440 protein-coding genes, 6 tRNA genes, 2 pseudogenes and 4 riboswitches (2 of these 452 cut by a window edge) are annotated in these 454,181 nt (G+C 61.7%); of the genes and pseudogenes, 248 read left to right on the top strand and 200 right to left on the bottom strand.

Annotation, left to right across the window (positions count from 1 at the left end):
* The 3 genes from FEZ60_RS07445 to FEZ60_RS07435 form a co-directional block, all read right to left on the bottom strand.
* Window positions 1–11 carry the 5' portion of an FAD-binding oxidoreductase gene (locus FEZ60_RS07445; protein ID WP_172935811.1) on the bottom strand. It extends 1,195 nt beyond the left edge of the window, so 11 of the gene's 1,206 nt are visible here — the first part of the coding sequence; the start codon lies at window positions 9–11; its stop codon lies off the left edge, out of view.
* Window positions 8–940, bottom strand: coding sequence for a dihydrodipicolinate synthase family protein (locus FEZ60_RS07440; protein WP_095888266.1), 933 nt, complete (start codon window positions 938–940; stop codon window positions 8–10). The genes FEZ60_RS07445 and FEZ60_RS07440 overlap by 4 nt, the downstream gene beginning before the upstream one ends.
* Before the next feature lie 82 nt (window positions 941–1,022).
* Window positions 1,023–2,492, bottom strand: coding sequence for a Na+/H+ antiporter NhaC family protein (locus FEZ60_RS07435; RefSeq protein ID WP_172935810.1), 1,470 nt, complete (start codon window positions 2,490–2,492; stop codon window positions 1,023–1,025).
* 293 nt (window positions 2,493–2,785) lie between these two features.
* On the opposite strand from FEZ60_RS07435, the gene FEZ60_RS33075 reads away from it, so the two are divergent.
* Complete coding sequence (locus tag FEZ60_RS33075; protein WP_095888268.1) at window positions 2,786–3,322, top strand: cupin domain-containing protein; 537 nt, start codon at window positions 2,786–2,788, stop codon at window positions 3,320–3,322.
* A 117-nt stretch (window positions 3,323–3,439) separates the two neighbouring features.
* On the opposite strand, the gene FEZ60_RS07425 is transcribed toward FEZ60_RS33075, so the two are convergent.
* Window positions 3,440–4,264: a crotonase/enoyl-CoA hydratase family protein gene (locus FEZ60_RS07425; protein ID WP_045068666.1), complete on the bottom strand. Its 825-nt coding sequence runs from the start codon at window positions 4,262–4,264 to the stop codon at window positions 3,440–3,442.
* Window positions 4,265–4,344: 80 nt separating this feature from the next.
* Between FEZ60_RS07425 and FEZ60_RS07420 the strand changes: the two genes are divergently transcribed.
* Window positions 4,345–6,018 carry an AMP-binding protein gene (locus FEZ60_RS07420; protein WP_172935809.1) on the top strand — a complete coding sequence of 558 codons (1,674 nt, stop codon included), beginning with the start codon at window positions 4,345–4,347 and terminating at the stop codon, window positions 6,016–6,018.
* Window positions 6,018–7,133 carry a nitronate monooxygenase family protein gene (locus FEZ60_RS07415; protein ID WP_172935808.1) on the top strand — a complete coding sequence of 372 codons (1,116 nt, stop codon included), beginning with the start codon at window positions 6,018–6,020 and terminating at the stop codon, window positions 7,131–7,133. The genes FEZ60_RS07420 and FEZ60_RS07415 overlap by 1 nt, the downstream gene beginning before the upstream one ends.
* A gap of 51 nt (window positions 7,134–7,184) precedes the next feature.
* Here the strand turns inward: FEZ60_RS07415 and FEZ60_RS07410 are convergent, their stop codons facing one another.
* The 6 genes from FEZ60_RS07410 to FEZ60_RS07385 form a co-directional block, all read right to left on the bottom strand.
* A complete protein-coding gene (locus FEZ60_RS07410) occupies window positions 7,185–7,343 on the bottom strand; it encodes a hypothetical protein (protein WP_165826328.1) in 159 nt (52 codons plus the stop codon).
* Window positions 7,344–7,415: 72 nt separating this feature from the next.
* Complete coding sequence (locus FEZ60_RS07405) at window positions 7,416–8,153, bottom strand: FCD domain-containing protein (RefSeq protein ID WP_033232618.1); 738 nt, start codon at window positions 8,151–8,153, stop codon at window positions 7,416–7,418.
* Window positions 8,154–8,216: 63 nt separating this feature from the next.
* Window positions 8,217–9,032, bottom strand: coding sequence for an ATP-binding cassette domain-containing protein (locus FEZ60_RS07400; RefSeq protein WP_033232312.1), 816 nt, complete (start codon window positions 9,030–9,032; stop codon window positions 8,217–8,219).
* A complete protein-coding gene (locus FEZ60_RS07395; RefSeq protein ID WP_172935985.1) occupies window positions 9,029–11,104 on the bottom strand; it encodes a dipeptide/oligopeptide/nickel ABC transporter permease/ATP-binding protein in 2,076 nt (691 codons plus the stop codon). The genes FEZ60_RS07400 and FEZ60_RS07395 overlap by 4 nt, the downstream gene beginning before the upstream one ends.
* Entirely contained in the window at window positions 11,104–12,063 is a 960-nt protein-coding gene (locus FEZ60_RS07390) for an ABC transporter permease (protein WP_033232310.1), read from the bottom strand. Before FEZ60_RS07390 ends, FEZ60_RS07395 begins: the two co-directional genes overlap by 1 nt.
* Before the next feature lie 43 nt (window positions 12,064–12,106).
* Window positions 12,107–13,732 (bottom strand): ABC transporter substrate-binding protein, encoded by a 1,626-nt coding sequence (locus tag FEZ60_RS07385; protein WP_051730369.1) that lies wholly within the window; start codon window positions 13,730–13,732, stop codon window positions 12,107–12,109.
* A gap of 273 nt (window positions 13,733–14,005) precedes the next feature.
* On the opposite strand from FEZ60_RS07385, the gene FEZ60_RS07380 reads away from it, so the two are divergent.
* Genes FEZ60_RS07380 through nagB form a run of 9 tightly spaced genes read left to right on the top strand, consistent with a single transcriptional unit; the run spans window position 14,006 to window position 22,339 of the window.
* Complete coding sequence (locus FEZ60_RS07380; RefSeq protein ID WP_092806296.1) at window positions 14,006–15,055, top strand: Gfo/Idh/MocA family oxidoreductase; 1,050 nt, start codon at window positions 14,006–14,008, stop codon at window positions 15,053–15,055.
* Window positions 15,052–16,047 (top strand): Gfo/Idh/MocA family oxidoreductase, encoded by a 996-nt coding sequence (locus FEZ60_RS07375; protein ID WP_045068674.1) that lies wholly within the window; start codon window positions 15,052–15,054, stop codon window positions 16,045–16,047. The genes FEZ60_RS07380 and FEZ60_RS07375 overlap by 4 nt, the downstream gene beginning before the upstream one ends.
* Window positions 16,044–17,096, top strand: coding sequence for a Gfo/Idh/MocA family oxidoreductase (locus tag FEZ60_RS07370; protein WP_172935807.1), 1,053 nt, complete (start codon window positions 16,044–16,046; stop codon window positions 17,094–17,096). The genes FEZ60_RS07375 and FEZ60_RS07370 overlap by 4 nt, the downstream gene beginning before the upstream one ends.
* A gap of 58 nt (window positions 17,097–17,154) precedes the next feature.
* Complete coding sequence (locus tag FEZ60_RS07365) at window positions 17,155–18,084, top strand: dihydrodipicolinate synthase family protein (protein ID WP_033232306.1); 930 nt, start codon at window positions 17,155–17,157, stop codon at window positions 18,082–18,084.
* Between the two features lie 2 nt (window positions 18,085–18,086).
* A complete protein-coding gene (locus tag FEZ60_RS07360) occupies window positions 18,087–19,016 on the top strand; it encodes an ROK family protein (protein ID WP_172935806.1) in 930 nt (309 codons plus the stop codon).
* Entirely contained in the window at window positions 19,013–19,720 is a 708-nt protein-coding gene (locus tag FEZ60_RS07355) for an N-acetylmannosamine-6-phosphate 2-epimerase (RefSeq protein ID WP_172935805.1), read from the top strand. The genes FEZ60_RS07360 and FEZ60_RS07355 overlap by 4 nt, the downstream gene beginning before the upstream one ends.
* Window positions 19,717–20,379 carry a GDSL-type esterase/lipase family protein gene (locus tag FEZ60_RS07350; RefSeq protein ID WP_172935804.1) on the top strand — a complete coding sequence of 221 codons (663 nt, stop codon included), beginning with the start codon at window positions 19,717–19,719 and terminating at the stop codon, window positions 20,377–20,379. Before FEZ60_RS07355 ends, FEZ60_RS07350 begins: the two co-directional genes overlap by 4 nt.
* Window positions 20,376–21,545, top strand: a complete 1,170-nt coding sequence (locus tag FEZ60_RS07345; RefSeq protein ID WP_033232301.1) for an amidohydrolase family protein — start codon at window positions 20,376–20,378, stop codon at window positions 21,543–21,545. The genes FEZ60_RS07350 and FEZ60_RS07345 overlap by 4 nt, the downstream gene beginning before the upstream one ends.
* Before the next feature lie 14 nt (window positions 21,546–21,559).
* Window positions 21,560–22,339 (top strand): glucosamine-6-phosphate deaminase, encoded by a 780-nt coding sequence (gene nagB / locus FEZ60_RS07340; RefSeq protein ID WP_033232300.1) that lies wholly within the window; start codon window positions 21,560–21,562, stop codon window positions 22,337–22,339.
* Window positions 22,340–22,354: 15 nt separating this feature from the next.
* Here nagB and FEZ60_RS07335 read toward each other — a convergent pair whose 3' ends face one another.
* The 3 genes from FEZ60_RS07335 to FEZ60_RS07325 form a co-directional block, all read right to left on the bottom strand.
* Entirely contained in the window at window positions 22,355–23,989 is a 1,635-nt protein-coding gene (locus FEZ60_RS07335; protein WP_045068692.1) for a long-chain-fatty-acid--CoA ligase, read from the bottom strand.
* A 76-nt stretch (window positions 23,990–24,065) separates the two neighbouring features.
* Window positions 24,066–25,187 carry an acyl-CoA dehydrogenase family protein gene (locus FEZ60_RS07330; protein ID WP_172935803.1) on the bottom strand — a complete coding sequence of 374 codons (1,122 nt, stop codon included), beginning with the start codon at window positions 25,185–25,187 and terminating at the stop codon, window positions 24,066–24,068.
* Between the two features lie 14 nt (window positions 25,188–25,201).
* Complete coding sequence (locus tag FEZ60_RS07325; protein ID WP_045068700.1) at window positions 25,202–26,383, bottom strand: acyl-CoA dehydrogenase family protein; 1,182 nt, start codon at window positions 26,381–26,383, stop codon at window positions 25,202–25,204.
* Window positions 26,384–26,628: 245 nt separating this feature from the next.
* Here FEZ60_RS07325 and FEZ60_RS07320 point away from each other — a divergent pair, with 245 nt between their 5' ends.
* The 12 genes from FEZ60_RS07320 (at window position 26,629) to FEZ60_RS07265 (ending at window position 38,510) form a co-directional block, all read left to right on the top strand.
* Window positions 26,629–26,820, top strand: a complete 192-nt coding sequence (locus FEZ60_RS07320) for a ferredoxin (protein WP_033232296.1) — start codon at window positions 26,629–26,631, stop codon at window positions 26,818–26,820.
* Between the two features lie 111 nt (window positions 26,821–26,931).
* Window positions 26,932–27,849, top strand: coding sequence for a 3-oxoacyl-ACP reductase (locus tag FEZ60_RS07315; protein ID WP_045068701.1), 918 nt, complete (start codon window positions 26,932–26,934; stop codon window positions 27,847–27,849).
* A 479-nt stretch (window positions 27,850–28,328) separates the two neighbouring features.
* The gene (locus tag FEZ60_RS07310) at window positions 28,329–29,093 is read left to right on the top strand and encodes an ABC transporter permease (RefSeq protein WP_033232294.1); all 765 of its coding nucleotides are present in this window, start codon (window positions 28,329–28,331) and stop codon (window positions 29,091–29,093) included.
* 55 nt (window positions 29,094–29,148) lie between these two features.
* Window positions 29,149–30,000 carry an ABC transporter permease gene (locus tag FEZ60_RS07305; RefSeq protein ID WP_033232293.1) on the top strand — a complete coding sequence of 284 codons (852 nt, stop codon included), beginning with the start codon at window positions 29,149–29,151 and terminating at the stop codon, window positions 29,998–30,000.
* A 12-nt stretch (window positions 30,001–30,012) separates the two neighbouring features.
* Window positions 30,013–31,194 (top strand): MCE family protein, encoded by a 1,182-nt coding sequence (locus FEZ60_RS07300; protein WP_033232292.1) that lies wholly within the window; start codon window positions 30,013–30,015, stop codon window positions 31,192–31,194.
* Entirely contained in the window at window positions 31,194–32,213 is a 1,020-nt protein-coding gene (locus FEZ60_RS07295; protein WP_033232291.1) for an MCE family protein, read from the top strand. Before FEZ60_RS07300 ends, FEZ60_RS07295 begins: the two co-directional genes overlap by 1 nt.
* Complete coding sequence (locus FEZ60_RS07290; RefSeq protein WP_033232289.1) at window positions 32,210–33,268, top strand: MCE family protein; 1,059 nt, start codon at window positions 32,210–32,212, stop codon at window positions 33,266–33,268. Before FEZ60_RS07295 ends, FEZ60_RS07290 begins: the two co-directional genes overlap by 4 nt.
* A complete protein-coding gene (locus FEZ60_RS07285; RefSeq protein ID WP_033232287.1) occupies window positions 33,265–34,566 on the top strand; it encodes an MCE family protein in 1,302 nt (433 codons plus the stop codon). The genes FEZ60_RS07290 and FEZ60_RS07285 overlap by 4 nt, the downstream gene beginning before the upstream one ends.
* Window positions 34,566–35,807 carry an MCE family protein gene (locus FEZ60_RS07280; RefSeq protein WP_116102279.1) on the top strand — a complete coding sequence of 414 codons (1,242 nt, stop codon included), beginning with the start codon at window positions 34,566–34,568 and terminating at the stop codon, window positions 35,805–35,807. Before FEZ60_RS07285 ends, FEZ60_RS07280 begins: the two co-directional genes overlap by 1 nt.
* The gene (locus tag FEZ60_RS07275) at window positions 35,804–37,201 is read left to right on the top strand and encodes an MlaD family protein (RefSeq protein ID WP_116102277.1); all 1,398 of its coding nucleotides are present in this window, start codon (window positions 35,804–35,806) and stop codon (window positions 37,199–37,201) included. The genes FEZ60_RS07280 and FEZ60_RS07275 overlap by 4 nt, the downstream gene beginning before the upstream one ends.
* The gene (locus tag FEZ60_RS07270; RefSeq protein ID WP_052683577.1) at window positions 37,201–37,965 is read left to right on the top strand and encodes a hypothetical protein; all 765 of its coding nucleotides are present in this window, start codon (window positions 37,201–37,203) and stop codon (window positions 37,963–37,965) included. The genes FEZ60_RS07275 and FEZ60_RS07270 overlap by 1 nt, the downstream gene beginning before the upstream one ends.
* Window positions 37,962–38,510, top strand: a complete 549-nt coding sequence (locus FEZ60_RS07265; RefSeq protein ID WP_033232284.1) for a twin-arginine translocation pathway signal — start codon at window positions 37,962–37,964, stop codon at window positions 38,508–38,510. The genes FEZ60_RS07270 and FEZ60_RS07265 overlap by 4 nt, the downstream gene beginning before the upstream one ends.
* Before the next feature lie 72 nt (window positions 38,511–38,582).
* Here FEZ60_RS07265 and FEZ60_RS07260 read toward each other — a convergent pair whose 3' ends face one another.
* Window positions 38,583–40,058 carry a trehalose-6-phosphate synthase gene (locus FEZ60_RS07260; protein WP_275586642.1) on the bottom strand — a complete coding sequence of 492 codons (1,476 nt, stop codon included), beginning with the start codon at window positions 40,056–40,058 and terminating at the stop codon, window positions 38,583–38,585.
* A gap of 116 nt (window positions 40,059–40,174) precedes the next feature.
* A complete protein-coding gene (locus FEZ60_RS07255) occupies window positions 40,175–40,357 on the bottom strand; it encodes a hypothetical protein (protein ID WP_033232282.1) in 183 nt (60 codons plus the stop codon).
* A 166-nt stretch (window positions 40,358–40,523) separates the two neighbouring features.
* Between FEZ60_RS07255 and FEZ60_RS07250 the strand changes: the two genes are divergently transcribed.
* The 3 genes from FEZ60_RS07250 (at window position 40,524) to FEZ60_RS07240 (ending at window position 44,918) form a co-directional block, all read left to right on the top strand.
* Entirely contained in the window at window positions 40,524–42,275 is a 1,752-nt protein-coding gene (locus FEZ60_RS07250) for an ABC transporter ATP-binding protein (RefSeq protein WP_172935802.1), read from the top strand.
* Entirely contained in the window at window positions 42,272–44,032 is a 1,761-nt protein-coding gene (locus tag FEZ60_RS07245; RefSeq protein ID WP_172935801.1) for an ABC transporter ATP-binding protein, read from the top strand. The genes FEZ60_RS07250 and FEZ60_RS07245 overlap by 4 nt, the downstream gene beginning before the upstream one ends.
* A gap of 82 nt (window positions 44,033–44,114) precedes the next feature.
* Complete coding sequence (locus FEZ60_RS07240) at window positions 44,115–44,918, top strand: alpha/beta hydrolase (RefSeq protein WP_172935800.1); 804 nt, start codon at window positions 44,115–44,117, stop codon at window positions 44,916–44,918.
* A gap of 4 nt (window positions 44,919–44,922) precedes the next feature.
* Here FEZ60_RS07240 and FEZ60_RS07235 read toward each other — a convergent pair whose 3' ends face one another.
* From FEZ60_RS07235 to FEZ60_RS07225, 3 genes are all read right to left on the bottom strand, one after another.
* Window positions 44,923–45,186 carry a metal-sensitive transcriptional regulator gene (locus FEZ60_RS07235; protein WP_033232278.1) on the bottom strand — a complete coding sequence of 88 codons (264 nt, stop codon included), beginning with the start codon at window positions 45,184–45,186 and terminating at the stop codon, window positions 44,923–44,925.
* Window positions 45,187–45,298: 112 nt separating this feature from the next.
* The gene (locus FEZ60_RS07230) at window positions 45,299–45,691 is read right to left on the bottom strand and encodes a DUF302 domain-containing protein (protein ID WP_095888281.1); all 393 of its coding nucleotides are present in this window, start codon (window positions 45,689–45,691) and stop codon (window positions 45,299–45,301) included.
* Between the two features lie 77 nt (window positions 45,692–45,768).
* The gene (locus FEZ60_RS07225; protein ID WP_172935799.1) at window positions 45,769–47,922 is read right to left on the bottom strand and encodes an MMPL family transporter; all 2,154 of its coding nucleotides are present in this window, start codon (window positions 47,920–47,922) and stop codon (window positions 45,769–45,771) included.
* A gap of 191 nt (window positions 47,923–48,113) precedes the next feature.
* Between FEZ60_RS07225 and FEZ60_RS07220 the strand changes: the two genes are divergently transcribed.
* From FEZ60_RS07220 to FEZ60_RS07210, 3 genes are all read left to right on the top strand, one after another.
* On the top strand, window positions 48,114–48,698 hold the full coding sequence (locus tag FEZ60_RS07220) for a class I SAM-dependent methyltransferase (protein WP_172935798.1): 585 nt from the start codon (window positions 48,114–48,116) through the stop codon (window positions 48,696–48,698).
* Between the two features lie 178 nt (window positions 48,699–48,876).
* The gene (locus FEZ60_RS07215) at window positions 48,877–50,223 is read left to right on the top strand and encodes a SidA/IucD/PvdA family monooxygenase (protein WP_172935797.1); all 1,347 of its coding nucleotides are present in this window, start codon (window positions 48,877–48,879) and stop codon (window positions 50,221–50,223) included.
* Window positions 50,220–50,465: an MbtH family protein gene (locus FEZ60_RS07210; RefSeq protein WP_033232272.1), complete on the top strand. Its 246-nt coding sequence runs from the start codon at window positions 50,220–50,222 to the stop codon at window positions 50,463–50,465. Before FEZ60_RS07215 ends, FEZ60_RS07210 begins: the two co-directional genes overlap by 4 nt.
* A 70-nt stretch (window positions 50,466–50,535) precedes the next feature.
* On the opposite strand, the gene FEZ60_RS07205 is transcribed toward FEZ60_RS07210, so the two are convergent.
* Entirely contained in the window at window positions 50,536–51,963 is a 1,428-nt protein-coding gene (locus FEZ60_RS07205) for a threonine/serine exporter family protein (RefSeq protein ID WP_033232271.1), read from the bottom strand.
* A 138-nt stretch (window positions 51,964–52,101) separates the two neighbouring features.
* On the opposite strand from FEZ60_RS07205, the gene FEZ60_RS07200 reads away from it, so the two are divergent.
* Window positions 52,102–52,176 (top strand) — tRNA-Thr (locus FEZ60_RS07200).
* A gap of 56 nt (window positions 52,177–52,232) precedes the next feature.
* Here FEZ60_RS07200 and FEZ60_RS07195 read toward each other — a convergent pair.
* From FEZ60_RS07195 to FEZ60_RS07185, 3 genes are all read right to left on the bottom strand, one after another.
* Window positions 52,233–53,045 (bottom strand): GAF and ANTAR domain-containing protein, encoded by an 813-nt coding sequence (locus tag FEZ60_RS07195; protein ID WP_052683578.1) that lies wholly within the window; start codon window positions 53,043–53,045, stop codon window positions 52,233–52,235.
* 501 nt (window positions 53,046–53,546) lie between these two features.
* Window positions 53,547–54,362, bottom strand: a complete 816-nt coding sequence (locus FEZ60_RS07190; protein WP_033232269.1) for an ABC transporter — start codon at window positions 54,360–54,362, stop codon at window positions 53,547–53,549.
* Window positions 54,363–54,429: 67 nt separating this feature from the next.
* Window positions 54,430–54,744, bottom strand: a complete 315-nt coding sequence (locus tag FEZ60_RS07185) for a multidrug efflux SMR transporter (RefSeq protein WP_033232602.1) — start codon at window positions 54,742–54,744, stop codon at window positions 54,430–54,432.
* An 11-nt stretch (window positions 54,745–54,755) separates the two neighbouring features.
* A riboswitch (guanidine-III (ykkC-III) riboswitch) is annotated at window positions 54,756–54,818 on the bottom strand.
* A gap of 130 nt (window positions 54,819–54,948) precedes the next feature.
* Between FEZ60_RS07185 and FEZ60_RS07175 the strand changes: the two genes are divergently transcribed.
* Entirely contained in the window at window positions 54,949–55,656 is a 708-nt protein-coding gene (locus FEZ60_RS07175; protein WP_033232268.1) for a response regulator transcription factor, read from the top strand.
* Entirely contained in the window at window positions 55,653–57,104 is a 1,452-nt protein-coding gene (locus FEZ60_RS07170; protein ID WP_172935796.1) for a HAMP domain-containing sensor histidine kinase, read from the top strand. The genes FEZ60_RS07175 and FEZ60_RS07170 overlap by 4 nt, the downstream gene beginning before the upstream one ends.
* Before the next feature lie 284 nt (window positions 57,105–57,388).
* Here the strand turns inward: FEZ60_RS07170 and FEZ60_RS07165 are convergent, their stop codons facing one another.
* Window positions 57,389–58,024 carry a ScbR family autoregulator-binding transcription factor gene (locus tag FEZ60_RS07165; protein ID WP_172935795.1) on the bottom strand — a complete coding sequence of 212 codons (636 nt, stop codon included), beginning with the start codon at window positions 58,022–58,024 and terminating at the stop codon, window positions 57,389–57,391.
* A gap of 212 nt (window positions 58,025–58,236) precedes the next feature.
* Window positions 58,237–58,665 (bottom strand): HIT family protein, encoded by a 429-nt coding sequence (locus tag FEZ60_RS07160; RefSeq protein WP_033232265.1) that lies wholly within the window; start codon window positions 58,663–58,665, stop codon window positions 58,237–58,239.
* Window positions 58,666–58,805: 140 nt separating this feature from the next.
* Here FEZ60_RS07160 and FEZ60_RS07155 point away from each other — a divergent pair, with 140 nt between their 5' ends.
* The 4 genes from FEZ60_RS07155 (at window position 58,806) to FEZ60_RS07140 (ending at window position 65,329) form a co-directional block, all read left to right on the top strand.
* Window positions 58,806–60,047, top strand: a complete 1,242-nt coding sequence (locus tag FEZ60_RS07155) for a bifunctional glycosyltransferase family 2/GtrA family protein (RefSeq protein ID WP_172935794.1) — start codon at window positions 58,806–58,808, stop codon at window positions 60,045–60,047.
* Entirely contained in the window at window positions 60,044–62,122 is a 2,079-nt protein-coding gene (locus FEZ60_RS07150; RefSeq protein WP_172935793.1) for a glycosyltransferase family 39 protein, read from the top strand. Before FEZ60_RS07155 ends, FEZ60_RS07150 begins: the two co-directional genes overlap by 4 nt.
* 134 nt (window positions 62,123–62,256) lie before the next feature.
* Entirely contained in the window at window positions 62,257–63,513 is a 1,257-nt protein-coding gene (gene purD / locus FEZ60_RS07145) for a phosphoribosylamine--glycine ligase (RefSeq protein WP_095888285.1), read from the top strand.
* Window positions 63,514–63,670: 157 nt separating this feature from the next.
* Window positions 63,671–65,329 (top strand): GMC oxidoreductase, encoded by a 1,659-nt coding sequence (locus FEZ60_RS07140; protein WP_033232261.1) that lies wholly within the window; start codon window positions 63,671–63,673, stop codon window positions 65,327–65,329.
* Between the two features lie 55 nt (window positions 65,330–65,384).
* Here the strand turns inward: FEZ60_RS07140 and FEZ60_RS07135 are convergent, their stop codons facing one another.
* The 3 genes from FEZ60_RS07135 to FEZ60_RS07125 all read right to left on the bottom strand — a co-directional run bounded on the left by FEZ60_RS07135 (window position 65,385) and on the right by FEZ60_RS07125 (window position 68,569).
* Window positions 65,385–66,623, bottom strand: a complete 1,239-nt coding sequence (locus FEZ60_RS07135; RefSeq protein WP_172935792.1) for an HNH endonuclease signature motif containing protein — start codon at window positions 66,621–66,623, stop codon at window positions 65,385–65,387.
* 167 nt (window positions 66,624–66,790) lie between these two features.
* Complete coding sequence (locus FEZ60_RS07130) at window positions 66,791–67,747, bottom strand: alpha/beta fold hydrolase (protein WP_080711701.1); 957 nt, start codon at window positions 67,745–67,747, stop codon at window positions 66,791–66,793.
* Between the two features lie 210 nt (window positions 67,748–67,957).
* Window positions 67,958–68,569 (bottom strand): TetR/AcrR family transcriptional regulator, encoded by a 612-nt coding sequence (locus tag FEZ60_RS07125; protein ID WP_162487754.1) that lies wholly within the window; start codon window positions 68,567–68,569, stop codon window positions 67,958–67,960.
* A gap of 118 nt (window positions 68,570–68,687) precedes the next feature.
* On the opposite strand from FEZ60_RS07125, the gene FEZ60_RS07120 reads away from it, so the two are divergent.
* From FEZ60_RS07120 to FEZ60_RS07100, 5 genes are all read left to right on the top strand, one after another.
* Window positions 68,688–69,653 carry a CoA transferase gene (locus FEZ60_RS07120; RefSeq protein ID WP_172935791.1) on the top strand — a complete coding sequence of 322 codons (966 nt, stop codon included), beginning with the start codon at window positions 68,688–68,690 and terminating at the stop codon, window positions 69,651–69,653.
* The gene (locus tag FEZ60_RS07115; protein ID WP_242484463.1) at window positions 69,650–69,892 is read left to right on the top strand and encodes a CoA transferase; all 243 of its coding nucleotides are present in this window, start codon (window positions 69,650–69,652) and stop codon (window positions 69,890–69,892) included. Before FEZ60_RS07120 ends, FEZ60_RS07115 begins: the two co-directional genes overlap by 4 nt.
* Window positions 69,893–69,947: 55 nt before the next feature.
* Window positions 69,948–71,408 (top strand): aldehyde dehydrogenase family protein, encoded by a 1,461-nt coding sequence (locus tag FEZ60_RS07110; protein ID WP_051730454.1) that lies wholly within the window; start codon window positions 69,948–69,950, stop codon window positions 71,406–71,408.
* Between the two features lie 35 nt (window positions 71,409–71,443).
* Complete coding sequence (locus FEZ60_RS07105) at window positions 71,444–72,490, top strand: zinc-binding dehydrogenase (protein ID WP_095888289.1); 1,047 nt, start codon at window positions 71,444–71,446, stop codon at window positions 72,488–72,490.
* Window positions 72,491–72,567: 77 nt separating this feature from the next.
* Window positions 72,568–74,178 (top strand): ABC transporter substrate-binding protein, encoded by a 1,611-nt coding sequence (locus tag FEZ60_RS07100; RefSeq protein ID WP_141486488.1) that lies wholly within the window; start codon window positions 72,568–72,570, stop codon window positions 74,176–74,178.
* Window positions 74,179–74,401: 223 nt separating this feature from the next.
* On the opposite strand, the gene FEZ60_RS07095 is transcribed toward FEZ60_RS07100, so the two are convergent.
* Window positions 74,402–75,235 (bottom strand): phosphatase PAP2 family protein, encoded by an 834-nt coding sequence (locus FEZ60_RS07095; protein WP_072782646.1) that lies wholly within the window; start codon window positions 75,233–75,235, stop codon window positions 74,402–74,404.
* Window positions 75,236–75,341: 106 nt separating this feature from the next.
* Here FEZ60_RS07095 and FEZ60_RS07090 point away from each other — a divergent pair, with 106 nt between their 5' ends.
* Window positions 75,342–76,019 (top strand): response regulator transcription factor, encoded by a 678-nt coding sequence (locus FEZ60_RS07090; protein ID WP_033234324.1) that lies wholly within the window; start codon window positions 75,342–75,344, stop codon window positions 76,017–76,019.
* A 3-nt stretch (window positions 76,020–76,022) separates the two neighbouring features.
* On the opposite strand, the gene FEZ60_RS07085 is transcribed toward FEZ60_RS07090, so the two are convergent.
* Window positions 76,023–77,408: a HAMP domain-containing sensor histidine kinase gene (locus FEZ60_RS07085; RefSeq protein ID WP_045068756.1), complete on the bottom strand. Its 1,386-nt coding sequence runs from the start codon at window positions 77,406–77,408 to the stop codon at window positions 76,023–76,025.
* 112 nt (window positions 77,409–77,520) lie between these two features.
* On the opposite strand from FEZ60_RS07085, the gene FEZ60_RS07080 reads away from it, so the two are divergent.
* Window positions 77,521–78,057 (top strand): hypothetical protein, encoded by a 537-nt coding sequence (locus FEZ60_RS07080; RefSeq protein WP_116102245.1) that lies wholly within the window; start codon window positions 77,521–77,523, stop codon window positions 78,055–78,057.
* 43 nt (window positions 78,058–78,100) lie between these two features.
* Here the strand turns inward: FEZ60_RS07080 and FEZ60_RS07075 are convergent, their stop codons facing one another.
* Window positions 78,101–78,643 carry a putative immunity protein gene (locus FEZ60_RS07075; protein ID WP_095888291.1) on the bottom strand — a complete coding sequence of 181 codons (543 nt, stop codon included), beginning with the start codon at window positions 78,641–78,643 and terminating at the stop codon, window positions 78,101–78,103.
* Window positions 78,644–78,736: 93 nt separating this feature from the next.
* Here FEZ60_RS07075 and FEZ60_RS07070 point away from each other — a divergent pair, with 93 nt between their 5' ends.
* The 5 genes from FEZ60_RS07070 to FEZ60_RS07050 all read left to right on the top strand — a co-directional run bounded on the left by FEZ60_RS07070 (window position 78,737) and on the right by FEZ60_RS07050 (window position 83,467).
* Entirely contained in the window at window positions 78,737–79,897 is a 1,161-nt protein-coding gene (locus FEZ60_RS07070) for a pyridoxal phosphate-dependent aminotransferase (RefSeq protein WP_033233918.1), read from the top strand.
* Window positions 79,898–79,961: 64 nt separating this feature from the next.
* On the top strand, window positions 79,962–80,567 hold the full coding sequence (locus tag FEZ60_RS07065; protein ID WP_033233919.1) for a TetR family transcriptional regulator: 606 nt from the start codon (window positions 79,962–79,964) through the stop codon (window positions 80,565–80,567).
* Between the two features lie 40 nt (window positions 80,568–80,607).
* The gene (gene purB / locus FEZ60_RS07060; RefSeq protein ID WP_172935789.1) at window positions 80,608–82,029 is read left to right on the top strand and encodes an adenylosuccinate lyase; all 1,422 of its coding nucleotides are present in this window, start codon (window positions 80,608–80,610) and stop codon (window positions 82,027–82,029) included.
* Between the two features lie 65 nt (window positions 82,030–82,094).
* Complete coding sequence (locus tag FEZ60_RS07055; RefSeq protein ID WP_033233921.1) at window positions 82,095–82,511, top strand: HIT family protein; 417 nt, start codon at window positions 82,095–82,097, stop codon at window positions 82,509–82,511.
* A 296-nt stretch (window positions 82,512–82,807) separates the two neighbouring features.
* The gene (locus tag FEZ60_RS07050; RefSeq protein WP_033233922.1) at window positions 82,808–83,467 is read left to right on the top strand and encodes a response regulator transcription factor; all 660 of its coding nucleotides are present in this window, start codon (window positions 82,808–82,810) and stop codon (window positions 83,465–83,467) included.
* A gap of 55 nt (window positions 83,468–83,522) precedes the next feature.
* Here the strand turns inward: FEZ60_RS07050 and FEZ60_RS07045 are convergent, their stop codons facing one another.
* Window positions 83,523–84,440 carry a tyrosine-protein phosphatase gene (locus FEZ60_RS07045; RefSeq protein WP_092806376.1) on the bottom strand — a complete coding sequence of 306 codons (918 nt, stop codon included), beginning with the start codon at window positions 84,438–84,440 and terminating at the stop codon, window positions 83,523–83,525.
* A gap of 294 nt (window positions 84,441–84,734) precedes the next feature.
* Between FEZ60_RS07045 and FEZ60_RS07040 the strand changes: the two genes are divergently transcribed.
* Window positions 84,735–85,628, top strand: coding sequence for a phosphoribosylaminoimidazolesuccinocarboxamide synthase (locus FEZ60_RS07040; protein WP_045068766.1), 894 nt, complete (start codon window positions 84,735–84,737; stop codon window positions 85,626–85,628).
* Complete coding sequence (locus tag FEZ60_RS07035) at window positions 85,625–87,742, top strand: S9 family peptidase (protein WP_033233925.1); 2,118 nt, start codon at window positions 85,625–85,627, stop codon at window positions 87,740–87,742. The genes FEZ60_RS07040 and FEZ60_RS07035 overlap by 4 nt, the downstream gene beginning before the upstream one ends.
* Here the strand turns inward: FEZ60_RS07035 and FEZ60_RS07030 are convergent.
* A complete protein-coding gene (locus FEZ60_RS07030) occupies window positions 87,739–88,428 on the bottom strand; it encodes a response regulator (protein WP_033233926.1) in 690 nt (229 codons plus the stop codon). The two genes, FEZ60_RS07035 and FEZ60_RS07030, sit on opposite strands and share 4 nt — an antisense overlap.
* Window positions 88,425–90,005, bottom strand: a complete 1,581-nt coding sequence (locus FEZ60_RS07025) for a sensor histidine kinase (protein WP_095888292.1) — start codon at window positions 90,003–90,005, stop codon at window positions 88,425–88,427. The genes FEZ60_RS07030 and FEZ60_RS07025 overlap by 4 nt, the downstream gene beginning before the upstream one ends.
* A 117-nt stretch (window positions 90,006–90,122) precedes the next feature.
* Between FEZ60_RS07025 and FEZ60_RS07020 the strand changes: the two genes are divergently transcribed.
* Both FEZ60_RS07020 and FEZ60_RS07015 read left to right on the top strand, forming a co-directional pair.
* Window positions 90,123–91,535 (top strand): cation:dicarboxylase symporter family transporter, encoded by a 1,413-nt coding sequence (locus FEZ60_RS07020; protein ID WP_033233928.1) that lies wholly within the window; start codon window positions 90,123–90,125, stop codon window positions 91,533–91,535.
* A gap of 272 nt (window positions 91,536–91,807) precedes the next feature.
* Window positions 91,808–92,347 (top strand): hypothetical protein, encoded by a 540-nt coding sequence (locus tag FEZ60_RS07015; protein ID WP_172935788.1) that lies wholly within the window; start codon window positions 91,808–91,810, stop codon window positions 92,345–92,347.
* A 191-nt stretch (window positions 92,348–92,538) separates the two neighbouring features.
* Here FEZ60_RS07015 and FEZ60_RS07010 read toward each other — a convergent pair whose 3' ends face one another.
* Window positions 92,539–93,411: a pentapeptide repeat-containing protein gene (locus FEZ60_RS07010; RefSeq protein WP_172935787.1), complete on the bottom strand. Its 873-nt coding sequence runs from the start codon at window positions 93,409–93,411 to the stop codon at window positions 92,539–92,541.
* Window positions 93,412–93,692: 281 nt separating this feature from the next.
* On the opposite strand from FEZ60_RS07010, the gene FEZ60_RS07005 reads away from it, so the two are divergent.
* The 3 genes from FEZ60_RS07005 (at window position 93,693) to FEZ60_RS06995 (ending at window position 96,562) form a co-directional block, all read left to right on the top strand.
* A complete protein-coding gene (locus FEZ60_RS07005) occupies window positions 93,693–94,190 on the top strand; it encodes a glutathione peroxidase (RefSeq protein ID WP_033234327.1) in 498 nt (165 codons plus the stop codon).
* A 70-nt stretch (window positions 94,191–94,260) separates the two neighbouring features.
* The gene (locus FEZ60_RS07000; protein WP_172935786.1) at window positions 94,261–94,965 is read left to right on the top strand and encodes a DUF2334 domain-containing protein; all 705 of its coding nucleotides are present in this window, start codon (window positions 94,261–94,263) and stop codon (window positions 94,963–94,965) included.
* Window positions 94,966–95,194: 229 nt separating this feature from the next.
* The gene (locus FEZ60_RS06995) at window positions 95,195–96,562 is read left to right on the top strand and encodes an Ig-like domain-containing protein (RefSeq protein WP_172935785.1); all 1,368 of its coding nucleotides are present in this window, start codon (window positions 95,195–95,197) and stop codon (window positions 96,560–96,562) included.
* 26 nt (window positions 96,563–96,588) lie between these two features.
* On the opposite strand, the gene FEZ60_RS06990 is transcribed toward FEZ60_RS06995, so the two are convergent.
* Window positions 96,589–97,236, bottom strand: a complete 648-nt coding sequence (locus FEZ60_RS06990; protein ID WP_033233931.1) for an MBL fold metallo-hydrolase — start codon at window positions 97,234–97,236, stop codon at window positions 96,589–96,591.
* 139 nt (window positions 97,237–97,375) lie between these two features.
* Between FEZ60_RS06990 and purS the strand changes: the two genes are divergently transcribed.
* Together purS and purQ are read left to right on the top strand one after the other, a co-directional pair.
* Window positions 97,376–97,615 carry a phosphoribosylformylglycinamidine synthase subunit PurS gene (gene purS / locus FEZ60_RS06985; RefSeq protein WP_003945817.1) on the top strand — a complete coding sequence of 80 codons (240 nt, stop codon included), beginning with the start codon at window positions 97,376–97,378 and terminating at the stop codon, window positions 97,613–97,615.
* Entirely contained in the window at window positions 97,612–98,289 is a 678-nt protein-coding gene (gene purQ, locus FEZ60_RS06980) for a phosphoribosylformylglycinamidine synthase subunit PurQ (protein WP_033233932.1), read from the top strand. The genes purS and purQ overlap by 4 nt, the downstream gene beginning before the upstream one ends.
* A gap of 56 nt (window positions 98,290–98,345) precedes the next feature.
* On the opposite strand, the gene FEZ60_RS06975 is transcribed toward purQ, so the two are convergent.
* Complete coding sequence (locus tag FEZ60_RS06975; protein WP_045068779.1) at window positions 98,346–99,434, bottom strand: ATP-binding protein; 1,089 nt, start codon at window positions 99,432–99,434, stop codon at window positions 98,346–98,348.
* A complete protein-coding gene (locus tag FEZ60_RS06970; RefSeq protein ID WP_033233934.1) occupies window positions 99,431–100,150 on the bottom strand; it encodes a response regulator transcription factor in 720 nt (239 codons plus the stop codon). Before FEZ60_RS06970 ends, FEZ60_RS06975 begins: the two co-directional genes overlap by 4 nt.
* Window positions 100,151–100,362: 212 nt before the next feature.
* Here FEZ60_RS06970 and FEZ60_RS06965 point away from each other — a divergent pair, with 212 nt between their 5' ends.
* Window positions 100,363–101,001, top strand: a complete 639-nt coding sequence (locus FEZ60_RS06965; protein ID WP_045069717.1) for a DUF305 domain-containing protein — start codon at window positions 100,363–100,365, stop codon at window positions 100,999–101,001.
* A gap of 364 nt (window positions 101,002–101,365) precedes the next feature.
* Window positions 101,366–101,734 (top strand): annotated as a pseudogene (locus FEZ60_RS06960) (heavy metal translocating P-type ATPase); the annotation flags it as partial.
* On the opposite strand, the gene FEZ60_RS06955 reads toward FEZ60_RS06960, so the two are convergent.
* A complete protein-coding gene (locus tag FEZ60_RS06955) occupies window positions 101,718–102,008 on the bottom strand; it encodes a YiaA/YiaB family inner membrane protein (RefSeq protein WP_033233936.1) in 291 nt (96 codons plus the stop codon). The pseudogene FEZ60_RS06960 and the gene FEZ60_RS06955 overlap by 17 nt on opposite strands.
* A 320-nt stretch (window positions 102,009–102,328) precedes the next feature.
* Here FEZ60_RS06955 and FEZ60_RS06950 point away from each other — a divergent pair, with 320 nt between their 5' ends.
* Window positions 102,329–102,751, top strand: coding sequence for a hypothetical protein (locus FEZ60_RS06950; RefSeq protein ID WP_146153469.1), 423 nt, complete (start codon window positions 102,329–102,331; stop codon window positions 102,749–102,751).
* 10 nt (window positions 102,752–102,761) lie between these two features.
* On the opposite strand, the gene FEZ60_RS06945 is transcribed toward FEZ60_RS06950, so the two are convergent.
* The 4 genes from FEZ60_RS06945 to FEZ60_RS06930 form a co-directional block, all read right to left on the bottom strand.
* Complete coding sequence (locus FEZ60_RS06945; protein ID WP_172935784.1) at window positions 102,762–103,172, bottom strand: arsenate reductase ArsC; 411 nt, start codon at window positions 103,170–103,172, stop codon at window positions 102,762–102,764.
* A 29-nt stretch (window positions 103,173–103,201) separates the two neighbouring features.
* Window positions 103,202–104,311 (bottom strand): ACR3 family arsenite efflux transporter, encoded by a 1,110-nt coding sequence (arsB, locus tag FEZ60_RS06940; protein WP_033233939.1) that lies wholly within the window; start codon window positions 104,309–104,311, stop codon window positions 103,202–103,204.
* On the bottom strand, window positions 104,308–104,685 hold the full coding sequence (locus FEZ60_RS06935; protein WP_033233940.1) for a metalloregulator ArsR/SmtB family transcription factor: 378 nt from the start codon (window positions 104,683–104,685) through the stop codon (window positions 104,308–104,310). Before FEZ60_RS06935 ends, arsB begins: the two co-directional genes overlap by 4 nt.
* A 67-nt stretch (window positions 104,686–104,752) precedes the next feature.
* The gene (locus FEZ60_RS06930) at window positions 104,753–105,637 is read right to left on the bottom strand and encodes a metalloregulator ArsR/SmtB family transcription factor (RefSeq protein ID WP_033234329.1); all 885 of its coding nucleotides are present in this window, start codon (window positions 105,635–105,637) and stop codon (window positions 104,753–104,755) included.
* Between the two features lie 99 nt (window positions 105,638–105,736).
* Here FEZ60_RS06930 and FEZ60_RS06925 point away from each other — a divergent pair, with 99 nt between their 5' ends.
* The 4 genes from FEZ60_RS06925 to FEZ60_RS06910 are packed head-to-tail and all read left to right on the top strand — an operon-like array spanning window position 105,737 to window position 110,025.
* Complete coding sequence (locus tag FEZ60_RS06925; RefSeq protein WP_172935984.1) at window positions 105,737–107,083, top strand: NAD(P)-binding domain-containing protein; 1,347 nt, start codon at window positions 105,737–105,739, stop codon at window positions 107,081–107,083.
* 10 nt (window positions 107,084–107,093) lie between these two features.
* Complete coding sequence (locus FEZ60_RS06920) at window positions 107,094–108,305, top strand: MFS transporter (protein ID WP_045068787.1); 1,212 nt, start codon at window positions 107,094–107,096, stop codon at window positions 108,303–108,305.
* Window positions 108,306–108,349: 44 nt separating this feature from the next.
* Complete coding sequence (locus FEZ60_RS06915) at window positions 108,350–108,703, top strand: VOC family protein (protein ID WP_045068789.1); 354 nt, start codon at window positions 108,350–108,352, stop codon at window positions 108,701–108,703.
* A gap of 29 nt (window positions 108,704–108,732) precedes the next feature.
* Window positions 108,733–110,025 carry a M18 family aminopeptidase gene (locus FEZ60_RS06910; RefSeq protein ID WP_033234332.1) on the top strand — a complete coding sequence of 431 codons (1,293 nt, stop codon included), beginning with the start codon at window positions 108,733–108,735 and terminating at the stop codon, window positions 110,023–110,025.
* Here the strand turns inward: FEZ60_RS06910 and FEZ60_RS06905 are convergent.
* Window positions 110,009–110,998 carry a Dyp-type peroxidase gene (locus tag FEZ60_RS06905; RefSeq protein WP_172935782.1) on the bottom strand — a complete coding sequence of 330 codons (990 nt, stop codon included), beginning with the start codon at window positions 110,996–110,998 and terminating at the stop codon, window positions 110,009–110,011. The two genes, FEZ60_RS06910 and FEZ60_RS06905, sit on opposite strands and share 17 nt — an antisense overlap.
* A gap of 252 nt (window positions 110,999–111,250) precedes the next feature.
* On the opposite strand from FEZ60_RS06905, the gene purL reads away from it, so the two are divergent.
* From purL to purM, 9 genes are all read left to right on the top strand, one after another.
* Window positions 111,251–113,530 (top strand): phosphoribosylformylglycinamidine synthase subunit PurL, encoded by a 2,280-nt coding sequence (purL, locus tag FEZ60_RS06900; protein ID WP_172935781.1) that lies wholly within the window; start codon window positions 111,251–111,253, stop codon window positions 113,528–113,530.
* Window positions 113,531–113,533: 3 nt separating this feature from the next.
* Entirely contained in the window at window positions 113,534–115,318 is a 1,785-nt protein-coding gene (locus tag FEZ60_RS06895) for an alpha/beta hydrolase (RefSeq protein WP_095888303.1), read from the top strand.
* Window positions 115,315–115,971: a CPBP family intramembrane glutamic endopeptidase gene (locus FEZ60_RS06890; RefSeq protein ID WP_033233944.1), complete on the top strand. Its 657-nt coding sequence runs from the start codon at window positions 115,315–115,317 to the stop codon at window positions 115,969–115,971. Before FEZ60_RS06895 ends, FEZ60_RS06890 begins: the two co-directional genes overlap by 4 nt.
* Window positions 115,971–116,357, top strand: a complete 387-nt coding sequence (locus FEZ60_RS06885; protein WP_045068792.1) for a sterol carrier family protein — start codon at window positions 115,971–115,973, stop codon at window positions 116,355–116,357. Before FEZ60_RS06890 ends, FEZ60_RS06885 begins: the two co-directional genes overlap by 1 nt.
* 386 nt (window positions 116,358–116,743) lie before the next feature.
* Complete coding sequence (gene purF / locus FEZ60_RS06880) at window positions 116,744–118,321, top strand: amidophosphoribosyltransferase (RefSeq protein ID WP_116102222.1); 1,578 nt, start codon at window positions 116,744–116,746, stop codon at window positions 118,319–118,321.
* Window positions 118,322–118,437: 116 nt separating this feature from the next.
* A complete protein-coding gene (locus FEZ60_RS06875) occupies window positions 118,438–119,049 on the top strand; it encodes an AIM24 family protein (protein WP_172935983.1) in 612 nt (203 codons plus the stop codon).
* Window positions 119,050–119,052: 3 nt separating this feature from the next.
* The gene (locus tag FEZ60_RS06870) at window positions 119,053–119,730 is read left to right on the top strand and encodes an AIM24 family protein (protein ID WP_033233947.1); all 678 of its coding nucleotides are present in this window, start codon (window positions 119,053–119,055) and stop codon (window positions 119,728–119,730) included.
* Window positions 119,731–119,742: 12 nt separating this feature from the next.
* Window positions 119,743–120,489, top strand: coding sequence for an AIM24 family protein (locus tag FEZ60_RS06865; protein WP_033233948.1), 747 nt, complete (start codon window positions 119,743–119,745; stop codon window positions 120,487–120,489).
* 193 nt (window positions 120,490–120,682) lie between these two features.
* Window positions 120,683–121,762 (top strand): phosphoribosylformylglycinamidine cyclo-ligase, encoded by a 1,080-nt coding sequence (gene purM / locus FEZ60_RS06860; RefSeq protein ID WP_033233949.1) that lies wholly within the window; start codon window positions 120,683–120,685, stop codon window positions 121,760–121,762.
* Window positions 121,763–121,910: 148 nt separating this feature from the next.
* On the opposite strand, the gene FEZ60_RS06855 is transcribed toward purM, so the two are convergent.
* From FEZ60_RS06855 to FEZ60_RS06840, 4 genes are all read right to left on the bottom strand, one after another.
* On the bottom strand, window positions 121,911–122,114 hold the full coding sequence (locus tag FEZ60_RS06855) for a DUF3073 domain-containing protein (protein ID WP_033233950.1): 204 nt from the start codon (window positions 122,112–122,114) through the stop codon (window positions 121,911–121,913).
* Between the two features lie 224 nt (window positions 122,115–122,338).
* A complete protein-coding gene (locus tag FEZ60_RS06850; protein ID WP_033233951.1) occupies window positions 122,339–123,292 on the bottom strand; it encodes an asparaginase in 954 nt (317 codons plus the stop codon).
* Entirely contained in the window at window positions 123,289–123,957 is a 669-nt protein-coding gene (locus FEZ60_RS06845) for an MOSC domain-containing protein (RefSeq protein WP_172935780.1), read from the bottom strand. The genes FEZ60_RS06850 and FEZ60_RS06845 overlap by 4 nt, the downstream gene beginning before the upstream one ends.
* Window positions 123,954–125,039 (bottom strand): folate-binding protein YgfZ, encoded by a 1,086-nt coding sequence (locus FEZ60_RS06840; protein WP_092806874.1) that lies wholly within the window; start codon window positions 125,037–125,039, stop codon window positions 123,954–123,956. Before FEZ60_RS06840 ends, FEZ60_RS06845 begins: the two co-directional genes overlap by 4 nt.
* Before the next feature lie 116 nt (window positions 125,040–125,155).
* Between FEZ60_RS06840 and FEZ60_RS06835 the strand changes: the two genes are divergently transcribed.
* From FEZ60_RS06835 to cydC, 5 genes are all read left to right on the top strand, one after another.
* A complete protein-coding gene (locus FEZ60_RS06835; RefSeq protein ID WP_045068801.1) occupies window positions 125,156–126,001 on the top strand; it encodes an aminodeoxychorismate lyase in 846 nt (281 codons plus the stop codon).
* 172 nt (window positions 126,002–126,173) lie between these two features.
* Entirely contained in the window at window positions 126,174–127,673 is a 1,500-nt protein-coding gene (locus FEZ60_RS06830) for a cytochrome ubiquinol oxidase subunit I (RefSeq protein ID WP_033233955.1), read from the top strand.
* 9 nt (window positions 127,674–127,682) lie between these two features.
* Window positions 127,683–128,726 carry a cytochrome d ubiquinol oxidase subunit II gene (gene cydB, locus FEZ60_RS06825; protein WP_033233956.1) on the top strand — a complete coding sequence of 348 codons (1,044 nt, stop codon included), beginning with the start codon at window positions 127,683–127,685 and terminating at the stop codon, window positions 128,724–128,726.
* Between the two features lie 42 nt (window positions 128,727–128,768).
* Window positions 128,769–130,457 (top strand): thiol reductant ABC exporter subunit CydD, encoded by a 1,689-nt coding sequence (gene cydD / locus FEZ60_RS06820; protein ID WP_172935779.1) that lies wholly within the window; start codon window positions 128,769–128,771, stop codon window positions 130,455–130,457.
* Complete coding sequence (cydC, locus tag FEZ60_RS06815) at window positions 130,447–132,135, top strand: thiol reductant ABC exporter subunit CydC (RefSeq protein ID WP_172935778.1); 1,689 nt, start codon at window positions 130,447–130,449, stop codon at window positions 132,133–132,135. The genes cydD and cydC overlap by 11 nt, the downstream gene beginning before the upstream one ends.
* Before the next feature lie 233 nt (window positions 132,136–132,368).
* Here cydC and FEZ60_RS06810 read toward each other — a convergent pair whose 3' ends face one another.
* The 6 genes from FEZ60_RS06810 to FEZ60_RS06785 all read right to left on the bottom strand — a co-directional run bounded on the left by FEZ60_RS06810 (window position 132,369) and on the right by FEZ60_RS06785 (window position 136,480).
* Entirely contained in the window at window positions 132,369–133,010 is a 642-nt protein-coding gene (locus FEZ60_RS06810) for an FABP family protein (protein WP_172935982.1), read from the bottom strand.
* 277 nt (window positions 133,011–133,287) lie between these two features.
* Window positions 133,288–133,593: a DUF1416 domain-containing protein gene (locus FEZ60_RS06805; RefSeq protein ID WP_033233959.1), complete on the bottom strand. Its 306-nt coding sequence runs from the start codon at window positions 133,591–133,593 to the stop codon at window positions 133,288–133,290.
* 3 nt (window positions 133,594–133,596) lie between these two features.
* Window positions 133,597–134,430 carry a sulfurtransferase gene (locus FEZ60_RS06800; protein ID WP_045068818.1) on the bottom strand — a complete coding sequence of 278 codons (834 nt, stop codon included), beginning with the start codon at window positions 134,428–134,430 and terminating at the stop codon, window positions 133,597–133,599.
* Window positions 134,431–134,508: 78 nt separating this feature from the next.
* Window positions 134,509–134,979 carry a DUF4395 domain-containing protein gene (locus tag FEZ60_RS06795; protein WP_033233961.1) on the bottom strand — a complete coding sequence of 157 codons (471 nt, stop codon included), beginning with the start codon at window positions 134,977–134,979 and terminating at the stop codon, window positions 134,509–134,511.
* Between the two features lie 251 nt (window positions 134,980–135,230).
* Window positions 135,231–135,704: a thioredoxin family protein gene (locus FEZ60_RS06790; RefSeq protein WP_033233962.1), complete on the bottom strand. Its 474-nt coding sequence runs from the start codon at window positions 135,702–135,704 to the stop codon at window positions 135,231–135,233.
* Window positions 135,701–136,480, bottom strand: a complete 780-nt coding sequence (locus FEZ60_RS06785) for an LmeA family phospholipid-binding protein (RefSeq protein WP_045068822.1) — start codon at window positions 136,478–136,480, stop codon at window positions 135,701–135,703. The genes FEZ60_RS06790 and FEZ60_RS06785 overlap by 4 nt, the downstream gene beginning before the upstream one ends.
* A gap of 142 nt (window positions 136,481–136,622) precedes the next feature.
* On the opposite strand from FEZ60_RS06785, the gene FEZ60_RS06780 reads away from it, so the two are divergent.
* The 13 genes from FEZ60_RS06780 (at window position 136,623) to FEZ60_RS06720 (ending at window position 148,319) form a co-directional block, all read left to right on the top strand.
* Window positions 136,623–137,372: a response regulator transcription factor gene (locus FEZ60_RS06780; protein WP_033233964.1), complete on the top strand. Its 750-nt coding sequence runs from the start codon at window positions 136,623–136,625 to the stop codon at window positions 137,370–137,372.
* Window position 137,373: 1 nt separating this feature from the next.
* On the top strand, window positions 137,374–138,273 hold the full coding sequence (mshD, locus tag FEZ60_RS06775; RefSeq protein WP_172935777.1) for a mycothiol synthase: 900 nt from the start codon (window positions 137,374–137,376) through the stop codon (window positions 138,271–138,273).
* 189 nt (window positions 138,274–138,462) lie between these two features.
* On the top strand, window positions 138,463–139,581 hold the full coding sequence (gene pstS / locus FEZ60_RS06770; protein ID WP_033233966.1) for a phosphate ABC transporter substrate-binding protein PstS: 1,119 nt from the start codon (window positions 138,463–138,465) through the stop codon (window positions 139,579–139,581).
* Window positions 139,582–139,648: 67 nt separating this feature from the next.
* Window positions 139,649–140,740: a phosphate ABC transporter permease subunit PstC gene (pstC, locus tag FEZ60_RS06765; protein ID WP_033233967.1), complete on the top strand. Its 1,092-nt coding sequence runs from the start codon at window positions 139,649–139,651 to the stop codon at window positions 140,738–140,740.
* Window positions 140,741–140,743: 3 nt separating this feature from the next.
* Window positions 140,744–141,652, top strand: coding sequence for a phosphate ABC transporter permease PstA (gene pstA, locus FEZ60_RS06760; RefSeq protein ID WP_033233968.1), 909 nt, complete (start codon window positions 140,744–140,746; stop codon window positions 141,650–141,652).
* A gap of 58 nt (window positions 141,653–141,710) precedes the next feature.
* Window positions 141,711–142,487 (top strand): phosphate ABC transporter ATP-binding protein PstB, encoded by a 777-nt coding sequence (gene pstB / locus FEZ60_RS06755; protein WP_033233969.1) that lies wholly within the window; start codon window positions 141,711–141,713, stop codon window positions 142,485–142,487.
* A 308-nt stretch (window positions 142,488–142,795) separates the two neighbouring features.
* Complete coding sequence (locus FEZ60_RS06750) at window positions 142,796–143,098, top strand: urease subunit gamma (RefSeq protein WP_033233970.1); 303 nt, start codon at window positions 142,796–142,798, stop codon at window positions 143,096–143,098.
* The gene (gene ureB, locus FEZ60_RS33070; RefSeq protein WP_092806423.1) at window positions 143,095–143,577 is read left to right on the top strand and encodes an urease subunit beta; all 483 of its coding nucleotides are present in this window, start codon (window positions 143,095–143,097) and stop codon (window positions 143,575–143,577) included. The genes FEZ60_RS06750 and ureB overlap by 4 nt, the downstream gene beginning before the upstream one ends.
* Window positions 143,577–145,286 carry an urease subunit alpha gene (locus FEZ60_RS06740; RefSeq protein ID WP_033233971.1) on the top strand — a complete coding sequence of 570 codons (1,710 nt, stop codon included), beginning with the start codon at window positions 143,577–143,579 and terminating at the stop codon, window positions 145,284–145,286. Before ureB ends, FEZ60_RS06740 begins: the two co-directional genes overlap by 1 nt.
* A gap of 21 nt (window positions 145,287–145,307) precedes the next feature.
* A complete protein-coding gene (locus tag FEZ60_RS06735) occupies window positions 145,308–145,982 on the top strand; it encodes an urease accessory UreF family protein (RefSeq protein WP_033234337.1) in 675 nt (224 codons plus the stop codon).
* Window positions 145,975–146,739 carry an urease accessory protein UreG gene (gene ureG, locus FEZ60_RS06730; protein WP_045068829.1) on the top strand — a complete coding sequence of 255 codons (765 nt, stop codon included), beginning with the start codon at window positions 145,975–145,977 and terminating at the stop codon, window positions 146,737–146,739. Before FEZ60_RS06735 ends, ureG begins: the two co-directional genes overlap by 8 nt.
* Window positions 146,739–147,479: an urease accessory protein UreD gene (locus FEZ60_RS06725; protein ID WP_202025770.1), complete on the top strand. Its 741-nt coding sequence runs from the start codon at window positions 146,739–146,741 to the stop codon at window positions 147,477–147,479. Before ureG ends, FEZ60_RS06725 begins: the two co-directional genes overlap by 1 nt.
* A 93-nt stretch (window positions 147,480–147,572) precedes the next feature.
* Window positions 147,573–148,319, top strand: coding sequence for an SDR family oxidoreductase (locus FEZ60_RS06720; RefSeq protein ID WP_172935776.1), 747 nt, complete (start codon window positions 147,573–147,575; stop codon window positions 148,317–148,319).
* 64 nt (window positions 148,320–148,383) lie between these two features.
* Here FEZ60_RS06720 and phoU read toward each other — a convergent pair whose 3' ends face one another.
* The 5 genes from phoU to FEZ60_RS06695 form a co-directional block, all read right to left on the bottom strand.
* Window positions 148,384–149,079: a phosphate signaling complex protein PhoU gene (gene phoU, locus FEZ60_RS06715; RefSeq protein ID WP_033233978.1), complete on the bottom strand. Its 696-nt coding sequence runs from the start codon at window positions 149,077–149,079 to the stop codon at window positions 148,384–148,386.
* Window positions 149,080–149,204: 125 nt separating this feature from the next.
* Window positions 149,205–151,226 carry an LCP family protein gene (locus tag FEZ60_RS06710; RefSeq protein WP_033233979.1) on the bottom strand — a complete coding sequence of 674 codons (2,022 nt, stop codon included), beginning with the start codon at window positions 151,224–151,226 and terminating at the stop codon, window positions 149,205–149,207.
* Window positions 151,227–151,383: 157 nt separating this feature from the next.
* Window positions 151,384–152,526 (bottom strand): tRNA dihydrouridine synthase DusB, encoded by a 1,143-nt coding sequence (gene dusB / locus FEZ60_RS06705; protein ID WP_033233980.1) that lies wholly within the window; start codon window positions 152,524–152,526, stop codon window positions 151,384–151,386.
* A gap of 81 nt (window positions 152,527–152,607) precedes the next feature.
* A complete protein-coding gene (locus FEZ60_RS06700; RefSeq protein WP_033233981.1) occupies window positions 152,608–153,567 on the bottom strand; it encodes an acyl-ACP desaturase in 960 nt (319 codons plus the stop codon).
* Between the two features lie 215 nt (window positions 153,568–153,782).
* The gene (locus FEZ60_RS06695; protein ID WP_172935980.1) at window positions 153,783–154,658 is read right to left on the bottom strand and encodes a LysR family transcriptional regulator; all 876 of its coding nucleotides are present in this window, start codon (window positions 154,656–154,658) and stop codon (window positions 153,783–153,785) included.
* Window positions 154,659–154,767: 109 nt separating this feature from the next.
* Here FEZ60_RS06695 and FEZ60_RS06690 point away from each other — a divergent pair, with 109 nt between their 5' ends.
* Complete coding sequence (locus FEZ60_RS06690; RefSeq protein WP_242484499.1) at window positions 154,768–155,997, top strand: MFS transporter; 1,230 nt, start codon at window positions 154,768–154,770, stop codon at window positions 155,995–155,997.
* Between the two features lie 45 nt (window positions 155,998–156,042).
* Here FEZ60_RS06690 and FEZ60_RS06685 read toward each other — a convergent pair whose 3' ends face one another.
* The gene (locus FEZ60_RS06685; RefSeq protein ID WP_172935774.1) at window positions 156,043–156,624 is read right to left on the bottom strand and encodes a DUF937 domain-containing protein; all 582 of its coding nucleotides are present in this window, start codon (window positions 156,622–156,624) and stop codon (window positions 156,043–156,045) included.
* A gap of 100 nt (window positions 156,625–156,724) precedes the next feature.
* Window positions 156,725–157,171 carry a hypothetical protein gene (locus FEZ60_RS06680; RefSeq protein ID WP_172935773.1) on the bottom strand — a complete coding sequence of 149 codons (447 nt, stop codon included), beginning with the start codon at window positions 157,169–157,171 and terminating at the stop codon, window positions 156,725–156,727.
* A 120-nt stretch (window positions 157,172–157,291) separates the two neighbouring features.
* Between FEZ60_RS06680 and FEZ60_RS06675 the strand changes: the two genes are divergently transcribed.
* Window positions 157,292–157,684, top strand: a complete 393-nt coding sequence (locus tag FEZ60_RS06675) for an MmcQ/YjbR family DNA-binding protein (RefSeq protein WP_045069738.1) — start codon at window positions 157,292–157,294, stop codon at window positions 157,682–157,684.
* A 32-nt stretch (window positions 157,685–157,716) separates the two neighbouring features.
* Window positions 157,717–158,301 carry a hypothetical protein gene (locus FEZ60_RS06670; RefSeq protein WP_172935772.1) on the top strand — a complete coding sequence of 195 codons (585 nt, stop codon included), beginning with the start codon at window positions 157,717–157,719 and terminating at the stop codon, window positions 158,299–158,301.
* A 1-nt stretch (window position 158,302) separates the two neighbouring features.
* Here the strand turns inward: FEZ60_RS06670 and FEZ60_RS06665 are convergent, their stop codons facing one another.
* Both FEZ60_RS06665 and FEZ60_RS06660 read right to left on the bottom strand, forming a co-directional pair.
* A complete protein-coding gene (locus tag FEZ60_RS06665; protein ID WP_172935771.1) occupies window positions 158,303–159,400 on the bottom strand; it encodes an NAD(P)-dependent alcohol dehydrogenase in 1,098 nt (365 codons plus the stop codon).
* Window positions 159,401–159,420: 20 nt separating this feature from the next.
* Window positions 159,421–159,894 (bottom strand): DUF4334 domain-containing protein, encoded by a 474-nt coding sequence (locus FEZ60_RS06660; RefSeq protein ID WP_045068844.1) that lies wholly within the window; start codon window positions 159,892–159,894, stop codon window positions 159,421–159,423.
* A 117-nt stretch (window positions 159,895–160,011) separates the two neighbouring features.
* Here FEZ60_RS06660 and FEZ60_RS06655 point away from each other — a divergent pair, with 117 nt between their 5' ends.
* The gene (locus FEZ60_RS06655; protein WP_172935770.1) at window positions 160,012–160,584 is read left to right on the top strand and encodes a TetR family transcriptional regulator; all 573 of its coding nucleotides are present in this window, start codon (window positions 160,012–160,014) and stop codon (window positions 160,582–160,584) included.
* A gap of 11 nt (window positions 160,585–160,595) precedes the next feature.
* On the opposite strand, the gene FEZ60_RS06650 is transcribed toward FEZ60_RS06655, so the two are convergent.
* From FEZ60_RS06650 to FEZ60_RS06635, 4 genes are all read right to left on the bottom strand, one after another.
* Window positions 160,596–161,789, bottom strand: coding sequence for a PrsW family intramembrane metalloprotease (locus FEZ60_RS06650; RefSeq protein WP_172935769.1), 1,194 nt, complete (start codon window positions 161,787–161,789; stop codon window positions 160,596–160,598).
* The gene (locus FEZ60_RS06645) at window positions 161,789–162,460 is read right to left on the bottom strand and encodes a hypothetical protein (RefSeq protein WP_116102211.1); all 672 of its coding nucleotides are present in this window, start codon (window positions 162,458–162,460) and stop codon (window positions 161,789–161,791) included. The genes FEZ60_RS06650 and FEZ60_RS06645 overlap by 1 nt, the downstream gene beginning before the upstream one ends.
* Window positions 162,461–162,695: 235 nt before the next feature.
* Window positions 162,696–162,771: transfer RNA gene (locus tag FEZ60_RS06640), tRNA-Lys, on the bottom strand.
* 137 nt (window positions 162,772–162,908) lie between these two features.
* A complete protein-coding gene (locus FEZ60_RS06635; RefSeq protein ID WP_033233991.1) occupies window positions 162,909–163,355 on the bottom strand; it encodes a MarR family transcriptional regulator in 447 nt (148 codons plus the stop codon).
* A 432-nt stretch (window positions 163,356–163,787) separates the two neighbouring features.
* Between FEZ60_RS06635 and FEZ60_RS06630 the strand changes: the two genes are divergently transcribed.
* From FEZ60_RS06630 to FEZ60_RS06610, 5 genes are all read left to right on the top strand, one after another.
* Window positions 163,788–164,441 (top strand): TetR/AcrR family transcriptional regulator, encoded by a 654-nt coding sequence (locus tag FEZ60_RS06630; RefSeq protein ID WP_172935768.1) that lies wholly within the window; start codon window positions 163,788–163,790, stop codon window positions 164,439–164,441.
* A 113-nt stretch (window positions 164,442–164,554) separates the two neighbouring features.
* Window positions 164,555–164,627 (top strand) — tRNA-Glu (locus FEZ60_RS06625).
* Window positions 164,628–164,762: 135 nt separating this feature from the next.
* Window positions 164,763–164,836, top strand: a tRNA-Asp gene (locus tag FEZ60_RS06620).
* A gap of 70 nt (window positions 164,837–164,906) precedes the next feature.
* Window positions 164,907–164,983: transfer RNA gene (locus tag FEZ60_RS06615), tRNA-Phe, on the top strand.
* Between the two features lie 133 nt (window positions 164,984–165,116).
* Entirely contained in the window at window positions 165,117–166,871 is a 1,755-nt protein-coding gene (locus FEZ60_RS06610; RefSeq protein WP_239654766.1) for an ABC transporter substrate-binding protein, read from the top strand.
* A 115-nt stretch (window positions 166,872–166,986) separates the two neighbouring features.
* On the opposite strand, the gene FEZ60_RS06605 is transcribed toward FEZ60_RS06610, so the two are convergent.
* On the bottom strand, window positions 166,987–167,202 hold the full coding sequence (locus FEZ60_RS06605) for a hypothetical protein (protein WP_172935767.1): 216 nt from the start codon (window positions 167,200–167,202) through the stop codon (window positions 166,987–166,989).
* Between FEZ60_RS06605 and FEZ60_RS06600 the strand changes: the two genes are divergently transcribed.
* The 4 genes from FEZ60_RS06600 to FEZ60_RS06585 all read left to right on the top strand — a co-directional run bounded on the left by FEZ60_RS06600 (window position 167,193) and on the right by FEZ60_RS06585 (window position 172,278).
* Window positions 167,193–168,557: an 8-oxoguanine deaminase gene (locus tag FEZ60_RS06600; RefSeq protein WP_172935766.1), complete on the top strand. Its 1,365-nt coding sequence runs from the start codon at window positions 167,193–167,195 to the stop codon at window positions 168,555–168,557. The two genes, FEZ60_RS06605 and FEZ60_RS06600, sit on opposite strands and share 10 nt — an antisense overlap.
* 65 nt (window positions 168,558–168,622) lie before the next feature.
* The gene (locus tag FEZ60_RS06595; RefSeq protein WP_172935765.1) at window positions 168,623–169,993 is read left to right on the top strand and encodes a solute carrier family 23 protein; all 1,371 of its coding nucleotides are present in this window, start codon (window positions 168,623–168,625) and stop codon (window positions 169,991–169,993) included.
* 65 nt (window positions 169,994–170,058) lie between these two features.
* On the top strand, window positions 170,059–171,570 hold the full coding sequence (gene ftsW, locus FEZ60_RS06590) for a putative lipid II flippase FtsW (RefSeq protein WP_230590114.1): 1,512 nt from the start codon (window positions 170,059–170,061) through the stop codon (window positions 171,568–171,570).
* 75 nt (window positions 171,571–171,645) lie between these two features.
* Entirely contained in the window at window positions 171,646–172,278 is a 633-nt protein-coding gene (locus tag FEZ60_RS06585; RefSeq protein ID WP_033233996.1) for a TetR family transcriptional regulator, read from the top strand.
* A 4-nt stretch (window positions 172,279–172,282) separates the two neighbouring features.
* On the opposite strand, the gene FEZ60_RS06580 is transcribed toward FEZ60_RS06585, so the two are convergent.
* A complete protein-coding gene (locus FEZ60_RS06580; RefSeq protein WP_033233997.1) occupies window positions 172,283–173,041 on the bottom strand; it encodes an SDR family oxidoreductase in 759 nt (252 codons plus the stop codon).
* 123 nt (window positions 173,042–173,164) lie between these two features.
* Here FEZ60_RS06580 and FEZ60_RS06575 point away from each other — a divergent pair, with 123 nt between their 5' ends.
* A complete protein-coding gene (locus FEZ60_RS06575) occupies window positions 173,165–173,902 on the top strand; it encodes a VIT family protein (protein ID WP_172935764.1) in 738 nt (245 codons plus the stop codon).
* A gap of 48 nt (window positions 173,903–173,950) precedes the next feature.
* Here FEZ60_RS06575 and FEZ60_RS06570 read toward each other — a convergent pair whose 3' ends face one another.
* The 3 genes from FEZ60_RS06570 to FEZ60_RS06560 all read right to left on the bottom strand — a co-directional run bounded on the left by FEZ60_RS06570 (window position 173,951) and on the right by FEZ60_RS06560 (window position 177,402).
* A complete protein-coding gene (locus FEZ60_RS06570; protein ID WP_172935763.1) occupies window positions 173,951–174,841 on the bottom strand; it encodes a universal stress protein in 891 nt (296 codons plus the stop codon).
* Between the two features lie 49 nt (window positions 174,842–174,890).
* Complete coding sequence (locus FEZ60_RS06565; RefSeq protein ID WP_172935762.1) at window positions 174,891–176,426, bottom strand: CYTH and CHAD domain-containing protein; 1,536 nt, start codon at window positions 176,424–176,426, stop codon at window positions 174,891–174,893.
* Window positions 176,427–176,502: 76 nt separating this feature from the next.
* The gene (locus tag FEZ60_RS06560; protein WP_172935761.1) at window positions 176,503–177,402 is read right to left on the bottom strand and encodes a pseudouridine synthase; all 900 of its coding nucleotides are present in this window, start codon (window positions 177,400–177,402) and stop codon (window positions 176,503–176,505) included.
* Window positions 177,403–177,599: 197 nt separating this feature from the next.
* Here FEZ60_RS06560 and FEZ60_RS06555 point away from each other — a divergent pair, with 197 nt between their 5' ends.
* The 9 genes from FEZ60_RS06555 (at window position 177,600) to FEZ60_RS06515 (ending at window position 184,749) form a co-directional block, all read left to right on the top strand.
* Window positions 177,600–178,844: an aldolase/citrate lyase family protein gene (locus FEZ60_RS06555; protein ID WP_172935760.1), complete on the top strand. Its 1,245-nt coding sequence runs from the start codon at window positions 177,600–177,602 to the stop codon at window positions 178,842–178,844.
* A 4-nt stretch (window positions 178,845–178,848) separates the two neighbouring features.
* Window positions 178,849–179,835, top strand: coding sequence for an allantoicase (gene alc, locus FEZ60_RS06550; protein ID WP_141486460.1), 987 nt, complete (start codon window positions 178,849–178,851; stop codon window positions 179,833–179,835).
* Window positions 179,836–179,851: 16 nt separating this feature from the next.
* Window positions 179,852–180,766: an allantoinase PuuE gene (gene puuE, locus FEZ60_RS06545; RefSeq protein WP_172935759.1), complete on the top strand. Its 915-nt coding sequence runs from the start codon at window positions 179,852–179,854 to the stop codon at window positions 180,764–180,766.
* Between the two features lie 135 nt (window positions 180,767–180,901).
* Window positions 180,902–181,435: a LuxR family transcriptional regulator gene (locus FEZ60_RS06540; RefSeq protein WP_202025767.1), complete on the top strand. Its 534-nt coding sequence runs from the start codon at window positions 180,902–180,904 to the stop codon at window positions 181,433–181,435.
* A gap of 168 nt (window positions 181,436–181,603) precedes the next feature.
* On the top strand, window positions 181,604–181,900 hold the full coding sequence (locus tag FEZ60_RS32860; RefSeq protein WP_172935757.1) for an alpha/beta fold hydrolase: 297 nt from the start codon (window positions 181,604–181,606) through the stop codon (window positions 181,898–181,900).
* Window positions 181,867–182,451 (top strand): alpha/beta fold hydrolase, encoded by a 585-nt coding sequence (locus FEZ60_RS32855; RefSeq protein ID WP_172935756.1) that lies wholly within the window; start codon window positions 181,867–181,869, stop codon window positions 182,449–182,451. The genes FEZ60_RS32860 and FEZ60_RS32855 overlap by 34 nt, the downstream gene beginning before the upstream one ends.
* 28 nt (window positions 182,452–182,479) lie before the next feature.
* Window positions 182,480–182,779, top strand: coding sequence for a DUF6412 domain-containing protein (locus tag FEZ60_RS06525; RefSeq protein WP_033234006.1), 300 nt, complete (start codon window positions 182,480–182,482; stop codon window positions 182,777–182,779).
* Between the two features lie 115 nt (window positions 182,780–182,894).
* Window positions 182,895–183,824 (top strand): membrane protein insertase YidC, encoded by a 930-nt coding sequence (gene yidC / locus FEZ60_RS06520; RefSeq protein WP_172935755.1) that lies wholly within the window; start codon window positions 182,895–182,897, stop codon window positions 183,822–183,824.
* 49 nt (window positions 183,825–183,873) lie between these two features.
* Window positions 183,874–184,749 carry an oxidoreductase gene (locus tag FEZ60_RS06515; protein ID WP_045068879.1) on the top strand — a complete coding sequence of 292 codons (876 nt, stop codon included), beginning with the start codon at window positions 183,874–183,876 and terminating at the stop codon, window positions 184,747–184,749.
* A 71-nt stretch (window positions 184,750–184,820) separates the two neighbouring features.
* Here FEZ60_RS06515 and FEZ60_RS06510 read toward each other — a convergent pair whose 3' ends face one another.
* The 3 genes from FEZ60_RS06510 to FEZ60_RS06500 are packed head-to-tail and all read right to left on the bottom strand — an operon-like array spanning window position 184,821 to window position 186,711.
* A complete protein-coding gene (locus FEZ60_RS06510) occupies window positions 184,821–185,831 on the bottom strand; it encodes an NADP-dependent oxidoreductase (RefSeq protein ID WP_045068881.1) in 1,011 nt (336 codons plus the stop codon).
* On the bottom strand, window positions 185,831–186,256 hold the full coding sequence (locus FEZ60_RS06505) for an organic hydroperoxide resistance protein (protein WP_033234010.1): 426 nt from the start codon (window positions 186,254–186,256) through the stop codon (window positions 185,831–185,833). Before FEZ60_RS06505 ends, FEZ60_RS06510 begins: the two co-directional genes overlap by 1 nt.
* Window positions 186,253–186,711 carry a MarR family transcriptional regulator gene (locus FEZ60_RS06500; protein ID WP_045068883.1) on the bottom strand — a complete coding sequence of 153 codons (459 nt, stop codon included), beginning with the start codon at window positions 186,709–186,711 and terminating at the stop codon, window positions 186,253–186,255. Before FEZ60_RS06500 ends, FEZ60_RS06505 begins: the two co-directional genes overlap by 4 nt.
* Before the next feature lie 134 nt (window positions 186,712–186,845).
* On the opposite strand from FEZ60_RS06500, the gene sthA reads away from it, so the two are divergent.
* Entirely contained in the window at window positions 186,846–188,258 is a 1,413-nt protein-coding gene (gene sthA / locus FEZ60_RS06495) for a Si-specific NAD(P)(+) transhydrogenase (protein WP_172935754.1), read from the top strand.
* On the opposite strand, the gene FEZ60_RS06490 is transcribed toward sthA, so the two are convergent.
* Window positions 188,242–189,261, bottom strand: a complete 1,020-nt coding sequence (locus tag FEZ60_RS06490) for a helix-turn-helix domain-containing protein (RefSeq protein ID WP_095888324.1) — start codon at window positions 189,259–189,261, stop codon at window positions 188,242–188,244. The two genes, sthA and FEZ60_RS06490, sit on opposite strands and share 17 nt — an antisense overlap.
* Window positions 189,262–189,503: 242 nt before the next feature.
* Here FEZ60_RS06490 and FEZ60_RS06485 point away from each other — a divergent pair, with 242 nt between their 5' ends.
* Window positions 189,504–192,149 carry a LuxR C-terminal-related transcriptional regulator gene (locus tag FEZ60_RS06485; RefSeq protein ID WP_346343337.1) on the top strand — a complete coding sequence of 882 codons (2,646 nt, stop codon included), beginning with the start codon at window positions 189,504–189,506 and terminating at the stop codon, window positions 192,147–192,149.
* On the opposite strand, the gene FEZ60_RS06480 is transcribed toward FEZ60_RS06485, so the two are convergent.
* On the bottom strand, window positions 192,141–192,896 hold the full coding sequence (locus FEZ60_RS06480; protein WP_033234014.1) for a MerR family transcriptional regulator: 756 nt from the start codon (window positions 192,894–192,896) through the stop codon (window positions 192,141–192,143). The two genes, FEZ60_RS06485 and FEZ60_RS06480, sit on opposite strands and share 9 nt — an antisense overlap.
* A 267-nt stretch (window positions 192,897–193,163) precedes the next feature.
* Between FEZ60_RS06480 and FEZ60_RS06475 the strand changes: the two genes are divergently transcribed.
* The 3 genes from FEZ60_RS06475 to FEZ60_RS06465 all read left to right on the top strand — a co-directional run bounded on the left by FEZ60_RS06475 (window position 193,164) and on the right by FEZ60_RS06465 (window position 198,108).
* Window positions 193,164–196,619 (top strand): indolepyruvate ferredoxin oxidoreductase family protein, encoded by a 3,456-nt coding sequence (locus FEZ60_RS06475; RefSeq protein ID WP_116102355.1) that lies wholly within the window; start codon window positions 193,164–193,166, stop codon window positions 196,617–196,619.
* A 116-nt stretch (window positions 196,620–196,735) separates the two neighbouring features.
* Window positions 196,736–197,539, top strand: coding sequence for a MerR family transcriptional regulator (locus FEZ60_RS06470; protein ID WP_239654769.1), 804 nt, complete (start codon window positions 196,736–196,738; stop codon window positions 197,537–197,539).
* Window positions 197,536–198,108: a hypothetical protein gene (locus tag FEZ60_RS06465; RefSeq protein ID WP_052683586.1), complete on the top strand. Its 573-nt coding sequence runs from the start codon at window positions 197,536–197,538 to the stop codon at window positions 198,106–198,108. Before FEZ60_RS06470 ends, FEZ60_RS06465 begins: the two co-directional genes overlap by 4 nt.
* An 11-nt stretch (window positions 198,109–198,119) precedes the next feature.
* On the opposite strand, the gene FEZ60_RS06460 is transcribed toward FEZ60_RS06465, so the two are convergent.
* Window positions 198,120–199,760 (bottom strand): amidohydrolase, encoded by a 1,641-nt coding sequence (locus tag FEZ60_RS06460; RefSeq protein WP_045068891.1) that lies wholly within the window; start codon window positions 199,758–199,760, stop codon window positions 198,120–198,122.
* Window positions 199,761–200,018: 258 nt separating this feature from the next.
* On the opposite strand from FEZ60_RS06460, the gene FEZ60_RS06455 reads away from it, so the two are divergent.
* The 3 genes from FEZ60_RS06455 (at window position 200,019) to FEZ60_RS06445 (ending at window position 204,104) form a co-directional block, all read left to right on the top strand.
* Window positions 200,019–200,630, top strand: coding sequence for a TMEM175 family protein (locus FEZ60_RS06455; RefSeq protein ID WP_033234016.1), 612 nt, complete (start codon window positions 200,019–200,021; stop codon window positions 200,628–200,630).
* Between the two features lie 10 nt (window positions 200,631–200,640).
* On the top strand, window positions 200,641–201,465 hold the full coding sequence (locus FEZ60_RS06450) for a transglutaminase-like domain-containing protein (protein ID WP_106939826.1): 825 nt from the start codon (window positions 200,641–200,643) through the stop codon (window positions 201,463–201,465).
* Window positions 201,466–201,677: 212 nt separating this feature from the next.
* Entirely contained in the window at window positions 201,678–204,104 is a 2,427-nt protein-coding gene (locus tag FEZ60_RS06445) for an ATP-dependent Clp protease ATP-binding subunit (RefSeq protein WP_033234017.1), read from the top strand.
* On the opposite strand, the gene FEZ60_RS06440 is transcribed toward FEZ60_RS06445, so the two are convergent.
* Window positions 204,097–206,019 (bottom strand): FAD/NAD(P)-binding protein, encoded by a 1,923-nt coding sequence (locus tag FEZ60_RS06440; protein WP_045069756.1) that lies wholly within the window; start codon window positions 206,017–206,019, stop codon window positions 204,097–204,099. The genes FEZ60_RS06445 and FEZ60_RS06440 overlap by 8 nt on opposite strands.
* Window positions 206,020–206,224: 205 nt before the next feature.
* Window positions 206,225–207,646, bottom strand: a complete 1,422-nt coding sequence (locus FEZ60_RS06435; protein ID WP_045068895.1) for a short-chain fatty acyl-CoA regulator family protein — start codon at window positions 207,644–207,646, stop codon at window positions 206,225–206,227.
* 167 nt (window positions 207,647–207,813) lie between these two features.
* On the opposite strand from FEZ60_RS06435, the gene prpD reads away from it, so the two are divergent.
* From prpD to FEZ60_RS06415, 4 genes are all read left to right on the top strand, one after another.
* Window positions 207,814–209,316: a 2-methylcitrate dehydratase PrpD gene (gene prpD / locus FEZ60_RS06430; protein ID WP_045068897.1), complete on the top strand. Its 1,503-nt coding sequence runs from the start codon at window positions 207,814–207,816 to the stop codon at window positions 209,314–209,316.
* Window positions 209,316–210,233 (top strand): methylisocitrate lyase, encoded by a 918-nt coding sequence (gene prpB / locus FEZ60_RS06425; RefSeq protein ID WP_045068899.1) that lies wholly within the window; start codon window positions 209,316–209,318, stop codon window positions 210,231–210,233. The genes prpD and prpB overlap by 1 nt, the downstream gene beginning before the upstream one ends.
* Entirely contained in the window at window positions 210,230–211,351 is a 1,122-nt protein-coding gene (locus FEZ60_RS06420) for a bifunctional 2-methylcitrate synthase/citrate synthase (RefSeq protein ID WP_033234020.1), read from the top strand. The genes prpB and FEZ60_RS06420 overlap by 4 nt, the downstream gene beginning before the upstream one ends.
* Window positions 211,352–211,501: 150 nt before the next feature.
* Window positions 211,502–214,888, top strand: a complete 3,387-nt coding sequence (locus FEZ60_RS06415; protein WP_045069758.1) for a pyruvate carboxylase — start codon at window positions 211,502–211,504, stop codon at window positions 214,886–214,888.
* 25 nt (window positions 214,889–214,913) lie between these two features.
* Here the strand turns inward: FEZ60_RS06415 and FEZ60_RS06410 are convergent, their stop codons facing one another.
* The 13 genes from FEZ60_RS06410 to FEZ60_RS06350 form a co-directional block, all read right to left on the bottom strand.
* Window positions 214,914–215,951 (bottom strand): polysaccharide deacetylase family protein, encoded by a 1,038-nt coding sequence (locus FEZ60_RS06410; protein WP_242484461.1) that lies wholly within the window; start codon window positions 215,949–215,951, stop codon window positions 214,914–214,916.
* Window positions 215,938–216,741, bottom strand: coding sequence for a methyltransferase domain-containing protein (locus FEZ60_RS06405; RefSeq protein WP_287160513.1), 804 nt, complete (start codon window positions 216,739–216,741; stop codon window positions 215,938–215,940). The genes FEZ60_RS06410 and FEZ60_RS06405 overlap by 14 nt, the downstream gene beginning before the upstream one ends.
* A gap of 221 nt (window positions 216,742–216,962) precedes the next feature.
* Entirely contained in the window at window positions 216,963–218,147 is a 1,185-nt protein-coding gene (gene fahA, locus FEZ60_RS06400; RefSeq protein ID WP_116102352.1) for a fumarylacetoacetase, read from the bottom strand.
* Between the two features lie 2 nt (window positions 218,148–218,149).
* Window positions 218,150–219,010: a hypothetical protein gene (locus FEZ60_RS06395; RefSeq protein WP_116102192.1), complete on the bottom strand. Its 861-nt coding sequence runs from the start codon at window positions 219,008–219,010 to the stop codon at window positions 218,150–218,152.
* Window positions 219,007–220,206 carry a cupin domain-containing protein gene (locus FEZ60_RS06390; protein WP_033234024.1) on the bottom strand — a complete coding sequence of 400 codons (1,200 nt, stop codon included), beginning with the start codon at window positions 220,204–220,206 and terminating at the stop codon, window positions 219,007–219,009. The genes FEZ60_RS06395 and FEZ60_RS06390 overlap by 4 nt, the downstream gene beginning before the upstream one ends.
* 111 nt (window positions 220,207–220,317) lie before the next feature.
* Window positions 220,318–220,869 (bottom strand): MarR family transcriptional regulator, encoded by a 552-nt coding sequence (locus FEZ60_RS06385; RefSeq protein WP_033234025.1) that lies wholly within the window; start codon window positions 220,867–220,869, stop codon window positions 220,318–220,320.
* A gap of 123 nt (window positions 220,870–220,992) precedes the next feature.
* Window positions 220,993–223,257, bottom strand: coding sequence for a 5-methyltetrahydropteroyltriglutamate--homocysteine S-methyltransferase (gene metE, locus FEZ60_RS06380; protein WP_045069768.1), 2,265 nt, complete (start codon window positions 223,255–223,257; stop codon window positions 220,993–220,995).
* A 135-nt stretch (window positions 223,258–223,392) separates the two neighbouring features.
* Window positions 223,393–223,594: riboswitch (cobalamin riboswitch) on the bottom strand.
* Between the two features lie 116 nt (window positions 223,595–223,710).
* Window positions 223,711–224,142 carry a helix-turn-helix transcriptional regulator gene (locus FEZ60_RS06375; protein ID WP_045068905.1) on the bottom strand — a complete coding sequence of 144 codons (432 nt, stop codon included), beginning with the start codon at window positions 224,140–224,142 and terminating at the stop codon, window positions 223,711–223,713.
* A gap of 216 nt (window positions 224,143–224,358) precedes the next feature.
* Window positions 224,359–224,967, bottom strand: a complete 609-nt coding sequence (locus FEZ60_RS06370) for a response regulator transcription factor (protein WP_033234027.1) — start codon at window positions 224,965–224,967, stop codon at window positions 224,359–224,361.
* Window positions 224,964–226,052, bottom strand: a complete 1,089-nt coding sequence (locus FEZ60_RS06365; protein ID WP_045069770.1) for a histidine kinase — start codon at window positions 226,050–226,052, stop codon at window positions 224,964–224,966. The genes FEZ60_RS06370 and FEZ60_RS06365 overlap by 4 nt, the downstream gene beginning before the upstream one ends.
* A 36-nt stretch (window positions 226,053–226,088) precedes the next feature.
* On the bottom strand, window positions 226,089–226,862 hold the full coding sequence (locus tag FEZ60_RS06360) for an ABC transporter permease (RefSeq protein ID WP_092806503.1): 774 nt from the start codon (window positions 226,860–226,862) through the stop codon (window positions 226,089–226,091).
* On the bottom strand, window positions 226,862–227,800 hold the full coding sequence (locus FEZ60_RS06355; protein ID WP_045068910.1) for an ABC transporter ATP-binding protein: 939 nt from the start codon (window positions 227,798–227,800) through the stop codon (window positions 226,862–226,864). Before FEZ60_RS06355 ends, FEZ60_RS06360 begins: the two co-directional genes overlap by 1 nt.
* 45 nt (window positions 227,801–227,845) lie before the next feature.
* Window positions 227,846–228,793: an EamA family transporter gene (locus tag FEZ60_RS06350; RefSeq protein ID WP_033234031.1), complete on the bottom strand. Its 948-nt coding sequence runs from the start codon at window positions 228,791–228,793 to the stop codon at window positions 227,846–227,848.
* Window positions 228,794–228,861: 68 nt separating this feature from the next.
* Between FEZ60_RS06350 and FEZ60_RS06345 the strand changes: the two genes are divergently transcribed.
* Complete coding sequence (locus tag FEZ60_RS06345; RefSeq protein WP_045068912.1) at window positions 228,862–229,407, top strand: CGNR zinc finger domain-containing protein; 546 nt, start codon at window positions 228,862–228,864, stop codon at window positions 229,405–229,407.
* Window positions 229,408–229,454: 47 nt separating this feature from the next.
* On the top strand, window positions 229,455–230,543 hold the full coding sequence (locus tag FEZ60_RS06340) for an FAD-dependent oxidoreductase (RefSeq protein WP_045068914.1): 1,089 nt from the start codon (window positions 229,455–229,457) through the stop codon (window positions 230,541–230,543).
* A gap of 190 nt (window positions 230,544–230,733) precedes the next feature.
* Here the strand turns inward: FEZ60_RS06340 and FEZ60_RS06335 are convergent, their stop codons facing one another.
* Complete coding sequence (locus FEZ60_RS06335; protein WP_033234034.1) at window positions 230,734–231,351, bottom strand: XRE family transcriptional regulator; 618 nt, start codon at window positions 231,349–231,351, stop codon at window positions 230,734–230,736.
* A gap of 105 nt (window positions 231,352–231,456) precedes the next feature.
* On the opposite strand from FEZ60_RS06335, the gene FEZ60_RS06330 reads away from it, so the two are divergent.
* From FEZ60_RS06330 to FEZ60_RS06310, 5 genes are all read left to right on the top strand, one after another.
* Window positions 231,457–232,899 carry a cytosine permease gene (locus FEZ60_RS06330; protein ID WP_045068916.1) on the top strand — a complete coding sequence of 481 codons (1,443 nt, stop codon included), beginning with the start codon at window positions 231,457–231,459 and terminating at the stop codon, window positions 232,897–232,899.
* The gene (locus FEZ60_RS06325) at window positions 232,896–233,858 is read left to right on the top strand and encodes a 2-oxoglutarate and iron-dependent oxygenase domain-containing protein (RefSeq protein ID WP_033234036.1); all 963 of its coding nucleotides are present in this window, start codon (window positions 232,896–232,898) and stop codon (window positions 233,856–233,858) included. Before FEZ60_RS06330 ends, FEZ60_RS06325 begins: the two co-directional genes overlap by 4 nt.
* A gap of 41 nt (window positions 233,859–233,899) precedes the next feature.
* Complete coding sequence (locus FEZ60_RS06320; RefSeq protein ID WP_033234037.1) at window positions 233,900–234,952, top strand: 2-oxoglutarate and iron-dependent oxygenase domain-containing protein; 1,053 nt, start codon at window positions 233,900–233,902, stop codon at window positions 234,950–234,952.
* Window positions 234,949–235,932, top strand: a complete 984-nt coding sequence (locus FEZ60_RS06315) for a hypothetical protein (RefSeq protein ID WP_045068918.1) — start codon at window positions 234,949–234,951, stop codon at window positions 235,930–235,932. The genes FEZ60_RS06320 and FEZ60_RS06315 overlap by 4 nt, the downstream gene beginning before the upstream one ends.
* Window positions 235,933–236,036: 104 nt before the next feature.
* Window positions 236,037–237,152, top strand: a complete 1,116-nt coding sequence (locus FEZ60_RS06310; protein WP_045068920.1) for a DNA alkylation repair protein — start codon at window positions 236,037–236,039, stop codon at window positions 237,150–237,152.
* Here FEZ60_RS06310 and FEZ60_RS06305 read toward each other — a convergent pair.
* The 3 genes from FEZ60_RS06305 to FEZ60_RS06295 are packed head-to-tail and all read right to left on the bottom strand — an operon-like array spanning window position 237,100 to window position 239,968.
* Entirely contained in the window at window positions 237,100–237,897 is a 798-nt protein-coding gene (locus FEZ60_RS06305; protein ID WP_033234040.1) for an ABC transporter ATP-binding protein, read from the bottom strand. The two genes, FEZ60_RS06310 and FEZ60_RS06305, sit on opposite strands and share 53 nt — an antisense overlap.
* Entirely contained in the window at window positions 237,894–238,934 is a 1,041-nt protein-coding gene (locus FEZ60_RS06300; protein ID WP_172935753.1) for an iron chelate uptake ABC transporter family permease subunit, read from the bottom strand. The genes FEZ60_RS06305 and FEZ60_RS06300 overlap by 4 nt, the downstream gene beginning before the upstream one ends.
* Complete coding sequence (locus FEZ60_RS06295; protein ID WP_172935978.1) at window positions 238,931–239,968, bottom strand: ABC transporter substrate-binding protein; 1,038 nt, start codon at window positions 239,966–239,968, stop codon at window positions 238,931–238,933. The genes FEZ60_RS06300 and FEZ60_RS06295 overlap by 4 nt, the downstream gene beginning before the upstream one ends.
* 51 nt (window positions 239,969–240,019) lie before the next feature.
* Window positions 240,020–240,156: riboswitch (cobalamin riboswitch) on the bottom strand.
* A 230-nt stretch (window positions 240,157–240,386) separates the two neighbouring features.
* Between FEZ60_RS06295 and FEZ60_RS06290 the strand changes: the two genes are divergently transcribed.
* Window positions 240,387–241,475, top strand: coding sequence for a 3-deoxy-7-phosphoheptulonate synthase (locus FEZ60_RS06290; protein WP_095888343.1), 1,089 nt, complete (start codon window positions 240,387–240,389; stop codon window positions 241,473–241,475).
* Between the two features lie 54 nt (window positions 241,476–241,529).
* On the opposite strand, the gene FEZ60_RS06285 is transcribed toward FEZ60_RS06290, so the two are convergent.
* The 8 genes from FEZ60_RS06285 to FEZ60_RS06250 all read right to left on the bottom strand — a co-directional run bounded on the left by FEZ60_RS06285 (window position 241,530) and on the right by FEZ60_RS06250 (window position 251,348).
* The gene (locus tag FEZ60_RS06285) at window positions 241,530–242,333 is read right to left on the bottom strand and encodes a TIM barrel protein (protein ID WP_020970535.1); all 804 of its coding nucleotides are present in this window, start codon (window positions 242,331–242,333) and stop codon (window positions 241,530–241,532) included.
* A complete protein-coding gene (locus tag FEZ60_RS06280; RefSeq protein ID WP_045068924.1) occupies window positions 242,330–244,057 on the bottom strand; it encodes an FAD-dependent oxidoreductase in 1,728 nt (575 codons plus the stop codon). The genes FEZ60_RS06285 and FEZ60_RS06280 overlap by 4 nt, the downstream gene beginning before the upstream one ends.
* Entirely contained in the window at window positions 244,054–245,148 is a 1,095-nt protein-coding gene (locus tag FEZ60_RS06275; protein WP_045068926.1) for a Gfo/Idh/MocA family oxidoreductase, read from the bottom strand. The genes FEZ60_RS06280 and FEZ60_RS06275 overlap by 4 nt, the downstream gene beginning before the upstream one ends.
* Window positions 245,148–245,972: an aldo/keto reductase gene (locus tag FEZ60_RS06270; RefSeq protein ID WP_045068929.1), complete on the bottom strand. Its 825-nt coding sequence runs from the start codon at window positions 245,970–245,972 to the stop codon at window positions 245,148–245,150. The genes FEZ60_RS06275 and FEZ60_RS06270 overlap by 1 nt, the downstream gene beginning before the upstream one ends.
* Window positions 245,969–247,921 carry an FAD-dependent oxidoreductase gene (locus FEZ60_RS06265; protein WP_045069773.1) on the bottom strand — a complete coding sequence of 651 codons (1,953 nt, stop codon included), beginning with the start codon at window positions 247,919–247,921 and terminating at the stop codon, window positions 245,969–245,971. The genes FEZ60_RS06270 and FEZ60_RS06265 overlap by 4 nt, the downstream gene beginning before the upstream one ends.
* A gap of 44 nt (window positions 247,922–247,965) precedes the next feature.
* Window positions 247,966–248,847 carry a shikimate dehydrogenase gene (locus tag FEZ60_RS06260; protein WP_045068932.1) on the bottom strand — a complete coding sequence of 294 codons (882 nt, stop codon included), beginning with the start codon at window positions 248,845–248,847 and terminating at the stop codon, window positions 247,966–247,968.
* Window positions 248,848–248,914: 67 nt separating this feature from the next.
* Complete coding sequence (locus tag FEZ60_RS06255; protein ID WP_033234049.1) at window positions 248,915–250,291, bottom strand: MFS transporter; 1,377 nt, start codon at window positions 250,289–250,291, stop codon at window positions 248,915–248,917.
* 154 nt (window positions 250,292–250,445) lie between these two features.
* A complete protein-coding gene (locus FEZ60_RS06250) occupies window positions 250,446–251,348 on the bottom strand; it encodes a LysR family transcriptional regulator (protein WP_033234050.1) in 903 nt (300 codons plus the stop codon).
* Between the two features lie 149 nt (window positions 251,349–251,497).
* On the opposite strand from FEZ60_RS06250, the gene FEZ60_RS06245 reads away from it, so the two are divergent.
* From FEZ60_RS06245 to FEZ60_RS06230, 4 genes are all read left to right on the top strand, one after another.
* Window positions 251,498–252,190 carry an SDR family NAD(P)-dependent oxidoreductase gene (locus FEZ60_RS06245; RefSeq protein ID WP_033234051.1) on the top strand — a complete coding sequence of 231 codons (693 nt, stop codon included), beginning with the start codon at window positions 251,498–251,500 and terminating at the stop codon, window positions 252,188–252,190.
* A gap of 44 nt (window positions 252,191–252,234) precedes the next feature.
* On the top strand, window positions 252,235–253,086 hold the full coding sequence (locus tag FEZ60_RS06240) for a hypothetical protein (protein ID WP_045068935.1): 852 nt from the start codon (window positions 252,235–252,237) through the stop codon (window positions 253,084–253,086).
* A gap of 138 nt (window positions 253,087–253,224) precedes the next feature.
* On the top strand, window positions 253,225–254,595 hold the full coding sequence (locus FEZ60_RS06235; RefSeq protein WP_045068938.1) for an HNH endonuclease signature motif containing protein: 1,371 nt from the start codon (window positions 253,225–253,227) through the stop codon (window positions 254,593–254,595).
* Between the two features lie 229 nt (window positions 254,596–254,824).
* Window positions 254,825–255,649, top strand: a complete 825-nt coding sequence (locus FEZ60_RS06230) for a crotonase/enoyl-CoA hydratase family protein (protein ID WP_045068940.1) — start codon at window positions 254,825–254,827, stop codon at window positions 255,647–255,649.
* 14 nt (window positions 255,650–255,663) lie between these two features.
* Here the strand turns inward: FEZ60_RS06230 and FEZ60_RS06225 are convergent, their stop codons facing one another.
* From FEZ60_RS06225 to pcaH, 6 genes are read right to left on the bottom strand one after another with little or no spacing between them, the layout of a single operon-like run.
* Window positions 255,664–256,875, bottom strand: a complete 1,212-nt coding sequence (locus FEZ60_RS06225) for an acetyl-CoA C-acetyltransferase (RefSeq protein WP_045068942.1) — start codon at window positions 256,873–256,875, stop codon at window positions 255,664–255,666.
* 25 nt (window positions 256,876–256,900) lie between these two features.
* Window positions 256,901–257,725, bottom strand: coding sequence for an IclR family transcriptional regulator C-terminal domain-containing protein (locus tag FEZ60_RS06220; protein ID WP_045068945.1), 825 nt, complete (start codon window positions 257,723–257,725; stop codon window positions 256,901–256,903).
* Window positions 257,722–258,903, bottom strand: a complete 1,182-nt coding sequence (gene pcaD / locus FEZ60_RS06215) for a 3-oxoadipate enol-lactonase (protein ID WP_045068948.1) — start codon at window positions 258,901–258,903, stop codon at window positions 257,722–257,724. The genes FEZ60_RS06220 and pcaD overlap by 4 nt, the downstream gene beginning before the upstream one ends.
* Complete coding sequence (gene pcaB, locus FEZ60_RS06210) at window positions 258,900–260,228, bottom strand: 3-carboxy-cis,cis-muconate cycloisomerase (protein WP_045068951.1); 1,329 nt, start codon at window positions 260,226–260,228, stop codon at window positions 258,900–258,902. The genes pcaD and pcaB overlap by 4 nt, the downstream gene beginning before the upstream one ends.
* 12 nt (window positions 260,229–260,240) lie before the next feature.
* The gene (gene pcaG / locus FEZ60_RS06205) at window positions 260,241–260,912 is read right to left on the bottom strand and encodes a protocatechuate 3,4-dioxygenase subunit alpha (RefSeq protein ID WP_045068953.1); all 672 of its coding nucleotides are present in this window, start codon (window positions 260,910–260,912) and stop codon (window positions 260,241–260,243) included.
* Window positions 260,905–261,624, bottom strand: a complete 720-nt coding sequence (gene pcaH / locus FEZ60_RS06200; protein WP_116102191.1) for a protocatechuate 3,4-dioxygenase subunit beta — start codon at window positions 261,622–261,624, stop codon at window positions 260,905–260,907. The genes pcaG and pcaH overlap by 8 nt, the downstream gene beginning before the upstream one ends.
* Before the next feature lie 165 nt (window positions 261,625–261,789).
* Here pcaH and FEZ60_RS06195 point away from each other — a divergent pair, with 165 nt between their 5' ends.
* Together FEZ60_RS06195 and FEZ60_RS06190 are read left to right on the top strand one after the other, a co-directional pair.
* Window positions 261,790–262,536, top strand: a complete 747-nt coding sequence (locus FEZ60_RS06195) for a CoA transferase subunit A (RefSeq protein ID WP_033234061.1) — start codon at window positions 261,790–261,792, stop codon at window positions 262,534–262,536.
* Complete coding sequence (locus FEZ60_RS06190) at window positions 262,533–263,195, top strand: CoA transferase subunit B (RefSeq protein WP_033234062.1); 663 nt, start codon at window positions 262,533–262,535, stop codon at window positions 263,193–263,195. The genes FEZ60_RS06195 and FEZ60_RS06190 overlap by 4 nt, the downstream gene beginning before the upstream one ends.
* Before the next feature lie 4 nt (window positions 263,196–263,199).
* On the opposite strand, the gene FEZ60_RS06185 is transcribed toward FEZ60_RS06190, so the two are convergent.
* From FEZ60_RS06185 to FEZ60_RS06170, 4 genes are all read right to left on the bottom strand, one after another.
* Window positions 263,200–263,832: an alpha-ketoglutarate-dependent dioxygenase AlkB gene (locus FEZ60_RS06185; RefSeq protein WP_045068958.1), complete on the bottom strand. Its 633-nt coding sequence runs from the start codon at window positions 263,830–263,832 to the stop codon at window positions 263,200–263,202.
* 186 nt (window positions 263,833–264,018) lie between these two features.
* On the bottom strand, window positions 264,019–265,149 hold the full coding sequence (locus FEZ60_RS06180; RefSeq protein ID WP_033234064.1) for a HoxN/HupN/NixA family nickel/cobalt transporter: 1,131 nt from the start codon (window positions 265,147–265,149) through the stop codon (window positions 264,019–264,021).
* 153 nt (window positions 265,150–265,302) lie between these two features.
* The gene (locus FEZ60_RS06175; RefSeq protein ID WP_045068960.1) at window positions 265,303–265,632 is read right to left on the bottom strand and encodes an AzlD domain-containing protein; all 330 of its coding nucleotides are present in this window, start codon (window positions 265,630–265,632) and stop codon (window positions 265,303–265,305) included.
* Window positions 265,625–266,362 carry an AzlC family ABC transporter permease gene (locus FEZ60_RS06170; RefSeq protein WP_084702972.1) on the bottom strand — a complete coding sequence of 246 codons (738 nt, stop codon included), beginning with the start codon at window positions 266,360–266,362 and terminating at the stop codon, window positions 265,625–265,627. Before FEZ60_RS06170 ends, FEZ60_RS06175 begins: the two co-directional genes overlap by 8 nt.
* Before the next feature lie 79 nt (window positions 266,363–266,441).
* On the opposite strand from FEZ60_RS06170, the gene FEZ60_RS06165 reads away from it, so the two are divergent.
* Window positions 266,442–266,882: an Lrp/AsnC family transcriptional regulator gene (locus FEZ60_RS06165; RefSeq protein WP_033234066.1), complete on the top strand. Its 441-nt coding sequence runs from the start codon at window positions 266,442–266,444 to the stop codon at window positions 266,880–266,882.
* Between the two features lie 34 nt (window positions 266,883–266,916).
* A complete protein-coding gene (locus FEZ60_RS06160) occupies window positions 266,917–267,342 on the top strand; it encodes a VOC family protein (RefSeq protein ID WP_033234067.1) in 426 nt (141 codons plus the stop codon).
* Here the strand turns inward: FEZ60_RS06160 and FEZ60_RS06155 are convergent.
* Together FEZ60_RS06155 and FEZ60_RS06150 are read right to left on the bottom strand one after the other, a co-directional pair.
* Window positions 267,339–268,349 carry an AraC family transcriptional regulator gene (locus tag FEZ60_RS06155; RefSeq protein ID WP_045068965.1) on the bottom strand — a complete coding sequence of 337 codons (1,011 nt, stop codon included), beginning with the start codon at window positions 268,347–268,349 and terminating at the stop codon, window positions 267,339–267,341. The two genes, FEZ60_RS06160 and FEZ60_RS06155, sit on opposite strands and share 4 nt — an antisense overlap.
* Window positions 268,346–269,536 (bottom strand): pyridoxal phosphate-dependent aminotransferase, encoded by a 1,191-nt coding sequence (locus FEZ60_RS06150; RefSeq protein ID WP_045068967.1) that lies wholly within the window; start codon window positions 269,534–269,536, stop codon window positions 268,346–268,348. The genes FEZ60_RS06155 and FEZ60_RS06150 overlap by 4 nt, the downstream gene beginning before the upstream one ends.
* Before the next feature lie 304 nt (window positions 269,537–269,840).
* Here FEZ60_RS06150 and FEZ60_RS06145 point away from each other — a divergent pair, with 304 nt between their 5' ends.
* From FEZ60_RS06145 to FEZ60_RS33065, 22 genes are all read left to right on the top strand, one after another.
* Window positions 269,841–270,716, top strand: a complete 876-nt coding sequence (locus FEZ60_RS06145; RefSeq protein ID WP_172935752.1) for an SDR family NAD(P)-dependent oxidoreductase — start codon at window positions 269,841–269,843, stop codon at window positions 270,714–270,716.
* Between the two features lie 59 nt (window positions 270,717–270,775).
* Entirely contained in the window at window positions 270,776–270,991 is a 216-nt protein-coding gene (locus FEZ60_RS06140) for a ferredoxin (RefSeq protein WP_172935751.1), read from the top strand.
* 78 nt (window positions 270,992–271,069) lie between these two features.
* A complete protein-coding gene (locus FEZ60_RS06135) occupies window positions 271,070–272,302 on the top strand; it encodes a cytochrome P450 (RefSeq protein WP_172935750.1) in 1,233 nt (410 codons plus the stop codon).
* Between the two features lies 1 nt (window position 272,303).
* Complete coding sequence (locus tag FEZ60_RS06130; RefSeq protein WP_172935749.1) at window positions 272,304–273,821, top strand: AMP-binding protein; 1,518 nt, start codon at window positions 272,304–272,306, stop codon at window positions 273,819–273,821.
* Between the two features lie 165 nt (window positions 273,822–273,986).
* Window positions 273,987–274,625: a TetR/AcrR family transcriptional regulator gene (locus tag FEZ60_RS06125; protein WP_172935748.1), complete on the top strand. Its 639-nt coding sequence runs from the start codon at window positions 273,987–273,989 to the stop codon at window positions 274,623–274,625.
* 251 nt (window positions 274,626–274,876) lie between these two features.
* Complete coding sequence (locus FEZ60_RS06120) at window positions 274,877–276,553, top strand: FAD-dependent oxidoreductase (protein ID WP_172935747.1); 1,677 nt, start codon at window positions 274,877–274,879, stop codon at window positions 276,551–276,553.
* A 325-nt stretch (window positions 276,554–276,878) separates the two neighbouring features.
* Window positions 276,879–277,949, top strand: coding sequence for an ABC transporter ATP-binding protein (locus FEZ60_RS06115; RefSeq protein ID WP_172935746.1), 1,071 nt, complete (start codon window positions 276,879–276,881; stop codon window positions 277,947–277,949).
* 74 nt (window positions 277,950–278,023) lie between these two features.
* Entirely contained in the window at window positions 278,024–278,833 is an 810-nt protein-coding gene (locus tag FEZ60_RS06110; RefSeq protein WP_242484460.1) for an ABC transporter permease, read from the top strand.
* On the top strand, window positions 278,830–279,678 hold the full coding sequence (locus FEZ60_RS06105) for an ABC transporter permease (protein ID WP_172935744.1): 849 nt from the start codon (window positions 278,830–278,832) through the stop codon (window positions 279,676–279,678). Before FEZ60_RS06110 ends, FEZ60_RS06105 begins: the two co-directional genes overlap by 4 nt.
* A 4-nt stretch (window positions 279,679–279,682) precedes the next feature.
* Complete coding sequence (locus tag FEZ60_RS06100; protein WP_172935743.1) at window positions 279,683–280,771, top strand: Mce family protein; 1,089 nt, start codon at window positions 279,683–279,685, stop codon at window positions 280,769–280,771.
* Window positions 280,768–281,781, top strand: coding sequence for an MlaD family protein (locus FEZ60_RS06095; protein WP_346343336.1), 1,014 nt, complete (start codon window positions 280,768–280,770; stop codon window positions 281,779–281,781). Before FEZ60_RS06100 ends, FEZ60_RS06095 begins: the two co-directional genes overlap by 4 nt.
* A gap of 41 nt (window positions 281,782–281,822) precedes the next feature.
* Complete coding sequence (locus FEZ60_RS06090; protein ID WP_317540733.1) at window positions 281,823–282,782, top strand: MlaD family protein; 960 nt, start codon at window positions 281,823–281,825, stop codon at window positions 282,780–282,782.
* 1 nt (window position 282,783) lies between these two features.
* Window positions 282,784–283,809 (top strand): MlaD family protein, encoded by a 1,026-nt coding sequence (locus FEZ60_RS06085; RefSeq protein WP_172935742.1) that lies wholly within the window; start codon window positions 282,784–282,786, stop codon window positions 283,807–283,809.
* 4 nt (window positions 283,810–283,813) lie between these two features.
* Window positions 283,814–284,812 carry an MlaD family protein gene (locus FEZ60_RS06080; protein ID WP_172935741.1) on the top strand — a complete coding sequence of 333 codons (999 nt, stop codon included), beginning with the start codon at window positions 283,814–283,816 and terminating at the stop codon, window positions 284,810–284,812.
* On the top strand, window positions 284,809–285,783 hold the full coding sequence (locus FEZ60_RS06075; RefSeq protein WP_242484459.1) for an MlaD family protein: 975 nt from the start codon (window positions 284,809–284,811) through the stop codon (window positions 285,781–285,783). The genes FEZ60_RS06080 and FEZ60_RS06075 overlap by 4 nt, the downstream gene beginning before the upstream one ends.
* Window positions 285,784–285,824: 41 nt before the next feature.
* Window positions 285,825–286,445, top strand: a complete 621-nt coding sequence (locus tag FEZ60_RS06070) for a hypothetical protein (protein ID WP_242484458.1) — start codon at window positions 285,825–285,827, stop codon at window positions 286,443–286,445.
* Window positions 286,446–286,526: 81 nt separating this feature from the next.
* A complete protein-coding gene (locus FEZ60_RS06065; protein WP_033234070.1) occupies window positions 286,527–287,105 on the top strand; it encodes a carboxymuconolactone decarboxylase family protein in 579 nt (192 codons plus the stop codon).
* Window positions 287,106–287,197: 92 nt separating this feature from the next.
* The gene (locus tag FEZ60_RS06060) at window positions 287,198–287,611 is read left to right on the top strand and encodes a TOBE domain-containing protein (protein ID WP_033234071.1); all 414 of its coding nucleotides are present in this window, start codon (window positions 287,198–287,200) and stop codon (window positions 287,609–287,611) included.
* A gap of 8 nt (window positions 287,612–287,619) precedes the next feature.
* Window positions 287,620–288,420, top strand: a complete 801-nt coding sequence (gene modA, locus FEZ60_RS06055) for a molybdate ABC transporter substrate-binding protein (RefSeq protein WP_172935739.1) — start codon at window positions 287,620–287,622, stop codon at window positions 288,418–288,420.
* On the top strand, window positions 288,420–289,226 hold the full coding sequence (locus tag FEZ60_RS06050) for an ABC transporter permease (protein WP_045068977.1): 807 nt from the start codon (window positions 288,420–288,422) through the stop codon (window positions 289,224–289,226). The genes modA and FEZ60_RS06050 overlap by 1 nt, the downstream gene beginning before the upstream one ends.
* Window positions 289,223–290,296: an ABC transporter ATP-binding protein gene (locus tag FEZ60_RS06045; RefSeq protein ID WP_095888359.1), complete on the top strand. Its 1,074-nt coding sequence runs from the start codon at window positions 289,223–289,225 to the stop codon at window positions 290,294–290,296. The genes FEZ60_RS06050 and FEZ60_RS06045 overlap by 4 nt, the downstream gene beginning before the upstream one ends.
* A 34-nt stretch (window positions 290,297–290,330) precedes the next feature.
* Window positions 290,331–292,010, top strand: coding sequence for an FUSC family protein (locus tag FEZ60_RS33065; protein WP_172935738.1), 1,680 nt, complete (start codon window positions 290,331–290,333; stop codon window positions 292,008–292,010).
* An 18-nt stretch (window positions 292,011–292,028) separates the two neighbouring features.
* Here the strand turns inward: FEZ60_RS33065 and FEZ60_RS06035 are convergent, their stop codons facing one another.
* Both FEZ60_RS06035 and FEZ60_RS06030 read right to left on the bottom strand, forming a co-directional pair.
* On the bottom strand, window positions 292,029–292,517 hold the full coding sequence (locus FEZ60_RS06035; RefSeq protein ID WP_141486417.1) for a DUF1269 domain-containing protein: 489 nt from the start codon (window positions 292,515–292,517) through the stop codon (window positions 292,029–292,031).
* A 4-nt stretch (window positions 292,518–292,521) separates the two neighbouring features.
* Window positions 292,522–293,805, bottom strand: coding sequence for an AI-2E family transporter (locus FEZ60_RS06030; RefSeq protein WP_172935737.1), 1,284 nt, complete (start codon window positions 293,803–293,805; stop codon window positions 292,522–292,524).
* 308 nt (window positions 293,806–294,113) lie between these two features.
* Here FEZ60_RS06030 and FEZ60_RS06025 point away from each other — a divergent pair, with 308 nt between their 5' ends.
* The 7 genes from FEZ60_RS06025 to FEZ60_RS05995 all read left to right on the top strand — a co-directional run bounded on the left by FEZ60_RS06025 (window position 294,114) and on the right by FEZ60_RS05995 (window position 301,105).
* Window positions 294,114–294,323: a hypothetical protein gene (locus tag FEZ60_RS06025; protein WP_172935736.1), complete on the top strand. Its 210-nt coding sequence runs from the start codon at window positions 294,114–294,116 to the stop codon at window positions 294,321–294,323.
* A gap of 406 nt (window positions 294,324–294,729) precedes the next feature.
* Entirely contained in the window at window positions 294,730–295,809 is a 1,080-nt protein-coding gene (locus FEZ60_RS06020; protein WP_045068991.1) for an ABC transporter substrate-binding protein, read from the top strand.
* Window positions 295,806–296,627 (top strand): ABC transporter ATP-binding protein, encoded by an 822-nt coding sequence (locus tag FEZ60_RS06015; protein WP_172935735.1) that lies wholly within the window; start codon window positions 295,806–295,808, stop codon window positions 296,625–296,627. The genes FEZ60_RS06020 and FEZ60_RS06015 overlap by 4 nt, the downstream gene beginning before the upstream one ends.
* Entirely contained in the window at window positions 296,620–297,498 is an 879-nt protein-coding gene (locus FEZ60_RS06010; RefSeq protein WP_033234079.1) for an ABC transporter permease, read from the top strand. Before FEZ60_RS06015 ends, FEZ60_RS06010 begins: the two co-directional genes overlap by 8 nt.
* A 32-nt stretch (window positions 297,499–297,530) precedes the next feature.
* Complete coding sequence (locus FEZ60_RS06005; RefSeq protein ID WP_045068998.1) at window positions 297,531–298,877, top strand: LLM class flavin-dependent oxidoreductase; 1,347 nt, start codon at window positions 297,531–297,533, stop codon at window positions 298,875–298,877.
* Window positions 298,874–300,109: an MFS transporter gene (locus FEZ60_RS06000; protein ID WP_172935734.1), complete on the top strand. Its 1,236-nt coding sequence runs from the start codon at window positions 298,874–298,876 to the stop codon at window positions 300,107–300,109. The genes FEZ60_RS06005 and FEZ60_RS06000 overlap by 4 nt, the downstream gene beginning before the upstream one ends.
* Before the next feature lie 9 nt (window positions 300,110–300,118).
* A complete protein-coding gene (locus tag FEZ60_RS05995) occupies window positions 300,119–301,105 on the top strand; it encodes an LLM class F420-dependent oxidoreductase (RefSeq protein ID WP_141486413.1) in 987 nt (328 codons plus the stop codon).
* A 23-nt stretch (window positions 301,106–301,128) separates the two neighbouring features.
* On the opposite strand, the gene FEZ60_RS05990 is transcribed toward FEZ60_RS05995, so the two are convergent.
* The 6 genes from FEZ60_RS05990 to FEZ60_RS05970 all read right to left on the bottom strand — a co-directional run bounded on the left by FEZ60_RS05990 (window position 301,129) and on the right by FEZ60_RS05970 (window position 308,873).
* Window positions 301,129–301,791 carry a DUF3239 domain-containing protein gene (locus FEZ60_RS05990; RefSeq protein WP_033234082.1) on the bottom strand — a complete coding sequence of 221 codons (663 nt, stop codon included), beginning with the start codon at window positions 301,789–301,791 and terminating at the stop codon, window positions 301,129–301,131.
* An 82-nt stretch (window positions 301,792–301,873) separates the two neighbouring features.
* Window positions 301,874–303,964 carry a dipeptidase gene (locus tag FEZ60_RS05985; RefSeq protein ID WP_242484457.1) on the bottom strand — a complete coding sequence of 697 codons (2,091 nt, stop codon included), beginning with the start codon at window positions 303,962–303,964 and terminating at the stop codon, window positions 301,874–301,876.
* 97 nt (window positions 303,965–304,061) lie between these two features.
* Entirely contained in the window at window positions 304,062–305,720 is a 1,659-nt protein-coding gene (locus tag FEZ60_RS05980; protein ID WP_033234083.1) for a DNA repair helicase XPB, read from the bottom strand.
* A gap of 216 nt (window positions 305,721–305,936) precedes the next feature.
* Window positions 305,937–306,101 carry a hypothetical protein gene (locus FEZ60_RS05975; protein WP_165826323.1) on the bottom strand — a complete coding sequence of 55 codons (165 nt, stop codon included), beginning with the start codon at window positions 306,099–306,101 and terminating at the stop codon, window positions 305,937–305,939.
* A 234-nt stretch (window positions 306,102–306,335) separates the two neighbouring features.
* Window positions 306,336–306,461 carry a hypothetical protein gene (locus FEZ60_RS32850; RefSeq protein ID WP_254922770.1) on the bottom strand — a complete coding sequence of 42 codons (126 nt, stop codon included), beginning with the start codon at window positions 306,459–306,461 and terminating at the stop codon, window positions 306,336–306,338.
* A gap of 87 nt (window positions 306,462–306,548) precedes the next feature.
* Window positions 306,549–308,873, bottom strand: coding sequence for a helicase-associated domain-containing protein (locus FEZ60_RS05970; protein WP_033234085.1), 2,325 nt, complete (start codon window positions 308,871–308,873; stop codon window positions 306,549–306,551).
* A 60-nt stretch (window positions 308,874–308,933) separates the two neighbouring features.
* On the opposite strand from FEZ60_RS05970, the gene FEZ60_RS05965 reads away from it, so the two are divergent.
* Window positions 308,934–309,122, top strand: coding sequence for a hypothetical protein (locus FEZ60_RS05965; protein ID WP_033234086.1), 189 nt, complete (start codon window positions 308,934–308,936; stop codon window positions 309,120–309,122).
* An 88-nt stretch (window positions 309,123–309,210) separates the two neighbouring features.
* Here FEZ60_RS05965 and FEZ60_RS05960 read toward each other — a convergent pair whose 3' ends face one another.
* The 3 genes from FEZ60_RS05960 to FEZ60_RS05950 form a co-directional block, all read right to left on the bottom strand.
* The gene (locus FEZ60_RS05960; protein WP_033234087.1) at window positions 309,211–309,771 is read right to left on the bottom strand and encodes a transglycosylase family protein; all 561 of its coding nucleotides are present in this window, start codon (window positions 309,769–309,771) and stop codon (window positions 309,211–309,213) included.
* 8 nt (window positions 309,772–309,779) lie between these two features.
* Window positions 309,780–309,998: riboswitch (cyclic di-AMP (ydaO/yuaA leader) on the bottom strand.
* 255 nt (window positions 309,999–310,253) lie between these two features.
* Entirely contained in the window at window positions 310,254–310,643 is a 390-nt protein-coding gene (locus FEZ60_RS05955) for a YccF domain-containing protein (protein WP_045069009.1), read from the bottom strand.
* Window positions 310,644–310,676: 33 nt separating this feature from the next.
* Entirely contained in the window at window positions 310,677–310,904 is a 228-nt protein-coding gene (locus FEZ60_RS05950) for a membrane protein (RefSeq protein ID WP_033234089.1), read from the bottom strand.
* Between the two features lie 234 nt (window positions 310,905–311,138).
* Here FEZ60_RS05950 and FEZ60_RS05945 point away from each other — a divergent pair, with 234 nt between their 5' ends.
* Window positions 311,139–311,552 (top strand): cold-shock protein, encoded by a 414-nt coding sequence (locus FEZ60_RS05945; protein ID WP_165826321.1) that lies wholly within the window; start codon window positions 311,139–311,141, stop codon window positions 311,550–311,552.
* A gap of 67 nt (window positions 311,553–311,619) precedes the next feature.
* Here FEZ60_RS05945 and FEZ60_RS05940 read toward each other — a convergent pair whose 3' ends face one another.
* The 3 genes from FEZ60_RS05940 to FEZ60_RS05930 all read right to left on the bottom strand — a co-directional run bounded on the left by FEZ60_RS05940 (window position 311,620) and on the right by FEZ60_RS05930 (window position 314,689).
* The gene (locus tag FEZ60_RS05940) at window positions 311,620–312,105 is read right to left on the bottom strand and encodes a DUF2771 domain-containing protein (RefSeq protein ID WP_033234362.1); all 486 of its coding nucleotides are present in this window, start codon (window positions 312,103–312,105) and stop codon (window positions 311,620–311,622) included.
* A gap of 2 nt (window positions 312,106–312,107) precedes the next feature.
* A complete protein-coding gene (locus FEZ60_RS05935; protein WP_172935733.1) occupies window positions 312,108–313,781 on the bottom strand; it encodes an MFS transporter in 1,674 nt (557 codons plus the stop codon).
* Window positions 313,782–313,852: 71 nt separating this feature from the next.
* On the bottom strand, window positions 313,853–314,689 hold the full coding sequence (locus FEZ60_RS05930) for a glutaminyl-peptide cyclotransferase (protein ID WP_172935732.1): 837 nt from the start codon (window positions 314,687–314,689) through the stop codon (window positions 313,853–313,855).
* 38 nt (window positions 314,690–314,727) lie between these two features.
* On the opposite strand from FEZ60_RS05930, the gene FEZ60_RS05925 reads away from it, so the two are divergent.
* The 3 genes from FEZ60_RS05925 (at window position 314,728) to FEZ60_RS05915 (ending at window position 318,846) form a co-directional block, all read left to right on the top strand.
* A complete protein-coding gene (locus FEZ60_RS05925) occupies window positions 314,728–315,540 on the top strand; it encodes a DUF3027 domain-containing protein (RefSeq protein ID WP_033234092.1) in 813 nt (270 codons plus the stop codon).
* A 68-nt stretch (window positions 315,541–315,608) separates the two neighbouring features.
* The gene (locus FEZ60_RS05920; RefSeq protein ID WP_172935973.1) at window positions 315,609–318,281 is read left to right on the top strand and encodes an ATP-binding protein; all 2,673 of its coding nucleotides are present in this window, start codon (window positions 315,609–315,611) and stop codon (window positions 318,279–318,281) included.
* A 10-nt stretch (window positions 318,282–318,291) separates the two neighbouring features.
* Window positions 318,292–318,846, top strand: coding sequence for a phosphatase PAP2 family protein (locus FEZ60_RS05915; protein WP_033234094.1), 555 nt, complete (start codon window positions 318,292–318,294; stop codon window positions 318,844–318,846).
* A 7-nt stretch (window positions 318,847–318,853) separates the two neighbouring features.
* Here FEZ60_RS05915 and FEZ60_RS05910 read toward each other — a convergent pair whose 3' ends face one another.
* Complete coding sequence (locus tag FEZ60_RS05910) at window positions 318,854–319,108, bottom strand: DUF2530 domain-containing protein (protein WP_033234095.1); 255 nt, start codon at window positions 319,106–319,108, stop codon at window positions 318,854–318,856.
* A gap of 115 nt (window positions 319,109–319,223) precedes the next feature.
* Between FEZ60_RS05910 and FEZ60_RS05905 the strand changes: the two genes are divergently transcribed.
* The 3 genes from FEZ60_RS05905 to FEZ60_RS05895 all read left to right on the top strand — a co-directional run bounded on the left by FEZ60_RS05905 (window position 319,224) and on the right by FEZ60_RS05895 (window position 322,571).
* Window positions 319,224–320,678: an NCS2 family permease gene (locus tag FEZ60_RS05905; RefSeq protein ID WP_033234096.1), complete on the top strand. Its 1,455-nt coding sequence runs from the start codon at window positions 319,224–319,226 to the stop codon at window positions 320,676–320,678.
* Between the two features lie 63 nt (window positions 320,679–320,741).
* Entirely contained in the window at window positions 320,742–321,173 is a 432-nt protein-coding gene (locus tag FEZ60_RS05900; RefSeq protein WP_033234097.1) for a MarR family transcriptional regulator, read from the top strand.
* Window positions 321,174–321,263: 90 nt separating this feature from the next.
* A complete protein-coding gene (locus FEZ60_RS05895) occupies window positions 321,264–322,571 on the top strand; it encodes an MFS transporter (RefSeq protein WP_095888700.1) in 1,308 nt (435 codons plus the stop codon).
* On the opposite strand, the gene FEZ60_RS05890 is transcribed toward FEZ60_RS05895, so the two are convergent.
* The gene (locus tag FEZ60_RS05890; RefSeq protein ID WP_033234098.1) at window positions 322,555–323,103 is read right to left on the bottom strand and encodes a hypothetical protein; all 549 of its coding nucleotides are present in this window, start codon (window positions 323,101–323,103) and stop codon (window positions 322,555–322,557) included. The genes FEZ60_RS05895 and FEZ60_RS05890 overlap by 17 nt on opposite strands.
* A 70-nt stretch (window positions 323,104–323,173) precedes the next feature.
* Here FEZ60_RS05890 and FEZ60_RS05885 point away from each other — a divergent pair, with 70 nt between their 5' ends.
* From FEZ60_RS05885 to FEZ60_RS05875, 3 genes are read left to right on the top strand one after another with little or no spacing between them, the layout of a single operon-like run.
* Complete coding sequence (locus FEZ60_RS05885) at window positions 323,174–323,779, top strand: TetR/AcrR family transcriptional regulator (RefSeq protein WP_080711726.1); 606 nt, start codon at window positions 323,174–323,176, stop codon at window positions 323,777–323,779.
* Window positions 323,780–323,810: 31 nt separating this feature from the next.
* The gene (locus FEZ60_RS05880) at window positions 323,811–324,617 is read left to right on the top strand and encodes an RNA methyltransferase (protein WP_045069787.1); all 807 of its coding nucleotides are present in this window, start codon (window positions 323,811–323,813) and stop codon (window positions 324,615–324,617) included.
* On the top strand, window positions 324,617–324,871 hold the full coding sequence (locus FEZ60_RS05875) for a DUF2537 domain-containing protein (RefSeq protein ID WP_172935731.1): 255 nt from the start codon (window positions 324,617–324,619) through the stop codon (window positions 324,869–324,871). Before FEZ60_RS05880 ends, FEZ60_RS05875 begins: the two co-directional genes overlap by 1 nt.
* 4 nt (window positions 324,872–324,875) lie before the next feature.
* Here the strand turns inward: FEZ60_RS05875 and FEZ60_RS05870 are convergent, their stop codons facing one another.
* The 7 genes and pseudogenes from FEZ60_RS05870 to FEZ60_RS32400 form a co-directional block, all read right to left on the bottom strand.
* Window positions 324,876–325,868 (bottom strand): hypothetical protein, encoded by a 993-nt coding sequence (locus FEZ60_RS05870; protein ID WP_072782607.1) that lies wholly within the window; start codon window positions 325,866–325,868, stop codon window positions 324,876–324,878.
* Between the two features lie 90 nt (window positions 325,869–325,958).
* Window positions 325,959–326,933 carry a septation protein SepH gene (gene sepH, locus FEZ60_RS05865; protein WP_095888373.1) on the bottom strand — a complete coding sequence of 325 codons (975 nt, stop codon included), beginning with the start codon at window positions 326,931–326,933 and terminating at the stop codon, window positions 325,959–325,961.
* 190 nt (window positions 326,934–327,123) lie between these two features.
* Window positions 327,124–328,251 carry a phosphoserine transaminase gene (gene serC, locus FEZ60_RS05860; protein ID WP_033234102.1) on the bottom strand — a complete coding sequence of 376 codons (1,128 nt, stop codon included), beginning with the start codon at window positions 328,249–328,251 and terminating at the stop codon, window positions 327,124–327,126.
* Window positions 328,252–328,548: 297 nt separating this feature from the next.
* A complete protein-coding gene (locus FEZ60_RS05855; protein ID WP_172935730.1) occupies window positions 328,549–328,851 on the bottom strand; it encodes a VOC family protein in 303 nt (100 codons plus the stop codon).
* Window positions 328,848–329,060, bottom strand: a complete 213-nt coding sequence (locus FEZ60_RS05850) for a VOC family protein (RefSeq protein WP_172935729.1) — start codon at window positions 329,058–329,060, stop codon at window positions 328,848–328,850. The genes FEZ60_RS05855 and FEZ60_RS05850 overlap by 4 nt, the downstream gene beginning before the upstream one ends.
* The gene (locus FEZ60_RS05845; protein WP_172935728.1) at window positions 329,057–329,527 is read right to left on the bottom strand and encodes a nuclear transport factor 2 family protein; all 471 of its coding nucleotides are present in this window, start codon (window positions 329,525–329,527) and stop codon (window positions 329,057–329,059) included. Before FEZ60_RS05845 ends, FEZ60_RS05850 begins: the two co-directional genes overlap by 4 nt.
* 41 nt (window positions 329,528–329,568) lie before the next feature.
* A pseudogene (locus FEZ60_RS32400) lies at window positions 329,569–329,732 on the bottom strand (SDR family mycofactocin-dependent oxidoreductase); the annotation flags it as partial.
* Between the two features lie 310 nt (window positions 329,733–330,042).
* Between FEZ60_RS32400 and FEZ60_RS05840 the strand changes: the two are divergent.
* Together FEZ60_RS05840 and FEZ60_RS05835 are read left to right on the top strand one after the other, a co-directional pair.
* Window positions 330,043–330,819, top strand: coding sequence for an SDR family NAD(P)-dependent oxidoreductase (locus FEZ60_RS05840; RefSeq protein ID WP_045069028.1), 777 nt, complete (start codon window positions 330,043–330,045; stop codon window positions 330,817–330,819).
* Entirely contained in the window at window positions 330,807–331,619 is an 813-nt protein-coding gene (locus tag FEZ60_RS05835; RefSeq protein WP_172935971.1) for an amino acid ABC transporter ATP-binding protein, read from the top strand. The genes FEZ60_RS05840 and FEZ60_RS05835 overlap by 13 nt, the downstream gene beginning before the upstream one ends.
* A 179-nt stretch (window positions 331,620–331,798) precedes the next feature.
* On the opposite strand, the gene FEZ60_RS05830 is transcribed toward FEZ60_RS05835, so the two are convergent.
* A complete protein-coding gene (locus FEZ60_RS05830; protein ID WP_033234104.1) occupies window positions 331,799–332,926 on the bottom strand; it encodes a citrate synthase 2 in 1,128 nt (375 codons plus the stop codon).
* Window positions 332,927–333,171: 245 nt separating this feature from the next.
* Here FEZ60_RS05830 and pdxH point away from each other — a divergent pair, with 245 nt between their 5' ends.
* From pdxH to FEZ60_RS05805, 5 genes are all read left to right on the top strand, one after another.
* Window positions 333,172–333,885, top strand: coding sequence for a pyridoxamine 5'-phosphate oxidase (pdxH, locus tag FEZ60_RS05825; RefSeq protein ID WP_045069790.1), 714 nt, complete (start codon window positions 333,172–333,174; stop codon window positions 333,883–333,885).
* On the top strand, window positions 333,882–335,147 hold the full coding sequence (locus FEZ60_RS05820; protein ID WP_033234105.1) for an MFS transporter: 1,266 nt from the start codon (window positions 333,882–333,884) through the stop codon (window positions 335,145–335,147). Before pdxH ends, FEZ60_RS05820 begins: the two co-directional genes overlap by 4 nt.
* A gap of 40 nt (window positions 335,148–335,187) precedes the next feature.
* Complete coding sequence (locus FEZ60_RS05815; protein WP_172935727.1) at window positions 335,188–336,135, top strand: aldose 1-epimerase family protein; 948 nt, start codon at window positions 335,188–335,190, stop codon at window positions 336,133–336,135.
* A 405-nt stretch (window positions 336,136–336,540) separates the two neighbouring features.
* The gene (locus FEZ60_RS05810; protein ID WP_033234107.1) at window positions 336,541–337,839 is read left to right on the top strand and encodes a citrate synthase; all 1,299 of its coding nucleotides are present in this window, start codon (window positions 336,541–336,543) and stop codon (window positions 337,837–337,839) included.
* Window positions 337,840–337,876: 37 nt separating this feature from the next.
* Window positions 337,877–338,239, top strand: coding sequence for an FKBP-type peptidyl-prolyl cis-trans isomerase (locus tag FEZ60_RS05805; protein WP_003940440.1), 363 nt, complete (start codon window positions 337,877–337,879; stop codon window positions 338,237–338,239).
* Window positions 338,240–338,330: 91 nt separating this feature from the next.
* On the opposite strand, the gene FEZ60_RS05800 is transcribed toward FEZ60_RS05805, so the two are convergent.
* Together FEZ60_RS05800 and FEZ60_RS05795 are read right to left on the bottom strand one after the other, a co-directional pair.
* Complete coding sequence (locus FEZ60_RS05800) at window positions 338,331–339,092, bottom strand: ABC transporter permease (protein WP_095888383.1); 762 nt, start codon at window positions 339,090–339,092, stop codon at window positions 338,331–338,333.
* Window positions 339,089–340,042, bottom strand: coding sequence for an ATP-binding cassette domain-containing protein (locus FEZ60_RS05795; protein WP_172935726.1), 954 nt, complete (start codon window positions 340,040–340,042; stop codon window positions 339,089–339,091). Before FEZ60_RS05795 ends, FEZ60_RS05800 begins: the two co-directional genes overlap by 4 nt.
* A gap of 94 nt (window positions 340,043–340,136) precedes the next feature.
* Between FEZ60_RS05795 and FEZ60_RS05790 the strand changes: the two genes are divergently transcribed.
* Window positions 340,137–340,940: a TetR/AcrR family transcriptional regulator gene (locus FEZ60_RS05790; RefSeq protein WP_095888385.1), complete on the top strand. Its 804-nt coding sequence runs from the start codon at window positions 340,137–340,139 to the stop codon at window positions 340,938–340,940.
* Here FEZ60_RS05790 and FEZ60_RS05785 read toward each other — a convergent pair.
* On the bottom strand, window positions 340,875–341,858 hold the full coding sequence (locus tag FEZ60_RS05785) for a sugar-binding domain-containing protein (RefSeq protein WP_172935725.1): 984 nt from the start codon (window positions 341,856–341,858) through the stop codon (window positions 340,875–340,877). The genes FEZ60_RS05790 and FEZ60_RS05785 overlap by 66 nt on opposite strands.
* A gap of 238 nt (window positions 341,859–342,096) precedes the next feature.
* On the opposite strand from FEZ60_RS05785, the gene FEZ60_RS05780 reads away from it, so the two are divergent.
* The 3 genes from FEZ60_RS05780 (at window position 342,097) to FEZ60_RS05770 (ending at window position 346,257) form a co-directional block, all read left to right on the top strand.
* On the top strand, window positions 342,097–342,927 hold the full coding sequence (locus FEZ60_RS05780; RefSeq protein WP_045069052.1) for an MIP/aquaporin family protein: 831 nt from the start codon (window positions 342,097–342,099) through the stop codon (window positions 342,925–342,927).
* 63 nt (window positions 342,928–342,990) lie between these two features.
* A complete protein-coding gene (gene glpK / locus FEZ60_RS05775) occupies window positions 342,991–344,499 on the top strand; it encodes a glycerol kinase GlpK (RefSeq protein ID WP_033234112.1) in 1,509 nt (502 codons plus the stop codon).
* Between the two features lie 48 nt (window positions 344,500–344,547).
* A complete protein-coding gene (locus FEZ60_RS05770; RefSeq protein ID WP_045069054.1) occupies window positions 344,548–346,257 on the top strand; it encodes a glycerol-3-phosphate dehydrogenase/oxidase in 1,710 nt (569 codons plus the stop codon).
* A gap of 34 nt (window positions 346,258–346,291) precedes the next feature.
* Here the strand turns inward: FEZ60_RS05770 and FEZ60_RS05765 are convergent, their stop codons facing one another.
* Window positions 346,292–347,503 carry a low temperature requirement protein A gene (locus FEZ60_RS05765; protein ID WP_033234114.1) on the bottom strand — a complete coding sequence of 404 codons (1,212 nt, stop codon included), beginning with the start codon at window positions 347,501–347,503 and terminating at the stop codon, window positions 346,292–346,294.
* 124 nt (window positions 347,504–347,627) lie between these two features.
* Between FEZ60_RS05765 and FEZ60_RS05760 the strand changes: the two genes are divergently transcribed.
* The 3 genes from FEZ60_RS05760 to FEZ60_RS05750 all read left to right on the top strand — a co-directional run bounded on the left by FEZ60_RS05760 (window position 347,628) and on the right by FEZ60_RS05750 (window position 349,939).
* Window positions 347,628–348,398, top strand: coding sequence for a helix-turn-helix transcriptional regulator (locus tag FEZ60_RS05760; RefSeq protein WP_230590122.1), 771 nt, complete (start codon window positions 347,628–347,630; stop codon window positions 348,396–348,398).
* A gap of 94 nt (window positions 348,399–348,492) precedes the next feature.
* Window positions 348,493–349,659, top strand: a complete 1,167-nt coding sequence (locus FEZ60_RS05755; protein WP_045069061.1) for an LLM class flavin-dependent oxidoreductase — start codon at window positions 348,493–348,495, stop codon at window positions 349,657–349,659.
* Between the two features lies 1 nt (window position 349,660).
* Window positions 349,661–349,939 carry a hypothetical protein gene (locus FEZ60_RS05750; protein WP_033234117.1) on the top strand — a complete coding sequence of 93 codons (279 nt, stop codon included), beginning with the start codon at window positions 349,661–349,663 and terminating at the stop codon, window positions 349,937–349,939.
* Between the two features lie 9 nt (window positions 349,940–349,948).
* Here FEZ60_RS05750 and FEZ60_RS05745 read toward each other — a convergent pair whose 3' ends face one another.
* The gene (locus FEZ60_RS05745; RefSeq protein WP_033234118.1) at window positions 349,949–352,381 is read right to left on the bottom strand and encodes a lysylphosphatidylglycerol synthase transmembrane domain-containing protein; all 2,433 of its coding nucleotides are present in this window, start codon (window positions 352,379–352,381) and stop codon (window positions 349,949–349,951) included.
* A gap of 225 nt (window positions 352,382–352,606) precedes the next feature.
* On the opposite strand from FEZ60_RS05745, the gene ppk2 reads away from it, so the two are divergent.
* Window positions 352,607–353,575, top strand: coding sequence for a polyphosphate kinase 2 (gene ppk2 / locus FEZ60_RS05740; RefSeq protein WP_162487757.1), 969 nt, complete (start codon window positions 352,607–352,609; stop codon window positions 353,573–353,575).
* 10 nt (window positions 353,576–353,585) lie between these two features.
* Here the strand turns inward: ppk2 and mgrA are convergent, their stop codons facing one another.
* Genes mgrA through FEZ60_RS05720 form a run of 4 tightly spaced genes read right to left on the bottom strand, consistent with a single transcriptional unit; the run spans window position 353,586 to window position 357,291 of the window.
* Complete coding sequence (mgrA, locus tag FEZ60_RS05735; protein ID WP_172935724.1) at window positions 353,586–354,617, bottom strand: L-glyceraldehyde 3-phosphate reductase; 1,032 nt, start codon at window positions 354,615–354,617, stop codon at window positions 353,586–353,588.
* Between the two features lie 16 nt (window positions 354,618–354,633).
* Window positions 354,634–355,977, bottom strand: coding sequence for a HAMP domain-containing sensor histidine kinase (locus FEZ60_RS05730; RefSeq protein WP_033234119.1), 1,344 nt, complete (start codon window positions 355,975–355,977; stop codon window positions 354,634–354,636).
* Window positions 355,974–356,678: a response regulator transcription factor gene (locus FEZ60_RS05725; protein WP_033234120.1), complete on the bottom strand. Its 705-nt coding sequence runs from the start codon at window positions 356,676–356,678 to the stop codon at window positions 355,974–355,976. The genes FEZ60_RS05730 and FEZ60_RS05725 overlap by 4 nt, the downstream gene beginning before the upstream one ends.
* Window positions 356,679–356,715: 37 nt before the next feature.
* A complete protein-coding gene (locus FEZ60_RS05720) occupies window positions 356,716–357,291 on the bottom strand; it encodes a TetR/AcrR family transcriptional regulator (protein WP_033234121.1) in 576 nt (191 codons plus the stop codon).
* A gap of 89 nt (window positions 357,292–357,380) precedes the next feature.
* On the opposite strand from FEZ60_RS05720, the gene FEZ60_RS05715 reads away from it, so the two are divergent.
* A complete protein-coding gene (locus FEZ60_RS05715; RefSeq protein ID WP_172935723.1) occupies window positions 357,381–358,376 on the top strand; it encodes an ABC transporter permease in 996 nt (331 codons plus the stop codon).
* Here the strand turns inward: FEZ60_RS05715 and FEZ60_RS05710 are convergent.
* The gene (locus FEZ60_RS05710) at window positions 358,373–358,750 is read right to left on the bottom strand and encodes a DUF952 domain-containing protein (protein ID WP_033234122.1); all 378 of its coding nucleotides are present in this window, start codon (window positions 358,748–358,750) and stop codon (window positions 358,373–358,375) included. The two genes, FEZ60_RS05715 and FEZ60_RS05710, sit on opposite strands and share 4 nt — an antisense overlap.
* Before the next feature lie 76 nt (window positions 358,751–358,826).
* Between FEZ60_RS05710 and FEZ60_RS05705 the strand changes: the two genes are divergently transcribed.
* Entirely contained in the window at window positions 358,827–359,414 is a 588-nt protein-coding gene (locus tag FEZ60_RS05705) for a TetR/AcrR family transcriptional regulator (RefSeq protein WP_172935722.1), read from the top strand.
* Between the two features lie 10 nt (window positions 359,415–359,424).
* Window positions 359,425–360,774, top strand: a complete 1,350-nt coding sequence (locus tag FEZ60_RS05700) for an FAD-binding domain-containing protein (RefSeq protein ID WP_172935721.1) — start codon at window positions 359,425–359,427, stop codon at window positions 360,772–360,774.
* 44 nt (window positions 360,775–360,818) lie between these two features.
* Here the strand turns inward: FEZ60_RS05700 and FEZ60_RS05695 are convergent, their stop codons facing one another.
* Window positions 360,819–362,057: an MFS transporter gene (locus FEZ60_RS05695; RefSeq protein ID WP_172935720.1), complete on the bottom strand. Its 1,239-nt coding sequence runs from the start codon at window positions 362,055–362,057 to the stop codon at window positions 360,819–360,821.
* Between the two features lie 105 nt (window positions 362,058–362,162).
* Here FEZ60_RS05695 and FEZ60_RS05690 point away from each other — a divergent pair, with 105 nt between their 5' ends.
* Entirely contained in the window at window positions 362,163–362,750 is a 588-nt protein-coding gene (locus FEZ60_RS05690; RefSeq protein ID WP_172935719.1) for a TetR/AcrR family transcriptional regulator, read from the top strand.
* Window positions 362,751–362,779: 29 nt separating this feature from the next.
* Here FEZ60_RS05690 and FEZ60_RS05685 read toward each other — a convergent pair whose 3' ends face one another.
* A complete protein-coding gene (locus tag FEZ60_RS05685) occupies window positions 362,780–363,361 on the bottom strand; it encodes a TetR/AcrR family transcriptional regulator (protein WP_172935718.1) in 582 nt (193 codons plus the stop codon).
* Window positions 363,362–363,446: 85 nt separating this feature from the next.
* On the opposite strand from FEZ60_RS05685, the gene FEZ60_RS05680 reads away from it, so the two are divergent.
* Window positions 363,447–363,833 (top strand): DUF1304 domain-containing protein, encoded by a 387-nt coding sequence (locus FEZ60_RS05680; RefSeq protein WP_033234126.1) that lies wholly within the window; start codon window positions 363,447–363,449, stop codon window positions 363,831–363,833.
* A 308-nt stretch (window positions 363,834–364,141) separates the two neighbouring features.
* On the opposite strand, the gene FEZ60_RS05675 is transcribed toward FEZ60_RS05680, so the two are convergent.
* The 8 genes from FEZ60_RS05675 to FEZ60_RS05640 all read right to left on the bottom strand — a co-directional run bounded on the left by FEZ60_RS05675 (window position 364,142) and on the right by FEZ60_RS05640 (window position 372,710).
* The gene (locus tag FEZ60_RS05675; protein ID WP_033234127.1) at window positions 364,142–364,987 is read right to left on the bottom strand and encodes a mycofactocin-coupled SDR family oxidoreductase; all 846 of its coding nucleotides are present in this window, start codon (window positions 364,985–364,987) and stop codon (window positions 364,142–364,144) included.
* 92 nt (window positions 364,988–365,079) lie between these two features.
* Complete coding sequence (locus FEZ60_RS05670) at window positions 365,080–366,996, bottom strand: propionyl-CoA synthetase (protein WP_033234128.1); 1,917 nt, start codon at window positions 366,994–366,996, stop codon at window positions 365,080–365,082.
* A gap of 127 nt (window positions 366,997–367,123) precedes the next feature.
* A complete protein-coding gene (locus FEZ60_RS05665; RefSeq protein ID WP_095888394.1) occupies window positions 367,124–368,188 on the bottom strand; it encodes a hypothetical protein in 1,065 nt (354 codons plus the stop codon).
* Complete coding sequence (locus tag FEZ60_RS05660; protein WP_033234129.1) at window positions 368,185–369,672, bottom strand: carboxyl transferase domain-containing protein; 1,488 nt, start codon at window positions 369,670–369,672, stop codon at window positions 368,185–368,187. Before FEZ60_RS05660 ends, FEZ60_RS05665 begins: the two co-directional genes overlap by 4 nt.
* 75 nt (window positions 369,673–369,747) lie before the next feature.
* Window positions 369,748–370,941, bottom strand: a complete 1,194-nt coding sequence (locus FEZ60_RS05655; RefSeq protein WP_092806647.1) for an ABC transporter permease — start codon at window positions 370,939–370,941, stop codon at window positions 369,748–369,750.
* Window positions 370,938–371,834, bottom strand: a complete 897-nt coding sequence (locus FEZ60_RS05650) for an ATP-binding cassette domain-containing protein (protein WP_033234131.1) — start codon at window positions 371,832–371,834, stop codon at window positions 370,938–370,940. The genes FEZ60_RS05655 and FEZ60_RS05650 overlap by 4 nt, the downstream gene beginning before the upstream one ends.
* Before the next feature lie 35 nt (window positions 371,835–371,869).
* Window positions 371,870–372,406 carry a hypothetical protein gene (locus FEZ60_RS05645; protein WP_033234373.1) on the bottom strand — a complete coding sequence of 179 codons (537 nt, stop codon included), beginning with the start codon at window positions 372,404–372,406 and terminating at the stop codon, window positions 371,870–371,872.
* Complete coding sequence (locus FEZ60_RS05640; RefSeq protein WP_033234132.1) at window positions 372,399–372,710, bottom strand: helix-turn-helix transcriptional regulator; 312 nt, start codon at window positions 372,708–372,710, stop codon at window positions 372,399–372,401. The genes FEZ60_RS05645 and FEZ60_RS05640 overlap by 8 nt, the downstream gene beginning before the upstream one ends.
* A 92-nt stretch (window positions 372,711–372,802) precedes the next feature.
* Here FEZ60_RS05640 and FEZ60_RS05635 point away from each other — a divergent pair, with 92 nt between their 5' ends.
* Genes FEZ60_RS05635 through FEZ60_RS05625 form a run of 3 tightly spaced genes read left to right on the top strand, consistent with a single transcriptional unit; the run spans window position 372,803 to window position 374,244 of the window.
* Complete coding sequence (locus FEZ60_RS05635) at window positions 372,803–373,222, top strand: hypothetical protein (RefSeq protein ID WP_033234133.1); 420 nt, start codon at window positions 372,803–372,805, stop codon at window positions 373,220–373,222.
* 32 nt (window positions 373,223–373,254) lie between these two features.
* Window positions 373,255–373,668: a VOC family protein gene (locus FEZ60_RS05630; RefSeq protein ID WP_033234134.1), complete on the top strand. Its 414-nt coding sequence runs from the start codon at window positions 373,255–373,257 to the stop codon at window positions 373,666–373,668.
* Entirely contained in the window at window positions 373,669–374,244 is a 576-nt protein-coding gene (locus FEZ60_RS05625) for a TetR/AcrR family transcriptional regulator (RefSeq protein WP_033234135.1), read from the top strand. It abuts the gene before it with no gap.
* Window positions 374,245–374,257: 13 nt separating this feature from the next.
* On the opposite strand, the gene FEZ60_RS05620 is transcribed toward FEZ60_RS05625, so the two are convergent.
* From FEZ60_RS05620 to FEZ60_RS05610, 3 genes are all read right to left on the bottom strand, one after another.
* Window positions 374,258–375,097: an aldo/keto reductase gene (locus tag FEZ60_RS05620; RefSeq protein ID WP_033234136.1), complete on the bottom strand. Its 840-nt coding sequence runs from the start codon at window positions 375,095–375,097 to the stop codon at window positions 374,258–374,260.
* A 132-nt stretch (window positions 375,098–375,229) separates the two neighbouring features.
* Entirely contained in the window at window positions 375,230–376,861 is a 1,632-nt protein-coding gene (locus FEZ60_RS05615) for an ABC-F family ATP-binding cassette domain-containing protein (protein ID WP_033234137.1), read from the bottom strand.
* A gap of 31 nt (window positions 376,862–376,892) precedes the next feature.
* Complete coding sequence (locus tag FEZ60_RS05610) at window positions 376,893–377,489, bottom strand: class I SAM-dependent methyltransferase (RefSeq protein ID WP_033234138.1); 597 nt, start codon at window positions 377,487–377,489, stop codon at window positions 376,893–376,895.
* 118 nt (window positions 377,490–377,607) lie between these two features.
* Here FEZ60_RS05610 and FEZ60_RS05605 point away from each other — a divergent pair, with 118 nt between their 5' ends.
* Entirely contained in the window at window positions 377,608–378,456 is an 849-nt protein-coding gene (locus FEZ60_RS05605; RefSeq protein WP_092806665.1) for an aldo/keto reductase, read from the top strand.
* A gap of 69 nt (window positions 378,457–378,525) precedes the next feature.
* Here the strand turns inward: FEZ60_RS05605 and FEZ60_RS05600 are convergent, their stop codons facing one another.
* Window positions 378,526–379,677, bottom strand: coding sequence for an NADH:flavin oxidoreductase (locus FEZ60_RS05600; RefSeq protein ID WP_051730468.1), 1,152 nt, complete (start codon window positions 379,675–379,677; stop codon window positions 378,526–378,528).
* A 106-nt stretch (window positions 379,678–379,783) separates the two neighbouring features.
* Between FEZ60_RS05600 and FEZ60_RS05595 the strand changes: the two genes are divergently transcribed.
* Together FEZ60_RS05595 and FEZ60_RS05590 are read left to right on the top strand one after the other, a co-directional pair.
* Complete coding sequence (locus FEZ60_RS05595; RefSeq protein ID WP_033234140.1) at window positions 379,784–380,248, top strand: MarR family transcriptional regulator; 465 nt, start codon at window positions 379,784–379,786, stop codon at window positions 380,246–380,248.
* 11 nt (window positions 380,249–380,259) lie between these two features.
* Window positions 380,260–380,658 (top strand): DUF5313 family protein, encoded by a 399-nt coding sequence (locus FEZ60_RS05590; protein WP_242484456.1) that lies wholly within the window; start codon window positions 380,260–380,262, stop codon window positions 380,656–380,658.
* Between the two features lie 17 nt (window positions 380,659–380,675).
* Here the strand turns inward: FEZ60_RS05590 and FEZ60_RS05585 are convergent, their stop codons facing one another.
* The 6 genes from FEZ60_RS05585 to FEZ60_RS05560 all read right to left on the bottom strand — a co-directional run bounded on the left by FEZ60_RS05585 (window position 380,676) and on the right by FEZ60_RS05560 (window position 387,028).
* Entirely contained in the window at window positions 380,676–381,470 is a 795-nt protein-coding gene (locus FEZ60_RS05585; RefSeq protein WP_092806673.1) for an MHYT domain-containing protein, read from the bottom strand.
* Window positions 381,471–381,503: 33 nt separating this feature from the next.
* Window positions 381,504–382,091, bottom strand: a complete 588-nt coding sequence (locus FEZ60_RS05580) for an ATP/GTP-binding protein (protein ID WP_033234142.1) — start codon at window positions 382,089–382,091, stop codon at window positions 381,504–381,506.
* Window positions 382,072–382,443 (bottom strand): DUF742 domain-containing protein, encoded by a 372-nt coding sequence (locus tag FEZ60_RS05575; RefSeq protein ID WP_033234143.1) that lies wholly within the window; start codon window positions 382,441–382,443, stop codon window positions 382,072–382,074. The genes FEZ60_RS05580 and FEZ60_RS05575 overlap by 20 nt, the downstream gene beginning before the upstream one ends.
* A 5-nt stretch (window positions 382,444–382,448) precedes the next feature.
* On the bottom strand, window positions 382,449–382,865 hold the full coding sequence (locus FEZ60_RS05570) for a roadblock/LC7 domain-containing protein (RefSeq protein WP_033234144.1): 417 nt from the start codon (window positions 382,863–382,865) through the stop codon (window positions 382,449–382,451).
* Window positions 382,862–385,699: an ATP-binding protein gene (locus FEZ60_RS05565; RefSeq protein WP_172935716.1), complete on the bottom strand. Its 2,838-nt coding sequence runs from the start codon at window positions 385,697–385,699 to the stop codon at window positions 382,862–382,864. Before FEZ60_RS05565 ends, FEZ60_RS05570 begins: the two co-directional genes overlap by 4 nt.
* Window positions 385,700–385,921: 222 nt before the next feature.
* Complete coding sequence (locus FEZ60_RS05560; RefSeq protein ID WP_172935715.1) at window positions 385,922–387,028, bottom strand: NAD(P)-binding domain-containing protein; 1,107 nt, start codon at window positions 387,026–387,028, stop codon at window positions 385,922–385,924.
* 115 nt (window positions 387,029–387,143) lie between these two features.
* On the opposite strand from FEZ60_RS05560, the gene FEZ60_RS05555 reads away from it, so the two are divergent.
* The 14 genes from FEZ60_RS05555 to FEZ60_RS05490 all read left to right on the top strand — a co-directional run bounded on the left by FEZ60_RS05555 (window position 387,144) and on the right by FEZ60_RS05490 (window position 403,478).
* A complete protein-coding gene (locus FEZ60_RS05555; protein ID WP_045069110.1) occupies window positions 387,144–387,875 on the top strand; it encodes an enoyl-CoA hydratase in 732 nt (243 codons plus the stop codon).
* A 43-nt stretch (window positions 387,876–387,918) separates the two neighbouring features.
* Complete coding sequence (locus tag FEZ60_RS05550) at window positions 387,919–389,034, top strand: MBL fold metallo-hydrolase (RefSeq protein ID WP_172935714.1); 1,116 nt, start codon at window positions 387,919–387,921, stop codon at window positions 389,032–389,034.
* A 68-nt stretch (window positions 389,035–389,102) separates the two neighbouring features.
* On the top strand, window positions 389,103–391,601 hold the full coding sequence (locus tag FEZ60_RS05545) for an HAD-IC family P-type ATPase (protein WP_242484455.1): 2,499 nt from the start codon (window positions 389,103–389,105) through the stop codon (window positions 391,599–391,601).
* 115 nt (window positions 391,602–391,716) lie between these two features.
* Window positions 391,717–391,908 (top strand): antitoxin, encoded by a 192-nt coding sequence (locus FEZ60_RS05540; RefSeq protein ID WP_033234149.1) that lies wholly within the window; start codon window positions 391,717–391,719, stop codon window positions 391,906–391,908.
* A gap of 94 nt (window positions 391,909–392,002) precedes the next feature.
* The gene (locus FEZ60_RS05535) at window positions 392,003–393,664 is read left to right on the top strand and encodes a Na+/H+ antiporter (protein ID WP_033234150.1); all 1,662 of its coding nucleotides are present in this window, start codon (window positions 392,003–392,005) and stop codon (window positions 393,662–393,664) included.
* On the top strand, window positions 393,661–394,875 hold the full coding sequence (locus FEZ60_RS05530; RefSeq protein ID WP_095888404.1) for a lipase family protein: 1,215 nt from the start codon (window positions 393,661–393,663) through the stop codon (window positions 394,873–394,875). Before FEZ60_RS05535 ends, FEZ60_RS05530 begins: the two co-directional genes overlap by 4 nt.
* Window positions 394,876–396,093, top strand: coding sequence for a histidine kinase (locus FEZ60_RS05525; protein ID WP_116102162.1), 1,218 nt, complete (start codon window positions 394,876–394,878; stop codon window positions 396,091–396,093).
* Window positions 396,094–396,144: 51 nt separating this feature from the next.
* Window positions 396,145–396,936 (top strand): LytTR family DNA-binding domain-containing protein, encoded by a 792-nt coding sequence (locus FEZ60_RS05520; protein ID WP_045069117.1) that lies wholly within the window; start codon window positions 396,145–396,147, stop codon window positions 396,934–396,936.
* Window positions 396,933–397,304, top strand: coding sequence for a hypothetical protein (locus FEZ60_RS05515; RefSeq protein WP_033234377.1), 372 nt, complete (start codon window positions 396,933–396,935; stop codon window positions 397,302–397,304). The genes FEZ60_RS05520 and FEZ60_RS05515 overlap by 4 nt, the downstream gene beginning before the upstream one ends.
* 11 nt (window positions 397,305–397,315) lie before the next feature.
* On the top strand, window positions 397,316–399,067 hold the full coding sequence (locus FEZ60_RS05510; RefSeq protein WP_033234154.1) for a cation acetate symporter: 1,752 nt from the start codon (window positions 397,316–397,318) through the stop codon (window positions 399,065–399,067).
* Window positions 399,068–399,217: 150 nt separating this feature from the next.
* Window positions 399,218–399,580 (top strand): DUF485 domain-containing protein, encoded by a 363-nt coding sequence (locus FEZ60_RS05505; RefSeq protein WP_033234155.1) that lies wholly within the window; start codon window positions 399,218–399,220, stop codon window positions 399,578–399,580.
* The gene (locus tag FEZ60_RS05500) at window positions 399,577–401,214 is read left to right on the top strand and encodes a cation acetate symporter (protein ID WP_033234156.1); all 1,638 of its coding nucleotides are present in this window, start codon (window positions 399,577–399,579) and stop codon (window positions 401,212–401,214) included. The genes FEZ60_RS05505 and FEZ60_RS05500 overlap by 4 nt, the downstream gene beginning before the upstream one ends.
* Before the next feature lie 70 nt (window positions 401,215–401,284).
* Window positions 401,285–401,716 (top strand): SRPBCC family protein, encoded by a 432-nt coding sequence (locus FEZ60_RS05495; protein ID WP_033234157.1) that lies wholly within the window; start codon window positions 401,285–401,287, stop codon window positions 401,714–401,716.
* Between the two features lie 166 nt (window positions 401,717–401,882).
* Complete coding sequence (locus tag FEZ60_RS05490) at window positions 401,883–403,478, top strand: substrate-binding domain-containing protein (RefSeq protein WP_346343335.1); 1,596 nt, start codon at window positions 401,883–401,885, stop codon at window positions 403,476–403,478.
* 6 nt (window positions 403,479–403,484) lie between these two features.
* On the opposite strand, the gene FEZ60_RS05485 is transcribed toward FEZ60_RS05490, so the two are convergent.
* Both FEZ60_RS05485 and FEZ60_RS05480 read right to left on the bottom strand, forming a co-directional pair.
* Entirely contained in the window at window positions 403,485–404,393 is a 909-nt protein-coding gene (locus tag FEZ60_RS05485) for a transporter substrate-binding domain-containing protein (RefSeq protein WP_172935969.1), read from the bottom strand.
* Between the two features lie 67 nt (window positions 404,394–404,460).
* A complete protein-coding gene (locus tag FEZ60_RS05480; protein ID WP_172935712.1) occupies window positions 404,461–404,733 on the bottom strand; it encodes a WhiB family transcriptional regulator in 273 nt (90 codons plus the stop codon).
* Window positions 404,734–404,849: 116 nt separating this feature from the next.
* Here FEZ60_RS05480 and FEZ60_RS05475 point away from each other — a divergent pair, with 116 nt between their 5' ends.
* The gene (locus FEZ60_RS05475) at window positions 404,850–407,120 is read left to right on the top strand and encodes an ATP-dependent DNA ligase (protein ID WP_172935711.1); all 2,271 of its coding nucleotides are present in this window, start codon (window positions 404,850–404,852) and stop codon (window positions 407,118–407,120) included.
* A 9-nt stretch (window positions 407,121–407,129) separates the two neighbouring features.
* On the opposite strand, the gene FEZ60_RS05470 is transcribed toward FEZ60_RS05475, so the two are convergent.
* The 4 genes from FEZ60_RS05470 to FEZ60_RS05455 form a co-directional block, all read right to left on the bottom strand.
* A complete protein-coding gene (locus FEZ60_RS05470) occupies window positions 407,130–407,591 on the bottom strand; it encodes a flavin reductase family protein (RefSeq protein ID WP_345770112.1) in 462 nt (153 codons plus the stop codon).
* Between the two features lie 74 nt (window positions 407,592–407,665).
* Window positions 407,666–407,959 (bottom strand): hypothetical protein, encoded by a 294-nt coding sequence (locus FEZ60_RS05465; protein WP_033234161.1) that lies wholly within the window; start codon window positions 407,957–407,959, stop codon window positions 407,666–407,668.
* Between the two features lie 63 nt (window positions 407,960–408,022).
* Window positions 408,023–408,205 (bottom strand): hypothetical protein, encoded by a 183-nt coding sequence (locus FEZ60_RS05460; RefSeq protein WP_033234380.1) that lies wholly within the window; start codon window positions 408,203–408,205, stop codon window positions 408,023–408,025.
* 131 nt (window positions 408,206–408,336) lie between these two features.
* The gene (locus tag FEZ60_RS05455) at window positions 408,337–409,419 is read right to left on the bottom strand and encodes an iron-containing redox enzyme family protein (RefSeq protein ID WP_045069130.1); all 1,083 of its coding nucleotides are present in this window, start codon (window positions 409,417–409,419) and stop codon (window positions 408,337–408,339) included.
* Between FEZ60_RS05455 and FEZ60_RS05450 the strand changes: the two genes are divergently transcribed.
* On the top strand, window positions 409,420–409,641 hold the full coding sequence (locus FEZ60_RS05450) for a CDGSH iron-sulfur domain-containing protein (protein ID WP_033234163.1): 222 nt from the start codon (window positions 409,420–409,422) through the stop codon (window positions 409,639–409,641).
* 95 nt (window positions 409,642–409,736) lie between these two features.
* On the opposite strand, the gene FEZ60_RS05445 is transcribed toward FEZ60_RS05450, so the two are convergent.
* The 5 genes from FEZ60_RS05445 to FEZ60_RS05425 form a co-directional block, all read right to left on the bottom strand.
* The gene (locus tag FEZ60_RS05445) at window positions 409,737–409,892 is read right to left on the bottom strand and encodes a DUF6131 family protein (protein ID WP_092806704.1); all 156 of its coding nucleotides are present in this window, start codon (window positions 409,890–409,892) and stop codon (window positions 409,737–409,739) included.
* Window positions 409,893–409,981: 89 nt separating this feature from the next.
* Window positions 409,982–410,179: a CsbD family protein gene (locus tag FEZ60_RS05440; protein WP_033234164.1), complete on the bottom strand. Its 198-nt coding sequence runs from the start codon at window positions 410,177–410,179 to the stop codon at window positions 409,982–409,984.
* A gap of 57 nt (window positions 410,180–410,236) precedes the next feature.
* Window positions 410,237–410,500 carry a GlsB/YeaQ/YmgE family stress response membrane protein gene (locus FEZ60_RS05435; RefSeq protein WP_045069132.1) on the bottom strand — a complete coding sequence of 88 codons (264 nt, stop codon included), beginning with the start codon at window positions 410,498–410,500 and terminating at the stop codon, window positions 410,237–410,239.
* A 207-nt stretch (window positions 410,501–410,707) separates the two neighbouring features.
* A complete protein-coding gene (locus FEZ60_RS05430) occupies window positions 410,708–411,253 on the bottom strand; it encodes a DNA starvation/stationary phase protection protein (RefSeq protein ID WP_045069134.1) in 546 nt (181 codons plus the stop codon).
* A gap of 85 nt (window positions 411,254–411,338) precedes the next feature.
* Window positions 411,339–411,482 (bottom strand): hypothetical protein, encoded by a 144-nt coding sequence (locus FEZ60_RS05425; RefSeq protein ID WP_165826319.1) that lies wholly within the window; start codon window positions 411,480–411,482, stop codon window positions 411,339–411,341.
* Between the two features lie 367 nt (window positions 411,483–411,849).
* Between FEZ60_RS05425 and FEZ60_RS05420 the strand changes: the two genes are divergently transcribed.
* Window positions 411,850–412,161 carry a MerR family transcriptional regulator gene (locus tag FEZ60_RS05420; protein ID WP_033234167.1) on the top strand — a complete coding sequence of 104 codons (312 nt, stop codon included), beginning with the start codon at window positions 411,850–411,852 and terminating at the stop codon, window positions 412,159–412,161.
* Here the strand turns inward: FEZ60_RS05420 and FEZ60_RS05415 are convergent.
* Window positions 412,152–412,571 carry a hypothetical protein gene (locus tag FEZ60_RS05415; protein ID WP_230590124.1) on the bottom strand — a complete coding sequence of 140 codons (420 nt, stop codon included), beginning with the start codon at window positions 412,569–412,571 and terminating at the stop codon, window positions 412,152–412,154. The two genes, FEZ60_RS05420 and FEZ60_RS05415, sit on opposite strands and share 10 nt — an antisense overlap.
* 173 nt (window positions 412,572–412,744) lie before the next feature.
* Window positions 412,745–413,824, bottom strand: a complete 1,080-nt coding sequence (locus FEZ60_RS05410) for a serine hydrolase domain-containing protein (RefSeq protein WP_141486369.1) — start codon at window positions 413,822–413,824, stop codon at window positions 412,745–412,747.
* Window positions 413,825–414,089: 265 nt separating this feature from the next.
* Here FEZ60_RS05410 and FEZ60_RS05405 point away from each other — a divergent pair, with 265 nt between their 5' ends.
* From FEZ60_RS05405 to FEZ60_RS05390, 4 genes are all read left to right on the top strand, one after another.
* On the top strand, window positions 414,090–414,614 hold the full coding sequence (locus FEZ60_RS05405; RefSeq protein ID WP_052683592.1) for an NlpC/P60 family protein: 525 nt from the start codon (window positions 414,090–414,092) through the stop codon (window positions 414,612–414,614).
* Between the two features lie 63 nt (window positions 414,615–414,677).
* Window positions 414,678–415,355: a response regulator transcription factor gene (locus tag FEZ60_RS05400; RefSeq protein ID WP_033234170.1), complete on the top strand. Its 678-nt coding sequence runs from the start codon at window positions 414,678–414,680 to the stop codon at window positions 415,353–415,355.
* Window positions 415,352–416,347, top strand: coding sequence for a HAMP domain-containing sensor histidine kinase (locus tag FEZ60_RS05395; protein ID WP_141486368.1), 996 nt, complete (start codon window positions 415,352–415,354; stop codon window positions 416,345–416,347). The genes FEZ60_RS05400 and FEZ60_RS05395 overlap by 4 nt, the downstream gene beginning before the upstream one ends.
* A gap of 74 nt (window positions 416,348–416,421) precedes the next feature.
* Window positions 416,422–417,879: a DUF4173 domain-containing protein gene (locus FEZ60_RS05390; protein WP_172935710.1), complete on the top strand. Its 1,458-nt coding sequence runs from the start codon at window positions 416,422–416,424 to the stop codon at window positions 417,877–417,879.
* A gap of 63 nt (window positions 417,880–417,942) precedes the next feature.
* On the opposite strand, the gene FEZ60_RS05385 is transcribed toward FEZ60_RS05390, so the two are convergent.
* The gene (locus tag FEZ60_RS05385) at window positions 417,943–420,279 is read right to left on the bottom strand and encodes an arylsulfatase (protein WP_092806714.1); all 2,337 of its coding nucleotides are present in this window, start codon (window positions 420,277–420,279) and stop codon (window positions 417,943–417,945) included.
* A gap of 206 nt (window positions 420,280–420,485) precedes the next feature.
* Here FEZ60_RS05385 and FEZ60_RS05380 point away from each other — a divergent pair, with 206 nt between their 5' ends.
* Both FEZ60_RS05380 and FEZ60_RS05375 read left to right on the top strand, forming a co-directional pair.
* A complete protein-coding gene (locus FEZ60_RS05380; protein WP_033234383.1) occupies window positions 420,486–421,163 on the top strand; it encodes a TetR family transcriptional regulator in 678 nt (225 codons plus the stop codon).
* Window positions 421,164–421,183: 20 nt separating this feature from the next.
* On the top strand, window positions 421,184–422,101 hold the full coding sequence (locus FEZ60_RS05375; RefSeq protein ID WP_033234173.1) for a TauD/TfdA family dioxygenase: 918 nt from the start codon (window positions 421,184–421,186) through the stop codon (window positions 422,099–422,101).
* 1 nt (window position 422,102) lies between these two features.
* On the opposite strand, the gene FEZ60_RS05370 is transcribed toward FEZ60_RS05375, so the two are convergent.
* From FEZ60_RS05370 to FEZ60_RS05360, 3 genes are all read right to left on the bottom strand, one after another.
* Window positions 422,103–423,065 (bottom strand): formylglycine-generating enzyme family protein, encoded by a 963-nt coding sequence (locus tag FEZ60_RS05370; protein WP_172935709.1) that lies wholly within the window; start codon window positions 423,063–423,065, stop codon window positions 422,103–422,105.
* A 49-nt stretch (window positions 423,066–423,114) separates the two neighbouring features.
* Window positions 423,115–423,190, bottom strand: a tRNA-Arg gene (locus FEZ60_RS05365).
* 197 nt (window positions 423,191–423,387) lie between these two features.
* Window positions 423,388–424,572: an ROK family protein gene (locus tag FEZ60_RS05360; RefSeq protein WP_095888413.1), complete on the bottom strand. Its 1,185-nt coding sequence runs from the start codon at window positions 424,570–424,572 to the stop codon at window positions 423,388–423,390.
* 194 nt (window positions 424,573–424,766) lie between these two features.
* On the opposite strand from FEZ60_RS05360, the gene FEZ60_RS05355 reads away from it, so the two are divergent.
* The 4 genes from FEZ60_RS05355 to FEZ60_RS05340 all read left to right on the top strand — a co-directional run bounded on the left by FEZ60_RS05355 (window position 424,767) and on the right by FEZ60_RS05340 (window position 428,318).
* The gene (locus tag FEZ60_RS05355) at window positions 424,767–425,009 is read left to right on the top strand and encodes a DUF3263 domain-containing protein (protein WP_045069145.1); all 243 of its coding nucleotides are present in this window, start codon (window positions 424,767–424,769) and stop codon (window positions 425,007–425,009) included.
* A gap of 63 nt (window positions 425,010–425,072) precedes the next feature.
* Window positions 425,073–425,390, top strand: coding sequence for a WhiB family transcriptional regulator (locus FEZ60_RS05350; RefSeq protein WP_033234177.1), 318 nt, complete (start codon window positions 425,073–425,075; stop codon window positions 425,388–425,390).
* Window positions 425,391–425,413: 23 nt separating this feature from the next.
* Window positions 425,414–426,811, top strand: a complete 1,398-nt coding sequence (gene xylB / locus FEZ60_RS05345; protein WP_095888414.1) for a xylulokinase — start codon at window positions 425,414–425,416, stop codon at window positions 426,809–426,811.
* 25 nt (window positions 426,812–426,836) lie between these two features.
* Window positions 426,837–428,318 carry an FGGY family carbohydrate kinase gene (locus FEZ60_RS05340; RefSeq protein WP_172935708.1) on the top strand — a complete coding sequence of 494 codons (1,482 nt, stop codon included), beginning with the start codon at window positions 426,837–426,839 and terminating at the stop codon, window positions 428,316–428,318.
* 4 nt (window positions 428,319–428,322) lie between these two features.
* Here the strand turns inward: FEZ60_RS05340 and FEZ60_RS05335 are convergent, their stop codons facing one another.
* A complete protein-coding gene (locus FEZ60_RS05335; RefSeq protein ID WP_033234180.1) occupies window positions 428,323–429,039 on the bottom strand; it encodes an HAD-IA family hydrolase in 717 nt (238 codons plus the stop codon).
* Window positions 429,040–429,183: 144 nt separating this feature from the next.
* Between FEZ60_RS05335 and cycA the strand changes: the two genes are divergently transcribed.
* The 7 genes from cycA (at window position 429,184) to FEZ60_RS05300 (ending at window position 437,233) form a co-directional block, all read left to right on the top strand.
* On the top strand, window positions 429,184–430,647 hold the full coding sequence (cycA, locus tag FEZ60_RS05330; RefSeq protein ID WP_033234181.1) for a D-serine/D-alanine/glycine transporter: 1,464 nt from the start codon (window positions 429,184–429,186) through the stop codon (window positions 430,645–430,647).
* A 122-nt stretch (window positions 430,648–430,769) separates the two neighbouring features.
* Window positions 430,770–431,558, top strand: a complete 789-nt coding sequence (locus tag FEZ60_RS05325; protein WP_033234182.1) for a M23 family metallopeptidase — start codon at window positions 430,770–430,772, stop codon at window positions 431,556–431,558.
* Window positions 431,559–431,708: 150 nt separating this feature from the next.
* Window positions 431,709–433,214 (top strand): glutamate-cysteine ligase family protein, encoded by a 1,506-nt coding sequence (locus FEZ60_RS05320; protein ID WP_033234183.1) that lies wholly within the window; start codon window positions 431,709–431,711, stop codon window positions 433,212–433,214.
* Window positions 433,215–433,358: 144 nt separating this feature from the next.
* On the top strand, window positions 433,359–434,252 hold the full coding sequence (locus FEZ60_RS05315; RefSeq protein WP_033234184.1) for a universal stress protein: 894 nt from the start codon (window positions 433,359–433,361) through the stop codon (window positions 434,250–434,252).
* 170 nt (window positions 434,253–434,422) lie between these two features.
* The gene (locus FEZ60_RS05310) at window positions 434,423–435,463 is read left to right on the top strand and encodes an LLM class F420-dependent oxidoreductase (protein WP_033234185.1); all 1,041 of its coding nucleotides are present in this window, start codon (window positions 434,423–434,425) and stop codon (window positions 435,461–435,463) included.
* 168 nt (window positions 435,464–435,631) lie between these two features.
* On the top strand, window positions 435,632–436,525 hold the full coding sequence (locus FEZ60_RS05305) for a universal stress protein (RefSeq protein ID WP_033234186.1): 894 nt from the start codon (window positions 435,632–435,634) through the stop codon (window positions 436,523–436,525).
* Between the two features lie 75 nt (window positions 436,526–436,600).
* Window positions 436,601–437,233, top strand: a complete 633-nt coding sequence (locus FEZ60_RS05300; RefSeq protein WP_033234187.1) for a response regulator transcription factor — start codon at window positions 436,601–436,603, stop codon at window positions 437,231–437,233.
* A 1-nt stretch (window position 437,234) separates the two neighbouring features.
* Here FEZ60_RS05300 and FEZ60_RS05295 read toward each other — a convergent pair whose 3' ends face one another.
* The 5 genes from FEZ60_RS05295 to FEZ60_RS05275 form a co-directional block, all read right to left on the bottom strand.
* Entirely contained in the window at window positions 437,235–438,902 is a 1,668-nt protein-coding gene (locus tag FEZ60_RS05295) for a GAF domain-containing protein (protein WP_116102154.1), read from the bottom strand.
* 27 nt (window positions 438,903–438,929) lie between these two features.
* Complete coding sequence (locus FEZ60_RS05290; RefSeq protein WP_095888418.1) at window positions 438,930–439,625, bottom strand: hypothetical protein; 696 nt, start codon at window positions 439,623–439,625, stop codon at window positions 438,930–438,932.
* 30 nt (window positions 439,626–439,655) lie between these two features.
* On the bottom strand, window positions 439,656–439,988 hold the full coding sequence (locus tag FEZ60_RS05285) for a cupin domain-containing protein (protein ID WP_033234188.1): 333 nt from the start codon (window positions 439,986–439,988) through the stop codon (window positions 439,656–439,658).
* Window positions 439,989–440,074: 86 nt separating this feature from the next.
* On the bottom strand, window positions 440,075–440,566 hold the full coding sequence (locus FEZ60_RS05280; RefSeq protein ID WP_172935707.1) for a dihydrofolate reductase: 492 nt from the start codon (window positions 440,564–440,566) through the stop codon (window positions 440,075–440,077).
* 2 nt (window positions 440,567–440,568) lie between these two features.
* Entirely contained in the window at window positions 440,569–441,369 is an 801-nt protein-coding gene (locus tag FEZ60_RS05275; protein ID WP_261984623.1) for a thymidylate synthase, read from the bottom strand.
* A gap of 37 nt (window positions 441,370–441,406) precedes the next feature.
* On the opposite strand from FEZ60_RS05275, the gene cobF reads away from it, so the two are divergent.
* From cobF to FEZ60_RS05255, 4 genes are all read left to right on the top strand, one after another.
* On the top strand, window positions 441,407–442,147 hold the full coding sequence (gene cobF, locus FEZ60_RS05270; RefSeq protein WP_033234191.1) for a precorrin-6A synthase (deacetylating): 741 nt from the start codon (window positions 441,407–441,409) through the stop codon (window positions 442,145–442,147).
* Between the two features lie 77 nt (window positions 442,148–442,224).
* Complete coding sequence (locus FEZ60_RS05265; RefSeq protein WP_051730470.1) at window positions 442,225–443,391, top strand: GGDEF domain-containing protein; 1,167 nt, start codon at window positions 442,225–442,227, stop codon at window positions 443,389–443,391.
* A 44-nt stretch (window positions 443,392–443,435) separates the two neighbouring features.
* A complete protein-coding gene (locus FEZ60_RS33060; protein WP_033234193.1) occupies window positions 443,436–444,611 on the top strand; it encodes a GGDEF domain-containing protein in 1,176 nt (391 codons plus the stop codon).
* A gap of 31 nt (window positions 444,612–444,642) precedes the next feature.
* Entirely contained in the window at window positions 444,643–445,509 is an 867-nt protein-coding gene (locus FEZ60_RS05255; RefSeq protein ID WP_172935706.1) for an Fpg/Nei family DNA glycosylase, read from the top strand.
* Here the strand turns inward: FEZ60_RS05255 and FEZ60_RS05250 are convergent.
* Entirely contained in the window at window positions 445,502–446,377 is an 876-nt protein-coding gene (locus tag FEZ60_RS05250) for a LysR family transcriptional regulator (protein WP_116102153.1), read from the bottom strand. The two genes, FEZ60_RS05255 and FEZ60_RS05250, sit on opposite strands and share 8 nt — an antisense overlap.
* 82 nt (window positions 446,378–446,459) lie before the next feature.
* On the opposite strand from FEZ60_RS05250, the gene FEZ60_RS05245 reads away from it, so the two are divergent.
* Window positions 446,460–447,698 carry an MFS transporter gene (locus FEZ60_RS05245; protein ID WP_141486357.1) on the top strand — a complete coding sequence of 413 codons (1,239 nt, stop codon included), beginning with the start codon at window positions 446,460–446,462 and terminating at the stop codon, window positions 447,696–447,698.
* Here the strand turns inward: FEZ60_RS05245 and FEZ60_RS05240 are convergent.
* From FEZ60_RS05240 to FEZ60_RS05215, 6 genes are all read right to left on the bottom strand, one after another.
* Entirely contained in the window at window positions 447,695–448,033 is a 339-nt protein-coding gene (locus FEZ60_RS05240; protein WP_033234195.1) for a YciI family protein, read from the bottom strand. The two genes, FEZ60_RS05245 and FEZ60_RS05240, sit on opposite strands and share 4 nt — an antisense overlap.
* Before the next feature lie 63 nt (window positions 448,034–448,096).
* Complete coding sequence (locus FEZ60_RS05235; protein WP_172935705.1) at window positions 448,097–449,842, bottom strand: DEAD/DEAH box helicase; 1,746 nt, start codon at window positions 449,840–449,842, stop codon at window positions 448,097–448,099.
* A complete protein-coding gene (locus tag FEZ60_RS05230) occupies window positions 449,842–450,732 on the bottom strand; it encodes an SDR family oxidoreductase (RefSeq protein ID WP_172935704.1) in 891 nt (296 codons plus the stop codon). The genes FEZ60_RS05235 and FEZ60_RS05230 overlap by 1 nt, the downstream gene beginning before the upstream one ends.
* Window positions 450,733–450,776: 44 nt before the next feature.
* Window positions 450,777–452,261, bottom strand: coding sequence for a carboxylesterase family protein (locus FEZ60_RS05225; protein WP_172935703.1), 1,485 nt, complete (start codon window positions 452,259–452,261; stop codon window positions 450,777–450,779).
* Window positions 452,258–453,802 (bottom strand): carboxylesterase/lipase family protein, encoded by a 1,545-nt coding sequence (locus FEZ60_RS05220; protein ID WP_172935702.1) that lies wholly within the window; start codon window positions 453,800–453,802, stop codon window positions 452,258–452,260. The genes FEZ60_RS05225 and FEZ60_RS05220 overlap by 4 nt, the downstream gene beginning before the upstream one ends.
* A gap of 31 nt (window positions 453,803–453,833) precedes the next feature.
* Window positions 453,834–454,181: the 3' end of an NAD(P)/FAD-dependent oxidoreductase gene (locus FEZ60_RS05215; protein ID WP_033234199.1), read on the bottom strand. 1,062 nt of this gene lie beyond the right edge of the window; 348 of the gene's 1,410 nt are visible here — the last part of the coding sequence; its start codon lies beyond the right edge, outside the window — the gene reads right to left on this strand; it ends in the stop codon at window positions 453,834–453,836.

Raw genomic sequence — 454,181 nt, 5'->3', positions numbered from 1 at the left:
GTGCCGCTCACGTCAGCGGTTTCGTCTCGATGCCCAACGATTCGAGCGTTGTGGCGATGATCGTGACTTCGTCAGGTGTCAGTTCGAGCAACGGATCTCGGACGTAACCCGCTGGCACGCCTTGGAGTCGAAGTGCGGTTTTCATGATGGCCTGTTGGTTACCGAATCTGACACCGTAGTCCGGGGTGAACCAGCTGTCCATGATGACCCGGTCGCGAGCGCCCAGTTCGAGTGCTCGTGTGCGGTCGCCGGCGGCAATCGCACGCCAGAAGTTCGGGTGGTCGGAGCCCAGGACACCGCCGGAGCCCATCAGACCGTCGCCGTGGCCGAGCATCGCGAGGTCTGCGCCCAGGGCGTTGGTCGGCAGTCCGAAATAACGTACCGAACCCTCCAGTGCGTACATGCTGGTGAGGAAGCTTGCGAAGTTTCCCGTCGAGTTCTTCACCGCGACAACATTTTCGATCTCGGCAAGCTCGGTCAGTGTGTCGGTGTCCAGATCGACGATGCACCCACGAGGCCAGTTGTAGACGCAGATCGGAAGGTCGGTGGCGTCCGAGACATCCGTGTAGAACTTCACGATTTCGCGGCGATTGGGGACGATGTAAGGAGGCGGCGTGAGAAGGATGCCGTCCAAGCCGGCATTCTCGGCTGCGCGGGCGTGAGTAATCGCCTCCTGAGGGGTGAACGCATTGCAGGCGCCGATGACGACGAGGTCGTCACTGCGGTGTTTTCCACCTTCCATGAATAGCGCCTTGCGTTCCTCAGCCTGCATGGAAAACCACTCGCCGCTGGTTCCAGCCAGGATGACGCCATGCATCTGTTGCTCTGCCAGCCAGCCCATCTGCTGGGACAGGGACGCAAGATCGAGTTCGCCGTCGCGGGTGAACGGGGTGGTGATGGCGGGGATGTAACCGGTCCAGCCGACCGTGTTTCTGTTCATAACTGACCCTCTTGGCTTCGAAGCTGAATTGCGATGTGAATTGACGAGGACGAATGGATCTGCCCAGGCCGGAAAGACCAGCTCACGCCAACGAAGCGTCGGAACTGGAAGCTGGTTCGGGTTGCTTCGACACGGCACCGCCGGGGCCTTCGAAACGACGTCCCCAGCCCGTCGAGACCGAGATGAACATGACGACGGTCATGAACAGGGGATACAGCATTGCAACAAATATCTGCGTCGTGGACAGGGCCGGCGCAGTGTCGTACCCCGAGGTGAGAAGTGCCCCGATGAACAGGTAGGCGCTCAGAACCGGGACGATGCACGCGATACCCATCGCGAAGCAGTCCATGACCACTGCCCTGCGGTAGGGGTGCAATCCGACGCGTGAACCGATCTCGTCCGCAACAGGACCGAATGTCAGCATGGCGGCGGAGTTGACGCCACCGAAAAGCAATGTGGTGACCGAGACTCCGAGGCCGATCGCGATTTCTGCGCCGCGCGGTGTGTCCGACAGACGCCCGCGGCTGATTCCCTCGACGAGGCGTTCGAGAACTCCCGCGGCTGTCAGGACTCCCATGATTCCGAATACCGCGAAGACCAACGCCACGGTGCCGAGCATATTTGTGACTCCGGCAGCGAGGAATCCGGTGGGTACTCCATCGGTGACTCCGACGATGTCCGTCGGGACGATGAGTCCGGCGAGCAGTCCCGTCAGGATTCCGGTAGCCAGACCGACTGTGACGGCCTTGAAGATGTTTCGTGTGCGCAGGGCGACCACGAGCATGAGGGCGACCGGCACCAGCATGACGAGGGCTTTCGGAGACATCGTGCTTTCGAGGAGTTCCGCGGCGCCGTCTTGAACGTCGTGTGTGCGGCTCGATGCAAGGACGAGGAACCCGATGGCGCTCAGCGCCGCGGCCGTGAGTGCAAATCGTGCTCGGCTCGAGACGACTCCGCCGATGTCGGCCGACCCTTCCTTGCGCCTGAAACGCTGCGTTGATGCCGAGATGATCGTTGTATCCGAAATGGGTGCGATGTTGTCACCGAAGATGGCACCGGACACTATCGCGCCGGCCAAGATCGCCGGGTCGGCACCCAGCAGCACACCGGCGGGGTAGAAGATGGGGAACGCGGTGAACATGGTGCCGATCGACGAGCCTGTTGACATGGAGATGACGCCGACGGAGATGAAAGCGAAGAGCGTAAAGCTTCCGCCCCCGATGCCGAGCGTATCTGCGATCCAGACGAATCCACCCGAGACGTTTGTTGCCTTGATCAGGGACGACATCATGCCGACGGTGAACAAGATGAGAACGATCGACACCGATGTCGGACTGCCGACACCTCTCATCACCGCATCCCAGTAGCTGCCGTAAGGCTTGGCGAAGAGGGCGCCCACCAGAAGTGACACAAAACCGCCCATCGCAAGGGCGGTCATGTCGAATGCCTTGAAGACGACGAAGAAGAGTATGCAGAACGCAAGGAAGGAGGCGATGGGGACAAACGCCATCGTCCATCCTCCCCGGAAATGCAAGCGGGTGTCTTCGTTCATGGGGGTCCCTCTCATCGCGGCATGGCCGAGTGGATCGTTGACGATGGTAGTTGTGCACAAAATTACACAAATAGTGCAGACATATTTACTCTTTTGCGGAACAGCGTCAGCAATATCAGGAAGGCATGCGAGCGAGAGACTGTTCAGTACGCACCATCTATGCAGATGGGCGAGGTGTTCGATGCTTTTCCGTCGCAGTCAGGGAAGAGTAGCCAGACTGCACAGGGTGCGTCAAGATGTGCAGTGAAAATGTACAAATTTAGAGCATGAGGGTGCTGTTATAGGGTGCGAATGTGATTGGTGCGAAGCTTCGAGAACTGAGATCTGCGCAAGGTATGACGCTTCGGGGCCTAGCCTCCGAGACCGGTTTGTCGCCTACGTTGCTCAGTCAAGTGGAGCGCGGGGTCACCGAGCCGAGTCTGAAGACCTTGCGCGCACTGGCGACCGTGTTCGGGCAGTCCGTTTCCACGCTGTTCGAAGAGCCGATCCCCATGTTGGTGCACGTCAGCCGCCCTGGCCAACGTTCGAGGATCAGTAGTCCGGCGGGACATATTCAGTACGAACGTCTGACTCCGGGGAACGGGCAACTCGAGGTGCTGCGCGGCACGCTGAAGCCTGGGGAGTGCTCGAGTGATGAACCGTGGTCACATGAGGCGGTCGAGTGCGTGTATGTGTTGTTCGGCGAGCTCACTGTCACCGTGGGTAAACAAACCCTGCCCGTGGTTAGTGGGGAAGCGATCACGATCGACTCGAGTCAACCCCATAAGTACAGCAACAACACGGTGGAGAAAGTGGAATTTCTCGTGTCCGTGACTCCGCCGACCCCGTGACGCCGTGACCCCGTGACTCTGTGGCGGGGCTAGTCATGAAAATGGCCGCGACCGATGTCTTATCGCGGTCGCGGCCACCCTGGTCTTGCTCGTTCGGGTTGTCGGAAGGATCTAGCCTCAGACTCCCTTGAACTTGGGCGCCCGCTTCTCGCCGAAGGCTCGGGGGCCTTCCTTTGCGTCCGCGCTCATGAAGACCTTCATGCCCAGCTCCGCGTCGATGCGGAAGGCTTCTTCCTCGTGCATGCCCTCGGTGTCGCGGATGGTCTTGAGGATCGCCTGGACTGCGAGAGGTCCGTTGGCGCTGATGAGTTCGGCAAGTTCGAGTGCCTTGTCGAGAGCCTGACCGTCCGGGACGACGTGGCCGATGAGACCGATTTCCTTGGCTTCCGGGGCTTTGATGTGGCGTCCGGTGAGCAGAATATCCGCGGCGATGGTGTACGGAATCTGTCGGACCAGGCGCACTGCTGAACCGCCGAGCGGAAAGAGTCCCCACTTGGCTTCGGACACTCCGAATTTGGCGCTTTCGCCGGCAACGCGGATGTCGGTGCCTTGCAGGATTTCGGTTCCGCCGGCAATGGCGGCGCCTTCGACGGCTGCGATCAGCGGCTTGGTGAGCCGTCGGCCTTTGAGGAGACCTTCGATTTTGGACATGTCGACGCCGCCGCCGGCAAAGGCGTCTCCCGGGGGTTTGGCGGACATGTTCTTGAGGTCGGCGCCGGCGCAGAAATCGCCCCCGGCTCCGGTGAGGACGGCGACGCGGATGTCTGGGTCGTTGTCGACCTGATCCCAGGCGTCGACCATGATCGCCATCATGTCGCCGGTGATGGCGTTCTTCCGCTCGGGGCGATTCATGGTGATGATCAGGACGTGACCGCGTTTCTCCACGAGGCAGTGCGGTGCAGTTTCCGAAGTGTCGGATTTTTCGGTCGTCGTAGAGGACACTGATGGCTCCTGGGGCGTCTGTGAGCTGGCTCTCAAATTGGGTCTTGCCAGAAAAGGTAACACGTTCTACTTTGAAGGGCGTGGCCCTTAACATCGCAGACTTCGTAGAGCACTCGATCGACCTCGTTCCGGACCGGGTTGCACTGGTCTCCGATGATCGGGAGGTGACGTACGCGCAACTCGAGGACCGCGCCAACAGGCTCGGTCACTACCTGCGCGAACATGGCGTGAAGCCGGGTGACAAGGTCGGCATCTACTGCCGCAATGTCATCGAGGCAATCGAGGCCATGGTCGCGATCTTCAAGATCCGGGCGGTGATGGTCAACATCAACTACCGCTATGTCGAGAACGAGTTGCAATACATCTTCGACAATTCGGACATGGTTGCGCTGGTCGCCGAGCGTCGATACGCAGACAAGATCAAGAAGGTTCTCCCGAACGCGCCCCTCGTCAAGTCGGTTGTCGTCATCGAAGACGGCACCGACGGCGACTACTCGTCGTTCGGCATCGAGTACGAAGCCGCACTGGCGCAGAGTTCGGGCGAGCGCGATTTCGAGGATCGCAGCAACGACGACATCTTCATGCTCTACACCGGCGGCACGACGGGTAGCCCGAAGGGCGTCATGTGGCGCCACGAAGACTGGTGGCGCGTGCTCGGTGGTGGCATCAACTTCGTCACCGGAGTTGCGGTCGAGGACGAGTACGAGATGGCGAAGGTCGGCGCCGCCAACCCGAGCATGGTTCGCTATCCGATTCCTCCGATGATCCACGGCGGCTCGCAGTCGGCGGTGTTCCACAGTCTCTTCGGCGGCGGAACCTGTTTGATGCACCCTGAGTTCGACGCCCACGAGGTGTGGCAGAACATCGACAAGCACAAGGTCAACCTCATCTTCATCACCGGCGACGCGATGGCTCGACCGATGCTCGACGCGTTGATTGCCGGAAACCCGGAAACGGGTGAGCCTTACGATCTTTCGTCGCTGTACGTCATGGCAAGCAGCGCGGCGCTCTTCTCGCCGAGCATTCAGGAGCAGTTCCTGGAGCTGCTGCCCAACCGTCTGCTCACAGACTCCATCGGAGCGTCGGAGACCGGCTTCGGCGGCTTGGCGGTTCTCTCCAAGGGGCAGAAGCACACTGGCGGTCCGACGGTCAAGATCGACGCCTCCACAACGGTTCTCGGCGACGACGGCAACGAGGTCGAACCGGGATCGGGTCAGCGCGGCATGCTTGCGCGCAGGGGCAACATCCCGCTCGGTTACTACAAGGACGAGGTCAAGACGGCCGAGACGTTCCGCACCATCAATGGTGTTCGGTACTCGATTCCCGGCGACTACGCGCAGGTCGAAGCCGACGGCACGGTCACGATGCTCGGACGCGGTTCGGTATCCATCAACAGCGGCGGCGAGAAGGTGTACCCGGAAGAGGTCGAAGGCGCGTTGAAGGCGCACCCCGACATCTTCGACGTGCTGGTGGTCGGTGTCCCGGACGAGCGTTTCGGGCAACGAGTTGCCGCGGTGGTTCAGGTTCGTGAAGGTACGTCTCCGACGCTGCACGACATCGCCACAGCAGCACGCAAAGAGATTGCCGGATACAAGGTTCCGCGCAGCGTGTGGTTTGTCGACCAGATCAAGCGCAACCCGGCAGGCAAGCCGGACTATCGGTGGGCGAAGGCCGAAACAGAATCCCGTGAGGCCGACGACCACAACGGCAACGGTGCTCCCGAGGCAAACAGTACAGAGAGCGTGGAAGCCTGATGAGATCCGATCTTGCCGACAAGTTCGGCATCGAATACCCGATCTTCGGATTCACGCCGTCGGAGCACGTAGCGGCCGCGATCTCTCGCGCCGGCGGACTCGGAGTCCTGGGGTGCGTGCGATTCAACGACCCCGAAGAACTCGAAGCTGCCCTGACCTGGATGGACGAGAACACCGACGGTAAACCGTACGGCGTCGACATCGTCATGCCCGCAAAGGTTCCCACCGAGGGCGGCGCGATCGATCTCGACAAGTTGATCCCGGCCGAGCACCGCGCGTTTGTCGATCGCACCCTCGACGAGCTCGGTGTGCCGCCGTTGTCCGACGACGTCGAACATGCCACTGGTGTGTTGGGCTGGCTGCACTCCGTTGCCCGCTCGCACGTCGATGTTGCTCTGGGGCATCGAATTGCCTTGATCGCCAATGCTCTTGGTTCACCGCCGAAAGATGTCATCGATCAGGCTCATACGAAGGGGGTCCCGGTCGCGGCGCTGGCCGGTGCTGTCGAACATGCCCGTCGTCATGTGGAGAACGGCGTCGACATCGTGATCGCGCAGGGCTACGAAGCCGGCGGGCATACCGGTGAGATCGCCTCCATGGTGCTGGTTCCCGAAATCGTCGACGCCCTCGGTGACTCTGCGGCCGTGTTGGCTGCCGGTGGAATCGGAAGCGGTCGACAGGTGGCTGCAGCTCTTGCGCTCGGTGCGTCCGGAGTGTGGATGGGTTCGTACTGGCTCACCACGTCGGAGTACAAACTGGGCAGCGCGTCAGGGGAGGGGCCGTCGGCAATTCAACGTGCATTGCTGAAAGCGACGTCGGCGGACACCGTTCGGTCCCGGATCTACTCGGGCAAGCCGGCGCGGTTGCTCAAGACGAAGTGGACCGAAGCGTGGTCGAAGCCCGGCGCACCGGACGCGTTGCCAATGCCGTTGCAGAATCTTCTGGTCAGTGATGCGCACCAACGTATTTCGGCGTCGGAGAATCCTGACGTCGTGGCAATGCCGGTCGGTCAGATCGTGGGGCGGATGAACGAGATCCGTCCGGTCGCCGAGGTTATGGCGGAGTTGGTTTCCGGATTCGAAGATGCGCGTGCGCGTCTCGACTCCATGAAATAGCAGACAGAGCAAAAGGCTCTCGGCCACAGTGGCCGAGAGCCTTTTGTTGTTTCAGCCGGCCAAGTCGTCCGGTCCGACGTTGTCGGCCAGCCATTCTCCGCGACTGAGCACGCCGCCGTCGTCTCGACGACGGGCGATCACGAAAATGACCAGGGCAGCGGCGGCGACCAACGCGAGGATGCGCGATGGCGTCAGGTTCGGATTCTTCATACTTGTAATTTTGCCGCAAGATCTGTCGGCATGGGAGATACCGTGTCGAAGATCAATGCTGCCTTGAATGTCCTAGGTCGATGTGTCCGCGTGCAGGTTTCCGATCCGCTGTCGTAGACCACCGAAATGCACGTCGAGAGTGTGCGCAGCTTCGATGGCATCGCCGGTACGAATAGCGTCGAGAATTGCGCGATGCTTCGACGCTATATCGACGAGCGGTGTATCCGAATGCCCGATTGCCTGCTGGATTTCGCTGTACACCTGCCAGAAGACATCCATCAATTGTGCAAGCACCTGATTGTCGAGCGGTGAATACAACCGGCTGTGGAAAGTCGCATCGATATCGGAGAAATTCTTTCCGGCTGCTGCGCGGACTTCCATCCCTGTGACGAGTTCGTCGAGAGCGTCGTGGTCCTCGGTGGTCATCTCTGCCATTGCGGCGCCGATCAGACCGGTTTCGAGAGCCTGACGGATATCGACCAATTCCATCGCTTCGTGGCCGGTGCCCTGAAGTGACAATCTGCCCCGGAACGTCAGGCCGTCGGCCAGCGCGTCGAAGTTACTCGGGGCGACAAACATTCCGAAACCGTGCCGGATTTCGACGACGCCCAAGGCCTGCAGAACCTTGAGAGCCTCGCGCAGAGTGTTCCTGCCGATTCCCAGTTCTTCGGAGAGTTCCGCCTCGGTGGGCATCGGATCACCGGGAGAGAGTCGACGATCCAGGATCAGGTTCATGATGTCTGATTGAAGTGCGCGCATACGGTTCTGCGCGCTGAAACGAGCACGCGGTGTGCCACTCCGAACAGACATCGATTCCCCTTTTCCGAATTGAACGTCCTTCATCCTATGTCCGCTTGTCGACTCCATCGGTTATCACGCATCCACGGTGCGTTGCAGCAGGCTTGGGGCCGCGCCGAGCAGTTTTGCGGTGTAGGCGTCGGACGGGTTGTCGAACACTTCCTGCGCTGTTCCCTGTTCGACGATCCGCCCGGCATTCATCACGACAATGCTGTCGGAGACGTAGCGAACGGTCTGGATATCGTGCGAGATGAAGACCATTCCCAGCCCGAGTCGTGCCTTGATGTCGCTGAGCAAATTCAGGATCTGCGCGCGCACCGACACGTCGAGTGCGGATGTCGGCTCGTCGGCGACGATCACGTCCGGTTCGAGTGCCAGCGCACGGGCGATGGCAACGCGCTGGCGCTGTCCGCCCGAGATCTGACTCGGGATGACTTCGAGCGCGGATTGGGGAAGCCCGACCAGTCCGACCAGTTCGCGGACCCGAGCAGAGCGGGTGGAACGATTCCCGATGCCGTGTACGTCGAGTGGATCGGTGAGGATGTCGGCCACCGTCATTCGCGCATTGAGCGCGGTGGCCGGGTCCTGGAACACGATGGAGATAGCGCGCCCGAATTCCTTGCGGACCGACGCCGATCGGGTCAGAGCACTCTGTCCACGAAAGACGACGTCGCCCGACGTCGGCTTCTGCAGTCCGACCATGACCTTCGCGAGCGTCGACTTGCCGCAACCGGACTCGCCCACGATGCCGATCGTCGTCCCTCGTCGCACGGCGATACTGACATCGTTGACGGCGTGCACGGTTCCGGGTTTGAACAACGATCCCGAACGAGTCTTGTGGACGACGTGAATGTTCTTCAGTTCCAGGATGGGTGTTTCGGCTGTGGTCATCGCACGCTCTCCAATTCCGATTCTGCGGATACGGGTGCCGCGGACTGGTTGGCGAACCAGTGCTCGGTCCCGCCGATCCGAACCATCTCGGGCTTTCGGTGGGGATCGGAATCCGGACGCAGGGAACGTTCGGCAAAACGGTCACCGGTGGCGAAGCTGCCGGGCGACGGCACGGTTCCCTGGATCTGGTGGAGCCGCGGAGCCTCGTCCTCGATGGAGAGAACGGCGCCGAGGAGGCCCTGGGTGTATTCGTGACGCGGATCGATGAGCAGATCGCTGGTGGGCGCAGACTCGACGACCTGACCGGCGTACATCACCGTGATCTTGTGGGCGAGCGAAGCAACGAGTGCAAGATCGTGGCTCACGAAAACCATCGCAAAGCCGAGCTTTTCCCGCAGATCGTTGAGCAGGTCCACAACCTGAGCCTGGACGGTGACGTCGAGAGCAGTGGTGGGCTCGTCGGCGACGATCAGGCGCGGGCTACGCGTGAGCGACATCGCGATGAGGACGCGCTGGCGTTGACCACCCGACAACTCGTGCGGGTAGCTGGCAAGCGTGCGAACCGGGTCGAGTCCGACAAGTTCGAGAAGCTCCTCGGCGGTACGTGTTCCGCCTCTTTTGGTGAGCTGCTTGAACTGGGCGCGGATCAACATTGCCGGGTTCAGGGAGCTGAGTGCGTCCTGGTAGATCATGGCCATGTCGTGTCCGCGAAGCTTGTTTCGTTCCCGGTTGTTCAGTTCGAGGACGTTGACGCCGTCGAAGAGGATCTCACCGGTCACCACTGCGGTCTTGGGCAGCAGGCCCATGATCGCCAGTGACGTCAGCGACTTGCCACAGCCTGATTCGCCGACCAGAGCCATCGTCTCGTTCGGACGGACCGTGAAGCTGACGTTGTCGACGATTGCGGTGTCGCCGTAGCGTTCCGGGAAACGGATCGTCAGATTGCGTACCTCGAGCAGTGGAGCGGCGTCGCCTTCGTAGACAAGACGATCGGTGCGTGTCCGTTCGGTTTCCGCCAGGATCTTCAGGTGCGTTTCGAGTGGCGTCGGCGCGACGACCGGTTTCAGCGCATTGGTGACTATGACACTCGAGTCGGCGAAGTCATCACTGATAACAAGCGATTCGGCGTCTCGCGCGGCCTCTTCTTCCAGGATGAGCTCGTTGGACGTTTCCTCAGCAGCGGCGGTGCGGGCTGATTCGAGAGCCGTCTTCTTGGTCTTCTTCAGGCTCGGATCAGCCATCGCGTCGGTGAGACCCTCGGCGAGGACGTTCAGGGAGAGCACGGTCAGAAGAATCAGCAGACCGGGGAACACCGTTGCCCACCAACCGCCGAGCAGGACCATGTTCTTGCCGTCGGCGATTACCGATCCCCACGACGGGTCCGGTGGTCGCACGCCCGCGCCGATGAACGACAGGCTGGCTTCGAGCACGATGGCGTCGGCAACCATGACCGTGCAGAACACGAGAACAGGGGCAGCGCAGTTGGTGACGACGTGCTTGACGACGATGTGGGAAGTGCTTGCCCCGATGACTTTTTCAGCGGCGACGTAATCCTCGCCGTACTGGGCGAGCACGTTGGCGCGAACGACACGCGCAACCATCGGGGTGTAGAGGAAGGCGATGGTGACGATGAGGACGGGGATCGAACCGCCGAACGCTGCAACGAGGACGGCTGCGAGCGCGATGCCCGGGAACGCCATGACGACGTCGAGCACACGCATGATGGTCTCGTCGACGGACTTTCGGCTGGTTGCGGCCACCGAACCGATGAGGGCGCCGGCGCACAGTGCCAGGAAGGTGGACCCGAGGCCGATAGTCAGTGACCAGCGTCCGCCGTACAGCAAGCGGCTGAACAGATCTCGGCCGAGACTGTCCTGGCCGAACCAGTGTTCCGCGCTGGGTCCGGACGTACCCACAGCTTGTTCGAGCGGGCTGTACTGCGTGATGAGCGGTGCGAACAGGCAGGCGAGGACGATGATCGCGAGGACGGCCATCGAGAGCCAGGCGGAGAGGGGAAACCGTGAAAAGGTGATACCGGGACGCGAAAGCTTCTCGGTGAGTTTTCTTCTCATCATGCTGCGCTCCGAAGTCGTGGATTGACAAGCAGGTAGAGGATGTCGACCGCGAGGTTGACGACGACGAAACCGACTGCGATGACGATGACAACACCCTGGACAACTGCGGGGTCGCCGTTGGTGACGCCGTTGATCATGAGCTGACCCATGCCGGGAAGGCCGAAGATTTGCTCGATGACAACGGCGCCACCCAAGAGATACCCGACGCGCAGACCCAGAACGGTGAGCGGGTTGATCAGCGCGTTACGCAACACGTTTCGCCCGATCACCACGGGGTAGGGCAGGCCGCTTCCGATGGCCGTGCGGACGTAATCCTTGTCCAATTCCTCGACCATGGACGTGCGGATGATGCGGGTGAGTTGAGCCGCGACGGGGAGTGACAGAGACAAAGCGGGGAGCGCCATGTACCACAGCCAGTCCGTGACCGAGTCGGCCGGATTGACGTAGCCGCCGGTGGGGAACCACCCGAGTTTGACAGCCAGATACTGAATCATGAGCAGCGCCAACCAGAATGACGGTGCGGCGACGCCGGCGAGTGAAACCACCCGGATGACCTGATCTGGCCAACGATCACGGAACAGGGCGCTGGTGACACCGAAGATCAGTGAGAGCACGATGGCGATCACCAGGCCCAGAACAGTGAGTTGAATCGTCAGCGGCAGTGCCGTGGAGATCGAATCCAGCACCGGGGTACCGGAAATCAGGCTGTCACCCATGTTCCCACTGAGGAGATCGGTGACGAAGTGGACGTACTGCAGCGGCAGTGGGTCGAGCAGTCCGTTCTCTTCCTTGAACTGCTGCAACTGTTCTGCCGTCGGGTTACCACCGTTGAACGCCGCCGTTGCGGGATCGGTGGGCGCGAACTGCATCACGATGAAAACAAACGCGATGATGCCGAGGATCAGGGGGATCAGTATCAGTAATCGCCTGATCAGCATGGGGAGGACTCTGGCCATCGGGGGATCTCTCAGTTGACGGGAAATTGCCGCGCGCGGGCGATCAGGCCGGCTTTGCCGCAAGCAGGTTGACGCCGGGGTACGGCAGCGGGGTGACGTCGGTGATCTTCTGCGGATCCCACGCGGTCAGCAGTTCCTGATGCAGAACCGGGTAGTAGACAGCGTTTTCGGCGATCTGGTTCAGGTACGACTGCACGAGGGTGCTGCGCTTGGCGGGGTCCGTCTCGCGAGTTGCCTCGTCCATCGTGGCGTAGATTCTCTGAGCCTGCGGCGTGTCGTCCCACTTGGCGTACGTCTTGGTCCACAGGCCGCCCTTGCTGTACGTGTAGCGAACGAGAAGGTCGACGTCGGATCCGAAAGCCTGCGGGTTCGACGTGCCGGCCGCGATCTGGAACTTCTGGCCACTGTTGAGCTTGCTGACCATCGCACTGGTGTCCTGCGGCTCGAGCGTGGTGTTGAATCCGACTGCGTCCCAGGACTCTTTGATAGTGGGGAGGCAATCGGCGAGCCAACTGACGTTGGTGGAGAGCAACGTGAGGTCGAGTCCGCTGACGCCGGCGGCAGCGAGGAGCGAGCGTGCCTTGTCCGGATCGTACGAGTAGACGGTGGACGCGCGCGAGTAGTCGGGATTGCGCTCGTACAGGTAGCTCGTGGCCGGAGCGGCCTTGCCGCCCAGGGCGATCTCGATCATCTTCGGAGTGTTGAGAGCGTAGAACATAGCCTGGCGAACACGAACGTCGTCGAACGGTGCCTGCGTCGTGTCGAAGAGCAGGTACATCAGGTTCATGCCCGGATTGCCCTCGACGGTACGTCCACCGGACGTCAGCGTCGGGACGTTCGCGACGGGGATGTTGTCGGCGAGCTGAGCGCCGGCATTGTTGCCCGATACTCGTGCGATACGCGAGGACGTGTCGACGATGGACAGCCAGTTCATGGTCGTGAAGTTGGCCGGACGCGGGCCGTTGTACGCGGGGAAGGCTTCGAATGCCGTGTTGCTCTTGGGAGTATGGCTGGTCACCTTGTACGGACCGGAGCCGACCACGAGCGCGCCGGACTTGGCTTCGTCCCAATGGCCGTCGAAGACATGCTTGGGCATGATCTTGGCAATCGAAAGGCGTTGAGCGGCAGCGCTGAACGGGTAGTTGAAGTTGAGTGTCACGGTCTGGTCGTCGACCTTGGTGACGGACTGCAACCAGGAAGAGAAGAAGGCGCGGATCAGCACGTTCTGCTGGGGATCGAGAATGCGCTCGAAGCTGAAGACAACGTCGTCCGAGGTGACCGGGGTGCCGTCGTGCCAGGTGGCGCCGTCGCGGATCTGCATGGTCCAGCTCGACGCGGTGGCGTCGGTGGGAACAGTCTTCGCCAGCGCGGCATACGTCTCGCCGGTGGCCGGATCGTTCTCGAGCAGGCCTTCGTACACGTGGTTGACCGCGGCCATCAGGAAGCCGGATGCGGTCTGCATCGGATCGAAACTCTGGTCGTTTCCGTAACCGATGGCGGTGGTGAGGTCGCCCGTGGACGAGGAGCCGCCCACGGCCGAGGTCGACGAGGGGCCGCCGCCGCACGCTGCGAGTGTTGCGGTGATACCTGCAGCTGCTCCGAGCAGGCCGGTGTACCGGAACAGGTCCCGGCGGGTGATGGCGGAGCTCAGCGGTCGTTGGTTCTTCAAGGCGGCCTCCAAGGCGGGGAGCGGGACATCTCGAGTGGGATAGGGGATGTCCTATGTTCGACGTCCGATGTTGCGTAACCTACATTGTGGATCAGAACGCGTCTAGAGAGTCGTGAGAACTCGCGGGGAGAAATTTCGTATTTCGGCGAGTTTCATTCACGATTTAGTGCTCTCACCTGCATAGATGAAGACTGTGTTACCGACCTCGAATTGACGGTCGATCTCACTGGCCGTATAACATAGGACATCCCTTATCCAATCTTTGGAGACTTCATGACCCGATACAAAGTCGGCGTGGTCGGTTGCGGATTCTTCGGTAGTTCACTCGCACGCGAGTTTGCTGCCCATCCACGTTTCGAACTCACGATGCTCTGCGACCGAGATATAGAGCGGGCGACGGAAGCCGCGGGAGAATTCGGTGCGACCCCCACCAACGATCACGGTGCGGTGGCGGCTGAAGCGACGATCGACCTTGTTGTAGTCGCGACGCCCAATCACACCCATGCGGAACCGGCACTTGCCGCACTGACACAGGGCAAGGCAGTGTTCGTGGAGAAGCCACTCGCAGTCGAGCTCTCCGAAGCTCGCGGCATGATCGAGTGCGCCGACACCAACGGTTCGACGCTCATGGTCGGACACATCATGCGGATGATGCCGGGTGTGCGAGCCCTGGCCGCGTCGGTCCGGTCCGGAGACATCGGTGACGTCAACGCCATCGAGACATCGAGGTCCCGGTGGATAGACACCGCCGGCGCGGACCCACAGTGGTGGAAGCTCGACAAGAGTCAGACCGGCGGCGAACTCACTCACGAGATTCACGAACTGGATTTGATGTGCTGGCTCGGCGGTGACGTCGACGGCGTGTCGAGCATCGCGACACCGGACGACGGATTCCGGACGACGGTCGTGAAGTTCGCCAACGGCGCGGTAGGCACCCACACGATCTCGACCCGCTCGCACACGTCGTCGTGGGATCTGACGGTCAACGGATCGGACGGCGCGCTTCGGGCGGATTTCCGTACCGGACTTGTGCAGCGCTTCACCGGAGGTCAGGTTGTCGAATCCTGGCCCATCTTCGACGACGCGGACGAGAATCAGTCCTTGATCGACTCGGCAACCAAGACGCAGAAGTACAACTCCGGCGGCGGGGCGTCGTCGGTGTGGATGCAGGCCGCAATCCGCCACGAAATCGACGAGATCGCACGGGTTCTCGATTCCGGCGCCGAATCGCCCCTCACGGCGGACACCGACCGAGCACTGGTCGTGGCGCAGCAGGTGCGTCTCGGACAGGCCGAGCCCGCGGACATTCGAGCTGCGCGATGAGCGTCCGCGTTGCCGTGATCGGCAGCGGCGGAATCGCGCGGGACCACGTACGTTCGCTCGCCGGCCTGCCGACAGTGGAGGTCGCCTACGTAGTCGGTAGTGACTTGAACCGGGCTGCATCGGTGGCCGCCCTCGCACCGGGCGCGCAGGCGAGCACCGACCTGGACCGAGTTCTGGCAGATCCGTCGATCACGGCTGTCAACGTCGTCGGGGCAACTCCGGATCATGCGCCGGTGACGATTGCAGCCGGCCGTGCGGGAAAGCATGTCCACGTGGAGAAGCCGGCCGCGCTGAGCGTCGCCGACTTCGACGCCATGGTTGCAGCGACCGAAGGCAACGGTACGTCGTTGATGGTCGGTCAGACCGTGCGGTTCCAGCCGTCGATCACCTCGATCGGCGCTTCCGTCGCGCAGGGCGCTATCGGTGATCCCCGCTTGATCCATTTGAGTTGGTACACCGGCCACGTCTGGCCGGGCGGCTGGCGCGGGTGGCAACACGACAAGGAACGCTCCGGTGGGCATCCCGTTCACAACGGAACGCACGCACTCGATCTGGTGACCTGGCTGATCGACCGCAAGCCGATTCGCGTGTTCGCGCGCAGCTTTCCGACGTTTGCCGCCGGCATGCCCGTTCATGACAGCTTCCATCTGACCGTCCGCTTCGAGGACGGTTCCTTGGCGCTGATCGAGTTGGCGTACGCGCTGCCACAATCGGGAAAGATGGTGCGTCGCATCGTCGTCTCGGGCACGCAGGGCACTCTCGCGCACGACACGGGCGATGATCCGGGGCTCATGTCCGACACCACCAACGCGCCGCCGTCGTCTATCGAAGACGCCATGACGCATCAGATGCGCCACTGGATCGGCACTCTTGACGGTTCTCAGACGCCGTTGGTCAAGAACTGGCAGGTGCGCGCGGCGCTCGCCACAGCCGTCGCCGCGCAACAATCGCTTGATACCGGGCGCGCCGTTGCAATCGGAGGGCAGCAATGACCAGCACTGGTTCGATCCGTGTCGGATTCATCAGCGGCGTAAGGCATGCCGGGTCCTACGCGGACTTGTTGCGAGCCGACCCCCGCGTGCACCTGGTCGGTGTCGCCGACGAATCATCGGTGCCCGACTGGATCCGCGAAGACGGAATGAAGATGGCTGCCGGCGCCGACATCGCGTGGATCGACGACCTCGGTGAGCTTCTCGACCCCGACCGGATCGATCTGGCAGTGATCTGCAGCGAACCGACTCGGCATGCGAGGCTCGCTATAGCTGCCTTGAACGCGGGACTTGATGTCCTCGTGGACAAGCCGGTGGGAATCGACGAGACAGAAGCCGCGGCGGTTCAGGAAGCAGCTGAGGCAAACGGGCGCATCTGCACCGTAGTAAACCGCACGCATTCACCCGCCCTGCGGAGACTGCGCCGCTGGATCGACGCGGGAAACCTCGGACTTCCACGCCACGTGGACATCGAGTTCCTCGCCAGCGGAACACATTTTGCGACATCCGTGGAACGGCCGGAGTTGGTTGTCGACCCAGCAATGTCCGGCGGGGGAGAAGTTGTGAACTTCCTTGGATACGCCGCCGACTACCTCCGTTACCTCACCGGACTCGACGTCACCGAGGTGTACGCGGAGACAAGCACGTTGTACGGCGGCGCACACGAGAAGTTCGGTGTGGAAGACACCGCGCTCATTTCACTCGCGCTGGCACACGGCGTCACTGCGACCGTCACAGTCGGAAGAATCCCCGCAGCACCAGGTTTCGGTGCCAATACCGCAACGGTTCGAGTCCTCGGATCGCACGGTTACGCCAGTTCGGACGACGACAAACCAGCGCTCATGCAGTTCGGTGCTTCCGGTGATGTCACCGCACTACCCATCGGGGGTTTCGGATCCGACAATGCGGTGTCGAGCTTCCTCGCTCACCTACTCGATCGACTGCCGAACCGGATCAACCCCGATTACTCGGTTGCCGACGCTCGCGCATCGATGCGCGTGATCGACGCCGCCTACCGGTCCGCCGCGTGCGGGCAGCCGGTTTCCGTGTGATCAACCTTCAAGTGTTTTGCCCCGCAATTTAATCCGATAATCAACGTACGGAGACCCCATGAGCACGGACACCACGACCTTCAGCGGAATTGTTCCTCCGATCGTCACACCCTTGACCATTGACGGTGACGTCGACACGAAGTCGCTCGAGCGCCTCCTGTCGATGCAGATCGAGGCGGGCGTCGACGGCCTGTTCATCCTCGGTTCCTCGGGCGAGGTCGGCTACCTGACCGACGCTCAGCGCGCCCAGGTTGTGCAGACGGCCATCGGACATGTCGGCGGCCAGTTGCCGGTGTTGGTCGGTGTCAACGACATGACGACGAACCGCGTCATCGCCGTTGCCGAGCAGGCACGTGAGGCCGGTGCCGACGCCATCGTCGCGACGGCTCCCTTCTACGCGATCACCAACGCCGAAGAGACGGCTACTCACTTCCGCTCTATCCATGCGGCAGTGGACCTTCCACTGTTTGCCTACGACGTTCCGGTCCGTGTTCACAGCAAGCTTTCCACCGCAATGCTGGTCGAACTCGGCCGCGAAGGTGTCATTGCCGGTGTCAAGGATTCGAGCGGCGACGACGTCAGCTTCCGCATGCTGCTGCGTCAGTCCGTCGGCCTGGAGAACTTTGCCGTCTTCACCGGCCACGAGGTTGTAGTCGACGGCTGCCTGCTCATGGGTGCATCAGGTGCGGTGCCGGGCCTGGCAAACGTCGATCCCCACGGCTACGTCCGGTTGTGGCGCGCCGCGCAGGCCGGCGACTGGGCTGCCGCCAAGGTCGAGCAGGACCGGCTCACGGATCTCTTCTCCATCGTCGACGCGCCGACGCCGGGCCGCGTCAGTGCAGGTGCTGCCGGATTGGGCGCCTTCAAGACTGCACTGGCTCTGCGCGGTGTCATCTCGAGCAACACGATGTGCGCTCCGATGCTGTCTCTCGACGAGTCCGAGGCGGCAACCATCAAGGTCATTCTCGAACGCGCCGGACTGATCTGACGATGACGCACGGGCAGGAGCGTTGGATCGGTGTCGACATCGGGGGCACCAAAGTAGCTGCAGCCGTGGTTACCTCCTCAGGTGAAGTACTGGAATCCGTTCGCGCAGCAACACCGGCGGCGGGCCGAGATGCGGTGCTCGACACTACAGCTGCACTGATCGACCAGTTACGCGTCACACACACCGTTGACGGAATCGGTGTTGGTGCACCGGGAATCGTCGATCGGTCCAGTGGTCGAGTGGTGTTCGCTTCCGACATCCTGCCCGGGTGGATGGGCGCAGAGGTGCGCAGTGAGCTCGAAGCGCGTACGTCGCTGCCGGTGACCGTGGACAACGACGTGCGAGTTATGGCGCACGGGGAGAACATGATCGGTGCCGGCCACGGTCGGAGTTCCGTGTTGTTCGTCTCGATCGGCACCGGCATCGGTGGCGCGCTGTCCATCGGCGGTGAACTCCGTCATGGCGCTCACGGCACCGCCGGTGAACTGGCACATCTGCTCGTTCCCGCGGCCGGTGCCATCGGCTGTGGCTGCGGCCGCACCGATCACCTCGAAGCGGTTGCCTCCGGACCCGCCATGGCTGCCGAGTATGCCGCCAGGGCTGGTGTTCCCATGCAGCCTCTGCAGAAGGTGGTTGCACTGATGCACTCGGGTGACCCGATTGCCCGCGCAGTGATCACGGATGCGGGTGAACTACTCGGCCGGGTTCTGGCCGGAGTGGCAACGGCCTTCGATCCCGAGGTGATCGTGATCGGCGGCGGCGCCGCCCAGATCGGAGCAGATCTGCTGTCGCCCTTGATGTCGGCATTCCGAGTCGAAGCGATGAAGCCGATCGCCAAGACCGCCATTCTCCCGGCACGGTTGGGCACCGACGCGCCATTGGTGGGCGCCGGACTGCTTGCCGCCGCAACACGAACAGAGGTTTCACGATGACACTCGACGAGTTACTGAAGATCATCAGCGGAAAGCTGGTCGTCTCGTGCCAGGCTGGGCACGGGCACGCGCTGCGTGACACGGCAACAATCAAGCGGATGGCCAGGGCTGCCGTCGACGGCGGCGCTGCCGCGATTCGCTGCGGCGGAGTGGGCGGAACACCCGACGTCGCCGCTGTCGCCGCTGCTGTGACGGTGCCGGTGATCGGTCTGACGAAGATCGGATCCTCCGGGGTGTTCATCACTCCGACACGAGAATCCGCGTTGGACGTTGTCGACGCCGGTGCACAGATCGTTGCAGCCGACGCGACATTGCGCGAACGCCCGGACGGATTGACATTCGCGGATACCGTCGAGGCAGTCCATGCGCGAGGCGCTCTGGTGATGGCTGATTGTGGAACGCTCGAAGATGGCATTGCGGCCGCAGAGGCCGGCGCCGACATCATCTCGAGTACCCTTGCCGGTTACACCGAGAACAGTCGACGGCTCAGTGGTCCCGATCTGGAGCTGATCTCGGAACTGAGGAACGCACTTCCCGATGCAGTGCTGATTGCGGAAGGTCGCTACCACAGCCCGGAGCATGCAGCGCAGGCGATTGCGCTTGGTGCGGATTCGGTAGTGGTGGGTACCGCGATCACCGATCCAGCCTTCATTACCGCGACGTTCGCCAAGGCGATCGCGGGCGCGCGGAGCGATGGTCGATGACGGCTGAGCGTCGCAGAGTCGAAGCACTGCTGAAAGATTCGTCCACACCGATCCGGTGGGTGTTCACCGGCGACAGCATCACGCAGGGTTTGGCTCACACAAACGGGCAGCGCAGCTACGTCGAACACTTTGCGGAACGCATCCGTGGCGAGATGTCGTTGTTCAATCACATTGTGATCAACACCGGCGTGAGCGGTAACCGCTCGTCCGACGTCCGTGACGGATTTGCCCATCGCATCGAGATCTTCGAGCCGTCGGTGGTGTTGATCATGCTCGGCACCAACGACGCTCTCGGCGGCGGCGTCGATCTCGAACGATTCCGGGAAGACCTGTCCGACATCATCTTCCGCTCACGTGCGCTCGGTGCCGTTCCGATTCTGCAGACGCCGCCGCCCATCGACGTCCCGAACGCGCCGACGCGATCCGCGCTGATCGACTACGTCGAGATGACCCGCCGGGTTGCCGCGTCGACGCGCGCGATCTTCATCGATCACTACGAGCAGTGGTTCGCGGATTCACCTGAGGGTCCGCCGCCGTCACTCTTGGCTGATGCGTTCCATCCGAACGAGAACGGGCACTATGTGCTCGCGGACGCGGTACTTCGCGAGTTGGGGATCGCCGACATGGACAGTTCTGTTGCAACACAGGTGATGTCGTGATCCTGCGTGGAAAGCTGATCACCGGAGGCCGCATGCTGGCCGACGGAGTTGTCGAGACGTCCGGTGATCGAGTGGTGTGGGCCGGACCCGCGTCGGAGCGGACGGACCAGCTCCCGGAACCTGCTGATCCGGGCACGACGATCATTCCCGGTCTCGTGGACGTGCACTGCCATGGGGCCGGCGGATTCGGTTTCCCGGAAGCCGATCGCGACGGTTCCACCGCAGCGGCGGATCACCACCGACACAACGGAACGACCTCGGTGATCGGGTCGTTGGTGTCGGCGCCGCCGAATGTCTTGCATGGCCGCATCGAATTGCTGGCGTCGCTTGTGGAGCGCGGCACGCTCGCCGGAATCCATCTGGAAGGTCCGTTCCTGTCGGTACTGCGTTGTGGTGCACAGGATCCTGCAAGCATTCTCGACGGCGATCCAGCCCTGCTCGAGTCGCTGTTGGCTGCCGGGCGCGGTCACATCCGCTCGATGACCATCGCACCCGAGACCGCGCATTTTGCCGAACTGTCGACCATGCTGACCGAGAACGGCGTGGTGGTCAGCATCGGTCACACCGACGCGTCCAATCCGACCGCCACCCGATCGATCGCACATTCGGCTCACGCACCGCTCAGTGCCACACACCTTTTCAACGGAATGGCGCCTATGCACCACCGTGAGCCTGGCGCAGTGGCTGCCTGCCTGGCGGCCGCAGCCCGTGGCCAGATGGTGGTCGAGTTGGTCGGCGACGGTGTCCATCTGGCCGATGAAACTGTCTCCACGGTGTTCGATCTTGTCGGCCCACATCAGATTGCTCTGGTCTCCGACGCCATGGCGGCAGCAGGTATGCCGGATGGGCGGTACCCGCTCGGTCCACTCGACGTGGACGTTGTCGACGGAGTGGCCCGACTTGCCGGACAAGGCGACACCGCAATAGCCGGCGGTACCAGCAGGCTGATGGACATCGTGCGTCGGACGGTGCTCGATGCCGGGGTGGATCTGCTCGCGGCGGTCACCGCCGCAACTGCAACTCCCGCCGCGCTGTTGGGATTGACCGGGATTGTCGGTGACCTCGTCCCGGGATGCCGCGCCGATCTTGTCGTTACCGACAAAAAACTTTTGCCCCGAGCAGTCATGGCTTCGGGAAACTGGCTTACGAACACCATGGAAAGCTGAGAGGAAGAACTCCGATGGAAATTGTCATCGTCAACGACGCGGATACAGCCGGCACGGTTGTCGCCGATATCTTCGACCACGCAGTACGCTCCGGCGCACGAACTTTGGGCTTGGCAACTGGATCGTCGCCGCTCTCCGTCTACCGCGAACTTGCGAGGCGCCACCGCGAGGAAGGCTTGAGTTTTGCCGGCCTGCAGGCTTTTCTGCTCGACGAGTACGTCGGCCTCCCAGATGGACACCCCGAGTCCTATGCGCAGGTAATCCGGACCGAGCTGGTCAATCACCTTGACCTCGACAGTGCTCGCGTGTTCAGTCCGAACGGAACTACCGGAGACCCGTTCGGCGCTGCCGCAGCCTACGATCGCGCGATCGCCGCCAACGGTCCGGTGGATGTACAACTCCTCGGCATCGGGGCAAACGGCCACATCGGATTCAACGAGCCGACGTCGTCGCTGACCTCACGCACACGGGTGAAAACGTTGACCGAACAGACCCGGATAGACAACGCACGATTCTTCGAGAGCCTCGACGACGTTCCGCGCCACGTCATCACACAGGGTCTCGGAACGATCTGCGACGCAGGGCATCTTGTGATGATCGCAACCGGAGAACACAAGGCAGACGCGATCGCCGCCGCGGTCGAAGGACCCCTCGCCGCGGTCTGTCCCGCATCGGTTCTTCAATTGCACCCACACGCAACAGTTGTCGTCGACGAAGCCGCGGCGTCGAAGCTTCAGCTCACCGAGTTCTACAAGACGGTGTCAGCGCACAAGCCGCTCGCGCAACACTACTGAGCCGACGCCGCACCTTCACTGTGCTCCGACCGTGACTTTCTCGAGAGTGAGCGCCCGCTCAGGCGTGAGCAACTGGAATTCGGCCTCGCCGCGTTGACGGATCCAGACCGGATCGCTGGTATTCCAGCGCTCCGCGCTCTGGGTTCGGGTGACAACTTTGAAGGTTGCGGTCCGCGGAAATTCGCTGCAGACCCGGATGAGTGTGGGCTTCTGCTTCGGGCCCAGCTCAGGACGTGAATCTATGTATGCGGCAACCGCTTCGGGATCGAAGTTGCTGACATCACCTACCGGGATGACCGACGCCATCACTCGGTCGCCGACATCGCTGTCCGGGACTGCGTAGACGGACACCTGCGCAAAGCCGGGGTAGGCGGTCAGCGCGCGTTCGATGGGGGCGGCGCCGATGTTCTCGCCGTCGACGCGCAGCCACCCGGAACTGCGCCCCGCGAAGTAGACGTATCCGTCGGCGTCGGCGTACGCGAGGTCGCCGGTCCAGTACTGACCGTTGCGCATACGTTCGGCGTCGGCTTCGGGGTTCTTGTAGTACCCGGCGAAGGCTCCCGGACCGGTCACGTTGACCATTTCGCCGGTTGCCTCGTCTGCGTTGACGATCCGGCCATCCGCGTCGAATTCTGCAGGTGGGCAGGGAACTCCGGTTTCGGGGTGAAGAATCTTCACGCCTTCGGGGAGCAGTCCCAGAGTGCCGGCACGGGGGACAGGCGCTGCGCCGATCGACACTCCACCCTCGGTGGAACCGAATCCGTCGATGACGCGCGCGCCGAAGCGACGGACAAACGTGGCGACTGCGGGAGCGGCACCCTCGTTGCCGTACATGATCTTCAGAGTGTTGTCGTGATCGTCGGGCTGCTCGGGTGTCGCGGCGATGAAGGAAAGCGGTTTGCCGACGTAGTTGGAGTAGGTGATGCCGTACTTGCGGACGTCAGGGAGGAATCCCGAAGCGGAGAACTTGCGACGCATGGCAATTGCGCACTTGCGGTGCAACGCGATTGCCCACGCTGCCATGATCGCGTTGGAATGGAACATCGGCATTGCCATGTAGATGACATCGCTCGGCCCGAGTTCGAATCGATCACCGAGCATGATCGCGGGATCTGCGATCTTGGAGTGCGTGCAACGAACAGCCTTGGGATCGCCGCTGGTCCCGGAGGTGAAGATGAGCATCATCAGGTCGTCGGCAGAGACTGCGCAGGCGTTGTGCGGGGAATGGGCGAAGGGCGCCAACAGTTCCGTCCACTCCGGCGAGTCGACGTTGATCACCCGAACATCGCCGAGGTCGACACCGTCGAGAAGATGCGCCTGACTGTTCTCGGTGAAGATGATCTGGCAGTCGGCCAATGCGACATCTCGAGCCAGCGCCGGCCCCCGCCTCGTCGTGTTCAGTCCGGCCAGCACCGTGCCGGAGAAGGCCGCTGCGCCCAGTAGCAGCGAGAACTCCGGAATGTTCTCCATCAACAAACCGAAGTGTCGTGGACGCTCGTGGTCGAGCACAGCATCGAGCATCGCGGCGCGGTCGAACGAGGCCTGGATATGCTCGCGCCAGGTGATGACCTGGTCCTCGAATCGGATGCCGTACGAGTCGATCTCACTGACTCCGAGGAGCAGATCTGAAACGGTGGGGCTCTCACTCATAATTGCATCATTACCGATTCGTCGAGGACCAGGTCCGGGTATTCCGCTTGGTGGGACTCCGCTCAATGAGACAAGCTCATGCGGGCTCGTCAGCGAGTTCCTTACCGAGACTGCGCAGCAGATCGGTGGTGTTGCCGAGCAGGAATTCGTGACGCTTGGCAGCGAGGAAGTACCGGTGGATCGGGTGATCCTCGTCCAATCCGACGCCGCCGTGGACGTGGACGGCGGTGTGTGCGACGCGGTGGCCGGCGTCGGCTGCCCAGAACTTCGCGGTCTTGACGGACTCGGTGGCAGGGAGAGATTCGCTCAGTTGCCAGGCCGCTGCCCAGAGAGTCAGACGCACTCCCTTGACGTCGATGTACCCGTCGGCCAGTCGTTGAGCCACAGCCTGGAAGCTGCCGATCGGGCGACCGAACTGGACTCGCTCGCGCGCGTATTCCGCGGTCAATTTCAGGGCCTGATCGAGTACACCGTATTGGTATGCGCTGGAACCGAGTCGGGCACGTTCGACGATCCATTCGCTGATCTCGGAGCCCCGAGCCACCGAGCCGAGCACCCGGTCGTCCGGTAGTTGGACCGCATCGAGATCGACCTGGCCTGCGCTGCCGAAGTCGACTATCGACTGCCTTGTGACACTGACACCGACGTCGCCCGGCTGCACCAGGAACACGACAACACCGTCGTCGGTGCTTGCGGGGACCAGGAAGAGGTCGGCTATCGGTGCGCTGTCGACCACGATCTTCGTGCCGGTCAGCTCCCAACCGGTTTCCGTTCGGTTCGCACGCGTGAACGGGAGAGCCGGATTGTCGCCCCATTCTTCGGACAGCGCTGCTGTCAGGATCTTCTCGCCGCGTGCTGCGGGCGCAGCCCAGTCGGCGCGCTGGGTGTCGTCGCCGAATTCCGCGATCGCGGCGGCGGACGACACGATGGACGTCAGATACGGCACCGGCGCAACAGCCCGGCCCAATTCGACAAGAATGCTGCACTGCTCGAGCACGCCAAATCCGTCTCCGCCCACCGATTCCGGCAAGGCTGCGCTGAGAACGCCGGACGATGCGAGCGCCGCCCACAGCGTACGGTCGGTGCGGTCCTGCGCTGCGTCGAGTTCACGGAGGCGGTCGTTGGTGACCAGTTCGTTGACAATTCCGCGGGTGAGGCCGGCCAGATCGTTCTGGGCCTCGGTGAAGGTGAAATCCATGTCGCGAGGTGTCCTTATCGCTTTGAGGGCGGCAAGCCCAGGGCCGTCATACCGATGATGTCGCGCTGCACTTCGTTTGTGCCGCCGCCGAACGTCAGGATCAACGAGGAACGGTGCATCCGTTCGATTCGTCCACGTAGGACCGCGCCGGGGGAGTTCTGCCGGATGACGGCCGACGTTCCGAGGATTTCCATCAGCAATCGGTAAGCCTCGGTGGCGAATTCGGTGCCGAACACCTTATTGGCCGACGCCGCTTCCGGGCCAGGAGCGTGATCGGTGGTCGACGCGATTTCCCAGTTCATCAGTTTCAGGTACTCGGCCTTGGCATGAACCCGCGCCAGGTTGATCTGCACCCATTCCTGATCGATCATGCGTCGGCCGTCGGGAAGCTTGGTGTTCTGGGCCCACTCGCGGACCTCGCGCTGCGCCGTCAGAATCGGACCGGCCGAGGTAAGCGCAACACGTTCGTGATTGAGCTGATTGGTGATCAGGCCCCAGCCGCCGTGTTCCTCACCGACGATCGACGACGCCGGAACACGCACATCCTGGTAGTAGGTGGCGCTGGTGTCCGGTCCGGCCATGGTGTGCACCGGTGTGTAGGAGAATCCTTCGGCGGTGGTGGGGACGATCAGCATGCTGATTCCCTTGTGCTTCTTGGCTTCCGGATCGGTGCGGCAGGCGAGCCAGATGTAGTCCGCGTACTGGATGAGGCTTGTCCACATCTTCTGACCGTTGATGATGTAGTCGTCGCCGTCCTTGACGGCGGATGTGCGCAGCGATGCCAGGTCGGTTCCGGCTCCGGGCTCGGAATACCCGATGGCAAAATGCAGTTCGCCGCGCGAGATCTTCGGCAAGAAGAATGCCTTCTGCTCCTCGGTGCCGAAATGCATGATTGTCGGGGCCACGGAGTTGATGGTCAGGAAGGGCACCGGCGCTCCGGCGATCGCAGCTTCGTCGGTGAAGATCAGCTGGTCCATGGCGGATCGTTCCTGCCCGCCGTACTCCTTGGGCCAGCCGAGCGTGAGCCAGCCGTCCTGGCCCATCTGTGCCACAACCTCGCGGTACACGTTTCCTTCGCCGTACTCGCCGGTGGTGGCTGCGAGGGCTTCGCGGCGAGCCGGGGTCATCAGTTGAGCAAAGTACGCGCGCAACTCCTCCTGAAGCGCTTGTTGCTCAGGTGTGTAGGTGATGTGCATGGTTGCCTCTCGAAGTAGAGATACAAATCGACTATCTGGCACAGGTTCTATAGGCAGGTTCTCCGGGCGTGGCACGCACGTGGGCGAATCCAGGCACTCGTTTCTGCTACTTTTCCGAATCATTGCACACGAGGTGGAACAGGTTCTAGTGTTATGGCAGGAACGGTGCGGAGCGCAGCCCTGCGATGCCCGTTTCTCCACTAGTCTGTGGCGCCCAAATGTGTGAGTAGAGAAGAGGAATACCCATGGAGGTCAGGGTTGATCTGGACCGTTGTGAGGCCAACGGAGTCTGCGTCGGTATCGCCCCCGATATTTTCGACCTCGACGACAACGAGGAGTTGGTGATCAGTTCGGCGCGTCCACCGGAGGATCGCTGGGAGGATGTTCGTTCCGCGATCGCCCAGTGCCCACGCGCCGCATTGACGGAACATCCGTGAGGGCTATTGCCCAAAACAGGAACACGTTCTAAAGTTGCGAAGTCGTGAGGCCCGACAGGCTCCGCCGAGACGGTCGGGTTCACGATCGCACAGAACTGGGAGAACGCGTCGATGAATGCTGTGAAGAGCGAGGACACCAGTCTCGAAGGCAAGGTCGCCATCGTGACCGGTGCCGGATCGGGACTCGGAAAGTTCGAGGCCATCGCCCTGGCGAAAGCCGGCGCGTCGGTGGTTGTCAACGATCTGGCGCCGAACGAGGCCGTCGAAGCAACTCTCGACGAGATTCGTAGCCTGGGCGCCAAGGTCGAATTTGTAGCCGGCAATGTCGGCGAACGTTCCACGGCGGACGCGCTCATGGAGAAGGCGCAAGGCCAGTTCGGCAGTGTCGACATCGTAGTCAACAACGCCGGAGTCGTCCGCGATCGGATGCTGTTCAACATGTCCGACGAAGACTGGGATCTGGTACTCGAAGTCCATCTGCGTGGGCATTTTCTGTTGTGCCGCAACGCCGCTGCGTATTGGCGCACAAAGTCGAAGGAAGCCGGCGCGCCGGTGTACGGGCGCATAGTCAATACGTCGTCCGAAGCGGGATTGCTGGGGCCGGAAGGTCAGCCGAATTACGGTGCCGCCAAAGCGGGCATCACGGCGCTGACTCTCTCCGCCGCTCGCGGGTTGTCTCGATACGGGGTGCGCGCCAATGCCATCTGCCCACGGGCACGGACGTCGATGACCGAGGGTGTTTTCGGTGACGCGCCGGACGAGGGCATCGATCCGCTCTCACCCGAGCATGTGGCGTCGTTGGTGTCGTATCTGGCATCGCCGGCAGCAGACGCAGTCAACGGTCAGGTCTTTATCGTCTACGGCCCCATGGTCGCGCTGATGGCGGCGCCCGTGGTGGAGCGGCGGTTCGACGCCGACGGGGCGGCCTGGTCGCCCGAGTCGTTGTCCGTCGCGATCGGTGATTACTTTGCCGACCGGGATCCCGCCACGATGTTCTCGGCTTCTGCAGCTCTTCGGGAGTTGGGCTGACGCGAGTTGCTGCCGGCTTGCCCACGACACGAAACTCGAATTCACAGATATCGCCGTTGTCGTCGTGTTTTTTGGTAGAAAGAGCATGGTCACATGTCCGAATGACTGATTTGTCGCGAATGCGAGACTGTCGGTCTTCAAAAAAGTGGACTGTGTTCTAATTTCGCGCGTCATGGACAGGGTGGTAGAACCCGCGAACGGAGCGCGCGTTTTCTGATTGTTGACGGCATCGCCGATGTTGATCATCCACCAAAAGTATTAACTTGCATGATATTTCGATCATTTGGCCGCAAATGGCGGACAGTATGAGGTGTGTTCGATGCAGGGTTTCCCGGTCGTGAAATTTGGCTATTCCCGGTGATATGCGCCCGTTTTTGACAGGTGAACACGTTCTAGTTAATATGACCTGAGTCACAAGCTGTCGGGGGCTGGACTATGCAAACAGACAGTGTTGCGGCAACAAGAGACGAGGAGGACGGATGGTAGACCTCGTCGAGGTGCCATTACGGGCGGTCGGTGGCTTCTTTCAGATGTCAGCGGAAACCTTGCGGGCAGTCTTTTCTCGTCCCTTCCAGCGTCAGGAATTCATCGATCAGGCCTGGTTCGTAGCCCGGGTCTCGATGGTCCCCACCGTGCTGGTCGCCATCCCGTTCACCGTGCTCGTCAGCTTCACCATCAACATCCTGTTGCGGGAGATCGGCGCTGCCGACCTCAGCGGTGCGGGAGCCGCGCTCGGCACCGTCACACAGGTCGGCCCCATCGTGACAGTCCTCATCGTCGCCGGCGCCGGCGCCACCGCAATCTGCGCGGACCTCTCCGCCCGTACCATCCGCGAAGAAATCGACGCGATGAGAGTGCTCGGCATCAATCCGATCCAGCGGCTTGTTGTGCCTCGGGTGCTTGCGTCCACCGGAGTGGCCCTGCTGCTCAACGGCCTGGTCATTACCATCGGTATCCTCGGCGGTTTTGTGTTCTCGGTATTCATCCAGGACGTCAACCCCGGAGCATTTGTCAACGGCATCACCTTGCTGACCGGATTCGGCGAGCTGATGCTCTCGATGGTCAAGGCTGGACTCTTCGGCATGATCGCCGGACTTGTCGCCTCGTATCTCGGGCTCAACGTCAAGGGCGGCGCCAAGAGCGTCGGCGACGCCGTCAACCAGACCGTCGTGTTCGCCTTCATGGCGCTGTTCGTCGTCAATGTGCTCATCACCACCATCGGTATCAAGTTGACGGCCGGATGAGGCGCACGGCGAGCAGGAGAACTGTGACACACCACGACGGACGGGAGGCGTACTGATGGCATTGGCAGCAGCAGGGCGTTTCCCGCGAACTCGGCGGCAGATTCGATCCGTCTCTCGCGGCGTCGACAGCATCGGTGATCAGGCACTGTTCTTCGCGAAAGCAATCGGACACGCACCAAAGGCTTTGATGCGCTATCCACGCGAGACACTTCGCTTGATCGCCGAGATCAGCATGGGAACCGGAGCACTGGCCGTCATCGGTGGCACCGTCGTGATCGTCGGCTTCCTGACTCTCTTCACCGGAGCCACCATCGCCGTGCAGGGCTACAGCTCGCTCGGAAACATCGGCGTCGAGGCACTGACGGGATTCTTCGCAGCGTTCATCAACGTTCGTATCGCCGCACCCGTCATCGCGGGAATCGGTTTGGCCGCCACCATCGGTGCCGGCTCCACCGCGCAACTCGGAGCGATGCGTGTGTCGGAGGAGATCGACGCCCTGGAGACGATGGCCATCCCGTCCATCCCGTATCTGGTCAGCACCCGTGTCATGGCCGGTATGATCGCCATCATCCCGTTGTACTCGCTGGCAGTGATTGCGTCGTTCATGGCCAGCCGTTTTGCGACGGTGTACCTGTACAACCAGTCCGGCGGTGTGTACGACCATTACTTCACAACCTTTCTGATACCCACGGACATATTGTGGTCGTTTGCGCAAGCGATAGTCATGGCCCTAGCGGTCATGTTGATTCACACCTACTACGGCTTCAACGCGACCGGTGGCCCGGTCGGCGTCGGCGTCGCCGTGGGTAATGCGGTGCGCGCCTCACTGATTGCGGTTGTCACCGTCACCCTGCTCATCTCACTCGCCATTTACGGTGGGTCCGGCAACTTCAACTTGTCGGGATAGGGGACGGAGAGAATGACAGTTCCCAGGTGGCACAAGAAACTTGCCGCGGCCGGTTTGATCCTCGGACTCGCGGCAATCGTGGCCGTCGCACTCACCATGTTTGCGGGCGGCTTCACCGAGAGCACCCCCATCACCGTGATGTCCGCTCGCGCCGGTCTTGTCATGGAACCGGACGCCAAGGTGAAATTGCGCGGCGTGCAGGTGGGCAGCGTCGAATCGATTTCCCTCGACGGAGATCAAGCGAGTCTGCAACTGGCGATGTATCCCGACCAGATGTCGAAGATTCCGTCCAACGCCGGCGTGGAGATCAAGTCCACCACCGTCTTCGGAGCCAAGTACGTCAACATCGTCATCCCGGACGATCCGTCGACACAGCCCATTCAAGAAGGTGCGGTCATTACCTCCGACAGCGTGACCGTCGAGTTCAACAGTGTGTTCGAACATCTTTCGGAGGTACTGGCCCAGGTCGAGCCGGAAAAGCTGAACGCAACACTCGGTGCTATTTCGACGGCACTCAACGGCCGCGGCGAAGCACTCGGCGAGGTTCTCGAATTGGGCGACACCTACTTGCAGAAGATGAATCCCACGCTGCCGCAACTGCAAGAGGATCTGGCGAGCGCGGCCACGGTCACCAACCTGTACGCGGACGTGGCACCGGACCTACTGCGCATCCTCGACAACGCAACCACTACAAGTGGTTCCATCGTGGCCGAGCAGGCCAACCTGGATCTGCTGTTGCTCAACATCACCGGCCTCGCCAACACCGGTAACGCCTTGCTGACCGACAACGAGCAGGACCTCACCACGTCCCTGGACACCCTGACGGCAACCACGACGCTGCTCGAGGAATACTCACCCGGTCTGACGTGCTTCCTCGTCGGATTGAACGACGGGCGCATCAAATTCGAGCCGATGGCCGGCACCGGTGACAAAGCGGCCTTGATGCTCAGTGCGAGCTTCATGTGGGGTGCAAAGGCGTACACCAATCCGGAGTCCCTTCCCAAGGTTGCCGCATCGGGCGGCCCGAATTGTTACGGCTTCCCCACCTTCGATCCGAAGGTCGACGGTAAGGCCCCGTTTGCGGTCACCAACACCGGAAACGTGCCGTTCGTACCCAACACGGAGTTCGAGGTGACGGTTCCGACGATCTTCCAGTTCCTCTTCGGGGACTCTTACGAACAGGACGGGGAGTGATGAGACCGACAACGGTAAAGCTCTTGATCTTCACACTCGTCATGTCGGTGATTTTTGCCGGACTGGCCATCGTGTTCAGTCAGGTGCGATTCAGCAGTAGCAACGGTTTTCACGCCACGTTCGCCGATGTTTCCGGTCTGAAGTCCGGCGACAAGGTGCGGATCGCCGGTGTTCCGGTCGGATCCGTGACGGGCGTGTCCATCGATGATTCCAACCAGGCTGAAGTCAGCTTCGACGTCGATACCCAGTACTCGTTGATGAAGAGCACCAAAGCGACGGTCCGCTACGAGAACCTGGTCGGCGATCGCTACATGGAGCTACTGGAAGGCACCGGTTCGACCGAATCTTTGTCGTCCGGCGGTTCGATTCCGGTTGATCAGACATCGCCCGCTCTGGACCTGGATCTGTTGCTCGGTGGTTTCAAGCCGCTCCTGCGCGCGCTGGATCCTCAGCAAGTCAACGATCTGTCAGGAGCGCTGCTTCATGTCCTGCAAGGCCAGGGCGGAACTCTGGTTTCTCTTCTGGGAAACACCAATTCGTTCACCAATACGCTCGCGGATCGCGACCAGTTGATCGGTGACGTGATCACCAATCTCAACGACGTTCTCGGGACGATCAATGACAAGGGCGATCAGTTCTCCACCACGATCGATCAACTCCAGCAGTTGGTGAGTGGTCTGGCGCAGGACAGCGGTCCGATCGCAAATTCGATCACCGAAATCGCGGGTGCAACAGGGGATCTTGCGGCGCTACTGGGAGCTACCCGTCCGGACATTCAGACGTTGATCGGTGAAACCAACCGCACGATGACACAACTCGATCTGGGCAAGGAAGACATCAACACCGCACTCGCGCGTCTGCCCTCGGACTACCAGAAGCTGATCCGCGTCGGAACCTACGGTTCGTTCTTCCAGTTCTATCTGTGCGCCAACACCTTCAAATTCTCCGGCCCTGACGGAACCACGATCGTCCTGCCCACGGCAGTACAGACCACGGGAAGGTGCGCGAAGACACAATGAGTCCTGCCCGTGAACGAAATCCCGTACAGATCGGCGTCGTCGGTCTGGTCCTGGCTGTCGCGACGGTCGGTGCCACACTGCAATACGATCAGCTCCAGTTCCTGTCCGGCGGTATCCGCCACTCCGCTTACTTCGCCGACGCAGGCGGTTTGGTTGCCGGTGACAACGTGACGCTGGCAGGCGTCAACGTCGGCAAGGTCAGCGAGGTCGAACTCGACGATCAAAGCGTGCTGGTCACCTTCACCGTCCAGGACGGCATTGCACTCGGAGAACAGACGTCAGCCGACATCAAGACGAATACCGTGCTTGGCCGCAAGTCGCTGGCCGTTCGGTCCGAGGGGCCGGGGCTGTTGCGCACCGGTACGCCGATCCCCTTGGAACGCACCAACTCTCCGTACTCACTCAACGAAGCACTCGGGGATCTCGGTACCACCGCGGCGGAACTCGACACAGAACAGATCAACGATTCTCTCAACGCGATCTCGGATACGCTTGCCGACACCCCGCCGGAGTTGCGGGGAGCCCTCGACGGCATGACTCGGCTCTCGCAGAGCATCAACGCGCGAGACGAAAGTTTGCTCCAATTGCTCTCGCGCGCTGAGGACGTCACCAAGATTCTCGCGGATCGCAGCGGGCAGATCGACTCTCTGCTGGTGGACGGAAACAAGCTGTTCGGTGAGCTGAGCTTGCGTCGTGACGCGATCAGTGAGCTGATCGTCAACACCTCAGCGGTATCACGTCAGCTCTCGGGGTTGGTTGTGGAGAACGAGGCCCAGATGGGTCCCACCCTCGAGAAGCTGAATTCTGTTGCCGAGGTTCTTCAGAACAACAAGGACAACATCTCCGGCGCGCTCGACGGCCTCGGCCCGTACATCACGGCACTCGGCGAGACCGTGGCAAGCGGACCGTTCTTCGACGCCTTCATCATCAACATTCTTCCCAGTAACTGGTGGAAGACCCTGGTGGACAGCAGCGTTGATCCCGAACAAATTCCGTCGGACCTCGAGGACTTCTTTCCCGGGATTCCGCCGACGATCAGGGGGCCAGGAGAATGACCGACACAACAGCCTCCACCGGCTCGCGTAAGAAGTGGGTACTGATCGGCGCTGCGGCGCTGGTCGTCCTACTCGTCGCGGCCGCGGCTTACCTTCTGATTCCGGGACTGGGCAAGACCAAGATCTCCGCCCACTTCGTGTCCACGACGGGACTGTACGAAGGCGACGTCGTCCGCGTACTCGGCGTCAACGTCGGCAAGGTCACGAAGATCGAGCCTCGAGATCAGGACACCTATGTCGAGATGGCTGTCGACCGCGGCGTCGACGTACCAGCGGATGCTCAGGCACTCATCGTCGCGCAGAGCCTCGTTTCTGCGCGGTTCGTTCAGCTGACCCCGGTCTATTCCGGTGGTGACCAGATGCCAGACGGTGGCGTTATTCCGATCGAACGCACCGCGGTCCCGGTCGAGTGGGACGAGATCAAAACGGAACTTGCCAAACTCTCCGAGGCACTAGGCCCGGAAGGTATCGACGACGAAGGTTCATTGGGACGCTTCATCAATACGCTCGGCGACAACCTCGAGGGCAACGGAGAATCCATTCGGATGACGTTGCGCGAGTTGTCCGCCACCATGCACACACTGTCGGAAGGCCGGACGGATCTCTTCTCCACCATCCGTAACCTGCAGGCGTTTGTCACCGCGCTGTCCTCGAGTAACGAGCAGATCGTGCAATTCAGCGGACATCTCGCTTCGGTCAGCAGTGTTCTCGCAAGCAGCTCCGACGAATTGGGCACGGCCCTCAGCGATCTCGACCTCGCGGTGGGCGACGTCCAGCGGTTTGTCAACGACAATCAGGCAGCTCTGAGTGAATCGGTGGCGCGGTTGGCCGACGCAACCCAGGTACTGACCGACAAGCGCCCCGAGATCGAACAGGTACTCCACTCGGGCCCGACGTCGCTGGCCAACTTCTACCAGATCTACAAGCCGGCGCAGGGCAGCATGACCGGTGCAATTGCACTGAGTAACTTCAAGAATCCGATTCAGTGGATCTGCGGATCCATTCAAGCCATCGATACCGGTCCAGCTGAGAGAAGTGCCGACCTGTGTAAGGAGTATCTCGGCCCGGTGCTCAGCACGCTCATCATGAATTACCCGGGATTCCTCTTCAACCCGGTTTCCGGAGTTCAGGCCTTCCCGGACCAGATCGTGTACACGGAGCCCGGTTTGGAAGCGGCGGCAAGTCCGGGTCAGGCCGCGTCGGCCCCGCAGGCGGCAGCAGATCCGTTGAACGGCGTGCCGATGCCGTCCGTGCCCAAGGACCTCACCGAACTCTTCAACATGGGGGGAGGCAACTGATGCGCGCGAGAGGTAAAGCAGTAGTGGTGACGTTGGCCGTCGGCGTCGCTCTCGGCGCCAGTGGTTGTGAATGGAACGGGCTGAACTCCGTGCCCATGCCCGGCACCCAGGGCCGAGGCGAGGGGTCGTACGAGGTTCAGATCGAGATGCCCAATGTGACTACCCTGTCGCAGAATTCACCCGTTCGGGTGGACGACGTGGCGGTGGGGAGCGTCTCGAATATCGAGGTCCAGGGCTGGCATGCTCTGGTGACGGTGTCGCTCAACCCCGAGGTCGAGTTGCCCGCCAACGCGACCGCGAAGATCGGGCAGACCAGTTTGCTCGGATCGCAGCACATCGAACTGGCTCCGCCGGTCGAGGAGGCGCCGGAGGGGCGTCTCGAGGCCGGCGACGTCATTCCCCTCGAACGAGCGGGTGCCTACCCGACCACCGAGCAGACGCTGTCTTCGTTGTCCGTCGTACTGAACGGTGGCGGACTAGCACAGGTGCAGGACATCACCACGGAATTGAACGCGGCACTCATCGGGCGAGAGGATGCTGTTCGCGACTTGCTCCCGCAACTCGACCAGCTCGTCGGAAGCCTCGACAAGCAACGCGGAGACATCATTTCGGCGATGGAAGGTATCGACCGGCTGTCGTACACCGTCGAGGCGCAACGTGACACTCTGAACAAGGCGCTCGACGGAATCCCCCCGGCACTGGACATCCTGGTGGCACAACGTCAGGACATCACCAACGCGTTGACGTCCCTCGGCGGCCTGAGTGAGGTGGCCAGTCGCGTCATCAACGAAAGCGGCGAGGATTTTGCCACCAATGTTCGGTCGCTGTCTCCAACTCTGAAAGCGCTGGCCGATTCCGGTAATGCGCTGACGCAGGTGCTCGGGGTTCTGCTCACGTTCCCGTTCCCGCAAAACGGAATCGACAACGTCATTCGAGGCGATTACGCCAACCTGGCCATGACCATCGACTTGACGCTGCCGCGACTCGACGCGAACTTCCTCACCGGTACACCGCTTGCAGGTTCCCTGGGCGGCCCGGAAGGTGTTCTCGGCACGCAAGCAGGGCTGGGCGGGCAGGCAGGCAACCCGTTGAGTGATCCACTCAGGCCGGCCGCAGTTCCGGCTCCCGCAGCCCCGGCTCCGGCAGCAGAGGCTCCCGCGGCGGACCCGAACACCATCACGATCCCGGGACTTCCGCCGATCACCATTCCAGGACTTCCTCAGGGGGCACCAGCACCATGATGCTCACAAAGTTCGTCCGCATCCAGCTTGTCATCTTCGCGGTATTGACCGTCATCGGTCTGGTCGTGATGGCAACACAATACGTACGTGTTCCGGCGATGATCGGGATCGGACGCTACGCCGTCACCGTCGAATTACCCTCCACCGGTGGGTTGTACAAGAACTCCAACGTGACGTACCGCGGCCAGAGCGTCGGCGTAGTGAAGGCCGTCGAGTTGTCACAAACCGGTGTGAACGCCCAGTTGTCCATGGACAGCGGAGTCGAGATTCCGGCCGACGTCGACGCCGTGGTCAAAAGCGTGTCCGCGATCGGCGAGCAGTTTGTCGATCTGATCCCGCACACCGACTCCTCCGGTGCCATCGTCGTATCCGGTCATTTGGAGAACGGCTCCGTCATACCGGTTGACCGCAGTTCCGTACCCCAGGATGTCGGCGCGCTACTCGATCAGGCAGATCTGTTGCTGCAGAGCATCTCCGACACGAAACTCAAGACCGTCATCGACGAATCCTTCAAGGCGTTCAACGGTGCGGGACCGGATCTGCAGAAGCTGATCGACTCGGCTCGCCTGTTCGTCGAAGAAGCGAACAACAACTCCGACGCCACCAAGACACTGATCGAGCAGGCCGGACCGCTGCTCGACACCCAGATTGTCAGCAGCGACGCCATCCGTTCGTGGACAAGCGATCTGGTGACCTTCACAGACCAGTTGCGGGCCAGTGACCCGGATCTGCGGGCGATTATCCAGAAGGGCCCGGCAGCGGCGTCCGAGGCCAATGCACTTCTCCAGGATCTTCAACCCACGTTGCCGATTCTCTTGGCGAACCTGGTGTCCGTCGGTGAGGTCGGGGTGTTGTACAACAACGCAATCGAGCAGATCCTTGTGATCTACCCGCCGCTGTCGGCAGCGCTCGTTACGGTCGCCGGCTCCGGAAACCCCGCGGATGGCGCCTTGGTCGACTTCCACCTCGAAGTCAACGATCCGCCGCCGTGCACCACAGGATTCCTCCCCGCCGAGCAGTGGCGCAGTCCCGCGGACGAATCACCGATCGCAACTCCGTCGGATCTGTTCTGCCGCATAGCCCAGGACTCGCCGATCGCCGTGCGCGGTGCACGCAACCTGCCGTGCGCGGAATTCCCGGGGCGCCGCGCCGCGACAGTGGAACAGTGCAGGACCGGTTACGAGCCCCTGGGCACCAATCCGCAGACCGGGCCGCCGCAACCGATCACCGCGACCCCCAGTTCCTATGCGTCGGAGCCTGGCGTCACCGCACGTCGGTACGATCCGACTACAGGCACGTACATAGGACCCGACGGGAGGACGTACTCGCAGCCGAAACTCGGTGCCGGCGGAGACATCAGTCTCGAAGAGTTCATGAAGGGTCAGCAAGGTTGATGAACGAAGAAGAACCCAAGCAGCGGGTGCGCCGTCGCGCGTCCCGGAGCGCCGGACCCACCGGCGCAGATACAGACGCAGCGTCGACGGTAGTTCCCAGTGAAACGGCAGTGCCCAGTGAAAAGGCAGTGCCCAGTGAGAAACCGGCTGAACAACCTGTCGCACTGACCAAAACCGAAGCGAGTGTCAGTGCACCGAAGTCGCACGCTGAAGAGCCGAAGGCGCCTGCGGCGGTGTCACCGGATTCCGAACCTCCGGTTCCGGCAACAACGCCACCGAAGTCCGGGAAGTTGGTCGGCGGGATAGTCCTGGCATCCATTGTCGCGCTGGTGTTTGCGGTGGTGTCTGTACTGCTGTTGGTGGATCGCAGCAAGGCTTCCAGCGCTGAGGAAGAACGGTCCGCATATATCGCCGGTGCGCGGACCACAGCGCTCAACCTGACGACTCTGCATTCGGAGACTGCGGGCGCCGATCTCGACAAGTTCTTGGCCGGCACCACCGAGGAATTTCAATCGCAACTCGACGGACGTAAGGACTCGTTTGTCGACGTTCTCGGACAGGTAGGCGTCCAGACGGACGGCGAGATCCTCGAAGCCGGGTTGGAAAAGATCGACGGCGATTGTGGAACCTCGCTCGTCGCGGTGCGTGCAATGCAGAAAAACGCGGAGCAACCCGAGCCCGAGGAACGCAACTATCGCCTGCGAATCACCATGTGCGATACCGACGGGCAGCTCCTTGCCTCGAATGTGGAGTTTGTGCCATGACCCCGGAGACGACAGACCCAGCAACTACAGCTACAGGCGCGACGTCCGCGCGCGTGTCACCATTGACCATCGTCTTGTGCGTGATCAGCGCGCTGGCGATTGCACTGGCAGGCTTGTCGGCGTATCTGTACTTCGGTCCGGACGGAACTCGGGATCTGGCGGCCACGGACAACACCAGAGAAGAAGTGGTGCAAGTGTCCTCGGACCAGGCAGTCGCGATGTTCCAGTACGACCACAACAATGTCGATCAGCAATTGCACTCGGCAACAGAAGGATTGACCGGCGATTTCCAGAATCAGTTCACCGAGTTGATCGAGTCGGTCATCATTCCCGGCGCGCAGGAGAAGGCGCTGACCGTCCAGGTTGTCGTACAGGGCGCGGCAGTTCTCGATGCCGCACCGGATACCGCCACCACGATGCTCTTCCTCAATCAGATTACGACGTCGAAGGATTCGCCGGAGGCAGTCGCCAGTGGCAGCCGCGTCAAGATGGGGCTGGAGAAGCAGGATGGTCGCTGGTTGGTGAATAGCGTTCAGCCGTTCTGATCGACACATGCTCGACATGAAACAACCCGGCCGAGGGAGTCCCCTCGGCCGGGTTGTTTCATGCCGGCGTACTCAGTTGTTGTCGTCGATTTCGTGGTTCTCGTCCGGTGCGATCAGTGCCGGCCCCGCAGCGCCGCCGTGCGCGAGAGCGTCGAGGAACGAGTGAGCCCAACGGTCCACGTCATGAGTGAGTACCTGACGGCGCAGGGCGCGCATGTGGCGTCGTCCGTCTTCCTTCGGCTGGTTCAGTGCTTCCACCATGGAGTCCTTGACGTCGTCGAGGTCATGGGGGTTGCACAGGAATGCCTGACGCAATTCTGCTGCCGCACCGGTGAATTCGCTGAGCAGTAGAGCGCCGCCCAGGTCGCTGCGGCACGCTACGTATTCCTTGGCAACCAGGTTCATGCCGTCGCGAAGTGGGGTGACCAACATGAGGTCGGCGGCAACAAAAAACGCAATGAGTTCGTCGCGGTCGACCGGTCGGTGGATGTAGTGGACAACAGGGCGGCCGACTTCACTGAACTCGCCGTTGATGCGGGAGACCATCTGCTCGATGTCGCCGCGCATCTGGACGTAGCTTTCGACGCGCTCGCGGCTGGGAGTTGCCAACTGGATCATGACGGTATCGGCGGGATCTATCCGTCCGTCGATGAGTAGTTCGTGCAGTGCGTTCAACCGGACGTCGATGCCCTTGGTGTAATCGAGGCGGTCGACGCCGAGCATGATCTTCTTGGGGTTGCCGATTTCTTTGCGAATCTGCTTGGCGCGGTCGCGAATTGCCTTGGAGCGTGATCGCTCGTCGAGCTTGCCGGAGTCGATGGAGATGGGGAACGCGCCGACGCGGACGGTGCGGAAACCCACCTGCACAACACCAAGTTTGGAGCGGACGCCGACGTTGCCGCGTGAAGTTTGTTGTCCCGCAAGCCGCCTGGCGAGGAAGAGGAAGTTCTGTGCGCCGCCGGGAAGGTGGAAACCGATGAGGTCGGCGCCGAGGAGGCCTTCGATGATCTCGGTTCGCCACGGCATCTGCATGAACAGTTCGACCGGCGGGAACGGAATGTGCAGGAAGAACCCGATGGTGAGGTCGGGGCGCAGCATCCGCAGCATCTTCGGTACGAGTTGAAGTTGGTAGTCCTGGATCCAGACCGTCGCGCCGTGGGCCGCAGCCTTGGCGGTGGCTTCGGCGAAGCGGCGGTTGATCTCGACGTACGCGTTCCACCATTCGCGGTGGTACTCGGGCTTGACGATGACGTCGTGATAGAGCGGCCAGAGCGTGGCGTTGGAGAAGCCTTCGTAGTATTCGTTGATCTCGGTGGCGCTGAGCGGTACCGGGTACAGCTCCAGTCCGTCTTCGACGATGGGGTCCATGTCGGCGTCGGCAACACCGGCCCAGCCGACCCACGCACCTTGCTTGCTACGCAAGATCGGTTCGAGAGCGGTGACCAAACCACCGGGACTGCGCTTCCATCTTGTGGAACCGTCTGGCAACCGCTCCAGGTCGACGGGCAGGCGGTTCGCTACTACGACGAACTCGGCCTGCCCGGACACGGTCTTCTCTGCGGAGAGAGCAACTGCGTCGTCAGAGGGGATTGAGCTGGCCGATTCCGGACTGACAGACACGTGGTTCCTTCTCGTTAGGTATAGGTGAGAGACTCGATCGAGATTCAGTCGAGCTTGCTGACGGGGCTGATTCCGAGCATCGAGAGCAGCATCCTGCACTCGTCGGCGTCTTCCGCGTACGCAGCGACAACGCGCTGTGCCATACGGGCGGTTTCCTCGGCTACGGTCTCGATTTCCTCGTCCGGGATCTCGACTTCGGCTTCGACGGTCGTCTTCTCAGACATCATGTTCCTCTCGTGCTTGCCTGCACGGCGCAAGCAATGGTTCCGCAAGCAATGGTTCTACAGCGACTCTATGAGAACTGGGCACGTCAACGCTAGTTGCTCATGCATTAGGGTCGACTTACTTCTGTGTCTACCGGACATTCTCGTCCCTATCAATGCTTGGAGTTCCATGAGCACGACCCAGGTGAGTGAAGCCGTCGATTCGGGTGAATCAGGCGCAGGTAAAAGCAGTGGGGCTGCGATTTTGCGTCGAGTTCTCGTGCGTAATCGGGGACCGCTGGCCATCGGCACCGTTCTGGTGTGCCTGCATCAACTCGCCGAAACCGCGGTGCCGATTTCGATCGGTGTCATCATCGATCGGGCAATCGAGACTTCGGACACCACCACGCTCGTCGTGTCGATCTGTGCGCTCGGTGCGTTGTTTCTCGTGCTCACCGCAGCCTGGCGGTTCGGTGCTCGGTTCATCGTGACGGCGATGCAGCAGGAGGCACACAGATTGCGCCTCGAAGTGGCACACCGCGTTCTCGACCCGCGAGGTGTACACACGAACCTGCGATCCGGCGAATTGCTCACGGTATCGACGTCCGACGCGGAACAGGCGTCCTGGATAGCCGACATCGTGCCGCGGGCAGCAGCGGCACTGACCGCCGCGGTGGCGTCGGCTGTCGCGTTGCTGTGGATCGACGTCACGCTGGGGCTGGCGGTGTTGATCGGCACCCCGGTCATTCTCGGTCTACTGCAACTGTCGGCGCCGCTGATCACGTCCCGCGCGACGGGGAAGCAGGCGTCGATCGCCCGGGCATCGGCAATGGCAACGGACTTGGTGAGTGGACTGCGGCCGCTCCGCGGCATCGGCGCGGAGAAGTCGGCGTCCGATCGCTATCGCGGTGCAAGTCGCGAAGCCCTCGCATCTGCGGTCCACACGGCAAAGGCCACTGCGATCTACACCGGTGTGTCGGCGACGGTCAGCGCTTTGCTTGCTGTGGGGATCGCCGGTTGTGCCGGCTACTTCGCATTGCAGGGCCGAATCTCGGTGGGGGAGTTGATCACCGTGGTCGGACTGGCGCAGTTCTTTCTCGAACCGCTCGGCCTGCTTGCTTCTCTCCCCGGATATTTTGCGGTTGCTCGCGCGTCGTCCGATCGGTTGGCGTTGGTGCTCGACGCCGATCCGATCCTGACCCCGGGCTCGGTGACCGAGACACCGGGCTACGATCTGACTCTCGAAGGGCTGCAATTCCGTTCACTCGGCGGCGTCGATCTGCACTGCGACGCCGGCGAATTGTTGGGGGTCGTGGCGTACCAACCGCAGGACGCCGAGGCGCTGGCCACGGTGCTGTCCGGGCAACCGGGCGCACACGAGTACCGAGGTTCTGTGCGGATCGGCGGAATTTCGCTGCAGGACATGGACTTGGCACTGGCCAGGCGCACCGTGCTGGTGGAACCGCACCTGACCGATCTGTTCGGGGGTTCGCTTGGCTCCAATCTCGCAGCTGGCGCAGGCGATGCGCAGTCCTCGGATCTGGGGGAGGTGCTGGCTGCCTCGGCCGTCGCCGATGTCGTCGACTCCCATCCCCATGGACTCGACCTCGAGGTCACCGACCGCGGAGCCAGCCTGTCCGGCGGTCAACGGCAACGGGTCGCGCTGGCACGCGCGTTGCTCACGAAGGCGCCCGTGCTGGTGCTGCATGATCCGACAACCGCGGTGGACGCGGTAACGGAAGCGTCGATTGCGGCAGGCATCGCGGAATTGCGCCACAGCGGAACAGCGCTGCACACCACGATCCTGATCACGAGCAGCCCGGCGTTGCTGGCGGCAACGGATCGTGTGGTCGTTCTGGATGGGGGAGTAGTAGTGGCACAGGGGACGCATGCCGAACTCGCTCACCACGACACCGACTATCGAGGGGCGGTTCTGCGATGACCGGGAAAGAGACACGCGAACTGCTGCCGATCGCGGGCGGGCGCGAAACCTGGCAGTGGTTGAGGTCGGAGTTGGCGCAGCGGAAGCTGCAGAGTTTTCTTGTTGTGGCGGTGTCGGCCGCAGCGGCCGCGATGGCGTTGGTACCGATCTACGTGTTCGGTGTCCTGGTCGATCGGGTTCGTGAGGGTGCCCCCACGTCGACGATTCTGACAGTGGTGGCGATCATCGCGTCGGCGGCCGTCGTTGGCGGTGTTTTCACGGGATACGCGTCGTATCTGGTCAAGAGGCTGGGTGAGAACATCCTCGCGGATCTACGCGAGCGCACCGTCGACCGGGCACTGCGGTTGCCTGTGCCGACGCTGGAGAAGGTCGGCAAGGGTGATCTGCTTTCTCGCGTCGGCGATGACGTTGCCGTGATCGCCAAGGCAGTCTCCGAGGTGATTCCGAACCTGATCGGAGCCGTTCTGCTGGTCGCGCTCAGCATGGTGACCATGCTCGGTCTGGACTGGCGTCTGGGACTGGCCGGTCTGGTGGCGCTCCCGATGTACGCGATGGCGCTGAAGTGGTACCTGCCACGATCGGCGCCGATCTATGCGGCCGAGCGCGTGGCGATGGGTGCACGTTCGCAGGCATTGATCAGTAGCGTGCAAGGTGTTCGGACGGTGCGGGCCTACAGCCTGGAGAAGGAGCACCTCGGACGAATCGACGACGCGTCGGCGAAGGCCCGCGATCTTGCGGTGGGAGTGTTCGGCCTGTTCACCAGGTTCGCCGGGCGCGGGAACCGGGCCGAGTTCGTGGGCCTGTCCATGATCCTTGTTGTCGGGTTCCTGCTGGTGCGCGACGACATCGTGACGGTCGGCCAGACCACAACGGCAGCATTGCTGTTCCACCGCCTGTTCAATCCGATCGGTTCGCTTCTCTACACCTTCGACGAAGTGCAGTCGGCGGGCGCGAGCCTCGCACGCCTTGTGGGTGTCGTGGATATCCCGGAATCCGACCGCGCCGACATCGACGTGGCCGAACCTCACGATCGCTCACTGACATTGCGGGACATCAGGCACAGCTACGACGGCCGCGAGGTTCTCCACGGCGTCAGTCTCACTCTGGCCGCGGGGGAGCGGGTGGCGCTGGTCGGCTCGACCGGTGCCGGGAAGTCGACGGTGGCGGCGATCGCCGCCGGATCGTGGGCACCGACGTCGGGAAGCGTGCTGATCGGTGGTGTTGCGTTGGCCGGCGTCGCTGACCTACGACGCCACATCGGCATTGTCAGTCAGGAAGTGCACGTATTTGCCGGCTCGCTGATCGAGGACCTGCGTCTCGCAGCGCCCGAAGCGTCCGAGGAGGACGTGATGTCGGCGCTGAAGACCGTCGGGGCGTCTGCGTGGGTGGCGGCCTTGAGTGACGGTCTTGCAACCGCTGTCGGCGAAGGTGGGCACGAGATGACGGCGTCGCAGGCACAACAGTTGGCGTTGGCCCGGTTGGTTTTGGCCGACCCGGCTGTTGCGGTGCTGGACGAGGCGACGGCGGAGGCCGGAAGTGCTGGTGCCCGCGAATTGGAGGCAGCTGCTGATGCGGCGACGGCCGGGCGGACCACTCTTGTTGTCGCTCACCGACTTACGCAAGCGGCGGCAGCGGACCGGGTGATCGTGCTCGAGCACGGACGGATCGTGGAGGAGGGGCCGCACCTCGAGCTGGTGGCTGCGGGCGGGCGGTACGCGCACCTGTGGACAGCATGGGAAGGTCGCGAGACGCGATAGTGTTGCCGCAAGCGGGGGAGCTTCGGTCAACCCGAAATCAGGCTGAGAAATGCAGCGGCAGAACACGAGGAGGAAGGCAGCTATGACGGTCGCCACTATCAACGGAATCCCGATCAATTACCAGGTCAAAGGTGATGGGGATCTGGTGGTGCTCATCATGGGTACTGGAAGTCCTGGGCGGGTGTGGGATCTTCACCAGACCCCCGCACTCGTTGCGGTGGGGTACCGCGTCTGCACCTTCGACAACCGTGGAATCGCGCCGTCCGGTGAGAGTGTCAGCGGTATCACGATGCCGGACATGGTTGCCGACACCGCAGGATTGATCGAGCATCTCGGTGGCGGCCCTGCGTACGTGATCGGAACGTCGATGGGTGCCCGAGTGGCTCAGGAACTCACGTTGGCCCGTCCGGACCTGGTCCGCAAGGCAGTGTTCCTCGCCGGCCATGCTCGGATGGATCACTTCCAGCAGACGCTGTCCGAGGGGGAGCGCGAGTTGGTCGACAGTGGCGTCGAGTTGCCCGCAAAGTATCGAGCGGCAGTAACAGCAGTGATGAACCTGTCGCCCACTACTTTGGCTGACGAGCGCTCAGCCCGGGACTGGCTGGACATTTTCGAATTCTCCGGTGGCACAACAGCACCCGGCGTTCGAGCTCAGCTGAACATGGATCGCTCGTTCGATCGCCGTAGTGAGTACCGGGCGATCATGCGTCCCTGCCTGTCCGTTGCCTTCGCCGATGACCGGATGATTCCGCCCTTCCTTTCCCGCGAGGTTGCAGACTGCATCGCTACCGCGACGTACGAAGAGATCCCGGACACCGGTCACTACGGTTACCTCGAGCGACCGGATGCCGTGAACAAGGTGCTGATCGACTTCCTGGCCGGATAACCGCTCAGGCCAGTGCGAGGAACAGTTTCTCGAGTTCGGCTTCGGTAAGAGGGTCCTTGCCTTCGGCGCCGGTCATGCATTCACGCAGGCCGGAGGCAACGATCTTGAAGCCTGCCCGGTCGAGTGCCTTCGAGACCGCGGCCAATTGGGTGACTACGTCCTTGCAATCACGGCCGCTCTCGATCATCGTGATCACTCCGGCGAGCTGGCCGTGAGCGCGGCGCAGTCTGTTCAATACGAGCGCAATGCTCTCTTCGTCGCCGGTCATCGTGGCCCTTTCTCGAATGTTCGTACTCGGACGAGAGTACCCCGGGGGGCATGGCGGCTGATCGTGAAGGATTCTGCTCGCGCAGCGAACAGAATCCTTCACGATCGAAGCCTCAGAGTGCGCTGATGGCGGCGCGTAGTTTGGTGGCCGCCTCGGTCGCGACCGCCTCGAGTCCGCTTTCGTCGGAAACCTGCACCATCACATCCGGATTCATGGCCTCGACATAAAACGAATCTTCGGCCGACGTGTCTTCGCGAACCACGACATTGCACGGCAGCAGTAGACCGATTTGGCGATCGACCCCAACGGCGCGGTGCGCGAGCTGTGGATTGCAGGCACCCAGGATCAGGTACTTCTCCATGTCTTCACCGAGTTTGGCCTTGAGGGTTGCTTGCATGTCGATTTCGGTGAGGATGCCGAAACCTTGATCCGATAGGGCTCCGCGAGTGCGGGCCACGACGTCGTCGAATGTTCCGCTGACCTTGGTGCCAAGAGCGATATCCATGGGAGTTCTCCTTCTGTCGTCTTCAATTCAGCATACCCCTAGGGGTATCTGGTAAACAGTGATGTCGGGTACATGATCTAGCCGTGCGAGAAGCTGATCTTCGGCAGAACCCGGCGCAGCCACGTGGGTGACCACCACGCCGCCTTGCCGGTCAGGCGCAGCGCAACCGGAAGAAGAACCAGGCGGACGAGGACGGCGTCGAGTACGACCGCGACGCCGAGGATGATTCCCATCTCCTTCGGCGGCAAGGGGTCTGCCAACGCGAAGGTGAAGAATACGGCCACCATCACGGCAGCCGCTGCTGCGATCACTCGGCCGGAGTGTGCCAGTCCGTCGATATGAGCGATCTTGGGATCGCCGGTTCGCTCGTAGTGTTCCTTGGCGCTCGAGAGGAGGAAGACGGTGTAGTCCATCGCAATCGCAAAGATCATCGCGAAGAAGAACACCGGACCCCACCCGTTCAAGAAGCCTTGAGGTTCGAAGCCGAGCAGGCCGGATCCGTGGCCGTCCTGAAATATCAGCTTCGCGACACCGAATGCCGCGCCGGTGGACAGCAGACTCACCAGCGTGCCGATGACGGCGATGAGCGGTGCCTGCAGTGCGATCAGCAGTAGGGCGAATCCGAGTGTCAGAATCACGGCAATCACGATCGGCAGGTAGTCGTTCAATGCTTGCTGAAGATCGAGATTCTCGGCTGGGGCGCCCCCGACACGCGCAGATTCGGGTAGTCGCTCTCGCAGGTCGGCGAGGATGCTCTCCATCGCGGGATCTGACGGGTCGACGCTCGGAATCGCCTGCAGCATAACCAGATCAGAACCATCTGCCGAGGGTTGTGCCGGAGTGAGCATCGCTATGCCGTCGATGGATTCGGCAACGCGTGCTGTCCCTTCTGCGTCCTCGGCGGTCGTGACAATTTGCAGCATTCCGGGAGCGCCGTCACCGAACTGCTGCTGTACCAATTCGTATCCCTGGCGGACCGGAGCGTCCTCGGGAACCATCGCGATGGACGGCATGGCCACTTTCAGTCCGAAGACGGGGATGATGAGCGCAATCAGAATCAGTAGTGCACCGATGCCGAACGGCCAGGGATGCCGGTGCAGCAGTGACGCCCACGACGCGAACAGTGGGGAACGGTGTTGCTGGCGCCGCGCGTACGGGAGTGAGCCGGCGTTGACCTTTGCACCGATTGTGCCGAGCACTGCAGGGAGCAGGGTCAGCGTTGCAGCGAGAACGAAGATCACTGCGAGCATGATTCCCACCGCCATCGTGCGCACTGCGGGTGCGGGAACGATCAGAACCGCCGTGAGGCTGACGAGGACTGTCAGGCCGGAGAGAACGACGGCTTTGCCTGCGGTGTCCATTGTTTCGGCAACAGCCGCTCGGGGGTCGGGGTTCTTTCGTAGCGCGTCGCGGAATCTGGCCACGAGGAACAGGGCGTAGTCGATGCCGAGTGCAAGTGCAAACATCATCGCGAAGTTCATGGCCCACACCGAGATCGGCGTGATCTCGTTGAGAATCACCAGTCCGCCGGCCGACGCGACGAGACCTGCGAGGGTCAAAAGCAGTGGCAATCCGGCTGCGACCAGGGAACCGAAAGCCAGCACCATGATCGCGAGAGTGACTGGCCACGACATCATTTCGGCCTTGATCATGGCTTCGTGATTGGCCTTGTTGAAATCGCTCCACAACGCCGACGCGCCGGTCGGGTACACCTCGATCTCGTTGGTCGAGAGGTCGGAGAGTTTTCCTCCGAGTTGGTCGATGGCGCTCACCATGTCGTCTGTACTCGCGTTGGCGCCGGCAATCAGGATGCCGGTGTGTCCGTCGGGGCTGATCGTCATGCCGGGTTGTGGTGCCACAACGTCACCGAATCGACTGTCTTCGGCGAACAGTGCCGTTGCGCGGGCGAGGGTGTCCTGCAACTCCGGATCGCTGATCTGCTGTGAATCCGAATGCACGACAACCTGGACTGCAGCCGAGGAATTTCCGCCGAAATGCTGCTCTGCCAACTCCCGGACCTGTACCGATTCCGACCCGTTCGCTTGCCAACCTGCGCCGGCCAATGACGTGAAGACACTTGGTGCTGCGGCGCCAAGTGCCACGAGGGCGATCAACCAGATGCCGATAACCCAGCGAGTGTGCGTGGCCATCGTGCGTCCGAGTTGGGCGAGTGCTCCGTCGCGTGCGCCCTGGTCGGGTGGCGCCGAATCGGCGCTTGTTGCGGTCGTCATTCCAACTCCTGATACGGGTGGGGGTATTTACGATTTGCTGACATGTATACCCCTGGGGGTATCTTGTTGTCACATCTCGGACCATGAGAAGTGCGGTAGCGATGTCGGCTTAGGCTGTCGGCGGAGAGCGGCTGAGGCGTCGATTTCGGTCGGAAGATGAAGACATTCGTTCGGAAAGTCAGGAGAGGTGCATGGACGCATCGGATTGGGACGAGCGGTACAGAGCAGTGACGCAGCCGTGGGGGATCGACCCGGCCGGAACGGTGGCTACGCGTGTGGCCGAGCTGGAGCCGGGAACTGCCGTCGACCTGGCATGCGGCGACGGGCGTCATGCCCGCTGGCTGGCGGAGCACGGTTGGTCGGTGACCGGTGTCGACTACTCGTCGGTGGCGATCGACCGGGCGCGGTCGGCGGACGTGGACAGTGCCGTCAAATGGGAGGTTGGTGATGCGACGTCATGGACAACGGAAAGTGACGTTGACCTGGTTCTGGTGAGCTTTCTGCATCTTCCGCTCGCTGAACTTGTCGACACTTTGCGACGCGTCGCCGGGTGGGTCGCGCCGGGTGGGCGAGTGATGTACCTCGGGCATTCGATCGAGAACTATCACCGGGGCGTCGGCGGTCCGCCTGAGCCGGACATCTTGCCGGCCATTTCCGATCTTGCGCGAGCTGCCGAAGGCTTCCGCGTCTATGCGCTCGAACATGTGGTGCGTGCCCAAGATGACGGCTTTGCGATAGATATTCTGCTCGAGTTCGGTCCGTGGGACCGGCGCTGAACAGGCGATTCGTGCCATGGCCGACAAACTATGACGTGCGTCGCATCGTGGCCGGGCGCCAAGCGCTATGCGATGGGTCGCCATGTTGATACCCTCGCCTAATTAAGGATAGCCTTTGCTTCTGACTTGGGATCGATGATCGGCCGCCTGGTCGTGATGTCGGGGATGGACAACCTGTATGAGTGAATCACCGAGTGACTTCAGTGCTGCATCTCTCACTGTCGATATTGTCGGAATCGGGTTCGGCCCCGCCAACCTCGCCTTGGCAATCGCAATCGAGGAACACAACGCAAACTGTGCAGCAGTTGATCGTGTCACCGCACGATTCTTCGAGAAGCAGGACGAGTTCGCCTGGCACCCGGGAATGCTCCTCGACGGAGCCACTATGCAGATTGCCTTCCCCAAGGATTTGGTGACGTTCCGCAATCCTCAGAGCGGATACAGCTTCTTCTCTTACCTTCACGAGCACGGGCGCCTCGTCGATTTTGTCAATCACCAGACTTTCTTCCCGACGCGTCACGAGTTCAACGATTACCTGTGCTGGGCCGCTCGTCGGGTTGATGCAGACGTGAGTTTCGGAACCGCGGTCGAAGCAGTCGACGGAAATCGAAACGGCGACGGCATTGTCGACCGTTTCGACGTTCGGCTAGACGATGGGACCGTGGTCACCGCGCGAAACGTCGTGGTCGCTGCTGGTCTGGTGGAGCGGATTCCCGAGTGGGCGCAACTGTCCTCCCGCTGTTTCCACAACCATCAGTTCCTGTTCCATCTCGACGCGATGCCGGCGCCGACACACAACCGGTTTGTTGTCCTCGGCGCAGGCCAGAGTGCCGCGGAGATCGTCGACTACCTGCATTCCCACTACCCGAACGCAGAAGTGCACAGTGTCTTTTCTCGCTACGGATACAGCCCCGCCGACGACAGCCCGTATGCCAACCGCATCTTCGATCCGGAAGCCGTCGACGCTCTGCACGGTGCAAGTGCCGCCGAGCGTGAGCGGATTCTGGCGCTGCACCGCAGTACCAATTACTCGGTTGTCGACATCGAATTGATCAACAGCCTCTATGCCACCGAGTATCAGGAAATGGTCCGCGGTCCGCGCCGGTTGTTCATGCGCAAGGCGTCGGAGATCACGAGTGCCACCGAATCCGAATCCGGCATCGAACTGACCGTTCGTAGCAATCTCGACGGACTCACCGAGACACTCGAGTGCGACGCACTGGTCCTCGCTACCGGCTTCACTGCGGCCCCGCTGGATACGTTGTTGGGCGATCTCGTGTCTGATTCGTCCGTTCCGCGTACCGTAAGTCGGGACTATCGTATGGCTGTAACGGATGACGTGACGGGCGGTATCTACCTGCAGGGTGGTACGGAACGGACACACGGACTGACGTCGTCGCTGTTGTCGAACGTCGCGGTACGTGCAGGCGAGATTCTGGCGTCCGTTCTGAGCAACCAGAAGACGACCGGTGCGCTTGCTAGTCTGAGCGCACAAGAAACGTACGTAACAAGTGAGGCGAGATGAGCACTAATCCTTTCGATGACGAAGACGGACGCTTCTACGTGCTGGTGAACGACGAGGACCAGCATTCGCTGTGGCCCACGTTCTCCGAGGTCCCTGCGGGCTGGCGTGTGGTGTTCGGCGAAGAGAGCCGGGCAGCGTGCCTCGAGTACGTGGAGAAGAACTGGACCGACATGCGTCCCAAGAGTCTGCGCGAGGCGATGGAAGCAGACCAGGCTGCAGCAGGACGCAGCTCGGAGAGCTGATCCGTTCCTGGAACACGCGACAAAAGCTGGGCACCGACATAGGTGCCCAGCTTTTCGCGTTCGGCTAGTTCTACCTGCTGGCTGCCGGCGTGCGGCGTTTCCGCTTTCGGACCATGGGACGACGCAGTGAGTCCACACGCATGAGAATCCGGGGGCGTCGTAGCGTACGGGCCACCCACTCGCCGAGTGTGACGCCCGCGGCCAATGCGCAACCGATACCGAAGGCCGACAACAGGGCAGTCAACCCGACCAGCACCTGATCGTTGAGCAACGAATAGAGCCCCTTGTACAGCGAGAGACCGGGAAGCAGTGGCGTAATGCCTGCGACGGCCACGACAAGCGGCGGAGTCAGTGCCCGGCGCGCCATCAAACCACCGGCGAGGCCGACGACCGTCGCTGCGATTGCAGCCGCGATGACTGGCCCGACGTCGAGTGTCTGCACGTAGATCGAGACACCACTGCCCGCCGCGCCGCCGAGGAAGGCGGCTGTCAACGCTCGCCTTTCCGCATAACAGGCAAGTGCGTAGAACACCGACGCGAATGCGCCGGAGAGCATCAGCACCGGAAGCTGGGTGATCGGGGAGGCTTCGACGTTGATCGGTGGCAACGTCGAGCCCAACATTCCGGTGACGCGCAACGAGATCGCGACGCCGGCGATGATGCCGCCCGTCATCATCACGACTTCGAAGAAACGTGCCACTGCGGTGATGGGCGCGCCCATGATTGCGTCCTGCACCGAGCCGACCAACGACAGCCCCGAGAGCAGAACCACCACCCCGGCCGCGATGATCAGCGACGGTCTGATGCTGATCCCCAACTGTTCCTGAAAGGTGTACAGGGTTGCGGCCGGGGCAGCGGCGATCAGGCCGCCCATCACCTGCTGGAAGAAGAACGGCAATCCGAAACGGTTGAGAACCCGGTTAACTCGGTCGATCACCATCGTCGTCAGGAATGACACCGTGGCAACCAGGAGTCCGCCGCCGAGGAGCACGGACACCGACGCGGCCATCGCAGACCACGCCAGAGTTGCGGTCCAGCGACTGTACGGATGGGGCGCGGTTGTGATCGTCGTCAGTGCCTCGTGGGCCTGATTCGGGGTGATGGCCTCGCGTCTGATGCGACGCGTCAGACGGTCCACCGCAGCGAGGCGGGTGAAGTCCATCGAGCGGTAGTGGACGATACGCATCGTGCTGGCCGGCGGGCGGGTCGGTCCTCGATACGCGGACAGAACGATCGAGTTGTACGTGACATCGACATCGCACTGAGCCAAACCGTAGGTCGCTGCGATGAACTGAACCTGTTCGGCGGTGTCCATCGCCGCCGTTCCCGATGCGAGGAGCACCTCGCCGACCCGAACTGCCAGGTCGAGGACTTCGGCCACCACTGCGTCGTCGGTCAGGTCGATCGGTTGTAGAGGCGCGGGTGCCGACGTGACCGTGTCCAGCGTGGCCTGGCGGTGGCCGGTCAAACGGTCGAGGGCCTCGGCGAGTTTCGACATCAAGGGCGGCGCGTCGGTGGTCGACTCTGCGGGGTGCTCATGGGGCCCACGGTATCTAATGTGACCCGCGCGCGGCCACCGTGACGGCTTGGATATGATGGCTCCGCAAAGATCGTTCGCGGCGACGCGTGCGACTTCGCCTCCTTAGCTCAGTGGTAGAGCACTCGCCTTGTAAGCGAAAGGTCGTCGGTTCAATCCCGACAGGAGGCTCCAATACAGAGGGCGTCCACCCGGCAATCAGCCGAGGGGCGCCCTTTTTGGTGGTGGACCTAGTTGGCGGACGGCCTGGTGTCGTGGGTATCCGCGTTGGCCTGGCTCGGGTTGATCGCAGCGGCGATGTGTTGTTGCGCGACTACACGAAGTTTGATGTTGCTCGTCTGGGATTCTTGGATGAGGAGCGAGAAGGCGTCGTCGGCGGTGACGTGTCTGGTGCCCATGATGATGCCTTTTGCCTGCTCGATCACGCCTCGGGATTCGAGGGCGAGTTCGAGGTCCCTCGTGCGTGCTCGGGCAAGCTCGAGTCGATGCGAACTGCGCAACGCGAAGTACGCCGTGAGGGCAAAGAGTTCGATGATTGCAGCGTCGGCATCGGTGAATCCGTACTGGTCGCGGCTGTACAGATTCAGTGTCCCGAGCGGCTGCCCCTGTCCGGGGAGTGGTGCGGAGAGGAAGCTCGATACTCCGGCACGCCGCGCCTCACCGGCAAATTGCGGCCAGCGACGGTTGGCTTCGCTGGAGTGTGCGTGCACGACACATGAGGCGTGGGCGGATTCCACGGCGGGCCCGACTCCGAGCTGAAATTGCAGCTCGTCGACCGAGTGGACGAGATCGTCGGTCGCGGCGACGGTGCGATGGGTGGAGTCGGACTCGGCGACGGTGATGCCGGCATGGTGGGCGCTGTCGATAATGTCCACGGCATGGTTGCAGATTTGCTCGAGGAAGTGCCCGTCATCTGTGTGCTTATCGGGTTGCGCATAGAGTGAGCGCAGGGCGTCGGTGGTTGCCCTCAATCGGGCTGGAAGTACGAAAGTGCCTGCACTGTAACCGGTTCCATGGCAAATATCGGCGTGTGGCGGCGTCATAACTTGCACACCCTTCTTCCAGGCCCGCAAATTCGGGTGATTTGTCCCATTCTCGCACCTGGATACCTGGTCTGCAGTCTGTTTAGTCGCGGAACGAGTGGATTGCCGTCGGATTCGTTACCTTTGTCACGAATCAGACATCGAGCATATTGGCTGGTGACGTTTGGCGACGCGCAGAAATGGGTATGCGCCAGTTCGCTCTAAATCTGTTGTGCTGCAACACATCCGTAAGAAGTTGCGACTGTAGTACAAGATTCTTCGTCAAGTCCCCGGATGCTCCGTGCATGGCCTATTCTCAGCGCCAGCGCACAAACTTGTACGTGTAACCCGAAGACAGTGAAGGGGATACGACAATGAATGGACTTATTGCCGCATTGAACAGCGGATTCACCCTCGGCCTGGCGAACACGATCCTGACTTTCGGCGGAATTATCGTCAATCTCAATATCGTGATCAATAACTGACTCCGCGAAACTACTCTGTTATGCAGGTAAGAACCCGTTATGCGGGTTCGATGCCTACATCGGATATCGGCCGCTCGCTCTTGCCTTTGAGCCATCGGTTGGGGAGCTTTCCGGCAAGTTCTCCGAGTGGGCCCACCGCAGCACTCAGTACCGCGACGGTGTCCTGAAGTATTTCGATGCTCGCACTCATGCGTTCGAGGTTGGGGGCCAATGACGTCAGAGTGTCGGAAAGGGCAACAATCTGATCGAGTGGACCACCCTCGGCGATAAGTCTTTCGAATGCGCCGTTCTCTGCGAGCAGCGTTTCGAGGATTCCGTTTTCTGCCAGTGCGCGATCGATGACGCCGTTCTTTGCGGTGAGGCGCTCCACCGCGCCGTCCTGGGCCGTCAATCTTTCCAATGGGCCGTCTTCGGCCGTCATCCGGTCGAGTAGCCCACCGGGTGCAAGCAGTCGCTCCAACGCGCCGTCCTCGGCGAGCACTCGGTCCAGCGGGCCGCCCGGCGCGAGCACGCGTTCGAGCGGGCCACCTGGAGCTAGAAGGCGTTCGAGTGTTCCGTCCGGTGCAGTCAACTTGTCGACCGGTCCGCCGGGGGCCAACAGTCGATCGAGTGGCCCGCCGGCGGCGAGAGCCTGCCCGATGGGACGGTCGTCCGCTGTCAGTGACGACAACTGTTGAATCATCTGCAACGGCCCGCGCGGATTTGCCAGGGATGCCGCGCCGACCGTCGTGGCGCCTGGGTTCGAGATGACAACTCGTACGGTTGTCACCGTCAGTTCGGCAATACCCAGGCTGATTTCTGCGGCGGCGATGCCCGCGCGCACGGGTAGCGTGAGTATCTCGACCAGTCTCATTGAATAACTGTAACCGGTCACACACAAATACTCGCCCGGATAATACGAGCGTCAGTGCAGAAGAACGTCAGTGCAGAACCTTGAGGCCGACCACTGCTCCGATGATGACCAGAATCAACAGGACTTTGACGATCGACGAGGACTCGGTACCCGTGATCATGGCGTATCCGACGGTCAGCGCGGCGCCGATGCCGACCCAGATTGCGTACGCAGTGCCGATCGGAAGCGTCCGCATTGCGTACGCAAGACCGGCCATGCTGACGATCAGACCGAGTATGAACACGATGGTGGGTGACAGCTTGCTGAATCCATCGGATTTGCCCAGTGCGGTGGCCCACACAGCTTCGAAGATTCCGGAAATTACGAGCACGATCCATGCCATGACGAACACTCCTAACACCGTCTTGTCGCTGGCCGGGTACGGTGTGCTCGTCCGGATGTCGTTACCGACTCACTTCACGATAGCAACGGAACGCAGGTCGAAGGCTGATTCGGGCGGTCAGACCAGTCACATCCGAAACGGTTCACAGGAACTTCCCAGGGAACACGCAGCGTGAATCCAGTAGGAGGGGAGAAGATCGTTTTTGTGACCGACAAGCCAAGTGAAGCCCGCATCCTCGTAGTCGACGACGAGCCAACCATCGTGGAGTTGCTCTCCGTGAGCCTCCGTTTTCAAGGTTTTGAGGTTGCCACCGCATCCAGTGGCGCCGAAGGACTCGACGTGGCGCGGACATTCCGTCCCGACGCGATCATCTTGGACGTCATGATGCCCGGAATGGATGGCTTCGGACTGCTGCGACGGTTGCGTGCGGACGGCGTCGACGCCCCGGTGCTTTTTCTGACGGCGAAGGACGCGTTGGACGACAAGATTACCGGCCTCACGTTGGGTGCTGATGATTACGTGACCAAGCCGTTCAGCCTCGAGGAAGTGGTGACGCGGTTGCGCGTCATACTGCGCCGAGCAGGGCGCGGAGTTGCGCCGGAGCAGTCCCCTCGGGTTACGTTCGCGGACATCGAACTTGACGACGACACGCGTGAAGTGTGGAAGAACGGAGAGCTGGTATCGCTGTCTCCGACGGAGTTCACTCTGCTGCGGTACTTCATGGTCAATGCCGGCACTGTCCTGAGCAAGCCGCGCATCCTCGATCACGTCTGGAACTACGACTTCGGCGGCGAGGTGGGTGTGGTCGAGTCCTATGTTTCCTACCTTCGACGCAAAGTCGACACGGGTGAGACTCCGTTGATCCACACGTTGCGTGGCGTCGGGTACGTGATGCGCGAACCTCGGCGATGACTTCGCAGTTGCAGACCGAAAAGCCTTCCTCGGGAGGGCGATTCCGTGTGCATGCGCTTCCGCTCCGATTCACGCTTGTGGCCGCACTACTCATTCTGGCTGGAATGGGTTTGCTCGCATCCGGAGTGGCGGTGACGTCTGCGCTCGAGAACTCGCTGACGCAACGTACCGATCGGACTCTGTACGAGGCCATCGACGGTTGGGCAAAGCCGCATTCGCGAGATGTCCAGCCGCCCAGCGCCGTCGGCCCGAATACCCGTCCGCCGAGCCCGTTCTTCGTGCGCACGGTGACTGCGGACGGAAAAATCATCACCCTGAACGACCAATCGTCGTCGACAACGCCGGACCTGTCTGTCGACGCGACGAACGGGCCGGTCACGACAGGTTCGACGGACGGTTCGGATGTGAAGTGGCGTGTGCTCTCCACTGTTCGAGACGGAACAACCACCACAATCGGCGTCCGCATGACGGATATCGAGCAGACTGTCGACGACCTGATCGGTCTCCAGTTCGGGATCGGTGTGGTGGTGTTACTCGTACTCGGCGGTGCGGCCTACTTCGTCGTCCGTCGTAGTCTTCGGCCTTTGGTAGAAGTTGAGGAAACTGCAGCAGCCATTGCCGCGGGCGATCTCCACCGACGTGTTCCAGAAAGGGACGATCGTACCGAAATCGGTCGATTGTCGGTGGCGCTCAACGGAATGCTGGCCCAGATTCAGCGGGCCTTTGCTGCAACGGAGGCGTCGGAAGAATCGGCACGCCGCTCGGAAGAGCGTATGCGACGTTTTGTCGGCGATGCGAGCCATGAATTGCGCACTCCGCTGACTACCATCCGCGGGTTCTCGGAACTGTATCGCCAAGGTGCCATGACGGATACGGCCACACTGATGAATCGCATCGAAGGGGAAGCGTCGAGGATGGGCTTGCTGGTCGAAGACCTCCTGATGCTCGCGCGACTCGACGAGCAACGTCCGCTGGACAACAAGACGGTGGATCTCCTTGCCGTTGTGGCAGATTCGATTCAAGCGGCGCGGGCCATCGCGCCCGGTCGGAGCGTCACGCTGGCGATGACGGGTGGGCCGGGGACCCCCGAGGTTGTCGGGGATCAGGCCCGCCTGCGCCAAGTAGTCGCGAACCTGGTCGGAAATGCAGTCAAGCACACTCCGCCGGACGCTGAGATCGTCATTCGATTGGGGACTACCGAAGAGACTGTGGTCATCGAGGTTTCGGATACCGGCCAAGGGCTCAGTGAGGAAGACGCGGCACGAATTTTCGAAAGGTTCTATCGCGCGGACACGTCCCGCACGAGGGAAACCGGCGGTGCGGGTCTCGGTCTGTCGATCGTGTCCGCGTTGGTGGAAGCACACCATGGAACCGTCTCGGTGACCAGCGCGCCCGGCGAGGGTGCGACCTTCCGGGTCGAACTGCCTCGCGAGCCCCACGAAGACTGACCTGGAGAGAAAACTGTGTAGCATCCACTGCGCAACACCACTCGAACGTCGTTGGCGCCAGATCGGTCATGAGGTAGTTCCGGGGCGACAAGATCGTGAAAACTGCTGCCGCCGAAGGTGAAAAAAAGAACGATTACCTGCGTTATCTTCGAACAAGTCCAGCGACAGGCACTTCTCGACGAAGTTGCACGCTTGTACGAGACAAGTGGTAATCGACGTTCGGCGTGTCGAGTGCCACACGCGGAGTGCGCGACCCACCGCTGCCGAGTTCGCGGAAAGTCCGGTCAGGCGACGTAGGACTCGAGGCGGGTTCTCACCAGGGTGTCGATGTCACTGCGACGCTTCTCCGAGACCACACCGGCAAGGAGCAGTACGAACAACTCGTCGATGCGCTCCGAGAGATCCGCTCGACGCGTCAGCACGTTCGAGACCATTTGCACGCCCGTGAATGTCGCCGTGACAACACGACCTACGGATTCGGGTGTGACGTCTTGGCGGATATCGCCTTCTTGCTGTGCGATGTCGGCCAGCCTTTGAAGTTCTCGAATCCAGGTGAGATAGGGCTCGAAGGGGCCGTCGGCAGTATTGAGCTCCAAGGTGAGTCGGATGCCGGCGCGAACGACTGGATCGGAGATCAATTGTCGAGCGATCTCGTTGCAGACCATGATGACCTGCTCCAATGCCGGGGCGCCGGTAGACGCAGCTGCAGAGAACGATGCCAGGGAAATGCGATGCTGCTCGTCGATGACGGCCTGGGCAAGTTCGTCTTTGGAGGAGAAGTGAAAGTAAACCGCGCCCTTGGTCATCCGTGACGCGGACACGATGTCATTCATGCTGGTGCTGCCGTACCCAGAGATTTCGAAACGGTCAGCCGCGCCGCGGAGAATCTGCTGGCGACTGATTTTGGCGCGTTCCTGCATTGCTTCCGTTCCTCCGAATGGTCCCAACTGGTGTGTCCCGTTGGGCGCTGGTCCTGCGACCAGCGCTCAACGGTAGCAGCGAAACTCGTTGTTGTGCGACAACGTAAACGGACTGTTCGGAATGTGGAAGTGCAGGTCACCGTCAATAAACGGAATAAAGTGGACGGCCGCAACACTGGATCGGACATTGCGGCAACTCTCACAGTTAACCGTCAGCGCGCTGAAACGTTGCTCGTATGTCCGATTTCGCGAAGTGCTGCCTTCAGACGTGCTTGGGCGTCTTCGAGAGATTCAGGCGACGGCGACGGATCGGCGCCACTGATGTCGAAATTTCCCATTGTGTATGCGGGAAAAACATGGACGTGCAGATGCGGCACTTCCAAACCGGCGATCAGGAGCCCGGCGCGCGGCGCGTCGAACGCTTTGCGCACGGCCTGTCCCATCGTGCGTGCAACTGTGGTCACTTTGGCAAAAAGTTCGGGATCGACGTCCTGCCACTGATCTACCTCGGTACGAGGAACTACCAGTACATGGCCCTGTGTCACCGGCGCGATAGTAAGGAAGGCAACGACGTCGTCGTCCTCCCACACAAAACGGCCAGGTAGGTCCCCGTTGATGATGGCGCTGAATACTGAAGGCATAGGTCAAAGGCTATCCCGCACAGTGTTTGGCAGGAAACCCGTCGGTTGGCAGGAAAGCTCGTCGTCTGGGAATCTGGTTGCCAGGAAACTCCCAGCCCGTGTCCAGAGTGATCACGGCGTAGCGGGCGATTCTGAGACGCATGACGACAGAAGCCATGCAGACCGTGGGCACCACGGACGCTGGGGGACGTTCCACGACGGCGGTAGTGCTGGACGTGGTGGTCCCGGTGTACAACGAGGAAGCCGGCCTCGCCACGTGCGTTCGGCGGTTGCGCCACCACCTACGAACCCACGTTCCCTATCCGGCGCGGATAACGATCGCCGACAACGCCAGTGTCGACGGTACATTGGCAATCGGACACTCTCTCGCCGAGGAATTCGACGACGTCCGAGTTGTGCACCTGGACGAGAAGGGGCGGGGTCGGGCGCTGCGGCAGGTATGGAGTGCGTCCGACGCCGACATTGTCGCGTACATGGACGTGGATCTCTCCACCGATCTCAATGCATTGATGCCGCTGATCGCACCGTTGGTGTCCGGGCATTCGGATATCGCGATCGGATCCCGGTTGGCACGTTCGTCGCGGGTCGTTCGCGGCCCCAAACGTGAGTTCATCTCACGCAGTTACAACCTCATTCTCCGCAGCGCACTGCACGCCCGGTTCTCCGACGCCCAGTGCGGATTCAAGGCGATGCGCCTCGATGTTGCGCGCCAACTGCTTCCGTTGGTGGAGGACACAGGATGGTTCTTCGACACGGAACTGCTCGTATTGGCCGAGCGGTCCGGGATGCGAATCCACGAGGTACCGGTGGACTGGGTCGACGACCCCGACAGCCGAGTCGACATCGTTGCCACCGCAGTTGCCGATATCAAAGGAGTAGTGCGCGTGGGCCGAGCACTGTCGAGCGGATCTCTGCCGCTGGCGGACCTTCGGGCAAGCTTCGGACGGGAGCCGCTGGTTCCCGGTGTGCCACGCGGGATGGTCGGGCAGTTGGCCAGGTTTGCCGTTGTCGGTGTTGTCTCGACCCTGGCCTACGCACTCCTGTACCTCGCACTGCACTCCGTGATGGGTGCCCAGTGGGCCAACGCAGTTGCACTGCTGGTGACTGCGGTCTTCAACACCACGGCCAATCGTGCCTTCACCTTCGGTATTCGAGGTTCGGAAGGTTCCGGGCGCCATCAGGCACAAGGTCTGCTGGTATTCGCGTTCGGGCTCCTTCTCACCAGTGGATCGTTGTTCGTGCTGCATTCCGCGGCCCCTGACGCATCCAAACATATCGAGCTGGCCGTCCTGGTCATCGCCAATCTTGTTGCCACAGTGAGTCGATTTATTGCACTTCGCTGGGTATTCCGTTCCGCACAACCTGTAGGAGTTACTCGATGACCGCCACTGTCGAACAGGAGAGTGTCGTCGCGCCGCTTCCCGAACCGCCACGTTCCGTGCGCTGGGAGCCGTGGGCTTTGGGTGCGCTTCTTGTGGGTACCGGTGTTGCCTACATCTGGGGGTTGGGAGCTTCCGGTTGGGCGAACTCGTTCTATGCCGCTGCGGTGCAAGCTGGTTCGGTGTCGTGGAAGGCTTTCTTCTTCGGCTCTTCGGACGCGGCCAACTCGATTACCGTCGACAAGCCGCCGATGTCGCTGTGGCTCATGTCGTTGTCCGTGCGCATCTTCGGGCTCAGTTCGTGGGCGATGTTGGTGCCGCAGGCGTTGCTCGGTGTCGGTTCGGTCGCGCTGTTGTGGGCTACCGTTCGCCGGTACTTCGGCGCCGCCGCGGGACTCCTCGCTGGGCTGGTTCTGGCGCTCACTCCTGTTGCCGCACTGATGTTCCGGTTCAACAACCCCGACGCGCTGCTGGTTCTCCTCATGATCGCGGCAGTATGGGCGATGATGAGAGCCGTCGAAGACGGCCGAACCCGGTGGCTCGTGCTGGTCGGTGTGTTCTGTGGCTTAGGCTTCCTGACCAAGCAGTTGCAAGTCATGCTTGTCGTCCCGCCGTTGGCGTCGACCTACCTGATCGCGGGTCCTCCGAAGTTGGGCAGGCGGGTTCTGCAACTGTTTGCCGCACTCGGCGGTCTGATCGTTTCTGCCGGTTGGTGGTTGGCGATCGTGGAACTGTGGCCGGTTGATTCGCGTCCGTGGATCGGCGGTTCGCAAAACAACTCCATTCTCGAATTGACGCTCGGCTACAACGGATTGGGCCGATTGAGCGGCAACGAGACCGGCAGCGTCGGCGGGGGTGGAGCGGCACCGGGTGGCGCAGGCGGCGGTGGCGGCATGTGGGGTACCACTGGCATCACGCGGCTTTTCGAATCGGCCCAGGGCGGCCAGATAGCCTGGCTGATTCCGGCAGCACTCATTTTGCTTGTTGCCGGAATCGTAGTGCGGGGTAAGGCACCTCGTGTCGACACGCAGCGCGCGTCGTTCATCGTGTGGGGTCTCTGGTTGCTGGTAACCGGACTGACCTTCAGCTTCATGGCCGGAATTTTCCACGCCTACTACACGGTCGCGCTGGCCCCGGCGATTGCCGCGCTGGTCGGATCGGGCTCCGTGCTCTTGTGGCGTCGCCGCGAAACTGTGTGGGTTCGTATCGTCCTGGCTGTTTCACTGGCGGCAACTGTGGCGATGGCATGGGTATTGCTGGGACGCGCACCGTCGTTTGTCCCGTGGCTGCGGTGGACCATTCTTGCGGTCGGCATTGTTGCCGCGGCGGCGATGCTGATTCCCGCGATCACTCGGGGACGACTGGCAGTAGCGGTGGTACTCGCGGCGCTGTTCACGGGACTCGCCGGGCCGAGCGCCTATGCGATCGACACGATCAACACTCCGCACACCGGTTCGATAGTCTCCGCCGGCCCCAGTGTTCAAGGTGGAATGGGTGGACCGGGTGATGGTCGCGGGGGATTTGGTGGAGCAGGCGACGGTGGCACCCGACCTACTGGCGGCGCGGGCGCCACCCGACCTACTGGCGGCGCGGGCGCCGCAATGGGTACACCGCCCACCGGAATGGGTCAGGCCCCAGGTGCCGGCGCAACCCCGGGAGTTGCTGTCACGCCGGGGACTGCAATCGACGGCGCTCGAGGTGGCATGGGCGGTTCGGCAGGTGGGCTCCTGCGGGGCAGCACCCCCGGTGCGGCTGTGGTGGAGAAGCTCGAGGAGAACGCCGACCAGTTCACCTGGGTAGCGGCGGCAATCGGGTCGAACAGTGCGTCGGGATACCAACTCGCGACGGAGTCTCCGGTCATGGCGATCGGCGGCTTCAACGGTAGCGATCCGTCGCCGACGCTCGAGCAGTTCCAGCAGTACGTGGCGGACGGGAAGATTCACTTCTTCATCGCAGGCGGCGGAATGGGCGGCGGTATGAACGCCGAAGGAACGGCCACCGCGATCTCGACATGGGTGACCGAGAACTTCACGGCGACCACAGTGGATGGAGTGACTCTCTACGACCTGACGGTCTGACACGCGCCGTCGGCAGGGTCGCGCAGTCCGGTCAACCCGATCGGACTGCGCGACCTTGTTCTGTCTTGTGTACCGGGAACCCCCAGGTGGCACACGCTGCGAGACGCACCGGTGTGGGGCCGTAGTCTGTTCACGTGCGCGTACTCGTAATCGGCTCCGGAGCCCGTGAACATGCCCTCCTTCTCTCTCTTGCTCGCGATCCAGGTGTCACGGCCCTGATCTGCGCGCCCGGTAATGCCGGTATCGCCAAGATCGCCGAGCAACACCCGGTCGACGTCGCGTCGGGCGAGGCTGTCACTGCGTTGGCGAAAAAGGTCGAGGCAGACCTCGTTGTCATCGGTCCTGAGGTTCCGCTGGTGCTCGGTGTCGCCGATGCGGTGCGAGCAGCCGGTATCGCCTGCTTCGGGCCTTCTGCCGACGCAGCCCGCATCGAAGGTTCCAAGGCTTTTGCCAAGGACGTCATGGCTGTTGCCGGTGTCAAGACCGCTCACAGTGAGATCGTCGACAATCCCGCCAAGCTCGACGAGGCCCTCGATCGTTTCGGCCCCAACTGGGTGGTCAAGGACGACGGACTGGCCGCTGGCAAGGGCGTCGTAGTTACGACCGACCGCGGCGCAGCGCGTGACCACGCTGCCGAACTGCTCGAGAGTGGCCACCCGGTCTTGCTCGAATCATTCCTCGACGGACCCGAGGTGTCGCTCTTCTGCCTCGTCGACGGAGAGACGGTTGTTCCATTGCTGCCCGCGCAGGATCACAAGCGCGTCGGCGACGGTGACAGCGGACCCAACACCGGCGGCATGGGTGCGTACACCCCGTTGCCGTGGTTGCCGGACGAGATGGTCACGCAGATCGTCGACGACGTCGTGAAGCCTGTCGCCGCGGAGTTGGTTGCACGTGGCAGCGGTTTCACCGGCCTCCTCTACGCCGGCCTCGCGATGGGTGTCAACGGACCGGCCGTTGTCGAGTTCAACTGCCGATTCGGTGACCCGGAAACGCAGGCAGTTCTGGCGCTGCTCGAAACGCCGCTGGGCGGATTGCTCAACGCCGCGTCCACCGGCACGCTTGATTCCGTTGGTCCGTTGCAGTGGCGCGACGGCAGTGCCGTCACAGTCGTGATTGCCGCAGAGAACTACCCGGCGACGCCGCGCACAGGTGACGTGATCACCGGAGCGGACGCCGAGGGCGTTCTCCACGCCGGCACCAAAAAGCGTGAGGACGGCGCCGTGGTGTCGGCCGGCGGTCGTGTGCTGAGTGTTGTCGGAGTGGGTAAGGATCTTGCCGAAGCCCGCGACGACGCCTACGCGAAGATTGCACTCGTGAAGCTTCCCGGTGGGCATTTCCGAACCGATATCGGCCTCGGTGCCGTCGAGGGGCGTATCGCTCTTCCCTGATCCACATCTTCCTTAAGTGACCGGTGAACCGTGTGTTCACCGGTCACTTTTGTTTGAAATGAACGACTGCTCGATGTTACCGACGGGTATTGCTCATCGGAGTTGTTCGGGAACGGTATATCTCTGCGCGGGGGCCAACCGAACAAGAAGGAGTCACTTGAGCATTCGAGCTGGATCCAAGGACCGATACGCGCGTACCACTTCCGGGCTGACGCGTAGAAACTTCCTTGCCGCAACAGGATTAGCTGTAGGCGCTGCCGCATTGTCTTCGTCGTGGACGACGGCAGCGGCCTCGCCCCGACGGGCGCTGAGTGACGGTGACCGCGTTCCGGCCCTGGTGATAGGTAGTGGCTACGGCGGAGCAGTCGCCGCACTGCGATTGACGCAGGCCGGTATCGACACGCACATGGTCGAGATGGGCCGATCCTGGACCACCCCGGGATCCGACGGTAAGATCTTCTGCCCGACGCTCTCGCCGGATGGTCGTTCGTTCTGGCTCAGAGATCGCACAGTACAACCGGTTTCGCACTTCTCGGGCGGTTCGATCGACAAGAACATCAGCCGATACGTCGGCGTTCTCGACGCCGAGGACTTCGGTGGGATCAAGGTCTACCAGGGTCGCGGGGTGGGCGGCGGATCGCTTGTCAACGGCGGAATGGCGGTGACGCCGAAGCGCAACTACTTCGAGGAAATCCTTCCCGGTGTCGATTCCGAAGAGATGTACTCGACCTACTTCCCGCGGGCCAACGCTGCGCTGGGTGTGAACAATATCGATCCTGCCTGGTTCGAGTCGACCGAGTATTACGCATTCGCGAGAACCGGCCGGAAGACCGCCGAGAGATCAGGTTACACAACAACATTCGTTCCTAACGTCTACGACTTCAACTACATGAAGCAGGAGGCTTCGGGGGCGGTTGCCAAGTCCGCCCTGGCGTCCGAGGTCATTTTCGGAAACAACGCGGGCAAGAAGTCCCTCGACAAGACCTACCTCGCGGCGGCGTCGGCAACCGGACGCCTGACGATTTCCGCACTGCACGTCGTGACCAGTGTGTCGCCGGCAGCAACCGGCGGTGGGTATCAGGTAGTGATGAACCAGATCAACGAGCAGGGAAACACCGTCGGAACCAAGACGGTTGTTGCCGACAAGGTCTTCTTTGCAGCGGGAAGCATCGGAACCAGCAAGTTGCTCGTGTCGATGAAAGCGCAAGGGCAACTTGCGAACCTACCGGGAGCCGTCGGCCAGGAATGGGGCCACAACGGTAACGTGATGGTGGCCCGCGCCAATCACATGTGGGACGCGACAGGGGCAAAGCAAGCGTCGATACCGGTGATGGGTATCGACAACTGGGCCGATTCCACAGCACCTGTATTCGCGGAGATTGCACCGTTCCCGGCCGGGACCGAGCTATGGGTGAGCCTGTACCTGGCAATTGCCAAGAATCCCGAACGTGCGCAATTCCAGTTCAACTCCACCACCGGCAAGGTTGGACTGAATTGGCAACGCTCCCAGAATCAACCGTCGATCACCATGGCCAAGAAGGTGTTCGACAAGATCAACAAGAAGGAAGGCACTATCTATCGCACCGATCTTTTCGGTCCGGTCCAGACGTGGGGCGATCAACTGACCTACCACCCGCTCGGCGGGTGCGTGCTGGGTAAGGCGACCGACAATTACGGCCGGCTTCCCGAGTATCCGGGACTCTATGTCATGGATGGCTCCCTGGTTCCAGGCAACGTCGGTGTGAATCCGTTTGTCACCATTACCGCTCTGGCGGAACGGAATATCGAGAACATCATCGCGAACGACATGCACTAGCTCAGCAGCAATGTGCACCGGGGCATGTTTCTGCCCCGGTGCACACGTTGGTTTTTCAGGCCGCTGTTGGCGGTGTGTTCCCGGGAACGGGAACTTGATACGGATCCACGGACATTGGCGGATAGAACCGGGTTTTTCGGTCGTCTCCGATGTCGACTCGCCACTCGGTGTGATGCATCATCCGATGGTGGTGACCGCACAGCAGGATCAGGTTGTCGAGGTCCGTTGGGCCGTCATCGAGCCAGTGGATCAGATGGTGGGCGTCGCACCAGCCCGGTGGAGTGCCGCAACCGGGGAAGGCACATCCGCCGTCCCGAACTGTCAGGGCCCGCCGCTGCGGGACGCTGGCAAGGCGTGCCTTCATGCCGTGATTGAGCGGAACACCGTTGCCGTCGAGGAGGATTCGGGTGACCTCGCAGTCGCAGGCCAGCATTCGGGCGGTGTCGAGGCTGATGGGGCCGGCCCAGTTGGTGATCGCGTACCCGAGTTCCTCGGTGGAAGGCAACATGTCTTTGAGGGCCTGAAGATCGGTCATGTCTTTTGCGGTGGCGGTGATCGTCAGGTGCGGTTTCACGCCGCCTTCGACGGGACCGAGGCCCGCGGCTTCGTAGCGGCGCAGCATTTCGCAGAATCCGTCGACGCGTCGAAGTGCCGGGGTGCGTTCGTCTTTCACGCCGTCCTTCTCCGGGGTGGGCGCCGAGAGGGCGGACAGTAGTGCGATGAGACGGGCGCCGTTGACGGCGTCGAGGTCACCTTTCACGCTGACTCGCCCGTACAGTCCGCGGGAGGCGTAGAACTCGTTGAGCTCGGAATCTTCACCGGCCGGCACTCCGTCGGCACGGTTGCCGTACTGCTTCTGAATCCGCCGGATCGCGGCGCGGACGGAATCGCAGTCGGTGACCTTTTTCGAGGCGAGGGTCAGGAGGATCTCGCGGGCTTTCTCGACGTCGGCGAGGCTCATGTTCTTGGGCGGGTGCTGGCAGAAGTGGGCGACCTGCCGCGCTTTCAACGCGTCGATGTCGCCGTCGTGAAAAGATTGTCCGACAACAGGTTCGAGCATGAACAACCGCGCCAGGCCGACAAGTTGGCTGCATTCACCGATCTCGAGATTCGTGGACAGGTGCAGCCACTGCGCGATGGCCCGGAATCCTTTGCCGCCGAGTGTGTCGCGGGTGAACATTTCCGTGATCATCACGACCATGCGGGACTGCATCTGGTGCCGGGCGCGCGCGAGGTCGAGTACCTCGGTCTTGAGGCCCTCGCCGTCGTATTGCCACGCCTCCCGACTGTCCATGAACTAATTTTAGTCGAACATAATTTCGATTCCTAGGGGCATATCGGACAGGTTTGACGGAGATTTGATCGAAAACCATGTATTTGCACTGCTATTCAGCTCTTCGGCGGGAATCGATAAGTTCAAAAGCTTGATCGGACAATGTTGTCGGTGAATCCGCGAGCGAATCAACCCCCGTGAAACGGAGTCACCAATACGCAGGGCACGGCGCGGGTGCTCTCCGAGTCCAAGGCATTGAGCACGTGCCCTGTCGCAACCCGTGATGCCGCAATGGCAAGATGGTCCGAGAAGTCCAGCGAACATTCATCCTGCACAAAGATATTCGTAGCATTAGGAGCCTCGGCATATCCACTGGTGTACGGGATCACCAGTTGGTCGTACCGGGTCATGATGTTGGTGTACGTCACGCTTGGCGCGTAGAGGCCTGCATAACTCCCTGCGTCACTCGCCCACAGTTTCGCCAGGAAATCTGACGCCGGAAGCCCTTGTGGGCAACCAGCGCAGAACGGAATCAAAGTCCGTGCGTCGTCGGGAGCCAGATCAAGGATCCACTGGCCGTCGCCGTTCGGACCAGTACCCAGAGTTCCCCTCCAGGCTGGACCCAGTGATACAAATTTATCCACAACGTGCGCTCCGCCAAAGTATTTGACGTAATAGTTGCCAACGAGGGTGCCCTCGGAAACGCCAACAATGCTGACCTTCTGCGCGCCTGTGGCAGTGCGAACACGCTCGACGAATTCCCCAACCTCTGCGGCGCTGTCCTCGAGTCGTCCCAGGCCGCCCACCGAATCGAACGGCGCCGGTAGGCTCGCGTTTTCCCCGAACGTCGGCGCAAAAACGCAGTATCCCTCGTTGGCTAGCAACGGTGAGATTGTGGTGAACATATTGAACCGGTTGGCACCCAATCCGTGTAGAAGAACCACAGGCTCTGGATGTGCGGCCGAAGGTACACAGTTCCAATCATTCGAGCCCGCCGCGGATCCGTATGGATCGCGGACCGAGTCCTGAACGAAGAGGTCATAGGGAACGGGATACTGAGGATCAGCTGTCGCAGTGGCACGGGATGAGCCGATCAGTAGTGCCAGGCCGGCCACCACAACCAGCATGGATCGAAACGCCGACATGCTCACCTCCGGCAATAGCGGACAATTGAATTCACGCTAACTGCCTTTGGTTGACAATGCGGAGGAATGATCAATACCTCTGGGTTATGGAATGACCTTGGCTTCAAAGGGGGTACGTGGCGTTTGCGACCCTCGCGTCATCGGTGGCGGGGGAGGGTCTGTCGTGTCGATGTCTTCCGGGGCGAGATGCGACAGTTCTCCGGCGATACGTTATTGATGGCCGCCGCGTAGCCCGTCGAGCATCAGGTCGAACACCGCGGAAGCGCGGCTGTCGAGCTCGACAGCGTCGATCCCGAGGTCGCGGGCGATACTCTCACGAAATATGCCGTATCCGAGATACGTTGCAGCACTGAGCGCGTGCATCACATCGCCGTCCGCGTCGGCAGGGAGTTCGCCCGTCTTCTTGTCCCGTTCGAGCGCAATACGAGTGGCGTCGAGACCCGGGAAGATCTGAAAGTCAGGATCCTCGTCGAGGGCGAGGAGCGCCTCGAGCTTGACGAAATCGCGCTTGGACAGGGCGATCTGCCACATGGCCCGGCGACGGTCTGCAAATGGTTGGTCCCAGTGCGTTTTCGGGTCCGGGCGATTGCCTTCGAGTAGTCGCATAATCGCGGCGCGCAGCAGTCCTCGGCGGGTGCCGAAGTAGTGATAGATCTGCCCGTGGTTGACCCCGGCCTCTTTAGCGACCTCGCGCAGCGTGATTCCTGCCAGAACACCATCGCGCTTGAGCAGTCGCAGCACTGCGTCGATCAGCTCGTTCTCGGTTTCTTCTCTGGTGCCTCGCGGGCGCCGGATGGGGGTCGAAGCATCTCTTTCGGACATGTTCTCCATGCTCCCAGCCTTCCTCGAAGCGTTCACGAGCACCGCTTGCCGTGACTCACTTCACAAGATACAGTCCACACCTACCAAACGTTAATAACGAACCGTTAATAGGTGGAACATGACCGAAACTGCGCTACCCCTCAAGGGAATCCGCGTCCTGGATATGGCAACGGTCCTGGCTGCGCCAGTGACCGCCACGTACCTCGGCGACTTCGGCGCCGAGGTCGTCAAGATCGAGGAACCCGGCACAGGTGACTTCATTCGTGGAGGCGGCGAGAGTAATTCCCTGCGATCACTGCAGTGGGTGCAAGAAGGACGAAACAAGAAATCGGTGACCGTCGACCTGCGCACCGAGCGGGGTCGTCAGCTGATCCGTGGGATGCTCCCGCATTTCGACGTGATCGTGACGAACTACCGTCCCCCCACACTGGAAAAGTGGGGATTGAGTCCCGAGACGATGGCCGAGATCAACCCCCGCGCAATCATTGTGTGCATCACCGGCTACGGCCTGACCGGCCCATATCGTGAGCGGGGCGCATTCGATCGCATCGCGAGCGCATTCTCCGGACTGACCTACGTCACCGGAGAACCCGAGCGAGACCCGGTGCGGTCCGGCTACTCGGTGATCGATTACATGTCCGCATATCTCGCCGCGTTCGCCGCCGTAACCGCCCTGTATCACCGCGACCAGCACGGTGGCCCCGGACAGATCATCGACCTAGGCCTGTACGAAGCAGGGTTCCGCGCGTGCGAGAACGCACTGCTGACCTACGGCGCTGAAGGACACGTACGTGAACGCGCCGGCAACCGCAATCTCGGCATCGTGCCGGCCAGTGACTTCGACACGGCCGACGGTCGCCGCATATCACTGCACGCCGGCACTGACGCCCTCTTTCGCAAGTTCGCCACGGTGATCGGCCAACCCCACCTCGCGACCGATCGACGGTTTGCCACGAGAGCGGACCGAGTCGCGAACCAACAGCACTTGTATCCGATCATCGCCGAATGGGTCGCTGGCCACAGACTGCCGACGGCGCAGTCAAGTTACTCAGCGACGCCGACGTCCCTGCGGCGCCGCTCATGAGCATCGCCGATATCGCGGCCGACCCGCACTATCGCGAACGCGGCACCATCGTGACCGTCGACGACATCGAATACGGCGAGCTGCCGATGGCCGCTCCCTTTCCCAAAATGAGCGCTACCCCGGGCACGATTCGCACTCTGGGGCCAGGCCTCGGGGAACACACCGACGAGATTCTGGCCCAGCTTCTACACCTGGACGACAGTGAGCTCGTTGGCTTGCGCGCCGACGGAGTCATCTGACGTCTGCGTCGAATTCTCGTAACCCACTGCCTTACAAGCTTATTCGATCACCGAAATGAACGACGCACAGAAAGTTGGTTCGATGTCCCCCATCTCCACCGTCCCTGACACCCTGAGGGTGATCAATCCGGCCACCGAGGAGGTTGCGGCCGAGCTCACAATTGACGGCGCGGACGAATGCGCTGCCGCCGTCGACCGCGCAACCGAGGCGCAGCGGGTGTGGGCTGCGATGGCCGGTGAACAGCGCAGCGAGCTGTTGTGGCGCTGGGCCCAACTGGTCGAGGACGACTGCGCCGAGCTCGGACGGCTCGATACCGAGGACACCGGCAAAGTGCTCTCCGATGCACGTGCTCAGGCCCGCCGTGGCGCCCGCCACGCCCGGTACTGGGCAGGCAAGGCAGACAAGCTTGTCGGTCAGCAGTTCGGCGATGTGCCCGGCCAGTTCTCCTACACGCGGCTCGAGGCCCTCGGTACCTATGTGGTGGTGCTGCCGTGGAACGCGCCGGCTCATTCGTTCATGGCGCGGGCCTGTCCACCTCTTGCCTGCGGTAACTCCGTCATTGTCAAGCCGTCAGAGCTCTCCCCGCGCTCAGCGATCCGGTTGGCCGAACTTGCCGTACAGGCGGGCATACCGACCGGCGTTCTCCAGGTGGTCGTCGGAGGCGGCGCCACCGGCGGCGCCCTGTGCTCGCACCCGGACGTGGCCGGGATTTCGTTCACAGGGTCCGTCCCGACCGGACAGCACATCGCCCGCGCGGCCGCCGATACATTCAAAAAGCTCACCCTCGAGATGGGCGGAAAATCGCCGATCATCGTATTCGACGACGCAGACCTCGACTCGGCTGCTCGCGCAACGGTCCTCGGCATCTTGAACAACGCAGGCCAGGTGTGCGCCGCCGGCAGTCGGCTCCTCGTCCATGCTTCTATCGCGAAGGATTTCGTGGCAGAAGTGGCCGCGCGTATGAGCAAGGTGCGTGTCGGTGATCCACTCGATCCGCAAACACAGGTCGGCCCCGTCGTCAGCAGCGGTCAGCACGAAAAGATCCTCGGATTCCTTGACACCGCGCGCAGCGAAGGAGCGCGGATCGTGCTCGGCGGCGACCGGGTGACAACACAGCAACGTGGGTTCTACATCGCCCCGACGCTGATCGACCAAGTCGACCCTGCGATGACAGTCGCGAGCCAAGAGATCTTCGGTCCGGTGCTCAGCGTGCTGACCTTCGAGACCGAGGCGCAGGCACTCGAACTCGCGAACGCCACAGAATTCGGGCTCTCGTCCTATGTGTGGACCCGCGACCTGGGTCGGATGATCCGGATGAGCGAGGGAATCGAAGCCGGTGTCGTGCACGGTAATTCGAATCTCATGCTGGACTCGGGGCTGCCGTTCGGCGGTTTCAAACAGAGCGGTCTCGGTGGCGCCTATGGCGATGATGCGGTCTCTGGCTGCACCCGAACAAAACGCGTCACGCTTCGTACCGCCAATACCCCCCTGCCCGGGCCGTGGCCGGGAATCTGACGTCATCCCTCCCACCCCAACTTTGGAGACCACTCATGCCAATGAACACCCGCATCATCGTCCAAGACGCGACCGACGGCCCCCTCGCTCTACGCGAGGTGACGCTGCCCGACCCCGGCCCGCATGACGTTCTCGTGCAGATCCATGCCACCGGCGTGTGCCAAAGCCAGCTGTTCTGGATGCACGCCGATCACGCCGAACCGATGTTGTTCGGACATGAGGGGTACGGCACCGTCCTCGCCACCGGATCCGCCGTCACCCACATCGCGGCCGGCGAGGCCGCGATGATCACGTGGGTGCCCCGCACCGACGACCGCATTCCCACCCGCGCTTCGATCGATCTTCCCGACGGACGCACAGCTCACTCACCCAACGTCTACACCTGGGCCGAACACGCACTGGTCGACGAACTGTATGTAATGCCGTTACCTCCCGAATCGCGTGAGGACGTCGTCTCGGTTGTCGGCTGTGCGGTTGTCACCGGTGCGGGCGCCCTCTGCAATGCTGCCCCCGTCGAACCCGGCAACACGGTCGCGGTGTTCGGCGCCGGTGGAGTCGGCCTGTCCGCCGTCGCCGCTGCATCGATCCGTGGCGCGTCACGCATCGTTGCAGTCGATCTCGATGCCGAAAAGCTCGCCTTCGCCAAACAATTCGGAGCCACCGACACCATCGATGCTTCGGTGACGGACAACCCCGCCGCAGCTATCGTCGAACTGACGGGAGGGGTCGACATCGCCGTGGACTGCGTCGGGCTCACCTCCACCACCGTGCAAGCCCTCGACAGTGTGCGCGCCGGTCGAGTCGGCGGTCGGCGAGGTGGCACGGTAGTCCTCGTCGGACTCCCCAAGGGCCTCACCGAACTCAACCTCGCCGGTCTCATCGGCGGTCAGAAGCAACTTGTCGGAACCACCGCAGGCGGCTGCGGCCAAGACGACATCGGGACGTTCCTCGACTGGCACACCGAAGGCCTGCTCGATCTCAACACGCTCGTCACCAACCGCTACATCCTCGAGGACATCGACCGAGCTGTCAGTGACCTCGCAGCCGGCAGAGTTCTCGGCCGCGCAATAGTCACGATGTGACGGGCGTTCAGAACCAGGTGTCATCACCGCCAAATTCCCTGTCGCTCCGCGACTTTCGAAAAGAAGGTTAGAAAAAGATGAGACGACCGTCTCTTGCACGTGCAGGCACCATGTTCACTGCGTTGGCAGCTACCGTGGTGCTGCTTTCCGGATGTGCCGCTACCACTGATTCGGCGACCGATGCGTCCGGTGTGACGTCCGGCCTGGTCGGCAAACAACCAGACGGCGGCGAACCTACCTCCGGTGGCACGCTGTCCTATGCCACGCTCTCCGGAATCAGCAGCCTGGACCCGGTCAACCGCCAGGACAGCGGGGCAACCGGAGGTAGTGAGATGGCCGCCATCTACGACCTGTTGATTCGCTACGACACGGACGCCAAGGAATACAAGCCCCAGTTGGCGCAGTCTCTGGCAGTGAATGGCGACAACACCGTCTGGACATTGAAGCTGCGACCCGATGCGAAATTCAGCGACGGTACCCCTCTCGATGCGGACGCGGTGCAATGGAGCATCAATCGCTACCTGGAGAAGAACGGTCTGCAGACACAGGTATGGAAGGCTTCCGTCGCAGACATGACATCACCGGACCCGGCGACGGTGGTCTTCACCCTGAAGCAGCCCTGGAACGAGTTCCCGATCATGTTCACCACCGGACCGGGCATGATCGTCGCGCCCTCGTCCATGGCGACCGGGACGTTCACCCCTGTCGGTGCAGGGCCGTTCACCGTGGAAAAGTTTGCATCCCAGGAAGAATTGGTTCTCGCGGCGAGTTCGACTTACTGGAACGGACAACCTCGCCTGGCGAAGTTGCGCTTCCCGGTTATCCAGGGCGAACAAGCCAAACTCGAAGCGCTCCACAGTGGCGGCATCGACGCAGCGTACGTTCGACGATCAGAGGCCGTCCACAACGCACTGGCTGCCGGCGACATCGGCTACATCCACACCGTCAGTCTGGGAACCATCGGTCTGATCAACCAGCGAGAGGGCCGCGCAGCATCCGACGAGCGAGTGCGCAAGGCGATCGTTGCCGCGATCAACCCCGCCGTCTACAACGAGCGGGCCGAGGACGGCTACGGCATGCCCGGTAGCGACATGTTCCAGTCGTGGTCCCAGTGGCACGGCACGGTTGCAGCTGCCGGCTACGATCCCGAAGCCGCGAAGAAATACCTCGCCGAGGCCAAAGCCGACGGCTACGACGGCAAGCTCACTTACGTCGGATCGAACAGTGCCGAGACCCAGCGAAATGCCCTCGCCTACCAGTCCATGTTGCAGGCCGTCGGGTTCACCGTCGAAATCTCTTACAGCCCAAGCATTACCGACCTGGTCAAGAGACTGTATGCCGACCACGACTTCGATGTCGCTCACGGGGGATTCAGTGTTCTCGAGGAGTCGCCGTTCGTGAGAATGTACGGCAATTTCCACAGCGAGTCCCCGTCGAACGTACTCGGCTACAAGAACGCGGAGATGGACCAGCTGCTCGCCCAACTGCAGACTGCGCCCAACGACGCCGACCGACTCGCCGTTCTCGAGAAGGTCCAAACCCTCGTCAACGACACGGCGCCCTTGGCCACTATCGGTGCCGGTAAGGTCCTCGTCACGTGGAGAAAGAACGTGCACGAGATCACGCCGAGCGCGGACGGAATCATGCTCTTCGGGAACGCCTGGCTCGCTGCCGATTCCGGGTCGTGAGCATGCCGCCACTTCACCCTTTACCCGCAGTCCGTCGGTTGCCCCCGGACAGGGAACGCCTGAAAGACACACCGCAAGAAATGAACTGGTTCCTGATTGGGATTATCCGAATAGGAACCTGAGCGGCAAGAGCTTGGACCCGGTGTTGCATCGGGTCCAAGCCTCTGGGGCGGTGCCTGAACCTGCTGGTGGCACATCGTCGACATGATTCTTCATGCCGTGTTCACAACGTGCGATATTCCGCAGCAGCAATTCTCGGGTCCGCCGAAGTCGACGGTGTGAGGGCGTCGTGTTTCGGGCGTGATCGGTTGTCGAGATACCGGAACGCCGCGCCGCCGATCGTGACGGCGAAAGTCGCGAGAGCTGCGCCGGCAACAACATCGGTGAGCCAGTGCACGCCCAGGTACAACCGAGTGAGCGCCACGACAAGAGTGACAACGACAGCCACGAGCATCAACAGCCGTTTGACTGAAGGTGTGTGCTGCATCGCAACAAGTAGAACAACGATGCCGATCAATGCCCCAGTGCCCGTTACATGTCCGGAGGGAAAGGAATGATCGGTCTCGAGGAGAACCTGAGAAGCTGTCGGGGGTCGCTCGCGAGCGACTACGGCCTTCATCACGGTGCTCGCCACCGCGGCCGAACCGACGGTGCCGACTACGACGATCCCGGGAATCACCGAGCGGGCCTGCCACGAAAGAACGGCGCCGGCTCCGATCCCGAGAATTGCTGTCGCAACTGGACTTCCGAGATCGGTCACGGCCACTGCAATCTGGTTGAGTCCGTGGCTTCGATGCGCGATCATCCATTCCGTCACAGGGCCGTCGAATCGGGACAACCACCCGTTGTGCATCACGGCAACGGAGAGGGTTACCAGAGCGACGATCAATCCGGTTGCGCGAATGACGCTCGATCGCAGCGTCGACGCCTGGTAGATCGAACCGAAAGCGAACAGAGCGGAAGCCAAGACGACAGCAGTCACAGCAATTTCTGCGCTGGAGCTTTCGGTCAGCACTTCGGTGACCGCGGTTCGCACGGCCGAGACAGTTGCAGGCATAGCCCGAAGTCTGCCGAGACGATGCTGAAGAAACGCTGAATGCACATTCGGTAACAGTGCGGGATCTGGTCTACTGGTTTCGGTATCGACGGAAATGGAGCCTGTGGTGCGAGTGCTGGTGGTCGAGGACGAGGTGCGCCTGGCTGAGACGATTCGGCGGGGGCTAGTGGCCGAAGGCTTTGTGACCACTGTCGAACACAATGGTGACGACGGGTTTGTCACTGCGTGTAGCAACGAGTTCGACGTGATAGTTCTCGACATCATGCTCCCCGGGAAACACGGTTACGACATTGTGCGTGACCTGCGCGCGCGTGCGGTCTGGACTCCGATCCTCATGTTGTCGGCGAAAGACGGGGAATACGACCTGGCCGACGCATTCGACCTCGGTGCCGACGACTACCTGGTCAAACCTTTTTCCTTTGTCGTGCTTCTCGCGCGCCTGCGCGCTCTGGTACGGCGCGGTGCTCCACAACGCCCGACGGTACTGACCGTTGGCGACCTTGCGCTCGATCCAGCTCGCCACCAAGTGAGCCGGGGTGCAACCGAATTGACGCTCACACCACGCGAGTACAGCGTTCTCGAATTCCTGATGCGGAACAGCGGAGTTGTCGTGACGAAGCGCGAGATCGTCAGATCCGTCTGGGATATCAATTACGAAGGCGACGAAAACATCGTCGAGGTCTACATCGGATACTTGCGTAAGAAGGTTGACGTACCGTTCGGGAAACACAGTATCGAGACGGTGCGAGGTGTCGGGTACCGATTTGTGAGCGAATCGGACTGAAGGTCAGTCTTCGGTCTTCGGGATCACAATCTCGAATCTACTTCCACCACCGAACCTTTCACTCATTGTGATAGTTCCACCATGCGCGGCGGTGATATCCGACGCGATGGCCAATCCCAGGCCGGTGCCGCCACCCTGCCGCGAGCGCGGGGAATCGAGCCTGACGAACCGGTCGAATATTCGCAGACGTTCGGCCTCGGGTATGCCCGGTCCGTCGTCCTCGATCACGATGTGTGCGCCGTCCTTGCTGTGGAAGCAGTGCAGCCACACCTGCGACCCAGCATGTCTGATGGCATTGTCGACGAGGTTGCGCACCAACCGGGTCAGCGAACGTGGGTCACCGCTGACTCGAACCGGCGCAATCTCCACTGTCACTGTGAGGCTCGAGATCCCGGCGATTCGGGTCTTTTCGGTGAGAAGGATGTCATCCAAATCGACATCGACTACGGCCCATGGGTGTTCGGCGTTGCTCTCGTCGGAACGGGCAAGTGTCAGAAGGTCGTCGATGAGTTGGCGCATTCGACGGGCCTCGGGCAGCAATGCATCTTCGATCAAGGCATCGTCGAGTAGTTCGGGGCGTCGATGTGCAAGTTCGAGAGCAGTTGTGATGGTGGACAACGGGCTTCGAAGTTCGTGGGAGGCGTCGCTGACAAACCGTTGCTGTGCTTGTGCGCCTTCGTCGAGGCGGGCCAACATGTCGTTCATTGTCCTTGCGAGGCGGGCAATCTCGTCGTTTCCCGACGGAACTGGCACTCGTTCGCCGCGGCTTCCGCTCGAGATCGACGCCACCCTGGATCGAATACGTTCCACGGGGGCCAGTGCTGAACCCACGAGGCGGTACGTCGCGAAAGCGGCCAACCCGAGAACAAACGGTCCCACCACCGCCAAAAGTATTGCCACAGCGGTCACTACGGATTCGACGGGTTCTCGGTCCGCCCCGACAAAGACGGTGACAGGCCCGGTAGGTGTCGCGACGCCGCGGCCGATAAGCCAGTAGTCGCCGTTGTCGTCCACTTCGACGCGACCGAGCGACGCAGCGTCTCCGGGTTCGAGCGTCTTTTGGGAAAGTCGTTGGTTTCCGGTACCGGGGGACTGCACCAGAACTCGATGATCCGGACCGACGATCTGAACGATCCCGACCTGGCTGTCCGTCGAGAGCAAGGACGGATCGAGATCGGCTGCGCTTTCCGCTGTGAGTTCCTGTACGAGTTGAGTGGCGCGAGTGTCCGCGGTGTCCTGCGCCGACAGTTGAAGCGAGTGTGCGAGAAGAAGTATGAGCGCGCACCCCGCTGCTACCAGGCAGAACGCTATGACCAGCGTCGACGCCACAGTCGAGCGGATACGAACACTCCACTGTGAGGGATGGAGAATCGACGACGCGAAGTTCATGCCGTCCAGTCTCGCCCAGGGAAGGAAGTATGCAAGATCCTTCTCAGCATCCTTTCAACTGAGGATCACTTATCGTGTGGTGTCGTTGGTGTCCGATAGTCGGGGGATTGCAATGGGAAACGTGCCAAGTGGTTCGCAAGACCTTCGTGTGGTCGGTGAGATTCAGGTGGACGAAGACGGCTTCTTCGCGTTGGTGAACGCTTCGACCTACGAGGGTTTTGTGGACGAGGACTGGAGCCTGCCGCAACTGTTGGAGCATTTTGCGGCCGCGCGTCGGCTCGCGTCGGCATTTGTTGTATTCGTGGGCCCGGAGGCCGATGGCACAGCGGTGAATGTCAGGCTCGGTCACCCGAAACGTGTTCCCGACGACGGCGCATCTGCCCGGATCGATGTTACCGATGGAGTGCTTTTTGTCCCGTCGTTCACGGATCTGACGATGGCGGCCCAGTTCGCGGACAGCGCTGTCGTCGAGCATCCGGAGCGCACCACTCGGGTACACGTTCCGGGTGGAACTTACGAGATCCTTGCTTGGCGAACTGGGGAGTCGTTGCATGTCTCGCTGGAGCGGGTGGGTGAGCAGCCTCTTGCTGTACCGACAGATCAGTGGGATGGCACGATTGCGTGGTTTTCCGCACAACTCGGAAATTAGCGTGGTTGAATCGAAAAATGTTTTAGGAGAGAGTGATTCGTCGCTAGGTTTCGAGGTGGCGTAGGGAGCTGTCGAGCGTGCTCATGAGTTGGGCAAGCCTGTTCTTCCCTATCGGGGCAGTCGGGTATCGCCCGAGGACGTCGACCAGCACAGAGGTCGCGCGATCGCAGGTCGACTTTATGGACTGTGCTGCGGCGGCTTCATCGCCGCCCGCCTCGAGTTCGGCTACTCGGGCGGCACACGCCGCCGCTCGCAAGATGTGGCCGACTTGCGTCGCTCTCGCGATGGGGTGCAGGTAGGCAGCAGCTGCGGCGTCACCGCAGGCCCGTGCCGCGAGCTGCCCGGCCTCGCTCGTGATCTCCTGTGCAGCCCGGTGTGCATCGAGGGCGGCGACGCGCTGCAAGATCGTTCTCGGCGCTCCGTCGGCGAAAGCCCGTGCGGCGTCGAGTGCAGCTCGCGGGCGTGGGTCGTCGGGTGCTTCGGCCTCGAAATAGGGCAGTAGCTGCTGAGCGCTTTCGGCGGCGAAGCTTGCGACTGTGCGTAACTCGTCTGCCGTCAATGGGAAGTCGCTGTGTGCCTGTGTCATCGCTTCGATTCTCTCAGGTGGCTTTCCGGACCGTAATGCTACTGATCGAGAACCCGCTGACACCCGATTGCCTGTACCGACTACCGTCGAGGTGTGCGCTCAGAATCTCGTCGATCGAACATCCAGACTTTCCACGTCATGGACGTGTGGAAAGCCGCCACCGAACGTCAGCGGACTCATGGTGACGTCCTGACGCTGGCGGCCGGCCAGCCGTCGACGCCCGCGCCCACCCCGGTGCTGGCCGCAACGCGCGAGATCCTCGGCACAGAACTGTTGGGATACACCGAGACGTTCGGCATTCTTCCGCTTCGTGAGGCCATCGCCCGGTACCACGCGCAGAGTTCGGGAATCACCGTCGACGCCGATGACGTCGTTGTCACCACCGGATCTTCGGGTGCATTCACCTTGCTGTTCCTGGCGGCGTTCGACGAGGGCGATACCGTCGTCGTGGCGCGTCCAGGCTACCCGGCCTACCGCAATACGCTTGCGGCGCTGGGATGTAACGTCGTGGAACTCGATTGTGGCCCAGCTACCAGGTACCAGCCGACCGTCGAGATGCTCGACGCGCTGCCGACGCCGCCGGCCGGACTGATCGTTGCCAGCCCCGCCAACCCGACGGGTACCGTCATCGCACCCGAAGAGCTTGCCGCGCTGGCGAAGTGGTGCGACAAGAACGGAACATTGCTGATTTCCGACGAGATCTATCACGGCATCGGCTACGGAGACCAGCAGACGTCGAGTGCCTGGGAAACGTCCCGCGAATCCGTGGTCATCGGCTCGGTGTCCAAGTACTTCTCCATGACCGGGTGGCGTCTCGGCTGGATGCTGGTGCCCACTTACCTGCGTCGCCCGCTACAGAGACTGGCGTCGAACATGACCGTGTGCCCGCCCGCAATTTCGCAGTACGCCGCAATCGAAGCGTTCTCGGCGGAAGCGAAGATCGAGCTGGACGGCCACGTCGAGCGGTACGCGCTCAACCGTGAACTTCTGCTGACAGGCCTGCCGAAACTCGGCATCACCGAACTTGCTCCTGCGGACGGCGCTTTCTACGTGTACGCCGATATCGGACATCTGTGCGGCGACGAGGGCGCAACTGCCTGGTGCTCGCGGTTGCTGACAGATACCGGAGTCGCGCTTGCGCCCGGAATCGACTTCGACACTGTGCACGGAGATCGGATGGTTCGCCTCTCGTTTGCCGGTGCCACTGCGGATATCGAAGAGGCGCTGCGACGCCTCGAAACGTGGCTCACGTAACAATCAACAGGACGTTCGGGCTGTTTTCCGGTGCCGACACTGCTGAAACTGGCACGATGGAAACGTGTCGGGAGCCGCAACACCCAAGGGAGCAAAACGCCGCCAAGCGTTGGTGGCGTCTGCTGCTGAACTTTTGCTGGAAGGTGGATTCGACGCGGTTCGTCATCGCGCGGTCGCTACCAGGGCCGGTCTTCCGCTGGCCTCGACAACCTATTACTTCGACTCGCTCGACGATCTCATTGCGTGTGCCGTCGAGTTGAACGGTAATGCCGACATGGATGCGGTTCGGGCCCGTGTTGCGGCGGTGACTCAGCGTCGCCGGGGCCCGGAGTCCACCGTCGACCTGCTGGTGGAGGTTCTGCTCGGCGAAGACGAGAAGCGGCCGGAGAGCCGAGAACGATTGATCGCGCGGTACGAGAGATTTGTGGCGTGCGCCCGCCACCCGGCACTGCGTGAAGTCCAGTTGCGATTGCGCGCGCAACTGGACGAGGCGCTCACCGAGGCGTTGGCACGGTCGGGTCGCACCAGCTCGGAAGGGCAGTTGCGACGCCTTGTTGCGATGGTCGACGGCGCCATGATCTCGGCCCTGGGGGAGTACGACCCCGATCCACGTGGATTGGCGCGCGGAATGCTCCTCGAATCCATCGACGTGATGGCCCCACCTGCGTAGGGGTAACAGCACTGTTCACGCACCGTTAGACTGAGGCCTCGTGAGCCGCATCCCGAATGTCCTTGCCAACCGTTACGCCAGCCCGGAGCTTGCAGCTCTGTGGTCTCCCGAGCACAAGATTGTGCTCGAACGACAGTTGTGGGTGGCGGTGTTGCGGGCACAGGCTGAGCTGGGCATCGACATTCCGGCCGACGCTATTGCCGATTACGAGCGAGTCATCGACAACGTCGATCTTGCGTCCATCGCGGATCGTGAGCGCGTCACCCGCCACGACGTGAAGGCACGTATCGAGGAGTTCAACGCTCTTGCCGGTCACGAGCAGGTTCACAAGGGCATGACCAGCCGCGACCTCACCGAGAACGTCGAGCAGTTGCAGATCGTCCGCTCACTCGAGCACGTCTACAGCCACGGCATCGCCGTCGCCGCCCGTCTGGGTGAGCGCGCTGCCGAGTACTCGTCCATCGTGATGGCCGGACGCTCGCACAACGTCGCAGCTCAGGCGACGACATTGGGCAAGCGTTTTGCTTCCGCAGCCGACGAACTGCTGGTCGGTTTGACCCGGCTCCGTGAGCTGATCGACCGTTACCCGCTGCGCGGAATCAAGGGCCCGATGGGCACCGCTCAGGACATGCTCGACCTTCTGGACGGTGATGCGGCGAAGCTCGAGCAGCTCGAGACTAAGGTTGCCCAGCACCTCGGGTTCACCAACGTTCTCACCAGCGTCGGCCAGATCTACCCGCGCTCGCTCGATCACGACGTCATCTCCGCGCTCGTTCAGGTGGGCGCAGCGCCGTCGTCGTTCGCTCACACCATCCGTTTGATGGCCGGCCACGAACTGGTGACCGAAGGCTTCCAGCCGGGCCAGGTCGGCAGCTCCGCGATGCCGCACAAGATGAACACCCGCTCGTGCGAGCGCGTCAACGGCCTACAGGTCATCCTGCGCGGCTACGGGTCCATGGCTGCCGAGATGGCGGGCGCTCAGTGGAACGAAGGCGACGTCTTCTGCTCCGTCATTCGCCGAGTCGCATTGCCTGACGCATTCTTTGCCATCGACGGCATGTTCGAGACGTTCCTGACCGTGCTCGCCGAAATGGGCGCGTACCCGGCCGTCATCGAGAAGGAACTGACCCGCTACCTGCCGTTCCTCGCAACGACGCGCGTGCTCATGGCAGCAGTTCGCGCCGGTGTCGGACGTGAGACCGCGCACGAAGCCATCAAGGAAAATGCTGTCGCCGTGGCACTCGCGATGCGTGAAGAGGGCAAGGAACCCGATCTGCTCGATCGCCTGGCTGCGGACGACCGTCTTCCCCTGGATCGCGCTGCCCTCGACGAGGCACTCGCGGACAAGGCGGCCTTCATCGGTGCTGCGTCGGCTCAGGTCGACGCCGTAGTGGCCGAGGTACAGAAGCTTGTCGACGCCAATCCTGAAGCTGCGGCATACGCGCCGTCGCCGATTCTGTAGGGGCTACCCCCCGTGCGCCTTTCTGGTAGTGGCCACTGCCGAAAAGGCGCACAGGGTCGAAGACCATGAACTGCATCTTCTGCTCCATCATCGCCGGCGAAGCCGAGGCAAGTGTTGTCTACGACGACGCGAATGTACTTGCCTTCATGGATATTCGGCCGTTCACGTCGGGGCATCTGCTGGTGGTGCCGAAGCGTCATGCCAGCGGATTGTCGACCCTCGATTTCGACGAAGGTGCCAGGATATTTGCAGTCGCGCAAAAGATCGCCACAGCGATGCGTACCGGACATCTGCCCGTCGACGGGGTGAACCTGCATCTCTCTGACGGAGCCGTTGCAGGGCAGGAAGTTTTCCATGTTCATCTGCACGTCATTCCGCGCAATCGGGGCGACGGTTTCGGGCTTCGTGCAATTCCGCGCACACCCACCAGGTCAGTTCTCGACAGTACGGCTGCTGTCATCCGAGACGCCCTGATCCAGTAGTTCACCCGACGTGGGTGCTTCGGGGACTTTGGTTATCGAGCTACCGTGGGGCCGACTGCTGGTGGTATCGCCGTTGATGCACATCATGGTTCTCGTATTTCCGCTTCTACGGTCCGCTGGAACCCTATTTCGATCGAAGTCGGAAACTGGGAGATATCACTCTGGTCCGGTGAGGCCGAAATATACCGCGGTTATCGAACGTAAACGGGCAATCCGGCAAATCGGTGTAACTGTGCGTCTGTCATCATCGAGATCGATAACGTGGTTTAAATACCACCGAGCTGGAGGATGATCGCGTGATTACAGTTCTCATCGCCGACGATCAGCAGGTTGTCCGTCAAGGGTTCGAGCTTTTCCTCACCGATCACCCTCGCATCGAGGTCGTCGGCCATGCGGCATCGGGATTCGAAGCACTTCAGCAAGTCCGATTGCTTCAACCGGACGTGGTTCTCATGGATATCCGCATGCCGCACGGTGACGGGCTGACTGCGACTTTCGAGGTTCTGAAGGAATTCCCGAAAACTCGCATTATCGTCGTAACGACGTTCGACCTCGACGAGTACGTTTTTGGTGCGCTCGACCTAGGCGCGGTCGGGTTCCTGCTCAAAGACACCGACCCGGACGATTTGGTGGACGCGGTCATTGCCGCTGCAGACGGTGGCTCGGTATTGTCGCCGAAGCTCACCCGCAGAATGGTCGCCGAATTCGCGCGTCGTAAACCGTCTGCCCCAGTCGAATTTCCCGACCACGGATTGAGCGTTCGGGAAATGGAAGTGGTCCAGCTACTTTCGAGTGGGTTGGGTAACGGTGAGGTGGCCGACGCGATGAAACTCGAACTGAGCACGGTGAAATCGCATATCGGCAATATCTGCCGGAAACTCGATGTCCGCACGCGGGTGCAGATTGTCATCTGGGCGTATCGGAACAATATGGTGAGAGATTCACGGGTTCGATAAGAGCACGTGGTGTCCGCCTCCGCGAAGCGGCGACGAACACCACGTGAGAGTGCACTTATCCGAGCAGCTTTGCCTTCAGCGTTGCGATAGTCGACCGACTGAGTCCGAGGCCCTCGGTCAGGTAGCGGTCGATGGTTCCGTACGAGGATTCCACTTGATCGAGTCCGGCTTCGATGTAACCGGCCTCGACTCCGAGGAGAGGCTCCATATTGGTTGCCACTGCCGGACCAGCCACGCTGGAGATGTACGCGAGTGTTGCCTTGATGCTTTCGGTCGAGTACTCGTTGGTCAGCATGTAATCACTCATGATCGTGGCGCGGTCGACGCCGGCGATGCTCAGAAGCAACATCGAGGCCCAGCCGGTGCGGTCCTTACCGGCGGTGCAGTGAAAGACCTGTGGCCCATCAGTTTCCGCGAGCGACGTGAGCAGTTGAGTGAATCCGGCCCGTTCTGCGGTGCCCGTGACAAACGCGCGGTTTGCATCCTGCATCAACGACCGGGCTTCTTCGGGCGACTTGATCTGGAATGCCATCTGGTAGATGTCGCCGGCCAGGACCGGGATGTTCTCGTAAGCGACCCCGGCAGGCAGAACATCCGGCTTGTCGGCGATTTCGGCTGCGGTGCGCAGATCGTAGACCTTGGTCAATCCGAGTGACTCCAAGGCAGCCATGTCGGCGCCTTTCGGTGTGATGGCATTGGCGCGGTAGAAAACACCCTTGTTGACGTGTTGGCCGAAGGAGCCCGAGTACCCGGATCCGGTCCCGGCGACGTCGCGGAAGTTGTCGATGCCCACCAGACGCGGAGCATCGGCAACCTGCTGTGAGCTGCCGAAATCCAAAGAGCCGAAGTCGAGCGAGCCGACGGGCGGCTGGGGAGCAGCCTGGGCAAGTGCAGCGCCGCCGATCAGGAGACTGCTCGAGATCGCCAGTGCTGCGACGGCACGGACGCCGGTGTTGCGTGAAGTTCGTGACATGTGAAAGTCCTTCGTGGAGAGGGAATCTGAATTCGCGAGAGGCTCTGAATCGAGTGTGGACCCGCGAAACCCGCAAATTCGATGGGCCTCCCACCCAATGGGAGATCTGCTTCGGCGGGGTTGTCTGCAAACTGGCAGTTCATCAACTGTGACGGCGGCCTCTCGCGCACCGGGCCTGGCTAGTTGCATTATCCGGTTAAGCAGGGCAGACGGCTCCCCGGACGGGGAGTCTCTGTACCCGTCCTGGCTACCAGGGTTCTGTACGAACTGCGAACGCCCGATAGGGTGATAAGCGTGCGTCCTACACTTGATTCCTACACTCATCTGGCCGGTGGCAAGGTCCGTGACCTTTACACGATCGACGACGAGCACTTGCTGCTGGTCGCGAGTGATCGGATCTCGGCCTACGATCACGTGCTCAGCACGCCGATTCCGGACAAAGGCCGCGTCCTCACCGCGATGAGCGTGTTCTTCTTCAACGTCCTCGGCGGCAACAATCACCTCGCAGGTGAGCCGGACGACGACCGCATCCCCGAAGAGGTTCTCGGGCGTGCGCTGGTTGTGCGCTCGCTCGACATGATTCCCGTCGAATGTGTGGTCCGAGGATTCCTCACGGGTTCCGGTCTGGTCGATTACCAGAAGACCGGCGCGGTGTGCGGCGTCAACCTTCCGGAGGGCCTCGTGGAAGCGTCACGCTTGCCCGATCCGATCTTCACCCCGGCGTCCAAGGCTGCTCTCGGAGATCACGACGAGAACATCAGCTTTGATCAGGTAGTGGAGAAGGTCGGTCAGACGCTCGCGATTCAGCTTCGTGAGGACACCCTCGACGTGTATGCGCGAGCATCCAATTTTGCCGCTGATCGCGGAATCATCCTCGCCGACACCAAGCTCGAGTTCGGTCTCGACGGGGGCGGCAATCTCGTGCTGGCCGACGAGGTGCTGACACCTGATTCCTCGCGGTACTGGCCACTCGAAGGCTACGAGCCTGGCAAGGTTCAGCCGAGCTTCGACAAGCAGTTCGTTCGCGACTGGCTGACCGGCCCCGAATCCGGATGGGATCGGGCGTCCGATACCCCGCCGCCGGCTTTGCCGCAGGAGATTGTCGACGCGACCCGTGCGCGCTACATCGAAGCGTACGAACGTATTTCCGGATTGTCCTTCGCAGATTGGGTCGGTCCCAGCGCATGAGCCTCGTCCCGCCGGTCGCGAAGAAGGTTCCCACCGAACGCACCCATCACGGACACACGTTCGTCGACGAGTACGAGTGGCTGCGGGACAAGGACAACGCCGAGGTAGTGGCGTATCTCGAAGCCGAGAATGCGTATACCGAGGAGCAGACGGCGCATCTGGAGCCGTTGCGCGAGAAGATCTTCCAGGAGATCAAATCGCGCACCCAGGAAACGGATATGTCGGTACCCACCCGGATGGGTAAGTGGTGGTACTACGCCCGTAGCGTCGAAGGTAAGTCGTACAACGTTCACTGCCGTTGCCCGATCGCCGACGACGGTGACTGGACGCCGCCCAACTTGACCCCCGGGGTTGAACTGGACGGCGAACAGATCCTCATGGACGGCAACCTCGAGGCAGAAGGGCACGACTTCTTCTCTCTCGGCGCGTTTTCCATCAGCGAGGACGGCACCCTGCTGGCGTACTCCGTGGACGTCGTCGGTGACGAGCGGTACACGCTGCGGTTCAAGAACCTCGAGACCGGGGAAATCCTCGGTGACGAGATTCCCGACACCGCTCCCGGCGCAACCTGGGCACTTGATCACAGCCATGTCTTCTACATGACTGTCGACGAATCCTGGCGTCCGGACACCGTGTGGCGCCACAAGCTGGGAACGCCGCAGAGCCAAGATGTTTCGGTGTTCCACGAACCGGATGAGCGGTACTGGGTGTCGGTCGGTTCGACGCGCAGCGAGAAGTACCTGGTGATCTGGGTCGGTTCCAAGGTGACCAGCGAGGGCTGGATCCTCGAATCGGCCAACCCGGAAGGTGACTTCCGTGTGATCATTCCGCGTCGTGAAGGCGTCGAATACGGCGCGGAGCATGCCGTGATCGGGGGAGAAGACCGCTTCCTCATCCTCCACAACGACGTAGTGGACGGTGTGAAGGCCGAGAACTTCGTGCTGGTGGAGGCTCCGGTATCGGATCCGACGAACATGACGACGTTGATCGCGCACAGCGACGACGTGCGGCTGGAAGAAGCCGAGGCTTTTGCCGGCCACATCGTGCTGAGTTACCGCCGCGAGGCGTTGACCCGAGTTGCCGTGTGGCCGTTGACAGCCGACGGCTACGGCGAGCGTCACGAGATCGATTTCGACGAAGAGCTCTTCAGTATCGGAATGGGATCGAATCCGGAATGGGCGCAGCCCACCATCCGGTTGGGCTTCACGTCTTTCATCACTCCCGGTCAGGTGTACGACTACTACGTCGCCAGCGGTGAACTGGCGCTGCGGAAGTCGCAGCCCGTGCTCGGCGATTTCGACGCGAAGAACTACGTGCAGCGACGCGATTGGGCAGTGGCCGAGGACGGTACCCGCATTCCGCTCTCGATCGTTCGCAAGGCCGGCGCCCCCGAAGGTCCGGCGCCGTTGCTGTTGTACGGCTACGGTTCCTACGAGGCCAGCATCGACCCGTCGTTCTCGGTTGCGCGGTTGTCGCTACTCGATCGCGGTGTTGTGTTTGTTGTCGCGCATGTACGCGGCGGCGGTGAGATGGGCCGGCATTGGTACGAGAACGGCAAGACTCTCACCAAGAAGAACACGTTTACCGACTTCGTCTCCTGTGCACGGCATTTGATCGATACCGGCGTCACCGCCGCCGATCGTATGGTTGCCGACGGTGGTAGCGCGGGTGGCCTACTCATGGGTGCTGTAGCCAACCTCGCACCGGAACTCTTTGCCGGCATTCTTGCGAATGTGCCGTTTGTGGATCCGCTGACGTCCATCCTCGACCCGTCGCTGCCGCTGACGGTCATCGAGTGGGACGAGTGGGGAAATCCCTTGCACAACAAGGCTGTCTACGAGTACATGCACTCGTACAGTCCATACGAGAACGTGGAAGCCAAGGACTACCCGGCGATTCTGGCGATCACCAGTATCAACGACACCCGAGTGCTGTACGTCGAACCGGCGAAGTGGGTCGCGAAACTGCGTGCCACCAAGACCGGCGACGCTCCACTACTTCTCAAGACCGAGATGAGCGCAGGACACGGTGGTGTCAGCGGTCGTTACGAGAAGTGGAAGGAAGTTGCCTTCGAGTTCGCGTGGGTCCTCGACACTGTCGGGGCGGCGAACTAGCTTCTGCGGTAACGGACCTGGGGGCGCCCAGCACGTCCGTATTCGGTTTCCCGGGTGAGCAGACCGTCGTCTGCCAGTTTTTCGAGGTAGCGCCACGCTGTCACCCGGGATACGCCGACGGAAGCGGCAACTTCTGCTGCGGTGAGCGGAGTGTCGGTATCCCGAACGCACGCCGATACGAGTCCGAGCGTCTGGGAGGCAAAGCCCTTCGCCGACGCGGCCCGATCGTCGGAGGTGCGTAGTGCGGCCATCGCGCGATCGATGTCGTATTGACTCGCTGCGGATTCGCCGGCGGGCAGCGCTGCGCGGTACTCCACGTACCGTTCGAGCTTGTCGCGGAATGCCGCAAACGTGAACGGTTTGAGCAGGTAGAGAACAATTCCGCGGGCAACGGCGGTTCGCACCACGTCGAGGTCGCGAGCGGAGGTCACCGCAATGATGTCGGGGCTCGGACGCAACCCACCGAGCGCCGATGCAACATCGAGTCCGCTTGCGTCCGGTAGGCCGATGTCGAGGAGCACCAGATCGATGGACTCACCGGCGGCGTGCGCTTCCGTGACCGCTCGCAGAGTGGCCTGACCGCTGTGAACCACACCGTGCACGACAAACCCCGGCACTCGCTCCACATAGGATCGGTGCGCCTGCGCGATCAGTGGTTCGTCGTCCACCACGAGTACCCGGATCACTGCTGTGCCTGCCGTAGCGGGATGCGCACGACCAGCATGGAACCCAGCCCAGGCTCGCTCACGAAGGTGCCGCCGTGGCGTTTCACGATCTGCGAAACCAACGCGAGGCCGATGCCGCGGGATCCGGATTTGGTGGAATATCCACGCTCCTTGGCCCTTTCGAGGGCATCGGGCGTCATGCCTGGCCCACTGTCGGCCACCGCAACCACCATTGTCGAATCCTCTTCCATGACCGTCACTTCCACCCACGGCTGCTCGCTGGTCCGCGAGGCGTCAATGGCATTGTCCACCAGATTGCCGACCAGTGTGACCAACTCACGGGACGTGAGCGGCGTGACCGCACCGAGTGCGGTGTCCTCGGTGACGGTCAACTCCACTCCGCGTTCGGTCGCCTCACTGAGTTTTCCGAGCAACAGAGCGGCCAGAGCCGGTTCCTGAACGGCATTGACGAGACGATCGATCAACTGCTGAGACAGCCGTAATTCGTTGGTGGCAAAGGAAACCGCCTCGTCGTATTTTCCGAGCTCCACCATCGTGATGATGGTGTGCAGGCGGTTGGCGCTCTCGTGGGCCTGCGAGCGCAGCGATTCTGCAAAATCGCGAACCGAATCGAGTTCGCCGAGAACATTCTGCAATTCGGTGTGATCGCGAATAGTCAGAACTGTGCCAATTCGCTTGCCCTCCCACTCAACCGGGTGCTGATTGACCACGAGTATTCGTTGATCGGTGAGATGGACCTGATCAGTGGCCGAACTTGCGTCGACATCCCGCAACGTGGCCGGAATCGAGGACAGATCGACTCGGCCTTCCGGTAGATCGAGAAGGCGACGCGCTTCGTCGTTGACTATGTCCACCTGAGCCGTCCCGCCCCGTCCCCGACCGATGACCACCAGTCCCTCACCGATGCTGTGGAGAACGGCGTCGTGATGCTCGTACATCGTGAGCAGTTCGTCGGGTGCCAGACCCAGGGTCTGACGTCTGATTCGCCTACTTACCAACAACGAACTCAAAACAGCTGCAATCAATCCCGCGGCAGCAATTGTCAGGATGGTCGGAATGCTCTGGGCGAATTGCTTGCTGATCTCCTCTCGGGTGACGCCGACAGCCACCAAACCGACAAGCGTCCCACTCGCGTCGTACACCGGTGTGACCGCGCGAATCGACGGGCCCAACGAACCTGCGTATGTCTCGGTGAACGTCTCACCTGCCAGCGCCCGGTCGATGTTGCCGGTGAACAATTCGCCGATCAGTTCGGGACTGGTATGGGTGTACCGGGTCCGATCGGGCGCCATCACCACGATGAAGTCGACGCCGGTGGCCATGCGAATTTTCTCGGTCTGCGGTTGCAGAATCGCGGTCGGGTCGTCGCTGGAGAGCGCCTGCGCGGTGGAGTCCGTCAAGGCCAGTGTCTCGGCGATCGAGCTCACCTGCCGACTAATGGCGTCGTCGCTGTCACCTCGCTCGTCCACTACGGCCAGTGCCGCTCCCGCACCGATGACCAGCGACAACAGTGCAAGCTGCAGCAGCAGGATCTGCCGGGCGACGCTCATGCGTCGGCGACTGCGTCGTTGGACCATCGGTTACTCCTGAACGTTATGAACACAAACTTCACGCCCTACACATTTCCAACAAGAATTCTCCACGAACTCGAGTGATCCCCATCACTTCACTGATTTCCATCAAAGGACATCCCCATGAGCGTCACGGCAACAGGGACAGTAAACGATTCACCCCAGCCGAAGGGCACTCCGGCGAAGCGCGACAAGACGCATTGGCTCTACATGAGCGTCATCGTCGCCGTCATCGGAGGCATTCTCGTCGGTTGGCTCGCGCCCGAATTCGGCAAGTCGGTCGCCGTGTTGGGCACATTGTTCGTTAGCTTGATCAAGATGATGATCAGCCCGGTCATCTTCTGCACCATTGTGCTCGGCATCGGCTCGGTGCGCGCAGCAGCCAAGGTGGGCAAGGTCGGCGGACTGGCGCTCGCCTACTTCATCGGTATGTCCACTGTTGCCCTGGCGATCGGCCTGGGTGTCGGTAATCTTCTCAACCCGGGCAGCGGCCTGAACATCGAGCCGAACCCGGCGTCCGTCGAGAAGCTCACCACGGCAGCGCACAGTGCCGGTGGAACGTGGGACTTCGTCGCGTCGATCATCCCGACGTCGTTGCTGTCGTCCCTGACCGCGGGCAGCGTGCTGCAGACACTGTTTGTCGCCCTGCTCGTCGGCTTCGCGATCCAGTCGCTCGGCAAGTCCGGTGAACCGATCCTCAAGGGCATCGGTCACCTGCAGAAGCTGGTCTTCAAGATCCTGACCATGATCCTGTGGCTCGCCCCGATCGGTGCCTTCGGTGCCATCGCCGGCGTGGTCGGCCAGACCGGACTGAATGCAGTGGTCCAGCTCGGAACACTGATGATCGGCTTCTACCTGACCTGCTTGATCTTCATCTTCGGTGTCCTCGGCACCCTGCTGCGCGCCGTCACCGGATTCAACATCTTCAAGCTGGTCAAGTACTTGGCCCGCGAATACCTGCTCATCTTCGCGACGTCGTCCTCCGAGTCGGCACTCCCGCGTTTGATCGCCAAGATGGAGCACGTGGGCGTCGAACGCTCCACCGTCGGCATCGTCGTCCCGACCGGCTACTCCTTCAACCTCGACGGCACCGCGATCTACCTGACCATGGCCTCCATCTTCATCGCCGACGCGATGGGTCAGCCACTCGCGTTCGGTGAGCAGCTCTCGCTGCTGGTGTTCATGATCATCGCGTCGAAGGGCGCAGCCGGAGTCAGTGGCGCCGGACTCGCGACCCTCGCAGGCGGCCTGCAAAGTCACCGTCCCGAACTACTCGACGGGGTCGGCCTGATTGTCGGTATCGACCGCTTCATGTCCGAGGCTCGCGCTCTCACCAACTTCTCGGGCAACGCAGTCGCCACGCTGCTCGTCGGCTCCTGGACGAAGACCATCGACAAGGAACGCGTCGTCGATGTTCTGGACGGCAAGATTCCGTTCAACGAGGCGACCATGCTGGACGACGAGGACGAAGCCGAACAGCACAAACTGGAAACCGCGCCGACTGGCACCCAGCAGTCCTTCGTGAGCCACCACTAGAGGTTTGACCCCTCCGCTGGAGCGGAACCCGTACTTCAGATCAGTGATCCTGGTCGGAGAATGACGAACGAGACCGTTGCACTCACCGTGCGGCGGTCTCGTTCCTCGTTCGTGGCAGGCTTTCCGTCATATCGATTCGCATTCCCGACATCAGTGGGTGCTGAAATCGCGATGCCGGAGCGGAGCACGGCTCATTCCCACAGACCGCCGTCCAGAATCGAACGTTTCCGACCGGCGCTAATGGTGCGAGACGCCTGACCTACCGTGGGGCCATGTGCCTTCACCTCGACGCAACCGCCGCGCTGTCGATCGCAGGCTGGGTTCGCGAAGAACCTACTCGATCGGCCTCTGCCCCCGTTCCGCAACCGCTGGTCGGCGCTTGTGATCAACTCATCGTGTGGGCGAGTTCGTTCTCCGTACTTGCCAGTTCCGACGACCAGGTGTGGTTTCTCTCGGCGGAGAACTATGCCGGCGGAGTTGGCATCAGCGATGAGGCCTTTCCCTGGGATGCGTTCCCGCACGAGAGTCTGGCGGTTGCTTCCGGGCCGGCTGAGCGCGCGGCGATCAACGCCTTCTGGTCCACTCACCTCCCGGTCCTGCTGTCGACACGCAATGGGTACGAGTACCTGGCGCTCGCACCGGACGGTCAGGTTGTCCGTGGGGGAGAGCCGGAGTTCGAGGAGGTCACCATCGTCGCCGCTGATTTCGACGCTCTGCTTCGGGGTGTAGCCGCAGGCGTCAGCACGGCAGACCCCCTCGCCGATGCACTGCTTGGAACAGTGGGTACTGCCCGGCCGGGCAGTGACCGGTAGCTCTAGCGGAGGCTGAGTTGATTGCTCGACTGTGTTCCTATCGAAGCCGCTGTGTCCGTCAACCGATCTTTTCTCGGACACTGAACGGTGAGAGAAGCCCGAACGGTAGTCCTCCACCCCTACGGAAGGGTTTGGAGGACAATGTTTTTGAGGGGTAGCCTGCACTGATGACGCGTGCACTGTCGGGAAGGTCAGCTGCCGAAGAACGAGTTCAGAGAGCCAAGGGATCCGGTGACGGGTGGTTCGCCCCAGTTCGGTCCGGGGATGACGTAGACGGTGAAGTAGCCATAACTGCCGCTGGAGGAAGTGGCGACGTCGCATTTCACGACCGTGAGCTCGGTGGGAAACTTTGTCCCGGAGGGATAGTCACAGGCGCCGAATTCCACTCCGGTGGGCATACTGGGAGTGGCCCATGTTACGTAGGCCCCGTCGTACGACCATCCGGCATCCATAACGTCCACAGTGATGTCGGCAGGCACTAGAGCTGAGCCGGTCAGGTTCAGGTCGGTCAGGTTCGCGCCGGTCAGGTTCGCGCCGGTGAGGTTCGCGCGGGTCAGGTTCGCTTCGGTGAGGTTCGCGCCGGTGAGGTCAGCGTCGGTGAGGTTCGCGCTGGTCAGGTCAGCGTCGGTGAGGTTCGCGTTGGCCAGGTTCGCGCCGGTCAGGTTCGCTTGACCCAGGTACGCGGAGTCCATGTTCGCGCCGGTCAGGGTTGCGTTGGCCAGGTTCGCGTCAGCCATGTAGGCGCCGTGCAGGTCAGTGCCGGTGAGGTCAGTGTCGGCGAGGTTCGCTTCGGTCAGGAACGCCCAGGACAGGTCCACGCCGGACAGGTCTACGCCGGACAGGTCCGCCCCATCACAATGGCTTCTGGCGGCCTCGTAGGGTTGGGGGTTGGCGATGTAATTTGCGCACCGACTGGCGAGGAATTCGGCGGCGGTTTCTGCTGACGCAGGTCCGACCGCGGTACCGAACGTCATGGAAGCGGCAAGCGTGATCCCGCCGACTAGGGCGGCGAGGCGGGCGCTACCAAGGCGAGTCCACCCAGAGCGAGAATCAAGAGTCGTCATCTATTTGGCCTTCACAATTTGGTCCCCGCGTGCGGCATGGCACCAGAAAGTAACCACTTCGCGAACATAACGGACATTTGGGCATCAAACACCCCGAAGCGGTGGCCCCTTTAGGTCACTCTTCGGCAATGGACTTACGTGGCCGGAAGTGCCCTGGTCGACATGTCGTACTGGATCACCGGCGTCGGATCGTTCGGTGGGCTCACCGTTCTGGACGACCTCGATCGAATTCTCGGAGCATCGACGTAGCGGTGGGCGAGATAGTCGCTAAGTTGGACATCATGACAACTCCAGTACAGAACATCGTGATCAACACACTCGGCGGTGTACCCACCTCGCTGGGCGAATACGGTGGCCGGGCCGTGCTCGTGGTCAACGTCGCGTCCAAGTGCGGTCTCACCCCGCAGTACGCGACGCTCGAGAAGCTGGCGAGTGAGTACGCAGATCGCGGCCTGACCGTGATCGGTATCCCATGCAACCAGTTCATGGGCCAAGAACCCGGCACCGCCGAAGAGATCGAATCCTTCTGCTCCACCACTTACGGAGTCACGTTCCCGATGATGGAGAAGATCGAGGTCAACGGCGAGAACCGTCACCCGCTGTACGCAGAACTCACCAAGACTCCCGATGCAGACGGCGAAGCCGGCGACATTCAGTGGAACTTCGAAAAGTTCCTCATCGCGCCGGACGGAACCGTCGTCAACCGTTTCCGTCCGCGCACCGAGCCGGACGCTCCCGAGGTCATTGCCGCCATCGAAGCGGTTCTGCCGCACAACTGACCACCACCTGCCGCCGGATGATCATCCGGCGGCAGTGTGTTGTTCACCCGGAGCTGCCACCATCAGAGGTATGTCTGCTGAACTGATCGTGTCAGTGTCCGGAATCAGAGACGAGACATGTTATCTCGCTGCGGGATTCGCAGACGAGATGGATGCAAGGGGAGTGCGGCTTTCCCTCCTCGTGGCACCCAGGCTCAAAGACAAATACCGACTCGCCGACGACGCCGTCACCGCTGCCTGGCTGCGTGAACGCCGCGAGCACGGGGATGCCGTCGTATTGCACGGTTACGATCAGGCGGCGACCAAGCGTCGGCGCGCGGAGTTCGCGACGCTGTCCAGGCATGAGGCAAAACTCCGTCTGCTGGCAGCAGATCGAGTGTTGGAGCAGGCAGGATTGCGCACCAGAGTGTTCGCTCCGCCCCGCTGGGTGGCCTCCACCGGAGCGATGTCGGTGTTGCCGGAGGCCGGATTTCGCTCGATGGCCGGACTCGGCGCCGTGCACGACCTTGCGCGAGGAACATCGCAGCGAGGTCGTGTTCTCGGAATCGGTGAGGGTTTCAAAGTCGAACCGTGGTGGTGCCGGGCCCTGATCCTCGGGGCCGGCCGTACCGCAAAGCGCGGCGGCCTTGTCCGACTGTCGATTTCGGCCAAGCAGTTGGGGAACGAAGGGCCGCGTCGGGCGATGCTCGACGCGATCGACCTTGCGCTCTTCCATGAAGCGGCATCGAATGTGTACCGGTGGAACTCATCGGCGTCGGAACTGGGCGCGGCGTAGATTGCCTTCATGGCAACTATTGAGTAGCTGGATTGGTCAGTTGAGTTCTCGGTCGCGCGCCGGAATGTACGTTCAATACCTTTTATGTGATCAGCGACGGTATTTTCGGACTCTCAACAATTTGCGGGCAAAGTGGACAATCATCCTCGGGGGTGTGGTCGACGCCTCGGTTCGGTGCTACGGTGCTTCCAGTTAATTTACCGCTAGTAGATCGGGCTGGGATACAACCATGCGCGCACGAGTGTTCTCGAAGTCGACTAATCGACGTATTGTCGCGGCAGTGGGCGCACTCGCCTGCGCGGCACTGGTACCCACTGTGGCAACTGCGGCACCGGTCGACCTGGGTTCGCTGTCCACTGGCAGCCTGGATGGCGGATCGAGCGACTCGGGCCAGGGCGCCCTCGTTGCAACCGTCGATGATCAGGGCTCGTCCTTGACGTTGCGGTTGGACAAGGTAGATCTGCGCGGCAAGGATTTTCGTATGGCCGTGCAGAAATCCGGTGGCGCCCTTGTTGATTCGGAGTTGCCTGCACCACGTTCGTATCTCGGAAGCGTCGACGGTCATCCAGACGCAGTTGTTGCCGCCATCGTCGACTCCACCGGAACCCTTCGTGGACAGGTGATCTTCGATCGAGGCGCCTCTATCGATTTTGTCGGCTCGTCGGTAGTGGGCCGTACCTCCGCGCCGACCGACGCGGCCCCCACATGGCCAACCGCTGCTATCGCGCCCGCGTCGGCTGCATCAGTGGGAAAAACCATGAAGCAGTTCGACATCGGATTGGATCTGAGCGGGGAGTGGTACTCCGCGCACGGCAACGGCAGTCCTGCAGTTGCATTGGATCGCGTCGAGGAATCCATCGCGCGAACTGCGGTGATCTGGATGAGGGACGTGGGAATTCGGCCGGTCGTCGGTCAAGTCGTGCTGCGGGCCGATGCAGCCAGTGATCCGTACAAGACCTCCTGCGAAAACTTTGATGCTCTCGAGAGCGAGTGGTCCGACAAAGTCGGCACCACCGTGGATCAGGCGACAGTAGTGTGCAAGTCCGGTGGCGGAAACGCCTACTACTCCAAGTTCCTCATCGATCACAGCTACGCGCACGTCGGCGCGGAAGGCGACGGTAACTTCTCCCGGGTACTCCGTCACGAACTGGGACACAATTTTTACGCCGATGACTACCACGGAGGTAGCGCGGAGGGCCGCACGATCATGAACGGCAATGATCTGGCCCGCTTCGACGGAACAGAATTTGCTGCCATCGTCGATGCCGCCGAGGTCGCGTCGGCTCGACTCGATGACCTGGGCCGGTACACCGCGACCGCGTTGCCGCCTTACGCAGCACTCGACACCGCAGAAGTTCGATCCGGTGCTACGGCCACGATCGACGCAGTCGCGAATGATCATGACAGCAACGGAGATTCGATCTCCGTGACCGGTGTCGAGGCAACGTCACTGCTCGGTGGCACCGTGAAGCTCGAAAACGGCAAAGTGGTGTTCAAAGCCGGAACGAAGACGGGCACCGACAAGATTCTCTACACCCTTACCGACGCGAATGGTGGGACAAGCACCGGCTGGATCATCGTCAAGGTGAAGGCATAGAAGAAACTCGCCTCGGAAAACTCCAGCTACGCAATCTCGACGTCGGACTCCTCGTCGAGCACCCGGAACTCGGTGCCGGCGGGGGCCATGTCGGAGTAACGACCGTAGAAGATGCCAGATGCCTCCTCGCGGAGTATGCCCTGATGAATAGGCACCGCGACACGAGGAGCTACCGCTCGGAGATAGTCGACGGCTTCCCAGATCTTCAACCACGGCGCAGCGGCAGGCAAAGCAAGAACATCAACGGACTGCTCGGGCACGACCAACGAGTCACCCGGGTGCATGAACTGTGCCGGATTGACGGCATCGCCGAGTAGGAAAGCAGTGTTGTCGATCATCGGCAGATCGGGATGAATGATCGCGTGCTCGCCGCCTGCGCCGGTCACCTGAACCTCACCGATGCTGAAGTGCTCACCCGCCCGAACGGCATTCCACCGGCCACCGAGCTTGGCCGCAGTTTGCGGATCGCTGTACAAAGCCGCGTCGGGATTCGCGTCGACGAGAGCGGGCAGACGCTCTGGATCCGCGTGATCCGGGTGCTGATGCGTTACGAGAATGGCGTCGAGGCCGGTCACGCCCTCGAAACCGTGCGAGAAATTGCCCGGATCGAAGAGGATTTTCGAACCGTTCAATTCGACAAGTACACAGGAATGGCCAAAATGTGTCAGTCGCATGATTTCGAGTATGCCTTTTACAGGTGGTGGGCGTCACCCCAGCTCTCACTCGATGCGAAGGTTCCAGACTGCGCCCGGTAAACTCGTCGATACCCGGTGTTTCACTCTGGGTTCGCGCACTAGTACCGAGGAGCAGCACGTGGCCCGTGTCGTCGTCGAAGTCATGCCCAAGGCCGAGATTCTCGACCCCCAGGGACAGGCCATTGTCGGGGCACTGTCTCGCCTGGGCTTTGCAGGAGTATCCGATGTCCGTCAGGGCAAGCGGTTCGAGTTGGAAATCGACGGCAGCGTCGAAGATGCCGAGCTCGAGAAGATCGCCGAAGGCCTACTGGCCAACACGGTGATCGAGGATTGGACCGTCAGGCGAGTCGAGGCATGAGCGCACGAATCGGAGTCATCACCTTCCCGGGCACACTCGACGACGTCGACGCAGCTCGCGCGGTGAACTTGGCCGGCGGTGAAGCTGTGGCACTGTGGCACGGCGACGCCGACCTCAAGGGCGTCGACGCAGTCATCGTCCCCGGTGGATTCTCCTACGGCGATTACCTTCGCTGTGGTGCGATCGCACGGTTCGCTCCGGCCATGGGCAAGGTTGTCGAAGCAGCCAAGGGCGGCATGCCCGTCCTCGGCATCTGCAACGGCTTCCAGATCCTCTGCGAAGCTGGTTTGCTCCCCGGAGCCCTCACCCGCAACCAGGGTCTGCACTTCATCTGCCGCGACGAGTGGCTGACCGTCGAAGCCACCAACACGGCCTGGTCTTCACGTTACGAGGCCGGCGCGCAGATCCTCATCCCCCTCAAGTCGGGTGAAGGTCGCTTCCAGGCATCCGAGAACGTTCTCGACGAACTCGAAGGCGAAGGCCGCGTCGTATTCCGTTACTCGGAAGAGAACCCCAACGGCTCACAGCGTCGTATTGCGGGTATTTCCTCCGCCAACGGTCGCGTCGTCGGACTCATGCCGCACCCCGAGCACGCCACCGAGGCTCTTACCGGCCCCAGCGACGACGGACTCGGCTTGTTCTACTCGGCATTGGATTCCATCGTCAACGCCTGATACATCTTTTCGGCAGCGCCCGCCCACCAGTTCACCTGGTTGGCGGGCGCTGTTTTTCATGTGTCTGATGCGAGTTGCCCGGGCAGTGCAAGTTCGAGGATGGTGCCGCCGAGCGGATTCGGCCGAGCCGTCAACGAGCCGCCGTGGGCGCGTGCGAGACTCCGCGCAATGGTAAGCCCCAATCCGGAACCGTCGGAACTCTCGCCGCGATGAAACCTGTCGAACACAGACTCGAGTTGATCCTCCGAGATGCCCTCACCGGTGTCGCTGACAGCTACCGAAACGTGGTCGGGCGATTCTGTGACGGCTACGGCGACGCTTCCCCCGCCTGGCGTGTGCCGCAATGCATTCTCGAGAAGGTTGGACAGAATTTGTTCGATCCGCTGGCGATCGACGCGAACTCTCACCGGGTGCGCAGGTGTTGCCGTAGACAGCGTCACGGCGCGTTCCTCGAACCGTGGTGCGACCGCAGTTGTTGTGCTGCAGACGATATCGCTGAGGTCGTCGGCTGCGAGAATGAGATCCAGGGCGTGCTCGTCGGCCGCCGAAACATCGGAGAGATCATGAGCGAGCCGTCGCAGTCGTTCCAGTTGATCGCGCATCACTGCCCATGACGTGCCATCGGCCTCGAGCACACCATCCTCGAGGCCGTCCACGTAAGCTGCCAAAGTTGATACCGGAGTGCGTAATTCGTGGGCCAGATCCGCCAACAGGCGCTTACGGACGCGATCGGAATGATCCAGTCGCTCGGCCATGTCGGAGAATGCGCCTTCCAGGCGCGTGAAATCCGAGTCGACATCCGATTGCTCGATGTGGACGTCGTACTTGCCTTCGGCGACGCTCTGCGCCGCGACCGCGAGTCGACTGATAGGTGCGGTAATCCGCCGAACGACGTACACCGCAGCGATACTCGCGCCGACGAGTGCAACCGCTATGCCACTCAACAGTGCCACGAATATTGTTTGGCTGAAGGCTTCTTCGGTGTGCAGGCGGACGTTGTCGTCTTCGATCCCGGCCATCGCGAGGTGATTGTGGAACAGAGGAGCCGCAATTGCGACAGCGACCGCAGCGATCGTCACGCAACACACCAGTAGAACGACAATCTGAGCGACCAGCAACCTGCCGCGCAGGCCGAGGCGGTTCATGACGACCTCAATGCATAACCCATACCGCGCACGGTCCGGATGAAACGGGGATCTGCTGCGTCGTCGCCGAGTTTGCGTCGGAGCGCGCGGATGTGGACGTCGACGATGTGCTGATCGCCGAACCACGAGGAACCCCAGACTGCCGTGATGATGTCGCTTCGGCTCAGGGCGGCGTCGGGTCTTGTCGCCAGGGCAGTGAGAAGTTCGAACTCGGTGGGGGTGAGTTCTACGGGCGCTCCGTCGACGCGCACGGTCCGCGCGATGAGGTCGATATCGAGGCCGTCCGGCGTCGGCAACGGTTCGGACATCAGGCTCGACGCCCGGGGTCTACGCAGAAGCGCTTTGACGCGCGCGACAAGTTCGCGCGGTCCGAAGGGTTTGACCACGTAGTCGTCCGCACCGGCTGCGAGTCCCGCGACCTTGTCGGACTCGTCGCCGCGGGCCGACAACATCAGAATGTAGGCATCGGAGAAACTGCGGATTCGTCGGCAGACTTCCATGCCGTCGAATCCGGGAAGCATCAGATCCAGAACGACAAGCGAAGGTTCGAAATCATGGGCAGCCGCGACGGCGGTCGGACCGTCATGCGCGATGCGAACGTGAAAACCTTCGCGTGCAAGGTAATTGGCTACCACCTTGGCGAGTGCCGGTTCGTCCTCGACCACCAGGACGCGGTCGGCTCCCTCGGCGCGTGAGTGTCCGGATTCGGAGTTCATGTTGTCAGGTTAGCCCAGCAGCGAGGCGATATCGGCGCCTTCCGGTGGACTGTGAAGATTCGATGAAGGTGCTCCGTTTCGATCGCTTATCACGGGCTTCGGCGCACTCTCGCCGGTAGGGTGGTGGACGCACGCTTCGAAGATTTCAATTTCGAAGCCGTTGCACAGTAATAAGTTTCGTGTGAAGTCGGATTTTCAGGAGTGTTGTCGTGGTGTTCTCTCTCAAGAGTGGTTATGTGAAGTTTGTTCCCGTCTTGGCAGCAGGTGCGTTGGTGATCGCCGGTTGTTCGGACGGCGGTGATTCGGCGCCCACAACTGCAGCGGAGACATCGATATCCGCCACCCAGACTGCGGTCCCGCAGGGAGTTAACGCAGCGGACATCGAGTTCTTGGAGGGGATGTACCCGCACCACGCCCAGGCGCTCGACATGGCAAAAATGGTTGAGGGGCGGACGGATAACGCTGAACTGATCGCGCTGGCAGCGCAGATCGAAGCTGCTCAGGACCCGGAAATGCAGCAAATGTCGGAAATGCTGACACAGTGGGGGCGCCCCGACCCGGCGTCCAACCCCACAGGCGGCATGGACCATTCCGGTCACGGAGTAGGAATGGCGGACATGCCGGGCATGATGTCGGATGACGACATGGCCGAGATGATGGATGCCCAGGGTGTCGAGTTCGACAAGATGTGGCTGACCATGATGATCGAACATCACACCGGCGCGATCACCATGTCGCAGACCGAACTCGACTCCGGGTTGGATCCAACTGCCGAGAAGCTGGCAGAAGAGATCATCGCTGCTCAGCAGGCCGAGATTGTGCAGATGCAAGCGATGCTGGCCGCCTTGTAGCGGTGCCCGCGATTGTCGAGGTGTTGATTCGGGCATTCGTTCAGGACATGGACGAGTCCATGATCACCGGTGAGTTGAAAACGGTGCGGCGCACAATCGGTGATCAGGTGGTTGCGGGCACTGTGGCCTGCGCATGTTCTCGAGCGCCATGCGGTCGGTAATCAGAATCCCCGCTCGCGCAGCATGTTCCGTGGCAATCGACCCTACCAACGGGATTGCCAGCCCCAGCGCGTGCGGACACGCAATCACCAGCACGGTGATGGTGCGGGTCGGAATCCGTGGCTGAGGTGATTTCAGGTAGCGATCACTGGTTGGGTGAAGGCTCGACGGTGCTGCATGTATTGAGGGACAACGTCGTGATGGGGCGTTGGCCCAGGCCGATGTCGGTATCGCCAGTGGCGCCGGCACTGACGTGGCGATCGCGTCGGCGGGAGTTGTTCTGGCCAGCGATGATCCGCGAGCGGTAGCCTCGGTTATCGAGCTGTCGCACGCAACCTACCGGAAAATGGTTCAGAACTTGTGGTGGGCAGCGGGTTACAACGCGATTTCGGTTCCCTTGGCTGCGGGTGTGCTGGCGCCTGCCGGGTTTGTGCTGCCCATGGAAGTGGGGGCAATCCTGATGTCGGTATCGACCGTGGTGGTTGCGGTCAACGCTCAATTGCTTCGACGGTTGGATCTGCGGCAACCACCCGTCCCCGCGGGGGAGTCGAAAGTCCTCACGCCGCAGCTTTGAATGGATCGTGTTCCGCGATCAGTTTGTCGAGCCTGGCTTCATCCATACGAACCCGGACGGTGGAGGCTTCCTGCTGATCGCGAATCACCTTTGCCAAGGTGAATGTGCTGGTCACCAGAAACAGTAGAGACATGCCGAGGAATCCGCGCTGCCAGGCGTCGATCGGTAGGTAGGCGATGCCCACGAGGGTGCCTACGAAGCTCACGGCAAACGCTATTCCGGCCTGTGCAAAAAATGCGGCGGTGCTCTTCGAGGGTGTTGTCGGTGTGCTCATGACAATAAGTCTGCAGGTCCGAGCGCCTTGGCTGGATGCGTAGTCCTACTCGAGTTCTCACGGTACTTACCCGGCAGGTACCGGGCATAGTTGTATACATACCAACCGGTACTTTGTTGTATGTAGATAGTTCACTACAAAAGAAGTTTTCGGGCGAATGTAACAAAACACTTGCCGTTTCTTTACAGATCTGGGTAACCTGTAACGGTAAGCCTGGTGGACAGGCTGAATGTCTACGGCATCCGATGGCGTATGGATGACCGTTGTGACAAGACCGTTATTGCGAAATCGGTGGAGGTAGCATCATGGAAGGCGTTCCCATGTCTCGTCAGGCAATCAGTCTCGGCAGCTTGAATGGGTTGTCCGACAATGACAATCGGCAATACGGCGGCGGGGGTTTAGCAGATCGCCTTGGTGTCCTGTTCCAATCGGCGGCCGAATCGGGGACGGTACTCACTCGTGGGCACCTTGCGGCAGTGTTGTCCTGCTCGGATGCTCAGTGGGAGATGGCTGGTGGAGTGCTGACCGATGGTCGCGAACTCCTGGGGCAAGACCCCCGGAAGATCGTCCTGGAATGGTTGGGCGAGATGGGTGGCAGCAACGAGGTCGAGGTATCGGACGTCTGGGCGCTGCGATTCATGCGTGTCGCGGAGGGGTTGTCCAGTGAGTCACTTGCACTGTTGGTGCAGGCGTGTGCTCACTTGGCGCAGTCGGAACGCAGCGAGAACCACACTGCAGTTTAGGTAGTAGCAGCTAGACCGGTTGGGCCGTGAGTTCGTCGACAAGTGCCTGTACATGGGCCTTGATCTTGTCCCGGATAGGTCGGACGGCGTCGATGCCCGCTCCAGTCGGATCATCGAGAACCCAGTCTCGGTAGCTTGTACCCGGGAAGACCGGGCAAGTATCACCGCAACCCATCGTGATGACAACGTCCGAATTCTGCACTGCATCGGCGGTGAGAATCTTCGGAGTTTGGTCGGAGATATCGATACCTAGCTCCGCCATCGCTTCGACCGCAGCGGAATTGACGCTCTCGGCCGGCGCGGATCCGGCTGAGCGAACCTCGATGGCATCGGCGGCGAAATGATTCAGGAATCCGGCCGCCATCTGTGACCGGCCGGCATTGTGGACGCACACGAACAGAACGCTGGGCTTGTCGGACATGAGTTTCGGGTTCCTTTCACGAAGCAACTCTAGGACGATGCGTTTGTAGAGTCGGCAGATTCGAGTGAAATATCCTGGGTGGCAAAGCGTTTACGTAGAGCGAGTGAGACGTAGACCAAGCCGACCAGCACCGGTACCTCGATCAGTGGGCCGACAACACCGGCGAGTGCTTGGCCGGACGTGGCGCCGTACGTGGCGATGGCAACGGCGATTGCCAATTCGAAGTTGTTGCCGGCTGCGGTGAACGCGAGTGTTGTGGTGCGTTTGTATCCCAATCCCATTGTGGCACCGAGGATGTAGCCTCCGCCCCACATCAGAGCGAAGTAAGCCAGCAGGGGAAGCGCTATGCGGACGACGTCCCACGGCTGCGAAGTGATCTGCTCGCCTTGCAGCGAAAACAGGACAACGATAGTGAACAGCAGACCGTAGAGCGCCCACGGGCTGATCTTGGGAATGAACGTGTTGTCGTACCAGTCTCGGCCTTTCGACCGCTCACCGAAAAAGCGGGACAGGAAGCCGGCGAGCAACGGGATGCCGAGAAAGATCAGCACGGATTTGGCGATCTGCCACGGTGACGTATCGATCGTTGTCTGCTCGAGGCCGAGCCACCCGGGCAGAACCGAGAGGTAGAACCAGCCGAGCACGGCGAACATGACTACCTGGAACACCGAGTTGATGGCTACCAATACCGCGGCGGCTTCGCGGTCTCCGCAGGCCAGGTCGTTCCAGATGATGACCATTGCGATACAGCGGGCCAGACCGACGATGATCAGACCCGTCCGGTATTCGGGGAGGTCGGGCAGGAAAAGCCAGGCAAGGGCGAACATCAGTGCCGGTCCGAGGATCCAGTTCAGGAACAGCGATCCGGCAAGGAGTTTCTTGTCGCCGGTGACGGTGTCGAGGCGGTCGTATCGGACTTTCGCGAGTACGGGATACATCATGATCAGCAAGCCCAGCGCGATCGGCAGCGAGATACCGTCGATCTGCACCTTTTCGATTGCTGTGTTCAAGCCTGGAACCCAACGGCCCAGGAGCAGTCCGGCAACCATCGCGACACCGATCCACGCCGGAAGAAATCGGTCGAGAGTGGAGAGTTTGCCGACAACGGCTGGATTCTTGGTTGTGGCAGCGTTGCTCATGCCGTGACCTCGGCGCATTCGTCTGCGGCGGATCCTTCGACCAGGAGAACCGCTGAAAGCTGTCGTAGTGCAGCAGGAACAACCCAGTAGTACACCCAGGTGCCACGTCGTTCGCAGTCGAGCAGTCCGGCCTGGCGCAGCACCTTGAGGTGATGCGAGATTGTCGGCTGAGACAGATCGAACGTGTCGGAAATGTCGCAGACGCAGGCTTCTCCACCCTTGTGGCTGGCCACCAGGCTCAACAGGCGCAGTCGCACGGGGTCGCCGAGTGCCTTGAACATCCGGGCCAAGTCACCGGCCCAGTCCTCGGTCAACGGTTCGCGGACAAGTGGGGTGCAGCACGCGTCGGATTCCGGCACGTCTTGATTCGACATTCGTCAATATTGACAGATGTCGAAATAGGGCGCAATTCGGCGATGGCCGAACCGTCGCTCGAAGACCTCAGGCGGACTCGGCCGCTGATCTCCGTTCGAGAAGAACGGTGTCGCGCCAGATGCCGTCGAGTTGGGCGATCTTCTCGCGGATGCCGACGGTGCGGAACCCGGCGGAGTGATGCAGTGAGATCGAAGCGCGGTTTTCGGGGAAGATCGAGGTCTGCAAGGTCCAGAAGCCGTCATCGTCGGCGGACATAACCTGCTTGCGTAGCAGTGCTTTTCCGACGCCTCGGCCACGCATCCCGTCGGCTACATAGACGGAATTCTCGGCAACCCCGCGGTAGCAGTCTCTCCCGGAGGCTTGGCTCAGAGTCGCCCATCCCACGACGAGATCGTCGATGGTCGCGACCCAGCGGTGTTTTGGCAGCCACTGCACATCGAGTTGCTCGCGGGTAGGAACCTCGACGGCGAAGGTGGCGTTGCGGGTGTCGATCCCTTCGCCGTAGATCCGTAGGACCGCGTCCCAGTCTTTGTCGGCCATCGCCCGCACGGTGACGTCGTCGGGCAGATCGGTCGGGCAGCAGGGCCGCGGCGCGAGAACTCCCATGACGATGTCGGCCGGCTGCGGCAAGGCAACGCAGCACGTCGGACTCATCGCAACAACGGTGCTGGTTCCATCCTTGCGCAGATCTACGAATCCCACGTCGGCGAGCTTGCGTAGATGGTGGGAAACGGTTGGTTGTCCGATTCCCAGAGCTTCTGCGAGTGCGCCGACGGTAATCCCGCCGGAAGCGCTCGCGACCCGGTGCAGGAGTCGGACCCGCATCGGCTCGGCCAGGCAAGCGAACCACTGTGCATACGTGTCGGCGTCACTCTGTTCGATCAGGTTCGAACCGATCTGGCCCTGAGCCGAATCGCCGATGCGAACGGCCGGAGTCTGCAGCGATGTCATATTCACACTATATCGATAACGGTCGATGGTTGCATTCATCGACGTTCGTCAATATAGTCGGATTAAATATTGATGACTGTCGATGAAGGAGTGTTGGTGATGGATGAACTACCTGTTGTGGTGATCGGAGCCGGACCGATCGGTCTCGCTGCCGCTGCGCAGTTGCGCGAGCGCGGCCTCGCGCCGCTGGTGTTCGAGCGCGGCGAGGTGGCGGGCGCAGCGATATCCGAATGGAATCACGTGCGGCTGTTTTCGCGTTGGTCCGAACTTGTCGACCCGGCGGCTCGGCGCCTGCTCGAGCAGAAGGGATGGAACTCGCCCGACGCCGATACTTACCCGACTGGGCAACAATGGCGACGGCTCTACCTCGAGCCGCTCGCCAAAGCCCTCGGCGATGTGGTCCAGTTTGGCACCGAGGTGGTCGGCGTTGCCCGGCGCGGCCGCGACCTGGTCGTTGACGACGGCCGGGACTCGGAACCCCTCTCGATTCATATTCGTCGTACCGACGGGACCGAGGATCGAGTCTTCGCTCAAGGTGTTGTCGATGCGTCAGGGACCTGGGGAGAACCCAATCCTCTTGGCGGGGAAGGTTTGCCGGCGCTCGGGGAGAATGCAGCCAGGGATGTGATCACGTACCGTGTCCCCGATCTCGACGACGAGGTCGTGCGCGCACGTTTCGCAGGAAAGCACACCGTCATCGCGGGCAGCGGTCATTCGGCGCTGACGGCGATGGTCGCCCTGGCAGCACTTGAAGCGGAGGGCACCCGAATCACCTGGGTGGTCCGGCGGGGGAATGTCGGTTCCGCGTTCGGCGGCGGCGAGTCTGACGAGCTGCCCGCTCGCGGTGCGCTCGGACTGCGCGCGAAGAAGGCCGTCGACGACGGGCTCCTCACTGTGGTCGCCGGATTCCGCACCGCAAGTGTCGAATCCGCGGGGGACGGCCAGGTGTCGCTGATCTCCGATGGCGGTCACCGGGTCGAGAACGTCGACAATGTCGTCGCATTGACCGGCTTCCGTCCTGATTTGTCCTGGCTCTCGGAAATCCGCCTCGGTCTCGACCCCGTATTGCAGGCACCGACACAGCTCGCGCCGCTGATCGACCCGAACGTCCACTCCTGCGGCACGGTGTATCCCCATGGCGCGAAGGAACTTCGACACCCCGAACCGGGTGTGTACCTGGCGGGGATGAAGAGCTACGGCCGCGCGCCGACGTTCTTGGCCATGACCGGATACGAGCAGGTTCGCAGCATCGCCGCCGAACTTGCCGGTGATCACGAAGCTGCTGCCCGGGTGGAGTTGATTCTCCCGGAAACCGGAGTCTGCGGTGGGGCAGGAGTTTTCGACGAACCCGATACAGCGGAAAGTGAAGGTGGTTGCTGCGCTACACCGGCTCCGCAACTGATTTCACTCTCCGGCCGCGCCGGTAGTGCCAACTCCTGCGGATAGAACCCAACCGATGACCACCGTCGAGGATCCGTCCGTTGCCCTCGCTCCTTCGGGTCTGCGGCGGGTCCTGGCGGCGTTGTGCCTGACAGAAATTACCAGTTGGGGAATCCTGTACTACGCGTTTCCTGTTCTGTCGGTGTCGATCTCACGCGACACCGGATGGTCGATCACGGTGATCGTGGCTGCGTTTTCCGTCAGTCAGCTGATTGCTGCCGCAGTCGGGATTCCGGTCGGGCGAGTCCTTGACCGACACGGGCCCCGCTGGGTCATGACCACGGGTTCGGTGCTTGCGGTCCCTGCGGTTGTCGCCATTGCGACAGCGCCTACGATCCCTGTCTTTTTTGCCGGGTGGGTACTCGCAGGAGTCGCAATGGGGGCGGTGCTGTATCCACCGGCATTCGCCGCGTTGACGCGTTGGTACGGTGACGGCCACGTCAAAGCGCTGATGATTCTCACACTTGCCGCCGGTTTGGCCAGCACGGTATTCGCGCCGATTTCCGCTGCTCTTGACGATCGATTCGATTGGCGCACAACGTACTTGGTTCTCGCGCTCATTTTGGCTGCAGTTACTATCCCCGGGCATATCTGGGGTTTGCGAGGTTCGTGGCCCGAACCGGTCCGCCTTGCCGGGGCGCACCCAGGCGATTTCCGAAACGCCGTCCGCAGTCCTGCCTTTCTGGCACTCGCCATTGCTCTCGCAGCCGGGGCGTTCGCCGCGTCGGCGGGAGTGTTCAATCTTGTGCTGCTGTTGATCGAGCGAGGTTTCAGTCCCGGTCTTGCCGCTCTGACGCTCGGGTTGGGCGGCGCCGGCCAGGTTGTCGGCCGACTCTTCTATCTGCCGTTTGCGGCACGAACGACCGTTCGTATGCGCACCGTATCCGTTATTGCAGTCGCCGGACTGAGCACCGCCGGGCTAGGTCTCACTGGCGTAGCCACCGTATTGATCGGTCTGGCAATCGGCGCGGGATTGGTCCGCGGAATCTTCACCCTCATCCAGGCCACTGCGATTACCGATCGATGGGGAAGAGAGCACTACGGCCGTCTGAGCGGAATCATGTCGGCGCCGATCGTCATTGCCATGGCGCTCGGGCCGTGGGCCGGCAGCGTGCTCTCGATGTGGTCCGGGAGTTATGCCCACGCCTACCTGATTCTCGGAGCGGTCGCCGTCGTTGCCGCCGCGATCGGTGCCGCAAGCATTCCCGCTGCGGTCTCTCCGAAGTGAGAGAATTTTCCTCAATTGTCGGTGCCTTCCTTTACCGTTGGCCCATGACACTGACTCTGGGAATGATCACATTCGACAGCCTTGATCCAGGTCCACTCGCGCGATGGTGGGCTGAGCAGTTGGGCGGCAGCGTCACACAGGAGAACGACGGATGGTTCTACGTCGTCGAGGTTCCCGGCGCCTCCGCCAATTTTGCCTTCCAGAAAGTCCCGGATCCCACGGCCGGAAAGAACCGAATCCACCTCGATCTGTCCAGCGAGGATCTCGACGCTGAAGTGTCGCGGCTGATCGAGGCCGGCGCCTCTGAGCATCACCGCGAGAACATGGACGGATTCCGCTGGGTGACACTGACAGACCCAGACGGCAATCAGTTCTGTGTGTCCGGCGCCCACAGCTGAGTGGTGGCTAGTCGGGCATGATGAAGGACATGACTTCCCACCCTTCTCTGACCGGGGCCGACGCTACTGGCCTGTGCAGTTTCGTTGATTCGTCGCCGTCACCGTTCCACGTGTGTGCAACAGTGGCGTCGCAGCTCACAGCCAGCGGATTTGTGGAACTGCAGGAGACCCAGCCGTGGCCGTCGGAGCCGGGACGGTATTTCCTGGTGCGGGGCGGTTCACTGATCGCGTGGAGTACCGACGGAGTCAGCGATTCCGCGCCGTTCCGCATCGTCGGCGGTCATACCGACAGCCCGAACTTGCGGGTGAAGCAGCATCCGGATCTGACGTCGGCGGGCTGGCAGATGGTAGGCCTCGAGCCGTATGGCGGAGCTTTGCTGAACTCGTGGCTTGACCGCGATCTCGGTATTTCCGGCCGTGTGAGTGTCCGGGTGGGAAACACGGTGGAGCAGAAGCTGGTTCGCATCGACGACCCGATTCTTCGTGTCCCGCAATTGGCGATCCATCTGTCCGAGGACCGCAAGGGCGTCACACTGGATCCGCAGCGGCATGTCAACGGAATCTGGGGTGTGGGCAACAAGCCCAAGTCCTTCATCGGATTTGTCGCCGGTCGGGCCGGAGTTGCCGAATCATCCGTTCTGGGTTGGGAGTTGATGACTCACGACCTGGCGCCGAGCGCTGTCGTTGGCCTGGGCAAAGAACTCGTCAGTGCGCCGCGGCTCGACAACCAGGGCACGTGTTATGCCGGGACACAAGCACTTCTAGCCGCCGCCGAATCCCCGGGGAACCATGTCCCGGTGCTTGCGCTCTTCGATCACGAAGAGGTAGGCAGCATGTCCGACCGCGGTGCGTTCTCGGATCTGCTCAACACGGTCCTCGAACGAATAGTGTTGGGCCGCGGCGGTGGCCGCGGTGAATTCCTTCAGGCAATGGCAGGTTCGGTGTGCGCGTCCGGCGACATGGCGCACGCGACGCATCCCAACTACCCAGAACGTCACGAACCCGCGCACCGCATCGAGATCAACGGTGGGCCGGTGCTCAAGGTCAACCAGAATCTGCGATACGCGACGGACGCTGCCGGTGCCGGTGAGTTCGCACTTGCCTGCGACCAAGCGGGAGTTCCGTTGCAGCGCTACGTGCATCGGGCTGATCTGCCGTGCGGTTCTACCATCGGACCGATCACCGCATCGCGTACCGGGCTGTCCACCGTGGACGTCGGGGCGCCTCAGCTCGCGATGCACTCGGCTCGCGAGCTGATGGGCGCCGCCGACATCACGATGTATGCGGACGCTCTCGGCGCGTTTCTTACACCAAGGAGTTAGAAGCCGAGGAGTTAGAGGCCATAGCGGGGAGTTTCTCGAAGAATTCCGTGGTCGGGGTGAAGAACATCGAACCCGTCACGGCTGTCGAGAAGTCGAGAAGGCGGTCGTAGTTACCGCGCGGTGAGCCGAGGAACATGTTCTCCAACATGCGCTCGGTGATGGCGGGAGTGGCGCAGTACCCGATGAAGAATGTGCCGATCTCGTCATCACCGAGGCGTCCGTAGGGCATGTTGGCGCGCAGAATTTCGAGGGAGTTGCCGTCGTCGTCCTTGATCGCGTTGAGCGCGACGTGTGAGTTGGCCGGCATGACGTCCTTGGACATCTCGATGTCCTCGAGTTTGGTACGGCCGATGACGCGTTCCTGTTCGTCGACTGTGATCGCTTCCCACTCACGCATGTTGTGGATGTATCGCTGGATATGGACGTAACTGCCGCCCGAGAAATCGGGATCTTCGTCGCCGACGGTCACGGCAGCGATCGCGGCGCGGCCCGACGGGTTCTCGGTTCCGTCCACGAAGCCGATGAGGTCGCGGTTCTCGAAATACTGGAAACCGTGAATCTCGTCGACAACAGTTGCCGCGCCGTGCAGGCGCTTCGTGATCTGACGAGCTACCTCGAAGCACGCGTCCATGCTCATCGCACGAATGTGGAAGAGCAGATCTCCGGGCGTCGACGGCGCGTGATGGACGTCTCCCTGCAGAGCAGTGAACGGTCGTAGCAAGGCGGGCCGCGGACCGGCGAACAAACGATCCCAGACGTCCGAACCGATGCTGGTCACCACGTCCAAACCGGAACCGGGAACGCGCAGACCCACCGACCGCTGCAGGCCGGCCACATCGGCGAGCAATGCGCGCGTTGTGTCCTCCCCAGCAGGGTTCACCGTCGCAACCAGGAAAATCGCCGCGGGAGTCAGGGGGGTCGTCACCGACTGGGATTGAGCCGTGACGTCCGACTGACGCACATCCTGTGGCATGGGGAAACCTTCCGTTCGAGTACCAAGCGACACCGGACCGAAAATAAAAACCGACCGGTTACCGAAACCGTAAAGGAGTGTGACGGGGACGACTTCGAAGACCCGCTGCTCGCGTCGGTGCCGCCGTCTGCGGAAGTCGTCGGCCCACCCCGATAGACTGTCTCCCGGCACGTTCTTTCGTTGGGCACATTTGTGGTGTCCCGCTCCGCGCCGGCTCGCTCTTGACTCCCGTAGGGAAGGGACCCCTCTCCAGTGTCTGCTCATCAGGTCGATACCGTCACGCACGCATCGGCTGATCCCGATGCCGCTCAGCCGTTCAAGGAGCTAGGTCTCAAGGACGACGAATATGCCCGCATCAAGGAGATCCTGGGTCGCCGTCCCACGGACGCCGAACTGGCGATGTACTCGGTGATGTGGAGCGAGCACTGCTCGTACAAGTCCTCCAAGGTCCACCTCGGCTACTTCGGCAAGACCACCACCGACGAGATGCGCGCCAACATGCTGGCCGGTATCGGTGAGAACGCCGGCGTCGTCGACATCGGCGACGGTTGGGCAGTCACGTTCAAGGTCGAGAGCCACAACCACCCGTCCTACGTCGAGCCATACCAGGGTGCGGCAACCGGCGTCGGCGGCATCGTCCGCGACATCATGGCAATGGGCGCCCGGCCGATCGCCGTCATGGATCAGCTGCGTTTCGGCGCTGCTGACGCCCCGGATACCCGTCGAGTCGTCGACGGTGTCGTGCGCGGCGTCGGTGGATACGGCAACTCCCTCGGCCTCCCCAACATCGGCGGCGAGACCGTCTTCGACGAGTCCTATGCCGGCAACCCGCTGGTCAACGCCCTCGCTGCCGGCGTCATGCGCGTCGAGGATCTGCACCTTGCCTTTGCTTCGGGTGCAGGCAACAAGATCATCCTGTTCGGCGCTCGTACCGGTCTCGACGGCATCGGCGGCGTCTCGGTTCTCGCGTCGGCAACGTTCGACGGTGACGGTGGCGGTCGTAAGAAGCTCCCTGCGGTTCAGGTGGGCGACCCCTTCACCGAGAAGGTGCTCATCGAGTGCTGCCTCGACCTTTACAAGGCCGGACTCGTAGTCGGTATCCAGGACCTCGGCGGCGCCGGACTGTCCTGCGCCACCTCCGAGCTGGCTGCAGCCGGTGACGGCGGTATGCACATCAACCTCGAAAAGGTTCCGATGCGTGCCACCGGAATGACCCCGGCCGAGGTTCTCTCCAGCGAATCGCAGGAGCGCATGTGCGCCGTGGTGACGCCCGAGAACGTCGACGCGTTCATGGAGGTCTGCAAGAAGTGGGACGTCCTGGCCACCGACATCGGCGAGGTCACCGACGGTGAGCACCTCACCATCTCCTGGCACGGCGAGACCGTCGTCGACGTCCCCCCGCGCACCGTCGCTCACGAGGGCCCGGTCTACCACCGTCCCGTCGAGCGTCCGGCCACCCAGGACGCGTTGATCGCGAACACCACCGCAGGACTCAAGCGCCCCGAGACGGATGAAGAACTCGAAGCCACCCTGCTGAAGATGATTGCTTCGCCTGCCCTGTGCAGTCGCAAGTGGATCACCGAGCAGTACGACCGCTACGTCCGCGGCAACACCGTTCTGGCCGAGAACGCCGACGGCGGCGTCATCCGCATCGACGAGAAGACCGGCCGCGGAATCGCGCTGTCCACCGACGCCTCGGGCCGCTACACCGCGCTCGACCCGTACACCGGTGCGCAGCTCGCTCTCGCAGAGGCATTCCGCAACGTGGCAGTCACGGGCGCAACGCCCAAGGCCGTCTCCAACTGCCTCAACTTCGGTTCCCCCGAAGACCCGGGCGTCATGTGGCAGTTCCAGCAGGCCGTTCGCGGCCTCGCAGATGGTTGCGCCACACTCGGAATCCCGGTAACCGGCGGCAACGTCAGCTTCTACAACCAGACCGGATCCACGGCCATCCTGCCGACGCCGGTGGTTGCCGTCCTCGGTGTGATCGACGACGTTCACCGCCGTATCCCGACGGGCCTCGGACTCGAGCCTGGCGAGACGCTGATCCTGCTCGGCGACACCCACGACGAGTTCGACGGCTCCATCTGGTCGCAGGTCGAGCACGGTCACCTCGGTGGCGTGCCGCCGAAGGTCGACCTCGCCCGTGAGCAGCTTCTCGCCGACATCCTGCTCGCCTCCTCGCGTGACGGACTGGTCACCGCAGCTCACGACCTCTCCGAGGGTGGACTGGCCCAGGCTGTCGTCGAAGCCGCGCTGGCCGGCGAAACCGGTTGCCGCATCCTGATTCCCGAGGGCGCAGATCCGTTCGTGACCCTGTTCTCGGAATCGTCCGGACGCGTCCTGGTTGCGGTTCCTCGCACCGAGGAGACCCGCTTCACCGGTATGTGCACCGCTCGCGGCTTGCCGTGGACGCGTATCGGGGTCGTCGACGAGGGCAGCGACTCCGTCGAGGTCCAGGGACACTTCTCCGTCACGATGGCCAAGCTCCGTGAGGCCTTCGAGGGAACGCTGCCCGCACTGTTCGGGTGATAGATGGTCGATTCCGGAGAACTGACTTCTTCTGACAGCCAGCCGCAGGAACACCACCTGCGGCTGGCTGTTCCCGCATCTCTCGAGAGGCTCGACAATCCCTTCACCGAGTGGGCGTGGGGGCTCCTCAAACTCGACTTCACCGGCATTGCGTTTGCCGCGTTCTTCTTCTGCTGGTCGCTGACTCCTTCGCTGTTGCCGCGTGATTGGCTGTTCCAAGGTTTGATCGGCGGTATCAACTCGGCCATCGGTTACGGTGTCGGAACGGCAATCGGGTGGGCCGTGGAGCGGTATTTGCTCAGTGGCCGTCGCTGGTGGCCTCTTCCCGAACCGGTGCCGAGCGCGATCAAGATCTTTGTTCCGGTCGCGTCGATCGTTGCCTCGATCATCATGCTCGTCTACGCCGCGGGGTGGCAGCGCGAAATCGCCGCGCTGACCGACGCGGAAGGCACCACCACCAGCGGATACATTCGCACTCTCGGCCTGAGCGTGCTCATCGGTGGTTCACTGATCGCGTTGTGGCGGTTGCTTCACGATCTGGTGAAACTCATTGCGCGCGTGCTGATGCGACGCTTCCGCTGGTCGCGGTCGGTTGCCAACGGCGTCGGCGTTGTGGTTGTGACGGTTCTGTTCTTCATGTTGGTCGACGGCGTACTGGTGCGCGGAATCTACGCCGCGACCAACTCGATTTTCAGTCTGCAGAACTCCACCACGCGCGACGGCGTCGTAGAACCACAGGATCCGATGAAATCGGGCAGCCCCGAATCTGCCGCGCCCTGGGACACATTGGGGTTCGAGGGACGGAACTTCGTCTCACGCGGTTTGAACGCACAGGAACTCGAAGCGGCCAACGGCAAGCCCGCGACGGACCCCATCCGCGTGTATGCGGGCTTGGAAAGTGCCGAAGATCCGGATGAGCGCATGGATCTGGTCATCAAGGAACTCGAGCGGACCGGCGCTTTCCAGCGCAAGGTGCTCGTTGTCATTCCGACGACCGGTACCGGTTGGGTGAATCCCACCGCCGCGCAAGCGATCGAGTTGGTCGGAAACGGCGATACGGCGCTGGTCGCCAGCCAGTACTCGTATCTGCCGAGCTGGATCTCTTTCCTCGCAGATCAGGAAAAGGCGCAAGCTGCCGGACGCCTCTTGATCGAGCGGGTTCACGAAAGATGGCTCCAGGAACCGGAAGCCACCAGACCCAAGTTCATGGTCTACGGCGAAAGCCTCGGCGTCATGGCCGGCGCTGGAGCTTTCGACACTCTTCAAGCCGCCCGCGAGACCGCTGACGGAATCTTGTGGGTGGGCCCGCCAAATGCCACGTCGCTGTGGCGTTCGATTGTGCAACGACGCGACCCCGGCACAACCGAAGTGGCTCCCGTCTACGCTGACGGTCTGGCTGGGGTCCGGTTTGCGGATCGAGCCGAAGACATTCCGACCGCCGCAATGGTGTGGCCGGACCCCCATGTGCTGTTCATCCAGCACCCATCGGATCCGGTGGTGTGGTGGTCGCCCGACCTCATGTTCAACCGGCCACCGTGGTTGAAGGAGATTCCTGGATTCGACCGGTCACCGTCGATGAAATGGTTCCCGATCGTCACGTTCTGGCAGGTCTCTGCAGATCTCGGTAATGCTGCGGGTGTTCCGGACGGGCACGGCCACAACTACGGAACCACCGTGCTCGACGGCTGGGTCAGCGTCGCTCAACCAGAAGGCTGGACGGCGGCAGACACCGAGCGAGTGCGGGCGTCACTGGTTGCCGCGTTGCAGTCTCAAGGCCCGGAGAAATGAGGGGAGTAGCGTCGATTGCGCTCTCGGTAGCTGCGATCACGTGGAGCAATGCGGTGCTCCCGGCGTTCGGACTTTCACCCCGCGCGCGGGCAGTGGTCAACACCGTGGTGGGGTGCTCGGCCATCGGAGTCCTTCGGGCGCGCGGTTACAGCCGTGAGGAATTGGGTTTGGCCCACACCGGTATTCGTGGCGGTGCGCAGTTCGGGGGAGCTGCGGCCGGGGCAGTCCTTACCGGTTACAGCGTTGCCTTGGCCGTTCCGTCGTTGCGCGCGACCCTCGCTGCCGACGAGCGCGCGGACGGTCGCGAAGACTTCCTCGAATGGATCATCCTGCATATCCCGTTCGGTACGGTGTTGTCCGAAGAATTGTTGTTCCGCAGCGCTATGTCCGCAGTCTGGAATCGTGAACTGAACCGCCCAACAGCGCAGGCCGTGCATGCTCTCACCTTCGGGTTGTGGCACGTCGCGCCGGCGCGCGGCGCCGGCGACAATGTCCCTGCCGCAGTGGCCTTTACGGGCGCGTCGGCGTTGCTGTTCGAGTGGCTGCACCGCCGAGGTGGCAGCGTCCTCGCGCCGGCGTTACTGCACCTGGCGACCAATGCTGGTGGAGCACTTGCCGTTCGAATCGCCACCAATGGACAGGGAGTGAACTGATGCCACCGCGCCGCGCGGTCGACCCCGCAGAATTTCGTGCCGCGATTCTTGCTGTCGGACCTTGGCTTCGAGATCCGGAGCTTCCGAAGCCTTCTCGTGCTGAACTCGGTGCGGCAGTGAAGATGAGTGCGCGCACTCTCGAACAGATTGCTCCTGGATCGAGCGTTGAGGTGCGGGTCCCACCCTTTGTCGCGGTGCAATGCATCGAAGGTCCGCGTCACACTCGCGGAACCCCACCCAACGTCGTCGAAACCGATACTCGTACATGGTTGTTGATGGTGACCGGCCTGCTCGAGTTCGGTGAAGCTGCCGCTGACGGCCGGGTTGATGCATCCGGCAGTCGGGCTCCCGAAATTGCGCACTGGTTGCCGCTACTGCGATTGTGACATCAAGCTACGAACGGTTAGCTGACGAAACACTCAGTAGGGGGTTGACGTCGTAGTGGGGTCCGAATCTCTCGCGAGCGACTGATGCAGCCCTGACATGGTGCAGGTGGATCGACCGGGCGATCACGACGCTCAATTCGAGAATGAGAACGGTCGGCTCATCAGTGGAGATCCTTCCAGGCGATATCTTTTTCGGCGAATACGGAGTAGTCGGTTGCGGGGCTCCGAACTGAGTGGCGCGCCGTGCGCCATCGCTGAAATTCGCCGCGGCGACTGCAGAGACTGATCGGTCCGATTCAAGGCAAGGTTGCCCTGGGCAAGGCACGAGGAGAATTGGCCGTAGACTGTGTATGCCCCCCAACCCCTGCCCACAAAGGGAGCGCCACGTGACTCGTGCCGATCTGTCGGTCAACAGTCCAAATCTCCTCGCTACGAACCCGTCCGACGAGGACGAGAACGAGCCCCGCGAAGAATGCGGTGTATTCGGCGTCTGGGCGCCGGGAGAGGATGTGGCGAAGCTCACGTATTACGGACTGTATGCGCTACAACACCGTGGTCAGGAAGCTGCCGGCATTGCGGTGGCCGACGGCTCCCAGGTGCTGGTGTTCAAGGATCTCGGCCTGGTCAGCCAGGTGTTCGACGAGCAGACCCTCGCAGCGATGCCAGGTCACGTCGCCGTCGGACATTGCCGCTACTCCACGACCGGGTCCACGACGTGGGAGAACGCGCAGCCCATCTTCCGCACCACGGCGGCGGGCACGGGCATCGCCCTCGGCCACAACGGCAACCTGGTGAACACCGCTGAACTCGCGAGCCGCACTCGCGCAGCCGGCCTGGTCAACGACAAGCGCCCAAACGCTGCGACTTCCGACTCCGACCTCATCGGTGGTCTGCTGGCACACGCTGCCGGCGACAGCACCATCGAGCAGGCCGCCATGGAACTGCTTCCCACTCTGGAAGGCGCGTTCTGCCTCACCTTCATGGACGAGCACACGCTCTACGCAGCGCGTGATCCGCACGGAATTCGTCCGCTCTGCCTCGGTCGCCTGGATCGCGGTTGGGTGGTTGCCAGCGAAACTGCAGCCCTCGACATCGTGGGCGCGTCGTTCGTCCGCGACATCGAACCCGGTGAGCTGCTCGCGATCGACGCCGACGGCGTCCGCTCCTCCCGTTTCGCGAACCCGACGCCCAAGGGTTGCGTCTTCGAATACGTCTACCTCGCCCGTCCCGACAGCGTGATCGGTGGCCGTTCGGTCCACTCGACCCGCGTCGAAATCGGCCGCCTGCTCGCCAGCGAGCATCCTGCCGAGGGTGACTTGGTCATTCCCGTTCCCGAGTCCGGCACTCCCGCAGCAGTCGGGTACGCACAGGGTTCAGGCATCCCCTACGGCCAGGGACTGATGAAGAACGCCTACGTCGGCCGTACCTTCATCCAGCCGTCGCAGACCATTCGTCAGCTCGGCATCAGGCTCAAGCTCAACCCGCTCAAGGAAGTTATCCGCGGCAAACGGCTTGTTGTGGTGGATGATTCGATCGTCCGCGGAAACACGCAGCGTGCGCTCATCCGGATGCTCCGCGAAGCCGGCGCCCTCGAAATTCACGTCCGCATCGCTTCGCCGCCGGTCAAGTGGCCATGCTTCTACGGCATCGACTTCGCCTCACCGGCCGAACTGATCGCCAACGGAGCGGGCGGACAGGATGCCACGTTCGAGGAGATGCTCGACGGTGTGCGTCGTTCCATCGGAGCGGACAGCCTCGGCTACATCTCCACCGAAGGCATGATCGCGGCTACCGAGCAGCCCGCAAGCCGTCTCTGTGCTGCCTGCTTCGACGGCACCTACCCGATTGCGCTCCCGAAGGAGACGTCGATGGGTAAGAACGTCCTCGAAGGCATGCTCGAGAGTGCAGCCGGTTCGGCTGCCACGCGCGACAACGACAACGCGAGCGCTCTCAGCCGCCCGTAATCTGCCGAAACGGATAATTTGCCGCCCCGCTTGTCGGGGCGGCAAATTTTTTTATGTTTCCGGTCACGTCAAGTGTCGCGGCTATCTGGCATAGTGCCCTCGTGGCGCAACTGAGAATGGATGGGCATCGAGTCCTGGTCGCGGACTTGATGGGGGACACCATCAAAGCGATCAGCGGATCTATGGTGGCGTACGAGGGTGCGGTCACCTTCAAGAACGCCGGAATGGGCGGCGGCGGCGGCGGAATCCGCGCTGCGCTCAAACAGAAGGCAGCCGGAGAGTCGCTGTCCTTGATGGAAGTCAGTGGTCAAGGCACCGTTTACTTCGCCGTGGACGCCCAGGACATCACGATCATCGAACTCAACAACGACGCTCTCCACGTAGAAGCGTCACAGCTGTTGGCAATCGTGGGACAGCTACGCACCGACGTGAAATTTGCCGGCCTCCGCGGCGCCGGCTCCGGCCAGGGATTGTTCACGACAGTTGTCAGCGGCACCGGTCTGGTGGCCGTGCTGTCGAAGGGCGGGCCGATCATCGCCCTCGAAGTCAGCCCGCAGTACCCGCTTGTTGCCGACCCCGACGCCTTTGTCGCCCACCGCGGACAACTGAATCAGAGCTTCGTCACCGACGTCACCTGGCGGTCCGCGATCGGCGGTGGCAGCGGTGAGGCGTTCTCGCTGCGCTTCGACGGATCCGGCGTCGTCTACATCCAGCCCGAGGAGCGCTGAACCATGCCGTTGGAAAAGGTGAACAGCAAGGTCGTCAAGTCGACTCTCGTTCCAGGGCAGAACGTGCTGGCCCGAACCGGATCGATGCTCTACTACACCGGCGACGTCAGATTCGTCCCGCACAGCATGGGCGGCGGTCCTGGTGCGATGCCGAATATGGGTGGCATCGCGGGCATGGCCGGCCGGATGATGTCGGGCGAACATGCACGCATGATGGCGGCAGAAGGACAGGGCGAGGTCCACTACGGTCACGCCGGACTGTACGTCGACGTCATCCATCTGGACGGCTCGTCCATGCTCACCGTGGAAGCAGATCGTCTTCTAGCGCATGACGCCTACCTGCAAAGTTCGATCGTGGCCTTGACGTCGCAAGGTGGTGTTCGCGGCGCCGTCCGCGGTGCGATGACAGGGCAAGGACTGTTCACGACACAACTGCACGGGCAGGGAAGCGTCGCGGTGCTCTCGCACGGCGGGGCAATTCCTCTGCAGGTCGGTCCGAACAATCCCCAAGTTGTGGTGGACCCACAGGCGTATGTGTGCCACCTCGGGCAGATCACCGTCGACATCTCCGCCAACGTCGGCTGGCGTGAAGCCGTCGGCAAGGGCTCGGGGGAGTCGATTCAGCTGAAGATGACCGGTATGGGCACCGTCTGGGTTCAGGCGTCCGAGCAGAAGTTCTGAGGGAGAAATCGAATGAGTATCGAAATTCACACTCCGGCATCTCTGCCTGCGAACGACAACGTCCCGGGGAATGACTACGCCTTCTGCATCGAGCTGACCGGGCAGCCCTGGTTCACGTCCAAAGGCGCAATGATCGCGTACTACGGCATGGTCAATTTCGAGCCGCTCGGACGCACGAGCATGTCGGCGATGGTGGCGGCCAGATTCTCGTCGCCGCTGTACGCGGACGACTGGGTAATCGCCCAGGGCCAAGGCAAGCTGATTCTGGGCGACCGGGGATTCAACATCAATTCCTACGATCTCGACGACGGCAACCTCACGATCCGCGCTGCCAACCTGCTTGCCTTCGAGAACGGGCTCGAACTCAAACAGTCAATCGTGCCAGGCTTTTTGACGTTGCTCGGTACCGGGAAGTTTCTGGCGTCGTCCAACGGTCCGGTCATGTTTGCCGAACCTCCGTTGCGGATCGATCCACAGGCTCTCGTCGGCTGGGCTGACTGCCCGTCGCCGTCCCACCACTTCGATGCCGACTGGATGCAGAGCTTCCTCGGTTCGGTGCGGGGAACCATGTTCGGTGCGAATACGGGTGAAGAGAAACAGTTCGATTTCACCGGCGCCGGAACGGTGCTGATCCAGTCGAGCGAGAAGGTTCTCAACGACGGACACCTCCTGCGGCACATCCAGTCGGAGACTGTTGCACTCGGGCAGAACAGTCTGCGGGCGCTGCACACCTCGATCGGTTCGCAGCTCCAGAACTGAGCGCGAACGGTACGCGAGGTCTCGTCAGCTGCCTGTGTCCGGTAGCGTAAGGGCGTAATCGTCGGTATTTGTGTGCGCTGAGGGTCTTGTTCGCTCGAGTCGACCGCCTCGGCACGTCGCGAGGATTACACAACACATACCTGTGCACGGAGAAAACGTGCGCGAGAAATACTAGGGCTGGAGTAGTAATCCGATGACCGAGGACAGTCACCGCACAGCAGGCGCCTCCTACGCAGCAGCAGGAGTCGATATCGCCGCCGGCGACCGGGCGGTGGAACTCTTCGCCCCCATGGCCAAGAAGGCCAGCCGCCCCGAGGTCATGGGCGGCCTCGGCGGATTCGCCGGATTGTTCTCGCTCAAGGGTGACTACAAGGAGCCTGTCCTCGCTGCTTCCACCGACGGCGTCGGAACCAAGCTGGCCGTCGCTCAGGCGATGGACAAGCACGACACCGTCGGCCTCGACCTCGTCGCGATGGTTGTCGACGACCTCGTCGTCTGTGGCGCCGAGCCGCTCTTCCTTCAGGACTACATCGCCGTCGGACGCGTGATCCCCGAGCGAGTTGCCGAGATCGTGGGCGGCATCGCCGAGGGCTGCATCCAGGCCGGCTGCGCGCTGCTGGGCGGCGAGACCGCCGAGCACCCCGGCATCATGGCCGATGGTGACTACGACCTCTCCGCCACCGGCGTAGGCGTCGTCGAAGCGGAGAAGCTGCTCGGACCGGACCGCGTCCGTCCCGGCGACGTTGTCATCGCCATGGGATCCTCGGGTCTGCACTCCAACGGTTACTCACTGGCCCGCAAGGTGCTTCTCGAGATCGACCGCATGAACCTGAACGCACACGTCGACGAGTTCGGCCGCACCCTCGGTGAGGAGCTCCTCGAGCCCACCAAGATCTACGCCAAGGACTGCCTGGCCCTCGCTGCCGAGACCGACGTCCGCACCTTCTGCCACGTCACCGGTGGCGGCCTCGCGAACAACCTCGGACGCGTCATGCCCAAGGGACTCGTTGCCGAACTCGATCGTGGAACGTGGAGCCCCGCGGCAGTCTTCGCGATGATCGCGCAGCGCGGACGCGTCGAGCGCGCCGAGATGGAGCAGACCTTCAACATGGGTGTCGGCATGGTTGCCGTCGTCGCTCCTGAGGACGTCGATCGTGCGCTGGCCGTGCTCACCGCACGCCACATCGACTGCTGGACGCTGGGAAGCATCAAGAAGGCCTCGGACGCCGCAGCAGAGCGTGCGTTCCTGGCTGGAGATCACCCGCGCTTCTAAGCCGGTAAGACCACAAAGCTGCCCCACCGATTCAGTTCGGTGGGGCAGCTTTTTTGTGCGGATCGAGCACCTGGAAGAAGCACGCAAAAATGAGGAAGAGCGATCAGCTCTTCCTCATTTCACAGTCTGCGCAGATGGCAGTGCGCGGTCAACGCCGCCAGTCGTCGTAGTCGTCCTCTCGCGAATGCCCTTCCCTATCGGAAGTCTGGTCCGATCGGACACTGCTCCGATGCGAGTTGGTCGATCCACCTGCGAGCTCTCGTTGCAGGCTATCGAAATCCGTGGTCGGTACGCTGTACTTCAATTCGCGTGCAACCTTGGTCTGCTTTGCCTTAGCCCGGCCGCGGCCCATGGCTGACCCCCTCGCGCTTTCGCGGGGCGGCCTGGGGAATTTGGCGGCCCCGTTTGAGTGTGTAAGTTTCCTGACACACACTCTAGCCTGGAAAAGTCGCTTCCGCTTCCACGTGGCCCTCGTCGCCGTGTCTGTTTGCTCTCACTATGGCCGCGAGCTGCCAGGATGCTGTCAGAACTGCTCAGAACTTTGTTAGAACTGCGCAAAAGTTTTCCCGGAACTACTCAGAAGTTCCCCGGAATCGCTCGAATCGTGCCTACGCGGGCATCCCCGCCGAACACCGGAGCCGACGCCAGAGCGGCCAATTCTTCGGTCCATTCGGTATTCATCCGCTTGAGTAGTGCGGCGGCCAACGGAAGCAGCGCCCGCTCGTGCCCGTCGTCGATCTTGAGAGCAAACGCCGAACCGTCGGGGAGGGCTCCCGCGTAGATACCGTCGTATCCGGTCTTGGTGAACAGGCCGCGCACCGCGGACATCAGACGCTGATCGTTGCGCCCGGTTCCGGAGACGAGGAACGGGTTGGCTCGCACGGCGTCGGCGACAGCGCGTTCCGGGGAATCAGGCGTCGCCGACGGCAGTCGACCGAAAGCTCGAGCCAGATTCGAGAGCGAGAGTGGCACGATCGGCAGGCCGCAGCCGTCGATTCCCAACTCCTGCTCCTCCTCGCCGCTGAGATCGAAGATCGTCTCCGCGATGGCGAGTTGCAGGGGATGTGTCGGTTCCATGTACGTCTCGAGCGGCCAGTCGTTCACCACGCACGTGGCGAGCATCGCGGAGTGCTTGCCCGAACAGGTCATGTAGATCGGGCTGGGGAGCTGGCCTGCGGCAATCAGCTCGGCGCGGGCAAGCTCGTTGCCTGGCAGATCTGCAGGGCACTGCAATTGATCTACGCGGAGGTCGTAACGTTCGAGTAGGCCCTCGACGAGTTCGATGTGGTCGGCCTCACCGGCATGCGACGACGCCGCGACGGCCAGTTCCTCCGGGCTGCTTGGTTCGAAGCCGTTGCGGAGCGCTGCGACGGCCTGCAGCGGCTTGTTTGCCGAGCGGGGATAGATGGGTGTGTGGATTTCGCCCACCCCCACAACCAGGTCGCCGTTGGCGTCGAGGATGACGGCCGATCCGCGGTGTACACACTCGCGGAATCCGGAGCGGACAACTTCGACCAGTTCAATGCTCACGAATGCACCTGTGTTTCCGCTCGTTCGACGAATGTGCTGATCCGCTCGAGGACGTTCGGCGCAAGATCGTGGTGACCGTTCAACAGTTGCCGCAGATGTTCGGGATCTGCGCCTGTGAATACTTGTCGAACCGTGACGCCGTGATCGGGGACGTGCACTCGCGTGACCGTATCGCCGGCTGCGAGTGTGCCCGTTCGGTTCACTCGCAGATACGCGCCGACATCGGCTCGGTGGGTGAACCGCTTGACCCAGCCCTTCTCGCCCGACCAGAGTCCGAAGGTGCCACACGGCACGCGGGGCCCGGTGACTTCGAGTTCCACTACATCGGACGAGTCCGCTCCGGTGATGTGCCAACGTTCGCCGATGACCGCGTCGGTCACGGCGATACCGCTGAGGCGAAGGTTCTCACCGAACCAACCGGGATGGAGAGGTCGGCCCAACTCCGTCGACCAACGCTGCGCTTCGGCATGGTCGTACGCGTAGACGGCTTGATACGCGCCGCCGTGGAATTCGGTGTCGCAGACATAGTCGCCGCCGAGGCCGAGTCGGCCCAAGGGGACCCGGCCGTCGACGGATCGTTTGTCGATTGCGGTTCGAGTCACGCGTTTGACGCCGCTGTCGCGTTCGGCATGTACGACGCACACGGCGTCCACGATGCCGGTCACTTCCCGCGCAATCGGTTGACGGCTTCACGTCCGGCCTGAGGTGCGTTGTCGTCGACTATCGAGTCCGGATCGATCGACGCGGCGCTGGGACCGGCAACTAATTCGGTCCCAGCGGGGACGTTGCGCTTGACCAGTGCGAGCGCGATAGGCCCGAGCTCGTGATGATTGACGACGGTTCCGACGCGGCCCACTGCGCGGCCACCGGCTGTGACGGGGTCGCCCGGTTCGGGGAGGGCTTCGGCGCTTCCGTCGAGGTGCAGGAGAACGAGGTGACGCGGCGGCTTGCCGAGGTTGTGCACGCGCGCGACGGTTTCCTGACCGCGGTAGCAGCCCTTCTCGAGGTGGACCGCGCCGTGTTCGTCTGGGCCGCCGATCCACCGAACCTCGTGCGGGATGGTCTTCTCGTCGGTGTCGAGCCCGATTCGGGGGCGGACGGCTTCCACACGAAGGGCCTCGAAGGCCCAGGTTCCGGCGGGTGTGGCGCCGGCGTCGGTGAGCTTGGTCCACCAGGCTGCCAAGTGCTCGCGGGGTACGAGGAGATCGAAGGAGTCTTCGGTCGGCCACGGCATCCGACGGACGAAGCCGCCGCCTGGCAGGGCATGCGCGTCGTACACGTCGACGGGCGCACTCGTGCCGACGGCGTCGAGGACCGAGGCGGCTTTCGGCCCGAGAATGCTGAGAACGGCAAGTTCGTTGCCGTCGCGGGGTTCGGCCTTGGACCAGAACACCATCTTCTTCAGGAAGGCGAGGAGTGCGGGGCCTCGATCGGCCTCGGTGTCGATCCAGGTGACGCCGCCGAGGTCCGTCTGGACAAAGTGGTGCTCGACGCGGCCGTTGATGTCGAGGCTGAGATTCTCGGCGCTCTTCCCGTCGGGGAGCGCGGCAACGTGCTGGCTCGAAATGGTGTGCAGCCAGGTGAGTCGCTCGTCGCCGGGAATGGCGATGACAAATCGGTGGCTGCGATCGACGACGATCGCGTCGCGCTGCGCAGTCCGTTGCTCACCGAGTGGATCGCCGTGATGCCACGCGACACCGATGTCGACCGATCCGTCCGGGGCTGCGACCGCACCGGGGGCAGTCATGAGTGGGCTGTTGGGCACAAGAGCGTTGTCGACCACGTCACCAGTCTAGGAGTGTGGTCCGCGCGTTGGTCGAGTGCGGGGCGTGAGCGGTGTTTTCCGTCGCTAGTGTTGAGGGTATGGCTGATCGCGTATTGGTAACTCTCGACCATGAGGTGCTCGATGCTGACGCACCCTTTCTCCATGCTGACGACTTGGCTGTCGTGCGGGGCGACGGGGTATTCGAGACGTTGTTGGTTCGGGGTGGCCGAGCGCGGGTAGTCGAAGCTCACCTGAGCCGACTGGTTCTCAGCGCCGAGGCATTGGGTTTGCCTGCCCCGATACTGGACGACTGGCGTCTGGCGATCGAGATGGCCGTCGAGGAGTGGGGCAGCGAGAAGGAAGGCGCGTTGCGTCTCGTCCTGACGCGCGGGCGCGAGAGTGGGGACAAGCCGACGGCTTTCGTGATGGTCGGACCGGTGGCGGATCGGGTGCGGCAGGTGCGAGAAGCGGGTTTGTCGGTGATCACGCTCGAACGCGGATTCTCGGTGGATTTGTCGGCACGCGCGCCGTGGCAGTTGCTGGGAGCGAAGACGTTGTCCTACGCAACCAACATGGCTGCACTGCGCTACGCCGGCACTTTGGGGGCCGATGATGTGATCTTCGTCAGTTCGGAGGGCAATGTGTTGGAAGGGCCGCGTTCGACGGTGGTGGTCGTGCGGGACAGGACTTTGATCACACCGCCGCCCGCTCAGGGCATTTTGATGGGCACAACACAGCGTGCTCTGTTCGACGTCGCCAAGGGAGCGGGCTTCGACAGTCGTTACGAAACCCTGCGACCTGCGGACTTGATCGCAGCGGACGGTGTGTGGATGGTTTCGAGCGTCACGCTGGCGGCGCGCGTCACTACACTGGACGGCTTTGCTTTACCAGAGCCTAAAGTCGCTGCCGAATTCACGAAGTTGGTCGAACGGGCCGTCGACTAGAGAGCGGGGCCGAAATGGGCGAATAGGAATCCTCGACGGTCTCTACTACCTTGAGTAGTAGCAAAGTCCTGCGGTCCAAACCGGACAGCAGTACCGTGTCCGCAGGGGCCGAGCGAACGCCCGCGTCTCGAACCCCGAAGCCTGTCCCAGGGCCCTACTCTCGGAGTAGCCAATGGATACTTTGGACGTCTCCAGGTGGCAGTTCGGTATAACTACCGTCTACCACTTCATCTTTGTTCCGCTGACCATCGGATTGGCTCCGATGATCGCGATCATGCAAACCATGTGGGTCGTGACCAAAAAAGATCATTGGTACCGACTCACCAAGTTCTTCGGCAAGCTGTTCCTCATCAACTTTGCCATCGGCGTAGCTACCGGCATCGTGCAGGAATTCCAGTTCGGTATGAACTGGAGTGAGTACTCACGATTTGTCGGCGACGTCTTCGGTGCACCACTGGCTCTCGAAGGTCTTGTGGCCTTCTTCATGGAGTCCGTATTCATCGGGCTGTGGATTTTCGGTTGGGGCAGGCTACCCAAACTTGTTCACCTGGCATGTATTTGGCTCGTGGCGATCGGCGTCAACGCGTCGGCGTTCTTCATCATCGCAGCCAACTCGTTCATGCAGCACCCCGTCGGAGCGGTGTACAACCCGGAGACGGGTCGTGCTGAGCTCACCAGCATCTGGGAGTTGTTGACCAACAACACCGCTCTTGCCGCATTCCCGCACGCAGTAGCAGGTGCCTTCTTGACTGCGGGAACCTTCGTCGCCGGCATCTGTGGTTGGTGGATGGTGCGAAACATGCGCCGCACCAAGACCGTCGGCCCAGCGGAGGCGACAAAGCTCGAAACCGATGCCAGGACGATGTACCGTCCCGGTGCCCGATTCGCGTTGCTGGTGATCATCATTGCCGGCATCGGCGTCATCTACACCGGCGACGTCCAAGGCAAGCTCATGTTCCAACAACAACCCATGAAGATGGCGTCGGCAGAGTCGCTGTGTGAGACCGAGATGGATCCGGATTTCTCACTCTTGACCATCGGAACTCACAACAACTGCGACAGCGTGACTCACGTAATCAAGGTGCCGTTCGTTCTTCCGTGGCTGGCCGAGGGCAAGTTCACCGGTGTCGAGCTTCAAGGCGTCAACCAGCTGCAGGAGCAGGCCGAGCAGGACTTCGGCCCCGGCAACTACCGTCCGAATCTCTTTGTCACGTACTGGTCATTCCGCGCGATGATCGGCCTCGCCGCCGGTTCCGCAGCCTTGGCACTTGCCGGTCTGTGGGTAACCCGCAGGGGTCGGGTACCGGACCAGAAGTGGTTCGGAATCCTGAGCCTCGTCGCGATTCCCATGCCGTTCCTCGCCAACAGTGCGGGCTGGATCTTCACCGAGATGGGCCGCCAGCCCTGGGTGGTGCATCCCAACCCGACCGGCGTGGACATGATCAGACTCACTGTCGACCAAGGTGTTTCGGACCACGCGTCGGCAACGGTCTGGGTCTCGTTGATCACCTTCACCCTCCTGTACGGCGCTTTGGGTGTCGTCTGGTTCAAGCTGATCGTGCGATACGCGAAGGAAGGCCCGTTGGAACACGACATGCATCCGCCGGGAGATACCGACCACGAAGAGCCGGAAGATCCGGACAAGCCCAAACAACTGTCGTTCGCGTACTAGGAGGCGATCATGGGACTTCAAGAAGTATGGTTCGTGCTCGTCGCAGTACTGTTCGTCGGCTACTTCGTCCTCGAAGGCTTCGATTTCGGTGTCGGAATGCTCATGCCGATTGTCGGCAGAGGCAGTGGCCTACCGGCAGATACGCGTAGACGCGTTGCGCTCAACACCATCGGCCCGGTCTGGGACGGCAACGAAGTGTGGCTCATCACGGCCGGTGGTGCGCTGTTCGCCGCGTTCCCCGAGTGGTACGCGACGTTGTTCTCCGGCTTCTACCTACCGCTGCTGATCATCCTGGTGGCCTTGATCGTTCGCATCGTTGCCATCGAATGGCGAAGCAAGATCGACGACGACAAATGGCGTCAGCGTTGCGACTGGGGCATCATTTTCGGCTCCTGGGTTCCCGCAGTTCTGTGGGGCGTGGCATTCGCGAACATCGTTCGGGGCGTGGAGATCAATGCCGACAAGCAGGTCGTTTCAGGATTCTTCGATCTGCTCAACCCGTACGCATTGCTCGGCGGCCTGACCACTGCTCTGGTGTTCGCGCTGCACGGCGCGGTGTTCCTGGCACTCAAGAGCGCCGACGAGGTTCGCGAAGATGCGGTGAAAATTGCTGCCCGACTCGCGATTCCGGCGGTTCCGGTGGCCGGCGCATTTGTACTGTGGACCCAGCTTGCATACGGCAAGGGATGGACGTGGATTCTGGTTGCCGCTGCGGCAGCAGCATTGATCGGCGTTATCTTCCTGACCCGCGCTGAAATGGAAGGGTGGGCGTTCGTGCTCACCACGGTGGCCGTCATCGCGACCGTCGTGCTGCTGTTCGGCTCCCTGTTCCCGAATGTCATGCCGTCGACGCTGGATCCGGCGTACAGCTTGACCATCGAGAACGCGTCGTCGAGTCCGTACACGCTCAAGGTGATGACATGGGCCGCGGCGTTCATGACGCCGATCGTGATCATCTACCAGGGCTGGACGTACTGGGTATTCCGTCAACGCATCTCCACCAAGCAGATTCCACCGTCGATCGGGCTGAAGTTCAAAGCCAAGACGTGGTAAATCCGGCATCAGTGCCTCGAAAGAAGTGACGGTCGAATTCAAGTGACAATCGAGGTAGGCGACGTTCCCACCACTCGGGAGCGTCGCCGCGGACCGATCGATCCGCGCCTGTGGCGGCATTCCGCCTCTGCGCGTGGATATCTGATTCTGACAGTCGCCCTGTCGATGATCAACGTCGTGATGGTCATAGTCTCGGCGCTCATGATCGGCCGGGTGCTGGCCGGAGTCATCACCACCCGAACCGTCGATATTTCTTCGTGGACAACCGAACTCGGCGTCCTCGCAGGCGCTGTCGGGATTCGGATACTGGGAACCTGGCTGCAAGCGCGGTTTGCTCACCGCGCGTCGACCCGTGTGGTGGCCGAGATCAAGGAGGGTGTGCTCACGTCGGCGACGGCGATGAGTCCCCGCGATCTCGACCCACGTCGAGATGAAATCGCTACGGTTCTCACCCGTGGTGTCGACGGTCTGGCTCCGTATCTGACGGGTTATCTACCGTCGTTGATCCTGTCGGTGACTCTGACCCCGATCACGCTGATAGTTATTGCCCTGCAAGATATGACGTCGGCAGTGATCATCTTGATCACGTTGCCTTTGATTCCGATCTTCATGATCCTGATCGGATTGCTGACAAAGGGTAAGTCCGAGAAGACCCTGGCTGCGATGACAACGTTGTCGTCGCAATTGCTCGATCTCCTCTCGGGTTTACCCACGTTGCGAGCGCTGGGTCGCCAAGACGGTCCGGCCGAGCGGGTTCGGGAACTGGGCGATTCGCATCGCCGCACCACGATGTCCGCGCTGCGGGTCGCCTTCCTGTCGTCGATGGTGTTGGAATTCCTTGCAACGCTGAGTGTTGCGTTGGTCGCAGTCAGTATCGGCTTGCGGCTCGTGTACGGGGACATGTCGCTGGAGCCGGGCGTCGTTGCGTTGATTCTTGCCCCGGAGGTGTATCTGCCGTTGCGGATGGTGGGAATGCAATTTCACGCGGCCGAGGACGGAATGGCGGCTGCGGACAAAGCTTTCAGTGTCATCGAAGCGGACACCTCTGCACCCGTCGGCGGCGCAGTCGTGGTTGATGCGCGCGGCACGGACATCGTTTTCGACACGCTGAGCGTGAATTCGCGTGGTGGTGTTGCGCCGTACGAGCTTTCGGGAGTGATGCGACCCGGTGCGATCACCGTGCTCACCGGAGCAAATGGTTCCGGCAAGTCGAGCGCGGCGCAGGCCCTGCTCGGGTTGATCGAACCCAGCGGTGGTTTTGTGAGCGTCGGCGGAACGGACGTTCGACAACTCGACGAGAATACGTGGTGGGCGCAGATCGCTTGGCTGCCGCAACATCCGGTCATGGTGCCGGGAACCATTCGGGAAAACCTCGAACTCACCGGACCCATCGACTCCGATGCGCTGCACAATTCTTCTGTGGCCACAGGGTTCGACGGAGTTCTTGCCGAACTGTCGTCAGGTCTCGATACCGTGGTGGGGGCCGGGGGTGTCGGTCTCTCGCTCGGGCAGCGGCAGCGGCTGGCACTGACACGTGTGCTGTCGTCCGATCGGCCCGTCCTTGTGCTGGACGAACCCACCGCCCACCTGGACGCGGATTCGGAAACTACGGTCCTGGATGCATTGCGAGCGCGAGCGAAGGGCGGCGACACCGTCATAGTCATCGGACATCGCCCCAGCGTGCTTGCCGTCGCAGATCAGATCATCGAGGTGCACGCACATGAGAACTGACCACCGCGATCCGTTGCTGCGCGCACTGGGTCTCCTCGAACTGCAACCACGACGCGTACTCATCGCTGTCGCGGCCGGAGTGGCGACGCTCGGCAGTGCTCTGGCGTTGGCGGCGCTGTCGGCCTGGTTGATCACCAGGGCCTGGGAAATGCCGCCGGTACTGGATCTCAGCGTTGCTGTTGTCGCCGTGCGTGCTCTGGGTATCTCCCGGGGTGTATTCCGCTACTTGGAGCGTCTCACGACGCACGATGTTGCGCTGCGCGGGACAACGTCCGCGCGGGCCCAGATATACGCGCGTCTTGCAGCGGGTAACCCGGCTGCGGCCGCCGGCCTGCGCCGTGGCGACTTGCTTGCGCGTACCGGAGCCGACGTCGATGCAGTTGGTGATGTGGTGGTGAAAGCACTTGTCCCCATAGCTGTATCGGCTATTCTTGCCGTTTCCGCCGTGGGCATCTTGATGTTCATCTCCGTGCCGGCGGCAATGGTCTTGGCGATCGCGCTCGCGGTCTCCGGAATCCTGGCTCCCTGGCTGTCGGCCCGCGCTGCTCGAATTGCTGAATCCGACAGCTCTTCTGCTGCTGTGCGATTCAGTGCGTCAGCGGTCACCGCGCTCGATCATTCTGCCGAGCTTCGAGTGGCGGGACGTTTGGACGCTGCCGTGTCCGACGCGGTGTCGGCCGAAGGCGACGTAGTCGATGCTACCGACCGCGCTGCGGTGCCGAGCGCATTTGCCGCTGCCGCAACACCTCTCGCAGTGGGAGTCAGCGTCCTGGCGTCGCTGCTCATCGGCATCGTGCTTTACGGGAATACCGACATGACACCGATGGCACTGGGCATCCTGGTATTGCTCCCGCTCTCGGCGTTCGAGGGAACTGCGGCTCTGCCCACTGCTGCAGTGGCATTGACCAAAGCCCGGTTGGCGTCGGCGCGAATCATGGCGGTACTCGACCGCGCAGACGAGGAGATCGCAGAGGGCGACAACGCGTGGCCTGAGTCGGATGTCCTGACAGTCGACGGACTCTGCGCTGGGTGGCCTGGAGGCAACGTCACCGCGCCACTCACGTTCGACGTGCGTCCCGGCGCGCGGATCGCGTTGATCGGCCAAAGCGGATCAGGAAAGACAACGGCCCTGATGACGATGGCGGGGCTCCTCCCACCGGTATCGGGGACAATTTCCGCTGGCGGCGTTCCGATTTCAGAGATCGAACCAGCAGAGCTTCGCCGACACATCGGGTTCTTCGCAGAAGACGCACATCTCTTCGAGACCTCCGTGCTCGAAAATCTGCGAGTAGCGCGCGGCGATCTCACGCCTACCGCCGCGGCGACAGTACTCGGTGACGTCGGCCTGGGGGAGTGGCTCGCTCACCTGCCCGACGGACTCGACACCGTTCTCGTCGGCGGCATGCGAGCAGTCTCAGGCGGCGAGCGTCGGCGTTTGCTGCTGGCCCGGGCGGTCGTCTCACCCGCGCAAATCCTGCTGCTCGACGAACCAACCGAACACATGGATGCCGAAGCCGGCGCGGAGGTGCTGCGTGAATTGCTCGGACGAGACGGCACTCTGCTGGCTCCGCATCGGACCGTCGTGGTCGTCACCCATCAACTTCCGGAACACACTGCAGCTGACCAGGTGATATGCGTCGGAAAAGTTTCGGCGGAAAATAGATTGCCGTCGCGGTGAAGTGGGCGTACTTTCTCCTGTACACAAGGAAGGAGGTGGTCTGAAATTGAAGTACAGACGGACGCGTGAGGTGGCTGCCAGCTAGCCGCAATCGCTGACGGAATTCACTTACCGCAGGAGCGGCCGGCGAATCCCGGGCAGCCACCCGACCCCCGAGCCCCCGATCAGTCCGACCGGGACCCACGCGAAAGCGTGGGTATGGCTCGGGGGTCGCTTCGTGCGGTGGGCAGCAGTTAGCCGATGTAGCGGGTGAGCCGCGCCGAGTAGCGCGGTTCGAGCGCGCCGTCCGCGAGGATTCGCTCCTCGACGTATGCGAGGTCGCCACCTTCGACGATGCCGTAAAGGCGCTTTGCGCCGCCGTACAGTGCACCGGACTGGCTGCGGATCACGACGTCGGTCGCGAGCTCCCACGAGGACTGGGTGAGCGCGGTTCCGTAGTACATTTCGACGACGCCTGAGCTGTGGGTGAGGAGTAGTTCGACTACTTCCTCGTTCACGCTGCCGGGGATGCCGTCGCCGCCCATGCGCCAGTAGCCGCTTTCGCGCGTGTCTGGCTTGGTGTAGTTGCCCTCGGCATCGAGAACCCAGGATCGGGATTCCCAGCACAGGTAGGGGCCACCGTCGTGGGAGATGACGATTTGTTGTCCGAAGGGGTAGTCGCCCGTTTCCGGGTCGTGCCCTTCGCCTTCGCCGCGCCAGACGCCGACAAGCGGCAGCAGGGCGAGAAGGGCGGGATTGATGTCCGGGCCGAGTCGCAGATTTGCGGTGTCCTCGGGGACCGGGAGATCCGGGAGAGTGGGAATGTTGAGTGAAGCTGTCGACTTGGAACGTTCGACAGCTATTGCGACTGCCTCATCCCCGCTTCCGCGCCTGATGGCACCTGAAGCGGTGGAATCGTCAGCTGTCGCGTCAGACCCTGATCCCGGAGCTTGACTCACGATTCGTCGGTGACCAAACGGTAAACGACGTACACGGAGAACCAAGCGATCATGACGGATGCGAGTGCGAGAAGTACCTCGAAGAAAATGACCACGTGCCTATCTTAGACGGCCTCGACCTGCCGGAAAAATCGGGAGGCTGTGACAAATCAAACGACAAGAAAAGGTCCCGCATCCTCCTGGGATGCGGGACCTTTGCCGGTGAGTCCGGAACTTACTTGCTGACCGTGACATCCACGTTGTGGACGCCCGATGTTTCGGGGTTCACGGCGCTTGTGCCGTTGCCGGAGCTGGAGAGTGCACGCACAGTCCAGGATCCGGGGGCGGCGAAGAAACGGAAGTCGCCGGTAGCGGACGCGACGACCTCGGCGGTGAATTCGTCGGAGCCGTCGAGCAAGCGCACGAATGCGCCGCCGATGGGCTGGCCGTCAGCCGCGAGGACACGGCCGGTGATGACGGTTTCCTTCTCGACGTCGACGCCGGCAGGCAGGGTCTGACCCTGAGTAGGTGCTCCGCACATGTTCTATGCTCCCAATTCGATCGGTGCGCCGACGAGTGAGCCGTATTCGACCCAGCTGCCGTCGTAGTTCTTGACGTTGCTCTTGCCGAGGATTTCCTGCAGTACGAACCAGGTGTGGCTCGAACGCTCACCGATGCGGCAGTAGGCAATGGTGTTCTTGGTGTCGTCGAAGCCCTTGTCCGCGTAGAGCTTTGCAAGGTCGTCGTCGGACTTGAAGGTGCCGTCTTCGTTAGCGGTGGTGCTCCACGGGATGTTGATCGCTGTGGGGACATGGCCACGCTGCTGAGCCTGCTCCTGCGGAAGGTGCGCGGGTGCGAGGATCTTGCCGGAGAACTCGTCGGGGCTGCGGACGTCGACGAGGTTGACGGAGCCGATGGAGGAGATGACCTCGTCGCGGAATGCGCGGATCGAGAAGTCGGGTGCCTCGGCCTTGTACTGCGTTGCGGGACGGGTTACTTCGTCCTTGGACAGCTCGCGCCCGTCGAGTTCCCACTTCTTGCGGCCACCGTCGATGAGCTTGATGTCCTTGTGGCCGTACAGCTTGAAGTACCAGTAGGCGTAAGCGGCGAACCAGTTGTTGTTGCCACCGTAGAGGACAACGGTGTCGTCGTTGGCGATTCCCTTGGCCGAGAGGAGGTCTGAGAACTGCTCCTGGTTCAGGAAGTCACGGCGGACGCTGTCCTGGAGGTCCTTGCGCCAGTCGAGCCGGACTGCACCTTCGATGTGGCCGCCGTCGTATGCACTGGTGTCCTCGTCCACCTCGACAAAAACGGTCTTGGGGGCGTTGAGGTTCTGCTGCGCCCAGTCGGCGGAGACTAGGACGTCGGAGCGAGCCATGGTGTTCCTTTCGATGTGGTCGTGCTCGATATGGTCTTGCGGGGGTATGTGTCCGGTGGGGTTACCGGTGATGCGCTTTCACGCGGTGGTTGCTCTTCCGATTGTGCGGAATCGCGTTACGAGTGGGTAGATCTGGCAGCCGAGGCAGATGCCGAAGGCTGCGTTCAGAAGAGCAGCGAACAGGGCAAATCCTGTGGCGACTGTGCCGACGACGGTGGATCCGGCAAGGAATCCGACGGTCCCGGCGAGCGCGAAGACAAAGCCGACGAACTGTGCGAAGCGCAACGGCGCAACAGGTTCACGTTCGCGCACGGGTGAGATGCGAGGGGCGACGAGTTTGCCGAAGATCAGTCCGTACGGGCTGCGCTTGGGTCCGGTGACGGCGCCGATCGCGAAGACTATTGCCTGCAGTGCCAACAGTGCGGTGGCGGCGGGCAGAGAGAATGCTGAAAGGATCAGTGTCAGAACAAGTATCGCGGTGGTGATCCACGCGGCGAACCGCGGACCGCGCACGTCGACCTGCTCGGATTGCGAAGTGGTGGTGGACATCGGGTGTGCTCCTGCGTTGGTTGCATGGTGCCTGCCTGGGCCGAGAATCTCAGACTTCAGGCTCGGAGATATGTGGGCTGGAAGGCCCGTTATCGGCGAGAGTGATCGCGTGAGCGAAAGGCTCGAATCTCAGCGAAGGCTGAGCGCTGGGTGATCAGCAACAAGAACAGCAACAACCACCGAGGCGGCACAGGTCTACTGCGCGGCGTCGGGTGAGCATGAGCTCGTGGCGGGTTTGCACGGTTGGGAGTTTACCCTGCAGACGGCGAATTTGGGGTACCGGGTGTTGAGAAGGGCGCGAGCGCGCTTGTGAGGTCCGCGGTGGACGGCACCCCGGACACTCGGAATCGTTCCACCAGGTCTCGGTCGAGGATAAAGGTGGTCGGCAACGACAGGACGCTCATCTCACGCGCAAGCGCCGGGTTCTTGTCGATGTCGAGTTCAACGTCGACGGGTGGATGAGGGGCGTTTGCCATTGTGGTCACCACCTGATCGACGACGCGGCGGACGGCGCTGCACGGACCACACCAGTCTGCGGAGAAATGCAGGACGACTGGTCCGGAGCCGGGCGCTATACCTGCTGCGGCGAGGAGTTCGATGCGGCTGCCGACGGCTTCGGAGGTACCCGAGCCGCTGGCTCGAACGGCTCCGCTGCGTGATTTGAGGAGCAGTCCGACCGCGACAACGGCGACGAGGGCGATGAGTAGAACTGTGATACCGGTCATTGGTTCTGCAGATCTGCGAGGTTGATGACTGTGTTTTCCGTGCTGCCTTCGATCACTATGCGACCGCCTTCCGCGTAGACGAGGCTCGGCTTCAGATTGAAGGGAAGTGACTGTGGATCGATGGTGTAGCTGAACATGCCGAGGACGATCGGCTCGAGAACCGCCGGGATCGAGAAGTTCGCTTCGCCTTCGGGGCCGAAGTAGAGATTGCTTGCCACGATCTTGACCTGATCTCCCTCGAGCACGAGGTTGGCCTGAACACTGACCGCGGTGTCGATGGGGCCGACGGGGACGGTTCCGCTCAGAACGATCGCGCCCGCGGTGCTCGCCCCGGTACCGCCGCTGCCGCCCGTACCGTCGGACTTGTCGGCAGGAGGAGAGGAAACCTGCAGGTCAGGTATATCGAGGAGCTTGCCGAGGTCCGTGGCGTTGATGCCCATTCTGCCGTCGAGCTTGTCGACGGGAAGTTCGGTCACCCTGCCGTTGACCAGGTCCGAGAACGGGACGGTGACGCCCCGCAGATCCGCTTCGACGGTGACTTCGCCGACGATGTTGCTCTGGACTCCGGTTGCCCGGATGTAGACGTCTTCGTACTTGCCGCCCAGCGCTTGCGTGAGGAACGGGAAGCCGTTGAACGTGACTTCGGGGTCTGCATCGAGTGATGCGCCGGCTCGTAGCTCGCGGGAAACTCGGTATTCCGCGTACGCGGCGGCACCGAAATCGGCGACCAGTCCGAGGCCGAGGAGGAAGACGATGCCGATGATCAGTTTGCGCACAGCACCATTGTGACGGACTCCCTCGTAGGTTCGGTGCGACGGTCCCAACGGCGCGCACGCTAATGTAGGGACCGACCAAAAGGGTCGAACTACCAGAGCGTCGCCCTGTCCGGGGTGCGCGGGCTACTAGATAGGAGGCCGTGTGGAGCTGCTTCTCCTCACCTCCGACCCCAACCCGGATGCAGTTCTTCCGGCGTTGGCGCTGCTGGCGCACTCGGTTAGGCCTGCTCCCACTGAGGTTTCGTCGCTGCTCGAGGCAAGTTCGGCCGACATCGCGTTGGTCGACGCACGCACCGATCTGGCTGCCGCACGAGGGTTGTGTCGATTGCTGGGAAGTACGGGATCTGCCGTGCCGGTCGTGGCTGTCCTGACCGAGGGCGGGCTTGTTGCCGTCAACGCGGACTGGGGGTTGGACGACATTCTCCTGCCCGGTACGGGACCCGCTGAGGTGGACGCCCGATTGCGGTTGTTGCTCGCCCGCAGTGGCGGCGTTGCCAGTCCCGAAGCGTCAGGAAAGATCACGCTGGGCGAATTGGTTATCGACGAGGGGACGTACACGGCACGACTGCGTGGACGGCCCCTTGATTTGACTTACAAGGAATTCGAACTGCTCAAGTACCTCGCGCAGCATGCGGGACGGGTGTTCACTCGTGCGCAGTTGTTGCAAGAGGTGTGGGGTTACGACTTCTTCGGTGGCACTCGGACCGTGGATGTTCACGTGCGTCGGTTGCGGGCCAAGCTCGGCACCGAATACGAATCCTTGATCGGTACAGTCCGAAATGTCGGGTACAAGGCAGTTCGCCCGACGCGTTCCAAGAACGGGGCCGCTGCGCCGATTCGATTCGAGGACGACGATGTCGATTACGAGGCTGCGGACGGATCGGTGTTGTGACATGAGTTGGAGCGATGTGCTGACGCCGGATCAGGCTCGGCAGGTGTCGGAACTTGTCGACCGTGCAACGGAGTTCGACGGCAAGGCGCCAGTCTCCGAGCAAGGACGGCACGCGATTGCCGGCCGTGGTCTGGCCGGGCACCTCGTGATCCTCGACGACGGTGTCGTCGTCGGATACGCCCAACTGCAAGCCGGTTCGGACGAGCACCCGGACATGGCGGAACTCGTCGTGGATCCTGCTCGCAGGCGGCAAGGTATCGGAACTGGCCTTGCCGCTTCGGTTTTCGACGAAGGTCGACCGGGAACCCGAGTCTGGGCGCATGGAAACATCGATGCGGCAGTGGAGTTCGCCAAGAGCCTGGATCTGGTCAGCGTTCGTGAACTCCTCCAGTTGCGTCGACCACTCGGTGCTCCTCAGCTTCCGGAAATTGTTGTTCCGGAAGGCGTTTCGTTGAGGACGTACTGCGGCAGCGAAGACGACTCCGAGATCTTGCGGGTCAACAACGCCGCGTTCTCGTGGCATCCCGAGCAGGGTGGTTGGACCCAGGCGGAGATCGACGAGCGAACCGCCGAGGGGTGGTTCGATCCCGCCGGGTTGTTCCTGGCGTTTGCGGACACCGATCCGAACACGCTGCTGGGGTTTCACTGGACCAAGGTTCATCCACCCGAGGGCGACGAACCGGAGCTCGGTGAGGTGTACATCGTCGGTATCGATCCGGCGGCACAGGGACGCGGACTCGGTCGGGTTCTGACGCTCGCCGGCATGCACTACCTGCGTGATCGGGGTCTCGACACGGTTCTCCTGTACGTCGAGGGTGACAACACGGCAGCCCTCAACACGTACGAGAAATTGGGCTTCGGCAGGTTCCACACCGACATGGCCTATGCCCGAAATTCCTGACTTTCTCGGACGACTCGAATAAATCTCCGGTCTGTTCATGCTCCGTTCACTTTGTGTGGTCCAGCCGGACACCGCGCCCCCCTACTTTTCTCTATGGGCAGCGCCGCGCTGCCTGATGCAGTAATGCGCTGCATCTCATGTCGCCGCCTGATCGTGGGCCCGGCGGTAGCTATTTCCGGAGGACCGAAGGTGAATTTCAAGCGCAGTGGTGCTCTGCTCGGCGTAGTGGCCGTGGGTGCTATGACCTTGGCAGCATGTGGCAGCGACAACAACGCATCGTCGAGTGGTGTGGACACATCCGCTTCGACTGCAACATGTGAAGGCAAGGAAAAGATCTCTGCGGCTGGTTCATCGGCGCAGAAGAACGCGATGGATCAGTTCGTCGCCACGTACATCGCTGTCTGCCAGGAAAAGGGCAAGACAGTCAACGTTGCTTACAACCCCAGTGGTTCGGGTGACGGCCGCACCCAGTTCATCGCCGGCCAGATCGACTTCGCCGGCTCCGACTCGGCGATCAAGGACGAGCAGGCGGACAAGGCCAAGGAGCGTTGCGTCGGCGGCGAAGCCTGGAACCTTCCCCTCGTTTTCGGTCCGATCGCGGTGGCCTTCAACCTCGACGGCGTCGACAACCTCGTGCTCAATGCCGAGGTTCTTGCCAAGATCTTCAACGGCGGCATCACCAACTGGAACGATCCGGCCATCGCTGCCCTCAATCCGGACGCGAAGCTTCCCGATCTGAAGGTCACACCCGTGATCCGCTCCGATTCCTCGGGAACCACGGACAACTTCCAGAAGTACCTCGAGGCAGCATCGAACGGTGCCTGGACCTCGGGTGCCGGTTCTGACTTCACCGGTGGCGTCGGTGAGGGCGCCAAGGGTTCGGCCGGAGTCGCTCAGGCAGTTTCGACGGCACCGGGCTCCATCACCTACGTCGAGAAGTCGTTTGCCGATCAGAACAAGCTGTCGATGGCCGAGATCAACACGGGCACCGAAGCTGTTGCACTGACCAATGACACTGCTGCCGCGTCGATCTCCGGCGCGAAGTTCAAGTCGGACGCAACCGGCGACCTGACGCTCGACCTCGCGTCGATCTTCAAGACCAACGAAGCCGGCGCCTACCCGCTGGTTCTCGCGACGTACTCCATCGTCTGCTCCAAGGGCTACGACGCTGATACGTCTGCCGCTGTGAAGTCGTTCCTGACGAGTGCCGCGAACGAGGGACAGGCCAACCTTGCCGAGCAGGGTTACGTCCCGCTGCCGGCAAACGTGCAGGACCGTCTGAACGCGTCGATCTCAGCCATCGGCTGATTCGACCGCGGACTCGTACGGACAAGCCCATGGATCTACATTCAAACGTGAAGGAATGTGAGCGCACATGAGCGACGCGCCCATCACATCAGCATCTCGTTCCTCCGGCTCCGCAACCAGCGGAGCCGGGGTGGGCGGTCCGAACGGCATCACGGAGGACACGATTACTTCCATCAAGGCTTCAGAAGTCGAGCAGCCACCGAAGGACGACGGTCCGGCCGGCGGTAGCAGCAAGACCGTGACCCGACCGGGTGACCGCATCTTCAGTTCGCTGGCTTCGGGTTCGGCCATCTTCATCACCGTAGTCATCGCGGCGATCGGTGCCTTCCTGATCTGGCGCGCCGTCCCTGCGTTGAGCCGCAACCAGGTCAACTTCCTGACCAGCCGTGAATGGGTCACGCAGGACATCAACGCGATGGCGTTCGGTGTTCTCGACCTCTTCCAGGTCACGGTCCTGGTGTCGCTGTTCGCTCTGGTGCTGGCGATGCCGATCGCGCTCGGTATCGCGATCTTCCTGACGTCGTACTCGCCTAAGTGGCTCACGCGTCCGCTGTCCTACACGATCGACCTGCTCGCGGCAGTCCCGTCCATCGTCTACGGACTGTGGGGCCTGCTCGTGTTCGCTCCGGCGATCACTCCGGTTGCCGTGTGGCTCAACGACACTCTCGGCTGGTTCCCCCTCTTCGCCGACGGCAGCGGTTCCATCACCGGCGGCGGCACCATCTTCACCGCCGGCATCGTGCTGGCCGTCATGATTCTTCCCGTCATCACCGCGGTGACCCGCGAGGTGTTCATCCAGACCCCGCGCTCGCAGATCGAAGCCGCACTCGCGCTCGGTGCGACCCGTTGGGAAGTTGTGCGCACCACCGTCATTCCGTTCGGTAAGTCCGGCTACATCAGCGGATCGATGCTCGGTCTCGGCCGCGCACTCGGTGAGACCATGGCCCTGTACCTGATCCTGCGCACCACCTCGCAGGCATTCGGCTGGTCTCTGTTCGACGGCGGATCGACCATCGCCTCCAAGATTGCCCTCGGTTACGCGGAGTTCAACAACGACATCCAAGCGGGTGCGTACATCGCAGCCGGTCTGGTGCTGTTCGTCCTGACCTTCGTGGTCAACGCTGCTGCCCGCGCCGTGATCGCCGGAAAGAAGGACTGACCCATGAGCACCACTCTGGACCGCCCGGTCAAGGCGCCCACCTTCCAAGGCGTCGGAGCAAAGCGTCGGGCCACGGACGTCACTGCGACGATCCTGGTCAGCCTCGCCGTTCTGGTTGCCCTCATTCCGTTGGTCTGGGTGCTCTACACGGTGATCGCAAAGGGCCTGCCCGCGTTGACGTCTGCGACCTGGTTCACGAACTCGATGAGCGGCCTGACAGCGTCGGCGTCCGGTGGCGGTGTCTATCACGCACTGGTCGGCACCTTGATGCAAGGCGTTGTGTGCGCGGTCTTCTCGATCCCGCTCGGAATCTTTGTTGCCATCTACCTGGTGGAGTACGCGGACCGTAAGTCCAAGCTCGGCAAGCTCACGACCTTCATGGTCGACATCCTCAGCGGTGTTCCGTCCATCGTGGCCGCGCTGTTCATCTACGCACTGTGGATCGCGACGTTCGGATTCCCCAAGTCGGCATTTGCCGTCTCGCTCGCGCTGGTGCTGCTGATGGTCCCGGTCGTCATCCGATCCACCGAGGAAATGCTTCGCATCGTCCCCATGGACCTGCGTGAGGCGTCGTACGCACTCGGTGTTCCCAAGTGGAAGACCATCTCGAAAATCGTTCTGCCGACGGCACTTCCCGGCATCATCACCGGCGTCATGCTGGCCCTGGCCCGCGTACTCGGTGAGACCGCGCCGCTGCTGATCCTCGTCGGCTATGCACCGTTCATCAACTTCGACCTGTTCAACGGCGAAATGGGCACGCTGCCTTCGCTCATGGTCGCCGAGATGAACAACCCGACCGACGCCGGCACCAACCGCATCTGGGGTGCCGCCCTGACTTTGATCCTGCTGATCGCGATTCTCAACATCGTCGCCAAGCTGATCGGTCACTTCTCACAGGTCCGCAGCAAGTGACGCGGCCACAGAACATGTTTGTACTCGACAGCGTTAACAACTCAGTAGGGAGCCGGTAATGGCCAAGCGTCTGGATCTCAAGGACGTCAACATCTACTACGGCAAGTTCCACGCCGTTGCCGATGTCGGCCTCTCCGTCCCACCCCGGAGCGTCACCGCGTTCATCGGTCCGTCCGGTTGCGGTAAGTCGACCGTGCTCCGGTCCCTCAATCGCATGCACGAGGTCATTCCCGGTGCGCGCGTCGAAGGTTCCGTGTTGCTCGACGGTGAGGACATCTACGGCTCCAACGTCGATCCGGTGGGCGTTCGCAAGACCATCGGCATGGTGTTCCAGCGACCCAACCCGTTCCCGACCATGTCCATCAAGGACAACGTCGTCGCCGGGTTGAAGTTGCAGGGTGAGCGCAACAAGAAGCGCCTCGACGAGGTTGCCGAGCGGTCCCTGCGCGGAGCCAACCTGTGGAACGAGGTCAAGGATCGCCTCGACAAGCCCGGTGGAGGACTCTCAGGCGGCCAGCAGCAGCGTCTGTGCATCGCGCGGGCCATCGCGGTCTCGCCCGACGTCCTGCTCATGGACGAGCCGTGCTCGGCTCTCGACCCCATCTCGACTTTGGCGATCGAAGACTTGATCACCGAACTCAAGAAGGACTTCACCATCGTCATCGTCACGCACAACATGCAGCAAGCTGCTCGCGTGAGTGATCAGACCGCGTTCTTCAACCTAGAGGCAACCGGCAAGCCGGGTCAGCTCGTCGAGATCGACGACACCGAGAAGATCTTCTCCAACCCGACGCAGAAGGCCACTGAGGACTACATCTCGGGCCGCTTCGGATAAACCGCTTCGGATAAACACTGCACGACCATGTTTCACCCCCGTTTCCAACAGGAGACGGGGGTGAAACTTTTTGGTGGTGGTGATAGTTCCCACTTCGGCCCGCAGCGCCGAGCATCGTTGGGCGCGCGAATAATTCGATGAGCAGCGCAAGTGCGTCCATCGGGCGGCGGAGTGGCCGACAGTGTGAATCTCGTAGATACTGGCGACGCTTCGGGCAATGCTAATCTCGCCCAACAGTGTGCTGTCGAATCTGCGTCGTCAGCACAGTGCCAGATCATTTTTCGTTCCACAACCGGAAGGGCTAGTCAGTGCACCTCACCCCTTCAGATACCGAAAAGCTGCTGTTGAGCGTTGCGGGCATGGTCGCTCGCGATCGACGCGAGCGCGGGGTACTTCTGAATTACCCCGAAGCGATGGCGCTGATCTCGTGTTGGATTCTCGAGCGGGCGCGTGACGGTATGACGGTTGCGGAACTGATGAACGCCGGTCGCCAGGTGCTCACGCGCGACGACGTCATGGAAGGGGTACCCGAGATGATTGCAAATATCCAGGTGGAGGCCACTTTCCCGGATGGTCGCAAGCTGGTCACCGTGACGGAGCCCATCCGATGATTCCCGGCGAAGTGCGGGTGTCTTCCGAACCGCTCGAGTTCGGCGCAGATGCTCACAGGATCACGCTTGTTGTCGTCAACGACGGCGATCGACCTATCCAGATCGGATCGCATCTGCACCTCCCGGCGGCCAACCCGGCGCTGACATTCGATCGCAAAGCGGCCGACGGGTTTCGGCTCGATATTCCGTCCGGGACCTCGGTGCGTTTCGAGCCCGGCGTCTCTCGCACGGTGACGCTGATCGAACTCGGTGGACTCAAGCGAGTTCCCGGCCTGCAGATCGGATCCGGCGACCAACTGCCCACCCATGCGCGCGAACCCAAACCGGTGTTGCCGTTCGGGACACCGGGCGTCGAGGTGGAGGAACCGCTTCGGGCGTCGTCGGTGAATGTTCGCATCAGTGACATCGCGGCCACGGATGGCGCAGTAGCGACAGACGACGCAGCGCAGAGTGACGACACAGACGAGGTGACCGCGTAGTGAGCACGATGGATCGGCGTGGATACGCGTCGCTGTTCGGCCCCACCGCGGGCGACCAGATCCGGTTGGCAGATACCGACATCTGGATCGAGATCGAACATGACTACACCGCAACCGGCGACGAAATGGTGTTCGGCGGTGGCAAGAGCATCCGTGAATCCATGGGGCAGGGCACAACCACCCGGGATCAGGGCGCACTCGACGTGGTTATCACCAATGCGGTGATTCTCGATCACTGGGGAATTGTCCGGGCAGACGTCGGAATTCGTGACGGCCGCATCGTGGCGATCGGGAAGTCGGGTAACCCCGACATCATGAACGGCGTGCATCCCAAGCTGCTCATCGGACCGAGCACCGACGTGATCGCCGGGGAGGGAAGGATTCTCACCGCTGGGGCGATCGATACGCACGTTCATATTCTCAGTGAGATCGAGATGCTGGAAGCGCTCGCCACCGGCACGACAACAATTGCCGGCGGTGGAACCGGACCGACCGAGGCCACCAAGGCCACCACGGTCACCCCCGGTGCGTGGTCGCTCACGATGATGCACCGCGCGCTCGACCACATTCCGCTCAACGTGTTGCTCCTGGGCAAGGGCAGCACCGTCAGCCACGAGGCGCTTCGTCAGGAAGCGCTCGCCGGGGCCGGTGGATTCAAGGTGCACGAGGACTGGGGTTCCACCCCCGCCGCGATCGACGCAGCCTTGCGCGCTGCCGACGAATTCGGTCTCCAGGTGGCACTCCATGCCGACAGCCTCAACGAAACCGGCTACGTACAGCACACTTTGGACGCTATCGCCGGTCGAGGCATTCACGTATTCCACGCTGAAGGCGCAGGCGGTGGGCACGCTCCCGACATTATCGTGACGGCCGGTGAAGCGAATGTTCTTCCGGCATCGACCAATCCGACGTTGCCGCACACCGTCAACACGGTTGCCGAGCATCTCGACATGCTCATCGTGTGCCACGCGCTCAACCCCCGGGTGCCGGAGGATCTTGCGTTCGCAGAGTCTCGTATCCGCCCGACAACCATTGCGGCAGAGGATTTCCTGCACGATATCGGCGCAATCTCCATCACGTCGTCCGACGCTCAGGCCATGGGCCGGATCGGTGAGGTAACCCTGCGAACCTGGCAGGTAGCGCACGTGATGAAGGCGCAGCACGGCAAGCTGGGCTCGTCGATGCCCGCCGACAACGAGCGTGCCCGTCGATACGTCGCGAAATACACGATCTGCCCCGCAGTGGCGCACGGTATCGATCACGAAATCGGCTCGGTCGAGGCCGGAAAAATGGCCGACCTGGTCCTGTGGGATCCCGCATTCTTCGGGGTGCGTCCGGCCGCGGTCATCAAGGGTGGCGCGATAGTCGCTGCGCCGCTGGGAGATCCCAATGCCGCGATTCCGACGCCTCAGCCGGTGTTCGTGCGTCCCGCGATGGCGTCCGCACCGGGCTCGGCTCCACACCTGTCCACAACCTTCGTCTCCCCGATGGCAATCGAGGACGGGTTGGCAGGCCGACTCGGGCTCACTCGCACGCTCACCGCGATCCGCCCGACGCGTCACCTCACCAAAGCCGACATGCCGAACAACACGGCACTACCGTCCATCGACGTCGACCCGGAGACCTTTGCCATCAAGGTCGACGGTGATCTGATTCAACCCAATCCCGTCGATGTAGTGCCGATGGCTCAGCGCTACATGCTGTTCTGATGCCCGGTGCGAGTTGAGATGATGTCCGCCGAGATAGCGTCGATGCTCCTGGCAGACGGGCGTCTGCCTACCGGTGGGCACGCGCACTCGTCCGGGCTGGAACCGGCATTGGCGGCCGGCCTGCACCAAAGTCAGGTTCCGGATTTCATTCGAGGTCGACTCGAGACGGTCGGGCTGGTCGAAGCCGCCGCAACGGTGATCACGCGGCGCTGGGCCGTAAGTGAGGGTAGTGCAGGTGAACTCGAGGCCATCTCGAACGAATTGCTCGCTCGCACGCCCAGCGCGCCGCTGCGTGAGGCGTCCATCCAGCTCGGACGTGGGCTGGCCAGGTTGGCGTCGCGGTTGTGGCCGGGGCACCCCGCGGTGCAACTCCTCATGGCGCTACCGGGACATCCGATGCGGCCGTTGGCATTGGGAGTGTTCACCGCCGTCTCCGGCATGGACGATCTGGCGGCGGCGCGATCATGCCTGTACGACGACGCGCAAACCGTCGCGTCGGCGGCACTGAAACTACTGCCGGTAGATCCGGCAGAACCGGTCGAATGGCTGCTGCGGGCAGCCCCGACCATCGAGACCGTCGCCGCGGCAGCCGTCGCGGTCGAGAGTGCCTCGGCTATACCTGCAACAACAGGACCGTTGGTCGAACAATGGTCACTCGAACACCACGCTCGATCCAGGAGGATTTTCCGTGCTTGACAATCTGAACACAACCACCGATACCGCAACTGCCGCAAGAGGTTTGAGGCTCGGTGTTGCCGGCCCGGTCGGCACTGGCAAAAGCACCCTGATCGCCACCATCTGCCGCGAGCTCGCGTCGGAGTTCGAGATCGCGGTTGTCACCAACGACATCTACACCGATGAGGACGCGCGACTGTTGCGCGCCGCAAACGTCCTGCCGATCGAGCGCATCGTCGCAGTCGAGACCGGGGCGTGCCCGCACACGGCGATCCGTGACGACGTGACACCCAATCTGATTGCGGTGGAAGACCTCGAGCGCGAATTTCATCCCCTCGACATGGTGATCGTGGAGAGCGGCGGCGACAACCTCACTGCGACGTTCAGTCCCGCACTCGTCGATGCGCAGATCTTCTGCATCGATGTTGCCGGCGGCGGCGATGTCGCGCGTAAGGGTGGACCCGGAATCGAGCGCGCAGATCTGTTGGTGGTCAACAAGATCGACCTGGCTCCGTATGTCGACGTCGATGCCGTTCAAATGGTTGCCGATGCAACAGCAGCACGCGACGGACTGCCCGTCCTCGCGCTCAGCCAGAAGGACCACGCCACGATCGATCAGCTCAGCGCGTGGCTGCGCAAGGTCATCGCCGCTCACCGCGAGGGCAATCATGTGCCCCAGGACCCGGGACCGATGGCACCGCACTTCCACGCCGATGAAGAAGACCACGACCACGACCACGGACACGGTCACGGGCACAGTCACTCTCACGCTCACTGATGACTGCGGGAGCTACGCGGGTCGTCGTCGAGCGAGTGGGCGGCACCGCTGTTGCCAAAGAGTTGATCTCCGGGGATTTCCTGGCGCCACGCCTGGTGAGTGCTCACGGGTTGCACGTGCGCGTTGCCCTGGTAGGACACAGCGCGACACTGTTGGCCGGCGACGACCTACGCATCGAGTTCGACGTGGCGCCGGGAGCGTTCCTCGAGGTGCTCGAGCCGTCCGGCACCGTGGCGTACAACGCCCGCGGCGGTCACGCATCGTGGACGGCTTCGGCGACGGTGGGTGCCGGCGGCGCTTTGGTATGGCGAGCGGCGCCCTTCGTGGTAGCCGGCGGCGCGGATGTCGCTCGGCGAATTGACATTTCGCTGCAGCCGGACGCGGTTGCCCTGCTCGACGAGATGGTGGTGTTCGGCCGTACCGGTGAGATCGGTGGCGCACTGCGTTCGGATCAGCGCATCACCGTCGACGGGACGCCGCTTCTGGTGGAGACTCTGGACTTGCGAAGTGTTCCCGATCGTTCCCGTCCCGGTGTTCTGGGAGGACATCGGGTTATCGGCACCACCATGTTGCTGGGGATGAAGACCTCGGACGCGGCCGAGGGGCATGTGAGCCCCCTGGCCGGTCCGGGCATGCTGGCCCGGGCTGTTGCAGACCAGGCGCATGAGGTGTCTGCGGCCTTGGACCACATCAGCTTGGATTGGCGTGCACGCGTGGCGAGTCGGTTCACGGAGGACTAGATTCCTGCCGTGACGTAAGACTCCGCGCGAGACTCTCACACCTGGAGGCCGTTGTCGTCCAAGATGAGGAGAGGCGAACGTCGAGGAGACATCATGCGGATAGCAGTGCTCGGTGGGACAGGTTTGATGGGCAAGCTCGTAGTTGCGGAAGCCGAGGCGGCGGGCCACGACGTGGTGATCGCGGCCCGCTCGACCGGCGTCGATATCAGCACTGGTGCCGGGCTGGCCGGAGCTCTCGCGGGTGTCGACGCGGTTGTCGATGTCAGTGACCACGTCACCAACAGTGCAAAGAAGGCCGTCGCATTCTTCGAGGCCGCGGCGCAGAACATTGCCGCAGCAGAGAATGCGGCAGGAGTAAAGCACCATGTTGTGCTCTCGATCGTCAACTGTGACGATCCGCGATTGAAGGCATTCGGGTACTACCAGGGTAAGGCTGCGCAGGAACGCGCAGTCAGCGCGTCGGGCATCCCGTTCACGATTCTGCGATCCACGCAGTGGTTCGAGTTCGGCGAGAAGACGGTGTCGCTCATGGGTTTCGGCCCGTTGGCCCTCGTACCGCGAATGAGATCGAAGCCCGTCGCTGCCAAGACCGTTGCGAAGGCGTTGGTGCAGGCAGCGGAGAAGGGGCCGTCGGGTCGCACTGCTGATCTCGCCGGTCCGGAAGTCCTCGAGATCCCGGAGATGACGAGGAAAATACTGCGTCGTCGAGGCACGCGGAAGTTGCTGATCCCGGTATCCATGCCAGGAGCAGGCAAGGCAATGCGCAGCGGTGCTCTCCTGCCGGGAGCGGACTCGATCAGCGCCGGGCCGACGTTGGACGAATGGCTGGGTTCTAACTGAAGGGACACAACAGAAAGGCGGCCACGCACATGCGCGGCCGCCTTCTGCTCGTGACGGGGAGTGGTTACAGATCCGGGTAGGCGGTCAGTTTGTCGACCTTTTCGGTGGATTCGGGCTCTTCGGGCAGCTTGCCGGTAACGAGGAAGATCACTCGGCGTCCGACCTCGACAGCGTGGTCTGCAAAGCGCTCGTAGAAGCGACCGAGCAACGTGATGTCGACTGCCGCTGCAACTCCGTACTTCCAGTCGCGATCCATGAGGACCGTGAACAGGTGACGGTGCAGGTCGTCCATCGCCTCGTCCTCTTCGCGCAGACGGGCTGCACGCTCGGGATCACGGGTCTCGAGGACTTCCTTTGCCGCGGCACCGATACTGACGGCGATGCGGCCCATCTCGGCGAAGTAGCCGTTGACGACCTCGGGGAGGACGTGGTTCGGATGGCGACGACGCGCAATCTTGGCGACGTGCAGGGCAAGGGCGCCCATGCGGTCGATGTCGGCGACGATCTGGATTCCGCTGACGACGGAGCGGAGATCGCCGGCAACGGGAGCCTGCAAGGCGAGCAGCGCGAAGGCACGCTCCTCGCAAAGTGTGCTGAGTTCGGTGATCCGGTCGTGTTCGCCGATCACCTGCTCGGCCAGGGTCAGGTCTGCTTGGAGCAGTGACTGGGTGGCTCGCTCCATGGCGGTGCCTGCCAGTCCTGCCATCTCGCCGAGCAAGTCTGCAAGCTCGGTCATCTGTTCGTTGTAAGCCACGCGCATGAGGTGAGAGCCTACGTGCAGTGAAAGACCAAGTCACAAGCGACAGGTGAACGCAAGGTGAATGATCACCGCAGCGTCGTGCGAAATGATTACCGCAGCGTCAGATGCAGATGATCACTGCAGCGTCAGATGCAGGCTGTGTCTCCGGCGTTGACTGAGGCAATGTCGGAGGGCAGTGACGTCGACACACTGGTGTCCACCGATGACGGTTCTGCGGACAACGACGTTCCCGGATCTGCCGGCGCTACGACTGTGCCGGAAAAATCGCTGCCGATGACAAGTTCGACCATGTCGCCCATGCTCGGGGTGAGAACGAGTACGGCTCCGGGAATTGCGGATGCGACGGTGGCGGCCTCGGCTTCGTAACCGGCCGCATACCGCACCACAGTCGCCGAGGCCTGGACATTGGCCAGTCCCGTCGCTGCACTGAAATTCCCGATCGTGGAGATCTGGAATCCGTATGCAGCAAGTTGGTCGGCAGCGGTCGCGGCCTGGCCCGAAACGCCTGACGCGTTCGAAACGTCGATGTAGATGTTGTACGGACTCATTGCCGACACGAGTGTTGCCTCGGGCACCGGCGTCGTGGCGGTGGAGGGCGCTGAGCTGGTCGATGTCTTGTCGGTATCTGTGTCACGCTCTTCGCCCGGAAGCGGCTCGTCGTCGATGATTGCCTGGAACAGGGCTTTGATCTCGTCGGTCCGGGGGATTTCATTGCCCCAGTCGTTGGTGCCGTCGGTGGGCACGGTCAGGAAGGTGACGGCGCCCGCATCGACGTTCTGCAATGATCGACCCAGCGTGACCAGGGATTTTGTATCGATGTTCTCGACAAACGTGTCCTGCGTGAATGCGTTGATGAACCCGTTGAGCTTGCTGGGATTGAGCAGCACATTGTTGGACAGTGCCGAGCGCAGCAGCGCGGACAGGAACTTCTGTTGCCGCGTGATGCGCCCGTAGTCGCCGTTGCCCTCGGCTTCGACATGCCTGGCGCGGACGTAGTTCAGCGCGGTCCGGCCGTCGAGTACCTGGTTTCCGCTGTTTGCGAGGACAGTGCCCAGAATGCCGTCTTCGATGGGAACCGGGGTGCAGATGTTGACCCCGCCAACTGTGTCGACCATGCTCTCGAATCCGGCGAAGTCCATGCCGACGAAGTGGCCGATCTTGAGTCCGGACATTTTCTGGATGACCTTGACCAGACACTTCGGGCCACCCAGGGCGTAGGTCGCGTTGAGTTTGTCGCCAGAGGCGGCGGGGAAGGACTCGCTGGTGTACGTCCCGGAACTGTTGTCCCAGCCCTGGCAGACCGGCCGGTCGACGTCGAGGTCGCGGGGAAACGAGACGGCGACGACGCGGCTGCGGTCGGCGGGGATGTTGACCAGCATCACGGTGTCGGCCCGGGCGCCTTCGGCGTCCTCGACGGTGCCGGCGCCGATCTCACCACTTGCGCCGGCCCTGGTATCGGTGCCGACGATCAGATAGGTTTCGTCGCCGAGCTGGCCGCCCGCGTCGACGATGTCGTCGGAGTTGGTGTCGAGCGCAGCGATCTGCTCGAACTTTCCTTCGGTGGTGCGAAGGTAGCCCCAGACGACGCCGGTCATGGTCAGTGACATCACGGCAAGAAATGCGACCGCGGATCGGCTGATCGTCTTCATACGCTGGCGGCGTCGAATCTTGTTCAGCGCAAGCCGACTACCACCGGTTTCGCTGACGACACGCGGAGAAGCGGAGGATGGCGGGTCGCTGCTGATCCATTCGGCCGCGGCCGGTGCGATCGGTGGGGGAGGCAGCGGCTTTTCGGGGGGCAGCGGTTTGTCGGGGGGCCTGATGGGAGGCCTCGAGTCAACAGGTGGCGCTGCCGGGCTGCTCTTTTTCGGGGCCGGCGGTTCGACTACACGCTGGCCGGCTGTATCGCCGACTCGTTGGACGAGTTCTGCGACGGAGATGCTGTCGCTCGGTGGTGCGTCACGTCGACCGAATCGGCCGAAGCGTTCACTGCTCCGACGCTCTGACGGCGGGGCGTCGGACTGTGTCGCGCCAGTGGGTTCGGGTTTAGACGAACGACGATTGCGGTATCGCTGATCTGCGAGGGGGCGCTCCCACGGGGCGCGGCTTTCGGGCGAAGGCGGGCCCGAGTCGTGATCATCACCCACCGATGCAACCTGTCTCGTCGTTGACTGCCGATACGGACAGTGCGTCTCTTGTCGTGCGCCGTCCAACTGCTGTTGACGAAGCTGGAGCCATATTACTGGTGGATCCTGAGTTATTCACTCAGAAACTTGGCGAATTGCCCGAATTCACAGCAATGCGTTATCCGCCCGAATGCATGATGTCCGCTCCGACCGGCACCAGATCGTCCTCGGGATCGTCGAGCCAGCCCTCGGGCAGGGCAACCTGACCGGGGGAACCCTGCCGGCCGCGGGGACCTTCGGCGTCCTTCGGGAATGGAACGGAGCTGTCCAGCTGGGCCAGCAGTTCGTCGAGTTCGGTCAGGGTGCTGACCAGTGCCATCGACACGCGCAGGTCCGACCCGACCGGGAATCCGCGCAGATACCAGGACACGTGCTTGCGGAGTTCGCGTAAGCCCTTCATCTCACCGTGGTGTGCGGCGAGGAGCTGGGCGTGGCGGGCGATGATCGTGGTGACCTCGCCGAGCGTCGGAGGCGTTGCGATGGGCTGACCGTTGAGAGCCGCGCTGAGCTCTGCAAACAGCCACGGGCGGCCCAGGCATCCGCGTCCGACGACAACGCCGTCACAGCCGGTCTCGTCCATCATGCGGGCGGCGTCGGACGCGTCGAAGATGTCGCCGTTTCCGAGAATCGGAACGTCGGGAACGTGTTCCTTCAGGCGGGCGATCTCGTTCCAGTCCGCCGTTCCGGAGTAGCGCTGCGACGCGGTGCGCGCGTGCAAGGCAATTGCGGCGGCGCCCTCGGCAGCGGCGATGCGTCCGGCGTCGAGGTGCGTGTGATGGTCCGCGTCGATACCGACGCGCATCTTCACCGTGACAGGAATGTCGGTGCCCTCGGTGGCGCGAACGGCAGCTGCGACGATCTGTCCGAACAGTCGACGCTTGTAGGGGAGCGCGGAGCCGCCACCTTTTCGAGTGACTTTCGGCACTGGGCAGCCGAAGTTCATGTCGATGTGGTCGGCCATGTTCTCGTCGACGATCATTTTGGCCGCAGCGTAGGTCGTGTCTGGGTCGACGGTGTAGAGCTGCAGGGACCGCGGAGTCTCGGTGGGGCCGAAGGTGGTCATGTGCATGGTGGCCGGCTGGCGCTCTACGAGCGCGCGGGCAGTGACCATCTCACACACGTAGAGCCCGGAGGTGCTGCCTGCACGTTCGAGTTCGAGTTCACGACAGAGCGTGCGGAAAGCGACATTGGTGACGCCGGCCATGGGCGCGAGGACCACGGGGCTGTGCAGCTCGAGTGAACCGATACGAAGGGAAGACATGACTACCTCTGAACAAATATTTCTGACAAGTGAAAGTGCCCGGTACCGAATCCGGTACCGGGCACAGAATAGCTGGTGAAACTAAGAGGCCTGCTGTTCACGCTTGGCGGCTTCGCGGGCGAGCATGCGATCGCGCTGCTCCTCGAACTTTGTCGCCTGGGCGGCAAGTGTCTCGAGGAAGGCAGCCAGTTCTTCGCGAGTGTTCTCGCCTTCGGCGCTGAAGTCGTTGCGCTCGAAGATGTTCCACTTGCGCAGAACGGGCCAGATGACCTCGTCGAGGTGCTGACGGAGATCGTAGATTCCGTGCTTGGCCATCAAAACGCCGTTGCGACGGAAGTTGGGCATCCCAGCACCGGGCATCTGGAAATTCTGCACGATGTTCGACACGGACTTCAGTGTCTGATCAGGTGCAAGATCGAGAGCGGCGGCACAGATGTTGCGGTAGAAGATCATGTGCAGGTTCTCGTCGGCGGCGATGCGCTGAAGCATCTTGTCGGCGATCGGCTCGTTGCAGGCCTTGCCGGTGTTGCGGTGGCTGACGCGAGTCGCGAGTTCCTGGAAGGTGACGTACGCGACAGAGTGGAGAACGCCGGCTCCGTCGTCCGGGATGGGCGGGTTGTAGCCGGTGATCATGTGTTCCATGCGGTAGCGCTCGAGCTCGACGGGATCGACGGCGCGCGTGACAACCAGGTAGTCGCGCATCACGATTCCGTGGCGATTCTCCTCGGCGGTCCAGCGGCCGACCCAGGTGCCCCAGGCTCCGTCCTGCGAGAAGTTCTCGGCGATCTCGCGGTGGTACGACGGCAGGTTGTCCTCGGTGAGGAGATTGGTGATCATCGCAGCTCGGGCGACCTCGCCGAGCCGGGATTGTTCGAGACTCCAGTCTTCGCCGCCCATGGCTGCGAAGTTGCGACCCTCGTCCCACGGGACGTAGTCGTGCGGGTGCCATTCCTTTGCCATGGAGATGTGCCGGTTGACGTTCTCTTCGGCAACCGGCTGCAGTTCTGTCAGCAGTTCGAGCTGCGTCAGAATCCTCGTCATTTATTTGCCTCCGTGTTGAGTGAATGCCCGACTTCGCTCCAGCCTACGGTACCGTAGGTTTGGCCTGATCGACATGAACTGATCCCCCTGCGCGAATGTTACCGAGTCGTAGCCAGCGTACGTGGACGGAAGATGGACGCAGTCTGAATTGTCCGATGCGTTCCATTCGCTTGTTGCCGAGATCATACCTGCCGGTTTGGCTGTACGTGTGAGTTTCAGGACCACATATTTTCGCGGACAAAATCACGGAAATCGCGCGCTGGCCTCGACAATTCCCGATTCTCGGTCCAGACAAGCCCGATCTTGCGTGTTGCGCCGGCAAGGGGAACGAACACGATTCCCTCTGCCCAGATGGGCGGATCCTGAATCGGCATGACGGCCACGCCCAGGGATGCGGACACCAACCCGCCCACAGTTGCCAGCTCACTGCTCTCGAAGACGAAATCCGGGGTGAATCCGGCCGCGGCACACATCTCGTCGAGAATTCGCCGCATGCCGAAGTCCAGCTGCATTCCGATGAATTGCTCGCCCGCAGCGTCGGCCAGATCGACCTCGGGCAGGTCCGCGAAACGATGTCCGAGCGGAACGGCGAGGGCAAGTTTTTGCTGCGCTATCTGAGTCCATGCGAGTCGAGGGTTGTCCGGCTGCGGCGACACAAGCGCCAAATCGGCGTCGCCGGTGATAACGCGATCACTCAGGAACTGCGCTCGATCCTGATGGAGTTCGAAGCGAACACCCGGATGTTCGGTTCGATATGCCCGAATCATGCGCGGAATCAACCAGGTTCCGAACGAATGGAGGAAGTCGAGTCGCACCGTTCCGGTGTCTGGCCCGGCCAGGGCGTCGATCTGGCGCAACGCGGAATGGAGTGTGTTCAGGGCGCTGGTTGCATGTTCGTAGAGGATGCGGCCGTACCGATTGAGTGTGAGCCGACGGCCGTGTCGGTCGAAGAGCGGCACACCAACGGATCGTTCGAGCCGTGCGAGTTTGCGAGAGAGCGTGGGCTGCGACAGGTGAGTGATATCCGCCGTCGCCGTGACCTGTTGGGTTTCAGCCAGCACGACAAACCACTCGAGATCGTCCGACAACATCACAGGTGGAAGCCTATATGTCTCGGAGGTATGTAGAACAGCAAATTAATGCATTTTCTTTTGTTGTCATGGGCGCGGAAGATTCGTGCCGGAGGTCGTGACGATGAGCATGTCGGTAGAAATCAGCGCAGGAACAGAAGTCGGCGCAGGAATCGCGTCGTACCGCCGGGGATCCGCCGGATACCGCGCGGTGACGCTTGCATTGTTTGCAGCGGGATTGACGACGTTTGTGTCGATGTACTCGGCTCAGGCACTGCTGCCTGCGTTTTCGCACTCTTTCGGAGTCTCGCCCGCGGTTTCGGCCCTGTCCGTTTCGGTGACGACGGGCATGGTGGCATTGGCGATCATTCCGGCGAGTGCATTGTCCGAACGCTTCGGCCGGACCCGCGTCATGATCTTCTCGGCAATCACGTCGTGCGTGATCGGTCTCCTGCTGCCGCTGAGTCCGACAATCGAGGTTCTGCTGGTGGGCCGAGCGTTCCAAGGCGCTGCGCTGGCGGGAATTCCGGCGGTTGCCATGGCGTATCTCGCGGAGGAGATCGACCCGAAGGATTTAGGCGCAGCGATGGGGCGCTACGTTGCGGGCACCACCGTCGGCGGATTGATCGGACGGTTGATCCCGGCTGCAGTGGTCGACGTAAGTTCTTGGCACTGGGCGCTTTTTGCGGTCGCGCTGCTCTCGACGGTCTTTGCGATCGTCATGACCAGGACCCTGCCGGGGTCGCAATTCTTCCAGCCACAGCCGATATCTGTGCGACGGCTAATGTCGAATCTGCGCGTTCACCTTGCGAACTCGGCGCTGCGGACGCTTTTCGCGCTGGGTTTCATTGTCATGGGCGCATTTGTTTCCGTCTACAACTTCCTCGGGTTTCGTCTCGCTGCAGCACCTTTCGGCCTATCCGAGGCGGTGGTGGGGCTGGTATTTCTGTTCTATCTCGCGGGAACCGTGACATCGACTGCGGCCGGCGCTGCCGCGGACAGAGTTGGGCAGCGGTGGGTGTTGCTTGGCTCCGTATCGGTGACAGCGCTTGGCCTTGCGTTGACCGTCCCCGACAACCTCGCGCTGACGTTGGTGGGGATGTTGCTCTTCACCGGAGGGTTCTTTGCCGCGCATTCCGTAGCCAGTGGGTGGGTCGGCCGGCTTGCCCGAGTCCATCGGGCGGAAGCGTCGGCGCTCTACCTGTTTGCCTACTATGCCGGTTCGTCCGTGGCCGGCGTTCTGGCAGGCTCAGCTTTTGCAGTAGGTGGCTGGAATGGCGTCAGCATCTTTGTCGCCTGTTTGCTTGTGGTGGCAATGGGATTGTCACTGAAGATGTTTCGGTCCACCCGGGTTGACTGATTCCAATTGCGGCGGCACTTCGGCCGCCGCAACTGGCGTTATCGCCTACTTCTTGCCGCCGCCGAGGAGTCCGCCCAGCAGATCTCCGATGCCGCCGCCACCGGAGCCGCCGAGGAGACCGCCGAGTGCTCCGCCGATGCCGCCGCCGGAGTTTCCGCCGCCGAGGAGTCCGCCCAGAAGATCTCCGATGCCGCCACCGCCGGCAGTCTGCGTCTGCGCTGCCGATCCGCCGCCCGTGAACTGCTTGGCGAGGTACGCCAGCACGATCGGCGCGAGAATCGGGAGTAGCTGCTTCACCAGATCGTTTCCGCCGCCGACGCTACCCAGCGTGCTGGCCACCTGATCGGTGTTGTTGCCGAAGATGTTTGCCACGATCTTCTGACCGTCAGCGGTGTCGACCTTGCTGATGTCGATGCCGTCGTCGAGGATCGTGGTGTTGGCGTGCGACTGCAACGCGCTTTCGAGCGACGCCGCGCCGGCCTCGCTGTCGGCATTGGCGCCGAGACCGCTGACCAGCGTGGGAAGTGCCGATTTCACAGCAGTTTCCGCGGTTGCCTGATCTACGCCGAGTTGCTGCGCGATCTGATCGATCGGGATCTGTGAGAGAAGGTCGTCAAGCGAAGCCATTCGATGCCCTACTTTTCTGGGGTCCTACTTGTCAGCACCCGGTTGATGCAGACACTAGTGAATGTTCGAGACCGTCGGTAGCTCGGATGTTGCGGAGGTGTCATCGTTGGGTTTTTTCTCGGGGGACCAGACATACGAGAAGCGCAAGTGCGAGGCCGCCGACGGTCAGAATGAATCCTGTCTGATTCGTCAGGATTGTGGAGTAGTTTTCCCTGATGATGTTGTCGAATTGCTCATTGACGCGGTAATAGAAGGTGCCAAGACTGGCGAGTCCGACAATCACTCCGATCCACGCCGCGAGGCGTGAACCGAACACTGCCGCAATCAAGATCGCCACGCCGGACCCGAGAAGAAGAATCATCATGGATCGGTAGAACGGTACGGACTGATCGGCGATCTGCTCGATAGCCCAGCCGACCGGAAAGCCATCTCGTAAGTCTTCGAGACGGACATCTCCGGGTTTCACTCCGGCCAATATCGACATGAACGAGCCGACCGTCACGGCGATACCGCAGATCAGCAGAACCACATGTACAAACGTGCGCATATCACTCTCCCGAAGGATCGGTGAACGTCTAACGCGGTCGAGTTACGAGCCTAGCGACGACGCGCGTGCTTTCGACAGGCTTTTCCTGGACGGCCTGAGTTGACCATGCACAATGTCACCATGGCGGACAATATGCGTCGACTCGAAGAGATCTCGCTGAGCCTTCCCGAAGCGCAGCGCGTCGACATCGAAGCGTGGGACGGGCATCCCACCTTTCGAGTGCGTGGCAAGAACTTCGTGTTCTGCAACGCCGATGCCACGTCGCTGACGATCAAGCTGAGCAAACCGGAAGCCGAGGCGGTGGTCGCGACTGAATCAAGAGCAACCGCGGCAGGGTACGGGTTGGGTCGGCACGGTTGGGTTGCTCTCGATCTCAGTGGCAAGATCGAGGGAGAGTACTGGGATCAGCTCGAGGAATGGATCTACACCTCGTACACCCTGGTTGCGCCGAAGAAGCTGGCCCGAATAGTGCTCGACGGGGATGCTGCGGGCGGCAACCCGATAGATTCGTGACGACACGTACGCCGATTAGACGAGGATTGGTCATGACGACACAGCAAGCACCATCGGCTACCACCACATCGGGCATGCCGCCATGGGCGAAAAAGGCCATCATGATCGGCGTGGCGGCCGTTGTTCTGGTCATCACCTACTTCATTCTCGCCGCGTACCTCCCACGCTGGTGGTCTCAGCGGATTGCGTCGCTCGCCGACGGCAGTTTCAGTGGCGGAATTGCGTGGGGCGTGATGTTCGGGCTCGTGTGTACGTTGGTCCCACTGCTCTTCTTTCGCGCAATCTGGCAGGTGCGGAAACGGAAACATGCGCGGCCGATACAGATCGGTGCTTTGGTGCTCGGTGTGATTTTTGCTTTGCCCAACTTGCTGACGCTGAGCATCGTTCTCGGAAACAGCAATGCTGCGCACGCCGGCGAACGCGTCCTCGACGTCGACGGTCCTGGATTCCGCGGCGCCTCGGTACTCGGCGCGATCATCGGTGTCGCGCTGTTCGTCGGAATCGTGTTCCTGGGCTACAGGTACAAGAAGCGTGGCAAAGAAATCGACAAGATGCGCGGCGACCTGAAGCAGCACGAACCGCAGAGCAAGGGCGAAGCTCCGGCTCCCGAAATGTGAACTACCAGAAGAGAACAGGCTTTATTACTTTTCCAGCTGCCTGATCTGTGACGGCTCTGTTGATGTCTGCGAACGCATAGGGCGTCACCAGTCGGTCGATCGGAAATTGTCCGGCGGTGTAGAGATCGACAAGCCGGGGAATGAACGTAGCTATGTCGGAATCACCCTCGACGCATCCTCGAATAGTCTTCCCGTTCAACATGATGTCGGCCATGTTCACGGTGAGGTCGTGGGCTCCGAGCCCAACCACGACCAGTGTTCCGCGGCCGCGAAGTGATGTCACGCCCTGATTGACAACCGCACCGATTCCGGTGGTGTCGAGGGAATGAGTCGATCCGCCGTCGGTGGCGTCGCGCACCGCTGCCACAACGTCGTCGGAGCCGGGATCGACAACAACTGCGCCGAACTCTTCGGCCAGCTTCCTACGTTCGGGTACCGGGTCGACGGCAACCAGCGTGGAAACCCCCACTGCTCGCGCCGCGAGGAGAGCCGCGAATCCGACGCTGCCAGCTCCGAAGACCACAAACGTCGAGTCGGGTTCGGGGCGAAGAGTATTCAGAACTGCGCCGCCGCCGGTTTGAAACCCGCAGCCGAGCGGAGCTACGACGGTCAGATCAACCGCAGGATCAACGACGACGGTGTTGTCGGCTGTGGTGATGGCGTATTGCGCGAAACTCGACTGACCGAAGAACGCGGACCTGATCGGAGTGCCGTTCTGCGTGATCGGCGCCGAACCGTCGGTGCGCGCACCTGAGCTGTTGAGTCGATGTGAGCGTTCGCAATACGCCCGATGCCCACTTCGGCATTGGCGGCACGCTCCGCAGCTTCGATAGCTCAGCAGCACGTGATCGCCTTCGAAGATATGGGTGATCGACGAGCCGACGGCCTCGACGATCCCCGCGCCCTCGTGGCCGAACACGCAGGGGCCGAGTTTTTTCGGTAGCGCTGACTTGGTGAACAGATCCGTGTGGCACAGACCTGTCGCGACTATCCGCACGAGGATCTCGTCGGCGCGGGGTTCCTCGATCTCGACGGTCTCGAGGGCAAAAGGGGAGTCGGGGCCGTGCGAGAGCGCGGCGCTCATTTTTCGAGTGGACATCGAATTCTTCTCCGGGCGAATCACACTCGCTCGAGGAGGAAGTAATAGTGCTGGCCGTTGTCGAGGACCAGCTTCGATTTTCCGTTCATGATTCCCATGAGCGTTGTGTCGTCGACCTTCTTGAAATGGTCGAAGATCGGTGCGCCGTCGTAGACCATCGTTGCGGTGACTTCGCCGCGGAACTCGATGTTCCAGAGGCTCGCTTCTCCGTTGCCGCCCTTGATGTCAGAGTAGAGGTTTCCGTTCTCGTCTCGGCAGATCAGTGGTTTTGCGTCCTCGACCGAGTTGAAGGTTTTTCCGAACCAGCGGCTTGCCACGAGTTTGTCGTGGAGACGGTGGCCGGTAGCGAAGTCGTCACCTTTCCATTCACCGAGGATGTCCGCTGCGTCGACGGTCTCCAAAGCAGCCCACACTTCATCGAGTTCGGTGGGGGAGACATCGTTTTCCTGCTCGCGGAGCTTTGCGAAAGCGCTGCGGGCGTCGTCGAGGTTCATGGTTCTCCTTGTGGAACGGCGTTGAGAGTTTTTTCCCGAACCAATTTGTTCGTGAACTCTGGACGCTACGCCGAACCGGGTGGTTCGGCAACGGTGGAATCGATCTAGGATGTGCGCATGCGTTCAGCCGGGGAAGCGACCAGGGACCGCATTCTTGCATCCGCCAAGGAAGAATTTGCCCGATACGGGTTTGCGGGCGCTCGTATCAACCGCATCGCCAAGGACGCGCGAGCGAGCAAAGACCGCCTGTACGCGTACTTCGCGAGCAAGGAAGATCTTTTCTCCGCGGTCATGGCGCAGTGGACCGTCGAGACCACGGCCGAGACCGCCTTACGTGGAGACGACTTACCTGCGTACACCGGTCGACTGTTCGACAACTACCTCGCGCACCCCGAGAATGCCCGGTTGCAGGAATGGGCGGATCTCGAAGCGCCTGAAACTGTGAGTTACCACGACATTCGACGCAACACGTTGCGCCCGAAAATTGCGGAGATTCGCCAGGGCCAAGCCGACGGGCATATCGATCCCAGTTGGAACCCGGCGGAGTTGCTGATCGTGATCACCGAAATTGCCAGAACCCTGGCGCTTCCGCATAGCGGCGGTGACGTGAGACCTGGATCGTCGCGAGCGGCGGCCCTGCGAAGGCAGACTGCCGTTGACGCAGTCCGGCGCTTGATTCGCAGTTCCTGACGGTGCGTAGGTCAGGCCTTGATCGACGGCCGACCGCTTCTGATCCGGGCTACTTCGGATCGTGCAAATTCGACTCGGTCAGTGTTGTTTCCGCGGGAATAGGCCAGAGCATCGGCGAGATCTGCCGTTGCTTCGAGCACATATCCATTTCGTTTGCGATCGGCGCGGGTTCCTGCGGATCTGCGGAAAGCCTTGCGAGCCTTGTGGTTGCCGCACACTGCTGTGAGCTCGTCACCGGTGATCACGCCATGTTCGGCTTCCGGTGCCAGAATGTCGTGCAAGAAATGACGTTCACGCGGAACGGTCAACCGAAACACCCGCAACACCAAGACAAGTGCGACGACGATGAGTACGAAGAGCAGTGGGAACATGAGTGCGCTGCCCTGTGCAAGAGCGGCGGCAGAATCCCAGAGGCCGTGCAGAAGCATCGCCGTTGCCATCAGTGCGATGCCTCGGCCGAGTCGCCGCGGCTCGGCAGGTCGGCCGAGAAGGTAGACAAGTCCGGCGCAGAAGATTGCGCTGTACAACGTGTGTGCGGCAACTCCGACAACCATCCGCATCACAATGGTCGTCATCGCGGCGTCGATCTGATTGGCACCGAATTGTGAACCTGCCGAATTCAAGGCGTAGACAACGTCTTCGAAGAGCTGGAAACCGAGTCCGATGAACGCACCGAGAATGAACCCGTCAAACGCGGTGCGCACGAAGCGGGAGGCCAAGGCTATCAACAGGACGAGTCCCAGACCCTTGGCGGTCTCTTCGGTAAACGGCGCCGCCAGGCCTGCTCCCCAGTCGGCCGCCCAGGCTTGCCCGAACATCTTGGCGTACAACGCGAGAATGGCGTCGTTTGCATGCGCGGCCATTCCCCAGGTAGCAGCAAAGCTTCCCCACAGAAAGGCCACGACGATCAGTTTTGCCGGTTGGCGTGCATACCGGTCGATGTGGTGCGTGAACCACCAGAACGCCGCACCGTACGCGCTGAACAGCACGACGGAGAGTCCGATGGCCTCGCCGTAGGCGCCGGCACTGGAGGCCAGCATCGAGAAGAACTGGAAGACTCCGGTGGTCACCAACAGCACGTACACCCAGAATGCGGCATTGCGCGGTTGGTAGAAGGTGAACGACCGTCCCCATCCGGAGTTTTCGATTGCCGAGACACGGGTGGCGTTCGAATCGCCTGTCGACTGCACAGTGGACATGGTCATCATGAGCCCTCTCCGGGTCGTTGGCTGATGCTGACGATCATGCGAGCAATAGCTTCGGTGGTCGAGGGGTCGATGTTGCTCGGGCCGACGGCAATCGCGCTGACACCCACTCCGTCGATCACAAAGGCAGCGATGACGCCGTCAGCGGTGGAATTCGAGTACCCAGCCATGACGCCGCGATGGCCGCTTTCGGTGATGATCACGGTGGGTTCACCGTTGACTCTGAACGACTCCCCAGACGCAAGCGCATCGGTGGTCGTCTTGATCTGCTCGAGCAGTTCGCGCGCGTCGCCGGTGAACGGTGCTGTTTTGACGGTGAAGGAGACGGCCCCGTTGGTCACCCTCGCGGCATCCGGGTAGGTGCCGGTTATCGGGGTATCGGTGTCGCGAACTCCTGCGGTGATGCCCCAGCCGGGGACGGGAACGAAGGTTATTCCACCGTCGAGTTCCATGACATCTCCGGCCACGACTTCGTCGTCGTAGGACACCGAATCGTTGATTGTGGGTAGGACAAACGCCATGACGAGTGCAAACGCGATCACGACTGCGGCGGGAATCAGAGTGGCACGGTCGAGGCCCAACCATCGCCGGTCTACTGGAACCCATCGGTCGTCGGGTTCGTAGTGCGGGGGTTGTGGATCTACCCGATTTCTCGTATCGGTGTCAGACATCTGTGCGCCGGCTCCCTGCGGTGTTTGCGTCGAGTCATTCGCGCACAACAGTTTCCGCTGCGAGGGGCAGGGCTGCGGTGCTTGTCGAGAGCGAATCCGAGGGGTTGGACCTCACGAGGTAAAAGTATCAAACGGGATGTTTCCGAAAATCTCGAGCGAATGTAGTACAGCACTCCGTCGTGCGGGCAAACAAAAAACAGCCCGACATTCTCCGAAGAGGTGCCGGACTGTTGTTTGGTGCCCCCAGTAGGACTCGAACCTACGACCTGCGGATTAAAAGTCCGTAGCTCTACCAACTGAGCTATAGGGGCGCGGCGCAGAGTCTAACCAGACCGCGAAGCAGGTGAAAACACCGCCCCCGTCAAATGGGTGATTCCGGGATCCTGATGACAGATTCACAAACGTGCGATTGCCTCGGAGAGCTGCTGTGGCCGAGCCTGTCTGAGCGCTATGGAAGCGTGTCAGGCGGTGCGAGAGGTGAGTTTCCGACGCGTCGCAGGATTCTGCCGGCGATCCAAAGGAGATCACGTTCGGCGTCGGTGCACTCGGCGTGGATGGCTTCGGTAAGCCATCGATTCCTCAGACGTCGATCATCGCGGAGTGCGGACGCGCCGGCGTCGGTCAGATCGATGAGGTGCGCGCGGCCGTCGGATGGATCGGATCGCCGGGTTACCAGGCCCCGAGCTTGGAGCGTTGCAATCGCTTTGGCGACCGATTGAGGCGTGACGCGCTCGAGTTGCGCGAGGGATTTGGCCGTCATGGGTCCGTGGCGGTCGAGATGTCCGAGAGCGTGGACGTGGGTGGCACTGAGGTGGGGCCCAATCCGTTCGCTATGCAGGCGTCGTGCGAAAACGCCGAGGTCCTCCGCTAGAGCGTCGATCTCGTGCTGGGTCATTGCCGCTCCTCGGTCGCCCATGAATATTAGGCAACCTAACTGTGTAGTTGATCGGTCAATGTCCGATTTTCGTCCACATATTGTGAACAAATAGTAACTGTGGTTGTTTAATCTTCTTAGGCTTGACAGCGAAGTCTCGGTGTTATGGGTGCTTCGGCATCGGTTCGAACATGGGCTCGAAACAGAGAAGCTCGGATGCGCACCCCCTGTGCCGCACCCGAGCGGCCAGAACGATACCACCCGGTGTGTTCCGGGGGTGTGCTTGCTTTTTCGGTGTCATCTGATCGAATGACATCACTAGTACTTTTGGTGGGTGTCGCGGTAAGGCTTACGTGGCGAATCCGGAGGGGATATTGTGAGCTTCCGGGGGATTGTGGGTGTCGCAGGCGGCACCTTTGGGATATCGACTCGGCGAGAGGCATAACACCGCATATGGCACGTCAACAAGAGCGTGCGCGGCGTACCCGCGCCGCCCTGGTCGAAGCGGCTGCAATCGAGTTCGCCAAGCGCGGTTACGCCGCAGCGTCGGTGAATACGATCCTTGAAGGCTCCCGTGCCACCAAAGGCGCGATGTACTTCCATTTTCAATCGAAAGAAGAGTTGGCAAGAGCGATCTTGACCGCTGCGATGGAGATGTTCACGGACGTCACCGATCAGTGGTTGAAACGGACGGACCTTGATCCGTTTCAGCTTCTTCATGGCCTCGTGCTCGACATTGCCACGCTGTTTCGAACCAACGTGATCGTGCAGGCGGAGTTCAGGCTGATTATCGAGCCGGAGTTCTATGCCGACGTGAAGTCGGGTGCCGGTCAGGTATGGGGACGCTCGGCATTCGAGTTCGCGACGCGCGCGAAGGCCGAAGGTTTGTTGCGTGAAGGCGTCGAGCCTGAGAAGTTCACGCGTGTCCTGGCCGCAAGCCTTGCCGGTCAGCGCTACATGGCGGATCTGATGTCGCAGAGTGGTGACCTTGCGCTCTGGTTCGAGGAAGCGCTCGAAGTAGTGCTCGAAGGGATGGCCAGCTCGGATTGGATCGAGAATTTTCATCGCGAGGGTTGGGCCACGGTCGAGTCCTACCTGCGGGAATAGGGTCATTTTTACTCGCTGACCTGGCGATTTGAGTTTTTCCCGTGGTGTGTCCTAAGCTATCCAAGCTCCCAACGGAATGCCGGAGGGGGTACTTGCTCGGAGTGATCCGGCGCGCCCCCTTCGTCTAGCGGCCTAGGACGCCGCCCTTTCAAGGCGGTAGCGCGGGTTCGAATCCCGTAGGGGGTACGTTTTGCGAAAGCGAAACGATGCAGTATGGTTTGACCCGCACGACACGCTTTGAGTTGCAGAAATGCCCAGCTAGGACAGTGGTTTGGGAGCAGCGAGAAGATGTAGTACGGTTTCACAGCAAGGAAAAAGCAAGGCCCTGTGGCGCAGTTGGTTAGCGCGCCGCCCTGTCACGGCGGAGGTCGCGGGTTCGAGTCCCGTCAGGGTCGCAAAGCATTGTTCTCAGTCAATCGGTTGAGAACAATGCAGTGCGATAGGCATTCGGTTCGGGTGCCGTCCGGCCAGGTAGCTCAGTTGGTACGAGCGTCCGCCTGAAAAGCGGAAGGTCGCCGGTTCGATCCCGGCCCTGGCCACCACAACTCGATAAATCAAGCTCCAGATTCTCGTTCTCGAAACGACGAAGCTGGAGCTTTTTCTATTGTCCGATTCGATTCTTCAACTGGTCGGTCGGATTAGGTCGAATTTGGTACCGGTCAGCGGGAACGTGCCGTGCGTCACTACTTGTCGAGCATCACTATTAGCCGCAGCGCCCATTCCAGGGCCGCGGGCGGTCCGGCATTCTTCGCGAAGTCCGGACCTCCTTCTCTGCGCAAGAAGGAAGTGATGGTCGACGTGACTCACTCGAGGTCCCGACGCGTCGGGAAATTCAGCCGCACAGCGGTTGCATTGTTCGGAGCCGGCATTCTGCTCGCCGGCTGTGCAAGCAACAACGACGACGGCGGCACTACCGACGGTGACACCGGATCGGCGTCGATCGTCACCGGAATGATCAATGAACAAGGCGATGCGGGCACGCCGGTTGCAGGCGGCACCCTGACGTACGGTGTCCAGGTCCTCGCATCGTCGCTGGACCCGACCAAGGTTGCAGCACGCGGCGGTTCCGGCGGCGAAGCCCTGGCGGCGGTGTACGACGTTCTGGTGAGCTACGACACGGCGACCGGTGAATTCGAACCGAAGTTGGCCAAGTCACTCGAAACCAACGACGACGGCAAGACCTGGACCCTGAAGCTGCGCGACGGCGTGAAGTTCAGCGACGGAACCGCACTCGACGCCAACGCTGTCATCGCGAGCATCGACCGGTACAACGCAGGTAAGGGCAACGGCGCAGAGCTGTGGGTCGCATCGGTCACCTCGATGGAAGCCTCGGACGCGGCTACCGTTGTATTCAACCTGAACACGCCGTGGATGCGTTTTCCCTCGATGCTGGCACTCGGCCATGGAATGATCGTCGCCCCCAGCTCACAACAGGGTGACAAGTTCACCGCCGTTGGCGCCGGACCGTTCACCGAAGGCGTGTTCAGCCCGAGCGTCGAACGAATCTTCAAGGCCAACCCCGCCTACTACGGCGGTGCTCCCAAGCTCGAGCAGCTTCGCATGGTTGCGCTGAACGGCCCGCAGGCCAATCTCGAATCGCTGAACAGTGGTCAGCTGGACGTGGCTTACATTCGCGGTCTGACGTCGGCGATCAACTCCGCCAAGTCCGCCGGCTACCCCGGTTACATCGATGTCCTCAATGCCGGCAGTGCTGAGATCATCAACAACCGCGAGGGCCGGCCGGGTTCGGATGTTCGCGTCCGCCAGGCTATCGGTTACGCACTGGATCCAGAGCTGATCGATCAGCGCGCGGAGAACGGTGAAGGGCTTCCGGGTTCGGAGCTGTTCGGAACGACGTCTCAGTGGCACGTCGACACCCCGGGTATCGCGTACGACCCCGCCAAGGCCAAGGAACTTCTGAGCCAAGCCAAGGCCGACGGATACAACGGCACGCTCAACTACATCGTGCTCAGCGAGCCGAAGGACCATGCGATCGGTTTGGCTGTGCAGTCTCTGCTTCAGGCCGTCGGGTTCGAGGTGAACCTGATTCTTGCGAACAATGCCGGCGACATCGTTCAGAACGTCTACGTCAAGAACGATTTCGACCTCGCTCACGCCGGTATCGGTCTGTACGAGTCGATTCCCGATCTCGGTCTGTACTCGACTACCAACAGCACGTCGAAGTCCAACACTGCGGGTTACGCCAATCCCGCTATGGATCAGTTGATCGCGGATCTGCAGCAGGCGAAGGACAACGCGTCGGCGCTTGCCGTGATCAGCAAGATCCAGACCCTGTGGAACGAGACGGTTCCGTCGGCACCGGTCGGTGGATTGGCTTCTTTCTGGGCTTGGCAGAAGAACGTGCACGGTGTGGTTCCGACTGCAACCGGCATCATGCTGTTCGATCAGGCATGGATGGGCGCGAAGTAGCGTTCCAGCGCACACCGAGAGCCCCGTCCGACGCGAGTCGGGCGGGGCTCTTTTTGGGTCGCACCCCAAGTGTCGCATCAGGGTTTTCTGCGTAGGTGAAGGAGTAACGCCGGATTTACACGAGAGCAATGCCGCCGACCAATTCGATCTGGAAACTGTGTGTAGTCGCAGACGCTGATCTGCGGCCGACCCGCCCGCTCAGGTTCTGACGCGGTGACGATCCTGTGGTTCGCAGCCGCAGGAACAGGGTGACGGCCCGCGCAACTGCTGCGCGGTTCGTTGCGCCCTGTCTACGTCCCGAGAGAAGAGCGGTGCGAATCGATGTCGCCACACATTCATGTAGATCTTCTGATCACTCACGCGTATCTGTACATTGACCGCAATACCGAACTGACAGACGGCTGGTTGGCGGTTGTGGACGGACGCGTTCATTCCTTCGGTCCTACTGGATCAGCCGAGCCCAGCGCAGATCGGAAGCTAAATGCCGCAGGACGTTTGGTCACTCCAGGCCTGGTCAACGCGCACCACCACATGTATCAGAACCTCACGAGGTCCTTCGCGCCTGCGGTGAACGGCACTCTGTTCGAGTGGCTGACAACTCTGTATCCCATCTGGTCGAAACTCGAACCGGAAGCAGTACACGCGTCGACTTATGTGGCGATGGCGGAGCTTCTCCTGGGAGGCTGCACGACGTCGATGGATCACATGTACGTCCATCCGAGACCAGAGTTGATCGACGCACAAATTCAGGCGGCCACCCAACTCGGATTCAGGTTCCTTGCAACGCGAGGTTCGATGACCCGCTCTACTGTGGACGGCGGACTTCCTCCGAAATCTGTTGTTCAGGACAAAGATACGATTCTCGCCGACAGCGTGAGACTGATCGAGAAGTATCACGATCCCAATCCAGGTGCGCTGACTCGCGTAGCTCTAGCTCCCTGCTCACCATTTTCGGTGACAGAAGAACTGATGCGTGAGAGCGCAGAACTGGCCGAGGCGTACGACGTCCGGCTGCATAGTCATCTCGCCGAGGACATGGACGAGCATGCGTATTGCCTTCAGACATACGGGTGTACTCCGGTCGAATATCTCGAACGAACAGGATGGGCCGGATCACGTACGTGGGTGGCGCATTTCATCTATCCGAGTTCATCCGAGCAGCTTCGTCTGGCTGCAGCCGGAGTCAGCGCGGTCCAGTGCCCCAGTTCCAACATGATGATCGGTGGTGGCAGTGCCGATGCGTCGTTGTTGCGCGGTATCGGTATGCCGGTCGGACTCGGATGTGATGGATCGGCATCCACTGATCACGGGTCGATGTGGCTCGAATCGCGAACTGCGTTGTTGCTCGGTCGGTTCAGGAATGGGCCGGCATCGATGACTGCGCGCGATGTCCTGGACATGGCAACGCGAGGTAGTGCCACCTGCCTGGGGTGGGATGACGAGATCGGCCACTTGCGCGTCGGCGCCTGCGCGGATCTTGTTGTGTGGGAAGCAGAGCCGTTGGCTTTGGCGGGTGCGCTGACAGATCCGGTCGAAGCCTGGCTTCGGTGTGGACCTGCGCGAGCAGGTACGACGGTCGTCGCAGGCAAGGTCCTGGTCGACGGTGGGCAATTGTGCGATTCGGCTGTGGCCGGCGTTCTACGAACGCACGACACTCATGCACGCCGGATGCAGTCGCTTCTCTGAAACGACAGCTTTTCCTTCACTTTTCAGTCCTCCGCAACGAAACCTGACTTGAATCGAGATCACCCATGTCTTTGTCACATGAAAGTACGGACGGCAACCTGTCAGTCGAGGGTGCCGATCAGAATCTCACGATCGATACCGAACAATCGATTCCCTTGCCGAGGAAGGTCGCTTTAGGCGCGCAGCAGTTGCTCGTCTCGAACGTGTGGCTTGATCCGCTGTTCATCGGTAGTGCAGCAGGTCTCGGAGCTGCCCTGTCCACCAATCTCCTGACGGCGACGCTCCTGGCGGCTGGAGTTGCAACGCTCCTGCAGACCACGAAGCTGGTCAAACTACCTGTGGTGGAGGGGCCGTCGTCGGCTTTCTCTCCGTTGGCGATCGCATATGCGAAGGCGGGTTCCCTCGCTGCCGCGGGTACCGGTTTGTTGATCGGCGCCGCAATTGTTCTGTTGGCTGCTGCCACAGGCGTTCTCGGGAAGATTCGCAGAGTATTGAGTTCTGCTGTCACGGGGACAATCATTCTGCTGGTGGGGCTGTCGTTGGCCGGGTTCACTATCCAGGAATTCTTCGGTATGCCGGGCACCGAGAACTTTGCTACGCCCTCGACGATTCTCATCGCAACTGTGACTACCGCTGTTGTTGTTCTCGGCGGAATGTTTACCGGTAAATTTCGCTCATTCTGCTTTCTGATCGCACTTGTCGTGGGAAACCTCCTCGCGTTCGCGTTCGGGCGTCTCGACTTCTCCGGCGTGTCGGCGGCACCGTGGCTTCGATTCCCGACGCTACTGCCGTACGGATCGTTGACCTTTGATCTCGGCATCACCGTGACCATGTGCATCGTCTTCTTCGTGGCCGTCGTCGAGGCGATAGGGATCTACGAAGCAACAGCGCGTCTGACGCGACTCCCTCTGACGGAGCGACAGATCAACGCGGGTGTGGCGGGCGAGGCAGGAGGCTCGATGTTGTCGGCTCTGTTCGGCGGGTTCGGTACGACCGCGTACGCCCAGAATCTTGGTGTCGTTCGGATTACCGGCATCGGAAGCAGATTTGTGGTCCGTGTTGCCGCGTTGATGATGATCGCACTCGCGATGTTTCCCAAAGTCGCGGCAGTTCTGGTCACGACGCCGGCGCCGGTCATCGGTGGACTCTTCCTACCCGCGGCCGCGACGGTCGTCATTACCGGGGCGCAGGCAGCGTTTCGTGATCGTGGTAACTCGACGCACAATCTGATTGCCCCGCTCGCGCTGATGGCAGGACTCGGAGTGCCGGCGCTCACCGGGTCGCTTGTCGGGGTGTGGCCGGAACTCGTAGTGCAGTTAGCGACTCAGGGCATCGTTGTCGGCGCCGTCGTTGCAATCGTGCTCGAGTGTCTCTTTGTCGTCATTCCGAATGCGCTAGCTCGACGAGGTAACCGGAAAAGTAAGAGCACACTGTGATAACGGTGTGGCCTGTGAGACCAGTGTTACCCACGAGTTAGAAGTCGTGGGACGATACTGGTGTGGTGACCGATCGGAGCGATGGCAAAGGGAAGCGTCGTGGGAGCAGCGAATCAGCTAACTCGCGCAGCTCCTCGGATAAAGCTGGCCGCGAGTCGATGAAGTTCCGCGCCCGCGCCACGACGTGGACCAGTCGGCCGTTGTCCGACTTCCACATGATCGTCGGCTTGGTCGTCCTGATCGTGGCTTTCGGTTTGCTGATGGTGCTGTCGTCGTCGAGCGTCGAATCGTATGTCCTGTCCGGTACGTCGTACGCGCGGTTCTGGCCGCAGTGCATGTTTGCCGCCATCGGTCTGGTCCTGTTTGTGGCCGTCGTGCGAGTTCCGACCGAGCTGATGCGCAAATATTCGCCCTGGCTTCTGATCTTCTGCCTGATACTGCTTGTGCTGGTCCTTATTCCGGGAATCGGTTCGGAGCAAATGGGTGCGCGTAGCTGGTTTGTTGTCGCTGGAATTTCATTCCAGCCGTCGGAACTTGCGAAGCTGGCCCTTGCAATTTGGTCGGCAGCGACGGTGGCGTCGTTCCTCAACGCACGTATCGACGTCAACCGGGCTCTGCCGGTCATCGGTGGCACGACGCTTCTCGTCCTGATTCTTGTCGTGTTGGAGAAGGACCTCGGCACCACGATCACCATCGGCATCATCTTCATGTCGGTGCTGTGGTTCGGGCTGTTCCGGTTGCGAACGTTTGTCATGTTGACCGTGGGGTCCGGGGTGGCGTTCCTTGTCCTAGCGCTTACTGCCGGCTACCGCTCGGATCGAATCAAGGCCTATCTCAATCCGGACCTGGATCCGCAGGGACTGAATTTTCAGAGCACTCAGGCAAAATATGCGTTGGCGAACGGCGGTATCTTCGGTCGTGGACTCGGGCAGTCCGACGCGAAGTGGAGTTATCTTCCGCAGGCACACAACGACTTCATCTTCGCGGTTATCGGGGAAGAACTCGGCCTGATCGGTGCGCTCATCGTGGTGGCGCTCTTTGCTGCTGTCCTCGTTGTCGGGCTGAGGATCGCCAAGCGGTCCACAGATCCCTTCCTCAAGGTCATGACGGCAACTGCGACGACGTTGATCGTGATGCAGGCCTTCATCAACATCGCGTACGTGGTCGGGCTCATTCCCGTCACCGGGTTGCAGCTGCCGCTCATTTCGGCCGGCGGTACGTCGATGATCACGACACTGCTGATGTTCGGGCTGATCGCGCACGCTGCGTTCCGTGAGCCGGAGGCGGTCGCGTCGCTCGAAAGCGCAAGCCGTGGCTGGGTGCCCTTCGTGTTCGGCAAACCTCGATTCGGTGAAGCCAAGAAGCCGAAGAAGGCGCCGCAGGGTCGAGTGCGCGAACGCCCGCAGCAGCAACGTCGCGGAGAGCAAGCGCGCCGATCCCCACAGCAAGAACGCAGGCGGCCGGCGCAGCCGGAACCACGCCGGAGCAGTCAACCCGATCGACGACGTTCCGTCCGACGTGACGGCGACGACGACCGTCAGTATCGCGGCGGCACCCGTCCCCGGCGCGCTTCCTGATTACCGTCGGGCGTCGAGATCCCCGGTAGGCGACTACATTGGAATCTGAAATCGGCGTCGGAGAAGGTTGTGGGCATGGCAGGTGGCGATAAGCTGGATCAGTCTGTGGTGGAACGAAGCTCGGTGATCGGGCGTCGTACGACGCCGTCGCAGAGAGCACGTTTCCATCGGATTGTCGACGCTGCAATGGAATCCGCGTCCGAGGGTGGGTACGATGCGGTCCAGATGAGGTCGGTTGCCGAGCGGGCCGGCGTGGCGATCGGGACGGTGTATCGGTACTTCCCGTCGAAGAATCACATGCTGGTCGTGGCGTTGGTATGGATGTTCGAGGGTCTGCGCGACAGGTTCCACGACTACGAAATCCCGGGGGAAACTCCGTCGGATCGAATTCTGTTCGTGTTGAGGAAGAACACGGAAATCCTCGAGACCGATCATCCTCGTTACGAGGCGCTGGTTCGCGCGTACATGTTTGCGGACGCGTCGGCGACCCCGGAACTCAACGCACTGGGTGACGTCGTGACGGAGATGTTCGCGAAGTCGATCGGTGTCGAGGAGATTTCCGAGCAACAGATGGATGCGGTGAAGGTCATCAACGACGTCTGGATGTCTTCTCTCGTGTCGTGGGTCGCCGGCCGGATGACCAGCGATCAGGTGATGGCGCACTTGGAACTTGCCGTGCGCTTGGTGTTTCGTAAGTTGGGCGGGTAGTCCGTCAGACGGAGTATCCGCCGTCGACGTTGAGTTTCTGGCCGCTGATGAAACCGGCGGCATCGCTCGCGAGGAAATGTACGGCTTCGGCGATGTCGGTCGCGGACCCGAATCGCTTCAGCGGAATTCGACTCATGGTGATGTCGAGAGCGGCTGGATCGAGATCGGCTGACGCGATGAGTCTTTCGGCCATGCCGTCGGTCAGCATGCCGGGGCCGACGGCGTTGAAGCGAACGCCGTAGCGCCCTTCTTCGGCGGCAAAGCCGCGGACCAGTTGTTCCACAGCGCCTTTGGTACCAGCCGAGAGCCCGTCGCGGACCGGGAAGCGGTCGGTTGCTGCTGTGGTGACTGCCACGACGGATCCCGACGATGCGCGCAGCGCCGGTAAGGCCGTGTGTACAAGGGTAAAGAATGCTGCGGCTTCTTGATTCAACTGCTCGGCGAACGTGGTGGGGGAGACTCGCGACAGGTGGGTCATCGGAACGTGTGGTCCCGCTGCGTGCACAAGAGTTGTCAATGATCCGAGGTCGTCGATCGCGGACCGCGCCGCCGCGGCAATGGACGATTCGCTATCGAGATCCATCGGGTAGGAAAGTGCGCGGACTCCGAGTGATCGGATTTCTGTGCACAGCTGTTCGGCGGCATCCGCATTACTGCGATAGGTGAAGGCGACGTCGTGTCCGCGGGCGGCGAGTGTGCGGGCGATTGCAGAGCCGATACCGCCGGTTCCGCCGCTGATCAAAACGGTGCGCACTGCATTCATGGTTGTCTCCCGGGTTCCGCGGTTGATGGTCTTCGCATTCAACCTAGCAAGTGCTTGGTTGGCGCGGGTAGGACAGGCTCAGATTGCTATCGCAGACGGGAGCGGAACCCTAATCTCAGTGTTATGTCCGATAGCGTGCAGGTGGCCGGAGAAGTGCCGAGTGACGGATCCGAACCGCAGATCCCCAGCCTCAACAACCGTTTGAACTGGCTTCGCGCCGGGGTTCTCGGAGCAAACGACGGCATCGTGTCCACTGCGGGATTGGTGATCGGTGTCGCAGCCGCGACAACCGAACGTTCCGCGATCTTCACCGCAGGCTTTGCGGGCTTGGTCGCCGGAGCGGTGTCGATGGCTCTCGGTGAATACGTCTCTGTCAGCGCGCAACGCGACACCGAGCGCGCGCTGCTGAAGAAAGAGAAACGAGAACTGCAGGAAATGCCCGAGCAGGAGTTCGCGGAACTTGTCTCGAACTACGAGGCAAAGGGTTTGAGCACCGAGACCGCCACCAAGGTAGCCGAGGAACTCACCGCACACGACGCATTCGCGGCGCACGTCGAAGTCGAGTTGAAGATTGATCCGAACGACCTGACGAACCCCTGGCATGCAGCAATCTCGTCGGCGGTGTCCTTCACCATTGGTGCAGCCATTCCGTTGATCGCGATTCTCTTGCCGCCAACGGGAACCCGGGTTCCCATAGCGTTTTTCGCGGTGCTTGTCGCGCTGGCGTTGACCGGCACGATCAGCGCGACGCTCGGCGGCGCCCGTAAGACCCGAGCGATCTTGCGGGTGGTTCTCGGCGGCGCTCTGGCGATGGCCGTGACGTACGGCGTCGGCCAGTTGGTGGGTACCGGGCTCGATTGAGCTGTGCGCCTTTGTTAACCGCGGGCGGTTGACAAAGGCGCACAGCAGTCAGGCGCGAGCGACCATCACCGGGCACGGCGCATGGTGCAGCAGGTTCTGGCTCGTCGATCCCATTACTGCGCCGGCCATTGCGCTTCGGCCGTGGCTGCCGACCACCAGAAGTTGGGCGTCGTCGGCGTATTTCAGCATGACCGGGGCCGCTGCGCCGGGTTCGCTGATTCGAGTGACCGGCACGTCAGGGTACTGCTCGGCCATTCCGGCAAGGTTTTCGGCCAACAATGCGGACTCCTCTTGTTCGACGGCTTCCCAGTCGATGAGGATTCCGGCGCCACCTTCACGGAAGGTCGACGCACCTTGCCACGTGTGCACCGCAATGAGGGGTGCTTCGAACTCGTCGGCAAACCAGAAGGCATGCTCGACGGCCTTCTTGCTCAACGGACTTCCGTCGATACCGACCACGACGGGTCTCTGATCAGGCCCGGGGTTTTCGACGGTTCCCCGCCAGACGGTAACCGGGGAGGTTGCATGGTTGGCGACCTTGAGGGCGGTCGATCCGAGTAGACGTGAGCGCAGCGCACCGGCTCCGGTGGAACCCATGACGATCAACCGAGCTGTGCCGGCCGATTCGAGGATATGTGTTGTCGGAGGACCCGGAGCGATGTTGGACTCGATATCCAGCGAAGGGAATTTCTCTGCCACAGCGCTGGACGCCGCCGTGATGATTGCTTCGCCGTCCTCGCGGATCTGATTGAGGAACTGCGACTGCAACATCACGGCGGCGGGGCTGTAGATCGGGCCTTCCTGAGGCAGTGCATGTGCCAGGATCAGCCGTGCATTGACCACCTGAGCAACGGCCGCGGCCCATTTCGCGGCACCGATCGATGCCTCGGAACCGTCGACGCCGACAACGATGTCCTGGTGTCCGGCAAGTGTGTCCATGCTTACTCCCTCAGGTGGTTCGAGATCCGTCAACTGTTCCGATGATGTCTCATCGCCACAGCGTTGCTGATGATTTTGCTGCTTCCTTCCATGTCTTCTCGAGTAGTGCGGCTTGCTCGTCGGCGATGTCGAGTTCGCGTCGGTACACCATTCCCAAGCTGAAACTGGTGAGTGAGGTGTGCTCGTGCTCCGACGCCATTTCCAGCAGATGGTGACCGGCGACAACAGAATCCTGGTGCTCGCCGAGAACATCCTGGAAGTGGTTGAAATGCTTGAGCGCTCGTTTGGCGCGATGCTTGTTCGACGGCTTCATCACTTCGATCGCGTACTTCATTCGCTTGGCGCCCTTGCGTGCTCGATGGATTTTCTCGTCGCGGTCCGCGCGTGACGTCGCTTCGGCGACTTTGTCGACTCGTTTGCCGACCTTGTGCGAGAGATGCTGCAGGGTGTTCGCCAGTTCCTTGGAGGAGATCTTCTTGTCGGTGCGTCGACCGATCGCGTCGAATTCCAGATCGACGACGTACGCGTCGAGGTTCTCGAGCAAGGTCAGATAACGTTCGGAATTCAGTGTGTCGAGTGCAATTCCCTGGGCGGTTTCTGCTCGGGCAGAGAAGTATTCGTCGATCCGGGCCCGTACGGCTTCCTGTTCGGGCATGTCGATTTCGCCGAGGCGGTCGACTAGTCGCTGCCACTGCACCTCGACGTCGCGGGCATCACCGAACTTGCCGCCCAACCACCGTAGGTCGTCGACAAGTGCATCGGTCCGCGGTGACTGTCCGGCGTACGACTGCAGTGCACTGCGAATCCGACGCGCGGCGACGCGAAAGTCGTGAATGGCTTCCTCGCTGCGCCTACGGGTTCCGAGATCCGCGTCGGTGAGTGCGCGGATCTGTTCGATCAGGTAGTTGCGCAGCAGTATCCGAGGGGTGGGTGACTTCGTGGTGGTGGCTTCGGGTGCGGAGTGCGGTGTCACGGAGGTGCCAAGCGCACGTTTCAGCTTGGACGGGCTTTCCGAGCGCTCGAGGCCTGCGCCGAACAGCAGGGTTTCGATGGCATCGGCCAGTGGTTGCCCGCCCGCTCCTTGCTCGACCTCGACTTCTTGCCACGTGGACTCTCCGGATCCGTCTGCTTTGCAGGCAATTACGGTGTCCGAAACAACTTCGGCGAGAAGCGTGCCGTCGGCGTCGTTGAGTCTGGTGCGCTCGCGGTCGGTGATGATCAGGGCGACGGGGACCAGGTCGTTGCCACGAATGATCGCTCGGACCAGCGTTGACAATGCTTCGGGTACGACAGTTCCGTCGTCGGGCGGCAGTTGGATTTCGGTTCGGGCATCACCGGCGCCAGGAAGTTTCATATGCCAGCCGGCGTCGTCGCCACCCTCACGTTTGCGCAGCGTGATCTTCTCGGCGAGCAACCGATAGTCGGCGGTGTCGAAGTACGTTGCGGAGAGTTGGATCGAGTCGTGGACCGGTGCGCCGGCTACCCCGGGCAGGTTGTCCAGTGCCGGAACTTCCTGCTCTGCAGGTGCTTCGTACTTGCGCTCGACTTCCTGGACAGCTCCGGGTACTGCATCGGTCTTGCTCATCTGATCTCCTTGTGCGGTGCGATGTATCTGCGTCCATCCTTGTCGGTAACGATGGCGCAGGGAAGGGCGAGCGCTTTCAGGTTGGCCATGCGAGCGTCAGGCGGCTTTCGAATCGGCGGGTTTCGCCGCTGACGGGGTCGTCGAACTCGAGCACACGGGACAGCAGGCGGAGTGGGTTCGAATAGTCTTCTGCAGCAACGTCGTAAAAATCCGGGTAGAAGTTGTCGCCGTGGATGGGTAGTCCCACCGATGTCATGTGCAGACGGAGTTGGTGCGTCTTGCCGGTATGGGGAATCAGTCGATAGCGCGCAAACTCGCCGTGAGTTTCGATCAGTTCGATACGCGATTCGCTGTTGGGATCGCCGTCGATCTCGCGGGCTTTGAGTACTCCGCGTTCCTTCACGATGCGGCTTCGCACGACGGTAGGCGTCGCGACGTCGGCGTCGTAGCGTGCGATTGCTTCGTATTCCTTGGAGACGAGGCGATCGGCGAACATCGTCTGGTAGCCGCGCCTGGCCTGCTGGTGCACGGTGAAGAGGAGCAGCCCGGCAGTTACGCGATCGAGTCGGTGTGCCGGACTGAGCTCGGGGAGGTCGAGGTCTCGGCGAAGTCGAACCAACGCGGATTCCGCGATGTAGCGTCCGCGCGGAGTGCTGGCCAGAAAATGAGGCTTGTCGACTACGAGGATGTTGTCGTCGCGGTACAGGATGTCGATCTCGAAAGGAACTCGTGCTTCGACGGGCGGGTCGCGGTACAGATAGACGAAGCGGCGAGGCGCAAACGCGGTACTTTCGTCGATTCCGACGCCTTTCTCGTCAACAACCTCGCGGGCGGCAACTTTCTCCCGCAGTCGCACAGCGTCCTGCGGGAACCGCTCGAGTAGATAGTCGAGCGTGGTTTCCCACGTTCCCGTGTCGGGTTGACGGATGCGGCTGGGGTTGAGGCCGTCGCGGACGGGGAGCGGAGATCGAGACACATCTTCGACGGTAGCGCTCTGGCCGGGTATTCGAGCCATCCACGACAGATCGGGTGTGGGTAATCGAGAATCAAGCTTGTGACGTCGAACACCACACAGTGCTGACCTGCGTATTCGGGCGTTGATGTTACGGACAAGCGTGCCGACGTAACCTGAACGAAACTGCGAGCTAACCCACAGTCTGCGACTATTGGTCGATGACCGAGCCTCGCCTTCCCACAGCTGTTCACGACAGATTGGCACAGTTGCTCGACCCCGTCGATTCGAGACTCGCAAGCCAGTACCCCGGCAACCGCGACGAGATTCAACCGGTGCACACCGTGTACGTCAGTGCTGCCGACGCAGGTGTCGATACTCCGCGGTCGTGGGGTGAGCAGGCAATCGAACTGCTTGATGCCCATGTTGATGTTTTTGCCGATCTCGACACCGAGAATGCACTCGACGATGTCCGTGTTCTGTTGGGTCGCACACCCGTCCAGGACTTACGGATCGATTTCGAAGACGGATACGGGCGACGCGAGGACCAGGAAGAGGATGCCGCCGCGCGGAACGCAGGTCGGACCCTGGCAGCGATCAGTGCGGACCCGAACGGTCCGAGCTGGTGCGGCATCAGGTTCAAAGGAATGCCGGCGAGTGAGCGTCGGCGATCCATTCGCACTCTCGAATTGGTTCTGGACGCCGCCGGTGGAGTGCCAGCTGGATTTGTATTCACCGTTCCCAAACTTCGTGCGGTAGAGCAGGTTACCGCGACGGTGCTGTTGTGCGAGGAGTTGGAGAAGGCCCACGGGTTGGCGACGGGATCCCTGCGATTCGAGCTGCAGATCGAAAGTCCGCAGGCTGTGATTGCTGCGGACGGAACCGTCGCAGTTGCGCCGGCTATTCATCGCAGTGAGGGTCGACTGACCGGATTGCACTACGGTACTTACGATTACAGTGCCGCATGCGGAATCGCATCGCGCTTTCAATCGCTCGAGCATCCCGTTGCAGATCATGCCAAGGCGGTGATGCTCGCCGCCGCCGCTCAGACCGGGGTGTGGGTGTGCGACGGTTCCACGCAGATTGCCCCGGTGGGAACGCCGGACATGATTCACGACGCCATCACTCGGCATCATCGGCTTGTCATGCGATCGCTCGAGCGTGGCTACTACCAGGGCTGGGACATGCATCCCGGGCATCTGGTGACGCGATGGCTCGCGACGACAAACTTCTACCGCGGAGCCTTGACCGCCGCAGCGCCGCGAATTCAGGCCTACCTCGATCGTCAGGGTGGGAGTGTGATGGACGAGCCGGCAACAGCGCAGGCATTGGCTGCCGTTGTCCTGCGCGGGCTGGACGCGGGTGCCTTTGCCGAGGCCGGCGTTCTTGCTCTTGCGCCCTCTGCCGATACAGCCTCGCTACGAAGCTTGGTGGGACGAACCACTGTCAACACAGGAGTGAACTGAATCTATGACAACCACTGATTTCACCGCTTATCCGGACTTGGCGTTGCGGACGCTTGGCGGCGCTGTGATCTGGGCGAATGACGAAGCATTTGCCGAGCGTGAAGCGTTGATTCGACCGGGTAAGGCGGGATACCAACCCGCGACATTCGGCCATAAAGGGCAGGTCTACGACGGTTGGGAAACCCGTCGACGTCGCGTCGCCGGCCACGACGAAGCGATTGTCCGACTCGGTGTTCCGGGCGTCGTCCACGGCGTTGTGGTTGATACTGCGTGGTTCAAGGGCAATTACCCGCCCGAGATTTCGGTGGAAGCGATCAGTGTCGACGGGTATCCGGATCCGGCAGAGTTGGCGCTCTCGGCGCAGTGGCAGACGATTGTCGAGCGCGCCGCAGTCTCTGGTGACTCGGAGAATCCGTTCGACGTGAGCTCGGATCAGCGCTGGACCCACGTCAAGCTCACCATCTACCCGGACGGCGGCGTTGCCCGCTTCCGTGTGCACGGTGAAGCACGCCCGGACCCACGGTTCCTCGATGCCGGGCCGCTCGATCTTGCAGCGCTCGAGAACGGTGGACGAGTAACCGACTGTTCCAACATGTTCTACAGCTCGCCGCAGAACATTCTGTTCCCCGGTCGAGCAGCATCGATGGGTGACGGCTGGGAGACTGCGCGTCGCCGCGACGACGGAAACGATTGGGTGCAAGTGCAACTCGCCGGCGAAGGTTCGCTGAGTTTTGTCGAGATCGACACGTCGTACTTCCTCGGCAACGCTCCAGGCGCCGGCGCGCTAACTGGACGCACGCCGAGCGGCGAATGGATCGAATTGTTGCCGCGCACCACGTTCCGGCCGGATACGCGTCATCGCTTCCTGATCGAGAGCGACGTCCCGGTAACCGATGTACGGTTGGATGTCTTCCCGGACGGCGGGCTCGCTCGACTGCGTGTTTTCGGAACTCTGACACCGGCAGCTCGAGCTGTGCTCGACGGGCAATGACGGTAAAGTTGTTGCCATGAACAACTATCCGCGTGACATGGTGGGGTACGGCAAGAATCCTCCCCACCCGCAATGGCCAGGCGACGCGCGGATTGCGGTCCAGTTCGTGCTCAACTACGAAGAGGGCGGCGAGCGTAACGTCCTCGACGGTGATGACGTTTCGGAGACGTTTCTGTCGGAAATGACTCCGGCAGAGGCATTTCCGAACCGCCACATGAGCATGGAATCGCTGTACGAGTACGGATCTCGCGCCGGATTGTGGCGAGTTCTCGGGATCTTCGAGCGACGCAATCTCCCGCTGACAATTTTTGCGGTGGCGCGTGCCATGCAGCGTAACCCTGAGGCGGTCAGCGCTTTTGGTGAACTCGGTCACGAGATAGCGTGCCACGGACTGCGGTGGTTGTCATATCAGTCGGCGGACGTCGAGCGTGAGCGCGCGGATATGGCCGAAGCCGTCGACATCCTGCGGGATCTGACGGGGTCCGCCCCGCTCGGGTGGTACACCGGACGCGATTCACCGAACACCCGTGAGCTGGTTGTAGAGCATGGCGGATTTGTCTACGACTCGGATTCGTACGCCGACGACCTGCCGTATTGGGTCAACGTGCCTCGAGGCGAGGAGTCGGTGAAGCATCTGGTGGTTCCGTACACACTCGACACCAATGACATGCGGTTCGCCTCTCCGGCCGGATTTCCCAGTGGAGATCAGTTTTTTGCGCATCTGCGTGACGCCTTCGACGTGCTGTACTCCGAGGGGACCGCCGGGGCACCGAAAATGCTGTCGGTCGGATTGCACTGCCGCATAGTCGGCCGCCCCGCCCGGGCTGCGGCCCTCGAGCGATTCCTCGACCACGTGCAGTCACATGAGAAGGTGTGGATCACGCGTCGGATCGATATTGCTGAGCACTGGAAGGCTGTACATCCCGCCTAGGGAGGGCGTCCTGCGCAGCTAGAGTTCGTACGGCGCCAGGCATTTGGGTTTCTCGGGCTCGTGGCGTGGCTTCGGAATGATTTCGCGCACGCGACTGACTATTCGAGACGTAGTCTACGAACTGACAATTCTTCGATGAACGCCGCTTGGCGTGTTGAATCGTTGGCCTGGACTGCTGCAGCGCAACGTGATTGGAAGCATGCAGCGGTTCTGCTTGGCGCCGCGGCGATGTACTGGCAGAAGATCGGGCGGCCGCTCTCCGGACTCTCGAGGTTGTCGGGTCACCGCGACAAGGCGATGAAGAGTGCTCGAAAGGCTCTGGGGGAGAGTGCTTTCGACAGGGAGTTTCACAGAGGGGTTGTGATGTCCGAAATGGAAGCCGTTGCGTATGCACTCGACGAGCGTCGCAGTGCCCAGGCTGCATCGTCGAGCGAGGCAATTCGACTCACACGCCGCGAGCAGCAAGTTGCGGAACTCGTGGCTCAGGGCCTCACGAACCGCGCTATCGCAGAGCGCCTCTTCATCTCGGTGCGCACCGCTCAGGGGCACGTGGAGCATGTGCTGACAAAACTGGGATTCAATTCCCGGGCGCAGATCGCGGCGTGGGCAGTTTCTCACGCACACGAAGAGGAATCGCAAGGCGCTGCGCGATCCATAGATCGGCCGTGAGGGCTTCTACTGCAAAACGCCAGGTCGTCACCGCAGTGCCCGAAATGCAGGTACAAATCCAGGTACCGATCCAGGTAGTTCGGCCGTCGCTCAAACGTCGGATGCACGGCAGTGTCGAGGTCGACCGAGTGCCAACCGCACTTTCCGACCGAGAAACCGGATCCGATCATGCCCGTCAACACCGCCGACCCCGATGCGTCCACCGAATGGGACACAGCCGTGGTCGACTCGCGAAGCGTGGACTTCGCGGCAGGCGGGGACGGCGAGTTGGTTGTTTTTCTGCATGGGTGGGGCTTGTCGCCGCGTGCGTATCGCTCGTCGCTTGCATCGCTGGTCAATAGGGGTTTTCGCGTGATCGCGCCCACACTTCCCGGGCTCGGCGGCAGCGCAGAACTCGAGCCGAGCGATCGCACTTTTGACGGCTACGCGAAGTGGGTGGGTCGATTCTCGACGCGATCGGGGTGAACAGTCCGGTAACCGTTGTGGGACATTCGTTCGGTGGTGGAGTGGCGGCAGCGGTGGCACATGATCGCCCGACCCTGGTTTCCCAGCTGGTGTTGGTGAACTCGGTCGGTGGTGGTGCGTGGTCACATTCGTCCGGGCGCGAGTACCCGATCCGTCAGCGACCGCTGTTGAATTGGTGCGGCTCGGCGATAGCTGAAGCCATTGCGACCTTCCCGGCCCGTGGACCTATGCAGTTGCTTCTGGACGAGGTAGTTCCCAATGCGGTCCGCAATGCCGGTTCGCTGTGGCGCACGGCGAACCTGGCCAGGAACGCCGATCTCATCGCACTGTTCGAAACGATGGCAGAACGTGCGATGCCGGTGTCGATGCTGTGGAGCGTCGGCGATCAGGTGATCCCACGCGCAAGCTTCGACGCGATTCGTGCCGCCCTCGTAGATCCTCGAGTTCACGAAGTTCGTGGCAACCACAACTGGCTGATCGACGACGCCGAACTGTTCGGACAGTTATTGACGCACGTGCTTTCCGATTCGGCCACAGAACTCGTCGGTTGACCGCCAACTACCGTGTATCTTCGAATCCATGAACAGGCAGGGAACGGCGACGCGATCGTTGTTGCTGCTTCTGCTGCCGTTCATCGCGATGCTCGCTACTCCACCGCTCGGTTCATCGGGCAGTGCCGCGGTTCTGGGAACCGCGATTGCTGTGTTTGTTGTTGCCGCATTGGCGACGTCGCCCCGCAGCGAGCTTCTGCAACTGTTTGCGCGCTCGTCGAGTGGGCCGGCCCGTGACGAGCGTTGTCTGCGTGGGTCTTTCCGCAGGCAGAGCAGCCCGGACGCCCCTGGTCGTCCACAGCCCCGAGCTCCGGGAATCGGTCTGTAGTCTGACGCTGCGCGGGTGAGAAACCCGTCGTAGGTCGGTCAGCGAAGCTCAGCCCACGACCATTCCCCGCGCTCGCATTCTGCTCGAGCGTGCCTCTTGGTGAGGTTCATTCATCATGCTTGATTTCATCTATTACCCCGTATCCGGAATCTTGTGGTTCTGGCACAAGGTTTTCTCCCTGGTTTCGGGAGCACCCGACAGCGGTGTCGTCTGGGCACTGTCCGTGGTGTTTCTCGTCTTCACGCTCCGAGCGATTCTTTTCAAACCGTTTGTCAAACAGGTCCGCACGCAGTTGGTGATGCAGAAATTACAACCGCAGATCAAGGCATTGCAGAAGAAGTACGCCGGCGACAATCAGAAGCTTGCCGCGGAGATGGCAAAGCTCCAGAAAGAACACGACTACAGCCCGCTGCTCGGATGTTTGCCGATGCTCATTCAGGCACCGGTCTTCATCGGCTTGTATCACGTTCTGCGGTCGTTCAATCGGACGGGAGCGGCTACCCACGTCCCGTTCCTCAGCCCTACCGAACCCATGTCCATCGCCGACAACGCGAACACTGCCAACTACTTTTTCAGTGCCTCGGATGTGCAGTCGTTTCTCGATGCGAAGCTGTTCGGGGCGCCGCTGTCGGCGATGATTTCGAGTCCGGCCGCGCAATTGGAGGCGTTTGGCGATGTGACCCGGCTGTCCATAGTTCTGGTCGCAGTTCCGCTGATGATCTTTGCCGCGGTGGCGACGCACTTCACGTCGCGGGCATCCATCGCGAGGCAGGTGGACACCGGGACCGTCAACCCGCAAACGGCGATCATGAACAAACTCGCGTTGTGGGTGTTTCCGGTCGGAGTGGTTGCCTTCGGTGCGTTTGTGCCGGTCGCGATCCTGATCTATTTTGTGAGCAACAACTGCTGGACATTCGCGCAACAGCATTTTGTGTACGGCCGGATTGCGGCGGAGCAGCGCGAGGCAGATGTGCAAATTCCGCCAGGTGCGTCCACAGCGCCTGCTCCTGGTGCCAAACCGACCAAGGCAAAACGGAAATCGTGACGACAATCAGCACTCCCTACCGGCTGGTAACACACGTACGCTGGATTTCATGACCAAGTGGACTGCAGAAGACGTTGTCGATCAGACCGGCCGCACGTTTGTGGTGACCGGGGCCAACAGTGGGTTGGGGGAGGTAGTTGCACGAGCATTGGGCAAAGCGGGCGCAACCGTCGTACTTGCGTGCCGCGACACATCGAAGGCTGAACCCATTGCGGCGGAGATCGGTTCCAACGCAGTGGTACGGCAACTCGATCTTGCGGATCTGGCGTCGGTGCGGGCATTTGCCGACGCCACCGACGCCGTCGACGTTCTGGTAAACAACGCCGGTGTCATGGCGATACCCTTCCGCCGGACGGTCGACGGTTTCGAAATGCAGATCGGCACAAACCATCTGGGGCATTTTGCGCTCACCGGCTTGCTGAAGGACAAGCTGACGGATCGTGTCGTGACGATGTCGAGCGCACTGCACCAACTGGGAACCGTCGATCTCGATGATCTCAACTTCGAGCATCGCAAATACAACCGGTGGCTGGCGTACGGGCAGTCCAAACTCGCCAATCTGCTGTTCACGTACGAACTTCAACGCAAACTGGCTGCGTCGGGTTCGCCGCTCAAGGCATTGGCGTCGCATCCGGGGTATGCGTCGACAAACCTGCAGGGCCACACCGAGTCCGTCTTCGACAAGCTCATGGGCATCGGCAACCGGATCATCGCGCAGTCTGCGGAGATGGGCGCATTGCCGGAGCTGTATGCGGCAACCGTTCCTGATGCATTCGGCGGCAGCTATATCGGCCCGGACGGTCCGTTCGAGCAGCGTGGATACCCGAAAGTGGTTGGCTCGAACAAGAAATCGCACGATACCGAGACCGCAGCGGGCCTGTGGACGCTTTCCGAAAAGTTGACCGGAGTGTCGTTCGGACTGTGACGCCGATGGCCGCGAACCCCAGTGGGATTCGCGGCCATCGCAGCAGTTGCACTGTTACAGCAGTTCCGCTCTTACAGCGTGACAACCATCTTGCCGGTGTTCGCGCCGCGCATCAGATCGATGAACGCCTGCGGGGCATTGTCGAGACCTTCGACTATGGTCTCGTCCCACGCAATCTTGTTGTCGGCGAGCCACCCCGCCATGTGGGTGCGGAACTCGGGGCCGAGATGGCGGTATCCGCCAACCAGGAATCCGCGCAATGTGAGCTGCTTGCCGATCGCTGCCGCCAAGTTGCTGGGGGCAGTGGGCTTTTCGGTGGTGTTGTACTGAGCGATGGCTCCGCACATCGCGATTCGGCCGCCAGAATTCATGGCGTCGATAGCCGCCTCGAGATGTTCACCGCCGACGTTGTCGAAGTAGACGTCGATTCCGTCGGGTGCGGCAGCGGCGAGAAGTTCGGTGACCGGTCCGTCGTGGTAGTCGAACGCGGCATCGAAGCCGAGTTCGAGGAGACGAGCGACCTTCGCCGGAGAGCCCGCGCTGCCGATCACACGCTTGGCACCCAGGAGCTTTGCGATCTGGCCGACCAGTGATCCGACGGCTCCTGCTGCGCCGGAGACGAATACGGTGTCACCTTCTTTGAACTCGGCAACAGCTGTCAGTCCCGCGTACGCGGTGAGGCCCGTCATGCCGAGCGCACCGAGGTAGGCCGTGGCTGGGGCAATGGACGTATCAGCGGGAGTGACGGCTGTCCCGTCGAGAATCGCGTACTCGCGCCACCCGAGGCCGTGGACAACAACGTCTCCGACAGTGCGATCGGCGGACTTCGAGGCGATAACTTCTCCGACTGCGCCACCGTCGAGAGCCGCGCCGATCTGGAAGGGCGGCAGGTACGACTTCACGTCGTTCATGCGTCCACGCATGTACGGATCGACCGAGATCGCGATGTTGCGCACCAGGATCTGGCCGTCTTCGAGTTCGGGAAGTTCGACCTCGACTGTGGAGAAGTTCTCGGGGGTCGGCCAACCGTTCGGCCGGGATGCAAGGTGGATCTCGCGGCTGATTGTGGGGGTGGAACTCATTAATCGTCCTTACTTACTTCGAGGGTGACCTCGATGTTGCCGCGAGTTGCGTTGGAGTACGGGCACACCTGGTGCGCCTTCTCCGTCAGCTCGACGGCCTGTTCATGGGGCAAATGGGGAAGTGAAACTTCAAGCGTCACAGCAAGTCCGAAACCGCCGGCGTCGTTCGGGCCGATGCCGACGCGAGCGCCCACCGCAGAGTCCGCAACATTGGCTTTCTCCGCTCGGGCGACCATCTGCAGTGCAGAGTGGAAGCACGCCGCATATCCGGCGGCAAAGAGCTGCTCGGGATTGGTGCCGTCGCCGCTGCCGCCCATTTCCTTCGGGATGGCCAGGCCGAGATCGAGGCGTCCGTCGGAGGTGCGGGCGTGGCCGTTGCGACCTTCGCCGGTGGCCAGTGCTTCTGCGGTGTACACGATGTTCATGGCTTCTTCTTTCCGTCGACAGCGTTGGATGTTTGAAGGTGCTTGCCTAGCCGGACCAGGACTTCCCGGAGTTTCACCAGTTCGTCGAGATCAAGTCCCGTTGCCTCGGCGAGCGTGCGGGGTATGTCTTCTGCCTTGCTGCGCAGTGCCAAACCGCTCTCGGTCAGGTGAATCTCGACGCGGCGCTCGTCACTGGTCAGGCGTCGGCGCTCGATGAGCTCTTGGCTTTCCAGTCGCTTGAGGAGCGGCGAGAGAGTGCCGGTGTCGAGATCAAGGGCGTCGCAGATATCCCGAACGCCGCGGCCGTCGCGTTCCCACAGTGTCAGCAGGACCAGGTACTGGGGATACGTAATTCCCAAGTCCTCCAGCATGGTTCGGTAGGCGGCCGTGGTTGCTCGCGACGCCGAGTAGAGGGCGAAGCAGAGTTGGTGTTCGAGGGCGAGCGGGTTGGTCACAAAAAACACTGTAGCGCACAGTTTAGTTGTGCACAACCTAGCTGTGCAAAATCTATCTTGGACGCCTGCGGTCGTTCACGGAGTATTGACACGCCTGCCACCTGTCCGACGCGTGTGGACGGTACTTCTGAACGATGAGCGATTCGACGGAATATGACCTGGTTGTCATCGGCTCCGGCCCGGGCGGGCAGAAGGCGGCAATCGCGGCCGCCAAGCTGGGCAAACGAGTGGCCATGGTCGAGAAGGGCAACATGCTCGGGGGAGTGTGCGTCAATACCGGCACCATTCCGTCGAAAACGTTGAGGGAGGCGGTTCTCTATCTGACCGGCATGAATCAGCGCGAACTGTACGGCGCGAGCTACCGGGTGAAGGGGAACATCACACCGGCGGATCTGTTGGCTCGAACGCAGCATGTCATCACCAAGGAGATCGAGGTGGTGAGATCACAACTCTTGCGTAACCGCGTCGAACTGCTGGTCGGAGTCGGATCATTTGTCGACGCGCACACCATCCTCGTCGAGGATGCTTCGCGCGGCGACAAGATGACGATTACCGCGAAGTTCGTCGTGATCGCCACGGGCACACTGCCTGCGCGTCCGGCGGGCGTCTCGTTCGACAGCCACCGAGTTCTCGATTCCGACGGAATCCTGAATCTGACGTCCATTCCCGGCACCATGGTCGTGGTCGGCGCTGGTGTTATCGGAATCGAATACGCGTCGATGTTCGCAGCGCTCGGCACCAAGGTCACCGTCGTGGAGAAACGAACCTCGATGCTGGACTTCTGCGACCCTGAGATCATCGAATCGCTTCGGTATCACTTGCGGGATCTGGCGGTGACGTTTCGATTCGGTGAGGAGGTGACTGCCGTCGACGTCGGCGCCAACGGAACTCTCACCACGTTGGGTAGCGGCAAGCGGATTCCAGCCGAAACCGTCATGTATTCGGCTGGGCGTCAAGGTCTTACCGCGCCTCTGGCATTGGAGAATGCCGGACTCGAGGCCGACGACCGCGGCCGAATTTACGTGGACGAGAATTTCCGCACCAAGGTCGAGCACATTTACGCCGTCGGCGATGTCATCGGATTCCCGGCTCTTGCAGCCACTTCCATGGATCAGGGTCGACTGGCGGCGTATCACGCGTTCGAAGAACCTGGCGCGAAGTTGATGGATTTGCAGCCTATCGGCATCTACTCGATTCCCGAGGTGTCATACGTCGGCGCAACCGAGGTCGACTTGACCGAGGTATCGGTGCCGTACGAGGTCGGGGTGTCGCGCTACCGCGAACTTGCCCGCGGTCAGATCGCCGGCGACTCATACGGAATGCTGAAAATTCTGGTATCCACGGACGACCTCAAGTTACTCGGGGTTCACATCTTCGGTTCGGGAGCAACAGATCTCGTCCACATCGGACAGGCGGTCATGGGGTGCGGCGGTACCGTGGAATACCTTGTGGATGCGGTCTTCAACTACCCGACGCTGTCTGAGGCGTACAAGGTTGCTGCACTCGACGTGATGAACAAGATCAGGGCTCTCAAGCAGTTCCAGTAGACAATGATGTCAGGTGGCGGTGAAGGCGGTTGATCGACGGATTCCCGATCGTGCGCCGGCCTTCGAGTCGCACTCTGCTCGGAGTAGTGCCGTAGTAAGCCTCGAAGGCTCGTACGAAGTGCGGTTTTGACGTGAATCCCCAACGGCGAGAGATATCTTCCACGGACGCGTCGGCGGAATCCGGTGTCGTCAGTTCGCGGTACGCATGTTCTAGTCGCTTACGGCGGATCACCTGCGCAATCCCACCCTCGTCGTTGAACGCACGGTAGAGCTGCGCCCGGGAGACTGCCAGTGCAACGCAGATTGTCGTAGGGCTGAGCCAACTCTCGCCGAGATGATCGAGAATGTACACCAGGGCGCACGCTCGAAGACCCTCCGGAGGTGCTCGAAGTTGTTGCTCGGGTGCAACGTGCCCCACACTGGCTTTCAGCAGCGATTCGACAACGTTTTCGTACTGCGCCGCGCCAGCGAAGTCGAGGTGTGGGAGTGCGTCCGAGATCGACTGCAGGCACTGCGAGAAAACTACCGCGGGCATTCCCGTCAGGACGGTGCCGTGCAAGGAGCGACCGTGCGACGAGGCCTCGACGAGTGCACGCGGCACAACCAGACTGATCGTGCGGGCAGTGCGCTCCGAGTGTGTTCGGACGCTCGCGCGAAGCGGTTTGCCTAAATCGACAAACGAGACCTCGTTCGTCCGGACGAGGAAGTCGACACCGTCGGCGTCGCCGCCCATCGCGCCGGCTGTCCACGCCTGGACCACGTAGTGATCGTCCAGTTCGCTTTCCGTGATCAGTCGACGGTTTCGCACGTAGTTCTGACTGTTGACGGTGGTCTCGCCGATCAGTGACGTCCCGGTGGCAGTACCCGAGATCGTCCCGTGAAGTGGGACATCTCGGCCGGCGCGTTCGGTGACGTAGAAGGGCCGAGTCGCTGCTCGCCAGTAGTCGTCACGGTCCGCCGCGTCCACAAATCCCGTGGATATGTCAATCCGGGGCTCAATCATGGGCACGCGGGGGATGTTATGTGAAATAGGCCAGGTCAGGGGCGCTTTCCGGAAAATAGCAGAGATAAGTGATCGGCGCCACAATGTGAGACAAAACGGGCATGAAGTGGAGACGCTTCGCATTCACACTGCGGTGGACATGGGCCTATGGTCGATACTGTGCGCGGATCTGTGTGGAATTTCTGCTCGGGCCGGGGGTTTGCCTCCCGGTTTCGGGGCGTGCCCGCAGTAGGGCTCGCGTAGTGCCCGGATCGAAGTCGGATCCGATCGACCGCAAGCCCAGAAGTCGTGTCTCCGTGCGCCGCAGGCTGCTGGGGGCCGCGTCGTCGACGCCCCGTGCTCGACTCGTCAAGCTGATGCAATCGCCGTCGGGATTGACTGTTCTCGACGCTCCCCGTGGGTTTGGTAAAACCGCACTCGCCGGGTTGTGGTTGTCGGCCCCGGCTCCATTGCCGAATCGGCCGGTGGTGTGGGTGCCTGCGCCTGATGCGCCCACAAATCACATCGACTACTGGGACAAGGCACTGACCGTCATTCAGGATTCCTGCGAGGCAGTTCCGAGGCTCGCGGATAATCACGCGTACCCCGAACGCAAGATGCGCGAGTATCTTGCGGCATCGACGGTGCCGTTCGTGGTGGTGTTCAACCGGGTGGATCTGATCGAGGGGCATGGCCTCGGTGAGCGGCTCACTGCCCTGATCGACGACGTGCCGGGATTGAAAATAATTGTCACACTGCAAGATCGAGCATCCGTGGAGGTCCTGGACAACGTCCGCATCGAGGAGAGCCTGACCGTAGACGATTTGCGATACACACCGGACGAAGCAGTGGCACTGTTTTCCGGAGCCGGTATTGCCGTGCCTGCCGATGTTGTCCACTCGATCTGCGGGCGGTTGGCGGGTGTACCCGCGCTGATGAAGGTGGCTGTGGATGTCGTGAGCGGGCTTCCGGAGCGCTCCCGTAGCCGCGAGATAATTATGCAGCGCATCGATCTGGCGCTCTACGGCTACACAAAGCGCCAGGTGCCTCCGAAGGCTGCGCGTACCGAGTTGTCGAATTTCACGCTTCGAATCGCTGCGGCGCGGACTGTTACTGTGGCAACAGCGCAGTTGTTGGTCCCGGGGGTCGACGTTGCCCCGCTGATGAATCGGCTCGAATCGTCCGCCTTGTTGTTCCGCGACCGGCATCGGGAGAATTGGTATTTTCCTCCTGCCGTTCGTGAAGCGCTGATGAGGATCGACGACGAAACCGGCGGTGCTTCCAGGGAGCGGTTGCTCCTACTGTCGCGGTATTGCCTCGACCACGGTGATATCGCCGATGCGGTCCACTACGCAATCGACGCGCAGGACTGGTCGGAGGTCGCTGCCATTCTCAGCCGGCACTGGGCGGATCTCCTGGTAGCGCATTCCGGGTTGCTCCGAAAAGCTATGTGGTCCATGCCGGAAGAGATCATGTCGGCAAGTCGTTCCATGCAGGTCGGGCGCGACATGCTGGAGTTCCGGTTGCGTACACCCTCCGTGGATCTCGACACCTACAACACGGAGTCCTCGGAACTTGCGGACGTCGCTGCGATGACCGACGTGCTCGCCCAACTGAACAGCGGAACGGTTCAAGTTATCGTGTTGCGCGCATCGGGAGAGCACGGGCGATCAGCCGACGTCGCACGCACTCTCGTCGATATCGCGGACTATCTGGATGTCGGCCGGATCGACGAGTTCAGAAGTCAGCTACCAGCTCTGCGTCTGATCTGGGGTGTCGCATTTCAACTTGTCGGCAATGTCGACGACGCAGCCACACAATTGGCGATCGCATACCAGGATGCGCTTCACAGCGGTCCACGTTTTGTTGCGCGACATTCAGCCGGCAATGCGGCGCTCAATGAGGTTCTGCGCGGCAGACTTTCGGAGGCGTCGCAATGGCTTCTCGCGGAAGGGGTAGAACCCGACGTTCCCGGGTGGCTGGGACCGCCGTCCCATATCGGCGGCGCAATCGCCCGGCTCTTGATTGCGTTGGATACGTTGGATCTTTCCGCGGCTGCTGCGGCGATCGAGATTCTCGACGGTATCTCGCCGGCTGGCGACGTGTGGGCCTTCGAAGCGTATGCCCGGACGCGGTGGGCATTGGCTCGGCGCGATCCTTTCGCGGGGCTGGTCACTCTTCAACGTGCCGGCGCCGCAAACGAACCGCCCGTCAATTGTGGCGTCTCGAGCGGTGTCGCAATGCTGAGCGCCGCGCGCATCGATTTGCTCCTGGCCGCCGGTGAAGGCGCCAAGGCAATTGGCGAGGCTGCGGTTCTCGGGAACCACTTGCCGATAGTGCAGGTCTCGGCGGCGCGTGCCTACTTTCTGACGGGGAACCCTGAGCGAGCCCTGCAACTATGCCGGGCAATCGACTGGAGCGCAGATTTCTATCCCAGGGTGCATACCGAGGCGAAACTGGTAGAAACCGCGGCATATCACAGTTTGGGTGAGTGGTCGGATGCCGGCGATTCCTGGTCCAGGGCTTGTGAATTGGTCGAGAGCACCGGTGCTCTTTCCGCGTTCTCGACAATTCCGCGACGAGTGATCGAGGATCTCGAAACGCGCGCACCATCACGTAGCAGCTCTGTTGTCGCTTTTCTCGAATCCGAAGCGGTAGAGATGTATCCCCCGACAATCGAACGCCTGGTCCTCAGCAGGCGTGAGGCAGAAGTGCTCCGCGGATTGTCGGACGGACTGCCCATCGCCGATATCGCCCGGAAGCTCTTTGTCACCCAGAACACGATGAAAAGTCACATTCGGCGGTTGTACCGAAAGCTCGGTGTCCATTCGCGTGACGAGGCGGTTGCCGCGGCACACCGGCTCTCCTTGCTCGGCGCAGAACCGGTGCGCCAACGGTTCTCACCGTAGGTTGGTCTCCGCGTACACGGTCATCGCGTCGCGGATCAGCTCTGCCGTACCCGGACCGTGGACGTCGTAGTTGGCGCGGAATCGTGGATCGTCGACGTACATCTGTCCCAGTCCGATAAATGCGTCGGCGCTGGGAGTCTTTCCCTGCCAACCGGTTTTGACCCAGGTGAACTGGCGGTGGGTGATGGCCTGGACGGTGTCGGATTCGGGTCCGAGCCCGTCTGCTGCGGCTTTGCCGAACGCCGCGGCGATGTCTTTGTGCGCGTTCAGGTGAGACGTCTTCTCCTGCTCGGACATCGAGCGCCACCACTTGTCGCTGCTGGTGTATACGTCGCTACCCCACCGTTCGATCACCTCGTCTTTGTATTGAGCGTGGTCGAAGCCGTCGAACACTTCTTCAGGCATGAGTGGTAGTCCTTTCTCGGTTTTTCTCAATGTTGTTGTCACCGAATCGATCTGGCGACAAATCCGGGCGCGTTCTTGTTCGAGCAGTTCGAGGTGAGTGTGCAGGGCGGTTGTTGTGTCTCGTTCGCCGCCCAGAATCTCCGCTATGACCGGCAGTCCTAGGCCGAGTTCACGCAGCAGCAGGATTCGCTGAAGCCGAACCAGTGCTGTGTCGTCGTAGAAGCGGTATCCACCTGCTCCCGTTCGATGGGGTTTCAGTAGTCCCAGGTCGCCGTAGTGGCGCAGGGTTCTGCTGGTGGTTCCCGCAGCTTTGGCAAGCTCTTGGATGGACCATTCGGTCACTGTTTTCCACTCCCTTCCTCTATCGGTGCGCTGTATCCATTGTGTAAGTTGACGTAACGTCAAGGTCAAGGGGAATTTTGCACCTGATTTCCGCGGTCGTCACGAACGCGTCTCCAGCTGACCGATTCGATGAACTAACCAGGGTGATCCAGCTCACTTGATGATCGTATTGAATAGTTCAAGCGCCCTCTGTTGACGCTTTCTCATACCTCGATAACGATCACCTGAACAGAACGAAATGTGCTGAAGACAGGAACGGTGGTCACGATGACTGAACTGGTGTCGGGCGTAGCCCAGACCAAGCCCTATGACCTCGACGATCGGTACCGGTCGGGATCGGGTCCGGTGTTGCTGACCGGTGTTCAGGCAATCGCTCGTGGCTTCGTCGAACAGCATGTCCGCGACATCCGCGCAGGCAAGCGGATCGCCACCTTTGTCTCCGGGTACCAGGGGAGTCCCCTCGGCGGCGTGGACAAGATGCTCCACGGGATGCCCAAGGTGCTCGCCGAGCACGACATCACCTTCGTACCCGGCTTCAACGAGGAACTTGCGGCCACCGCGGTCTGGGGTAGCCAAACAGACCTTCCTGCAGGAACCGCGACCCACGACGGCGTGACCGGCATCTGGTACGGCAAGGGGCCCGGTGTCGACCGCGCTACCGATACCATCCGCCACGCGAACATGTACGGCGTCAACCCCAGGGGCGGCGTCGTCCTTCTGGTGGGCGACGATCCTGCATCCAAATCGTCGACCGTACCTGCAGTGAGTGAGCGCTCCCTCGCAGCAATGGGCGTGCCGGTTCTGTTCCCCCGCAACGCCGAAGAAATCATCACGATGGGCATGCACGCGGTGGCGCTTTCACGCGCATCCGGTTGTGTTGTGGCCCTGAAGATCGTTGCCGACGTAGCGGACGGCGCGTGGACGGTTGACGGCAGCATCGCCGACTTCGACATCGTGGTGCCCGAGGTGCAGTTCGAAGGTAAGCCATTTGTCTACAAGCAGCGTCAGATGGCAGCGCCGCCGGACAGCGTCATCGCAGAAGCCGACTTGTACGGACCCCGGTGGGATCTGGTGCAGGCTTACGGCGCCGCGAACAATCTTGATGTGATCGAGGTTGATCCGTCAGGTGCCAAGATCGGAATCGCCGCTACCGGAACCACATTCGACTCCGTACGTCAGGCTCTGACAGACCTGGGTGTCGACGACGCAGCCCTGCATCGTGCGGGAATTCGGCTGCTCCGTATCGGTATGCCGTACCCGGTGGTGGGGGAGTCGGTGCGAGAGTTCGCAACCGGGCTCGAGCAGATCATCGTGGTCGAGGACAAGACGGCATTCGTCGAGGCTCAGATTCGAGAGATCCTCTACGGAATCGATGATGCGCCTCGCATCATCGGTAAGCGCGACGGCCAGGGCCGTCTGCTCATGCCCGCGAGTGGTGAGCTCACCGCAGGCCGGTTGCTCGCCCCGTTGCGCCGCGTACTCAAGCCGCACGTCGAGCTCAAGCGCACCCTCCCGGCTCCGCTGTCGCTGAACGTGCTCTCCGCCAAGCGAACCGCGTACTTCTGCAGTGGGTGCCCCCACAACCGTTCCACCGCAATCCCCGAGGGTTCCATCGGCGGCGGCGGAATCGGTTGCCACACACTCGTCACCATGTCCGGCCGTGAGGACAGCGCTGTCACCGGTTTGACGCAGATGGGCGGCGAGGGCAGCCAGTGGATCGGGCAGGCACCGTTCACCGACGTGCCTCACCTGTTCCAGAACATCGGCGACGGCACCTTCTTCCATTCCGGTCAATTGGCTGTTCAGGCGTGCATCGCTGCAGGCGTGAACATCACCTACAAGTTGCTCTACAACGAGGTAGTGGCGATGACCGGTGCGCAGGACGCAGAAGGTGCCCTCTCCGTTGCTCAACTCAGCCACAAGCTGACCACCGAGGGCGTCAAGCAGATCATCATCTGTGCGGACGATCCGGGCCGGCACAGCAAGCGTGCCCTGGCCAAGGGCACCAAACTCTGGCACCGCGATCGTCTCGACGAAGCTCAGAAGGAACTTCGCGAGATCAAGGGCGTCACGGTCCTGATCTACGACCAGCACTGTGCGGCCGACGCGCGGCGTCAGCGCAAGCGTGGCACGTTGCCCACCCGCAACACTCGCGTCGTCATCAACGAAGCGGTGTGCGAAGGCTGTGGCGACTGCGGAGTGAAGTCGAATTGCCTGTCTGTTCAGCCGGTGGACACCGAGTACGGTCGCAAGACGAAGATCGACCAGACCTCGTGCAACACCGACTACACCTGCATGGACGGCGATTGCCCTTCGTTCGTGACCGTCGAACTGGTTCCCGGAAAGAAGGCTCCCAAGGCCGCTCGTCCGGTCCCGCCAGTGGTCGCAGATCCTGATCTGGGCCCGCTCACCACAACCCAGAATGTTTTCCTCGCAGGTATCGGCGGCACCGGCATCGTCACCGTCAACCAGGTGCTGGCAACAGCAGCGCTGCGCGCCGGCCTCGAGGTCGAGAGCCTTGACCAGATCGGTCTCAGTCAGAAAGCCGGACCCGTTGTCTCCCACTTGCGTTTCAGTTCCGGAGCGCTCGAGCCGTCCAATCGGCTCACCCCGCGCAGTGCGGATTGCATCGTTGCCTTCGACCTGCTGACCGCGACCGACAACAAGAACCTCGACTACGGCAACCACGAGTCGACCATCTCCATCGCCTCGACGTCGCAGACGCCGACCGGAGACATGGTCTACGACAAGGATGTTCGCTACCCGGAGGAGTCCTCCCTCTTGGCTCGCCTTGACAAGGTCTCGCGGACGCTGCGTTCGTTCGATGCACTTGCCGCGGCCCAGGAGTTGTTCGGTAACACGGCAGCAGCCAACTTCCTGCTCATCGGTGCGGCTTACCAAAGCGGGGGACTTCGTCTTCCGGCTGAGGCCATCGAAGAGGCGATCGGCATCAACGGTGTTGCCGTGGAAGCAAATATCGCCGCATTCCGCTGGGGCCGCGCGGCAATTGCCGACACGATTGCGTTCGAGGCCGTCACGACGCCTGCCAAGTCCGTCCGCACACCGGTCGTCGCACCGGCACACATGTTCGCCGGGACAACCTTGGCTGGTGAAACCCTGCGACTGGTGGAACTGCGTGCGGCGCAGCTCATCGAGTTCCAGTCCGTCAAGGTCGCTGCGCGGTACATCGATCAGGTTCAGGCAGTCTGGACCGCCGAGCGGGCCGCAACCGAGCGCACCGACTTCAGTGAAGCGGTCGCCCGCGGCCTGTTCAAGTTCACCGCATACAAGGACGAGTACGAAGTTGCTCGCATGCTGGTCGATCCCGCCTTCATCGACGAGGTCAAGTCCCAGGTGCCTGCAGGGGAGAACCTGACATACAAACTGCACCCGCCGATTCTCAAGGTGATGGGTCGCAAGAAGAAGATCGGGTTCGGGCCGAAGTCGCATGTCGCGCTGAAGGTTCTGGCGAAGGGCAAGAAGCTCCGCGGCACCAAGCTCGATCCGTTCGGCTACATGCACGTTCGCAAGGTCGAGCGTGAACTGCTCGACCAGTACGAGACCATCGTCGCGGATCTGTCCCGCGCCTTGGGCGCCGAAGGTTACGACCGCGCCGTCGACATCGCGGCTCTCCCGGACATGGTTCGTGGTTACGAGGACGTCAAGCTCGGCAACGTCGAACTGTACAAGGCGCGCCTGCGTGAGTTGGGTGTCAACGGCTAACTCGGTACGAGGGATGACTGTGCCCCAGCGACATTGTCGCTGGGGCACAGTTGTGTTCCAGCGATATTGCCAATGAATCTTGACCTTGACGCTACGTCATGGTTGACACTGTGTTCATGCGAATAGGACAGCTAGCGGAGGCTGCTCAGACCACACCGAGGACTGTGCGGCACTACCATCGGCTCGGATTGCTCGCGGAACCCGTCCGGCGGGCAAACGGGTACCGCGAGTACACGATGGATGACGTCGTACGGTTGGTCCGCATTCGCTGGTTGGCCGAGCGGGGTGTTCCGTTGGGTTCGATAGCGGCGTTGTTCGCCGCAGACACCTCGGGAGAAGGGGTGAGCGATACCGTTGCCGATCTCCGAGCGTTGATCGGGGCAGTGGAAGTCGAACAGGCAAAACTGGCGCGTCGGCATGTCGGACTGACGTCGATGCTCGCGGACGCCGAGAGCGGCCGCACTGTGTCTGCCTTGCCTACGGACGTTGCGTCAGCTCTGACCGAGGCCGTCGATACCGCGTCGTCGCCGGGAGTGCAGCGCGCGCTCGAGCGTGAACGAGATCTTCTCGAGGTGCTGGCAATGACGGGAAGTGCTCCCGAGCAGTTTTTACACTCCTATGCGTCGGTGATCGCGGATGACGAGAAGCGTTCCCGTTACCTCGCGTCGCTGTCGGACTGGTCGAGTATCGAAGGGAAGGAGCCGGTTTCGATCGAGAGCGCGATTGGGCAGCTCGCATGCAGCATCCTGGCCCAATTCGACGAGCAGACAATTGCGGACCTGAGGGCCCAGTCAGACGTCGGGCTAGGCATGCCCGTCTCGCTCGACGATGTTGTTCCGGACCCGGCGCAACGTGAGGTAGTACTGCGGGTTCAGCGCGCGCTCGTGGCGCGAATAGTCGACGAAGGTGAGGGGCGATGACATTCTCGAACACAAAACTTGGGGCGTTGTGGCTCTGGATTCGTGGCCGTGACGCAGTTGTGGAGCAAGGCGCCGTCGTTGTTCGATCCAGCGGTGGATCATTGGTTCTTCCTGTCGCTTTCGGCGTTGCCACCGTCATCGAAATGGCGGTGCTGCACATTCTTGTGCCATGGATGTGGCTCAGTGTGATTCTTGCAGTGGCGTCCGTGTGGTCGTTGGTGGTGCTGTTCGGCTACCTGGCTCTGCATCGGGTTCATCCACATTTCGTGACGGACACACGGTTCGTGGTGCGACAATCCGGAACAGTTGTCGCTTCGATCGACCGAGAGTCTATGGCGTCGGCGGCGTGTGTGCGTCGATTCGACACAACAACACCGGAGTTAGAAGGCAGTCGGTTGACGTTGCCGAATCTCGACGGAACCAACGTCGATGTGGTTCTGCGACAACCGATCCACGTCGAACTTCCGGCGTTGATCCCGCGATACCGCCGGAGCGGATTTGTCGACAGGATCAGTCTGTACGTCGACGAACCCGCTGATCTGGTGGGCAATTTGTTGAAGGTGTCGTGAATGTAGTTGGGCTACTGCGGGTTTTGTACGCAGTTGGCGTACCGAACTGACCCGGCAACAACAGTCATCGCGATCTCGGTGGTGAGGAGTGAGTCGACACCTTCTGTGAACGGATCTTGTTTCAATACGACAAAATCGGCAGCTTTGCCCCGAACCAGTTGGCCGGTCACGTTTTCCCACCGACACGAGTAGGCCGCGTCCCGAGTGGCGTGTGCGAGAGCTTCCGCGAGAGGAAGTGCGTACTGCGGGAGGTTGGGTGGCAGTGACGGGTCGATGGCAGACATGCGAGTGGTGGCGATGAACATGTTAGGCAGCGGTGGGTGAGGCGCAGTCGGCGCGTCCGATCCCAAGGCGAGAACCGCACCGGCCTCGGTGAATTCGGGCCACGGGTAGGCACGATTCACACGGTAGTCGCCGAGCATTGCACGCCAGTTTTCTTGAATAGCAGGATCCGCATGAACTGGTTGCATGGAGGCGACCACACCGAGTCGGGCAAGGCGCTCGACGTTGTCTCGGGTGATCGACTCCAGGTGTTCCATCCGATGCCGCCGGGGAATATCCCCGTTGGTGGCTATCGCGTATTCGAGTGCAGTCAAACCGATCTCGGACGCCTCGTCGCCGATAGCATGCATGGCGATTTGCAGGCCTGCGGCGTCGGCGGCGGTCACGACAGGTATCAATGACTCCAGGTCCCAGATGGGCTCGGCGTTGGTGCCGTCCGAATACGGCTCTTTCATTGCAGCAGTGCAGCTGTCGATCACACCGTCGATGATGATCTTGATGCCCGCGACGGCGAGCCACGGACCTTGGACGCGATTGTGCAGCTCGATCACGTCATGAACTTGCCTGACATTATCGGCGTCGTTGTCCTCACGCGTCATCAGCCAATGTGCAGCGACCCGCAACGGCAGCGTTCCGTTCCCTGCGTCCAATGCTCTTTCCAGACAAGCTAATTCGTCCGGGCCAAGTGCCATGTCCACTGCGCCGGTTACGCCGTCTTCGAGATAACGGCGGAACGCGAGCGCCAGGGCAATGTCCCGGTCCTCGTCGGTTGCGAGTTCAGCCAGCTTCGGCCACACGTAGAGCATCACCGCGGTCTCGTACAGCATTCCGGTTGCTTCTCCGGTGCTCGGGTCTCGATCGATGCGACCACCGATCGGGTCGGGCGTGTCGGCATCGATGCCAAGTTCTCGTAGCGCCGCGCTGTTCACCCAGACAGAATGTAGATCGTTGGCATCGAGGTACACCGGACGGTCGGGCACGACGGCGTCGATCATTTCCCGCGTCGGGTGTTGCCCACCGAGTGCCGAGAACAGCCAACTGCGTCCAAGCAGACGAGGTGCATCGGGGTTCGATTCCGAGAAGGTGCGGATGCTGGTCTGGATATCGGCAATACTGGTGGCGTCGAGCAAATCGAGCTTCTGCAGTGAGAATCCCATCATGATCAAATGGGTATGCGCGTCGACAAAACCGGGAAGTACAACGGCGCCTTGGAGATCGACCACTTCGGCGTCAGGGGCAAGGATTTCCGCGAACTCGGACTCTCCCGAGAAAATGAGCTGCTGATCCTTGACGACCAGCGATTCGGCCCAGCCGCCCTCGGCGGCAGTGAAAATCTTCCCGTTGCGGTAGTGAGTGATGCGCTCATTCATGACTTTTCGTGATCCTTACGCGATGACGGCGGTGGTGACAGCGGCGCTGTGGTGACGATACGCACCCTCGGTGCGCGCGGACAGGCGAGATACCAAGGCGAGCGGGACCAGCAGAAGGAAGTTGATGGAGGCGATTCGTCGAGTATGGGGAGCGGCGCGTCGACCACTAAGTCTAGCGAATTTGATTCGTTAAATGTGTGTTTTGCGTGAATTTGGCGTCGCCGGTCTGTTTCTTGTTGTGAGGCATATGCTTCCGCAATGGCTGAGCTTGCCGAACGAACCCGCTACTTCGAGCGCTACGTCACTTTTATCGACGCGATCGTTGCCATCGCGATCACGCTGCTCGTTCTACCGTTGGTCGAACTAACCACCGACCACCATGGCACCACGTCCGAATTACTGCACGAGAACGCTGCACAGTTCTACTCCTTCGCGCTGAGCTTTCTGGTGATCTTCCGGCTGTGGTGGTCGCAGCATCGGCTGCTTCGTTTTGTGATCGACGCAGACAAGGTGGTTGTGCGCGGATTGGGGCTGTGGGTGCTGACCATCGTGTTCTTGCCCTTCCCGACGGCGTTGGTGGCGGCGCCGTCGCAGGATCTGGGAACCAGGGCTCTCTACATCGGGACGATGGCCGCCAGCGCTGCGTTCCTGGCAGTGGTCGCGTGGGGTCTGGTCCGCAAGCCGTCGTTGAGTGAGGAGGGTGCCAAACCGAATTTCACGGCCGAGATTGTCACTTTCCTGATACTGGTGGTGGCACTGCTCGTCAGTGTGCTCGTTCCGGCGACGTCGTATTTCCCGTTGTTCCTTCTCCTGCTCTCGTCGCCGATCGAGAAGCTGTGGGATCGAGTACAAACGAGAAACCCCGCTTAGGCTCGCCCTCGTGGAACCAGACCTTGACTACACGATGCCCGGACCGTTAACCGGACTCGACGGGGTGGATGTGCCGTCGCTCGAGCTGCTCGCCGTCGATCCCGTGGACATTTGCCGAGTAGTTCCCTACCTGGTCGTCCAACCCACCGATGCGCAGTCGCTGAATCTGTCCGCGGACAGATTCGACGAAAACCAGATCCGACCGGCAAACGTTCTGTTTCAACGGCTACTCGCACTGGATGCAGCTCCGTTGACCACTGCCCGGGAACCAGGCAAACGGGTAGTCGGAACCTGTCGGCACTTTGCTGTGATGAGTTGTGCGCTGCTGCGTCACCGCGGTATTGCCGCTCGTGTCCGCTGTGGCTTTGCCACTTACTTCCAGCCCGGGCAGGGCGTCGACCATTGGATCACCGAGTATCGGGACGATGACCGCGGACGTTGGATCCGCATCGACTCGGAGATCCTGGGGCAGAACATACTTCCTCACGCACATGACCTGCAGCCAGCAGAGTTCCTCAGCGGCGGCGAGGCATGGGTTGCGTATCGGCGCGGCGAGATCGACGCATCCCAATTCGGGGTGTACGGAACCGAGAACTGGGGGCCGGCCGAGATCCGTGGCAACGCTGTGAAGGATCTGGCCGCAGTGAACAAGGTCGAAACCCTGCCTTGGGACGAGTGGGGCCGCATGACCGACGCCTACGACGGAAAGACCGGTGCGGAGTACGACCTGCTGCTCGACGAGATCGCCGGAGTCTGCGCTTCCGACGATCCCATCGCCATGCGGGCACTTTACGACCACAAGGATTTGCGGGTACCGGACAGTCTGATTTGTTAATCATCTCGCTCGAGCGGTCCCGCGCGCCGAATGTGCGCCCGCGCGGATGATCGAGCGCGCGTCCGCACAATCGCCCTGCGGCGTCGTCGGTCCAGCGGGAATCTCGAGTTTGCTTCCGATGTTGAAAGAAATCCACGCCTTCGGGAATTGATCGGCCTCCGAGCACGTTACTTGAGTCAAGAACGCTCAACTTACTATTAGGAGGCTTCGGAATGCCAGCATTCTTCGGGCCCGAGGGTCCCGGTCGCATCGACCTTTCCCGGCTCATGAGCAGGGCCACCCAGCAACTCATGGCTGAGGCTGCTCGCGCAGCGTCTGCTCGCGGTGATTCGGATCTCGATGCACTGCACGTTCTCCGCGTCATGGCGGAGCAGGACCCGGTCCGCACGCTCATGCAGCGCGCCGGGGCCGACCCGAAAGCCGTGGTCGAGGCAATCGACCAGCGGCTCCCACAAGGTCGTGAGCAGGGTGGCTTCACTGCGCCCGTGCTCAGTAGCGCCGTAAAGACAGCACTACTCGAGGCACATCAGTTGGCTCGGGCACTGGGATCGACCTACATCGACCCCGAACACCTCTTCATCGCGTTGGCCGGCGACATGGATCACGTTCCCGGTCGTCTGCTCGCTTCCGCCGGTGTGACGCCGGAGAAGTTGCAGAACGCCGTTCGGAATCCCAATGCGCCTGCCGAGGAAAGTGACTCCGACACTCCGATGCTCGACAAGTTCGGGGTGGACCTCACCGATCGCGCCCGAAACGGCGGCGTCGATCCGGTGATCGGCCGCGCCGACGAGATCGAACAGACCATCGAGATTCTCTCGCGTCGCACCAAGAACAACCCTGTTCTGGTGGGCGAAGCCGGTGTCGGTAAGACCGCCATCGTGGAGGGTCTGGCTCAGCGCATCGTCGACGGTGAAGTGCCGGACTCGTTGGTGGGCAAGAGAATTGTCCAGCTCGAACTGTCCAGCATGGTCTCGGGCACTCGGTACCGCGGTGACTTCGAGGAACGCCTCACCAAGGTCATCGACGAGATCACCGCCAACAAGGACGAGCTGATCGTGTTCATCGACGAGATGCACACCATTGCAGGTGCCGGCGGCGGCGCCGAAGGTGCGATGGATGCCGGAAACATCCTCAAGCCCAAGCTCGCTCGCGGTGAATTGCACATCGTCGGTGCCACCACGCTCGACGAATACCGCAAGCACATCGAGAAGGATCCGGCTCTCGAGCGTCGCTTCCAGCCTGTTCAGGTGGGGGAGCCGTCGATCGAGGACGCTATCGCGATCTTGAGTGGCTTGCGTAGTCGCTACGAGGATCACCACAAGGTGCACTACACCGACGAGGCGATCACGGCTGCGGTGGAACTGTCGGCTCGCTACATCGGCGACAGATTCTTGCCGGACAAGGCAATCGACTTGATCGACCAGGCCGGCGCCCGGCTTCGTTTGAAGACGGCCACCGTGGACACCGCTGCTCTGCAGCAACGTCTCGAGCAGCTCGAGAGCGACAAGGAGAAAGCCGTCGCCGACGAATTGTACGAGAAGGCGTCGCAGCTGCGTGACGAGATCAACAATGTCACACAGCGTCTCGAAAAGGCGGGGACCCAGGCTCCCGTTGCGGAGGAAACACCGGACGTGACTGCGGAGCAGATTGCCGAAGTTGTCGCTCGCGCAACGGGTATCCCGGCCAGCCAGATGACTCAGGCAGAGAAGGATCGCCTGCGTCGGCTGGAAGAGGAACTGCACAGCCGGGTGGTCGGTCAGGACGATGCTGTGCGCGCAATTGCACGCGCCGTACGTCGCAGCCGTACCGGTATGAGCGACCCGAATCGCCCCGTCGGTAGCTTCCTGTTCCTCGGACCCACCGGTGTCGGTAAGACAGAGCTCGCAAAAGCTTTGGCTGCCACACTCTTCGGTGACGAGAACAAGATGCTGCGCTTCGACATGAGTGAGTTCGGCGAGAGGCACACGGTCAGCAGGTTGGTCGGTGCACCTCCCGGATACGTCGGCTACGGCGAGGCCGGACAGCTCACGGAACAGGTGCGTCGTAACCCGTACTCGGTGATCCTGCTCGACGAGATCGAGAAGGCGCACCCGGACGTATTCAACACCTTGCTCCAAGTGCTCGACGACGGACGTCTGACCGACGGCCAGGGTCGCACGGTGGACTTCAAGAACACCGTCGTGATCATGACCAGCAACCTCGGCTCGGACATCATCTCGAGCAAGTCCGGTGGACTCGGCTTCATCACCGGTGACGCAGAGTCGGCTGAGAAGCCGCTGCGTGATCGTGTGATGGCTCGGCTGCGCGAGTCGATGCGACCTGAGTTCCTCAATCGTATCGACGAGATCGTGATCTTCCGCAAGCTCGACACCGAGCAATTGCACCGGATCACGGACCTGCTGCTCGAGGACAGTCGTAAGCGGTTGCAGTCCAAGGGTATCGAGATCGAGTTCACAGCTGACGCGGTGGACTGGATTGCCGAACACGGTCACCAGCCGGAGTTCGGGGCCCGGCCGCTTCGCCGCTCGATCCAGCGGGTTGTCGACGACAAGATCGCCGACATGCTGCTCGACGATCTTCTCGTAGAGGGCGGCAGCATCACCGTCGCGGTTGACGAGGGTGAGTTGGTGTTCAGCTAGGGGCTTCGCCCCCGTGCGCCTTTCTGGTAGTAGACGCTACCGGAAAGGCGCACAGGCGCGCTGCGCCCAAGATCTCCGCTGCCAGCGCGTCGTTGTGCCGGAAGAACCCCGCATTGGTGCGCGGACGGGGGAAGGCCGCAGACCAGTTGTGGCCGGCAACCCAAGGCCCGACAGCGAATCGACGGGGATGGACTGTGTTGTCGGCGCGGCAGATTCGCGACGTCCCGTCCACGGCCAGCTTTGCTGCGCTGTCAACGGTGGCCCGTAGTTCAACTGCCTCGCCGCGCCGGTGCAGGGAACGCAGCAGTGCGTCGCCGCTTGCACTGATGGAGGCAACGGGCAAGCGCGCTTCGATGAGGGTGCGCGTAGCCACGATGTCGGTATGGGACGCGCTGCGCGCGACGAACAATCCGTCTCCGGTCGACGGATCTATCTCGGTGGAGAAAACGGTATCGGGGCCCAGGAACTGCACTACGCCTGCTTCATTGAGCGCCAGCAGTTGCTCGAGTCGCTCCGGCGGCGGACCACTGGCGATGAAGCTGAAGAAGGAATGCAGCCAGCCCTCGACGTCCTTGGCGACAGATTCGGCCGGAATTCGGCCACGGCGCAACAACTCTCCGACGGTCATGTACGAGGACAGCAGTGCCGAGAAGACAGCGGCATCGGCGCTGAAATACGGATCCGATCTGCGCGAGATATCGGCGGCAATGTACTCACCGATCCGTTTCTGAACTGCGTCCAATCCGTCGTAACGTTCGCCGCCGAGCGGACGGTTGAGCTGCTCCAGGTCGATTCGGTCTTCCGCTTTCGGCACGGCGTTCTCGATCAATTCGTCCAGGCGCGGCGATCCCCAACTCAGTGAGGCAAATTCGGAGTCGAACTCTTCCCACGTGCCCACGGTCCGTTCCGGATGTGCAGCAAAAAGTTCGTAATAGTGCGCGCCCGCCAGTTCCTTCGAGGCCAACGGCCAGATATCTTCGTGGAAGTTCAGTGGGCCATCGCCAGGCACCAGATCTGCGGTGAAGAACCTCGGTAGCGGCGGTCGAGCGTCTTCAATCGAGTACGAGATCTTGGAGTGGTAGGGAACTCCTCGACGCGATCCCGCATACAGAAGTGGTTCCCTCCCTGACGGCGAGTACACGAGGTTGCCGTTGTCGGCTCGTTCGAAGACACCACCGCGACTCTCCGCGAGGAGCACCATCCAGTCGATGAACGCCAGTCCCAGGCCTGCGATCAGCACCGGCTCACCTTCGGCAATGACATCGGCGTCGAGGTCTGCGGTGTATCCGGGACCGACGTAGGTCAACCCGTGCTCGGCGGAGAAGTCGCTCAGTTGAATCTCCCTTGGGGCAGCTAAGGAGTCCGGATGTCCCTGGGCCAGGAGAACACTCGTTGCTTCTATCACGTCACCGTTGTCGAGACGGACGAATTGCGAACCGTGTACGTCGTCGATTTCGATCACCGATCGGCGATGAATTCGAACGACGACGTGCGGCGGTGCAGAGTCGACAGCCGACTGGAACACCCAATGCAAATAGCGGCTTTGCAAGGATCTCGACGCAAACGACGCCGGTGTGACGGTCGGAATCTCGTCGGCAATGTCGGGAAATGAACCAAGTTCTTCAGTGTTCTCGGCGACCCATTCGGCCAGAGTTGGACCCGGCACGATCGGACCGTCGACGATTGTGGTGCTGTCGGTAAACATCGTGACGTCGGCGGTGGTGGAGTTCATCCACAGCAGAGGGGCCTGGCTGCCACGCCAGATACGCCCGGCGCCAGGTGGATACGGGTCGACCACGTGAATCTCGAGTGGCGTCGGGTCTGCGTTTACCGCTTCTTGCGCGAGGATGCGTTCGAGAACGCCGGTACCGCGCGGGCCGCCGCCGACGATCACGATGACTGCAGCATCGCTCACAGACGTACGGGGTCGGTCGGCGTCCACAAATCCTCCATCGGACCTGGCAGAAAGCACCCACACCTCGGTAAAGGGGGTTGCTGCGACGTCAGGGAGCCAGGACTCTCGATCGCTCGAAGATGGTGAGCCCTATTTTTATCCGTTAAGGATGATGTGGCAAGGAATTTCGGACATCGGATCAGCGTGAATCAAACTGTTGTGACGATCATTCCTGCGGATAGGGTAGATGGCTACTGCTGTTCTGGCTCACCGATACCGGCCGGCCCAACTGAGGGAACGCGCGTTGAGCGCACGACGGTCGGTCGCACACCTTGCATCCTGCTCCGATCGGAACGATCGTGGCCGGGTCGTCCGTCTGAATGCCGCGTGAATAGACCATGCGGTCGGCGTAAGTGATGTCGCAACCAAGTCCGATGGCAAAATTACGTTCGGGGGCAAGATATCCCAACCCGCCGCTGTGAGTCGTGCGCGCAATCCACAGATACGTTCGCCCGTCCGGCATCGTTGCGACCTGAGTCAGGATGCGGCCCGGGCTGGCAAATGCTTCGTGTACCACCCACAGTGGGCAGCTACCGCCTACCCGTGAGAAGTGGAATGCTGTGGCGGACTGACGCTTCGATATATTTCCGGCGCGGTCGGTGCGGACGAAGAAGAACGGGATACCTCGCTGGCCGTGTCGCTGCAGAGTGGACAGGCGATGGCAGATCGTCTCGAACCCGACTTCGAACTTCAGGCTCAGAAGTTCGATATCGTATCGCAAGGTCTCGGCGGAGTTCAGGAATACGCTGTAGGGGAGTAGTAGCGCACCGGCAAAGTAGTGGGCCAGCCCGACGCGCGCGAGAGCAGCGGACTCCGCGGTTAGCGACTCATCTTCTGCCGCAATGGAATCAATGAGTTCTGCCTGTGTGAAGAAGGCCAACTGCATCGCGATCTGGAATGCGCGTTGCCCGGCGGAGAGGCGGCGGGCCAGGGTGAGAATTGATTTGTCGGCGTCGTAGAACCGTTTGGGCCCCAACTTGTCCGGCTCGTCAGTGCGGATGCGGACTGTGACGCCATGCTGATCGCGCAACAGTCGAGCCAGCTGAAGATCGAGTGCTCCGATGGTCAATTTGTTGTCGACAAACAGCTTTTCCGCGGCATCGTCGAGGGCTGCGATGTGATTGCGGCGATCGTAGAAGAAGTCGCGAACCTCTTCGTACGGCATGGGCATCAGGGCGGTCTCGGGTACTGCATCACCGGACAATTGTGTCGAGAATTGATCGAGTTGCTCCGTAGCGGCATGCAATCGTCTGTGCAGCATCACCAACGTACGTCCGACGGCCGGCATCCGGGCTACCAACTCGTCCACTTCGGCCAGGGATACCTCACCGGATTCCGATGTCTCGGCGAGAGCTTCGTGGACATCGGCAACCAGACGCGCATCGGAGTCCGACGCGAAGAACTGGACATCGAGGTCGAATTCGGAATTGAGTTTCAACAGAACCGGGACGGTCAGCGGGCGTTGATCGTTCTCGAGTTGATTGACGTAGCTCGGGGAGAGTTCGAGCACCTTGGCGAGTGCGGACTGTGACAGGTTGCGTTCGTCGCGCAGGCGTCGTAGACGGGCACCCGCATACATCTTTTTCATCGAATCTCCTCGGTACTGATGAAAGATCACACTACCGAGGCGAAGTTCGCAACGTTCGCAACTTTGCAAGGTCGCTGTTGCACAAATCGGCATATGCAAGCCCTTTTGTGGGGTCCTCCGCGCTGCGTAGCGTGCAAATAGATACCGAAACACGTGGAAAGAGGATCATGAAGACGCATCTCGTACGCACTCGCCGCTCGGCCGAAGAGTTCCCCAAGGATGAGCATCTGGCGTGGAAGATCGCGGAAGTTGCGACAGATTCCGTCGAGGTTGCCGATGCGACTGCCGACATGATCGTCAACAGAATCATCGACAATGCATCCGTCGCCGCGGCCTCCCTGGTGCGCCGTCCGGTCGTCAATGCCCGTGCGCAGGCACAGGCTCGTCCCTATACCCCCGGCGCTACGGTCTTCGGTGTCAGTGGCACCTTCTCACCGGAATGGGCAGCGTGGGCCAATGGCGTCGCAGTTCGTGAACTCGACTTCCACGACACCTTCCTCGCCGCTGAGTACTCGCATCCCGGTGACAACATTCCACCGATCCTCGCGGTGGCCCAGCACACGGGGCGCGACGGCAAGGACCTGATCCGCGGACTTGCAACGGGATACGAAATCCAGATCGACCTGGTTAAGGCAATCTGCCTGCACGAGCACAAGATCGACCATGTCGCTCACCTCGGCCCCTCGGCCGCCGCCGGTATCGGAACCCTGCTCGGCCTCGACACCGAGACGGTCTACCAGGCGATCGGTCAGGCACTGCACCTGACGACGGCCACCCGTCAGTCCCGCAAGGGCGAAATTTCCAGCTGGAAGGCATACGCCCCGGCGTTGGCCGGCAAGGTTGCCGTCGAAGCTGTTGACCGTGCGATGCGCGGGGAAGGTGCCCCCTCGCCGATCTGGGAAGGCGAAGACGGCGTCATTGCGTGGATGCTCGGCGGACCCGAGAAGGAATACCACGTTCCGCTGCCCGGTACCGGTGAGTCGAAGCGTGCGATCCTCGATTCCTACACCAAGGAACATTCCGCGGAGTACCAGAGCCAGGCTCCGATCGACCTCGCACGTCGGATGCGTTCCCGTGTAGGCGATCTCGATCAGATCGCGTCGATCGTCCTGCACACCAGTCACCACACGCACGTCGTGATCGGCACGGGTTCCGGTGATCCGCAGAAGTTCGATCCCACTGCTTCGCGTGAGACACTTGACCACTCGGTGATGTACATCTTCGCTGTGGCCTTGCAAGACGGTACATGGCATCACGAGCATTCCTATGCTCGCGAGCGTGCACAGCGCCCGGACACGATCGAGTTGTGGAACAAGATCTCCACGCGCGAAGACCCCGAATGGACCCGCCGCTACCACTCGATCGATCCGGACGAGAAGGCATTTGGTGCCCGCGCCGAGATCACTCTCGAGAGCGGTGAGGTCATCATCGACGAACTCGCCGTGGCCGACGCACATCCGTTGGGCGCGCGTCCGTTCGCTCGCGATCAGTACATCGCAAAGTTCCGCACCCTCGCCGAGGGCGTCATCGAGCCGGGCGAGCAGGACCGCTTCCTCGACGCTGCGCAGCGCACTGCAGAGCTGAAGGCGGGTGAGCTGAACCAGCTCACCTTCACTGTCTCCGACGACGTACTCGCTCGGGCACCCAAGGTCACCAAGGGGATCTTCTGATGACGGGCCTCATCGCAGCCTCGACGTCCGCCGCGGACAAGCGCATCGCTTTCCGGGCAGGCTTGACGTCCGGTAAGATTCAGCGACTACCTGGTGCCATCAATCCGTTGACGGCCAAGCTCATTCAGGAAATCGGGTTCGAAGGGGTCTACGTTTCCGGCGGGGCCTATTCTGCCGGACTGGCGCTTCCCGACATCGGGTTGACCACGCTCACCGAGGTGGCCGGCCACAGCAAGCAAATTGCCCGCGTCATCGATCTTCCGACGCTCATCGACGCGGACACCGGATTCGGTGAACCCATGAGTGCGGCCCGCACGGTCACGATCTTCGAGGATGACGGCATAGCCGGTTTGCACCTCGAAGACCAGATCAACCCCAAGCGCTGCGGGCACCTCGACGGCAAGGCAATTGTGTCTACCGAGGACATGGTGCGACGTATTCGGGCGGCCGTGTCTGCGCGCCGCGATCCGAACTTCGTGATCTGCGCCCGAACCGACGCCGCGGGAATCGACGGTATCGATGCCGCGATCGAGCGTGCCAAGGCCTACACCGATGCCGGCGCCGATCTGATCTTCACGGAGGCTCTCGCCACCGAGGCCGACTTCGAGAAGTTTCGCGCGGCAGTCGACGTTCCGCTGCTCGCCAACATGACCGAGTTCGGAAAGTCGAATCTCATCTCGGCAAAGACGTTGGAAGAGATCGGCTTCAACGCCGTCATCTACCCCGTGACCACCCTCCGGCTGGCGATGTTCGCCATCGAAAAGGGACTTCGCGAGATTCATGCAGAAGGCACTCAGGAAGGCCTGCTCGGTGAGATGCAGCACCGCAGCCGTCTCTACGAGCTTCTCGAGTACGAACGTTACAACGAATTCGACAGTGGCATTTTCAATTTCAGTTTGGAGGGGAGTAGGACATGACCGAACAGATTCCGACGATCTACAAGGGTTTGGCGGGAGTTGTCGTTGACACGACGGCGATCTCCAAGGTGGTGCCCGAGACGAATTCGTTGACGTATCGCGGTTATGCGGTGCAGGATCTTGCCGCCAACTGCAGCTTCGAAGAAGTTGCGTACCTGCTCTGGTATGGCGAACTGCCAACTCCGGAGCAACTCGAATTGCTGTGTCTACGTGAGCGTGCGGCCCGTCGCGCTGATCGGTCACTTCTGTCACTGCTGACGAAGATGCCGGACAACTGTCATCCGATGGACGTGGTCCGCACTGCCATCAGCTATCTCGGGGCCGAAGATCCAGCGGAGGACGACAATTCGGCGCCAGAGAATCTTGCGAAGGCACTTCGAATGACGGCAGTTCTGCCGACGATTGTCGCAGCCGACTTCCGTCGTCGTCGTGGCCAGGATCCCACCCCGCCGCAGTCCGAACTGGGTTTCGCCGAGAACTTCCTCAACATGTGCTTCGGCGCGGTACCGGACGAGGCAATCGTCAAGGCTTTCGAAGTATCCCTGATTCTGTACGCAGAGCACAGCTTTAACGCCTCGACGTTTGCGGCTCGTGTCGTGACCTCGACGCTGTCCGATATCTACAGCGCTGTCACGGCGGCCATCGGTGCTCTCAAGGGCTCGTTGCATGGCGGTGCAAACGAAGCCGTCATGCACGACATGCTCGAGATCGACGATCCTGATCGTGCGGAGGCATGGATGTCGGCCAAGTTGGCCGCCAAGGACAAGGTGATGGGCTTCGGACACCGTGTCTACAAGAACGGTGACTCGCGGGTTCCGACCATGAAGGACGCCCTCATCGAGGTCGCTGCGGTCACCGATGGCGAGAAGTGGGTGCAGATGTACGACATCCTCGAGAAGACGATGGTCAGCGCCACCGGAATCAAGCCGAACCTCGACTTCCCCACGGGTCCCGCTTATTACCTCATGGGCTTCGACGTCGAGATGTTCACTCCCATCTTCGTGATGAGTCGAATCACCGGGTGGACGGCGCACATTATCGAGCAGGGGCAGTCCAACGCCCTGATCAGGCCGCTGAGCCAGTACTCCGGCGTGCCGCAGCGAACGGTCGTGGCCTGACACCTTCAGACTGCGTCGGTGAGGTTCGGTTCTGGCATCACCGTCTCCTGGCCTCGTCGACGCTTCTCCACGCATGGCCCGCACATTTCCGTGCGGGCTATGCGCATTTCGCGGTACCGAACCACACTCGACAGCGAGGTTTTCTTCTTCATGTTCTCCAAAGTGCTTGTCGCCAACCGAGGCGAAATTGCCATTCGCGCGTTCCGCGCTGCCTACGAACTAGGTGCCGGAACGGTGGCTGTGTTCCCGTACGAGGATCGGAACTCGATCCACCGGTCCAAAGCCGATGAGAGCTATCAGATCGGGGAGAAGGGGCATCCTGTTCGTGCGTACCTGTCAGTGTCGGAAGTGGTTGCAGCAGCGAAGAAGGCGGGCGCCGACGCCGTCTATCCGGGTTATGGATTTCTTTCGGAGAACCCTGAACTCGCGGCAGCATGTGCCGAGGCGGGTCTTACGTTCGTGGGGCCGTCGGCCGAGGTGTTGGAGTTGACGGGAAACAAGGCCCGCGCAATCGCAGCAGCGCGAACAGCGGGACTGCCGGTTCTCGAGTCTTCCGAACCGTCCACCGACATCGACGCGCTGATGAAAGCTGCGGAGTCGATGGAGTTCCCGATTTTCGTGAAAGCAGTCGCTGGCGGCGGCGGGCGGGGGATGCGCCGCGTTGCCGAACGCTCACAGTTGCGGGAATCGATCGAAGCTGCTGCCCGAGAAGCTGAGTCGGCGTTTGGTGACGCTACGGTATTTCTCGAGCAGGCAGTGGTCGACCCTCGCCATATCGAGGTGCAGATCCTCGCTGACGGCGAGGGCAACGTTATCCACCTGTTCGAGCGCGACTGCAGTGTGCAACGACGCCATCAGAAGGTCGTAGAAATTGCGCCTGCTCCAAACCTTCCGGCCGGACTGCGCGAGAAGATCTGTGCCGATGCCGTGGCCTTTGCGAAAGCCATCAACTACTCGTGTGCCGGCACTGTCGAGTTCCTGCTCGACACTCGTGGCAACCACGTGTTCATCGAGATGAACCCGCGAATCCAGGTGGAGCACACTGTCACCGAAGAAGTCACGGACGTCGATCTGGTTCAGGCTCAGCTCCGAATCGCTTCGGGTGAGACCCTCGCCGATCTGGGACTTCGGCAGGAGTCGATCGTTCTGCGCGGCGCCGCACTTCAATTGCGCATCACTACCGAGGACCCGGCAAACGGCTTTCGGCCGGACACCGGGCGCATCACCGCTTACCGCACACCGGGTGGTGCCGGGGTCCGCCTCGACGGCGGCACGACACTCGGTGCGGAAGTCGGCGCTCATTTCGATTCCATGTTGGTGAAGCTGACCTGCCGCGGACGCGATCTCCCCACAGCCATCTCGCGGGCCAGGCGCGCAGTCACCGAATTCCGCATTCGTGGAGTTTCCACCAATATCCCCTTCCTGCAAGCAGTTCTAGACGACGCGGACTTCCGTGCGGGCGAGGTGACAACATCGTTCATCGAGGAACGTCCCCGGCTTCTCACGTCGCGGGTATCGGCAGACCGGGGAACGAAGATCCTCACCTATCTCGCCGACGTGACGGTGAACCAGCCGAACGGAAAGCGGCCGTCGCAGGGCTATCCGCACGACAAACTCCCGAAAATCGACCTGACCACGACACCGAAAGACGGTTCCAAGCAGCGACTTGTGGAGTTGGGTCCGGCCGGTTTTGCTGCTGCCTTGCGTCAGCAGAATGCCGTGGCCGTCACGGATACCACATTCCGTGACGCGCATCAGTCACTTCTCGCGACCAGGGTTCGTACCAGCGGTCTCCTCGCGGTGGCCGGCCATGTGTCTCGGATGACTCCGGAACTGTTGTCCATCGAGGCTTGGGGTGGTGCAACTTATGATGTGGCGCTCCGCTTCTTGAAGGAAGATCCATGGGAGAGGCTCGCGGCGTTGCGTGAAGCAGTTCCGAATATCTGCTTACAGATGTTGCTGCGTGGCCGTAACACCGTCGGGTACACGCCGTATCCGGAAAAGGTGACCACCGCGTTCGTGGAGGAAGCTGCCCGTACCGGCGTCGATATCTTCCGAATCTTCGACGCTCTCAACAACATAGATCAGATGCGACCGGCCATCGACGCAGTCCGCGAGACCGGCACGACAGTCGCGGAGGTGGCGCTCAGTTACACCGGTGACCTGTCGAATCCCGCGGAGAAGCTCTACACGCTCGACTACTACCTCCGCCTCGCGGAGGAGATCGTGGAAGCGGGAGCTCACGTTCTCGCGATCAAGGACATGGCAGGATTGCTTCGGGCACCTGCCGCCGCGACTCTCGTTTCCGCACTGCGGAGCAACTTCGACCTTCCGGTGCACGTCCACACCCACGACACTCCGGGCGGACAGCTCGCGACTTACCTGGCGGCGTGGCAGGCCGGCGCCGACGCGGTGGACGGCGCCTCTGCTCCGATGGCCGGAACCACCAGTCAGCCGGCGTTGTCGGCGATCGTGGCTGCCGCGGCTCACTCCGAGTACGACACTGGAATTGATCTTGCGGCCGTGTGCAACCTGGAACCCTACTGGGAGTCATTGCGAAAGGTGTACTCACCGTTCGAGTCCGGTGTTCCGGCGCCGACCGGCCGGGTCTACACACACGAGATTCCCGGTGGCCAGCTGTCCAATCTACGCACCCAGGCAACGGCATTGGGTCTAGGTGATCGTTTCGAGGATGTCGAGTCGAAGTATGCGGCGGCAGACCGGATGCTGGGGCGTCTCGTCAAGGTGACGCCGTCATCGAAGGTGGTCGGCGACTTGGCTCTTCACCTGGTGGGTGCGGGAGTGAGCGCCGATGAGTTTGCTGCAGATCCTGCGAAGTTCGATATCCCCGAATCGGTGATCGGCTTTCTGCGTGGCGAATTGGGTACTCCGCCGGCAGGTTGGCCGGAGCCGTTCCGTACCAGGGCATTGGAAGGCCGTGGTCCGGCAAAGCCCGAGGTGAAGCTGTCCGTCGAGGATACGAAAGCGCTTGACGGAGAATCCGGGGAAGTCCGGTCGACGTTGAATCGGTTGTTGTTCCCCGGTCCGACACGGGACTACCTGGAACACCTCGAGCATTACGGCGACACCTCGAGGCTTTCCGCAAATCAGTTCTTCTACGGTTTGCGCCGCGGCGAGGAACATCGCGTGAAACTCGAACCTGGCGTGGAATTGATCATCGGACTCGAAGCGATCTCCGAGCCGGACGAGCGCGGGTTCCGGACGGTGATGTGCATCCTCAACGGTCAACTGAGGCCGGTTTCGGTGCGAGACCGGAGCATCGCCGACACCGTTCCGGCTGCAGAGAAGGCTGACCGGAGCGTTCCTGGGCACGTTCCCGCACCATTTGCCGGAGTGGTGACATTGACTGTCGAACCGGGGCAGAAGGTCTCGGCTGGTGACACGGTTGCCACGATCGAGGCGATGAAGATGGAGGCCTCGATCACCGTGCCATGCGCCGGTTTCGTGGGCAGGCTCGCCATTGCCCCGTTGGCACAGGTGGAGGGTGGTGACTTGCTGGTGGTGATCGAGCCGTAAGTACTTCCGGCTGCGGCCGATCGTGTTACTGGAGCAGTTGCCCTCGGATAAGTCCGTAGTCTTCGCGCAGCCATCGGGTGAACTGGTCGCCGTCCATCTCGGTGGCCTGTACCCGCGGTAAGGCGCAGGGGTCGTCACTGCCGATCGCAGGCATGGGCACGCTGGTGCACGCGACGTCGATGCCGAGTTCGCGGACCGCAGCCCGGGCAGTGTCGTCGAAACGCCCGTACGGGTACGAGAATCGAGTGATCGGACGGCCGGACAGCTCCTCGATCTTGCGGTGTCCGGCGCTGATCTGCGTGCGCTGCCGCTCGGCCGGAAGGTCTGTCAACGAGACGTGGTCGAGTGTGTGACTGCCGAGGGTGATCAGCGGGTGATCTGAGAGTTGCGCGAACTGTTCCGCGTCGAGCGCCACTCGCGCCGTGGGCGTCGTCGCCGTCCTGCCTCCCCAGGCCAGCACATGATCGATCGCGTCGTCCTGCTCGGTCGGCTCCAGCACGACGATTGCGTCCCAGAGCGCGCGAAACAACGCTTGACGGGAGGTTGTGATCTCGCCGCTGTCGGCACGCCAGCGCGCATTCGTCGCGCTGTCGCCGGGGCGCTCGTTCAGCGTGAAGGTCCGCCGGCCTTTTCCGAACGGAAAATCCAGCCGATCCGGTAGTGGTTCACCGCTCGGCACGGCGCGTTGCAAACCGTCCCACCAGAATTCGCGGGTGCGACCGACGGCGTTTCCGATGACAAAGATGGTCGCCGGAATCTCGTAACGCTCGAGTACCGGCAATGCGGCGACAAGATTGTCGACGTAACCGTCGTCGAATGTCACGGCCAACTGGGAACCGGTGCGCGTATAGGCATCGCTGCCCGCAAAGTTCGCGAGGTCGACGGCGGCACGCGCCTGGGCGAGTACTGCCATCTGGTCGTCGAATGCGTTCGGGGAGACGCAGATTGCCCAGGGGTCGTAGATCTCCTCGCTGATGCAGTGGTACATCAGGATGCCGCCGCGGCGCCGTTGTTTCCGGGTGCGTAGCCGGAGCATCCGGGCGAGGGCGTCACGCCTCGACATCGTCGCCCTTGCGTGCCGCGACCGTCACGATGACGGGGTACTCGGGGTCGAAGACGTTCAGTTCCTGCCTCTTCAGTTCGCGGTCGGCCATGCCGTGCAGGAAGGCGGTAGCCGACAGCACATTGCCGAACGCCCGCACGTCGACGCTCTCGCGGGGGAAGGGGCCGTCGAACAGTCGATTCACGGCCAATTCCGTGAACGACCAGTACCAGGTCGAGTTCCACACCGGGTCGGCGATCTGACTGATGCCGGGCACCGTGCACAGCACCACGCCGCCGGGCTTGAGAATGCGATGGAGCGTCGCCACTGCGGCGTTCGTGTCGAAGATCATCTGCAGCGTCTGCGTCAGGATGATGCAGTCGTAGGTGTTGCTCGGCACGTTCGGTGCGTCGGTGAGATCGGCGACGTAGGTCGCGTCTTCCACGTCTGCGACGTGCAGCATGTCCGAACGGGTGACACCCTCACCGAAAGCCTCGGTGTAGGTCCGCTCGCCGATCTCCAGCACGGATCCGGTGATCAGGTGGCTGTTCGTGTCGAGAAAGTTCTCGATGTAGAAGCGATCGATCGGACGTCCACGCTCGAAACCGTATTCACGGCAGATCGGCTCGATCCTTCGGAGGTCGCCGAAACGCACCTTGCCGACGCGCGGCTTCTGTCGCCGATCATTGATTACTCGGAGCACACGGCGGTAGTTGTCCTCACCCAGAACCGTGCGGGCAAGTGAAGTCCTACTGCGCTGGAGAAGCGTCATCGTCAATCCGTTCTCGGTGTCGGCCAACGGAGTCGGCACAGCAGGCGCAGTCGTCCGAGACCTGGGAACCAGCTGTATACTCCCTGTGAGTTAGGCGAACCTTACCTAAGGTGGATGCGGCAGCTGTCAGGGGGTCCCGCTGGAATCTCCCAGGGGCGAACGAAGAGCTCGGTGCGACCGGAACGACGACGACGCCGCACAGGAGTCCCACCGAAATAGCGGGGACCTGTGCGGCGTCGAGTCGAGCTATGTGGTTGTGCTTATCGATCTGCCTGCGTGGCCGGGAGGATACGTGCGCTGACCTCACCGAACCCGATGCGTGAACCGCCGGCTGCTGGTGCGGTGGCCGAGATGGAGATGACATCTCCGTCTTCGAGGAAGGTGCGAGTCTCGTCGCCGACAGCGACGGGTTCTTTTCCGCCCCAGGTCAGTTCGATGAAGGCGCCGCGCTGGTTCTTCTCGGGGCCCGAGATGGTTCCGGACGCAAAGAGATCGCCGGTACTCGCGACCGCTCCGTTGATGGTGGTGTGGGCCAACATCTGCGCGGGTGACCAGTACATCTGCGCGTACGGCGGACGGGAGACGACGTGACCGTTCCATTCGACAGCGAGGTCGATGTCGAGTCCCCACTTTTCCTCGCCGCGCAGGTAGGGGAGGGGTTCGGGATCCTGGACGGGAGTGTCGATGCGGGCAGCTTCGAGAGCGAGAAGCGGGACGACCCACGGGGAGATGGACGTGGCAAAGCTCTTGCCCAGGTTGGGGCCAAGCGGGACGTATTCCCACGCCTGAATGTCGCGGGCAGACCAGTCGTTCACGACAACGGCTCCGAAGACGTGGTCGGCAAATTCGTCAGGCGTGATGGAATCGCCCATCTTCGAAGGGGTTCCGACGATGAATCCCATCTCGGCCTCGATGTCGAGGCGGCGCGACGGTCCGAAATCCGGGTTCGCCTGGTCAGGGCTCTTGCGCTGGCCACAGGGACGAATGATGTCTGTGCCGGATACGACGACGGTGCTCGAACGCCCGTGGTAGCCCACGGGAAGGTGCTTCCAGTTGGGCATCAGGGGAGCGGAATCCGGGCGGAAGAGACGGCCGAGGTTGGTGGCGTGATTCTCCGACGCGTAGAAGTCGACGTAGTCGGCCACAGCGATCGGCAGGTGCATCTCGACGGAGTCACTGGAAAAGACTGCGTCGGAGGGGATCTCCCCGGTTGCAAGTTCGCTGATCTGGTTGCGCACGGATACCCAGCGATCGCGGCCTTGTGCCATGAACGCGTTCAACGTCGGTTCCGAGAAGACGGAATCGCCCAGTGCCACTGCAAGGTCGATGACAGAGTCACCCACTCGAACGCCGACACGCGGAGCGCCGCCTGCGGGGGAGAACACACCGTATGGCAGATTGTCGAGCCCGAAGAGCGAGTCGGCGGGAATGTTGATGGTCGTCATGGTCATGTGAGTGTTCCTTCTGTCTTCTCGGACCGGTTGATCAGTCCCAGGTCTTCGAGTTCGGTCAGTGGGTCCGAGATGCTGCAGGTGCCGAACGAGAGGAAGCGTCGACGCACGTCCTGGTCATCGAGTTCGGACACGCTGTGTGCGATAGTGGTTCCGTCACGTTCTGCCAGTGCGGCAACTACATCGGACCGATCTGCGCCGGTCGCCGCAGCGCCGACTGCCGACAGGATGTTGAGGAAGCCGTGCTGCTCGAAACCCGTGTCGGGATCTGTGTTCCGTACGGCATGATGCAGCCCTGCGGTGGCCTTGAACGGAATACCAGCGCGGACAACGGAAATGATGGCGTCAGCGAGTTCGTTCTCGTCGGGATACGCCTCGGCCTGAACGCCGCCGGTGCGGAACTTCGCGCTGTAACCGGCCTTTTCCAGCGCGGCAATGTAGCTGTCGCGTCGATCGTCGCGGGGAACCTCGACAAAGATGTCGATGTAGGGATACGCGGCGTGAATGCGCGCCAGCTCGTCGAAAGCATGATCGGCCGCTACGCCGGAAGGTGTTCCAACCTCCACCGCTACGACATCGACGCCCGGGATGGCCAGGGCCTTCGCCACCGCTGCCGCAGTGGCGTCCGGACCGGCAGGAACTGTGAGGCTCAGTGCCACAGGATGATCGGCAGAGATGTGAGCGGAGAGTTCGTCCAATCGCGGCGCGGGGAAGACGAACGGGCCGACCAATGCTGAGTAGCCGGCTTCGAGGTAGGACTGATGCGACGGAACTGCTTCGGCGAGAGGAGCATTGCCGGGTGGGAACAGGGCGGCGTCGTCGCACAGACCACGCAGAAGTGGGGAGATGACGGTCATTGTGCAGGCCCCCGTCCGGCCCAACTCCAGGCGTAGTTGTCATCTTCGCAGGCCAATGCGCCTTCGCCGAGTTCGAGCGGCCGGAACGTGTCGACCATGACGGCGAGTTCGTCGAAGAACTCTGCACCGATGCTGCGCTCGTACGCTCCTGGCTGCGGGCCGTGTGCGTGTCCGCCGGGATGAACCGAGATGGAACCCTGGCCGATGCCGGAACCCTTGCGTGCTTCGTAGTCGCCGCCGCAATAGAACATGATCTCGTCGGAGTCGACATTGGAGTGGTAGTACGGCACGGGAATCGACAGCGGGTGGTAGTCGACCTTGCGTGGCACGAAGTTACAGATCACGAAGTTGTTGCCCTCGAACGCCTGATGCGCCGGCGGCGGCTGGTGAACGCGGCCGGTGATGGGTTCGTAGTCGGAGATGTTGAACGTGTACGGGTACAGGCAACCGTCCCAGCCGACCACGTCGAAGGGATGCGTCGGGTAGACCATGCGGGTTCCCACGATGCCGGCCGACGTCCGGTGCTTGACCAAGACCTCCACATCGGTACCTTCGGCGATCAGGGGAGCCGTGGGTCCGTGTAGGTCGCGCTCGCAGAACGGTGCGTTCTCGAGCAACTGGCCGAATCGTGAGAGGTAACGCTTGGGCGGAACGATGTGGCTGTTCGCTTCGATCGCGTAGGCGCGCAGTGGCTTGTCGCCCTTGGGTATCCAGCGATGCGTCGTGGACATCGGGATGAGGACGTAGTCGCCTTCGCGTGCTTCGAGTGCGCCGAATACCGTTTCGACAGTGGCTTCACCGGATTCGATGTAGACCATCTCGTCGCCGATTGCGTTGCGGTACAGGGGCGATGCCGCGCCGGCAATGACGTAGGACAGGCGGACGTCGGCATTGCCGAGGATCAGGCGCCGTCCGGTCACCACATCCGTTTCGGCCCAGATACTTTCCGGGAACAGGTCGTGCAGCTTCAGATGCCGCGGTTTGAGTGGGTGATTGGGCGTGGTGCTCTGGTCACGCAGTTCCCAGAGCGTGGCGTCGACGATCGCCGACGGAATCTCGCGGTGGTACAGGAGCGACGAGTCGGAGGAGAATCCTTCTTCGCCCATCAACTCCTCGTAGTAGAGGTTTCCTGCTTCGTCACGGTGCTGAGTGTGACGCTTCGGGGGGACATTGCCGAGTTGTCGGTAGAACGCCATGTCCGGCCTCCTTCTGTGCTGTTTCCGTCTGACTCACGTTGACCAGATAGTAAACACATTAACTAAAATGATGTGACAGGTGCAACCCTTCAGGGGGTGCGGGTTGTGTTGTTAGTTCCGTCCGCGCACGTCGAACTGGCTGCGATTGCTGATCAGTTTGTCCAGGAGCATCACAAGAATCCGCTGCTCAGCTTCGCTGAGGACGCTGACCCACGCGTGTTCGCGCTCGTTCTGCTCGCGAAACGCCTCGACCATCGCGTCTCTGCCCATCTCGGTCAGGTAGAGCTGCACCGAACGGCCGTCGTTCTCGGTAGGGCGACGATCGATCAAGCCGTCGGCCAGCAGTGATTTGGACAGGTTCGACACGGCCGCCCGACTCATTCCAGTGAGCTCGGCAGCGGCTTTCGGCTCGATCGGCCCGGCCAGCCAGGTCACGAACATCAGGCGGAAGGATGACCACGACCAGCCGCGTGGTCGGTGTATCGACGACTCGAGGTCATACGTGACCACGTTGGATGCGCGGTTGAGTGTCAGGAGAACCTCGGTGGCGAGGTGGTGGCGAAAGCCGTGCTCGTCGGACAGTCTTTTGTTCGCCAACTCGATGAACGACCAAAAATTGAGCTCTCCGGCCGTTCCCTGAGTTTCTTCTGCTGCGGCTTCCATGGCGTCACTCTAGCGCGATCAAGAGGCACGTTTGTATATGAATGTACTAAAAAGGCGCGAAGCGCCTGTGCGCCTTTCCGGTAGTGCCGACTACCAAAAAGGCGCACAGGGGGGCGGAGCCCCCTACAACTCCGCTCGCACCAGCTTTGCCGCCTCGACGAGGTTACGCAGCGACGCTTCTACCTCGACCGGACCTCGTGTCTTCAAGCCGCAGTCAGGATTGACCCACAACCGTTCCACCGGGACAGCCTCGAGTGCTTCACGCAGCGAGCCGGCAATCTCGTCGACGCTCGGCACCCGCGGAGAGTGAATGTCGTACACACCGGGGCCGACGCCAAGGTCGAACCCGACGGCGCTGAGGTCGTCCAAAACCTCCATGTGCGAGCGGGCCGCCTCGATCGAGGTGACATCGGCATCCAGTCCCGCGATCGCGCCGATCACGGCACCGAACTCCGAGTAGCAGAGATGGGTGTGGATCGCCGTGGAATCCGCGACGCCCGACGTTGCCAGTCGGAACGACCCGACCGACCAGTCCAGGTATGCCGACTGATCGGCGGCCCGCAACGGGAGCAGCTCACGAAGTGCGGGCTCGTCTACCTGGATGATGCCGATGCCGGCAGCCTGTAGGTCGACGGTTTCGTCCCGAATCGCCAGTGCAACCTGATTGGCGGAGTCGGCAAGTGGCTGATCGTCACGCACGAACGACCACGCCAGAATCGTGACCGGTCCCGTGAGCATCCCCTTGACCGGTTTGTCGGTCAGTGACTGCGCGTAGGTGATCCAGTCGACTGTCATCGGCTTCGGCCGGGAGACATCGCCGTAAAGGATCGGCGGACGTACACAGCGTGTTCCGTACGACTGCACCCAACCGTTCGCGGTCGCGAAGAATCCCTCGAGCTGTTCGGCGAAGTACTGGACCATGTCGTTGCGTTCGGGTTCTCCGTGCACGAGCACGTCCAGGTGCAACTTCTCTTGGAGCGCAACCACATCCGCGATCTCGGCGCGCATGCGCGAGATGTATTCGCCTCCGTCGATCTCGCCCTTGCGCAATGCCGCACGAGCCACCCGAATCTTGGATGTCTGCGGGTACGAACCGATAGTGGTGGTCGGAAGGGGAGGAAGCGACAGCAATTCGGCCTGAGCTTTACGGCGCTCTGCTGCCGGTGCGCGGTTGGTCGCCGAATTCAGCACGGCTTCAAGACGCCCACGCACGCGTGCGTCGTTGAGTCGCTTGTCGTCCCTGCGAGTCGACGCGGCGGCGCGAGCGAGGCCGAATTCGTCCTCGACGGATTCGCGACCCTGGGTCAGTGCGGTCGCAAGTGTTGCCACTTCCCGCACCTTTTCGGCGCCGAATGCAAGCCACGAGCGAAGGGCTTTGTCGAGATCAGGTTCCTGCGAGAGCGAGTACGGAACGTGCAGGAGTGAGCACGACGTGGAGACGGCAAGCCTCTCGACGCTGCCGAGCAGCCCGCCAAGCGTGGACAGCGCCGAATCCAGGTCCGTTCGCCAGATGTTACGGCCGTCGACAACTCCGGCGACTACCAATTTTCGGGCGAGGTCTGTGACGGAACCTATCGAATCATGTCCTGCGACAAGGTCGATCGCAAAACCGTCGACTGCGGTGGACGCCAGGGCGGGCAGTGCATCGCCCAACGAGCCGAAGTATGACGCCAGCAAAATTGCCGGTCGGTTCGACAACAACGAAAGCTGTTCGTAGAGCGACCGCGCGGCCTCGATCTCCTCGTCGGTGCGGTCGCCGACGAGCGCCGGTTCGTCGATCTGTACCCACGTGGCCCCGGCTTCGGCAAGCTTGCCGAGAAGGTCCGCGTACAGCGGAACCAGTTCATCGGTCCGCGTCAGAAGAGGTTCTTCGGTTCCGACAGCCTTCGAGAGGAGAAGGAACGTGACGGGTCCGATAACAACCGGGCGAGCGGGAATTCCGTCGGCGAGTGCTTCCGCCAGTTCGCCGAGCACCTTGGAGGCGTCGAGCGCGAAAGTCGTCGACGGTGAAATCTCGGGGACCAGATAGTGGTAATTGGTATCGAACCACTTCGTCATCTCGAGCGGTGCGATGGTGTCGGTGCCGCGTGCGGCCGCAAAATAGCGGTCCAACGGATCGGCGACGGAGGCGACCCGCTCGGGCAACGCCCCGAGAAGCACTGCCGTGTCGAGCATCTGGTCGTAGAAGGAAAAAGTGTTGACCGGGATGGAGTCGAGACCCTGGTCACGAAGGTCGGCCAAGCCCTGCCGACGGAGGTCACGAGCTACTCGCGCCAAGGCGTCGGCGTCGATACGCCCCGCCCAGTAGCTTTCGATGGCCCGCTTGAGTTCGCGATGAGGACCGATGCGCGGAGAGCCCAGCACGGTCGCGGTGAATGTTGTTGTCACGGAGTTTCTCCAGATTGCCATTGCACTGATGGCCACTGCCGGCAGACGGGTACACCTCATGAGGCCGCGATCAAACATGCGACCACTTCTCGAGATCTACGCGCCCATTCCACGAGGCGGTGGACCGTCGGGCACGGCGTGCCCGACACAGTCGGCAGGTCTTCGGACTCGCGGGCTCTCGATCGTGGTGATCGAACCTACTGGCCGTCGCTTCCCAGGCAAGATGCCCAGTGCATGTAGACGGCGGTCGTTCCTGCTTACCGCTGCGGGACAGTCCCGGATTTTCACCGGGTTCCCTCTCGCTCCGTCAGCCTGGGCTGACGGAGCTTCGACGCCAGGAACGGTCTTCGGGGCTCCTCATGACCGCGCCGGGCGAACCAGCTGCGTTGCCCAGCATAGGGCCACGAGCGTCGGAGCAGGAAAAGGAGTGCCTGTATGCCTTCTGTCGACGGGCTAGGCGCGCCACGAGTACGAGTTGGAGTCGGGAGGGACGCGGGGAAGATTTTCCGATGATCGGAGATTTTCTGCCATTTCGACAAGCAGGGCCTGTGATGCCGGAGAAAGGTCGACGACCCGGGACGTGAGATTGCGTAGGCGATCATTGTGAAGCTGTGCGAGCAGAATATGGTCGGAATCGCCGCTTGCAAGAAATGGCACTTCTTGGTCGGGGTTGAAAAAATAGTCCGGAGTCACTTCGAAGAATCGGGCGAGGGCGGAGACAACTTCGGGTGAGGGATTGGTTCGGACACCCGTGCGGAGTTGCGACAAGTAGGGAGTCGAGATGCGACAACCGTCTTCGGTCATGCTGCGCACAACCATGGCGTTGGTGACGTGATTGGGGGCGGACTCGAACAGCGCATTCAATCGTTGGCTGAATCTCGCCATGAGCCTTCCCCCTGTGTTGTCCGCTCAACCATCTGATAACTGGTAGGTAACCAAAGGTGGGTCGGTACTCCGCTACTTGGTTCCGCAACGTGTTGCTGTGGAACCAGGTAACAGGATACGTGAAGATTTGGGTCAGAACTGCAGGCGGGAGAGGGATTGGCATTAATTGCGACGGAATTGCCGGATACGGGACTCTATGTGGGGACCCTGCTCTTCTTATAACCAACCGTTGGATTCGGCGATTCGGGCAGATTCTCCGCGTGTTGCACCACCGGTCTTCCCCATCGCGGACGACAGGTGATTGCGAACGGTGCCGGCTGACAGGAATAGCTCGGCGGCGATAGCTGCAACGGGTGCGCCGGCCTTCGCGGCGCGCAGTACTTCGGTTTCGCGGTCGGTCAGCGGAGATTCGCCGCTGACAAGGCTGTCTGCCGCCAACGTGGGATCTACGACGCGCAACCCCGCATGAACGCGTCGTACCGCGTCGGCGAGTTGCCGCGCCGGGGTGTCCTTGACGACAAAACCGGTGGCCCCGGCGTGCATTGCCTTGCGAAGAAATCCTGGCCGCCCGAAGGTTGTCACGATCAGCACGCGTGTCTGTGGGAGCGCTTCCAGCAACGCCGACGTGGCAGCGATCCCGTCCATCCCCGGCATCTCCACGTCCAGTAGCGCAACGTCGGGGCGGTGTTCCATAGCTGCCGCAACAACCTCGTCGCCTCGACCAACTTCCGCGACCACGGTCAGATCGGTTTCGAGATCGAGGAGCGCCGCCAGGGCGCCGCGAACCAATGCCTGGTCGTCGGCGAGTAGTAGCCGAATGCTCACGTGTTCTCCTGTTCATGGACCTGCAGTGAAAAGCCCTGGTGCGCGGCGCTGTTGATGGTCAGGCGGGCTCCCGCCGCTGCGGCGCGTTCACGCAGTCCGGTCAACCCGTTGCCGATCGTCGTATTCTCACCGGAGATCCCGTCGTCGACAATTTCGACGCTCTTCTCGTCGATGGTGATGGTGCATTGTGTTGCGGCGCTGTGACGTACGACGTTGGTGACACCTTCCCGAACTGTCCAGGCAAACAACTCCCGCAAGTGTCGCGGGACCATTTCGGTACTGTTCGGGGAATGATCTTCGATGCCGGCGGCACGGAGAGCCTCCCGGGCACGGGCGATCTCGACGGGAAGTGAGATGGTTCGAAAGCCGTCCACGGCCGAGCGCACATCAGCCAAAGCGTCTCGGGAAAGCCGTTCGAGATCGTCGAGTTCACTGCGAGCTCGCTCGACGTCGACGTCCAACAATCGGTTGGCCAGTTCGGCTTTGACGGTGATGACGGTGAGCGAATGTCCGAGGATGTCATGGAGATCGCGCGCCATTCGAGCGCGTTCTTCCATGACGGCACGCAGTTCCTGTTCTTCTCGTTCGTGGACCATCGCAATATTGCGTCTGATGAGGGACATGACGCCCCACGTGGCAAACGCGGCGGCGCACACTCCGAGTGACAGGCCCGAATAGTTTCCCCATCCGGCGCTGACACTGACGATTTCCACCGAAGCGGCAATGGCCAAGGTGAGAATGCCGCCGGCCACGGTCGGAAGCATTGTGACGGCCGTGACCGCGAGGTAGGGCGCAGTTGCGAGACCGGTCGGCCCGACACTGACGATGATCACAGCAGCGAGTGCAGTCAGACCGGCCAACGTGAGTACCGCGCGGCGAACTGTCGGTTCCCCGCTGAGGGTGAGACGGCGCTGCTGTACCCGGGCAAAGGTGTAGAGGTAGAGAGCGCCGAAGGTAAGCGTCGCAAGAATCCCTGCCCAGCCGCGTAATTCGTCGCGAAGGTTCCATCCCTCGATGAGGGGACCACCGAGAAAAATCATCCACACGGCGGCAAACAGAATGCCGAAACGATTCCGTCGCGGCATCGCGGCGGAATCGATTGGGCGAGTGGTCTCCGACAACTACACACGCTCCGTATCTTGTTGGAACCGCCAGATCGCTCCGGCAGCGAAGACGGCGAACCACACCAGAATATTGACGATCCACGTCCAGTGGACGCTATTGCCGGTCAGCGGCGCGTGCGCCAGCGCGTTGATGCCGAACATCGGAGTGAATTGAGCGATGGTCGCCCACACCGAACCATCCTGGAGCGGAACAAACAGACCGCCGCCGAATGCCAGCAGTGCGAGCCCGGGACCGAGCAGTTGCATGACGTTCTCACTCGGCAGCAGGTATCCCATGAACAGGCCGAAGGCCGCGAAGATCGACGATCCGAGCCAAGCGATCAATGCCGTTGTGAACCACAATGATCCGTCCATCTGAGCAGAGGTGAACGAGCCGACAACATAGACAACGAGGATCGACGCGAGACCGAGCAGCATGGCCATGATCAATTTGACGGCGATGTAGGCGACCGGAGTCAACGGTGTCAGCCGAAGTTGCCTGCTCCACCCGGATGCTCGCTCGATCGACACCATCGCGCCGCCGCTGGTGGTTGCGAGCATCGCGCCGTACAACGCCATGCTGATCATGATGTACGCCGCGACGTTGCCGTGCCCGATGTCATGAGCGTCGTCGCTTTGCCCCAACCCGAAGACCAGGTAGAAGACCACCGGCATGACAAGTGTGAAGAGCATCGTGCGCCGATTACGGGTCAGGCGACGCAGTTCCAAACGCAGCAAGGTCGTGTTGAACCCGCCCAGTGGTACGACGGTTCGTTCTGTTGCAGTGGTCATCACTTCTGTCCTTCGGAGTTGTTCGACGTGAGTGCGATGAAGGCGTCTTCGAGTCCGCGCGAGACGATTTCGAGATCGCGGGCCGCTGTGTTGTTCAGGAGGAACCGTGCGACGGCGTCGGTGTTGCCTGAGTGCACCGTCAGTGCCTCGCCGCGCAGTTCGACGGCATCCGAGTGCGGGATCGCGCGTAGAAGTTCGTCGGTCAGGCCAGGAACCCGCGCGTGCAGGGTTCGTCCGGACGCCATGGCTTTGACCTCGGCGGTGGTTCCGTCGGCCACGATAGTTCCTTGCCGGACCAGAATGATGCGGTCGGCGTAGACGTCTGCTTCTTCGAGGTAGTGCGTCGCAAACAGAACGGTGCGTCCTTGATCCGCGTCGGCTCGGATGGCCGACCAGAAGTCCCGGCGCCCTTCGACATCCATGCCGGTGGTCGGTTCGTCGAGGATGAGAAGTCTCGGGTCCGACAGGAGGGCCATCGCAAATCTCAGGCGCTGCTGTTGCCCGCCGGAGCACTTGCTGACGAGTCGGCCGGCGATGTCGAGGATTCCGGCGCGGCGCAGGACTTCGTCGACGGGGCGAGGGTGTGCGTACAGACTCGCCGTCAGTTGCACCGTCTCGGCAACTGTCAGTTCTTTGAGTAGTCCGCCGCTCTGCATGACCGCGGAGACCAGTCCGCGGGCTATCGCTGCGCGCGGCGCCATCCCGAAGACGCTCACGTCACCGGATGTCGGCTTCGACAGGCCGAGAATCAAGTCGATGGTGGTGGTTTTTCCGGCGCCGTTCGGGCCGAGAAACGCCACTATTTCACCGGGGCGAATACTCAGGTCGATGCCGTTGACTGCGCCCACATCGCCGAAGCGCTTGTGAAGTCCGGTCAATCGAATGGCGTCGTGTGCTCGTCCGTCAACGGGTGGATGCAGTGCCTGTGCTGAGGTCATACCTCGAATCTGCCGGTTTTCGGCAGGGGAGCCCTCGTCGATCCGTCATTCTTCGGCCATGACATTTGTCATTGGTTTGGCAGTCGCGGGTTTCGGTGGCTGCTGGCCGAGGCGGGCGAGTACCAGGCCGACGATAATCGCTGCGCCGCCGATGCCTTGGATGACGGTGATGGATTCGCCGACAAGTATCCAGGCTGCGATCACTGCGCACAGGACCTCGGTGAGGGCTACGAGCGACCCGATTGTGGGTCCCAACAACGTGATCGCGGCGATGCCGGTGAGATAGGCGATGACGGTACTGACGACGACCAGAATCACTATCGGCAGCCACACTCCCACAGAATGGCCTGCCACGACGGTGTTCGACGACGAGAATGCAAGGGGGAGTGCGCCGATCACTCCGAGTAGTCCGATGAGCACTGCGCTGACAGTCAGCCCGGACGCTGCGAGCACAACAGGGTGCAGATCGCCGTCGGCCCGTTCGGAAATTACGAAATACACTGCGAGACAGGCAGCTGCTGCCAGTCCCCAAGCGACGCCGACGGCACTGATCTCTGCCGAGCCGAAGACATCGATGACCACGGCCGCGCCTACCAGGGCGATCGCTGCTCCCAGAAGTGTCTGCACGCTCGGCCGTGCGCCCTTGGTGATCCACACCCATCCGATGACGATGATGGGGGCCAGGTACTCGAGAAGAAGCGCAACGCCGACCGAAAGATGTTGCACCGCATTGAAGAAACACAACTGCACTCCGGATATTGCGAACACTCCGTACAGTAATACCGTTCGCGTGTGGGCCGTCACTTGCCGCATACGACGCCACTGGGTTCCCAGTGCAATCACCATCATCACGAGTGCGCCGCCGGCAACGCGCGCGAACACCGCGCCTCCCGGCGACCAACCGGATTCGATGAGAGATTTGGCGAAGGGGCCGGAGACGCCGAAGGTCGCAGCGGACAGTAGAGCGAAGATCAAGCCGTTGCGAGAGTTCACGTCGTCACCCGTCAGGAGTAAAAGCGATTACGATGATGACACTAGGTTGACAATGCTCAGGAGTCAAAGTGAATTTTGCTGATGACACGGAATCGGCGCTCGTCTTCGCTGCGTCGTTGGTGAACACTGCTCGAGGAGGCGGCGAACTTCTGCCTGATCAGGAAGAACTGACTCGATTTCTCGATACGGACAAGTGGACCGGGCGACGCGACGGCACGCAGAGCGAACTCGATGCGGTGCGGACGCTACGTCCACGTCTGCGACAGTTCTGGGAAGTGACCGAAGTAGACGACGCCGTCGCGGTGGTGAACACGCTGCTGGCCGAATCGGGAGCGCAGCCGAGACTCGCCCGGCACGACGATCTCGGGTGGCATCTGCACGTCACGGCGGACGATGCGCCCCTCGTCGATCGGATGGCCGCCGAAGCGGCGATGGGTGTGCTCGATCTGATCCGCACTGGGGAGTTCTCGCGTCTGCAGTGGTGTACCGCTCCTGATTGTGACGCAGTATTCGTGGATCTGTCGCGCAATCGCTCGAAGCGATACTGCGACACCGGAAACTGTGGGAACAGGGCTAATGTCGCGGCATATCGTGCGCGAAAATCCGTTGGCTGACAGGTATATCCGGACAACCGTGCTAATCGAATCTGAAGGGATCGACGATGCATACAGCGGGAATTATCGGAGGCGGTATCGGAGGCTTGGCAACGGCGCTGGCGCTTGCGAATGCGGGCTGGTCGGTCACGGTGTTCGAGCAAACGCCGGTTCTTGCCGAGGTTGGCGCCGGAATCACGTTGTGGCCGAACGCACTTGCCGCACTCGATCACCTTGGAGTGGGCGATGAGATCCGGAGCAGAGCCGCCCCAGGTTGGGTGGGCGGAATACGCAATCGCCAGGGTCGGTGGTTGATGCGGACGAGTGAGGAGAGATTCCGTGCGCTGCACGGCAGTTTTGTCGCCATGCACCGCGGCGATCTGGTCGATGTTCTCCGCACAGCGCTTCCGGAACCGGTGACCTTACGGCTCGGCGGTGCAGTCACAGGGATCGATGTGGGTGGAGCGATTCGTTGTGGTGATCGCCTCGAAGAGTTCGATCTGATCGTCGGCGCCGACGGAATCGACAGCCTGACGCGGCGAACGATGTTCCCTGAGTATCCGGTGCCGCAGTCGCTGGGGGTTCGCGCGTGGAGGTGGATCGTTGATGACTTCGGCAGTGTTGACGTGGGTGGGATCCTCGGCGCAGGAGGAGAATTCGGCATCGTTCCGCTGGGGAACGGGCGGTTGTACGTCTTTGCTGCAGCACGGCTGTCCAAGGGCGCCCCGGACCCGTCGTTGGATGATTTTCTTCACTGGCCGTCACCTGTCCCCGAGCTCATCTCTGCAGTTGTGCCGGAGCGGATTCTTCGCCACGACATCAGAGATCTTCCAGCGCTACCGTCCTTTGTTCGAGACAGCGTTGTGCTCGTGGGTGATGCCGCGCACGCGATGGGGCCGCATCTCGGTCAGGGTGCATGCCAGGCTCTCGAGGATGCTGTCGCGCTCAGTGCTCATGCTCATGACTTGGCGACCTACGACTATCTGCGCACCAAGAGAACGCATCGCCTTCAAAAGCGTTCGCGTCAATCCGCCCGAACAATCCTCACTCGCGGCGTCGGCGCTACGCTCGCTCGCGACCTGGTACTGCGAGCTCTTCCCACCGAGGTGTTTCTTCGCGGTCTGGGATCGAACTTCAGCACTCGACACATGATGTAAAACACCATTGTCGGACCCCAGCTGTGCCCTTTGCTCATGCCGCAGCTGATGAACTGCCCGGATCCTGCGTGGTCGCAGACGGGGCTTTGTGCGGTGACGGATCGTCCCCGTAGGTGTACTCCGTGTTGGTTTGGCCGTTCGCCTTCTGGATGGTCAGTGGCTTGGCGAATTCTCGTGTCCGGACCGGCAATTAACCACCAAAGCGTTGTTGAGTGCCCGGCGCAACGGCGTGGTTGAGGATGAGAAGTGCATGTGCGGGCTTTTTGTCGACGAGTAACCAGCGATGCCGAAGGTCGGCGTCATGCCGTATGAAGTCGCCCGCCTCGAGCTGCCACGAACCTTCGCCTTCGACCTCCACTTCAAGGCTTCCGCTGATCAGGTAGACCGCCGCGAGCCCGCTCGACTGGAACCATTCAGAGATGTGAACCTCGGGTTCGAGTCTGTACTCGGTAACTTCCAAACTCGTGTTGCGGTCGAACAACAACGCGTGGCCGATGGCCGCATCGGGCCTGCTCGACACCGGCACGGGGCTACCGCTTCCGGCGCGGACGATCGCTACTCGGCTCGGTGAGCCCAAGGGGCTGGGCATGAGCTCTCCGGGGGCGACGTTAAGGACTGTGGCAAGACGGTAGATCGTGACCATCGAGGGCATGCTCAACCCGCGCTCCACATGGCTCAGGAACGGTTGGCTGATGCCGGCGCTAGAGGCCAGTGCCCTCATCGAGAGCCCCGCGGCCTCTCGCCGAGTCCGCACCGCGGCACCGATCGCCACAGCCAACTCGGTCTCATCGTCGGTGGTCTGCGTCATTAACAACTCCGTAACACCCAGTATAGCTGCAGGAAATACTCATGGCCCATTTTGATAGTTGTCAGCTATCGCTTCGTCACTTCCACTTCAGTATGGAGTCTAAAGATGTCCGTTCACTCCACCGATCAACCCGTTAGTAGTGAGTCTCCATCGGAAGCCGGATCTTCGCGATTCACGATCGAGCAACGAGGCATCGACCATGTGCCGGCGAGTGAACGCCATGGCTCGGTGCGATCGGTGGCGCTGATGTGGAGCGGCGCGATGATGAACGTCACCGGCATCGTCTTCGGCGCCCTCCTCGTATTACTCGGTCTGAACCTCTGGCAAGCAGTCGCAGCGGTTCTGATCGGTAACGCGACATGGATCATCACCGGTTTGTGTTCGCTGCCCGGGCCGGCTGCCGGCACCACCACGTTCGCCGCGAGCCGCGCTCCCTTCGGGCGCAACGGAAATCGACCGATTGCATTCTGCAACTGGATAATGCAGATCGGTTACGAGTCACTCGATCTGGTGTTGATGTTTCTGGCTACGTCGGTTCTCCTCGGTCAGGCCGGGATCGATTTGGGCACTCCGCTCGAGGTCGTCGTCATCTTGGGCTTGGCGGTTACGCAGAGCATTCTGCCTATCTTCGGCCTGTCGGTGATCATGAAGGCGATTCGAATCCTGTTGATCCCGTTCACTGTGCTGTTCGCGGTGCTGGTTGTGCTCGTGTTCGACTCCGTGGATGTCCAGACGGGCACGGCCTCCGGTGGCACCGCCTTGTTCTTCGCCGGTGTCGCGGTGGCGGCGTCAGGAAGCGGTCTGGGATGGACACCGAACGCCGCCGACTATGCCCGATATCTGCCCGAGTCAACCAGTCGCGTTCGCCTGGTGGTGGGCACCGCGATCGGAGGCGCTCTGCCGCAAACCCTGCTGATGCTGCTGGGTGCGGCCGTCGCCACTGCAGTCCCAGACGCCGTCGATCCCATCAGCGGACTACCGTCGGCTCTGCCGTCGTGGTTCCTGACTCCCTATCTTCTTGTGGTCCTGCTACAGCTCACCGCGCTCAATGCGATCAACCTCTATTCCTCGGGAATGACACTGCAGGCGATGGGTATTCGAATCAGTCGTTGGCAAGCCGTCGTCGTCGATGCCGTTGTCTGCGCGATCGTCGCGATCGTCGTGACGTTCTCCGGCGACTTCAACACATTGCTTGGGAACTTCCTGCTCTTCATGATCGTCTGGTTCGCACCGTGGGCGGCGATCATGGTCGTCGACTATTTCCTGCGCTCGGGCCGGTACGACATAGCGTCACTATCCGATGACGGCGGCCGGTATCGCCGGGTTCTCGGCTTCAATCCGGCCGGCGTCACTGCCCAGGTCGCCGGCATGATCGCGGCATTGCTCTGCATCAACACCACGGTCTTCACCGGCCCCATCTCCAAGGCATTCGACGGCGCCGACCTCAGTGTGCCAGCCGGCCTGGTGGTCGGGGCGCTGACCTACTGGGCGCTGGCACGCACATCAACCCGTAACGAGAGCACAGTCACCGAAAGGCTCAGCGCATGAACACCATTCCCCTCGTCGATCTCGAACAGTGGCGCACCGGATCCTCCTTGCAGCGTGCGAAGCTGAGCGAACGTGTCGACCAGGCCCTGCAAGGGTCCGGATTCCTGTTGATCTCGGGCCATGGAATCGATCCTGAACTCCGCGCGCAGATTCGGGCCGCCGGATCGGCGTTCTTCACCAGCGGCCCGGCGACCAAACATCGATACCGGACCCACGTCGGTGGGCGGGGGTGGATCCCCTCGGGTGCCGAAGCCAACGCTTTCGTCGAAGAGACTCCGGGTCCAGCCGACCTCAAGGAGACCTACACGAACGGCTGGGACGACTACTCCACCGGTGACCCCGTGGTCGATAACGAATGGTTCGCGCCCAATGTCTGGCCGACCGAAGTGCCGGAGTTCGAGCGGCTGTGTGCGACGTACACCGAGCAGATGCGTTCCCTGGCAGCAGAATTGCTGACCGTCTTCGCTTCGGCACTGAATCTCGATCCCGACTGGTTCACCTCTCGGACCGACCGCGCACCACATTCGTTCAACCTCAATCGATACCCGGCGATGGCCGAGACCGGGATTGCAATCGACGGCCAATACCGGATCGCGCCGCATACCGATTTCGGGGTCATCACCATACTCGACCGTCAAGCAGGCTACGGCGGGCTCCAGGTCGATACCGGTGACGGCAGCTGGGTGAATGCACCGTTCGTCGATGATGCCTTCACCATCAACATCGGTGATCTGATGGCTCGTTGGACGGGCGATCGGTGGCGCTCGACCAGGCACCGGGTATTGCCTCCGTCCGCGCACGACCCCAACGAGGAGTTGATCTCGTTGATCTTCTTCTTCGAAGCCAATCACGATGCGGTGATCGAGTCTTTCGGTCCGCCGATCGGACGAGCGCACGCCTACCAGCCCGTCACGACTGCGGACTACCTTCGCGCCCGGTATTCCGCGATCACCATCTGACGAACGCCCAGACCACCCAACACGCGAGGACGACATCCATCATGGCATTTGCCCGCAACGCCGGAACCGACTTCCAGGTCCCGATCATCGATATCTCGACGTTCACAGGCGGGGCGGATATCGATCGGCAATCAATCGCCCGCCAGGTCGATCTGGCTGCATCCACCGTCGGATTCATGCAGGTGGTCGGGCATGGCATCCAACCGAAAGTGCTCGATCGGTTCACCGCGGCCACCGACGAATTCTTCGCGTTGCCGGAGTCCACCAAACGCAAATACTCCACACCGCCGCACATCAACCGCGGGTACACCCCACCGAGAGCCGAGGCGTTGGCAAACTCTCTCGGGATCATCACCGCCGCAGATCTTTTCGAGGCGTTCAACATCGGCGTCGACCCTGCCGACCACGCCTCACCGGACCTCGATCCCGTCGACTACGCGCCCACCATCTTCCCCAGCGAGACAACCGACTTCGAATCTGCCGTTACCGCTTGGTTCGGCGAGGCCCGACGCGTGGCGCACACCATGGCCGACATCTTCGCCCTGGCTCTGCATCTACCGATCGACTACTTTCGGCAGTTCACCACGCACTCTCTGGATGTACTGCGTATCAACAACTATCAACTGCCCCACCCCGACGTCACCTTGGAGTCCGAGCAGATGGGCATGGGAGCGCACACCGACTACGGTATCGTGACGGTCTTGTGGGCAGATCAGGTGCCAGGACTGGAAATACTTGACAGTCAGCGGGTTTGGCACCCCGTACAGCCCGCCGACGGGGCACTGTTGGTCAACCTGGGCGATGCGCTGGCCCGCTGGACCAACGATCGCTGGATCTCCACCATGCACCGGGTAGCGCCGCCACGCGTCGACGGCCGGCTCGTGCCGCGACGCTCGGCGGCCTTCTTCCACGACGGCAACCCCGAGACGGTCATCGCGTGCCTGCCGGGTTGCACCGGTCCCGGCAATCCACCGCGATATGAGCCGGTGACGGTCAAAGAGCACATAACCGCCAAGCTCCGCGGGTCCCGGGGGCGGGAACCGAATCCCCATGCGATCCGGGAGGCCGCTCGCCTCACTGGCAGTACATCATGAGTAGCACATTCACCGTTGCCACCCTTCCGAAGATCGAATTGCACTGTCACCTCGAAGCCGCCCTGCCGATCAGCCTCGTCTACCTTCTTGCGCAGCGGAACTCACTGAACCACTTGCTTGCGCCGGCGCTGGGTGCCTACCAGAGCGTCGCCGACATCGACGACTACCTGAAGGGCTACGACGCCACCGCCCATCTCCTGCGCACAGCAGGCGACTTTGCCGAAGCCGTCGACACGTACTTGCATTCGGTGGCTCAGCAGGCCGTCCGATACGTCGAAATCTTCTGGAGCCCCATGGTCCATCTCGACGACGCGGTGCCCTACCGCACCCAACTCGCCGGCATCATCGACGGCATCGAACACTCCACCTCCGGCGTCAACTGTCGCCTGATCCCGGCCATCGACCGCTCCCGCTCACCCGCCGAAGCCGCCCAAGTGGTCGATTACATCATTGAGTGCAACAACGACCTCGTGGTCGGAGTCGGCCTGGACTACGATGAAACCCTGGGCCCCGCAGATACTTTCATCGAGCCATTCGCTCGCATACGACGCGCAGGACTACGCGCCACAAGTCATGCCGGCGAAACCGCCGGGTCCGACAGCATCCTGGACAGCATCGACCTGCTTGGCTGCAGCCGCATCGACCACGGATACGCAATACTGAGCAACGACGACGACCTACAGCGATGCCTCGATGCCGGTGTCACTTTCACCGTCAGCACTCGCGCGGCCGAACTCTTGAAGACCTGGGGTCTCGAGGTCGCGGGCGCTCCAGCAGACATGTGGCGCCGTGGACTCCGCATCTCACCGGCCACCGACGCGCCCGCACACTTCGGAACAACACTCACCTCCGAGCACTCCATGCTCGAGGCCGCCGGATTGACGGTCGCCGACCTTCACGACATCCAGTTGGCATCGGTCGCCGGTACCTTCCTTGACGAGACCGACCGCCGTACCCTGACTGCCGAACTCAGGACCTGATCCGAGTACGTCGACACGGGACCGTCTGTAACTGGACCGATGCGCACAGCACTAACCGGCGCCGACGCTACGGTCGTGTCGGACCCCGGTTGTACCCTTCGCGCATGCCCACCGCTGATGAACTGCTCGGAGCCTCCGTAGTCGCCGATCTTGCCCTGTGCCTTGAACAAGCGTCGGGACGCACGCGATTGGCCGCTGTTCGCGAGAGCTCATCCGGCTTTGACGGCCTCAGTCTCGGTGAGCGCACTCGTGTGGTGCGAGACGCGATGATGTCCGACCTAGCCGAGGAGTTTCCGCGCTTTGCCGAGGTAATCCGGCTGGCGTTGCGCGACGAGGCCTTTGCGGGCTGGATGATCTGGCCGGTCACGGAAGCTGTTGCAGTGATCGCCACGCGCAGTGGCCGAAATACAGATTTCGACGACGGTATGGCGCTACTCGCCGAACTGACCTCGCGTCTGACGAGCGAATTTGCGATCCGGACCTTTCTCGACGCGAATCCCGCGCGAGCGCTGGAGATCGCTCTCGGATGGACCGATCACCAGGACGAGCATGTTCGACGCCTCGCCAGTGAGGGCACCCGGATGCGTCTGCCCTGGGGTAGGCGGGTGAAGGCGTTGACGGAGCACCCGGAGTCCACGGTCTCGATTCTCGACGCGCTGTACCGCGACGACTCGGAATACGTGCGGAGATCTGTCGCCAATCATCTCAACGACCTCAGTCGCGCGGACGCTGCAATGGCGGTATCGATCGCCAAGCGTTGGCTCGGTGATCCCGACGCGGCTACGCCCAAAGTGGTTCGCCATGCACTGCGCAGCCTGGTGAAAGCCGGCGACGTCGATGCGTTGGCTCTGCTGGGCTTTGCGGCACCCACGGATATCGTGATCTCGGACTTTGTGATCGATCGCGACGCTGTCGATCTGGGCGGAGACATCGCATTCGGTTTTGCGGTGAGTAACAACGGCGGTGAGTCCGTGACTGTGGCAATCGACTACATAGTCCATCACGTCAAGGCCAACGGACTCACCAGTCCGAAGGTGTTCAAGCTGACCACGCGCTCTCTCGAGCCCGGTGCCAGCGCGAAGGTAGCCAAGCGGCATTCCTTCAAGCCGATCAGCACGCGGCGGTATTACGCCGGTACTCATTCCGTCGAGTTACAGATCAACGGAGTTACACAGGGTCTGAGATCTTTTCAGCTCCAAGTCGCTGCGGACGATAACTGACCGAGGGATAGCCGTCGTCGGGGTCGATCGTGACTTTTGCCCGGACTCGGTAGACCTGTTCGACCAGTTCCTCGGTCAGCACTTCGGTCGGTGTACCAGACGCAACCACCCGTCCGCGTTCGAGCACCACAAGACGGTCGCAGAACATCGCCGCCACGTTGAGGTCATGCAGCGCAATGTAACTGGTCACCGGAAGCGTCGACACCAGTGACAGGATGTCGAGTTGGTGTGAGATGTCGAGGTGGTTGGTCGGCTCGTCGAGCAGCAGCACGTCCGGTTGCTGAGCCAGTGCGCGGGCGATCTGCGCGCGTTGGCGTTCCCCGCCGGACAGCGTGTGCCACAAGCGTCGTCGCATCGACGTCATGCCGGTATCGGCGAGTGCCTGGTCTATTGCGTCGTCGTCGGCTTCCTCGCCGGAACCGAACAGTGTGCGGTGTGGAATGCGGCCGAGCCTCACGACGTCGAGCACGCTGATGTCGACCTCGGTGTGGGCGTGCTGATCGACCACCGCGATCTTCCGGGCAACGGTGCGTCGGCGAACGTTGCTGATGCTGGTGCCGCCCAGCGTGACATCGCCCGAGTCAGGAGACGTGACTCCAGCCAGGATGCTGATGAGTGAGGACTTCCCGGACCCGTTGGGGCCGAGGATCCCGATGGTGTCACCCGGTTGCGCGGCGACGCTCACCCGATCGAGGATCAGGTTCTTTCCGCGGTGCCACACGATGTCGTGTGCTGCGAGGCTCATGCGCTTCTCCTCATGCGGAACAGGATGACCGCAAATGCGGGGACGCCGATCAAGGCCGTCACAACACCGACCGGAATCTCCTGGGGCGCAAACGCAGTACGCGCGATGGCATCCACCCACACCATGAAAATCGCACCGATCAGCGCCGTGGCAGGGAGTAAACGGCTGTGTCTCGAACCGACCAGAAACCGGGCCGCATGCGGAAGCACCAGTCCCACAAAACCTATCGCCCCGGCAGCGCTGACCAATGCGGCCGTGATCAGCGCGGTGATGGTGAGAAGGAGCAGCCGAACGCGCTGCACCGGGATTCCGAGCGTCGCGGCGGCGTTGTTGCCGAAAGTGAAGGCGTCCAACGCCGGTGCCTGGGCGAGACACACAAGGATTCCGGCGGCTACCACTGCGCCACACAGAACTACGTCCGTCCAGCCGGCACCGGCCAACGAACCGAGAAGCCAGAACAAGACGCCTCGGGTCTGCTCGGCGTCGGCGGAGGAAATGACGATGAACGACGTGAGTGCCGAGAACAATTGTGTGCCTGCAACACCTGCCAAGACCACGCGGGACGTGCCACCGCCTGCGCCCGCAGCAAGCAGCATCACCAGGCCGAACGAGACGACGGCCCCGGCAAATGCACCGGCGGACAGCGAGATAACGCCGCCGCCGATGCCGAGCACCGCGATCATCACCGCACCGGTCGAAGCCCCGGACGAAATTCCGAGAACAAAAGGATCGGCCAGTGGATTACGGAGCAGCGACTGCATGATGACGCCGCACAATGCGAGCCCAGCACCGCACACTGCAGCCAAGAGTGTTCGGGGAAGCCGCAATTCCCAGACTATGCCGTCCTTGATTCGGCTGACGCCGGACGATCCGACACCCCAATGCTCGAGCACTACGGCGTAGACGTCGCGAACCGACAGATTAGCCGGGCCGATCGTGATCGCCAGCGCAACCGAGAACGCGAGCACGGCCAGACCGATCACGAACAGCAATCCCAGCGTTGACCGGGATTCGAGACGCGCAGTGCGCGTGCTCAATTGGCCAAGCCCCAGTCACGCAGCGCGGTAGCGGTCTTCTCGACACCGTCGATCGTGCGGATCGAGGGGTTGAGATCGGCGCCGTTCACAACGATGTACTTCTTGTCCTGCACAGCTTGCAGACGGGAGGTGACAGGGTTGGATTCGAGGAAGGCGATCTTGCTGGCCAGAGCGTCACCGTCGATACTGCGCCGGCTCAGGTCCGCGAGCACCAAGGCCGTTGGGTTGCGATCGAGGATGGTTTCCCAACTGACCTGGGGCCATTCGTCCGTCGTATCGGCAAAGATGTTCTCCGCGCCAACAGATTCCGTGATAATTCCGGACGAGCCACAGCAACCAGCCATGTACGGAGTCATGGTGTCGGCAAACCAGAATGCGAGTGAGACCCCGGACGCGTCGACGGAATCGGACGCTTTCGCGAATCGATCCTGTAGTTCGGCGACAAACTGTTCGCCTCGATCACGCACGTCGAAAATTGCTGCCAAGTCCCGGATTTCCTGGTAGACAGTCTCGATCTTCAACGGTTCGGTGCGAGCGCCGTCCGCATTCGACGCCGAGGACACCTTGCCGTCGCAGCCGTTGTCGGTGGGCGAGAGGTACGTCGGCACGCCGAGCGCGGCGAACTGATCTCGGCTCGCGACGCCGCCCTCGGCAATCGTGGAGGCAAACGAGGCCGACACGAAATCGGGCTCCGTGTCGAGGACAACCTCGAACGACGGTTTGTTGTCGGCAAGGCGCGGGACTCGATTGTTGTCGGCTACGAGGTTCTCGCGAACGGGATCGGTCCACGTCGCGGTGCCGACCATGCGGTCTGCGAGACCGAGGGACAGCAGAATCTCGGTGGAGCCTTGGTTGAGGGAAACCGCACGTGTCGGTGGTGCGTCGATCGTGACTTGTCGACCACAATTGTCGATGGTCAGGGGGTAGTTGGACGAGCTGGCGTCACTCGCGGTGACGGAGTCGTCGGAGGCGCCGCAGCCGGCCAGACCAAACGCGAGAGCCGAGGTGGCAACAACTGCTGATGTGAAGCGCATAAAACGCATGAAGAGGGAACTCCTTGCTCAGGGCTCGATCGCGGAGCCGAGAATTCGCCGTGCTCGATCAGCGAGTATCCGGACTTCGATCCCTCGAGAAGGTTCGTCACCGTTGCGCGTCAGCCCTGGACTTGCACCAGGTTCCCTCGCCGATCGTGGCCGCACGAACGGCCACGTCAACCATAACGAGGTGCTGGTTTCTCCTCGCAAACACAGGGGTGGAATTGACCTCGTCAGCACTCGAGGTATCGTGGCCGACATGCAGCGCGTCTATTTCTGGTTTAGCAGGCCGGCCCCGGGTGGGCCTGCCGGCGTAACCACGCGCTGACAACCTCCACCCAAGAGCCGGATTACAGACCGGCTCGCTGGAGTTCACTTCATCTCTGGGGTCGGCCTGAGAACAGGAAACCGAAACCCCATGACTGTCACCATCGACACCACAGCCACATCGGACAGCCTCGACGATCAGCGCACTGTCAGTATCAGTCCGCTGGTTTCGCCGGCGACCGTCCGAGCTCAGCACGCACCCGACGAGGTCGCGGCCGCAACCGTGCGGACCGGCCGTGCCGACACGATCAACATCCTCAACGGTGACGACGACCGTTTGATCGTTGTTGTCGGACCGTGCTCGGTACACGATCCGGAAGCTGCGATGGACTACGCCCGCCGGTTGGCTGCCAAGGCCGAAGAACTGCGGGACGACCTGCACATCGTCATGCGGGTCTACTTCGAAAAGCCGCGCACCACGCTGGGTTGGAAGGGCCTGCTCAACGATCCCCACCTCGACGGCACCTACGACGTGAACACCGGTCTTGGTATCGGCCGCAAGTTGCTGCTCGACGTGTCGAGCCTCGGTCTGCCCGTCGGCTGTGAGTTCCTCGACCCGATCATGCCGCAGTACATCGCGGACCTGGTCAGCTACGGTGCGATCGGTGCCCGGACCGCTGCGAGCCAGGTGCATCGCCAGCTGTGCAGCGCACTGTCCATGCCCGTCGGAATCAAGAACTCCACCGAAGGCGACGTGCAGGTAGCCGTCGACGGTACCCGCGCTGCGGCAGCGAGCCATGTGTTCCCCGGCACCGACCTCGACGGTCAGGCTGCCTTGATCCGTACGGCTGGTAACCCCGACTGCCACGTCATCCTGCGCGGTGGCAGCGACGGACCGAACTACGACGCCGAGACGGTCGCGGATACCCTTGCCCGCCTGCGTAAGTCGAACCTGCCCGAGCGCGTGGTCATCGACGCGAGCCACGGCAACAGCAGCAAGGATCACGAGCGTCAGGTCATCGTCCTCGACGACATCGCAGCTCGTCTCGCCGCCGGTGAGCAGGGAATCGCGGGTGTCATGTTGGAGAGCTTCATCGAGGCCGGTCGTCAGGACCTGACCTTGGGCAAGGCGGACGAACTCACCTACGGTCAGTCCATCACCGACGCATGCATCGACTGGTCCACAACGGCAGCGCAGTTGGACCGTCTGGCGCAGGCCGTTGCCAGCCGTAGGGGCTGACGCCCCCGTGCGCCTTTCTGGTAGCGCCAACTACCAAAAAGGCGCACAGGGCCGCTAGGCCAAAACTTCTCGCGTGGCCGTGACCAGGCGTTCCAGCCAGGCGTCTGTGCCGACGGCCTGACGCAGTGGCTCGTTGGGCAGTTCGATGCTGACCGGCAGTCCGGCAGGCAATGTCGACCAGATGTCGGCCAGGGCGATGCCGCCGGTGCCGGGCACCAGACGCTCTTCGCGGGCGTGACGGATCAGTTCTGCGTCATCGGTGGGAGCGGGGGTCGAACCGTCGCACATCTGGGCGTAGTGCAGCCACTCGCGCGGGATGGACGCAAGATCCTCCAGCGTTGTCGCCGAGCGGTCGGTGTGCAATGCGTCGACGAGAACGCTCCGAGCCGGACCATCTGCCGCCGAGACGATCTCGATGGCAGCGCGCGCATCGGGCACCGCAGTCCACGGCATGAATTCGAGCGAGGCGACGATGCCGTAGTTCGCGCACAGTTCCGCGAGGCGGGCATAGGAGTCCGTGAGCCGAGCGCGGTCGCGGTCGTCGCCGCCCACCAGAACGGCCTTGGCTCCGAGCTGTGCACCCGCTTCGAGAAGCGGAACATAGTCGGCGGGGTCGAAGTCGGCTGCAAGGCGGATGATTTCGAGGTCGAATACCTCAACGGGTGAATCATCCAGTCGACGCACCAGTTCGTCCAACGACTGCTTGTCCTCGTGCAGCGGGTAGGCCGTCGTACCTGGTGCCGCGGGCATCAGGCGGATGCCGATGGTGTCGAAGCCGTGTTTTTCCGCCAAGTCGACGTGCTGCATCGGTGCGGTATCGAGCACTGTGAGGGCTGCCAGTCCGAGTGAGAGTGTCATGCGTGCGCTCCAACTGTCTTGGCTCCGGCCAGTTCCCGACCTGCCAGGTAACCGAACGTCATAGCCGGGCCGAGGTTGATGCCGCCGGACGGGTAGTGCCCGCCCATCACGCTGGCCTGATCGACGCCGACGGCGAGCAATCCCTCGATGCGGCGGTCGTTGTCGTCGAGCACCTGCGACGACGAGTCGGTGACAAGCCCGGCGAAGGTACCGAAACTGCCCGGCACCACCTTCACCGCGTAGTACGGACCCTTCTGTAAGGGTGCGAGCGACGGGTTCGGCCAGGGGTTGGCGGTATCGCCGGATCCCCGGTTGAACGGCGTTGTGCCGCGACCGAACTCGGGGTCTTCACCGGCCACGGCCCCGACATTGAATGCCTCGATTGTCTTTTCCAACTGCGTCGGATCAACGCCGATCTTCTCCGCCAGTTCGCGAACAGTGTGACCCCGTGTCAGGTATCCCGAGCGCAGGTACGGCTGGATCGGGATCGGCAGGGGCTTGGCCATGCCCAGCGGGAGGTAGCGCACGTACTGCTGATCCGCGATCAACCATGAGCACACCTCGTCTCCCTCGGGAACCTGCTCGACCATCGCGAGGGTGTAGTCGTGGTAGCCGAGTGCTTCGTTGACAAAACGCTTGCCGTTCGCGAGAACTCCGATGACACCGGGCTTTCCGCGGTCGAGGATGTGCGGGAACACACCTTCCTTGCCGTTGCGGTAGCGAACGATGGAGACGGGGCAGTACGCGACGGGGGAGGCAAGAGTGCGGTCTAGGCGACCACCCACGGATTCGCCGAGGGTGATGCCGTCGCCGGTGGTTGTCTTCGGAGTGAGTGACCAGTGCTCGTTTCCGGTGGGGGTACGGGGGAACATTTCACGTCTGCGGTCGATGTCCTGGGCGAAGCCGCCGGTGGCCAGTACGACGCCGCGCGTGGCAGTTACCGAGTACGCACCATCCGGGCCTTCGAGGCGGACGCCGACAACGCGACCGTCGTCGTCAGTCTGCAGCGATGTTGCCGACGTTTTCACCCGAATCTCGACGCCGAGATCGAGCGCTGAGCGAAGCATCATGCCGACAAGCGCAGTGCCGTTGACGAGTTGCTGGCCACGACGCTTGGTGGCGAGATCGAACATGTGCTTTGTCACGCGAACACCACAGTGCACAAATGCTTTCGGCGATCGAGTCGAGTGCAAGAATGCCTGCAGGTCGGGGCCGGCCATGATGCCCATACCGAGGAATGACGTCTCGTACAACTGTCGACGTAGCAGCGCCGCGACGTCGGGTCCGAGCTTTCGCAAGCTCACCGGTTTCGGTCCGACGGAACGATGACCCGTGCCGGCTCCCGGTGTGTCGCCGTGAATGTCGGCGATCTTGGCTCCGGGAACAAACTTCAGCGCAGTCTTGCGTTCGAAGAACTCGACCATCTCCGGTGCACCGTCGAGGAGTGCATCCACCTTGGCGGCGTCGAAGTTGTCGCCGAGTCGGTTCTCCAGATATGCCCGCGGCGCCGAACGATCCTCGACAACCCCGTCGGCGATGGCAAACATGTTGCGCGGGGTCCACATCCACCCGCCTGACCAGGCCGTTGCGCCGCCGCAGGTGTCGGCCTTCTCGACAACGAGTACCGACGCGCCGCCATGTGCTGCGGCAATTGCTGTGGAAAGCCCGCCTGCGCCGGAGCCCACGACAACCACGTCGTAGGTGAGGGGGGTACTGCTACTCATTTCTGCTCCTTGGCAGTTGTTGCGAGGGTCGGTGTCGATGTCAGCTCGACAACCTTGCCCGTTCGTGACGATTCGTAGATTGCGGCGATGATGGCAAGTGACGCGCGGGCGTCTCGTCCGGTGACGGCGGGTTCGCGCCCGGTCAGGACGGCGTCGGCGAAGTCCTGAACCTGCAAGGTGTGGAAGTCAGTGAGTGCCGCATTGACCGCTCCCACATCGAGATTGGCGTCGATATCGGCGGAGTACCGCGACTGGAACTCCACTTCGCCCGGCACGGTCCAGATTTCGTTGACACCCTCGTGCCCTTCAGGGAACTCGAGGACGCTGGCGATGGCACCGGTGCGCCCGATCACCGAGACGCGGTTGCCCAGGTTGTGATTGGCACCGGTAGTCGCGGTGACGGTGGCGGTGCCGCCCGAGGCAAAGGAGATCACAGCTGACGCACTGTCCTCGGTCTCGATGTGCTCACCGTGGGTGTGGGTGCGGATGAAGCCGCTGACCGAGACAGCCTCGCCCATGAACCAGGCCAGCATGTCGATCTGGTGCACGGCCTGCGTCATGAGCACGCCACCGCCGTCGGTGTCCCAGCGTCCGCGCCACGCGTCGGCCGAGTAGTAACTCGATGGGCGGTGCAGGATCACCGACGCCTCGCCGAGCGTGGGCAGTCCGATCCGGCCGTCGTCGATGGCGTCCCGGATACGACGCACGGCCGGCCAGAAGCGGCGTTGGAAGAGGACGCCGAAGGTGATACCGGCGCGGTCGGCGGCCTCGATCATGCGGTCGGCGGCAGCAACATCGACCGCGATGGGCTTCTCGCACAACACATGTACACCCGCTTCGGCAGCGGCCACGACTACCTCTTCATGTACCGGGTGCGGCGTGCAAACGGTGCAGGCGTCGAGTCCGAGGGCGAGAAGTTGCTCCACTGAACTCACGGCTGCGGGAATGCCGTGCGCTGCCGCGAACTCCTGGGCGCGTCCGAGATCGGGATCGCAGCAGCCGATTACCTCGACGCCGGGGACTTGTTGCAGGGCTCGGGCATGGTTGCCGGCGATCTTGCCGCAGCCGACGATTCCGACTTTCAACGTCATCAGAAATGTTCCTCTGCTTCGACGTCCCGCGCCGCAGACTCGCCGCGGTCGAGACTGTTCAGTGCTTCGATGTCCTCGCCGGAGAGGGTCACGTCGAGTGCTGCCAGGTTCTCGGCCTGACGCGTCGGGTTCGCTGATCGCGCGACCGGAACCACACCCTGCGCGACGTGCCAAGCGAGGACCACTTGAGCTGGTGTGCAACCGATTCGACCGGCGATCTCCCCGACCACGGCGTTGTCGAGCACATCGCCGCGGCCGAGCGGGCTCCACGACTGCGTGAAGATTCCGAGTTCGTCGTTGGCGCGGCGCACCGGAATTCGCGCGAGCGACGGGTCCATCTGAATCTGGTTGACTGCCGGTGCCTCGCCGGTTTCGGCGACGACGCGGCGCAGGTGGTGCTCGAGGAAGTTCGACACACCCACGTACCGAACCAGTCCGGCGTCGCGGCAGGCCAGCATCGCCTCGAATGACGCAACGTAACGATCGATTCGCGGGAGCGGCCAGTGGATCAGGAACAGATCGAGTTGATCCAGTCCCAGTCGTTCCAGGCTCTGCTCGAGCGCTCCGCGGATGTCACCGGAAACCTGTTCGTTTCCACGAAGTTTGGTGGTGACAAACAGTTCTTCTCGCGGTAGAGCAGACTCCGCCAACGCTACGCCGACGGCGTCCTCGTTGCCGTAGATCGCGGCGGTGTCGATGAGGCGGTACCCGGCCTCGATTCCGGAGAGTACCGACTTCGTGGCGTCGGCACCGACCAGTGGCCAGGTTCCGAGTCCGATGGGTGGCAACGCAGTTGCCACCGGTGCGGCTGTGTGTGCGCTCATGCGTGAACCTCCTGACGGGCCGCAGCGGCGGCGGTGATGGCGACGGCAACGTCGGCTGCGGTCACGAGTGCGGCATGGATGGATCCGCCGTCACCGCTCGCGTCGCCGACGGTATGGACCCCGAGTCGTGGTGCCAGTGAACGTAGTTCGGCCAGAAGCTCCGAGCGCGGCTCGACACCCTGTGAGATCAGCAGCTCGCCGGGGGCGTCGACTTCGCTCAGTGCACCGCCTGTCGAGATCGTGACCCGATCGGCGTCGACTTTGGTGACGATCGAGCTCAGGTAGGTCGTGAGGTTCTCACTTGCGGCCAGGCGCGGCAGCAGCACGATCTTGCCGCGTCGGCCGACGTCGTGCGCGATGGTTTCCTGCGGCCCGATCATGACGACCTGGGTGCCCTTCTGGAGCAGATCGTCTGCGACGGCAGCAGCCTCGCGGTCGGCGCCGAAAATGGTGATTGCCTCGGGGACCGGATCTCCGGAAACCAGGAACTCGCGAACGTCACGGACGGTTCGGGTCTGCGCGCCGGGGAGGTCAGTCACGGGACCGTGCCCACCGGCAGCAAGGACGATCGCGTCGAAGTCACTGTTTGCGAGCAATGCTGCGTCAGCTCTGGTCGAGGTGTGGCACTGCACCCCGAGTTCGGCCAGTTCCGCGAGGTACCAGTCCACGATCCGCCCGTATTCGGGATATTCGTGCAGCTTCGATGCCAGAGCGAAGTCGCCACCGAGGCTGGGGCGTTCGTCGTACAGGTCGACGCGATGACCGGCAAGTGCCAGGTCGCGGGCAGCGGCCATTCCGGACGGACCGGCACCGATGACGGCGACGCGTACGGTGGCATCAGCCGGCTTCGTGGGCTGATCCAGTTCACGTCCGACCCACGGGTTGACGGAACAGGGAATGGGGCCGGCGGCCAGGCTGTCGATGCAGTAGTTGCAGGCGATGCAGGGGCGGTACCGGCCACCGTCGATAGCGCGATTCGGAAAGTCCGGGTCGGCGTGCAACGTACGGGCCATGCTGACGAAGTTCGCCTGGCCGGATTCGATGATCTGCGCGGCGATCTCCGGCGACGTGATGCGTCCGGCTACACCCACCGGGATGTCGAAGTCGCGCTGGTACTGCTCGGAGTACGGTGCGAGGAGTCCGCGGGACCATTCACCGGGCTGGATGATCCACTGTCCCGCTTCGTAGTTGCCGGCCGAGACGTCGAGGAAATCGAGTCGGTCAGTGTCGATGGCGTCGATGCGCGCGCGGGTTGTCTCGGCGTCGAGCCCGCCGTCAATGCCTTCGAAGGCTGAGAATCGAAGTCCCAGAGTGATTCCCGGAGCATGCTCGTGGACGGAGGCGATGACCTTGTTGACGAACAAGGTGGGGTCGGCCCACTCGTCGTCGCGGTGATTGTAAGCAGGGGAGAGGAACTGGTGGATCAGATACCCGTGGCCACCGTGCAGGGAGATGACGTCGACGCCCGCCTGCTGGCAGCGCGCTGCGGCTTCACCGAAACATTCGATGATGTGCTCGATGTCGTCGGCGTCGAGTTGTTCTGGCATCTCGCCGCCGACCACCAAACACGGAATCGGTGTCGGGGCAACAGGAACAAACCCGCTGACAGAACCTTGCGCCGTACGTCCACCGTGGTTGAGTTCGACTCCGACGAGGGCGCCGTGAGCGTGGATCGCGTCGGCCATCTTCTTGATACCGGGAATCCGTTCGTCGACGTCGACGCCCATCTGCCGGATGCGGCCTTTGCCGTCGGCGCGCACGTAGCTCGCCTCGGTGAAGATCAGTGCCGCACCACCTTCGGCGCGGCGAGCGAGATATGCGATGTACTCGTCCGTCATGGTGCCGTCGACTTCGCAGTAATTGCGTTCCATCGGAGCAGATACGAATCGGTTCCGAAGGCGGACGCTGCCCATGTCGAGGGGTTCGGCAAATGGTTGGGTTGCGTTCATCGGTGCTCCTGGAGCATTTTGCGAGAGTGAGTGTTCGACTGTGCTCATGCGCTGGCCATCTCGGAGATCATGTCGCTCAGGTGGGTGCGCATCCGATCCGTGTCAGCTTCGATGCCCGTCAGAAGTGTGAAGGTGTCAGAGGCTTGAGCCACCAGCATCTGGCCGCCGTCGAGCACCTGGCACCCGAGAGCGATTGCAGCGTCGAGTAATTCGGTGCGCATCGGCCGATAGACGATGTCCGCGACCCACAAGCCGGAGTGGAGCGCAGCGGGGTCGAACGGAGTTCCGGGATGGCCGACCATACCGATCGGAGACGCATTGACGACGCCGTCGCTTGTCGCCAGGTTATCGGCGATCTCACCAATCGCCAAAGCCGTTGTGCGCGTGTCAGGGAAAGCCGAGGCAACGCGTGAACATACATCGGCAGCGCGTTCTGAGTCGACGTCGGCGATGCGGAGATCCGTCGTACCGGCTGCCGCCAGCGCGTAGGCAACTGCCGAACCTGCCCCGCCGGCGCCGGCGAGGACCACTCGATCCAAGGTGGCGTCAGGTAGCCCGCGTTGAAGTGCGGTGAGGAATCCACTGTGATCGGTGTTGTGGCCGATCAGACGGCCGTTGTCGACCACAACCGTGTTGACGGCGCCGAGCAGTCGGGCGTTGTCGGACAGTTCGTCGAGGGCGTCCACGACAACTTGCTTGCACGGGTGCGTGATGTTCAGCCCGGTGAAACCACCGGTGACGGCGGCGCGAACCAACTCGCCGGTCTTCTCGACCGAGACGTTCCTTGCCTCGAGGTCGATCAGTTCGTAGCTGTAGGCGGCGAGACCGAGTGCTGCCGCTTCGTGGGAGTGCAGCGCCGGCGAGAGTGAGGTGGTGATTCCCGCGCCGACAAGGCCGATCCGGTGACGGGTGGATTCGGTAGGCATGACATTTCTCCTGCATAAGTGGGGACGGCCCCTCGCGGCGCGAAGTCAGCGCGAGGGGCCGGTCCGGTCAAGCGTTGTTGCTGGTGAGCTCTGGGTCTTGCTTCGTGAGCGTGACTGATTTCGGTTCGCCGAGTTCTGCGGTCGGCGTCCGATAGGTTTCCGGACCGCACATCGCGGCGATGGCGGAGACGACCGCAAAGCCGAGGCACATCCACGCGACCGGTGTCCAGTTGCTCTTGTCGCCTGCGGAAATCGCCTGGGCGATTGCCGGTGTGAAGCCGGCGACGAGAAGTCCGAGCATGAGGCTCACGGCCATACCGGTGTAGCGAACCTTGGCGGGGAACTGCTCCGGGAAGTACGCCGGGTAGGTGCCATTGGGCATCGCGTAGAAGATGCCGATCATGACGATTCCCGAAGCGAAAACCATGGGAACGCTTTGGGTTCCGATCGAGTGGAAGAAAACGAAGACCATCAGGCCGGCGCCGATTGCGCCGATGACGAAGATGGGCTTGCGGCCGTAGCGATCGGACAGAATGCCGAACAGCGGCTGGGTAAGTACGGCAACGAAGTTGGCCGTGGCAATTGCCCAGAGCATCGTCGAGCGTTCGAAGCCGGATTCGACGGCGTAGGCCAGGGCAAAGACGTTGACGATGGTGTTGATCATCGCGAAGGTCGAACTCATGCTGATGCGAATCACGGTGCGCCAGTGCGAGCGGAACATCTCGACGACGGGAATTCCTGCCGTGTTGTCCTGTTCCTTGAGCTCTTCGAATACCTCAGGCTCGTCGAGTGCGCGTCGCAGCCAGAGTGCAACGACGGTCACGATGATGCTGAGCCAGAAGGGAACTCGCCAGCCCCAGGAGTAAAGGTCTTCGTCGGGCAGGCTTGCTACCGGGATGAATACCAGGCTCGAGATGACGATGCCGAACATGATGCCGCTCATGGTGAACGACGTGAAGAACGAACGGCGGTGATCCGGTGAGTGTTCGAGTGTCAGTGCCGAGGAGCCGGGTGATTCTCCACCCGCAGACAGGCCTTGGAGGAGGCGAAGTAAGACGAGGATGATCGGCGCTGCAATGCCGATCTGCTCGTACGTCGGCAGGCAGCCGACGACGACGGTCGCGACTCCCATGAGCAGAAGGCACGCGAGGAGTGCGTTCTTGCGACCGTAGCGGTCACCGAGGTGTCCCCACAGCACTGCGCCGAGCGGGCGGGCGACGTAGGCCACGCCCAGGGTGCTGATGGAGAGCAGCGTGGCGGTGGAGCCTCCGCCGGGAAAGAAGATCGTGGGAAACACCAGTGCGGCGGCGGAGCCGTAGATGAAGAAGTCGTAGTACTCGAGGGTGCTTCCGAGGAAGCCCGACACTGCGGCACGCCGAGCGTTGGAGTTCGGCTTTTCGTCGGTCCCGGTCGTGGAAACTGCGGGGGTAGGCGGAGGCGCCATGGGTAGTCCTTTCGTCCCGATTGGCCGACGGTGGTGGCACGTGTCGTGATGCGTCACGCTGCGGTGACGTCCCTCACCTTTCGGCGGCTGAGACGACCTTGCCATGAAGGACTATGGCGCGTCCAACACTAAATGAGTCTCAGATAATGTCGAATTACGTCTCAATCTCGGGAGTGGGGAGGATTTCCTCCGAGGTTGCGAGTGCAACTGCGAGCGCGTCGGTCATGTGACGCGGTGACCAGGCGATTCCGTGGTTCATGTACGTCGGTTCGCCGGTGAGGGGAACGAAGACGCTGCCGGGAGGGGTAATGCCGGCCATGCCAGACGGCATCAAGGCGACGCCGACTCCCGCCGCAACGAGCATCAGGATCATGTAGGGGTCGGTGATTTCCTGGACCACGCGCGGGCGGAAGTTCGCATTCATGCAGGCCCGCATTGCCGTCTCCTGCAGGGCGGAACCGGCCGACATGGGTGTGGTGACAAATCCGTCGTCGGCCAATTCGCGTAGGTCGATTTCGCTCTCGGCGGCCAACCGGTGATCGATCGGCAGTACGACGCCAAAGGCTTCGCGGCGAATCAGGCGGGTGGACAACGGCGCCGCCGCCACCGGCAACCCGACAAACGCCAGGTCCAATGCGCCGCTCTCGAGTTGTGTCACGGCGTCTCGGGTCATGATGCGGCCCAGGAGGGTCAATTCGACCTCGGGGTACCGCTGGCGCAATGCGCGCGTCAACGGCGGCAACGCCTGGTGGTTGAGCACGCCGGTGAATCCGATCGCGACACGGCCGTACACGCCGCCGGTGGACGCGCGGGTGGCTTGACGGGCGGTTTCCATGTTCTCGAGAACGCGATAGGCGTGTGGCAGAAAAGCGTGCCCACCGGAGGTGAGCGCGACGGTACGAGTACTGCGCTCGAACAGTTGCACGCCGATGTTCTTCTCGAGCTTGCGAATCATCTGGCTCAGAGGCGACTGAGCCATTTGCAGCCGTGACGCCGCGCGGCCGAAATGTAGCTCTTCCGCGACCGCGACAAACGCGTGCAACCAGCGAATTTCCATCGATGTGTCCTTCGTTGATGTCGACTGTTGATTTTGACGACTCTGCCCGACGTCATATATTCGAAATCGTACACAGTGTGACGCAGATTATATCTATTTGTATCTTAAATTAAGCGCTGAGCGCACATGATCTCCGGGAGATGAGACTGATGCAGAGCTATCCAGAAGGTGCAGTTGCGCTGATTACCGGCGGTGCCAGCGGAATTGGTGCCGCATGTTCGAAACTATTGTCCGACAACGGTGTTCGGACAATTACCGCTGACATCGCGGAGGGAGCCGACGAACGTCTCGACGTGACCGATCCGGCTGCAGTTGGCGAGTTGCGTGCGCGCATCGGCAAGGTCGACATCTTGATCAACAGTGCCGGCATCGTGGGTCCGTCGGCGCCGCTGGTCGATGTCTCGCTCGCCGACTGGCAGCGCACATTCCGAATCAACGTGGAAGGAACCTTCCTCATGTGCCGCGCCTTTGTGCCCGGCATGGCCGCATCAGGTTGGGGGCGCATTGTGAATCTGGCGAGCATTGCCGCAAAAGACGGTAATCCCAACCAGAGTGCGTACTCCGCGTCGAAAGCTGCCGTCATTGCTCTGACAAAGTCACTGGGCAAGGAGATCGCGACAACCGGAGTCCTGGTCAACGCCGTGGCTCCGGCCGCCGTCGAAAGTCCGATGAACGCGGGCACCGACCCCGCAATTCTCGCTCGGTCGCAGAGTCTGACGCCGATGTCGCGGATGGGGAAGTCGGACGAAATTGCCGAGCTGATCGGCTGGTTGTCCTCGACGGCGGTGAGTTACTCGACCGGTGCGGTGTACGACGCCAGCGGAGGTCGTGCAACGTACTAGTGTCCAGGTGGAGATGACCGGGCACCAAGGCGAGGGGGACGTCGATGGCGGGTGAACGTCTGTGGCCTGTTGCAGATCGCGCGACGCGTGTGTTCTGGCGTGTAGTCGGCCGCAAAATCGACCTGTCCGAAGATACGTGGTTGCAAGCGCCGACAGCGGTGCGCGGTCCGGTGGAAGACAGTTGGATTCACGCCGAAGCGTTGCGTATCGGTGGCACGGTTGGTGTGGGGGCAGCGGTCGAGGGTCTCCTACCACGCATGGATGCATTGGCGGGGCCGGATTTTGATCCGTCGCGGTTGACGCCGTCCATCCGTGATTTCTACGAGCGAACCTCGACGTGGCGAATGCAGGCGTGGACACAATGGGCGCCGGGATTTGCGCCGTGGGGGTCGCTGGTCGAGCGGTTCTACGGTCGGCGCGTGCAGCAACTTGCGCTGCCCGTAAACCCGATGTCAGTTGCGTATGGTGTCGACAGTTCGATTACACGCGTAGCGGATGCCGACGGCAGGCATGCGGGTTCGGCCTGGCTGCGGACACTGCGAAAGTCAGGTGACTATCTCTTCAGTGGGTACTACCGAATCACGTTTCTGCCGAACAGTTCTCAACCCTGTGTCCATGTCTCGTTCCCGCTGGAGTCTGGGAATGTTCAGGTGTTCCTGCACCCCGAAGTCTGCGACGACGGTTCCCTGCTACTCACCTCGGGGCAAGGAGAATTCGGGGACATAGGGGCATACGTCACTGTCGTGGAGAATGGAAAGGTCTATGCGGCAAGGATTCCGATCCATGAGCGATTCCACGTGTTCGAAGACTCGGAAGGTGTTCTGCGAACCGATCACGAATTGCGTCTGTGGCGCGCCCGGGCCATGGCGTTGCATTATCGGATGGATCCTCGATAGGCGGTGGGGGAGTAGGGTGCCATCTCTCGTTTGATCAATACTCCTGGCTACAAGCAATATTCGGCCGAATGTGCCCGAAATATCCCTTGAATCGAAAAGGTGTTCGAGTATACTTGAGTCAAGGGTGGGGAGGCTCTGATGACTACGGTGAACGATTTTGTTTCGGTGGGGGATGTTGTCGCTGGTTCCGCGACGGGGGTGCGGGGCAGGTTGTGGCGGTTGCGTCCGGCTGAGGTTCGGGACGTTGCCGTTAGTGTGTCTGCGGAAATTCTTCGGTTGGAAGCGATTCGGGTTGCCGCAGTAGATGCGTTGGCGCTCAATCCGGATGAGCAGGTGCTGTGTTATCGAGGTTTGGGTCGGTGGTTGGCGGCGAATACGATGTTGCAGAATGCGGCCGGTAACAAGATCGCCGCCCTCGGTGCCGCACTGCGGGCATTCCCGGACATTACTGCCCAATTCGAGGCCGGTGACCTTTCGCTCGACCATGCGGCAATGATCGCCGCGTTCTGCGAATCCCCACCAAAAGGAATGCCCGACAGGGCGTTACCGTCCTGTATGAAGACTCTTCTCGCTGCGGCATCCGGCGTGGAGGCGACCACCATCAAACTCCGCTATGCGATTGCAGTTCTGGAGCGGATATTCGAATCCGACGACACCCCGCCCGGTGAGGACGACGATCTCAACGTCTTGCGGATTTCGCCGACGTTGAACGGTCGGGTCGCGATCAAGGGCGATTTCGACGCGTTGACCGGTGAAATGTTGTTATCGGCTCTCTCGGGTTTGTCGATGCCGAAACCGGCTGCCGACGGAACCCCGGATCAGCGATCGGCAGCCAAACGCACCGCCGACGCCTTCACCGAACTGATCCGCCGCTACCTCGACAACGCCATGACCGGTATCGACGGCGGTCAGCGTCCGCACGTGAACGTGCACATCACTGCGAAAGATCTTGCCGAGCATCGCGAATGCGCGACCATGCGCAGCAATACCGCATCGGATGATGGCGAGTTCTACGGCAGTGCCTTCGATGACGATGAGCCTGATGTCGAGGATCTCGATGTGGGATACATGCCGTGGATGGGACCACTCAGTGTGAGCCTGACCCGGATGCTCGCCTGCGACTGCATGCTCTCGACCGTCCTGATGGACGGCAACGGGGCACCGCTCGATGCAACGCCGCACAAACGCCTCGTCACACCGGAACAACGCACCGCACTGATTGCCCGGGACAAAGGCTGCGCCTTCCCCAACTGTGATGCCGTACCCGCTTGGTGCGACGCCCACCATATAAAACCCTGGTCGGTCGGTGGTCTGACGGTGATGGACAATCTCACCCTCCTCTGCCGAAATCACCATCGGTTGATCCACAGCACCAGTGGGTTTCGCGGTATCTGGGAAGTCAAGATGGGCGATGATCATAAACCGTGGTTCATCCCACCAGCTGCGATCGACCCGAAACAACGACGCCGACGCTCCACCACCCGTCAGGGACCAGTTCACCGAGACTGAATCCGGTTCCACCGGAAGTGAATACCGTGTGAGAGCTTCGCATCACCAGCTAGCCGGTGCGAAGCCCACACGCATGCGCGGGTTCGGGTATCTGTTTCTTGGTTCTCGGGTTCTTGATCGCGCGAACGGCTGACGATTCATTTTCCTGCGTGGCAGTGTGGACAGTGGCAGTGTGGACAGTGGCAGTGTGGACATAGGGATACTGTCCGCCGATAGTGAGGAAAGCACAGTGACCGACTCGGATCGCCCACACGGCGATGTTTATGTAGCGCGCGAGGGTGGCGTCACCACCATCGTCATGAATCGTCCCGACCGAAAGAATGCCGTCGACGGGCCGATGGCCGCGCAGCTGCGTGACGCATTTCTGGACTTCGAAGCCGATGATACTGCGCACGTCGCAATACTCTGGGGTGCCGGTGGAACTTTCTGCGCCGGAGCAGATCTGACGGCAGTGAATGATCCGTCGCGCTTGCATGAACTCGACCCGGAGGGCGGCGGTACGGGGCCGATGGGTCCGAGTCGGCTGGCGCTGTCGAAACCGCTGATCGCCGCTGTCAGTGGGTATGCGGTAGCCGGTGGCCTGGAATTGTCCTTGCTGGCCGATCTGCGAGTCTGTGAGGAAAACTCGGTCTTCGGTGTTTTCTGTCGGCGCTGGGGAGTGCCCTTGATCGACGGCGGAACCGTTCGATTGCCACGCATAGTGGGACAGGGCCGCGCACTCGACATGATCCTGACAGGGCGGCCCGTCGACGCCCAGGAAGCACTTTCGTTCGGGCTGGTGAATCGTGTTGTTCCGGTAGGTGACTCCTTGGCGGCAGCGCAAGAACTGGCGCAGCAGCTCACTGCGTTTCCGCAGCTGTGTATGCTGGCGGACCGGGTGTCGGCGTACCGGTCATTCGACCTTCCGCTCGCGGAAGCGCTGCGAGCGGAAGGTGCTGCTGGTAGTCCGATTGTCGCTGCCGAAGGTGCGCGCGGAGCGGCGGCCTTTGCTGCCGGGGCGGGACGGCACGGACGGTTCGAGAACGACGCTCAGCAAAACGACGCTAAACAATAAGTGCCGCGCGATTCTCAGCTGAGGCGTTCGAACACGGCAGCCAGTCCCTGGCCGCCGCCGATGCACATGGTTTCGAGGCCGTAGCGGGCTTCCCGTCGATCCATTTCCCGCAGCAGCGTGGCGAGGATTCGTCCGCCGGTCGCACCTACGGGGTGACCGAGTGAGATGCCGGAGCCGTTGGGGTTGATGCGGGGGTCGTCGGCTTCGAGTTTCCAGGTGCGCAGAACTGCAAGTGCCTGTGCGGCAAAGGCTTCGTTGAGTTCGATGACGTCCATGTCTGCCAAGGTGAGGCCGAGGCGGCCGAGTGCCTTCTCGGACGCCGGAACGGGGCCGATGCCCATGGTGCGGGGTGGAACACCGGCAACACTCCAACTGGCAAGGCGGGCAAGGGGACGCAGACCGAGTGAGCGTGCCTTCTCGGCGGTGGTGACGATGGCGAGTGCCGCGCCGTCGTTCTGACCGCTCGCGTTGCCGGCCGTGACGGTGGAGTCAGGGTCGATCTTGCCGCGCATGGGGCGAAGGCGGGCAAGGGATTCCATCGAGGTGTCGGCGCGCGGATGCTCGTCGGTGTCGACGAGGAGCGCGTCGCCCTTGCGCTGGGGTACGGAGACCGGAACGATTTCCTGGGCGAAGATGCCATTCTTCTGGGCGGCGACTGCGCGCTGATGAGACTGCACGGCTAATGCGTCCTGATCCTTGCGACTGATGGAGAACTCTGCCCGCAAGTTCTCTGCGGTTTCGATCATGCCTCCGGGAACCGGGAAATCGCGGCCGCCGGCAGTGACACGGGCGCGGGCCAGACGATCACTGAGCGCCACGGCTTCACCCTTGACGCCCCAACGCATTCCGGTGGCGTAGAACTCGGCCGCACTCATAGACTCGGCGCCGCCGGCGAGAACCAGATCGCTGCCGCCGGACTGAACCTGCATGACTGCCGCGATGATCGCCTGCAAACCGGATCCGCAGCGCCGATCCACCTGCATACCGGGGACATCGATGCCGAGTCCGGCATTGAGCGCAGCAATGCGGCCGATGGCCGGAGCCTCACCGCTCGGGGACGCCTGCCCCAAGATCACGTCGTCCACATCGGAACCGGAAATTCCGGTGCGCGAGACGAGTTCGGTGATCAAGGTGGAAGCGAGGTCTTCCGGTGCGGTGTCGCGGAAGACACCGCCGAAGCGGCCTACCGGTGTGCGGAGCGGTTCACAGATGACAACGTCAGGCATGAGTTCTTCCTTGGAGTGGGCTCGATCAGCGCGTAGCAGCCGAGTGATTGTTCGAGGATTGAGTACGGCCGAGATCGGCGGAGATCGCGTCGGCGGTGGCTATCGCAGCCGGAACAAGTTCAGCGAGAACCGCTTCGGTGCTGTAGCGGGCAGCCTGGGTGGAAATATTCACCGCGGCAACCACGGCGCCGTTGGCATCGCGAATCGGTGCTGCGAGCGATCGCAACCCCTCTTCGAGCTCCTGATCGACCACTGAGAAACCGTCGGCGCGAATCTTGTCGAGTTCGGCCCGCAGTTCTTCGGGAGTCGAGATGGTCTTGCCCGTGAGACGTGTGAACGAGACTCGGGACAGGTACTGCTCGAGTGCATCGTCTGGCAGACCGGCGAGCAGCACTCGCCCCATGGACGTTGCGTACGCCGGAAAGCGAGTGCCGATGGTGATGGAAACCGTCATGATGCGGCTGACCGGTACGCGGGCGACGTACACGACGTCGTCGCCGTCGAGGATGGAGACCGAGGTGGATTCCCGGACCTTGGCGGACAGCGCCTCCAGATGCGGTCCCGCGAGCTCGGGCAGCGACAGGCTGGACAGGTAGCTGTACCCGAGTTCGAGAACGCGTGGAGTCAGCCAGAACACCGAACCATCCGTACGTACGTATTGGAGCTCCACCAGAGTGAGCAGAAACCGACGCGCTGTGGCACGCGTGAGATCGGTGGTCCGGGCGACTTCACTGAGCGTGCGCCGGGGGTGCTCGCCATCAAACGCCTTGATGACGGACAGTCCGCGGGCCAGCGACTGCACGTAGTCGGGTGACGGCCCCGGCGACTGGTCGCTGTTGGTTTCGCTCATGGTGTCGTGTTCTCCTCGGGCTTCGGCGTGAGGTCCGCGAGTGCCTGCTTACCCAGCGCAAAAGCCTGATTGCTGTTCGGCACACCCGCATAGACCGCGGTATGGAGAAATACTTCCACGAGTTGATCCGGATCCATTCCGCTGCGCAGTGCGGCGCGGATATGCATGTCTAGTTCGTGCTCGTTGCCGACTGCGGTGAGTATCGCGAGAGTCAGCAGCCTGCGTGTGTGGTGATCGAGTCCGGGACGCGACCAAACGTCGCCCCAGGCGGTGCGAGTGATGAAATCCTGGAACGGCGCGGTGAACTCGGTGGTGCCGGCGATGGACCGATCGACGTGGGCGTCACCGAGAACCTGGCGCCGGACGGTCATCCCGGCCGCGACCGCGGCGCTGCGTTGAGCAACCGCGGGTGTATGCGAGGAAATATGCGCCGCAAGGAGTTTGGTGACGCGTCCGGCCTGCTCGACATTGGCGAGGTGCGCTCCGGGATCGACGACGTGCATCACGGAGTCGGCAATACCGTCGGCAATCGCTGCCAGGGTGGCCGGGGGAGTCGACGGATCCTGCTCACCCGCGATGAGGAGGGTCGGAGCCACGATTCGGGCGAGGTCGCCGCGGCCGTCCCAGACGGAGAGTGCTTCGCAGCAGGCAGCGTATCCCTCGTCGGGTGTTGCCTCGACCATCGCCACATGCCGCGCGACAAGTTCCGGATCGCTTTCGGCAAGTCCGGGTGTGAACCAGCGGCCGACAACAGCTGCGGCAATGGACGCGATGCCGTCGGTGCGGACGGTCTGCGCTCGATCGATCCACGGCTGGGCCGGGGCAAACTGCGAGGACGTGCACAGCAATGTCAAGGTGTCGACGCGAGTGGGATGGTGCGCGGCGATCCACTGGCTGACTGCACCGCCGAGGGAGAGTCCGACCAGGTGAACCGACTCGAGTTCGAGCGAATCGATCAGTGCGATGACATCTCCGGCAAGGTCCGCGACGGTGTACGGGCCGGCGGGTACCGGGGACTTACCGTGACCACGATGATCGACGGCGATGACGCGGTAGCGGTTCGACAGCGCATGGATCTGCGGCGCCCACATGGAGAGATCGGATCCGAGCGAGCCGAGGAACACAACTGCGGGAGCGTCGGGATTGCCGGTCTGGTGAAAGTTGAGCGCGACGCTCATCGGGGTCCTCCTGTGGGGCGTGCGGCGAGGGCTCGGTCGACCAGGTCGGTGGCGTGGCCCAGATACTGTGCTGGATCAAGAAGTTCGGTAAGTTCGGCAGCGGTCAGGTGTTCCGTGATTGCCGGGTCGCGGTCCAAACGCGTGCCGGAAGCGGCTGCGGCGGTGACGATGTCACGAGCACGATCGGTATGCGCCGAGAGTGCCTTCGTGACCCGTTCGGCAAGAATCAAACCACCGGTGATGTCGAGGTTGCGTGCCATCGAATCGGTATGCACCTGCAAGCCGGCAAGACTGACGGACAGTTGATGTGCCGCTCCGCCGGTCAGACGCAGGAGATCTGTGACGGTTTCCCACTCCGCATGCCACGGACCGGCCGCCCGCGCGAACTCGTGATCCATGTTGGACAGCGCTGTGGCGACGAGTGCGGGAACACGCCGCGCCGCCGCACGGGCGGTAACGGCGGCAACCGGATTCTGCTTGTGCGGCATGGCGGATGAGCCGCCTGGAGTTTTCTCGGCAACTTCGGAAAGCTCCGTCGATGCCATGACTGTGATGTCTGTAGCCGGCTTGGACACGGCCCCAGCGACGATGCCGAGGGTGGTTGCCAGTTCGGCGATGGTCACGCGATCGGTATGCCACGGAACAAGCTGCCGAGCCAAGCCGAGTTCGTCGGCAAAAGCGTCGGCGAGTGCGAGACCGTTCGGATACGACGCGGCGAGTGTGCCTGCGGCACCGCCGAATTGAACGGGCAATGTCGACAGCACGGTCTCGAGTCGATTGGCAGCGGCGTCGAGTGCGGTGAACCAGCTTGTTGCCAGTAGCCCGAAGGTGGTCGGAAGTGCTTGTTGCCCCAGGGTTCTCGCCACCATCGGCGTCGAGCGATGGAGTCGGGCGAGGTGAGCTGCAGAGTCGGCAGCCCAGGTCAGATCTGCGAGTACAACAGAGCCTGCGCGGCGCGTCAGCAGCATGAGTGCGGAATCCATGATGTCCTGGCTGGTGGCGCCCGGGTGAACAACATTGCCAGGTATACCGTCCTGAGCAACACGTTCACGCAGAATCTTCACGAGCGGGATCACCGGATTACCACCCGAGGCAGAGGCGCGACCCAGTGCGACGATGTCGAGCCCACCGGGTTTGGACAGCTCTGCGGCAGCAGCCGCCACAGCGGCGCACTGGTTACCGTCGGCCAACCCGATCGTGGCCGCCGCACAGCTCAGTGCGGCTTCCACGTCGAGCAACGCGGTCACCCACGCCTGGTCTGACAGATGCTCGGATACCAGGGTGGCACCGAACACCGGATCGAACAGTGCGCCGCGAGTGGACATGTGTACTCCTCTTTACAGCTCGAAGAAGGGCGTCTCGACGCCGTCGGCGTTGTCGTCCTGAACATAGACCGTCCAGGAGTACCCACCGTCGACCTTTGTTGCAACCAACTTGGCGCGTTCGGTTTCGGTCAGCGAACTCAGCACCGGATCGGTCGCGTGCGCGTCTGCGTCTTCCGGGAAGTACAACCGAGTGACCAGGCGATCGAGCATGCCGCGGGCAAAAATCGAGACGTTGACGTGGGGAGCTTCGTCAACCTCGGTTTCGGTGGGCAGCGCGCCGGGCTTGACGGTGTGGACCAGGGCAGTTCCGGTGGGATCGGCTGCGCTGCGGGCGAACCCACGGAAGCCTGCCGGGGTGAGCTCGACTGCGCCGCGGGGATCGTCGGGATGGTTGAAGCGCCCGAGCGTATCTGCCTGCCACGTCTCGATCATCGCGTCAGCCACTGGTGTGCGGTTGCCGTCGATCACTGTGATGGCGAGCGTGATTCGGCCAGGAGCGTCGGAAGGGGCCGCGTCGGGTCCGTCCGTCCAGGGGAGGCCGATATGCCAGTACGGGCCGACAGTCTGCGACGGCGTGACTCCGAAAGGTGCCGTGGTGAAATCGCCGGGGACGACAGGGTATGTCGGGGCGAGCGAAGCGACGGGGAATGTGGCTGGTGCAGGCTTCGCAGTTTTGTCAGTCATCGTGGTCTTCCTCGTTCTCGAATACGGAAGCGTTACGTCCGCGCAGGACGATGTCGAAGCGGAACCCGAGAGCCCAGTTGGGTGCTGTGGCGGTGTAGTCGAAGACGCTGACCATGCGATGACGCGCTTCTTCAGGTACGGCGTTGTAGATCGGGTCCTGGAAGAACATCGGGTCGTCGGGGAAGTACATCTGCGTCACCAGGCGCTGCGTGAATGCCGTACCGAAGAGCGAGAAGTGAATGTGGGCCGGGCGCCACGCGTTGTCGTGGTTCATCCACGGGTAGGCGCCTGGCTTGATGGTGGTGAACGAATAGTGGCCGTCGGCGTCCGTCACACAACGGCCGAGACCGTTGAAGAACGGATCGAGTGGAGCCGGCCAGTTGTCACCCGTGTGGCGGTAGCGTCCGCCGGCGTTGGCCTGCCACACCTCCAGAAGGGTGTGGGGGACTGGCTTGCCGTCACCGTCGAGGACACGGCCGTGAACCACGATGCGCTGCCCTTGTGCTTCGCCTCCGTTGGCGATGGTCAGATCGTTTTCACCAGCGCTGACGCGGTCCTCACCGAAAACCGGCCCGGTCAATTCCGTGAGGCGCTGCGGGAGCAGCTTCAGCGGTTGCTTGGGGTGGCGGAGGGAGGTGGTCTTGTAGTCCGCGAAATCAGCCGGGGCGTTGACGCCGGTCGGCCGCTGGTACCTCGGCGGTAAATGCAGCATGGGGAACCTCGTCGTTCGATTACGTGTTCGCAATGTGTACAGGTGATGCGCTCTGCGAACAGACTAGTTCGTTGTTGTGACCCAGGCAATGCCGGGGGCGAGAAATGTTCGTGATCCGCACAGGGGTTCACAATACGTACGGCGCGCGCTACTGTGATCGACATGATGGACAAAGTCATTCCCACTGCAGCCGAGGCCGTCGCGGACGTGCCGGACGGCGTCACGATCGCTGTCGGAGGATTCGGGCTCGTCGGAGTGCCCGAGATCCTCATCAACGCTCTGCTCGAGCAAGGCGCAACGTCACTCGAGACCGTGAGTAACAACTGCGGCACTGATGGATTCGGCCTCGGGGTGCTCCTCGAGAAGGGGCGGATTCGCCGGACCGTCAGCTCGTACGTGGGCTCCAACAAGGAGTTCGCTCGCCAGTATCTCGCCGGTGAACTGGAAGTGGAGCTCACTCCGCAGGGCACCCTCGCTGAGCGCATGCGCGCCGGTGGCGCAGGTATCCCCGCGTTCTTCACGCCCGCTGGTGTCGGCACCCAGGTCGCCGACGGCGGCTTGCCGCTCCGCTACGACGGAAGCGGCGGCATCGCAGTTGCTAGCCCGCCCAAGGAAACTCGTGACTTCGACGGCGTCACCTATGTGATGGAACGAGGTATCGTCGCCGACTACGCCCTGGTTCACGCCTGGAAAGGTGACCGGCACGGCAATCTCGTCTACCGAGCAAGCACTCAGAACTTCAACCCGGCCGCGGCAACATCCGGTCGGATCACCATCGCTCAGGTGGAACACCTCGTGGAACCCGGCGAACTCGACCCCGCCGAGATCCACACACCAGGCATCCATGTCCAGCGAGTTGTCCACGTCGGCCCCGTGACGGTCGGCATCGAGAATCGGACGGTACGAGCATGACACTGACAAACGAGGCGGGCCAAGCTCCCACCAAACTCACCCGTGAAGAGATGGCTGCGCGGGTCGCTCGCGAACTCGAAGACGGCCAGTACGTGAACCTCGGCATCGGCATGCCGACGCTGGTTCCGAACTATCTGCCCACCGACATCACCGTTGTATTGCATTCGGAGAACGGCGTTTTGGGTGTCGGGCCGTATCCGACCGAGGATGAACTCGATCCCGAACTGATCAATGCCGGTAAGGAAACCATCACGGTGCTGCCAGGCGCGTCGTTCTTCGACTCGTCCGCGTCGTTCGGCATGATTCGCGGTGGCCAGGTGGACGTTGCTGTCCTCGGGGCCATGCAGGTCAGCGCCACCGGTGATCTCGCGAACTGGATGATTCCCGGTCACATGGTCAAGGGAATGGGCGGCGCGATGGACCTGGTCCACGGCGCCAAGCGCGTCATCGTGATGATGGAGCACGTGTCGAAGAAGGGTGAGCACAAGATTGTCGAAGAATGCTCCCTTCCACTCACGGGCAAGGGTTGTGTGCAGCGGATCATCACCGACATGGCGGTCATCGACGTGACCGCCGACGGTCTTCGCCTGGTCGAAACGGCGCCGGGAGTGAGCGTCGACGACGTTGTTGCCGCCACCGGAGCAAAACTGCTCGTCTGACGGTTCAGCGGACTCCGCGAGTGCGGAACTGCACGCTGATCCGCGGGCCGAGGGCGCGAGCGCTCTTGGGTACAGCGTGCTCCCACGTCCGTTGGCACGAACCTCCCATGACCAGCAGGTCGCCGTGCCCGAGGTTGAAGCGGATGGACTCACCGCCGCCGCGGGGACGAAGAAGTAGCGGGCGGGCAGCACCGAGCGACAGGATGGCTACCATCGTGTCCTCGGTGCGGCTTCGCCCGGTGTCGTCGCCGTGCCACGCGACGCTGTCGCTGCCGTCGCGGTAGAAGCACAGGCCGGACGTGGTGAACGGTTCGCCCAGTTCGCTGCGATAGTGGCTGCTCAGAGCGTCCTTCGCCTCGGTGAGCAGGGGATCCGGTAGTGGCTCGTTCTCGTTGTAGAAACACACCAGTCGCGGAACGTCGACCACGCGGTCGTACATCTGCCGCCGTTCGGCACGCCAGGGCACCGATCGTTCGAGGGTATCGAACACGGCCTCCGATCCAGTGAGCCAAGCCGGCCTGTGGTCGACCCACGCGCCCGCGGTGAGTGTCCGTCGTTGCAGGGTGTTGTCGAGGTCAGCCAAGGAAACACCCAGGTCGACATTGTCGAACAGTGACGGTTGCATGGCGCTGGACATGAAGATCAGACTACACCCAAAGCTAGAACATATGTTCGAATTCTCGAATGACGTGTGGCCATCAAATTAGGCGGCCCACCTCCCGGCGAGTGACAGCCGGGCGGCAGGCCTGTTGCGGCTGACCCCTCGCTCCGAAATCTCCGCCGCAATCGGTCAATACCCCGGAAGGCTGCTCGCGAAACACGCCTACGTCGCTTCTTGCCCCGCCGCCGCGGCAGATTGCGCCTGCCACCGCTCTTCGACGCGTCCCAGCTTCCATACGGCAATCGCAACAAGCCAGGTGATCGCAAACAGCCCCACGATGATGAAGCCCATCGCGCCCCAGTCCAGGCTGCCGATCGTGCCCAGGATTCCGGTGTGAATCTCGAGCTTCTCGGTGAAGATCGAGATGATCTCCTGCACTCCGATGATGAGGGCGACGGCAACAGACAAGCCGGTAATCACCATGTTGTAGTAGATCTTTCGGACCGGCTGCGCAAACGCCCAACCGTAGGCAAAATTCATGAACGAACCGTCGATGGAGTCGAAGAGGCACATCCCGGCGCAGAACAGAATCGGCAGAACGAGAATCGAATACCATGGTAATCCCGTCACAGCTGCGCCGCCGGCGATGACGAGCAAGCCGACCTCGGTTACGGTGTCGAACCCCAGGCCGAACAGTAATCCGACTGGATACATGTGCCATGGCTTGCGGACCGTTTTCATGACCGGCCCCAGAATCTTGTTCAACGCGCCGCGGCTGTCGAGTTCCTTCTCGAGTTGTTCTTCGTCGAACGTTCCGGCCTTGTATTTTGTATAGACCCGGTGAATTCCGATGAGGGACACAAGGTTCAGGAGGCCGATCAGGATCAGGAATGTGCCCGAGACAGTGGTTCCGAACAATCCGGCCCATTTCCCCAGGTCGGAATTCTCGTCAGAGAGGGTGGACGCTAGCCGTCGTACGCCCAGCGCGAGCAGTGCAACCATGACAAATACGATGGTCGAATGGCCGAGTGAGAACCAAAACCCCACGGACATGGGCTTTTTGCCATCGGCAACAAGCTTGCGTGTTGTGTTGTCGATGGCGGCGATGTGGTCGGCGTCGAAGGCATGTCGCATTCCGAGCGTGTAGGCGGTGACGCCCAGTCCGACGCCGAACGCGCTGCCCTCGACGGTGTAGTGCCCGGGAACGACCAGGCCGAGCAGCACTGCCCAGCCGACGACGTTGAGCGTGACGACCGTGGCCGTCATTCCGATGATGCTGCGTCGCTGGGAGCGGTCCAGGCTCGTCCACGCTGCGACGAGTTTGTTTCCGGTCGAGTGTGTATCCGTCGTCATCGAACGTCACCGATTTCGTGTGGAGGGTCGGCGGGCCTGACACGGAAAAATGTCATAGATAAATCGTATAAGTGTTCAACTGTTCAGATAAGGGCGTTCTTGTTACAGATTGCCCATCAGGGAGTAAAGGTGCTTTGCTGCCTGATGGGAAAGTCAGGCGAAGATCGTGTTCATCAATGCGACATACATCGCGGTCCCGACGACGATGCTCAGCACTGCGTTCTTTCGCCACAGATGGATTGCGGCGGTGGCCGAGACGGCGATCAGTTCGGGTAATCCGTGTGAGGGCCCGGTGACGGAGACGTTCTTCAGTGAGTACATCACCAGGATCAGCATCACTCCCGCCGGCATGTAGATGCCGAGGTACGCGACGAGGGCCGACGAGCGCAGTGGCTTCAGGACGGCAAAGGGTATGGCGCGCAACGCAAAAGTGACGACGGCCATGATGGCAACGGCGCTGAAGATGTACGTGGTGTCAGGCATCTACTGCTGCTTTTCGGGAGGTGGCGAAGTATCGGATGATCAGGAAGGTGACAAACCCGCCCATGGCGATCGGTAGGACATGTTCGGGTGCGATGAGGCGGGCCACCAGTGCGCAGGTGACCGCTGCCGCTGGGACGGTGTAGCCGCTTTGAGCTCGCATCGATTCGATCGACAGGACGACGAACAGGGCTGTGAGCGCAAAGTCCATTCCGACGATCGAATCGGGAATCCATTGTCCCGCAGTAGCTCCGAGAATTGCTCCGCCAACCCAGTAGCCGTGCAGGAACAGTTGCGAGAAGACGATGACCCGGCCGGAGAGGGCTTTGGGATCGGTTGTCACCGACATGGCATACGCCTCGTCGGTGAGAGCGAACATGCTGTAGAAGCGTGCAAACGGATTCTGCACCTTGTTCAGTGGGAAGCTCAGCGCATAAAAGACGTGCCGAAAGTTGACCAGCAACGCGGTGAGTGCGACGTAAGGCAGGGGAGTCATCGCGGCGACCATGCCGACGGCAATGAACTCGAGCGATCCGGCATAGATCAACGAAGTGAAAACCAGTGCCCACCAAGGGTTCAGGCCTTGCTGCACAACAAGCACCCCGAGGGCGATGCCGAGTGGCAGGAGTCCGATGCCGACCGGCAATGACAATGCAAAGGCGCGTCGCCACGCCGGGCTCTGGCGCGCGGCATCGACGGCAGTTGCATCCGCTGATGTTGAAGATTCGATCACCACAGAAATGTAGTACAAAGTCCGCGGTTGACGATTGCCCAGAATGCGCGGAATTCAGACTTTGCGCAATAATATCCGCATGGATGCCATGGATGACGCAATTTTATTCCACCTCCGTCAGGACTCCAGTCTGACCAACACCGAATTGGCTGATCTGGTGGGGCTGACGCCGTCGCCGTGCCTGCGCCGGGTCAAGAAACTCGAGGCCGACGGAGTCATCACCGGTTACCGGGCAATCGTCAGCCCCGAGGCGCTCGACCGCGGATTTCAGGTGATCGTGACCGCCGAGATCGGCGTCAACGACCAGGCGACCATCGAGGACTTCGAATCACGCGTCGCGGCTTTCGACGAAGTGATCGAATGTCGACGGCTCTTCGGGATCCCCGATTACTTCATTCGCGTCGCGGTGAAGGATCTCGCGACATACGAACAATTCATGGCCACCAAACTCAGTGGCCTCCCCGCTGTGTCACGGGTGACCTCGCTCATCACGATGAAAACCATCAAGAGTGTGGACTGAGATTTTTGTCGGTAGGTGGCGTTAACGTCGGAACATGGGATACGAATTTCAAGTCACCGTGGACTCCGCGCAACCACATGAACAGGCAAAATGGTGGGCGGCCGCACTCGGCTGGGCTGTCGAGCCGAGCGATGAGGATTTCATCAGAGGTCTCGTCGCAGCTGGGCACGCGCAAGAATCCGACACAACCACTTTTGAAGGCGTGCTCGTCTGGAGGGAAGGTGCAGCCATCAGCGACCCGGAACATCCGGAGCGTCCGCGAGTTCTGTTTCAGCTGGTACCCGAGAAGAAAACGGTGAAAAACCGACTTCACCTGGATATCAGAGTGGGAGACAACCGTGAGGACGTAGCCGCTCATCTCGAGGCGGTCGGCGCGACGATACTTCACCGAGGTCAGCAAGGCCCGAGCGTGTGGATCACGATGTCCGACCCGGAGGGCAACGAATTCTGTGTCAGTTAGCGGTACGAGCTGGGAGTATCTCCGGTCCAGCGTTTGAACGCGCGGCGGAACGCGCTGGGCTCGGAGAACCCGAGGCGAGCCGACAGGACGTCTACCGACTCGCCCCGGCCAAGGCCGGCGATCGCGACGTCGCGGAGCACCTCTTCGCGTAGCTGATTCAGTGACGTGCCCTCGCGGCGAAGCAACCGTCGCAAGTGCGGCACGCTGATCGAGAGCATTTCGGCAATCTCTTCCGCTGTCGAGGTGCGCCCCTTCACGCCTAACTCCACAACTCGGCGTACCTGGGCTGACGCGGTGCTGTCGTAATCGCGCTCGGACATCAGCTGGATAGGCGACGCGCGCAAGTACTCCTCGAGGGATTCCTCGGTCTGGATGATCGGCGCTCGCATCGCAGAATTGTCGAAATCCAAAGCGGCGCAGGGCGCATCGAACGTAACCGGGACGCCGAAGATGTAGTCGTAGTCTTGGGCCAACCGCGCATCCGGCGCCGAGTACGGGAACTCGACGGCCCGAAGCCGGACCCGCTTGCCGATCAACCACGCGGCAAATCGGTGTAGGAGGATCAGCATGAAGTCCGTTGTCACGCGTGCCGCGATATCGGGTTCGGAGATTCCTTCCCGCGGGTGACCCGAGAAACTGATGCGTGTGCTCTCCTCGCCCGCTTCAATCGTCAATGGGGCCAAACTCGGCAGTGCACGGATCACATCTGCCATCCGAGCGAAAGCGCTACCGAGGTCGGGGCAGTGAATCAACGTCAGGCAGATCAGCCGAAAGGTGCCGCGGGGGACAGGGGCGCGCCCGAGACCGAACAATTCGTCGTTCGTGATCTGCCAGGTGGTTTGGATGAAGGTAGTCACCTGTGTGGGGGTGAGCCGGGCACGTGGGTCCGCGAGCGTGGTGAGATCGATTCCCGCTGCCCGCAAGGCACCCGACAAGTCCACATTGTTGTCCGGCGAGAACATGAGATAACGCTGAATAAATGCAGTGGGGATGGTGCGAGCATTCATGGGTGAGCGGCTCCCCGGAGCAGATGGAGGCGTCTCGCTGCTTCGGCAAGTACGTGGTCCTGTTTGCAGAATGCAAACCGCACCAAGTGCTTCCAGCTGTCACGGTTGTCGGCGAATACGTCGACGGGGACGGCTGCGACTCCGATGCGTTCCGGCAACGCGCGGCAGAAATCTCCCGCGTCGGATTCGCCCAGTGGCCGGATGTCCGCAAGCAGAAAGTAGGTGCCACCGCCCGAATGCACGTGGAGTCCCGCGTCGGTCAACGCGTCGGCAAGCACATCTCGCTTGGACTGCAGACTCGATCGCAGATCCGCGACCCACGCTTGCTCATTGGTCAGGGCGTACGCAACAGCCGGCTGGAACGGCGCGCCGGCAACGAAGGACATGAACTGTTTGGCCGCGCGCACGCCGTCGATGAGCTCGCGCGGGCCGATCGCCCAGCCGGTCTTCCAGCCGGTGACATTGAAAGTTTTTGCGGCGCTGGACACTGTGACGGTGCGTTCACGCATTCCGGGCAGCGACGCCATCGGTGTATGCGTGAGGCCGTCGAACACCAAGTGCTCGTAGACTTCGTCGCTCAGCACGATCAGGTCGCGTTCGCACGCAATTTCTGCAAGTGCGCGCAATTCGTCATCGGTGAACACCGTCCCGGTGGGGTTGTGTGGACTGTTGACCACCAGCATCTTCGTCTTGGGGGTAATCGCTGCCTTGACTGCATCGATGTCGACAACAAATTTGTCACCCGACGCGACCAACGGGACGGTACGACGGATCGCGCCGGCCAGAGCGACGGAAGCCGCGTACGAGTCGTAGTACGGCTCGATAAGTACTACTTCCTCACCGGGTTCGACCAAACCCAGAATTGCAGCGCTGATCGCTTCGGTGGCTCCGACGGTCACCAGTACTTCGGAATCAGGATCGAATTCCAAGCCGTACCGTGCTATCCGGTCGGCGGCAACGGCCTGGCGTAGAACTGGCATACCCGGGCCCGGCGGATACTGGTTGACTCCGTCGGCGATGGCTTGGCGCGCGACGTCGAGCATCGCGGCGGGTCCGTCGGTGTCGGGAAATCCTTGGCCGAGATTGACGGCGTTGTGAAGAGTTGCCAGGGCCGTCATCTCGGCGAAGATCGTGGACGCAAAAGGCTGCAGGCGCGAAACGGTGCGATTGCGGGGCGTCGAAGGCATCCTTCCAGCTTAGTCGGCAGTAGTTGCATCTTCGCATCACTGCCTGGGCCCTGAATCGGCGCAGATCAACTGCCCCGGAAAACAAGTTCATGTATCAACTGACAAATATCGATTGACGTCAGTTGTCAGTATGAGTAATGTGAGTCACACACTGCTTCGAGAACGCGACACGACGCAGTCCGATTGGTTTGTCGACAGTTCTGATCTGGTCCTCGGACCCGATCTTCGAGATCGGCGCGCACACGCTGCGCGCGCCGAGTCCTCACTTCCTCACCACGGCACATCTTCAGTCGAAGGAGTTTGCATGAAACTCGAAAACAAGATTGTTCTGATCACCGGCGGCGGTTCAGGTCTCGGTCGTCAGTGCTCACAACTTTTTGCCTCGGAAGGCGCCAAGATTGCAGTAGTCGACATCGACAAGGATCGGGCCGAAGGGACCGTGAAACTGGTTGAGCAGCAGGGGGGAACTGCGATAGCGCTGACAGCGGACGTCAGTGTCGAAGCTCAGGTGGTGGATGCAGTTGCAGCCACGGTTGACGCTTTCGGCAAACTCGACGTCGTCTTCGCCAATGCCGGCGTAGTCTCGCGCGGCGGAGTTCCGTCCGTCGCGGGCGGCGAGGTTGTCGACTTCCAGGACCTGACGGATGCCGATTGGCAGGCGGTGTTGGGGGTGAATCTCAGTGGGGTCTTCTACACCGCAAAGGCAGCGGTACCTGCACTAAGGGCGAATGGCGGCGGCGTGATTCTTGCAACCTCTTCGGCCGCATCGTTTCTCGCGTACCACAGCATCGCCATGTACTCGGCTACCAAAGCCGGGGTCAATGGTTTGGTACGCGGATTGAGCCTTGACCTCGGCAAATATGGGATTCGGGTCAATGCGATCGCCCCGACTCACGGAATGTCACCCAACTTCCTATTGCCGGCCGGATCGCCGGTCGTCGGACAGTCGTACGAGGAGACTGCCGGTCCCTGGGACCCGGGTATCTCGCCTATTCCGCTGAAACTCAATCGTCCTCCGTCGCTGTCGGACAACGCGCGCGCGGCGCTGTTCCTGGTTTCCGACGATTCGGCGTACATCTCCGGCGTGACACTTCCGACCACCGACGGCGGAACACTCTCGCGTGTCGGGATGTGGTTCCCGGAGGACGAAGGCACCCCGACCCTCGACGCGAGCGCCTAGCTCTCGCGATCCTGCACCCACAGTGAAATGTTGTACGACAAGATAGTTGGAGACGATTAATGATCGATACAGGCCAAGAGGCAACGCATTTGGTGGTCGACCGGTCTGCGTGCGCCGGCCACGGATTGTGTTACTCGGCATCGCCCGACCTCCTCGACAGCGATGAGCAGGGCAATCCGGTAATTCTGCGTGACCCGCTGACTCCTGACGACATCGGTGCGGCAGATGCCGCGGTCATCGTCTGCCCGGAACGCGCCCTGACAGTCCAGTCCTGAACGCACTCTCGCAGTCCAGTCCTGCCCGGATCAATGCCGGCACCGTGGAATTCCCCCATTTTTCGAGAAAGTGACTCGATGACAACAACAGAACAGGCGCCCACGAATCTGGTGGTCGATTTCGACATTTACGATCCGTCGCTCGCCCAGCCGGTCGACACCGTGCAGGAGCGGGTGGCGGAATTGGCCGGCAAAGGTCCGGTGGTCTACTCCACCGCACATGGCGGACATTGGATTGTCACGCACTACAAGGAAATTCACGAGGTTCTCCGAGATCCCGAGACGTTCTCGAGTTACCCCAACAACCTTGTCACCGGCCCGGGTGGAATGGGCAAGTTCATCCCCATCGAACTTGATCCGCCGGAGCACACCGGATACCGCCTCGCGCTGCAGCCGCTCTTCAGCCCGAACCGGATGAAAGCGCTCACCGAGCAGATTCGCGAACTCGTCAACGAACTGATCGACAAGTTCGCGGGAGCCGGAGAATCGGAGTTCATCGCGGACTTTGCGCACGAGCTTCCCACCAGAGTCTTTCTGGCGCTGATGGATTGGCCGGTCGAGGATGCCCCGTTGTTCACCGAAGCGACGGACACGGTTCTGACCGGAAAGCCGGGTGCCAGCGAGGAAGAATCCCAACAGGCACGGGCGATGGCCGGAATGCAGATGCTGGGATACTTCCAGAAGATGGTGGACGAGCGTCGTGCAAACCCCGGAAGCGACATCACCTCGACATTGATTCACACGGAAGTGGAACTCGAAGACGGAAAGCGGTTGCTTACCGACGAAGAGCTCAACCGGATGTTCTTCCTGCTGTTGATCGCTGGACTGCACACCGTGCAGGGATCATTGGCGTGGAGCATCATTCACTTGGTGAACAATCCGGCGCAGCGCGACGCGCTGATCGACGACGACACACTGATTTCCACAGCGGTCGAGGAGATCCTTCGTATCGAAGCTGCCGTGGTCCCCGGCCGTTGCGCCACCAAGGATGTCGAATTGGGCGGCGTGACCATCCACAAGGGTGATCAGCTCATTCTGATGCTGTGCTCGGCCAACCGCGATTCTGCGGAATTCGAGGATCCCGACGAACTGGATCTCGAACGTCATCCCAACCGGCATCTCTCGTTCGGATCAGGTGCTCACCGCTGCCTCGGTTCGCACCTCGCGCGGATCGAACTCTCCATTGCGCTGGAGGAATTGCACCGTCGCATACCGGATTACGACCTCGTCGACTCCGACCCGCCGATTCTGCATTCAAGCCAGGTTCGCGGCTGCGCGCGTCTGCCGATTCGATTCACCCCGGAGACGTGAGATGTCCGCAACTATCGGTTCCGCGCTGGCGTGGTGGGCTCGTACATCCGGCGATCGCGCGGCAATCGTCATCGAAGACGAGTCGCTGACGTATCGAGAGCTTCAGGACTGGTCGAGTCGCGTAGCACGGGACCTGTCGAACTCCGGTGTGAATCCAGGCGATCGAGTGGGGCTTCTCGGACCCAACTCGATGGAGTGGCCGGCAATTGCATTGGGCGTCATCAAGTCCGGAGCTGTCCTGGTCCCTCTCAACCCACGGCTCAAGCCTGCCGAACTGCGCAAGGTGGTTGATGATTCGGGGGCCATCACTGTCATTACGCCGGCGGAGTTCGCAGACGGCGTCGAGGCGGCCAAGGCGCTGGGCGCGTCGTTCGGCATCAGGGACTTCGGCGAGTTCACCACGCTCCGGAACGGCGCTGTCGACGATTACCGGATCGACACGGAGCCCGAGGACCCGACAGCGCTGATCTTCACGAGTGGCTCGACAGGTCTGTCGAAAGGCGTGATCTGCACCAACCGCACGTTGCTCAACATCGTGTTCGAAGCTTCTCTCACCGAGGAAGGTCTTCGACCGGGTTCGACGTCGCTGCTGGTTCTGCCCCTCGTGTTCACGCCTGGCCTTGTCTGGGGCCTGCTGATGACCACTGTGCTCGGTGGAACGATTGTCATCGAGAAAGAATTTGTTCCAGGCCGTGCGGCAAAGTTGTTGGGTGAGCACCAGGTTCAGGCAATCTTCGGCGTTCCACTGATCTTCGACGCGATCTCTCGGTCACCGGAATTTGCCGAGGCGGATTTATCCTCACTGCGGACCGCCATCGTCGGAGGAGCCGCCGTCGCGCCCGCTTTGTTAGCGCGTTGGGCGGACAAGGGTGTTGCACTACGGCAGATCTACGGGATGACGGAAGCCGGCGGAGTCGCAACTGCAACACCGGTGGCAGAAGCATTCGATCATCCGGATTCGTGCGGGAACGGCTCGATCTTCACCGAGGTCAAGGTGGTGCGTGCGGACGGTACCGAGGCGGATCCCGGCGAGCAGGGTGAAATCCTCCTGCGTGGTCCCGGAGTTACGCCGGGATACTGGAACGACGAGGAATCAACCGCTGCCGCTTTGCGTGATGGGTGGTTGCACAGTGGCGATCTCGGAACACGGGACAAAGAAGGCCGAGTTGCTTTTGTCGATCGGCTGAAGGATCTCATCATCACGGGCGGTATCAATGTTTCGCCGGTCGAGATCGAACGTGTCATCGGTGAGATCGACGGGGTGGACGAGGTTGCAGTTATTGCCGCAGCGGATCAGCGCTTCGGCGAGACCCCTGCGGCCGTCGTGACCGTGAGCGGCGACGTCGACGAGGCAGCGATCATCGAGCACTGTGATCGGTTGGTTGCCGACTACAAGGTGCCCCGATACGTCGTCATTCGAGACGAACCGTTGCCACGGTTGCCTAGTGGGAAGCTGTCGAAGACGGCGATTCGATCGGAGTACGCCGACGTTGCCGAGCGGTTCGTGAAACGACGGTGACGCTCTGGCGTCATGATTGGCTGTGCCGGCCCTGCTACGCCTGCTCAGGCGCCAGCAGGGCCGGTTGCGTTCAGAGCGAAGGGGACGGGTACGGACAAATGTCGATTCTTGTATCCTGACAAGCAAACTACTCGGCGCTGTGCCGAGTATCCAGAAGGGGTTGGTATGGCGCGGCGGAGAAGTGGTGGTGTCCTCAGTGAGGATGCAGACGAGGCGCGCGCCCAGATCCTGAAGGCCGCGGAAGCGACATTTCAGCGGTACAGCATCGCTAAGACCACGATGGACGACATCGCCAAGGAAGCGGGCGTCTCGAGGCCCACGATCTACCGGTACTTCCGCGACCGGGACACCTTGATCGCAGCGATGGTGGAGACGCGGTCGCGACGCTTGTTCGACAAGGCTCGTGCGTACCTTCGCGAGCGCGCGACGTTTGCCGAGCAGATTGTCGACGGATTGATTTTCTTGGTCGACAGAGGCCGCAAGGACGACTTGATCCGGCTGATTGTCAGCCCGGAACACATGAACATGGCTACAGCCCTGCTGGGGAGTTCAGGTCTGGCGACCAGACTGACCTTGGAAATGTGGGAGCCGCTGATCGACGAGGCGCGAGAACGCGGAGAGATTCGCGACGGTCTCACCGATGAGCAGATTTGCGAGTGGATTACATTGGTCGAGCTTATTCTTGTGGGGCGCATGGACTTCGGGTCCAGCGACGACCCTGAGCACCGACGCATGCTGACTACCTTTCTCCTTCCGGGCATCGTGACGGATACATCGGCCGCGGACGCCCGACTCGTTACATAATCCAGGTTGACGGCTTACCGGCCCCGTATGCGGATCTCACGCATGCGGGGCTGTTTTGTATGTCTGCGATCGAGGACTCGGTTCTGCAAGCTGGAATGTATTGATGAGCAACGGAACTGGACGATCAGCCATTTCGGCTAGTTTCCCGAAATAGTTGACCTGCCACGTGATACAGATTACATTCTCTGTATTACGTCATTTGTCGAGATGTTGGTCGTCTCGCGCAAACAAAGCAGAAAGCTGGGTGTCCAGTGGCCCACGTCGTGACCCAATCCTGTTGCAATGATGCAAGTTGCGTGTCCGTTTGCCCGGTGGACTGCATCCATCCCACTCCGGCGGAGCGGGCCTACATTCGTACCGAGATGTTGTTCATCGATCCTGTTGCGTGCATCGACTGCGGTGCGTGCGTCGACGAGTGCCCCGTTGACGCGATAGTCCCTCCCGAGGACCTCACCCCGGAAACTGAGGTATTCGCAGCAATCAATGCCGCGTACTACGAGGACATCACGCCGGACGTCGTGGAAGAAGTAGCGAAGGCGCCCGTGGCGGCAGTGTCAGTAGGCGCCGCGCGAGACCCACTGCGCGTTGCGATAGTCGGGAGCGGTCCCTCCGCCTGCTATGTTGCCGAAGAGTTGTCGTCGAGCGCCGGAATCGACGTCGAAGTGACAATTCTCGAACGCCTTCCGACGCCAGGTGGTTTGGTTCGATACGGCGTGGCCCCCGATCATGCAAAGACCAAGCTGATTTCAACAGCGTTTTCAAGGACACTTTCGCGGAAGAACTGTGCTGTTCTTCTCAATGTCGATGTTGGTCAGCATCTCTCGCATGACGAGGTACTCGCTCATCATCACGCCGTGGTCTATGCCTCCGGTGCGCCGGCTGATCATTCACTCGGTATTCCGGGGGAGGACCTGCCGGGAAGTGTTTCCGCGCGCGAGTTCTCGGCTTGGTACAACGGTCATCCCGACCATGCAGAGCGCAAGTTCGACTTCTCGGGCGAGCGGGCCGTCGTGGTCGGTAACGGCAACGTCGCGCTCGACGTCGCACGCGTGCTCACCAGCGATGTAGCTCGACTGGTTGGCACTGACATCGCCGACCATGCGTTGGAATCGCTTGCTGCCAGTCGGATTCGTGAGGTGATCGTACTGGGGCGGCGCGGTGTGGGCGGCGCGGCGTTCAGTACTCCGGAACTGCTCGGGTTGTCGCAGATACCAGGAGTGGAGGTTACGGCTTCAGGCTTCGAGCAGGGCGAACCGGAGTCGCGTGCACTTCACCGGATCAAAGCGTCCATGGTCGACAACTACGCTCGTACAATTCCGTCCTCCGGTACCCGCCGCATTCACCTGCAGTTCCATCGGACTCCGGTGTCGTTCTTCGGCGACGGGCGGGTGAGCGGGATCCGTGTCGAGCGAAATACCGTTCACTCGCCGGGCGGAGAACCTGTTGTCGTCGGTACGGGAGAGTTCGAGAACATCGAGGCTGGATTACTCGTGCGGTCCATAGGCTTTCGGGGTGTTCGCATCGCAGGCTTGCCGTTCGACGAGCTGCGCGGAGTGTTGCCGAATCAGGGCGGCGCTGTGGTGGATCCATCAACGGGTAAACCTGTTGCCGGCGTGTATACGGCGGGTTGGCTCAAACGTGGGCCGTCGGGAGTCATCGGATCGAATCGGCCGTGTTCGATCGAGACGTCACAACACATTGTTCGCGATTATCTGGAGGGGAGGCTCGAGGCCCCACGTCATTCGACCGCAGACTTCATGGAACTGGTCGGCAGCCGCCAGCCTGAATTGGTAGATCTCAAGGGCTGGAAGAAGATCGATGCCCATGAACGAAAGCAGGGCAAGGTTCACGGGCGGCCGAGGTTGAAGATCGTCGACGTGGCAGAGATGGTCGACGTAGCACGGGGTATGGCGCGCGTCGCGCGATAATTTACCTACAATTTGTAGTTTTATTGGCCAAATTCATTGACTCGGTAGGGGCTAAGGTCCTAAGATTTGAACCAACTGGTGCCGGCAGTGAGTATCGCAGCTTCTTCTCGCTGCTACAGAACGCCGGATCTTGATGTGCCAGAGCGCATTGTGCGATCTTTCCAAGACGAGCAGGTAGCTCGTCCGATTGTCTGCCGCCCCACAAGACAGTAGTGCGCAGGCTATTCCCGATTCTCGATTGCCAAGCATCGACCAGCATCGGAGATTCGATCAACATCGAAATTCCGAGCTGAAGAGCGGTGCGACAAACAGAAAAGGATTCGGTATGGGTGTTGAAGTGGTAGTCGAAGGGCTGACCAAGTCTTTCGGGTCGCAGAGGATTTGGCAGGACGTGTCGTTGACGCTTCCCGCTGGTGAGGTGAGCGCATTGCTGGGGCCCTCGGGTACCGGCAAGTCGGTGTTCTTGAAGTCTTTGATCGGTTTGCTCCGCCCCGAGCAGGGTTCCATCGTGATCGACGGCACGGATATTTTGCAGTGTTCCTCGAAGGAGCTCTACGAGATTCGGAAGTTGTTCGGTGTGCTGTTCCAGGACGGTGCGTTGTTCGGTTCGATGAATTTGTACGACAACATCGCGTTTCCGCTCCGTGAGCATACGAAGAAGTCGGAATCCGATATCCGCAAGATCGTGATGGAGAAGCTCGATCTGACGGGTCTGGTCGGTGCGGAGGACAAGCTTCCGGGTGAGATTTCCGGTGGTATGCGTAAGCGTGCCGGTCTGGCTCGCGCGTTGGTGCTCGATCCGGAGATCATCTTGGTCGACGAGCCGGACTCGGGTCTCGATCCGGTGCGTACGACGTACATCAGTCAGACGTTGATCGATATCAATGCTCAGTCCGATGCGACGATTCTCATTGTCTCGCACAACATCAACCTTGCTCGTACGGTGCCGGACAACATCGGGATGCTGTTCCGCCGTCAGTTGGTGATGTTCGGTCCTCGTGAGGTGTTGCTCACCTCGGATGAGCCGGTGGTCAAGCAGTTCCTCAACGGCACGATGATCGGTCCGATCGGTATGTCGGAGGAGAAGGACGAGGCTCAGATGGCGCACGAGCAGGCGCTCGTGGATGCCGGTCACCATGCCGGTGGTGTCGACGACGTCGAGGGCATCGTGCCGCAGATGAAGGCGACGCCCGGTAATCCGGAGCGGCAGGCTGTTCGTCGTCGTCAGGAGCGGGTCCGTCAGATCATGCACACCCTCCCACCGCTCGCGCAGGAAGCCATTCGGGAAAGTCTTGCCTCGGAGTCGTTCGAATCCGACGTGGCGGCACCGTATTACGACGATTCTGTGACCGGCGAGATTCCCGTGGTAGAAGACGATTGGTTCGTATCGTCATGACAACAGGAACAGACATGCTGCCCCACGAGTCGGCGACGGTGTCGCACAAACCCGTGCGGAGACAGCCATACGTCATGATCGCTAGGCTGCGTACCTATCTGACAGAAACCCCGATGCGGAGCTTGGCTACCTTGGGACGTTCCGCTCAGTTGGCGGCAGAGATCCTCACATATACCGTCACCGACATCGCGGCGTTCCGGCTTCCTGTCCGTGAAGTTGCCGAGCAGATGTGGAAGTTGCTCAAAGTGACAGCTTTGCCGGCATTGCTGATGGCAGTGCCGATCGGTGCGGAGGTGTCGGTCCAGGTTGGCGGAATCATGAATCAGGTCGGCGCCAATTCGCTTGCCGGTGCCGCAAGCGGTTTGGGTGTTGTCGGTCAGGGTGCACCCATGGCAGCCGGTTTGCTGATGAGTGGTGCCGCAGCGTCCGCTATCGCGTCGGACCTGGGCGCGCGTGCCATTCGCGAAGAGATCGAAGCTATTCGAGTGATGGGAATCGACCCTGTCCAGCGCTTGGTGGTTCCGCGATTCATCGCGATGATCGCCATCGCCCCGATGTTGTGCGTTTCGATTATTGCCGCCGGTGTTGCTGCAGGACTTATTATTTCGGCAAATGTGAACAACGTGGTCCCCGGCAGTTTCTGGCAGTCGTTCGGTTCATTCGCAACGACAACGGATTTGGTGTTCTCAGTACTCAAGTCGGTACTGTTCGCGGCCATTGTGGTCTTGATCGCGAGCCTGCGTGGCCTCGAGGCAAAGGGTGGACCCAAGGGTGTGGCGAATGCCGTCAACGCCTCGGTTGTCCTGAGCGTGTTCTGTATCTTCATGACCAATTTGGGTGTCAGTCAGCTGCAGATGATGTTCTTCCCGGCGAGGTTGGCATGACGGGCGGCGGAGTGCTGTTGCGTCCTGCTCGCGCCGTGGGGCAAGCGGTATCACGCGGTGTCGAGGAAGTCGGCCAAGCCGCGGTGTTCACTGCCAAGACGATCTCGCTGTTGCCGAAAACCGTTCGGCACTATCGGAAACAGACGATGACCACGATGAACAACATGGCGTGGGGCAACGGTTCTCTGATCGTCGACGGTGGCGTCGTGAGCTTGATGTTCTTCCTCGGTGTCGCAGTTGGAGCGGTAGTTGCCATTCAGGCCTTCATGGCTTTCGATCTGTTGGGCTTCGGAGCACTTACCGGGATTATCGGTTCTTTCGGCAACGTCCGGGTAATCGCGCCGATCATCACCGGTATCGGGTTCGCAGCGCAGGCTGGGTGCCGCATGACAGCGGAGATCGGCGCCATGCGGATCTCCGAGGAGATCGATGCCACGGAATCGATGGGTTTACAGGCAATTCCGTTTGTGGTGGGTACCAGGTTGATCGGCAGCATGCTGATTGTCATTCCGGGATATCTGATGGCACTCGTGGTCAGCTTCATCACCGGTGGTTTCATCATCAAGACTTTTCACAGCCAACCGTCGGGCACCTACGATCACTACTTCAGTCAATTTCTCAGTGTTCCCGATCTGGCGGCCTCGGTACTCAAAGCCGTGATCTTCTGTGGTGTCGTGACGATGATCCATTGCTACTACGGCTATTTTGCCAGCGGCGGTCCGGCCGGCGTCGGTGCTGCGTCTGGGCAGGCGATCAGGGCGAGTTTGGTCGCAATTGTTGTTCTCAATTTTCTCATGACTGTGGCGATTTGGGGCCTCAGCCCCGAGTTGGCGTTCAAAGGATGATGCGGTGAGCAGATCGAGCAGTCAGGACTTCCTGCGTGGGGTGCCGAGGCGGCAAGCCAAGGTTCTGCAGTCAGCGGGACTGGGTGTGATCGCAACGGCATGTGCGATAGTCGTCTCCGCAGTCTGGATCCTTCCGAAGTTCGACGAACCCAGTGGGATGCCGATCAGCATCGACGTCCCGTTTGTGGGACCGGGTGTCACAACCGGCACCAAAGTCATCTTGCGTGGTGGCGAGGTCGGGGAGGTGGTCCGTCTCGAGCGGACGGATTCGGAATCCGTTCGCTTGGATTTGGAGCTCGATCACAACCAAATCGGCGGACTCACAGATACATTCGACGTCGACTTCCGGCCCCGCAACTACTTCGGCTCGACGGCCGTGAATCTGGTCAGCCGTTCCGGTGGTGTTGCATTGGCGTCCGGGGCGACACTCGAGCGGCTTCCCCTCGGCGACTTCACGATGTCCACCATGATCGAGAAGGGCTCGTTGACGATTGACGGCACCTTGACCGATTCCATGATCACCACGCTGAACAAGACGATCCGCTATACCGACGGATTGACTCCTTTGTTCGACGCCGGACTGATTGTGGCCGACCGGGTCGCTCAGACTCAGCAAGAGCTGCCGAGCGATCTCCTCGGGTACTTCAACGACGTTCTCGACGAGATGCCGGCGTTCAACCGATCGGCGATCGACGCACTGACCAGCATCTACTACAGCGTGTTCAACGTGAAGCCGGACGGATCGATCGGAGTCGACGACGCGCTCTTGGACGAGGCAGATCAAGGACTTGCATTGGCGGCAACCAAATTGTTCGGACAAGCCGGCGCGCTGTTGGCCTCGCACGGAGAAGAATTGACGCCGGTAACCCAGGTGGTTGCGACGATCGCGGACATGATCCCGCACCTTCGGGAGGACGGCGCGCGGCCCGAGCGACTACGAGCAGCGATCGAAAGCCTCGACAGTGCGTTTTCCGACACGGATACGGGTAAGCGCCTCGATCTGCGCATCGTCCTCGACGACATTCCGTCTTTGGCGGTACCTCTCGGAATCACACGCGCGTCCGCGCCCCTCGGTGAAGGAGCAGGCGAGTGAGAATCAGTTCGGAGTATGCCGTCACGCTGATCAAGCTTGCCGTCGCGGTACTGATTTCGGCACTGCTGTTCGTCATTGTGGTGAGCGCGATGAAGAACCCGGTGTCCGGTGAAACACGAAGCTATAGTGCTGAATTCACCGACGTATCGGGTTTGGGCATCAATGGGGACGTAAGGACACAAGGTGTTCGGATCGGAAAGGTCGAGGGTGTCGATCTTGTTCGTGAAGATGGGCGCAGCGTTGCGAAAGTCCGTTTCACCATGGAGACCGACTACGACCTGACCGAGAACACAATCCTGGCAGTCAAGTATCAGAACCTTACCGGCGTGCGCTATATCGATGCGGAATTCCCGGCACTTGCGGGCAATTCGGTGGAGTCGCTCTCAGCCGACCGGACACATCCGTCCTTCGACATCACGACGCTGTTCAACGGACTGCAACCGGTGCTGGCCACGATGAGCACAGACGACATCAATACCTTCACCGAGAACGCAATTGCGCTCTTGCAAGGTGACGGCGGCGGGTTGGCTCCTATGCTCGACGACGCCCAGAAGCTGGCTGATCTCGCGCACGACCGCGAACAGGTGTTGTCCACACTCACCGGTAATCTCGCTCGTATTTCCGACAGCATGGGCGGTCGTTCGCCTGAAGTCGTGGAGTTCCTGGAGTCGGTCAGTTTTCCGCTTGCAAAAGCGATGTCGGTGCTCGACGAGTTTCCGAAGACAGCGAAGTTCGGACCCGAGTTTCTCACTCCGATAAAGCGTCTCATCGACGGTTCGGGGCTCCACCCCGGAATGGACGTCGACAAGATGATGTCGGACGCGTTCTCGTCGATGCCCGATGCTGCGGAGGCTCTGCGACTTCTGCCCGTGGCCTTTGCCGGCCTTCAATTGCCCAACGCCGCACCACAGGGTCCCGATGCATTGCAGTGCAGCAACGGAATTGCTCAATTGCCCAGTGAGGTCAAGGTTTTGCTGAGAGGTATCGAGGTGGTCGTATGCAACCCTTGACCAGAATTCGAAAGCGCATGCCGCCCGGACCGGAGTCGGAGGTGAGGCGACAGGTTGCCTACGGCTCGGTAGTTGTACTGGCTTTGGTGATTGTGATCGTCCTCGCGACGGTGTTCTACCTCAACCCGCTCGGACGGAAGACCTTCTCGTTCAGGACTACCGACGCGTCGGCGATTACCGTCGGTCAGGACGTACGTGTCGCCGGGATCGGCGTCGGATCGGTGACCGCGGTGTCGATGGAGGCGGATTCGGTAGTGGTGGAAGCCGAGATCGAAGATTCCGTCCTGGTCGGGTCCGACTCCCGCATCGAAGTGCGGATGCTCACGCCGGTCGGCGGGTATGCCATCACCTTGATTCCTCTCGGCGAAATACCCATCGGCGACCAACCGATTCCGATGGAGCAGGTTCAGGTTCCCTACTCCATCGGCGACGTGCTTCAAGCTGCACCGAATACGACGGACAACGTCAAGGGCGAGACGGTCGACGCAAACTTGGACGAGGTCGCTCGGGCCCTCGGCGACAACCCGTCCTCGGTCGGTTCGGTCATCTCGGGAATGACGAGTATCGCCCGAATCATGGACGAACAACGTGAGCAAGTCCGTACCGTCGCCGCGCTCGCCGCGGAGTACACCCAGACATTCAATGCCAACCGCGAATTCGTCTTCGATCTCATCCGGCAGATAGACATCGTCCTCTCCACGTACAACACCACTCACGTGGGATTCAACGAGGCTTATCGTTTGCTCGGCGAGGTCTTGATGACACTTGCGCCCTTCGAGTCGTATTACCTCGACCACAAGGAAGAGGTGCTCGGCGCAGTGAACCAGGCGAAGTCCGTCATTGAGGATTTCCAGACCACGGTCGGACCGACGATCACCAATCTCGAAACGATGAGGTCGCAACTCGCAGCCTGGTTGACACCTGACGGCCTGGCCACCATTGCGGGAGGTCAACTCATGGCATCCGATATCTGTGTTCCGGTTCCCGGACGGAAGTGCTGATATGACCAAGAATTCACGTGTGTTCCTGACTGTGGGTGCCCTAGTCGGAGTTGCTCTTGTCACGGTGGCCGGCGTTGCTGCGGCCACAGCTGTCACCAGTGAGGACCGTTCGCAATTCTGCGCGGAGATGCCCGACGCAATTGGTCTGTATACCGGGAACCCGGTGACACAGATGGGATACGAGGTCGGTCGAGTCGAGTCCATCGAACCCCGGGGAGACCATGTCGAGGTGACCTTCTCGTTGGCTTCCGGACGAGCGTATCCGGCAGATGTTCGCGCGGTTACGCGATCGAAGTCGATCCTGGCCGATCGCACCCTCGAACTGGTGGGAAATTACAGCACGGGTCCGGAGCTGGCTTCGGGGAGCTGTATTCCGCTGGAGCACAGCTACACTCCGAAGAGTATCTCCGAGATTACTGGTTCGGCTGCTGATTTCATCGACGCAATCGCGCCGAACGACGGAAATCAGAGCGTCGCTGCCACGGTGGCTGGACTTGAAGAAGCACTTCGGGGGCAAGGGGAGAATGCGCGGCAGTTGATGACACATGCCGCCTCAGCTGCCTCGAATCCAGACAAACTCATTGCCGATATCGGTTCGGCTATTGCGAACATGGCCCCGCTTTCCGAAGACGCGCTGCAGAATTGGAGTTCGATCCGGTCGATTGTCGAGCAACTTCCCGACATCGTTGCAGCGGGGCCCTCGCTGTGGCCAGGAGTTATTGCAGTGTGCGAGGGTATCGGCTGGCTGGTCGCGACGCTGGACGACATCCAGCAGAGTTACGGCGCCGATATTTGGTCCTTCATGCACGGAAACGCCACAGCGTCGATAAAACTGGCGGCAACTCAGTCGAAAGATCTTGCCGGACTAATATCTTCGATTCCATCTGTTGCCCCGCTGCTCACCCAGCAGGCGTCGAACCAGAACGAGGTCAGCTTTGCGTACCAGCCGGCGACTGTGAAGTTGGATTCCGCGACCGACGTTCCAGTAGTCAGTCTGCTCGACCTTGTTCTCTTGGAAGGGAACTGATGTGATGATCACCGGAGTTCGAAAGCTACTGTGCATCATCACGTGTGGTGCAGCCCTGTCGAGCCTGTCGGCTTGTTCGCTCGGGCCGGACGATTTGCCCTCGGCGCGAAGCGGTATCGGTGAGGGCTACGAGATGATGCTGGAATTCTCGAGTGTGATGAACCTGCCGACCGGCGCAGACGTGATAATGGATGGCTTGCGAGTGGGCGAAGTGCGCTCACTCGAAGTGTCCGACAACATCGTGACCGTTCATGCCGGCATCAGAACCGATACGAGGGTCCCCGCGAATGCGGGTGCCATTATCCGCCAGGACACGCTTCTCGGAGACACCTACATCGCGATAACCCGAGACCCCGAGATTCCCGGTGGCACAATCCCACCCGGAGGCATCGTTCCGGTCAGCCGAACCATCTCTCCGCCGCAGCTCGAGGACACTATCGCAGTTCTGGCGAACTTCGTGAACGGCGGAAGTATCCAGAAGATCGAAGACGTCATGGGCCGGGTGAACAGTGTGATGCCGTCGAAGGCCGCAGTGGACGACCTTGCGTCGATCGTGGCAGTGGACATGCACGACCTGGCAGGTCGCACCGGTGAAATCGACCGGACTTTGGACGGATTGAATGCAACGGCGCTCTCGATGACGGATCGTGGGGAACAACTGGCCACGATATTCGACCCGTCAGCAGTCCATTACTGGCGCCGTGTGGCGATTTCCGTCGTATCGCACATCGGTCAGATCCTTCCGTCCGTCGGAAGTGTCTACGAAGGCGGACTGTGGATGGTGCCGATGTTGAACTCCATGGCCGACTCGGCGGATTCCATCGGTGAAACGTTGGTAGAAGCGCCACGGACATCGGTGACCGTAGCGAATTTCCTTCGCACCACCTTGATTCCGTTTGCGCAAAACCCTTCGATCGACGTCAAGTCCGTCGAAACGTCAGGCGGCGACCAAGTGATCGCCGACGCCGAGAACGTCCTTCGTTTACTAGGAGCAGTGAAATGAGGGGCAAGACTGAAATGAGGGGCAAGACACTGATGTCCGTCGTCGGGATGATTGCCATCGCGGCAGCATCATTCGTGTACATGGGTAAGGCGGGTCTGCAGTTCGGTGCGTTCGAAAATGTGAATTCTGCTCGGATGGAGCTCCGCGACACCAACGGTCTTGTGGTCGGTTCGAGGGTGCTGTTGAGAGGGGTGGCAATCGGGCACGTCAGCGAAGTGAGCGCATCAGCGGACAGCATCGAAGTTGGATGGAATTACACACGTGGGCAGAGCATTCCAGTCGACAGCGTCTTTCGCGTCGACAATCTTTCTGCGCTCGGCGAGTCGTATCTCTCGGTTCTTCCGCCATCGGAATCCGGGCCGTTCATGCAGGACGGGGACAGCGTTCCGGAGTCCCAGGTCGTGGTGCCGACAACTTTCAAGGAACTGTCCGAACGGTTGACCAGGCTGCTCGAGCAGGTGGATCCGGTTCAGGTACAGCAGATTTTCGAGACCGTGGACATCGCGCTGCCCGACGACTTTGCTGTGCTGAACAATCTCAGCCGAGCGGGAGAGCTGTTGGCTGCCACACTGGCCCAGCAATCCGACAACGTCACTACGCTGTTCGAGACCTTGCAACCCCTTCTCATGGAGAGCGGCACCCTGCCAGCGGGACTACGAGACTCAACTCCTCAGGTCGCAGAATTCGGCCAGGGATTCCACGACCTTCTGACCGGAATTCATTTTGCGGTGGTGAAGGGACCTCTCCGTGACGGTATCGCGGAAGGTGTCAGCCCATTTCTGGGTGAGTTGCAGACTTTCCTCGACGAAACCGCTCCGTCCATCGAAGCGATCGGAGTGAATCTACTTCCCGCAGTACAAGCCGGCGCCGCCTCCGTACGAACCGTCGACATCGGGCGCTTGCTCGACAACATTCTTGCGGCTACCGCATCCGGGGACGCGTTGACCGTTCATGCACGAATTCCGGGCTGACTGTTCATCACCAAGGCACGATGCAACGAAAGGCAAAAATCATGCAGGATACCGCCGTTACCGAAACTGCTGCTGAAGTCGATACCGATACCCGAACGTCCGAATCGTCAACCGATTCCGGTCGCGCGGTACCTCGAACGGTGGCGTTGAAACCCCTTGTACTCGGTCTTGTCGTCGCATTTCTGGTGATCGGTCTTGCGGCGGTGACGTGGCAGCTTCGGTCCAAGTCGGATGAACTCTCCGCGATCCACTCGGCAGAAGCCGGTCGAGCACAGGCCGAACAGATCGCCTTGGATTATGCGACCGGGGCCGCGGAGATGGACTTTCGGGACCTGCCGGCCTGGCGAGCGAGATTGACCCAGGGAACCAGTGCGGAACTCTCCAACCGGTTGACACAAGCGTCGTCGTCGATGGAGCAGATCATCTCGCCGCTCCAGTGGACATCCACTGCGCAACCGATATCCGCAAAGGCCGTAGCGGGTGACGGCGGTATTTATTCGGTGGACTGCTTTGTCAGTGTCATGACCACCAACAGTCAAGCTCCCGAGGGAATCATGTCGACAGCGACGTACAAACTCACCATCGACAGTGGAGACGACTGGAAGATTACGGAGATCAGCGGAATCGACTCGGCACTTTCCGGCGATAAGGCTCCTCGATGAGACGATCACGTTTAGAACGCGGTATTCGTTCCACTCTGTAAGTGACACCGATTGTGGTGCCGCAGACTTACGGAGGTTGTCATGCCCCGCATACCCGCAGTGGCGCCCGGTGACGGCGGACCACTGATCAAAGTGGCGTACAAGTTCGCCGCCCGGCAGTTCGACGAGGTCCCTGAACCGTTTGCCGTGCTCGCGAACCACAAGAAGCTGTTTCTGGCGGCCGCCGGGCATGAAATGGCAGTGCAGAAAGCGTCCAAAGTTCTGCCGGTGAGTGTCCGGGAGTTGGCGGTCTACCGAGTCGCCTCTACCGTGGGCTGTTCGTGGTGCGTCGACTTCGGCACGATGCTCGCGCGTCTGGACGGCCTTGACGTCGAGCGTTTGAAAGCGATTGAGCATTATCGAGACTCGCCGCTCTACAGCGAGGACGAGCGAGCAGCCATCGCGTACGCGGACGCGATGACAGGCGACCCACACGGTGAGCACGGAGTGACCGACGAGCAGGTTGCGGACCTCGAGAGTCGGTTCGGTAGGGCAGGCGTGGTGGAGCTGACCTATCAGATCGGGCTGGAGAACATGCGCTCGCGAATGTATTCCGCGTTGGGAATCACGGAACAGGGATTCGGTACCGACTCCTGCCGAGTTCCGTGGTCTCAAGAGTAGAACTCCGCAAGAGCGGATGAATTGATCTATCTTTAACGCACTTGCGGACATTTTGGCTTGTTCGGGGCTGCTGCGAGCCCTACGATCATGAGGTGCCCAACATACGAATACGCGAAGCGGCCGGGCTACTGGGTGTCAGTGACGACACCGTGCGTCGATGGATCGACAGCGGGCAGCTGAGCGCGGCAACCGACGATTCGGGTCGCAAGGTGATCGACGGCGCCGAACTGGCTGCGTTTGCGCGATCCAACGCGGCTCCCGCTCCCGTGGATCCGCTCAGTACCGGGACGTCGGCCCGCAACCGGTTTGCCGGCCTCGTGACCAAGGTTGTCACCGACACGGTGATGGCGCAGGTCGAAATGCAGTGCGGTCCGTTCACCGTGGTCTCGCTGATGAGCACCGACGCCGTTCGTGAATTGGGATTGGAAGTCGGCAGCATCGCGGTTGCCGTAGTCAAAGCCACAACCGTGATCGTGGAAACCCCGTCAACGTTGAAAACGCAGTGAGGAAATCAGTGAAAAAAGCGATCGGAATAGTTGCCTCAGGTGTTCTCTCGCTTGCTCTGGTGAGCGGTTGCAGTAGCTCGGACAGCTCGTCACCTTCGACGTCGACGGCGGCTGCCAGTACTTCGGCAACCGTGACCGGCGACATCACCGTTTTTGCGGCGGCATCGCTGAAGAACACATTTACCGAACTCGGCAAGGAATTCGAGGCCGAAAACCCCGGAACTACAGTTACTTTCAGTTTCGCTGGTTCGTCGGATCTGGTTGCGCAGATCATCCAGGGCGCTCCCGCGGACGTGTTTGCGTCGGCTGATGCGGCAAACATGAAGAAGGCCACCGACGCTGGAGTTGTTGCAGGTACGCCCTCCGACTTTGCGAGCAATACCCTCACGATCGTGGTGCCGCCAGGTAACCCGAAGGGAATCATCTCGTTCGCCGATTTGGCCGAGGAGGGAACACAATTGGTGATCTGTGCTCCCCAGGTTCCCTGCGGGGCTGCCACAAAGAAGGTCGAAGAAGCGAGCGGTGAAAGCCTGAAGCCGGTCAGTGAGGAGTCCTCGGTAACCGACGTGCTGAACAAAGTCACCTCAGGTCAGGCAGATGCCGGCATCGTGTACGTAACAGACGCGAAGTCGGCGGGCGACAAGGTCGAGACCATCGCCTTCCCCGAGGCCGCTTCCGTTGTCAACCTGTACCAGGTTGCAGCACTGAAGGATTCGAAGAACCTCACCACCGCGACCAAGTTCGTTGATCTCGTGAGTGGCCCGAAGGGTCTGGCTGTTCTGACGAATGCAGGATTTGCCGCTCCGTGATGCGAATCAGACCGGCAGTCCGTGCTCCGCTCGGGCTGCCGGTATGGATTTATCTCCCTGCCGTGATCGGCGGGGCCTTCGTGATAGTTCCGTTGCTCGCGATGCTGCAGACGGTGCAATGGTCGCAGTTCTGGCAACTCGTGACCTCGGAGTCGTCTATAGCGGCTCTGAAGCTGAGCCTGAAGACCGCGGCGATGAGCACAGTGCTCTGCATTCTCTTCGGGGTACCGATGGCTGTGGTGCTGGCGCGCAGCAGTTTCCGCGGACTGTCGGTACTGCGGTCACTGATCTTGCTGCCGCTGGTCCTGCCTCCGGTCGTGGGCGGAATCGCGCTGCTCTACACGTTCGGCCGCAAAGGGCTGATCGGGGAGCAGTTGGAAGTGCTCGGAATTCAGATCGCATTCTCCACGACCGCCGTTGTTCTGGCACAAACGTTTGTCGCGCTGCCGTTTCTGGTGGTCAGTCTCGAAGGGGCACTGCGGACGGCAGGCACTCGTTACGAGGCCGTGGCATCAACGCTCGGAGCCAGGCCGACCACGGTGCTACGACGCGTCACTCTGCCTCTGGTGATTCCCGGCCTGGTTTCGGGAGCCGTACTCGCCTTTGCGCGCGCGTTGGGGGAGTTCGGTGCGACGCTGACGTTTGCCGGCAGCCTACAAGGAGTCACCCGCACCTTGCCGCTGGAGATCTACCTGCAACGTGAGAGCGATCCCGATGCTGCCGTGGCACTTTCGCTGGTTCTGGTTGTTGTTGCCGTGGTCATCGTCGTCGCCGTCCGTGGGCGCGGATCGGCGGGATCACTGTGAGCGGCCTGCACGTGGATGTCGAAATCCCCGAACGCGACGTGATCGCCTCGTTCGACGTTGCCGCCGGTGAGGTGACAGCGATACTCGGTCCGAACGGCGCCGGAAAATCGACGGTGCTGGCTGCTGTTGCGGGACTGCATCATCCGAATCGTGGGCGAATCGAACTCAATGGACGGGTGCTGACCGATACCGCTGCCGGAGTCTGCGTGTCTCCGCATAAACGTGGGACGGTCCTGCTCGCTCAGGACGCACTGCTCTTTCCTCATCTCAGTGCCATGGACAACGTCGCGTTTGCACCGCGCAGTGCCGGGCGGTCTCGTCGTGAATCCGCGCAGGCGGCCCGCCACTGGCTCGGCGCCGTCGACGCCGGCGAGTTGGCGGATCGGAAACCGTCGCAGCTGTCCGGGGGACAGGCACAACGTGTTGCAGTGGCGCGAGCACTGGCGGCTGAGCCTGAACTACTGCTCCTCGACGAACCGATGTCAGCACTCGACGTATCGTCGGCCCCGGCGCTGCGTTCCTTGCTGCGACGAGTGCTGCGAACCGGTAACCGCACAGCCGTTCTGGTGACTCATGATGCGCTTGATGCCTTGGCGCTCGCGGATAGCGTCGTGGTTATGGATGGTGGACGCGTCGTCGAACGTGGAGATGTCCGGACGGTTCTGACGCGTCCTCGTAGTACGTTTGCCGCCAGGATTGCCGGAATCAATCTGCGTAGTGGCGTCATGATCGAGGACTGCGCGATCCGAACTCCTGGTGGTACCGCCATCGCCGGCCTTGCCGAAGTGGCTGTGCCAGTGGGTAGCCCAGCAGTTGCGATGTTCGAACCCAGTGCTGTGTCGGTGTATCTCCATCCGCCGCACGGAAGCCCTCGCAACGCGTTCGACGTCACCGTTGCCGAGATCGAGAATCGAGGCTCGACGGTTCGGGTACGAGCCGAGGACGACGAGGGACAGCCGGGACTTTCAGCCGATATCACGACAGCAGCGGCGGCCGAGCTCGATCTCGTACCGGGCGCGACGGTGACCTTCGTTGTCAAAGCGACAGAGACGCTGATCTACGCTCAGTAACGTCTCACACGATATTCGGCTCGAAGGATGGGTAGTGAACCCCGAGGACGCACCACCAGGGGAGCCTGCCGTTGTTCCCGCACCACGGCCTGCGCGGAGTGTGTTGCTCGGATTGCCGCCGGTGGGAAACCGATTTCCAGGAGCCGTTCGGGTGGCGCTCGCCCTCGCGATTCCGGCGACAATCGCGACGCTTCTCGGATACGGCTCTGCGTCGCTTCTCGTCGGGCTGGGAGCCTTCGCCTCGATTTACGGTGAAGGCCGGCCATACCGGAGCCGGTGGAAAGCCGTCGGCATTGCCGCGTTGGCCTTGACGGTTCTCTCCTTCATCGGCGCATCGGTGGGCGAACCGATCCACCGGGCTATTTCCGAAGGGGCCCCCGAGGCTCTCCTGATACTCGTCATTCTGGTCATGGCAGTCGTGGTGTCGACCTGTGCGTTCACCGTTGACGCGTTGCGATTGGGGCCACCAGGAGCGTTCTTCCTCTTGTTGACGACAGAGATCAGTTCGGTGATCGCCACTCCGGGACAACCGCCGACAGAGGTTGCTCTGTGGACGGCCGTAGGCGGAGCGAGCGCACTACTCGTATCCATGACGGGGATACTGTGGGCGCCGAGAGCGGTGGAACACGCTGCCGTCGACGCGGCCGTGTCGGCCGTCGACGAATACGTGGCGGCGACAGATCAAGCGAACCGTCACGCTGCCGCGCTGCGACTTCAGGATGCATGGCAATGCCTGTACCGCGGAAAGATTGTCGGTACCGATCATCCGCTCACTCGTGAGCTGGAGCGCGCGCAGATGCGGATGGCGCGAGCACTGGCCGACGATCACGACCCGGAGTTGATGGCGGACGCAGCTTTCGACATCGACGAGGTAGGTGTGTATCCGCCTTTGCCCGACCCGACGATCCGGTACAGATTTCTGCGGGCCTGCAATCCGTCCAGTCGAGCGACGATCACTGCAATCCGGCTACTTCTTGCCTGCATCGCAGCGGGAAGCCTGACGGTTCTTCTCGGAATCGACCGACCGGATTGGGCAGTGATCGCAGCCGCGATGGTTCTCCACCAGGGGCCGGATCGAATTCTGGGAACCTATCGGGGGATTCACCGGATCGGCGGGACCGTTCTCGGGTTACTCGTGCTCGGCGGGGTGTATCTGTGGAGCCCGACCGGCCTTGCCATGGTGGCGGTACTTGCTGTGCTGCAGTTGGGAATCGAGCTGTTCCTGGTGCGCAATTACGGAGTCGCCGTCATCTTCATCACGCCGATGGCGATCCTTCTGGGTGCCGCCGGTGGCGCACACGGCACCGTGCAGCATCTTGTCCTGAGTCGAATGATCGAAACAGCAGTCGGCGTTGTGGTCGCACTGATCGTGCTGTGGACTGTGGGCCGCCGTGCTCATCGCCGAACTTTGGAGTGGGTCGACGGGCGCGTGGCGCGACTGCTCGGCGTGCTGCTCACCGACATTCGGGCGGCAGAGCGTGCGCCGAGTGCAGAATTGTGTCGAGATCTGGAGTTCGAACTTCGCGGCGCCGCCATGGCGGGAATCGATGCAGCGCACAACGAACCGGACTGGGCAACACAGCAGTGGGCAGCGCACACCGAGTTGCATCACCTTGGATCCGATGTGCTGCACCGGTTGTCGTTCGGCACCACGGTGTCGCGCTCGCACCTCGAGAACTGGGAACGACGCTACGCGGCGTGCCGATCGAGCTGACCGAATCCACTGTTAGTACTACTCGGCGAACACGTTCCGTAGCTGCTGTTCCTGCTCGTGGCTGAGGTTCGTCGACACCAGTTCACCGGACTGACCGTCGAATGCCTCATGTACCCGGTCGATGATGGCGTCCGAAGTCAGTACGAACAGTGCCGAAGTTCCGGGGGTGACGTTCTTGCGGACACCGGCTATGAATTCGTCGTCGATTCCCACATCCGTCAAAGAACCGGCGAGCGCGCCGATCCCGGCCCCGAGCGCAGCTCCGAGTAGCGGGATGAAGAAGAGTAACCCGAATAGCAGTCCCCAGAATGCGCCTCCGAGTGCGCCGGCACCGGTGACGTTGTTGAGCTGGCGAGTCTTGGGCTTATTTGCCCCTTCGGGCCACGACACAAGCGCTGCGTCGCGAACCTTGATCAGTTCCTGTCTCTGAAGGTCTTCGAGTGTGGTGATCGCGGTATCCGCGCCCGAGGGCGTCGGGAACTTCCACACCGTCAAGGTTGCACTCATTCATTTACTCCTTTATCTGCCGAGATTTCCCCGAAGTTGACGGTAGAGATGCGGTTCCGGTGAGCGGTGTCCTGCGTTTCGATACCGATCCATCCTCGATTTCGACTCTCCCGAACACATCACCCGGCACGGATGATCCGGTGCCCAGTGAGGAATCAGGATCGCAGCGGCACACTCCAGTACCTGGCTCGGTTTCCGATGCGACCGTTGTACTGGTGGGGTCAGATTCGTTCAGCAGAACGTCGGCCCAGCGGGTCGAGGGGTCGATGTCGACCAGGAACGCTTTGGCCATCAATGTCAACGGGATTGCGAGAATTGCGCCCAGTGGGCCGAGGACCCATGACCAGAAGACCAGCGACAGGAATGTCAACGTGACCGAGAGTCCGACTGCGTCGCCGACGAATTTGGGTTGGATCACCGATTGGATGATCACGTTCACCACACTGTAGAGAACGATGACCGTCAGCATCGGACCGACACCGCCGTCGAGGAGGGCAAGTAGCGCGGGTGGGACGAGGCCGAGGACAAATCCGATGTTCGGGATGTAGTTCGTGATGAAGGAGAGCACGCCCCACAGGATGGGGAGTGGTATCCCGAGCGCCCACAGAAGCCCAGTATCGAGTACGGCGACAATAGCGCCGAAAACTGTTGATACGACAAGATATTTTCGTGTTCCCGACGAGAACGACATGAACGCTCCGGCGATGTCCGGGCGCGATCTCACGAGCACCTGCATCCGCTGCGAGTAACCGCTGCCGTCGATCGCCATGAACAGTAGCAACACGACAAGGAACACAAGATTCGACAGCAGTCCGAGCGTATCTTCCAAAAGCCCTGTCAGCACACGGGTGATAGTTCCCGAATCTACCGAGGACAGCATGTTGTGAATCTGATCCGACCCGATCCCCAGATTGCCGAGCCGGCTTTTGGCGTCCGTGAGAAGTTGATCGAACTGCTCCTCGTATGCAGGGAGCAGTGTCCCCAATCTCGCGACGGAATAGATGAGAAAGAAGACCAGAGTGTTGAGAATGGTGTACACCGCAACCAGAGCAGTAAGGGTCGCAAGCCATCGGGGTAATCCCTTCCGCTGCAGCCAATCAGGTACGGGATGAACGGCGACGGTCAGCATCAGGGCCAGAAAGACCGGCCCGAGGATACTGGAGAATGCTTTTGTACCTGCGACAGTGACAACCAGTCCGGTCAGCCCGAGCAACACGATGAGGCCGCGCGGCAACAACCACTGTGATGGGACTGGCGCACCTTCGGCCGATTCGAGTTCTTGCGTCATGGTCTCCTCCGAACGAATCGCGATGGTGTCCGGAAAAGAATTGCACCGGAGGTTGTTTGCTGTCATCACCCGGAATAGATGAGCGCTCATCCTTTCGGGGTGATGCCAGAAGACCGGATACTTCCGATACTGATCGCACGACGATGTTGCGCAGAAGGAGACATCATGACAAGTGCAGAGACATCTCCAGCCAACCACGCTGTCCGGCAAGGCTTTGCAATCGTTACTACGGCGGCAACTTCACTTTTGTTCGTTGCGGCCATCGGCGAAGCGATCTAGAACGATCTCGGCATTTTCGGGTGGAAACCGTGAGCGAAGAATCCTCGAACACCGAAGACTTTGACGATGATTCAGACTTTGACGATGATTCAGACTTTGACGATGATTCAGCGGAACGTAGGTACGAACTAGGCGAACCAGCACTTATCCTCGACGGCCGAGTATTTTACTCGGTAATCTTTGTTGCCGCCCTGGCAACACTTGCGGCTGTCGGAATGCTCGGTGGATTCAGTGTTTGAGAATGATGCAGCCCGATAGCTACTTGCAGTGCCGATCGAGCTGACCGAACAGCGGACTACATGTCCCGTTTCGGTGGTCTTCACACATTAAAATCCGGCGTGAATAAATCGTTGACGCACGTGGGGGGCGCCGACATATGGTGTCGGCACTGCCTACAAAGGTACTGCCTTCGACGGTATTACCAGCCAAGGTACTGCCTTCCACGTTTGGAGTCCCACGTGTTCTCGTCCTGTCGCTGTTGTCGCTGAACCGACAACCACCCGCATCTGCCTCCGCAGAGCACATCGTACGACGCTGCGTGAACTTCACCCGTCGAGCGCTCTCTGCAGGACATGACGTTTCGGTACAGCCGAGGGCCGATGTAGCCGATCACGGCACAAATCATCTTCTACAGGAAGCACCTTCATGATTCGCCCCCGTTTCGCGCGCTCTGTCGCCGCGGCCCTCGCACTTGTCTCTCTAGCCGGCCTCGCCGTCGCATGCTCCGGTTCCTCCGACGAAGTGGTCAAGACCGCTGACGGTAAGACCGTCCTTCGCTACGAGGGGAGTGCAGGTCAGGTATTGTTCCCGGAACTTGCCGCCGACCTCGGGTATTTCAACGACGTGCAACTCGACTGGATCGGCGACACCACCAGTGGTCCGCAGAGTATCCAGAATGCAGCCACCGGTCAGACCGACTTCGGCGGAGCCTTCAACGGAGCCATCGTGAAGTTGGCTGCTGCCGGATCTCCGATCACTTCGGTCATCGGTTACTACGGCTCGGACAAGCAGAGTTTCAATGGGTACTACGTACTTGACGGTAGTCCGATCACATCGGCAAAGGACCTGATCGGCAAGAAGGTCGGAATGAACACCCTCGGGGCGCACCACGAGTTTGTCGTCCGTGAATGGCTTGCGCGGGAAGGTCTTACGCCGGACGAGATCAACCAGGTGGAACTGATCGTTGTTCCTCCGGTCAACACGGAACAGGCACTACGCCAGGGTCAGATCGACGTCGCAACCCTCGGATCGGTCTTCCGAGATTCGGCTCTCGAACGTGGAGGTCTGCGTGAGCTTTTCACGGACGAATCGCTGTTCGGATCGTTCACCTACGGCACGTTGGTATTCCGCGACGACTACATCGCGCAGAACAAAGATGCAGTCGCTGACTTCGTGCAGGGAACAGCACGCGCCATTCGTTGGACGCAGACGCACTCGCGCGATGAAGTAGTCGCCAAATTTACCTCGATCATCAACTCTCGGGGACGCAACGAAGACACGAAGCTGATCAGCTACTGGAAGAGCCCGGGAGTCGCCGGACCCGGTGGAGTGATTGAGGACGTCGAGATCAGTACCTGGATCGACTGGTTGACCCGCAACGGTGAATTGGAGGAAGGGAAACTGACTCCGGCGGACATCTATACCAACACATTCAACCCGTACGCCAACGGGACGTACACACCCGAAAGTGGCGCTGACGGACAGGCATTGGAGGTCGGAAAATGAGCACTCAACCGAAACTTCGGCTAGAGGACGTCACCAAGGAATTCGACATTCGCGGGACGAGTGAAAAATTCACGGCGGTCGAGGGCATCAACATCGACGTGGCACCGGGCGAGTTTCTGGTCCTCGTCGGCCCCAGCGGCTGCGGCAAGTCCACTCTGCTCGATCTGCTCGGCGGGCTCAGTTCTCCGACATCAGGCCGAATCCTTTTGGACGGCAAGCAGATCACCGGTCCGGGGCTGGATCGCGGAATTGTCTTCCAACAGTATGCTCTGCTGCCGTGGCGCACTGCTCGTCACAACATCGAGTTCGGATTGGAGGCCAAGGGCGTCAAGAAGAGCACACGACGCGAACTTGCCGATCATTACCTCGAGTTGGTCGGCTTGGAGGGCTTCGCCGATCGGTACCCCCACGAGCTGTCCGGCGGTATGAAGCAGCGGGTCGCCATCGCTCGCAGCCTTGCCTTCGACCCGGAAGTGTTGCTGATGGACGAGCCGTTTGCGGCATTGGACGCACAGACGAGGGAATCGTTGCAGGGCGAGTTGCTCCGGATCTGGAAAGCGACAGGCAAGACGATTCTGTTCATCACTCACGGTATCGACGAGGCCATCTATCTCGGACAACGCGTGGCCGTCTTGACGTCCCGGCCTGGCCGGGTGAAGACGATCGTCGATATCGACATCGATCGGACCGCCGCGGATGTGCGCTCCGGTGAGCAATTCCGCGATTTCCGGCACCAGATCTGGACCCTTCTGCACGGTGAAGTGGAACGTGCGCGGACCGATGAGCTCGATCCGACGAAGGAGGCCGCGAATGTCTAGCGCACTGGCAATCCCGGAATTGGTTACCGCGCCGGAACCGACATCAGAGCGGAGGGTCGGCTCTGTGACCCGAAAGTCGGCCGATCAGGTCGGCGCCGCAGCACGTTACGTGCGATCGACGGCATGGCGCATCACAAAGCCTTCGATTGCCATCGCTGTGCTACTCGGAATCTGGGAATTAGCACCACGCTTCGGGTTGGTGGACAGGGTTTTTCTCCCACCGTTCAGTGAAGTGGTGTCGGCGTTCTTCACTCTGGTCGGTAACGGCCAACTGCAAGAACACGTCACCGCAAGCTTGTCTCGTGCCTTGACCGGATTTTTTGTGGCAGTAGTGGTCGCGGTTCCGTTGGGTATCGCGATTGCGTGGTACCGCCCCGTTTCGGACTTCCTCAACCCGATCCTCGAACTGTTCCGCAACACAGCGGCTTTGGCGCTACTGCCCGTATTCGTGCTGATACTCGGAATCGGTGAAGAGTCGAAGATCGCGCTGGTGATCTATGCCTGCACCTTCCCGATCCTGCTCAATACGATCTCCGGAGTGCGCAGCGTTGATCCTTTGCTCGTCAAATCCGCTGTATCACTCGGGTTTTCCCCGATCAGGCTGTTCCAGAAGGTTGTCCTCCCGGCCGCGGTTCCTACGATCTTCACCGGGATTCGGATGTCGGCCGCGTCGTCGATCCTCGTGCTGATTGCAGCCGAAATGGTCGGAGCCAAAGCTGGTCTCGGATATCTGATCACCGCTTCCCAGTTGAATTTCCAGATTCCCAACATGTATGCGGGCATCATCGCAATCTCCTTGCTCGGTCTTAGTCTCAACGGTGTCCTGGTGCTGATCGAACGCCGGCTCTCACGCTGGCGTCCCGCCACCTGATACTCACTCATCGGAAGGAACGTTCTTTTATCATGTCCGAACGACAGTTTCACCTGAACGCATTTCTCATGGGCGTCGGCCACCACGAAGCAGCGTGGCGTCATCCGAATACTGATGCGGCTAACTTGTTGGATGTCAAGCATTTCCAGAATCTGGGCCGCATCGCGGAACGCGGGAAGCTCGACTCGGTGTTCTTTGCCGACGGTTTGGCCGTCGGTCCGCGCGTCAAGCACAATACCCAGGCGATTTTCGAGCCGGTCACCTTGCTGTCGGCGATAGCGGCAGCGACAGACAAGGTTGGCCTGATCGCCACGGCTTCGACCAGTTACGGCGATCCGTACACTCTCGCGCGGAAGTTCGCTTCGCTCGATCACATCAGCGGTGGCCGCGGCGGGTGGAACATCGTGACGTCGGCCGGCGCCGATGAAGCCGCAAACTTCGGACTGGGTGCAGTGCCGGCGCACAGTGACCGTTACGAGCGGGCCGAAGAGTTTGTCGATGTGACGCTTGACCTCTGGGACAGCTGGGAAGAGGGCGCAATCCTCCTGGACGAGGAGACCGGCGTGTTTGCCGACCCGGACCGAGTACACCGCATCGACCACGACGGTCCACGATTCTCGGTGGCCGGGCCGCTCAATTCGCCGCGATCGCCGCAGGGCCGGCCACTACTGGTGCAAGCTGGATCCTCCGAAAGTGGTAAAGATTTCGCGGCGCGATATGCCGAAGCCGTCTTCACTGCGCAGCGAACACTCGAACAGGGCCAAGACTTCTACTCCGACCTCAAATCCCGATTGATCAGGTACGGCCGCAACCCGGACGACCTCAAAGTGCTGCCGGGAATCGTTCCCTTCATCGCAGACACGGAAGACGAAGCAAAAGCGCTCGAGCAGTCGTTCACCGATCTGATCTCGCCGGAGTACTCGTTGCGTCAACTCTCGAACATGGTGGGCGTCGACCTCACGGAGCACTCGCTCGACGCACCTCTTCCGCCGTTGCCCGATCTTGATCACATCCAGGGCAACAAGAGCCGATACCAATTGGTCAAGGACTTGGCTGAGACCGAAAAGCTCACGGTCCGTGAGCTGATCGGCAAACTTGGCGGTGGGCGGGGACACCGCACTTTTGCCGGGACGGCGGAGCAGGTTGCCGACGAGTTGACGGAATGGTTCGACAAAGGTGCAGCCGACGGTTTCAATATCATGCCGCCGTACCTGCCGGGTGGGCTCGAGATATTTGTCGATCGGGTTGTGCCGATTCTGCAGTCCCGGGGGCTTTTCCGTACGGAGTACACCGAATCCACGTTGCGTGGCCACTACGGGCTTGCGGAGTCGGTCGGTAAGCGCTCGCGGGCTACGGTGGCCGTAGAAGTGAGCGCGTGACGGAAACAGTTCCCCGAGCGCAGCCAGGAGTAGGCGCGCTGAAGCCGTTGGTGACAACGGTTTTTGTCCCGGCTGCGATTTTCGGAATCGGCCAGGGCGCGGCGGCGCCGATCATGGCTGTGACCGCCCGGGACCTCGGGGCGTCGATCACCGTTGCGGGACTGATCGTTGCGCTCGGCGGATTGGGCGCTGTTCTCGGTGATCTACCGGCCGGCCGGATAGTCTCGCGTTTCGGCGAGCGTCGGTCCATCATCGGCGGAAGTGCTCTCGGTGCAACAGGAGTGGTGATCTGCCTGTTCGCCGCGACTCCCTGGGTACTGGGAATCGGAGCCCTGCTGACCGGACTGGCAAATGCGGTGTGGGGCCTGGCTCGGCAGAGTTACCTCGCTGAGACGGTTCCGCTGAGCTTGCGAGCCCGGGCGATGTCGTCGTTCGCGGCGATGTGGCGTCTGGGATTCTTTCTCGGACCACTGATCGGCGCCGGGGTGATTCTGATGATGGGCACCCGCGGCGGTTTCCTGGTTCAGTTGGTCGGTGTTGTACTCGCCGGGGCTCTGATGGCACGCGTTTCCGATCCACCGCGCACGGTCGACGCGAGCGGCGGCGCACACCGACTCGTCACGTTGACCGACATTCTCGGTCGACATCGCGCACCGCTGTCGACACTGGGCATCGGATCTGTCCTGATGGGCGCCGCTCGGGCGTCGAGGGAAGCGGTACTTCCACTGTGGGCATTGCATCTCGGGTTGGACGCTGCCCAGGTCAGTGTGATCTTCGGTGTGGGCGCGGCAGTGGATCTCCTGTGCTCGTATCCGGCCGGGCACATCATGGACCGCTACGGCAGAAGATTGGTGGCGGTCCCGTCGCTCACTGTGATCGGAGTGTCGTATCTTCTGCTGCCGCTGTCGACAGGAGCATTGGGATTGACCGCGGTTGCCGTTGTCATGGGCATCGGCAACGGGTTGGGCAACGGAGTCATCATGACGTTGGGTGCGGATATCGCTCCACCGGACGAGCGGGCCGAGTTTCTCGCAGCCTGGCGCCTGACCCATGACACGGGGATGTTCGGTGGACCTCTTGCGATTGGTGTGCTTGCTGCTGCAGTTCCACTCGGTTGGGCCTTTGCGGTTCTGGGAGCGACGTCCTTTGCCGGCGCAGCGGTGATGCATCGATATATTCCGCGCTATTCGCCGTCCGTGGCGGCGCAGGCGGATCGCGGACGGTCTGGGTAGGCTCGCATGATGCGATTCGGACTCTTTGTTCCTCAAGGCTGGCGCCTGGACCTGGTTGGCATCGACCCTGCACAGCAGTGGGAGGTGATGCGTGACTTCACGTTGCGGGCGGAAGCGGGACCGTGGGAGTCGGCGTGGGTGTACGACCACTTTCATACGGTTCCTGCGCCGACGGAGGAAGCAACGCACGAGGCATGGACCCTCATGTCGGCCCTTGCCGCGTCGACGTCGAGTATCCGGTTGGGCCAGATGTGTACCGCCATCAGCTACCGCAACCCGGCCTATCTCGCAAAAATTGCGGCCACCACCGACCTGATCAGTGGAGGTCGTGTCGAAATGGGTATCGGCGCCGGCTGGTACGAGCAGGAATGGCGCGCCTACGGCTACGGTTTCCCTTCTGCCGGTGAGCGACTCGGCCGTCTCGACGAGGGAATCCAGATCATGCGACAGTCGTGGTCGACCGGCAGCGCGACGCTGGATGGCAAGTACTACCAGGTCGACGGCGCTATCTGTCGACCACTTCCACTTCAGGACAAGGGAATCCCGTTGTGGATCGCGGGCGGCGGCGAGAAGGTCACCCTGAAGATTGCGGCAAAATACGCGCAGTACACCAACTTCGACGGCACACCCGAAGGATTCGAGCGCAAGTCCGAGATCTTGAAGAAGCACTGCGATACGGTGGGCACCGACTTCGACGCCATCGTCCGCTCCGCAAACTACAACGTTGCCATCGGATCGACGGAAGCCGAAGTGGCCGAGCGGCTTCGGGTAGTCAAAGACCGGCTGACGCCTCTGGTGGGCGAAGCTGCTGCCGAAGCGTCGCTGGACGCGTTCCGCGGTATGCCCGCAGTCGGAACTCCGGAACAGATCATCGAAAACCTGTCAGCTCTCAAGTCACAGGGGCTTGAATACGGGATCTTCTACTTCCCCGAAGCTGCGTACGACACCTCGGGCATCGAGTTGTTCGAACGTGAGGTATTGCCGGCACTGCGCTAGAGCAGTTGCCTCAGCGGCAGTTGCTAGCGCAGGTTGTCGGGCAGGTCAGCCGGCTCGATCATGACGCGGCGTTCCGGGTGGGTGCGAACTTCCTTCGAGTCAGCGAGGCGACTCTGAAGGAAGTTCCACTCACTTGCACTGATCGCTGCGGTGGCGCGGGCCAGGACTCGGGCGTCCTTGGTGCCCCATTCGATGGGCATCGGGTTGACCATCTGCCAGACGTCGTCCTTGCTGCGTGTGGAGCGGTCCGACCGCAGGGCGACCGACGGAACACGATCGCCGACCTTCCAATGAGGGTTGAGTCGGACGTTTCGGCTGACCAACGCGTATCGCGGTCCTTGCGTCGACGGCTTCGCGACGTCGATCAACGCGGTCAGTGTCGCGGCGCGAGGGTGAATCTCGGAGACGATCGTGGGGACCAACGGGTTTTCGCTGTACAACTTTTCGATGCTTCCCACCTTGCGCGGCGCCCATACGGCCACACCCAGCGAGCTGATCGCGCCGACAGCGAGAACAGCGCCGGCGATGGTGGACCACACCGCACCCATGCTGATGAGCCAGGCGGCAAGCGCAGCGAGGATGAGGGCGAAGATCACGGCAGAAACCTGCAGACGACGGACATCGGCCAACGTGTCGTTGACGGACTTCGCGTGAGCCTTGTCGACGGTGAACTGGAAATCAGCCACTGGTGTGTTCCTTCGCAGGTGGCGGGCGGGTGTACTCGGTCGAGGGCTCCTGAAAACTCCAGGAGCCACTCCACCAGGGTAGCTACTTCCGCGCGCGCTCCCACATCTGCAGGTAGGCCTCCGCGCCGCGGCTCATGTCGTCGATAATCTGATCTCCATCCGGCCCCGCGGCAATACGCATGTCCGCAATCCAATCGGGGATCATTCCGTACTGAGCCACACCGTCGACGTTGACGTCGAAGACGCGGTCGCCGGCACGCTGCTTGTCCATGACTGTGCCGTCGAAGGCGGTGTACGGGTACTGCAAAGGATTGGCGTCGGCATCACTGCGCGGCGCGGCCTGGGGACCGAATCCGTTGGTGTCGGCGCCGTAGCCGAATCCGAAGTAGTAGTTTTCGCTTCGCATCTCCCTGGCTTCGCGCCACTGGTCGATGAATCCGGTCTCGCCGTGCTTACCGTCGGAAGCATCGAGTGTGCCCGCGTACAGCGCAACAAAACCACCGAGTGCATAGATCCGCCGGTAGAAGCTTTCGTCGCTCCAACTGTGGCTCGACACAACGCCGGAGTACTGGGCGGTTTCGAGGATACCGAGTGTCGCGTCCGCTGCCTTGACGCTCATGTGGTCGATGTCGATGATCATGCCTCGCTCCATCAACCCGCGGATGGTGTGCTCACCGAGAGCACTCAATCCACGTGAATTACATTGCGCACCGGCCGGATACACCGGAAGCGTCACGCCGGGTGGGAGTACGGCGAGGAGATTCTGGGCACCGTCGACCTTGGTGGGCAGCTCGTTGTCCTCGGCGACGCCGGTGCACGGTTCGGACTGCCAGAACTCACCGGTACCCAGGTAGTTACCGATGTTGACGGCCACCCCGGTGATGCCGCCGTCGAAACGCGTGCCACCTAAGGCATTGTCGAACTTGTGCGTGACGATCATTTGCCGGACACCCAGATCGTAGAGTTCGTCCAGACCGCGATCGATATCTTCGGTCGTGCACTGCGGCACATCGTTTCGCAGTGTGCACCCGAAGGGTTCCGACACCTCGATACCCAGCGTGACGGCCAGTTTTCCGTCGGCCGCCACCTGCCGGGCTTCGGCCGGTGAGCTTACGATCCGGAACCAGCCACGGCCAGGGCCGCCGTACTGTGCGTCGACGTAATCCTGGATCTCACGAGTCTGCTTGGCCTGGATCCGGATCGTCTCCATTTCGTCGCACGGATTGCGTTTGGTCGGATACAGCTCGCACAGAACACGATTGGCAACAAGAAGGTTGGTGAAGATGCGCAAACCGCCGCGCCACGCGCGTTCCACCCACGTGTAGTAGGTCTGCTCGTGAGTCAGGGAATCGTGAGCCGGCCAATCGGGGAAAGTGGGCCACCCGGCGGTGTTGTGGGTTGCGAATGGATCGCCGAAGGAGAGAACGTTTTCGAGTAGCGCCGGCATGCCGTTGGGTTGATGGTCCGGGCAGTCGACCAGCGCGGCAGTGACGCCTTGGGGATCAAAAGGCTTACCGCAGTGCAGATTTCCTCCCATGAACTCGGACGCATTCATATGGACATGCGTATCGATGAATCCGGTGACCTCGCCGCCCGGGCCTATCTCCGACGGCGTACCAGTAGCGTTCACTTCGGCTTCCGGGAAATCGGCGCATCCGGTGCGGGGGATCAGGGCAAACGAGGCGGCATCCGGTGCGCCGCCGGGTTCGGCCAGCGACAGGGTGGAATCGTGGCTGACCAGTGTTCGACCGTTTGTGGTGGCGGTGAGAACAAATGTGTCGCCGCTCGACATCACTGTCCAGTCCGTCGACGGGGTCGCGATTGGCGTTGCCACGACGCCGCCGGCGCCGTCATGGGCAAGCATCGATCCGTCGGTGCCGTAGAACATGAACCGGCCGAGTTGCGCCGCATGGAGCCTGAATGATTCGGCGTCGTCGACGGTTGTTCCGCCGCTGCGGTAGCCGCTTCCGTCCCGGTTCACGAACGCACTGTCGGCACCCTGTAGTGCGTAGCAGCCGTTCGCAAGCTGATACACCGTTGTACCTGGGGCGACCGGAGTCGCCGAACTGACGCCGGTGGTGGCAACCACTCCGATTGCCGACAGCAGCGACGCTGTCAGAAGCGCAACTGCGGCGCCGAGACGACCGCGTGAACGTGTAACCGAGCGCAACATGCGCGACTCCCCGATAGGCACAAGTGTGACAGGGAGCACGCTATCGCGATATGGACGTCCGTCCAGCTAATTAGTGAAACTTGTTATAGAAATGTGTTCAACCGATGGCTGGGCCCAACAGGTCGTCCGCGTCGGTGATTCGATACGCGTAGCCCTGTTCGGCGAGGAACCGCTGACGGTGTGCCGCGTACTCGGCATCGAGCGTGTCGCGGGAAACCACCGAATAGAAGTGCGCCTGACCGCCGTCGTGCTTGGGTCGCAGGAGGCGCCCGAGTCGCTGAGCTTCTTCCTGCCTCGATCCGAAGGTTCCCGAAACCTGAACGGCGACAGACGCCTCCGGAAGGTCGATCGAGAAGTTCGCGACCTTGCTCACCACCAGCGTCTGGATCTCGCCGTTACGGAACTGATCGAACAGGATCTCGCGTTCCTTGTTCTTGGTCGATCCCTTGATCACCGGTGCGTTCAGGGCTTCACCGAGTTCGTCGAGCTGATCGAGATACGCACCGATCACCAAGGTCGGCGAATTCGGATGCTTGGCCAGAATCGACTTCACGACAGCAATTTTGGTGTGCGCCGTCGAGCACAGTTTGTAGCGCTCCTCCGGTTCCGCCACCGCGTAGGACATGCGTTCGGCGTCCGTCATCGTCACTCGCACCTCGACGCAATCGGCCGGCGCGATCCAGCCCTGCGCCTCGATGTCCTTCCACGGAGCGTCGTAACGCTTGGGGCCGATGAGCGAGAATACGTCGCCCTCGCGGCCGTCCTCGCGGACCAATGTTGCTGTGAGGCCGAGGCGACGACGCGACTGAAGATCGGCAGTCATGCGGAACACCGGCGCGGGCAGCAGATGAACCTCGTCGTAGATCACCAAGCCCCAGTCGCGAGAGTCGAATAGTTCGAGGTGCTTGTACTCACCCTTGGTACGACGCGTGATCACCTGATACGTCGCGATCGTGACGGGTCGAATTTCCTTGCGCTCACCGGAATATTCGCCGATTTCTTCCTCGGTCAACGACGTGCGGGCGATGAGCTCACGCTTCCACTGACGACCGGCAACGGTATTGGTGACGAGGATGAGTGTGGTGGCCTTGGCCTTTGCCATGGCTGCCGCGCCCACCATCGTCTTACCGGCGCCACACGGCAGCACGACGACGCCCGAGCCGCCGGCCCAGAACGAATCCGCCGCCATCTGCTGGTAGTCACGCAGTTCCCAATGGCCCTCTTCGAAAGCGAGATCGATCGGGTGCGCTTCGCCGTCTACGTAACCGGCGAGATCCTCGGCCGGCCAGCCGATCTTGAGCAGCATCTGCTTGAGGCGACCGCGCTCACTCGGGTGCACGATCACGGTGTCGTCGTCGACCTTCTCGCCGAGCATCGGTGAGATCTTCTTGTGCCGCATCACTTCGGTGAGCACTGCGCGGTCGAGGCTGACCAGGATGAGGCCGTGAACCGGACTCTTGACCAACTGCAAGCGTCCGTACCTGGCCATGGTGTCGACGATGTCGACCAGCAGGGGCTGCGGGACGGCGAACCGCGAGAACGAGACCAGTGCGTCGACTACCTGCTCGGCGTCGTGTCCGGCGGCACGGGCATTCCACAAGGCCAGGGGCGTGATGCGATACGTGTGGACGTGTTCGGGGGCCCGTTCGAGCTCGGCAAAGGGTGCGATTGCCTGTCTGGCATCGCCGGCGCGCTCGTGATCGACCTCCAACAGCAGCGTCTTGTCGGATTGGACGATCAACGGTCCGTCGGTCACGAAGTCCTCCTGGTGTAGCGAATGCGATGGTGCAGCCGTGTAGCGAATGCAGCAGTGTCGCGGCAACCCTGCCATTGTCCTGCCATCGCGGTGAATACGCCAAGTGACGGGCAATACACAACGCAAACAGGGGTGCCCACACTTGGGCACCCCTACGTCAACGTGGCACAGTTGACGGCTATTCCTGACCCCGTATTTCGGAGACGCGGAAACTTTTTATTTCTGCGCCACCGCAGACTTTCGCATTTCCATGACGTGAGTTATCGCTTCGGAAATTCCGGAGCGATAACCGATATTCTTTTCGCTGTCACCGGGAGTTGAATCAAGTTCTGATTCGAGTCTGGTTTGAATGCGATCAAGCGCATGGATTGTTCTTTTCACGGTGGGTCCTTTGTTTTACGAACGACCCGATAACAAAATTCCGGGTCGACGAGCGTGTTCGTCGAGGACGCAGACCGCGGCCAGTGTCATCCCGGCAACATATCCGCGGGACCGTGGATCTGTGCCTCTGCTACTGGACCTGAACTGGTCGAACGTCTCGTGAAGGTAGTCGAGTGCATCGGTCTCGGCTTGCATGATGAAAACTTCTCGAGAGAAGAACGAAAGTATTTTCCGTCAGCTCCGCTTTCTCTTGCGAATCAATTCCGAAGAATCCGCTGCTTTTTCACGCTTTTCTGCGCGGCGTTCCTTGATCGACTGGGCGGGCTTTTTCATGTTCTTACCCGGCGCCTTGTCAGCCATTGTCGCTCCTCATTTTTCGAAGTGGCAATCACAAACTGACCTCGACCATACTTCATTTACAGAAAAAAGCCAGTTGCATTTTTCCGATCACTTTTTTCCGGACTCGACAGGGCTGACGGAGGTGATGCGGTGCAAGGTGAATCGGCGCACTGCGCCACTCGCCGGATCGAATGCGTCCAACTGCCCGCCGCCCACGCTGACCGGATCGACGATGCGATGCGTGGCCACCCCCTGAGCGTCGACGTAGCCGATGTTGACGCTCTTTCCCTCGCGGGCTGCGGACGAGAGCAGCGCGATGGCGGCGGCATTGCTTTCCCGCGATCCGTCGGCGCGAACCCCGCCCCGGCCGGGTGTGGCAGCGCGGTCGCCGGCTCGCATTGTTCGCACCAGTGCGTCGAGCTGTTCCGGCGACGGACTCGACGGCGTTCGGGTGGCGTGCCGCAAGCGACGGTTCGGGATTCGAGCCCCGCGCGGGCGCAGATCGACGAGGGCACCCGACGAATCCTCGCCTGCGGGCGCAAAGCCGGCAGCGCGAAGTTCGGCCAGAACTTCCCGCAGCGGTGCCTGGGACACCGCCACCGTGGGGGCGAGGGCGCGCAAGGCCAAGGGCTCCGCGACGGGGGAAGCGAGAACCTCGGCCAAGAGGGATGCGTCCTCGCATCGGATGAACGACGCGGCCACGCCCGCCCGCAACCGGCCGTGCCGGCGTGCAACGTCGTCGATGAGGTACGAAAGCGATTGTGGTACCGGAGTTTTGGACTTCGTGCTGAACATCGTCTGCAGTTCCGTCGCCGTCAATCCGGCATCAAGTGCTCGGCGGATACTGCTCTCGCTTATGCGGTACATCGACGCCGCACCGGCCGATTCGATATCGGCTACCAAGGTCACCTGCTCGAGCAGGTCAGGTACCAGCGGGCCGGGTGCGACCAACGTCAGGTCGGCCTGAACCAGGATGTAGTCGATCGGCTTCGGCAGCGCCGCCGCCATTTCGGCTTCGGCGTCGCCGCCGTGCAGCATCGCCCGCCCAGGTGAACTCAGTGCGCCCCGCGCCACCAATCCGAGAGCCGACGCCTCCGCAAGTGTGTTTTCGACTGCAAATGTCCGAAGCCGGCCGCTCCGTCGGGGATGACGCCACGCAAGTGAACGGCTCACCTCGGCGGGCGAGGCGCTCTGCCCACTGTCGAGTTCGGCCAAGAGTCCGAGAATCGACGCCCGGTCTCTCGGTGCAGACGGTGCGCGGCCCTCCTCCGCCAGCGCGGCGATCGGCTTGTCGGACGGATCGCGCATTCCGATCATCCAGGGGACTCGGGGGACATCGATCCACGCCGACGCCAAGACCTCCCATTTGCGGGCCGTGGTCGCGTTGAGCCAACCGTCGACCGTTATCGTCGGGGTCCAGTAGTCGTCCGCGGTGTCGGACGCCGGGGCGGGGTCGGGGGTGCCGCTGGCAATCAATCCGGCGGCGGCGAGGAGTTCGACCACAAGATTGAGCCGACTCTCGTCGAGGTCCGCGGCCTTCGCGATACGTCGTAGTTCACGCACTCCGAGTCCACCGGCGCGCAACGCCGGGGCAGGTGCGGCCCCGAGAACGGCGATCACGTTTTCGCTCTGGCGAACCAACTCGAGGGCTTCGCCCGCGGCCGCCGCATTGACGTCGGCAGGTTTGAGTTTGTCGCCGGTGATCACCGGCGCGGTGAGCGTTGTCGGATCGAAGACTGGTTCGCCGCGGATAACCTGACGTACCGTCGCCGGCAACTCCACCGTCTGCTCGTCCAACCACCGGAGCAGGCCGGCCGCCAAGAGTTTCTGCACAGGACGATCTGCTGGCGTTTCCGGAGCCGCGTCGCGGGTTCGGCCGATGGGGCTCGAGTTGGCCAGCGTCTCGAGCAGACCGCGTTCACGTTCGCCGAGCGAATTGAGCGCCGCGGTGATCTCGGCTTCCGACATGGACTCGGCGGGCTCGAGGGCGCGGCCCAGTCGCCAAGGGATGGTGTCGATGGCAGCGGGGACGATGCTGATCGGATCCGTGCCCCAGATGAGCGCATAGGCCCGCATCTTCGCAAGCGAGGCATCGACTGCCTTCTTGGTGACCTTGCCCTTACCGGTGAGGGCGCGGGCAGCGAGCGCGTCGTTCAATTCCGCGCGCGTCATGGGGGTTTCCTCGGCGCCGGCGAGCGCCAGCAGTTCGAGAAGTCCGAAGTCCAGTGTGTCCAGCTCGTCGGCTGCTCTACCGACCGACGCGCGTTGCTGTGCGCGTCCACTGAGCACCACCATCGTGCTCGGCGGCGGCACAGCGAGATCCGGCCGCAAACGCAGTAGTTCCGTCAGCTCGGCGTCAGTGCGCGCCGACAGCCATTCGGTCAAACTGTCGGCTCCGGAAGTGCCCGCCTGGGTGCCACGTATTTCGGTCATCAGGTATCAGATTAGAGACCTGGTATGTACGGCGTAACGGAGTCCTGTCAAAATGGCTTCGTGGCCAACAATTCGAAGCAGCACTATGTAGATCCAGGATGGCCGGAAACTGCAGACGGAGATCACGCAGTGACCGAATTGTCATCGACCCGCTCCGGTGGACTTTCACCGTTCGGCGAGGACACCACCTTCCCGTTACCGGTGGAGTCACTTCCTTACATCCATCCGTACACCGTCATCAATCGCTAGATCCACTACGCGAAGAAGGCCCGCACCGAATCGGTGCGGGCCTTCTTCGTAGCTGGGTGCGTTCGAGCGGAACGCGCAGTTCGCAGTCCTACTTCAGGAAAGACTTCGCGGTGTCTGCTGCTGCAAGGATCTGGGGATCGACGACGATGCCGTTGGCCTCGGCGAATGCAATGGCCTGATCGATTGCGTCGGAGACCGGATGTGCGACGGTCTGAGCGACCTGCTGTGCCGGTGCGGCGGGTGCGGCCGGCGTCGTGGCCGGAGCGGACCGCTGCGTTGCGCCGCTGCTCAGGCCGAGGCTCGAGGAGCAGGACGGCCAAGCGCCCCATCCCTGGTTGGCCAGGACGCGCTCGGCAACAACGATCTGCTGCTCGCGAGTGGCGTTGTTTGCGGTGGCTGCGTACTCGCCGCCGCCGTGTGCGTTCCACGTGCTGGGGGAGAACTGCAATCCGCCCTGGTAGCCGTTGCCGGTGTTGATGGCCCAGTTGCCGCCCGCTTCGCACTGTGCGAGGCGATCCCAGTCGGAATCGGGGGCAGCGCTGGCGGTACCTGTGGCTGCGATTCCTGCTACACCCATGATGGCGCCGGTGACGGCGACCTTGGCGACAGTGCGGCCTGCGGTGGTGGGCTTGCGATGGCGTCCGCTCATGATCGTGAATTTCCTCTCCACACGCGCCTGCGAGGTCAGCTGTCGGGTTCGGGCTGAGAGGTTGCCCGGCCTCGCCTTTCCTGGCTGGAAAGGGTCTGGCTTCACCCCAAGGTTCGAATGTGTTGCTTGTCGAACCGGTGTCAGGTGGAGAACATTTCTGCTCTCACAGAGGACTTTGGGTCCCCCGTCCTTGTCCCTGGAATGCTCGAAAGTGGGAAGTTCCGGTACCCGCGGGACAAGGTTTGGCGCGGCGGGCCGGAGGTGGCCGGAGTTTCCCGGCCGGAATTCACGGTAACGGCTCTCACCGCTCATGTCACCATTTGATAACGCGGCGCGCCGAATGGGATACAAACCCGCCGCGAAAGCGCAGGGGACTCTTCCCAGGTAGTGAAGGATTCCGCAGCGAAGGTTCTCTTGTGGCTATTCCGTTATCCACCCGTAATGTGATGAAGGTCACACCGTTATCGGTGGAGGATTGGAAGCTATGCGTAGTTCACGCGATTGACGTCGACGATCTCCTTGCCCAAAGGCATCAGCGAGATCGGAATCATCTTCAGGTTCGCGACGGCCAAGGGGATGCCGATGATCGTGATTGCCATTGCCACCGCCGTGACAATGTGGCCGATCGCCAGCCAGATACCGGCGATGATCACCCAGATGACGTTGCCGACCATTGAACCGACACCAGCAGTCGGCTTGTCGACGACGGTCTTACCGAACGGCCAGAGGGCATAGATGCCGATTCGGAACGCGGCGATACCGAAGGGGATCGTGATGATCAGAATGCAGCAGATGATGCCTGCCGCGAAGTAACCCAAGGCCAACCAGAATCCACCGAAGACCAGCCAGATTACGTTCAGGAGAAGTCTCATGGTCGGTGACCTTTCGGTTGGGGTGACGGGAGATCAGCGGGCGCGACGACCCGCCCTCAAGGTGTAGACGATGGCCAGCAGAAAACCGACCGGACACGCCAAGGAGATCAAGTACAGCGCCAACCCCGGCGGTGTGTCGCTGAAGATGTTGATCGCGAAGATGGCGACGAGTGCGAGGAGTCCGATGAAAAACAACCCCATCGCGACTCGAAACAAGCCGTTTCCGGTGCCGGAAGTGCTCGGGTTCGGTTGAGTGTCCACATCTACAAGGGTAGTGCCCAGCAAACGTGGGTGCCGAGACCGGTTCGTCACAGGTAGACTGTGAGGCGACTGCGCGTCCCGTCAAGCAAGTTCGGGGCGCGTTCTTTTGCATTCTTCGACCGGAGTCGTTTACTTCGTCCGGGGTGATGCGAGCAGGACCATCGAGGCTCGTACGCGAGCCTTCCGAAAGTAGTGGGACGCCAGTCCCAGACGAGTGATGAGCGGGTGAACGCGGTGCCAACCGGCAAGGTGAAGTGGTACGACGTCGAAAAGGGTTTCGGCTTTCTGTCGCAGGAGGAGGGGGAGGATGTCTATGTACGTGCGTCTGCCCTTCCCGAAGGTGTGGAGGGTCTGAAAGCAGGCCAGAAAGTCGAATTCGGTATGGCTGCCGGTCGACGCGGTCCGCAGGCGCTGAGTCTGAAGGTGCTCGAGCCTGCCCCGTCGCTGCGCGGCGCATCGGCGCAGCGACGTGAGCCGGTTGTCCGCAAGCACACCCCGGACGAACTGCACGGCATGGTCGAAGACATGATCACGCTGCTCGAGGCCAAGGTTCAGCCTGACCTGCGCAACGGCAAGTACCCCGACCGCAAGACCGCGCAGCGGATCTCCGAGGTTGTCCGCGCCGTGGCGCGTGAGCTCGACAGCTGATCGGTACGAGACAAGAAAATGCCCTGCACTCCTCTCGGGACGTGCAGGGCATTTTGTATGTCAGCGGTCAGGCTGTCTTGATCGACCAGATCAGTAGCCCCTGCTCGCTACCTTCGCCGACAGCAAGGTGGATCTCCACTCCCACCAGTTGCTTCTCGGGTTCGGCTTCGACGGTGACTGCCAACGATTCACCGGCCCCGAAGAAGCGAGGCTCACCGGTCTGATTGCCGTCGGCGTCTTCGTAGACTGCCAGCATCGCCCACTCGGCGTCCGAGACTTCCTTCGACAACGACAACTGCAACGGGTATCCCTCGGGCACGTCGAGTTCGTACACATCGCCGATCTGCGCGCACTGTGACAGGTCGATCGTGCAGAACCCGGCAGGCTGAGTCTCGATGGTGCGACCGTGCGCGTACGCGGTGATCTGCGGGAGCCCATCGGGCTCGTCGTTGATGTTCTTGATGATCACGACCAGAACCGAGACGTAGGCAACCAGCGCCACCACCATCAGGACACTGACCGCTGCCACGATCTTCTTTGTTCTTGCGCGCATGATCACTGCGGAGTACTTCCTTGTCCTCGATCGGATTTGCCGGTGTAGATCACTTCGGTCACTTCTTGCTCGGCCAGATCAGGCCGCTTGCCACCGAGCCCGGGCAGAAGTGAGCTGCCTCGGTAACTCAGGAACGTCTGCAGCAGACCGATCGTCAAGAACACCGAGACAACAGTGAACCCGATCCAGTATTCAGTAGGCAGCAGAACGCCCAACGCCCCGCCCAGCACCCAACTGAGCTGGAGGACGGTTTCGGATCTACCGAAACCGGACGCAATAGATTCCTCGGGCAGATCGTGCTGCAGCGACGCGTCAAGAGAGACCTTGGCCAAGGCGCTCGCCGCGGACGCGATCAGTGTCGCGAGCGCGGCCGTCAGCAAGTTGTCGGTCAAAGCCGCGATGACGGCGATGATCCACACCGACGCGGTGCACCGAAGGACGACGAGGGCCGGTCGCCCCAGTTTGAGTCGCGCACCGGCAGCATTGCCACCGAAGTTGCCCAGCCCTGCGGCAGCGCCGACCAGGCCGAGCATCATTGCTTGCTGCAACGGCTCGTGGTCCGTTTTGGATTTGGCGACAAACGCTATGTACAACGTGAGGAAGCCGGTGAGAACGCGAATGGTGCCGTTGCCCCACAGCCCGATGATGACCGCGCGTCCGAGCGGCTGACGCACTTTTGCGCTCTTGATGCCCGAAGCGCGTCCGCCGCCTGTGTGTTGTTCGTCCGGGTGATAGGTGATGGTGGCGGGAACTTCGCCTTCGGTCACCTCGACCCACGACGGAATGCGCATGCTCAGGTAGGCGCCGAACACCGTCACGACCACGGCGAACCAGAGGGCACCAGGCGATTTGAAGGCGAGTGCGAGTGCGCCGGCCACAGCGCCCGCACCGATGGTTCCACCGATCAACCCGAACACGGTGAGCCGCGAATTGACCCTGACCAGGTCTATTTCCGGTGGCAGTACACGTGGAGTCACCGCACTCTTGAGTACCGAGAACGATTTACTGAGCACCATCATGCCGAGGGCAGCCGGATACAGAATCCAACTGTCGAAGTTGAACACGAGGATCAGCGCCAGCACGGTACGAAGTCCGAACGACGCCGCCAGTGCGATTCGGCGGCCCCGCTGCAATCGGTCGAGCATCGGTCCGATGAGGGGAGCGATAACCGCAAACGGAGCGATGGTGATCAGGAGATAGAGCGCGACCTTCGTTTTGTCCTCGCCAGTGGCAGCGGAAAAGAACAGGGTATTTGCCAAGGCCACCGCGAGTGCCGCGTCGGTCGCGTTGTTGGTCATCACCGCGTACGTCAACGCGGTGAGGCCGGACTTGTCCGCGCCGTCGGCTTTTGCGGCGCGCTGGAACGTAGCGATGCCCTTGTTCGTCAGTTCCCGGCTGCGCATCGCGGCCACTCGCGTGACCGTGAGCTTGCGGGGCATTGGCGGGGCTTTGGGCGCGTCGGAACTGCTCTTCGAGCCCGAACTTCTGGCCTCGTCACCATCGCCGGCGTCGTCACGGGAGCCGGGGATCGGGTGAAGCGGAGGTAACGGCGCGCGACGCGCCGACGGCCGCGTCGCCGGTGGGTAATTGTCGTAACCGGGATGCAAAGTCTGCCCTGCGGATTCGTCGGGAATTCGCCGGGTATCGGGGTCGTAGGGTTCGCGCGGTCCGGTCACTACTCAATTCTGTCCTAGTCCGTGATCTGCGACCACGCACACCCCTGACGAGTCGAGGGGAAAGTTGGAAATCACTCGACAAATCGAACTTCGAAGATCTGTGGCCAATACTTTCCGGTCAGGAGAAAACGGTCGGTTCCGGGTATCTGGGCGATTCCGTTGAGGACGTCGACCGGGTTGGCGGATCCGTTGGTATCAAGGCGGCTGCGCAGCGGTGATGCATCGATCACGCCGCTCACGTGCCCGTCAGCTGGATCGATCGCAACGATTGTGTCGGTCTGCCAGACGTTTGCGTAGATGGTTCCGTCGTCGGCGCATTCCAGTTCGTTCAGATCTGCGACCGGCTGACCGCCGCGAGTGACCTCCACCGAATCGGTGACCGCAAATGTGTCCGGATCGCGGAACATCAGCGTCGACGTGCCGTCGCTGGTGACCAACTGATTCTCGAATGCACAGATCCCCCAGCCCTCGGTGGTGAGCGGAAATCGGCCGCGCTCGGTGAGAGTGTCCTTGTCGCGGACAATCGCGACGCCGTTCTTCCACGTCAATTGCCACAGGTCGTCCCCGATCACGGTGATGCCCTCACCGAACAGTGGCGGCGGCAACTCGGCGCGGGCAATATCGGGTCCGGAGACCGGGGTGCCGTCGAACTGCGTCGAGCGCACCCACGATTCTCCGATGCGCCCGGTGCTTTCGTACAGTCTGTCTCCGTCGATCTCGAGCCCCTGGGTGAAGGCTCCGCCGTCGTGGTCGTAGACCTCGATCACCTCGGCGGAGAGCTGTCGAGGAAAGTTGTCGGCCCCGGAATCGGGCGTTCCCTCATCCGTTGTCGAGCACCCCGCAACACCCGATGTGATCACTGCGAGCGCTGAGGCGATGCTGACGAAACCGGCGCGTGACCTACTCATCCGTCCAGCATCGCAGCCCTGTGCGTTGCGTACTTGTGGTGGTGCGGCAAACTGGAGGAGTGAGTGTTGCTACTTCTCCTGAGCGTGCAGTGCCGCGCCCCGTACTGGCCGATGCCGTCGATCTTGCCCGAGCAGCTGTAGTAGAGCTGCGCGAAGGCGGAGTCGGTGCATACCTCGGCGTCACGTCGGAGGATGAATTCGCCGCTACCCATCGTTTTGCAGCAGACCTTCCCGGCTACCGCGGGTGGCAGTGGGCTGTTGTTGTTGCCGCAGGTCCAGACGATACTCGCGCCACCATCAGCGAGCTGGCGTTGCTACCCGGACCGGACGCACTGGTTGCGCCCGAGTGGCTTCCATGGGATCAGCGGATTCGTCCCGGAGACCTGTCGCCAGGCGACCTGCTGGCTCCGCCGGCGCAGGATCCGCGACTGGTTCCCGGCTACGTCGCCAACGGCGACCCGGAGGTCGACGACGTCGCCTTGGAACTGGGTTTAGGACGCAAGAAGGTCATGAGCCTCGAGGGCCGGCTCGACGCGGCTACGCGATGGTCCGAGGGAGAGTTCGGACCAGACTCCGACATGGCGAAGGCAGCGCCGTCGACCTGTGGGCTGTGCGGCTTCTATCTTCCGCTGGCAGGTTCGTTGCACGCCGCGTTCGGCGTGTGTGGCAACGAACTGTCCGCTGACGGCCGCGTCGTCCACGCGAGTTACGGCTGCGGCGCGCATTCCGACACCAGCCTTCCGCTCGGCGCCGGCTCTCCGGCTTTCGACGCCTACGACGACGGAGCCGTCGAGATGTCGAGCACGTCTGCCGCGGGCACCGAAGATTCGGGTTCGGTATCCACCGAGTAGGGGATCCGTTCGGGACCGGCGCGCTCCGCGACGCCACGCTGCGCGCGTGGGCGGAATCGCCGACGCGTCTGCGCGAGGACGCGGCCACTGAATCGGATTTGGCTGCAGCGGGTTACCGCGACAGGTTGCTCACAGAACTGGCACAGAACGCTGCCGACGCGGCGCTGCGGGCCGGGGCGCCTGGTTCCTTGTGGGTTGATCTCGACGGTTCGGTGCTGACTGTTGCCAATACCGGTCGACCGCTCGACGAGGACGGTGTTCATGCACTGACTGCTCTTCGTGCTTCGGGCAAGATCGATTCCACCGATGGTGTTGTCGGGCGCTACGGCGTCGGATTTTCCGCCGTTCGTTCGGTCAGTGACGAGCTCGAGCTGCGGTCGACTTCGGGTTCGATTCGATTCTCCGCCAAGGAAACTCGAAGCGAGATCGAGAAGGCCGGTCTGAAGGTTCCGGAGTCGGGAGTGCCGGCCCTGCGTCTGGTGTGGCCGTCGGAGGCGTCGCCACGCGCCGGTGCCGATTCCGAGGTAGTGCTCACGCTCCGCGACGACGTCGACGGCGGCGCCCTGTTGTCTCGGATGGCACGTGAAGCCGTGGATCTGCTCCTCGAGCTACCGGGTTTGACGTCTATTCGGCTGGGCAACAAAATCTTTGAGCGTACCGAGCGTCTACTGGACTCCGGGCTGATCGAAATCTCGATCGGCACGCAGGTGTGGTGGCAGTACCAGAGTGCCAAGGCCCGCTGGATAGTTCCGGTGAAAAACGGAGTAGTCGCACCGGTCGCCGAAGACGTACTGCGGGCGCCGACGCGATCCGACGAGGAGTTGTCCGTCCCGGCGCTTGTCGTCGCGGATATTGCAATGCAACCGGATCGGCGACGGATACTGCCAGGCGCGTCGATTGCCGCGCTGGCCGAGGGCTACGCGAACTTTGTCGGTGCGTTGCCGACTGATCAGCGCACAGCGCTTGTGCCCGTTCCGGCTTTTGCGCGAAGTGAAGTGGATTCCCTTCTGCGGGAAGCGCTTCTGAAGGAACTTCAGGAAAACGCCTGGCTTCCGGTTGTGGGGGAACCTGACCGGGCGCCGCAGCGGGCATCGGTTGTTCCTGGTCTCACCGACGATTTGGCGGAATTGCTCACCGACGTCATCGGCGGATTGGTTGTTCCCGAACTTTCCGGACCTCGCCATGAGCGGGCTTTGGCGGCGGTGTCGACACATCGGATCGGGTTGGCGCGCATCGCGGAACTGCTCAGCGGACTCGATCAGGAGCCGTCGTGGTGGTACCGGCTGTACGCGGCGCTCGAGCCGTTGGTCGTCGATGCTCTGGCGGTGGAAGAGCTTGGTACGCTACCGGTTCCGCTGTCGGACGGACGAATTGTCACCGGTCCGCGAACGGTGGTTCTCGGTACCGAACTCGGCGATTCGGTGCCGCCGGTGCCCTGGACCCGGCTTGTACACCCGCAGGCATCGCACCCCCTGCTCTCGCGTTTGGGCGCAACGAGCGCGACGGCGACGGATCTGTTGTCCGACCCGGCGTTGCGCGCGCTGATCGAGGATGCTGCCGACCAAGATGATTCCGTAGCAACGGAATTGGCGTCGACGGTTCTTTCGCTCGCCGCGCATGTCGCGCCTGGCGCCGCGCCGTCATGGATCGGCGAAGTGCTGCTACCGGATTCGGACGGAGAGCTGTGCTCCGCGGACCAGTTGCTCCTGCCCGGCGCACCACTGGCGACTGTCCTGGTCGACGACTCACCTTTTGGCACAGTGCAGCCGAGCTTTGTCGAACAGGTGGGGGAGCAGGCCCTGCGCGTCGTCGGCGTCGGCTGGGGTTTCACCGTGTTTCGTGAGGAGTTGCCGTCCGGACCCGATCACGATCTCGATTCCGAGGGTCAGTGGTGGGACACGTTGGGGGAGGACCCCGAGTACATCGAGGCGGTCCGTGACCTCGACCTGGTCGACGAGAACCGATGGGCAGATGCGCTGACCCTGCTGCTGGAGTCACCGGCAACGAGAACCCTGCTCGAGGACCGTCGGGGATACACGGCGTGGTGGCTGCGCTCGCACGCCGAATTGGGCGGCGAGATACTGGGTTTGCTGCGCGCACCACACGATCGCACGTTCGAGGATCTCCTCGATGTCGCCGACCATCCTGGCAGCGAGTATCTGAGCTCCGTCTTGGCGTCCGATACCGTCGACGATCCGGAACTGGCTCAGCTGTTGCTCGATCGGCTCGCGGATCCACTGCGCATGCCCGCACCGGCCGTCATCGCCCGAACCCACCACTTGCTGGCCGACGCTTCGCGGCGGCGCGTCCTCGATCTGGACGAGTTGAGCTTGCCGAGCTTCGTTCGTGGGCTGTCCGGTGAACTTGTCGACCCCGGTGATGCATTGGTTCTCGATCGGCCGTGGCTCGGTCCGGCATTGCCGACACAGCGAATTGTTCTGGGTAGCTTCGAGACGGCGGAAGCATTGGCGGATTTGCTCGATGTCGCGACGGCATCGTCTGTCGTAGGCGGTCAGGTCGTGAGCACGGGCGTGCGAAGCTCATGGGCGGCGCAGCCGCACGCGGTCCTGATGTTTGCGGCGCTCGGACGGGAAGTACCCGGCGGCGAGGTAGTGATTCATCACGAACTCTCCGTCCGGTTGACCGGCGCCGTGGAGGCCACGGTGAGTGTGCCGTGGTGGGTGGACGGTGACGGTATCCATCACGTGATGCGTGTGTGGGCAGCTGCGCAGGGGATATGAGGGGGGAACAGTGTCGTTCGATCAGTGGGTACTTGATTCTGCAGTCGACCAACGGACGCCGTGGCTTGTGGATGTGGTGGATGTCATCACCGACAGCGGTGGAACCTTGGCCGCCTGGATCATCTCGACGGTCCTGACGATCACCTTGTTGATGCGCGGTCGGCGCATCGACGCTCTCCTCGTGGCGGGCTCCATGCTGACCGGACTGCTGGTGATGAGTGGGTTGAAGCGTATTTTCACGCGAACCCGTCCACCGGTTCCGGAGCGCCTGATCGAGATCGACTCGTACTCTTTCCCGTCCGGGCACGCCATGATGACGGCAATTCTTGCGACGGTGGTGGCTGCTGTGATCGTTCGGCTGACGTTGCCGTCGCTCGTTCGAGTCACGATGCTTGTTTCGCTCGCGCTGTACACCGTCGCTGTCGGGTTTTCCCGCGTCTACCTCGCGGCGCACTGGATGACGGACGTCCTGGCAGGGTGGGCGTTCGGTGTCATCTGGGCGGGTGTGTGGATCCTGGGAACCTCTCGCTCGCGACAGCGCCGCCGCGAACCACAGCCGGTCTGATCGCTTCTCAGAGCAGTCCGGCGCCCTGTTGGGCACCTCGACGGCCTCGGCGGGCAGCGCGGCGTTGGAGCCAGAAGAGGCTGTAGCCGAGGAATCCGACGCCGATCCCGGCGTAACAGATGGGCAGTGCTCCCGACCAGCGATCACCGCTGAGGAGGACCACGGCTGTCACGACCACCCACGCCAGCGTGCCGACGACGAGAGCCGGCGCCGGTGCGGACAAACGGTCGATAACGGTTGTTGTGTTGGGCGTCTCGTTCACAAAATTAACGCTACCCGTACCCCTGTGCCCTACTCTCCCTTATGCGACCGGCCTTCGTACGCCGGCACACGGCGGCGCAAGAACACCGGCGACCTATGACAGCGATGGGAAAAAGATGGCGGCACCCGGGAAAATTCTCGATACGTATTTCAAGATCAGTGAACGCGGATCAACGATCTCCACGGAGGTTCGCGGCGGTGTTGTCTCGTTTGTCGCGATGGCGTACATCGTGGTTCTCAACCCGCTGATCCTCGGTAGCTTCTCGGCGGATGACGCCGTCGCAAAGACCGACGTCCTCGGAAACATTCTGCCGGTCAACCAGGTGGCTGCGGTCACCGCCCTGGTTGCCGGTCTGATGAGCATCGCGTTCGGCATCATCGCGAACTATCCGTTTGCGATCGCGGCCGGCCTCGGTATCAACAGCCTGCTCGCCGTCACGATCGCCCCGCAGGTCACGTGGCCGGAAGCCATGGGCCTGGTGGTCATCGACGGCATCATCATCGTCGTGTTGGCGCTCACCGGTTTCCGGACCGCCGTGTTCAACGCGATTCCCAATGCACTCAAATCGGCCATTGCCGCCGGTATCGGCATGTTCATCGCGTTCATCGGTCTGGTCGACGCCGGATTCGTCCGTCGGATCCCCGACGCCGCAGGTACGACGGTCCCCGTCGGGCTCGGTATCAACGGTTCCATCGCGTCGTGGCCGACTGCGGTCTTCATCTTCGGTGTTCTCATCATGGGTGTGCTCGTGGTGCGCAAGGTTCGTGGTGGCCTGCTCATCGGCATCATCGCCACGACCATCCTGGCTGCGATCATCGAAGCGGTTGCAGAGGTCGGACCGTCGCTCGGAACCAACCCCAAGGGCTGGAACCTCAGCGTTCCCGCGATCCCCGACATGTTCGGTGGCATGCCCGACCTGAGCCTGGTCGGGGACTTCAGTCTCTTCGGCGCGTTCACCCGAATCGGTGTTCTGGCAGCCAGCCTGCTCGTGTTCACACTCGTTCTCGCGAACTTCTTCGACGCCATGGGCACGATGACGGGACTCGGCAAGGAAGCCGGATTGACGGACAAGGACGGCAACCTCCCCAATGTGGGTAAGGCGCTCGTCGTGGAAGGCGCCGGTGCCATCGTCGGTGGTGGCGCGTCTGCGTCGTCGAACACGGTGTTCGTGGAGTCGGCGTCTGGTATCGCGGAAGGCGCTCGGACCGGCCTGGCAAATGTTGTGACGGGTCTACTGTTCCTGGTCGCGATGTTCCTGACACCGCTGTATTCGGTGGTGCCGATCGAAGCCGCAGCGCCGGCCCTCGTCATCGTCGGCGCACTGATGATCGGTCAGGTCCGAGACATCGACTTCACGCAGTTCTCGGTTGCGCTTCCCGCGTTCCTGACGATGATCGTGATGCCGTTCACCTACTCGATCGCCAACGGCATCGGCGTCGGATTCATCTCCTGGGTGGTTCTGCACGCTGCTACCGGCGGTGCCAAGAAGATCCACCCGTTGCTGTGGATCGTTGCGGCACTGTTCGTCGCGTACTTCACTGTCGGGCCGATTACCGACGCACTGACGTAAACCTGCAACTGGCTGGTAACCGATAACCCGGCTACCGGCCAGTTGTTGACGTATTGTTCTCGCGTGACCACCGAAACTCGAGCGCTCGCCAGTGATCTGTCATTGGCGGTTGTGCGTCTGAGCAGGCATCTGCGAGGACGACGGGCCGACGCGCAGGTATCCCTGACACAGCTCTCGGCTGTGGCGACACTCTCGCAAGAGGGACCAATGACCCCAGGTGCACTCGCGGCGCGTGAGAAGGTGCAGCCGCCGTCGATGACCAGGGTGGTGGCGTCCCTCGCAGAACTGGGGTTGGTGCAGCGTTCACCCCATCCCACGGACGGTCGTCAGATCATCGTGAGCTTGTCCGACGCAGGTAATGCGCTACTCGCTGACGAGACCCACGCGCGTGAGGCTTGGATGAACGAGCGACTTTCCGACTTGAGCGCCGAAGATCTGGCAACACTTCGCGGTGCTGTCGAGATCATCACAAAGATCGTCAGCGCCTCCGAATAACCGCTTTCCATGGTGTCGCGGTGAGGTAGTTGCTCACGCGAATGATCGCAGGAGCAAGATGGGGTAGTGCCCCGTGACCCCGAATCCGGCATGTTTGCCGCACTCCGCAACCGAAACTACCGTCTCTGGGCGTCCGGGCAGATCGTGTCCCTGGTCGGAACGTGGATGCAACGCATCGCTCAGGACTGGCTGGTTCTGACGCTGTCCGACGGTAATGCACTGGCAGTCGGCATCGTCATGGCATTGCAGTTCGGACCGACGCTGTTCCTCTCGGTGTGGGGCGGTGTCCTCGCCGACCGGTACGACAAGCGGCGCATTCTCATCTTCACGCAGTGGGCGAGCGCGTTGTGTGCCCTGGTGATGGGTGTCCTGGACGTCGGCGGGTTTGTTGCTCTGTGGCACGTGTATCTGATCGCGTTTGCCCTTGGCTGTGTATCGGCGGTGGATGCGCCTGTACGCCAGTCGTTCACCATCGAAATGGTGGGTAAAGAGCATCTGTCCAACGCAATTGCGTTGAACTCCATGACTTTCAACACCGCACGCATTATCGGTCCGGCCATTTCCGGGGTGCTGATCAATCTGATCGGTACGGGTTGGGTTTTCCTGCTCAACGTTGCGACATTCGGTGGTGTGCTTGTCGCATTGGCGCTGATGAATGCGAAGGAATTGATCCCGTCGGAACCCACGCCGCGTGCCAAGGGGCAGGTGCGTGACGGATTCCGATACGTGTGGGGCCGTAAGGACCTGCGGGTCATCATGGTGTCGGTTTTCATGGTCTCGACGTTCGGCCTGAACTTTCCGATCAGCCTCGCGGTGATGGCGCGTACCACGTTCGATCGCGGCGCCGACGCCTACGGATTGCTCTCCACCACACTCGCTGTGGGTACCTTGGCCGGCGCCGCGTATGCAGCCAGACGCAAGGACGCTCCGCGCCTGCGAACGTTCCTCAGCGCGGCAGCGGCGTTCGGTCTCTTCGAAATTGCTGTCGGATTGATGCCCACCTACCCGCTGGTGGCGTTGATGCTGATTCCCACCGGCGCACTGACACTGACCTTCACGACGTCGGCGATGAACATCCTGCAGATGTCGGTGCCGTCGGAGATGCGGGGGCGGGTGATGGGTATCTACATGCTCAGCTTCCTCGGTGGCACCCCACTGGGCAGTCCGATGCTGGGCTGGTTGGCCGACGCCGTCGATCCGCGGGCACCGTTGATCATCGGTGGCGCGATCTCGCTGGTGTCCGCCTCCCTGGCGGGGGTATATCTCCTGCGCAGCGAAGGCCTCAAACTTCGGTTGAAAATGCCCGACGACGGCGGACGCCTGCCGGTGTTCGACCTGCGTCCTGCCGTCGTCTGTGATGCGACCGAGCAAGCGGTGGAAGCTAACCGCGCACCGTGAGCTTTTCTCTCTTCGGGAAAACGGTGTAGCTGAGGGCGATTGCGCCCCACACTGCGAGAACCACGGTGAGTGTGCGGACCCAACTGCTCAGTGCGTCGGTGCGAGAGGCGTCGCCGACAAGGACGATCGCGGCGGTGAGCAGGGCGCACGAGATGGCCCAGGCCAATGCTGCTTTCCCGAATTCACGCCACTCTCGGATCGCTCGCGGCGTCCCGTATTTCGGAGGCGCGACGGGCTTCGGTCCACCGGCAAATCGGTAGGCGAATCGCGCGTCGGCCCACGAGATGAGGCTGTGCCCGAACGCAATGGATACACCGATGTAGGCGGCCGCCAGTCCGTGGCTGGCGTTTGCCTGCCCGCCGCCGCGCAGATCGAGGGCTGTGGCGACCAGAAGTACGACGTCGACCAGGGGAGCGCAGATCAAGAGGCCAGCGCCGACGCCGGGTTTCCGGAACAGGTAGCGAGCAGTCAATCCTGCGGCGATGAAAACCCAGAACATGATCTCGCAGGCAACGATGAGTGTGACGATCATGGGAACTCGTTTCTAGTACGACTGTGTTAGTAATTGGAAACTAGCACAGCTGTGTTAATTTTGTGAAGTGGTGAAACGACCCAGTTCCGAAGAGCGCCGTGAACAGATCGCGGAAGCTGTCTGGCGTGTGATCAGACGCGACGGAATGGCCGCCGCCAGTGTCCGTACCGTCGCCGACGAGGCGGGCATGTCCACGGGCTCCCTGCGCCACTTCTTCGCGACTCAATCCGAGCTCTTGCTCTTTGCCATGGAATTGGTTTCCGTCCGCGTCGAGAATCGAATCGCAGGCATCGAGTTCGATCCCGACATCAGGCGGGCGATACGGCAATTTGCCGAACAATTTGTTCCCCTCGACGCCGACCGCCGCGAAGAGATGCAGGTCTGGGAGGCATTCGCCGCGGCATCGCGAACAGAACCGGACTTGGCGGTGGTCCGGGAGCGGACGGATCGAACTCTGTTCGGGCACTTCCGCCAGTTCGTCGAGGCGTTGAGTGATTCAGGTTTTCTTCGGTCCGGCAGTTCCATCGACAGCGAAGCAATGCGCCTGCACGCGCTGGTCGACGGGCTTGCCGCGCACGGTGTCAACAATCCGGAGAGGGTGAACCCGGCCGCAATCACCGAAGTGCTCGACGCCCATTTCGATTCGCTGATCACCGCAGCCGGGAGCAGTGACTGAGGACGGCATCCGATACGGCACCATAGAAGCCGTGGTTCACGTCATCGATATCTCAGATCCAGCCGATTCCCGGTTGGATGACTTTCGCGATCTCAACTCCTCCGATCGCCGACCCGACCTCCCCGAAGGAAAGGGTTTGGTCATCGCGGAGGGGGTATTTGTCACCCAGCGACTGCTGACCTCGCGTTTCGAGCCGATCAGTCTCCTCGGAGTCGATCGCCGACTGCAGGAACTTGCCGAGGACCTCGACGGTGTTGATGTTCCCTTCTATCGAACCAGTGCGGAGGTGATGGCAGAAGTGGTCGGATTCCATCTCAACCGTGGAGTGCTTGCCGCAGCTGCCAGGCCGACGCCGCTGGCTGTCTCGGACATCCTGCAGGACGCCCGAACAATTGCCATTCTCGAAGGCGTCAACGATCACGAAAACCTCGGCTCGATGTTTCGCAACGCCGCGGGACTCGGAGTCGACGCCGTACTTTTCGGAAAGGGCTGCGCCGATCCGCTGTACCGCCGCTCGGTCCGCGTGTCCATGGGGCACGTACTGCGAGTTCCGTTTGCCCATGTCGAGAAGTGGCCCTACGACCTGGAAGAGCTGCGCAGCAACGGGTTTCAGCTCATCTCGCTAACGCCCAATCCGGAGGCCGTGACACTGGCCGAAGCGATGACCGGAGACAAGGTAGCCCTGTTGCTCGGCGCCGAAGGTCCTGGCCTGACCGAACATGCCATGCGTGCGACGGATATTCGCGCAAAAATCCCCATGGCGCCGGGTACGGATTCACTCAATGTCGCGACCGCCGCCGCAATGGCCTTCTATGAACGAGTCAGGACCCGGCAGTAATGCCGACCGGAACTCCCTGGTTCACCGGTGTTGTGGTATCGATTTTTGCCGCAATGCTGTCCACTGCCGCGGTAGGCGCGTTCAGTCAGGGCCTGGCACACGTCAACGTGTTTCTTGCCGTTGCGGTCAACGTCATCGCGGTGGCCGGCTTGGCTCCCACCGTGTGGCGGTGGCGGGCCGTCCCCATCTGGCGATGGGTGGTTTACGGTGCGGTAGTAGGCATTCCGTTGGGGTGGATAGCCGCGATCGCCTGAGTACTCAGTGGAAGCCGAAGTATCGGGCCAGTCGGCTTCGCTTCTTCGGCTCGGGAGTTGGAGCCTCAGCAGTTGGAGCCTCAGGAATTTGAGCCCGGGGGACTTCCGGCGCGTCGGTGAAATCAGGTTGAGGGGGCTCAGCTGCGACGGGTGTCGGGGGCTTCGGTTCCCTTGCCTTCGGTTCTGTTATCGGTGGATCTGGTTCGGGCGCAACAGCAACCGGTTTTGCCGGCGGAACGGGTGTCGGAGCTGATTGTGGGATCTCAACTGGCTCTGGTGCTGGAGGCTTGGGCTTTGCCTGCTGCGCCTGCTCAGCCTGCTCAGGCTGCTCGGTTGTCGGCACCGTCGCCTTCGGGGCTTCCGACTTCTGGTGAATCTTGAATCCCCACAACAGGATTTGAGTCTTGTCGAGATCGCCCTCGTGCGGCGCACCCGTGTATCGGAATCCCAGCCATTCCGCGTTGGCGGCCTCGGCGAACTGCTGGGGGTGGAACGGCAGTGCTTGCGGATCGGGCAAAATGCCTGGGGGGTAACGCAAGGGGTGCTTGCCCGACCAGTAGGGCAACTCCCAAGTCTGTGGGATGCCGATGTTCTCGACGATGTCGATCGGGAGTGCGCTGAACGAGCGTCGCAGTTGGCCGTTTTCCCAGATGGCAAAGGACCCTTGCGCGCGGTCGGGTGACGAGCTGACCAGGAAGGTGAGCGGCGCGTGCGGCGAAAGTAGCCAGGACTCAGGAAGTTCCGACGGAAGGCACGCGCTCAACTCTGCGCTGGCGACGACGCTGATGTTCTCGTAGGTGCCGATGAAGAGATAGCCGGGTTGTACGGTCGCAGCGATCGACAGCGGGTGTGGGCCGAGAGACTCGAACTCTTTGCCGGGGTGTAGTCGCTGCGCGATCGCGAGTGCCGCGGCCTGGTCGGGCTGCGGGTACAAACTCAGTTCAGCGCGAACGTCATTGTTGTCGACAAACCAAATTGTTGATACACGTGCAGCCACCGATCGCCCTCTCTCCTGAACCCTCGCTGCTTAGAAGAATACGACGAATCGGCCGGTAATCTTGCCTCCGGTCCGCTCCGGGCGGGAGCGTCAGCGGCCGCTGCTACGCACACCGAGGAGAACGTCGTCCCATGACGGAAGGGCGGGCTTTCCGCGCTTGTCCTTGGTCGACGATTGTTGCGGCGCTGCCTTGGGCGTGACGTCTTCGGCAGGTTCCGGGGTTTCTTCTTCTATCTGCGGCTCGGGCTCGGCTTCGACCTCTGCCTTGACCGTCGGAGTCTCCATGCGAGCCGGCGTCTCTACGCTAGTCGGAGTGTCTACCCGAGCCGGGATTTCCGCGACTGGGGGTATTTCGGTGACAACCGTGACAGCGTCGTGAGTCTCGGCTTCAGGGTTGACTTCTTCGTCCGGTTCGAAGTTGTTATCGATCCGTGACAGTTCGGGACGCTCGAAGACCACCGGTGCCAGACCGCGCAGTGGGCGGCCGAAATCCGGATCGATCAAGTCGAATGCAGTGTCGTCGAGCGCGACGATGGTTCCACCGTGCGCGTCCGGCTGATAGCGCCAATGTGCGGCGTTGGTGCTGCGCCCGGCCTGCCATTGCAGCTGAGCCACCCAGTGATTGTCCTCGTCGCGCCAGGCATCCCACGTGGCGTCGTCGATGGTGTGGCCGCGGGCACGAAATGCGTGAGTCACGATTTCTGCGAGCGTCGGCACGGTGGGTCCGTTGTCACGGATCGGGTGCCCACCCTGCGCCATTTCTGCTGCTCGGGAGCGTTCGAGAAGGACGGGGTATGCGTAGCGCTCGACCTTGCTGACCGGGATGCCGGCTTCCTTGGCGACCTGCTGGACGGAAGCGCCGGATCGGATACGGGCCTGGATTTCGCGGGGGCGGAGCTGGCTTTCGTTTTCGATCTCGATCTGGCCGAGTCGAGCTACATCACCCCGGCACGCTGCGCGCAGTTTGTCGTCGGCAGGGAGTCGAAATTTTTGGCCGGTTTCGGCGTCGGCGCACACCACATGCGATCCATCGGGTTCAAGTCCGATCACTCGAAGCTCTCGCACATTGACCTCCCTTATCGCGCCGGCTCGCGACTTTGCGCCGCAGTCAACTGTAATTCATTTGTGATGACCAGCCCGGCAGGACACTCCCGGCAGACCGGTCGCGTACGGATATCAACGCAATCACGCCGCCGGCCTCGACTCGCGGATGGAGTCGAGGCCGGCGGCGTGATACGAGAACTACAGGCGTGGCTCAGCCGAGCTGCGAGACGACCCAGTCGATACTCTTGGTGAGAGCGGTGACATCTTCGGGGTCGATGGCCGGGAACATGCCGACGCGCAACTGGTTGCGGCCGAGCTTGCGGTACGGCTCGGTGTCGACAATTCCGTTGGCGCGCAGGATCTTTGCAACCTCGGCTGCGTCGACGTCGTCGTTGAAGTCGATGGTGCCGACAACCTGCGAGCGGTGTGCCGGATCAGCGACGAACGGCGTTGCGAACTCGCTGGCCTCGGCCCAGTTGTACAGGCGTGAGGACGAGTCGGCGGTGCGTGCGGTGGCCCAGTCGAGGCCTCCGTTGCTGTTCATCCACTCGATCTGGTTGGCGAAGAGCAGCAGCGTTGCCAGTGCCGGAGTGTTGTACGTCTGATCCTTGGAGCTGTTGTCCACGGCGATGGGTAAGGACAGGAAGTCGGGGGTCCAGCGTCCCGAATCCTTGATCTCTGCGACACGCTCGAGGGCGGCCGGGCTCATCAGTGCGATCCACAGCCCACCGTCCGATGCAAAGCACTTCTGCGGAGCGAAGTAGTAGATGTCCGAATCAGCGACGTTGACGGGCAGTCCGCCGGCGCCCGAGGTGGCGTCGATGGCGATCAGGGCGTTCTCAGAACCGGCGGGGCGGGAGACGGGGATCGCAACACCGGTCGAGGTCTCGTTGTGTGCCCAGCCGATGAGGTCGACAGACGGGTCGGAGACCGGTGCCGGTGCGCTGCCCGGATCAGCGGAGACGACGATCGGGTCACCGATGAACGGGTTGGCCTTGGCGACCGAAGCGAACTTGGAGCTGAACTCGCCGTTGGTCAGGTGCAGCGACTTCTCGCGGATGAGGCCGAATGCAGCGGCATCCCAGAACGCGGTGGTTCCGCCGTTGCCGAGGACAACCTCGTATCCCTCGGGGAGGGAGAACAGGTCGGCGAGACCGGAACGAACGCTGGCGACAACGTTCTTGACCGGCTTCTGGCGGTGGCTGGTGCCGAAGACCGAAGCGCCCACGTCGACCAGGGACTGCAGCTGCTCGGGGCGAACCTTGGAAGGACCGCAGCCGAAGCGTCCGTCAGCGGGCTTGAGATCGGCGGGGATGATCGGGGCGGTAGCGTCAGCCATTGGTCAGTGCGTCCTAAACGTCGAGGAACCTTTGCCGGGTTAGTTTAGACGGCTGCGGTGTCGTAGTGGACGGTCGAGGTGCTGCGGCGAGTGTCGAAACGCTTCGTGGGTCCGCAAAATGAGACCCCACCACGCATGAAACAAAAGCTCGAGTACAAGCCGGATGGCGAAAACTTGTTCCTTTGCTATGCGATCTGGAATGTCAACGGCATCTGAATTTTCAGATGCCGTTGACACGCAGAGAGCATCGCGCTCCCAATAAATGAGAACCGTCGTCCAGGGGAAGTGTTCCTACATTCAGCGAATCAGATTGAGGCCATTCCAGTTTCGAGTGAACTCCACGCCCTCGGCCAGCATCGCCGGCATGCTCGGATTCTTGATGTACTCGATGATCGTGCCCGGCATAGCCGCGGACTCGATGTAGGCCACGCTCGTGGATGACGTAGCCCCGGTGAAAACCACGGACAATCCACGCTCGGTGGCTTGGGCCAACTCCGCATCCAAGTCGTCGGTCAATCGCGCAACATGATGCAAGCCGATAAATTTCGTACCGTCGGCATTGTGGTAGGGCGAGGGACCTTCGCTGAGTACCTCGATCAACTCGACCTGAGTGCTTCCGAGTACGCGAAGGCCGCGTTGATGACGATGTCGATATCTTGACCGCGATGGTTGCCTGCCATGTCGAGGTTGCGATAGATCTGCCATGGTCCGACACCGCTCTCTTCGAACCAGGCGTGTACCGCTTCGTCCAGGTTCGACACGAGATACCCAATTTGCATGAACGGTTCGATCGCCTTGTTTTGTGTCATAGCGAGCCACCTTCGTGCCCTTCCGGGGTTGCCGGTGCGGTCATGAGATGGCCGCTGAAATCGCCGACCAAATCGAGCAGCGAGTAGTCGCGGGACGTGAAACGCCATATCCCGCCTGTGCGCTCGAACTCGTCGTGGTACCGCCCGGCGGCGACTACCTGCAGCGGCAGTGCCGAAGTTGCTTGCAGCACAGTGTAATAGGAACGGCACGTCGCACGCCCGGCCTCGTCGTCGATCTCGAGGATGGGATTGGTGATGACATGTTTGGTGCGCGGCGTACCGTCGGCATGGATCTTTATGTTGGTACGCCACAGGTTCAGCAGGCCGGACTCGTCGAGTGCGTCGCCGCTACGGGTACGTATGGTCGCGTGCCGGAATAGCGCCGCGGCTTCTTCGAGTCGACCCCGGTCGATGTTCTCGGCGTATCGGTACAAGAGGTTCGTTATCTCAGTGGCGGAGTTACTCAATTTCCAGCCAGCTCTCTGGTGCAGGGTTGATGGTGTCAGTCGAGGTCCTCGACTGTTGCCATCGGGTACGTGACGGTCTCACGGTTTTCGCACCGATCGACAATGATGATGTCGGCACCTCTTCGGCAAAAGACACTGCGTGAGGCCGCCCTTGGTCTCGTGTGGCTCCGGCGATCAGTGCAACTTTGCCTTCGAATTCGTCCATGAAGGTCCCTCTTTGTCGTGTGGCAGTGAGCCGTACTCGAATCAGTAAGCCAAAGGCTGTGGCTGGAGAGTCGGTGCATCTCGACTATCGAGATGGAGCAGGGCTGAGGGGCGTTGACCCGCACGTGGGGCGCGGGTCAAGGCCCATCGGGACCGTTGCCACGGGTTTAACCCGTTTGGGCAGACGCAGTGCAGGCGCACATGTTGATGCGAGTCCCTGATGCGATATCTCGTTCTTCGAGATGGCGCGTCTGGTCGTTCAGTTGCGGGACGAGTATGTCGTAATCAGCTGACCCGACCGAGAGGACATTGTGGACCTGAGTGTGGAGCAATTTCGACTCGATGGGCGCACTGCTTTGGTGACCGGTTCGGGCCGAGGGGTAGGAGAAGGTATCGCCCGTGTTCTCGGAGCCTGCGGAGCAACAGTCATAGTGAACGATTTACACGCCGACAGGGCTCAGTCGGTCGCCGATGCCATCATCGCCAGCGGAGGATCGGCATTTTCGTCGGTGTTTGACGTGACAGACGCCGCCGCAGTGGAGCAGGCGATAACTGCGCTGGCCGACGACGGGGCCTCCGTCGATATTCTTGTTCACAATGCGGGCATCCCTGACATTGGCGCACGCCCGAATCAATTTGTCGACATGCCGGAGGCGGATTGGCAGCGGCAGATCGACCTCAACCTGTCTGCGATGATGCGAGTCGTCCAGGCGGTACTCCCTGGTCAACTCGCGAACGAGTGGGGCCGCATCATTCAGATATCCTCGGGTGCATCAACGCGAGGTCTTTCCATCGGGGTCTCGGCGTACGGTGCCGCCAAAGCAGGTTCGGAAGCGTTGATTCGACACCTCAGTGTCGAGTGTGGTTCGCGCGGAGTAACCGCGAATGCGTTGGCGTTGGGGATGATGGAGGGGCTCGGTGATGTTGACGACCCTGCGCTGGAGAGGATGATCCGTCAGATTCCGATCGGCAGGCTCGGTCGTGGCGCCGATGTCGGTGCAGCGATCCTCTGGCTTTGCAGCGAGGCAGGGGGCCTGGTCAACGGGCAGGTTATCCATCTTAACGGTGGAACGGTATTTGGACGCTAAACATTTCGGCTGATAACCAGCCGAAATTCTCGGATGTAACCCTCTCGGTGAGCCGGGGCGAAATTCTTGGACTCATCGGTCCGAGTGGAACCGGCAAGAGCACCCTTCTGAGGTGCATGAACCTACTCGAGATCCCTTCCTCGGGCGAAGTTCAGCTTGCCGGCCAAACGCTCTTCAAAGAGCGCACGCTGTTGAACGCGCGTGAGCTCATTGTGCTTCGCAGGTCACTGGGGATGGTGTTTCAGCACTTCAATCTCTTCCCGAATATGAATGCGCTCGAAAACGTGGTGCTCGCCCAAGTACGGGGGCTCGAGCGTAGCCGCGCCGAGGCAGAGGCTCGAGCAGTGGACCTGCTGACGCGAGTCGGACTGAAGGACGCGATGCACCGAATGCCGTCCGAACTCTCAGGAGGCATGCAACAGCGCGTCGCGATCGCCCGCGCACTCGCACTCGATCCGAAAGTCCTTCTCCTTGACGAGCCCACCTCGGCCATCGACCCGGAGCTGCGCATCGAAGTGGGGTCGGTGGTTTCGGAGCTGGCAGAGAGCGGCGTGACGATGGTGCTCGTGACCCACGAGCTCGATTTCGTCAGGAAAGTCGCTACGAAGGTTGCCGTTGCAGGCGTCTTGAGTGCTGGTCTGATTGCGACATTGTCGGCGTGTGCATCTGACGGGGGCATGAAACTCGTGGTCTTAGTCAAGGACGTGCCCGACACCTCCGGGGAGCGGACGCCGCGCGAAGAAAGTCGGCGAATTCTGGGGGTCGCAGAGGCCGCCGATGAGGGGCGGCACCACGGGTAACTCCCGTGTTCGTTGCCGATCTACATGGCGACCACGGACGTGGAACAACGTTCTGTTCCAGCAGATTCCGGCCGTGAAGGATGGACGTTCATTGTCCTAGGCAGCAACTCGACATAATTCAACCGGCCGGGTACCTCGTAGCGAGGTACCCGGCCGGTTGAATTGTGCTGCGGAGAAACTTACGAGTGGCTGATCTGATCCCAGCCCTCGACGGACTCGGGAGTACGCGGTGCCGGGCCGGTGTAGATGGCTGCCGGGCGAACCAGTTTGCCGAGGCGCTTCTGCTCGAGGATGTGCGCACACCAACCAGCGGTGCGGCCACACGTGAACATGGCAGGCATCATGTGCGCGGGAACCTCGGCGAAGTCCAGGATGACGGCAGCCCAGAACTCGACGTTGGTCTCGATCGCGCGATCGGGACGACGCTCACGCAGTTCTGCCAGCGCTGCCTGCTCGAGAGCTGCGGCAGCTTCGTAGCGGGGAGCATTGAGGCGCTTCGCGGTAGCGCGGAGCACGCGGGCGCGGGGATCTTCGGCGCGGTAGACGCGGTGCCCGAAGCCCATCAGCTTTTCCTTGCGGTCGAGGATTCCCTTGACCAGTGCGCGGGCGTCGCCGGTCTTCTCGGTCTCTTCGATCATCGGGAGCACGCGGGCCGGTGCGCCGCCGTGCAGCGGGCCGGACATCGCGCCGATGGCGCCGGACAGTGAAGCGGCGACGTCGGCGCCGGTGGACGCGATGACGCGGGCCGTAAAGGTGGACGCGTTCATGCCGTGCTCGGCTGCCGAAACCCAGTACGCGTCGATTGCCTCGACGTGCGCGGGATCGGGCTCACCCTTCCATCGGACCATGAAGCGTTCGGTGACCGTCTTGGCCTCGTCGATGCGCTTCTGCGGAACTGCCGGCTGGTAGATGCCGCGAGCGGACTGCGCGACGTAAGACAGGGCCATGACGGACGCGCGGGCGAGCTGATCGCGAGCGGTGTCGTCGTCGATGTCGAGGAGCGGCTCGTAACCCCAGATGGGGGCCAGCATCGCAAGTCCGGCCTGGACGTCGACACGGACGTCACCGGTGTGGATGGGGAGGGGGAACGGCTCGGCCGGCGGCAGGCCGGGGCCGAAACGGCCGTCGACGAGCAGTGCCCAGACGTTGCCGAAGGTCACCTTCTGGCCGACCAGGTCTTCGATGTCGACGCCGCGGTAACGCAGTGCGCCGCCGTCCTTGTCAGGTTCGGCGATATCGCTGGTGAAGGCTACGACGCCTTCGAGTCCGCTCACAAAATCGTCCGGTATTGCTGCGCTCGCTGCCATTCTCGTGGACTCTCCTCGTTCGAGTGCGCCAGGTCTTCAGTCGCACTGCCTCAGCTTCCGTGACTGCGCCTCGGTGCTCGCAGGGATGAGCACGCACCGTGTTTCGTACTGCGCAATCGTCTGGTCCCGATTCGGCTGCTGTCGCTGGTGCGGCTCGCGGTTCGGATCGGGTCTAGCCACGGCAAACTTTAGCGCGTCCCGAGTAGTCGGTGGCCGGTTGGTACCCGGGAGTAGCGTTCTGGGCTGTGTCGAAGGAACGTCAGGACCCGGTGGTGGTGAACAGTGAACTCGCTGCGATGCGTGTGGGGTACCCGCAACCAGGCAGTGAATCGGAGGCCGTGCACGATCGGATGCGCGTCGAGTTGGACGTGAGTCAGGTTGCCGACGGTTGGTTGCCGCTGATGCGTCAGTGGCTGTTGGATGCCGTCGAGGCGGATGCGCCGGAACCGAATGCGATGACGCTTTCGACTCTCGGCGAGGACGGTCACCCCGCGTCGCGGACCGTGTTGTGCAAGGGGCTCTCCGAGGAGGGGGTCCTCTTCTTCACCAATTACGGTTCGGACAAGGCCAGGCAACTCGACGCCCATCCGTATGCGTCGGCCAATTTCACCTGGCTGACCCTGGCTCGCCAGGTCACTGTTCGAGGTGCAGTCGAGCATGTGAGTCCGCAAGTGACGCAGGAGTATTGGCGAACCCGTCCGCGAGGATCGCAGCTCGGAGCGTGGGCGTCCCATCAGTCGCAGCCCGTCGAATCACGCGCCGTCTTGGACGAACAACTCCGTGAGGTGGCCGCACGCTTCGGCATCGACGGAGAGATTCCCGTGCCGCCGCACTGGGGCGGGATTCTGATCCGGCCGGAGTCCGTCGAGTTCTGGCAGGGCCGCGCCAACCGTATGCACAATCGGGTCCGCACCACCGTCGTCGACGGTCAGTGGTCCGCAGTTCGTCTCCAACCGTGAGGCGGGTTCTCGCGGACACGACTCCGCTCGAAAATCTCGACTACCGCCGCCTGTGGACCGCCGGCATCGTCACCGTTATCGGCGCCCAGCTCAGTGTTGTGGCTGTTCCGCAACAGGTGTACGAGATCACGCGCAGTTCGGCCTATGTCGGTCTGACCGGAATCTTCGGTCTCGTCCCGCTGATCGTTTTCGGGTTGTGGGGCGGTGCCCTCGCCGACGTGATGGATCGGCGACGGCTCCTGATGATCACGTCGATCGGACTCGGCGTCACGTCGGTGCTGCTGTGGATACAGGCGGCGCTCGGTGTGAACAACGTGTGGCTCGTGCTTGTGCTTTTCTCCGTGCAGCAAGCGTTTTTTGCGGTCAATCAGCCGACACGCGCGGCGATCATTCCGAGGTTGATACCGGGTAGGCAGCTGCCTGCTGCGAACTCGCTGAACATGACGGTTGTGCAGTTCGGCGCGATCGCTGGTCCGATGCTTGCCGGAGTGCTCATTCCGACTGCTGGGCTGCAATTGCTGTACCTGCTCGACTCGATCTTCCTGCTCGCCACACTGTGGGCGGTGTGGAAGTTGCCGGCGATTCCGCCGACAGGCACGTCGCGACGGGCCGGTCTGAGCGAGGTCCTTGGCGGCTTTGCCTATCTGGCCACGCAGAAGGTGCTGCTCGCGTCGTTTGTCGTCGACATCATCGCGATGGTGTTCGGGATGTCGCGGGCACTGTTCCCGGAAATCGCGCACGAATCGTTCGGTGATCCCGTCACCGGAGGCTTTGCCCTCGGACTGTTGTTCGCCGCGATGTCGGCGGGAGCCGTTCTGGGCGGCGTGTTCTCGGGCTGGCTACCGCGGGTGGAGTACCAGGGGCGTGCTGTCTTGATCTGCATCGCGTTGTGGGGACTGTCGATGGTCGGTTTCGGTGTGGCCGTGTACTACGCCAGTCCCGGATCCAGCGTGCTTCTGCTCTGGGTGGCCGTCGCGTTCCTCGCGGTCGGTGGCGCCGTGGACATGATTTCAGCGGCGTTCCGCAGCACGATGCTCCAGCAGGTCGCGACGGACGACATGCGTGGTCGACTCCAAGGCGTCTTCATCGTGGTTGTCGCGGGTGGTCCGCGTATCGGCGACGTGGTGCACGGCGCTGCTGCCTTCCTGTTCGGAACGGGGGTGGCGGCGGCAGGCGGTGGCGTTTTGGTGGTAATCGGCGTCGTCGTGTCGGCGATCATGTTCCCGACATTCGTCGCTTACAGGGTGGGACGCGCCGTCTGACGTCCTAGTATGTGGGCGGTTTGTGGGGGAAACTGATTCCATGACGCAACCGCACAGCACGGGCAAGGGCGGCTTCGAGATCCGTGGTGGGGGTTATCGCGCCGAAATCGCGGCAGCCGGTGCAGGTTTGCGATTGCTTGATCACGAGGGGCCGTCCGGCAAACGTGCGCTCACCGAAACCTGGGAACTCGGATCGAAGCCGCCGCTGTCGGCCGGTTTGGTCCTGGCGCCATGGCCCAATCGGATTCGGGACGGGCACTTCATGTTCGACGGTATCGAGCATCAACTCGAGATCACCGAACCTGCCCTGAACAACGCCAGTCACGGGTTTGTGCGTCGTCGCAATTGGAGCCTCGTAGATCACACCTTCGATCGCGTCGAACTGTCGGTCGACGTGGGCCTGCACAAGGGCTGGCCGTATCCGCTTGCGCTGTCGATCGTCTACGCAGTGGACGAAACAGGATTGACGGTCACCCACACCGCGACCAACAAGGGCGCCACTCCGTCGCCCTTCGGACTTGGCACGCACCCGTTCATCCGCGTCGGTGATGTCCCACTCGACGAGTGCTCACTGCACCTGGCAGCGGGAACACGATTGCCGATCGATCCGGAGCGGATGCTGCCGAACGCGTATTCGCAGGCCGTCGAGGGCACGGATTTCGATTTCCGAACCCCGCGCCCACTCGAAGGTGTGCAGCTGGACACGCCGTTCAGTGCATTGGACGTGGTCGACGGTAGTGGCCGCACACAGCACGAATTGCTTGCGCCGGACGGGACCGGGACCGCACTGTGGACGACGCGCGAGTTTCCGTGGATTCAGGCCTTCATCGCTGATCCCGCAAACGGTAAGGGCTATCCCGACCGTGGTCGGGCCTTGGCGCTCGAACCGATGACATGCCCGCCGGACGCCTTCAACTCGGGAATCGACATGTTGATTCTCGGCCCAGGCGAAACGTGGTCCGGCGTGTGGGGGATCCGTGCACTTTGATCCGGAGGATCGTGCTCTGTGATCTTGGGATCCAGCACTGGGTACTGTGATCCGTATCCCAGATAGTGGGAGGCTGTAACAAACGGCTGCGAAGTCTCGATAGTCGCGATTTGCCGAACACCGTTCGATTCGGCGGCACATTTTGCGCGGTGGGGCTGGATCTGTGAGGCGTTGCGCGAGAAGGAAAGTCCAGATCAAGGCCATGTGCGAATCCTGAAATGCGAGCTGGAGCACAGTACTTCGGCGCTCTGAAACCTGTTGCAGTTTCGGGGTATATGTCCGACACTGATCGACGTGCAAAACCCCCGTGGAGCGACCCTCCCTGGGCGCGTTGTGTTCGGTGCGACTAGTTTCTAGTTGATCGTATGTAGTTACTCGTTGGTTTGAGCTTGAGAGGGATCCTTCGTGCCCGCTGACAATGACACAAAGCCCACGCTTACTTACCCCGGTGGTGAGCACACGATGTCCATTGCCAGGGCAACCGAGGGCAATGACGGCATCGAACTGGGAAAGCTGCTGGCCGATACGGGGTACACCACCCTCGACCCCGGCTTTGTGAACACCGCATCCACCAGTTCCGCAATTACCTACATCGACGGCGAGAAGGGAATCCTGCGCTACCGCGGATACCCCATCGAGCAGTTGGCAGGTAAGTCCACCTTCATCGAAGTCAGCTACCTGCTGATCTACGGTGAGCTCCCGACCGATGCACAGCTCGAGTCCTTCACGGACCGCATCCGTCGCCACACTCTTCTGCACGAAGACCTCAAGCGGTTCTTCGACGGATTCCCGCGCAACGCACACCCGATGCCGGTTCTTTCCTCCGCAGTCAACGCGCTCTCCGCGTACTACCAGGATTCCCTGGATCCCGAGGATCCGGAACAGGTGGAACTCTCCACCATTCGTCTTCTCGCGAAGCTGCCGACCATCGCGGCCTACGCATACAAGAAGTCCGTCGGACAGCCGTTCCTGTACCCGGACAACTCGCTGAACCTGGTCGAGAACTTCATGCGCATGACGTTCGGTTTCCCGGCCGAGCCGTACCAGGGTGATCCCGAGATCGCCAAGGCACTCGACATGCTGCTCATCCTGCACGCAGACCACGAGCAGAACTGCTCCACGTCCACCGTGCGCATGGTCGGCTCTTCCGACGCGAACCTCTTCACCTCGGTGTCCGCCGGCATCAACGCACTGTGGGGCCCGCTGCACGGCGGCGCCAACCAGGCCGTGCTCGAGATGCTCGACGACATCAAGGCAAACGGCAGCACCGCAGCCGAGTTCGTCCGCAAGGTCAAGAACAAGGAAGACGGCGTGAAGCTCATGGGCTTCGGGCACCGCGTCTACCGCAACTACGACCCGCGCGCCGCGCTGGTCCGCGAGACCGCGCACAACATCCTCGGCAAGCTCGGCGGCGACGACGAACTGCTCAATATCGCCATGCAGCTCGAAGAGGCCGCCCTCACGGACGACTACTTCATCGAGCGCAAGCTGTACCCGAACGTCGACTTCTACACGGGTCTGATCTACCGCGCGATGGGCTTCCCGCCCCGCATGTTCACCGTGCTCTTCGCCATGGGCCGTCTGCCCGGCTGGATTGCGCACTGGCGTGAAATGCACGAGGATCCGGCTACGAAGATCGGCCGCCCGCGCCAGATTTACACCGGCTACACCGAGCGTGACTATCGGGATATAACCACCCGCTAGCCCCTGCCCACAATTTTCGCCTCAACGAGGAGGACCCATGAGTAGCAAGCCCGTAATCGAGTTCCAGGAAGGCCCCGCGCCGACCGATCTGGTCATCAAGGATCTGGTTGTCGGAGAAGGCGCCGAAGCCGTTCCCGGTGGCACCGTCGACGTTCACTACGTCGGTGTCGAGTTCGAGTCCGGTGAAGAGTTCGACTCTTCCTGGAGCCGTGGTGAGTCCATTCAGTTCCCGCTTCGTGGCCTGATCAAGGGTTGGCAGGACGGCATCCCGGGCATGAAGGTCGGCGGACGTCGCCAGCTCACCATTCCGCCGGAGCTGGCATACGGCCCGGCCGGTGCAGGACACCAGCTTTCCGGCAAGACCTTGGTCTTCGTGATCGATCTGCTGGACGCCAAGTAATTTACTGTGCGCCTTTATTAACCCCCCGCGGTTAATAAAGGCGCACAGCACAAGAGCCCCGCACCGTCAGGTGTGGGGCTTTCTTGTGTGGTCAGTGCGCCGTCTTTCGTCGGTAAAGCCAGTTCGACCACACAAATCCCACGGCGGCGATGCCCACGCACCACGCGAGCGCGATCACGGCACTGTTCCCGATCGGCGTGCCCATCAGGAGTCCGCGCACCGTCTCGATGATCGGGGTCACCGGCTGGTGACGGGCAAACCCCTGTAGCCAGGACGGCATGGTCTCGGCCGGTACGAAGGCAGTGCTGATGTAGGGCAGGAACATGATGGCGAAGGTGAATCCGCTTGCTGCCTCCGGGTTCTGGGCCAGGAGCCCCAATGCCGTCGAGAGGTACGACATGGCGAATACGAAGGCGACGATCACGGCGGCGACGCCGAGCCAGCGCAACGGATCGCCGGTGGGCCGAAATCCCATGATCAGAGCGACGACGATCACGATCGCCGTCGTCAGGACGTTGCGGACGACGCTGGCCAGTACGTGCCCGGTCAGGACGGACGATGGTGAGATCGCGAGCGTCCGGAAACGGTCGATGATCCCGTCCTTCATGTCGCTCGAGACGCTGACGGCGGTGGTGGAGGCACCGAAACCGGCACACAGCAGAATGATGCCTGGCACGACATAGTCGATGTACTCGGTGCCGGTATTGATAGCGCCGCCGAAGACGTAGACGAACAGCAGCATGAGCATGACCGGCAGGGCTATCGCGGTGATCATCGAATCAGGGCTGCGGAGAACGTGTTTGAGATTTCGGCGAAGCATCACCGAGGAGTCGATTGTCATGGTGGAGGTCATCGAACGCTCGCAATCTCGGGTTGGCCCGATCCGGTGAGTGCGAAGAACACGTCGTCCAGATCCGGAGTGTGAACGGAGAACTTCTCGACGGTGATCGACGGGTCGTCAATCGAGTCGAGGATGGCTTTGATCGACGGAACCGTCCCGTCGGAAGGGATGTGCAGGGTCAGAATCTCGGCATTCGAATGTGCTTGCGGAAGTGACGCCGCGGCGAGATCGAGTTGAGCGAGGTTCTCGAATTGCAGCGCGACATGGCCGCCCGGAACCAGACGTTTGAGTTCGTCCGGTGTTCCCTCGGCGACCAGACGACCGCCACTGAGCACACCGACGGTGTCGGCCAATTCGTCTGCCTCGTCGAGGTATTGGGTGGTGAGGAAGATCGTGACACCTGAAGCCGTGAGACCACGAACTATCGACCACATTTCGTGGCGGCTTCGCGGGTCCAGGCCGGTGGTGGGTTCGTCGAGAAAGACGACGTCCGGTCGTGCAACAAGGCTCATCGCGATGTCGAGTCGTCTGAGCATGCCGCCCGAGTAGTCGCCCGCTCGCTTGTCACCGAAGTCCGTCAGGTTGAACTGGTGGAGTAGTTCGTCGGCACGTCTTCGAGAGTTCTTCCGGCCCAGGTGATTCAGCTCGCCCAGGAGGGTCAGGTTCTCGGAGCCGGTCAACAGTGTGTCGACGGCCGCGTACTGCCCGGTGACGCTGATGCGTCGGCGAACGTTCCGTGGATCGCCGGGAAGCGAATGACCGGCCACAGTGACCTCGCCGGCGTCGAAGGGTATGAGGGTGGTGAGAATTCTTACGGCCGTTGTCTTTCCGGCGCCGTTCGCGCCGAGGAGCGCGTACACCGATCCGGCCGGGACCGACAGGTCGAGTCCGCCCAGAACCTGTTGATCGCCGTAGCGCTTGCGAAGTCCGCGGACCGAGATTGCGGGGATCGTTCCTGACATCGAGACCTCCAAGTGAGAACTGTGTATGGCATAAACTCGTGTTTATAGCGTACACAGTTCTAGGATGAGGGCAAGAGCAAAGAGTGGGAGCTGTATGGATGGCGGCGCGCTACCGAGGGCGGTCGAACTGGCCTGGGGACTGGATCAGCCTGGAACGCGGGGTCCCAAGAAAGGGCTCAGTCTCGAGCAGATTCTCGACACCGCGATAGAGCTTGCCGACGCTGAAGGTGTCACGGCGCTGTCGATGGGCCGGGTGGCCAAGTCCCTCGGATTCACGACCATGTCGCTCTATCGCTACGTAGCGAGCAAAGACGAACTGATCGAACTGATTTCGGATCGAGTGATCGGCCCGCCGCCGGTAATTCCCGACGGAGTGTCCTGGCGCGCCAAGCTCGAAGTGTGGGCGAACCACGAGTACGCCACGATGCTGAGTCGACCGTGGTGGCTCAAGCTGCCCATCACGGCTCCACCGACCGGGCCCAACAACATGGCGTGGCTCGATGCGGGCCTGAGCGCGCTCGACGGGGTCGCTCTGAGTGCTGCGTCGAAGTTTCAGGTGGTGACCAACGTGTCGTTGTTCGTCATCGGCCGCGCCCGATTCTCGGCCGACCTGGCCTCGCGGTCGGCACAATCGGCAGACGACGACGTCGCATACGGTGCTCTCATTGCTCGTGTCATCAATCGCGAGGACTTTCCCTACCTCAGTGCCGCAATCGAGGAGGGTGGTTTCGAGGACGGCAGCCCGGAGGGTGAAGCAGCCGGCGATGACGCTTTCGATTTCGGTTTCTCGCTGGGCCTCCTTCTTGACGGAATCGAGAAGCTGGTGCAGCGGTCAGGACACCAGCGCGGCGGCACTGACGTCGTCGATGATCAGGTCGGTGATCAGCCCACCTCGTAGTGCGCCCTCCAGCGCGGGCAGTTTTGCTGTTCCGGCGACGATGCACACGCGCCTGGCGACCTTCTCGAAAAGGTCCAGTCGTGGGCCGCTCGCGCGCTCGTTGAGTTCGATTCCGCGGTAGCTCCCGTCTGACCGGAAGAACACGGTTGCGATGTCGCCGACTACTCCGTCGCGTCGAAGTGCTTCTGCTTCATCGGGTTCGAGGTATCCGGCGGTGTAGACGTGACTCGGGACGTTGCCGCCCGGTACGCCGATGCTGAAGACTGCCAGGTCCATTCGCTTTTGCATGTCCAGTACGCGTTTGATACTTCGTTCGCGCCACAACTGCTCCCGGGTTTCCGGGTAGTCGAAGAATGCGGGGACCGGAAATCCTTGGGGGAGAGCGCCGTAGGCGTCGGCGATGGTTCTGATGATGTCGCTGGCGTACGAGATTCCGGTGGTCCGAGTATTCGCGGCGCCGTTGAGTTGCACGACGTACGAGTTGTACGTGCGTTTGGGGGCAAGGTGCTTGCTGACTTCACTGAGAGTGGTTCCCCAGGCGATCCCCATCACCATGTCGCTGTCGAAGAACGACGCCAGTAGCCTGCCGGCAAAAGTCGCGACCTTCTCGAGGCGCTCGAGATCTCCCACCAGTTCCGGGACTGTCACCACGTGGGCACGTACCCTGTATCGCTCCGAGAACTCACGCTCGATGCGGGGTGCTTGGCCGTGTGGGGTGCTGATCTTGATCTCGACGAGTCCGGACGTGCGCGCATAGGTGATCAGTCGCGAGACCGTGGATCTGGATACGCCCATGTCGCGGCCGATGGCGGCCATCGTCTGATCTTGGAAGTAGTAGAGGCGCGCGGCCTGGACGGCGTCGGAGATGCGAGGGTCCGCGGGGTCGGAGGTCGGGAAGTCGGAGGTCGGGGATTCCATGGCATTGTCCTGTCTGCACGTTCGTGCACGAGCGCTGAACCGAATCTTATCGGAGTAGCACCTGGCCGCCGCACTCCCGCGCGACAATTTCCTGAAACGTATCTGTTACCCGCATTACGGTGCGGAAATGCCCGGTTTGCACGTATGTGCACTGGCTATGCATGAATGTGCAACTGGCCTTAGGCTACGGATGCAGCAATCCAAACTATGACATGCATCACAATTGAGTGAGGGTGGGATGGAGAAAGCCAAGCGATTAGGGCTCCCCGGCGAGTTGGCAGCCGAGTTCGCAGGAACGATGATCTTGATCTTGTTCGGCGTCGGAGTTGTGGCGCAGGTGGTGTCCGGCGGGAGCGGCGGAGGGCTCGGTGGGCATGACAGCATCGCGTGGGCCTGGGGCCTGGGTGTCATGTTCGGAATCTATGTCGCCGGCCGGGTGACGGGTGCTCATCTGAACCCTGCCGTCACGTTCGCCTTCGCGATCTTCCGGGGATTCTCCTGGCGCAAGGTACTGCCGTACACCCTGGCGCAGACCGCTGGAGCCTTCGTCGCCGCGTTGATCGTCCGCTGGAATTACAACGACATGCTCAATGCAATTGATCCCGGACACACGACCGCCACTCAGACGATCTTCTCGACCATGCCCGGAAACGGAACGCTCCCGGTCAGCCTCGGCTCGGCGCTGATCGATCAGATCATCGGCACCGCCATCCTGTTGTTCCTCATCGTTGCAGTCACCGATTCTCGGGGAACTCCGCCGCTCGCGAATCTCGCGCCGTTCGTCGTCGGATTGATCGTGGTGGGAATCGGATTCGCCTGGGCGACCAACGCGGGCTACGCCATCAACCCGGCGCGCGACTTCGGCCCGCGACTGGCGTCGTATCTCACCGGCTACGGAAGTGCGTGGCGGGATCAGTACGGGAGCTTGTATTTCTGGGTGCCCATCGTGGGACCTCTGATCGGCGCTCCGATCGGAGTGTTCCTCTACGACAAGCTGGTTGGACGATTCCTGCCTGACGACGAGTCTGCAGAGAAGGCGATCGAGGAGCCGGCGACGATACCGGCGTGATCGCGAATCAACATCTCTGAGTAAATCTCTCGCACTTTCTCTCGATACCAAAGGGGTAGCACGATGGCGCAGTTCGTAGCCGCGATAGACCAGGGGACCACCTCCACACGTTGCATGATCTTCGATCACAGTGGGCACGTGGTTGCCGTCGAACAGCACGAGCACACACAGATCTTTCCGCAGGCAGGGTGGGTCGAGCACGATCCGATCGAGATCTGGGACAACGTCCGCAACGTCACCGCGGGCGCGTTGGCCAATGCGGACCTGACCGCGGCCGATATCGCATCCGTCGGAATCACCAATCAGCGAGAGACGGCGGTGGTGTGGGAACGCGCGACCGGAAAACCCGTCTACAACGCAATCGTCTGGCAGGACACGCGTACCGATCGGATCTGCACGGCTCTTGCCGGCGATGACGGACCCAAAAAGTACACGACGGTCACTGGATTGCCACTCGCAACGTACTTCTCGGGTCCGAAGGTCAAGTGGATACTCGACAATGTCGAGGGTGCTCGCGAGAAGGCCGAAGCAGGCGAGTTGTGCTTCGGCACGATGGACACCTGGGTGCTGTGGAACATGACCGGTGGTGTCGAAGGCGGAGTGCACGCCACCGACCCCACCAACGCGTCGCGCACTCTGTTGATGGATCTCGACACTCTCGCATGGGATTCGGCGATCTGCGCCGACATGGGTATTCCCGAATCCATGCTTCCCGAGATCCGTAGCTCGTCCGAGATCTTCGGATTCGTTCGTGAGCGTGGCACGCTGTCCGGAGTGCCGATTGCAGGAATTCTTGGCGATCAGCAAGCAGCGACCTTCGGTCAGGCCTGCCTCTCACCGGGCGAAGCGAAGAACACTTACGGAACCGGCAACTTCGTGCTCCTCAACACCGGCACCGAAAAGGTGATGAGCAAGAACGGATTGCTGACGACGGTCTGCTACAAGATCGGTGACCAACCGACGATCTACGCGTTGGAAGGATCGATCGCCGTGACCGGTTCGCTGGTTCAGTGGTTGCGGGACAACCTCGGAATGATCAGCAGTGCAGCAGATATCGAGGTGGATGCGCGTTCGGTGGACGACAACGGCGGAGCGTACTTCGTGCCCGCGTTCTCGGGTCTTTTTGCTCCCCACTGGCGTGCCGATGCCCGCGGCGCCATCGTCGGCCTGACTCGGTTCGTGAACAAGGGCCACCTTGCCCGTGCGGTGCTCGAAGCGACCGCGTATCAGAGCCGTGAGGTCATCGATGCGATGAACCTCGACTCGGGCGTCGATCTGAAGGTTCTCAAGGTAGACGGCGGAATGGTCGCGAACGAACTGCTCATGCAGTTCCAGGCCGATCTGCTCGATGTCGAGGTGATCCGTCCGGTGGTTGCAGAGACCACGGCATTGGGCGCAGCGTATGCAGCCGGTCTCGCAGTCGGGTACTGGGACAGCGAGGACGATATCCGCAGCAACTGGGCGAAGGACAAGAGTTGGACGCCTTCGATGGATTCGGCCGAGCGTGACCGGTTGTACGCAGGTTGGCAGAAGGCCGTCACACGGACCCTGGACTGGGTCGACGCGGACTGATCCTGCGTCCCCAATTTCTACCTATTTTCAAGTGAAGGAACCCTTTTCATGAGCACAGCACAAGCATTGAGTCCGTCCTCGCGGGCGGAGTCGCTGAAGAAGTTGGAAGAAACCGAACTCGATGTCCTGGTCATCGGCGGTGGCGTGGTCGGCGCGGGCAGCGCACTCGACGCCGCAACTCGAGGTCTGAAGGTGGGCTTGGTGGAGGCACGTGACTTCGCGTCCGGAACCTCGAGCCGGTCCAGTAAGTTGTTCCACGGCGGACTGCGCTACCTCGAGCAGTTCAATTTTGCGCTCGTGTTCGAGGCACTGCGTGAGCGGTCCCTGGTACTGAACTCGCTGTGTCCGCACCTTGCGAAGCCGGTGCCGTTCATCTACCCGCTCGAGAAGCTGATCGACCGGCCGTACGTCGGTCTGGGCATCGGCGTTTACGACGTGATGGGCGCAGGCCGTGGGGTTCCCTCACACCACAAGCATGTGGGAAAGAAGAAGACCCTCGAATCGTTCCCTTCCGGAAAGCGTTCTGCCATCCGCGGTTCGGTCAAGTTCTACGAGGGACAGGTAGATGATGCCCGGCACACGATGATGCTGGCGCGCACGGCAGCCGAGTACGGCGCGCTGTGCGTCAACAGCACGCGCGTCGTCGGTTTCCTCCGCGAGGAGGACCGGGTTGTCGGTGTGAAGGCAGTGGATCTGGAAACCGGTCGCGCGTTCGAGATCCGGGCTCGCCAGGTCATCAACGCAGCAGGCGTGTGGACTGACGAGATTCAGGAAATGGTCGGTGGGCGAGGACAATTCCAGGTCCGCGCGTCCAAGGGCGTTCACCTGGTCGTCCCGCGCAACCGCATCAACTCGTCAACCGGAATCATCACGCGGACCGAGAAGAGTCTGCTGTTCGTGATCCCGTGGGGAAGCCACTGGATCATCGGTACGACGGACACGGACTGGAACCTCGACCTCGCGCATCCGGCAGCGAGCCGAAGCGACATCGACTACATCCTCGGTCATGTCAACAAGCTCCTCCAGGACGAGCTGACGCACGAGGATGTCGTCGGTGTGTACGCGGGACTGCGTCCGTTGCTGTTCGGCGAATCGGATTCGACCAGCACTCTCTCCCGTGAGCACGCGGTGTCGAGTCCGGTTCGGGGTTTGACGGTGGTGGCCGGTGGCAAGTACACCACCTATCGCGTGATGGCCAAGGACGCAGTCGATTCCGCGGTGCACGGACTCGAGCAGAAGGTGCCGAAGTCGTGCACCGAGCGTATTCAGTTGGTGGGCGCCGACGGTTACTTTGCCGCGTACAACAACCGGCACCTCACCGCTGAGCGCACCGGACTGCACGTTTCGACTATCGAACACCTGCTGGGTCGCTACGGCACTTTGGCTGACGAGTTGTTCGAACTCATCGAAGCGAGGCCGGAACTGGGACGGCCGTTGGACTCTGCCCCCGAGTACCTCGAGGCGGAGATTCACTACGCCGCGAGTCACGAGGGTGCGCAGCATCTCGACGACATCCTGACCCGCCGTACTCGTATATCGATCGAGGTCACGGACCGCGGCGACGCGGCAGCCGCGGAAGTAGCCGAACTGGTTGCGCCGGTGTTGGGTTGGACCCCCGAGCACATTGCCGAGGAGATCGAGCACTACCGGTTGCGCGTTGCAGCCGAGCGGGAATCTCAGGAGCAGCCCGACGATCTGACGGCTGATGCGGCGCGCCTGGGTGCACCGGACGTTCGCACGGGCGTCACCGTAGGGTGACTTCCGCTGTGCGCCTTTATTAACCGCGCGGGGGTTAATAAAGGCGCACAGCAGAGCGGCGCGAACGCCGTACCTGCGCGTACTCGTAGGCGTTCTGCCAGGCGACGGTGGCCACCAGCACCCAGATGATCCATGTCGCGCTCATATGTGTGCCGACGACGCCCATGACGATGGGGATCGCGGTGCAGGGGATCGCCCAGCCGAGCAGCCACCGTCGGTCCGACCGCGCAAACAGCCCTGCCACCGTGCTGATTCCGAAATAGACTGCGATGCTTCCGCACAACAGCCACCGCAGATTCGCGGGCGTATGCTCCGCACCGTGTTCGGTTGCCGCTCCGAGTCCTGCGACCAGAACCGCGATTGCGCCGGTGGTGAAACAGTGCATGGCCATGTCGATGCGAGCGGGAAACTTCTCGGGCTGCAGGTGCGGAACGCCGGCGTGACCGTAGAGAAGCGAGAGCGCCCACATACCCGAGAGCAGGACAAACGACCCGACGGCGAGGCTGACCACCGTTGAGTCCCAGGTGAGCTTCGAGGCCGCGGAGATCACGAGGATCACACCCTCGCCCAGCACGATGATGACGTACAGGCCTAGCCGCTCTGCAAGGTGAGCCCGTTCGGAGTGCAGGGCTTCGAGTTCGGGCATCCGATCGTCCTTGAACCCACGGATCTTGATGATGCGGTCGAGCTTTTCCTGCGCGTCTGCCATGATCGCGGTGCCGGAGACGATGAACATGATCAGCAGATCGATGGTCACACCGGCGGTCCAGAGCCAGAACCGAGTTTCGCCCTCGAACCAGAACGAGACGATCCACGGAATCACGCCGAGAGACATCTGGGCGATCGGCCAGTCCACGACTATCTGGCCGTTGTGCCACACCCGACTCGCGAGCAGACGTACGGCCACGTAGGCGACAGCGAAGGCCAGCGCATGGTTGTCGTGGATGCCGGCCACGGCCGCCATCATGACGGCCAGTCCGAACATGGCGATCAGCATGCTCGGGATTCGGACGCGGTCGCCGGCAATGTTGCCGTACATCGTGAACGTCGCCCACGCGGTCCAGAACGCGAGATAGAGCAATGCGTAGAGCGCGACATCCGACCACGACGGCGAACCGTGGAGCAGGTGAGCCAACTGACCGATACCGGCAACCACGACCAGGTCGAAGAACAATTCGATCCATGACGCGTGTCGCTCGAGCACCGCCTTCTGCTTCGAGTCCGGTTCATTTCCGAGTTCCGACATAAAGCTCAGTATCGGTTATCGGCATCAACCGTGCTGGTAGGCAGCGAACTTGTCCGTTTTCTCGAAGTTGTGCTTATGCTGTCCGTTGAGTGATCTGGATCATAGTTCGGGTGAGGTGGTCGACGTGCACGGTAGCGGTAACCTCGCGCTGTCCGCTGCGGACTACGACCGTGTCTTTGCGATCCTCGACTACTGTTCGGCCGCGAGAACGCTCGATCAGCTCAAGAACCTCCTCATGGTCGCGTTGCACGATCACTACCGCTGCCCCAACACCACCTTCCTCGTCGGTCCCACATTCACGTCGGCATTCGCTGACCCGAATCCGGTGACCACGGGTCGGATTACTCCGATTCTCGACGAGTATCAAGCGCGGTGGTATCCCGATGACGTGTTCGCGACAGCGCAATCTCGGGCAACATTGATGTCGTCCCCGGCCATCACCCACACTCAATTATTGGATGTGCCATCGGAATCGGCGACGTACCTCAGCGATTTTCTTTATCGCAAGCGTTTGCACAGCGCAGCGGTCATGCACCTCCAACTGGCTCATGGCGTTCACGGATTGGTCGGGATTTTCGATTCGGAGGGCAAGGATCTGTCCGCGACCGACGTGGCGGGCTTGGGGATAGTGGGTCGGCAACTATCACTGTTGTGTCAGACCTTGCCCGGTCAGTCGAGTCCGAGTTGGCAGGAAAAGTTGACGCGGCGGCAGCGTGATCTTGCCGAACTGTTGGCCGACGGCCATACCAACGACGAGATCGCGGTGATCTTGTCGTTGAGTCCCGACACGGTGAAGAAATACGTCAGCCGGATCCTCGCTGTGCTGCACGTGCGCAATCGGGCGGAGTTCGTGAAGTTGGTCTACCAGCACAAATTGGCCGACCAGCAGGCCTGAAATTATCCACTTTCGTGCACTGTGACTGGCGTCACTCGATGGATAGCCTTTGTGTGCACGGCCAAGAATTGGACCACGGCACAAGGAGAAACTCATGAGCAGGCTTCGCTTCGGGTATTTCATGGCACCGTTCCACGTCCCCGGACGTAATCCGACGGCAGCGTTGCAGCGCGATCTCGAACTGGTCGAACATCTCGACCGGTTGGGCTACGACGAGGCGTGGTTCGGTGAACATCACTCCGCCGGAAGCGAAATCATTGCATCACCGGAAATCATGATTGCCGCGGCATCGCAGCGGGCACCGCGAATCCGGTTCGGAACCGGCGTGACGTCGCTGTCGTATCACAATCCTCTGTGGGCAGCTGATCGAATCATGCAGTTGGACCATCTGACTCACGGTCGCACGATCTTCGGCGTCGGGCCCGGATCGTTGCCCACCGACTCGGCGATGATCGGACTCAATCCGACAGACACGCGAGAGTTGTTGCAGGAGAATCTCGACATCGTCGTTCGGCTGCTCCGTGGCGAGACGGTATCGGCAAAGACGCGCACTCACGAGTTGTTCGACGCGAAGCTGCAACTTGCCCCGTATTCGGAGAATGGTATCGAAATAACCGTTGCCGCAGTCGCTTCCCCGACCGGGCCACGCCTGGCCGGCACACATGGTCTGGGTTTGCTGTCCATCGGTGCGACCCTGTCCGCCGACGGTTTCGATGCGCTGGCACATCATTGGAACGTGATGGAGGAGCGCGCAGAAGCCAACGGCACTACGGTGGACCGTCGCAGGTGGTCTCTGGCGGGGCCGTTCCACATCGCGGAAACCGAGGCGGAAGCGCGCAAGCAGGTGGAGTACGGAATCGAGGAGTGGTTCGACTACTTCCAGCACGTCGCGGCCTTCCCTCAGATGGCGGTCTCGGGGTCTCGTTTGAACGAGATGATCGACTTCGTCAACGAGGCGGGAATCGGCGTTATCGGCACGCCGGAGCAGGCTCGGCGTCAAGTGCAACGACTGTGGGATCAGTCCGGTGGATTCGGATGCATGCTGCAGATGGGACATGACTGGGCGAATCCGCAGGACACGCGTCGTTCGGCAGAGTTGTTCGCGCAGGAGGTCTTTCCCCATTTCCAGGGGCAGGCGCAGGCCACGTTGGATGCAGCGCAGCATGCACGGGCCGTCCGGGAGGGACATGCCAAGGCACAACTCGACGCGGTGGATCACATGACGAAGAAGTACGCCCAAGAGGTCGCAGACAAGGCCTGACGTGTACATCAGGGTCGAGGAAGGCCGGGTCAGCGTCGAGGATGCCGGGAACCTACGGGACTTCCATGTCGAGGTGCCGTCGGACATGACCGAGCGTGAACTCGACGAGGTGCTGCGCGCTCGGGATTTCGGTTATGCGCGCGGTGCAAGCGCTTTCATTCTCACGAAGCGAATCGAGAACGCTGCGGCAGGCGTGGCGGAGATGATCGACTACGCCAAGAGTAAGGGCTGGATAGACGAGGACGGAAAAGCCTTGCAAGCCCACGTTGTTCGCACGTAGCGGCTTCTTTCAGACCATGTCTTTCTTCTGTAGCCATCGCAAGATGGGCCAACCGCAGAAGACGGGCAGCCAGCAGGTCAGCACGCGGTAGAGGAGGACCGACGGGACCGCAATGCTCGCGGGGAGTCCGAATGCCGTCAGGCCGCCGATGAGGGCGGCCTCGACGGCGCCGACGCCGCCGGGTGTCGGGGCGGCAGATGCAAGCGTTCCGCCGATCATGGTCACGATCGTGACGGTGATGAACGTTGTTCCGCCGCCGAACGCTTCGACGCTGGCCCACAGTGCCAATGCTGCGCCGAGAGTTGTTGCCGCACTTCCGCCGACGATGATGAGGAAGCGTGTGGGGTTACGTGCCAGCTGACTCAGTTCGCCGAGAACCTCGGTGATCTGCGGCTTGAGGTCCTCGTTGAGCCAGCGCCGCAGTTTGGGGATGAACATGAATGCGCCCAGAATTCCCAGGGCGATGCCGCCGATGAGGGACAGCACTGTCGTTCCGGGGATGAAGTGCGACAGGTTGGCATCTCGGCCGGCCACGACGGAGAAGAAGATCAGCAGACCCACGTGGGTCACTACTTGAACCGTCTGTTGCAACGCAACTGCAGCTGTGGCTCGGACGGTTCCGAGTCCACCCTTCTGGAGGAAGCGCACACTCAGTGCCAGGCCGCCGACACCGGCCGGCGTGGTGGTGGCCGCAAACGTGTTGGCCACCTGCATGATCAGCAGATGTCGATAGCTGACCATCGACGACGCGCAGGCCCACAGCGCTGCGGCGGCACCGACATACGTCAGTGCTGAGACTCCGAGTCCCAGCAGTGCCCACCACCAGTTGGCGGTCTCGAGTTCGGACAGGAATGTCGGCACCTGAACCACGAACGGGTAAGCGACGTAGACCAAGCCGATGAGGAGCACCAGCTGGATGATCTGATTGCGACTGAATCGTGTGACCTGTGCCGGGGCGACTTTCTCGATGCCGTTCTTGGCGCCGACTTCGTCGCGGATCTCGGTCATCAGCGGGGTGGAATCGGGGATTCCCTTGCGGATTCGGTTCGGCATAGCTGAGGCGGTCAATCGTCCGGAAGCGGCAAGAATTGTTTCCGCGCCCTGGGTGCGGATAGCCGCGTCCACAGCCGACTCGACGCCGAACAGTGCTGCCGTGGTGAGGAGCAGCTGTGCGTTGTCCGATTGCATCTGCACGTCGGTAGCGCCGAATTCGGAGTAGGCGTAACCGCCGAACAGGACTCCGCCGCCGTCGATGTGGATCTCGGATGCGCGGAGGTCGCCGTGTGCCATCTGGTGGACGTGCGTCGTGTGCAGTGTCTGCCACAGTGTGTCGACAAGCTTGGTGGACGGACCGTCCGCGTCGAGATCCTCGGTTTTCTGATCCCGGGCAGCGACTGTGAGTGGGATCCCACGGGGAGTGGGGCGAGCGTACATTTCCCAGCCACGATCGAGTGGTGCGGTTGCCACTGCCTTGGAACTTGCGAGTCCGATGTCGGCAAACGCGATTCCCATCAACGCACGATGTTCGACGGCTCGGCGGAGCGACGCATGACGCGGCGGAGTCTCGCGATTGCGCAGGGAAATCCAGCGGAAAGTCTGCCGGATCACGCCGCTGCTGCGCTGATTCTGTCCGTACAGTTCGACGGTCAGATCCTCGCAGAGTTCGTCGTCGGGGACTTCGTCGACGGCTGCGGACAGTACGAGTGGACCGAGACCTGAGGGGCTGACCACTCGGAACGCCGTGACCCGGTAGCCGCGTTTCGACAGCACACGCACTGCGGAATCGAGCGGAACTTCGAGAGCGGGTGTGCCGACCAGCAGGACGATGACGGCACCGATGAGATAACCGACGGCCAATCCGAGCATCGACCGGGCGGGCACGATCGCACTGACGACGAGGTGGATCGGCGCGAACAGCAGAAGCAAGGTCCACCAGACTCGTCGCCACTTCTTTGCCAGCCACGGTCCGGACACGGTCAGAACGGCGGCCAGCATCGCGATCCAGCGGGGATCGTCGAGGAACTGGGACAGGAAGGTGGCGTCGAGGCGGTCGGGCACGTCGAGGTGCCATTTCGGGGCGGAGAGGCCGGTTCCGGTGAAGGACAGCGCCACCAGCGCGCACATCGCCGCCGCGGCATATCCGGCAAACAGTTTCCAGCGTCTGCCGACGATCAGTTCGATGAGAATCGCGAACGGCAGAGCCAGGATAGAGAGGCCGTACAGCAGGTACACCGTGTCGGACAGGCTGGGCGAGAGAACACCGACGATGTTGGACACGGAGGTCTCGAGGGCGTCCCACTGACTACGAGTGATCAGCGAACCGGCGATCACACCGCCAAGGACTACCGCAGCAAATACGACGCGCATGATGTCGCTGGTTCTGCGTTGCAGCGGCGGCAGCAGACTTCCCGTTACCGGGATGTCCCGTCCGTCAACACGCATATCCTCAGAACTCTTCTCATGCAGGTATCGGCAGCCGTTGTGGTTACCTCGACTCAAAGTACCGTGCCGGCGTCAGTGCGCCGCAAGGCAGCGACGTGTTGTCCATCCGCGAGCAAGCACGTGTTGCCGCGCGTTCGCGGTAAATGCAGCAGAGATCGTACGTGGCCGGACATCAGAGCGTAAAATTCACATTCCGGATGCTCGACGGTAAGGAGCGCACCACTTATGAGTCCTGAGTCGAACGGTGTCGACGGTCGGGTTCCAGACTTGTCCGTCAAAGGCGCCAGAATCTCCGTGACCGAGGACTACGCGCACGAGATCGACGAGATTGCGAACCTGACGGACAAACTCGGTGGGCTGGAGCCTGCCGAATACGCGGATGCCTGGAAACAGGGGTACCCGTACGAGAAGAAGATGTCGCGGCGGGAGTACGAGCGTAAGAAGCGCCGCCTCCAGATCGAATTGCTCAAGCTGCAGTTGTGGGCCAAGGAGACCGGTCAGAAGATTCTGATCATCTTCGAAGGGCGAGACGCGGCGGGCAAGGGTGGTTCCATCAAGCGGTTCACAGAACATCTCAATCCGCGTGGCGCGCGCGTCGTTGCCCTGGAGAAGCCGACCGATATCGAGCGCACACAGTGGTATTTCCAGCGGTACGTCGCGCATCTTCCGAGTGGCGGCGAAATCGTGATGATGGACAGGTCGTGGTACAACCGCGCCGGCGTCGAACGTGTGATGGGGTACTGCACGCCGACGCAGTATCTCGAATTCATGCGGGAAGCACCGGACTTCGAGCGGATGCTCGTCAACTCCGGGATTCACCTGCACAAGCTGTGGTTCTCGGTGAGCCGTGAGGAGCAGTTGGCGCGGTTCGCCGCCCGTCGAACCGACCCGGTGCGTCAGTGGAAGCTTTCGCCCACCGACCTTGCCTCCCTGGACAAGTGGGACGATTACACCCAGGCCAAGGAGGCGATGTTCTTCTACACGGACACCGGCGACGCTCCCTGGACGGTGATCAAGAGCAACGACAAGAAACGCGCTCGGCTCGAGGCGATGCGTCACGTGCTCGCCTCCTTCGAATACCCCAACAAGGATCACCGGGTTGTGGGAATCCCGGATCCCCTGATCGTCGGACCGGCGTCAGCCGTCTTCGAAGAGGGCGAGCACGTCAACGTCGAGTTGCCGACCCTGGCCTAGGTTCGCCTGTTCAGATCGAACTGGCCTCCGCCCACAGATTGATGCCGCTCTCACGCGCGTGTCGATCGATGGAGGCGAGTTCGTCGGCGCTGAACTCGAGATTGTCGAGTGCTCCGACGTTGGCTTCGAGCTGCGACACACTGGATGCTCCGATCAGCACCGAGGTGACGCGCGAATCGCGGAGCGCCCAGCTGAGCGCGAGTTGCGCCAATGACTGGCCACGACCACGGGCGATGGCGTCGAGGGCCCGGATGTGGGTCAGAGCATCGTCGGTGAGCCACGACGGGTCGAGTGATTTGCCTTGTGCCGCACGTGAATTCTCGGGGACGCCGTCGAGGTAGCGGTCGGTGAGCATTCCCTGGGCCAAGGGGGAGAACGCAATCACGCCGACGCCGAGTTCGTCGACAGTGGCGAGTAGATCCTGTTCGATCCAGCGGTTCAGCATCGAGTAACTCGGCTGGTGGATCAACAGCGGAACACCGGCTGCTTCGAGTAGTGCGGCGATCGCGCCGGTGCGCTCGGGGGAGTACGAACTGATCCCCGCATACAACGCCTTGCCCTGCTGGACGGCGCTGATGAGAGCTCCGGCAGTCTCCTCGATCGGGGTCTCCGCGTCGGGGCGGTGACTGTAGAAGATGTCGACGTAGTCGATACCGAGGCGGCTCAGCGACTGGTCGAGTGAAGCCAGCAGGTACTTGCGTGAACCGCCGAAACCGTAAGGGCCCGGCCACATGTCCCACCCGGCTTTCGACGAGATAATCAACTCATCGCGATGGGATGCAAAGTCCTCCCGCAAGATCCGTCCGAAATTGGTTTCGGCACTGCCGTACGGCGGGCCGTAGTTGTTGGCCAGATCGAAGTGGGTGATGCCGAGGTCGAATGCGCGTCGTAGCACGGCCCGTTGGCGGTCGATGGGGACGTCGTCGCCGAAGTTGTGCCACAGGCCCAGTGAAATGGCGGGAAGCTTCAACCCGCTCTTGCCGGTACGACGGTAGGGCATGGTGTTGTAGCGATCGGGCTGCGCGACATACGGTTCGGACATTGTTCCTGCCTTCGATTCAGTGGTGCGTTGACAGATCCTTGAGTTCGATCAGCAGTCGTGCACCGCCCAACGGGCTGTCGTGGAACGATGTGCTGCCGCCGTGTATGGAGGCTTGCTGCGCTACCAGTGCAAGCCCCAACCCGGAACCGGTCTGACTCGCAGTGGACCCGCGGGTGAATCGCCCGAACACTGCTTCGCGCTCGTCTACCGGGATACCTGCCCCGTTGTCGTCGACGGTGATGGTGAACTCGGCGGGTGCGGCGGCCCGATAACTCAGCGTGATACGCACTTCGGTGGCACGGCCGTGCCGCACGGCATTGGTGATGGCATTGTCGAGAATCAGACGAATTCCACCTGGGAGTGCGTGAATGCGATACGGCACAGGCGAATCGGCGGCGTCGACGCTCACGCGCAGATCCGGATACAGGCGCATCGCCTCCTCGGCGGCGATATCGCACACTTCGATCAGATCGGTGTCCTTGAAGTCCTCGGACGTGGACAGTTCGCCCTTCGCAAGTCGCTCGAGGTCTCGCAGGGTCGATTCCACCCGGCCTTGAGCGCGGGCGAGATCAACCAGAATCTCTTGTCTCTGAGACTGGTTCAGATCAAGGGTGGACAGCACTTCGATATCTGTGCGCATTGCTGTCAGCGGAGTGCGTAGCTCGTGTGCGGCAGCGGAGGCAAAGTCGCGGGCAGTTGCCAACGCCGACGTCGTGGCAGCTTGTGCGCTGGCGACGTCCTTGAGCATCGACTCTGCTGCTGCCGCAAGCTCGTCCGCCTCTCGGATGCCGGAAACCTGCGTCGCGAGGTCCGGGTCGCGTCGGGCGATCCGGCGGGTCAATTCCACCAGCGGACGCACAGCGGGGCCGCCGAACAACCACCCAAGGGCGGCGGCAGCGGCCACGGCGCCCAGTCCGAAGAAGGCAACCTGACGTTGCTGTTCGACCGTGATGTCGCGAGCTTCTGCATACGGAACTGCCAGTGAGACAAGAGCGTTGATGCCTTCGGCTTTCGAGGTGTATGCGCGGTACTTGGTTCCGTCGACTTCGACGGTTTCCGAACCCGGCGGCAGTTCCGGCAACCGGGTGGGTGTGCTCGACATGACCGTTCCGTCGGTGGCGGTGCGGATCGTCACCGAGAACGCGCCGGCGTCCCCGAACGCTCCGAGGAACGGGCCGGCCGTCGCAGCGTTGGCCACGAGTACCGTCGACGCGGTTTCGAGGCGACGGTCCAACTGTGCCAGGTTGTTTCGTGCGATGGCCAACGCCACGACAGCCCCGAGTGCGAGGACGATGAACGTGGCCCCCAACGCGGCAGCGGCAGCTACTCGGATTCGGAGTGAGTATTGCCGAGGCTTCACGGATTTTCCCGCAGGACAAAACCGACACCGCGCACGGTGTGCAGCAGTCGCGGCGAGCCGCCCGACTCGAACTTGCGGCGAAGATATCCGATGAACACGTCAACGACGTTGGTGTCCGCGACGAAGTCGTACCCCCACACAAGTTCGAGGAGGCGTTCGCGGGTGAGAACGATGCCGGAATTGTGTGCGAGCACTTCGAGCAACTCGAATTCGCGTTTGGTCAACGGGACCTCACTGCCGTCGACGCGAACGCGTCGTCCGGATAGGTCGATGTCGAGATTGCCGACGCGCAAGGTGTTGGCGCCTTCGCCGCGGTCACTGGCCGGGGCATTGCTCCGCCTCAGCATTGCCCGGATCCGAGCGATCAGTTCGGCGAGGACAAAGGGTTTGACCATGTAGTCGTCGGCTCCGGATTCGAGTCCGGCAATCCTGTCGTCGACAGAATTTCGGGCACTCAGCACACAGATGGGGATTTCGTTGCCTGCAGCGCGTAGCGCGGTGACGACTCCGGTGCCGTCGAGTACCGGCATGTTGATGTCGAGAACCACCGCGTCAGGATGCTTGTTCGCGATCACACGGAGGGCGTCGGCGCCGTCGACCGCCGTCAGGACGGTGAATCCCGTAAGCCTCAATCCGCGTTCGAGGGAAGAGCGGACGTCGGCGTCGTCGTCGACCACGAGGATGAGCGGAGTGTCGGTCACCGCCCTATTGTGCCCGCGGGATTGTCAGATTTGGGGATCAGACCGGTAAATCGGTGCCGTCCGGTCGTAGACCGGCCATGAACACCGCGACCAACCTCGGGACCAGGTTCGGCATGGCCTCGTCGGACAGTTCGATTTGTGGGCGGGTCAGTTTGGCCAGGGCCATGACAAATTCGAGGGGTTGAAGATCGGCGCGGACCAGTCCGGCGCTCTGAGCGGCGCCGATTGTCGCGGTCATCTTCGCTTTCGTCACCTCGCGCACTGCCAGAACTTCGGGGGCCAACTCGGTGAAACTATGTTCCACCAGGGCAGGAATGAGCGCACCCAGGCGCAGTTCCACGAGCCGATCCACCAACGTGTGCCACGCGTTTGTCGGATCGGTTGGCATCGCTGTGAGGGCGATGTCCGCAGCCTCTCGGACGTCGGTCAGCGTCGCGACGGCGACCGCGGTCACCAGGTCCTCGCGCGTCGGAAAATTGCGATAGAGCGTGGCTATCCCCACTTTCGCTAGTTCTGCGACCGCGTCGAGGGGGGCGTCGTGCCCACGCTCGGTGAACACCGCTCGTGCGGCGTCGACTATTGCGTTCCTGCGTTCGCGTGCATCGGCTCGCACATTCACCTCCGGTATTGACAGTTCATCATAACCGGAGGAATATCTTCCACAAATAGTGGAGGAAAAACTTCCACTTAGGGAAGGTGATCATGAACGTCGAAGCTGAAGCACGGGATCGCAAGAAGCTGGTGGCCGTGGTGTTGGGCTTGTCCGCCGTGATCGGGCTGATGCTGCTCGCTTTCGTGCTGCCCTCGGTAAACAGTGGCCCGCACGAACTGAAGTTGGGCATCACCGGTCCAGTCCAGGCAACCACGCAGATCAGCGCCTCGCTCGCGGCGACCAAGCCGGGTGCCTTCGACACCCAGAACTTCGCCGATGTCGACTCCCTTCGCGACGCGATTCGCAATCGAGACGTGGTCGGCGGAATCGCCGTCGACGCGACCGGCCCTCACGTGCTGATCGCGACCGCCGGCGGTACGCCGATCGCTCAAACGCTGACCGGGGTTGCCAACGGCCTCTCGGAGGCTTCGGGGGCACAGGTGCCCGTCGAAGACGTTGTGCCGCTGACGGCGGACGATCCGACTGGTGCTGGGCTCACGGCATTGGCCCTGCCTCTGGTGTTCGGAGGAATCATGCCTGCTGTTGTTCTCGTGCAACTGTTTCCGCGCAGTATCGTCAAGCGAGTGCTGGGCGCCGTCGGGGTCGCGGTTGTCGCTGGTTTTGCACTGACTGCCATTCTGCAGTTCGGCACCAACAGCCTTGACGGAAACTACCTGCTCACCGCCCTAACGCTCACCGTGGGTATTTCGGCTATTTCGCTCCCCATTCTGGGGCTCGAATCGCTGCTCGGGATGAAGGGATTCGCGTTAGGCGCCGTCACGATGATGTTCGTCGGCAATCCGCTCTCGGGGATGGCGACAACGGCGGCGTGGTTGCCTGCGGGTTGGGGTGCGTTGGGGCAACTGCTCCCGCCGGGCGCCGCAGGGGCATCAGTCCGCTCGATGGCCTTCTTCGACGGCAATGGAGCAGGCACACCACTACTGGTGCTGTTGTGCTGGATTGCTGCGGGGATTGCGCTGTGCGTTGCCGCCGGCCGGAAGAAGTCGTCGACGCCGGTAGCCGAACCAGAGGCTGTGCTGGTCTAGCGGGCGTGGGTTGCGTACGGGGTCAGGTCGGGAATCGGCCAGGCCCCGTCAACGCGTTCCACGGCGAGTTCGGCGACCACGGTGTCCTCGTCCATCGGTAGAGGTCGGAGAATTCGAGGCTTTCCGGCCTCCCGTTCGACGTCGATGCCCGCGGAGGTCAGAGCGTCCTCGTCGATGACGGCGACGATCAGCGGCAGGGTCAGGTCGCCGAACACCAGATCGAGCACCGAAGCGAGTGCGTCCGGGGTGGTTGCGCGGATGAATCCCGCCTCGTCGTAACTGATTCCGCGAGTGGAGACCTCATATTCACCGAAGCGCTTGCACGCTTCCCAATCGTCTGCGATTGCGACGTGGACGAGTCGTTGTCCGGTCATGCAGTGCTCCTGTAGTGTTCGAAATAATGAAACGTCAACGTAGCATTAATTCAGTGGCACGGTAGTAGGGGACTTGATGGAGCAATCTCGTAGACGTGGGAGAACCAGCGACGCGGAGCGAGCTGATCGACGCAACGAGATTCTCGACGTCGCGGTCGACTCGTTTCGAGAAGTCGGGTTCGCTCGAACGACCATTGACGCCATTGCCACGGCGGCCGGCGTCGCCAAGCGCACCGTGTACAGCTACTTCGGCGACAAGTCTGCGGTGTTTGCAGCTGCCGTCGCACGTCAGCACTCGTACGTCGAGAATGCAGGCAGTGGCCAGTCCGACCTTCTCTCAGCAGCAGTGGATATCGTCGTCGCCTTGCACAGCGAAAATTCGATTGCACTGCACCGCATGATGATCGGTGAGGCATTGCAGTTCCCTGACCTGGCGGCAGCGTTCTACGAATCCGGCCCAGCCAAGTCGATTGCCTTCCTGGAAAAGATATTGCTGGATCAGCACGGTGAGGAGGCTGCGCTGTGCGCGGATCAGTTGTACACGTTGCTGCTCGGGGAGGAGCACCGGCAGCGACTGCTCGGGCTCGCTCCCGAACCGACAGCAGAAAGAGCTGCGCAACTTGCAGTTCGTGCGGTGGGATGCGTTCTGGGATCTGATCGGTAGGCTCGACGGGGTGAGTAACTCTGTGGTCTGGTTTCGACGTGATCTGAGGGTAGGTGACCTTCCCACCCTGAGTGCAGCGTCGGATGCCGGCGGGCAGACGTTGGGTTTGTTCGTTCTCGACGAGAACCTGCTCGGACCGGCAGGCTCACCCCGTCAGGATCAACTGTTCGCCAACTTGACGGCGCTCGATCATCAACTCGACGGAAGACTGATGGTTGTTCGAGGTGATCCGGTGGACGTGGTGCCCCGTGTAGCGGAATCCGTTGGCGCCGAAGAAGTTCACATCAGTGCCGACTACGGACCCTACGGCCGACGGCGCGACGCGGCCGTGGCGGAGCAGGTGGAGTTGATAGCCACCGGATCTCCGTATGCCGTGGCGCCCGGACGCGTCACCAAGGCCGACGGTGATCCGTACAAGGTGTTCACGCCGTACTTCCGTCAGTGGATGCAGCATGGTTGGCGTGGTCCGGCAGCAACCGATGCGCGGACCGTCCGCTGGTTTGATCCCGGCGACAAGGACGGCGGTCCGCGGCGGGTGAAGATTCCCGTGCCATCCGGCTCCGCCAGTGATTTCGTCGGTGAGGCCGGTGCGCAAGAGCAGTGGAAAGGATACTGCGAGAACGATCTTGACCGGTACGACGACGAACGCAATCGGCCCGATCTCGACACCACCAGCCGGATGTCGATTCCGCTCAAGTACGGCACGATCCATCCGCGAACCATGTTGGCAGATCTTTCCAAGAGACTCGGCGACGGCGCTCAGGCTTATCGTCGCCAGCTGGCCTGGCGAGACTTCTACGCGGACATCCTGTTTCAGCGACCCGACAGTGCCCGGGGCAACTACGACGGCAAATTCGACCGGTTGCGCCAGGACAGCGGAGCGTCTGCGGATGAGGCGTTCCGAGCGTGGTGCGAAGGGAAAACCGGCTTCCCGATCGTGGACGCGGGGATGCGCCAACTTGCGGCCGAGCACTGGATGCACAATCGGGTGCGAATGATCGTCGCGTCCTTCCTGGTGAAGGACCTGCACATTCCGTGGTGGCGTGGCGCGCGATTCTTCATGTCGCATCTGGTGGACGGTGACTTGGCGTCCAACCAGCACGGGTGGCAGTGGACCGCGGGGTCGGGCACGGATGCCTCGCCCTTCTTCCGCGTCTTCAACCCGATCACGCAGGGAGAGAAGTTCGATCCCGACGGCACATACGTCCGTCGGTGGGTCCCCGAACTCCGCGATGTTCCTGGTAAAGCTGTCCACTCACTGAAAGCGATGCGCCCGGTCGACTATCCGGACCCGATCGTCGACCATGCGCACGAGCGCGAGGAAGCCTTGCGCCGATACGGCGAAATCAAGGTGGAGTGAAACCGTCGATCGATCGCTGCCGAAAGAATCAGCAGGGAGAAAATCTACTCGCGAATGGATGGCTTCGAGACTTTGCGTTCTCCGGTCATCAACAGTCCGACCAGCGCGGCGGCCGCGAGAATCATGACAAGTGCCCCGTAACCACGCGTCGTATCCACCAAGCCCACCTTGCCGACCAGATAGCCGGCCAGCAATGCCGGAAGGCTGTTGGCCAGGTATGCGATGACGTACACGGTGGACAACAGACCCGCGCGTTCGTGGTTCTCGGCGAGCGGCATGACAGTGAGGATGGTTCCCTGGAACCCCGCTCCGAAGCCGATGCCCGCAACGGCTGTACCGGCCAGAATCAGTACCGCAGAGGATGTTTCAGCGCCGACGAGTGTGACGGCCACCCCGAGCACCAGTGCTGTGGTTCCGATCAGCATCACAGTCCGGCCACCGAGTGTGCGGAAGGTGAGCACTGCGGCCGCTCCGAATCCCGTCAGCGTTGCGACCATGATGGCTCCGATGAGAGAGCTGTGAACCTCGAGTGCGTTGCGCGCCAACGCCGGTCCGAGTGAGAGGTAGAACCCGCCCAACGCCCAAACCGCGATCAGGCACGGTGCGGTCAACGCGATCATCGTGCGTGCTTGGCGGGGAACGGCAAGGGTGGGGCGTAGCGACTGCCAGGCTCCTGGCCGTCCGCCCGAGGTTTCCGGCGCGGCCCATACCCCGAGGATTTCGAGAGCGACCAGTACGAGGAGAACCAGGTAGACAGTGCTCGTTGGTCGGGGGAGGTGCTCACTGATGAGGCTCGAACCCACCGCGCCGACGGCAAGGCCGACTGTCGGAGCGACACTGTTGATGATGGACCCGCGGCCGGGAGTGCGTTCGAGGTCGATCAACGCAGAACCCAAAGCGCTGATTGCTGCGCCGGTGGCAACTCCCTGCACGACGCGGGCGATCAGCAGGATCGCCAAGCCGTCGGCCGAGGCGAATAACACGAGCGAGACTGCCTCGAGTGCAAGCGCTCCGAGCAGGACCGGACGTCGGCCGATGTGATCGGACAAGGACCCGGCGGTCAGAAGGGTGGCGAGCAGTGCGAGGGCGTAGATGCCGAAGACGAGCGTCGACGCGAGCGAGGAGAATCCCCACATCTGTTGGTAGTGCTCGTACAGCGGCGTCGGGGTCGCGGACGCGCCCAGGAACGTGGCGATGATGACGGCGATCAGTGTGAAAGCTGCTCCCCGACCCAGGCGCGGGCGTGCGGTGCTCTCGGTCGGTGGTGAAACGGTCGTTGTCATAGCGCTCCCGTGCGGGTGGTGAAGACCTCAAACGCAAATACTTTGCGTTTGGGACGCTACGCCTGGCAATGTCCTAATGCAACATCTTTGCGTTAGGATTGATTCATGAGTCCGTCCACAGGTCCGCGCCCCGGAGGCCGCAGCGCGCGCATCCAACAGGCTGTGCACGCGTCGGCGCGCAAGTTGTTGGAACAGCGCGATCGAGCAGAGATCACGGTCCCGATGATCGCGACCGACGCGGGTGTGACCCCGTCTACCATCTATCGGCGGTGGGGCGACATCAACGAAGTCTTTGCGGACGTCTCGATCGAGAGACTGCGCCCGGATGCCGACCCGCGTGAAACGGGTTCACTCCGAGGAGATCTGACAGTCTGGGCGCAGGAGTACCTCGAGGAGATGTCCGCGCCGGTCGGTCGTGCGTCGCTGCGAGATGTGCTCATGAGCGACGATCAAACGCACGCACCAGATGGCACCAAGAAATTCAAGTGCGCCTTCTTCTGCCGTACGCAGATCGATGTGATACTCGCGCGTTGGCCGGAAGCTGTTGCAGTGGATGGTGATTCGGTGGTGGATCATGTAGTGGCGCCGATCATCTACCGAATTCTGTTCGACCTCGAGCCGGTCTCGCCGCAACGAGTCGCGGAATTGGTAGACCAGGCGCTTGCCCTCGAGGCGCGGGTCGCTACGGAGTGAGCTGGTTTGAGTGATCTTCGAAGAATCTGCTAACTCCATTCGACAAGCAGGTGGCGTGCAGACTCCAGGGTTGCACTTGCCTGTGCGGTATCGACCCGGGCCAGAACGAGCGCGCTTACGGTGCAGGAGAGAAGAATTCGGGTTCGATCCGCGAGTGTGGCGGCCGTAGCGTTCGGAAATGACGCTTGTAGTCCACTGCCGATCGCATCGGAGAGTTCTTGCCGGTAGCTGCGAATCACAGCCGCGACGGCGTCGTCGTGCGCGCCGATGCCCGCTGCTGCGTTGAGTAGCAGGCACCCGCGTCTGGGTGAATCAGAGGTCATGGTTGTGATGGCGCCGTGCAGGGAGGTGAGGTAGCGCTCAACCGCGTCGGGCGTCGGATTGTCGGTCAGGCCGCGCAGGCGCGGGCGGATGACGTGTTCGAGGTACATCTGCACCGCCGCGTCGAATACGCCGCGCTTGTTGCCGAACGAGTTGTAGAGGCTCGACCGACTCAAGCCGGTTGCCGTTTCGAGGTCGGTGAGCGACGTTCCTTCGTATCCGCGAGCCCAGAACACATCCAACGCTGCGGCAATCGCGCTGGTGGTATCGAACTCCTGTGACCGGGCCATCAAAAGCCACCCCTTTCTGTATCGTTCGGTCCAGTATATATTGGACCGAACGATACAGAATTCACCGAAACTCAGGAGTCCACCGATGAACGTCGCCGGCTACATCTTCGCCGCACTGGCCGCAGTTGTGCACGTCTACATTTTTGTCCTCGAATCGATCCTCTGGACGGCGCCGAAGACCCGCGCCACATTCGGTGTGAAGTCGGAGGAAGAAGCGCTGACAACAAAGCCGCTGGCGTTCAACCAGGGCTTCTACAACCTTTTCCTGGCGATCGTCTCGGTGATCGGCATTGTCGTCGCAGCAACAGGTTCGGCGTCAGTGGGAATCGCGCTTGTTCTCGCGGGAACCGGGTCGATGGTTGCGGCGGGTCTTGTCCTGATCCTGTCTTCGCCGGACAAAGCGCGCGCCGCGGTCGTTCAGATGCTGTTCCCGGCTATCGCAGTGATCTTGTTGGTGATCCACCTGCTGTAAGGGTGGGACGGTCGGGATGGGTAAAAGATCCGATCCGGTTCGATAATAGGTGGTGAGAGGCTTGCCGCGTTTGTCCGAATCTGAAAAAATACCGCCGATTGGCGCGCACTTTTCCGAGAATGCTTCTATCCTGGTCTTGGGTTTGTTGCGCATCCCACACAAGAGTTTCCTACTTCAGACGAGGAGCGCCTATGAGGTTGCCGACTACTTGTTCTGTTGCTACGAAGGCTTGATCAAGCCGAGAATTGCCCCTGCCGGATGGTGCTCGAGACCCATCCGGCAGGGGCAATTTTGTGTGATCTAGCCGCCTATCCGCCGGCGAACTTTTCCGACGTGCCCAGGTCGATGGGCAATGCGATTCCGGTGATTCCCCGTCCGGCAGGCCCCACCAGATAGAACACCGCGTCGGCGATCACCTCGGGATCCACCCACGGATGCGGCAGGAGATTCAGCTTCGACATGATGGGCGCGGTGTCCTCGAGAACCGGGTTTTCCAGATCTGGCCGGAATGCTCGAACCATGGGTTCGTTGTCGATCATCGTGGTGCGCACGTTGCCCGGGTGCACTGAATTGACCCGGATGTCGGCCCAGCCGAGCTCGTTGGCCAATGACTTCGCCAATCCGCGGACGGCATGTTTGGACGCGGAGTAATGGGCGATGCCCGGCACGCCCCGCAGGCCCGCCATGGAACTGATCAGCACAATTGATCCGCCTCGGTTGCCGCTCATGATGTGGGGGATTGCGACCTTTGTGGTCAACCAGACGCCGGTGACGTTGATGTCCATCAATTCACGGAATTCTTCCGGGCTCAGATCCCACGACAACTTCGCTGATGCGGCAATACCGGCATTGGCGATGACGATGTCGAGTCGGCCGAACTTCTCGACACCGGCATCGACCGCTGCTTTGAGCGCGTCATGATCACGGGTATCGGCGACGGAGGCGGAGATGCGTCGGCCCTGCGCCTCTACCAATTTGACGGTCTGAGCCAGGTCCGCCTCGGTAGCCATGTCGTATCCGGCTGTCGCGACCGGTGAGCACAGATCCACCGCGATGATGTCTGCGCCCTCGGACGCGAGGCGCACGGCGTGTGCGCGGCCCTGACCGCGGGCCGCTCCGGTGATGAATGCGACCTGTCCGTCCAATGTGCCCATGTTGATTCCCCTGCCCGTGTGACTACCTGAAACCTAGAACATGTTCATCTTGCGGGTTCTGGCGGTGCCGGGCAGGGGAACCGGAAAATTTGTTATCCGCGAAGGAGTTTCGTCAGATCTTCGAGGACGGTCGCGTCCTCGATGGTGGATGGCACTGTGTACTCCTCGTTGTCGGCGATCTGGCGCATGGTCTTGCGCAGAATCTTGCCGGAACGAGTCTTCGGTAGGGCGCCCACCACTGTTACGTCGCGGAACGTGGCGACGGCACCGATCTGATCGCGGACCCGGGCGACCAGTTCTTTGCGCAGCGTCTCTGGATCGATGTCGACGCCGGACTTGAGTACGACGTAGCCGCTGGGACGCTGTCCCTTGAGTTCGTCGTGGATGCCGATGACGGCGCATTCCGCGACTGCGGGATGGCCTGCGACAACAGCTTCCATGCTGCCGGTCGAGAGGCGATGGCCCGCAACGTTGATCACGTCGTCACTGCGGCCGAGGACGAATACGTAGTTGTCCTCGTCGATGTAGCCGGAATCGCCGGTGAGGTAGTAACCGTCGAAGGTGGAGAGATAGGACTTGACGTAGCGATCGTCGTCGCGCCACAGTCCGGCGAGTGTGCCGGGAGGCAGGGGGAGACCGATCACGATGTTGCCCTCGGTGCCCGCCTCGACGAGTTCGCCCTTGCCGTCGACGATTTCGACGCGATAGCCGGGGCACGCGACGGTGGGGGAACCGGCCTTGATCGCCATGGGTTCGAGGCCACGAAGGTTTGCGCAGATCGCCCACCCGGTTTCGGTCTGCCACCAGTGATCGATGACCGGCCGGTCGAGAACGCGGGTCGCCCATTCGTACGTGTCGGGGTCGAGGCGCTCACCGGCGGCAAACAGGGTATCGAGCGACGAGATGTCGTACTTGGCAATCTCTTTCGCGTCGGGATCGGCTTTGCGGACAGCGCGGATTGCTGTCGGAGCGGTGAACAGCGCCGAGACCTTGTACTCGGAAATGATGCGCCAGAACGCGCCGGCATCCGGCGTTCCGACGGGCTTGCCCTCGTACATGACCGTCGTGGCTCCCGCGAGCAGCGGGCCGTAGACGATGTACGAGTGGCCGACCACCCAGCCGACGTCGGACGCGGTCCACCACACCTGGCCAGGGGAGATGTTGTAGAGATTCTTCATCGTCCAGGTCAAGGCAACAGCGTGTCCGCCGTTGTCGCGCACAACGCCCTTGGGCTTACCCGTGGTGCCCGAGGTGTAGAGGATGTAGAGCGGATCGGTAGCGGCGACAGAGACCGGAGCAGCCGGCGTCGTGTCGGAGATCAGCTCGTCCCAGTCGAACCACGCTGCGCCACTGGACTTGTAATCGGCCGCCGAACCCGGAATCTGCTCACGATTTTTCACGATGACGGTGTGCGCCGGTGTCGCGGAAAGCTGCAGAGCCTTCTCCACCATCGGCAGATATTCGATGGTGCGGCCCGGCTCGAGGCCACCAGACGCGGTCACCAGGACAACCGGGCCGGCGTCGTCGATACGAGTTGCGAGTTCCTTCGCGGCAAAACCGCCGAACACCACCGAATGCACTGCGCCGATGCGCGCACAGGCCAGCATCGCAATTGCGGCTTCGGGGATCATCGGCATGTAGATGATGACGCGATCGCCCGCCACAACACCTTGGTCGCGAAGCACACCGGCAAACAGTGACACCTGCTCGAGCAGTTCCGAGTACGTGTACGTGGCCTTGGTGGGGACCATCGCGGAGTCGAAGATCAGTGCGGTCTGATCGCCGCGGCCGTCACGGACGTGGCGATCGAGAGCATTGAAGCTCGTGTTCAGCGACGCACCCGGAAACCAGCGGTAGACGGGCGCCGCGGAATCGTCGAGAGCTGAAGTGGGAGCCACATCCCAGTCGACTGCCTGCGCAGCGTCGAGCCAGAACTTTTCCGGCTGGTCCATGCTCTCGCGGTACGCGTCGGCATAGGTGGTGTGGGACGCCGGCTGGCTCTCGCTCATCGATGTGGGTCCTTTCCTCAACTTCGGAACATCTGTGACGGGAAACACCTTAGGCCAGGTAGGGGACAGATTGGGGCTGAGGATGGCCGGGAAGGTTCCTTTGCGCTGGACGGGCTCGATTTGTCGGTCAGTGGCGGGTTTCGAGCGCGGGGTCAGGAGCCGGCGCGAGTTCTGCCTCCTCGCGTCGAATCGTGACGCGGAGTACGGCGAGCAGGAACAGTGAGAGAACAAATCCGGTGAGGGCGCCGAACTGATCTTGGGCAAACAGGAACACCTGCGTCACGAGAAGGTTGACGACGATGGAAGCCCGCAGCAGTCGCAACGCGCGTAGGTAGCGTCCGCGGAACAGGAACCACACCCCGAGAATGACCAGGATTCCGGCGGTAATACTCGACAGCAGAACCACAAGATCGGAGATGTCCTGCGCGATGATCTCCTCGTCGGTCACAAACGCGACGACGACGCTGATCACTGCGCTGAGTGCGTCCAGGACAAAGATTGCCAGCACGACGCGACGGACTATTCGATGGCCGACAAAGGCGTCGAGGCGGGCCGAGACCGAGTTGCGCCACTGTGTGATCCGCGATTCGATACCGTCGCCGGTGGGGGTGTGTGAGTGCAGACCAGCCCTGATCGACCCGGCCAAGTCGGCAAGCGTGGGGTCGCGGACTCCGTCGAGAACGCGCAGTGCATGGTTGTAATGAACGGTATCCAGTTGTCCGAGAGAAAGATCCGACAGTGCTCGGGCGCCGATGGACAGTCGATGGCGGTCGTTCATGCCGCGCCGGATCACCACTTCACGCGCTACCAGGTAGAACAGAACAAAGACGACGTACATGATGGCAATGGCGGGTTGGTAGAAGTAGTTGACGTCGGACGTGACGAACTTGCCGATCTCGTCGATGAACAACCCGAATCCGATGCCGCCGATCAGCGATGCGCGGTCGCGGATTCGACTGCCTTCCGTGATGGCTGTCATGACGATCGCGACCGCCATCAGTAGTCCGCCCCACAGAACATGCGCGATATGCAGTGCACCGCCGCCGATCTGGGGATATCCCATGGCAGCGAGGTAGGCACGGGTGATGAGCACCGTGGCAATCGAGGCGAAGAGGAACACTTCGAAGCGCGCCAGCGCGGCGCGGTCGTAGCTGTGCGTCAGTACGCTCGGATCGGTCGCCTTCGGATTCACCGGGGTACCCCCAAATTACGATAGCGAGAGATCCGCGCAGAAGTTCTGTCGACGGTGGATTCAGTTGCCAGCAAGGCGAGTTCGTGCGAGATTGCCGCCCCGACGCGTTTGGAGAACTCGACGGGTTCGTCTGCCGCATCGGGCCGTTCGGGGATGATGGCGTCGACGATGCCGTCACGTAGAAGGTCCGACGATCGAATTCCCTGGGCCGCGGCCATCTGCGGAGCGTGGGTGATGTCGCGATGCACGATCGCACTGGCGCCTTCGGGTGGCAGTGGGGCGAGCCAACCGTTCTGTGCGGCCAACACCCGATCGGCCGGCAGAAGCGCCAATGCGCCGCCGCCAGTGCCCTGACCGAGAAGCACCGAAACCGTGGGCGTCTTCAGCATCACGAGATCTGCTATGCAGCGGGCGATTTCGGGAGCCAGTCCGCGTTCTTCAGCCTCCTTGGACAGCGATGCTCCGAGCGTGTCGATCACGAGCACCAAGGGAAGTTGTAGTTCTTCCGCCAGTTTCATGCCGCGTCTCGCCTCACGCAGGGCCGCAGGCCCCATGGTGTTCTGGGTTGACTGCCCACTGCGATCCTGCCCGAGCAGGATGCAGGGGTAACCTCGGAACCTGGCGAGCGAGAGCAGGATCGTCTTGTCGGTCTCACCTTGGCCCGTGCCACTGAGCGGTACCTGTTCGGTGGCAGCATGGCGCAGTAGTTGCCGGATACCCGGACGGTCTGCGCGGCGGGACAGCATCACCGACTGCCAGGCCGGAACGTCGGGGATCTCGGGAACATCTGCGGATTCGGGTGCTGACGGCGCCGGGGGATCGCTGAGAACACACAGTGCTCGATTGACCAGCAGGCGAAGACGTTCGACGGGCACCACACCGTCGATGACGCCGTTGCGGTACAAGTTTTCCGACGTTTGAATGCCCTCGGGGAACTTTTCGCCGTACAGCGACTCGTAGACACGTGGTCCGAGAAAGCCCACCAGTGCGCCGGGTTCGGCAATGGTGATGTGACCAAGCGATCCCCAAGAGGCAAATACGCCACCGGTGGTGGGGTTGCGCAGGTAAACCAGATACGGCAGATGTGCCCCCTTGTGGAGTGCAACAGCCGCAGCGATCTTGACCATCTGCACGAAGGCAACGGTGCCCTCCTGCATCCTGGTTCCGCCGGACGTGGGGGAGGCCAGGAGCGGAAGTTGTTCTGCCGTGGCACGTTCGACGGCCGCCGTGATTCGTTCCGCTGCGGCGACACCGATCGAGCCCGCGAGAAAGCTGAAATCGCAGGCGATTACCGCGACCCGACGCCCACGAACGGTGCCGACGCCGGTAGTGACCGACTCGTCGGCACCGCTCTTTTCCCGAGCTTTGGCAAGGTCTGCGGCGTACTCCGGGCCGGGATGGACGTCGAGCGGCGCCACGTCCCAGGAGGCGAAGCTCCCTGGATCGAGTACCTGCGCCAGTAATTCCTCGGCCGAGATTCGCACAACACCCTCCGTATCAGGTAAGCACCTTCGCTGCGGACGAACCTACGGGGCGAAGTGCGTGAGTGTGAAACCGGATCAGCGGCCGAAGGCTTCCTTCCACGAGACGACCTTGCCGATGCGAAGGATGGAGCGCTGGTAGATCTTTGCCGCGATCATCGAGAAGATGACGGTCACAGTCACCATCAGCACGATGGTGCCCACGATCTGGAATGGCGTTGCCACACCCGCAGCGATCCGTAGCGGCATGAGGATGGCGGAGAACGGCGGAATCCAACTGAGAACGTTGCTCAGAGTTCCGTCCGGATTTCCGACGGTGGAGAACGCGATACCGAACATCGCCACGATGAGTATCACCAGTGGTGCGGCCGTGGCATTGACGTCTTCCTGCCGCGACACCATGGAACCCGCGGCGGCATAGAGAACGGCAAAGAATGCGAACCCGAGAATGAACCAGCCGATGGTGCCGATCAGCACGCCGATCGCGGTTCCGGTCACAGTCAGAAGCCCGGTTGCCAGGCCCGTGCCAACTCCGGCTATCGCGTACGCGGCCAGCTGGAGTAGTCCCACCGCACCGATTCCGAGTACCTTGCCCCACAGCAACTGCAACGGCCGAAGCGTCGAAAGTAGCAGTTCGACAACACGACTCGACTTTTCCTCCACGACACCCATTGCGACGTAGGTGCCGAACAACATGATCTGCATGTACAGCAGCGCCACCGCTGCAACGGACAGCGCGATGCGCTGACCCTGCTCGGGGTCTGGCGGATCGAGAGTATCGACGGTGACCGTGGCGGCTGCCGTGGCGTTGGCAAGCTGCGCCGGATCGACTCCCGCCTCGGTCAGCGCGGTCGATTGCGCTTGCTGGGCAACGGAACTCTCGACAACCACTCGCAGGTTGGTGTCGATTTCCTTGTTCGTGACGACGGTGACGCTACCGCCGTCGCCCGGTACGACTGCGAGGTCGAGGTTTCCGTCCTTCACGTCGGTGCGGGCGGCTTGCTCGTCGCTGTATTCCTTCACCTCGACCGGAGTTCCGATCGCGTCGCCGGTGGTGACAAGAGTCTGTGAGAGCGACTGATCGCCCACCACGCCGATCGTAGACTTGCTGTCGTCACCGCCGGAGAACAGCGAGATGCCGATGATGCCACCGACAATCGCGATCAGAATGATGATGTTGCTGATCAGAAAACTCTTTTTGGCTATCTGCGTGGTGAATTCGCGCCGCGCGACCAACCCCACAGCGCGGGCCCCACTCAACTGTGTACTCACGCTGCAACCACCTCGCGGAACAGATCGGTCAACGACGGGCGTCGACGGGTGAATTCGTGAACCGGGCCCGTTTTCAGAGCAGCGTGCAGGATCTGCTGATCGTCAGCGGTGGCGTCGACGCTCAGGAGCGTCCGTCCACCGCCGTGGCTGATTGCCGAGACGCCGATGAGGTGATCGGCCCAGCCGGCGGGAGCGTCGGGCGCATGCACTTCGAGCTGGGCATTTCCCTTACCGCGCAACTCGTTCACTGTTCCGATCTCGCGCATACTGCCCCGGCTGATGATGCCCACACGATCACACAGGCGCTCCACCAGTTCGAGTTGGTGGCTGGAGAATATGACGGGCACGCCCGTGCGCGCCTTTTCGACCAGGACTTCACTCATGACGTCGACAGCTACCGGGTCCAAACCCGAAAAGGGTTCGTCCAGCACCAGTACCGCGGGATCGTGAACCAGTGCGGCGGCGAGTTGCACACGTTGCTGATTGCCCAGCGACAACGAGTCGACGGTGTCCTTGACTCGACCGGCGATGTCCAAGCGTTCCGTCCAGCGCTCTGTCGCCGCCCGTGCGTCAGCCTTGGACAGGCCGTGTAATTCTGCGAGGTAGGACAATTGGGTGCCCACCTTCATTTTCGGATACAGCCCACGTTCTTCCGGCATGTACCCGATGGTGCGGCGCACATCGAGGTCGACAGGTTTGCCGCCGAGCCGGACCTCCCCGGAGTCGGCCGCAAGCACACCGAGGGCGATGCGCATGGTCGTCGTCTTTCCGGCGCCGTTACTGCCGACAAACCCGAAGATCTCCCCTGGATGCACCTCGAAGCTGAGGTTGTCGAGCGCAACGACGTCGCCGTAGCGTTTCGAAATGCCGTCGATCGTGAGGGTGGCTGGCATGGTTCCTTCCCATCGGTCGAAATGTTCTACTGCGGTCAGTCTGTGTCGCCAGGTTCCGGATCGGGTTGCGTCCAGGCAATGATCATCGCCGGTGTACATGCACCGATCAGCATCGCGGTGATTGCCATCCCACCTCCCGAGTACGCCAGTCTCTCTACATTCCACCCCACTGTCGAGGTGAAAATCAGGAATATCGCGACAATGAAGACCAACGTTTGGGTTACGGTCAGCGCGATCGAGCGGGCACTGTTGCGCTGCTGGATCTCCCATTCGTCCAGCGCATCACGTGGCGCGTCGCCCTGACGCCCTGAGACCACTTGCACAGATGTCCACAGGGGCAGAAATATGAATGTAAGCGGCACCCAGAGCAGGGGAGCCACCGTGGTGTTGAAAAGAAAAGCGACTGCCAAGACGATCATCGCGGTGAATACGACGCCGAGCGCGGTCACGAGCACCCGTCGGCGCCGACGGGTTCGCCACTTCGGCAACCAATGCCGGAAAGTTTCCTCTTGCTGCAGGAACTGTCTGGTGCGGCGCGCCTGGTAGCGGTCGATCAGATTTAGTTCAATCAGATTCGTTTGGGACACTGGTCTTTTCGCTCCCTTCGGTGATCCGGCCCGGTCGGTAGACCTCGGTGGACAGGGGGCCGAACTCCGCGCGGGAGAACACCGCTTCCACCGGGAGGTCGAACACGTCGCAGATGCGGAACGCGAGATCCAGGCTGGGGTAGTGGTCGCCGCGCTCGAGCGCGCCGACGGTCTGGGGATTTACATCGACAAGGTGTGCCAGCTGCGCCCGAGTCATCTTTCGCTCGGCACGAAGTACACCGATGCGATTGAAGATGGGGAGCGAGGCTCCCCGCCGGACTGGGCTCATGCATCAAAGTGTTGTAAAAACCCAACGTTTTGTCAAGGATTCTGCATCCAGAAGTCATGCCGGCATGTGCCGATCGGATTAGGGTTTGCGATATGGCTACGGATGAATTGGTGCTGGAGAAGTCCCACGTTGTGATTCAGGTGCTCGAGGACGGCAGCTACAGCGTGGGGTCGCAAGGCCGGGACGAGGTCTGGCACGCGCCGATGGAAAAAGGTGCCGTCGTCGGCATCGGGCAGCACACGCCCGGCGACGTCGAGGGTGAATCGTGGTGGGTGGTGTACGGGCAATCCGATCCGCAGGCCGACGTGACGGTTCGCCTCGAGGACGGTTCCCACGTTCCGGTACTGCGTATCGGCGACATCTTCGTTTGTGAATGGGTGAGTGTGCCGCAGCGGGCGTTGCTCTATCGATCGGATCGTCCGGTGGAGTCTCAGCCGACCAACTTGTCGGTGCTCTTTGCTCGTCCGCGGTTCATGCCCAACGCGCCGTTCCCGGAGAACGATCGCTTGTAGATTGTTACGGTACGTACTGTACCGTTTAGAATATGACGTCCTGGCCCGCAGAACTTCCCGTTGTTCAACTGCGCATTGCGCGCCCCACCGATCGGCTTGCCGAGGTAATTGCCTTCTATCGCGATTGTGTGGGCTTTGCCGAGTTGTATCGATTTGCCGGGCATGCGGGATACGACGGCATCATGCTCGGGCTGCCGGATGCGAGTTATCACCTCGAATTCACTACTCACGAGGATGGCAGTCCATGTCCGGCGCCCACCCGCGACAATCTGCTGGTTCTGTACTTCACCGGAGAGTCTGCGATGTACGAGGTGGTGCAGCGGTTGGGTGAGGCCGGGCATGAACCGGTCGAGTCCGAGAACCCGTACTGGATCGAGAACGGCGGCATGACCTTCGAGGATCCCGACGGATGGCGCCTGGTCCTCATGCCGCGGCCGGTGCTCTAAATGGTGCGCACGCGTGACGACCGTATCGACGACGCCGTCATTACCGCAGCTTTGGAGTTGTTGGCAGAGAAGGGTTATGCCGAGCTGTCGATCGGATCCGTCGCATCGAGAGCCGGTATTCACAGGCCCGCGATTTACCGGCGATGGCCGTCCAAGCGGCATCTGGTTGTCGATGTTGTTGTCGGACAGATCGGTATCCATCCGACGCCGGATACCGGCGATCTTCGCGCCGATCTGATCGCCGGCATCACGACTGTGGTTGTGGGACTGCGGGACACCGTTGTCGGCTCCGTGCTTCCAGCGCTGGTTGCGGACCTGGCGGCAGACCCGGAACTGGCCAGCACTTTCCGTGAGTCCTTCTTCGAGCCGCGACGCAATTCCACTGCGGCAGTGCTGGAATCGGCGCGCGCTCGGGGCGAGATTCGTGAGGACTTCGACCTGGGTTTTGTGCTCGACGCACTCGCAGCACCAGTCTATTACCGGGCGCTGTTCCGGCATCTACCCCTGGACGTGCACCTTGCGGAGCAGGCGGTCGATACGGTCCTGCTCACATTGGCACCGCGCGAAGAATCGTGATTTCTTTTTCGGCTCAGTTCAATTCGAGCGGATCTGGACCGACTCGAGTGTCCGTGTTCAGCGCGTCGATTGCTGCCGACTGATCGGCGCTCAGAGCAAAGTCGAAGATATCGGCGTTGTCGCGCATGCGCTGCGGTGTCACTGTCTTCGACAGTACGGTGTGGCCCTGTTCGATGTGCCAGCGCAAAATGACCTGCGCCGGCGATTTGCCCAGTGCCGCAGCGATGTCGACGATCGTCGGATCATCGAGGATGGTGCCCTGGCCGAGCGGGCTCCACGCCTCGATCTCGATACCGCGGTCTTGTGCATCTTTCCGCGATGTGTGCTGTGCCAGCCTGGGGTGCAGCTCGATCTGGTTGACGGCGGGTGTGATCGAACTGCGCTCTGCCAGTAGATCGAGGTGCTCGGGGAGGAAGTTGGAGACGCCGATTGCTCGGGTACGTCCGGACGCGAGGATTTCCTCGAACGCCGCCCAGGTCTGCGCGATCAGGCCCTTGCCCGGCGCCGGCCAGTGGATCAGGTACAGGTCGACGTAGTCCAGGCCGAGCTTGCTCAAACTGGTGTCGAACGCTGCCAGCGTGCGGTCGCGGCCCTGATCGTCGTTCCACAACTTGGTGGTGACAAACAGTTCTTGTCGGGGGATGTCGGAGCCTGCAATTGCGCGGCCGACGCCGGCTTCGTTTCCGTAGATCGACGCGGTGTCGATGTGGCGATATCCCAGGTCGAGGGCGGTAGCGGTGACATCCTCGGTCTGCTCGTCCGGAACTTGGAACACGCCGTATCCGAGTTGCGGAATGGTGATCGGTTCGCCGGTGGTTCCGTGGGTCAGTGTGCGGTCGGGTATCGACAACATCGTGGGTGCCTTTCGAGACTCGAGGTGCAGTGACGGCCTTCTGGGCCGCAGCGACCTATGCCGCGCATGCAACTATTGCGTGCGCCGGATAAATAGTTGCACACGCGTGTTGTCTGCGCAAGCGCGGGACTGCTACTCCTCGAAAAGTTGCCCGTCGTCCATACGCCACTTCCGGGTGCTGCGAGTGGAACTGAGCATCCGGCGATCGTGAGTGACAAGAAGCAACGTGCCCTCGAAGGATTCCATTGCCTGCTCGAGCTGCTCGATCGCCGGCAGGTCGAGGTGGTTGGTGGGCTCGTCGAGCACGAGCAGGTTGACCCCGCGGGCCTGGAGCAAAGCCAGTGCCGCCCTGGTTCTTTCGCCGGGGGAGAGGGACGCTGCCGACCGCAGCACGTGATGCCCGCGTAGACCGAATTTGGCGAGGAGAGTACGGACGTCGGCGTCGGGCCACTCCGGAACCTGGGCACCGAAAGCCTCGACCACCGGCTGATCACCCTCGAACAGCCCTCTGGCCTGATCGATTTCGCCGATAGCGACACCGGATCCGAGGGAAGCGATTCCCTCGTCCGGAGTGAGTTTGCCGAGCAGGACATTCAATAGGGTGGTCTTACCGGCGCCATTGGCGCCGGTGATGAGAATGCGGTCACCCCAATCGATTTGCGTCGTGACGGGTCCGAAGGTGAACTGGCCGCGGGTTACCTTGGCGCCGTTGGTGGTTGCGACCACAGATCCGGATCGGGGAGCGGCCGCGATTTCCATGCGCAACTCCCATTCCTTGCGAGGCTCCTCCACCACGTCGAGGCGCTCGATGCGGCGCTGAGTCTGACGGGCTTTGGCCGCTTGCTTTTCCGTCGACTCGGTACGCAATCCGCGGCCGATCTTGTCGTTGTCCTTGGCCTTACGGCGCGCATTGCGTACGCCGTGTTCCATCCAGTTGCGCTGCATCTGGGCGCGATCTTCGAGTTCGGACCTGGTGCCCGCATATTCTTCGAACGCCTCGCGGGCGTGCTGGCGAGCAATCTCACGCTCAGCAAGGTACGACTCGTACCCGCCGTCGTAGACGGCGATATTCTGTTGTGCCAGATCAAGTTCCACGATTCCGGTGACGGTGCGCGAAAGGAACTCGCGGTCGTGGCTCACCACAACCAGGGCCGCTCGCGTTTCTGCGACAAAGCGTTCGAGTTGCTCGAGGCCACGCAGATCGAGATCGTTGGTGGGCTCGTCGAGCAGCAGGATGTCGTAGCGAGAAAGCAGCAGCGACGCGAGGCCGGCGCGAGCCGCCTGACCACCGGACAGTGCCGTCATGTGTGCATCGAGGGGAACTCCGAGGCCCAGTTCGTCGACAACTTTCTCCGCGCGTTCCACCAGGTCTGCGCCGCCGAGTGTGAGCCAGCGCTCGAGCGCCGGCGAGTACAGGTCTTCCGCGGAATCCGCGAGGGTTTCCGCAGCGGCATTCATGACGTCTTCGGCGTGCGTGACTCCGGTGCGTCGGCCCAAGAATTCGAGAACGGTCTCACCTGCGATGCGGTCGGGTTCCTGCGCCAGGTAGCCAACAGCGGCGTCGGGTGGGCTGAGGGTGATCGACCCCTCCACATCAGCGGTTCCGGTTCCGGCCAGCGCTGTCAGGAGCGTCGACTTGCCCGCGCCGTTGGCGCCGACAAGGCCGATGACGTCGCCGGGGGCGACGGTGAGATCGAGATCGGAGAACAGGGTGCGTTCTCCCCGGGAAGCTGAGAGTCCGCTGATGCGCAGTGTTGCAGTCACAGGTGAAGTATCCCCTGTGCTGCGCACAGCGTCAGCGTCGCACCAGGTGATACCAGCACGGATGGGCCGCACGGGCAGGCAACGGCGCATCGGCCATATCGGCCGGATCACTCGACACCATGGTCCAGCCGTCGAAAGCTCGGGCGACGTCGTCCTTCGACACGCCATGCGGCATCGGCCATCGATGGCCTGGACTGAAGGCGAACATGATCAACGACGCTTCCGGTGCCGTGACGGCATTGACGGACTCCGCGTATTCACCGCGCTCGTGATCGTTCAGCCCGTGGAAGCATCCGATGTCCAGGACCAGCATGTGACCCGGGTCGACTGCGATGTGCAGATCGGTTGCGTCCTCATGCAGGAACCGAATGTTCGAGTGGGCCTCGCGGGCCCGGATCCGTGCTTTGTCCAGAGCTTCCTGCTCGTTGTCGACTCCGGTGACCTGCCAGCCACGCTTTGCCATGTCGATGGAGTGCTTTCCGGTTCCGCATCCGATGTCGAGGGCGCGCCCGTTGTCGGGGACGGGGATAAAGTCGAGTAGAGCGGACAGTTGGGTGTCAAAACCTCGCCGGGTGTGCTCCCACGGAGTCACTCCCACTTTGTAGGCGAGATGGTAGGGAAGATTCATCGCCGTCCCTTTCCCTCGAGGAGATTTCAAGGCGTGTCTTCCAAGGTAGACGGGGTTTTCGGGCAGGACAAGGGGGCATGCGCGGGAACACTCCACCGGTTTGCCGCGTTGACTGGGTATGACCGAACCACAAGACGTGACCACTGTTCCGAGCATTGTGTTGGCCGACGGCAAGGCCATACCCGCTTTGGGATTCGGTGTCTTCCAAGTGCCGGACGACCAAACTCGAGACGCCGTATCAACCGCCTTGCAGGCTGGTTATCGAAGTATCGACACCGCCAAGATCTACGGAAACGAGGCCGGTGTCGGGCAGGCGATTGCCGAGTCCGGTATCAACCGCGAAGACCTCTACATCACCACCAAACTGTGGAATGACGATCAGGGATACGAGTCGACGCTGGCGGCATTCGACGCGAGCCTCGAGCGACTCGGCCTCGATTACCTCGACCTCTACCTGATCCACTGGCCGGTGCCGTCGCAGGACCTTTACGTCGACACGTTCAAGGCATTCCAGAAGCTCAAGGCCGATGGTCGGGTGCGGTCGATCGGTGTTTCGAACTTCACCGTCGACAACCTCGAACGGGTGATCGGGGAGACGGGTGAGGTGCCGGTCCTCAACCAGATCGAATTACACCCCAAGTTCAACCAGTCCGAACTTCGCGCCTTCCATACCGGCAAGGGAATTGCCACCGAGGCGTGGAGTCCGCTCGGCCAAGGCACTCTGCTCACGGATCCCGTCATCACCGCGATCGCCGACGCCCATGGCGTGACCGCCGCTCAGGTTGTCATTCGTTGGCATCTGCAGATCGGCAACGTCGTGATCCCCAAGTCGGTGACACCGTCGCGTATCAAGGAGAACTTCGACGTCTTCGGATTTGCATTGACGCCGGACGAGATCAATGCTATTGGATCACTTGATGATCCGGCCGGTCGAATCGGTCCGAACCCGGCGGTGTTCGGGAGCTAGATCAACGAATACCTGCAATAAGGCAACGGCACTCCCACTATCGAGTGGGAGTGCCGTTGCCGTGTCGGATCAGTTCAGATGTGTGCGGTGCTCTGCGGTGAAAGCGATGTGTTCATCGGTGCGTCCGGTGCGGAGTTTCTCCACCCACTCGGGGTCGGCGAGAAGTGCGCGCCCGATGGCGACCATGTCGAATTCGCCGTCCTCGTACTGAGCTTCGAGACGCTCCAGTCCGGTGACATCGGATGCCGCGTCGGCGGTGAAGGCCGTGGTGAACACAGAATCGAGCCCGATGGATCCGACTGTGATGGTGGGCAGGCCGGTCAGCTTCTTCGTCCAGCCGGCGAGTCCAAGTTTGCTGTCGTCACCGCCCAGTTCGGCGAACGCCGGCTCCCAGTGTCGCCTCGTCGACGGGTGCAACACATCGACTCCCGCATCGACCAGCGGAGCGAGGATGCGCCCCAGTTCCGCCGGACTCTGGGCGATCCGAGCGTCGTACTGACCGGACTTCCACTGCGAGAAACGGTAGACGATCGCGAACTCGTTTCCGACAGCCTCTCGGATGGCAGCGACAACCTCAGCCGGGAAGCGAGTTCTGGCTTCGAGCGATCCGCCATATGTATCTGTGCGGACATTTGTTCCAGCCCAAAGGAATTCGTCCAGTAGGTAGCCGTGCGCGCCGTGTAGTTCCAGGCCGTCGAATCCGGTGCTCTGTGCGTTGAGGGCGGCATCTACCCAGGCCTGCTTCAGTGTTTCGAGATCAGACGTGGTGAATTCTCGTCCCAAGCGCGTGCCGTCGAGCGCCAAACCGGACGGGCTGACGGTCTCGGCCTCGGGATTGAGGCGGGAGTTCTCGCCGCGCTCGACACCCAGATGCCAGAGTTGCGGAATGATGGATCCGCCCTCGGCGTGGACGGCGTCGACAACCGAGCGCCAGCCGTCCAGGCTCGAGTCGCCGTAGATGCGCGGAACTCGGGTATGCGGGCCGGCGGCGGGGTCTGGGATGTACGTGCCTTCGGTGATGATCAGGCCGACACCACCGGCTGCCCGACGACGGTAATACTCGGCTACGTCGGCTCCGGGAATTCCGTCGGGCGAGAACGCGCGGGTCATCGGGGCCATGGCAAAGCGGTTACGCAACGAGAGTGATTTCACCTCGAAGGGCTGGAAGAGGCCGCGCAACGCGGAGGCCTCGGGGGCGTTCGAAGTGGGGGAAAGAGTCACAGGTCTGTTCAACGTGGCGGCCTCGACGACTATTCCGGGTGATGGCAGTCGATATTAGTTAGTGCAGTATTAGTTATCGCACTAACTAATCTGCTACGGTGTACTCATGACCACGCAGGAGTCGCTCACCGATCCGCTGGCACTCGACCGCCAGGTGTGTTTTGCGCTCGCCGTTGCGAACCGGGCCGTGCTGTCCGTGTACCGTCCGTTGCTCGAGCCGATGGGCCTCACGCATCCCCAGTATCTCGTGATGCTGGCGTTGTGGGGGAAGGCCCCGATGGCGGTCAAGGAAATCGGGCAAGCATTGCAACTCGATTCGCCGACGCTGTCACCGCTGCTCAAGCGTCTCGAGGCGTCCGGGCTGATCACGCGAACGCGGAGCCGGGCTGACGAGCGCCAACTCGACGTCGATCTCACCGAAGCTGGTGCAGCTTTGCGGAGCGAGGCGGAGAAGATTCCGCCGGCAGTGGTGGAGAAGCTTGGTGTGGGACTAGCTGAACTCGAAGAACTTCACACGGTGCTCACGCGTGTCAATGAAGCCGCGTTGCGTGCTGGAGCACTAGACCAATGAAAGGTAAGGATATGTCTACCGTGCCCGCAGGAAAACAGCGCACGTCACCGAATCCTATTCAGTGGCTTGGCTATTCGTTCGGTCGCAAGTTGCCGGATTCCATGCAGGAATGGGTGCGCAACGATCTGATCGGCGATTGGGCGGTGCCACGTCACCTCGTCCGCAGCATGGTGCCGTTCCTGCCGGTTTTTGCGGTTTTCATGCTGTTCCCGGGTCCGTGGGCGCTGCGAGCGTCCATGGTGCTTCTCGGAGTATTGCTGGCGTTGTTCTATTCCGTTTCCTACATGGCGCAGAACAGGTCTCGTCGACTCGAACGCCACGGCCTGCCCGCGGATCTGGAAAACCCGAAAAAGGTCACTCGTCACGACGCCGAGAAGGCCGCATACGACAAGCTGTACGGCCACAGTTAGTCGGGGCCGTACGAACTTCAGTCCCTAGTTGCGAATTCGCGTGCCTCGAATGCCAGATCGTCTGCAGCGGAATCCATGCGGGCGATCTCGCGATCAGGCACCGTCAGGACGGCGACGATCGGCACTGCCATCGCAAGAAGTCCGATGACAAAGACGGGGAAGAGGAACGCGAACACCTCGAGCCCGACGGGTGCGGGGGCGGACGTGTCGTGGACAACCTCCACCGCTGCCATACCGGTGTAGTGCATGCCGACCACGGCGACACCCATGATCACACCGGCGATCAATCGCATGACGGTGGATTCCATCACCATCGTGAACCACAACGCGGCGGTGCCGGCCACAACGGCGATCACCAGTGACAGTGCGACGAAGTACATGTTGTAGTTGATCTCACCCTGAAATCGCAAGGCCCGCATACCCGTGTAGTGCATGATGTTGACCGCGATGCCGACGAGGAAGCCGGCGGCCAGGAGCCGAGACCAGCGGAATTCTGTGCCGACGATCAACAAGCCGACAAATACTGCGGTCACGGACATCAGCGCCGAAATGATCGTCCAGGTCAGACTGTAGCGAATGGGACTGCCGGGCACGGCAAACCCGAGCATTGCGATGAAGTGCATCAACCAGATACCGACACCGCCGATGGACAGTGCGCCCATGAACAACCAGCGCAAGCGAGCTGCCGGGTGGGTGGCCGCCGCGCCGTGTCGGGTGCATGCCAATCCGATGACCGATCCCGAGACTGCAACGGCGAACGCCAGTCCGAGCAGCCAGATTCCCATCGAGAAATGGTGCATTTCATCCGACATGCCAGTTCCTTAGGTTTGTTGTTGTCAGAGGTGTCAGTACAGTGCTGCGGCCGCGATACGTTCGAGCGCGTACTCGGTGATCGTGATCAAGGCCTGCTTCGCAGATTCCCGGTTACGCGCGTCGATTTCGATCATCGGGACGCGGTTGGGCAGCGCGAGAGCCTGACGAAGATCACTCGCGGCGTGGATCGGAGCTCCGTCGAAACGGTTGACTGCCACGATGAACGGTAATCCGCGTGCTTCGAAGAAGTCGACAGCAGCAAAGCTGTCTTCGAGGCGACGTGTGTCGACGAGGATGACCGCTCCGATGGCGCCGGTGATGAGGTCGTCCCACATGAACCAGAACCGTCGTTGACCCGGTGTGCCGAACAGGTACAGGACCAAATCGTCGGCCAGCGTAATGCGGCCGAAATCCATTGCAACTGTTGTGGTGTCTTTGTTCGGTGTCGCGCCGAGGTGGTCGATGCCGTCACTGGCGTCTGTCACCAATGCTTCGGTGCGCAGCGGCACGATCTCGGAGACCGTCCCGACAAGGGTGGTCTTTCCGACACCGAAGCCGCCGGCGATCACGATTTTCGTCGAGGTGACGCGAGATGATGCGTCAGAGTGCCCGAAGTCCACTGAGGGTCCTTTCGATCAATTCGCGGCGCTCGACCGCAGTCGCATCGCTTCGCAGAGTGGCTTGTACTTCCAATGCCCCGGCGACGATCAGATCCGCCACCAGGACTCGGGCCACCCCGATCGGAACACCAAGGTGTGCACCGATTTCCGCGATGGAGATCCGCTGCTCGCAGAGGGAGACGATCGAGGTGCGAATGTCTTCAGGTGCAAGGCGCCCAGCGACGGCATCCTCCATCGTCGCGACAATCGCTTCGATGGGGAGGTCGATGGACGGCTGAGTCCGACCTTCGGTGAGCGCGTATGGACGAACCAGACTCGGTTCGGGGTCAACGCGTTCGGGGTGATTGGACATGAGTATCAAGAATCCCGACCCGAACGAGCGGCAATGTCCATCGTCGGGCCGACTCGGTCGACCAGAGTTGCCATTTCGTACCCGATCTGACCGATATCGCATCCCGCAACGGCCAGCGCGGCCAGGTAGGCGCCGCTGCCGACGCCCATCAGCAGTAGATAACCGTTCTCCATCTCGACAACTGATTGCAGGACCGCTCCGCCGTCGAACAACCGTGACGCACCGGCGGAGAGGCTGGCGAGTCCCGAAGTCACAGCGGCCAATTGGTCAGCTCGATCGAGCGGAAGGTGGGTGCTCGCAGCACTCAACAGTCCGTCGGCCGAGACGATGATCGCGTGGCTCACTCCCGGTACGTCGCGGGCGAAACCCGAAACCAACCAGTCGAGTGAGCGAGGAGTCTCTTGGGCTCCGGCTGAATTCACTGTTCTCCTTCATCGTTGCGCACATTCGCACCACTGGGCGTGGTCGACCCGACAGTATTCTCGGTGCTACGACGCCGTCCGCGACTGACGCCGGACTGGTAGTCGCTCCACCCGCGTCTGACGTTCTCCGGATCCGTGCTCTGGCGGTGAGTGCCCGAGCGCAATGGTGCATTGGTGCCGCCGACAGTGCCGGGAACCAACCTCGCACCACGATCACGGATGGGTAGACCGGAGTCGGCGATTCTGGTGACAGGCAATTCGAACGACGCCCGGGCCGCAAGCCACCCCTGGTCGGCTTCTGTTGTCCAGGCGACTTCACCTGTGGCAGAAGCTGTCCCCGCTGTCGGGTCGACCAGCCACTCGGACACCATGCGGGCGTAGATCGGTGATGCTGCCGGGGGAGCGGAGACGGGCGCATCGGAAGGTTCCGTTGCGCGTGCGCCGGTACGTGGTGGGAAACCGTCGCGCGCTCGAGAGGAGAAGAACGCCGCGGTGTTGGTCGGGGCGGTGGAGTTGAGTCGGTGCCTCGGTGCCGGTTCGGTGATTGGCTCCGGGGCAACAGTTTCCGCCGGAGCGACGAAATGCTCGGCAGGTGATGCACTCGGTTCGGGCGTCGGCGCCGCTGTGACGGGATCGCCGATTCCGGCTGCCCCGCTGGCACCTGGTGTGCGACGCGGCAGCCCGATCGGTTCGACAGGGGCGCTGGCGCCGAGTTGCGCGGTCACAGTTGTGGGAGCGCCTCCGACGGGCGTCGGCAGGACCGCCCTGACGGTGTTACCAGGCTGACGCTGCGGAAGTCCCGCAGCGGACATGGTGGGTGCTTGCGCGCCCATCGAATATGTCTCGGCCACTGTGGGTTCGGGAGCGCGCACAGGCTGAGCCGATAGCGGCGGTGCCTGAACGGGAGCAGCATTCCTGGCCGGAGCACCCTGGTGGGCCGGACTAGTGAACGGTGCAGTCACTGTGTCAGACGGATGCGCTTCGAGCAGTGCCGCGGGTAGGAGGATCGAGGCGGTGATGCCGGCGCGGTCGGGTGCATTGCCGGTGGGCCGCAGTCGAACGGAAATGTTGTGTCGCATACTGATCCGGCTGATGACGAACAGTCCCATGTGCCGGGCAGTGTCCGGCGTCATCTCGCCGCCCGAAGCCAGGCGCCCGTTGGCGTCGACAAGATCCGCGGTGGACATTCCCAGTCCCAGGTCGGCGACCTCCACGAGCATGGAGCCGTCGTTGGTGCGGGCCGCGTTGATGGTCACGGTCGACTCGGGCGGTGAGTATCGCAGTGCGTTGTCGAGGAGTTCGGCAACAATGTGTACGACGTCTGCGCTGGCTTGTCCGCTGATGACGGCGGACGGAATCTGACCGAGCCCGACGCGAAGGTAGTCCTCGACTCCGGAGACGGAGGCTCGCAGAGCGTCGGCAAGCTGGATCGGCGCGGTTCGACCGCGTCGACTTTCGGTGCCGGACAGGATGAGAAGGTTCTCGCCGTTGCGTCGCATTCGGGCCGCGATGTGGTCGAGGCGGAATAGGTTTTCGAGGCGCTTCGGGTCGTCTTCGTCCTGCTCGAGTTGCTCGATCAGGCCGAGTTGCTGTTCGACGAGGGACTTGTTGCGCCGTGACAGCGTTTCGAACATGTCGTTGACCTGGCGTCGCAGGGTTGCCTGTTCGCCTGCCAGGCTGATGGCCTGCCCGTGCATGTCGTCGACTGCGCGGGCAAGCTGTCCGATTTCCTCGTGAGTGTGGACGGGTACACGGGGGATTTCGAGGTCGCTGATCTTTTCGCCGGAGCGGATTCGTTCGATGGCCTCGGGCAGTCCGCGTCGTGATGCTTGCAGTGCCGCGAACCGGAGACGTCGGATGGGATCGACCAACGAGCGACTGATGATCAACGCGATCACGAGTGCGGCGAGGACAGCGGCGAGAACCAGGGCAGTGTCGCGCAGAGCTGCAGTTCGGGCAGTGTTGGATTCGGCGGTCACGCTGGTGCCGAACTGTTCGACGGCTGCGTCGGTGACCTCGTCGTACTGGTCGCTACTGGTTTGCAGTCCGATATCGACCTGACTGCTGAGCGGGGACGACGACGAGGTGGCGCCGATTTCGGCGATGCGGCTCTGTGCGGACGAACGCAGCGCGTTGACGGCCACTGCGGTCGGTGAGCTGTCCGATTCGTCTGGTGGTAGCACCTTGTCGAGTGCCGCTAGCTCCACGCCGGCGGTGGTGGCAAGCGCGGTGCGTGTTTGTTGATCGAGGCGGCCGGAGCCGAACAGAACGCGCTGATCGGACAATGCCCGACGTGCTTCCCACAGGGACGAGAACTCGCCGCCGCGCTGACGCAGAATGGGGCGCTGGGATGTATTGATGACGTCGGTGAATGCGCTCGAGATGTTGCTGGACACTTCATTGACGAGTGTGACGAGCCGTGCCGGTGCAACTGCGCCCGCTGCCACTTCGTCGACGATGGATGTGCTGTCCTCCAAAGCTCGGGTGACTTTGTCGTTGAGCACGTCGTCGGCCTGGAACGAGCGGCCGGCGGTGACAAGTTCCTGCATCGAATCGTTCACTGCCGTTGTGGCAGTCGTTGTTTCAGTGCCGGAAGAGGATGCGACTGCGAGGTCGTACAGAGCTTCCTCGAGGTGGAGGGCTGCGGGTACTGCGAGCACTCGTTCGGATGAGGAACTGAGCCTGGAGGCCTCGGCCAGTTCGGCCTGGATCCGGAAGGCGCCGAGTACGACGGCGATGAGCATCGGAACGGCAAGGACCGCGACGACCTTCCAACCGAGGCGCCACTCGCCGATCGACCACCAGGAGGTTGCTGTGTGTGCATCGTGTTTCATGCGGACCGCTTCCCCTTCATATTTGCCCCCTCGCCCAGTCCCCCGGATGGGTCACTGCGCGCACTCCTTCGAGCGCACGCAATCGAAGAAAGGTTAGCTGAACGGTAACAGACCGATCCGTGACAGGCTAGGCGTATGCCGGATTCCGGACCTTGGGCCGAAAATGTCCTGTCTGATCAGCTAAAGGACGAATCGGGCAAACGTAGCCAAATGGAAGCTGGATCAGCGAAGTTCGAGAAAGGACGTCAACTCAGCTGCAGCTGCCTGGCCGGCGCGGTTCGCGCCGATCGTCGACGAGGAGGGCCCGTAGCCAACCAGATGCACACGAGGATCGGAAGCCACCTGAGTTGCGAGGCGACCGCTCATCTCGATTCCGCCGCCGGTCCCACGCAGTCGAAGCGGCGCCAGGTGGTCGAGCGAACTCCGAAACCCAGTGCACCACAAGATGACATCGGCATACACGGTTGTGCCGTCGGCCCATCGCACCCCGTCCGGAAGGATCTCCGAGAACATCGGTCGTCGCGTCATCACGCCACGTTCGCGTGCCGCACGAATGGCAGGCGTCACCGGAAGGCCGGTGACCGACACGACCGACCCTGGCGGCAAACCGCGTCGTACTCGGTCCTCGACCATGGCGACGGCATCCCGACCGATCTCCGGGGAAAACGGTTCGTCGCGGAACTCCGGTTCGCGACGCGTCACCCACGTGGTGGTCGTTACCTGTGAAATCTCGTCGAGCAATTGCACCGCGGAGATGCCACCACCGACAACAACAACATGTTTGCCCGCGAACTCGTTGGCCGAGTAGTAGTCCTTGGTGTGTAATTGGCGCCCACGGAACGACGCGGCACCACGGTAGTAAGGAATGAACGGGCGCTCCCAGGTTCCGGTCGCATTGATCAGCCCGCGGGCCGCGTAGACGCCGTGGTCGGTCTCGATCCGTAGACGTTCCTGCCTCGGACACACCACTCGCGTATGGACGGGTCGGTGGACGGGCAGTTCGAATTGCTTCTCGTACAACTCGAAGTAATGGGGTACCGCAACCGACGCCGGTACCTGCTCGGCGTCGGTTCCCGTTGTTTCCGCGAACGACATACCCGGGAGATCGTGAACTCCGTTGACGGTGCTCAAGGTCAGGCTCGGCCACCGAAACTGCCAGGCACCGCCGGGACCGGCTGCGTGATCGAGCACGACAAATCCCGATTCGGGTAGAACAGAGAACTTGCGGAGGTGGTACGCCGCGGACAATCCGCCCTGGCCGGCGCCGATCACCACGATGTCGACATCGACGCTCTCGCTGCGTCCCTCGTCACTATCGTTCGTACTCATCGGTAATCTAACCTCCTGATGCGCAGAACTCTGCGGTGAGAGAACTACGTGGTCGGCAAACTGCATTCGGATCAACCCTTGCGCACGAGCCTTCCAGAAAAGAAAGTGAGCGGACATGATCGGGACTTCCCGTGACGGCAATGTCGTGACCATCGAATTGCAGCGTCACGAGCGTCGCAACGCGCTCAGTGCGGAACTCTGCATCGCGATCAAGGACGCAGTGAATGCCGCCGTCGCCGATCGCGCTCACGTCATCGTGATCACCGGACAGGGGTCCGCATTCTGCGCCGGTGCCGACCTGTCCGGTGACGTGTACATGGAAGGCTTCACCGACCGACTTTTCGAGATGCTCCGCTCGATCGACACGGCGCCGATCCCGGTGATCGCCGCGGTCAACGGTCCGGCCATCGGTGCAGGCACGCAGCTGGCCATTGCCTCCGACCTGCGTGTTGTCGCCCCGGCTGCGCGGTTCGGCATTCCAGCGGCGACGCTGGGTGTGTCTGTCGACAAATGGACGATGCGACGGTTGGCGTCACTCGTCGGCGGTGGCCCCGCTCGCACCGTTCTCCTCGGCATCGAGCAGATCGGCGCCGAAGAAGCATTCAACCGCGGACTTGCCAACAAGATCGGCACCCTCGACGACGCCCAGGAATGGGCGCACCGCATCGCCAACCTCGCACCACTGTCCTTGCGTCATATGAAGATGGTCCTCAACGACGACGGAACGATGGAAGAACAGTCGCCCGAGCAACTCGACGCACTGCACGCCGCGTGGCTCAGTGACGACGTGCAGGAAGCCCGCGCCGCCCGCATCGAAAACCGCCCACCGGTCTTCAAGGGCAAATAGTCGCGTCCCGCTCCGAAGGCAAATAGTCGCTAGTCTGGGCCCAATGAAGACGACGACGCTTCTCGGTGCTGCCGCGATCACCGCGGCAGCAGGATGGATAGCCCGCGCCGCATGGGGAATCCCGACGCAGATCGGGGCGTCGCGCAATGCGGTGCAACCCTATGCGGCGATGTCACCTCGATATCGGAATCGTCAGTTCCACAATTCGGACCCCAGCAGCGTGCTCGTGCCGGGCACCGATGCCGGGATGGCAAAGTCGTTGCTCACCCGCGGTTCGACGGGTCGGCCTCGCGCGCCCATCCCGTTGGCGACGCCGCTCGCACCGGCTCAGGCCGGGGGAGCAGCTGTCACCTGGTACGGGCATTCGAGTGTCCTCGTCGAGGTCGATGGCTACCGGGTGCTAGCCGATCCCGTGTGGAGTGAGCGTGTATCACCTTCTGCCACAGTCGGTCCCGCGCGTATGCATGCCGCTCCGGTGGCGTTGGCGGACCTCCCGAGCGTGGATGCGATTGTCATCTCCCACGATCATTACGACCACCTCGACATGGAGACGGTCAAGACTCTGACCCGCACCCAGGCGGCGCCCTTTGTGGTGCCGATCGGGATCGGCGCGCATCTGCGGCATTGGAAGGTGCCGGAGAACCGCATCGTCGAATTGGACTGGGACGAGTCGACGACTATCGGTGACCTGGTGCTTACCTGCACCGAAGCTCGACACTTTTCCGGGCGAGGTCTTGTCCGCAACGCGACCCAGTGGGCATCGTGGGTGTTTGCCGGGCCGAAGCATCGAGTGTTCTTCGGAGGGGACAGCGGATACACACCGCGGTTCGCGGAACTCGGCACCACGTACGGGCCTTTCGACCTGACCCTCCTGCCTGTCGGCGCATACGACGTGCGGTGGCCGGACATCCACATGAACCCGGAAGAAGCGGTTCAGACCCACGCGGATCTCAACTGCGGCGACCCCACGCGCGGGGTGTTTGTTCCGATTCACTGGGCTACGTTCAATCTGGCGTTCCACTCGTGGTCCGAGCCGATCATCCGGTTGACCGAAGCTGCCGCCGATGTCGGCACGACGGTGGCGGTGCCGATGCCGGGTGGACGGATCGATGCGCTGTCCGCGCAACCGCCGACAAAATGGTGGATTCCCCTGGGGTAACCGATCGACTCGAGGCGGCGATCGGAGTCGGACCCGGTTTTGTCTCGGCGAGTGCGTAATCTTTGACCATGGCTCACGAGCACATCGGTTCAGAAGGCACGGCGACCTCGATCGCGACGGACGGTGACGGGGATGCCGTCGACGTTGTCCGGGGCCTGACCGCAGATCAAGTTGCGTCGCGGATCGCGTCGGGGCAGACCAACGACGTACCCGATCGGGCGTCTCGTTCGGTCAAGGACATCGTTCGCGGCAATGTGTTCACGAGGATCAACGCGATCCTGCTGGTGCTGCTGGTGATTGTTCTGGCAACCGGCTCCGTGATCGACGGAATGTTCGGACTGTTGATCATCGCGAACAGCGGTATCGGCATCATCCAGGAGATCCGCGCCAAGAAAACGCTGGACGCCTTGGCGATCGTCAGTCAAGCGAAGCCCATGGTCCGGCGTGACGGTATTGCTGTTGCGTTGGCCCCCAAAGATGTTGTGCTCGATGACATTATCGAATTGGGTTCGGGCGATCAGATTGTCGTCGACGGCGAAGTGGTGTCGTCGTCGGCGCTCGAAGTGGACGAGTCGTTGCTCACCGGTGAAGCAGATCCGGTACACAAGAGCGTCGGTGAGTCGATACTCTCGGGCAGTTTTGTCGCCGCGGGCAGCGGCGCGTATCGCGCCACCAAGGTCGGGGGCGACGCGTATGCCGCGAAGCTCGCGGAAGAGGCCAGCAAGTTCACGCTCGTTCATTCGGAACTGCGCAGCGGCATCGACCGCATTCTGAAATTCATCACGTACCTGATGATCCCGGCTGGTGCGCTGATCATCTACAACCAGCTGTTCTCGAGCGGTGAGTCCCTCGGTCCGGCTCTGAACGGCATGGTCGCGGCCCTCGTCCCGATGGTCCCCGAGGGCCTGGTGCTCATGACGTCCATCGCTTTTGCCGTCGGCGTCATTCGATTGGGCAAGCGGCAGTGCCTCGTTCAGGAATTGCCCGCGATCGAGGGGCTCGCTCGCGTCGACGTCGTGTGTGCAGACAAGACGGGAACCCTGACCGAGAACGGTATGCGGCTATCGGAGTTGAAACTCGCCGACGGGTCTGCCGACGAGTCGGTGATCAAGGCCGCGCTCGCCGCGATGGCTGCGTCCGACCCTCGGCCGAACGCCAGTGTTCTGGCGATCCGTGAGTCCCTGACCGACGACGCAGGCTGGGGTGAAGCTACATCGGTGGCACCGTTCTCATCTGCGAAGAAGTGGAGCGGGCAGTCGTACGGCGTCCACGGCAACTGGGTGCTCGGTGCTCCGGACGTGCTCCTCGATCCGTCGTCGGAGATGGCCCGTCTGGCAGAAGAAGTCGGCTCAAGCGGACTTCGTGTTCTCATGTTGGGCAGCAGCAACCTGCCGGTCGACGACAGCGACGCTCCGGGCGTCGTGACACCGGAAGCCTTGGTTGTCCTCGAGCAGAAAGTTCGCCCGGACGCGCAGGAAACGTTGGAGTACTTCGCAAGTCAACGGGTAGCCGTCAAGGTCATCTCCGGTGACAATGCCGTGTCCGTCGGTGCAGTGGCAGGTTCGCTCGGACTCGAAGGCGGCGATCGACCAATCGATGCGCGTGAGCTTCCGAGCGATCAGGAGAAACTGGCCGACGTACTTGACGGCGCAACCACCTTCGGACGCGTTCGCCCGGATCAGAAGCGAGAGATGGTTGCGGCCTTGCAGTCTCGCGGCCACACCGTCGCGATGACCGGCGACGGGGTCAACGACGTCCTGGCCCTCAAGGACGCCGACATCGGAGTCTCGATGGGATCCGGCAGTCCCGCGACGCGCGCTGTCGCTCAGATCGTGCTGTTGGACAACAAGTTCGCGACGTTACCGTACGTGGTGGCCGAAGGCCGTCGAGTGATCGGCAATATCGAACGTGTCTCCAACCTGTTCCTGACCAAGACCGTGTACTCGGTGGTTCTCGCGTTCCTGATCGGAATCACCGGTGTGCTGTCGAAGATGCTCGACTTCGAACCGCTGTCGTACCCGTTCCTGCCGCGCCACGTCACCATCGCGGCCTGGTTCACGATCGGTATCCCCGCGTTCATTCTTTCGCTGGCACCGAACAACGAACGGGCCCGTTCCGGCTTCGTGCCACGCGTGATGCGACTGGCGTTGCCGTCGGGAATCATTATCGGCGTCACCACCTTCATCGCGTACGTGCTCGCGCACCGTAATCACGATCTGACACCTGAGCAGGAAGGCACCACTGCTCTGATCACGTTGATCATGATCGCGCTGTGGGTACTGGCCGTCGTTGCGCGACCGTACGTGTGGTGGAAGTTGGTGCTGATCGGTGGTTCAGTCGCCGGCTACCTGATCTTGTTCGCGTTGCCGTTCACCCGTGAGTTCTTCAAGTTGGATCCGAGCAATGTGGCAGCAACTACACTCGCGATCACTCTCGGTGCGGTAGGCGTCGTATTGGTGGAGGTGTCCTGGTGGGTCAGTGCCCGGTTGCACGGTGAGAAGCGAAAGCTGTTCACCACGCCGGACGATCTGCCCGGGGAACACCATCACGCGGAGGCGCAGAAGTAGTTTCCAGCCCCCCACCTTGATGGCGCCACATCGTTCGACCTGTGAGAATCTATGTGTGTGCGGAGGTTCTACTTTCCGCAGCAGGATGTGCATGAGCACCGGGAGAGGACACAAAATGGGTTTCTTGGACAACGTCAAGGGTCTGGTCGAGAAAGGCCAGGAACTTGCCTCGGAGAACTCCGACAAGGTTCACGACGCAATCGACAAGGTCGCCGACATCGCCGATAACAAGACCGGCGGAAAGTACGGCGATCAGATCGACAAGGCAGCCGAGGCTGCCAAGAAGGCTGTTCCCGAAAAGGAGTAGCCCGCCAGCAATCAGGAGCCCACACCTCGACGAGGTTGTGGGCTCCTGTGCGTCCGCTGGGTGACTTGTCAGTCTGGGCGGGCACAATGAACGGGTGAACTTCACCTGGATTCTGCTGGTCGTCATCGCCGCCATCGCAGTGACAGGGCTGGCGAACCGCCGAAATCTTCAGGCGCCTCTGGTTCTGGTAGCTGTGGGTTCGGTCGCGTCGTTCATCCCGGGAATGCCTCGGCCCGAACTCGATCCACACGTCATTCTGGGTGTAGTACTTCCGCCGTTGCTCTATTCGGCTGCGCTGAAATTCTCGGTGGCGACGTTCAAACGCAACCTCGCGGCGATCTTGCGTCTGGGTGTCGGGATGGTCCTCGTGACGGCCTTCGTGGTCGCCTTCTTCGCCGAATGGCTGGTGCCGGAATTCACGATCGGTGCGGCACTGGTGCTCGGCGCGGTGATCGCACCCACCGACGCGGTCAGCGCCGTGGCAGTGGGACAGAAACTCGGATTGCCCAAGCGCGTCATCGCAATTCTCACGGGTGAAGGTCTGGTCAACGACGCTACTGCGTTGACGTTGTTCACCGTCGCCGTCGCCGCGGTGACAGGTACTCGGATCGCCACGGATTCGCCGTTGCTGTTCTTCGCCTACGAAGTGGTCGGCGGAGTAGCAATCGGCCTGGTTCTTGCATTCATCGTGAAATTCGTACGCGCTCGGATGTACGATTCGCCGCTCGAAACGGGTTTGGGCCTGGTACTTCCGTTTGCCGCGTATCTAGCCGCGGAAGAACTCCATGCGTCGGGTGTTCTCGCGGTTGTGGTCGCGGGCTTGGTGATCGGGCACTATTCGACGGATGCCTCGATCATGACGAGGCTGCAGGAACGGTCCGTCTGGTCGAGCCTCGACACGCTACTCGAGATGTTCGTCTTCGCCTATATGGGCCTGCAGTTGAGCTTCGTGATCGACGATGTCGTCAACGACGGTCTTCCGGCGGTCAACGTAATCCTGTACGGGCTCGCGGTGTTGGCGGTGGTCATCGTGATCCGGCCGCTGTGGTTGTTCCTGAGCTACTCCCGGGTGCGATTCGGAATAACGTTGCGCCGTGGGCAGCGTCAGAAACAGTTGACGTGGAAACAGAACGTAGTCGTGTCCTGGGCCGGGATGCGCGGCGTGGTCACTCTTGCCGCGGCCGGCGGTATTCCGTTTGCACTCTCCTCCGGTGAACCGTTTCCCGGCCGCGGTGTGATCCAGGCGATCGCCTTCATCGTTGCGGTGGGAACGCTGCTCCTGCAAGGTTCCACACTGCCGTTCCTGATCCGCAGACTGGACGTTGCCGATCCCTACGAACAGTTGCGCACGCAGGAGCAAATGGAGTTGGCGCGCACCATCTCTCGTCAAGCCGGTGAGAAAGCGCTGGCCGACGTGGTGGCCAGTCCACCGCCAGGCGTCGCCGGCGCCGAACTTCAGGCAATCATCGAACGCGTGCGACGCTCGATGCAGGCCAGACTCCAAGTGCAGGAGACGGACGAGAACAACGATCGCGACACGGCGATGTGGAATGCGGGTGCATTGTTCGACAAGTTTCGGCATCAGTCGTTGCGCACACAGCGCATGGCGTTGATTGCCGCGAGGGACGACGGTGATCTCGACGACGAGGTATTGCGTACCGTGTTGGAGAGTCTTGATCTCGAAGAGGCTGCAGCTGAGGAACGGGTACGGCGCCGCCGCGCTCGCGCGGCGGCCGGAGGGGATGGCACAGCATGAGTGCACGACTGCGGCACGTGATCTGGGGGACGCTCGCGGCGAGTGCCCTTGTGGTGAGTTCGGCCTGTGGATCTGCAGGAACCGAGGAGACAGCGGGAACGCAGACGCAGTCCACCACATCTGTCGCGCAGGCTCTGCCCGCCCCGGTGAGCGCAGCACGCGGCGTTGTCTTCGAGGACCAACCGTTTGCGACAACCGCTGCCGCCGGAGCGAGCGCCCGGAAGATTCTGTACGGCTCCACATCCGGCGTCGACGGTCGCGAAACACAGGTGTCGGGAACGGTATTCACCCCACCCGGAACTCCTCCCGAAGGTGGCTGGCCCATCGTCTCCGTCGGCCACGGCACCACGGGAATCTCGGACGATTGTGCACCGTCAACTTCGCCGACGCTCCTCGGAGCGATGGGGCTGGTGGAGCCGCTGCTGAACGCGGGTTACGTTGTTGCGGTCTCGGACTTCGAGGGGCTCGGGACTCCTGATCCGCACCCGTACCTGCAACCGGATACCGCCGCCTACAACGTGATCGACGCGGTGCGCGCGGCACGCAACATCGTGCCGGACACGTCGGACAGGTGGGCCACGTTGGGACTCTCGCAAGGTGGTCAGGCGTCGTGGGCAGCTGCGGAGAAGGCAGGCGAATACGGGGACGGGCTCGAATTTGTCGGTGCGGCAAATCTTTCGCCCGCGGCCGACATCTCGCCGATCATCACCAGTGGGGCGGATGTGAATCTGTCACTGCCCCAACAATTGTTGCTGCCGTACGTTCTCGAGGGTCTGTCGCTGTCCCATCCGGATCTCGAGCGTGACGACTACGTACACGGAGCGTTTGCGGAGAATTACGAACTGCTGTCGTCGTGCCTCACGGCCAGGGCGCCCGAGAAGTTGTCGTTGGTGGGGAAGGTGACGCCGGCCGATACGCGCCCGGCTACTGACGCCGATGCCGATCGAATTCACGGCTGGCTGAGCGACATCGCGCTGCCGCGTGGGCAAGCGAGCGGCCCGATGTATGTGGTGGTCGGGGCAAACGACAACCTGATTCTCCCCGAGTGGACCGAGGCAGCGGTGGCCCGGGCTTGTTCGGACGGCGACGTGATCGAGTTCGTGTCACGGCCCGGGGAGGGGCATGCCGACGGCCGGGCCGTTCCCGGCGCCGTTCAATGGATTCAGGATCGTTTCAGCGGCGTACCTGCGCCCACTACCTGCGGGGCCTAGATGAGTCCGACGGTCGCGGTCCTGTTTGCCTGCGTGGTTGCCCTTCTCAGCGCGGCTCTGGCGGCGGTCTGGATGCGGACCAGACGCGAGGTCACCTCACCCACCGAACGAGCGGTGCACACGGCGCTGCATACGGCTTCCCTTGCCGCGCGGCCACTTCGGCGCGGACTCGACAGTGAATCGGCTGCCGAAGCGGCACCCCACTTGCGTGAATTGACCGGCGCTCGAGGTTTGGGCATCACCGACGCGGCGGGAGTTGTGCTGGCGTGGAACGGGCCGCACGAATCGATGGCCGAACAATTCCACGATGCGGCACTGCGGGCGATCGAAGGTGAGCGCCGAGTACTCGTGACCCATTCGGACCTGGTGCGGGGCAGTGACGATCACGCGGTGCGTGCCTTGATCGCCCAGCCGCTTCTCATCGAGGACAGCGGCGTTGTCGGGGTATTGGGGATCGTGACGACGGAGGACCCATGGCCCGGCATGCTCGGCGCGATCACGGAGGTCGCGCGCTACGCGTGCAGCCAAATCGAACTTGCGGATCTCGATGCGTCGCGGGCGCGTCTCGACCGAGCGGAAGTGCGGGCACTGCGCGCGCAGATCAGCCCACATTTCATCTACAACGCACTCAATACCGTGGCGTCGTTCGTTCGTACCGATCCGCCGCGGGCGCGTGAGCTGATCCTCGAGTTCGCCGATTTCACGCGCTACTCGTTCCGCTCGGCGGGTGAGTTCACCTTGCTTGCCGACGAACTGCGCAACATCGATCGCTACCTGACTCTCGAGCGGGCCAGGTTCGGTGATGCCCTGGACGTGCGACTGCAGGTGGCGCCCGAAGTGCTCAACGTGGTCCTGCCGTTCCTGGCGCTGCAACCACTGGTGGAGAATGCCGTCCGGCACGGTATCTCCGGCAAACCGGAGGGCGGCACCATCAGCATCGTGGCGGCAGACGAAGGCCCGGACTGCGTCATCAGCGTCGAGGACGACGGCGTCGGTATGGACCCGGACATGCTGCGGTTCGGTTCCCTCGACGCCATCGAATCCGGGGCCGGCCGCCCCAGCGCCCGGGAGGCCGCGCACGTGGGTCTGGCCAACGTCGACGATCGCCTGCGTGCGGCGTTCGGCAACGATTACGGCCTGGTGGTGGAGACCGCGCCGGGAGCCGGAACCAAGGTCAGCATGCGCGTGCCCAAGTTCAAGCAGGGCATTCGGGTGTGATCGGCGGCTTTGTGGGTTCGGTGCGGGTAACCGTGGGAATATGGGTGTGCTGTGAATGAGACTGACATAGGTGCCCAACTGACCGTGCTTGCCGTCGACGACGAGAAACCGGCGCTCGACGAGCTGGCTTTCCTGCTGCGCGCGCAAGAATCGGTGGCGCACGTCCACACTGCGTCGGATGCAACGACGGCGCTGCGGATCCTTCGTGACGGTGGCATCGACGGCGTTTTTCTCGACATCAACATGCCAGGACTGGACGGTTTGGAACTGGCCGGGATTCTTTCCAATTTTGCGACACCGCCGCCGGTTGTCTTTGTGACCGCACACGACGATCGGGCAGTGGCCGCCTTTGATCTCGGTGCGGTCGACTACCTTCTCAAGCCGCTGCGCGAAGAGCGGCTGGCGCAGGCGGTGAGCCGAATCGTGGGTCGCGCGGGGCGTAATCAGGCGGGCGCACAAGCCGATGCCGCACCCAGCGACGAAGTGATTCCGGTGGAACTCGGCGGCGTCACGACGCTGGTGCAGCGCTCGGCGGTGGAATGGGTCGAAGCCGACGGAGACTACGCGCGGTTGCATACGGCGGGTAAGTCGCATCTGGTGCGGATCCCGATTTCCACCCTCGAATCCCGTTGGGCCGATGCGGGTTTCCTGAGGGTTCACCGTTCGTACCTGGTGTCCCTTGCCTTGGTGACCGGAATTCGCACCGTCGGGAGTGGTTTGGTGGTGACTCTTCGCCCACACAGCGGTAAGCCGCCGGTGGAGTTGCCGGTGAGCCGTCGGCATACCCGCGAGTTGAAGGATCGGTTGGTGCGCACCCCCAAGCAGAGTTGGTTGGCGCGGTGAGTGGGCACACCGATCCGCCTGCGCGTCAGCGGGTGGTGCTGGCGCAGCGTCACGGCGCCCGCATCGTGCGTACCCGGGTAGAGGTGCAGGAACAGACCGAGGTCGGCGACGCCATGATCCGGGGTCTGGTTCGTGCTCAGTTGGGCCTGGCGATCCGGCTGGCTGTGGTCGTAGCCGGATCATTGTGCGCGATACCGCTGTCGACCATGCTTTTTCCGGCGCTGTCGGATTACTCGGTGTGGGGGATCAGGCTTCCGTGGTTGGTGATGGGCGGCGCCGTGTTGCCCTTGCTGCTGATCACCGGGTGGGTGTTCGTGCGTCGGGCTGAACGCAACGAGCAGGACTTCACCAATCTCGTGGACGACTGAGCGCGGGCGCTGTGGGTGGGCAATCGATTCCGGTGTTGACGGTGTTGGGCATCGTGGCGGCAGCAGTGGCGACGGTTGCGATCGGAATCTACGGAGTGCGGCTTTCTCGCACCACGTCCGACTTTCTGGTTGCCTCCCGCACGGTGGGGCCGCAGTGGAATGCCACGGCGATCTCAGGTGAATACCTTTCTGCTGCGTCCTTTCTCGGTGTTGCCGGTCTGGTGGCCAAGTACGGGGCGGACGCGTTGTGGTACCCGATCGGGTTCACTGCGGGCTATCTGGCGCTACTGCTTTTCGTAGCAGCACCACTCCGTAGATCGGGTGCGTACACCGTTCCGGACTTCGCTGAATTCCGTTTGGGTTCACCGCGTTTACGTAAACTGGCAATGCTCGTGGTTGCGATGGTGTGCATTCTCTATCTGATTCCGCAGTTCCAAGGGGCCGGTCTGACCCTCAATATCCTTCTCGGCGTGCCGAGTTGGATCGGTGGGGTTGTGGTCGGGGTGATCGTCATCGCCAACGTCGTCGGTGGCGGCATGCGATCGATCACGTTCGTTCAGGCATTCCAATACTGGCTCAAACTGTCTGCGGTGGCGATTCCGGCTGTGGCACTGGCCTTCTACTTCTTTGCTGACGAACATGACGTAGGTGCTCCGGCGCCGCCGACGGTCAGCGAGCAGACCACCGTGGACATCACCACCGATGTTGTGGTGCAGGTGGCCGAACCGGTGACAGTGCAGGGAGGAACGGTGGATGGTCGCTCGGCCACGGGCAGTGTTGTCCTCGAGCCGGGTGAGCACACCCTCGGCGAGGGAATGTCGATGGTTCTGGAAGCCGGTGCAGCCGTTCCGGTGGTAGCCGGGGCGCCGGCGCACAATTCGGATTGGATCACGCCCGGTTGGGGATTCGGCGGTCCGCACCCGACGTATCAGGTGTATTCGCTGATGCTCGCGACCTTTCTCGGGACGCTCGGATTGCCGCACGTACTGGTGCGGTTCTACACCAATCCGGACGGGCGGACGGCGCGACTGACATCGCTGGCCGTCGTTGGTCTTGTTGGCGTCTTCTACTTTTTTCCGGTCCTGCTCGGAGTGTTCGCTCGGTTGTACGTTCCGCAGTTGCTGATCACCGGAACCTCCGACGCTGCAGTGCTGCTGTTGCCAGGTTCGGTGTTCTCGGGGTGGGGCGGGCAGTTGCTGGCAGCACTGGTGGCGTCGGGCGCGATTGCCGCGTTCCTCTCCACGTCGTCTGGTCTGCTCGTGAGCATCGCCGGTGTGATCAGCACCGACGTCCTACGAGGGCGGATACGCGATTTCCGGATCGCCGCCCTTCTGGCCGGTGCGATTCCGCTGGCCATGTCACTTGCCGTGGTGTCGGTCGATCTCTCGATCACCGTCGGGTTGGTATTTGCCGTTGCCGCGTCGACGCTCTGCCCGTTGCTCCTGCTCGGCGTCTGGTGGCGCGGATTGACCGCGGTCGGCGCCGGCGCAGGCATGGTGGTGGGCGGCTTTGTAGCCGGGACGGCAGCAACGGTCGCGATCCTCGGCGGATTGTCGGAAACGGTGTTGAGCGGGTGGCCCGCTGCGATCTTCGCGTTTCCGGCCGCCGTCAGCGTGCCGCTCGCGTTCGCCACGATGGTTGTTGTCAGTAAGGCATCGAGCAAGCAGATACCTGCGGATATAGCGCGGATCTTCACTCGTATGCATGCTCCCGAGCGTCTGGACATGGGTTCCGACCGCGAGGACGAGCTGCGTCAGCCCTGATTTCGGCGTGCCGCTGGTCGCGCTTGGACGACCGTTCAGCGCACGACTCGACAGCTCACCGTGTGAGCGCCACCACAGCCATCTCATGTGACTCCGATCTCACTAACGTCTGGACGTAGTTCACTTCACACGCGAGGCGAGGAGCCGGCAGTGTCCACAGCAGAAGTCAGTGAGGGGTCGCCGCAAGAGCGGCGGACCCCGGATGCCCAGGCATTCATAGACATGCAAGCAAGTCCCGAGTTCCAGGAACTCCGGACGCGCCTGCGCAAGTTCGTTTTCCCCATCACTGCATTCTTTCTGCTCTGGTATGCGGTGTACGTCCTTCTGGCGACCTACGCCCACGACTTCATGGCGACCAAGGTCATCGGCAACATCAACCTCGGCATCATTCTCGGCCTCGGACAGTTCGTGACGACGTTCGCGATCACTGCCTGGTACGTGAAGTTCGCCGGCCGCGAACTCGATCCGCGTTCTGCTGCTATCCGTGACGAGCTGGAAGGCCCCGTATCGTGATCACCACACTCGCCGCGTCCGGGACGGATGTGGGAAACCCCGTCTTCAACATCGCGATCTTCCTCGCGTTTGTCGTCGGCACGATGACACTCGTCATTCGCGCCAGCCGCACCACGAAGAAGGCATCCGACTTCTACACCGGTGGCGGGCAGTTCACCGGTCCGCAGAACGGTTTTGCCATCGCCGGTGACTACCTTTCGGCTGCCTCCTTCCTCGGGATCGCCGGGGCCATCGCCGTTTACGGTTACGACGGCTTCCTCTACTCCATCGGCTTCCTCGTCGCGTGGCTCGTGGCCTTGCTTCTGGTCGCCGAATTGCTGCGCAACACCGGCAGATTCACGATGGCCGACGTATTGAGCTTCCGCCTCAAACAGCGCCCGGTGCGTATGGCCGCGGCGATCTCCACACTTGCTGTCTCGCTCTTCTACCTGTTGGCCCAGATGGCCGGTGCCGGTGGACTTGTCGCGCTGTTGCTCAACATCGAAGGTAAGACCGGTCAGGCAGTCGTGGTCGCGATCGTCGGCGTGCTGATGATCGTCTACGTCTTGGTCGGCGGTATGAAGGGCACCACCTACGTGCAGATGGTCAAGGCCGTTCTACTGGTGGCCGGCGCCGGAATCATGTTCGTGCTCGTGCTCTTCGCGGTCCGGGGTAACTTCTCCCAGCTCCTCGCGGATGCGCAGAACGTGGTCAGTAACTCCTCCAACGAAGCTGTTGCCGGTCGCGACATTCTTGCGCCGGGCGCAAAGTACGGGCTGACCGGGATGACGCAGCTCGACTTCATTTCTCTCGGAATCGCTTTGGTGCTCGGCACTGCAGGCCTGCCGCACGTGCTGATGCGCTTCTACACCGTCCCCACCGCCAAGGAAGCTCGCCGTTCCGTCACTTGGGCGATCGCACTGATCGGCGCCTTCTACCTGTTCACGCTGGTGCTCGGCTACGGCGCAGCCAAGATGGTCGGACCCGACGTGATCCTGGCTGCTCCCGGCAAGGAGAACTCTGCGGCACCGCTGCTGGCCTTCGAGCTCGGCGGCACGATCTTCCTCGGCATCATCTCGGCCGTGGCTTTTGCCACCATCCTCGCGGTGGTCGCCGGTCTCGCGATCACGGCATCTGCGTCGTTTGCTCACGACATCTACGCCAGTGTCATCAAGCGCGGCAACGCAACCGAAGAACAGCAGGTTCGGGTTTCACGCATCACCGTTGTCGTGATCGGTGTCATCTCCATCGTTCTCGGTATCGGCGCCATGGGCCAGAACATCGCCTTCCTGGTGGCTCTCGCCTTTGCTGTTGCGGCCTCGGCGAACCTGCCGACCCTGCTGTACTCGCTCTTCTGGAAGAAGTTCAACACCACGGGTGCGCTGTTCAGCATCTACGGCGGTCTGATCAGCTGCTTGACGCTGATCGTGTTCTCCCCGGCCATCTCGGGCAAGCCGTCGTCGATGCTCCCGAACTCGGACTTCGCGTGGTTCCCGCTCTCCAACCCCGGCATCGTCTCGATCCCGCTGGCATTTGCCCTCGGCATCATCGGTACCTACATCGGGCGCAACAAGCCCGAGGATCCGGCCAAGCAGGCCGAGATGGAAGTTCGTTCCCTCACCGGCGTCGGCGTCGAGAAGGCTGTCGATCACTAGGGGCGCAGCCCCCGTGCGCCTTTCTGGTACCTCCGGTAACCAGAAAGGCGCACAGCGCTATTGTCCCACCATGGCAAAACTCACAGTGAAGATCGACGTCCCCCTTCCGCCGCAGGAAGTGTGGGACAAGGCATCAGATCTCAGTGGCTACGAGAATTGGCTTGTCGTCCATGACGGTTGGCGAGGGGAACTTCCCGAACAGTTGGGGGTGGGAACCGAGATCAGCTCAGTTGTCACGGTGAAAGGCCTGCGTAATCGTGTGCGCTGGACCATCAAGAAGTACGACGTGCCCTCGGCGTTGTCGCTCAAGGGTGACGGCAAGGGTGGGGTCAAGCTGGGGCTCGAACTCGACGTCAAGGCCAAGGGCACGGGTTCGGAGTTGGCGTTGACCGTCGAACTCGGTGGCGCTCCGCTTTTCGGACCCATCGGTTCCGGCGTTGCTCGGGCTCTCAAAGGGGATATCGAGCAGTCGTTGGCGCAGTTCGTTCGAATCTACGCTTGAATTTTCGCAAGTAGTTACTTTGCGGCAAACATGAGTTAGGATTCTTTTCGGCGGGATAAACCGGGCATAGGTTTGTTATGAACCTGGTGCTCCGCCGGAGAGGATTCCGCACATGTCTGGTCGTCACGGCTCGTCCGGGGTACCAACAGCGTCTATGCCGCGATCGGTGAAAGTACTGGTTGGAGTGCTGTCGGTGGTTGCCGTCGCAGGTTCCGCGGCGTTTGCCGTCACCTTCAGCAATCTGGGGGAGGATGCTCCGACGGTCACGCCTACCGCCGCGACATCGGAGTGCACACAGACCGACAATCTGGTGGTAGCAGTTGATCCGTCCATTGCCACCGGCGTCGAGGCGGTAGTGGCGACGATTGATCCGGAAAAGCTCGGTTGCGCATCGTTCACCGTGGTGTCCCAGGACTCGGCTCGAACCTACGGGGATCTTGCGCTCGGCGGTTCCGGTCCGGCGATCTGGATACCCGATTCGTCAGAATGGCTCGACAAGGCCGGGGCGGCTGGTCGTTCCGTCTCGAAGGTCAGTGCGTCGGTAGCGTCCACACCGGTGGTCACGGTGTCGAAATCCGGTGAAACTACCAGTCCGGCAAGCTGGCTCGACGTCCTGGCAGTTCCAGGACTGCATATCGGTGATCCGCTTTCCAGCGCCGTGTCCAGCGCACCCATCGTTGCCGCGTTTGCCGAAACTCAGGCGCGCGGCGGCGATACCGCGTCCATCTCGGCCGCATTGGTTCCCGTGGCACAAGCTCAACTCGGGAATGTGAAGGAAGCCGGTTCGACCATCCGCATAGAAAAGGTTGCCGCGGACAGCGGAACCGCGGTCACCACCGAACAGACGTTCATCGCGTACATGGCCGCTCATCCCGACGCTCGGTTGACCGCCGCAGTGCCGACGTCCGGCACGGTGTTCATGAATTACCCGATGGCGCTGACCGGAGAATCGACTGCACTGCCGGCCGCACAGGTTCTCGCCGACGCACTCACGTCTGCTAGCGGCCGCACAGCCTTGTCCGGTCTGGGTTTTCGTGCAGCGGGCAACGAACCGTTGCCGAGCGGCGGCGTCGGGATTATCACGCCGTTGGTTCCGAGCGATCCGTCTGTGGTGGCCACAGCGCTGGCGCGCTACGAGATTCTGTCCCGGCCCTCCCGTGCATTGGCGGTTGTCGACGTCTCCGGCTCGATGGACTACATGGAGGGCGGCGTGACCCGAATGGCCGCTACGGCGCACGCCGGCGACATCGCGATCCGAATGTTCCCCGCCAATGCACAATTGGGTCTGTGGGCCTTCTCGATCGACCTCGGCGACGGCACCGATTACCGCGAACTCGAGCCTGTTGCGCGCATGGATGCGCCCGAGGGCGACACCGATCATCGGACCAAACTTCTGTCTCACGTCGACGAGCTACCGTCACTTGTCGGTGGCGGAACTGGGTTGTACGACAGTGTTCTGGCGGCATTTCGTCAGATCCAGAGCACGTATGACCCGTCGTCGATCAACTCGGTCATTCTCCTGACCGACGGGGCCAACGACGATCCGTCCGGTATTTCGCGGGAGGAGTTGCTCGACACTCTTGCACGCGAGCGCGATGCCGCCCGTCCGGTACCGATCATCACCATCGGCGTCACCGGCGATGCGGATACCGAAGTATTGAAACAGATTTCAGCAGTCACCGGCGGAAACAGTCACTTCGCACCCACACCCGCCGATATCCCCAAGGTGTTTGTCGGCGCGATCAGCGGCCGTGGCAACTGATCGGATCTAGTCGAGGATCTTTGCGTCCGCAGTATCGGTGATCCATTCGGTGGCAAGAGCTTCGAGGGTTCCGTCGGCATACAGTGAGTCGACTGCGGCCGACACACACGCGGTAAGTGGACTGTTCTTCTCGAGGACGGCACCGAAGAACTCGGTGACGGCGTTCGGCCGCGGAAACTGTCCGACGATCACGGACTGTGGCAGTTCGGTCTCCGTGATGTGGAATCCGGTGGGAATGTCGACAACCAGGGCGTCGATCTCGCCGGCCGCCAATGCGGCCTTGGCTTCGTCGGTGTTGGCGTAACTGCGCGGCGGGGTTGACGGACTGATGGTCTCGGTGATGGCAAGCAGGCTGGTCGACCCGGCCTGTGCGCCAAGTCGGTACTGCGTCAGTGAATTCAGATCCGTGGCCTGTGCAGCGCCGTTGTTCTGCAAGGCAATGACCGACTGCGCCACCGCGTAGTACGGCGAGCTGAAATCGACGGACTCGCGGCGATCTCCGGAAATCGTGAACTGGTCGAGCGCGAAGTCGAAGTCTTTGCTGCCAGGCTTCAGCGCGTCGTTGAATGCGACGCTCGTGAACGTGACCTGATCGGGGTTGTAACCAAGTTTCTCGGTCACAGCGCGGGCCACTGCACCCTCGAATCCTTGCCCGTTCGACGGATCGCCGTCGTGAAACCAGGGCTCGTACGACGGCGAACCGGTGGCGATGGTGAGTGTGCCGTCGTTGGTGGTCGTGCCACTGCCCGGACCGCATTCCGTCACGGCTGCAGTGGACGGAAGCTTGGTGAAGGTCTCGGGAATGCTGGTGGTGGTTTCCGGGACTGCAGCGGCGCTCTCAGGCTGAGTGGAGCATGAACTCAAGAGGATCGCGGAGGCGAAGATTGCAGTTACGGCAACGCAACGTCGTGGCATAGGCACGTTGCCATCTTGCCTGTATGTCCGGTATCGATGTGATCGGGGTCTTGTACCCGGCCAATTTTCAGGCTGCTGAGCGACGGAGAACGAGGCGTTCCGTTGGTGTCGTTCCTCCCCAGACGCCGTGTGGTTCACCGGTCTCCAGTGCAAAGTTCAGGCAGTCGTCGATCACCGGGCAGCGGAAGCACACCTGCTTGGCCGTTTGTTCGCGCACAAGCCGATTGCGCCCGCGTTCCTCGCCGGGTGAATAGAAAACCGCTGGATCAACGGACTTGCAGGTTGCGAGCATGCGCCAGTTGTTGTCCACACACAGTTCCGACATGTGCTGCGTTGTCATCGTGGTTGTCCTTTCGGCTCGAGCCTCAGTGTGGCCGGTGAGGGTTGCGCGAGGACAGGGTTCCGATCGCAGCGATTTCTACTGCCGGATCACGGGCGCTGCAGCACAATGAAGAGATGGCGACGACTGATCGGGGCCAGATCACACTCGATGGCATAACCGTGCCCGTGACCAATCTCGGGAAGGTGCTCTATCCCGAGAGTGGAACCACCAAAGCCGAAGTCATCGACTACTACACTCGAATTTCCGCAGTCATGATTCCCCATGTCGTCGGTAGGCCGGGAACGCGGAAACGTTGGCCGAACGGGGTGGACGGTCAATCATTTTTCGAGAAGAACCTTGCATCGTCGGCGCCGGATTGGCTGACCCGCGCGTCATTACAGCATTCCGACCGAGTGGTCACGTATCCCATTTTCGATTCAGTTGCTTCGCTTGCCTGGCTCGGTCAACAAGCAGCCCTCGAATTACATGTTCCGCAATGGCGATTCGACGGTTCCGAGCGCGGGCCCGCAACCCGATTGGTGTTCGATCTCGACCCGGGTGATGGCGTCGGGTTGGCCGAATGCGCCGAGGTGGCCCGTTCCATCCGGGATCTTGTGGGGACGCTTGGCTGGACAGCGTATCCCGTTACCAGCGGAAGCAAGGGTATTCATCTCTATGTGCCGCTCGATCGGCCGCTGGACGGCAGTGGTGCGTCGACCGTCGCCAAGCAGATCGCGGTGGGACTCGAGAAGATCCATCCGGATCTGGTGACAGCGACGATGGCGCGAAATGTTCGAGCCGGCAAGATTTTTGTCGACTGGAGCCAGAACAACGCGGCCAAAACCACTATCGCTCCGTACTCGATGCGTGGGCGTGCCCAGCCTTATGTTGCCGCGCCGCGCAGTTGGGACGAACTCGACGACCCGAAGTTGCGTCACTTGCTGTTCGACGAGGTGCTCGAACGCGTTGATTCCGGCGGTGACTTGTTGGCTGCTCTCGATCCTCCCGTGGTGCAGCAGGATTCGTTGACACGATATCGAAACAAGCGTGCGGCAGACCGGACGCCGGAGCCGGTACCGGATTCGATTTCCCCCGGCGCGCTCGGCAATTCCTTTGTGATTCAGGAACATCACGCGCGACGCCTGCACTACGACGTTCGGCTCGAACGTGACGGTGTGCTGGTGTCGTGGGCAGTTCCGAAAGGGGTACCCACCACCGCGGGGGAGAACCGGTTGGCTGTCCACACCGAGGACCATCCGCTCGAGTACGCCACCTTCTCCGGCACGATCCCCAAGGGCGAGTACGGCGGCGGATCGATGACGATCTGGGATTCCGGCACGTACGAGACCGAGAAGTGGCGTGACGACGAGGTGATCGTGCGCTTGGACGGGAACCGAGTGCAGGGCAGATTCGCGCTGATTCGGACCAAAGGTGACCAGTGGCTGATGCATCTGATGAAGGATCAGAAATCCAGCTTCGGAATCGAGTTTCCGAAAGGGATCGAACCGATGCTCGCGACGCCCGGATCGCTCGAGGGTCTGGATGAGGACGAGTGGGCATTCGAGGGTAAATGGGATGGGATACGGGTGATTCTCGAATTTCATTCGGGCACACTGTCGCTCCGCAGCCGAGCCGGTAACGACAAGACCGGCGACTATCCCGCGCTGGCTGGACTTGCTTCGGTTCTCGACGGCCACGAGGTGGTTCTCGACGGTGAAGTGGTGTCGTACAACGCGGAAGGTGTCACCGATTTCGGTGCTTTGCAGCGCGGCGGCGAACCCGAGTTTCTGGCTTTCGATCTCCTGTATCTCGACGGAGTTTCCCTGCTGCGCAAGTCGTACACCGATCGTCGGACTGTGCTGAATGCGTTGGCCACGAAGGTCGGTGATCTTACCGTGCCGCCAGAGATCGACGGAACTGCGGCGGAAGCACTGGAGGGGAGCCGCGAATCCGGCTGGGAGGGGATCGTCGCAAAGCGTCGTGCCTCGGTCTACCTTCCGGGACGGAGGGGGTCGAGTTGGATCAAGGTCAAGAACTGGCGTACGCAGGAGGTAGTGATCGGCGGGTGGCGCACGGGTCAAGGCAATCGGGCCCGGGGGATAGGCGCACTTCTCATGGGAATTCCGGGCGAAGACGGGTTGAGTTACGTCGGCCGGGTGGGGACCGGCTTCACCGACCGCGACCTGGAAACATTGCTGGCGGTACTGGAACCCTTGCAGCAGAAGGAAAGCCCGTTCGAAGATGATGTTCCGACGGAGGATCGCAAGGGAGCGGTATGGATCCGCCCTGAACTGGTCGGTGAAGTGCGGTTCATGGATTGGACCGCGAGTGGTCGCCTGCGGCACCCCAGTTGGCGGGGGATGCGGGAGGACAAGTCGCCGACGGACGTGCGGCGGGATACGTAGGGGGAAACGCTATTCGTGTCCGGGCTCGAGGTCGCGGACGTCGGTGTAGGTGACAACCGTACCGAGATCGCCAGGTGCAGAGCCTGATTCGGGATCCAGTAGGAAACCTACGTGGTCTCCGAGAGGGATGCGGTCGATAATGCGTCCGCTGAACCATGCGGAGGACTCATCGAGTATCGGGAGTTCATGGGGGCCAGGATGCCAGGCGCAACGCGCGAACTTGTCGATATCGTCGCCGGTGGATCCCCCGAACAACGTTGCCAATTCGATGTGATCCCTCGGGATGACGTGGACAGCAAGAAATTCCGTCGTCAATGCTGTGTGGAACGTGTGATTCTTGTTCGACAGTCCAACGAGAAAACGCGGAGGAGCGATACTGACCTGAGATGCAAAACCGACCAGACATCCGGACCGCTGGTTGCCCTCGCCGGTGGTGACGACAAACATCGGGTAGTCGAGTTTGCCGACCAGTGTGTCGAATGCGCTTGTGCCGTTGTCGTCAGAGTTGCCGGGTGCTCCTCGAGTCCCGTTGGGGCGTTTGCCGATCAATGACCTTCCTGATCCGTGAGGTTATGGCCTTCGAGGCGCTTGACGCGTCGTCGCTCGAGAAGGACGGCGGCTACGCCCAGCACGAGGGACACAGCGCACACTGCGCCGGCGATCAATGCCCATCCCTGAAAACCGTAACCTAGTGCCACCAAGGTTAATCCGAGCGTGGCGAGCGCAAGCCCGATGAGAAGGTACCCGGGGTAGTTCCGTCCGTCGGCGATCCCTTCGCCTACGTGAGATCGATTGGTATGTGCGTCGTCGACGGGTAGGTCGCCGTTTGTTTCAGCCACTGTGTTCTCCGTTCTCGGAAGTCAACCCCGAAGGCATTTCGGTGTGTATATCTGTGTTGCGCTCTACCCGTTGTGCGGATCGGTCGCTGGTCCGTGTGTTGTTGCGCCGCCTTCGCCGGACCAGGGTTGGTCGCCTGACGGATCGGATTGGACGTCGCTGTCCGCATTTTCGGAACCTGAATCGGTTGTGACGGTTTCGACATCATCAGGTGAAACGTCGCCTGAGTTTTCTTGTTTGCCGGTCATCATGCCTCCTGGGTTCATCTCGACGGGAAGTCGAGGGAGCGACCTACCGATCGCACCAGAAAAAGCTAATCTGCATCCGTGGAAACAGATAATATCATGTAAGCGTTCAAATTCTGAGGTTGCCGGGCCGCTTACCGGGGTGAACTGCGCAGTGAAGTCTCACCCCGGTCCCAGCAACCGGTGATGTGTTCGGCCAGCAGGTCGTCGAACGCCAAACATGAAGCGGCGCCGAACAGAATGTCGCTCCCCATGGTGGGGTCTTGCTCCGCTAGCTTGCCGGCGAGATCGCGGACTGCGATCTGTTCGTGAACGGAGTCGGCTTCTACATGCTCGTCGTAGAACAGTGTTGCCCGCGAGCTGAAACCTAGGCGACGCAGCCCGGTGCTGTAGTTCTTGCTGGGAAGCGACGACGTGGTTTCCACTGCGCACAGATGGCCGATCAACGCCCCGAGCAGCCGACGATGAAATCCGAAGAGCGAGAGCACATTGAGGCTCGCAAGGGTCACTGCCGGAACGGCGTCGAGATAGTGTGCGTACTGATCCGACAGTCCGAGTTCGCGCATGGTGTTGGCAAAGAGGGTGGAGTGCATCCTCTCCAATCGCCCGCCGCCGTACTCGTCGGCTTGGACTTCCACCAGCGCGGCTTTCGGGGCTCCGGCCAGACGCGGAATTCCCAATGTGTGAACATCGGATTCTCGTAGCTGGTTGAGCGAACGGTGGATGAGTACCTCTTCGAACTGTTCGGCACTGGCGTCTGTCGCCATGAACTTGGACATGCTCGGCCCGGTCGACGGCGCGGTCATCGCCCACAATTGTGAGACGACGTCCGCGGCGTCGAGAGGTTGGGCTTCAAGATTTCGGGATGCGACGATCGAACGGACTGCTGCCTCGAACGACGACTCCAGCGCGGCCCGTCCTGCGAGAAGATCGAGGTTCCATTCCCATTCGTCAGACACTCCGGCGAGTCCCTGAAGGTGTAGTTCGTACAGCAGCGTCAGCGACAGTTGTGCGTCGTCGTCGAACACGATCGATGTACCATCGTGCTCTCCGGCCGCACTCCGAGCGGCGGCGGTGAAGGCAGCAGGGTTAGCGTCGGATCCAGACAACAGTGCAATCAGCAGTTCGCTGACCTGTCCTCGCGCGGAGGGGATCGGCATGCGAGTGCCGGTTGCCAGTGCTTGCGATGGTGTTAGATCAATCCGTGTGGAGGACATATGAACTCCGATTCCGATCCTGGGGGCGACGATTCCGCTGTCACGATCACTGTATGCCCAGACGGGCCACTACTGGTTCGAGGTCCGGCGACGCTGGTCGACGCCGACGGCAACCCGATCAGCCGTGAACGTGCAACGGTGGCGCTGTGTCGTTGCGGTGGCACAGCGATACCTCCCTTCTGCGACGGTACCCACAAAAAGAGAAAAGTTCGACGTTCCTGAGTGGCTGAACCCGGTTTTACGGCAAACGCCCGGCGGGGCGTTTGCCGATCGGGAGTGATCGGCAAACGCGCCACCGGGCAGGTTAACGGGGTGGATCAATACCAGACTTTCCGGCCGCCCACCGCGCGACCCGTAGCGCCGAGGAGCGACAAGACTGCGCCGACGACCACCAAAATGATGCCGACCGTAGTCAGAATGCTGATTGACGTGAAGTAGCCGACCAGTGCCAAGATAATGCCGAGAACAATCATGGTGAATCCTCATCTCCGATGCGTAGGAAGTTGCCGTGATTTACGGACTTCCGCTATCTGTTCACTGGCGGCGGCACCAGTGCATCCGCTCAGTTGGTGAACTTGTTCTTGATATCGCTTGCAGCATCCGAGATATCGTCACCGACCTGTTTGGTCTTGCCTGAGACCTGATCCTTGGCGCCCTCGGCGGCAAGATCGTCGTTGTCGGTCTTGTGTCCGACCTTCTCCTTTGCCTCGCCGATGAGTTCCTCGGCCTTGTGCTTTGCCTTGTCGATGAAATCAGCCATGGTTATCGTGATCCTTTCGGGTAGAGATTGATTCGAGTCGTTCTGGATCTGGGAAATTCACCGTCGGCCGGTGACGGCCTTGACCAGGAAGAGCAAGATCACCGCGCCGAGTACACACGTGAAGAAGCTGAATATCAGGCCACCACCGTTGACGTCGACACCGAACAATTTGAGAAGGAATCCGCCGATCAGACCGCCGATAATGCCGACGACGATGTTCAGCACGATTCCCATGGAGGCATCGGTTTTCATGATCTTGCTGCCGATCCAGCCGGCGAGTCCGCCGATGATGATCCAACCGATGATGCCGAGTCCGAGCACAGTGAGTCTCCTTGTGACAAGTGGATTCCAAGTGACAGTGGGATTCCGAGATTGGGGATTCCACGATTGAGGTCATCTTGGACCTTTAAAAAACTGAGGTCAGAGGGAAGTGATAGCTACAGCCCCGAGCAGTGTTCCCACTACTATCGATCCGGCCAACAGTCGTTGCTGCAGTTGGAATATCCGAAGTTCGCGTTTTGTCACGGTTCAGGCTTTACGGGCCTTGTCGGCGGCGTCGAGTTCCGTCGAACTTCCCTCGTGCACAAGGTTTCCGCCTGAGTTCTCCAGATGAGCTCGGACGAACCATTGGAACTTCTCCAGCTGCGCTGTTTGACCGATCAGCATGTCTTCGGTGATGGGATCGATCTTTCCGACCGAGTCGATAGCGGCCCGGGAATCGGTGATGATGCCGGTGTAGACGAGGTCCAACGCCGCGAGGTGTGCGCGAGCGTCGTCACGTCCGACTGAATAGTCGTCCCACGAACGGTCGGCTTCGATGGCGCCGGCGGTTCCCTTCGGGGAGTTGCCGAGTGCTGCGATGCGTTCGGCGACGTCATCTGCGTAACCACGCACCAAATCGACTTGGGGGTCGATCATTTCGTGTACGCCGATGAAATTAGGGCCTACGACATTCCAGTGAATGTGCTTGAGGGTCAAGTGTAGATCGTTGTACGCGCTCAGGCGTTCCTGCAGAACTGCGGCTACGCGCGCGCCGTCGTCGGTGCTCAGTCCCGGGATCGTGAATGTAGACATGTATCTTCCTCTCGTCAGAGTGTCGAGCTGTGTGCACTGGTGTGTGCTGCTGCGGCACAAATACTTTCGGATCGTGTCTGTCGATTCAGTTGATGCTTCCGGCCAGGTCCTCTGTTATCGGATCCCCGAACATCATGGCGATTCGCAGTTTGAGTTCCGGCGTGGCCAAGGTCGAGCTACCGGAGTTGATCTCGCCGCTCGGTGCGGACGGGATGTCGATCGTCGTCATCTTGCTCCTGCGGTCTAGGGGTGTAAGTAGTGAGAATCGGGCGATCCGCTTCTCGTCAGCGCCGTGTTCTGCGCCTCTCAACACCCAAATCTGTCTGCAATTTGATACGCATGTTCTCGTCAGGACGTACTAAAATCTATACCAGCCGACGCAGATAATTAGCAACCCCAGAACGAGCGGATCGACTCCAGTCTGAATCAGTCAGGTGATGAAATGGCCGCCCTGTACAGGCGAAATGCCGAAAGTCCTGAATTTGAAAAAATCTTCGGCCTCGATCGCCGATATGAAATCTATGCTCCCGCGAACAGATTCGTTGCCTGGAAGTGCTAAAGTCGTGGAATCGCCGATTGGGTCGAGGAGGCTTGCAGTGACATTAGAGCCACACACGCGCTCACGGCGTGGCGTTTACGGCATCTCGGTGATGTCGGAGTTATCCGGAGTCGGGCCACAGACGTTGAGACTGTACGAGCGACGAGGACTCCTGACCCCCACACGCACGGGTGGTGGAACTCGCCGGTACAGCGAATCAGATCTGGAGACATTGCGTCGCATCACCGCGTTGATCGACGACGGCGTCAATTTGGTCGGAGTGAGATTGATTCTCTCGCTCGAGGCCGAAAATTCAACTCTTGCGGCGAGGATCGCTCAGTTGAGTGAATCTGCTGACGGTCAGGCCTGATCGCCGCGTGAGTCGGCGTCGGTCGCTTCAGTGCGGTTGTTATCGACGTCAGTCGCTTCAGTGCGGCTGATATCCCCGAAGTCTGCATCGGCAACGATCTTGTTTCCGCCGGCTTCGAGGGACGCGAGGGCGGAATCGAAGGCGTCGATGAGCCACTGGTTTGTTGCTTCGGTGAGCAATTCATCCGGCGCGCCGTCGATATCGGCCTGGAAGAAGCGAACCAACCAGGTTCCACTGATACCGGGTTCGTTCGACAAACCGTGAGGAGTGTTTGTGGCAACGACGTAGCGGTTGTACTCGAGATCTACCCGAATGGCGTACGCGTCGTCCAGATGCACGATGTTCGCCGGTCGCTGCGTGGCTGCTGCCAGCGCGATCAGCGCATCGTTGTAAATTTCCGCGTACTTCACAGTGAGTGGAATGGTCGGCCTATCTGTTCGACGTAGCCATGCAGCACAGCATGGCAAGGATAAAGACGGTTCAACGCCCATACCAGGCACGGAACTGAAATTCATCCTATCCCAGACGCCTGTCGGCAGATTCCGGCGGTATCGGGCGCGCCCAACGACCGGCCGGCAGCTGTTCAGGGGCACAGCGCGTGAGAGAGCATGGCCACTATGTCCGGTTGTTCCTTCGGCGTCGAGGTCAGCGTCACGGTGTATGCGCGATCTTCCGTTGCACCGGACAGTGTGTAGTAGCCGTAGATTCCACCGCTGTGTCCGATGTAGGTAACCCCGCAGGGCAGTTCGGTGGATCCGACTCCCAAGCCGTAGCCCAGGCCTTCGGCTTCGGTGGCACCGGCGTGTGGGGTGGTCATCTCGGTGAGTTCGTTCTCCGGCACGATTCTGCCGCTCAACAAGGCCCGCCAGAAGGTGTTGAGATCCTTGCCGGTAGACACCAGGGCACCTGCTGACCAGGGGATGGACGGTTCGATCCGGGAGACATCGGTGCGCCCGCCGGGTAGATCGGCATATCCGGTCATGTGCTCACCTCGGATGTCTCGTTCACCCGGTGGTGGGAGATAGGTGTCCTCGAGTTCCAGTGGTTCCAGAATCCGAGTGCGCAGCTCGTCCGCGTAGCTTCGGCCGGTCACAGCTTCTACGAGCATCCCGAGAACTATGTAGTTGGTGTTGGTGTAGCGAAAAGCTGATCCGGGCTCGAACTGCGCGGGCTTGCTCAAAGCGATGGCCACAGCGTCGGCTGGCGTGAGCGTGCGATTTTCGTTCGCAGCCACCCATTCGTCGGCGTTGGGTTCGCCGGCGAACTCGGCTAACCCGCTGCGATGTTGCAGTAGGTGCCGGACGGTGATGGTGTCACCCGGCACAAGTCCTGGGAGGTAGCGCTGGACCGGTGCATCGAGGCCGACCTTGTCCTGCGCAACCAGTTGCAGCACGAGTGCTGCGGTGAATGTTTTTGTCACGCCGGCGATCCGGACTCGGTAGCGAGGGCCGATCGAATCGCCATTCGTCTGGTGAGGCACACCGCTGGTCAGAACCGTAGTGGTCGAGTTGTCGTCGAGCGTGGCAATCGAGCCGACTGCGCCCGATTTCGTGAGCGAATCCAGATCCGATTGAACCTCGACGGTCCGTTGGAGCGTCGCGCATCCGACAAGCGCCATCGAGGTCGCAACTACAGCAATGGTGGCCAAGACGTGTGAGCGCATGAGTCGAATCTAAGGATCTTTCGGCTCGCGGGAATCCAGGAAATCCCGGATCTTTCCCCTGATCTTTCTCGGGCGCCAAGGACTGGGCTGTCTGGGACTGGGCGGGGACAAAGGGCCTCATTCTGCATAGGGTTGCCGATTCTTGTCCGAATTGCCCGAGATGATCGTTAGCATCCGAAGGCCACATGCTCATTTCAGATCCGACCAGTTCAACGCTATTTCGGTGCGATGGCCGCACCGCAGTACCTCAACGAAGGACGGTTGCATGAGGAAGTCGACACTGCGCAGGGGAACGGTTGCAGCCCTGCTGACCGGAAGCGTTCTGGTCCTGACTGCAGCGCCCGCTCTCGCGGAACCGGGAAGCGCCGGTAGTACCGGCAGTACCGGGTCACTGGGCAGTATGGGCAGTATCAGCAGCGGATCTGCGGCCCTTCCGATCCCCAGTCCCGCAGGTTTGATCGCTTTGGCGGCGGCCACCACCCAAACCGGAAAGCCATACCAATGGGGTGGCGTCGGACCGAACTCGTGGGATTGCTCCGGGCTGGTGCAATGGGCGTTCCGGCAGGCCGGCGTGAATCTACCGCGGACCAGCCAAGAGCAAGCCCGTGTGGGACAAGCGGTTCCGCGGTGGGCACTAGTTCCCGGCGACGTCATCACGTTCTATCCCGGCGCAACGCACGTCGGAATCTACGCGGGCTTCGGAATGGTCTTCAACGCGTACGGCGTCGGAGTTCCCACGGGTCTGACCCCCTTGGCTGATCTCCCGATCAACAACATTCGACGGTTCTAATCTGCACAAAACCTTCACAAGTCCTCCCAGGTTCATCCACGTCGGGCTAATACAGTCAGTTCCATGAGTCAGCGAAAAGTGCTCGTGGTCGACGACGAAGTCAGCATCTGCGAATCGATTGCCGCGCGTCTGCGCGCCGAGGGATTCGACGTGGAGATGGCATTCGACGGACCCAGTGCTGTCGCGCGGTGCGCCGAGATCAATCCGGACCTGGTGGTTCTCGACGTGATGATGCCTGGATTCGACGGCCTCGAAGTGTGTCGTCGAATCCAGGCCGTACGAGCTGTGCCCGTGCTGATGCTCACGGCGCGCGCCGACGAAACCGACATGGTGATCGGTTTGGGTGTCGGTGCTGATGACTACCTCAGCAAGCCGTTCAGCATGCGGGTGCTGGTTGCGCGGGTACAGGCGCTGCTCCGGCGGGCTGGTCGTCCCTCGCAGCCGCTATCCGATCTCTTGGAGTTCGGTGACGTCGTGATCGACCTGACCGAGCGTCGGGTGCGCCGCGACGCGCAAGAAATACACCTGACGCGGACCGAATTCGATCTGATCGTGTATCTGGCAGAGCGACCAAGAGCCGCGATTCCCCGCGAGTCGCTGCTCGAGGAGATCTGGGGATGGGGCGAGGGGGCGGGGAGTCGCACCGTCGACTCTCACGTCAAGGCGCTACGACGCAAACTGGGGTCCTCGGTGATCCGAACCGTTCATGGCGTCGGCTACGCGTGGGACGTGCCGCGATGAGCGTCGTCGACCGGCTATTTGCGCGGTGGCCACGACCGCTCGACCCGATGCGGTCCTTCAAGGTGAAGGTCGGGTTGTTGGTTGTCGCCGCATTGTTGTTCGCTTCCGGTGGTTTCTGGCTGACATCGCAACAACCGTTTCGATTCGCGCTGTTGACGGCATTGTTTGTTGCCCTGGGTGTTACGCAGGTGCTCGCACACGGAATGACGTCACCACTTCGCGAGATGACGGCAGCGGCCAAGGCTATGGCGCGTGGCGACTATTCCCGTCGAGTGCGGGCGACATCGCGCGACGAAGTGGGCGAACTTGCAACGGCATTCAATCGAATGGCCGAGGATTTGGGTGCCGACGACAGGTATCGCCGCGAGCTGATCGGCAACGTGTCGCATGAGTTACGCACGCCGATCACCGCTTTGCAGGCGATGCTCGAGAACATTGTCGACGGTGTGCAGGATCCGAATCCGGAGACGATGCGTTCGGCTCTCGCTCAAACAGAACGTCTCGGTGCTCTGGTGGACGATCTGCTTGATCTCTCGAAACTCGAGGGTGGTGCAATGCCGTTGAATCCCAAGATGTTCGAGATGGAGCCGTTCCTGGACGAATTGATGTCGCAGCGTAGGGGAGGCGTCGTCATCGATGTGAGCCCTGCTTCGCTGAGCATCTCGGCCGATCCGGATCGCCTGCATCAGGTCGTGACCAACCTGCTGGACAACGCAGTTCGCCACGGCGGCAACGACGTACACGCAGTGATTCGCGTGCGCAGAGATACTGCGCACGCCGTCGTGATCGATGTCCATGACGACGGCCCGGGGATCGAGCCGGCTGCACGCTGCGAGGTCTTCGACCGATTCATCCGAGGGGGTTCCACGGACGGTGGCACCGGCCTTGGGCTTGCCATCGCGAAGTGGGCCGTCGAATTACATGGCGGCACCATTGCCGTTGTTGATGCGCACGCTGGGTGCTGTATTCGAGTGGTACTGCCGCAGAACTGAATTAACCGATTATCGACGGCGCGCCCCAAACGGGGTCCGCGCCTGATTTGCCGATCCTGAAAGTAGGTCTGATAATGACTGCTCCGGTTGCTGTTGCACCAAAACCCAGTGCGCCTGCCCTACTGGTGCCACGCGTATGGCGTCGAGATCGGACGTCCATTCCGACGCGTCCGATGCTGATCGGATCGGCAGTGGTGGGTGCTCTTGCCGCCCTGATCCTCGATGTCGACACCATCGGGGTTGCCTACGCGATCGTGTTTGTCGGTGTCACGGTAGTTGTCGGGCTCCTCACGCCGCCACGGTTGACTCCGATTCAATGGGGAGCCTGCGCCGGCGCACTTGCGCTGTTCGGTGTGGCTGCGGTCCGCGGTGCGGGATGGCTTGTCTTTGTGTGCCTGGTGGCAGCGTGGGTTGTGTTCACCTGGGCGTTGATCGGTGGCCGGACGTGGACAGGCATCGCGCTGGGAACGATCATGCCGTGGCGCGCTCCACTACGAGTGATGCGCTTTGCCCGGCGGAGAAACGCGAGACCCGGCGCAGCGCTGCGAGTGCCGGCCGTTCGTGTGGTGGCCGTAGGTGCCGTCAGCGTCGCAATGCTCCTGATCTTCGGATCTCTTTTTGCCAGTGCGGATCCGGAATTCGCGAAGTTCTTCGACGGCGCAGCTCCCTCGATTCGAGTCGATGAAACAATTGCTCACCTGTTGATCGGGGTATTGGTGGCTTTCGGGACGCTCACGGCTGTGTATCTACGGCGCCGAACGCCTGACGTCGACGCGCTTGCTCCCATGCCGGCGTCGCCGCTGCCATTGTGGGAGTGGGTGGTGCCGCTCGCGATGCTGAACGTGCTGTTCTTGGGATTTGTTGCGGTGCAACTCAAGACGCTGTTCGGAGGCGACAAACACGTCCAGGTCACGGACGGTCTGACGTATGCTGACTATGCGCGTCAAGGATTCTGGCAGCTGATGATGGTGACGGTGCTGACGTTGTTGGTGATCGCGGTTGCGGTTCGGCGTGTAGATCGCGATGATCGCCGATCGAGGGCACTGGCCCGGGGGCTGCTTGGCGCGCTGTGCACGTTCAGCCTTGTCATTGTGGCGTCGGCCGTTCATCGAATGTGGTTGTACGAGAACCAGTACGGATTCACGAGGTTGCGAGTGAGTGTCTTTGCCGTCGAACTGCTGCTCGGGCTGGTCTTTGTCTTGCTGATCATCGCGGGAGTGCGGATGTCGGGCGCGTGGCTGCCGACGGCTGTACTCGCCATGGCCACTGTGGGCTTGCTGGGCTTTGCGTTCTTCAACCCTGATGCGTACATCGCGGAGAAGAACGTCGAGCGCTTCGAGCAGGGGAAGAGCATCGACGTGAACTATCTGAGCACGCTTTCGGTCGATGCCGTTCCTGCACTTGATCGACTGCCGGAGCCGCAGCGCAGTGATTCGCTGTGGTACCTGAAACAGGAACTGCGCGGATCCGAAGATTCGTGGTGGGAGTTCAACAGTGCGCGCAAGCAGGCCAGGGAGATCCTGTTCGGATAGCCGCGCGCCGATTGTGCAGCCGCAGAGGTAGTTACCCCTGCGGCTGCACAATTGCCCTGCGGCCTAGTGCACGGCCAGCGAAATCTTCTCGCGCTCCTGCGCGGACACAACATCACGCGTCGGAAGCAAGTCGATGGTCACGCTGTTGAGTTTGCCGCCGTAGCGGAACGTGCCCTTCTCCGCGAATTCCTCGGAAACCGGGCTGCCACGGTTGATTCCGATATCCAGCTGCTCGTTCATGCTGAAGATCGCCCGGGTGGTCTTGTCGACCCTGCCCTCCGCGACAACCTCGCCGTCGACGCGCACCGTCGCGAGACCGCCTTTGCCGATACCACCGCCGTCGTAGTCGAAATTGACCGAAACTTCCTTGGCGTCGGGGGACAGGGGCTTCTCGGCGCGCACGAAGGTACGGCCACCACCGCTGAAGTTGTAGCAGTACACGGGGACGGAATCGATGATGTACAGAGCGAATCCGCCGAACCGGCCACCGAGGCTGACCAGCATGCCGTCGGCGACGCTGCCCAGGTTGGCGGTCAACGCGTACGAGCGGTTGAAGAAGTTGGGTGCTGCCTTCTCGACCAGCCCGTTCATGTGCGGGTACAGCGTCAGCGACTTGCGGCCCATCATGGGATGCGGCGGACGTGATTCCGGTGTCGAATGCCGTCCGACGGTACGGTCGTCGAGAGGCAGCACCTGGTACTTGGCGGCCTCGACCAGGAACTTTTCCTTGAGTCGCGCGAGGATCTCAGGATGTTCGTCCGCGAGGTCACGGGCCTGCGACCAATCGACCGTCGTGTCGTACAACTCCCACTTGTCGTCGCTCAGCGACGTCAGTTCCAGTCCGTGCGTTGCCATCAGCCACGGGGCACGGTGCGCGGTGACTGCGGTCCAACCGTGATCGTAGATGCCGCGGTTTCCGAAGATCTCGAAATACTGTGTGGTGTGCCGCTCGTCGGCCGCTGGATCATCGAAGGTGTAGTTCATCGCTACACCCTCCATCGGTTTCTGCGTTACACCGTCGACGCTTGTCGGGGCCGGGATGCCGGCAGCTTCGAGGATCGTGGGGGTGATGTCGACGCAATGGTGCCACTGTTCACGGATTCCGGGATTCTCGATTCCCTTGGGCCAGTGCGCGATCAAGCCGTTGCGGGTTCCACCGTAGTGAGAGGCAACCTGTTTGGCCCACTGGTACGGGGTGTCGAGCGCTAGTGCCCAGGCAGCCGGGTAGTGCGGATAGCTGGTTTCGGTACCCAGTTCGTCGTACCGGGCGAGCACGTCTGCGGTCGCGGTCTTGTAGCCGTTGAGCCCGGCGAGGTAGTTGAACGAACCCTCCATGCCGCCTTCGGCCGAGGCTCCGTTGTCACCCATCATGTAGAGGACGAGGGTGTTGTCCAGAACGCCCATGTCCTGCAGGCGATCCACCAGTCGCCCGACCTCGTCGTCGGTGTGCTCGAGGAACGCGGCGTACAACTCCATGAGCCGGGCCGAGACCTTCTTCTGGTCGTCATCGAGCTCATCCCAGTGTGGAACGCCCGGTGCCCACGGAGCCAGGACGGTATCCGGCCCGACGACGCCCAGTTCCTTCTGCTTTTCGAGAGTGATCTCTCGCTGGCGATCCCATCCGTGATCGAATTCGCCGACGTACTTGTTCAGGTAACTGTCCGGAACCTGAAGGGGCGCATGGCACGCGCCGAAGGGGAGGTAGCAGAACCACGGCTTGTCCGGGTCCATGGTGTTGACGCCCTCGACCCACTCGATTGCGTGATCGACCAGATCCTCGGAGAGGTGATAGCCCTCCTGTGGCGTCTTGGGCAGGTCCACCATCGTGAAGTCCTCGTAGAGAACCGGTGTGAACTGGTCGGACTCGGCGCCCAGAAAGCCGTAGAACTTGTCGAACCCTTCGCGTACCGGCCAACGATCGAACGGCCCCGCCGCTGTGGTCTCCCAGGTCGGAGTCTGGTGCATCTTGCCGAAAGCGCCCGTAGCGTAACCATTTCCCTGCAAAATGCGAGCAACGGTGGCCGCCGAGGCAGGCCGGGTTCCGTTGTATCCGGGTGCGGCGTTTGCCATCTCGGAGATGACACCCATGCCGACGCTGTGATGATTGCGGCCCGTCAGAGTGGCGGCTCGGGTTGGTGAACACAATGCGGCAGTGTGGAATCGGCTGTACTTGACCCCGGTGTCTGCCAGGCGTTCAGCCGTCGGGGTACGGCACGGGCCACCAAAAGCGGAGGGGGCGCCGAATCCGACATCGTCGATCATGACGAGCAGAACGTTGGGTGCCCCGGCCGGCGGGCGAATTGGCTCTGGCCGGGTGAATGGCACCTTCTGGTCTCGGTAGTCGACGGATGCGGCGACGTTCGGCGTCTCGGGGATGATCGGGATGGAATGACGATTCACAAGTGGGCTCCTGGCTGTATCGAGGCCGAGAATTAAGTAGATGACTTAATCTGCAGCGTAACTCCCGATGTCGCATTCACTGGCAAGTTCTCGTTGAGTGGGATTCCGTCCCCGCTGTGTGCGCCTTTGTTAACCCCCGGCGGTCAATAAAGGCGGACGGCAATTGGGGTTGCAGTTTTAAGGCACTGACTTATATGCTCCATCTCATGCCCAGCTCGTCAGATGCCAAGAGTGCAATGATCGCCGTCGCAGAACGCATGTTTGCCGAACGTGGCATTCACGAGGTGTCGATGCGCGATGTCGCGGCAGCAGCGGGGCAACGCAACAACTCTGCGGTTCAGTATCACTTCGGTGGTCGGGACGGCTTGGTGCTGGCAGTGTTCCGGTATCGGATGGGTCAGATCAACATTGCGCGTCTGACGTACCTCGACGACATCGACTCGAGTGGGCGTACGGATACGGTTCGAGCTTTGGTCGAGGCGTTCATTTACCCTCTTGCAGATTTCCTTGCCACTGCCGACGGATCGAACTATGCGCGGTTCATCGCCAGGGTCTCGCCCTCGGTCGATACACAAAGTGTCGAGTTCCGTGAGGTCAGCGAGGCGAACAACGAAGTTGTCTCGCGGCTGACACGGGCACTGAACCACCTCTCGCGTCGTGTCGCTGTCGAGCGGATCGACCTGATGTCCAACATGACCGTCGCCGCGCTTGCTGTTTTCGAGCAGCGGCGTGAAGAGGGAAATCCCGTGGTGAAGGCGGATTTCGACACAACTGTCGACCATCTGGTCGACCTCATGGTGGCGGCACTGCTGGCTCCGCAGAGTGAGCACACACGAACCCGAAGCAAGATCGCGCAGTCCACTGACGCGCGAGTCAACACGTAAATCGAAACGGAGCTATTTTCATGGCTGCACTCACGTCGTCTCGTACAGTTCAAATCGGCAATCACACAATCGAATTCGGTCCTCGCGGGATGCGTCGTAATCCCGAAGGTGTCGAGTCGATGCCGTACGAGCGTTTCACTCTCACCCCGGTCACACCGTTCATCGGCGCTGAGATCAGCAACATCGATCTGCGTGATCCGTCGGCCGAGCAGATCGACGACGTCCGTCGTGCATTGCTCGAATGGAAGGTTGTGTTCTTCCGCGACCAGAACATCTCGAGTCTCAATCACCGTGACTTTGCCAGCAATTGGGGCGAACTCGAAGTTCACCCACTGCTCCCGCAGGGTGAAGTTCCGGCCGTGGTTCGATTCGAACGCGGCGAGGACAGCCCAGGCACCGAAAACATCTGGCACGTCGACGTGACCTGGACGAAGACACCGCCGCTAGGCTCTGTCCTGCGTGCGATCGATGTTCCGCCGGCCGGTGGCGACACCCTGTGGGCCGACATGGGCAACGCGTTCGATTGCCTTCCTGACGAGGTCAAGGAGCTGATCGACGGACGCGAGGCGGTCCACGACTTCGTTCCGTCCTTCGGCCGCAGCATGTCACCCGAAAAGCTCGAGAAGATGAAGGAGCAGTACCCGCCGGTCCTGCATCCGATGGTGCGCAAGCACCCCGAGACGGGCCGCAAAACGCTGTTTGTGAACAGCCTCTTCACCACGCATATTCCGGACATGGATCCGCAGGAAGGCAACGACCTGCTCAACCTGCTGTTCGCGCAGGTCAAGGTTCCGGATTTCCAGTGCCGTTTCAAGTGGGCAGCCAATTCCATTGCGTTCTGGGATAACCGGGCAACGCAGCACTACGCGGCCAGTGACTACTTCCCGCATCGACGGATCATGGAGCGCGTCGCGATTCTCGGCGACGCACCCTTCTGATCTACTCCTGCGGAATTCGCACGACGCACCGGAAGCCGACGTGGCAGGTCGAGGACTCTTCGGACTCGCTCTGCCGCGCGGCCGGCCGGTAGCGCAGGCAGTAGTTGGGTGCACACAGATGTGACCCACCTTTGATAACTCGCAGCGGATAGGTCTCTCCCGCAACGGTTTCCGTTGCAAGCTCGGCGCGCGGATTGCGAGGGATGCAGCACGAGGTCGCCGGTGCCAGATTCTTGGTGCTGTGGGCGTGGTCGGACGTGTAGTGATCCGCTGTCCATTCCCAGACGTTGCCGGCCATATCGAGGAGGCCGTAGCCGTTTGGGCGGAATTTTCCAACGGGAGCGGTGCGTTCGTAGCCGTCTTCGAGCAGGTTCTCCCACGGGAACTGGCCTTGCCACACGTTGCCACCGGGCTTTCCGCCAGGAGAGTCCTCGTCGCCCCACACGTAAGCCTTGCGGTCGAGCCCACCGCGCGCCGCGTACTCCCACTCCGCTTCGGTGGGAAGTTCCTTGCCGGCCCACTGGGCATATGCCTGCGCGTCGAAGTACGACACGTGTGTCACGGGATGTTTCTCGCGACCACCGACATTGCTGCCCGGGCCCTCCGGGTGGCGCCAATCCGCGCCGGGTGTGAAGGTCCACCACTGGGTGTAGTCGTCCAAGGAGACCGGTCCTGGCGGTGAGTGGAAGACCAGAGAGCCAGGCACCAGCAGTGCCGGGTCGGCATCGGGGTAGTCGGCAGGATCGGGCGCGCACTCCGCAGTCGTGACGTGTCCTGTTGCTTTGACGAATCGGCGGAACTCGGCCACGGTGACGGCCGTCGTATCCATCCAGAAACTGTCGACGCTCACCTGGTGAACGGGGCGTTCTTCCGGGTAGAAGTCCTCGGAACCCATCCAGAAGGTTCCGCCCGGGATCAAAGACATGTTCTTCGGGGGAGTGCTCATGGCGGCTGAGGGCGTCATGGTTTCAGCATGACATGCGGCCTGGATTGGGTGAAACGAGAATCCCACCTGGTGCCCTCGGCAGGATTCGAACCTGCGACCCTTCCTTTAGGAGAGGAATGCTCTATCCCCTGAGCTACGAGGGCGGGGAGCTCATCCGTAAAGCATGAAAACCGTGTTGTACTGCGGTTTTCGCTTGCCGGTTGGGCTGGTGCCGCTACTTGACCGGTTGGCGTTGGGCCTTGGGCGTCGTAGCTGCGGTAGTCAGTGTAGCGGCACAACCCATACGGCGCGAAGCCGACAGGCGCCCGCAGTATTGGACCTGCGCGGGCGGCGTCGAACCTCAGCGGGCGGCGCCGGCAATCCTCAAGTCGATTTCCCGCGGACTCAGGAGATTGTCAAGTACCAGGACGGCGCACCCGAGGATTCCTGATTGCGCCCCGTGGCTGACGGACACGATGTGCAGTGAGCGTGTGGCGAGTGCAGTTGCGTTGCCGTAGACCGATTCTCGAAGTCCGGCCAGGAAGAGTTCGTCGGCTTCGGCCATGTCGCCGCCGATGACAAGCACTTCCGGGTTGAGGAGATTGACAGCGCCGGAGATCACGTCGCCGATGAGCCGTCCGCTGGTTCGGATCAATCGGCGCGCTTCTCCGTCGCCGTCGAGGGCCAGTCGAACGACGTCGCGGACGTGGCCGACGTCCCGGCCCTGGGCTTCGAGTGCATGCACGAGAGCCCAACCGCTGGCGACGGTTTCGACGCAACCCACGTCGCCGCACCGGCATTGGACATCCTTGGCGGCAGCGGTTTTGGTGTGCCCGATCTCGCCGGCGGCGCCGAGTGAACCCCGTTGCAGTACACCGCCGAGAACGATGCCTGCGCCAAGGCCGGTTGAGGCTTTGATCATGAGTAGATTCGGTGCGCTTTCACGCCTTTCGCTGAGTTCCGCGAGTGCCATGACGTTGGCGTCGTTGTCGGCGAACAACGGCGCGTCTGTGACCGATGCAAGGTAGGGAGCAAGGGCAACACCGTCCCAGCCCGACATCATCGGTGAATCGAGACTGGCTCCGGCTGCGACGTCGACCGTCCCGGGGATGCTGAGCCCGACTCCGATGACTTCGGAAGGCGGGCGGCCGATTCGGGCCAGCAATGACGTCAGATGGTCGGCGATCTCAGGCATCAGTTCGTCGGGCCCGACGCCCACCGATTTGTCGATGTCTTCCGCGGTGAGGATGGCGCCGGACAGGTCTGTGACGGCCAATTGCGCACGCGAGCGGCCGATCGCGACAACCAGCACCAATCCAGCGGACTTGTCGAACGTCAAGGTGGCAGGCGGACGGCCACCTGTCGATGGGCCTTCGTCGTCGTCCGCGATCAGGCCGATCGACTGTAGCGCGCTTACCCGGGCAGACACCGCGGTCCGGGAAAGTCCCGTGAGTTTCCCGATTTCGCTTCGTGTGGTCGCGGAACCTGCGCGGATCAGCGAGAACACCTCGCCGGCTGTGGCGGGAGTGATGGGCGGTCGGGTCATACCTTCTATTCAAGCATTCTCTCAGCGTTACTTCAGGATGCAAAAGATTTATTACTTTAGTCTTTTGGAGACGTAAGTAGGTATTGTGAAAAAGCAGAAGTGGGCATAGGCTGTGTCTTGACTCACTGGGCACCGCGTTCTCGGGTGGGTCGCAGTACGAGGTCAGAGGGCGCACGAACCTAGGGGAGAACCCGATGAGTCGCACCGACACGCAGAACGAGATTGTCGACTTCGCGCGTAAATGGCAGAAGTTCGACGGCGGACCGGACGAAGACATCTTTGTCACCTTCGGTCTGGAGCCCCACGAGTACTTCCGGAGATTGAAGAACATCCTCGACAACGGCAACGCCGCACTGGATCCCCCTGCGGCGAGCGAACTCGCCACGGTGTGTGCGCACCGGTTGCGTCAGCGAGACGTCGAGTTGATCGGCCAGTAGGCCACCCACATTCTTCTTCATCGCTGAATCAAGTCCACAGAATCAAGAATTGAGGTCGCCATCATGCACAAGCACCTTCCGATGCCGAATCCGACAACTGAAGTGTGGGACTGGCAGATGCAAGGAGCGTGCCGCGGGCACGACTCGGCCGTGTACTTCCACCCCGACGGTGAGCGTGGGCATGCCCGCGAGAACCGCGAACTCAACGCAAAGAAGATCTGCTCCAGCTGCCCGGTTCTTCAGCAGTGCCGCGAACATGCGCTGGCTGTTCACGAGCCTTACGGCATCTGGGGTGGAATGACGGAGACCGAACGCGCAGAATATGTGCGATCGCTGCGTAAGCGCAGCAACCGAATGCCCGCGGTCGCAGTCGCGAGCTGAAGGTCCTTCAGAGAGGACACGCTGTGACGCTCGTAGCCGGTATCGATTCCTCGACTCAGTCGTGCAAGGTCATTGTCCGTGATGCCGATTCGGGTGAATTGGTCCGAGAGGGACGCGCGACGCATCCTGCAGGCACCGAGATCGACCCGGCGCGGTGGTTGGAGGCCATGGACAGCGCGATTGCTGCTGCGGGCGGACTGAACGACGTCGCCGCTGTGTCTGTGGGCGCGCAACAACACGGCATGGTGTGTTTGGACGGCGACGGCGATGTGGTGCGACCGGCGTTGCTGTGGAACGACACTCGTTCCGCGCAGGCTGCGAGCGAACTTGTCGACGAGCTGGGCGGTCCACAGGCGTGGGCCGACGCCGTGGGCGTTGTGCCGGTAGCCGCAATCACCGCGAGCAAGCTGCGCTGGCTGGCGGATCACGAACCCGGCAATGCGGATCGTACTGCAGCAGTGTGTCTTCCACACGATTGGCTGTCCTGGAAATTGGGCGGCGCCGTCTCGCTCGACGCGCTGGCCACCGACGCTGGTGACGCGAGTGGAACGGGGTACTTCGCGGCCGCGACGCGTGAGTACCGGATGGACCTGCTGTCGCTGGCTTTCCGAGATCGAACACCACAGGTTCCCCGGGTTGCGGCGCCGAACGAGAAGATCGGTATCACTCGATCCGGCGCGGTCATCGGACCCGGAACTGGTGACAATGCCGCAGCCGCACTGGGTTTGGGGGCGATTCCCGGTGACGTTGTCATCTCGATCGGAACGTCCGGTGTCGTGTCTGCTGTTTCGGCCGCGCCGACGCACGATTCGAGTGGCAATGTTGCCGGTTTTGCCGACGCCACCGGACTGCACCTGCCGCTTGTGTGCACACTCAACGGCGCCCGGATTCTCGACGCGACCGCGTCCATTCTCGGCGTCGATCACGACGAACTGTCTCGTTTGGCATTGTCCGCCCCGCTCGGGAGTGACGGCCTGGTGATGATTCCGTACTTCGAGGGTGAACGAACCCCCAACCGTCCCGACGCAACCGGGGCTGTGCACGGGTTTCGGCTCCAGAATTCGACGCCGGCGCATTTCGCGCGTGCCGCAGTCGAAGGGCTCCTGTGCGGCTTGGCCGACGGCGTCGACGATTTGGTTCGTCAAGGCGTCGAGGTGAAGCGCGTTCTCCTCGTAGGAGGCGGAGCGAAGTCTCGCGCTCTCTGTGAGATTGCGCCGGCAATTCTCGGAGTCCCGGTTGTGATACCCGATCCTGGTGAATATGTTGCGGAAGGCGCATGCAGGCAAGCTGCCTGGACGCTGCTCGGCGGCGAGCGTCCACCGGTATGGACAAAACCGGAGGAGAGGCGCTTCGAGGCTGCACCGGCGCCGCAGGTTCGGGAACGTTACGCATCGCTGCGCGAGCTCACCGAGGGTGTGTAGAGGCCAACTCAGCTAGGGTTCTTTCGTGGACTTGTTGGTAGGCATGGACATGGGAACGGCCAGCAGCAAAGGGGTTTTGGTCACCCCGGACGGCGTGGTCCTGGCAACCGAGCAGATCGACCATCAGATCTCGATGCCCAGGCCCGGGTGGGCCGAGGTGGACGCCGAGAAGATGTGGTGGTCCGAGGTGTGTTCGATCTCCAAACGTCTTGTGGCACAAGTTCCCAGATCTGCCAACGTTGCAGGTGTCTGTGTCAGCGGTGTCGGCCCGGCACTTGTGTTGTGCGACAGTGAACTTCGACCCCTTCGTCCGGCCATTCTGTACGGAATCGACAGTCGAGCATCCGCAGAAGTGGCCTCGCTGACCGAATTATTCGGCGAAAAGGCAATACTCGATTGTGGTGGCAAACTTCTCTCGAGTCAGGCCGTCGGGCCGAAGATCGAGTGGGTGCGCATCCATGAACCGGAGATTTTTGCCGCGGCGACTCGGTGGTACGGGTCGAATTCGTACATCGCCGCAAAGCTGACCGGTGAGTATATCCAGGATCATCACACGGCCAGTCAGTGTGATCCGCTCTATTCGGTTCGGGACTTTACCTGGAACTCCGATTGGCTGGATCGTGTTCTCGGCCATCTCGAATGCCCTCGATTGGTATGGCCGAGCGATGTTGTCGGATTGGTACATGCTGACGCGTCCGAGCAGACCGGACTGCCCGTCGGGACGCCCGTTGTCGCGGGAACGGTCGACGCATTCTCCGAGGGATTCAGTGTGGGCGCCCGTCATCCCGGTGATCTCATGTTGATGTACGGATCAACGATGTTCCTGGTTCAGATACTCGAGAAGTTTCAGAGCAATCCGGCACTGTGGACAACCGCGGGCGTTCAGAAGGACACCTTGGCACTTGCTGCCGGAACATCCACTGCCGGAAGTCTGATCGAGTGGCTTCACAAGCTCACCGGCGATGCACCATTCGAGCAGTTGCTCGCCGAGGCCGCGGCCGTGCCCGCCGGCGCCGAAGGGCTGTTGATCCTGCCGTACTTCGCCGGCGAACGTACTCCCGTGTTCGACCCCAAAGCCAGAGGCGTCGTTGCCGGACTGTCATTGCGACACGGCCGGGGGCATCTGTTTCGGGCCACCTATGAAGGTATTGCCTTCGGAATCCGCCAGATACTCGAAATGTTCGGTGACACAGATGAACCCGTCCGGCGCACGATCGCGGTGGGAGGTGGCGTCAAGAGTCGCGTCTGGACACAGGCGATCAGCGACATCACCGGACACACGCAGTTGGTTCCGACTCAGACCATCGGCGCCAGCTACGGCGACGCTCTGTTGGCTGCGATCGGGACCGGACTTGTTGCGCCGGATACCGATTGGACGACTCTGTCGCACGAAGTAGTGCCGAACGCAGCCAACCGGGCGATGTACGAGGATTTGTATCAAACGTGGTTGACGCTGTATCCGTCGACGCGGGAACAGATCCACGCTCTCGCCCAGTTCGACTGCTGATCGCTCAGATCAGCCCGAACTTCCGCACCGCGTCGAGTAGCGCATGCGGACGTTCGGACGTCGGCAGTGGATCGACGAGAGCGAACTGGCACCCGATATCGCGTGCGGCACCGTCGGCGACATCACTGTCTCCGATCATCAAGGTCTGGGCTGCGTCCACGTCGAGTTGCGCAAGTGCGTGCTCGAATATGGCAGGTTCGGGCTTGACCGCACCCACCTCGAAGGACAACACGAACTCGTCGACCCACACGTCCCAGCCACGGTCGACAAACGCCGGGCGGATGTCGAAGGCGATGTTGCTCAAGACTGCGGTGCGAATGCCCTTCTCCGACAGTGACTTCAGTACCTCGCCGGTATCCGGGTACGGAGTCCATCGATCCGGGTCCACGAGCAACCCGTACAGCGCTTCGGCGCGACCGAGATCTGGCATACCGGACTTGCTCAACACGTCGAGGTAAGCCTGACGGTGCAGCTTCGGATCCCGGTCACGGTTCTCCCACGCGTACAGTCCCGCTTCGTCCATCTCGACGGTTCGCCCGACCGGAGCGGTCATCCGGCGCATCAGCTCGGTTTGAGCGTGCACGTCCATCGGCTCGCCGGCGTGATCGACAAAATGTTCGGCCCAGTCGGAATCTTCCTCGAGCCGGAAGAGCGTCCCCGAGAAGTCGAACAATGTTGCGGCGATATGCCCGTTTCGGGAGTCGGTGCTGTCAGTGTTCACCGACCAAGGTTATCGGCGCAGGGTTTCCGATGCGCATTATGCGGCGGGGCGCGCGTACTTTGGGAGGGCACATTTTCCGAAGTTCGTGTCGAAGGGCAGTGTTCGTCGCTCTCGGCCCGCGCCGAATGACCAGGGGGATTCTCCGTGTCCGACCACGTGAACCACGTTGACCGAAGCAAATCGGCGGGTGACGACCCCCACTTGTCGCGTCAGCTGTCCAATCGTCACATCCAGCTGATCGCGATCGGCGGCGCCATCGGCACCGGCCTGTTCATGGGTTCGGGCAAGACGATCTCGCTGGCCGGGCCGTCGGTGATCTTCGTGTACATGATCATCGGCTTCATGCTCTTCTTCGTCATGCGGGCGATGGGGGAGTTGCTGCTCTCCAATATGTCGTACAAGTCGTTCTCCGACTTCGCTGCTGATCTCCTGGGGCCGTGGGCGGGATTCTTCACCGGCTGGACGTATTGGTTCTGCTGGATCGTCACTGGCATCGCGGACGTGATCGCGATCTCGGGCTACTTCAAGTACTGGTGGCCTGGGTTGGCCGCGTGGATTCCGGCGCTGCTGACCATCGCTGCACTGCTCCTTCTCAATCTGCCGACGGTGAAGGCGTTCGGTGAAACCGAGTTCTGGTTCGCGCTGATCAAGATCATCGCCATCGTCAGCTTGATCATCGTCGGCATCGTGATGGTCGTCTCCGGGTTCACCGCGCCCAACGGCGCCACCTCCGGCGTCGACAATCTCTGGAACGACGGCGGCATGTTCCCGACCGGCTTCATGGGGTTTGTCGCGGGCTTCCAGATCGCAGTGTTTGCGTTTGTGGGTATCGAACTGGTGGGTACGACGGCGGCCGAGGCCAAGGATCCGGAGAAGAACCTCCCGAAGGCCATCAACTCCATCCCGATTCGTGTGCTGCTGTTCTACGTGGTCGCACTGACCGTCATCATCTGTGTGACGCCGTGGCGTGAGATCCAAGCGGACAAGAGTCCATTCGTCGCGATGTTCACGCTCGCCGGCTTGGGTATCGCCGCGTCGGTCATCAACTTCGTGGTGCTGACGTCGGCGGCATCGTCGGCGAACTCGGGCATCTACTCGACCTCACGCATGGTGTTCGGCCTGGCTCAGGAGGGCGACGCACCGAAGGCCCTCGGCAAGCTGAACTCGCGCAAGGTCCCCGCGAATGCCCTGATGTTCTCGTGCATCTTCCTGCTCGCGTCGTTGATCCTGCTGTTCTCCGGTGACTCGGTGATCGAGGCATTCACCGTTGTGACCACAATCTCCGCGCTGCTCTTCATGTTCGTGTGGACGATCATCCTGGCGAGCTACTTGGTGTACCGGAAGCGTCGCCCGCACCTGCACGAGGCGTCGAAGTTCAAGATGCCAGGCGGCATCGTGATGTGCTGGGTTGTGCTGGCTTTCTTCGTGTTCATCTTGTGGGCGCTGACCACCAAGGACGACACGCTGCAGGCGCTGCTCGTCACCCCGATCTGGTTTGTCGCACTCGGAATCGCGTGGGCGATTATTCGTCGCCGGCCCGCGCACCGCGCGCGGTACGAGGCATTCCGGGCAGAACTGGATGCGAGTCGACAGACGGACGAAAAATAGTTTGGTCAAGAACGTGTAACGGTGGCGGTTTCCTTGATCAAACTGTTACATTCGTCGGCAAGACAGAGGAGCGGGCTTCGTTCGAGGACTGCTGCAAGCCGACGACTGACAGGGTAAAAACTGTGGGAGACCACCACCGCACGGACAATTCCATTGCTGCATTCGAGATCGATCCAGACGCAGCGAGTGGACGTCACCGCGTTCCGTCGGCTGGCCCGGGCGCAGGCGTCAAGGCTGGTGTTGTAGCTGCAGCCACGGGCGCACTGCTCGTTGGCGCAGGTCAGATGGGTGCAGGCACCGCAGCGGCAGCCCCGGCCACCCAGAACATCGCCGGATTCGAGATTCCGCAGGGATTGCTTCCCGAGGGCATCGAGATCCCAGCCGAGCTGTCGAATCTTGGGCTCCCGCCGGCGGCGGGCATCGAGGTTCCCGAACTTCCCGACCTCGTGGCACAGGTGAACGCACAGGTGCAGCAGTTCACCGGCTCGTTCAACCCGGTTTCGTCGAACAGCGGCACCGTTCAGCCTGTTTCCGGAACGCTCACCTCCACGTTCGGTAACCGTTGGGGCGCACACCACGGCGGTCTGGACATCGCCGCCCCGATCGGAACTCCGGTTCTCGCGGCAGCATCCGGTCAGGTCATCGACGCCGGTCCGGCCTCGGGCTTCGGTCTCTGGGTGCGCATCCAGCACGACGACGGCGCAGTCACCACATACGGACACGTCAACGACTACCAGGTTGCAGTGGGCCAGCGCGTAGCCGCCGGCCAGCAGATCGCTACCGTCGGTAACCGCGGCCAGTCCACCGGCCCGCACCTGCACTTCGAGGTTGCGGAAAACGGCGCCAAGGTTGATCCGGCCATCTGGCTGAAGGCGCGCGGCGTGGCAGTGACCTGGGTGGACAACTCGTAGGAAGATCTTTTGCGGACCGGCAGGGCATCGGAGTTAATTCCGGTGCCCTGCAGTCTTTTCATGCTCGGTTCGGGTTGTGGTCGGGAGTCGGCCGGTTAGCCTTGCGGAAGACGACCTTCGGTGGTTGATCGCGAAGGAGGGGGATCGGATATGGGCGCAGAAGTTCAAGCACGAATGTTCACGAGGGCCGACCGGCGGGTGTTCCGCAAGAAGGTGCGATTGTGCGTCGACGCCATGAAGCAGATGCTCGATCGCGGCGACTTCCGGGACGCAGTCGAGAAACCCGACCCGTTGCTGGGAATGGAGATCGAGTTCAACCTCGTAGCCGGCGACATGCTGCCGGCGATGTCCAACCTTGCAGTGCTCGACGCCATCGACGACGATGCGGTGTTTCAAACGGAGCTCGGGCAGTTCAACGTCGAGATGAATGTCGAACCTGGCCCACTGACCGGCGACAACACATTCGAGCTCGAAGAAAAACTGCGCAGTTCACTCGCGATCGCGGACGCTCGCATCCATGAGCACGACGCCGAGATGGTGATGATCGGGATGCTGCCGACGCTCCAGCTCGAGCACCTCGACCGCGAGTGGATTACCGCGAATCCGCGCTACGAATTACTCAACGAGCAGATCTTCGCAGCGCGTGGTGAAGACATCGAACTCGACGTAGAGGGTGTCGCACTTTCCGGTGGGCCAGTGGAAGTGCTACGCGCCGATACCAATTCGGTGGTTCCCGAGGCGGCCTGCACGTCGATGCAGTTGCACCTTCGGGTTTCTCCCGAAGAGTTTGCGCCGCACTGGAACGCGGCGCAGTGCCTGGCCGGGCCGCAGGTGGCGCTGGCCGCCAACTCGCCATTCCTGGCAGGCAAGGCGCTGTGGCATGAATCTCGGATACCGATCTTCGAACAGGCCACGGACACCAGAACACTCGAACTCAAGAATCAGGGAGTGCGACCACGCGTCTGGTTCGGGGAACGCTGGATACATTCGGTTCTCGATCTCTTCGAGGAGAATTCGCGATACTTCCCGGCGCTGCTACCAGACGTCTCCGATGCGGATCCCCTGGAGGTTCTTGCGGCAGGCGGAATTCCGGAGTTGAAAGAACTCCAGATGCACAACGGAACCGTCTACCGCTGGAATCGTCCGGTGTACGACTGCTCGGATGGCAAGCCGCACTTGCGGATCGAGAATCGAGTGCTGCCGGCCGGGCCCACCGTACTCGACATCATGGCAAACGCCGCGTTCTACTACGGAACAGTGCGGGCGCTCGTCAACGCGGATCGCCCACTGTGGTCGCAGATGTCTTTCCATGCCGCAGAAGAGAACCTGCACATCGGCGCCAAGCACGGGCTGGACGCAATGCTGTACTGGCCGGGCATGGGCTGGGTCGGTGCGGACGAATTGATCCTGCGACGGCTACTTCCCCTCGCGGACGAAGGCTTGGCCGACTTCGGGTTGTCGAGTGCAGCGCGTGAGAAGTACCTCGGCGTCATCGAAGGCCGGTGTCTCAACCGGCAAACCGGTGCGGCGTGGCAGCGGGGACGCGTCGTCGCCGGTGAGGCCGCAGGACTCGATCGAACTGCCGCTCTTGCCGAGATGATGCGGGCATATATCGAAAACATGCGCAGCGGTAATCCAGTTCACTTGTGGGACTGATTCGGGCTCGCTAATTCAACTCCCCATCAACAGTTTCGGGGACCTTGGTCATCGAAACAGGGATGGATTCGACCCGGAAACCATGTCGTAATTGCGATGGTTAGAGTGGAAGTGGCTCGATTACTTCTTACGGAAGGTGGGCACATGAGTTCACGCGAACACAACAATGTCGTCGTCGGAATCGACGGATCGGACACCGCGTCGACCGCGCTCCGAGAAGCTGCGAAAATTGCCGCGCAGCGAGAATTGCGTCTCGATATCATTCACGCGCTCGACTTTGCGCCGTACGGATTCGGCGGCCCGTACATCGACGCGGGTGGCGTGTACGAGTGGGTGGAAGAGGCCGGAAAAGCCGTACTCGGCGACGCCGAGAAGTTTGCCGCCGAGGTCGCCCCGACGGTCACCGTTCACACCGAGATGGCCATCGGTAGCCCGACGCAGTGGCTTCTGGAGAGCTCCGCGAAAGCCCGTCTGGTCGTCGTGGGAGCATCGTCGTCCGGAAAGGCTGCCACCGCGGTACTCGGCAACACCGCAGTCGGTGTCGCGAGCCACGGTAAGTGCCCCGTCATCGTTGTGCGCGAACGTGACGGCGTCGTACCGTCCGATGGTCCCGTCGTCGTGGGCGTAGACGGCAGTGCGCTGAGCGCGCAGGCTGTGGGTGCGGCATTCGAGGAAGCGGCGTTCCGCGGCGCAGAACTGGTAGCCGTCCACGTCTGGAGTGACCTCGGAACAGCAGCGTTCGAAGATCCCCGCGCTGCCGCGCTGGCACCGGCATCGCTCGAGGAAGAAGAGCATGCGGTATTGAGCGAGAATCTTGCCGGATGGTCCGAGAAGTACCCTGACGTCGTGGTTCGCCGTGAGATCTACCTCGACAACCCGCGTGGCCGCCTGCTCGAGTGGTCGGCTCGGGCGCAGCTTGTCGTCGTCGGTAGCCGAGGCCGCGGCGGATTCCGCGGAATGCTCCTTGGATCCACAAGCAACACACTGATCGCTTCCGCGCAGTGCCCGGTGATGGTGGTTCGTCCCGAAGATTCCTGATTTCTCGATGCGCCTGTGAGAACCTGCCCCGTTCATTTCGGTCACCGAAGTTCATTTCGGTCACCGAATATGACCGGGGCAGTCACATGAATACGGCCTCATGTTCCGTAGTGTTCAAGGAGAGGTGTGCCTGGCGCACACATGGCAATCGTGAGGATTGGGGTTAGAACGTGCGCATCGGAATGGGTTTGAACTACAGCGGCGGATTCGCCGAGACTGTCGAAGAAGTCGGTGACCTCGAAAAGGCCGGTCTGGACATTGCGTTTGTCCCGGAGGCCTACTCGTTCGACGCGGTCAGCCAACTCGGATACCTGGCCGCGAAGACGACAACCATCGAACTTGCCTCCGGCATCTTCCAGATCTACACCCGCACGCCGTCGCTTACCGCGATGACTGCCGCCGGCCTCGACTTCGTCTCCAACGGACGATTTGTCATGGGCCTTGGCGCGTCCGGCCCACAGGTGATCGAAGGTTTCCACGGCGTCAAGTACGACGCCCCTCTCGGCCGTACTCGCGAGGTCGTCGAAATCTGCCGCCAGGTATGGCGTCGGGAAAAGGTCGAGTACCAGGGCAAGTACTACCAGGTGCCGCTACCCGCCGAGAAGGGAACCGGACTGGGCAAGCCGCTCAAGCTCATCAACCATCCCGTTCGTGAGCGCATCCCGATCCTCATCGCTTCCCTCGGCCCGAAGAACGTCGAACTCACCGCCGAGATCGCGGAAGGGTGGGAGCCGATTTTCTACCACCCCGAGAAAGCAGCAAGCGTCTGGGGAGAGCCCCTCGCCAAGGGCAAGGCGAAGCGCGACCCCAGCCTCGGCGAACTGCAGGTGTACGCGTCCCCGGCGCTGGCCATCGGTGACGACGTCGACCACATGCTGGACTGGGTCCGTCCCAGCATCGCCCTCTACATCGGCGGCATGGGAGCCAAGGGAAAGAACTTCTACAACGATCTTGCCGTCCGCTACGGCTACGCCGAAGCTGCCGAGAAGATCCAAGATCTCTACCTTGCAGGCAAGAAAGAAGAAGCCGCGGCAGCAGTGCCGGACGACCTCGTCCGTGCAGTCTCGCTCATCGGTCCCGAAAGCTACGTCCGTGAACGCGTCGCCGCATTTGCAGAATCCGGCGTCACCACCCTTAACGTCACCCCGCTGGCGGCTGATCGCGCCGGACGTGTCGGCCTGATCGAGAAGTTCCGGAACATTTGTGATTAACCGCTGTGCGCCTTTATTAACCCCCCGCGGTCAATAAAGGCGCACAGCAGATGTCCGATTCGGGACCTGCCGTAGCGGATAAAACGTATTTATCGCACTTGGGCAATAGTGTGGGAGCAATAGTGTGGAGGCAGATAGAGTTCTGTAGTCGATCCTGAAGGGACGAAAATGAGTGCAATCCAACCGGTTGTCGTAGCTGTGGACGGTTCCGAGGCGGCGTCGTCGGCCGTTGTGTGGGCCGCACGCACCGCCGCTGTGTTGGGGCGTCCGCTGCATATTGCAACGGTGGTGCACATTCCGGCCTTCTATTATTCCGAGCCGTATCTGGCCGAGAGTTTCAAGGACGAACTGCGACGCACTGCTCGTGCCAGACTCGACAGCGCCAAGATCCTGGCCCACCAGAGTGTCGACGGTGATCTCGAAGTAGTCACCGAACAACTCGACGGCAGTGTCTCCGATTCATTGATCGAATTGTCCAAACGCGCATACATGGTTGCCGTAGGTCCGCGTGGGCACGGCGAATTCACCGGACTTGTCGTCGGTTCGGTGACGGTATCGATTGTCTCGCACGGTGAATCGCCCGTGGCAGTCGTGCGCGGGCGGACACTGGACGGTCAGCCGCCCACTCAGGGACCGGTTGTTGTCGGTGTCGACGGCTCCGAAAACAGCATCGAGGCCATCGAGCACGCATTCGAGCAGGCGTCGGCGCGCGGCGCCACGCTGATCGCCGTCAACGTGTGGAGCGACGTGAGTGTGCAGCCTTCACTGGGCGCCACTCCGGACGACCCGTTGTGGAGCAGCATCCAGACCGGCGAAGAAGTAGTTCTGGCAGAGCAGTTGGCCGGATTCACCGAGCGATACCCAGACGTTGTGGTCGAGCGTGTAGTCGCGCGCGATCGCCCGGTGCGGGTTTTGAGCGAGTATGCCGAGACTGCGCAGTTGGTGGTGGTCGGTAGCCGCGGACGTGGTGGCTTCACCGGAATGCTTCTGGGCTCGACGAGTCGCGCACTTCTGCACACCGCAGATTGCCCCGTGTTGATCGTGCGCCACAGCAAGAACTGACACGGCTGGAACTGACACTCGTCAACTGACACCACAGTTGTTTCGATCGGCAATAGATTCTTGAAAGAGGCTTAGATGACTACGCGCGTGTTCCTGGTCGACGATCACGAGATCGTCCGACGCGGACTGTTCGATCTGCTCGGCGGCGTCGAGGATTTCGAGGTGGTCGGGGAAGCGTCGTCGGTAGGGGAGGCGATGGCCGTTATCCCCAAGAGCAATGTCGATGTCGCGGTTCTGGACGTGCGACTGGCCGACGGCAACGGCGTTGAATTGTGTCGCGACCTTCGCTCGATGCTGCCGAACCTGCGGTGCCTGATGTTGACCTCGTATGCGGACGACGAAGCGCTGCTCGACGCCATCATGGCGGGCGCGTCCGGCTTTGTGCTGAAGCAGATTCTGGGCACGGATCTTGTTGCGGCGGTACGCACCGTCGGCTTGGGTGGATCGCTGCTCGACAGCCGCGCCACCGAAGCGTTGATGGCGCGAATCCGCAGCGAACGCACCGCAGATCCGCTGGCGGAACTCTCCGATCAGGAACGCGCGGTATTCGACCTCATCGGTGAGGGCCTGACCAATCGAGAGATCGGCGCGAGGCTGTTCCTCGCCGAGAAGACGGTCAAGAACTACGTGACCCGTTTGCTCTCGAAGCTGGGTATGCAGCGCAGGACTCAGGCTGCCGTGCTGGCAACCGAGCTGCGCAACAAGTAGTTCAGGGCTTCCGCCGCCTCAGCGGTACCCGCCACACCAGGCGGGTGCCGTTCGGGCTGCGGTTGCCGATTGTGCATGTGCCACCACAATGTTCAGCGCGGCGCTCGAGATTGTGCAAGCCGCTCTTGTGGACGCCGACGGGGATACCTTTGCCGTCGTCGTCGATGGTGATGGCAAATTCGAGGTCGGCGGTCACGGAGATGGTGATCGTGTCTGCCTGGGCATGTCGCAGAACGTTGCTCAAACCCTCACGAAGCACGGCTTCGGCATGGGGGTGGATTCCGGCTTTCACGAGTGTGTCGATCGCTCCGGAGAACTGAACGCTCGGGGTGACTGCTGATTGTGCTGTGGCGTCACCGATTACGTCGAGGAGGCGTCGGCGCAGGCTGGTCGAGTCCGCGGTGGCGGGTGTCTGGAGATCGAAGATGGTGGTGCGGATTTCGCGGACGGTTTGGTCCAACTGCTCCAGCGACCGGGTGACGATGGCACGCGCTGAGTCGGGAAGATCGGAATCGGGCAAGGTGCTCTGCAGGCTCATGCCGCTGGCAAACAGACGCTGAATGACGTTGTCATGCAGGTCACGCGCAATGCGGTCGCGATCTGCCAGAACCGACAGGAGACGCTGTCCACGTTGTTTCTCGTCGAATTCGATAGCTACAGAGCCTAATTCGGCCATCGACTCGATCCGGGTGAGTTCGTCCGAATCCCAGTGAGTGTTGGCGGAATCCGACGTGAGCAGTAATGCGCCCACCACGCCGGATGCAACCGTCATCGGGGCCAGCACCGCGCTACCCGCTGTCGGGACCAAGTCGAGCAGCGAGCCCAATTCGGTGAATACGTGCAACCGTCGAGTCTGCCGAATGACGTCGAATGGATAGAGGCTCGCCGGGACTCGGACTCCCCGCGATGTCGGCCGGGCGCTGACCGCGGTGTGTACCTGCGCGTAGCCGTTCTCGCAGATCAGCACGATGACATCGTCGATGCCGGTCAACTCGCGCACACGGGTGGCGAGCAGTTGCAGACTGTCGTCGAGCGAATCGCCCGCCAGCAATCGTGACCGGATGGCAGACATTGCGGTGAGCCATCTTTCACGGGTCCGAGACTGCTCGAACAGCCTGACGTTCTCGGCTGCGATACCGGCGGCGATGGCAAGCGCTTCGAGGATGACCTCGTCCTCCTCGGTGAACTCTGCCGCACCACGTTTCTCGGTGAGATAGATGCTGCCGAAAACCTCACCGCGCATCATGATCGGCGCGCCCAGGAAGCTGTCCATCGGCGGATGATTGGCGGGAAATCCGACAGAGGCGGGGTGGGCGCCGAGATGCGGAACACGCAGAGTCTTGGGATCGTTCATGAGGACGCCGAGCACGCCGTGGCCTTCCGGGAAGTGTCCCATCGTCTGCCGCAGCGGTTCGTCGATGCCCTCGTACACGAATTCGGCCAGCCCACCGCCCGGTGCCCGCACGCCCAATGCCCCGTAGTTGCAATCCAATACAGTGGTTGCCGCAATAATGATGCGCTGCAGCGTGAGATCGAGATCAAGCCCGGAACCGACAACAAGCACTGCTTCGAGAAGTCGGTGGAGCGTCGGGATGTCAGCCTTGGAGTCGGCCAGACGCTCGAGTACTTCGGCGAAATTGCGTGTCGGGTTGCCCGAAGAGTCGATCATGCTCGAAGCATATCGCTCCCAGTGTGGTCACTCTTGGCGAGATCGGCCGTCCCACCACTGCTTCCAGTGATGTTCGATCTCGTCGAACTCGTCCGCGCTGAGATCGTAAGTGGCCAGAATGATCTGGAGTTCCTGCTGGGCGCGGTACGGAACCGTCGGCTTTGCCGCGACCACCAACAGTCCGGGACCAAGGTCTTCGATTGTCACTCCTGTTTGCAGCGCGCTGACGAAGTCGACAATGCCGTCGGCGTAATCGCCGGGAGCAAGCGTGGCGGTGTAACGCCCGCCGGCTTCCACAGGAAGGTGCCCGAGTCCGAGGATCGAGGCTGCGGATTCACCCGGAATCAGTGGGCCGTCGAGGTAAATTGTTCTGCGCTCGGCCAATCCGTGATGTTCGACGCCGAACTTCAAGAAGTGCAGAAATGTGGTCCAGCCCTCCGTGATGTCCTCGTACCATTCGTCGTCGGGTACCTGCGGCGGACGCGTCATCCGGACAATGGTTCTGCCGCCCTGGTCGATCAAGGCGAAGCGATCACCGTTACCCAGTTCGAGGGTGTGTGCGTCAGGGTCTGCGACCGCGGTGCCGTAGATCTGAGTGATTTCGTCGTCGAGTCCGTCGTAGTCCCACCCGAACCAGCGCCGAATCAGCGAAGGATCGCGCAGCGCCGGCCACAGCACGGACGGCGCTGCTGCGATGGACACCTCGATCACCGTTTCGTTCACGGGGAACACGCTACCGGGATCAACCGTCCGTCAGCCCTTCATAGCGACTGTCAGCAGAAAAGCAACGTCCTCGAGCGCTTCGACACTGTGCCGGTGGGCCGGAATGGTGAGGAAATCGCCAGTCGACCCTTTCCATTCGTCGCTACCGCACACGAGATTGAGTTTCCCGCTCAGGACCAACAGCGTTGCTTCGCCGGGACTGTCGTGTTCAGCGAGGCTCTTGCCGGCGCTCAGCGCGATCACGGTCTGTCGCAGGCTGCGTTGGTGGCCACCATAGACGGTTTGTGAACTACGACCGCTGGTTGCCGACGCAGCCAGTTTCAATTGTTGACGGGCGAGGGCTGTCAGTGACTTCTTGTCCATCGAAGACCTCTCGGGTAGCGCGATCATCTCGGTTTCTCGAGTATGACCGACAGGCTGGTGAGGTGCCTCGTTATTGGCGGAAGTGGTCAGCGAGTGTATTCGAGCCAGCGGAAGCGCAACCCGGTCTTCTCCGACGTGTGCCAGGGCTCGTCGGACGTGAGGTTCCAATCGGGGCCGATCTCGGGAGCAAAGGCTTCGCCGGTGATATCGAGATCGATCTCGGTCACCAAGAGACGCGTCGCGAATGGCAGTGCAGCCGAATATATTTGCCCTCCGCCGACAACAAAGAGGTCACGGTCAGGCAAGGCCAGCGCGTCGTCGAGGCTGGGTGCGGCTTCGGCTCCGTCCGCTGCCCACTCCGAATTGCGGGTGACAACGATATTGCGGCGACCACTGAACGGCCGGAACTTGGGTGGAATGGAATCCCAGGTCAACCGGCCCATGATCACCGGATGCCCCATGGTGACTCGCTTGAAGTAGGCCATGTCCTCCGGCAGTCGCCACGGAATCGTGTTGCCTGCACCGATGACACCATTGTTCGCCTGAGCCCAGATGAGGGTGACTGCGCGATCATTCATGATCAGACCGCGACCGGAGCCTTGATAGCAGGATGGTGCTGGTAACCGACTATTTCGACATCCTCGAAGGTGTAATCGAAGATGGAATCGCGCTTGTTCAGTTTCAGAACCGGAAGGTCGAGCGGGGTCCGGCTTAGTTGTTCGGTGACCTGATCGACGTGGTTGTCGTAGATATGGCAGTCGCCGCCGGTCCAGATGAATTCGCCGACGTCGAGACCGGCCTGCTGCGCCATCATGTGTGTGAGCAGGGCGTAGCTGGCGATGTTGAAGGGAACACCCAGGAACATGTCGGCACTACGCTGATACAACTGGCACGAGAGCTTGCCGTCGGCGACGTAGAACTGGAAAAACGCGTGGCACGGTGCGAGCGCCATCTGCGGAATGTCGGCGACGTTCCACGCGGAGACGATGATCCGACGCGAATCGGGGTTGGATCGCAAGGTTTCGAGAGTTTGCGTGATCTGGTCGATGTGCTCACCCGACGGGGTGGGCCAACTGCGCCACTGGACGCCGTAGACCGGGCCCAGTTCACCGTTCTCGTCGGCCCACTCGTCCCAGATGGAGACGCCGTGTTCATGTAGCCACGCCACGTTGGAGTCGCCGCGCAAGAACCACAACAGTTCGTTGACAATCGACTTGAGGTGCACCTTCTTGGTGGTGACCAGGGGGAAACCGTCGGCAAGATCGAATCGCATCTGGTGACCGAAGATGCTGCGAGTGCCGGTGCCGGTGCGATCGGCTTTGGGGGTGCCGGTCTCCATCACGAGTTTCAACAGGTCTTCATATGCGGTGGAGACAGTCACGGGACACAGTCTAGGGCACGCACGATAGCCTCGTTCAATGCGTGAACTCCTCGTGATCGGCGTCGGCGCCGGTGACCCCGACCAAGTGACGATCCAAGCTGTCAAGGCCATGAACAGGGCCGATACATTCTTTGTGATCGGTAAGGGGAGTGAGAAGCAGGATCTCGTCGACTTGAGAACCGGGATTCTCGAAGAACATGTGACCGGTGAATACCGCGTCGTCGAGATAACCGATCCCCCGAGAGATCGGACACCTTCGGACTACGAAGGTGTTGTCGACGACTGGCATGACCGTCGAGCGTCGATCTTCGAGGAAGAGTTTTCGGCCGAAGCCGGAGTCGGCGCGATATTGGTATGGGGTGACCCGTCGCTCTACGACAGCACCTTGCGCATCGTCGAACGAGTGCTTGCGCGCGGCAACGTCACATTCGACTACACGGTAATTCCCGGTGTCACGAGTGTGCAGTCTTTGGCGGCGCAGCACCGCATCGTGCTCAACCGCATCGGCGAATCGATACACATCACCACTGGGCGCAAGCTCGCCGAAGGATTGCCGGACGGCATCGACAACGCCGTCGTGATGCTTGACGCGCACTGCACGTTTACCGAGGTTGCCGGGGATGACGTGGAAATCTGGTGGGGCGCGTACCTGGGCACACCGGACGAAGTGTTGATTGCCGGGAACCTGCGTGAGGTAGAAGACGACATCGTGCGTGTGCGGGCGGAATTGCGTGAGAAGCACGGCTGGATCATGGATACGTATCTCGTTCGTCGCTAGACCGCCGCGCTGCAGGCGGTAAGTATTTACCCAGGTGAAGTGCAACTGTCGGCGGACCGGCACCCTATGATTTGCCCATGACATCGTTCGGGGCGGATCGGTCGCATGAGATCCTGCCTGCCCCGCGCGAACGCGATCAGTCAGCACTGCGGTCGGCAATCGCTCTTCTGGTGCAGTGGTTTCGACGGCCGGATCAGTTCGACAGTTTCACCCGATACCTCGCGTCCAAGGGGCTGGAGGTGGCGGTGCGCCTGATCGTGATCGCGTCGTGTGTGTCGGTGGCGGTTGCCATGTTGTTGCTGCGTTTCAGCGAAGCGGGCGTCCACAACCAAGTCACGAGTGTCATCAACGCGGCGATCATCGCCGGGACCGTCGCGATGATTGTGCTGTTCAGTCTTCTGCCGGCACTGACCCGAAAATGGTCGTACCTGTTTGTCGCGTACGCGGAGCTCGGCGTAGTGATCGGTGTATTTCTGAACCGCGATCCGTTTATCGGTTTGATCCAATGCATCGTCTTCGTTTTGGTGGGCGGCTATATCGCGTATTTTCACAATGCGCGACTACAGGCCGCGCACATGGTTCTGTCCGGCGTGGTTCTGGTGCTTGTCGCTCGTCAGGTGGCCGTTTACGAGGATCCGGCGTTGGCGATCGCGTTGTCGTTGGTTGTCGCCACGAGCATCGTGGTCATTCCATTTGCCTGCCAGTTCGTGCTGTCGATCCTGGGTTCGGACGCCGAGAGTTCGGATGTGGATCCGCTGACCGGCCTGCTGAACCGGCGCGGACTGCAGCGGTCGGTCGAAGAATGGGGGGTCACCGAAGCGAACTCCCGCGGATTGTCTTGTGTCGTGGTGATCGTCGATGTCGACAATTTCAAGACTGTCAACGATTCGTACGGACACGAACAGGGCGATATTGTCCTTCGCGAGTTCGCGGTGAGGCTACGTCGATGTGGAAGTAATCACGCTCTGTTCTCGAGATTCGGCGGTGACGAGTTCGTGTTGGTCGACATGATCGGCAAGCGCGCTGAACTCGAACTCGAGGAGAATCTGCGTCGGCACATGCGGTTGCCCGACAACGTTCCGGTGGTCACGACCAGCATCGGAATCGCAATTCCGTCGACTTCGACGTCCAGTTATGTCTCGGAAGTGGAACTCGCGGGATTGTTCCGACTCGCTGACGCTGCGATGTATCAGGCAAAGGCGTCCGGGGGTGACCGGGTCATCGTCACCCACACGCAATTGTGATGATTGTCGGATAGCGGAAGGTCGTGCAGGCTTATCCTGTTCGGGTGGGTGCAGCGGTCGATGACGGACATTCGGGTAGCAAAGCTACCGAACGGCCGTTTTCGTCTGCCGCGTTGCACCGAGTCGCGCCGCTGCTCGTCGACTGGTATCGACGCCCTGACCAATTCGAGTCCTTCACACGTTATCTCGCAGACAAAGGGCTGACCGGCGCATCGAGAACATTGGTTGTCAGCTCGTTGCTTCTGGTAATCGTCGTGATGTTCTTGACCAGATTCAGTCCTGCGGGTCCCACTACTCACGGGGAGCGCACCGCCAACCTCGTGATCATCGTCCTGACGGCGCTGATGGCCGCGATTCTCGCGACCAGAGGCAGGTTGGAGCGATCCTGGTCCTACGTGTTCGTGATTTATTCGGAAATTGGGATTGCCGCAGCGCTGGTGCTGTACTCGAATCCGCTAGCAGCATTGGCGCACAGTGTGATGTTCTCCGTGATCGGCGGATACATCGCCTTCTTCCACAACGCGCGCATGCAGACTCTGCATCTGTTGTGGGCGTCCGTCGTGGTTATCGGAGTTGTCGCGCGCATCGCCTATATCGAAAAGTACACCGATGTTCCGTCGTTGATCGCCATGGTCCTGTTGGTCGGCGCGGCCATCTACGCGATCCCGTTTGCGTGTCAGTTCGTGTTCTCGATTCTCGGAACCGATGCCTTGAAAGCGCAACATGACCCGCTGAGCGGACTCTTGAACAGACGAGGGTTGGCCGACGAGGTCGGATTGATGTTGCATCGGCCATTCGAGAGTTCCACCAATTTGGTTGTCGCAGCGGTGGATATCAATCGATTCAAGACGATCAACGACGAGTACGGGCACGACGTCGGTGATGTTGTGATCGAGAAGGTTGCCGCGAGACTGACACAGTCCGCCGGTCCGTCTGCGTTGATCGCGCGCATTGGCGGTGACGAGTTCGTCCTCGTGGATCGGTGCGACGATCAGGAAATCGACAGTCTCGCAGAGTCCCTGCGAAACATAACCGTCACCGGTCCCGAGCATCCTGTTGTCGAGTTGAGCGTCGGAATTGTCGCAGCGGCCGGTCCGTTCGGATCCCCGGATCGTGCGATTGCCGTCTACGGAACACTCCTCCGAAGCGCGGATCAAGCCATGTACACAGCAAAAGCACGACAGGAACACGCCGTCGTCGTACTGCGAAATCTGCAGTGAGTTTGTCGGTGTTCGGCGCTAGGGTGATGCCATGCCTGAACTGCCCGAGGTAGAAGCGCTGGCGGGATTTCTCCGCGAACACGCAGTGGGCGCTGTAGTCGGCCGCATCGACATTGCCGCATTGAGCGTGCTCAAGACCTTCGATCCGCCGATTGCTGCATTGCAGGGCCGAGACGTGACGGGCGCAGCCAGATTCGGTAAACATCTTGGGCTGGACTGCGATGGGCTCTGGCTCATCACTCATCTGTCGCGTGCGGGATGGATGCGGTGGCAGGACAATCCGTCGTCGACGCCACCAAAACCAGGCAAAGGTCCGTTGGCGCTTCGAGTTCATTTCTTCACGCCGGAGGGGCTCACTCCTGCTTGCGATCTCACCGAAGCCGGCACGAAAAAACGCCTGGCAGTGTGGATAGTGGCGGACCCGCTGGAGGTGCCGGGGATCGCTCGTCTGGGACCCGACGCCATGGCCGTCACCGAAGCGGAATTTGCCGAGATACTTGGTGGTACCTCCGCCCGGATCAAGAATGCGATAGTCGACCAGTCACTCCTCGCCGGCGTCGGGAATGCCTACTCCGACGAAATCCTGCACACGGCACGGCTTTCCCCGTTCGCGACGTCGTCTCGTCTTACCGAAGAACAGATAACAACGCTGTACGATGCCATGCGAACCGTGCTGGCCGATGCCGTCGAGCGATCGGTTGGACAGGACGCGGCACGGCTGAAGGGTGAGAAGCGATCGGGAATGCGGGTACACGCCCGCACCGGTTTGCCCTGCACCGTGTGTGGTGATGTGGTGCGCGAAGTGTCTTTTGCCGAGCGATCCTTCCAGTACTGCGCAACCTGCCAGACCGGCGGAAAACCATTGGCAGACAGGCGAATGTCGCGGCTGCTCAAGTAGTGAACTGATCGGAGAGGAGTGTGACGAACTCCCGGGCCAGTGACGATGAGTGGGCCGGGTCGGTAATGGCATGGACCACCCGGTGCGGCGCATCGGCGATCGGCACACAGACCAATTCGGGATGCTCGGCGCTCATCGACTCCGGCAGCAAGCCGACGCCCAGGCCGTTGACTGTCAGGGAACAGATGAGGTCGACGGAATTCGCTTCGTACGTGCGTCCCCGCGGAACCCGCGATTCCGCAAATGCCTGATCGGTTTGGACCCGGGCCTCGCTGCCCGACGCGAAGTCCACGAGCGGGACGTCTCGCAGATCGTCGAGTCGGATGGACGGCAGTGTGCTGAAAGGGTGACCGTCCGGAACAAACGCGGCAGTCGACTCGCTCCACAACGGGGTTGCCGAGAACGTCTTGGGTAGTCGCCCAGGCGCCAAGCCGACAATTCCTACGTCGATAGCCCCCGATCGAACGCCGTCGATCACTACCTCGCTGCCGTAGGGGCGCACCGTCACATCGATGCCGGGGTGGCGCTGCGTCAGAGCTGCCAGTGCCTGTCCGACATCGACGCGGCCCGCTGAGGAAATGACGCCGACAGTGAGTCGAACCTGCTCGACGTTGCTTCCCGAAACGTCGCTGACCAGTCGCGACACGGCACCGAGTACGTCTCGGGCTCGGGAGACGAACACTTCGCCCGACTCGGTCAGCCCGACATTGCGGCTGTTTCTTTGGAAGAGTTCGACACCGAGCTCGCGTTCGAGATCCCGTATCTGAGTGCTCAACGCCGACTGTGACACGTGGAGTCGAAGTGCCGCTCGACTGAAGTGCCTGTCCTCCGCAACAGCGAGTGCGTAGCGGATGTGCCGAAGTTCCATGACACCAATCTATCTGTTTTGAGGATTGATTCTGCAGATCTATCTATTGGACTGCAATCGGATGGCGGTTCATGCTTGAGCAATGATTTCTCACGACACGCGTCCACGGCTTGGACTACCGATAGTGCTGCTCATGGCGGCAGCAACGGGTCTGTGCGCGGGTGGCAACTACTTCAACCAGCCGCTTCTCGATTCCATCGCGGAACATTTGAATGTGTCGCCGTCAACGGCGGCTGCCACGGTGACTATCGCCCAGGTGTCGTACGCGCTCGGTTTGGTGCTTCTGGTGCCGGTAGGTGACATGGTCGACCGACGCAAGCTGACGGTTGGTCTGATGCTTCTGGCAGCACTCGGTCAAGCGGTCAGTGGATTTGCTCCGAACTTCGCCACCCTGGCCGTGGGAATCGCTGTTGCCGGTGTCTTTTCGGTTGCCGCGCAGGTTCTCATTCCGTTTGCCGCATCGCTCGCCGAACCGCAGCGGTCCGGCCAGGTGGTCGGCACGATCATGAGTGGCCTGCTGATCGGAATTCTGTTGGCACGCAGCGTTGCCGGACTGCTCTCCGGGCTGGGCGGATGGTCGACGGTGTACAAGGTGGCAGCGGTGTTGATGGTGATCATGGCTGTTGCGCTGTGGCGATCCCTGCCCACGGACGCCGGCCCACGGCCGAAGGTGAGCTACCTCGCGACCCTGCGTTCGCTCGGGAGCCTGGCAAAAACCCTGCCGCGGTTGCGTACTCGCGCCGCCATGGGCGGGCTCGCCTTTGCTGCGGTCAGCACGGTCTTCACCACCATGGCATTTCTCCTGGCCGGCGAATTCGGGTACAACGACACGCAGATCGGCCTGGTGGGATTACTCGGCGTGGCGGGAGCGTCGATGGCCACTGTCGCTGGGCGGTTGGCTGATCGTGGCAAGGCCCAACTTGCCACCGGTGGCGCCCTGGCCGTCCTTCTGTTGTGCTGGTTGCCTTTTGCCGTGGGTGGCACCCACCTCGTGTGGTTCCTGATCGCCTTCCTGCTCGCCGATCTTGCGCTGCAAGGAGTGCATGTCAGCAACCAGAACATCATCTACGCACTCGTCCCGGAGGCGCGGTCGCGTGTCAATTCCGTCTACATGACGACTTACTTCGTCGGCGCTGCCGTCGGGTCGGCCGTGGGATCTGTTGTCTGGAAGGGGTATGGATGGTCCGGCGTGTGCATCGCCGGCCTGGCATTCTCCGTCGCCACGGTAGCGGTGTGGATGGTCGACCGGCGGTTGGATGACCCTGTGCGCCTTTCCGGTAGCGCTCACTACCAGAAAGGCGCACAGGGCCGGAGGCTCTAGCTGGCCGGGTCGTACCCGAACTCGCGGAGCTCCTGCGAGCAACGGCAGGCCACTGCGATTTTCCTCGCCCACTCGACCGCGTCCTCGCGCGTCGGCAGCTCCAGCACGGTGAACCCGCCCGTGAGTTCGCTGCCCGGATAGATCTCGGTGCTCACCGACCCGTCGGCGGATACCAGCACGGGATCGACTTCCCCGTCGATTCCGCCGCCGAATACGTAGACGCCGGCAGCCTTCGCCTCCTCGATCACAGCGTGGGATTCGGCGGAGACGATCGGGAACTCCTCGTCGGTGAGCACCAGCGCTTCGCTCGGGAAGGAGATGAGGTATTTGGTCATGTCTCGATGGTGCCCCGCGGACGGGGCGGACATCAAGGGTTGCATCAACGGCACCGAGTGCGTCTAGCGCTCGGCAGTAAGGACATCAGGCTCGAGCCATTCAACGCCGAGGAGTTCGGCGAGACTGCGAAGGCCCGACTGGTCTCCACCCTTCAAACCGGTTACCGACTGAAGATTACGCAACATCGTTGTTGCAACATCCTCTTCCTTGGTGCCGACGCCAAAAGGGATGAGCCACGGGCACGTTTGGTAGTCGCGGTGTGATCGACCAAAAGTCTGCTCGGCGGCAATACCGGAGTACCGGGGTTGATGGAAGATCCCGGTGCGAGGCAGCGGTGACGCGTGAGTGCCGTCCGGCAATGCCTCGTTGGCATGCAGTGAGATGGACGTCGTGACGTTGAAAACGACAACGGGCGCCTCGCCGCGTTGGAAGCGAAGGCGTTGGTGCTCCTTGTCGGTGACCGCGCCAAAAATCTTGGCAACGGAAATCCCCGAGTCTTCGATCATCTCGACCAGCGGATCGCCCGCTGTTGACACGAATTCGACGGCCACCAGCACCTGCTTTCCTGCCTTGACCTGAGCCTGCGCCCACTGAGCGGTGGATTCGGCGCGGATCATGCCGGCCTTCTGCCGGTATCGCAGAACCAGCGCGCGGCCGCGAGCAATGTTGCGGCTTTTACGTGCCAATCCCATTTCGTACGCGTACTCGGCCCACTCCGTCTCGTACTGCGCGCGTTGAGCAGGGGTGAGGTCGATAGGCATACCGTCGAGTGGGACCGGACCCCACGGAGTTCGGCGATGAATCATCAACGGCGGCTTACTGTTCGACAACCATCCTCGGACGGTTTCCAGAGCGCTCGCCTGTAGAGTCGGTGATTCCTTGGCTTCGGCGCTCCACGTCCACTTGCCGTACGACTTATCCAGTGGGAGGCCGGATTCGAGTAGCCTGGCGCCTAAGTCCGACCAGTACTCCGACGGCTCGTTGTGTAGCTGCGCGAAAAGTGGTGCGAGATAACGCTGATCGGCAGGAGTGTGACCAGGCGTTGCGGTCACCGACAGGACAAATGGCGACTGATCGTGACTGTTGGGGAAGCGGGCAACCTTCTCGAACGCCGCTGTGCGCTGAGTGTCGTTGCTGTACAGCTGGGCTTCGTCGGCAATGACAACCCCGAATGTGTACTTGGGGCGGCCGTTGCGGGCAATGAGCTTCTTCAGTTGATCGGGAGACATGATCAGCCAACGGAATCCGCCGTCGCCGACGGAAGCGATGGAGTACCGCCAATGCGGGATGGTGATCTGAGCGGGTCGGTCGACGAGGACCAGGATGCTGGACTCGCCACGTTCTTCGGCGATTGTCTTGGCCGCCATGATCGCAATGAGTGTCTTGCCCAGACCTGCGTTGTCGGCCAACAAGAAACCGCGTCGGCAGGCGCGGGCGGCGTCGACTACCGCAGCGGCCCCCGAAACCTGAACAGGTCTAGGTATTTTAGGCGCCGACGTCGGACGTTCTCCGGCACCGCCATTGATGTCGTCCTCTACCCACTGCTGGTAGGAGAAGGGGAGCGCTTTGAACGACAGTAGTTCGGTAGGAAGTTCGCTGCCCACCCAGGCATAGCTCTTCCATTTCTTCACGAACTGTGCGCCCGGCGCCGCAGTCCGGAACGGGACGTCGAGGAGCCAGACACGTTCACCCGGGCCTGCGGTGGGAACGTCCGGAGTTGTAGCTGTCTTTCGGGTGGGCGCCTTTCGTGTAGCTGTCTTTCGGGTGGCTGGCTTACGTGTTGTTGCAGTTCGCTTGCGGGGTGGCATCAGGCGTCGGTACCGGTTTCGTCAGTGTTGAGATCAGTGTTGAGATCACTGCCGAGGAGTTCGCGCAGCGTCAACGGCGGGCGTCCGGTGATGTCTTCCACCGCAGTGCTGATGACAGCGAGTTCTCCGTTTGCGATGGCGGTGTAGGTGGACACCCAGGCATCAACTTCCCAGTCCGGTGCGTTGTACGACGCGCGGGATGCATAGGCCTCCTCGACGGTTTCTTCGTGATAAACCGTCTCACGCCCGGTGACGTCGGTGATGATCGCTGCCACCTCGGCGAGGGTGAGCGCTTCCCGACCGGTGAGGTCGTAGGTTCGGCCGACATGCGCATCGGGATCGGTCAGTACCGACGCGGCGACGCGGGCGATGTCCGATCGAGCAACCGCGCCGACCGCGCCATTGCCGGCCGGGCCCCGGATGACACCGTCAGCGCCGGCCATAGCGGGAAGGAAGTCGAGGTAAGCGCTGTCGCGAAGAAAGGTGAAAGACATTGCGGTGGAACGGATATGTTGCTCAGTGGCGCAGTGGTCGCGGGCCAACGTGAAGGTGGCGTCCGGTGCTGCGCCGAGGTACGAGGTGTAGACGATGTGGCGCACGCCTGCGGAGACGGCAGCGTCGATGAAGGTGCGGTGCTGATCGAGACGGTCGGCACTCTCTGCTGCCGAGACCATGAACAAGATGTCGATGCCGTGCAGGGCCGCGGCGGCGCGATCGTGATCGGAGAAGGTGGCCTCAGCGCTCTCCGTACCGGGTAACTGGGGGAGTCGGCTGATCGAACGCGCGATCAGCCTCAGCGGAATACCGGACTCGGTGAGGATGCGAGCGACCTCCCCGCCGATATGGCCAGTGGCGCCGGTGACGGCGATGGTGCGTGAACGCTCGGACATGGGGAACCCCTTCGTTCTTGGTGTGTGTACATCTTGCCCTGTTGTCAGCGTCGGTGCTCGTATCCGATCCAGGCTCGTCGACGGTCGCCGAGTGGATCGCTCTCCACTCGGCTGATGCGGTCGAAAATCATGGTTCTCCGCTGGGCGCTCGTGTACACGGGCCACTCGGTACCCGGGCTACCGGTTCTCGCGAAGTTGATCCAATGTTCTTGCATCGCTTCGGTGACCGTCGCCAGAGCCCGACGCCCACCGATCGCGGTCAGCGCACCGGTGAGGGCGTCCGATCGCCCGAACACGGCAAACAGTTCTGTGGCGTGGGTGGCGCCAAGTCCGACCAGGGTGAGGATGCGCGGCGCAAAATCGTAGCGGTAGCTGTACGTGGGGGCCACGTCGCAATGTCCTTGTGCGCACAGGACCATCGGTTCCCAGAATGTGATGTCGCCGCCGATGTCTGCGGCGGCGTAGCGGTGCGGATACGTCGGATAGGCGGCGAGTGCGCGGGCCTTCACGTCGGCCGAAACGTGCGAGAACATTTTCTCGATGCGGGCGGGATCGGTGGGAAGAATGTTGAGGAAACGTGGAAAGATTCTGCCCTCGTGGAGATTTGACCCGAGCATCAGTGGAACGGGATGAGATTTTCCGGCGGCAAAGACGTCCAGCGGATGTTCGGGGAGGACGTCGTCGCCCACAACAGGCGCGAAAGCACGGGTACCAGGTTCCTCGTCAGCGCCGCGACGCACAAGTTCGTCGCCGACCTCGACGAGCCGGCGAACCGGTACATTTCGTAGCCAGGCCGCGGGTGTCTTGGTCGGGGCTCCGGCAATGTCGAGGAATTCGCGTGCCCACCCGTGCGCGCGTTCTTTTCCGTATGCCGAAGCTGCCGGCGGGCTTTGAGCGATGGCGCGGGCAAACAACCCTCGCGTAGACGGTGTTGTCATCACAGTGGTGACGGCATTTGCGCCGGACGATTCACCGAAGATTGTGACGTTGTCAGGATCACCGCCGAACGCCGCGGCGTTTCGCTGGACCCATTCGAGTGCCGCAATTTGGTCTCGTAGCCCGATATTCGAGTCGAATGAGTGCTCCGCAGTGGAGAATTCACTGAAATCGAGGTAGCCGAGCGCGCCGAGGCGGTACTGGACGGAGACGTAGATGACATCGCCACGTTCCACCAACGACGTTCCCCAGTACATCGGCGCCGACGGATTTCCGCCGTTGTACGCGCCGCCGTGAATGAACACCATCACGGGACGTCGGGTAACACGGGCCGACTCGGGCGCAAGAACATTCACGAACAGACACGACTCGTTTTCGGTGCTCTTACGCTGTGGTGCCGGTGAATCGAACTCGGTGGCCGAGCGGGTTCCCGCCCACCTGGCAACTGGTTGCGGTGCGAGAAACCGCGCCGGCCCGATCGGCGGAGCAGCGTAGGGAATGCCGCGCCAGGTGCGGAGTCGACCGGTGCGGGTCGCGAGGTAGCGGCCCCGGATCTTTCCCGAATCGAGTACTACGTCAAGGTTGTCGGTCACGAAGAAACCTGATTCGGTGCGTAGTTGCGGTAGCCCGCATAGCCGGACCAGGCGCGTCGTTGCTCGGCGCGCGGATCGGTGTCCACGCGAGAGATCGCGTCGAAGATCATCGTGTGACGCTGCGCGGCGTAACTCGGCCAGTCACTTCGAGGTGCCGCATGCTGTGCGAAGTGCAGCCAATGTCCCTGCATCGCCTCGGTGACGGCGCTGAGGCCTCGCCTGCCACCAGGAACTGTGAGGCCACGGCCGACGGCGCTGTCACCGATACCGAATACCGCAAACATTTCGAACCCGTGAGTGGCGTCGAGACCGACCCATCGCATCAGTGGTGGCGCAAAGTCGAAGCGGTAGGCGTACGTGGGTGCGTACTGCGCGTGTGCCTGCGCCAACTCCACCGACGGATGCCAGAAAGTCACGTCGCCGCCGATGTCGATTGCAGTGTCAGTGCTCGGGTATCCCGGATATGTTGCAAGGATTCGATTTCCGGCTGCGGGATCGGTGAGGGCGAACATCCTCTCGATTCGCGCGGGAGTTGTCGGGAGCCCGTCGAGGAACTTCGGGAAGAGCGTGCCCTCACGCTTGTTGGTGCCGATGATCAGCGGAACCCGATGTGCCAGGCCGCGACTGCACGCCTCCACCGGCGGGTGGGGAAGAAAATCTCCGTCGACACTGGGCCCGAACGGATGGAGCCCTGGTGTAGCAGCAAGAGCTTCGGCTCCCAGGCGGGCTCCGGCGCGGCCCAATTCACGAGCCGACGTAAGACGCAGAGCCTGGTCCGGGGTGGCGTCGGAGCCCAGAATGTCGATGAACCGTCGACCCCATTCGCGTGAGAGTGACTGGTTGGCAACAAGATCCGGTGCCGGGCTCTCGGCTATGGCGGCCGCGAACAATCCTTTGGCCGCCGGCGTCGCCAGCAGGGTGGTGACGGCAGTGCCGCCGGCCGATTCGCCGAAGACCGTCACTCGATCGGGGTCGCCGCCGAATGCTGCAATGTTCCGCTGCACCCATTGCAATGCGGCCACTTGATCACGAAGCCCGAGGTTGGCGTCGAAATGATGCCGAGGAGTGGAGAATTCGGTGAAATCCAAGAAACCCAGAGCGCCCAGTCGGTAATTGATCGATACGTACACGATGTTGCCGCGGGTGACGAGCGAGCGCCCGGAATAGATGCCCGTCGCCGAGGTGCCAATGGTATTGGCGCCCCCGTGGATGAACACCATTACCGGAAGGGGCTCGCGGCTGGGGTATTCGGGGGCAAGAACATTGAGTGTGAGGCAGTCTTCGCTGCTGGGTTGATACTTCCCGGGAGCCAGTGCCAAGCCCTTCTTGTTCTGGACCGACGCATCGCCGAACGCCGACGCGTTCCGCTCACCTCGCCAAGGCCGCACTGGTCGTGGCGCTTGCAGCCGCAAAGCTCCGACCGGGGGACGCGCGTAAGGAATGCCTCGCCACGCACGGAGTTTGCGCACCCGCGTGCCGCGCAATGTTCCGTCAGCTGTGCGTACGAGTAGACCTGGATTCGTCGGTGCGTCTGCCGCCATAGTCGCGACTATACGTAACTTCTGCCCCCGATTACCGCCGTGCCTCCAACAACCTGAGCCATACTTCGCTGACCGTCGGATACGACGGCACCGCATGCCATAACGTGTCGAGCGGGACCGCACCGACGACGGCAATTGTTGCTGCGTGGAGCAATTCCGAGACATCCGGACCGACGAAGGTTGCCCCGACGATTACGTCGGCACCACGGTCGATCACCAGTTTCGCGCGGCCTTCGTAATTGTCACGGAGCAGCGAGGATCCCGCGACGGCAATGTCGATCTCCACGACCTCGACGTCGATACCGTCTGCCCTGGCCTGCTTTTCGGTGCGCCCCACCCATGCTGCTTCGGGCGAGGTGAATACCACCTGTGGAACACG

Source organism: Rhodococcus sp. MS16 (genome assembly GCF_013277795.1).
Taxonomy (GTDB): domain Bacteria; phylum Actinomycetota; class Actinomycetes; order Mycobacteriales; family Mycobacteriaceae; genus Rhodococcus_F; species Rhodococcus_F globerula.
Note: the sequence above shows the minus strand (reverse complement) of the source record. Positions and strands in the feature narration are given on the sequence as shown.

What these genes read in the sequence shown, in the direction of transcription:
- FEZ60_RS07440 (WP_095888266.1), bottom strand. Translation starts at nt 940, where the DNA reads ATGAACAGAAACACGGTCGGCTGGACCGGTTACATCCCCGCCATCACC.
- FEZ60_RS07435 (WP_172935810.1), bottom strand. Translation starts at nt 2,492, where the DNA reads ATGAACGAAGACACCCGCTTGCATTTCCGGGGAGGATGGACGATGGCG.
- FEZ60_RS07415 (WP_172935808.1), top strand. Translation starts at nt 6,018, where the DNA reads ATGAGATCCGATCTTGCCGACAAGTTCGGCATCGAATACCCGATCTTC.
- FEZ60_RS07410 (WP_165826328.1), bottom strand. Translation starts at nt 7,343, where the DNA reads ATGAAGAATCCGAACCTGACGCCATCGCGCATCCTCGCGTTGGTCGCC.
- FEZ60_RS07405 (WP_033232618.1), bottom strand. Translation starts at nt 8,153, where the DNA reads ATGTCTGTTCGGAGTGGCACACCGCGTGCTCGTTTCAGCGCGCAGAAC.
- FEZ60_RS07400 (WP_033232312.1), bottom strand. Translation starts at nt 9,032, where the DNA reads ATGACCACAGCCGAAACACCCATCCTGGAACTGAAGAACATTCACGTC.
- FEZ60_RS07395 (WP_172935985.1), bottom strand. Translation starts at nt 11,104, where the DNA reads ATGAGAAGAAAACTCACCGAGAAGCTTTCGCGTCCCGGTATCACCTTT.
- FEZ60_RS07390 (WP_033232310.1), bottom strand. Translation starts at nt 12,063, where the DNA reads ATGGCCAGAGTCCTCCCCATGCTGATCAGGCGATTACTGATACTGATC.
- FEZ60_RS07380 (WP_092806296.1), top strand. Translation starts at nt 14,006, where the DNA reads ATGACCCGATACAAAGTCGGCGTGGTCGGTTGCGGATTCTTCGGTAGT.
- FEZ60_RS07375 (WP_045068674.1), top strand. Translation starts at nt 15,052, where the DNA reads ATGAGCGTCCGCGTTGCCGTGATCGGCAGCGGCGGAATCGCGCGGGAC.
- FEZ60_RS07370 (WP_172935807.1), top strand. Translation starts at nt 16,044, where the DNA reads ATGACCAGCACTGGTTCGATCCGTGTCGGATTCATCAGCGGCGTAAGG.
- FEZ60_RS07365 (WP_033232306.1), top strand. Translation starts at nt 17,155, where the DNA reads ATGAGCACGGACACCACGACCTTCAGCGGAATTGTTCCTCCGATCGTC.
- FEZ60_RS07360 (WP_172935806.1), top strand. Translation starts at nt 18,087, where the DNA reads ATGACGCACGGGCAGGAGCGTTGGATCGGTGTCGACATCGGGGGCACC.
- FEZ60_RS07355 (WP_172935805.1), top strand. Translation starts at nt 19,013, where the DNA reads ATGACACTCGACGAGTTACTGAAGATCATCAGCGGAAAGCTGGTCGTC.
- FEZ60_RS07350 (WP_172935804.1), top strand. Translation starts at nt 19,717, where the DNA reads ATGACGGCTGAGCGTCGCAGAGTCGAAGCACTGCTGAAAGATTCGTCC.
- nagB (WP_033232300.1), top strand. Translation starts at nt 21,560, where the DNA reads ATGGAAATTGTCATCGTCAACGACGCGGATACAGCCGGCACGGTTGTC.
- FEZ60_RS07335 (WP_045068692.1), bottom strand. Translation starts at nt 23,989, where the DNA reads ATGAGTGAGAGCCCCACCGTTTCAGATCTGCTCCTCGGAGTCAGTGAG.
- FEZ60_RS07330 (WP_172935803.1), bottom strand. Translation starts at nt 25,187, where the DNA reads ATGGATTTCACCTTCACCGAGGCCCAGAACGATCTGGCCGGCCTCACC.
- FEZ60_RS07325 (WP_045068700.1), bottom strand. Translation starts at nt 26,383, where the DNA reads ATGCACATCACCTACACACCTGAGCAACAAGCGCTTCAGGAGGAGTTG.
- FEZ60_RS07320 (WP_033232296.1), top strand. Translation starts at nt 26,629, where the DNA reads ATGGAGGTCAGGGTTGATCTGGACCGTTGTGAGGCCAACGGAGTCTGC.
- FEZ60_RS07315 (WP_045068701.1), top strand. Translation starts at nt 26,932, where the DNA reads ATGAATGCTGTGAAGAGCGAGGACACCAGTCTCGAAGGCAAGGTCGCC.
- FEZ60_RS07310 (WP_033232294.1), top strand. Translation starts at nt 28,329, where the DNA reads ATGGTAGACCTCGTCGAGGTGCCATTACGGGCGGTCGGTGGCTTCTTT.
- FEZ60_RS07305 (WP_033232293.1), top strand. Translation starts at nt 29,149, where the DNA reads ATGGCATTGGCAGCAGCAGGGCGTTTCCCGCGAACTCGGCGGCAGATT.
- FEZ60_RS07300 (WP_033232292.1), top strand. Translation starts at nt 30,013, where the DNA reads ATGACAGTTCCCAGGTGGCACAAGAAACTTGCCGCGGCCGGTTTGATC.
- FEZ60_RS07295 (WP_033232291.1), top strand. Translation starts at nt 31,194, where the DNA reads ATGAGACCGACAACGGTAAAGCTCTTGATCTTCACACTCGTCATGTCG.
- FEZ60_RS07290 (WP_033232289.1), top strand. Translation starts at nt 32,210, where the DNA reads ATGAGTCCTGCCCGTGAACGAAATCCCGTACAGATCGGCGTCGTCGGT.
- FEZ60_RS07285 (WP_033232287.1), top strand. Translation starts at nt 33,265, where the DNA reads ATGACCGACACAACAGCCTCCACCGGCTCGCGTAAGAAGTGGGTACTG.
- FEZ60_RS07280 (WP_116102279.1), top strand. Translation starts at nt 34,566, where the DNA reads ATGCGCGCGAGAGGTAAAGCAGTAGTGGTGACGTTGGCCGTCGGCGTC.
- FEZ60_RS07275 (WP_116102277.1), top strand. Translation starts at nt 35,804, where the DNA reads ATGATGCTCACAAAGTTCGTCCGCATCCAGCTTGTCATCTTCGCGGTA.
- FEZ60_RS07270 (WP_052683577.1), top strand. Translation starts at nt 37,201, where the DNA reads ATGAACGAAGAAGAACCCAAGCAGCGGGTGCGCCGTCGCGCGTCCCGG.
- FEZ60_RS07265 (WP_033232284.1), top strand. Translation starts at nt 37,962, where the DNA reads ATGACCCCGGAGACGACAGACCCAGCAACTACAGCTACAGGCGCGACG.
- FEZ60_RS07255 (WP_033232282.1), bottom strand. Translation starts at nt 40,357, where the DNA reads ATGATGTCTGAGAAGACGACCGTCGAAGCCGAAGTCGAGATCCCGGAC.
- FEZ60_RS07250 (WP_172935802.1), top strand. Translation starts at nt 40,524, where the DNA reads ATGAGCACGACCCAGGTGAGTGAAGCCGTCGATTCGGGTGAATCAGGC.
- FEZ60_RS07245 (WP_172935801.1), top strand. Translation starts at nt 42,272, where the DNA reads ATGACCGGGAAAGAGACACGCGAACTGCTGCCGATCGCGGGCGGGCGC.
- FEZ60_RS07240 (WP_172935800.1), top strand. Translation starts at nt 44,115, where the DNA reads ATGACGGTCGCCACTATCAACGGAATCCCGATCAATTACCAGGTCAAA.
- FEZ60_RS07235 (WP_033232278.1), bottom strand. Translation starts at nt 45,186, where the DNA reads ATGACCGGCGACGAAGAGAGCATTGCGCTCGTATTGAACAGACTGCGC.
- FEZ60_RS07230 (WP_095888281.1), bottom strand. Translation starts at nt 45,691, where the DNA reads ATGGATATCGCTCTTGGCACCAAGGTCAGCGGAACATTCGACGACGTC.
- FEZ60_RS07225 (WP_172935799.1), bottom strand. Translation starts at nt 47,922, where the DNA reads ATGACGACCGCAACAAGCGCCGATTCGGCGCCACCCGACCAGGGCGCA.
- FEZ60_RS07220 (WP_172935798.1), top strand. Translation starts at nt 48,114, where the DNA reads ATGGACGCATCGGATTGGGACGAGCGGTACAGAGCAGTGACGCAGCCG.
- FEZ60_RS07215 (WP_172935797.1), top strand. Translation starts at nt 48,877, where the DNA reads ATGAGTGAATCACCGAGTGACTTCAGTGCTGCATCTCTCACTGTCGAT.
- FEZ60_RS07210 (WP_033232272.1), top strand. Translation starts at nt 50,220, where the DNA reads ATGAGCACTAATCCTTTCGATGACGAAGACGGACGCTTCTACGTGCTG.
- FEZ60_RS07205 (WP_033232271.1), bottom strand. Translation starts at nt 51,963, where the DNA reads ATGTCGAAACTCGCCGAGGCCCTCGACCGTTTGACCGGCCACCGCCAG.
- FEZ60_RS07195 (WP_052683578.1), bottom strand. Translation starts at nt 53,045, where the DNA reads ATGACGCCGCCACACGCCGATATTTGCCATGGAACCGGTTACAGTGCA.
- FEZ60_RS07190 (WP_033232269.1), bottom strand. Translation starts at nt 54,362, where the DNA reads ATGAGACTGGTCGAGATACTCACGCTACCCGTGCGCGCGGGCATCGCC.
- FEZ60_RS07185 (WP_033232602.1), bottom strand. Translation starts at nt 54,744, where the DNA reads ATGGCATGGATCGTGCTCGTAATTTCCGGAATCTTCGAAGCTGTGTGG.
- FEZ60_RS07170 (WP_172935796.1), top strand. Translation starts at nt 55,653, where the DNA reads ATGACTTCGCAGTTGCAGACCGAAAAGCCTTCCTCGGGAGGGCGATTC.
- FEZ60_RS07165 (WP_172935795.1), bottom strand. Translation starts at nt 58,024, where the DNA reads ATGCAGGAACGCGCCAAAATCAGTCGCCAGCAGATTCTCCGCGGCGCG.
- FEZ60_RS07160 (WP_033232265.1), bottom strand. Translation starts at nt 58,665, where the DNA reads ATGCCTTCAGTATTCAGCGCCATCATCAACGGGGACCTACCTGGCCGT.
- FEZ60_RS07155 (WP_172935794.1), top strand. Translation starts at nt 58,806, where the DNA reads ATGACGACAGAAGCCATGCAGACCGTGGGCACCACGGACGCTGGGGGA.
- FEZ60_RS07150 (WP_172935793.1), top strand. Translation starts at nt 60,044, where the DNA reads ATGACCGCCACTGTCGAACAGGAGAGTGTCGTCGCGCCGCTTCCCGAA.
- FEZ60_RS07135 (WP_172935792.1), bottom strand. Translation starts at nt 66,623, where the DNA reads ATGGACAGTCGGGAGGCGTGGCAATACGACGGCGAGGGCCTCAAGACC.
- FEZ60_RS07130 (WP_080711701.1), bottom strand. Translation starts at nt 67,747, where the DNA reads ATGTCGGCGTTTCGATCCATGCTGGTTGTGGTGGCCGGCCTGGCACTA.
- FEZ60_RS07125 (WP_162487754.1), bottom strand. Translation starts at nt 68,569, where the DNA reads ATGTCCGAAAGAGATGCTTCGACCCCCATCCGGCGCCCGCGAGGCACC.
- FEZ60_RS07120 (WP_172935791.1), top strand. Translation starts at nt 68,688, where the DNA reads ATGACCGAAACTGCGCTACCCCTCAAGGGAATCCGCGTCCTGGATATG.
- FEZ60_RS07115 (WP_242484463.1), top strand. Translation starts at nt 69,650, where the DNA reads ATGAGCATCGCCGATATCGCGGCCGACCCGCACTATCGCGAACGCGGC.
- FEZ60_RS07110 (WP_051730454.1), top strand. Translation starts at nt 69,948, where the DNA reads ATGAACGACGCACAGAAAGTTGGTTCGATGTCCCCCATCTCCACCGTC.
- FEZ60_RS07105 (WP_095888289.1), top strand. Translation starts at nt 71,444, where the DNA reads ATGCCAATGAACACCCGCATCATCGTCCAAGACGCGACCGACGGCCCC.
- FEZ60_RS07100 (WP_141486488.1), top strand. Translation starts at nt 72,568, where the DNA reads ATGAGACGACCGTCTCTTGCACGTGCAGGCACCATGTTCACTGCGTTG.
- FEZ60_RS07095 (WP_072782646.1), bottom strand. Translation starts at nt 75,235, where the DNA reads ATGCCTGCAACTGTCTCGGCCGTGCGAACCGCGGTCACCGAAGTGCTG.
- FEZ60_RS07085 (WP_045068756.1), bottom strand. Translation starts at nt 77,408, where the DNA reads ATGAACTTCGCGTCGTCGATTCTCCATCCCTCACAGTGGAGTGTTCGT.
- FEZ60_RS07080 (WP_116102245.1), top strand. Translation starts at nt 77,521, where the DNA reads ATGGGAAACGTGCCAAGTGGTTCGCAAGACCTTCGTGTGGTCGGTGAG.
- FEZ60_RS07075 (WP_095888291.1), bottom strand. Translation starts at nt 78,643, where the DNA reads ATGACACAGGCACACAGCGACTTCCCATTGACGGCAGACGAGTTACGC.
- FEZ60_RS07055 (WP_033233921.1), top strand. Translation starts at nt 82,095, where the DNA reads ATGAACTGCATCTTCTGCTCCATCATCGCCGGCGAAGCCGAGGCAAGT.
- FEZ60_RS07045 (WP_092806376.1), bottom strand. Translation starts at nt 84,440, where the DNA reads ATGTCACGAACTTCACGCAACACCGGCGTCCGTGCCGTCGCAGCACTG.
- FEZ60_RS07035 (WP_033233925.1), top strand. Translation starts at nt 85,625, where the DNA reads ATGAGCCTCGTCCCGCCGGTCGCGAAGAAGGTTCCCACCGAACGCACC.
- FEZ60_RS07025 (WP_095888292.1), bottom strand. Translation starts at nt 90,005, where the DNA reads ATGGTCCAACGACGCAGTCGCCGACGCATGAGCGTCGCCCGGCAGATC.
- FEZ60_RS07020 (WP_033233928.1), top strand. Translation starts at nt 90,123, where the DNA reads ATGAGCGTCACGGCAACAGGGACAGTAAACGATTCACCCCAGCCGAAG.
- FEZ60_RS07015 (WP_172935788.1), top strand. Translation starts at nt 91,808, where the DNA reads ATGTGCCTTCACCTCGACGCAACCGCCGCGCTGTCGATCGCAGGCTGG.
- FEZ60_RS07010 (WP_172935787.1), bottom strand. Translation starts at nt 93,411, where the DNA reads ATGACGACTCTTGATTCTCGCTCTGGGTGGACTCGCCTTGGTAGCGCC.
- FEZ60_RS07005 (WP_033234327.1), top strand. Translation starts at nt 93,693, where the DNA reads ATGACAACTCCAGTACAGAACATCGTGATCAACACACTCGGCGGTGTA.
- FEZ60_RS07000 (WP_172935786.1), top strand. Translation starts at nt 94,261, where the DNA reads ATGTCTGCTGAACTGATCGTGTCAGTGTCCGGAATCAGAGACGAGACA.
- FEZ60_RS06995 (WP_172935785.1), top strand. Translation starts at nt 95,195, where the DNA reads ATGCGCGCACGAGTGTTCTCGAAGTCGACTAATCGACGTATTGTCGCG.
- FEZ60_RS06990 (WP_033233931.1), bottom strand. Translation starts at nt 97,236, where the DNA reads ATGCGACTGACACATTTTGGCCATTCCTGTGTACTTGTCGAATTGAAC.
- purQ (WP_033233932.1), top strand. Translation starts at nt 97,612, where the DNA reads ATGAGCGCACGAATCGGAGTCATCACCTTCCCGGGCACACTCGACGAC.
- FEZ60_RS06975 (WP_045068779.1), bottom strand. Translation starts at nt 99,434, where the DNA reads ATGAACCGCCTCGGCCTGCGCGGCAGGTTGCTGGTCGCTCAGATTGTC.
- FEZ60_RS06970 (WP_033233934.1), bottom strand. Translation starts at nt 100,150, where the DNA reads ATGAACTCCGAATCCGGACACTCACGCGCCGAGGGAGCCGACCGCGTC.
- FEZ60_RS06955 (WP_033233936.1), bottom strand. Translation starts at nt 102,008, where the DNA reads ATGAGCACACCGACAACACCCTCGAAGAGCACCGCCGCATTTTTTGCA.
- FEZ60_RS06950 (WP_146153469.1), top strand. Translation starts at nt 102,329, where the DNA reads ATGTCTCGTCAGGCAATCAGTCTCGGCAGCTTGAATGGGTTGTCCGAC.
- FEZ60_RS06945 (WP_172935784.1), bottom strand. Translation starts at nt 103,172, where the DNA reads ATGTCCGACAAGCCCAGCGTTCTGTTCGTGTGCGTCCACAATGCCGGC.
- arsB (WP_033233939.1), bottom strand. Translation starts at nt 104,311, where the DNA reads ATGAGCAACGCTGCCACAACCAAGAATCCAGCCGTTGTCGGCAAACTC.
- FEZ60_RS06935 (WP_033233940.1), bottom strand. Translation starts at nt 104,685, where the DNA reads ATGTCGAATCAAGACGTGCCGGAATCCGACGCGTGCTGCACCCCACTT.
- FEZ60_RS06930 (WP_033234329.1), bottom strand. Translation starts at nt 105,637, where the DNA reads ATGACATCGCTGCAGACTCCGGCCGTTCGCATCGGCGATTCGGCTCAG.
- FEZ60_RS06925 (WP_172935984.1), top strand. Translation starts at nt 105,737, where the DNA reads ATGGATGAACTACCTGTTGTGGTGATCGGAGCCGGACCGATCGGTCTC.
- FEZ60_RS06920 (WP_045068787.1), top strand. Translation starts at nt 107,094, where the DNA reads ATGACCACCGTCGAGGATCCGTCCGTTGCCCTCGCTCCTTCGGGTCTG.
- FEZ60_RS06915 (WP_045068789.1), top strand. Translation starts at nt 108,350, where the DNA reads ATGACACTGACTCTGGGAATGATCACATTCGACAGCCTTGATCCAGGT.
- FEZ60_RS06910 (WP_033234332.1), top strand. Translation starts at nt 108,733, where the DNA reads ATGACTTCCCACCCTTCTCTGACCGGGGCCGACGCTACTGGCCTGTGC.
- FEZ60_RS06905 (WP_172935782.1), bottom strand. Translation starts at nt 110,998, where the DNA reads ATGCCACAGGATGTGCGTCAGTCGGACGTCACGGCTCAATCCCAGTCG.
- FEZ60_RS06895 (WP_095888303.1), top strand. Translation starts at nt 113,534, where the DNA reads ATGGTCGATTCCGGAGAACTGACTTCTTCTGACAGCCAGCCGCAGGAA.
- FEZ60_RS06890 (WP_033233944.1), top strand. Translation starts at nt 115,315, where the DNA reads ATGAGGGGAGTAGCGTCGATTGCGCTCTCGGTAGCTGCGATCACGTGG.
- FEZ60_RS06885 (WP_045068792.1), top strand. Translation starts at nt 115,971, where the DNA reads ATGCCACCGCGCCGCGCGGTCGACCCCGCAGAATTTCGTGCCGCGATT.
- FEZ60_RS06875 (WP_172935983.1), top strand. Translation starts at nt 118,438, where the DNA reads ATGGATGGGCATCGAGTCCTGGTCGCGGACTTGATGGGGGACACCATC.
- FEZ60_RS06870 (WP_033233947.1), top strand. Translation starts at nt 119,053, where the DNA reads ATGCCGTTGGAAAAGGTGAACAGCAAGGTCGTCAAGTCGACTCTCGTT.
- FEZ60_RS06865 (WP_033233948.1), top strand. Translation starts at nt 119,743, where the DNA reads ATGAGTATCGAAATTCACACTCCGGCATCTCTGCCTGCGAACGACAAC.
- purM (WP_033233949.1), top strand. Translation starts at nt 120,683, where the DNA reads ATGACCGAGGACAGTCACCGCACAGCAGGCGCCTCCTACGCAGCAGCA.
- FEZ60_RS06855 (WP_033233950.1), bottom strand. Translation starts at nt 122,114, where the DNA reads ATGGGCCGCGGCCGGGCTAAGGCAAAGCAGACCAAGGTTGCACGCGAA.
- FEZ60_RS06840 (WP_092806874.1), bottom strand. Translation starts at nt 125,039, where the DNA reads ATGACTGCCCCCGGTGCGGTCGCAGCCCCGGACGGATCGGTCGACATC.
- FEZ60_RS06835 (WP_045068801.1), top strand. Translation starts at nt 125,156, where the DNA reads ATGGCTGATCGCGTATTGGTAACTCTCGACCATGAGGTGCTCGATGCT.
- FEZ60_RS06830 (WP_033233955.1), top strand. Translation starts at nt 126,174, where the DNA reads ATGGATACTTTGGACGTCTCCAGGTGGCAGTTCGGTATAACTACCGTC.
- cydB (WP_033233956.1), top strand. Translation starts at nt 127,683, where the DNA reads ATGGGACTTCAAGAAGTATGGTTCGTGCTCGTCGCAGTACTGTTCGTC.
- cydC (WP_172935778.1), top strand. Translation starts at nt 130,447, where the DNA reads ATGAGAACTGACCACCGCGATCCGTTGCTGCGCGCACTGGGTCTCCTC.
- FEZ60_RS06805 (WP_033233959.1), bottom strand. Translation starts at nt 133,593, where the DNA reads ATGTGCGGAGCACCTACTCAGGGTCAGACCCTGCCTGCCGGCGTCGAC.
- FEZ60_RS06800 (WP_045068818.1), bottom strand. Translation starts at nt 134,430, where the DNA reads ATGGCTCGCTCCGACGTCCTAGTCTCCGCCGACTGGGCGCAGCAGAAC.
- FEZ60_RS06795 (WP_033233961.1), bottom strand. Translation starts at nt 134,979, where the DNA reads ATGTCCACCACCACTTCGCAATCCGAGCAGGTCGACGTGCGCGGTCCG.
- FEZ60_RS06790 (WP_033233962.1), bottom strand. Translation starts at nt 135,704, where the DNA reads ATGACCGGTATCACAGTTCTACTCATCGCCCTCGTCGCCGTTGTCGCG.
- mshD (WP_172935777.1), top strand. Translation starts at nt 137,374, where the DNA reads ATGAGTTGGAGCGATGTGCTGACGCCGGATCAGGCTCGGCAGGTGTCG.
- pstC (WP_033233967.1), top strand. Translation starts at nt 139,649, where the DNA reads ATGAGCGACGCGCCCATCACATCAGCATCTCGTTCCTCCGGCTCCGCA.
- pstA (WP_033233968.1), top strand. Translation starts at nt 140,744, where the DNA reads ATGAGCACCACTCTGGACCGCCCGGTCAAGGCGCCCACCTTCCAAGGC.
- pstB (WP_033233969.1), top strand. Translation starts at nt 141,711, where the DNA reads ATGGCCAAGCGTCTGGATCTCAAGGACGTCAACATCTACTACGGCAAG.
- ureB (WP_092806423.1), top strand. Translation starts at nt 143,095, where the DNA reads ATGATTCCCGGCGAAGTGCGGGTGTCTTCCGAACCGCTCGAGTTCGGC.
- FEZ60_RS06735 (WP_033234337.1), top strand. Translation starts at nt 145,308, where the DNA reads ATGTCCGCCGAGATAGCGTCGATGCTCCTGGCAGACGGGCGTCTGCCT.
- FEZ60_RS06725 (WP_202025770.1), top strand. Translation starts at nt 146,739, where the DNA reads ATGACTGCGGGAGCTACGCGGGTCGTCGTCGAGCGAGTGGGCGGCACC.
- FEZ60_RS06720 (WP_172935776.1), top strand. Translation starts at nt 147,573, where the DNA reads ATGCGGATAGCAGTGCTCGGTGGGACAGGTTTGATGGGCAAGCTCGTA.
- phoU (WP_033233978.1), bottom strand. Translation starts at nt 149,079, where the DNA reads ATGCGCGTGGCTTACAACGAACAGATGACCGAGCTTGCAGACTTGCTC.
- dusB (WP_033233980.1), bottom strand. Translation starts at nt 152,526, where the DNA reads ATGTCTTCCCTTCGTATCGGTTCACTCGAGCTGCACAGCCCCGTGGTC.
- FEZ60_RS06700 (WP_033233981.1), bottom strand. Translation starts at nt 153,567, where the DNA reads ATGACGAGGATTCTGACGCAGCTCGAACTGCTGACAGAACTGCAGCCG.
- FEZ60_RS06695 (WP_172935980.1), bottom strand. Translation starts at nt 154,658, where the DNA reads ATGTTGTCGGACGATCTCGAGTGGTTTGTCGTGCTGGCTGAAACCCAA.
- FEZ60_RS06690 (WP_242484499.1), top strand. Translation starts at nt 154,768, where the DNA reads ATGTCGGTAGAAATCAGCGCAGGAACAGAAGTCGGCGCAGGAATCGCG.
- FEZ60_RS06685 (WP_172935774.1), bottom strand. Translation starts at nt 156,624, where the DNA reads ATGGCTTCGCTTGACGACCTTCTCTCACAGATCCCGATCGATCAGATC.
- FEZ60_RS06680 (WP_172935773.1), bottom strand. Translation starts at nt 157,171, where the DNA reads ATGCGCACGTTTGTACATGTGGTTCTGCTGATCTGCGGTATCGCCGTG.
- FEZ60_RS06675 (WP_045069738.1), top strand. Translation starts at nt 157,292, where the DNA reads ATGGCGGACAATATGCGTCGACTCGAAGAGATCTCGCTGAGCCTTCCC.
- FEZ60_RS06670 (WP_172935772.1), top strand. Translation starts at nt 157,717, where the DNA reads ATGACGACACAGCAAGCACCATCGGCTACCACCACATCGGGCATGCCG.
- FEZ60_RS06665 (WP_172935771.1), bottom strand. Translation starts at nt 159,400, where the DNA reads ATGTCCACTCGAAAAATGAGCGCCGCGCTCTCGCACGGCCCCGACTCC.
- FEZ60_RS06660 (WP_045068844.1), bottom strand. Translation starts at nt 159,894, where the DNA reads ATGAACCTCGACGACGCCCGCAGCGCTTTCGCAAAGCTCCGCGAGCAG.
- FEZ60_RS06655 (WP_172935770.1), top strand. Translation starts at nt 160,012, where the DNA reads ATGCGTTCAGCCGGGGAAGCGACCAGGGACCGCATTCTTGCATCCGCC.
- FEZ60_RS06650 (WP_172935769.1), bottom strand. Translation starts at nt 161,789, where the DNA reads ATGACCATGTCCACTGTGCAGTCGACAGGCGATTCGAACGCCACCCGT.
- FEZ60_RS06645 (WP_116102211.1), bottom strand. Translation starts at nt 162,460, where the DNA reads ATGTCTGACACCGATACGAGAAATCGGGTAGATCCACAACCCCCGCAC.
- FEZ60_RS06635 (WP_033233991.1), bottom strand. Translation starts at nt 163,355, where the DNA reads ATGACCCAGCACGAGATCGACGCTCTAGCGGAGGACCTCGGCGTTTTC.
- FEZ60_RS06630 (WP_172935768.1), top strand. Translation starts at nt 163,788, where the DNA reads ATGGCACGTCAACAAGAGCGTGCGCGGCGTACCCGCGCCGCCCTGGTC.
- FEZ60_RS06600 (WP_172935766.1), top strand. Translation starts at nt 167,193, where the DNA reads ATGTCGCCACACATTCATGTAGATCTTCTGATCACTCACGCGTATCTG.
- FEZ60_RS06595 (WP_172935765.1), top strand. Translation starts at nt 168,623, where the DNA reads ATGTCTTTGTCACATGAAAGTACGGACGGCAACCTGTCAGTCGAGGGT.
- FEZ60_RS06585 (WP_033233996.1), top strand. Translation starts at nt 171,646, where the DNA reads ATGGCAGGTGGCGATAAGCTGGATCAGTCTGTGGTGGAACGAAGCTCG.
- FEZ60_RS06580 (WP_033233997.1), bottom strand. Translation starts at nt 173,041, where the DNA reads ATGAATGCAGTGCGCACCGTTTTGATCAGCGGCGGAACCGGCGGTATC.
- FEZ60_RS06575 (WP_172935764.1), top strand. Translation starts at nt 173,165, where the DNA reads ATGTCCGATAGCGTGCAGGTGGCCGGAGAAGTGCCGAGTGACGGATCC.
- FEZ60_RS06570 (WP_172935763.1), bottom strand. Translation starts at nt 174,841, where the DNA reads ATGGACACACTTGCCGGACACCAGGACATCGTTGTCGGCGTCGACGGT.
- FEZ60_RS06565 (WP_172935762.1), bottom strand. Translation starts at nt 176,426, where the DNA reads ATGAGCAAGACCGATGCAGTACCCGGAGCTGTCCAGGAAGTCGAGCGC.
- FEZ60_RS06555 (WP_172935760.1), top strand. Translation starts at nt 177,600, where the DNA reads ATGACCGAGCCTCGCCTTCCCACAGCTGTTCACGACAGATTGGCACAG.
- alc (WP_141486460.1), top strand. Translation starts at nt 178,849, where the DNA reads ATGACAACCACTGATTTCACCGCTTATCCGGACTTGGCGTTGCGGACG.
- puuE (WP_172935759.1), top strand. Translation starts at nt 179,852, where the DNA reads ATGAACAACTATCCGCGTGACATGGTGGGGTACGGCAAGAATCCTCCC.
- FEZ60_RS06540 (WP_202025767.1), top strand. Translation starts at nt 180,902, where the DNA reads ATGAACGCCGCTTGGCGTGTTGAATCGTTGGCCTGGACTGCTGCAGCG.
- FEZ60_RS32860 (WP_172935757.1), top strand. Translation starts at nt 181,604, where the DNA reads ATGCCCGTCAACACCGCCGACCCCGATGCGTCCACCGAATGGGACACA.
- FEZ60_RS06525 (WP_033234006.1), top strand. Translation starts at nt 182,480, where the DNA reads ATGAACAGGCAGGGAACGGCGACGCGATCGTTGTTGCTGCTTCTGCTG.
- yidC (WP_172935755.1), top strand. Translation starts at nt 182,895, where the DNA reads ATGCTTGATTTCATCTATTACCCCGTATCCGGAATCTTGTGGTTCTGG.
- FEZ60_RS06515 (WP_045068879.1), top strand. Translation starts at nt 183,874, where the DNA reads ATGACCAAGTGGACTGCAGAAGACGTTGTCGATCAGACCGGCCGCACG.
- FEZ60_RS06510 (WP_045068881.1), bottom strand. Translation starts at nt 185,831, where the DNA reads ATGAGTTCCACCCCCACAATCAGCCGCGAGATCCACCTTGCATCCCGG.
- FEZ60_RS06505 (WP_033234010.1), bottom strand. Translation starts at nt 186,256, where the DNA reads ATGAACATCGTGTACACCGCAGAAGCACTGGCCACCGGCGAAGGTCGC.
- sthA (WP_172935754.1), top strand. Translation starts at nt 186,846, where the DNA reads ATGAGCGATTCGACGGAATATGACCTGGTTGTCATCGGCTCCGGCCCG.
- FEZ60_RS06490 (WP_095888324.1), bottom strand. Translation starts at nt 189,261, where the DNA reads ATGATTGAGCCCCGGATTGACATATCCACGGGATTTGTGGACGCGGCG.
- FEZ60_RS06475 (WP_116102355.1), top strand. Translation starts at nt 193,164, where the DNA reads ATGACTGAACTGGTGTCGGGCGTAGCCCAGACCAAGCCCTATGACCTC.
- FEZ60_RS06470 (WP_239654769.1), top strand. Translation starts at nt 196,736, where the DNA reads ATGCGAATAGGACAGCTAGCGGAGGCTGCTCAGACCACACCGAGGACT.
- FEZ60_RS06465 (WP_052683586.1), top strand. Translation starts at nt 197,536, where the DNA reads ATGACATTCTCGAACACAAAACTTGGGGCGTTGTGGCTCTGGATTCGT.
- FEZ60_RS06460 (WP_045068891.1), bottom strand. Translation starts at nt 199,760, where the DNA reads ATGAATGAGCGCATCACTCACTACCGCAACGGGAAGATTTTCACTGCC.
- FEZ60_RS06455 (WP_033234016.1), top strand. Translation starts at nt 200,019, where the DNA reads ATGGCTGAGCTTGCCGAACGAACCCGCTACTTCGAGCGCTACGTCACT.
- FEZ60_RS06445 (WP_033234017.1), top strand. Translation starts at nt 201,678, where the DNA reads ATGCCAGCATTCTTCGGGCCCGAGGGTCCCGGTCGCATCGACCTTTCC.
- FEZ60_RS06435 (WP_045068895.1), bottom strand. Translation starts at nt 207,646, where the DNA reads ATGAAAAAGATGTATGCGGGTGCCCGTCTACGACGCCTGCGCGACGAA.
- prpD (WP_045068897.1), top strand. Translation starts at nt 207,814, where the DNA reads ATGAAGACGCATCTCGTACGCACTCGCCGCTCGGCCGAAGAGTTCCCC.
- prpB (WP_045068899.1), top strand. Translation starts at nt 209,316, where the DNA reads ATGACGGGCCTCATCGCAGCCTCGACGTCCGCCGCGGACAAGCGCATC.
- FEZ60_RS06420 (WP_033234020.1), top strand. Translation starts at nt 210,230, where the DNA reads ATGACCGAACAGATTCCGACGATCTACAAGGGTTTGGCGGGAGTTGTC.
- FEZ60_RS06415 (WP_045069758.1), top strand. Translation starts at nt 211,502, where the DNA reads ATGTTCTCCAAAGTGCTTGTCGCCAACCGAGGCGAAATTGCCATTCGC.
- FEZ60_RS06410 (WP_242484461.1), bottom strand. Translation starts at nt 215,951, where the DNA reads ATGTCGAGGCGTGACGCCCTCGCCCGGATGCTCCGGCTACGCACCCGG.
- fahA (WP_116102352.1), bottom strand. Translation starts at nt 218,147, where the DNA reads ATGACGACCATCAACATTCCCGCCGACTCGCTCTTCGGGCTCGACAAT.
- FEZ60_RS06395 (WP_116102192.1), bottom strand. Translation starts at nt 219,010, where the DNA reads ATGACCGTCATCTCCCCACTTCTGCGTGGTCTGTGCGACGACGCCGCC.
- FEZ60_RS06390 (WP_033234024.1), bottom strand. Translation starts at nt 220,206, where the DNA reads ATGGCGTTCTACCGACAACTCGGCAATGTCCCCCCGAAGCGTCACACT.
- FEZ60_RS06385 (WP_033234025.1), bottom strand. Translation starts at nt 220,869, where the DNA reads ATGGAAGCCGCAGCAGAAGAAACTCAGGGAACGGCCGGAGAGCTCAAT.
- FEZ60_RS06375 (WP_045068905.1), bottom strand. Translation starts at nt 224,142, where the DNA reads ATGGCGAGATTCAGCCAACGATTGAATGCGCTGTTCGAGTCCGCCCCC.
- FEZ60_RS06365 (WP_045069770.1), bottom strand. Translation starts at nt 226,052, where the DNA reads ATGCCGCGACGGAATCGTTTCGGCATTCTGTTTGCCGCCGTGTGGATG.
- FEZ60_RS06360 (WP_092806503.1), bottom strand. Translation starts at nt 226,862, where the DNA reads ATGACCACTGCAACAGAACGAACCGTCGTACCACTGGGCGGGTTCAAC.
- FEZ60_RS06355 (WP_045068910.1), bottom strand. Translation starts at nt 227,800, where the DNA reads ATGACCTCAGCACAGGCACTGCATCCACCCGTTGACGGACGAGCACAC.
- FEZ60_RS06340 (WP_045068914.1), top strand. Translation starts at nt 229,455, where the DNA reads ATGCATACAGCGGGAATTATCGGAGGCGGTATCGGAGGCTTGGCAACG.
- FEZ60_RS06335 (WP_033234034.1), bottom strand. Translation starts at nt 231,351, where the DNA reads ATGACGCAGACCACCGACGATGAGACCGAGTTGGCTGTGGCGATCGGT.
- FEZ60_RS06330 (WP_045068916.1), top strand. Translation starts at nt 231,457, where the DNA reads ATGTCCGTTCACTCCACCGATCAACCCGTTAGTAGTGAGTCTCCATCG.
- FEZ60_RS06325 (WP_033234036.1), top strand. Translation starts at nt 232,896, where the DNA reads ATGAACACCATTCCCCTCGTCGATCTCGAACAGTGGCGCACCGGATCC.
- FEZ60_RS06320 (WP_033234037.1), top strand. Translation starts at nt 233,900, where the DNA reads ATGGCATTTGCCCGCAACGCCGGAACCGACTTCCAGGTCCCGATCATC.
- FEZ60_RS06315 (WP_045068918.1), top strand. Translation starts at nt 234,949, where the DNA reads ATGAGTAGCACATTCACCGTTGCCACCCTTCCGAAGATCGAATTGCAC.
- FEZ60_RS06310 (WP_045068920.1), top strand. Translation starts at nt 236,037, where the DNA reads ATGCCCACCGCTGATGAACTGCTCGGAGCCTCCGTAGTCGCCGATCTT.
- FEZ60_RS06305 (WP_033234040.1), bottom strand. Translation starts at nt 237,897, where the DNA reads ATGAGCCTCGCAGCACACGACATCGTGTGGCACCGCGGAAAGAACCTG.
- FEZ60_RS06295 (WP_172935978.1), bottom strand. Translation starts at nt 239,968, where the DNA reads ATGCGCTTCACATCAGCAGTTGTTGCCACCTCGGCTCTCGCGTTTGGT.
- FEZ60_RS06290 (WP_095888343.1), top strand. Translation starts at nt 240,387, where the DNA reads ATGACTGTCACCATCGACACCACAGCCACATCGGACAGCCTCGACGAT.
- FEZ60_RS06285 (WP_020970535.1), bottom strand. Translation starts at nt 242,333, where the DNA reads ATGACACTCTCACTCGGACTGGCAGCCCTCACAGTGCTCGATACCGCA.
- FEZ60_RS06280 (WP_045068924.1), bottom strand. Translation starts at nt 244,057, where the DNA reads ATGAGTAGCAGTACCCCCCTCACCTACGACGTGGTTGTCGTGGGCTCC.
- FEZ60_RS06275 (WP_045068926.1), bottom strand. Translation starts at nt 245,148, where the DNA reads ATGACGTTGAAAGTCGGAATCGTCGGCTGCGGCAAGATCGCCGGCAAC.
- FEZ60_RS06270 (WP_045068929.1), bottom strand. Translation starts at nt 245,972, where the DNA reads ATGAGCGCACACACAGCCGCACCGGTGGCAACTGCGTTGCCACCCATC.
- FEZ60_RS06265 (WP_045069773.1), bottom strand. Translation starts at nt 247,921, where the DNA reads ATGAACGCAACCCAACCATTTGCCGAACCCCTCGACATGGGCAGCGTC.
- FEZ60_RS06260 (WP_045068932.1), bottom strand. Translation starts at nt 248,847, where the DNA reads ATGCCTACCGAATCCACCCGTCACCGGATCGGCCTTGTCGGCGCGGGA.
- FEZ60_RS06255 (WP_033234049.1), bottom strand. Translation starts at nt 250,291, where the DNA reads ATGGCGCCTCCGCCTACCCCCGCAGTTTCCACGACCGGGACCGACGAA.
- FEZ60_RS06250 (WP_033234050.1), bottom strand. Translation starts at nt 251,348, where the DNA reads ATGGAAATTCGCTGGTTGCACGCGTTTGTCGCGGTCGCGGAAGAGCTA.
- FEZ60_RS06245 (WP_033234051.1), top strand. Translation starts at nt 251,498, where the DNA reads ATGCAGAGCTATCCAGAAGGTGCAGTTGCGCTGATTACCGGCGGTGCC.
- FEZ60_RS06240 (WP_045068935.1), top strand. Translation starts at nt 252,235, where the DNA reads ATGGCGGGTGAACGTCTGTGGCCTGTTGCAGATCGCGCGACGCGTGTG.
- FEZ60_RS06235 (WP_045068938.1), top strand. Translation starts at nt 253,225, where the DNA reads ATGACTACGGTGAACGATTTTGTTTCGGTGGGGGATGTTGTCGCTGGT.
- FEZ60_RS06225 (WP_045068942.1), bottom strand. Translation starts at nt 256,875, where the DNA reads ATGCCTGACGTTGTCATCTGTGAACCGCTCCGCACACCGGTAGGCCGC.
- FEZ60_RS06220 (WP_045068945.1), bottom strand. Translation starts at nt 257,725, where the DNA reads ATGAGCGAAACCAACAGCGACCAGTCGCCGGGGCCGTCACCCGACTAC.
- pcaD (WP_045068948.1), bottom strand. Translation starts at nt 258,903, where the DNA reads ATGAGCGTCGCGCTCAACTTTCACCAGACCGGCAATCCCGACGCTCCC.
- pcaB (WP_045068951.1), bottom strand. Translation starts at nt 260,228, where the DNA reads ATGTCCACTCGCGGCGCACTGTTCGATCCGGTGTTCGGTGCCACCCTG.
- pcaG (WP_045068953.1), bottom strand. Translation starts at nt 260,912, where the DNA reads ATGACTGACAAAACTGCGAAGCCTGCACCAGCCACATTCCCCGTCGCT.
- pcaH (WP_116102191.1), bottom strand. Translation starts at nt 261,624, where the DNA reads ATGCTGCATTTACCGCCGAGGTACCAGCGGCCGACCGGCGTCAACGCC.
- FEZ60_RS06195 (WP_033234061.1), top strand. Translation starts at nt 261,790, where the DNA reads ATGGACAAAGTCATTCCCACTGCAGCCGAGGCCGTCGCGGACGTGCCG.
- FEZ60_RS06190 (WP_033234062.1), top strand. Translation starts at nt 262,533, where the DNA reads ATGACACTGACAAACGAGGCGGGCCAAGCTCCCACCAAACTCACCCGT.
- FEZ60_RS06185 (WP_045068958.1), bottom strand. Translation starts at nt 263,832, where the DNA reads ATGTCCAGCGCCATGCAACCGTCACTGTTCGACAATGTCGACCTGGGT.
- FEZ60_RS06180 (WP_033234064.1), bottom strand. Translation starts at nt 265,149, where the DNA reads ATGACGACGGATACACACTCGACCGGAAACAAACTCGTCGCAGCGTGG.
- FEZ60_RS06175 (WP_045068960.1), bottom strand. Translation starts at nt 265,632, where the DNA reads ATGCCTGACACCACGTACATCTTCAGCGCCGTTGCCATCATGGCCGTC.
- FEZ60_RS06165 (WP_033234066.1), top strand. Translation starts at nt 266,442, where the DNA reads ATGGATGCCATGGATGACGCAATTTTATTCCACCTCCGTCAGGACTCC.
- FEZ60_RS06160 (WP_033234067.1), top strand. Translation starts at nt 266,917, where the DNA reads ATGGGATACGAATTTCAAGTCACCGTGGACTCCGCGCAACCACATGAA.
- FEZ60_RS06155 (WP_045068965.1), bottom strand. Translation starts at nt 268,349, where the DNA reads ATGAATGCTCGCACCATCCCCACTGCATTTATTCAGCGTTATCTCATG.
- FEZ60_RS06150 (WP_045068967.1), bottom strand. Translation starts at nt 269,536, where the DNA reads ATGCCTTCGACGCCCCGCAATCGCACCGTTTCGCGCCTGCAGCCTTTT.
- FEZ60_RS06145 (WP_172935752.1), top strand. Translation starts at nt 269,841, where the DNA reads ATGAAACTCGAAAACAAGATTGTTCTGATCACCGGCGGCGGTTCAGGT.
- FEZ60_RS06140 (WP_172935751.1), top strand. Translation starts at nt 270,776, where the DNA reads ATGATCGATACAGGCCAAGAGGCAACGCATTTGGTGGTCGACCGGTCT.
- FEZ60_RS06135 (WP_172935750.1), top strand. Translation starts at nt 271,070, where the DNA reads ATGACAACAACAGAACAGGCGCCCACGAATCTGGTGGTCGATTTCGAC.
- FEZ60_RS06130 (WP_172935749.1), top strand. Translation starts at nt 272,304, where the DNA reads ATGTCCGCAACTATCGGTTCCGCGCTGGCGTGGTGGGCTCGTACATCC.
- FEZ60_RS06125 (WP_172935748.1), top strand. Translation starts at nt 273,987, where the DNA reads ATGGCGCGGCGGAGAAGTGGTGGTGTCCTCAGTGAGGATGCAGACGAG.
- FEZ60_RS06115 (WP_172935746.1), top strand. Translation starts at nt 276,879, where the DNA reads ATGGGTGTTGAAGTGGTAGTCGAAGGGCTGACCAAGTCTTTCGGGTCG.
- FEZ60_RS06110 (WP_242484460.1), top strand. Translation starts at nt 278,024, where the DNA reads ATGATCGCTAGGCTGCGTACCTATCTGACAGAAACCCCGATGCGGAGC.
- FEZ60_RS06105 (WP_172935744.1), top strand. Translation starts at nt 278,830, where the DNA reads ATGACGGGCGGCGGAGTGCTGTTGCGTCCTGCTCGCGCCGTGGGGCAA.
- FEZ60_RS06085 (WP_172935742.1), top strand. Translation starts at nt 282,784, where the DNA reads ATGACCAAGAATTCACGTGTGTTCCTGACTGTGGGTGCCCTAGTCGGA.
- FEZ60_RS06080 (WP_172935741.1), top strand. Translation starts at nt 283,814, where the DNA reads ATGATCACCGGAGTTCGAAAGCTACTGTGCATCATCACGTGTGGTGCA.
- FEZ60_RS06075 (WP_242484459.1), top strand. Translation starts at nt 284,809, where the DNA reads ATGAGGGGCAAGACTGAAATGAGGGGCAAGACACTGATGTCCGTCGTC.
- FEZ60_RS06070 (WP_242484458.1), top strand. Translation starts at nt 285,825, where the DNA reads ATGCAGGATACCGCCGTTACCGAAACTGCTGCTGAAGTCGATACCGAT.
- FEZ60_RS06065 (WP_033234070.1), top strand. Translation starts at nt 286,527, where the DNA reads ATGCCCCGCATACCCGCAGTGGCGCCCGGTGACGGCGGACCACTGATC.
- FEZ60_RS06050 (WP_045068977.1), top strand. Translation starts at nt 288,420, where the DNA reads ATGCGAATCAGACCGGCAGTCCGTGCTCCGCTCGGGCTGCCGGTATGG.
- FEZ60_RS06035 (WP_141486417.1), bottom strand. Translation starts at nt 292,517, where the DNA reads ATGAGTGCAACCTTGACGGTGTGGAAGTTCCCGACGCCCTCGGGCGCG.
- FEZ60_RS06030 (WP_172935737.1), bottom strand. Translation starts at nt 293,805, where the DNA reads ATGACGCAAGAACTCGAATCGGCCGAAGGTGCGCCAGTCCCATCACAG.
- FEZ60_RS06020 (WP_045068991.1), top strand. Translation starts at nt 294,730, where the DNA reads ATGATTCGCCCCCGTTTCGCGCGCTCTGTCGCCGCGGCCCTCGCACTT.
- FEZ60_RS06015 (WP_172935735.1), top strand. Translation starts at nt 295,806, where the DNA reads ATGAGCACTCAACCGAAACTTCGGCTAGAGGACGTCACCAAGGAATTC.
- FEZ60_RS06010 (WP_033234079.1), top strand. Translation starts at nt 296,620, where the DNA reads ATGTCTAGCGCACTGGCAATCCCGGAATTGGTTACCGCGCCGGAACCG.
- FEZ60_RS06005 (WP_045068998.1), top strand. Translation starts at nt 297,531, where the DNA reads ATGTCCGAACGACAGTTTCACCTGAACGCATTTCTCATGGGCGTCGGC.
- FEZ60_RS05995 (WP_141486413.1), top strand. Translation starts at nt 300,119, where the DNA reads ATGCGATTCGGACTCTTTGTTCCTCAAGGCTGGCGCCTGGACCTGGTT.
- FEZ60_RS05985 (WP_242484457.1), bottom strand. Translation starts at nt 303,964, where the DNA reads ATGTTGCGCTCGGTTACACGTTCACGCGGTCGTCTCGGCGCCGCAGTT.
- FEZ60_RS32850 (WP_254922770.1), bottom strand. Translation starts at nt 306,461, where the DNA reads ATGGCTGACAAGGCGCCGGGTAAGAACATGAAAAAGCCCGCCCAGTCG.
- FEZ60_RS05970 (WP_033234085.1), bottom strand. Translation starts at nt 308,873, where the DNA reads ATGACCGAAATACGTGGCACCCAGGCGGGCACTTCCGGAGCCGACAGT.
- FEZ60_RS05960 (WP_033234087.1), bottom strand. Translation starts at nt 309,771, where the DNA reads ATGAGCGGACGCCATCGCAAGCCCACCACCGCAGGCCGCACTGTCGCC.
- FEZ60_RS05955 (WP_045069009.1), bottom strand. Translation starts at nt 310,643, where the DNA reads ATGAGACTTCTCCTGAACGTAATCTGGCTGGTCTTCGGTGGATTCTGG.
- FEZ60_RS05940 (WP_033234362.1), bottom strand. Translation starts at nt 312,105, where the DNA reads ATGCGCGCAAGAACAAAGAAGATCGTGGCAGCGGTCAGTGTCCTGATG.
- FEZ60_RS05930 (WP_172935732.1), bottom strand. Translation starts at nt 314,689, where the DNA reads ATGAGTAGGTCACGCGCCGGTTTCGTCAGCATCGCCTCAGCGCTCGCA.
- FEZ60_RS05905 (WP_033234096.1), top strand. Translation starts at nt 319,224, where the DNA reads ATGGCGGCACCCGGGAAAATTCTCGATACGTATTTCAAGATCAGTGAA.
- FEZ60_RS05895 (WP_095888700.1), top strand. Translation starts at nt 321,264, where the DNA reads ATGTTTGCCGCACTCCGCAACCGAAACTACCGTCTCTGGGCGTCCGGG.
- FEZ60_RS05890 (WP_033234098.1), bottom strand. Translation starts at nt 323,103, where the DNA reads ATGATCGTCACACTCATCGTTGCCTGCGAGATCATGTTCTGGGTTTTC.
- FEZ60_RS05875 (WP_172935731.1), top strand. Translation starts at nt 324,617, where the DNA reads ATGCCGACCGGAACTCCCTGGTTCACCGGTGTTGTGGTATCGATTTTT.
- serC (WP_033234102.1), bottom strand. Translation starts at nt 328,251, where the DNA reads ATGGCTGACGCTACCGCCCCGATCATCCCCGCCGATCTCAAGCCCGCT.
- FEZ60_RS05850 (WP_172935729.1), bottom strand. Translation starts at nt 329,060, where the DNA reads ATGACACAAAACAAGGCGATCGAACCGTTCATGCAAATTGGGTATCTC.
- FEZ60_RS05830 (WP_033234104.1), bottom strand. Translation starts at nt 332,926, where the DNA reads ATGGCAGCGAGCGCAGCAATACCGGACGATTTTGTGAGCGGACTCGAA.
- FEZ60_RS05815 (WP_172935727.1), top strand. Translation starts at nt 335,188, where the DNA reads ATGACGCAACCGCACAGCACGGGCAAGGGCGGCTTCGAGATCCGTGGT.
- FEZ60_RS05805 (WP_003940440.1), top strand. Translation starts at nt 337,877, where the DNA reads ATGAGTAGCAAGCCCGTAATCGAGTTCCAGGAAGGCCCCGCGCCGACC.
- FEZ60_RS05800 (WP_095888383.1), bottom strand. Translation starts at nt 339,092, where the DNA reads ATGACCTCCACCATGACAATCGACTCCTCGGTGATGCTTCGCCGAAAT.
- FEZ60_RS05795 (WP_172935726.1), bottom strand. Translation starts at nt 340,042, where the DNA reads ATGTCAGGAACGATCCCCGCAATCTCGGTCCGCGGACTTCGCAAGCGC.
- FEZ60_RS05790 (WP_095888385.1), top strand. Translation starts at nt 340,137, where the DNA reads ATGGATGGCGGCGCGCTACCGAGGGCGGTCGAACTGGCCTGGGGACTG.
- FEZ60_RS05785 (WP_172935725.1), bottom strand. Translation starts at nt 341,858, where the DNA reads ATGGAATCCCCGACCTCCGACTTCCCGACCTCCGACCCCGCGGACCCT.
- FEZ60_RS05780 (WP_045069052.1), top strand. Translation starts at nt 342,097, where the DNA reads ATGGAGAAAGCCAAGCGATTAGGGCTCCCCGGCGAGTTGGCAGCCGAG.
- glpK (WP_033234112.1), top strand. Translation starts at nt 342,991, where the DNA reads ATGGCGCAGTTCGTAGCCGCGATAGACCAGGGGACCACCTCCACACGT.
- FEZ60_RS05770 (WP_045069054.1), top strand. Translation starts at nt 344,548, where the DNA reads ATGAGCACAGCACAAGCATTGAGTCCGTCCTCGCGGGCGGAGTCGCTG.
- FEZ60_RS05765 (WP_033234114.1), bottom strand. Translation starts at nt 347,503, where the DNA reads ATGTCGGAACTCGGAAATGAACCGGACTCGAAGCAGAAGGCGGTGCTC.
- FEZ60_RS05755 (WP_045069061.1), top strand. Translation starts at nt 348,493, where the DNA reads ATGAGCAGGCTTCGCTTCGGGTATTTCATGGCACCGTTCCACGTCCCC.
- FEZ60_RS05745 (WP_033234118.1), bottom strand. Translation starts at nt 352,381, where the DNA reads ATGCGTGTTGACGGACGGGACATCCCGGTAACGGGAAGTCTGCTGCCG.
- ppk2 (WP_162487757.1), top strand. Translation starts at nt 352,607, where the DNA reads ATGAGTCCTGAGTCGAACGGTGTCGACGGTCGGGTTCCAGACTTGTCC.
- mgrA (WP_172935724.1), bottom strand. Translation starts at nt 354,617, where the DNA reads ATGTCCGAACCGTATGTCGCGCAGCCCGATCGCTACAACACCATGCCC.
- FEZ60_RS05715 (WP_172935723.1), top strand. Translation starts at nt 357,381, where the DNA reads ATGAACGTCGAAGCTGAAGCACGGGATCGCAAGAAGCTGGTGGCCGTG.
- FEZ60_RS05710 (WP_033234122.1), bottom strand. Translation starts at nt 358,750, where the DNA reads ATGACCGGACAACGACTCGTCCACGTCGCAATCGCAGACGATTGGGAA.
- FEZ60_RS05705 (WP_172935722.1), top strand. Translation starts at nt 358,827, where the DNA reads ATGGAGCAATCTCGTAGACGTGGGAGAACCAGCGACGCGGAGCGAGCT.
- FEZ60_RS05695 (WP_172935720.1), bottom strand. Translation starts at nt 362,057, where the DNA reads ATGACAACGACCGTTTCACCACCGACCGAGAGCACCGCACGCCCGCGC.
- FEZ60_RS05690 (WP_172935719.1), top strand. Translation starts at nt 362,163, where the DNA reads ATGAGTCCGTCCACAGGTCCGCGCCCCGGAGGCCGCAGCGCGCGCATC.
- FEZ60_RS05685 (WP_172935718.1), bottom strand. Translation starts at nt 363,361, where the DNA reads ATGGCCCGGTCACAGGAGTTCGATACCACCAGCGCGATTGCCGCAGCG.
- FEZ60_RS05680 (WP_033234126.1), top strand. Translation starts at nt 363,447, where the DNA reads ATGAACGTCGCCGGCTACATCTTCGCCGCACTGGCCGCAGTTGTGCAC.
- FEZ60_RS05675 (WP_033234127.1), bottom strand. Translation starts at nt 364,987, where the DNA reads ATGGGCACATTGGACGGACAGGTCGCATTCATCACCGGAGCGGCCCGC.
- FEZ60_RS05670 (WP_033234128.1), bottom strand. Translation starts at nt 366,996, where the DNA reads ATGAGCGAGAGCCAGCCGGCGTCCCACACCACCTATGCCGACGCGTAC.
- FEZ60_RS05650 (WP_033234131.1), bottom strand. Translation starts at nt 371,834, where the DNA reads ATGCCAGCCACCCTCACGATCGACGGCATTTCGAAACGCTACGGCGAC.
- FEZ60_RS05640 (WP_033234132.1), bottom strand. Translation starts at nt 372,710, where the DNA reads ATGAGCCCAGTCCGGCGGGGAGCCTCGCTCCCCATCTTCAATCGCATC.
- FEZ60_RS05635 (WP_033234133.1), top strand. Translation starts at nt 372,803, where the DNA reads ATGGCTACGGATGAATTGGTGCTGGAGAAGTCCCACGTTGTGATTCAG.
- FEZ60_RS05630 (WP_033234134.1), top strand. Translation starts at nt 373,255, where the DNA reads ATGACGTCCTGGCCCGCAGAACTTCCCGTTGTTCAACTGCGCATTGCG.
- FEZ60_RS05625 (WP_033234135.1), top strand. Translation starts at nt 373,669, where the DNA reads ATGGTGCGCACGCGTGACGACCGTATCGACGACGCCGTCATTACCGCA.
- FEZ60_RS05620 (WP_033234136.1), bottom strand. Translation starts at nt 375,097, where the DNA reads ATGTTGTCGATACCCGACCGCACACTGACCCACGGAACCACCGGCGAA.
- FEZ60_RS05610 (WP_033234138.1), bottom strand. Translation starts at nt 377,489, where the DNA reads ATGAATCTTCCCTACCATCTCGCCTACAAAGTGGGAGTGACTCCGTGG.
- FEZ60_RS05605 (WP_092806665.1), top strand. Translation starts at nt 377,608, where the DNA reads ATGACCGAACCACAAGACGTGACCACTGTTCCGAGCATTGTGTTGGCC.
- FEZ60_RS05595 (WP_033234140.1), top strand. Translation starts at nt 379,784, where the DNA reads ATGACCACGCAGGAGTCGCTCACCGATCCGCTGGCACTCGACCGCCAG.
- FEZ60_RS05590 (WP_242484456.1), top strand. Translation starts at nt 380,260, where the DNA reads ATGTCTACCGTGCCCGCAGGAAAACAGCGCACGTCACCGAATCCTATT.
- FEZ60_RS05585 (WP_092806673.1), bottom strand. Translation starts at nt 381,470, where the DNA reads ATGTCGGATGAAATGCACCATTTCTCGATGGGAATCTGGCTGCTCGGA.
- FEZ60_RS05575 (WP_033234143.1), bottom strand. Translation starts at nt 382,443, where the DNA reads ATGTCCAATCACCCCGAACGCGTTGACCCCGAACCGAGTCTGGTTCGT.
- FEZ60_RS05565 (WP_172935716.1), bottom strand. Translation starts at nt 385,699, where the DNA reads ATGAAACACGATGCACACACAGCAACCTCCTGGTGGTCGATCGGCGAG.
- FEZ60_RS05560 (WP_172935715.1), bottom strand. Translation starts at nt 387,028, where the DNA reads ATGAGTACGAACGATAGTGACGAGGGACGCAGCGAGAGCGTCGATGTC.
- FEZ60_RS05555 (WP_045069110.1), top strand. Translation starts at nt 387,144, where the DNA reads ATGATCGGGACTTCCCGTGACGGCAATGTCGTGACCATCGAATTGCAG.
- FEZ60_RS05550 (WP_172935714.1), top strand. Translation starts at nt 387,919, where the DNA reads ATGAAGACGACGACGCTTCTCGGTGCTGCCGCGATCACCGCGGCAGCA.
- FEZ60_RS05545 (WP_242484455.1), top strand. Translation starts at nt 389,103, where the DNA reads ATGGCTCACGAGCACATCGGTTCAGAAGGCACGGCGACCTCGATCGCG.
- FEZ60_RS05540 (WP_033234149.1), top strand. Translation starts at nt 391,717, where the DNA reads ATGGGTTTCTTGGACAACGTCAAGGGTCTGGTCGAGAAAGGCCAGGAA.
- FEZ60_RS05530 (WP_095888404.1), top strand. Translation starts at nt 393,661, where the DNA reads ATGAGTGCACGACTGCGGCACGTGATCTGGGGGACGCTCGCGGCGAGT.
- FEZ60_RS05525 (WP_116102162.1), top strand. Translation starts at nt 394,876, where the DNA reads ATGAGTCCGACGGTCGCGGTCCTGTTTGCCTGCGTGGTTGCCCTTCTC.
- FEZ60_RS05495 (WP_033234157.1), top strand. Translation starts at nt 401,285, where the DNA reads ATGGCAAAACTCACAGTGAAGATCGACGTCCCCCTTCCGCCGCAGGAA.
- FEZ60_RS05485 (WP_172935969.1), bottom strand. Translation starts at nt 404,393, where the DNA reads ATGCCACGACGTTGCGTTGCCGTAACTGCAATCTTCGCCTCCGCGATC.
- FEZ60_RS05480 (WP_172935712.1), bottom strand. Translation starts at nt 404,733, where the DNA reads ATGACAACGCAGCACATGTCGGAACTGTGTGTGGACAACAACTGGCGC.
- FEZ60_RS05475 (WP_172935711.1), top strand. Translation starts at nt 404,850, where the DNA reads ATGGCGACGACTGATCGGGGCCAGATCACACTCGATGGCATAACCGTG.
- FEZ60_RS05460 (WP_033234380.1), bottom strand. Translation starts at nt 408,205, where the DNA reads ATGACCGGCAAACAAGAAAACTCAGGCGACGTTTCACCTGATGATGTC.
- FEZ60_RS05455 (WP_045069130.1), bottom strand. Translation starts at nt 409,419, where the DNA reads ATGTCCTCCACACGGATTGATCTAACACCATCGCAAGCACTGGCAACC.
- FEZ60_RS05450 (WP_033234163.1), top strand. Translation starts at nt 409,420, where the DNA reads ATGAACTCCGATTCCGATCCTGGGGGCGACGATTCCGCTGTCACGATC.
- FEZ60_RS05445 (WP_092806704.1), bottom strand. Translation starts at nt 409,892, where the DNA reads ATGATTGTTCTCGGCATTATCTTGGCACTGGTCGGCTACTTCACGTCA.
- FEZ60_RS05440 (WP_033234164.1), bottom strand. Translation starts at nt 410,179, where the DNA reads ATGGCTGATTTCATCGACAAGGCAAAGCACAAGGCCGAGGAACTCATC.
- FEZ60_RS05430 (WP_045069134.1), bottom strand. Translation starts at nt 411,253, where the DNA reads ATGTCTACATTCACGATCCCGGGACTGAGCACCGACGACGGCGCGCGC.
- FEZ60_RS05425 (WP_165826319.1), bottom strand. Translation starts at nt 411,482, where the DNA reads ATGACGACGATCGACATCCCGTCCGCACCGAGCGGCGAGATCAACTCC.
- FEZ60_RS05410 (WP_141486369.1), bottom strand. Translation starts at nt 413,824, where the DNA reads ATGCGCTCACACGTCTTGGCCACCATTGCTGTAGTTGCGACCTCGATG.
- FEZ60_RS05405 (WP_052683592.1), top strand. Translation starts at nt 414,090, where the DNA reads ATGAGGAAGTCGACACTGCGCAGGGGAACGGTTGCAGCCCTGCTGACC.
- FEZ60_RS05400 (WP_033234170.1), top strand. Translation starts at nt 414,678, where the DNA reads ATGAGTCAGCGAAAAGTGCTCGTGGTCGACGACGAAGTCAGCATCTGC.
- FEZ60_RS05395 (WP_141486368.1), top strand. Translation starts at nt 415,352, where the DNA reads ATGAGCGTCGTCGACCGGCTATTTGCGCGGTGGCCACGACCGCTCGAC.
- FEZ60_RS05390 (WP_172935710.1), top strand. Translation starts at nt 416,422, where the DNA reads ATGACTGCTCCGGTTGCTGTTGCACCAAAACCCAGTGCGCCTGCCCTA.
- FEZ60_RS05380 (WP_033234383.1), top strand. Translation starts at nt 420,486, where the DNA reads ATGCCCAGCTCGTCAGATGCCAAGAGTGCAATGATCGCCGTCGCAGAA.
- FEZ60_RS05375 (WP_033234173.1), top strand. Translation starts at nt 421,184, where the DNA reads ATGGCTGCACTCACGTCGTCTCGTACAGTTCAAATCGGCAATCACACA.
- FEZ60_RS05370 (WP_172935709.1), bottom strand. Translation starts at nt 423,065, where the DNA reads ATGACGCCCTCAGCCGCCATGAGCACTCCCCCGAAGAACATGTCTTTG.
- FEZ60_RS05360 (WP_095888413.1), bottom strand. Translation starts at nt 424,572, where the DNA reads ATGACCCGACCGCCCATCACTCCCGCCACAGCCGGCGAGGTGTTCTCG.
- FEZ60_RS05355 (WP_045069145.1), top strand. Translation starts at nt 424,767, where the DNA reads ATGAGTCGCACCGACACGCAGAACGAGATTGTCGACTTCGCGCGTAAA.
- FEZ60_RS05350 (WP_033234177.1), top strand. Translation starts at nt 425,073, where the DNA reads ATGCACAAGCACCTTCCGATGCCGAATCCGACAACTGAAGTGTGGGAC.
- FEZ60_RS05320 (WP_033234183.1), top strand. Translation starts at nt 431,709, where the DNA reads ATGGGCGCAGAAGTTCAAGCACGAATGTTCACGAGGGCCGACCGGCGG.
- FEZ60_RS05315 (WP_033234184.1), top strand. Translation starts at nt 433,359, where the DNA reads ATGAGTTCACGCGAACACAACAATGTCGTCGTCGGAATCGACGGATCG.
- FEZ60_RS05305 (WP_033234186.1), top strand. Translation starts at nt 435,632, where the DNA reads ATGAGTGCAATCCAACCGGTTGTCGTAGCTGTGGACGGTTCCGAGGCG.
- FEZ60_RS05300 (WP_033234187.1), top strand. Translation starts at nt 436,601, where the DNA reads ATGACTACGCGCGTGTTCCTGGTCGACGATCACGAGATCGTCCGACGC.
- FEZ60_RS05295 (WP_116102154.1), bottom strand. Translation starts at nt 438,902, where the DNA reads ATGATCGACTCTTCGGGCAACCCGACACGCAATTTCGCCGAAGTACTC.
- FEZ60_RS05285 (WP_033234188.1), bottom strand. Translation starts at nt 439,988, where the DNA reads ATGGACAAGAAGTCACTGACAGCCCTCGCCCGTCAACAATTGAAACTG.
- FEZ60_RS05280 (WP_172935707.1), bottom strand. Translation starts at nt 440,566, where the DNA reads ATGAATGATCGCGCAGTCACCCTCATCTGGGCTCAGGCGAACAATGGT.
- cobF (WP_033234191.1), top strand. Translation starts at nt 441,407, where the DNA reads ATGCGTGAACTCCTCGTGATCGGCGTCGGCGCCGGTGACCCCGACCAA.
- FEZ60_RS05265 (WP_051730470.1), top strand. Translation starts at nt 442,225, where the DNA reads ATGACATCGTTCGGGGCGGATCGGTCGCATGAGATCCTGCCTGCCCCG.
- FEZ60_RS05255 (WP_172935706.1), top strand. Translation starts at nt 444,643, where the DNA reads ATGCCTGAACTGCCCGAGGTAGAAGCGCTGGCGGGATTTCTCCGCGAA.
- FEZ60_RS05250 (WP_116102153.1), bottom strand. Translation starts at nt 446,377, where the DNA reads ATGGAACTTCGGCACATCCGCTACGCACTCGCTGTTGCGGAGGACAGG.
- FEZ60_RS05245 (WP_141486357.1), top strand. Translation starts at nt 446,460, where the DNA reads ATGATTTCTCACGACACGCGTCCACGGCTTGGACTACCGATAGTGCTG.
- FEZ60_RS05240 (WP_033234195.1), bottom strand. Translation starts at nt 448,033, where the DNA reads ATGACCAAATACCTCATCTCCTTCCCGAGCGAAGCGCTGGTGCTCACC.
- FEZ60_RS05235 (WP_172935705.1), bottom strand. Translation starts at nt 449,842, where the DNA reads ATGCCACCCCGCAAGCGAACTGCAACAACACGTAAGCCAGCCACCCGA.
- FEZ60_RS05230 (WP_172935704.1), bottom strand. Translation starts at nt 450,732, where the DNA reads ATGTCCGAGCGTTCACGCACCATCGCCGTCACCGGCGCCACTGGCCAT.
- FEZ60_RS05220 (WP_172935702.1), bottom strand. Translation starts at nt 453,802, where the DNA reads ATGGCGGCAGACGCACCGACGAATCCAGGTCTACTCGTACGCACAGCT.